Raw genomic sequence first — 461,373 nt, 5'->3', positions numbered from 1 at the left:
AAAAGAAGCTACAAGATTGATTTTTATTGATGCAACTTATAGTGATAGAAATAACTACTCTTTAGCTTGTAATCTTAAAGAATATAAACATGACCAATTAAGTCATCATATTAGTATTAGAACAATTTTAATGATTTTAGAAAGACTTTATAATACTAAACCAGAATATGAGCTTTATTCTATGTTTACAAATAGTTTTAATGAAATAATTGACGAGAAAAATTATGAAAAATCTATAAAGGAAGTTGTGCAGTTTTTAAAAACAGTTAACTAAGAAAGTTAACTGTTTAGAAATGAGTCTTCAACTATTTGAATCTCTTCTCTTGAACCAAAATAAATTGGTGTTGTTGCATTTATATCTGTAGTTGTCATATCTAAGATACGACCTTTTTTATTAATTGCTCTACCACCTGCTTGCTCAATTATATAAGCAATAGGAAAAGCTTCAAAAACAGTAAATAGTTTTCCTTCTGGAAAAGATTTACTTGCGGGAGAAGAATATAATCCACCTTTTTTAAATAAAATTTGGTGAGTATCTAAACATAATGAGTCTGAAAATCTTAATCTATAACCTTTATTAAAAAAGCCATCAACAAGTTCTCTATGTTCAGGTGTCCATTCAGGAACTAAACCAGCAGTTGAGTTTATTTTCCCAACTTTTTCTAAAGTCAAGTTATCTTGTTCAATGAACTCACCATCTTCAAATGAAAAGTATTGAACTCCATCCATTTTAGAAGCAAAAACTAATTGGAAAGTTGGTCCATATGTTACATAAATTGCTGCTTTTAGGTGAAAAGCATCCATTTGTTTTTCATAAATACCAAAGATTGAACCCAAGGAAAAGTTTACATCTAATAAATCAATATTATCAATTGACACATAACTTACTTTGTATTTTCCATTTTCATTATTTACTTTTAAATTTTTGTGTTGTCTTCCAATAAAAGAATGAATAGATTTTGTTCTTCTAAACTCTCTTTCAATAACGTCCGCACAATAAGATCGAACCTGCTCGTTCATCTCTTTGTCAGTTAATCCATTTGAAATAAATCTATCACAATCAACAAATACATTTTTTTCAATATCTTCTGCAATATTTGTAATTGCATTAAAAATAGCTATCATCTAATTATCCTAAAAAATTGTCCCATTTTACATGGACGGTTATCTTTTACTTATTAATAAAAGTATTAAGCTTTATTAACTTGTAATAAATGTTCTAAAATTGATAAAATCAAAAATTGAGTTTTTATACTCCAATTTATCTAATAATTCAAAATCAATATTGTTATTATTTATCATACCAAGTAATTCATTAAAGTTGAATATATGCTCTTTAGTTCTGCTTTCACTATACTCTGTTGCAGTTGCTGTTGTCATTAAAAATGCCCAGTCACTACTTTGAGCCAATAATAATTCCCTTAACATTTGAGTTAAAACTCTCGAGATATCATCATCATTTGTATGGAAATATTCCCGTGCTTTTTCCTCTAAAACATCAGCCATTTCATGAAGATGTCTATATATCCAATCATTTCCTTCATTTAGCCAAACATCATAATACCCTTTATCTCCCCAAGAAGAAGGATTAGGATTTACAACTTGATTTTTCGGATACATATTTAGATATTCAATTGGAGTTACAGCTTTCATAACCTTATGTTTATCTATTTCTCTAAACATATTTGCTAAAAATTCTGGACCTTCAAACCACCAATGACCAAAAAGCTCTGCATCATAAGGTGAAACAACCATTGGTGTTCTATCCATAAGTGAACCTAAATGGTCAAATTGTTTTTCTCTATGCCAGTGGAAATTTTCAGCATGTTGCTTTGTTCTATCTTGAGCTACCCATGGATTATATGCTTCTTTATAATCTGTAGTTCCCGTAATCTTGTGATATTTAAAACCTGTAAATACTCTAACACCATCTGGATTGATATAAGGCTTAATATAATCAAAATCAAGGTCATAACCTATATCTCTATAAAAATCTCTATAGTTAGGATCTCCAGGATATCCCTCTTTTGAACTCCAAACTTGTTTTGATGATTGTGCATCTCTACCAAATGCTGCACAAGAGCTTGGTGTATATGTTGGAGTATAAACTCCATTTACAGAAGTTGGTCTTCCATAAGTTAAAGCATGGGAATCAACAATAAAAAATCTTATACCTTTTTCATTTAGTATTTCATCCAAACCATCATAATAGGCACATTCAGGTAACCAAATCCCTTTGGGTTTTCGTCCAAAATGTTTCTCATGGGATTGAACTGCAATCTCTATTTGTGTTCTCACTGCATGTATATTTACACTCAAAATTGGTAGATATCCATGTGTTGCACCACAAGTTATAACTTCTAAGGAACCTTTATTATAAAAATATTTATATCCATTTAGAACATTTCCTTCTAAGAAACCTTCAAAAAACTCTTTAGTTTCAATAAATAAATCTCTGTAAAAATTAGCTAATGGTCCAAAATGTCCATCGCCCTTTGTTCTTTCAATCTCTTTTTCTCCAAGTTCTATATTTTTATCTAAAAAAGCTTTATATTTACCCATAAGATGTGAATCCGCTAACATCTCCGCAAGAGGTGGGGTAACAGAAGTGGTAAGTTTAAAATTTACACCATCATCATCTAATTTTTTTAATCTTTTCAATAAAGGAATATAACACTCAGTTATAGCTTCAAAAAGCCAATGTTCCTCTAAAAAATTTTCATACTGTGGATGTTTTACAAACGGTAAATGTGAGTGTAATACAGGTACCCAATATCCTTTAACCATGTCTTTCCCTTAATTTTTTACCCCAATTTCTCTTAGGGTTTAGTTATCAATCTTTTATTTTACAATTGATGAAGAGCTAAAATTTTGTTTTTCCTCAATCTCATCTATAAAATGTCTAATCTTTTCCATCTCTTCAACATATTTTGCAGAAGACACACCCTGATGTGAATGTTCAATAGTACTTCTAATAACTTCTGTCCATCCCATTTTTTTTCTAATCCAAACCTCATCTTCACTGCTTGGTAAGTTTACCTTTGAAGAGAAAGTATGAACTGTATTTGAAGTAATTAATTCAACAAAATCATCCTCTTTTGTTAAACCAACTTTTACATAGACATTCATGTTCTCAAAAGGTCTTTTTACATAATATTTGCCTAATGCAAATGAAGATTCAAAACTATAAAGTTCTTGATTGTTTGTATCATAAATTTTAAAATAGAGTTTATCTTTACCTAAGTCAATGTTGTTTTTTGTCAATGTCTCATCACTAACTTCCCAATATACAAAATACTTTTGGGTATTTACCATCAAGATTCTTAGTGTGTCTTTATTGTATCTATCTGGAATCTTATACTCTTGAACAACTGGTTCTCCCTCTTCTACAAGAGTATCGATAACATGTGATGAACTAGAAAAATCATCTTCTAATTTCATACTCTCTTTTACTAAATCATCTGCTTTTGGATTCATCTCTTTCCCCATTGATTTTTGCTAATATTATATTATAAAAATGTTACAAATTTGTAATAACACTGTTTAAATATTATCAAATATATTATTTACTATCTCTTGTGCTTCAACTTGTATTTGTTTTAAGTGTTCACTTCCTTTAAAACTTTCCCCATATATTTTATAAATATCTTCAGTACCACTAGGTCTAATTGCAAACCAACCATTTTGTGCACTTACTTTAAGTCCACCTATTGCAGCGCCATTATCTGCTTTTGTTAAGATTGATTCAATTTTTTCACCAGCTAAAGTATCAGCTTTTATATCTTCAGGTTTTAAATTTTTAAGTGCTTTTTTCTGATTGCTATTTGCAACTGCATCTAATCTTCCATATACTGGCTCTCCGAACCTTTCAATTAAATCATCATAATAAAGTCCTGGGTCTTTTTTTGTTTTTGCTAAAATTTCAACCGCTAGAAGATTTAAAATAATACCATCTTTATCTGTACTCCAAGGTTGAGCATTTTTTCTTAAAAATGAAGCTCCCGCACTCTCTTCTCCACCAAAAAATACTTCTTTTGAACTTAATGGTTTAACAAACCACTTAAAGCCAACTGGTGTTTCAAATACTTTTTTACCATTATCTTTTACAACTCTATCAATCATTGATGAGCTAACTAGTGTTTTCCCTACACCAAGCCCATCAAATTCTCTATTTTTAGATAGATAATCAATTGCAACAGATAGATAATGATTTGGATTTAAAAGCCCTTTGCTTTTTGTAACAATCCCATGTCTATCAAAATCCGTATCATTTCCAAAGGCAATATCAAAATCCTCTTTTAATTCAATTAATCCTGCCATTGCATATGGTGAAGAGCAGTCCATTCTAATCTTCCCATCTTTGTCACAACACATAAATGAAAATGTAAAATCAGGCGTATCATTAAACACTTCAATATTTAAATCATATTTTTCTTTTATTGCAGTGTAATAGGCCATTCCTGAACCACCCATAGCATCTGCACCAATTTTTAAATTTGCCTCTTTTATCACATCCATATCAATAACATTTACTAAATCATCTACATAAGGAGTTACAAAATCGTATTCAAATAAAAATCCTGATTCTAAGGCACTATCCAAATCCATTAATTTTACATCTTCTAAATCATTCTTTAAAATCTCATTTGCCCTTGCCTCAATAACTTTTGTAATAGACTCATCAGCAGGTCCTCCATCACTAAAATTATATTTAAATCCCCCGTCACTTGGAGGATTATGTGATGGTGTTATTACAATTCCATCAGAGTTTTTATGGTTTAAAATTGCATGAGATATTACAGGAGTTGGTGTGTAACCAAAATTTTTAGCATAATATGTTTTAATTCCATTTGCAGCTAAAACCTCAAGTGTTGTTCTATGAGCTGGCGTTGATAAAGCATGAGTATCCATTCCCACAAAAAGTTTAGAATGACCTTTTTGCTTATGAAACTCAGCAACAGCTTGAGCCATTGCCATAATATGCTCTTCATTAAAACTATTCTTAGAAGCACAACCCCTATGCCCTGATGTTCCAAAACTCACCATATGAGCTTCATTTTCTACATCTGGAACTTTCGTATAATAATCACTTATTAGTTGTGGTATATTTTCCAAAATTGATTTTGGTGCCTTTTTCCCTGCAAATTCATGTAATCCCATTTATTCTCCCTATAATTAATTTTTATCTATACATTTTTTCGTAATATTCATTTGCCATTCGTCCAGATTCAAATGCTGGTATAACATCATTCATTGAATTTTTCATTATTTCAATCCATTGTTTCCTATCTTCGTAATACATAGGTAATATTTTCTCTTCTAATATATCCATTAAATTTTTATTATCAAGTCTATCTTGCTCTTCAATTGGAAGATCACTACCTTCAGTATTAATTGTAAATGAGTTAACTCCTTCTTTACAAAACTCTGGGTGCCAACCATCAGCAATAGATAAATTAACTGTACCATTCATAGCTGCACTCATTCCACTTGTACCACTAGCTTCTCTAGTAACTCTTGGATTATTCAGCCAAACATCACAACCTTTTTTTAACTTCATTGAAAGGTCTAATTCATATCCAACTAAAATAGCTACATTTTTATAAGACCTCGCCATATAATTTAAGTCATTAAAAATATTAATTGCTAAGTTATCAAATGGATAAGGTTTTCCTGCCCAAATAATTTGAACTGGATGTTTTTGGTTTTTAATTAGATTTTCAAATCTTTGTAAATCATGTTTTAAAAGACCTGGTCTTTTATATTCTGCAAATCTTCTTGCCCAAACAATAGTTAAAACATCTGGGTCAAACATTTTTCCTGTTTGGTTGGCAACTTCAACAAAAAGCATTTTCTTTAAATGTTTTTTTCTTGCATCAAGTTCAAAGTCTTCATGTTCATCTAAAGCTTTCATTAGAGTTTTATCACTCCAATACCTTCTATTTTGGGCATTTGTTATTGGAATAATTTCACATTTTCCCTCAACATCTTTCCACATCTCATTTGCAACTTCTCCGTGGATTTTTGAAACTCCATTAGCAATTTTTGCCATTTTTAAAGCGCCTACAGTTAAAGAAAATCTATCTCCTTCTATCCCTGTTACACCTCTAACTTCATGTAATTGAGAACCTGCAAAAAATCCCATTCTATCAAGCATATGAATATCGTGTTCTTCATTTCCTGCTGTTTCAGGAGTATGTGTTGTAAAAACAAGTCGTTTTTTAACTTCCCTTGCATCTTTAAATCTATTAAATAATTCAAATGCCATTGGTAAAGAATGTCCCTCATTCATATGATAAATCTCTGGGTCATATTTTAAAGCTTCTAAGATTTTTGCTCCACCAATACCTAAAACTATCTCTTGAGCAACTCTAGTTTCATTATTTTGGTCATAAAGTTTATGGGTAATAGTTCTTGATAAGTAATCATTTCCCTCTACATCAGTTGAAAGTAAAATAAGTGGTGCAGAATTAAAAAGTTCACTTGGTACTAAATAAGCTTTTACTATAACAGGTTTCCCATTTATATCAACAGTTACTGATACATTTAAATCTTCTAAAAAATAATATCTTTTTCTTCTAAATTCAACTTTTAAATATCTGTCTTCATCTCTACCTTGATCATAATAACCATAACTCCAAAGCATACCTATTCCAACAACATTTTGTTTTAAATCATAGGCACTTCTCATATGTGAACCAGCTAAGAAACCAAGTCCCCCAGAGTAGATTTTTAAAGCTTGATGAATTGCAAATTCCATTGAGAAATAAGCAACCGATTTTGAATATTTTTTATCAATTTCATAACTATGTAAATAACTCATATTAAATTTTTCCTTTTTATTTTTTATATAGACTTATATATTCATGTGCAGAGTTTTTCCACGAATTATCAACTTGCATATTATGTTTAGAAATATTTTCAAATTTATCTTTATTTGAATATAAAGATAAAGCTTTTGCAATCGCATGATTAAACCAAAATAGATTGTGTTCATCAAATGTTATTCCAACACCTAAACTCAACTCTTCTAGGTTATTTACATCAGTAAAATCTACAACTGTATCTTTTAAGCCCCCTGTTTTAGCTACAATTGGTAAAACACCATATTGCATTGAAATCATTTGATTAAGCCCGCATGGCTCAAAAATAGAAGGCATTAATAAATAATCTGCACTTGCATATAATTTTCTTCCAAAACCTTCATCATAACCAATTTTAATTTTTATATTTTTATATCTATCAATTAAACTTCTAAAGGCCTGATTATAAGAGTCTTCACCACTTCCTAGAATAACAAAATTTGCTTCATAACTTGCAAAAAGTTCCATTGCATCTAAAATTAAATCAACACCTTTTTGAGAAGTAAATCTTCCAATAAAAATAAATAAAGGTTTTGAATCTTCAATCAAGCCTAACTCTTTACAAAGGGCTTCTTTATTTTTTTTCTTTCCCTTATAACTTTTGAAAGAGAAGTTTTTTTCTATATATTCATCTTTTTTGGGATTAAACACTTCTGTGCTAATTCCATTTACAATCCCTTTTAACTTATAACTATTGTTTCTTAAAGTTTCATCTAAACCATTTCCAAAGCTTAGAGTTTGAATCTCTTGTGCATAGGTATTACTAACAGTTGTAACTTTATCACTAAAATAGATACCAGCTTTTAAAAAATTAACTGCATCATAATATTCTAAACCATTAAATTTAAAACATGTATCCCAATCAAATTCAAGTTGATTCATAACATCTTTTCCAAAAATACCTTGATATGCAAGATTATGAATTGTTAGAACTGTTTTAATATTTAAGTTATATCTAGTTTTTGCAAGCATTGGAACAAGGGCAGTTTGCCAATCATTTACATGGATTGCATGTATGTCTAATTTTAATCTGATTATAACTTCTAAAATTGAATAAGAAAAAAGACCAAACCTTAAAGCATTGTCTCCAAAATCCCCAAATTCATCATGGTATAAACCTAATCTATCACATAAAATTGGATTATAAATAAATAGCTCATCTTTTGAGTCTTTTTTATGAAAAACATCAAATTGATGTCTAACTCCAGCTAACCAATAATCAAATGTTAATCCACTAAAAACTATATTAAATTTATCTCTGTCTATTTGATTATACAAAGGCATAATAGAGTAAACTCTTTCCCCTTCATTTCTTAAAGCTTCTGGTAAAGCATGACCTACATCAGCTAAACCACCAGTTTTTGCATAGGGAAATATTTCACTTGCTGCAAAAAGAATACTCATTTGCTCTCCTTATAAATTTTGGCAGCATCTTCTGGAAGCATGACATTTATATTCATTTCACTATCCAATTCAAATCCTGCTTGCTTGTAAATTCTAGGTTTTATCTCTATATAAAATCTAAAATACTCTTTTGTGTTCTCATCATACTCTTTATATGGTGCATTTTTAATTATCATATTAAAAGAAACTTCCCCTAATGATTTATGGAACTTTGTATAAAACTCTTTTGTAATATCACATAAAGCACTTAAATCAGTTTTACTAAACTCTGTTATAGAAGATAGTTTTTTCTTAGAAACAATTTTTGCTTCAAAGGCAAATTTAGAAGCATAAGGACAAAATAATACAAATTCACTATTTTGAGCAATTATGTTTTTTTGGTGGTTTAGCTCTTCATAAACAATATCATCCATCAAAGCTCTTTTATGTTCCTCATAATACTCTTTTTTATAAGCTATCTCTTCTTTAATTCTTTTTGGAAGAAAAGGCAAAGCCATAATTTGAGAGTGGGAATGTGACATTGAAGCCCCAGCATCTTTCCCATAATTTTTAAATACTGAAAGATAAGCAAATCTATCATCCCTTTTAAGATTAACTGCTCTTTCTTTTATAATTGTAAAGTAATTTAAAAAATCATTATAATCAAAATCCCAAATCTGCTTATAATGATTTGGGGTTTCAACAACTACTTCGTGGGCTCCAAAGCCAGAATATGTTTCAAAAAAACTCTCCCTAGAAGATTTTGGTGCCACATCAATAGAAAGTGCATTGTATAAATTAGGAACAACCCTACATTGCCATTTTCCATCCTGTGATATTCTTGTAATCTCATTTGGAGTAAACTCCTCTTTCCCCATATCAAAGGGACATCTTTCATGAATAATTTCACCAAGATAAACATCTTTTTTATTGTGTAAATCACTTGGCCTTTTTAATCTTTCAGGGGCAAAAAGTGTCCATTCTCTTGTTAATTTGCAATATCTAAAATTTGACACCATTACTCCTATATATACCAGTTTTTCAAGAATAAATTCTCAAAATCTAAAACTGTCTCATCATAAAGTGGATATCTTTGAATTTTTCTTTTATCTTGAAAAATTTCAAACATAAAACTCACTTTCTCTTTCTTTTGAGCATAAACTTTTAACTCAATTCCCTCATCTAAAGCTATATCAAAATATGTTCCATTTTGAACTAAACTTTCAATTTTATCTTTTAAATCAAATACAAAAATCTTATCATCAATAGTTACTTTTAATTCTAAATCTTTACCTTTTAAATACTTAATTTTTTCACCTTTTAAATAAAGGTATAAATTACACTCTTTATCTTTCCCATAATATAAATAATCTACAATAGAAGAAGAAGAGTCCATAGTTGAAAACTCTTTTTTGATATCTATTTCTCCACTATTTAACCATTCAAAAAAGTTACTATTATTTCCATCTACAACAGGATAAATAAAATCTTTTGGGGGTATATGAACTCTTTTTTTACTATCTTTTTTTACTATTGGAGTGAAGATTTCTGTTGGTACATTTTTTTCCATTAGCTCATAAATATTTTTTAAATGAGCTCTAAATTGTTCATCAAATTGATGGTTTAATTCTGTATAATGGTCATCCCCATACCACCAAAACCAATCACTTCCAAGGGCAATTAAAAACTCTTTTTCGATTCTTTTTAATCTATCCTCACTTAAATTCTCTTTTTCATTGTCAAAGGAAACTTTGGTCATATCTAAAAGTTCCCAAGCCCTATTTTTCTCATTACTACCAATCCAAATGTCGAAGTTTCCATTTATCCAACTTCCACTAGCAAGATTTTCTATTTCCACTTCTTTTAAATCATCTATTTGGGGAACTTCATCAAATAAAATAGTCTCTAACCAAGTTTGAGAATCTAATTGCTTATATAACTCTTCAAAAAACTCTTTTGCATTATTTGGATAAAATTCCCATGCATTTTCACCATCAAGTATAACTGGAACAATAACTGATTCAGAAGAGTCATAGTAGATATTTTTTAGATGAGATATAAAATCATGGGCAGCTTCCTTTGCCCCTTTTTTGCTATATTCAAAACCAATTAAATCACTTAAATACTTATCTCTAAAAAATAGATTTACTTTTCCATTTTTTGTATTTAAGGAATATGGTTTATAAACTAACTCTTTATTTCCACTATGAAGTGTTTTAAAAATTATCTCTTCATCAGAACAAGCCCACTTTACACCATTTTCTGCAAGTAATGAAATTGTTTTTTCACTAACACTTCCCTCACTTGGCCAAAAACCACTTACATTTGTATCAAATTGTTTTTTGTAATACTCAACTGCATTTTTAACTTGCATCGAAGCAAAATCTTTAAAATCAGCTGCTTGTGAACTTGGTAATAAAACGTGAGGCTTTGCTTCAACAGCACTTTGTCTATCTAATAATAATGGCAAAATTGGATGATAAAAAGGAGTAGTTGAAATTGCAATTTGCTTGCTATCACAAAGCTTTTTGTAATAAGGTATTATTCCTTTTAAAAATTCAAACATTGTTGATACTAATTGAAGTTTTTGCTCTTGAGTATAACCTCTTTTTTGACTTAATAAACTCTTTACAATATCATTATTTTCTCTTATATAATTTCCACACCAAGTTAATAAAAATAAAACTTCCAACTCTACTAATTCTTCATGGCTAAAAGAATTAATAGAATTTCCTTCAGCTTTGAATTTAACTAAAAATTCATTATATCGTGAAAGAGGCTTTATCATATTTTGTTCATTTGGTAAAAATAGATACTCTTCTAGAAATAGACTTTCTTCGTTATTTAAAAGACTTACATCTTTTTTCAAAATCTCCATAAACTTATCATTGGCTGTTCCATTGATATACTCTTCAATCTGAGCCATAAGAGAGGGAACAAGATTGAAAGTTGCCTTGATATTTGGAAATTTTTCCAAATACCAAGGAATGTCATAATAATCTTTTGTGGCATGTAAAAATACCCAAGGCATTAATGTCTTGTTTGTTAAATCATCTTTATAATAAGGTTGATGCATATGCCATAAAAATGACAAATATAATTTTTTATTCACTAATCCACTTTTCTATTTTATCTTGATATGAATAGAATATTTTTCCAGCACTTTTTTCATCTTCAGCTTGAACATAAAGATTTAAATATTCATTGTGTTGGTCTGGAACCATTAAAATCCATTCATCATCATTCATCCAAATTTTTACACCATCGATATTTGATGTTTGCTTACCTTTACCATCTTCAAGGAATTTTCTCATCATCTTACCTTTCAAGGTATCTGGACAAGGAATATTTTCACCCTTATAAACAAAATCTTTAATATCCTTTACAATTTTTGTAAGCTCTTTACCTGATTTTTGAAGTAATTCAAGGATTTTAAAACTTGCATAAATTGAATCTCTATTTAAACCAAATTCACTAAAAGCAAAGTGACCATCACTGTCTGCAATTAGGTCATATTCTTTTAATTCTTTTGCTTTAAGATTTTCAAGCTTTTCCATTGTTATTTCAATATTTTCATAACTCACAAAATCAGGAGCCCAAGCTGGAAGTAAAACTTTTAGTTTTCTATCAGTTGTCATATCCAATAATTTTAAAACAGTAATCAAAAGTTTATAATCATAAATTAATTTTCCAGTTCCATCTATAACTTGAAGTTTATGACCATTTGGATAAATTAAAAATCCACAATCTAAATTCATTGCTCTAACTATATTTTGCATAGTAGTTTGTGTTTTTTCAATATCAGCAGATTTAATTTTTTCACTTTTGTGTGCATTTAAAATGATGTTTTCAACACCAAGTTCATTTATAATTCGTGGATAGATATCTGAAGTTGAACCATTCATAATATCAGCAGCCACTTTAATATCAGAAGCTTGGAATAATGATTTATCAAAAGAGTTCTGAATAGCTTCAATATATTCATCGCTTAAAGTTATATCATCAACTACTGTACCAATATCTGTATAAGGAACTCTTCTAAAGTTTTCTCTGAAGAATACTCTTTCAATAGATTGAGCAACCTTACTATCCACAGGAAGTCCCTCACTTGTGTAGAAGATTATTTCTGTTTCAGTTGGATCAAAAACAGATTGTCTAAAGTGAACACCTGCTGCCATCTCTTCTTTACTACTTAAAGCGTGTCTCATTACATTTGAAGGTACATTTCTAGGGTCTACAATATTAACTCCAGTTGATAAAATACCACCTAAAAAAGCTCTTTTTAACATATATGTTGAAGGATGATAATCCCTTGAGATATAAATATTACATCCTTTTGGAAGGATTGAACCAAAGGCTTCAGCTAATTTTATAGTCATTTGACAAGATAACTCAATATTTGTTCTACCAACTACAGAACCATCTTCAAAAATAGATGATTTGTATTTATTTCCCCAAATAATGTTTGAACTAATTACAGAAGAAGCTTCAACTACTTTATCAGGCCACATAATAATATCTTTTTCAAAAGATACTTTCTTATTAACTAGACACTTCTCAGCCATAATAACACCATGGGGTGCTTTTGATTCATCTTTAATAATATTATCATTACAAATAACTGAGTTATTTAGCTTTACTTTAACTCCAAGTTTTACATCATTCCATAAAACAGTGTCAATAACTTCAGAGTGTTTAGAAACTTTAGTATTATCACCAATTACACAATTTTTAAGTGTAACCCCTTCATCAATAGATACATTTTTACCTAAAACTACAGTTCCCTCAACTCTAATTTTTTTGTTTAATTTTGTTCCCTCTTCACAATAAATTGTTCCTTTATCTAAAGAGCTAGCTTCCCCTTTAAATGGAAGTTGAATATCTCCAAGCATAATATCTTTATAAACATCTCTATAACTTTCTGGGTTTCCAACATCTCTCCAATAACCTTTTTGAGGGCAACCCCATAAAGGTATATCTTCTTTCATCATTTTTGGGAATAAATCTTTTGCAAAATCATAGTTTTGTTTAAATGGAATTAGATCTAAAACTTGTGGCTCTATTATATAAATACCAGTGTTGATAGTATCACTAAATAATTCTCCCCAACTTGGTTTCTCTAAGAATTTTTCAATTCTATCCTCTTCATTTGCAATTACAACTCCAAATTGAAGTGGATTTTCTACAGGTGTTAGAGTAATAGTTAATTGAGACTCTTTTTTCTCATGAAATTTTTTTATCTTTTTAAAATCAAAGTTAGTTACTAAATCTCCACTAACTATAATAAAGGTTTCATCTAAAAACTCTCTAGCAAAAGCAACTGCTCCAGCAGTTCCATAATCATCATCAGGTAAAAAATATTGAATATTTACACCTAAATCTTCTCCATCTTTAAAATGTTCTTTAATAATATCTGGTTTAAAATAAAGTAAAATACCAATCTCAGTAATCCCTAATTCATCTCTTAGTTTTATGATGATGTGTTCCATCATAGGCCGATTCAATATCGGAAGCATTGGCTTTGGTACCGAATTTGTCAATGGTTGAATTCTAGTACCAAATCCTCCTGCTAAAACAATTGCTTTCATCCCTATCTCCCCTTTGTAAATTTTAACCCTAATTAACCAATCTTCTCGCTAAGTCTAATAACTCTTCTTTAATCTTATACTTTTGCGAATTAACATACTCTATTGATACAAAATCAAATTCACTTTTGTTGTAAACAATTACACTTCCTCCAGTTTGACCTGAAAGTAACCTATCTACTGCAAAAGTTGCAAATTCTGAAGCTAAAAGTCTATCAAATACAGTTGGGTTTCCACCCCTTTGTACATGACCTAAAATTGTTGCTCTTGTTTCAATTCCTATATCATTTTGTAACCAGTCAACTAAATGTTGTGTACTTATACATTTGTCATCATGACAGCCTTCTGCAACTACGCAAACAACATATTTCCTACCGTTTGTAATCTCTTTTTTTAATCTCTCACCAATAATATCTAAATCATAATCTAATTCTGGAATTATACAAACCTCAGCACCACAAGTAATTGCAGATACTAATGCTAAATATCCACAATCTCTACCCATAGTTTCAATTACACAAGCTCTTTTAAAAGAAGATGAAGTATCCCTCACTGCATCAGTTGCTTGTCTAATTACATTTAATGCTGTATCAACTCCTAAACAATATTCCGTCCCAAAAATATCATTATCAATAGTAGCAGGAATTCCTACAAAGTTCACTCCAAAATCCTTATGAAATTGGTTAAGTGCCCTAAAGGAACCATCTCCTCCTAAAATTACTATTTTGTCAATATTATGTTTTTGTAAGTTTTTGTAAGCTTGTTCTCTATATTTATATTCAAAAAATCTTTTTGATCTAGATGACCTAATTTTAGTACCACCTTCATGCATAATTCCTGCAACATCTTCATATGTCGCAGGTCTTATGTCGCCATCAATTAAGCCTTTTAATCCATCATAGATTAAGTAAGGTTGAACTTTCCTGTTAAAACAATAGTCGACAAACTGTTTAATCGCAGGATTCATACCTGCACAGTCTCCCCCTGATGTCATTATTGCTATTGCCATAATTCACCTTAAGTGTTAAATTTATTTTACAAAATGTATATTAGTATTGACCAACAAAAAGTGTCATATCAACTAATCTACTTGTATATCCCCATTCATTATCATACCATGCTAAAACTTTTACTGTCTTACCTTCAATTACAGAAGTCATATCAGGAACAAAAGTTGAAGAGTATGAACTTCCAATAAAGTCACTTGAAACTCTTTTGTCATTATCAACTTCGATTAAACCATCAAATGAAGATTGACTTGCTAATTCCATTGCTTTATTTACATCCTCTTTAGTAACATCTTTTTTAAGATTTACAGTTAAGTCTACAACTGAAACGTCTGCAGTTGGAACTCTCATTGCATAACCATTAAGTTTACCTTTTAAGTTAGGCATTACAAGTGCAATTGCTTTTGCTGCTCCTGTTGTAGTTGGAATCATATTCATAGCAGCTGCTCTTGCTCTTCTAGTATCTTTTGCATGTTTACCATCTAAAATATTTTGGTCATTAGTATATGAGTGGATTGTAGTCATTAAACCATTTTCAATTCCAAAAGTATCATCTAAAACTTTACAAATTGGTGCTAAACAGTTTGTTGTACAAGAAGCATTTGAAATAACAGCTTCACCTTTATAATCATCAGTATTGATATTTAATACATATGTTGGTGTATCATCTTTAGCAGGTGCAGACATAACAACTTTTTCAACACCATCTTTTAAATATGCTTGACATTTTTCAGTTGTTAAAAATGCTCCCGTACACTCAATAACAACCTTAGCTCCACATCCACCAAAATCAACATTTTTTGGATCTCTATCAGAGAATACTCTAACGTTTACTCCATTGATTAAAATATTTTCATCATCAACTTTTTCTGCATTGATTCCCATGTGTACAGTATCATACTTTAATAAATAAATTAACATATCCATATCACAAGTTGTATTTAATGCTACAAGCTCCATATCACTTCTTTGAGATACAATTTTTGCTGCGATTAGTCCAATTCTACCTGTTCCATTGATTGCTACTTTTAATGCCATAAGTATTCCTTTTGTTAATATAAATCTATAATACACAATATTGATTACAAAATAATTTCAGAAAAGTATAGAATGTAATCAATATGTAAATATATAGTATTATTATAATTAAGTAACATAAAATATAAACATAAATTGATAAGCTAAAATGAAGTTTTTTATAAATTTGAAGGAAAGTGATGAAAACTGAGCTATTATTTAGGATACACTGTCGCCAAGCCATGGATAATTTCACTGAAGTAACCTATGAAGTTATTAAAAAAACTATATACTTTTTTTAAATTTCCTTCATTCAAATCTTGTGTTTATTTTAGTGGATTGTTAAATAATAGAAGCATATATAAAAGTAATAAAAAAGATACAACTTTAATAAAATACTTTGCCCTTAAAGATAGTATAATTGAAGCAATTATTTGTTTAAAGAATAATAGGTTTTGCTAAAAACTTTAGCACTCAACTTGATTTAAAATATAAAATTACAATTGAATTAAAGGATTGAATATGAAAATGTACGGAATTAAAAGTTGCCAAAGTGTTAAAAAAGCTAAAGCTTTTTTTGATGAAAATAACATCTCTTACGATTTTATAGATTTAAGTAAAGAGCCAGTTAATAAAGAAAAAATAGAAAAATGGCAAACTTTTACATCTGCTACTTCAATGTTAAATCCAAGAAGTAAAGTTTATAGAGATTTAGAATTAAAAACTAAAAAACCAACTGAAAAAAAAGCAGTAAGCATAATTGAAAAAGATAATGGTATCTTAAAACGACCAATTATAGAACATGGATTAAATGGGGAAGAGAGATTTACCATAGGATTTAAAGAAGAGGAATATAAATCAACTTTTTTGGGTTGATTTTCTAACAAAAGGGGCAGTTTTTCTGCTCTGCTTGTTTTTCTTTCTTTCTTCTAAAATATTTTCATAAACATCTAAGTCTTCAATTATAAGCTTTTGTACATACTCTAAATAAGATATTTTTTTTTCATTTGCTCTTTGATAGAATTTTTTTTCTAGCTCTTCACCCAACTCAATATTTAATATAATCATTTAATAAACCTTCGACCTTCTTATAATAAAAATAATTATAACATAAATCACATAAAAAATGATTTTTTAAACACTTAAGGTTTTTTTATAATATTTTAAGAAATTTAAAAAGATTTGTTTTTCTTCATTTGAAAGAGATATTGATTTATTTTGAAAAAGGTGAGGAATCTCTGAATGCAAGGAATATAGGTATTCATCAAAGGATAAGTCTTTATGACTAATTCTAATATTTCTATATTTAAATATTAAATTTTCAAATTTTTCTAATTCTTTTTCCATACTCTTTTCTTATAATCATATATAAAAATATTATATATTCAATATCTTACATTTTGATTACAGTTTTTAGCTAGTTGATTAATCGGACTATTCAGATTAATCTATAGTTATTTTAATAATAAATTTTGCTCCAGTATATTCAATATTTTTATAAGTATAATCAGTGTTTTCTACCACTAATGTTCCTTTTAAGTGATTCCGTACAATTTCTTGACACATGTATAATCCAATACCAGTCCCTTGGGATTGATGTTTTGTTGTAAAATATGGTTCAAAAATTCTTTCTATAATATTTTCTTTAATTCCGCCACCATTATCTTTTATTTCTATATAAAAACTATTGTCTTCTTTATAAGTTTTTATAAAAATTAATTTTTTTTGATTCTCTTTTACAATTAAAGTATCTTTTGCATTATTGAGTATATTTATAAAAACCTGAACAAGTTGATTTTCTATTGAGTATAATTCATAATCATCAATATCTTTAATAATTTCTATCTCTTTTGCTGCAAATTGAGAACTAACTAAATTTAAAGCTTTTTCTAAAGAATCTGAAATCATAAAACTTTTTCGATTTTTATTATTAGGATTAAGAAAACTTCTAAAATCATCAATTGTTTTAGAAAGGTACTGTACAGAATCGTTTATAGCTGTTAAAGAAGAGTCTAACTCTGAAGAAGAAAGGCAATCCATTTCCTTTTGAATTTTTAATCCCGTAGCACTAGCTGAAATTGCAGATAAAGGTTGTCTCCATTGATGGGCAATATTTCCTATCATCTCTCCCATTGCTGCCATTTTTGATTGTTGTATTAATAATCTTTCTTTTTCTATAGTTTTACTATTTTCATCTTCAATCTTACTTCTATATATTATAAATTTTTGTGATATTTTGCGCGATATATAAAATGATAATAAAATAAATACACCGGTTATAAAAATAGAAAGCCAAATTATTTCCATAATTGATTTTTCTTTAGAGCCCAGTAAGTTTTTTGTTTTTTGTTCAATTTCTTTATTAAATTTTTCTAAAAAAAAACCTGTACCAATAACCCAGTTCCAATTGTCTACAAATTTAATATATGAGATTTTATCCTGTTTTTCTAAATTTTCAGGATTAACCTCAGTTGTGTATCTCATAAACCCTTTTTTATTTTTTAAAGCAAATTCAATTACATCTTTTACAACATGTTTTCCTAAAGGATTTTTTACATTGTATCGATTTGTCCCAACTAAAGAATCTTTATAGTGAGAAAGAACATTACCTTTGTCATCAAATATAAATACATAAGAACTATCTTCTCCCTTAATCTTTTTAATTTTTAACAATAATTCCTTTTTTAAATTATTTTCAAAATCATCAATATATTCACCCGTTCCTATTGCAACATTTAATGGCTCAAAATATTTATAAAAACTGATTTTTTTAAAAGTATTTTTATTGTTATTAGGTTTATACCAATAATATGTATCATACCTTTCACTTTTATTCTTTATGGTCTGAACAATAGTTTTAACAAATTGGTAGCCCTTTGCATCTTCGAACTCTAGTTTGTTTGTATTCTCTAAACTTTTATTTAAAGGTTGTAAAATACCTATCCCATTTACATCATCAATAAAAAAATATCCTCGACCATTGTTATACCGGATACTTCCCAATACTTTTTTTATTATTAATAATAATTCTTCTTTAGTAGCAGAGTCTTTTGTTTCTTCATATATATTTGTAGCAATAGCATGGGCTTCATAAACTCTATTTTTTATCTCTTCTTTTAATAATTGTTCCGATTTATTTTTTTCATATGTAATTAAATTATAAATATTATCTATATTACTTTTTACTATTTGTTTATTTTGAACAAGATATTTCTGTTTTGTTAGTTTTATTTCTTTTGAGAAAGCTTCTTCCATTTTTGTCAAATATATATTTGATACAAAAAGAGATACAAGAATTACAAGAATTATTGGAGAAAATTTAATTATATTTAAAATGTTTTTTTCATCATTTGTTATTTTCATACTTATCTCTTTATAAAAGTGCTGAAAAGGAGTATATAATAATTATAATAAATTTTTATACATTTTAATGAAAATAAGGTTTTTGTATATTTTATGTGAGTTAATCTAAATGAGTACAGATAAAAAAAGGGAAGGTATAAAATACCTCCCCTTTTTACTATTTAAAGCTTATATTATAAAGCAGTTACGTTAACAGCTTGAAGACCTTTTTGACCTTCTTCTACTTCGAAAGTAACTTTTTGACCCTCTTCTAGAGAAACTCTTCCGTAACCTGTATTATTAATTTGTCTGTAGTGTACGAATACATCTTTTCCACCATCTTCTTGTTGAATAAATCCAAAACCTTTTTCACTGTTGAACCATTTTACTGTTCCATTTGCCATTGTCTTTCCTTTGTTTTAATATGTCTTATAATAAAAAACTCAAATTATAAATACATATTAACATGACAAAATCCAGTCAAAAGTTTGACAGAATTAGCATGAATTACTACATTCTATTTGTGTTTGTTTAAATTATAAATTGGAGGAGGTAGCCGGACTCGAACCGACGCATACAGGATTTGCAATCCCGGGCATTACCAACTTTGCTATACCTCCGTATAAATCATTTTAACAGTAGTAAGATAAAATGATTGTTTAAAAAAAAATGGCAGAGAGCAAGGGATTCGAACCCTCGGAGGCGTGAACCTCGCCGGTTTTCAAAACCGGTGCTTTCGACCAACTCAGCCAACTCTCTACGCAAAAAAAAAGATGCTCTCGCATCAATTGAAAAGTGGTGCGAATGGTGAGAATCGAACTCACACTCCGAAACCGGAATGGGATTTTAAGTCCCACGCGTCTACCTATTCCGCCACACTCGCACTTAACAGTAGTTTTATTTGAAAAACCTCTTATGTTGTTTCTCAAATTGGACTGGAATTATAATAGATTTTTTTTTCTTTGTCAAGGCTTTTTTAAAAAAAATTCAAAATTTTATAAAAATATTTTTTTTTAATGAAAACCAAACACCAAAAAATGTATAATTCTGACCACAAAAAACCCCTTAAAAGCTTTATTCTTAAAGCTCTTTAGGTTTTCCTTCTTTTAAGTGGAATACACTTTCACTATTAAAAAGAAGTTTTAAAAATACGGTCCCTTTGAATTGGGAACCAGTTAAAAGGATGCATATTGAGAAGTGATGAAGTAAAAAAAGGTTTTGACAGAACACCACATAGATCTTTATTAAGAGCAACTGGTTTAAAAGATGAAGATTTTGACAAACCATTTATTGGAGTTGCAAATTCTTTTATTGAATTAATTCCAGGACACTTTTTCTTAGATAAAGTATCAGCAATTATAAAAGAGGAGATTAAAGCAAATGGATGTGTTCCATTTGAGTTTAATACAATTGGTGTTGATGATGGTATTGCTATGGGTCATGATGGTATGTTATTTTCACTTCCAAGTAGAGAATTAATAGCATCTTCTATTGAAACAGTTATGAATGCACATAAACTTGATGCCATGATTGCTATTCCAAACTGTGATAAAATTGTACCAGGTATGATTATGGGTGCTTTAAGGGTAAATGTTCCTACTGTATTTGTATCAGGTGGTCCAATGCAAAAAGGTCACACAAAAGATGGTACTCCTATTGATTTAGCTACTGCTTTTGAAGCTGTAGGAAAACATGAAGCAGGAGATATGAGTGACGAAGATTTAAAAGATATTGAGTGTAACGCATGTCCATCTGGTGGATCATGTTCTGGTATGTTTACTGCTAACTCAATGAATACACTTATGGAAGCAATGGGAATTGCACTTCCTGGAAATGGTACAATTTTAGCACTTACTCCTGAGAGAGAAGAATTATATAGAAAAGCGGCTAGAAGAGTTTGTGAGATTGCAAAAGATGCAGCAGCAAGGGATAAATTTAAATTAAAAAGTATTTTAAATGAAAATGCAGTTAGAAATGCATTTGCTGTTGATATGGCAATGGGTGGATCTTCAAATACTGTATTACATATGTTAGCTATTGCAAAAGAAGCAGGAGTTAACTTTAACCTTGAAGATATTAACTCAATCTCAAAAAAAGTTTCACATATTGCTAAAATCTCTCCATCATTATCAACTGTACATATGGAAGATATTAATAAAGCAGGTGGAGTTAATGCCGTTATGAAAGAGATGACAAAAAGAGGTGATAACATCTTAATTGAAAATCTTACAATAACTGGTGAAACTTTATATGAAAAAATCAAAGATGCATATATTAAAGATACAAATATTATTCATACTATTGATAATCCATATTCACAAGTTGGAGGATTAGCTATCCTTTATGGAAATCTTGCACAAGAAGGCGCTGTTATTAAAACTGCTGGAATTACTGGAGATAGAGTATTTACAGGTCGTGCTGTTTGCTTTGATGGACAACCAGAAGCTATTTCTGGAATTGTTGGTGGGAAAGTAAAAGCTGGTGATGTTGTTGTTATTAGATATGAAGGGCCTAAAGGTGGTCCTGGTATGCAAGAGATGTTAGCTCCTACAAGTTTAATTATGGGAATGGGGTTAGGTGACAAATGCGCACTTATTACTGATGGAAGATTTAGTGGAGCAACAAGAGGTGCTTCAATTGGTCACGTTTCTCCTGAAGCTGCTGAAGGTGGAATGATTGGACTTTTAAAAGATGGTGATGAGATCCATATTGATGTTGATCAATATATTTTATCTGTAAATTTAAGTGATGAAGAAATTGCTAAAAGAAAAGCTGATTTTACCCCACTTAAAAAACCTCTTAACTCTTCTTGGTTAGGACAATATAGAAGTTTAGTTACAAATGCAAGTAATGGTGCTGTTTTAAAAACTGATCTTTAATAATAAGTTGGGATTTTCCCAACTTATTCCTACTACAAACTCCACAATTTCTACACTTTGTATTAAGTTTTTGTTTACACTTTATTCAGAAATAGTTTACATTTAGATATTATAATTATCTTACATAAACTATGAAACTCTATTTAAGTAGGTACCACATTAAAAAAATTTAGAGTAAATAGAATTATTTAAAAGGACAGAAAAATGAGTAAAAAAGCTATTTTATTTACTGCCATACTTGCTTCAAGTTTATTTGCATCAAGTATAGATTTTCAAATGGCAGAAAAAAATCCACAAAGGGTAACTCCAAGTAATTCACACCAGATTTTATCTTTCAATGAAAGTGTAAAAGGTGCTATGCATTCAGTTGTAAATATTGCAGCAAAAAGAAAAGTTTCTACAAATGCTGGTAATATTCCATTTCAAATGTTTAATGATCCATTTTTAAGAAGATTTTTTGGGGATCAATTCAATGAACAATTTCAACAAAATAGAATTCAAAGATCACTAGGTTCTGGTGTAATCATCTCAAAAGATGGATATATAGTTACCAATAACCATGTTATTGAAAATGCTGATGAGATTACAATTACAATTGGTGAAGACCCAAAAGAGTTCAATGCTAGGGTTATTGGTAAAGATGCTGATTCAGATTTAGCAGTTATTAAAATTGAAGGTGATAACTTCACAGCTATTAAACTAGGTTTTTCTGAAAGTTTAAAAGTTGGGGACTTAATTTTTGCCCTTGGTAATCCTTTTGGTATAGGAAGTACTGTAACGCAAGGTATTATTTCTGCATTAAATAAAGATAATGTAGGTATCAATAGATATGAAAACTTTATTCAAACAGATGCATCTATTAACCCAGGTAATTCAGGTGGTGCTTTAGTTGATAGTAGAGGTGCCTTAATTGGTATTAACAGTGCAATTATCTCAAGATCAGGTGGGAATAATGGTATTGGTTTTGCAATTCCAGTTGATATGGTAAAAAATGTTGTAAAAAAACTAATCTCTGATGGTAAAGTAACTAGGGGTTATTTAGGTGTTGTAATTGATGATTTAAAACCAAATTTAATGAGACTTTATAACCATGATAGTGGTGCTTTAATTTTAGATGTTGCAAGTGATACGCCAGCGGCTAAAGCTGGATTAAAAAGAGGAGATTTAATCTACTCTATTAATAATAAACAAATTAGAAATAGAAAAGATTTACAAAATGTTATCGCCTCATTTAAACCTGATGAAACTATTAATATTGAGGTTGAAAGAGATAAGAAAAATATTACAAAAGAGATTACCCTTGGAAATAGAGCTGGTCTTATAACTTCAGAAGCCAATAATGGTAAATTTTTAGGTGGTCTTCAATTATCAGAAATAAATGCTGATATGATAAAAAGATTTAGACTAAGTTCAAATTCAGAAGGTGTTTTAATCATAGGTGTAGAACCAGGTTCAAAAGCAGAAAAAGTTGGTTTTCAACCAGGTGATGTTATTATCCAAATTGAAGAAATCGAAATAAAAAGCTTTGGTGACATACAACAAGCTGTAAGAAAGTATAATAAGAAAGATAAAAGAATTTATGTTAATAGATATGGTCAAACAATTCTATTAGCAATGAAATAAAGGATTTACAATAGTTCAGGTACTTATGATTGAAGATGATTTAGAATTAGCTCAAATCATCACTGACTACTTAGCTTCATATGATATTGAAGTAACAAACACAGATAGCCCTTATAATGGGCTATCAATGTTAAGTTTAAAAGACTATAAACTACTTATTTTAGATTTAACACTTCCAGAAATTGATGGTTTAGAACTTATTCCTAAGATTAGAAAAAAATCTGAAATTCCAATTATAATTTCTAGTGCTAGAGATGATATTCTTGACAAAGTTATGGGACTTGAAAGGGGAGCTGATGATTATCTTCCTAAACCATACAATCCAAGAGAACTACAAGCAAGAATTAAAGCTATTTTAAAAAGAATTACTCCTATTGTAAAAGAGGAAGACAATATTAAAAAAACAGACTTTGAATTAAGAGAAGATGATATTCAAATTCTCTTTAAAAGTGAAGTTTTATCTTTAACTCTAGCAGAGTTTGATATTTTAAAATTAATGATTCAGAGAAATGGTGCAGTTGTAGCAAGGGAAGACTTTATTTATTCAAGTGATCATATTGAAGATGACAGTAGTTTAAAAAACATTGATGTTATGGTTTCAAGAATTAGAAGTAAAATATCTAAAATTGATGATAGTAAAACATATATCAAATCGGTTAGAGGAATTGGTTATCAACTAATATCATGATTCGTAATATCTCTATTTCTGCATTTATCAACACTATATTTATTTTAGCATTAATTGCCATTTCATTAACCTTTGCAATTTTTATCAAGCTTGACCAGCAAAGATATAATATAAATATGCAAAAAAAATATGAACTTGTTGCAGAAAGCCTACTAAAATCTTTGCAGACAAATCCAACAAATAGTAGTATTAAAATCATTTTAGACCAATTTAAAATGAAAAGAATCCAAGATGAAGAATTAAACTTTAAAATTATAAATCATGCTAAACCTACTTTACTTAGAACAAATACTTTAGGGATGTATAGAATTTTTAATCTTGAAGAGGATTTATATATTTATGTTCAAAAAGATGGGTACAATTTAATGATTCAAGATTCTCAAAACTATTCATATAATCTTATAATCATAATATCTGCTGCAACATTTTCCCTTGCAGTATTACTCTCTTTATACTATATTTTAAAAAGAAAACTAAAACCTCTTAGGGATTTAAATAAAGAGATTAAAAAGTTTTCAAATGGTGACTTTAATGTAAAAATAAAATCCAATAGTAGTGATGAGATTGGAACAATTGCAAAAACCTTTGGGGACGCAATAACCCATATAAACAATCAAACAAAATCAAAAGATCTTTTCATGCGTAATATGATGCATGAGCTTAAAACTCCAATTACAAAGGCTATGTTTATAGCTGAAACTTTAGAAGATGATAAAGCACGATTAACTTTACAAAAAGCATTCAAAAGAATGGATGATATCATCAAAGAGCTTGCTATGGTTGAGAAACTTACTTCTAGTAATACCTTTGTATATAAAGAGCTTACTTCTTTTTTTAAAATCTATAAAAGAACAGTTGAAATTGCAATGTTAAGCCCAGATAAAATTAGTGCAAAAGTAAATGATTTTAATCTAAATGCAGATACAGCGATGTTTTCTGTTGCCCTAAAAAATTTGATAGATAATGCAATCAAATTCTCACCAAATAACCACGCAATAATAAAAGCAAATAAACAAAGAGTTGATATTATTAGTGAAGGTGACCCTTTAAAATATGAACTAGAATATTATACAGAACCATTTTCGCAAGAAGAGAAAAGAAGTGATGGTTTTGGATTAGGATTATATATTGTAAAAACCATTGCGAACTTGCATGGTTATAAATTGGTTTATAACCATACTAAGGGGAAAAATACTTTTTCTATTTTAATCTCTTAACTTTTTATTACAACATCTTTCATAATTTTAAACCAATTTCTTGAAAAATGTTTTTTAATATATTTCTCTCTATGGGGAACTATACACCCTGAACAATTTTGATGGATATAATCTTCACCAATAAATTGATCTCCATCTTTTGAATCAATAGAACAAAAAGAATAAACTGTTTTATCATCTTGTTTTCTTACTCCGTCATCATCAAATCTAAAATTTGGACAGGCACATAGATAACAATTTAACTCCTCATAATCATGACACTTTTTATTATCTTTATATAATGGGCAAAAATCTGGTTCATTTTTTACCATATTATCAAATCTAAAATACTCTATTACTTCATCATCACTTTTATCTTTTAGTTTTTCCATAACCTTGGCATGTCTTTTACCATGATTCTCAAACCATTCTATATATTTCATTAATTTAAGCTCCTAAACATAAATCATTTTCCTAGTCATACCACCATCTACAACTATATTTGTTCCAGTAATAAAACCTTTATTTTTTAATAAAAATCTTACTGTATCAACGATATCTGAAGTTTCTCCTACTCTAGCACTTAAATGTTGTTTATGATCATTTTTAGTTGGAAGAAAACCTTCATGGGTATTAATCCATCCAGGACTAATACAATTTACATTTACTTCAGGGCTTAGAGAAACTGCTAAAGCATGGGTAAGAGATACAATACCACCTTTTGATGCACTATAACTCTCAGTTCCACTTTCACTCATAATAGCTCTTATTGAAGAGATATTTATAATATGCCCTTGTGATTGCTTTAAATAAATAGAAAACTCTTTAGAAAGTATATATGGAGCTCTTAAATTAGTATTTATAACACTATCCCACTCATCTATACTTTGTTCTTCTATTGGTTTAAAAATACCATATCCTGCATTATTTATAAGTGCATGAATAGTATCGTATTTTGTTTTTATTTTCTTTATTGTTTTTTTTAACTGTTTTTTTGAAGATAAATCACATTTATAAAAATCTACATCTTTAAAATCTATCTCTTCTTTGTCTATATTTATAATATTGTATTTTTTTCTCAAATTTTTGGCTAAAGCTTTTCCAATACCATTTGAAGCACCAGTTATAATGATATTTTTCATTAATTTAATTCCTTTGAATCAATTATAAAAGTTACTGGGCCATCATTTTGAATACGTACATCCATATATGCACCAAATTCACCTGTTTGTGTATTAATCCCAGCTTTTCTAAACTCATTTACGAACTCTTCATAAAGTTTATTTGCTACATCAGGAGTTTCACTACTATCAAAACTAGGTCGTCTTCCTTTTTTTATATTTCCTGCTAAAGTAAATTGAGAGATAATAAGTGCTTGTCCATTTATATCTAAAAGAGATAAATTCATTTTTTGATTTTCATCTTGAAAAATTCTAAGATTTATGATTTTATTTACTAGCTTAGTAATATCAAAACTATCATCACCCTTTTTCACTCCAAGAAGTATATTTAATCCCTTTGATATTTCTCCTACTACTTTTCCATCAACTTTTACATTAGAACTACTTACTCTTTGTATTACTGCAATCATTTATATTCCAACTTCTCAATAACTAATTTCTTATTCTTAAAAGGGTCAACAATAGCTTTAATCTCATCAAAACTATATTTTAATCTAAAACCAATAGCTGAGCCCTTTGCTGTGCTTTCTAATATATAATATGGCTTACTATTTACATATAAGGCTTTTACATTAGGGATTATGTCTTTTAAATTAACTATCACAAAAATATGTTTGGGAACAAGTACAAAATATGCTTCATAGCCTTTAACCTTTAGCATTGAAATCAATAAATTGGATTTATCATCACAATCTCCAAAGTTTTGTTCCACAACCTTTTGCGAACTTTTTGCAACACTTTTATTAACTTTATATGGAATTGCTGTTACAAAATCCAACATCGACTGAACCTCACAACCATGATTTCCTTGACACTCTTTTGTTAACTCATTGGCAAGTCTTCTTGTAAAATCATCTGTTCTAACTTGATTTACATAAGTTGCACCATCAATATCTATAAACTGATGTTTAACAATAAAAAAGGATTTATAAATCATTACAATCATAAATACAATAGAAACAATAGATATTACAATAGAAAGAAAATACAAAAATCTATTTTTAAATAGCATATAAAATCTCTTTTAAGCTTTCGATACTCTGTTTAGAATCAACATATATATTCACAAAACTCTCATCAATGAAATCATATTTTAAACAGTTTGGAACAATAATATTTTTTTCTTGAAGTTTTAATCTAAACTCCTTTGAGTTTATTTTTTTAAGCTTAATTAAAAGAGAATTACTACTACTATGAAACAAAAAATCTACATATTTACAAGAATGAAATATTTTTTCTAATTCAATTCTATTTTTTATATTCACACTATTTGAGATAACTTTAAAATCCCAATCTTTTAAAGACTCCTCTAAATACTTCATATCATATGCAGATAGTTTATTTTCTGGTTCATATTTTCTAATTGATTCAATATTTCTTCTTATTGAAAAAAGTGTAGAGATATTAAGATTTTCATTTGAATAGTATATTGAAAGATTTTTTATAATATATAAATTTTTATACTCTTTAAGATATTTTATAGCAGCATCTTCCCCACAAAAATCTAGCATTGTTTCATCTATTAAAACCGTTGCATTTTTTTCTTTCCAATATTTAAAAAGATTTTCCAAATCATAATATGTCCCATCTAAATATGAAGGATTAGCAAAAACTACCAAACTATCTTGTTTTATTGGTAAAAATAGATTTTCAAATCTATTAATAAGTCTAACTTCATATGCTAGGTTAGTTGCGGCTTTTTTAAATTCTAAAGAGCATGGGCTATAGATAAAACAATATTTTAAATTTAAAAACTTTAGCAAAGAATATATAGCTGAACTAAAACCATTATAAAGTTCAATTTGATTTTTACTTATATGATATCTTTTCTCTAAAAGATTTAATAAATTATCATAATCTGCACTTGTGACTAAGCTATAATCAATATTAGCATTTGGTTTTAAAAAATTTAAATCACAAGAAAAATCAATCATTTTATACCAAGTTTAAAAAGTTTTTTATTCCAGTAAATATGATTTGAGCAGATAAAGCTGCCAAAAAAAGACCTGTTATTTTAGATATTATTAGTAATCCTTGCTTTCCAATAACTTTTTTAATAATATGAGAAAAATATAACATAATTCCAACTAATAAAACAGCACATACTAAAGCTAAACTTCCTAAAAATAAAGATGATTTTGATTCAAAACCTGCACCCATAACTAGAAGCACACCAATAGTTCCAGGTCCAATTGTAATTGGTATTGCTAAAGGAACAACTGCTAAATCATGTAAATTTGCACCATCAACTTTTTGTCCATCTTTACTTCCTCTAATTAAATCAACAGCAGATAAAAACAATAAAGCCCCTGCTCCAATTCTAAAGGCATCTAAAGTTATACCAAAAATACTAAAAATATGTGTTCCAAAAAAAAGTAAGACAAGACTTAAAACTATTACAGAAGTAGTAACTTTTATTGCTAATGTTTTTTTCTCTTTTACATTAGCTTCATTTGTTACGGTTAAGAAGACAGATAATACAAAAAATGGTGTCATGATAAAAAACATTTTTAAAAATGTTGCAACAAAAAGGTCCATAAAAACACTTCCTAAAAATTATATTTTAGGAAGTATATCTAAATTATGATAAGTAATTAAAAGTGAGTATTAAGTATTTTTAAAAACTCTTCAGGGTTTTTATATCCCGCAATTTGAGCGACTTTTATCTCTTTTCCATCTTTATCCCAAAAAATTAAACCGGGAGGGCCAACAACTCCAAACCTTTTTTGCATAGCCTTATCATCTTCATTATTTTCTGTTACATCAGCTTTTAAAAGTGTAAACTCTTTTAATTTTGCAATTACTCGTTCATCTTTAAAAGTAATCCCCTCAAACTCTTTACAAGAGATACACCAATCAGCATAAAAATCTAACATCACAGGTTTAGATGAAGCCTTTACAGCCAAGTTAATTTGCTCATTTGATTTCACTTTGCTCCAAGATAATTCCTCTACATTTTGTGAAATAGCAACACCGCTTGTAAATTTATCCAATGGTTTTAATGGATTCGTTGCTCCAGTTACAGCTCCTACAAATACTAAAACTCCATAAATCATAATCACTGTAGTAATCAATTTTGCAATAATGTGCTCAAATACTTTTAGATATAAAGCTGCACCAATTAATAATAATGCCCACATAAACATAATGATTTGAGGATTTAATATTCTTTCAAGCATCCAAACTGCTACTCCTAACATTACAATACCAAAGATTTTAGTTACATTTTCCATCCAACCACCAGGTTTTGGCATATATTTACCAGCACCAAGTCCAATTAGAAGTAATGGAATACCCATACCAATACTCATTACAAATAAAGCAGCTCCGCCTAATAATGCATCACCAGTTTGACCAATATAAACTAAAGCTCCAGCTAATGGCGGCGCAACACAAGGACCAACAATAAGAGCAGATAAGAATCCCATGATTGCAATTCCAAGTACACCTTGTTTTTCTTTTCCATCTGTCGTTTTATTTATTTTATTTTGAACACTTTGTGGAAGTTCAAGTTTAAAATATCCAAACATTGAAAATGCTAAGGCTACAAAAATCGCAGAAAAAGCTACTAAAACATATGGATTTTGTAAAGCTACTTGTAAATTAGCTCCAAAAATTCCTGCTAAAACCCCTGCTAGAGTATATGCAGTTGCCATAGATAAAACATAAACTAAAGATAAGAAAAAACCTTTTGATGCTGTTAGATTACCACTATCTCCTGCTTTTACAATAATAGAAGATAAAATTGGAATCATTGGGAAAACACATGGTGTTAAAGACAATAATAATCCAAATCCAAAAAAAGTTGCTAAAACAATTAAAATGTTCCCATCTTTTAGTGTACTTGCTATTGCATCTGTCTCATTTAGTGTTTCGGCTTGGACTTGCTTATTTTCAGTTTGAGTTTGAGATTGCTTTTTTGTTTCAGTACTACTTGATGCTTTTGCAAAATCAATATTTTCACTAGCACTCATTGGAGCATAACAAAGCCCCGCTTTTGAACACCCTTGAAATTTTACTGTAACTTCAACACTTGAAGCATTATTTGTTTTTTCTTTTAAAAGTGCATATGGAATCTTAATATCTAAATCGTGACTATGAATCTGCCAAATCTCATACTCTTTTGGCGCTGGCACATCTAAGTCATTTCTTATATCCATCTCTTGTGGTTTTGTTATTAAAAACTTTAATTTATCATCATATAAATAAATGTCTTTACCTAATTTAATTGTGAAAATTACATTGTCATCTTTTTTTTCAAAACTTGTTTTAAATGCTTCTTCTGGCTCTAAAAAACCTTGGTTTGAAGCAAAGGCATAAATTGAAAAGAAGATAAGTATAAGTAGTTTTTTTATCATTTTTAAACCTTAATTGAAATGCATTTTTGAGCTATTTGTTAATTGTGGTACATCTTTAATTCCAACCTCTTTTGCTATTGGTTTTCCATCTTTGAAAAAAACAATTGTTGGAAGAGCCGTAACACCATATTTTTTTGCTAAATCCATATATTTATCGATATCAACTTTATAGATTCTAATATCCATTGGTTTTACTTTATCAAAATCTTCTAAGCTTTGAGCTAAGATTTTACAAGGTGGACACCAAGTTGCATAAAAATCTACGATTACGTTACCTTTTTCTATTTTTTTATCAAAATTACCTGTATTAACATGTTCAAATCCAAATAAAGTTGAAATAGTTAAAAGAAGAGCAAAAAACACTTTTTTCATTATATTCCTTTTTTAATTTTAACTATTATAGTGAAGTTTTGTGAAGAAATTGTTTATAAACTTCATTTTATAAGTAAATATCAAAAAAGAATTATAATTAATAATTATAAATTTCCTAAGATTAAAATGATAAAATTACCAAATAAAGGGAGTTAAATGAGTTATTTAATAGATTTATCACCAAGTGAAGTAGAAAAACTTATTGAAAAAAATATTGTTATGATTGATGTAAGAAGAGATGAAGAGTGGGCTTATACAGGAGTTGTAAAAAACTCACATCTTATGACTTTTTTTGATATGTTTGGAAATGTAGATATACCAACTTGGATGAAAGAGTTTGAGAAGCTTGTAACATCAAAGGATCAACAATTTGTCTTAATCTGTGCCCATGCTAATAGAACTAGAACAATTGGTAATTATTTAATCCAAAACTATGGATATACTAATGTTTGTCATCTATCTGGAGGAATGGCTTTTTGGCTTGAAGAGGGTAAAGAGGTTGAATATATTTAAAGCTAAAGAGAATTTTACTCCTCTTCGGCTTTTTTTGCTGCACTTGCTTCTTGTAATACTGCAATAACATCATCTAAGTTTTCATAAGGAATATGAGATTTCCATTCAATGTCTTTTCCATTTAATGAAATACCAATACTTACAATATCAGGAGTTCCTTTTCCATATGGTTCAGATACGTTTGAAATAGAAATTACACCTTTTTTAGTTCCTGCCAATGATAATTTTTTTAATTCAGTTGTTGCCATTTTTTTTCCTTGTAATTCAATTTGATTAATTCTACAATAACAAACTTTTTTTATGTTAAAAAGTTACTATTAAAATTATAAGCTTATTTTTTTGAAGCTATTTTTTCACCAAACTTAACACTTTGGTTAAGAAGATTTTTTATCTCTACACTATTTTCTTCCCAAACCATAACTACCGTTGAACCCATTTTAAAGTAACCTAAACAATCACCTTTTTTAACACTTTTTTCTTCATACTCATAAATTTGAATATCTCTAATATCTGTATTTGTTTCAATCTTTGGTTCAAAAGTAAATACCATTTGTCCAACATTTAATGCCCCAACAAAAACCATATAAAATAATTTGTCATCATTAATACACTCTAAAACTACCCTTTCATTTTCAACAAATAAATCAATTTGTTTGTTTAAATATTTTAGATTTACAGGATAAAGTTTTCCTGGAATATGAATCAATCTTTTTATTTCAAAATCAATTGGCGCATGATACCTGTGATAATCTTTAGGTGACAAATAAAAGTTCATATATGAACCATTATTTAATCTTTTAAAATTGTCAGCACAATGGTAAGTTAACATATCTTCAACAGAATATTCCATACCTTTTATTTGAAGTAATAAATCTTTTTCTAAAGTTCCACATTGAGTAACTAAACTATCTGTTGGTGAAACAAAAATATTTTCATCTTTATCTATTTGTCTAGCAATTGCAAGTTCTCTTGTAAATAAATCATTTAGTGATTTATAAAATTTAGGGTTTCTAAATTCACTCATATTTAAACCTAAAAATTTAACATAACCATTGTTTATAATCTTTTGAATAAAAGATGGGAAATTGGTTTTTGCAAATTTTCCAAAATATTGTGAAATTATATTTGTAATATGCATCATTGTCCTTACATAGTTTCTAATTGTTTTGTATTTTATCTAAATATTTCTTCAATTTTAAATTCTAGTTAATAACAATTTTTTAAAAGATTTATTTAAATATTTTTTAGTAAGATTTCAAAAAATTAAATGTAATAAGGATAAAAATGCACAAAATTATTGTTGAAAAAGAGTGTGGATGTTTTAGAAGAAGTGATTTAGAAAATAATATGGAGTTTACTTCAAAAGATGATGCTTTAAGTAAAGCAATTGATATGAAAAATCAAATGAATGAAGATTTCTGTGGAAAACATGAATTCGATTTAGTTGAATTCCAAAACAATTTTGTAATTAACTTCGCACAACAAAAAGTTTCTGGATGTTGTGGTGGTGGTCACTGTAGCTAATGAATCAAGTCATTGTAGAAAAAGAGTGTAGTTGCTTTAAAAAAAGTGATTTACAAAACAATATAGAATTTGATTCAAAGGATAAGGCTTTAATAAAAGCTTTAAGAATGAAAGATAAAATGAATCAAGAGTTTTGTAGAAAACACGACTTTTTAGTGCAGGAAAAAGATGGAGATTTTATAATCTCCTTTGCACCTAACAATGGAAATGAATTTGTATGCTGCGGCAATGGCTGCTGTGACTAAAGGGTTTAGGATTTTTTCCTAAACACCTTTTTTTAATTCTCTTTTTTTATCTAAAAAAATCTCAATAGCTTTTTTTATCTCTTCAAAATTTTCATCGTCACCTTGAAGTCTTTGGAAATATAAATCATAATTTACATCTGGATCAATTTTATTTATCTCAAAAATAATATCTAAATAGGTACTAAATGGAATATCATCTCCACTTTTACTAAATCTAACTGCCCGTTGAAGAGATACAAATGGATTTTGATTTATCCTAGTAATCCCATTTTTTCTAGTTTTTAAATAGTTTATAAAAACTTCTCTAATATCTGATTGAATAATCTCAACTTTTTTTGTTTTCATATTAAATCTACATTTAAAACCAATTTTTGTGGATGAGAAGTCAAAGATATCAACTACGAAATTTAAATCTTTATTTAAAAACCTTTCCCTATATACACACTGAAATATATCATTTTCAAATTTAAAAGTATGGGAATTATTCTTATATAAAAAATGTTTTTCATCAATATAACTTAAGATATTTTCTAATTCATCTTTTGTTTTAAAAAATAAATCTAAATCTCTAAAGGTATCTCTTTTTAGGCATGACCCAGCTAAATAAAACTCAATATATTCTTTTTCAAGAGGTTTTGATAAAGCATTCTTAAAAAAGTTTTCCATTCGATCAACTACATTTTTTAATCTTTTATCTAAAGTAATTGCAGTATCTTTTGTTATAAAATCATAATCTAACCAAAGTTTATAGTTCAAATATCTTCCTTTCAATAAATTATTTTATTTTAATATATCTTAGCTAATTATTTGGAACTAAAATTGTAAGTTTCCCTTGTTCTTTCATTCCACCTGCTTCAAGTTCTGCATTTTGGCCATGTCCAAAAAAGAAATCTGCTCTAATCTCACCTTTTATTGCTCCACCAACATCAGCTGCTACCATAAGTCTATCAATATTTTCTTGGGATATAGAAGATTTTGTATTAATAAATACGGGCATTCCAAGGGGAATATATCTTCTATCTACTGCTAAATTTCTACCTGCAACTAATTGTGTACCTAAAGCTCCCGTTGCCCCTTGATCTCTTTGTGTAAAAAATACATAGCTTGGATTATGATTTAAAACCTCATCTATTTTTTCACTATTTTCTTTTAACCATTTTTTCATTCCTTGCATAGAAGCTGGATAATCAGTTTTTGAACCTATATAATCTTTTTTAATCATATATTTACCAATAGATCTGTATTTATGGCCATTTTGATTTGCATATCCAATATTTATAGTTTCGCCATTATCAAGTTTAACTTTTCCTGAGCCCTGAATTTGTAAAAAGAATAGATCTATCTCATTATCAACATAGCAAATAGCTTCTAAATCATCTCTATTTTTTAACTCATCTCTATTATCGTAAGAGATTATTTTACCATTTACTAATTTACCTCTTAGTCTGTATTTTTTTAATTCTGGATATGAAGCACTTAAATCAATCAGCAACATATCATCAGGAGTTTTATAAATTGGATACTTATATTTTTCATTTTTTTCTAAACTTCCATTTAGCATAGGTTCATAATATCCAGTTATCACACCTGTATTTGTACCATTTTTATTATGTAGTTCATAGGCTGTAAAATTTTCTGTAAAAAATTTAAATGGATCATCGTAATTTTCTGAAATTTCACAAACATTTTTAAAAAGCTCATATCTTTTTGCTCTTTTGCAGTCTTTTTGAAATACCTCAAAGGCTAAATCTAAGTTATCTTCTTCAAAGCCTTTTATCTGTTCAATATCAATTTTTTTAACTTTTGCTTTTGAAATAGAAAGTGTTTGCAGTTTTGATGGTTCTTTTAAAGAACAACCTGTAAATAAAAGTGTAAAAAAAATAATTACAATTGTTAGTAGTTTCATCTTGAATTCCCCTTTGATTTTGGAATTCTATCATTTAAAGGTTAATACTTCTTAAATCCCGCAGTTTGAATTTCCAGATTGAGAATAAACTTCTTTTAATCCACAAGCTTTACACCTGTATTCAATATCATTTACGCCAGAACATCCACCACCTTTTAACATTTTTGCAGTAATTACCTCTTGTTTAAAATAGGTTCTTGTATTTTCATCATAAAAAGATTTTGCTTTTTCTCCACAAGATGGGCATTCACCACTATTTAATTTATCAACCCGTGAGTGTTTGCTTTTGTAGTATAGTAAAACTGAGAATATAACTATTAAAAAGAGTAATAGTAAAAAGATTATTGTTTGCATAAGGGAAGTTTACCTTCCCCTTGCTTTAATAGATTTTAACAACTTATTCAACTTCAGCGTCAATTACGTCATCATCATCTTTTTTTGCTTTAGCATTTGGTTGAGCACCTTGTGCACCACCAGCTTGTTGCTCTTTTGCATACATAGCTTCAGCTAATTTGTGAGATTTTTCAGTTAAAGCTTTAACTTTCTCTTCAATTTGCTCTTTTGTAGCATTTTCGTCTTTTAAAGTCTCTTCTAATTCAGCAGCTGCATCAATGATAGCTTTTTTCTCTTCTTCAGAAACAGCAGATTCATTCTCTTCTAAAGTCTTTTTAGTTGAGTGTAATAATGCATCCGCTTGATTTCTAACATCAATTAGCTCTTTTTTCTTAGAATCTGCATCTTTATTTGCTTCTGCTTCATTTACCATTTTTTCAATCTCTTCATCAGATAATCCAGATGAACCAGAAATAGTAATTTTGTTTTCTTTTCCAGTTCCTTTATCTTTAGCAGATACATTTAAAACACCATTTGCATCAATATCAAATGTTACTTCAATTTGAGGAACACCTCTTGGAGCTGCTGGGATATCAGATAATTCAAACATACCTAAAGATTTATTATCTTTAGCAAATTCTCTTTCCCCTTGACCTACATGAATCGATACAGCTGGTTGATTATCTTCTGCTGTAGAGAATACTTGAGATTTCTTAACAGGAATTGTAGTTCCTTTTTCAATCAGCTTTGTCATAACTCCACCTAAAGTTTCAATACCAAGTGATAAAGGAGTAACATCTAGTAAAAGAACATCTTTAACATCCCCTCTTAAAACACCAGCTTGAACTGCAGCACCTTTAGCAACAACTTCATCAGGATTTACACCTTTATTTAAATCTTTTCCAAAAAATTCTTTTACAACAGAGTTTGCTTTTGGTAATCTTGTTGAACCACCAACCATAATAACTTCTTGAATCTCACCTTTATCTAATCCTGCATCTTTAAGAGCAGTTTTAATGTGATCAAGTGTTTCAGTTATTAAATTTTCAGTCATAGACTCAAATTTTGCTCTAGTTAAAGATTTTACTAAGTGAACTGGTCCTGCATTTCCCATAGAGATAAATGGTAAATTGATTTCAGTTGATTCAGCAGATGAAAGTTCTTTTTTCGCATTTTCAGCTGCATCTTTTAATCTTTGTAATGCCATTTTATCAGTTTTAATGTCAAATCCATTTTCATCTTTAAACTCTTTTGCTAGCCAATCAATAATCGCATTATCAAAGTCATCTCCACCTAGGAATGCATTACCATCAGTTGAAAGAACTTCGAATGTACCATCACCAATTTCTAATACAGTAACGTCAAATGTACCACCACCTAAATCGTATACTAATACTTTCTCTTCACCTTTTTTGTCAAGTCCATAAGCAAGAGATGCTGCTGTTGGCTCATTGATAATTCTAAGAACATTTAATCCTGCAATTGTTCCTGCTTCTTGAGTTGCTTTTCTTTGCGCATCATTGAAGTATGCTGGAACTGTAATAACTGCATCAGTAACAGTTGCACCTAAATACTCTTCTGCATCTGTTTTTAATTTTCCTAAAATTTTTGCAGAGATCTCTTGTGGAGTATAAACTTTATCAGCAATTTCAACTGCTGCTGCACCGTTTCTATTAACGATTTTATATCCAACTTTTGATTGTGCTTCTTTAGCATTCTCTTCATCCATCATAAGACCCATAATTCTTTTTACAGAATAAATTGTTTTTTCAGGGTTTGTAATAGCTTGTCTTTTTGCTGGATCACCAACTAAAACTTCACCTTTATCAGTAAATGCTACAATTGATGGAGTTGTATTTTTCCCCTCTTTATTTGGGATAACTTTTGCTTCACCACCTTCATAAACTGCCATACAAGAGTTTGTTGTACCTAAATCTATACCTAATACTTTGCTCATATTTAATTCCTTAATTTTATTTTATAAAATGAAGGGAACCTTTTACCTTTAATGTTCTTTAACGCTTGAAATAAATTCAAGCTAAGAACCAACCTAAAGACAAGCAGAAGCTTGTTTAAGTTCTATCCTTCACCATGTTTAGTTTTTATTAATAGTTTTTTGACATTACGGTCATTTGTCTAGTTTGCTATTGAAACCATTGCTGCTCTAAGCAGTCTATCCTTAAACTTATAACCCTTTTGTAATCTTTGAACAATTTGTCCACTTTCATGGTCTGGGCTATCAACTTGCATTACTGCATCATGGAAATTTGGATCAAATTCACCATCTGTTTCAACTAATGTAATATCATGTTTTTCAAATGCTGTGTAAAAGTTTTTAATTGTTAACTCAACACCCTCTTTTAGTTTTGCTAAAAGCTCCTCTGTTGGCATATCTTTAGCTGCTTCTTCAGCTGCTAATGCCATCTCAAGAGTATCTATAGGACTTAATAGATCCTTTGCAAATTTCTCACTTGCATAATCAATTGCTTGATATTTCTCTTTTTCTAATCTTTTTTTAATATTCTCAAAATCTGCATGAACTCTAAAATATTTATCTTCAGATTCTTTTAACTTTGCTTCAAGCTCTGCGATTTTCTCTTCTGCACTTAACTCTTTTTTTACTTCCGATTCCTCTGAAGTTGATACTTCTTCATTAGAAGTCTCTTCAGTCTGTGCTACTTCTTCATTTATTTCTTCTTGTTTTTCACTCAAAGTAATCTCCTAAACCATACTAATTTTATTGTAAAAATATTCGTAATCTTTTGATAGTTCCCCTACCACTAACATCTTAATATCTTGATTGTCAATTTTACATTTATGACAAATCCCGATATACCCTTCAGGAACAATACCATCAAAATATAAACCTTCTTCAATTGAGTCTAAAACAACTCCTTTTAAAAAAGAGTTAATACTCTTTTCGTCAAAGTTGTATTTTAGTGCCAATGAGAAAAACTCTTTTGTATTGTAAATATGAAAATTTTTATTTTGAAGATATTGACTAACTTGCTCATAAATCTCCATAGCACCAACTTGCTTAGCAATATTTACAATATGTACTAATTCAAGAGAAACCATGTCACTTAAAAATCTATATAAAGCATCACTATATTTAATTGTAATGGCAAAGGAAGTAAATTCCAAAATCATATATCTGTTTTCAACATTTAAAATGTTTTTTAAAATATCAGACTTTTGATCTTGAATAAATACTGACATCCCTAAATCATTTGATAAATATGCAATGGCTCTTTCATCAACAAATCTAAGTTTAAAATTCAATTTATTTATCCAATACATTTTTAAAGCTTCTGTTGTAGGAGTTCTTCCTGAACTTACATGCTCTTGGGCAAGAAAACCTTCATCTCCAAGCTTTTTAAAGTATCCTCTAATTGTTGCAGGTGAATATGAAATATCATACATTGATTTTAATTGACTAGAACCAATAGGCTCCAGATGTTCAATGTAAGCTTTAATAATTGAATGTAATAAAAACTCTTTTTTATCCATTTTATCATTCACCTTTTAAAAATTTAGCACTTAAAATCTTAAACTGCTAAAAATATTATACTATATGAGTGGGTAAATGTCAAGTTGTTTTTAGCAAAAGATTTATAAAAGTGCTAATTTTTTCAAAAGCCCCTAATAATGGCTAATTGTTTAGTAAAAAAGTGTCAAAAGAATACTTTTTTACCACTTAATTGAAATTTTAATACAATTAATATATAATTTATTGAAATTTATTTAATAAGGAGTTTTATGATGAATTATAAAATGTCATCTTTTGGGAAGAAAATTGCTAGTGTAGCAGTTATTTCAGCACTAAGTATTCCAGCTTTTGCTGCAGAATTTATTACAATTGGTACAGGAAGTGTTACAGGAACATATTATCCAACAGGTGGAGCAGTTTGTAGACTAGTTAATAAATATAAAAAAGAAACAAAAATTAGATGTTCTGTTGAATCAACTGGTGGTTCTGTGTATAACATCAACACAATCAAAAATGGTGAATTAGATTTTGGTATCGCACAATCAGACGTTGTATATCAAGCAGCTAATGGAACTAAAAAGTTTGAAGGTAAGCCTGTAAAAAAAATAAGATCAGTTATGGCTATTTACCCTGAACTATTTACACTTGTAACTAGAAAAGAAGCAGGGATTAAAAATATTATGGATATTAAAGGTAAAAGAATTAACCTTGGAAATCCAGGATCTGGAAATGAAGCAACTGCACTTTCTATGTTCAAAACATTAGGTATGAGTAAAGCTGATTTAGGTTTTGCAGGTGTTTTAAAAGCTGGTGAAGCTCCAGATGCACTAAGAGATAATAAAATTGATGGTTACTTCTATATGGTAGGACACCCTACTGCAAATATTAAAGATGCATCAAACTCTGTAGATATTTCAATCACTCCAATTAATGGTGAAAAAATTGATGCTTTTGTTAAAGCTAATCCATATTTTGCACAAGCAGATGTTCCAGCTGGATTATACAAAGGTGTAGATGAAGCAGTTCCAACATTTGGTGTAAAAGCAGTTTTAGTTACATCAACTGATGTAAGTGATAAAGCAGTTTATACTTTAGTTAAAGCTATTTTAGAAAACTTTGATGACTTCAAAAAACTTCACCCAGCGTACGCTAACATTACTAAAGAATCTTTATTAGATGGACTTAGTGCTCCATTACATGAAGGTGCAAAAAAATACTTTAAAGAAGCAGGATTACAATAATCCAATCTATCTATCCTAAAGGAGTTCTCCTTTAGGATAATATTTCATTAGTTATGGTTTTTATTTTTAAATGATAATTAATGAAATCTTACAAATTTTTTAAGGACAGATTATTATGGGTATTTATGAAGAAAAACCACACACCCTAAAAGAACTTGAAGTTGAACAAGCAGATGAGTCACAAAAGGTTTTAAATGAGTTAGAAGGACAAAGGGTCTTTGGACGAACTCATTATGAATTTTGGCTAATTTCAGCAATAGCTTTATTTTGGTCATTATTTCAACTTTATATAGTTGTAGAACCAACAAACTCAACTATCTCAAGATCTATTCACTTATCATTTGCATTATTGCTTGCATTTATGATTTATCCAATGATGAAAAAACCTTATTTTCTGAAAAAAATAAGATGGTTTGGATATACCTTTGCATTAATTGGTATGTGTAGTGCAGGATATATTGCCTACTTTTTTGAAGAGATTGCTTTAAGACCAGGGGATTATACACAGCTTGATATTGTTGTTGCTTTAATAGGAATTTTAATCTTACTAGAAGCAGGAAGAAGAACACTTGGACTTGCATTATCTATTATTGCTATTGTTTTTATTGCTTATGATATGTTAGGGCCTTATATGCCTGAGCTTATTATTCATAAAGGTGCTAGTTTAAACAAACTTGCTGGTCATATGTTTTTAACAACAGAAGGTATCTTTGGAGTACCACTTGGAGTATCAACAGGATTTGTATTTTTATTTGTACTATTTGGTTCACTTTTAGATAAAGCAGGAGCGGGAGAGTATTTTATCAACCTAGCTTTTGCAATGCTTGGGAAATATAGAGGAGGTCCAGCAAAAGCTTCTGTTGTTGCTTCTGGATTTACAGGAATTATGAGTGGAAGCTCTATTGCAAATACTGTTACAACAGGAACCTTTACAATTCCACTTATGAAAAGAACAGGATTTAGACCAGAACAAGCAGGTGCAGTAGAAGTTGCTGCTTCTACAAATGGACAATTGATGCCTCCTGTTATGGGAGCTGCTGCTTTTATTATCGCCGAATTTTTAGGGCTTGCTTATACAGATGTAATCTTTGCAGCATTTATTCCTGCATTTGTTTCTTATTTTGCCCTATTTTATATTGTTCATTTAGAGGCATTAAAATTGGGACTTAAGGGGATGAAAAAAGAGGATTTACCTCCTAAACTTAAAACATTTTTAAGAGGGATTCACTATTTAATTCCTATTTTCTTCTTGTTATACACCTTGATGATATTAAGAGAAAGTGCTGCTAGTGCTGCATTTAATGCAATTATGCTTTTAATGCTTTTAATGGTAGTTCAGCATCCATTTAGAGCTTTTTTAGCAAAAGAAAAAATCACAAGAGATATTTTACTTTCTGGTTTTGTTGATATTTTGGCAGGTATGATAAGTGGTGCTAAAAATATGATTCCAATAGCAGTTGCTACAGCTTTAGCAGGTATTGTTGTTGGAAGTATTACTTTAACTGGGCTTGGTCAAGTTTTATTAGATGTAATTGAAACTTTATCAGATGGGAATATTTTTATAATTCTTATTTTAGCAGCTGTTATTTCCCTAATCCTTGGAATGGGATTACCAACAACTGCAAATTATATAGTTATGGCCTCATTAACTGCACCTGTAATTCTAATACTTGCGCAAGATAATGGGTTTATAGTCCCTGCAATTGCAGCTCACCTTTTTGTATTTTATTTTGGTATTCTAGCGGATGACACTCCTCCTGTAGGACTTGCAGCTTATGCAGCAGCTGGTATTGCAAAAGCTGATCCAATAAAAACTGGTATTCAAGGTTTTAAATATGATATTAGAACAGCTATTTTACCATTTATGTTTTTCTTTAACCCAGAACTACTGTTAATCTCAGGAGTAGATGAGTTAAATCCTGCAAATTCAAATGCTTGGGTATGGATTACAAATCCTTTAGAAATAGCTGTAATATTCTCAACAGCATTTATAGGAATGATGGCATTTTCTTGTTTTACACAAGGATATTTTATCACAAGAACAAATATTATAGAAAGATTTATCTTCTTAGGTATTGTTCCATTTATGTTCTTACCAAAAATAGTTGAAGAGTTTATGCATCTTCCAAGTCATTATTTATCATATATTATAGGGATTTTAATTTTTGTAGGTTTATATCTACTTCAGAAATCAAGAATAAAAAAAGCATCCTAAAAAAGGATGCTTTTTAAATAAAAAGAAAATTAGTTTTAATCTTTTATTAATAGTTTTTCGATGATATATCCATACCCTTTATGAGATACAATAAAATCATCATCTTTTACTTTGTCTTTTAATCTTTTCATTACTGTTCTAAAAGCAGAATCATTTGTGTTTATATCACCCCAAACTAACTCTTTAAATTTTTCAACAGGCACAACTTCACCTAAGTTATTAATTAAAACTTTTAAAATGTCAAGTTCTTTTTTAGACAGTTTAACAATTGATTCTTCATTATATAATTTATCACTTGTTGTATTATAAGTATATCTTTTATTTAGAGTAATATAATCTTTTGATTCCTCTTCAACTTTATTATCAGCAAGAACTTCCTCTTTTGCTTTTTTTAGCATCTCCATCATATTATCGATATTTAATGGTTTCACAAAATACCCTAAAACTCTAAGATTAATAAGTTTTAATAAATCATCTTCATTTTTATGAGCACTTACAATTATAAATCTTTGATTAGATGCCAATTCTCTTATTTCATCAATCATTGACATACCATCCTTATTTGGCATCTTTAAGTCTGTTAAGACCAAATCAAATTGTTTCTCTTCTTCATAATTTTTTTTAAAAATCTTACTACCTTCTGCACCGTCGCATGCTACTACAACTTCGTCAAAAATAGTATTTAAATAAAATGAGAGTGTTTTCCTTGCAACATCTTCGTCTTCAACTAGTAAAACTCTAGTTATATATGCTTTCATTTCTAACCCTAAAAATATATTTTTTGTTATTATACCTAAAAAGTTATATGTTAATAATAAGAAAGTGGTAAAAGGATTACAAAAATAACACCATCATTTTTATTTTTAGCAAAAATCTTACCACCCATGTTTTTTTCAATAATTGTTTTTGCCATATAAAGCCCTATTCCTGTTCCTTGGTTTTCAAATTTTGTAGTAAAATAAGGTTCAAACATTCTATCCATAACATCATCTTCTATTTTTCCACAGTTATTTTCTAGAATTATTTTGATTTTATCCCCATAGTCTATAAAAATTTTAACACTTACTTTTGCTTTAAAATCTATTATTTCTTTTTTTACAATTGCTGCATCAGCTGCATTGTTTAATATGTTTAAGACAACTTGTTGAAGTTCATTCATATAGTTTACTGTTTCAATCTCTTCCCCTGAGATATTAAGTTCAATATTGTTTTTTTCAAATTGTGTTTCAACTATTTTAGCACATTGTAAAATTGAATCTTTTACATTGAATTTCACTTTATCTTTATTTGGTTGATAGAAGTTTCTAAAATCATCAATAGTTTGAGACATATATTCAATTTGTAATTTTGTATCTTTTATAACTGAATCCAATTCCTCTTTACTTAAGGTGCCATAACTATCTCTAATAAAATGAGTTAGAAGATTAATATTATTTAATGGTTGTCTCCATTGGTGGGCAATATTTCCTAATATCTCCCCCATAGCAGCAAGTTTACTTTGATGAACTAAGATCCTATCTTTTTCAATATTTTTTTCAACCTCTTCATCTATTTTATGTTTCAACTCTTCTTCTGTTAACTTCATTTCAGTAATATCACTTACATACCCATAAAAATAAGCTACATTTCCAAAATCATCTTTTAAGAAAATAGTTCTAGTAAATACCCATCGCACATCACCATTTTTATCTTTTACCCTGTAAACTTTTGTAAATGATTTTTCATCATTATTAACAGCTTTTTCAAGATCTTCTTTTAAATCTTTAATGTCATCTTCATGGACAAAATCAAAATAATTCACCTCTTTACTTTGGAACTCTTGAGCAGTATATCCATATGAACTAATTGATTTTGAAATATAATCAACACTTAGACTTTCATCATTTTTCCATTTAAAAATTACAATTCGTCCATATTCAACCAATAAATCAACATATTTCAATTCTTTAATTAATTTTTTTCTTTGTTCAATATCCATAGACATCATTAACATTCGTTTATGATTATTATCATCAAAGGCTTTCCCTCTAACTAAAATCCATTTAAATTTATTGTTTTTATTTTTTATTCTATATTCACAAACAAAGTTTTCACTTTTTCCATTCAAGTGTTTATTGAACTTATCCATAACAAGTTGTCTATCCTCATAATGAATTAATTCGAACCATTCATCAAGATTATTAATATCTCCATCTTCATAGCCAAACATATCAAGCCATTTTTTAGAAAAATAGATATGTTTAGTTTTTAGATCAATATCCCAAAGACCATCATTTGAAGCAATAATTGCTAGTTCATATCTCTCTTTCCATTTTTTATACATGATATTTCTAGTCTCTAATCTTTTATTATATCTATGAAAAATTTTATTTATAAACTTAGAAAAAATAGTTGAAGCGACAATTAGAAAAATAGCAATTAAAATTACAATTGAGATTGAAATTGATAGTTTAGAATTATATTCATATCTTAATTGAGCAATCTTATTTGGAAGAGAAAAGCTTTTTATTGATATAAGAAAATTGTATTTTGAGAAATTATGAATATCACTACTAGTTGTTGTTTCATTGTTAATATATTTTTTCAAAATCTCATTTGAACTATTTAATCTATCTTTGTCTAAAATATACTTTGCATCAATTTTTTGTCCCTTATTATAATAATTGTAAACATAACCTAAATTATAATCATAAAACCAAAAATATGAATCTTTGTAGTATTTACTTTTTTGAACTATTGAGTTTAATATTGCATTTCTTGTTGAATTTTTCATATCATCAATTTTTGAAAAAGCCCCTAAAAATAAATCTTCATTTTCTAACTCTTTAAAAAAACTTAGTCTAATTTTTCTTTTATCACTATCTATCCAATATATTAGATTATCACTTCCTATATAAGCGATATTTTTTAACATATGGTGCCTAAAATTATCGATATTAATATTTGAATTTGTAATTATTTTTAGGTAATCAATTATCTCATTTCCATATAAAAGCTCATAATCTTTTTTATCAAATAAAACAAAATCAAAACCACTTTCAGCTTCAATTTTTTTAAACTGATTTTTTAATAAAGGAAGGTTTATATTATCTGTACTTAAACTAACATATCCATATAAAGAAAGTACTGCTTCATTTAAAGCTTTTTCTTCATTATCAAAAGAGGAACTAGCATTGTATTTTATATCAGATATATATTCATTTAAAATTGTTTCTTTGTTATAACTATCTTCTTGTATATATAAAGATGTGTTCTTCTTTTTTTCAAACTCCAATACAAATGTAATCACTAGAACTGCAATAAAAGAGATTAAAAAAACAAAGATTAAAGGTGTGAAAACTATATGTTTTCTTATATCCGATAGAGTATAAAACTTTCTTTTTTTAATCATTTATATATAACCTTAGTAAGATATAAACCATAAGCACTTGCAGGTTTTCTATAAATATATTTCTCTTTTTTTAATTGAATTAGCAAATCATTTTTTGTTAATTCCCCTTTACCAACTTCTAATAAAAATCCAACCATTAATCTAATTTGTGAACGTAAATAAGAATTTGCTGTAAATTTAAAAACATAAAAATCTTTATATTTGTAAAATGAGGTCTTAAAAACTTCCCTTACAGTATTATCTTTATCACTTCCTTTTTTATGAAAATATTCAAAATCATGAAGCCCCTCAAAAAGTTTTATGGCTTCTTTAATTTTCTTTTCATCAAAATCTTCACAATGGGAAATATACTTTGAATTAAAAACACTTAACTGCTTTTTTGTAACTAAGTATCGATAAACTCTTTTTTTTGCACTAAATCTTGAGTGAAATCTTTCATCTACTTCTTTTAGATTGTGAACTTTTATTGATATTGGAAGATGCTTGTTCATAATATCTTTTAGCTTTTTTAAATCGTGCCAATAAGAAGGGATTATAGCATTGAAAACTTGGCCTGTTGCATGAACATCTTTATCTGTTCTACCACTAAGAATTATCTTAGTATCTATATTTAAAGCTTTAAAAACTTCTTGAAGTTTATCTTGAATACTTAAACCATTTGGTTGAGTTTGACTACCAACATACTCAGTCCCATCATATGAGATTGTAAATTTTACATTCATGATTAATACTGTTGCTTAACACTTCTTTGATACATAAAGTATGTAAAACAAATCCATGATAAAGGGACTATATATAAAGAGTGTAATAATAAGTTGTCAACACTTACTTGCATAAATACATAATATAAAGTAACAAAAACTACTGCTTTCATAACTGCTTTATTTTTCTCATATCTTGGATTAAAATAACCAGCATAAACAACTAAAAGAAGAGATATTAAAGGGAAAATAGAGATTAAAATATTAAATGAAAATCTATCAGTATTTTGATTTTTTGAAAAATTAGCCTTCCAATAGTTTAAAGATGTAGTAAAATCTCCAATATTGCTATCTACTATTGAATCATTTAAATACATATTTTTGTAATCGATTTGATTAAGTTCTTCATTATCTATTACAAAAGATTTTCCATTTATAAATTTAAAACTTAAATTGCCATTTTCATTTTCTAAAACTGCATTGTCTGAAATAATAAATTGATCTTTATTATCTTGAGTTTTAAAAAGTTTAACTTTCGAGTATTTTTTATCATCTTTATCTTCGATATAAATTAACCAATCACCAAACTTTTGACCAAATTCTGAAGCTTTTATATTAAAATTTGCCTCTTTTTTCTTTTGTTCAATAAAAGCTTTATTTAGATATTTTGCCTTTGGAACTAAACCCACAGATATAATCACTAAAGCAATTGTCATAAGTAAGGTTACAGGAAAAAAAATCTTTATAATATTCAATGGATTTAAACCAAAAGAGGTTATTACTATAAGTTCATATTCACTAGATAATTTAGATAAAGTGATAACTAATGAGATAAAAAAAGATATTGGCAGGGTAAAAAATATAATTGTTGGCATCACATAACTATAAAGTTTTAGTAACTCAAAAAAGTTAATGGTAATAGCAGAACTCAATGATGCAATTTTTACTAAGAATATGATTGATGTTATAAAATATAACCCTAAAAAAATAGGAAAAAATGTTTGAGATAACTGGCTAAGTAAGTACTCTTTTAATTTCAATTAAAAACCTTTGATATATTAAAAAAATATTCAATAATTAAACCTAAACTTAGATATGGAATAAAAGGTATTTGAATATCTTTTTTCTTTATTTGAAAATATATAGATGGTATTATAGCAAAAAGTGATGATAAAAATATTGCTATGAATGTTCCTGGAAGCCCTAAGACTGCTCCAATAGATGCTAGAATGGGAATATCACCCTCCCCTAAAGCTTCTTGATCTTTTAATGATTCATCTTTTAATATTCTTGATTTTATATTTTGAATATAAAAAGTTATAACAAAATTTAATAAAATAAAAGCACCTGATACAATAAAAGCATTTTTAAAGGCATCTAGTAAATCTTTTTGTGTAATTACAAATGAAAATATCAATGCAATTAATAAAAGATAATCAGGAACCGCTTTATATTTAAAATCTATAAAAGATAAAACTATTAAGGTATAAAAAAATATCATTGAGAAAAGAAGTTCACTAGATAAACTAAGTTTTAAATATAGCCCTAGTGTTAAAATTGCGGTTAATAACTCAACAATAGGATATTGTACAGATATTTTTTCTCCACATTCTTTACATTTTCCTTTTAAATAAATATAAGAAAATAGTGGGACATTTAAATACCAAGGGATTAATTTATCACAGCTTGTACATCTACTTCTAGGAGTTATGAAAGATTTTTTTATTGGAAGTCTATATATTAGTACATTTAAAAATGACCCAATAAGAAGTCCAAATATAAAACTAAATACCTCCAAATCTTCTCTCTCGATTTGTAAAATCACTAATTAAATCATCTAAATCTCGTGGATAGAATTCAGGCCAATAAGTTTGCGTAAAAAACATCTCCGCATAAGCATTTTGCCAAAGAAGATAATTTGATAGTCTAACTTCTCCGCTTGTTCTAATTAACATATCAACATCAGGCATTCCTGCAGTATCCAAACAAGACTCGAAATTCTCTTTAGTTATTTCTAAATCTTTTTCCTGCATCTTTTTCATAGCTCTTAACATCTCATCTTGAGAACCATAGTTCAAAGCTAAGACTTGAGTTAGTTTCATTCCATGACTTGTTTTTTCTTCTGTTTCTTTTATTGTTTTTTGTAAAGATTTTGAAAATTTTGAGATATCTCCAATTGCTTTTAATCTAGTTTGATTTTCTAAATAAACGGGCAACTCTTTTTTTAACCAATTTTCTAAAAGCTTCATTAAAAATTCAACTTCTAATTTTGGTCTTGTCCAATTTTCTGTTGAAAAAGCATATAAAGTTAGATATTTAACTCCAATATTTGAACAGTGTGTAGTAATATCCCTAACTCTTTTTGCTCCCTCTTCATGGCCAACAGTTCGTTTTAAATCTCTTTCTTTTGCCCATCTTCCATTACCATCCATGATAATAGCTATATGTTTTGGGATATTATTTTCAGTCATTATTTGCAAACTCTTCTTTTACTTTTTTTATTAAATCCATTGAAATATCAAATTTGTCTCCACAAAAAGTGCTTGAACCATTTTTTGTAATAAACTCAATAATATTTGACTCACTTCCAAAATAGTTTTCTTCATCAATGATATTTAAACAAACACCATCAATATTCTTCTTTTCTATCATTGAGCTTGCATTGTCTTTAGCATTTTGCTTATCCATCTCAGCTTTAAAACCAATAGTTATAATATCTTTTTTATCTAAACTATTTAAGATGTCTATATTTAAAGACAGTTGTAAATTCCAAGACTCACCAAGGTTATCTTTTTTTAATTTACCATCACTTTTAGGTGGGATATAATCACTTACAGCGGCAGCCATAAATAAAAATGGTTTTTTACTTTTTTCACTATTTTCTATTGATTCTTTTAAGTTTTCAAACATCTGTTTTGATGAACTAACTTGTAATACCTTTATAGATTTTGGAAGGTTTTCATAACCCCTTGAGCTAACAAGTGTTACCTTTGCACCTTTTAAATACAAAGCTTTAGCTAAAGATGAAGCCATTTTTCCTGAAGAAAAATTTGAGATATATCTAACATCATCTATTTTTTCTAAGGTTCCACCACCACTTATAATCACCTCTGTATTATCCCAATATTCATCTTTTAAAAGTTGTTTTGAGGTTTCATAAAAGATTTCATTTGGTTCAGCCATTGCCCCATCACCAACATCTTTACAAGCTAACTCTTTTATTTGTGATGAGATTATTTTAAAACTGTACTTTTCAAGTTTTTCAAGACTAGAAGTAGTAATTTGATTTTGTATCATATTTGTATTTGCTGCTGGTGCTATTAACTTTAAATTTGGATATGCTAAAACTGTTTGAGTTAAAAGATTATCAGCTATTCCATTTGCTAATTTATTTATTGTATTTGCTGTTGCAGGGGCTATTACAAAAACATCTGCCCACTTTCCAATATCAATATGGTTATAAACTGATTTTTTGTCCCAAGATTCTGTTTGATCACATAAAACTTTATTTTGAGAAATTGCCTCAAAAGTTAGCGGTGTTATAAACTTTTTAGCGGCCTCTGTCATTATAACTTTTACATTAGCTCCTGCTTTTATATAAAGTCTAATAAGTTCTAAACTTTTATAAATAGCAATAGAGCTACTTATCCCAACTAAAATATTTTTATCTTTTAACAACATCTTTTTTCTTTATCTCTTATTTCCAAAATGTTTATAAAAGTAGCCATCAATTTTTTTAGCTTTACTTCTTGTCAAATAAAGTTCACCTGTTTTAACATCACCTGTTACAGTTGAACCAGCACCAATTAATACATCGTCTTCGATATTAACTGGAGCTACAAATTGAGTATCACTTCCTACAAATACATTTTTACCTATAATAGTTTTATATTTTTTAATTCCATCATAATTGCAAGTTATTGTTCCACAACCAATATTTGTGCCCTCATCAATCTCACAATCTCCTAGATATGTTAAATGCCCTGCTTTTACACCATTTAATTTTGCTTTTTTTGTTTCTACAAAATTTCCTAAGTGAGTTCCAACTATTTCACTCCCTGGTCTAACCCTTGCCATTGGTCCAGCATCACTATTAATTAGTACAGCATCTTCAATCACTGTGTTTGTTTTTATATGAGAATTTACAATTTTACTATTTCCTAATAAAGTAACTCCATTTTCTAGAATAGATTCACCTTCAATAATAACACCCTCTTCTATATAAATAGTATCAGGCAATCGCATAATTACGCCAGCTTTTAAAAACTCTCTTTTTATTCTATTTTGGTGAATAACTTCAGCCTCAGATAAATCTAGTTTTGAATTTACACCTTTAAAGTTTTCTTCATTTACACTAAGTGGTTTTAAAACAAGTCCTTGATTTATAGCCATCTCAACTAAATCGGTAATATAATACTCTTTTTGGGCATTATCATTTGAAAGCTTTGGTAAACTTTCTAATAAAAACTTAGTATCAAATTGGTAAATACCAGCATTTGCAGTTGTAACCGATAACTCAGTGGGAGAAGCATCTTTTTGTTCAACAATCTTTTTAACATTTCCATTTTCAATAATCACTCTTCCATATCCATCTGCACTATCTAATTCAAGTACTGACATAACAATTGTTGCATTTATATCAAATTTTTTAAGTTCATCAGCTTGAATTAAAGGCATATCTCCATTTAAAACCAAAACTTTTTCATATTTTGGTTCTATTCCCATAACAGCTCCACCAGTTCCTGGATAGTTCTCATGGTCTTGAATTACATAATTTATTCCAGTAAAGTATTTTTCCATCTGCTCTTGAACTTTTTGAGCTTGATGAAATAATACAACTGTTACATCATCACTAAGCTCGCATGCTTCTTTGATTGAGTAGTAAAGCATTGGTTTACCAGAAATTTTATGTAAAACCTTTGGAAGTTTTGATTTCATCCTTGTTCCAGCACCAGCTGCTAAAATTATTATAGATTTGTTTTCCATTAATACTTATCCTTCTAAAGCTTCTTTTATCTCTTTTTTTAAGTTTTCTACAACCTCTTCAACTGCTGTTCTCATCTTTGTATCAGTTATATTTGCATCTAATAAATTATCTAATTTATTTTCTCTTTCTCTAAAAAACTTTGCCACTGATTTACTTTTTTTATTATGGTTATACATTAAAACACCAGACAAAATAAGTACAACTACAAGTCTTGTATGCCCCAAAATTGCTGCATAATTTAATATGGTAAACCCTGCATAATCTGGTTCATTTATATTTGCTCCTGCAGCAATTAAAAGTCTTGCAATTTTATAATTACCTTTCCACTGTGTATGGTGTAAAGCTGTTCTTCCTTGCTTATCTTTTATATCTAAGTTTACTTTTTTTGTAAGAAGTTTTTCCATAACCTCTAAATCGTTTGCAAAGGCAACTTTATGAAAAACTGTTCGGCCTTCTTTATCAATGGTATTAACATCAATTCTAAATTTTAAAAGAAAAACTAATTTCTCTAAAAAAACTTCTTTTTCTTTGTTGTTTTTAATTTCTAAACCTCTATCAATTAAATAAGATAAAGGTGTATCCATATCATTATCAACAATATTTAAATCAAGTCCAGCATTAACAAAAATCTTTATTAACTCTAAATTATCATAATCAAGTAGATCATAAATAATTGTTTTTCCATCACTTCTTGGTTCATTTATCCTTGGCTTAAATAGAAGCATTTTCTTTAAAAGTTGAAAATAATCATCTTTTAAATCCAAATCAAAAAATCTCTTTGAGCTTGGTTTTTTATTGTTTTTTGTGATTAATACCGATTCCGCCAAATCATCAATTATTGTTTTTTCATTAAAATCTCTATGATCAATATCTGCACCTCTGGCAATTAGATGATCAATCATATTCATATTTGATTGACCCTTTAAAACTGCATCAAAAATGACAGTACGTCCCTCTTTGTCTTGTGCATTTACATCTGCTCCTGAAGATATTAAGAAATCAATAGTGTCGTAGTTTTCCCTTTCAACTTCTTTATAAAGAATCGTTTTACCATCAATATCTGTTCTATCAACTGCAAGCCCCATATCTATTAAGATTCCAGTTAACTTTAAGTAGTTTCTATCTGAACTTACTAGTCTATATTTTCCTTCAACTTTTTCATCAGGTTTATTTACTATTGCAAGAAGTTTTAATATCTCATCAAGTATTGTTTTTTCTGCATAATCTTTTATATTTAATTTTGCACCCTTTTCAAGTAAAAGTTCGATAATTGAAAGATTTGTTGAACCTAAGATAACTGCATTAAATAAAGCAGTTTGGCGTTTTTTATTTAAAATATTTACATCTATTCCATTTGAAATTAAGAATTTTGAAACTTCAGGATTCTCTTTTAAAACAGCATTAAATAAAACCGATTGTCCGTCATTGTCAACAACATTGATATCATCAATGTTATTTACAACTTCCCTTATAATATCAATATTTCCACCATCAACAGCATCAAAGAGTACAGTTCTTCCATAATGGTCTCGGATATCTAAATTTGGATTTTGTGTCATTAGGATTCTAAATGCTTTTTCATTCTCTTCTAAAGCTGCATCATGTAAAACTGTTCTTCCTGAAGAATTTATATGGTTTACAGAAGCACCATGCTCAAGTAAAAACCTTATCATCATCCCATCAATTTTATCAACTGCTTCACTTAAAACTGTTTTTCCAAAATTATCTTCAGAATTGATATCAATACCATTTCTAATTAAAAGTTTAATTGATTCTATTCTTCTTTTTGCAGACAGATCAAAGAGCATAGTTCGCCCTTTAGCATCTTTTCTATTTATATTTACCCCACTATCGATTAAAGATTGAATCTTCTTTTCATCAATATAGTTTTTAAGTAATTCTTTTTGTAAGGCTTCTGCACCATCAGTTTTAAACATTCCAAGCATCTAATAATTCCTATCAAAGTTGCGTAAAGTAATAGATTATATCAAAAAAAAATTTAATAACGTCTTCTCCCATTTTCTCTTGTTGGCCTAGTGTATTTTTTCTTAAATTCAGGCTCTTTTATTTTAATATTTGACTTTAATGTTTTTTCTATAAAACTATTAAAACTATTTCTTAAAATCACAGCCTTATCATGATCTAAAAATATATCTGGGAACTTATATGACAACCATAAATAAAGTGATATTTTTTTAACTTCATCTTCTACTAGTAATAAATCTTTTGCGGTCACGGCTTTTTTAGGCAAGGTAATTGATGGTTTGTATCTACAAATTTTATTTTTTATAACTGAAGCAACATAGGCTTCATAAGCTTGTAAAATAATAGTTGACTTTATGGTAATTGGAGCTTGGGCTAGTAGATATTTATCTTCTAAACTTAGCTTCTCTCTTCTGTCAATTATTGTTGCAGCTTCAAGCATAGATGAGATATTAGAAGCTATAAATGGTCCATCAAAATTCATATTATCTTTAAAGTATTTTAATATTTTAGTTAATGATTTTGTTTTAATATGAGAGGCTAATTCTTCAAGTTGTTCACTATTCATTTTTACTTTATAAGGTGGTTTAATTGTCCTAATTGGCGAATTAAACTCCTCTTTTATATAATATAAAACATCTCTTCTAGTTGCACCTAAAAATCCAACTTCATGGTGTCCATATCTTCCTGCACGACCTGCAATTTGAACAATTTCATTTACAGTTAATTTTCTTCTACTTACTCCATCAAACTTAGTATCAGTTGTAAAAAGTATATTTTTAATAGGAAGATTTAAACCCATAGAAATAGCATCAGTGGCTATTAAAATATCACTTTGTTTTTCCCTAAAACGTCTCGCTTCATCTCTCCTTACCTCAGGTGACAAATTGCCATAAATCACAGAAACTCTATATTTTTTTTGTAATTTTTGTTTTAGTTTTAAAACATCGCTTCTAGAAAAAGCAATTAAAGCAGTCCCTGATTCTAGATGTTCTAAAGCTGTATGTCTTGCCATAACTTTTAAAGGAGTTTTTCTTTTATGTTTTACAACTTCAAGATCTTCTCCAAGATAAGCTGCTATTTTTGTAACTGCATCTAAAGCATTTACGCTCCCTGTCATAATAATAGTTTTTGCAGGACATCCTATAATAGCGTTTACCCATGCCCAACCTCTATCTTCATCATCTAACATTTGAATTTCATCAATAATAGCTGTATCAACATCTAAATTGAAATCTAGCATCTCAATAGTTGAACATACATGGGATGCATCTTCATCAATGATTTGTTCTTCACCTGTTATTAACGTTGCTTCAATATTATTTTGTTTTAAGTCTTCAAAACCCTCTAAAGCAAGAAGTCTAAGTGGAGCTAAATATAAACCACTATTTGCTTTTTTTAGCTCAATCATAGCATTGTAGGTTTTACCAGAGTTTGTTGGCCCTACAAAAAACTTTAGTTTTCTGTTCATACTTCGAGCAAGGGGGAAAAGTGATTTTAAATCACACTTTAAAAATGACTGTAATTGTTCTTGGAATGTTTCTTTCATGGGCGTATTATAGTAAATAGAATATAATATCTGTTTAAATAAAAAAACTATTTTAAGGCACTTGATTATGACATGTGAATATTTTGGTAAATGTGGCTCTTGCAAACTTTATGAAATGAACTATGAGCAACAACTTGAATACAAAATAAAAAGAGAAAAAGAAAGATTTTCTAACTTTACAAATATGGAATTTGATATTATCAAAAGTGAAGAAGAAAATTTTAGATATAGAGCAGAGTTTAGAATATGGAAAAACTTTGATGATAAAGATAATCCAACTATTTCATATGCAATGACATCATTTGATAAAACTACTTTAGAGATAGATTCTTGCCAAATTATATCAAAACAGATTCAAGAACTTATGCCTATATTACTTGAAAAGCTACAAAATGATAAAGAGTTTAGATTTAAACTATATGCAATTGAGTTTTTGAATTCAACAACACAAGATATGCTTGTAACTTTAATTTACCACAAAAAACTTGAAGAAAAGTGGATTCAAAAAGCAAAAGAGTTAGAAAAAGAATTGAATATAAAAATCATAGGACGAAGTAGAAAACAAAAAGAGGTTTTAAGTGAAGACTTTATCAATGAAAAACTAGATATTGATGGGAAGAACTTTAAGTTTCACTATAAAGAAGGTGGCTTCACTCAACCAAATACAAAAGTAAATGTTAAGATGATTGAATGGGTTTTAAAACATTTAGAAAAAAGTGAAAATGACCTTTGCGAATTATATTGTGGAGGAGGAAACTTTACAATTCCTCTAAGTAGAAAATTTAATAAAGTTTTAGCAACAGAAATATCAAAAACATCTATTAATTCAGCACTTGAAAACTGTAGATTAAATGGTATAGAAAATATTGATTTTATTAGAATGAGTGCCCAAGAATTTGTTGAAGCTTTAGATGAAAAAAGAGAATTTAGAAGACTTAAAGATATTGATTTAAAATCATATAACTTTGACACAATTTTTGTGGATCCTCCAAGAGCAGGTTTAGATGAAACAACAAGAAATTTAGTAAAAGATTACGAAAAGATAATTTATATATCTTGTAATCCAGAAACACTACATAGAGATTTAGAAACTTTAACAAAAACACATGAAATCAAAAATTTTGCACTTTTTGACCAATTTTCTTATACTGAACATATAGAATCTGGAATACTTTTACAAAAAGTATAACTATTAAGAAAATATTAAGAAAAATATAAATAATTTTTGCTAAAATAACTACATATTAAATACATGAAAAGGTAACTCATGAGAATCAATACAAATGTGTCTTCTTTAAGTGCACAAGAAGCAAACAAAAACACGAATAACAACATTGCAAAATCTTTAGAGAAACTATCTACAGGTTTAAAAATAAATAAAGCTGCAGATGATGCTTCTGGTTTAGCTATTGCTGATAAACTTAGAACTCAAGGTAACTCTATTGGTCAAGGTATCCAAAATGCTAACTCAGCAGTTGCATTAATCCAAATTGCTGATAAAGCTATGGCTGAGCAGTCTAACATTTTAGATACAATCAAAACTAAACTTATTCAAGCATCTACTTCTACTACTTCTGAAGACGGTAGAGAAGCTATTAGAAAAGATATTCAAAAACTATTAGAACAATTTGATAATATTGCTGGTCAAACTAACTATAATGGTTTGAATCTTTTAGATAAAAAAGACAAAGAGTTTACTTTCCAAGTTGGAGAAGATTCATCTTTTGATATTGGTTTAAAAACTGAGTATGCTGTAAATACTTCTGGACTTGGAAGTGCAGGTAATGAAGGTACTACAACTTCAACTATTAAAACTAGTGGTTCTAGTGGTGTTACTTTAGAAGGTGAGTCTCCAAATGCTTCAATTACAATAAACTCAACATCAGGGAATGCTACATTAACTGTTGCAGCAGCTACTACTGCTTCAGAAACTTCTGAGATGACTGTAAACATTTCAGCAAATGATGTTTCAAAAATAGGTCTTAGTAACTCTACTACTACAAGTTCTGTAGTGTTATCAACAGATGATGCTGAATTAGCTAAATTCTTAGATAAAGAAGCTGATAAATCTACTTCTGATGGATTAACAAAAATTTCAAGTGGTGTATATGAATTTAAATCTACAGCTGATGCTACAGAATCAACTATTACATTCGAAAATAATGCATTAGCTGATATTAGTAGTTTAAAAGTCAGTAGTTTATCTGCATTAACTACTGGTGGAGATATTTTCAAAGTTTATACTGATGAAGAAATTGCTATTGAAAAACTTGGTGGTGGTAATGATATTACAGTAAGTACTGGTTCTGCTATGGATGTTAATGTTAACGGTGATACTTCAGAAGGTATTGCTTATACAGCAGGAACTTATGCAATGCTTTCAGAAGGTACAATTGCAGTTAGAGACAACTCAACTTCTGCAACACTTGATACTGTAGCTATTAACTCTGTTGAAGCAACAACTACTTCAGAAGTTGCAATTAATTCATTTACAGCAACATCTGATGCAAATGTTAAGTCTTTATCTTTAAGAAATACTGGTGCTGAAGCAAGTGTTATTGTATCTACTACAGATGGTACTACAGCTCAAGCTTTAAGAGATGCTGGTCTTAACGAAAATGCAGATGGTACATTTACTTGGTCTACATCAGGTGTTGATGATACTAATACTTTAGATTTTGGCTCAGAAGGTATTGATATTGGAAATATTAGTTTCTCTGATGTTGATAAAAACACTACTGCAAATGATGTTATCTTTATAGAAACAACTGGTACAGTTACAGTTTCTAATGATAAAGCAGAAGGTACTGACTCTGATTATGGTCACTTAAGTGTATCATTAACAACTTCAGAAACAGTTGCAAGTACAGCTTTTGAAACTGCTGGTGTTGGATTTGGTGAAGTTAGTTCTGGTATGGCATTTAAAAACCTTGAAGGTTTATCAGCATTAGGAGAAGATGATTTAACTTCTGATACTGCCAATTTATATATGTCTGTTGTTGATGATGCCTTAACTCAACTTAACTCAGTTAGATCTGACTTTGGTGCTACTCAAAACCAATTAGACTCTGCTATTAGAAATATGATGACAGTGCAAACTAATATTCAAGCAGCGGAATCAGTAATTAGAGATGTTGACTATGCAGAGGAATCAGCTAACTTTAATAAACAAAACATTATTTCTCAAGCTGGATCTTATGCAATGTCTCAAGCTAATCAAGTACAACAAAACGTATTAAGACTACTTCAGTAGTTTAAAAGTAGTAGCTTAGCTACTGCGAATACGTTTCTGTGAAAACGTGCTTTGGTTACTTCAATAAAAATAATCTATTTAAAAGCCTAGGATTAACTAGGCTTTTTTTATTTCTCTTTTTATCATTTAATCTAATTTTAAGAATTGGTATGTGATAATTTCATTATAAGCTTATAGGGATCAATTGATTCCAAAGAGACTTTTTCTCTATGCTTGGTAAAACAAGAATGTTTTAGGCTGTGAAAAATATTCACTATGTGTCATAATATTGAAAGGATTTATTATGAGAATTAATACAAATGTGTCTTCTTTAAGTGCACAAGAAGCAAACAAAAACACGAATAACAACATTTCTAAATCTTTAGAGAAATTATCTACAGGTTTAAAAATAAATAAAGCTGCAGATGATGCTTCTGGTTTAGCTATTGCTGATAAACTTAGAACTCAAGGTAATTCTATTGGTCAAGGTATCCAAAATGCTAACTCAGCAGTTGCATTAATCCAAATTGCTGATAAAGCTATGTCTGAGCAGTCTAACATTTTAGATACAATCAAAACTAAACTTATTCAAGCATCTACTTCTACTACTTCTGAAGACGGTAGAGAAGCTATTAGAAAAGATGTTCAAAAACTATTAGAACAATTTGACAATATCTCTGGTCAAACTAACTATAATGGTTTGAATCTTTTAGATAAAAAAGACAAAGAGTTTACTTTCCAAGTTGGAGAAGATTCATCTTTTGATATTGGTTTAAAAACTGAGTATGCTGTAAATACTTCTGGACTTGGTTCTGCTGGAAAAGATGGTACTACAACTTCAACTATTAAAACTAGTGGTTCTAGTGGTGTTACTTTAGAAGGTGAATCAACAAATGCTTCAATTACAATAAACTCAACATCAGGGAATGCTACATTAACTGTTGCAGCAGCTACTACTGCTTCAGAAACTTCTGAGATGACTGTAAATGTTTCAGCAAATGATGTTTCAAAAATAGGTCTTAATAACTCTTCGACTACAGCTTCTGTAGTATTATCTACAGATGATGCTGAATTAGCTAAATTCTTAGATAAAGAAGCTGATAAATCTACTTCTGATGGATTAACAAAAATTTCAAGTGGTGTATATGAATTTAAATCTACAGCTGATGCTACAGAATCAACTATTACATTTGAAAATAATGCATTAGCTGATATTAGTAGTTTAAAAGTTAGTAATTTATCTGCATTAACTACTGGTGGAGATATTTTCAAAGTTTATACTGACGAAGCTGTTTCAATTGAAAAACTTGGTGGTGGTAATGATATTACAGTAAGTAGTGGTTCTGCTATGGATGTTAATGTTAATGGTGATACTTCAGAAGGTATTGCTTATACAGCAGGAACTTATGCAATGCTTTCAGAAGGTACAATTGCAGTTAGAGACAACTCAACTTCTGCAACACTTGATACTGTAGCTATTAACTCTGTTGAAGCAACAACTACTTCAGAAGTTGCAATTAATTCATTTACTGCGGCATCTGATGCAAATGTTAAGTCTTTATCGTTAAGAAATACTGGTGCTGAAGCAAGTGTTATTGTATCTACTACAGATGGTACTACAGCTCAAGCTTTAAGAGATGCTGGTCTTAACGAAAATGCAGATGGTACATTTACTTGGTCTACATCAGGTGTTGATGATACTAATACTTTAGATTTTGGCTCAGAAGGTATTGATATTGGAAATATTAGTTTCTCTGATGTTGATAAAAACACTACTGCAAATGATGTTATCTTTATAGAAACAACTGGTACAGTTACAGTTTCTAATGATAAAGCAGAAGGTACTGACTCTGATTATGGTCACTTAAGTGTATCATTAACAACTTCAGAAACAGTTGCAAGTACAGCTTTTGAAACAGCTGGTGTTGGATTTGGTGAAGTTAGTTCTGGTATGGCATTTAAAAACCTTGAAGGTCTTATGGCTTTAGGAGAAGGTGATTTAACTTCTGAGACAGCAAATAACTTTATGTCTGTTGTTGATGATGCCTTAACTCAACTTAACTCAGTTAGATCTGACTTTGGTGCTACTCAAAACCAATTAGACTCTGCTATTAGAAATATGCAAACAGTGCAAACTAATATTCAAGCAGCGGAATCTGTAATTAGAGATGTTGACTATGCTGCAGAATCAGCTAACTTCAATAAACAAAATATTATTGCTCAAGCTGGGTCATATGCTATGTCTCAAGCTAATGCTGTTCAACAAAACGTATTAAGACTACTTCAGTAGTTTAAAAGTAGTAGCTTAGCTACTACAAATACGTTTCTGTGAAAACGTACATAGATTACTTCAATAAGAAGTAATCTATCTCAAATAAAAAGTAGTGACATGAGTCACTACTTTAATTTTATACTTTCAACTTTTTCTTTTACTTCATCTAAAAAAGCTAATAACTTTGATAAACATTCATTAATATATTTAATTGCCTCATTTTTTTCTGATGTAGCTAATGCATGAGTATATAAAGCAGTATAAAAATGATACATGGTTCCTTTTAATAAAGACCTTGTTAAATAACTTTTATTTTTATAATTAGGATTATTTGCTATTTCATATGTAGTCGAGATTAAATCAAAAAGTTCTTTAAATGTTTCTATCTCTTTTTCTCTAATTATTTCTTTAATTTCTTGAATATTAGAAATTAACATTTCTTTTTCTGATTTATATATGGAGTCTATTTCTTTATGAAGTTTTTCAAAGTCAAAGTCAAAACTATTCTCAATTCCTTCTAAAATATCAACTTTTTTAGTTTTATTATCTATTTTTATATCTTCTGATTTATATGGTGTTGTTCCATCAATATATAAGCCATCACTACAATTAAAATAATTAATTTTTCTTTTTCTTTTTAATTTATAGTCAAATATACAATTTTCAGCCCTTTGCTTACACCAGTTAAAGATATTAGTTGTCATAAATTTTTCTTCTTTATCAAAATTACCAGGGAACTTTTCTTTTAATAAGTCTAGTGTATTTAATTTATGTTCTTTTGTATTATAATAAATTGTATCTTTTGAATGATGACTTTCAGCATCTTTAAAACCCATATCTGTACCAAACATAAATATATTTTGAAATCCTATATCAGATAAAAAAGATAATGCACCATTAACAATAGTTGGATTACAATGGTTAAGCATTGGTATATCTTCTGGCACAATTGAAGAACCCGCATCATTTTCTCTAAAATAGATTTTCGCACTTTTAAACATATCATAAACTTTATGATCAATAACATTTAAACCAATCATATTAATGTTTTTCAAATATTCTTTAGTCCCATAGTTTTCTATAATAGAAGCCATAAAAGGTGGTCTTTCAATCTCCATATGAAAATCAGGTGAGATACCATTTTTATATAAAATCCTTAATGCTGTACCACAAGATATTACAACAACATTATCTTTATTTTTTCTAATATATTCTATATCTTTATCAACTGATGGACCTGATGCAACTATAAAAGCTGTAGAATTTTTAGGTAGTTTTTTATTAAACCTATAAACAGGTAAATCATCATTAAGATTTCTAATGGTATGTTCTAAACTTATTATTTCATCATCGTAAAATCCTTGTCCAGTAAATGCTAAATCAATTTTTTCTATAAATTTCTCTTTAAATTCATCAAAAAATTTAGATCTATAATGAGTATAAAACGGTATTAAATAAAACTGATAAGAAAAATTTTTATAAATTGTATTAAGTACCGTTCGGGATATCTCTTTACTATCGTTACCAATACAAAAATGAAGTCCATGATTTTTTTGTTTAAAATACATAAAAATTGGTCTCCAATCTACTAAATGGAAACTGATTTTTAACATTTCGTAGCTTTCATCAACAATTATAATTTCTTTAATTCCATTAGCTTGTTGAATTAATTTATGTAGATGATAACCTGCGCCTATTCCCATCATTAATAAAAACGGAAAATATCCATCTAAATTGTTATGGTAATTCTCAAACTCCTTATTTTCTTTCAAGTATACTGATTCTTTCTCAATACCTTTAATTAACTTATCATGGGCATAATCTCTATCACTATCTTTATTCCATGTTGGTTTTTTAAAAAACATTGGAGGATTATCTAAAAATGCATTAACTTGTGCCTGAATAGCAGTATCCACCCTTGAAGGATATATATTCTGACCATTTTTTGATATATTGTATTCCCCAGTTTTACTAATGTTTAACTCATAATTTCTAATATCAGCCTTATTTACACTATCATAAACCATAGGCCAACCATTCTTTAAAAATTCCATATTATTTTTATAATTTAAATCTAAGTCCATTTAATCCCTCCAATTATTACATTACTATAATTTAGTATAACTCATCCATACTGTCTTTAAATCACTATATTCATCAAAAGCATATAAAGATTTATCTTTCCCTATTCCCGACTCTTTAACTCCTCCAAAAGGTGCAAGGTTATCATCTTCACCATAACTATTAATATGAACTATCCCTGCTTCTAGTAATCTAGAAACATGATATGCTTCATCATAGTCATTAGTCCATATAGATGCGGCTAACCCATAATTTGAATCATTGGCTATTTCTATTGCTTCTTTCATATCATTTACATCAATTACTGTTAATATAGGACCAAATATTTCTTCTTTTACTATTCTAGAATTAATACTAACATTGTCAAATATAGTTGGTTGAATATAACATCCACCTTTTACAGGATCTATTTTTTTATTATCAGTAATAATTTTTGCACCAGACTCTATACCTATTTTAATATACTCTTCAATCTTATTTTTCTGGTCTTCATTAATTACAGCACCTACTTCACTCTCTAAACTTAAAGGGTTCTGAGGAATATACTTTTCACTCTCTTCAATTAATAATTCTAAGAATTCCGTTTTTATTTTCTTATCTATTAAAAGTCTTGATGGTGCAGAACAAATTTGACCTTGATTATAAAAAATATTTTTTGCAAGAACTTTTGCTGCTTTTTTAAGATTATTACATTTATTAGAAATAAGAAAAGGACTTTTCCCTCCACATTCTAAACCAACTTTTTTCATATTTGATTGACCAGAGTATTGTAAAATCAATTTTCCAACCTCTGTTGACCCTGTGAAAAATATGCCTCTTACGTCATTATGTAAAGCAAGGGATTTACCCGCTTCATTACCATAACCTGGGACTACATTAAATACTCCAGGAGGGACACCTGCTTCAATAGCTAATTTAGCTACTTTTAATATTGAAAAAGAAGATTGTTCTGCTGGTTTAAGGACTACAGAGTTTCCCATTAATAGTGCAGGTATAAGTTTCCAAAAAGAAACGACTAAAGGATCATTCCATGGAGTAATTAATCCAACTACACCAAGTGGTTCTCTAGTTATAGTAGCAAAAGAATCTTTTCTTGGAGGAATAGATTTATCATATATCTTATCTATTGCTTCTGCAAACCATCGCATTGATTCAACTGCTTTTGGGATAGAATCATAATAATAATTTTTTAGACTTCTTCCTGTTTCTAATGTATCTAATAATGCTAACTCTTCAATATTTCTTTCAACAAGATCAGCTAATCTAAGAATTATTTGTTTTTTTTCAATAGGTTCAACATCAACCCAAATTCTTTTTTTAAACGTATTCAATGCAATATTTACTGCTATTTCAATATCTTCACCGTCACAAGCACTTAAGCCTGATATATCTCTACCATCTATAGAACTTTTTTTTGAAATAGTTCTACCTTTTATTGAATCAACATATTTTCCATTTATAAATGCTTTTTTTTCAATTACAATTTTTTCTAATTTCTTTTCAATGTTCTGCATAAGCTACTCTTTTATATTATATAAACCGATCGAATTCTTCAACTCTATCTATCTCTTTACCCTTGTTAACATTATCAATCATATTTAAAACTTCTAAATTTGTTTCATGTCTTAAACAATGAAAAGAACAATGAACACTTGGGTCAAGCCAGTTTTGAATCTTTTTACGTTTTTCAGATTTCCATAATTCTTTTAAGGGTGTTGTAACAGCATTCCCAACATTATATTGATCTTTACCTCTCCAATAAGGACATACATATACACCAGATGGAGTAACTAAAGTTCTTAATTCTGTTGCAGGGCACATTTTATAATCTTTTGGCTGATCAATTTGTGCACCTTCTAAAGAAGCATCCAAAGTTATTGCTTTTATAATTGAGAAATTTTCATCAACTAAGTCTTCAAGTCTTTCAATCTCTTTTTTTGCAAGGTCCATCTTATTAATTTCATGCTTAACTAAACTATGCACTGCATTATTTTTATAACTATAACTTGGCTTAACTTCAAAATAATCACAACCTATATCTTTAGCTAAGACTGCTGCATCATAAATTTCATTTATGTTACACACTACATTAGGACCTTCAATTTCAGTTCTTATTAGAAAAGAAAACCCTAACTTTCCTTTTTTTATTTTGGCTAGTTTTCTCATACTATCAATTATTAAATTAAATTTCGAACCACCACCTTTTGTTGGTCTTAATTTATTAAACATCTCATCAGTTGCAGCATCAACAGATATTCTTGTCCAGCTTGAATAGTTGGCAATAATATCCATATATTTATGGATAAAGCTTCCATTAGTAGTTATACCAATAGATATGTCGTTTTTACCTAAAAAATCCATAAAATCTCCAATTGCGGGATGGGCTAAAGGCTCACCACCTCCAATTAAAACAACACCTTTTACACCAATGTCTTTAAACTCTTTAGCAATCTCCATTAATCTTTTAGAAGAAAATTTTCTTCCAGCTTCCATTATTTCTTCACTTACACATCCAGGACAAGCTAAATCACAAGCTTCTGTTGTATCTAATTCTACTATTAAAGGACCATCAGTTCCATCTGACCAATCTGTACCTTTGATTTTTTTAATAACAAAATCTTGATGTAACTTATCAACTATATTCATTTTTTTTACTTTATTCATCAAAATACCTTATTTTATAATTCTATTAAATCCCACTTGATTGGTGTTGCTCTAGAAATTGATTCTTTTGCCTTTTTTCCAATAATGTCGTTTAAATATTTAGGAGACATACCCTCTCCTGGCCTCTTAGACATTACATTCTCGCTAGTTATGATTTCCCCTTTTTTTATATCCTTAACAGCAAAAAGCGTTCTTCGACCTATTCTTCCTACTTTCATACTTTCTGTTAGTTCATAAGTTACTTTTCCTAAAGCTTTTTCAACATTTCTTATTGAGTCAACCATTAATTTAAACTCTTCAGGAATAAGAGAAAATTCTTTGTCCGGACTATCAATATCTTTAGATAATATAAAATGCTTTTCTACAACTTTTGCCCCAAGAGTTACAGCCGAAATAGGAACACTCGTTCCTAATGTATGATCAGATAATCCAATAATTACGTTAAAAAGTTCTTTCATATGAGGAATTGTTTTCAAATTGACATCGTCTAAGGGTGTTGGATAAGAAGAAGTACACTTTAAGAGTATAATATTTTCATTACCTACTCTTCGACAAGCATCTACTGCATCCTCTATCTCTTGAAGTTTTGCGATACCTGTAGAAATAATCATTGGCTTACCTTTAGAAGCAGTATATTCTATTAGGGGGATATCACTAATTTCAGGGGAAGCAATTTTATACAGTGGGACATCTAAACTTTCAAGAAAATCAACTGCTGTTAAGTCAAATGGTGCAGAGAAAAAAATTAAACCTAAACTTTCTGCATACTCTTTTAACTGCGCATGCCATTCCCATGGAGTATATGCTTTTTTATAAAGCTGATACATATTCTGTCCATCCCAAATAGTTCCATGATTTATTTGAAAACATTCATTATTTGAGTCTAATGTAATAGTATCTGGAGTATATGTCTGTAATTTAACAGCATCTGCGCCTGATTCTTTCATTGCTAGAATCGTTTTTTTTGCAGTTTCAATCTCATGCCCGTGATTACCACTTAGTTCAGCAATTATAAACGTAGATGAATTATTTGAAATCTCTTTATTACCTATTTGTATTTTATTCATTATTTACCTTTAACATATATTAATTTATCTAATTTGTCTAGTATCCTATCATTATTTTTAATTATTAAAATCGAAACTAAACAATCCTTCTCAATATAATCACCCTTTTCAATAATATCTAATCTATCAATTATTTCTATACTATCATCAATATATATACTATCTAATTTAGAATCAATTTCTGATAGTACACAATACCTTATGTTATAATCATTTTTAGTTCTAACTAAAAGTTTTTCAATATTTTCAGTTTCCCCTAAATAATTTTTAAGTACAGCCTCAGAATAATTAACACCATCACTCATATCAATTAAAAATGGGAATAAATCTCCTGGAATTCTTCTAGTAACTTCCAATATTTTAGCTTCATTATTCTTACTCAACATAAATTGAACATGTAATAAGCCATCTTTTAAATTCAAATTACTAGATAGGTTTTCAATATCATTATCTATATCTTTTTTTATTACTTTATCAATATCTATTTTTACTGTAGTTGTAACATAATAGTTCTTTTCATATTCTTTTGCAAAAAAACCATAAATTATTTTTTGATTTTTTAAAATTACAGAATAAGCTATTAATTCTCCTTCTATAAATTCTTCTACTAAGTAATTATGCTTTTTAGATAAAACCTCGATATCCTTAACTGCTGATAATAATTCATCATTATTATAAACGATTTTAATCCCTTTTCCTCCGGATAAATTAGTTGGTTTTACGATTGAAGGATAATCTATATTATTAATATTTTCATTCTTTATATCAAAACTTTTGGGAACATTTATATTTAACTCCAAACATAGATTTTTAAATAAATCTTTAGAATGTAGTATTTTTAATACTTCATCATTGTCATAGTTACAGTTATCACATAATTGTGCTGCAATTAACATAGGAACTTCACCACTACCTGGAATAACATATGAAATATTTTCATCATTAATAATTTCTTTTAATTTATCAATATTTCTAAAATCTATACTATAATTTTTATCTGAATACTTATATGCAATATAATTTTTACTAACACCAACTGATATAGTAAAATAACCTAATCTCTTTGCACTATCTATTAATGGCAAATCCCTATGACTACCACCAATTATTAATATCTTTTTCATTATAACTCTTTACAATACTTCATTAGATCAAGGACTAAATTCCTAGCACCATTTCCATCAACAATCTCTTTACCAACCTGTGAAAACTTACTAAAACTCTCATATTCATTTAAAACTGAATCTATTTTCTTATCAATTTTTTCAATTAAATTATTCTCATTATATAAATAATATACATCAATAAAACCTAAATCTAAAAATGCTTTAATCCCTTTATTCTGATTCTCAATTACTGATATTACAATAGACGGAATTTTCATATAAGAAAGTTCATATAATATTGTTCCCCCAGAAACCAATGCAAAATCTGAATATCCTATAATTTTTGCTAGTTCATCCCAATTTGGGTTAAAGAACACATTTATATTTTCAGAAGTTTCCAATTTTTCAACTATTTTTTTATTCATAGTAACTATATTAAATTTTATATTACTATATTTTAAATATAGTGAATTAAAAAGTAAAGAAAGTTCTCTAATATCTGTTCCGCCAAACATTACAAGAACATTCCATTCTTCTTTTTTATTTGCGTCTACATTTATTAAACTTTTTCTAATTGGGAAATATTTTGTACCTACCAAACAAATATTTTCTAAATTTGTTTTTATTCCTTCTACAGCTGTTCTTATTAATATGATATCTTTATCTTTGATATCAATAACACCATCGTCCATATAAGCAATAATTTTTGTTCTAGTTTTTAATTTTTGGAAGTTTAATTGTTTGACATTATAAGTATCTATCAAAATAATGTCATACTGCTTTTCTAAATTATCAGATAACCAATTATGAATTTCAAAATTTATATTATTACTTAGTAAAACTTTTTCGTTTGAATCAATAAAAAAATCTACTTCACAATATTCACTAAAAAATTCATAAATAGTACTACACCTGATAATATGACCAGCACCTATAGATGAACTATATTGAGACAATAAACAAACTTTCATTTTTAACCTTTAGATACTTCATAAAATATTATAAATTAAAAGTCATTACTAAATTGAAATATCATAAAAATAATACCTGAATATTTATTATCCTTTTTTTAGTTTAACCTTTTTTCTAAAATATATAATTTTTCTGCTCTCTCCCAATCTTCTAAAGTATCTATATCTTGTACTAAATATCTTGGAATTATTATTGGAATAGATTCACTTCCAAATGTAATATCTGTTAGTTTTTTAGTTAAATTTTCCCAGTAAAATTGCCCTGCATCCTGGAAAGCTTCTTCTAAATCCTGACTTCTTTTATAAAAATTTTCTGGCCAAAACATTTCACATCTTTCATTTGAAGTAATTTTAAAGGTTCTTTGAATAGGAAAAGGCATAGAGGAAACACTAAAGCAAACTTTTGCATCTGTATTTCTTAATTTTTGATATCCGGCAACAAGAAATTCTGCTTTTAAAAGAGGAGCTGTAGCATAAATTGTACAACAAAAATCAAATTTTTCACCTTTGCTTTCAAAATAATCCAATGCATGACTAATAGAATCACCTGCACTTGAGTAATCATCACTTAATTCTTTAGGTCTCAAAAATGGAACTTCTGCCCCATATTCTTTAGAGACTTTTGCAATCTCTTCATCATCGGTACTTACTACAACTCTCTCAAACAAATTAGATTTTAATGCTGTTTCAATACTATACGCTATTAAAGGTTTTCCATGAAACTCTTTAATATTTTTTCTTGGAATCCTTTTACTACCACCACGTGCAGGAATAATTGCAATACATTTAGGCATTGCATATCTCCAAGATTGAATTTATTACATACTTTTGTTCCTTTTCCGAAAAAAGAGGATATATAGGTAAACTTATTGCCTTTTCATAATATTCATCCATAACAGGAATATTTTCATTTCCAAAACCTAAGTTTTTATAAAAAACTTGTTTATTTATCGGAATATAGTGAAATTGCAAACCGATGTTTTTTTCTCTCATTCTTAAAACAAACTCTTTTTTCTCTATGTTTAATTTTTCAAACTCAATTTTTATTACATATAAATGATATGCTGAATCATTAGTAAAAGTGTATAATGGTTCAATAAAACTTATGCTATCAATTAACTCATCATATCTTTTGGCAATATTTCTTCGTGAAATTAAAAATGAGTCTAATTTTTTTAATTGAGATATTCCTAATGCACATGAAATATCCGTTAATCTGTAATTAAATCCTAAATCTGTCATATCATAATGCCAAGGTGCAACTTCACTATTTGCTTTCATTCCATGATTTCTCAAAAGCATAAGCTGTTCATAAATCTCTTTAGAATTTGTAGTTATTGCTCCACCTTCTCCTGTAGTTAAAGTCTTAACAGGATGAAAAGAGAAAATTGAAATATTACTATTAGTACATGAACCAGCTTTTATTCCATTTTGCATAGAACCAATTGCATGGGCATTATCTTCTAAAATCTTGATTTTATATTTTTCTTTTATCTCTTTTAATTTTTTTTGATTTACTTGATTACCTGAAAAAGAGACTACATATAAAGCTTTAATAGAAGAATCTTTCTCCAATTCTTTTTCACAAAGGTCTAAATCTATATTTCCATCTTCACAAATATCTACAAAAACTGGTTTTGCATTTACATAAAGAATTGAATTTGAAGTTGCTAAAAATGAGTTAGGTGTTGTTAAAACTTTATCACCTTCATTTAAAAGTACCATTGATGCTAAATGCAAAGCGGCCGTTCCATTTGATACAGTAACACAATATTTTGCATCACAATATTTTGCAATTAATTCTTCAAACTCTTTTACTTTTGGTCCTGTTGTTAGATAATCAGATTTTAAAACTTCAATAATACCATTTATATCTTCTTCATCAATAGTTTGCTTACCATAAGGGATAAAATTCATTTAAATATCTTCTATCAATTCTAAGAATTCTTTTTCAGCTAGCCATTCATCATTTGTTCCAGAGTTATATTCAAAACCTTGTAGTACTTTTTTACCTTTTTCCTCTTTTTTATTTATTAGAAAATCTCTATTTTTAGTAAATGTAATTGTTGGAGCGATAACATAATGATCTTTAAACTCAATTGTAAGATGTGAATCATCAGCAGGACACATAATTTCATGAAGCTTTTCTCCAGGTCTTATGCCAATAATTTTTATAGGAAGTTTTGGTGCCATTGTCTTTGCTAAATCTATCATTTTCATTGATGGGATTTTGGGAACAAAAATCTCTCCACCTTGCATTCTTTCAAAATTTTCAAGAACGAACTCTACACCTTCTTCTAGTGTAATCATAAATCTTGTCATTTTTTCATCAGTTATAGGAAGTTCTTTTGCCCCATTTTCAATAAGTTTTTTAAAATAAGGTATTACACTTCCTCTACTTCCAATAACATTTCCATATCTAACAACAGAAAATTGAATATCTTGTTCTCCAACTAAATTGTTCGCTGCTACAAAAAGTTTATCTGAAGCTAATTTTGTTGCTCCATAAAGGTTTACTGGATTTGCTGCTTTATCAGTTGAAAGTGCAATTACCTTTTTAACTTTATTTTCTAAACAAGCATCTATGACATTTTGAGCACCATTAATATTTGTTTTAATACATTCCATTGGATTATATTCTGCAATTGGTACATGTTTTAAAGCAGCAGCATGTATAACATAGTCAACATCTCTCATTGCTTTTTTTAACCTATCTTTATCCCTTACATCTCCAATAAAATATCTCATACAAGAATCGTTGTAATCCTGGGACATCTCATATTGTTTAAGTTCGTCTCTAGAGTAGATTATTATTTTATTTGGTTTATACTTACTAAGAATTATTTTTGTATATTTTTTCCCAAAACTTCCGGTTCCGCCAGTAATTAAAATATTTTTATTGTTAAACATGTGTAACTCACTTTTTTATAATGATATATTTTAACTAATTTATTATTTAACTTTAATTTTAAGAGTATATATGCGATAATCTTAATTATTAAATTAATTTAGGTTTTTATATGGCAGACAACACAATTCCAGAAGATATTTTAAAAATTCAAAAAAAATTAGCTACTTTTGAGAAAGGTAGTAGGAATTATAAAAAATATACAAAAATACTTGCAAAACATATAAAAAAGTTTTCTATGAAGAAAAGAGTTAACTCACATATTAAAACAATTGAAAATGTACAAAAAATTCAAGAAGAAAAACCAGACGATAAAGAAGATTAAAAATAAACATTACAAATTGCAATATAAGTAACTACTTTAAAAATAATTCGCTAAAATTCCAACATAAAATAAAACACAGGACATAAAAACAATGGATGATAATCAAAAAAAATCACTAGACTTAGCTATTAAACAAATTGACAAAACATTTGGTAAAGGAACTTTAATTAGACTTGGTGATAAAGAAGTTGTTCCAACTGAATCAATATCTACAGGTTCATTAGGACTTGACCTTGCACTTGGTGTTGGAGGACTTCCAAAAGGAAGAGTTATAGAAATTTATGGACCTGAATCTTCAGGTAAAACAACTCTTACTTTACACGCTATTGCAGAAGCACAAAAAGCAGGTGGAGTTTGTGCCTTTATTGATGCAGAGCATGCCCTTGATGTTGTTTATGCAAAAAACCTTGGTGTTGATACGGATAACTTACTTGTTTCACAACCAGATTTTGGAGAGCAAGCATTAGAAATCCTTGAAACAGTTATTAGAAGTGGTGCCGTTGATTTAGTTGTAGTTGACTCAGTTGCTGCACTTACTCCAAAAGTTGAAATTGATGGAGACATGGATGATCAACAAGTAGGTGTTCAAGCTAGGCTTATGTCAAAAGCACTTAGAAAAATAACTGGTTTATTAAACAAAATGAACTGTACAGTAATTTTCATTAACCAAATTAGAATGAAAATTGGTATGACTGGATATGGATCACCAGAAACAACTACAGGTGGAAATGCACTTAAATTTTATTCTTCAGTTAGACTAGATATTAGAAGAATCGCAACACTTAAGCAAGCAGAAAACTCAATTGGAAATAGAGTTAAAGTAAAAGTTGTTAAAAATAAAGTTGCACCACCATTTAAACAAGCTGAGTTTGATATTATGTTTGGAGAAGGTATTTCTAAAACAGGTGAACTTATTGATTATGGTGTTAAACTTGATATTGTTGATAAAGCCGGAGCTTGGTTTAGTTATGGGGATAGTAAAATTGGTCAAGGTAAAGAAAACTCAAAAGTATTCTTAACTGAAAATCCAGAAATAGCAAATGAAATAGAACAAAAAATCCTAGTTGCAATGGGTGTAAATGATGAAATCATCCAAGGTGAACCAGAGACTACAGAAGAAGATTAATCAAAGAGAACATTTCTCTTTGATTAAAATCATAAAAATCAAGCCTTAACTTATTCATAATCTTTCAAAATACTTTTATAAAAGCAATTACCAATGAAAATTTTAGTAAAATATATTAATTTTATTCAAAACAGGAGACCATAAATGGTATTTATTGATAATGTATATGCGGATGAAGTATTAGATTCAAGAGGAAACCCAACTGTTAGAGCTACTGTTATATTAAGTGACGGTACAAAACAAAATGCTATTGTTCCAAGTGGAGCAAGTACAGGTAAAAGAGAAGCACTAGAATTAAGAGATGGTGATGAAAGATATGGTGGTAAAGGTGTTGCAAAAGCAGTTGAAAATGTAAATACTATTATTGCTGATGAATTAATGGGATTAAGCCCTTATAATCAAGCTGAAATTGATGCAACAATGAAAGATGTTGATGGAACTTCTAACTACTCAAAACTTGGAGCAAATGCAGTTCTAGGTGTATCTATGGCAGTAGCACGTGCGGCAGCTGCATCTTTAGATATCCCATTATATAGATACTTAGGTGGAGCAAATGCAATGACTATGCCTGTTCCTATGTTAAATATCATTAATGGTGGTGAACATGCAAATAATTCTGTTGATTTTCAAGAGTTTATGATTATGCCTGTTGGATTTGAGAACTTTAATGATGGGTTAAGAGCATCTGCTGAAGTTTATCAACACCTTAAAAAAATCATTGATAGTATGGGAGAATTAACTGCTGTTGGTGATGAGGGTGGTTTTGCTCCAAACTTAAAATCAAACGAAGAGCCTTTACAAGTGATTATGGAAGCTATTGAAAAAGCAGGTTATACACCAGGAGAACAAATTGCAATTGCTATGGATGTTGCGGCATCTGAGCTTATCAATGATGCTGGACTTTATGTATTAAAATCTGAAAACAGAGAAATTACTTCTGCTGAACTTGTTGATTATTATGTAGACCTTTGTGCTAAATACCCAATTGTATCAATTGAAGATGGATTATCTGAAGATGATTGGGATGGATTTAAATTAATGACTGAAAAATTAGGTGATAAAATCCAAATCGTTGGAGATGACTTATTTGTTACAAATGCAAATATCTTAGCAGAAGGTATCCAAAAAGGGATTGCAAATTCGATTTTGATTAAACCAAACCAAATTGGTTCTGTATCTGAAACTATGTTAACAGTTAGACTTGCTCAAAGAAATAACTATAACTGTGTAATGTCACATAGATCAGGTGAATCAGAAGATGCATTTATTGCTGATTTTGCTGTTGCTTTAAATTGTGGTCAAATCAAAACAGGTTCAACTGCAAGAAGTGATAGAATCGCTAAATACAATAGATTATTAGAAATTGGTGCAGAGATTGGATATGCTGAATATTTAGGTAAACAACCTTTCTCAAAATAATTTATGAAAGAAAATAGTGGTATTATAAAGAAATTTTCGATAATGGCAACAGTTTCTGTTGCTATTACGATATTTCTTGGATATCATGTCTCAAATGTTCTTTTTGGAGATAATTCTTTAGAGGTTTATAACTCTTTAAAACATAAAAAAGAGTATCTTCAAAGTGAAATAAAAAGATTACAACAAGAAAATGCTTATTTACAAAAAGAGTATTTTGAATTAAAAAACTTGGAGCCTGAGGAATGAAAAGACTATTTACACTTCTACTTTTACTATCTGTTAGTTTAGTTGCGAGGGAAAACCCTTTTGAAGCAACAAACACATATCAAGAAGAAGCCGCAAGACTTATTGAAATCAATGAACCTGAAGAGGATTATGCAGTTGAATTTCAACAAGAGCAACACTATGTTAAAGAGATGTATGAGAAAATGAATAAGCCTGAGCCTGAGGTTAAACCTGTTACTGAAGAGAAAGTTAAAAAGATGATTGAGAAGGCAAAAATAGAGGTTAAACCAAAAACAATCATTAAAAAAGAGATAATCATAAAAGAACCAAAACAAGAAGTTATTTATGTAAAACCAAGACTTGATATTACAAATGAAAAAGAGTTACTTCCTTTTGTAAAAATTGAATATGATAATGATAAATTAGATATTCATACAAAATACAAAGTTACTAAGAAAATGACACTTCCAGGGAAAAAGAAAATCATTATAGATTTTGCTGCAAAGGAAAACTTCTATACGATAAGAGAAACATTGAACTCTACAAACTTCCCAAAAATTGCAGTTGGAAATCATAAAAAAGAAAACTATTTTAGAATAGTAGTAGAACTTGCAAATATGCCTGAAGATTATGAAGTTACATATGATGATAAGATGGTAAGTATTATTAAACTTTATGAGTAAGAAAATCTAAATAGGTTTTCTTACCCTCTTTTTCTCGCTACTTTTTAAAAAATTAGCAACAATTCTAATTAATATCATTACAACCAAAACCTCAATAATAGCAGCTAAGATAAAAGCATAATAATAAAATTGTGTAATAGAATGAGTATGATAAGCTAAAGTTGCAACAGCAATTAAAAGGGTAATTGGCATCGAATGTGAAAAACCAATCATAAAGAATTTATTCCAGCCCATCTCTTTAACAAATAACATTGAAGCGACGAATCTAATTCCAACCATAGCTACAACAATTAAAATTGCAGTTACAAGTAAGCCATCTTGTAATAAAGCATCTAACTCAAATGAAGCTCCAACAGAAATAAAGAAAATAGGAACTAACCATCCAAATCCAAAGTGTTCAAGTTTATGTGAAAGTTTCTTATTATGTTTTTCAAAAAATGTTGTTATAAATGTTCCCGCAATAAATGCTCCAAAGGCAACCTTTAAATGTAATGCCATCATAACAGCAATCATCAAAAAGAAAATTGCCATGGAAACTCTAATATCTTGTTCTTGATGATCTTGTTCGGGCATAAGCAAGGCTTTTATTTCAGGGAACCACCAGATTAGATTATGAAATAGTTTGTATATAAATACCATAGAAATTAAAAAAGCAACAAATAAGACCATTGTTTTATAAAACTCAATATTTATACCAAATTCCAATGCTGCTGATACAGTTGTTAGTGCAAAGATTGAAACAATTTCCCCAATAAGACCAACAGTAATAGAAAGTTTAATCCAGTCAACATCGCCATATTCTTTTTTCAAAGCAGCTAATAAACCAATTGAAATAAGGGGTAATACAACAATAAAAATAAGTCCAAGATCTAAATAAATAGCAATTAATGCAGATAAAGAGAATAAAATCACATTATAAAATATCGATTTTCTTAAAATTGTATTTGATATATTGATAAGCTTTTTTAAATCAACCTCAAGTCCAGCTAAAAACATCAAATATAAAAAGCCTAGTTCAGCAACTAGTTCTAAAACAGCATGTTCTGTAATAAAAGCAAAATATGCAGCTAAAGCCCCTAGCATTATCTCTATAGTAATAGTAGGAAGCTTTATAAACTTTGATATTAATGGTGAAGAAAATATAATCAAAGATATAGTGATAATGATTAATATTTCTTCAGTCATTACTTAGTCCTAATTTATTTCTCTAGTAATAGAAAAACCTAATTTTTCAAGTTCTTTTATATCATCTTGTGGAGATTTTCCAGCAGTTGTTAAATAATCACCAATAACAAAGGCATTAGCACCTTTTTCAAAGATTTTATACTCTTCATCTCCAAACATCAATTCTCTTCCACCTGCAACCATAATCTTCATTGCATTTGGAACCATTTTCCTTGTTAAAGTGATAAGTTCAAAAGCCTCTTCTCTAGTTATTGAGTTTTCAACTATTGGTAAGGCTTCATTTGGATGGAAAAAATTAATAGGTACGTTCATAGGCTCCAATGAAGCAATAGATTCAAGCATTGATAGTCTTTGTTCTTGAGTCTCACCCAATCCAAAAATCCCTCCACAAACAAGTCTTAGACCAACTTCTTTTACATTCTTACAAGTTTGATATCTTTCATCCCAAGTATGTGTTGTAACAATTTCAGGATAAAAATCCCTTGCAGTTTCTAAGTTATGATTATAGGCATCAACACCAGCTTCTTTTAAAGTCTCTAATTGCTCTACACTTGCAGTTCCATTACATGCAATTAAAATCAAACCTAAGTTCTCTTTTTTTACTGCTCTCGCTGCTTCACATACAAAAGCTAGTCTTTTATCTGTCAAGCCTTTTCCTGCAGTTACAAGACAAAATCCATTTGCATTATTTGCTCTAGCTCTTTTTGCTTCTTCAACTATTTGATCTATTTGTTTTTGCTTATATCTTTGGATATCAGCTTTATATTTCACACTTTGGGTACAAAACTTGCAATCTTCATTACATGTACCACTTTCAATATTACAAATTGCACATAAAAATATTTGTTCACTTCTCATAAATTATCTCTTTTTTTAAAAACTCTTTTTTATTTATATCCCTTGAGTAATAGTTGATTATATACTCATTATCTTTAATTTCAAGCAACACACATTCTACTAGAGGCTTCTCTCTAGCGCACACTTCACCAGGATTTAGAAAAAGTGTGTTATTTTTATATTCACTTTCAAAAATGTGTGTATGACCAAAAATCACAACATCACAATCACCTGTCATATAATAAGGCAAATGCATTAACTTAAAAGTAGTCTCCTTTATCTTGAAAGGATAAGGCTCCTGCTTTATATTATATTTATTGGAAACAGAGATTAACGACATATCATTATTTCCAAATACACTTACATATGTAAGACCTGATTCTTCTAATAATTTTAAATTCTCTTCCAAGCACAAGTCACCTGCGTGGATAAGATACTTAGCACCACTTTCTTTTAATAAATCGATCACTTCTTTGGTATATTCTACCTTGAAGTGACTATCCGATAAAACCCCTATTTTCATTTTTAAATTTATTTATCTGTTTTTTTAGTCGTCGTTTTTTTTGTTGTAGTTTTTCTTCTACTAGTGGTTTTTTTTGTAGCGGTTTTTTTAGCTGCACTTCCCTTTGATTTTGGGTCTTTAGCAATTATCTCTTTTACTTCTTCTAAAGTTATTTTTTGAGCATCAGAACCTTTTGGGATTTTAAAATTTTTTCTTCCTTGCTTGATATAAGGGCCATATCTTCCATCTAAAATTTGAATTTTATCTTCTGGAAAATCTTGAATTAAAGCCTTAGCTTTTGCTTCATCAATCTCTTGAATAACCTCTAAAGCCCTTGGTAATTCAACAGTATAAGGATCATCAGTTTTAAGTGAATAATATTTTGTTTTAACTTGTAAATATGGACCAAATCTTCCAATATTTGCTTTAATATCTTCACCCTCATTATTCTGCCCAACAACTCTTGGTAATGTAAATAAAAATAATGCCTCTTCAAGGGTAATTGTATCCATATTTAAATGATCTGGAATAGCAACAAACTTTGGTTTCTCTTCATCATCTTTTGTTCCAATTTGAACAAAAGGTCCAAATCTTCCAACTCTAGCACTAATTGGTTTCCCAGATTTAGGATCAGTGCCTATCTCTCTTATTTGAAGATAATCCTCTTTATTTACACTTTCTTCTTTTTCATTTATTGTTTTTTTGAAACCACCATAAAATTCATTCATAACCTGTTGCCAAGCTATTCTTCCATCTGCTATCTCATCAAACTCTTCTTCAACTTTTGCAGTAAATCCCAAATCAACAATCTCAGGGAAATGATCAACTAAGAAACTATTTACTATTTCTCCCGTTGGAGTAGGTGCAAGTTTTTTATCTTCTGTTTTTTCTACATACTCCCTTGCTTGAATAGTTGAAATAGTTGGAGCATAAGTTGATGGTCTTCCAATCCCTTCACTCTCTAATTTTTTAACTAATGAAGCTTCTGTATATCTTGCTGGTGGTTTTGTAAAGTTTTGTTCTAAATCTAGTTTTTCTAAATCTAAAATTGTCCCTACTTTAATAGTTGGTAAGATTTTTTCACTACTATCTAAAGCTGCTTCAGGATTATCACTTCCTTCTGTATAAGCTTTCATAAACCCTGCAAAAATAATTCTTTGTCCCTTTGTTTGAAACTCAAACTCTTTATCTTTTCCTGCACTAATTTTATATGTAGTGTTTGCTATTTTTGCTGGAGCCATTTGTGTTGCTAAGGTTCTTTTCCAAATTAGATCATATAACCTAAACTGTGCATTGTCAACATAAGGTTTTATCTCACTTGGTTTTAAAGCTAAATTTACTGGTCTAATTGCTTCGTGAGCCTCTTGTGCTCCCTTTGCTTTAGAAGTATAAACCCTTGGTTTACTCAAAGAATACTCTTTACCATACTCATTTTCAATAACCTCTTTTGCTTTACTAGTTGCTACTTTTGAAAGATTTAATGAGTCAGTTCTCATATATGTAATTAAACCACCTGTATGTCCTGGGATATTACCCACATTTCCTTCATACAATTGTTGAGCAATAACCATTGTTTGTTTTACAGAAAGTCCAATTTTTCTTGATGCTTCCTGTTGAAGAGTTGAAGTTGTAAATGGCGCTGCTGCATTTCTTTTTGATTCTTTCTCTTCAATATCATAAAGTTCAAAATTACCTTGATTTATTGAGGCTTCAATCTCTTTTGCTCTTTGTTCATTTGGAATTTTTTCATTTTTTCCATTGATTTTTGCTAATTCTGCTTTTAACTCAGGATTAATAAAATCAGCTTTTACCTTCCAAAACTCTTCAGGAATAAATGCTCTTATTTCATTTTCTCTGTCAACTATGATTCTAACTGCAACAGATTGAACTCTACCTGCACTAAGGCCATATCTAACTTTCTTCCAAAGTAATGGTGAAAGTTCATAACCAACTGCTCTATCAAGTATTCTTCTTGCTTGCTGTGCATCAACAAGATGTTGATTTACTTCCCGTGGATTATTAATCGCTTCTAAAATAGCATCTTTTGTAATTTCGTGAAATACAATTCTTTTAAGTGGATTTTTCTCAATTTTCAGAGCAGGAATTAAGTGCCATGCAATAGCTTCTCCCTCTCTATCCTCATCGGCAGCTAGGTAAATAGTAGTATCTTTAGTAATCTCTTTTTTCAAATCACTTATAACTTTTTTCTTGTCAGTTGAGATTAAATACTTTGGTTCAAAATTGTTTTCAGGATCAAAACCTAACTTTGACTTTGGAAGATCTCTTACATGACCCATTGAGGCCATTACTTTATAATCTTTACCTAAAAACTTTGATATTGTTTTTGCTTTTGCTGGTGACTCTACTATTACTAAATTCTTCACTAAAACTACCCTTACACTTATTATAAATCACGCATTCTAACATAAAAAAATTAAAAGCATTTGATATTAAAAAATTATGATCTCTTCTTGAATTTCTATATTAAACTGCTCTTTTATTCTATTCTTTGCTTCAGTTATTAGATACATTGCATCCTCAAAAGTTCCTGCACCATCATTTACTAAAAAATTTGCATGCACATTTGAAAAACTCATATCACCTTTTTTTAATCCTTTTAAACCAACTTGTTCTATCAATCTTCCAGCATAATCACCTTCGGGATTTTTAAAACAACTTCCAGCACTTGGCGTGTGGGGTTGATTATCTCTCATCTTCTTGAACATTTCACTTTTTTCTTTTGAATAACCAGAAGATAGATTAAACACAAGCTCATAAACTATGGTATTGATATTTGTAAATCTATATCCATATTCGATATCTTCTTTTTTTATATAACCATCTTTTGTCTTAATAGAATCTATATAGTTAAAGATTTCCCATTCTTTTAAGCCTGCATTCATTTTTATAAGACCACCTAAATTACCAGGAAGTCTACCTAAAAACTCAAAATTGGCTAAATTATGTTTTTTAGCGTATGACAAAAGTTTACCTGATTTTACTGCACATCCCACATAAAGTTTGTCATCTTTTTGTTCAATATACTCAAAAGCTTTCCCAAGTTTTGCAAACTTTGGTGGGGTATTTGATACTAAGATGTTATTAGCTTGTCCAATAATTTGATAATCAGCATAATCACCTACCTCATTTATATTTAAAACTTCACAAATAGGGCCTATTTTTATTGAACTATATTTTCTAAAATCAAGCTTTTCAAAAAAGTTTTCCATTTACTACTTTTCTCTAAACTCTTTATATTCACTTGGAATTAAAAAATCTTTTGCTTTTATTAGATTTTCATAATACCCATGTTTATACCCAAGTTCAAAAAGTTTATCTAATGCCTTAAATTGAATCTGGCTTAACTCTACAGAATTGTCATTTGCATAAAGATCTAAATATGTATCTAAAGTATTAGCATCTACTCTAATTAAACCTTTTTCAAGTAACATTGGAGCTAAAACTTTTCTATTTTTATTTGCAACATCAACAGCTTTGATAAGTGTATTTTCATAATCAATTGCACTATGTAAAGGGATTGATCTTCTTAAACACATACCTCCTAGTGGTAATGGTAAATCACCGCCACTAAGTTCAACCCAAATATCCCACATCTCTCGTTCTACTTCAAGCTCTTCATTAAAAGTTAAAATTGACTCATGAATTAACACACCTGCATCAACTTCCCCATCTAATACAGCTTGTTCTATATCTAGAAAGTTCATATATGTTATTCTAGCTTCTGGATAAGCTATTTTAAATAAAAGTGCATTAGTTGTAAATTCACCACTAAGTGCAACTTTAAAATTTCTTTTTAGTTTCTTATCTTTTTTCTTAATAAGTTTTGGTCCATAACCTTCTCCAAATGAAACTGCTGTTTTAAGTAAAGCGTAATCATCCTTTACTAAAGGATATAAAGCAAAGGAAATAGCACAAATATCATACTCTCCTTTTAAAGTTGCTTGGTTTAATGTTTCAATATCATCTGCAATATTTTCAAATTTTGCATCTTTAGAAGTAACCCAACCAAACTTAATAGCATAATACATAAATATATCATCAGCATCAGGAGAATGCGCAACACTTATTGTTTTCAAAATAGACCTTTTATCATAAATTTGTATGGGATTGTAGCAAGTTATCAATTACTTTTTGTTTAGCTTAATTTGTACATTTAATATTCAATTATGTCACGTTAAATTCATAGTGACGTGTTAAAATTTTATAAGTACTCAATATAAGGGGGAACTCATGAGAGTTAAGATTATTGATTGTACGGAAAAACCACATGATGATGTTGAAAAAATTGTAAATTTTGTAAGTGATTATTTACAAAAAAACTATATCGAGTATACAAAACTAACCTTAAAAGAGTTACAATTTGCTCAATGTACTGAATGTAGATGCTGTACACAGAAAAAAAGTGATGCACCAGTTAAGTGTGTTTTAAAAGATGATTTAAACAATGAACTAGATAATATTGAAGCAGCCAATAGATATATAATCTTAGCTGATAGGAATAATCTATTCTCCAAAAATAAAGTTCACGAGAAATTTTCTCAAAGACTAGTTGCATATTATTACTGGCCTTATGGACAAGTGCAGTCTACATTAAGAAGAATAGCCCAAGCAAAAAGTTCAATTTTGATAAATTATAATACAACAAAATATTTTATGAATCATAGTTTTTATACCTCTAAACACTATATGGAACATACCTCTTCTTCAATAGGTGCAAAAGTTATAGACTGGCAAGCAGTAACTCCCAAAAAAGATATTATAAAAAGCTATGAAAAAAGATTGATTGAGATGATTGAAAAACTTTTACACTCTTTTGAACAAAAAGCCTCTTAATTTTCTTAATACTGTAATAAAATATCTAGATTAATATCGTTTTTGGATATTAGGAAAAATCCTAATACCCAGAAGTTTGTACATAATAAGAGATTATGTCTAATAAAGGTTCAACCATAAAAATTGAAAGAATTGTGATTATTGCACAAAAACCAATTACTGTTTTAATTGAAGTAGTTGCATTTGCCATATATTTCACTTGATTTCCTTCAATTGGCTCTTTTAAGAACATATAAACAATTGGTTTTAGATAATAGAATCCTGCAATTGCTGAGTTTATTACCATAATAAGTGCCAATAACATATATCCTGCATTGACACTTGCTCCAATTAAATACATTTTTCCCCAAAAAAGTGCAAATGGTGGAATACCAGCAAGAGATAGTAAAAACAATCCCATCATTGTTGCCGTAAAGGGTGAGCTTTTTATAAGACCTGAATATTTTTCCAAGGCATGGTCTGAAGAAAATTTATAATCTTTACTTCTATTTAACCAAAGCATTGTAAATCCACCAAGGTTAGTAACTAAAAACATAATCCAATATAAAAATAGTGCATTTGTTGCTTGCGTAGTTCCTATTAAAATTGCTGCCATTGCAAACCCTGCATTTGAGATTGAAGAGTATGCAAGCATCCTATTAATATCGTTTTGAAGTAATGCAATGATATTTGGAATAGTCATTGATAATACAACAATTACATAAAGAATAATCTCTACAAATCTATCCCCACTTGCTATAAATATTTCAAAAAACCTTAATGCCACAACAAATCCTGCCATTTTAGGAACAATAGACATAAATCCTGCTAAGGCTGCAGTTGCACCTTCATATACATCAGGAACCCAAACATGGAATGGAACTAATGATATTTTAAAAGATAAGGCACCTAGCATAAATATAACACCAATTAACATTATTGGATAATTCTCAAAATTTGATTCAACTAAGATTTGTGACATTAGTCCTAATTCAACAGTTCCTGTTAAACCATAAAGAACCATAGAACCAAAGGCAAAAAATGCAGTTGCTAAAGCACCCATAGTAAAGTATTTAATAGCTGCTTCTAATGCATTTTTTCTATTATGCATAGCAATAATTGTATATAAAGACATTGAGGCTGTTTCAAGACCAACAAAGATCAAGATTAAAGAGTCAGAACTAACCATAAACTGGAACCCTGCAACCATAAATAAATATAAAGCAAAGTATTCTGGATATCTATACTCTTGAAATCTTAATTTACCCATTGCTGTAAAGATAAAAAGAAGTGAAGCAATTACAATTACTCCTTGAGAAAGTATTGAGATACCATCAACAAGCATTAAATCAAAAAAGCCTCTTACATTTCCAGAAAATCCAATCAATACCCCAAAGTCAACAATTAAAAATAAAACTGTTAACATGATATATAAAGATTTATCTAAATTTTTATTCACTAAATCAATGATTAAAATTACAAGTGCCCCAACTATTGCAACAAGCATAGGAACTATTGTTCCAAAATTTAAACTTGCAAATTCAATTGATACTGGTGGTATGCTAGTCATGTTTCACCTCCCCAATACTATTTGACTCCATTAGTCTTGCCTTTGTGCTTGGATTTATTGCCTTTAATTGCATGATTTCAACAAGAGCAGAGACAGATGTATCTACTGGTTTTAAAATAGGTTTTGGGTAAACACCTAAGATTACAACCAATGCAACAAGGGGTATTAATGCTGCTAACTCACGTCCTTTTACATCTTCAAGATTTTTATTTTCTTCATGAACCACTGGTCCAAAGAAAGATTTTTTATACATCACTAACATATAAACAGCACCTAAAATAATTGTAAGTCCAGCAATAATTGTCAATATTGGAGATACTTTAAAAAACCCAAGTAAAGATAAAAATTCACCTACAAAACCAATTGTAAGAGGAAGACCAACTGAAGCCATTAACATAATTGCAAAAATAGTTGCATATCTTGGCATTACAGAAGCTAATCCTCCAAAATCTTTTATCATTTTTGTATGTCGTCTATCATATATAACTCCAACTAACATAAACAGAGCTCCTGATACAATACCATGAGAAATCATCAAGAAAATTGACCCTCCAATACCTTCAACATTTAGTGCAAAAATACCTAAAATAATTACACCCATATGTGAAACTGAAGAGTAAGCAATAACTTGTTTCATATCCTCTTGGGCGTAAGCAACCATTGCAGTGTAAACAATTGCAATTAATGCTAAAATTGCCATTGGATAGGTGAAGTAAACAGAAGCATCAGGGAAAAGTGGTAATGAAAATCTTACAAAACCATACGTACCCATTTTAAGTAATACAGCGGCTAAAATTACAGAACCAATTGTTGGTGCTTGACCATGGGCATATGGAAGCCATGTATGAAATGGGAACATTGGAACTTTGATTGCAAAACCACAAAAGAATGCAATAAATAACCATAATTGCATATCAAATGGTAAAATAAGCATATTCCAATCTTGGATACTAAAGCTCCAGTTTCCTGTAGTTTGAAAATAAACATACCCAAGGTATAACATACCAATTAACATAATTAAAGAACCAATGAACGTATATAAAAAGAATTTAATTGCTGCATAGATTCTAAGTTGTCCACCCCATGCACCAACAATATAAAGCATTGGTATTAAAGATAGTTCCCAGAACATATAAAAAATAATTGCATCTAAAGCTAAAAATACTCCAACCATTGTCATCTCTAAAAATAAAACAGTGATAATCATATGCTTTAGATTTCTTTTCTCAGTAAGTCCAATCACTGCAATCATAGTCATAAAAGTAGTCATAATCACTAAAAATAGTGAAATTCCATCGATACCCACTAAGTAATTAATACCGTATGAACTTATTATTGGTAAGGTTTCACTAAACTGCATTCCAGCTACACTTGTATCAAAATTTGCCCAAAGAAAAATACTTAAAACAAATTCTAATGCAGTAACAACAATACCATACATTCTAATAGAATCATTTTTTACTAAGAACCCTACAAATGCAGCAAATGCTGGAAAAAATATTAAAATTGATAAAATGTGTTCCATCTACTTAACCCCTTACTTTGCAATACCAAGTGCCACACTAAGCACTAGTAATACAGTAATACCAACAACCATCAATCTTAATGCAGTTGATAAATTTCCACTTTGAATAGGCCTACTTGCCTCACCACTTTTATATATAACTTTTGCAACACCATCAACAATGGCATCAACAATTTTAAGATCAATTTTTTTCCATGAAAATTTAGAAATTGCTAAATATGGTTTATTGATAATATTCTCAATAAAATGAGGCATAAAATATTGATTTGCTAAAATTTTATAACAAGCTCTATGTTTAACCTTCTCACTAAAGTATTTACCATCTTTTCTAAATTTAATAACAGCAAAGGCTATACCACCTAAAGCAATTCCAAGGGTTATTACAATCAAAATCCAAAGTGTTGCATTACTCACATGAATCTCAAGTTCTGGTAAAACCTTTGTAACCATCTCAATAAATGGAGCTTTAAAGAATCCAGCGATAACAGCTAAAATAGCAAGTGGAGTCATAGCAGCAATTACATATGGATATGTTTCATGTGGGTGATAATCAAATTTCTTGAAATTCTCTTCCCCATGGAATACATACATAACAAGTCTAAATGAATAAAATGCAGTTAAACCAGCAGTTAACCATAAAATTGCCCATAAAATATATGAATGGTGTCCAAAGGCAACTTCTAAAATCAAGTCTTTAGAGAAGAAACCTGAAAGTGGGAAGATACCAGCTAATGCAACTGAAGCAACTGTCATGATAATTGAAGTTCCCTTCATGTGCTTATGAAGTCCACCCATATTTTTAATATTAATCTCGTCATTAAGTGCATGCATCACATTACCAGCACCTAAGAATAGAACTGATTTAAAGAAGGCGTGAGTAGCAAGGTGGAAAAGAGCAACCCAATAAGCTCCAAGACCAGCTGCTACAAACATATATCCAAGTTGAGAAAGAGTAGAAAATGCAATAATTTTTTTAATATTTGTTGCAACAAGTGCCATTGAAGCTGCTCCAATAGCTACAAGTGCTCCAAGACAAGCTATAAAATATCCAACTTCTGGAACAATTACGAAAATCTCATTTGCTCTAATTACTAAATAAACCCCTGCTGTAACCATAGTTGCAGCGTGAATTAGTGCAGAAACTGGTGTTGGTCCTTCCATTGCATTTGCAAGCCATTGATTAAATGGAAATTGTGCTGATTTACCCATAGCACCAATAAAAAGAAATATTCCAATTGCAACTATAATTGAAGTATCTAGACTCCCAATATTTGCAAAAACTTCATCATATTGTAAACTTCCAAGATTCCAATAGATTAAGAATAATCCAACTAACATCCCAAGGTCAGCAACTCTGTTTGTTATAAAAGCTTCATTTGCTGCAAAACTAGGACTTATTGACGAAAATGGTGATAAAGTTGAAAATGGTGATTTATAAATATCATCAGATTTTTCTCTATCAGCAACATGGTACCAAAACCCAATTAGTCCCCAAGAACAAAGTCCAACACCTTCCCATCCAATAAATAATCCAGCAAAGTTATCTGACATTACTAAAATCATCATTGAAAATACGAAAGCTGAAAGCCAAGCAAAAAATCTATTAAATGATTTGTCATGATCCATATAACCAATTGAGTGGATATGAACCATAGTTGAAACAATTGTTACTACAACCATCATCACAACACTTACTTGATCAACAACAAAACCAAATGGGATATCTAAGTTTCCTATTTGTATCCAATCAAGCATTCTTACATGAACAATTGCTTCTGTTGAATAAACATATTGAAGTAATACCAATGAAGCTATCATTGAAACTGCAAGTAAAATAGATGTGATAATTCCTGTAAAAAGCATTTTAGGTCTGTTTGAAAAACAAGCCGCAATAAATGAACCTAATAGAGGGGCAAAAAGTGCAATGTATAAATATTTTTCCATCATTAGCCCTTCATACTTTGTAAACTATCTAAATCAATAGTTCCAGTTTTTTTATACCAAAGAATTAATAATCCAAGGCCTATAGCAACCTCACTTGCTGCAATTGCAACAATAAAAAAGGCGAACATCTGACCTGTTAAATCTCCATGAAATTTTGAAATTGCAGCAAAGCCAACATTTACTGCATTTAACATAATTTCTGTAGAGAAAAATAACATTAGTAAATTTTTTCTTCTAACAACACCGACCATACCTATTAAAAATAACACAGCCGAAAGTATAAGGTATGCGTTTAAACTCATTTATTATCCTTTGCCAATGTTTCTTTTTCTAATGCATCAATCTCTTCTTCACTTAAGTCAGAATATGAAACATCCATTTTCTTACCAGCTAAAATAATTCCACCAATCATTGCTACAAGTAACATAACCGCTGCAACTTCAAAGGGAATAAGATATTTTGTAAAAAGAACAATACCAACATCTTGAGTATTTCCCCATTCAGGATGAACTGGATATTGTGCTTCAATGTTACTTCCAATAATTGGACTTACAAAAATCAATACAATAATCAAGGCACTAATTCCAGTTAATAAAAATACCAATCTAGGATTATTAACTTTCTCTTTTACAGTTGAAAGTGAATCAAAGAACATCATTCCAAAGGCATATAAAGCCATTATAGCTCCAGTATAAACTACAATTTGAACTGCTCCTAGAAAATCAGCATCTAATAAAAAGAAGAAAGCTGAAATAAAAATCATCCCTGCAGCTAATGAACTTAAGGCATACAATGAATTATTTGTGAAAACTGTTATAGAGAACATAACAATTGTTAAAATTGAAAACAGATAAAAAGCTATTATTTCAAACATTTCCCCTCCTTAATAAGACAATGGAGTTTTCTTGATTTTTTCATCTGCATCAGGAGATACAGCACCAAAACCAGGATACTCTTTTTGTTGTTTTAATTTATCAAGAGGAGTTAATAAATCCTCTTTTAAAACAAAGTGAGCCCTTTGCTCACTTGCATTTTCATATCTTCCACCATGAACAATTGCTAATTCAGGACAAACCTCAGCACAATATCCACAGAAAATACATCTACCCATATTGATTGTATACTCCATCACTTCTTTTCTAGAGTTTTCATCAATTTTGGTATCCATTCTAATACAATCAGCAATACAAATTTTTTCACAAAGTCCACAACCAATACATCTGTTTTCGCCAGATTCTAAAAGTCCAAGAAGTTTATGAACTGCTCTATACCTAGGTCCTAAAGGAGCTTTTTCGATTGGATATTGAATTGTGTGCATCTCATTTTTAAATAATGCTCCAGTCATCATCTTCCAAACAATTTTTAAACCTCCAAAAAGTTCAAGTTTTACTGATCTTTTTGAAACTTGTTTAAATTGTTCCCAGGGAGTTTTTGGATAATCATCTTCTAAAACATTAATATAGTCTCCCATACTAATATTTCTATCTTTTAGTTTTTCTAAACTCATTCGCGACTCCTAAAACATCATTACAAAACCAGTAATTAAGATATTAATCACTGCTAATGGCATTAAGATTTTCCAACATAACCACATCAATTGGTCAGGTCTAATATGTGGCCAAGAAGCCCTTGTCCATAAAAAGAAGAAAATCAAAAACATAACTTTTAAAATAATTGCAAGTCCACCAGGGATAAACCAAAGATCGTTATACCCACCTAAAAATACTAGTGAAATCAAAAAGCATATTGTAAATAGATTTGCATACTCACCAATAAAGAACATACCCCATCTAAGACCTGAATACTCAGTTGCATAACCTGCAACAATTTCAGCTTCATGTTCTAAAAGGTCAAATGGTGTTCTATTTGTTTCAGCAAATCCAGCAATAACAAATAAAATAAAAGCTAAAGGCTGAGTCCAAATAAACCAATCTCCCAAACCTCCTGCTTGTGCATCATTTATATCAATCAAAGATAAACTTCCAACTAGCATAAGTGGTGCAAGTAAAGCAAGTCCTGATACAACCTCATAAGATAAAAGTTGAATAGCAGTTCTAGCCCCTCCAAGAAGTGACCATTTATTTGCAGAACTCATACCACCTAGAAGTGGGCCATAAAGTCCAATTGAAGCAACACCCATTACAAATAAAATACCAACATTTACATCTGAAATAATTGGTCTAACTGTATATCCAAATAGTTCAAATTCAGGGAAGAAAGGAACTGCTGTCATAGCGATAAAAGCAGTTGCTGCTGTAATAATTGGGGCAATCATAAATACAGGCTTAGCTGCATTTTGTGGGATAAAGTCCTCTTTTGTAAAAAGTTTAATTCCATCTGCTGCAAGTTGTAAAACACCATGAGGTCCAACATGCATAGGGCCTAGTCTTCTTTGCATAAAAGCAAGAACTTTTCTTTCAATATATGTTGTAAAACCTGCTAATGCAGAAAATACTGCAAGAACTACAACAGATTTTACAATGGTTTCAATAATAAATCCTGTCTCCATATTACGCCTTTTTTATTACAGCTTTACTGTATCTATATTGCTCAAATAAACTTTTTGTAGCTAAATCTTTTTGGAAGGTTGAAACATATGCTATTTCACCTTCAATTTGTTCATCACAAAAAGCTTTTAACTCTAAAGAAGTTCCATTTGAAGAAACATTAACCTTATCACCTTTTTCTAATCCAAGTTTTTCAAATAATGATTTTGAAGCAAAAATTCCAGACTCTAAGTTCTCTACAAACTCATGGGCAATTGCTGTAAACTCATTGAATTGATTTATTGGATTAGCTCTATAAATAATCATCTCATCTTCATTTACATCTAAAGTTTTACTTGTAGCTTCATCTAACTCTTCAACAATAAATGAACTATTTATCTCTTCTTGAAGTTTTTTCTGTTTAACAATTTCAATAGGTAAAATATCATAACCTCTATATTCAACTCTATTATTTCCAAAGTGGTTTGATAATTTGTCAAAATGAACTGCACTAAAACCTTTTTCTTCAGGAAGTTCAATTGTATATTCAATTGTATGTTCAACATCTGTATCAAGTACAATATTTGCAATATCATTTAGAACATAACCTTTGTACCCTATTGCAACATTTGTTGGGATTACTTTTTTATCAATGCTGACAAAAGTTCCTTCTTGTTGATTAAGTGCAGGCATATCTAAATCACCATCACCTAAAGCACTTAATTGGAAGTCTGCTTTTTCATTATAACCTACGCTAAATCCACTTGCATCTTCTTCTAAATCACAAAGTAAACTAACTCCAAGTGTATTTGTTTGACTAGGGATAATTACAACTTCAAAATCTGTAAATTTATCAATTAAACCACAAAGTTTTGCTAAGTTTTCAGCCTTTGGATGAGTATATAAATCCTCACCAACCATTAATGAAAATTTGTCTTTTTTAGCAAGTAAAATATCAATAGTATCTAGTAGTGTTTCATCTTGACCTATATTTTCAAGTAATTTTGTAAACTCAAACTCTACTTCTTTTGATACTTTTTTAGGTACTACTTTTTTAACCTCTTTTTCTTCGCCTGTCTCTTCATCTTTTACTACATTTACAACAGTCTCTTTTACTGTTTCAGTTATAGTTTTAGTTCTTGTTTCTTTTAGACTATCAAGATATGTTTGAACATTTTGAGGTAAATCTTTTCCGAATTTATCTAAGATAAGATATAAAATTGATTCTTCACAAAGTGGCTTATGGTATACAAACTCTGATGTTTTACCTTTTTTGCCAACTTTTTCCATAACTGGGTCAGCTACTGGATGGAAATAAAGTCCTGAGCCTTTATTCATAATAACTGAGTTGTTAAAGGCATATCTTGCATTTGGCAAGTCTGATTTAAGATATGAACCTACTGAGATTACAAAGTTTGAATCATGAACATCTTTTAATGTTGAACTGTATAAAGATTGACCTGAAGTACTTGCATAATTTTCTAAGAATTTTTTATAATTGTAAGCATCTTTATTTACAAGTTTTGCACCCGTTTTAGAAGCAATCTTTTGTAAGATAAAAGCCTCTTCATTTGTAATATATGAATTAAACTTTATAACTTTTGCTTTTTTAAAGGCTTCAACGGCATTATTAAAGGCTTCTTCATCTTTACCTACAACTTTATTTTCAAAGTCATAAGCAAATCTAGCTGCACCATTTAAAGTTGAATAATGATGTTCATTTGTAACTCTATAGATTTTTTCATCTGAATTTTCAATTGATTCATGTTTTGTTTCATAATACATAAAAGCACAATCACTTGAATGTGGATTTGCTGCAGGAATTTTATTTAATTCCCATGCATTTGATTTGTATTGAAAATCTGCACTAACAAGTGCTCCAACTGGACAAACAGAGATACATTCTCCACAGTCAGTACAGTTATCTTCTTCAAAACCAATAAGTGATTTATTTAGTTTGTTCCACATTGAGTAAGCATCTTTAGGCATAGTATCTTTAAATACTTTTTCAATACCATCTGCTCCTCTTTTTACTGTACTTAAAGCATTTGAACCAATCATATCTTTACATACAGTTACACACTTTTCACAAACTATACAAAGTCCAGGGTCATATTTCATTACTCCCCAAACTGCTGCTGGTCTATCAACATCTTTTATAGTATAGTTTTGAGAATCTACTTTCATGTATAATGAATAATTTTGAAGTTCACACTCACCACTTTGATCGCAAACTCCACATTGTAAAGGGTGGTTTACATCATAAACTTCCATTATTGCTCTTCTTTCTTTGGCAATATTTTCAGTTTGAGTTAAAACATTTATCCCTTCTTTTACTTTTGAGTTACATGAATATGCTTGTTTTCCATCTATTTCAACAAGGCAAAGTCTACATGCTAAAGTTGGAGAACATCTAGTTAAGTAACAAACAGCTGGGATAAAAATATCATTTGCTCTTGCTACATTTAAAATATTTTCACCCTCTTTGGCTTGAATACTCTTTCCGTCTATTGTTAATGTAATTAAATCACTCATTATGCATCAACCTTTTCAATCTTTACTTGCTTATATCTATAACCTTGAGATAAGCTACTAGAATCTTCAGTATCCATTGCACATAAAGCAATGGTTCCATAAAGATCTTTGTTAACAGAAAATTTTCTTTTAATCTTTTCACCATTAAAATTTATATAAATATCATCACCATCTTTTACTTTTGCAATTCTCTCAAAAGATTCACTACCAACTAAACTATCAGTTTTTTCTTCCCCATAAAGTCTATAAACTACTGTTCCATTATATGAATGCAATTCTTCAGGCTCTTCTAAAGACTCATCACAAACTTCATTTAAAATCTCTTGATACTCTTTTTCTAAACAAACTATTTTCAAATCAGAGAACTTTCCTATTACAGATAAAATTTTTGTAATATTTTCTACTCTCTCATGGGAAAATATATCTCTTCCAATAATCAATGTTTTATTAGTTTTTGAATTCGTTCTTTCAAAAGCTTCTTCAAACTCTTCTTCACCTGCAGAACTTTCAGCAGAGATATAACCAATATCTAAGTCATCTATATAATTTTGAACTTTCTCATCACTACTTTTTACAAAAGTATCTAATAAAAGTGAAGCAATACCCTCTTCACTACCAACTTCATATTTTATAAACTGTGAATAGTAAACTTTTAAATCAATATTATCAATAGGATGCATATAAACAAATTCTGCTGTATTTTTAGCAATTGCTTCGATAATGGCTTCTTGAATCTCAATATTATCTGCTGCCAAAAATGAACCAAAAGTGATGATATAATCACTTTTTGAAATAATCTCTTTTATATTTTCCATCTCTACTCTTCACTACTTTCTTCAATTGTTTTTTCTTCAGGTTTTACTTTTTTAACTACAATAGTCCAATCAACTTCATTAAATTTCAAAGAGTTCATTAAAGTGTATCCCGCTTCATAAATAATATCTGCACTTTTTTGAACACAAGAAAAATCTCCAATTTCAAAAAGGAAAATTGCATTCTCACCTGTCTTTATATCTTTATCCATAAGTTCTAACATTCTGTCATAGAAGTTATCTTTTAATGGTCTTAGGTCGTATCGTTTCATTTATAACTCCTATGCTTAACGGTCAATTTCACCAAATACAATATTTAAACTACCAACCATAGTTACAACGTCAGCTAATTGATGCCCAGGTAATAGATCTTCAAAAATTCCTGTATGCCAAAAAGATGGAGCTCTTAATTTCATTTTATACGCATAAGGGCTTCCATCACTTACAACCATATATCCTAACTCGCCCTTTGGTGATTCTGTAGCAACATAAATCTCACCTTTAGGTGGTCTCATACCTTGAGTCACTAAAACAAAGTGTTGCATTAATGAATAGTTTTGAGTCATAATATCTTCTTTTGAAGCTGAGATATATTCAGGTGCATTAGCCATAAGTTCACACTTACTTTCTTTATACATAGGAATTAATTGTCTTAAAATCTTTGAAGATTCTCTCATCTCTTGCATATAACATTTATATCTTCCATAAGAATCACCTGTTGAAGAAATAGGAACATCAAAATCTAACTCATCATAAAGTCCATATGGCATCTCTTTTCTTAAATCCCATTTAATCCCAGACCCCCTTAAAACCACACCAGAACATGCCCAACTTTTTGCTAATTCAGGAGAAATAGTTCCAACATTTTCAAGTCTCATTCTCCAGATTCTATTTTCTGTTAAAAGTCCTTCATATTTTTCAATCTCAACTTCTAGGATTTGTAAAAACTTCTCAAGTTTTTCACAAAAATCTTCTGGTATATCTAAAGGTACTCCACCTATTCTAACTGCACTATGGGTAAGTCTTGCGCCACAATAATCTTCAATTAAGTCCATTGCGAATTCTCTTTCCCTAAAGGCATATAGGAAAACAGACATAGCTCCTACATCAAGTGCATGTGTTGCTAGCCAAAATAAATGTGAAGTTAATCTATTAAGCTCTAAAAGCATAGTTCTAATAATCTCTGCTCTTCTTGGCGCCTCTATGCCTAAAAGCTTCTCAATAGCTAGAGCATAACCATAATTATTTGAAGTTGAAGCGATATAATCCATTCTATCTGTTGTTGGTAAGAATTCATTATAAATCATATTCTCACCCATTTTCTCCATACCTCTATGAAGATATCCAACACCAGGTCTTGCTTTTACGACCTCTTCCCCTTGAAGTTCTAACATCAATCTCATTTGTCCATGAGAAGATGGGTGCTGAGGACCAAAGTTAACAATCATTGTATTATCTTCAGTTTCAAAATGAATATTCTCAAAAAAAGGTTTTAATCTATTTGCTACTTGACTCATTCTTCTTACCTCTTCTCATCTAATGTAACTGATTTGTTTTCATCAAGTTTTTTGATAATTGGAATTCCACCCTCTTCTTGATAAGCAAGTGGAGTGTGTTCTGGTTCTTTTCCATCAGTAATATCAACTCCATATGGAACTTCATGACCAAGTCGTGAGAACCTTTGAGTATCATATCTATCAACTTTTGCACAATCTCTTTGTTCAGGTCCAATTACATCTCTATATTCTTTTCCAAAAATCTTATCAACTTCATACCATTGAGCTGATTCATCTCCTGTTAGAGGATATGTTTTTCTAAGTGGATAATCATACCAATCATCAGGCATAAGAATTCTTTTCATATTTGGATGATTAATGATTTTAACTCCATACATATCATACATTTCTCTTTCTGCCCAATTAGCCATTTTAAATACACTATAAACAGATTCAATAGGTTGTTTTTGTCTAATAAAAGTTTTTACTCTCATTCTTTTTCTTTTTGACATAGATAACATCTCATAAAAAATCTCAAATCCACCAAGACTATTAATATAATCAATTGCAGAGATTTCCATACACATGTCATATTCTAAGTCTTCTTTTAAAACTTTTAAGACCTTTACATTATCTTCAGCTTTTATATGAATAACTAACTCTTCAATCTCAATATAAGATTTTGATATTTCAAATTTTTCATTTAAACTTTCAATATCTTTTGCATAAATTTCATCACTTGAAGGTTCAAATTTTGGAGTTTGAGGAGCCACATAAAATCTATCATTAAAATATGATTTCTTTTGTACATCATTTTTAGGTGTATATTTTCTCATTACACTAACCTTTTTTTCTTCATACTTTTAAACGCTCTTTCTCTTCTTATTTTCTTTTGAAGCATCATTAGTGCATATTGTAGTGTTTCAGGTCTAGGAGCACATCCAGGAAGATATATATCAACGGGAATAACTCTATCAACACCTTGAACTGTTGCATAAGTATTAAACATTCCCCCTGTATTTGCACATGAACCCATTGAGATAACCCACTTTGGATCAGGCATTTGGTCATATAATCTTCTCATGAATTCTGCGTGTTTTTTTGTCAAAGTTCCGGCAACAATAATACAATCTGATTGTCTAGGACTTGCTCTAAAAATTGTCCCAAATCTATCAAAGTCATATCTTGAGGCTCCTGTTGCCATCATCTCAATAGCGCAACAAGCAAGACCATATGTCATCGGCCAAACTGAATTTGATCTACCCCAGTTTACAACCTTGTCAATAGTCGTAAGTGCAATAGGTGCACCACCATCTTTAAAATAGTTTACTTTATGCTGTGCCATTCAAGAGCTCCTTTTTTCCATGCGTAAACAAATCCAATAGTCAATAATAAAATAAAAAGAATCATCTCAACAAACCCAAACCAGCCTAAGACTTTAAAATCTACTGCCCATGGGAACATAAAGATAATTTCAATATCAAATAATATGAATAAAAGTGCCATCAAGTAAAACTGTACAGATATACTACTTGGCTGTTTAGTAACTTCTGGTCCACACTCATAAAGAGTTGACTTTAGTTTTTCCGTATCAAGCTTCGCTAACTTTCTTCCTATTCTTCTTGCAATTTCAACAACTACAATGAAAGCCCCAAAGGTAAGGACAAACATAAAAAATGCACCAAAATAGGGATGAGAAAACTCCATATGCGTCATCTTTAATCCTTCATTAATTTTAAAAATTACTTTTAAAGATAATATCCAATCTCCTATAAAGTAAGTCTTAATATAAGAGATTGTTATATCGTTAAAAAAATCTTTTTAATATATAAGTTTTTATTATTAAGAAATTCAATTAAGTTAATTTTAATATATTGATATGATAGTAAAATGAGAATTAAGTAATTCTTAAGTGGATTTTAGAAAAAACCCACTTTATTCTCAGAATCAAATTGACCCTTCTTCTCTTTTTCAATTTGTTCTTCAAATGCCTTTACAGTAAAAACAGGCTCTTCATTTACAGCAATTCTAAATGCTGTATTTTTGATTACCATCTCAATCTGACCACCGGTTAACTCATGTTTTGCCAAAACTTTTTTATCAAATTCTTCATCTAAAGGTAGTTTTTCTGGTAATAGTTTCTCCCATAAATCTACTCTTTGTTCAAAATTTGGTTTCTTAAATTCAATCTTATAGTTAAATCTTCTTGAAAAAGCTTTATCAAGAGATTCAAGTAAATTTGTAGTTGCAATTAATATTCCATCAAACCGTTCTATCTGTTCTAAAAATATATTTTGCATCTGATTGTGCATCTTTTCACTGCCACTAGTACTAGAAGTTGTCCTAGAGCTTAGAAATTGGTCTGCTTCATTTAGTAACAAAATTGGTTCAGTTTTACTTTTTTCTCTTAATTCATAATATTTATCAAAAATTGCTCTTACATTTTTTTCACTTTCACCTACATACATTGATAAAATCTTTGAACAATCAAAGCTAAGAACCTGTCTTTTTAAACTCTTAGCAAGTGCCAAAGCAGTTAATGTTTTACCAGTTCCTGCAAATCCATAAAAGATTATTCTTGCTTCAATTCCACTTTTTTTATCTTTTAAACCCCATTGTTTCAATCTATTAAAAACTGTTTTATCCATTTGTTTTAAAAGTGAATTTAATATTTCCCTTGTTTTCGTATTTAAAACTACATCATCTAAAGATTTATTTGTAGAGATAAGTTCAAAGGTATTTTGTTCACTAATTAATGATTCTAGTTTTACTTTTCTATTTCTAGTCTTTTTCTTATTTGGATTTGGATGAGAGATTTTGTATAGCACATCTTCTGGGATATAAAAGTTTCTATTAATCCCACCAAATGGTGTTAAAACCTCATCATAATCAACTAAACCATTTGAAATTAGTTTTGAACTTTCTTCAAGTAAACTTCTGTATTTAATTTTCTCATAATCATCACTTGATACAAGTTCAATTAATGAGTTCATATCTCTTATTGTTCCATCACCCCCAGAGTATTCTTCTTTTAAAAGTGCTAAAAACAACATCTGTTCTTGTTCATTTAAATCATTAGTTTTAAAAAAATCTTCAATCATAATCTCATTGCTTGTTTCTTTTAATCTATCTCTAATTCTATTTTCAAGAAGTGTTAGCTTTGTTTTTAATCTATTTATATTTGGTGAGTTTTCATCAAAGTTTCTTTTTACTAAATTTAATTGCTGTGCAAGATCGATTTTAAAAAATTGATCTTGTAAATACTCTAAATGATCACCATAACTTTTTATTTCAGGTAAAACAAAATCTAAAGAACCTTTTTCAAGAAGCTTTAAATATGCAGGGGATAATGTAACTGCTGAATTTAAAAGTTCAAGCCTAGACATATCACTTAGTTTTATATGATCAAAACTATTTTGAACCAACCAACCAAGTCCTAATAAGGATTTTATTTTTTCAACATGATGAAGATGTTCAAAGTTTTTAACATCGTAAAATTCTGCAAGGATGTCAATAACGATTAAAGTCTCTCTTCCTGTTGTATACTCTTTTGTAATATATTGTAAAATCTTTGCTTCTTCATTAGAGCATTTTAGATGCTTAAAAAATGTAGTATCTTCTACATTTTGAGCTTTTATAAAATCAATAATCTCATTCATTAATTTATTTTTTCCTTTAAACTTTTATAGAATTCATCTATATTCTTTTTTTCTTTGAACTTTATAGTGTAGCTGTTATTTATAATAATTGCCATATTGTTTTTTTCTATATTTTTTATTTCATTTAATTTATATATAGTTTTGTTTTTCTCTAAATCAACTGTAAAACTATTTAAAATTTCCATAATCTCATCTTCACAAATTCCTTTATAAGAACCCTTAGAGTAAATGACATTTTGACAGTTTTTTGATTTAAAATAGTTTTCTATTGTCTGTAAATTTGAATTATCCATTACATTCAATACAATTACTATAAAAGCTATAAAACCAAAAACTACTAAAAAAATCATTTTTTTAACTCCTTAAAACAAAGAATATATTATTATATTACAACAAAGTCATTGAAGGTTAACCATGAAATTTATTCTTTTTGTTTTATCCGTAATTTATCTTGTCACAGGTTGTTCTACAAAAGAACCAAAGAAAGAGATTTCACATCTTGATAAGGGTAAGAACTATTACTTTGTGGAAGAGTTTATTTATAAGAAAAAACAAATAGACTATTTTGAAAAAGAGTTTGAAAATATTTTAAATTCAAATAATCTTGAGGTATTAAAAAAATTTAGAAATTTTTATGCAACTAACTCTAGCTATTTTTTAAATGGTTTTAAAAAAGTATCCCTTTTAGAAGACAAAATTGAGAATTTTGATAGCCCTAATAAAAATTCCCATCGATATTTATTAACAAAAGCTTTAAGTGTTGATAAACAAGAAGCAATTAAAATCTATGAAAAGCTTGCAAAAGAAGAAAATATTTTTGCAATGAGAGAATTGGCAAATCTATACAAATATGATAATAAAGTTTTATCAATTATATGGTTTGAAAAACTTGTTGAAAAAAATGATATACAAAGTATAAAAGATTATGCCTTTGCAAATTTACGTATGGTAAGTCCTATTATTGTTCAAAATGTGAAAAAAGCTGTTGAGTTATATGAAAAACTAGATTCTTTAGGAGAGGTTTCAGGATTAGTACACCTTGGTAATATTTATGAATATGGCTACTTTAAAGATGAGTTTCCCCTTGATAAACAAAAAGCACTTAAATATTATGAAAAAGCTGCAAAACAAAACTATACACCCGCTCAAAAGAAACTTGCTAAAATCTATCTTTGTCAAGAGTGTGAAGGAGATAGATATAATAAAGAAAAAGGGATAAAGGTTTTGAAAAAACTCACTTCAAAGGGTGATGATGAAGCTAAAGAACTTCTTATAAAACTTAGTTCTATAGGAACTGAAGAGCCCATAGAACAATAGATACAGTTAATAGGGAAACTAAGGTTTGTAAGGTTATGATTGAAGCCATAAGCCTACTATCTCCACCCAATTGTCTTGCTAAAATAAATGATGAAGGGGCTGTTGGCATACTTCCAAAGATTAAAAGCAATGATAATAAAATACCCTCAAGACCAAATAGTCTTGCAATAACAAACATCACAATAGGCATAACTAGAAGTTTTAGAACTGAAGCTAATACTAGTTCTAGTTTTGCTTCTTTTATTGAACTTAAGTCAAGGGAAAAACCAATTGATAATAATCCCATTGGAAGAGCTGATGCACTTAATATTTTTAAAACATTTTCACCAATAATTGGTAAACTCAAATCAAGATAGTTTATACCCCCACCTATAAAACATGCAACAATTAACGGATTTGTAACAATTGACTTTAAAAGTCCAAATAGTGTTGCTTTTTGATCACTTACATAAACAGCAAAAGAGGTTATACAAATAAAGTTTATAAAAGGGATGGCAAATGTTATAAGTAAGGCAGTTAAAGCAATTCCTTTATCTCCATATATTGCAGAAATTAAAGCTAAAAGTACATAAGTATTAAATCTAACTGCACCTTGAATAACAGAACTAAAAGCAGGTCCAGCAGTTTTAAACTTGAAATTCAAAATTATCGTTATAAAAAGTAAAGTAGTAATCCCTAAAATACCAGTTAAAACAAAATCAAAAGCCTCTAATCCATCTAAAGAAGCAGTTGAAAGTTTATATATTAAAAGAGATGGCATAAGAACAAAATAAGTTAATTTATCTGCATTTGACCAAAACTCGTTTGAAGGAAATTTTATCCTTTTAAAAAAGTATCCAATTAAAATAAGCAAAAATATTGGTATAAGTGCAGAAAAGATATGTTCCATTTTATATAAACTCCATTATAAATAAAAAGAAGATTATAACATAATTTGACCAAGTGGTCATCTAATCATTTTCAAGATTAAAAGTTAAGGGGAAACCTTAACTTTTAGATTTGTGATAATTTGTTTAATTGAGTTATCATATTTTTAGCACTATCTTCATTTAATGGTTTTTCATATGTAGTTAAAAGTTCTCTAGCTAAAATATTTGCACCTAAGTGTTGAAATTGTATTCTCATTGCTTGAAGCCCTTTAGCTCCACCTCCACCACTATGGGTTGCAAGTCCTACGATTTTCTCATGGAAAGCATCTCTCCAATCTTTTGTAGATCTTGAAGTCCATGCCATTGCATTATTAAGTACTGGTGGCATAACACCGTTGTATTCTGGAGCAACAACAATAAATGCTTTTAATGACAATATTTTATCTGCTAATAATTTTACAGTTTCAGGGATACCATTTTTTTCCTCTTCTACTGTACTATAAAGTGGCAAATTTAAATCCACTAAATTTATAACTTCTGCTTCTACATTTAATTCATCTGCTAATTGAGATAGTTTTTCACCTAGTTTCAAGTTATTATTTGAACTAGCAACTAAAATTCCAATTTTTGACATAATAATCCTTCATATTTAATTCATTAAACGCGAATTTTATAACTTTTAGTTTATGTAAATATTAAATTTATTCCTTAACCAGTAACTACAAGGAATAATTCTTGTATATATTTTTTAAAAGGCTATTAAATGAAAAAAGGCTCTAAACCTTTCAACCCTAACGATTTTTTTACTACACAAACAGTAAAAGATATAGTACCAAAATTTGAAGAACTTTATTCTTTAAACTTTAAAGAGATAAGTTTAAATGAAGAACTTACAAGAAGAAACTATGAAATCATTTCAAAAGAGTATAAAGACTTTATGTCTGCATCTTTGGCAGACTATTATGAGTTTGAGGTTGATGAGATTGTTTAAATTAATAAACATCTCTCAACCTTTTTATTAATGAATTCAAAATATTTTCATCAATTGATAATTCCATTCTATCTACAACTAAAGTCTATAATTCAACACACTTTTTAATACAATTTATCTGTTCTTCGATAGTAAACCTTTGCCAATTGTTATTAGATTTTTTCCATTATGCTATTTTAGAATCAATTAAAAGTTATCAAGGATGATGTTCTATTTCATTTCAATACATCATATGTTTTGGTTCAAGTATGGAAAAACTCTTATTACTCAATGTGCTATTGCAATTTCAATACATCATATGTTTTGGTTCAAGCCCAACCTATTTAAAATCTCTTCGCTTGGATTTTTATTTCAATACATCATATGTTTTGGTTCAAGAGTAGCAAATGAAGGATACACTTGTATAAGTGCAAAAACATTTCAATACATCATATGTTTTGGTTCAAGCTGTGATTTCAGTCTTAGTTTTTCAAGTTTTTTGAAATTTCAATACATCATATGTTTTGGTTCAAGTAGCTTCACATGATTGTGAATGGACTGATTTAAATGAATTTCAATACATCATATGTTTTGGTTCAAGCAGATACTAATCATACCCATGCTCTTAAAACAATAAAATTTCAATACATCATATGTTTTGGTTCAAGGAAAGATGGACTTGTCCAAATGGAACAACATTAACATTTCAATACATCATATGTTTTGGTTCAAGTTGTTGCTTGAGTTCCTATTGCTGCGTATAGTATATTTCAATACATCATATGTTTTGGTTCAAGAAAATCATAAAACAAGGAAACAAATGAAAAAAACAATTTCAATACATCATATGTTTTGGTTCAAGATATCTTCTAAATAACCATTATGATATAACTCTAATATTTCAATACATCATATGTTTTGGTTCAAGAAGTGGGGTTAAAAGTGCCTATGGTATTGCAACAGAATTTCAATACATCATATGTTTTGGTTCAAGAACTTGAAATAGTTAATATTTAATTTATCTACAAACATTTCAATACATCATATGTTTTGGTTCAAGTTATCCATAAACTCGCACATATTAAAACTCCTACTTTAATTTCAATACATCATATGTTTTGGTTCAAGCCACAATCTCTACAGTTTTACCCTCATATTTCATAATTTCAATACATCATATGTTTTGGTTCAAGTTTTGGTAAATGTCTATAAAAAGTTACTTTCATTTATTTCAATACATCATATGTTTTGGTTCAAGCAAATTCATAACCCATGTCACATAATAAAATAAGATTTCAATACATCATATGTTTTGGTTCAAGTGTTGCTTTCAATCATGTTTTAGTAGATTCTTCAAAATTTCAATACATCATATGTTTTGGTTCAAGGACTCTTCTGAATTTAACAATGTTCCACCAGCTTTATTTCAATACATCATATGTTTTGGTTCAAGCTGATGTTCTAGTCCACCAATCTTTCTCTAGTTCACCATTTCAATACATCATATGTTTTGGTTCAAGCCACCTATGATGATGTTATCTTGATTTACTGCTATATTTCAATACATCATATGTTTTGGTTCAAGCTAATCCTAATCAATCAATCAATAATAAAAGTGTATTTCAATACATCATATGTTTTGGTTCAAGTAGGACTTGCAACTGGTACGGGAGCAGTCGCAACAGAATTTCAATACATCATATGTTTTGGTTCAAGATATTTCTCTTCCACCTCGAAAAGCGTCTTCAATATTTCAATACATCATATGTTTTGGTTCAAGCTTAGCAGACAAATCCATTGCTGAAAAGTTCTCCAATTTCAATACATCATATGTTTTGGTTCAAGTATTCGTATCTAACCCAATAGTTACTATTTACCGAATTTCAATACATCATATGTTTTGGTTCAAGCAGAGACGCTCAAACAAATCAAATATATTTAAATACATTTCAATACATCATATGTTTTGGTTCAAGTAAAAGCTTTTGCAGATACTACTGAATTAACTAAATTTCAATACATCATATGTTTTGGTTCAAGTTTTGTCTGACTCTCAAGATTCTTTTTGTAAGTTCATTTCAATACATCATATGTTTTGGTTCAAGATTTAGGTATTTAATAAAATACCTAGACAATCTAATATTTCAATACATCATATGTTTTGGTTCAAGAATACTGCAATAGTTCCAACAAATCAAGATGCTTTATTTCAATACATCATATGTTTTGGTTCAAGCAAGACATTCTTCTTTTGCTATTTTTTGATATTTGGGATTTCAATACATCATATGTTTTGGTTCAAGCTTGTCATTATTTCTCCTTATTTAACCATATCTCAATTTCAATACATCATATGTTTTGGTTCAAGAAAGTTTTTTGTCTAATCAAAGCTTCTTCAACAATATTTCAATACATCATATGTTTTGGTTCAAGAAAACTACCTTCTTGAACATTAACATCCATATTTAGATTTCAATACATCATATGTTTTGGTTCAAGAAGTCTGCAGCTAAAGACTCTGCTGTGAATTCTTTATTTCAATACATCATATGTTTTGGTTCAAGACTTTCATTTCTTTCCTTTCTTGTGAATTTGGATTATTTCAATACATCATATGTTTTGGTTCAAGAGTATATCGATCAAGATACAGGCTTTTTACATATTAAATTTCAATACATCATATGTTTTGGTTCAAGAATTAGCAACAAATCAACCAAGTGTTACATTAAAATTTCAATACATCATATGTTTTGGTTCAAGAAAAGCATTTACAACTATTAAACTCTCATAAGCACGATTTCAATACATCATATGTTTTGGTTCAAGATTTTCAGCAACTTCAATAATGTCCATATCATCAACATTTCAATACATCATATGTTTTGGTTCAAGCTTTACACTCTTGTTTATTGAATTCAATTTGAACACTATTTCAATACATCATATGTTTTGGTTCAAGAAAGAGTTTGAAGCCATTGAAGCAGAAGAAAACTTATTTCAATACATCATATGTTTTGGTTCAAGAATGTTGATACAAAAGCTAAAACTTTTAAGTCTCGATTTCAATACATCATATGTTTTGGTTCAAGCTTCTGTAACACCATTTTTCCACATATATTTCATATTTCAATACATCATATGTTTTGGTTCAAGGCAACATCAAGCAAGTTTTTAAGATCAGGATCTTCATTTCAATACATCATATGTTTTGGTTCAAGATTATCATCTCTGTAATTAATCCCCTTCTAAAACTAATTTCAATACATCATATGTTTTGGTTCAAGCAAGATATACAAATGCAGTTCATCCTAATAGTGTATTTCAATACATCATATGTTTTGGTTCAAGGAAGATGATTTAGGCACTTCTAAAATACACTTTCCCTTTAATTGGTTCTTTAGAGAAGTTTTTCCAACCGATTATTTTAAAACAATAAGTTGTGAAAGAACTTTTTAAAAGTGCCTTATTATAGCTATTTTTAGATGATATTGTTTTTAAGTAGCTTGGAAAAATTATATAAAAATAGATTCTGCTTCTTTTTTATCATTTCCTATAACAACTTCTGCAAAGCTTCCTGAGTTTTGTACCTTTATGATAGAGATAAAATCCAAGTCTTTGTCTATTACTTTTTTTAGTTTAGCTTCTAACATTATTTGATCAGAAGGAGTTATATTTCCTCTGAAAATAGATTTTTGATGGTGTTTTAGGTATTGTTTACATATTTTAAAAACTTTTGCAACTCTATATTTACCCACATCGCTAAACTCATCTGCTATATCATAAAATAAAAAAACATAATTGTGATTTATATTTTGTTTTTTTGCCATTTTACATTTTATCCTTTAGTAAAAATGGACTAAACTCTTTTTCTTCAACTATGTATTTTATAAGTTTATATCCATCTAGTTTGATGCAGTTTTTAAAGCTTGTTTTTCTTTTTAGTTTTTTGTGCATAAAAGTTTCATTTATCCTTGTTTCAAAGGCATCTATAAATATCTTTTTGCCCTCTTCATTTAAAAGCGCATAATTCAAGCTTTTGTCAAAGTGCTTTGCAACTTGCAATCTTTTTTTACCTACTAAATCAAAAATAGTCTTAAATACAATGATAGGTTTAAAAGCTTCACTTATATCAAGACTTAGACTAAATCTTCCCTCTCTTGGAGAGTGCAAGAAACTTATAGTTTGGTTTAGGTGTGTTTCATATATACTTGATATTGTTTTTGTATAAAGCAAAGTATTTCCAAAACTTACAAGGGCATTTATAGGGTTATCTGGTGGTCTTTTTACTCTTTTATTCATGATGAAATCTTCTGGTAAAAAGTATTTAAAACTATCGTAAAACCTATTCCAAACTTGCCCTTCTACAAAAAGTATTTGCTCTATAGTTAACTCTTTATTTAAAAGCTTTTCAACATCATTTTTAAGCCAATCTAACACCTGCTTTAACTCTTTTTTTCCATGTCTAAAATAGTGATATAAGGTTTCATGAATATTTAAAGATATAGCCCTTACAATAGCTTTTGCTATGTGCAATCTTCGCTCAATAAAACATAAAGATTGTTTTATAGTCAAGTCCCCACTTACAAGTTGCTCTTTAGGATAAAAACTTCCGCTATAATTTCCATGATAATTAAAAAGATGAAGTGTAATACCAGCACGGGAGATAAAATCCAAAAACTTAGTATTGAAACTAACTTCATTCATACAATATAGTTCCCTAGTATCTTGAATAGGGATATAAAAGTTTCCTTTTTCATTCCTAAAAGCTATGGAGTTATCTTTGCGTTTAAGTTCACCCATTGAAAATATATATCTAGTATGATTTTTTGCCATTTTAATCCTTATATAAAACAATACTCATAATAAGCACACTTTTTACACTTGTTTTCAAATTTTGCTGTTGGTGGTACTGGTGCATTTATAAGAGTTTCTATCTCTTCACATATTTTTAAAAGCTCTTTTTCATTTACCTCATCTAAGTCAATATAGTGTACTTTTTTATCTTGTTTATTTTTTTCTATAAACTCTATTTTCCCTTTTCTTTCAACACCTTTTTGTTTTAGTTTATAAAGATAAAGTAAAACCTGCCATCGTACAGATTCTATATCACTATCACTTTTTTTAATCTCAACTAAATAATCACGGGTGAGTTTATCTATCTTGATATTGTCAATACTTATCTCAGCCTTTTTGGATTTGTCCTCATTTATCTCATGTAAAATTTTACCTATTCGTACATCTTCACTATTGTCTTCTAGGTTTATGCGGTTGGCATGAAGCCAGAGTTTTGTTTTGCATATAAAAAAGTATGAGATTAGAGTGCCGTTTATTTTCATTTGTTTTCTAATAAGTCTTTTGCATTTTGATTTGTTACAACTTTTTTACCTGTTTTCTCTTCTATAGCTTTTCTAGTATCTCCTGCTATTATTCCACCCTCTTTAGCTATTTTTTTACTTTCAACTAGTCCTTCTGGCTTTTTTTCTTTTGAGATTTCTGCTGTAGTTGCTTCTGCAAGCATATTAAGAACTAGTTCAAGATTTGTCATATTGTCTCTTAGGTTCTCTTTTTTGAGATTCTTGAGTTTTTTATACTCTTTTGTAGTATTCCCACTCCAAGCTTTTGAAATAATATCAGTAAGAAGAGCAAACTCCTTACCCTCTTCCACTCCTCTTTGTTTCCATTCATCAGTTAGCTCTTTTCTTACTTCAATACTTTTAAGTCTTTGGTTTATCCACTTTTCAGAGTATCCAAGTTTCATATAATCTCTCAAAGCAGCATCAATAGACTTTTCAGGATCTTGTATAGCTTCTATTCTCTCATAGCCAACCTTTGCTAGCCACATTTTAAAAGGTTCAGCTTGAGGTGAGGGAATAGACTGGATAAGCCTTAAAAGTTGTTCTGTAGTAGCTACATCAGTAAGTCTCATCTTACCATCAGATGCTTTCATTTTCAACTGGTGACAATTTGTCACCGTTTCATTTCCTTCCTCTTTTAATCTCTGTTTTAGTTTATTCCAATATTTTCTAGGACTAGCACTTTGAGTTAATATTGTCACTACATCTACAATACTAAAATACCAAAGTTCTTCACTCTCTTCCCAATGACTTCTTATCTGCTTTGATTCAAAAAGTTGTATTTTGTCCATATTTTACCTTTTTACATAAATTCGCAAGATTTATCATCATCTATCAATAATCCCTCTCTATAACTATATTTTAAGTCTAAAACTTTATAAAAAGATTCTTTTTGTGATGTATAAAGATATTTTCTTCCATAATAATTTGGTAATGAAATAGTATATTCATGGAATTTTTTTGAATCTATATTATCATCTAAAAAATCATCTACTAATAAATAGTCTACTTTAGATTGCTCTATATATCTTAAGTCATAATTATCTTCAGATTTTTTTATTCCATCTAATTTTTTTAGAACATCATCATATTTTTTATATCCTTGTTTAAATAGGCTATCTATTTCATTATTTATCTTTATATCATTTTTAAAGACTTTATCATAAACTATATTTAACCATTCTACATATTTCCCAAGTTCAAAATATCCATTCTCTATAGTATCAAAAGATGTTTGTAGTAGATACTTTGACTTATAAGGGAACTCTTTTTCATATTTAAAAATATATATTACTCCCTTTTTAGTTTCATCTTTTTTACGATTTACTCTACCAAACCTTTGAATCAAAGAATCAATTGGAGCATTATCTGTAAACATTATGTCAAAATCAATATCTAATGATATTTCTACTATTTGAGTTGCAATTAAAATAAAAGGTTTATTAGCATCTAACTTATCAAAAATATCCTTCTCTTTTTGATTTTTATCTCTTTTTTTGAATGTAGAATGATAAAGTATCAAATCATCTTCATCTATACCATAATCATCTCTAAGCTTTTTATATGTATCTGTTGCACTTTTTACACTATTTCTTATAATTAATATATTTTTATTTTCTTTGAACTTTTTAATTAGTAAATGAAAGTTTTCATCAAGTTCTTCATCTATTTTTATAATTTCATTTGCTTTTTTCTTAAATAATTTTTTCTCTGTTATAATTGGATAATTCTCAATACCTAATAATTCTTTTATCTTAGTAGGAATAGAGGCACTCATCAAACAAACTTTTACATCAAATTCATTGCAAAGTTCTAAAAACCTTTTTAAAAACCCCATTAATTTAAAATCATAACAATGCACTTCATCTATAATTACAACTGAATTTAAATAGTTTTTTGTTGCAATATTAAATCTACCTATATTTATAAAAAACTTTAAAAGGGAATCAATAGTAGAGACAGTTACAGGTTTTGAAAAATTTTTATTAAAAGTTATTTCACTCTTAAAAAAATCATCTACTAAACCATGTTCCTTTTCATAGTCCTTCTCAAGATATAACTTTGAAGATGAATGTATAAGTCCACATTCATTTTTATCAAAAAGAGAAGTCACTCTTTCATATAATTTATTTGAAGTTACTTGTGTAGGAATAGTATATATTATCTTAGAGTTTTTATCATATAGATTTTTTATAGCCCACAACAAAGAACCTTCTGTTTTTCCTTCTCCTGTTGGTATTTCTACAAGTACACTCTTACTTAAAATTGATAAATCTTTTTGAAAATCTCTTAAGATATCAAAAGATAATTTTCCTTTAAAATTTTCTTTTGTGGGTAGTTCTTCAAAATATGTTTTTGGTAAACTTCTGCTAAACCTAGCACTTGCAAGCCAATCTGCGAGATTTAAAATACCTGAGACATAAGCGTATAAAGTTCTTAATTTGTGATTTTCTTCTATATATTTTAAATCATCTTCAATATCAAATAAAATATCTTCTATATCTTTTTCTATCTCAAAATCAAAATCATATGAACACTCTTTATTTAAAGAGTTTTTATAAGAGTTTTTATAATTAAAAAAAATACTCTCTACACTATCTAAAAAAGTAAAATATGCATTATTACTATTATATGGTAATAGTGTATGATGAGTTAAACAAAGAGTTAGTAATAAATTTATAGTGCTATCTTCTTCACCTGAAATATTAAATTCATTTATTTGGTTTAAAACACTTACACTATATAAAGAATGATATGAATTAGTTCCATTATTAATAGTATTTTGAAATTCAATAGTAGCTTTTCCAATATCATGAAAATAACAGCTAAAAAAAATCAAATCTAAAATCTTTTCTTCTTCCCAACCACTTATTATAGAAACTTTTGATAATGACTTATCATCTATTAATTTCAAAGCTTCTTCCATAACCCAATTTGTATGTTCTTGTAAAGTCTGAGTTTTAATCTGCTCATCTTCTACGATTTTTTTTGCTAATATTTCCACTAGTAAAACACCACTTTATTATTAAGTTCAACATCTACAAAATTCTCTATATCTTTAGCAAACTCTATTTCACAATTTAAATACTCAACTTGGCTAAATTCAAAATCTTTATTTGATTCTTTTGGTATTCTTTTATTTTTTTTATCAAAAGCTATAAACTTTGTAGGAATTAAATTTATAGTTGGAAGCTCTATACTTTTTGATAAATCTTTCACATATGCCTTATAAGAAATATTTTTATCTAAAAAAATAGAATTTATTTTATTTGTACATTCTTCTTCCATTTCTAAAGTTTTAATATTTTTTATCTCAATCAACTCATCATCCATTCCTAAAGATGGAGTATTTTTAGGCAATCTTAGATTTTCTAAAATTTCATTATAAAGTCTTTCATCTTTTATTTTTAGATATACCGTGTATTTTGGAGAAAAAAGTTTATCTCTTCTAACTACACTTTTCCCCATATTTTTTTTCTCTAAAGTTTTATATGACCATAAATCTTTAGCTCTACCTTTAATCTCATTTATTACAACTGATACTTCAAATACCTCTTTATCTAAAATCTCAAAAAACTCTTTTTGAGATTTTAATGAGATATTACAAAGCATTCCTATGATAGTAGTTTTTGGTGGAGCTAAAAAACTTTTATGATAAGTTCTAAAAAAAGGTATTCTATATGAATTCATAAGACCTTGTATCTCAAATCTTATAACTTTCATTATTTACTCTTTAATATATCTTTATACTCTTCTATTGCCTTTGCTACAGAAACTACATTTTCAAAGCTATTTTTTATCTCTTCTTCATTTTTGAATATCCCTTTTGATATGCCTATAGTTAGAGATTCTACATCTGTGTCTTCAATAGCTTCTTTTATATTTTCAATATTTATATTACCTTCAATATCCACATCCAAGCTATTTAATAAAAATGGATTCCCCGTTTTTTGTTTAGCTATTACTATAAATTTTGGTGAAATATCTTCAAGGTTTCTTGATTGTTTTGCTCCACCATTAAAGTTTTTAATGGCATCTAAAAAGATATTTAATCTACTATTTTTTTCTTCATTATCTAAAATTTCATTTACATCATAAGTATATTCATCGATTTCATTTCCTATATGAGAAGTATTTACCATAATATTCCCTCTCATAAAATTTAATGTATCTATCTCTATTTGTACAATATTCCCACTTTTTTCATTTTCTTTTTTTGGTTTTTGTTTTCTTGTAAGGTAATCATATTCACCTTTATATGGAAGTATTGATATAAGAGGGGTAACTTTTACAGGAGACCATCTTCTGCCACCATTTGGGAACATATATCCAAAAAGATCAAGATCTATAAACTTTCTATAAGCCAATTCTTTTACATCTTTTAATTTTTTATCAAGATCTATATATTTACCATTTTCATCTCTAAATGTTGGATTACCATTTTCACTAACTTCTGTAATTCTTTGTCCTAGTTGAAGTAGTGTTTCTTTAAAATATCTTCTTAAAGCTTGTCCCGAAACATAAGCATACTCTTCACCATTTGCACTTGCGATTTTTTTCATTTCAGTTATATTCCCACCTGTCCCTTCACTACCATTTAATGATGCTAAATTTACTTTTGTAATATATGCGATATTTAAAAACATTTCTTCTCCTTATTTATTTTGTTGCAATTTTGCATAGTTTGTTACTTTAAATTTATCAATTGCATAAATTGATATATAATCTCTTATAATCTCCCAATCACTTTCTAGAATTTCAATTATCTCTTCTAAAGATTCATTAAACTCTTTTGAGAATCTTGCTTTATCTTCATTTTTCAAACTTGCAAACTTTAAGTCTTTGAAATATGATAATAATTGTTTATAATTTTTTACATTTCTTAGTTTGAAAAGTAAATCTTTATCTCCTAATTCTGCACAAAAATAACCAATTGACTCACCTAAAACTTTTGACTTCTCATGTGTACTCATATTTTTCCCTTTCATTATATTTTTTAGATAAATTTTTTCAAATTCATATAAACCTTTACCAAAAGATTTAGATTCATTTTTCAAAATATTAAAACTAGTTGTATAATAATACTTTCTAAGAGATTTAAACTCTAAAAAAGCTTTACACCATTTCTGAAAATTTATATTTATTTCTTTTGAATTTTGAGATAACCCAAATGTCACTATCATATCAGCAAGATAAATAAAAAGATTACTCTCATATTCTTTTTGAACATTTATTTTTGTTTTTTTAAGTTCCTCTAAAAACTGTATAAACTGATATGCTTTTGTATATTCATTTAAAGATTTTTTAAAAGTCCCATCTTCAACATAAATAACAAAAGAAATCTCTTGCAAAGCATTAAAAATTTTTTCTTTTCTTTTTGTCATTTTATCTTTATGCAAAGCTTTTTCATAACTACTTTCTATATGAGAAATTTTTGAAAATAAATACATAAAAAATTTTAATTCAAATTCAACATCACTTTTAGAGATATAAAAGTTTTTAAACTTTTTACCAAGTATCTTATCTTTTCTCAATTGGTCATAAAAATTAACATTTGTATTTGTCGTTATTAAAGTATCGTTTTCATCTCTAAAACTATTTTTTTCATCTTTTATTTTTAAATCTCTTTTAAAAATATTTAATGCTTCTATATTAGATGAGTTTGGATAGATAAAAAAAGCAAAGTTAAAATAGTGTTGTATTTTTGTACCAAACCAGTAAATTAAAGCTTCCCATTTGTCTATATTATAATTTTTAGATATTTTTATCATATCATGAAAACTTTTTTGCCCATCTTCAAAATTATGAATAGAAGAATTTAAAGCCAAAAAATCATCTTTTACTAAGTATGAAGAAAACTTTTCAATATGTTTTTGTAAAGACGATAATACATAAATTTCCTGCTTTGATTTATCATAATAACACTTCTCTATCTTATACTCATCTTTAGTGTGATTTTCATTTTCTTGTATATATTTTTCTTCTTTTTTTAAAAGTTCTTCTTTTGATATAGATAAATAATCAATATGCACTCTTATCAAAGCATTTTTAGAATCATTACTTCCACCATTTTTTATATTTACTTTTGGGGCTTGAGTGAACTCATTTGTATTTGTATCAAAAAATATTCTTGTATTTTTTTTATTAAAAGTAACTATCTCTTTTTTTTCTAAGAATTTATTTAAAATCTCAAAAAAGATTTTTTCATCTTTGTATTTAAGTTCTAAAAAACTTTTTTCTAATTTAATATCAATATCAAAAGCATACTCTTGTAAAAACTGGTATAAATTTATTAAACCATTATTAAAAAATACATCTTTTACCATAAATCTTCTAATCATAATTCTACCTTTATAACTCTCTATATATTTTTATAATTAAATATAGCGCAATTAAAATATCTTTTAAAACCTTGAATACAGAAGTAAAAAGTTTCATAATACAATCCATCAATATTTTTAAAGAATTCTAACATAGTATTTTTATTTTGTCAACCGATAGTATGATGTAACTTATTAATTCTTTTTTTAAGATATTTTTGATATTATTTCATAAGCAACAATCCTTTTGAACCAAAACATATAATGTATTCAAACATAGTTTGATGTAACTTGGATTTGTTGCTATTTCCATAAACAAAACCCTCCACCATAACTTTGTTTTTCACCCAGCCCACAAGCTAAAGTAACAAAAGCTAACTTCTGGCTTACTTCATCTTCATTTGGTACTATTTTAAACTTATTTCCAAAGAGTCTTACTTTTATGCTTTTATTATCATTTATCTTTTTCATAAAATATATTGATTGTGGTTTTTGATTTTTGATTTCTAGTAGTTGGATAAAGTTTTGTGTTGGTTCTAGTTTTTCATTGTAAAAGTTTTCGTATTTTTTTAGAAGATTTTTTTGAAGTTGTTCTTGCAGTTTTAAGATATCTCCATCTTTATCTACAGTCCAAAATATTGATTTGCCTTTTTCATCTTTTACTGTTGTGATAGTTGGGGTTATTGTATATAGTTCACTTATGAAAAATTTATTTACTACTTTTTTTGTTGTTTGCAACACTTGAAGGTAATTATTGTTTATATTTTCTCTTAATAGTTTTTGTAATTTACAGATAAACTCTTCATCTAGTGAACGTATCACAAACTCGTAAGTATTTCCTTTTTTATATACCTTGTCTTTTTCTATTGGATAGAAATTCCCAAAACAATAGTTTTTGAAGTCTTTTTCTTCATGTAGCTTTTTTAATACTTGATCTTCTAGAAAACAATAGTTTATATAGCTAGATAAAGCATCAAAGCTATCATTCAGTTCAATCTCTTTTTTAATATATGCCAAGCATTTTAGTTCAAAATATTTCAATATTAATCCTTTAAGACTATGTCATTAAATTTAAATATCAAATAATATCCAAAAATAAATTATATTATTTATTTTTAGTTAAGAAAAGTAACCTTTCTTTTTTCATTCTAGTTTTACAATCTTTCAATTCATCTTTAAAAAATATTCAGGAGATTTTAATAAACAAATTTGTTCATCAAGAGTTAAAAAAGGTTTGTTAAAGGATTTTTTTACAAGAGTTTTCAAAATGTAACTCCTCGGAGTGAGCATTGTAAAGAGGCTTGAGGAGTGTTATTAACAAAATTATAATATTTTATTTTTCCACAAGATTATACATATTCTCAATCTCTTGGGCCCAAATTGTTTCATCAATTGTTTCTAAAACAAGAGGGATATCATCCATTCTTTCATCATTCATAATAAATTTAAAAGCATCCCAACCAATTTCACCTTCACCTAAACTATGGTGTCTATCTACTCTACTTCCTAAAGGTGGTTTAGAATCATTTATATGCATACCTTTTAAAAATTCTCTTCCAACTATTTTGTCAAAGTCACCCCATGTTTTATCATAAGCTTCACGTGTTCTGATATCATAACCAGCTGTAAACATATGGCAAGTATCAATACAAACACCAACTCTACTTTTATCTTCAATCTTATCAATGATATAAGCTAAATGTTCAAATTTATATCCAAGGTTTGTCCCTTGACCTGCTGTATTTTCAATAACTGCTGTAACACCACTTGTTTTATCAAGTGCTATATTGATTGATTCTGCTATTACTTCAAGGCATTGTAACTCTGCACTATAAATTAAATCATCATAATCTTCTGCTCTTTTTGAAAATTTTTGTAGGTGACTTCCTGGGTGAAAGTTTAATCTATCAAGTCCAAGAATCTCACATCTTTGCATCTCATCTATAAAAGCATTTCTACTTTTTATTAGTTTTTCCTCTTCTGGGTGTCCAAGGTTAATTAAGTAAGAATCGTGAGGCAAAATATGTTTTGGCTGAACTCCACTTTCTTCTAGATTTTTAAACCAAAGGTCTAAAGTTTTATTATCAAAAGGTTTGGCATCCCATCTTTTTTGGTTTTTTGTAAATAGAGCAAAAGCTTTTGCTCCAAGTTCTTTTGCGTTTAAAGGTGCGTTAAAAACTCCACCTGTGGCACTTACATGTGCTCCAACATATTTCATTAGATAGTTCCTTGTTTACTTTTTTTGGATTGTACAATTAATCTTTTTTGATTTTTATTAAGATACCATTTTCTTTATCCCTATGGATAATCTCTTTTTTCTCACTTTCAAAAAGATTTTTTAAGAAGTTTTCATCATAGCTTTTATGTAGATATTCACTATTAAAAGCCTTTAAAGGTTGACATTTAAAGGTGTCTCTACAAATTCTATCTTTATAAATCTTTAGTTTTAAAACAGCAGTACCTGCGCTAAAAATTTGAACTTGAGTATAATTATTGAATCTTGATATAAAACCTTTATCATAAAATTTTAGTTTAGGAGTTTTTATTAAAATTGTAGCACTCGATACAATTTTTGGTTGAGAAAAAGAGCAACCTGAAATAAATAAAACAAAAATTAAAAAGTATATAATTCTTTTTATCTCTAATCCTTTTCATAAATATTTTCACTATAATACTAAAAAATAGATAAATTAAAAAATCAAAGGTTATTTTTGTTAGTTCATATTTGTTGCGCAGTTGATTCCCACTACTTTTTAGAGAAACTTCAAGAGGAGTTTCCCAATGAAAAAATGGTAGGATTTTTTTATGATCCTAATATTCATCCATACAATGAATACAGACTTAGATACTTAGATGTAGAGTATTCATGTAAAAAATTAGGTATTGAATTACTTGAAGGTCCATACAATCTTGAAGAGTGGTTAAAGAAAGTAAAAGGTTTAGAAAACGAACCTGAAAAAGGTGATAGATGTACAGTTTGTTTTGATGACAGATTGGAAGTTAGTGTAAAAAAAGCTATTGAATTAGGGCATGACAAGTTCTCAACTTCACTTTTAATTTCACCAAAAAAATCTCAAGACAAATTAGAAAAAATTGGAGCTTCTTTACAGGAAAAGTACAATTGTGAATTTATTTTTAGAGATTATAGAAGTGGGAGTGGTACACAAATCCAAGGGGAAGTTGTAAAAGAAAACTCCCTTTATAGACAAAATTATTGTGGTTGTTTATTTGGACTTACACAACAAAGGGAACAACAAAAGAAAATTATGGATGAGATGTTTTCTCCAATTTCAAATCAAATCCTACCTGAATCAATTGAAAGTAGATTAGAACTTTATAAAAAAAGAGATGAATTAGAAGAGAAAAAAATCCCATACAAATTAATAAAACAAAGATTTTTAAATTATAGAATCTTAAGTGGAAAAGTAAAAATAGATAAAAAAATTGTTCCTTCATATTTCTTATGTTATTCAACCCTAAATAGAAATAAGATGAATGGAAGAATTGATTATGAAAAAGATGAAGTTGCCTATTTAAATAGGGATGAAGTAAAGGTTTTAAGTCTAAATATTTTTAATGAAATAGGCAATAGTTTTTACAAATGTATAAAAGATTTAATATTTAATCCCCCTACTTTTGAATCAGAATTGAATATTAGACAAAAAATCACTCAAAATCCATATGGTCTTTCAACTATTGTTGTAATTGATGAAATAGTCGATGGCAAATATGAAATAGAACTAGATGCAAAAATATATGAAGATGTTAAAGAAGTCATTATATGAAACTTTTGGTAAGTGCCCTTGAAACTTCATCAAATATTCATCTAAAAGAACTAAAAAAACACCTAAAAGATGATATAGAATTTTTTGGTGTTTTTGATAAAGAGTTAGGAAATCCTCTTTATGACCTTTCTCACCTTGCAATTATGGGTTTTGTTGATGCTTTAAAAAAACTAAGATTTTTTTTTAAACTTCGAGATGAGTTAGTTGAACTAGCACGGGATTGCGATAAGGTTTTACTAATGGATAGCTCAGGATTTAATCTTCCCCTTGCAAAAAAACTAAAAGCTACTTATCCAAATAAAGAGATAATCTATTATATCCTTCCTCAAGCTTGGGCTTGGAAAAAAGGAAGGGTTAAAAAGCTAGAAAAATATTGCACAAAACTATGTTCAATACTACCATTTGAAAAAGATATCTATACAAAAAAAGAGATAATCACTTATGTGGGTCATCCACTTTTAGATGAGATAAAAGAGTTTAAAACTCAAATTTCAAAAACAAATAAAATTATATATATGCCTGGGAGCAGAAAAAGTGAAATAATAAACCATATGCCTATTTTCAAAGAGCTTTCAAAAAAAATCAAAGAAAAAAAGCATATTTTGATTATTCCTGAAAAATTTGATGACGAGTACATCAAAAAAATTTATGGGGATATTAGTTCCTTTGAAGTTTCAAGGGATTCTCATAAAGAACTCAGAGAAGCTGAATTTGGCTTTATATGCTCTGGAACTGCAACACTAGAAGCTGCAATTATAGGAACACCTTTTGTATTAAGTTATATTGCAAAAAAGATTGATTACTTTATTGCAATAAAATTAATAAAACTTCCTTCAATTGGTTTGGCAAATATATTTTTTGAAAAGATGGGTAAAAAATCAATACATAAAGAGTTCTTACAAGATGAAGTTACAGTGGATAACTTATTCAATGAATATAAGCTTATGAATAGAGATGACTACTTGAAAAATTCTCAGATTTTAAGAGACTATTTACAAGGTGGTAGTTCCCAAAACGTTGCAAACATAATCCAAAACTAATTTTTTTTTGGATAAAATATATGACTTTTTTAAACATAGAACACAATAGGAAACAATAATGTTAGACATAATGGAAATTCAAGAGATTTTACCTCATAGATACCCTTTTTTATTAGTAGATAGAATTACTGATATGGAAAAAGCAAAAAGTATCACAGGATATAAAAACATCTCTATTAGTGAACCTGCTTTTATGGGTCACTTCCCAGGACACCCAATCTACCCTGGTGTATTAATTCTAGAAGGAATGGCACAAGCAGGTGGAGTACTCGCACTTAAGAGTAATGACCTAACACAAGAAGAATTGAAAAATAAAGTAATCTATTTTATGAGTATTGATGGTGCAAAATTTAGAAGTCCAGTTAAACCTGGGGATAAACTTGTATACAAAATTGAAGTTAAAAAATTAAGAGGAAACCTAATCGTACTTGATGGTAAAGCTTTTGTAGATGATAATTTAGTTGCTGAAGCAGAGTTAAAAGCTATGATTGTTGATAAATAATATAGGGTTGTAATGAGTAATATTCACAAAACAGCAATAATCGAAGATGGAGCAATAATTGGTGAAAATGTAACTATTGGAGCATTTACACTTATTGGAAAAGATGTTAAAATTGGTGATGGTACATCAATTGGTTCTCACACTTTAATTGAAGGGAAAACCACTATTGGTAAAAATAATCAAATATTTTCACATGCAACATTAGGAAGTATTCCCCAAGATTTAAAGTTTGATGGGGAAGATGTAGAGTTAGTTATTGGTGACAATAATAAAATTAGAGAATATACTCTTTTTAATCCTGGAACAAAAGGTGGAGGAAGTATTACTAAAATAGGTGATAACAATCTATTTATGGGATATACTCACGTTGCACATGATGTTATAGTTGGAAACAATTGTGTATTTGCAAATGTTGCAACACTTGCTGGACATGTTGAGATTGATGATAATGTAGTTATTGGTGGGCTTACACCTATACACCAATTTTGTAAAATTGGTTCAAACGTTATGGTTGCTGGTGGTTCTGTAGTTACTCAAGACATTCCACCCTTTTGCCTAGCAGAAGGGAATAGAGCTGTTTTAAGAGGACTTAATTTAAATGGTTTAAGAAGAAGATTTGATAGTAGATCTGATATAGATGAAGTTAGAAAAGCATATAAGGCAATATTTGAATCGGGTAACCCTATTGCAGATGTAGCCAATGACCTTCTTGAAAATAATAACAATAAATATGTACAGGAATTAGCAAGTTTTGTAGTTAATACAAAACGTGGAATTCCATTTAATAGAAAATAGGAGATAAGTTTAATGGCTAAACTTGAATGTGATTTTTGTGGAGCACCGGATACTGCTGATAATCCAATAATTTCTGGAGACAATGCTTGTATTTGTAAATCATGCGTTAATGCTGCACATGAAATAATGGTAGGGAACCAAATACCTGAACAAGATGCTAAAACGTTAGAGACAACTAAAGAGCACTTTGAAATTAAAACACCTGCACAATTAAAAGATATTTTAGATGATTATGTAATTGGTCAAAATAGAGCAAAAAAAGTTTTATCTGTTGCAGTTTATAATCACTATAAAAGAATTTTCAGACATGATGAACTTGAAGATGATATTGAGATAAATAAATCAAATGTATTATTGATTGGACCAACAGGATCTGGTAAAACACTACTTGCTCAAACAATAGCAAAATATCTTGATGTTCCTTTAGCAATTGCTGATGCGACTTCACTTACTGAAGCAGGATATGTTGGTGATGATGTTGAAAATGTTGTTACAAGACTTATTCAAGCAGCTGATGGAGATATCCAAAGAGCTGAAACTGGAATTATTTTTATTGATGAAGTTGATAAAGTTGCAAGAATGAGTGAAAATAGATCAATAACTAGAGATGTTTCAGGGGAAGGTGTTCAACAAGCACTTCTTAAAATCATTGAAGGTTCAGTTGTAAATGTTCCACCAAAAGGTGGAAGAAAACACCCTGGTCAAGATGCAATTCAAATTGATACTACAAATATTTTATTTATTTGCGGTGGAGCTTTTGATGGTCTTGAAGAGATTGTTAAGAAGAAAAAAGGTGGAAATGTTTTAGGTTTCAACCAAGAAAAGAAAAGTAAAGATGATGATAGTATCATTGCCGATGTTGAAGCTCATGATTTAGTTAAATATGGACTTATTCCAGAACTTATCGGTAGACTTCATATGATTGCTACATTAAATGAGATTTCTGAAGATGATATGGTTCATATTTTAACTGAACCAAAAAATGCATTAATAAAACAATATATCAAACTATTCCAAATGGATAATGTAACTTTAGAGTTTGAAGATGAAGCATTAAAACAAATTGCTAAACTTGCAATTGAAAGAAAAACAGGGGCAAGAGGTCTTAGATCAATTTTAGAAGATGTTATGCTTGATATTATGTATGATTTACCCGAATATAAAGACAAAACAGTAACAATCACACAAGATGTTGTTTCAAAAAAAAATGAACCAAAAATAGCTTAGAAGGATATAGATGTTATTAGATAAATTAATAGGTGTATTTTCAAATGATATGGCAATTGACTTAGGAACTGCTAATACTATTGTTTCTGTAAAAGGAAAAGGTATTATCATAAATGAACCATCAGTGGTTGCAGTGCAAAATGACAGATATGGAAAAGATAAAATACTAGCTGTTGGGCAAGAAGCTAAACAAATGATTGGTAAAACACCATTAAATATAACAGCTGTACGTCCTATGAAAGATGGAGTTATTGCTGATTTTGAAATGACTGAAAGAATGATTAGATATTTCATTGAAAAAGCCCATGCAAGAAAATCTTTTATTAGACCTAGAATAATTATCTGTATTCCTTATGGTATTACACAAGTTGAAAGAAAAGCTGTAAAAGAATCAGCTTTAAGTGCTGGAGCTAGAGAAGTATTCTTAGTTGAAGAGCCTATGGCTGCAGCTATTGGTGCAGGGATTCCTGTTTCTGATCCTTCTGGATATGTTGTAGTTGATATTGGTGGTGGTACAACAGAAATTGGTGTAACTTCACTTGGTGGATTAGTTCTTTCAAAATCAATAAAAGTAGCTGGAGATAGATTTGACAAAGCTATTATGGAATATGTAAGACAAAACTACAATCTATATATTGGTGAAAGAACAGCTGAAAATATTAAAATTGAGATAGGTTCAGCTATAAAACAAGATGCCGAACTAAAAATCAAAGTTAAAGGTAGAGATAACTCTGGGTTACTTTCAACAATTGAACTTGGAAGTGAAGGTGTTAGAACTGCAATAAAAGAACCACTAAGAGAGATTGTTTCAGCTGTAAGATCAGTTTTAGAAAATATGCCACCAGATTTAGCAGGAGATGTTGTAGATAATGGTGTAATGCTAACAGGTGGTGGAGCACTTATTAGAGGACTTGATAAATATCTTGCTGATATTATTAAACTTCCAGTTAGAGTTGCAGATGAACCATTATTAGCAGTAGCTTATGGTACGAGCAATGTATTAGATCAGGACGCACTTTTAAAATTAATTACTAATGAATAAATTTGTATTTTTTATTCTTTTTTTAGCTATTTCCCTTGGCTATATTTTTGAAATAGACAAGGTTGTAGCTAAAAATTTTACCCCTTTTACATCGCTAAAAAAACTATATATTGATACAAAAACATCAATAAAAGAAACAAAAGATAAATACTTTAACCAAACAAAAACGATAGAGTATTTACAAAATGAAAATAAAGAGCTAAAAAGTTTTAAGCTAAAATATCAATCTGCGAAAAATGAATTAAACAACTTAAATCAAAATTTAAACCATACAAATTCAACAACTGAACAAATTAAATTTACAAAAGTCTTGTCATATGTTGATTTTGATGACTATACAAAAATTTGGTTAGATATGGAAAAAAAAGATGACTCTATTTTAGGAGTTATTTCAGATCAATATGCAGCTGGAATTGTGGTAAATAAAGACAATAAAGCGAAAGCTTTATTAAACGGAAATGAAAAATGTAATTATGCAATTTTTATAGGAGAAAATGAAGCACCAGGAATTATCCATGCTTCTAAAAATGGTCAATATTTAATAGCAAAATATATCCCTATTTGGTTTGATATTAAAAAGGGCGATGAAGTTATAACTTCTGGAATGGATAATATCTTTTTCAAGGGCTTAAAAGTTGGACGTGTGTTATCTATAAAAAAGATGCAAGACTTACAAGAAGCTACTATTTTACCCTATGCAAAAGTTTTAAAACAAAACTCATTTTTTGTTTATAAAAAAATTCAAGAAGAAAAAAAAGAAGTTAAAGAAGAGGAGACTTCTAATAAGAAGCCATAATCCCTTCCACTTTGTCCCAAGTTAAACCAGAATCTTTTTGCCCTTTAAACATATTATAGATATATCTTGCAAATATATTATAAAATTCTCAAATATACTAGATATATTACTATAGATACTATTTTATCACTATAGTAAAGTAAAGTTAATTAAAGTCATATCATTTAAAGTGTATAAAAAAGTATATAAAAATAGATAAAAGTGTATAAAAAATATATTTTTTAATTTTGTTTGTATTATAATTCTTACAGTAGGAAAACAAAAGGATTTTTCATGGCTAAATATAAAGGAGTTACAACAAAGATACTAAAAAATGGAACGAAAAACATTTATGTAAGATTCAAACATAATGGTACCAACTACGGTACAAAAAATTTCACTAAAATATTTGGTTGCCATAGTGAAAAGTCTGCACATGACAAACTATACGAAGTAAAACTTCAATTATCAAAAAATGTTAATCCCTTTGATGATAAAAGTTTAATTTTAAATGACTTATGGGATAAAAAACTACTTACTAAAGATTGGAGAGAAACTACAAGAAATCACTATATTAACTATTATGATATTGTAATAAGAGATACTTTAGGGAAAAAACCTATAAATAAAATTACAGCTAAAAATATATTACATTTAAAGAGTAAGTATTCTCATAAAAGTATTACCTATCAAAATAGAATAAAAAGTATAATTAGTCCAATAATTGATGATGCCGTAATAAATGGAGATTTAGAACATAATCCCCTATCTGTATTAAAAAATGAAGTTGCATCATCTGCAAAATCAATATCTGAAAAAGTTATTGATAATGAACTAGAAATTGCAAAAAGAATCTATAAAAAATTAATTGATGGGGAAGTAGAATATATTTCAAATTACCATACGAAAAAAGGTGATATTAACCTAGAAACTAATTCTTTATTCATTTTACTTTTAATGACAGTTCACAGATTTGGAGAATTAATACAATTAAGAAAATCTGATATTTATGGCGATAAAATTATTGCACCTAAAGAGATTACAAAAGCAAATAGAACTTACGAATTCCCTTTACCAAAAGAGCTACAAAATTATATTAACACAATAGAAGAAGATGCACTTTTATTTCCAACTCTAAAGAGGGGTGTAATTAGTACAAGATTTAGAAAACTAATAAATTCTATTGACATAACATTTGTTAAAAATCAGAGTATTACACCTCATGATTTAAGAAGAATATTTACTGCAATTCTCGCAAAGCAAAAAGTTGATATCACATTAATAGACACAGCATTAGAACATAAAATAAGAGGTGTAATTGCTCACTATTTACATTATTCATATGAAGATAAAAAAGAAGTATTTGAAAAATATTGGGAGTTAATTAGAACATAATTATATTCCAATTATTCCCCATGAAGTTTTATTAATGATTGTAATTAATGTTTAGTTAGAAAATATTAATTTTTAATTTTATCTTATATTATATTAGACAAATTCATTTTTTAATATTTTTCTTTTGAATAAACCCTTTATTACATTTCAATCATTTAATTAGCTTTTAATAAGTCTTAAAATTATGTTTATATAATAAATTAAGTTTATTATAAGGTTAATTCAATGGATAAAACTTACCCTTACAACGATTATATTATCCCAACTTTAATAAAAGAATCTCTGTTAATTAATGAAGAAGAAATCAATCATTGGAATTGTAAGAATTGGTTAGGAACGGAAGATACTTTAATAATTGAGATACAGAATACAAATCAAATTAAAAGTGGCACTGTTTATATCAGTTTAAATAAAAATGATTTATATGACATTAAAATTTATGATGAATATTACAATTTATTTTGTGAAACAAAAGATATATATTGTGATTTATTAGCTAAGACAATTCATTATATGATTCTATAAAAGTGATTAATAATTATAAATAAAAAGTCTTAAGAATGAAAAACTAATATTATAAAGGAGTTTATAATTATTAATCACAAATATTTATAATATTCAAAAGGTAGGATATTTTTATTCTACCTTTTTTTATGCACATTAATAAATAATATAAAAAGGAGTATCTATGGATAAGGTAAAAGACTTGATAAAAAGTGTTGATAATATATTACGTAGAAGTAAAAATTTAGATGATAAAGATTTTGATAAATTTCTTTGTAATTTAGAGTTGACAAAAAAGAATATTATTCAAGTTAGAAGAAAAAGTAAAAGTGAATTAATCGAAAATAAAATGAACTTTAGAGAATTCGTTCAGAATCATTAGTTATTATAAAATATATATTTTTATAATACCAAAATGATGGTCTTTAAACAACTTTTTATACTTTAATATTGGGTTTATATTCATAATTATAAAATATATAAATTTATATATTTATTATAATAATAAAGGATTCAAGATGAAAGAAAGTATTGGAAATAAAGAATATAAAAAACTCATGTATTACATAAGAGGTAATGAAAATATAAAAAATGAAAATAGACTTGATTTATTACGAACTTTTTGCTTTTTATATTATAGTGGACTAAGAGTAAATGAAGTTAGAACAATAAAGTTTAAAGATGTATATAGGCTATTAAATGAAGGCATCGTAAAAATTTACATCAGTAAAACAAAAAGCGAGAGAAAAATATATTTGAGTGAAAATTTTAAAAAAGAATTGATTAAATTGTTTAGTATACAAGAAGATGGAAACAAATTTATTATTAGCAATGAAAACAGATATAAAGTTTTAAGAGAAGATGACTTTGAAAATATTAAAGACTACAAATATGAAATTAAAAAAAGAAGTATTGTAATGATAAATAAAGTCAATAAAGTTATAAAAGAAGTGCTAGGAAAAGATTATGCTAGTCATAGTTTTAGACGTGGACTAATAACTGATATGGGTAGAGAAAGAATTAGTGTGAAAATGATTAAAGAATTTATTGGTCATAAAAACGTATTAACAACTTACAAATATATGAATTTTAATGATAATGATATTATAAAGAATTTAATTAGATAATTTAGATTTTAACTAACTAGTTTAATTGAGTAGTATATTTAAATTTTTAAATCATTAATTCTAGATGATTTAAGTAATCATCTAAAACCATTTTAAGAGACAGAAAATTCTGTCTCTTTTTTTTTGCATAAAAATAATCAAAGTACATGAATTTATATAAATTTATTAACTAAATATATAAATAAAATATAAATAAATCAAAAAGGGCGTATTTATGGAAAATATGGGAGTTGTGAATAATTCTAAAAACATACAGATTGGCAAATACAAGATTCAAAATAATGATTTATTTTACAAAGATTTTACTAGTTACAACTTTAGTAACTGTAAAAGAATTGGACATGAAAGATATTGGGATTTGACTGACTGTAAAACTAAATTAATTAGTGAATCTTTTAATAGTAAAAATGTTTTTTTATGTAATGAAAAATACTTAGTTCTAATTTTAAAAGATGATTCTCTAATTGGATATAGATATAGCTGTGAAATAAACAGTAATGACTTAAGTGAAGTAGTTTTAGATATCAAAATATTTGGAGGGTAAAAAATGAAAGGCAAATATAAATTATTAAATAAAAAAAATAGAAAAAAGTTGACTCTTCTACTGAATGGTCAAAGAAAAAGGGTAAAGAAAAATGAAAAAGTACAAAAGAATAATTAGTTTAAGTATCAGCGATGAAGTTTACAAAATATTAAAAGAAACAGGAAATATGAGTTCATATGTTTGTGAGTTAGTTCTAAAAGAAAACTATAAAAACATAAACAAACAAGAATTAATAAATGAACTGATTGAAGATAAAAAAATTCAAGATACATATTTCAAGGTGGAAATATGAATACAAATTTTATTGAGAGCTTGAATATGGAGAATAATGAAAAGAGAAGTTTTAATTTTGGTTTTGTGAATTTGAGTGTAGATGATTCTTTAGTATTAATGGATATTGACATAGATGAATTTAATGCTAAATATAAAAAGTATTATGACATAGGTAATTGTTATATGAGATTTGAATTACTAAAAAGATTTTACGAAGATAGTAATAGAAATATTGAAGATTTGAAAGAATACGGAAACTATAGAAATATTTTTAATGATGATGAAAAAAGAACAGTAGGTATTGATAAAGGTATAAATACTGCTGATTTAATACAAAAACTAAAAAGGGAGAATTAATGGAAAGTTTTTACAAATATGTATATGATAAGAAATATGATTTTAGAAATATGATTTCAGAAAATGATATTTATAAAAAAATAGTTGATTTAGATAATAAAACAAAATTGATTAATAGAAAAATAAAAGAATTAGATTTAAAAAATCAAGATGATGATATAAGCAAAATGAATTATGAACTATTTGAATTTTATCTAAAAAGTTTAGAAGCCTATAAAGACTTGTTAAAAAATGGCTATTTAGATGAAACCATAAAAAAAGAGTTTGTTAAGTTTATACATATTGGTCGAGAATATTTTTTAAAAAAATATATATAAAAAAATTAAAGGAGAAAAAATGAATGAAAAACAAGTAATGTCAATAATAGGAGATATAAATCTAGCAAAGAATCACTATATAGAAGGTTTTAAAGAAAAAAAAATTTTATTAGAATTATTGAAAAGAGAAGATTTATCAAATAAATTCTTCTTTAGTGAGAGGATATCAAAAAGAAGAAAATTAATTGCATTAAATCTAAAAGAAATTATAGAAAATGATAAAACAAAAGGCGTATGTGAAGAATATTATGAAATGATTGATTCGGCTTACAATAAATTGAATTTAGAATTAAAAAGAAAAGAGAATCATATAAAAAATGACTATATCGAATTGCAATTAATGAGTAATAATGAGTTAGAACTATCTAGAAATGTCTTAAAATATTTGTTTAGCAACTTTGACAGCTATATTGAACATATTCAAAAATATGAAGCTAAAGAAATTAGTTCTTATCATGATATTTTATTCTATAAAGGGAATTTTTTAAAAAGAATAATAGGAACAGATTTTATCAATATTATTGTAAATCCCTTCGAACAAGAAATACATTTAGATGAATATATAGAAACACTTGATAAACAAATAAACAATAATTATGTACACATATTCGATTTCTTCGAATATTATGAAAAAAGACTTAAAAGTAACAAAGAGCGATTAAACAATAATGATATTATTGCTATTACAGAGCTACAAAAAGATAGAATTATAGAATTATATAAAATCGGTTTAAGTAAAGCAAAAATAATAGACACAATAAGCAATGAATTATGGGATAAAAAAACCATAGAAAGAAAAGTAGAAAGAAGCATAAGAAAAAGAGGTTCTAAAGGTGAAACAACAATTGTTGATAACAAAATCAGTAAACAAGTTGTTGATAAAATAATCGATAAATTCAATAATAAAGATAAGCTAATTACTAACTAAATTAAATTAGTGCTTTTTTAGTTTTTATTGATTTAATTCAATATTTAAATTAAATTAGTGCTTTTTTAGTTTTTATTGATTTAATTCAATATTTAAATTAAATTAGTGCTTTTTTAGTTTTTATTGATTTAATTCAATATTTAAATTAAATTAGTGCTTTTTTAGTTTTTATTGATTTAATTCAATATTTAAATTAAATTAGTGCTTTTTTAGTTTTTATTGATTTAATTCAATATTTAAATTAAATTAGTGCTTTTTTAGTTTTTATTGATTTAATTCAATATTTAAATTTTTAAAATTTCACATGTGAAATTTTTATTAAACTAACATTTAATACAAAATTATATATCACCTATAATATCAAGTTTTATATTCTCATTTAATTTTAATTTTTCAATTAAGTTAGTTATATCTCGTTTTGTTTGAAAGTCTATATTATTTGGATTATATTCAATAGTAATTTTATTAGACTTTACGGTGTCAGTACTATAACTATCAATAATCATATCTTCCATTTTTTTCTGTTTTTGATAATGCTTTGGAAATACTTCTCTTAATTGATGTCTTTCCACTTGAGGATTTAAGCTACCATCTTTAATATGTTCTATTAAAATCTTATTATCAATATTTTTCATTTCATATAAAGTTGCATAGGAACGTGGCAAAAATTCATGATAAGTGGGATTCATGATAACTTCATTTTTTGTAATACCAATTAATTTAGAGACTGTTGTTTCTGATAATATTCTATCTTCAATAAGTTTTTTTCTTAATGTCTTAAAATCCTTAGCTAAATCCTTTTTTGCATTAGCCAATGCTTGTGCAGTATTCAAAATTCCCTTTAATGTTTTAAACCAAGAATCTGATATTTGCTTAAAGTAATTATCTACCATTATATCAGAATGAATTTTCTCTAGTTTTTTTTCACTTTTCTTCAAATTATCATAGTTAAAATCTTCTATATTTTTTAATCCTAATATAGGGTATTCTTTTATTTCTTGTTTTTCAATTTCTCGTATAAGTCCTTTTTCTTGATTATACATTGTTACTATATCATTAAATATTTTATCATTTAGATAATCTCTCATTTCATAAAATGAAAAACTATTATCAAGTAAAGCATCAATTTCATCTCCAACATGTTCTATGTATCCTATTTCTTGAGCATATTCTAGTGCATTCATTTCTGTCTTAGAAAACTTAAATGTAAAATATTCTGTTTCTAATACATTCTCCTTATTCCAACCCCATTTATTTTTTCTAGGTTTCTTTGTTTTTCTTCCTGTCATTTTAACTACCCTATTAATATTTAAACAAATTATAGTAGGCTAAATCTAAAAAGATAATCAAGCATCTTATATATGAGTAATAATATATTTTTATTGTCAAACATTAATTTAGCTATTGTATTCAGATATTTACTTTTGTATTTATGCAAAAAGTTTTTACTAGTATTTTAGTATAAAAAAAGTAGAATCAATCCCATGGAAGAAGTCAAAAAACAGATAGAAATTCTATTGGAATTATTAGATACAATTAAACAAATTCAAGATGATTTTATTAATGATGAAATTAATAATATGATTAACCAAGTTGTGGGAAGTGATAAAAAAACAAATGAATCTACTGATTACTTAGGAGATGATTTTAAAATATTACTCTCATCTCAAGGTAATGAAAACTTACATAAGTTTCAAAAAAATTTATCTACTCAATATAAAACAATTTTGGATGTTGTAATTAATCTAAACAAACTACTAAAAGAGCCAATAAAAAGAGTTAAGTCCATAGAAGATTTAAAGCATAAAGAATTGTTGACAGTTAAAGATGTTGAAGTACTTTATGGATTTTCAATATCACAGCAACAAAATTATCGGGCTAGATTAAAAAATAAACTACCCCATTACAAAGAATCTACTAAATCAAAATCTGCTAATACGAAAATCTATTATAAAAAAAATGAAGTAGATGATTGGATACAAAACCTTCTTTAAGATTTATTCTCTTTTTTAGCTCTAATCAAGTTACTGCTTATATTAATAGTTATGTTTATATTTTATTAAATATGACTTTTTAAATTATCTCTTTTATAAACTGCAATTTATTCATTTGAATTAAAAATAAATAATGCTACTATTTATGTTTTAGTTTGAAGGACAAAAATGAGATTTACTTTTAATGATATTAAAAATGAAATGCAAGGGAATAAAGGATTAATAAAAAAAGTTCGTGGGAAATATATTCCTACAACATATGAAATGGCTGAAATTGCACAAGAAGAATATGAAACAAAATTTAATGATTTCACTAATGTAGATTTTGCACTAGATAAACTTTTAGAGATAGAATATGAGATATTTTTAAATAAACAAGAAACAATAAATAGAGAATTTATTAAATTTGCTGATGCAGAAGCCACTGTTTTGGATTACCCTTTTGTTAGAGACATTATCGATGATTATAAATTAGCAGTATCCAAAGGTGTAAATTCAACAACAATTTTAGATGGTATCACTTTGATGATAACAGCATTAGCTGATTCAAATAGACAATCAAGAGTTTCAAGATCTGGTTCAAGTCTAATGCACCATATATCATATCTTCTTCAAAAAAGAGGATTTATTTTTAAAACCGATTATCAAAGAGAATATGTATTAAAAGCCGGTTGCAAACTTGATTTCTTCTTTCCAGATTTAGAAGCTTATGAAAATGACCCAAATAACTGTTGTTCAGTTGCATGCCAAACCACTTCAAATGATAGATTTAGACTAACATTTGCCCAAATGCCAAAAGATACAAGGAATAGAGCTTGTACTGCAATTGGAAATAAGAATTTTGGGGATAAACTTGGACCAGAAAGCTTAACTAATACAAAACTGCAAGAAGCAAAAAAACAAGGTGTAAAATTTGTAATTATTGGTTCTGCAATTGATAAAAGATTAAGTGATAGTAATACAGTAATGTGTTACGAAGACTGGTTTAATGAACTTGAAGTAATAAAGTTATTTCATAAATAAATCTACTTATCTTTAAGTAGATTTAAAATATGATTTGCAATGACCTTTGCCATTAAAGGTGGAACTGCATTACCAACCTGTGTATATTGTGGTACTTCAATTTTTCTTTTTTCTCCACCTGTTGTTTCTTTTGATCTAAATTCGAAATAATCAGGAAATGATTGAAATCTTGCTTGTTCTCTAACAGTCATTGCTCTTGGATATATTGGGTGTATTACATCATCGGGAATAGATACAACTGTTGGAGAAGGATTTTGAAGTTTTAATGGGCGTTGAGAATGTTTCTTAGTTCCTAAACTTAAAATCAATTCAAGTAATGAATTCTTATCGTTTGCTATTAATTCTCCATCTGGAGATTTTGCAGGGTATTTACAATTAGTTAATAATGATTTAATCTCAATCAATAAATTAGAATCTTTATTATTTGAATACTTTGCAGATAGATTTAAAATTTTTGAAGAAACATCATTATTTGATAAATATTGATAAAGCCTAAATCTTAATTTAACTTTTTCAGTATGTTGTCTCTCTATTTGATTTAAAACTATGTTTTCTTTTAATCTTGTTTTTATGACTTTTCTAAATCCACTTTGATTATTCAATTTATTTATGTATTTACTTTTAGATTCTCCAATAAAGTCGCTAAGTGCATCAGCTACGTTGAAATGTAAACCTTTCTTGACAGTAGGTTTTGGACACAAGGGACTAATTACTTTATTTTCATAATAATCGTCACTTTTCCAAATATCATCAAGAGCAAAAATTTCTTTATTTTTTGCAATATCATTTCTAATTGCGAGAAGCATTACTCTAGGTCTATGTTGTGCAACTCCATAATGCATTGCATTTAGTTGCAACTCTTGAACAACATACTTACTACTACATTCTTCTAAATATTGTTTTATTTGTTTAAATGGAGACTTCTCATTGTGTTTATTAAAATTTTGTCTCATTCCTAATACGTTTTCCATTAGAACTATTTTTGGCTTAAAAATATCTACATATTCTAAAAATTGCCAAGGTAACTCATTTCTATGGTCTTTAGGGTTTCTCTTACCAGCAAGAGAAAAACCTTGACATGGTGGTCCGCCAACAATTAAATCAAGGTCACCAATTTTTGATTTTAATTTATTTAGTAAATCAGGTTTTTCAAGTAATGAAAGTGTTTCTCCAACAAAAAGCCTAGAATTTAGTTTTTCTTCGTCAGTTTTAGCTAAATATTGATTCCATTCTTCTGCATCTTTAATGTTTTTTATGAAGTTGTGATAAAAAGTTTCTGCTGCCATAGGTGATTTTTCAACTGCAAATAATAACTCAAATCCTTCTGATTCAAAGCCCAAAGACAAGCCACCACAACCAGCAAATAAGTCAATATATTTCAATAGGTTTATCCTTTTTATATAAAATTGAATTATACAAAAAATAAATAAAAAAGTCCAGGGAAATAAACTAAACTTTGAATAAAAACATTTTTATAATATTTAGTTAAAATCAAAAATACACTCTAAAGTAATGAACTTTAAAGTGTATAAAAAAGTGTACAAAAATTAATATCTAGCCATTATATTATCTACAGCATCCCAATCTAAAGTGTTTTTAGAACCTTTAAACATATTATAAATATATCGTGCAAACATATCAGTTTCTAGATTTACTTTTGTTCCAATCTTATAGGTTTTGAATAGTGTATTCTCAACTGTATGAGGAATAATTGTAAGTCTAAAACTATCTTTCATCACATCATTTACAGTTAAAGATACCCCATCAATAGTTACACTACCTTTTGGAATAATATATTTTGAGTATTCACTTGGAAGAGAGATTATAAAATCTGTTGAGTTTCCATTGTTTTTAATTGATTTAATTGTTCCTAAACAATCAACATGACCTTGGACAATATGCCCTTCAAATCTATCACCCATCATCATAGCTGGTTCGATATGAACATGATCCCTATAGTTTTCCATTGCTAAAATTTTTTGAGATTCAGGTGAAAGTTCAACAGTGAAAGTATCACTTGTATATCTTACAACTGTTAAACAAGCTCCATTAACTGCAATTGAATCTCCTATTTTTGGATTATATTTTGCTTTTAATGTTAAAAAATTGTTTTTTAAGCTAATAACATTAGCCATTTCACGAATAAGTCCTGTAAACAATAGTATTCCTTTTCTAATTATTCTTAATTAGTAAAAAATTTGTAAATTTTAAAATATTTGGTATAATACCGAAATTTTAATGAGAAGCTGGTTTTACTAAGCTTTATTCTGCAAGCTTAATACAAAGCAAACAATCAAAATAAAATTTTGAAATTTTTTAGATAAATGGAAGAAAACATTTATCTAAGAAATTTCCATCGAAAAAATACGAAGGAAGAAAATATGTACGACGTTATTGTTGTAGGTGGAGGTCATGCAGGTATTGAAGCTTGTTTGGCTGCTGCTAGAATGGGTAAAAAAACCCTACTTATTACTATGTTAGTTGAACAAATAGGAGCTGCCTCTTGTAACCCTGCAATTGGTGGTCTTGCTAAAGGTCATCTTGTAAGAGAATTAGATGCCCTTGGTGGAGAAATGGGATTATGTACCGATGCAACTGGAATTCAATTTAGAATTTTAAATGCAAGTAAAGGTGCAGCAGTTCAAGGATCAAGAGCTCAAATAGATATGGACAAATACAGAGAGTATATGAGAAAGGTTTGTCATAGTACTCCTAATTTAGAAGTTTACCAAGATGAAGTAAGTTCATTATTAGTTAAAGATAATGAAGTTTGTGGTGTAAAAACAAAACTAGGGGAAGAATTCAAATCAAAAAAAGTAATCCTTACAACGGGAACTTTTATGAGAGGATTAATCCATATTGGTGAAAATAAATACGAAGCTGGTCGAGCTTGGGAACTACCATCTTCAACCTTATCAATTCAATTAAAAGAATTAGGTTTAAAAGTTGGAAGACTTAAAACTGGAACTCCAGCGAGAATTGATTCTTCATCAATAAATTTTGATGTAATGGATGCCCATGGAGGAGATGAAAAGCCAACTCCTTTTTCATTTAAGACTGATAAAACAAATTTCAGTCCTAAACAATTTCCTTGTTATATAACATATACAAATGTTGGAACCCATGATACTATTACAGGAAATTTCCATAGAGCTCCACTTTTTACAGGTCAAATTCAAGGAAGTGGTCCAAGATATTGTCCAAGTATTGAAGATAAGGTAAATAGATTTAGTGAAAGAGATAGACACCAATTATTCCTAGAACCACAAACTGCTATGTGTACGGAATATTATATAAATGGACTTTCTACTTCACTACCAATTGATGTTCAAAAACAAATGATTCATTCAATTAACGGTTTAGAAAATGCAAAAATCATTAGATATGGATATGCAATTGAATACGATTATGTTGACCCAACTGAATTAAAACACACCCTTGAGACAAAAGATATAAAAAATCTTTACCATGCGGGGCAAATAAATGCAACAACAGGATATGAAGAAGCTGCTGCTCAAGGTATGATGGCAGGAATTAATGCTTGCCTAGCAATTGATGAGAAAGAACCTTTTGTATTAAGAAGAGATGAAGCTTATATTGGAGTTTTAATTGATGACTTGGTTACAAAAGGAACTAATGAACCATATAGAATGTTTACAAGCCGTGCGGAGTATAGACTTCTTTTAAGAGAAGAAAATGCTGACCTTAGACTTTCTCAATATGGTCATGATTTAGGACTTATTGATGATGAACAATTAGCAAAAGTTGAATTTAAAAGAAAAACTTTAGATGATGCCGTTGAATTTATGGCAAATGCATGGTTTACATCTAAAAAAGAAAACCTAGAACTTCTTGAATCTTTAGGTGAAGATAAGATTAAAGATAGAGCACTTTTAATTGATATTATCGGAAGAAGTAGTGTTGATTCAACTAAATTTGATAAATTAGTTCCAAGTTTAGCAAATACAGAAGAGTACTTAAAAGAACAAATTATTATTGAAGCAAAATACTATAGATATATTTACAAACAACAAAAACAAATAGAAAAAATGAAAAAAATGCTTCAATTAAAAATACCTGAAAATTTTGATTATAAAGATATCCCTGGATTATCAAATGAAGTAGTTGAAAAGCTTGAAAAGTTTAGACCACCTACACTATTTAATGCAAGTGAAATCTCTGGAATTACACCAGCTTCATTAGATATTTTACATATGTATTTAAATATTCCAAGAAAAAGTAATGATTGAGAAAATAAAAAACAATAAAATTTCTCAAATACTAATTTTAAAACTACTAACTATCCTTGCTATTGCGGGGAATTTATACTTCTCATAAAAAAAGTCACCTATTAAAATTTTCTTTTAATAGGTGACCATTATATTTAATAATTCAAACAATAATACCTAAGCATACAAATAATAATTATTTTTAGTTTTTAATCGAAAAATAAGTCTCATTTGATAAAACTATTCTATAATAAATAAATATCTCTACTAAAAGTGAGAAAAAATGAAAACTTACGACACTATTATAATTGGAGGGGGAAGAGCCTCTTCCTTAGCAAAAAACATTGGTAAGCTTGGTAAAAAAGTTGCACTGATTGAAAAATCAAGTTTAGGGGGAACCTGTGCAAACAGAGGATGTGTTCCTTCAAAACTTCTAATTGGTTATGCAGATGTTATTAGAAATATCCAAGCTTCCCAAAGGCACTCTATTTTAAGCAAAATAGAAAATATCAATGTGAAAGAAATCTTTGAAAACAATAATTCATTTATTCATAGTGTAGATGGAAAGTATAAATCTCGATTAAATGATAATGTTGATATATATAGAGGAGTGGGATATTTTCTTTCAAATAATGTAGTTGAAGTAAACAATGAAAAACTAACATCAGATAAAATTGTAATAGCAACAGGGACTTCTCCAAAAGAGCCGCTTTTTGAAGGTGCATGGACAAGTGATGATATATTTCCTTTAGAAAAAATACCCTCTTCTATTTCTATTGTTGGTTCAGGTTTTATTGCTTGTGAACTAGCAAATGTTTTTGATGCTTTAGGAATCAAAACAAAACTTCTGGTAAGGGGAGATAAACTTTTATCAAATGAAGATGAAGATGTACAAAAAATTTTCAAAGAAGAGTTTAGCAAAAATATTGATATAGAGTTTAACTCTACTATAAAAGATGCTAAGTACCAAAATGGCAAATTTGAAATCACTCTTGAAAATAAAGATAAAGAAACAAAAGAGTATAAAAGTGAAGCTTTATTATATGCAATAGGAAGACAATCTAATGCTCATAGTCTAAAACTAGGAAATACTAGTATTGAAACTAATGATAGAGGTTATATAAAAAGAGATGATTTTTTTGAAACAAATGCAAAAGGTGTCTATGTTGTAGGAGATGCAGCAGGAGAATATATGCTACAGCATGCAGCTGCATATGAAATGAATTATCTTTTTAAGATTTTATTCGAAGATGAAAAAGAACCTTTAAAATTTAAATATATGCCACATGCTGTATTTACTAGTCCAGAGATTGCAAGTGTTGGGCTTACTGAAAAACAAGCAATTGAAGAAAACTTAGAAGTTGCAATATCAAAAACTTCATGGGAAGCAAGTGCAAAAGCAGAAGCTATGAAATTAGACTATCCCTTTACAAAGCTTATTGTTGATAAAAATAGTTATGAAATCTTAGGTTGTCATATAATAGGACCACAAAGTTCGACTATGATTCACCAAGTATTAACAGTAATGCATATTGATAATGATATTAGGCATTTAAAAGAGATGCTTTATATTCACCCTGCTTTAAGTGAGACTCTTTTACCAGCTGCAATAAATACAATAAAAAATATTGAAAAAAGGAAATAGTTTTATGAATAATTTCTTAAAACCAAAAGTAACACAAAATTATGAAGATGAAATCAGACATATTGGTTTCGAACTTGAATTTGCTAATATTGATATAGAAGATGTCTTGTCTATTTTAGAAGAAAAATTTGGCTTTAAAGTAAAAAAAGTCAACAATTACCTATTTAAAATTGATTCAAAATATGGTGATTTTATACTTGAACTAGATTTTGAACTTTTAACTCAACAAAGAATTCCAAAAAATATAAAAGAATTATCCCAAAAAATAGGTGTAGAAGTAAAAGAAGAAGATATTGAAAATATTGAAAATATCATAGGTGACCTTTCAAAAGATATTGTTCCATATGAAATAAGTACCCCACCTCTTCCTTTAAATGAAGTATCACTTATTGATAACATAATAAAAGAATTAGCAAAAAATCATGCAAAAGGAACTAAGCATAAAATATATTATGCTTTTGGTTTACATATTAACGTAGAAGTCATTTCTTTAGATGTGAAAAGTTTATTAGACTATACAAGGGCATATTTAATACTTCAAAACTATATAAATAAAGATGCAAAAATAGACTTAGCAAGAAAAATAACACCTTTTATAGATAACTTTAAAGATGACTATATCAAGCATGTACTGGATGAAACATACAAACCAACAATTGATGAATTTATTGAAGATTATTTAGAATTTAACCCAACAAGAAATAGATCCCTTGATTTTCTTCCAGTTTTAGCTTTTATCAATGAAGACAAAGTTAGAGCTAAACTTCCCAAAGAAAAGATAAAACCAAGACCTGCATTTCACTATAGATTATCAAATTCAATGATTGGAAATGAAGGATGGGAAATTTCAGAAGAATGGAATAGATGGATTCTTGTAGAAAACTTAGCAAATGATAAAAAATCTTTAAATTTTCTAGCAAAAGAGTACTTAACACATTTAGATAATATTATTAATCTAACAACTTGGGAAGGAAAAGTAGAATCATGGCTAAACCATTAGTTGGTGTTTGCTTACCTGACAAAGGCAATTTTTTTGCATACTTATTTATAAAATGGAATTTGAGGATACAAGGTGCTTCTTGCATTAGGCTAAGACCATCGAAAAACAATATTGATTTTAAAAGATTAGATGGATTGATACTTAGTGGAGGAAATGACATAGACCCAACTTTATATGGTGCCAATAAAGATGCTCACAATACAGAACTTGATAAACAAAGAGATGCTTTTGAATTAGAAATGATTGATAAAGCGTACAAAGAAGAACTTCCTATTCTTGGTATTTGTAGAGGGGCGCAATTAATTAATATCTATTTTGAAGGAAATCTTTATGCAAAGATACTTGATTTGGATGAATACTTAATACATCAAAATTCTATTTTTCCAATAAAAGAAGCAAAAGTTAAAAAAAATACTGATTTACACTCTGCAGTAAAAGAAGATGAGATAGTAATTAATAGTATACACAATCAAGCAATCAATGAAGTAGGAAAAGATTTAGAGGTTTCATCAAAACATGAATCTATTATTGAATCCGTTGAAAAAAAAGACTACCCTTTTTTACTTGCTTTGCAATGGCATCCAGAATACTTAATATACTTAAAAGAACACAGAAATATTTTTAAAAAATTTGTTAAAGCATGTATCAACTACAAGAAAGATTACAATTAAAATAAAACCAGAGGATTAACCTACATTTTTGAAATAAAAAATAGACAAATACATTATTCATTTTTATATATATTGTAGTAATATAATAAATTATATTTTAATATATTTAATAACTTAGATGGAGCACAAAAATGAAAATCTACATATATGCAAAAGGAGGTCATACCTTTGGTTTAGATGCAATAAGAAGATGCTCTTATATTACTAAACTTTTAGATGAAAAAAATTGTGAACCTATTTTATGTGTAAATGAGTTTAGTGCAGGAGCATATGCAAAAAAACAATTAGATATAAAAAATTACATAACAACTGAAACATTAAATGATCTTTCGAAGGTTTTAAAAAAAGGAGACACCCTAATCTATGAGAGTGATGAAATGTCAGAATTTATTGAAACTCTAGAAAAAAGCTACTTCTCTTTCCTTTATAAGATTCCTGAAGATATTCCTATTTCTATCACAAATAAATTTTTATATAAAAAACAAAACTCAAGAAAAAATGAAAAATTGTTTTTTTATGGGGATGAAGACTACTCAAAAGAGTTAATTAATTTATGTGAAAAAAGTGCAAAATATGAAATCCCTCTTCTTCTAGGAGAATACTTTTTTATTGGAGATGAAAAAAAATTTGAAAATAGATTTTCACAACTTCTAAATTCTCAAGAATATGTAAGATGTGTTCAAAATACAAAATACCTTTTAAGTGGATCCCTAAATACATGTTTAGAATCAATTGAATGTGGTAACAAACCAGTTTTATTGAAAAGAAAAGATAAAAACTATGATGACCAATTGATAAAAGGGATTCATCTGCCAACAATAAACTTCACAACTCTTGATGAAGTTTTCATCAAATTTGAAAAAATCATTGAGAACTATCCAAAATTAAACAAAAAAGAAAAGTTTAATATTGATACAATTATAAATGATATTTTTATAAGAATCAATACATATAGAAGACTAAACAAGTAAAAATATAATATTAACTTATAATAGTTTATGGTTATTATAAGTTTAGTTTATATATAATTTGAAAAATACAAAATGACAGGATAGTGACATGGAAGCGAAAACTGCTACAATGAAAAAAACTTCATTTAGAATCCAAAGATATTACGCTTATGTTGCTGCTACAGTAATAGCATTGGTTGTACCATTTATTAGAATTGATGGGAACCATATCTTTTTACTATCTTTTGATAAAAAGCAGCTTCATTTAATGGGTGTTGCATTTGATATGCAAGAATTATATTTAATGCCATTTCTACTAATGCTTTTATTCCTAGGAATTTTTGCAGCTACTGCAATTGGAGGAAGAGCTTGGTGTGGTTGGGCATGTCCCCAAACTATTTTTAGAGTTATCTACAGAGATTTAATTGAATCAAAACTTTTAGGTTTAAGAAGAATTAAAAATAAACAAAAAGAACCAGATTGGAGTAAAGCAGAAAATGCTTCAAAAAAAGTTGTTGCAATTTTAATTTGGACTTTTATATCTTTAGTTGCGGCAGCTGATTTTATGTGGTATTTTGTTCCACCAGAAGATTTCTTCAAATATATTATGAACCCTACAGAACACTGGTTTTTAATTGGTTTTGTTCTAGCTATTGCTGGATTTTTAGTTTATGATGTAGTTTGGTTAAAAGAGGATTTTTGCGTTTATGTTTGTCCATATTCAAGGGTTCAATCGGTACTTTATGATGATGATACATATCAGGCTATTTACTCTACAAAAAGAGGTGGAGATATTTATAATGATAGTAAAGAAAAAATCATTTTCAAAGCAAAAGATTTGCCAAATGAAACAGATGAATGTACTGCCTGTGAATCATGTGTAACAGTTTGCCCTACACATATTGATATTAGAAAAGGTTTACAACTTGAATGTATTAACTGTTTAGAATGTGTTGACGCATGTACAACAGTTATGGGAAAACTTGGAAAACCTTCTCTTGTTCAATGGACTAGTACAAGGGATATTGAAAAGGGTGAACCAACAAAACTTATTAGAAGATCAACGGTAATGTATTCAATAGCACTGGTTATAATACTAGGTCTTTTATTTGTTATGGGTGGTAAAAAAGAGTATATGTTGTTGAATGTTAATAAAACAACACAACTTTATAAAGTAAAAGAGGGTAATGTTGTTTCTAACAACTTCTTATTCTTATTCCAAAATACAGATAATAAACCACATACTTATGCCTTGGAAATAATTGATAATAATGACATTCAAATTAAAAGATTTAGACCTTTTAAATTAAGTCCGAAAAGAATGGCTAAAAAAGTAGTTATATTAGAAACTGATAAAATATTAGTTAATGATAAAACAAAAGATACACCAATTAGTGTAACTATAAAGGCTTATGCAGTTGATGAACCAGAGAGAGTTACTGTAACTAGAAAAGCAGTATTTATCTACCCAAGAGCAGACAAGCTTAAAAACTAAAAAACTAAAAGGGGATTTAATCTCCTTTTAGTTAACTTCTTATTTACTTACTATTAGCTATAATCGCGAATAATTTTTATTTATTTTTTCAAAATCACGGAGTTTCTTACAATGACAAAATTTATATTTGTAACAGGTGGAGTATTAAGTTCACTTGGTAAAGGTATTACATCTGCATCTATTGCAACTATTTTAAAACAATCAGGTTTTAATGTTTCTATGCTAAAAATTGATCCATATTTAAATGTTGACCCAGGAACAATGAGTCCACTTGAACATGGTGAAGTATTTGTTACAGCAGATGGAGCAGAAACAGACTTAGACTTAGGAAACTACGAAAGATTTATTGATAAGACTTTAACAGCTAAAAACTCTTTTACGACTGGCCAAGTTTATCAAAGTGTAATTAGAAGAGAAAGAGAAGGTGGATATTTAGGTAAAACTATTCAAGTTATCCCTCATGTTGTAGATGAAATCAAAGATAGAATTTATGCAGCTGCTGATGAAAATGATTTCTTAATTATAGAACTTGGTGGAACAGTGGGAGATATCGAAGGTTTACCTTTTATGGAAGCAATTAGAGCTATTAGACATGAACTTCCAAAATCAAATACTATGAATATTCATGTAAGTTTAATCCCATTTATTAAAGCTGCAGGTGAATTAAAAACAAAACCTACTCAGCACTCAATTCAAGAATTAAGAAGAATTGGTATTACACCACATATGTTAGTATGTAGAACAGAAAGACCTCTTCCAAAAAATTTAAAAGATAAATTAGCACTTTCGTGTGATGTTGATAGAAATGCTGTTATTGAAGCTGGAGATGCTCAATCAATTTACTCTGTACCTCTACACTTTATAAAAGAGGGAATTTTAAATCCTTTATCTGAACACTTCAATGTAAAACTAAAACCAAATATGGAAAAATGGGATACTTTAGTAAAAAATATTTTAGTTCCTCAAGAAGAGGTAACTATTGCCTTTGTTGGGAAATATTTAGATTTAAAAGAATCATATAAATCTCTTATAGAATCACTTATTCATGCAGGAGCTCACTTAAATACAAAAGTAAATATTCACTGGTGTGACTCACAAAGAATTGAAGATACCGGGGCTTATGATGTTATTGGTAATGCTGATGGAATTTTAGTTGCTGGTGGTTTTGGACATAGAGGTGTTGAAGGAAAACTTGAAGCTATTAAATATGCTAGAGAAAACAAAATTCCATATCTTGGAATTTGTCTTGGTATGCAATTAGCAGTGATAGAATATGCTAGAAATATTCTTGATATTGAAGAAGCAAACTCTATCGAGTTTGACCCTGAAACAAATGAACCAATTATTTATTTAATTGATGAATTTATTGACCAAAATGGAGACAAGCAATTAAGAACTCACAAATCACCAATGGGTGGTACAATGAGACTTGGAGAATACCCATTTGAACCTTTAAAAGGTTCAAACTTACAAAAAGCCTATGGAAATGAAGAAATTTATTATGAAAGACATAGACACAGATATGAAGCAAACCCATCATATAAAGAGAGATTAGAAGAAGCTGGAATGATTATTTCTGGACAATCTAATGGACTAATTGAAGCTGTTGAAATTAAAGATCATCCATGGTTTGTGGGAGTTCAATTCCATCCTGAATTTACTTCACATCTAGAAACTCCTAATCCAATTATTACAGAATTTGTAAGACACGCTAATACAAATAATTAATGACTAAAATCACTAAAAAAGAGTTATTTAATTTATTAAGAGCTAGACATAAAGGGGAGAAGTACACAAAACTTGCTGAACTTCCAAGCCCTGATAGCTTTAAAGATATCAACAAAGCTTCAAAAAGAATAAAAGAAGCTATAAGAAACAATGAGCAAATTACTATTGTAGGTGATTATGATGTTGATGGTGTTGTTTCAACTACTATTATTGTTGATTTTTTTAGAAAAATAAATGTAAATGTAAAATATATTATCCCAAATAGATTTGAACATGGTTATGGATTAAGCCCTAAAATAGTTGATATGATTAATGAAGGCTTAGTAATAACTGTTGACAATGGAATTTCTGCTTGTGAAGCAGCAATAAAACTAAAAGAAAAGAATATTGATTTAATTATCACAGACCACCATACAGTTGGTAGTGAAATTCCAAATGCATATGCTATTATAAATCCTAAACAAGAAGACTGCAACTTTCCTTTTAAGGATATTTGTGGAGCTCAAGTTGCTTGGTATTTATGTGCTTCACTAAAGAAAGAGCTTAATTTTGATATAAATTTACAAGAATTTTTTGATCTTTTATGTGTTGCTATTATTGCTGATATTATGCCAATGACAAGTCTTAATTATACTATGGTTAGACAAGGTTTAAGGATGATAAAAAAATCAACTAGACCTGCTTTTATAAAGATAAATGAGATGATGCAAAAAGATCTATATGTATCAGATGATATTGGTTTTACAATTGCTCCAAAGATAAATAGTGCAGGAAGAATGGATGATGCCTCAATAGCCTTAGCCTTTTTACTTTCACAAAATCAATATGAAGCAAATGATGCACTACAAATGCTAGAAGAGCTAAACTGCTACAGAAAAACTTTGCAAGAAGAGATTTCACAAAAAGCGAATAATGCTACAAATCCTCAAGATAATGCAGTTGTAGTTTGGGGAGAAGATTGGCATGAAGGTGTTATAGGTATTGTTGCATCAAAACTGTCAAACTCATATAAAAAACCTGCATTTATTTTCTCAATTAAAAATGGAATTGCAAAGGGAAGTGCTAGAGCAAATGCAAATATAAATCTTCATACTATTATCACTGAAACCTCTGATTTACTTTTAGGATTTGGTGGACATAAAAATGCAGCAGGATTATCCCTTGAAGCAAAAAATCTAGAAGAGTTTAAAAATAGAATAAACCAACTTTTAAATGTAGAACCTGAAGAATTACATATAGAACATCATGTTTTAGGTGAGCTTGATTTATCAAGTGTTGACTTAGAGTTTTTAGATATCATTGAAAGATTTGAACCCTATGGATTACAAAACCATAGACCTATTTTTAAAATTAGCAATTCAAAAGTAATTAGATCAGAGCTTTTTGGTAAAGATAAAAACCATTTAAAATTAACTTTAAATAACAATGGATATGTGTTTGAAGCGTTAAGATTTCATGCAGATAGAAAGATTTTAGCAGATTATATCGATATGGTTGTATCGGTAAATAAAAATGAATTTAGAGGGCAAATAAACCCTCAATTTTTGATTCAGGATATATTATAAGACCATTGGTGTAATTACATTTGGTCTTTTACTTTCCATTTCCATTTCTTTAATCTCACCATCCATTAAAGTTGAGCCTGTTGCTGAGCTTAATATTGTTCCATTTTGAATATCAACTAATCTCATAAATACGATTAAACTCTCTTTTGTAAAAGTATAGCTTCCAATAAGTGCATATTGACTATCTAATTCATTTTGAATAATTTCACTATGTTTTCTTGTCAACATGTTAAATCCACTTTTACCATATTGAAAATATCTACTTAGTTCAACTTGCTTAATTATAATTCCCCTATTTGAAATAGAGTTTTTTAAATTTTCAGCTAATAAAAAACCTAATTTTGATTTATTATTTAATTTCTCAATATTTACAAAATCTGAGATTAATACAACCTCATCTTTTAATGTTGTTAAAATTTTCTTTTCTTGTTTTTTTACTAAACTCTCAACTAAAGAACCAAAACTATTAGCCCCACTTAAATCTTTGTGATTTATAATTGCAAAATCTTTAACGACTAAATTAGGTTGAGTACAAGAGATAAAAGATAAAGGAAGCATTAAAAGTATAAAAACTTTTAATACTTTGAAAAATTGAAGTTTCATTAAATCTATTTTTCTTCTATAATTTTAATAGTTCTTGCAGGTTGACAATCTTTAAAAATCAAACAGTCATTCTTCATATTATGGTTATATGTTGCCCTTGCACTTGTTATTATTCTTCCTGTTATATTGTCCATAACTCTTGCGTTTAACATAACCTTACCATATTGTCTTGAGTAAGTTCCTACAACAACATATGTATTTGGAACTTTATCTTTAAGTTTATGAGGATTTCTTGTAATAAAATATTCACCTCTTTCATTAACAGAGACAGCCATTTGACCTCTGTATTCAATTATATTAAAACCTCTATTTGACATCTCATTAATTAAACTTTCACTAACAATTCTTCCAAACTCAGTTGTTCTTTTAAAATTGTCTAATCTAACAAATGATGTTATTAAAACAGGTTTGCTAGTTGACATTTTTTGATTTCTCATCATTTGTGTAGCCAATGAATTAATAGTGGCTTCTAAAGTAGATTGAGAAGTAATATTCAATTGTCTATCATTTGCAATTTGAATATGTTGTTTTGTGATTTGAACATCTTGATTTTCTTTTTCAACATTCTTATCAACATAAGTTTTTTGTTTGGTACTTTTTGTAGTATTTGTGTTACTTGTATTTTCTGAACTTGTAAGATTTGAAAGACTACATCCTGCAAATAAAGATACAGAGGCAATTACAAGACATGATTTAGCAAAAGTTTTAAGCATAAAATCCCCTTTTTATAGTTCTTAAGATTTTATTAAAAAATAACTTATATTATCTTAAAAATCTAACTAAAAGACTCCTTACAAAGCCCCAATTTTTCAAACTTGTGATAAAATCTCAATTAAAGTTGAAAAAGGAGTTTATATGTCAAAAGTTTTAGTAATAATTTCTAGTGGATTTGAAGAGATTGAAACTGTTTCAATCATAGATATTTTAAGAAGAGCACAAGTTGATATAACTGTAGCAACAATTAATGATATATTTACACAAGGAGCTCATGCAATTACTATCAAAGCCGATGAGAAACTTGAAAATATTTCAAATTTAGATGGCTTTGAAATGGTAGTTCTTCCAGGTGGAGCAGAAAACTGTCAGAATCTAGCTTCATCACAACTTGTAAAAGATACCTTACAAAAAATGAAAGACTCTGATAAATACGTGACAGCTATTTGTGCCTCACCTTATGCTTTACATGAAGCAAAGGTGCTAAACAATACTTATACTTGTTATCCTAGTTTTGAGGAAAAAATTGACTCTTCAACATATACAGATAAACAAGATGTAGTAATAGATGAGAAAGTTATCACCTCAAAAGGTCCAGCAACAGCAATGCAATTTGCTTTAGAATTAGTAAAAATATTAGAAGGGGAGGAGACTTTTCAAAATATTAAAAATGGACTTTTGGTTTCACATTTTTAGTTTTTCTAAAATCTCTTGATTTTTATTCCAAAAATCTAAAAAACTATGGGAGATAGATTTATCTCTCATAAAGTAATACGCTTTTTCTTTTTTTAAATAATAAACTTCATCTTTTTTTGACATTTTTAAAATAGCTTCACTTAATTGGGTTTCATTATCTAAATCTATTATATATCCACAATCATCTTTTACAAAAGTTTTTGGTCCCCCTTTATTTGTAACAATAACAGGGATTCCTGATGACATAGCTTCCATAACAACTTGCCCTAGAGTGTCTGTAGTTGAAGGAAAAATAAAACAATCACATGACGCATAAAGTTGGGATAGTTCTAACTCTTGTTTTCTACCAACTAAGGTAATATTACTTTTTTTTAATTCATCTTTATCTAAAAACTCTATCTCTTTATCTCCAACTAGAATTAATTCACACTCTTTAAAGAAATTTTCTTGCCAAACTTTTAAAAGAATATCAACATTCTTTTCAACTGAAACTCTACCTGTATATAAAAATTTAAACTTTTTTTCTTCAATTCCATATTTTTCCCAAATTGAATCATCTTTAAACTTTTTATCAAAGTTTTTTATGTCAATCCCAGCTTTTAAAGTATATAAATCCTCTTTTTTGAAGTTTAGTTGCTCTTCAATGGTTTTAAAATACTCTTCTGACCTAGAAAAAAGAGCTTTATAACTTTTATAGAATAGTTTTAAAAATAAGATAGTTCCATTTTTTATAAATTTACTTTTTGTATTTTTATACATATAAGCGGGGAAATCTGTATGATAAATTCCAACAATTGGTATTTTAAGTATTTTTGCACTTATAAGCGCACATAAACCAACAGTCCCTGGAGTTGAAATATGCAATAAATCAGGGTTCAATCTTTTTATCTCATTTTTTATTTTAAAAAAATTTGGCATAACTAAATCTAATGATTTATAAAAGGGCATTTTCATAGTAAATAAAGGCTTGATATTTTTTATATTTGATATTTTTTCATAATGGTTTTTTTTAGTTGATGTAATAACATAAAAATCTTTTTTTAAAACTAAGGCTTCCTTTGAAAAATCCTGGATAAATCTTGAAACACCATTAACATCATATACAGTATCACTTACTAAACAAATTTTTATTTTTTCCATTTAAATATTCTATTACTTGTTGATTACATGGGTGTTACATGTTATTAAGTTGTAATCAAAGGGTAATAAAATCCATTTCATGAAATACAAAAGCATATTTATATCAGATGTCCATTTAGGGACAAAATTTTCAAATACGAAAAAACTTTTAGACTTTTTTAAAAATAATGAAAGTGAAAATCTATTTTTAGTAGGTGATATTATTGATGGATGGGCTATAAAAAGAAAATTCATATGGCCTCAATCTCACTCTGATGTTATTCAAAAAATATTAAAAAGAGCTAGAAAAGGTTGTAATGTAGTATTTATAACAGGTAATCATGATGAGTTTTTAAGACCTTTTGTTCCATTAGTTTTAGGAAACTCTTTAGATATAAAAAATGAGATTGAATACACTGCAATAAATGGGGAAAAGTATTTAGTTACCCATGGAGACTTTTATGATTCAATCACTATGACAAAAAGATGGCTTGCCGTTATAGGTGATTATGGATATGACTTTTTATTAAATTTAAATCAAATATTTAATGTTATTAGATTAAGATTAGGCATTAAATCAAAATGGTCTCTTTCTAAATATATTAAAGATAATGTAAAACAATCTGTTTCATTTATAACTGACTTTGAAGATACTTTAGCAAACCATGCAAAACATAAGGGATACAAAGGTATCATTTGTGGACACATTCATAAAGCTGAAATTAAAGATATCAATACAATTGAATATATCAATTGTGGAGATTGGGTTGAGTCTTGTACTGCTATTGTTGAAACATATGAAGGTGAGTTTAAAATTATTAACTGGTTAGAGGATTAATGGAGAAAAAATTTGCTATTTCTTTAGGTGGAGGTGCGGCAAGAGGTGCTTTTCATCTTGGTGTCTTAGATTTCATGGAAGAAAATAATATCCAAATTGATGCATATTCAGGCAGTTCAATTGGAGCTATTATTTCAGCCTCACACGCTTCAGGGGTAAAAGCAAAAGAACAACTAAAAATATTCTCTTCAAAAGAGTTAAAAAGTGTTTTAAAATTCAACTATTTTAAAAATGGTTTATTAAAAATAGAAAGAAACCACAAAATATTAAACGACCTACTTCCCATTTCAAAAATTGAAGAGATACCCAAAAAAGTATATGTGACTGCCTATGATTTAAAAAAGAGGCAATTACACTATTTTGATAAAGGTGATTCCCATATTTTATGTATGGCATCAAGTGCTTTAATCCCACTGTTTAAACCAATCTCTTATGAAAATATGTATCTAATTGATGGTGGACTTTTTGATTGTTTACCAATAAAAGTTTTTCAAAAAGAAGAATATGAAGTTTTTGCAATTGATCTTTTCCCAAAGGGTCATAGAAAAATTAAAAAATTTAGATTAAATCCTATTAAATATTTAAAAAAAGGTCTTTTTACGCAACTTTATAGAAATCACACATACTCTATTTTAAATGCTAATACATATCTTGGAAGTTATGAAATAAGAGATTATTCGATGTTTACTTTCAAAGAATTACATGACTGCTTTAACTTTGGGTACAAAGAAGCAAAAAAGATTTTTCTGACTAATAAATCTACTCTTAAAGTATAAAATTAAACCCTAAAATTTTTTAAGACTTTTATGTGGCATTGGATATAATCACAAAAAATTAAATCTATATAAAAAAGTTAAAATCATGTCACAAACTCCACAATTTACACACTTACATTTACATACAGAATATTCACTTTTAGATGGTGCTAATAAAATTAAACCTTTAGCTAAAAAAATAAAAGCAATGGGTATGAAGAGTGTCGCAATGACAGACCATGGTAACATGTTTGGAGCCATTGACTTTTATAATGCAATGAGAGCAGAAGGTATAAAACCAATCATTGGGATGGAAGCATATATTCACAATTCAGAAGATATTAGTGATAAAACAAATAGACAGAGATTTCACTTATGTTTATATGCAAAAAATGATACAGGATATAAAAACTTAATGTACCTTTCGTCACAAGCATATATGTATGGTTTTTACTACTACCCAAGAATAAACAAAAAACTTCTAAGAGAAAACTCAGAAGGACTAGTTTGCTCTGCTGCTTGTTTACAAGGGGAGATAAACTGGCATCTTAATTTACAAAATGAAAGAAATGTTAAAAATGGTGCAAAAGGTTATGAAGCTGCAAAAAATATCGCTTTAGAATATAAAGATATTTTTGGGGATGATTTCTACCTTGAAATCATGAGACATGGTATTGGAGACCAACACTATGTAGATGACCAAATATTAAGAATTGCACAAGAAACTGGTATAAAAGTGGTAGCCACAAATGATACCCATTATTTAGAACAAAAAGATGCTGATGCACATGAAGCATTTATGTGTATTGCCATGAATAAACTTTATGATGATCCAAATAGATTAAGACATAGTGTTCATGAATTTTATTTAAAGTCTCCAGAACAAATGGCAAGACTTTATGCAGATATTCCTGAAGCAATTGAAGCAACTCAAGAAATATCTGATAAATGTAATTTAGAGATTAAACTAGGAAACCCTACTCCACCAAATTTTAAATTTACTAGAAATAAATTAAAAGAGCAAAACCTTGAAATACCATTTCCAGAGGAAGAATACTCTTTAGAAAACGATAAGACACTTTTTATTCATGAGTGTTGGAAAGGTTTAGAAGATAGACTTAAAATTGTACCTGAAGATAAACACCAAGAGTATAGAGATAGATTACAAGTTGAGATTGATATTATCAACAATATGAAATTCCCCGGGTATATGCTTATTGTTTGGGACTTCGTTATTGTGGCTAAACAAATGAAAATCCCAGTGGGTCCTGGAAGGGGTTCAGCAGCAGGAAGTTTAGTTGCATATTCTTTATATATCACAGATATTGACCCAATGCCTTATGGCTTACTTTTTGAGAGATTCCTAAATCCAGAAAGGATATCGATGCCAGATATCGATATGGACTTCTGTCAAAGTAGAAGGGGTGAAATTATTGATTATGTTGTTCAACAATACGGTCGTGCCAATGTTGCACAAATTATCACCTTTGGTAAACTTCTTGCAAAAGGAGTTATTAGAGATGTAGCTAGAGTTCTTGATATGCCATACTCAAAAGCGGATGCAATGGCAAAACTTATCCCTGATGAACTTGGTATTAATCTAACTGATTCATATGAGAAAGAACCAAAAATCAAAGAGCTTTGTGAGACAGACCCTTTATCAAAAAGAACTTGGGAGTTTGCCCTAGCATTAGAAGGTTTAAATAGAAATGCAGGAACACACGCGGCAGGTGTTGTTATTTCAAATGAACCTTTGTGGAAAAAAACACCCCTATTTAAACCAAGTGGGCTTGATACAATTGCGACTCAATATAATGGTAAATATGTTGAAGATGTTGACTTAATTAAATTTGACTTCTTAGGATTAAAGACTCTAACAGTTATTGAAGAAGCAAATAAACTTGTTGAAAAACGGCATGGGAAAAGAATCAACTTCATACTTGAAGATGTTAATGATACTGGAGTATATGACTTAATTCAATCGGGGAATACAATTGGGTTATTCCAAATAGAATCGGCTGGTATGCAAGATCTTGCAAAAAGATTAAAGCCTTCTTCATTTGAAGATATTATTGCGATGCTTGCACTTTATAGACCTGGTCCAATGGAGTCAGGGATGCTTGATGACTTTATTGATAGAAAACATGGACGAGCAGAAATCTCTTACTTTTATGATGAATTTGTTGAACCTTTAAGACCAATTCTTGAACCAACTTATGGGGTTATTGTTTACCAAGAGCAAGTTATGCAAATCGTACAAACTATTGGTGGATTCAGCCTTGGTGGTGCCGACTTAGTTAGACGGGCAATGGGTAAAAAGATTAAAGAAGAGATGGATAGACTTAAAGGTGAATTTGCTGAAGGTGGAGTAAAAAAAGGTTATGTGAAAGAACACTGTGAAGAGTTATTCGACCTGATTGTAAAATTTGCCGGATATGGTTTTAACAAATCTCACTCAGCAGCCTATGGACTTGTAACTTTCTATACAAGTTTTTTAAAAAAATATTACCCAACAGAATTTATGGCAGCATTACTTACACTTGAAAAAGATAATACAGATAAAGTTGTTAAGTATGTGGACGAAGTTAAAAGAATGGGAATCGAACTATTTCCACCTGATATTAATAAATCTTTCTCAGTATTTTCAGCAAGACAAACAGATGGGCAAGAGGTTGTTATGTTTGGTATGGGTGCCATTAAAGGGGCTGGAGATGTAGCAATTAATACGATTATTAAAGAAAGAAATGAAAATGGTGAGTTTAAAGACTTATCTGATTTTATCTCTAGAATAGATGGTAGTAAAGTAAATAAAAGAGTTATTGAAGCTTTAATCAAAGCTGGTGCCTTAGATGGTTTTCACTATTCAAGAAAAGCAATGCTAGAACAAATTGAGATAATTGGTGAAACTGTTGGAAAGGCAATGCTTGCTAAAAAGATGTCAACTGGTTCATTATTTGGAGATAGTGAAGAATTAACAAGGGTAGAAATAGAACTTGAACATCTTCCTGAGTTTGAGCCAAAGGAGATTTTAGAATTTGAAAAAGCTTCCTTAGGTTTTTATGTATCAGGTCACCCCCTTGATGGATATAGAGAGGAACTTGATAAAATCAAATATACTCTAAGTTCAGGAATTGACGAAGTTGCAGATGGCTCACAAGCTCTTATAATTGGAAAAATTGAAGAGATAACTCAAAAAATCTCTAAAAAAGGTAATAAATTTGGTATAGCAAATGTACTTGACCTTCATGGAAATATTGAGATTATGCTTTTTGAAAATAGATTAAAAGAGTTAGAAAATGATTTTGGTATTGATTTATCAAACCCATGGGACTCAGAACCAATTGCCTTTAAAGTAAAGGTTACCAAAGATGGTGACTTTACAAGAATGAATATTTTAAAAATTGAATCTTTAGCAGATGCAAAAAAAGACAAGGTAAAAACAAAGCATGTTGAAAAAGAGGAACCCCCTTTAACAATTGCACTTCCCCATACAGACAATGCTGATAGTGTATACAAGCTTTTTGATATTGTTGCAAATAATCAAGGGAAACGAGCTCTTAAAATTGTTGTAAAAGCAAAACTAGCTGATATAGAACTAGAAAGTGGTTTTAGTGTAACTTCGAAAGTAGAAGAATTAATAAAAAGTATTGATGGAGCATATGTAGTAGCATGAAACAAATCTTACTAACAAATGATGATGGATTTGATGCAATTGGATTAAAGGCCTTAATTGAAGCTTTAAGTCCTATTGCTAAAATAACAGTTGTTGCACCTGCAAAAAACAAATCAGCATGTGGTCATTCACTTACTCTTGATAAACCTCTAAGGTTAGATAGCTTTGACGATGATAATTATAAAGTTGATGATGGAACTCCAAGTGATTGCATTTTTATATCATTAAACAATCTTTTTAAAGATAACTACAAACCTGATTTAGTAATTAGCGGTATAAATATTGGCGCAAATATGGGTGAGGATATTACTTATAGTGGTACAGCAGCAGGAGCAATGGAAGCTGTTCTTCAAGGTGTTCCTGCAATTGCTATTTCACAAGTTTGTAAGAATAGATGTGAAGATATAAAAAATGGATGGGATTTTGCATTAGCAAAAAAAACTATTGCAAATATTGCCAAGAAGATTCTTGATAATGAATTTCCATTAGAAAAAAGAAAATTTTTAAATATAAATATCCCTCCAATCTCAATTGAAGAATGTGAAGGTATTAAAATCACAAAAGCTGGATTTAGAGAATATGGAAACGATACACATAGACACTATAACCCAAGAGGTGAAGAGTTTTATTGGATTGGATTACACCCTCTAATTTGGCAAGAGAGTCCTGACAAAAACTGTGATTTTGAAGCAATTAAAGCAAATTATGTATCTATTACTCCAATAATGTTAGATTTAACTTCATATGATGATATTGAAAAACTAAATAATTGGTTATAATAACAAATTTTAAAAAAGGAATAAAATTGGATTTAAAAGAATCTATACTAACTCATATAGAAAAACTTGTTGGCGACTTAAAAGATAGCCAGGAATTAAAAGAAGTACTAAAAAGAAGATTTACAAAAAAAGAGTATAAAATTTTTATTGCCATTGAAGAAGGAGTATCATTAAAAGATATTTCAGAAAAACTTGGTGATGATGAAGATAGAATAAATGAACTATATAAATCAGCTTGTAAAAAATTAAATCAAGAAAAAATAAAACAAGAATTAGTTTACTAAGATTTTAAATTTTTGATAGGAGTATTCCTATCAAAAACTGCTATTACTAAAATTTTTTGTGTAAAAAAGACACAAAATAAAAAAATCATTCATTTTTTAAAAAAAATTCTTTCTTATTATAAAACAAATAAAAACAAGTTTTAAACGCATAAATTCCCATAAAATTGTATTTTTCTAAACATTTTAATAAGATAAAGTAATAATAGTACCATAATATATATTTATATAATAATGTACATAAATAAAGCTTATAGTTATACTTATATATAATTAATATTAATTTATTTAGAATCTTTAACAATAGATGTACAAGCTTTTTTAACTCCTAAGCTTCACTCATTTTGAATATTAGAAAAAGGAAAAATATGTCAGATTTTATTAAAGATTCTAATACTAATGAAACACAAAAAGTGATTAGTAGAAGAGACTTTTTCAAAAAAACTGGTGCCATGAGTGCAGTTGCAGCAAGTAGTGTTGTTGCTCCATCATTACTTAAAGCATCAGAAGATGACCCTGCAATTATGCACCACCCTAAATGGGGACAATCTTGGGGAGATCCAGTTACAAAAAATAGATATGGTATCCCTTCAGCTTATGAACACAATGTAACAAGAAGAAATACAAAACTTTTAGCTTCAGGTAATTATAGAGCTTCTATTGCTGTTGCACCAATTCATGAATCAGATGGAATTATCACTCCAAATGGTTTATTCTTTTCAAGATCTCATGGTGGAACTGCTCATGTTGATCCAAATGAGTATAGACTTATGATAACGGGACTAGTTGAAAAACCCATCGTACTAACACTTGCTCAATTAAAAAGATATCCAAGGGTAACAAGAACTCACTTTATTGAATGTCCTGCTAATGGTGGGCAAGAGTGGAGAAGACCTCAATACAACTCTTTACAATTTGCAAAAGGATTTATGTCATGTGCAGAGTGGACTGGTGTTTATATCAAAACTATTTTAGAAGATTTAGGATTAAAACCTGAAGCAAAATGGATGCTAGCAGAAGGTAGTGATAACTCAGAGATGGGAAGATCAGTTCCAGTAGAAAAAGTGTTAGATGATGCCATGATTGTTTGGGGACAAAATGGTGAAGCACTAAGACCAGAACAAGGTTATCCAGTTAGATTACTTCTTCCAGGTTGGGAAGGGAATCTATGTGTAAAATGGCTAAAAAGATTAGACTTTGCAGATGAACCTTGGTATGCAAAAGAGGAAACTTCAAAATATACAGCCCTTAAACCTACAGGAAAAGCTGTTCAACACTTCTATGCAAATGAAGTAAATTCAACAGTTGTAATACCAAGTCCTGAAAAACCATGGACAGATTTAGAAGATGGAACAATGGTTGAAATTGAAGGTTTAGCTTGGTCTGGTATGGGAACAATTACAAGAGTAGATTTATCATTTGATGGTGGGAATAACTATGTTGAAGCAAATATTAAAGGTTTAGTTCTTCCAAAATGTTGGACAAGATGGAGTTATATTCATAAATATAAAAAAGGTGAAAAACTTTTATTAACTTCAAGAGCAATTGATGATGCTGGATTTGTTCAACCAACTATAGACCAAGAAGTATTTGGGTTTGATGTAAAAAAAGAAGATTATGGAAAAGATAAAAATAAAGGTATGGGTGTTGAATCTGTTTACCATAGAAATGCAATTGAAACTTGGGAAGTAAATGAAAAAGGGGAGGTAAACCATGTTCAAGTTAGATCAATATAAAACATTAGTAGCTTCACTTATAACAGCTACTGCACTAATAACAGTTTCACAAGCAAAAGAATCTGAGACCTCAGCTTATAATGGCTTATGGAATGCACAAAAAGATATTAGTGGTGGAGTTTACTACCCTATTAAAGATGGTCAAACAGGACCATATAAAGTGAATCCTCAAGTGTATAAAAACTCAGATATTTCTAAAGGTGAAGATGGAATAAAAGCATCATTCAATCATGGTAGAGTACCCACAAAAAACGAATACAATGCTTGGAATAAAGATATCAATGGTTTAAATGAAGGTCTACCTGATGGATATGGATATGTTGATGAAGGTGAAATTCTTTATGAGCAACAATGTATCATGTGTCATGGTGACTTTGGTAGCGGTGGAGGTGGTTACCCTGCACTATCTGCTGGTAAAGCAAAAGAGATGAAAAGAACACTTAAAAACAATAGGTGGTTAAACCCAACGGCAGAAGGACCTTCTAGAGTATTTGGTTCATATTGGCCAGTTGCAAGTACTTTGTTTTGGTATATTAGAGATGCCATGCCTCATACTAAATCTAAAACACTAACTAATGATGAAACTTATTCTCTTGTAGCATATATGTTATATATCAATGGGATGAAAGTTAATGGTGAAATTGTAAATGAAACTTTTAAACTAGATAAAGAAAAGTTCAAGAAGATCTATATGCCAAATAGAAATGGATTTATTCCTGATATTGATGGACCTAATGGAGTTGAAAATGTTAGAGCATTCTACGAAGTACCATCAAACTATAGTGCAAAAAGATTAGCAAAAGATGAAAAACCATGTATGTCAAACTGTCAACAAACTAAAAATATTGTAAGACTTGAAGAAGGTGCTGGTATTACTGATTTTGAGCCTCCTATTTCAGTAGTAAGAGATTTACCTGTTGTAAAAAAAGATGATGCACACAAAGTGAGTTTTGATGCAAAAGCAGCTTATGAAGCAAATTGTACAATGTGTCATAACACTGGAGTTGCACCAAAAGCTGGTGATAAAGCTGCATGGTCTTCATACTTAGCAAAAGGGATGGAAAAAGTATATAAAAATGCTTTAGAAGGTACTAATATGGGTATGCCAGCAAAGGGTGGTTCTTCACTTAATGATGAAGAGTTTAAACAAGTTGTTGACTACATGTTGAAATTTTAAAAAGGAATATTAATGAATAGAAGAAATTTTTTAACTTTTGCAGGAAGTTTAATCGCACTTTCTGTAGTTCCTATGAATCTAAGAGCAACTGATTATAGAAAACTAAAACCAAAAGTATGGGAAGCTCATACAATTGATGATGCCACAAAAGCATTATATGGAGTAAAAGATGTAATTGAAACAGATAAAATTAAAATCAAAATTCCTAAAATCAATTCAAGTGGAGCAGCAGTTCCTGTTAAGTTTGAAACATCATTGGATGCAAAAACAGTTGCACTATTTCAAGATGCAAACCCAGAAAGTGCAGTTGCTGTTTATGAAACAAACAAATATGATTTACAAAAATATGATGTAAAAATTAAGATGGCTGAAAGTGGTACCGTTATGGTATTAGTTGAAGCAAAGGATGGGAAAATATACATGGCCAAAGCTGAAACAGAAGTTGCAGCTGGTGGATGTGAAGGGTAGGAAATAAAATGGCAAGAAATAAAATAACAGCAGTAAAAATTAAGATTAAAAATGGTGTAGCAACTGCAAAAATGGCATTTTCACACCCTATGATTACATATAATCAAGCAAAATCTAAAACAGGTAATAGGGATGATGCAAACTTTATCACTCACATAACTGGAAAAGTGGGAGAAGAAACAGTTCTTGATATTTCAACAAGTCAATTCTTTTCTAAAAACCCTATTTTTAAATTCCAGTTTAAATGTGATAGTTTCAAAATTGGAAGAAAATTAACAGGTAGAGAGTTAGACAATGGTATCAAGAGGAAAGATACAGAATATGGTGATTCTCTTAAAATTATTGCAATGGACAGAAAAGGTGAAACTTACGAAAAAGAAGTTGAACTTGCTGCAAGAAAAAGATAAAGGAAATATTATGAATAAAAGGTTTCTTTCGCTACTTAGTTTTCTAGCAATCTTCTTATTTGCAAACTTATCACAAGCTCTAGCTTCTCAAGATAAGTTAAGAGAAGATATTAGAATTTACAGTATGAAAAATAGTGATGGTAAAATCACTGCTAAAACAATTGAAAAAGCTTTCAAAGATACTGGTTTTGAAATAGTTGGTAACAATAATATGAATGTTGCTTTTGAAAAAAGATTTGGTGGTGGTAAAGATTTTAAAATCTATAGACTAATGTTTGTACATAATAAAAAATATGGTGCTAAACTTTTAAAAGACTATCCAGAATTTGGACTTTTAGCTCCATTAAGTACATCGGTATATTCAAAAGATGGTAAAACTATAAATATTTCATCTTTATCTTTGACAGGTATGTCCAGAATTTCAGGAGTTCCAAAAACAAATAAAGACTTAATTGCTTTACATGACCAAATGACAAGAGCTTTAAAAAAGGCATTACCTAAAGGTGAGTTTATTGAGCTAAGTTATAAAAAAATCAGACCTGATGGTGAGTTAGTTACTAGATTTGCCTTTGAACTAAAAGTTGAAGATGGTGATGATATCGAGGATGCAAAAGATAGTTATCAAGAAACGATGGAAGGGGAAATAGAATCATTAGGATTTATTGTTGCTGGATTCTACCCTGTAATTGATGACTTATCAGAAAATGATGTAGATGATTATGAACTATATGACACCTATTCTATTTGTAAACTAGAGGTTATCTATCCAGTTCATAAAAAACATCCAGAAGTGGGAGCCTTTGCACCTTGTACTATGTATATGTACAAGAAAAAAGGTGAAAAATTCACTAGAATGGGATATCCTTCAGTTTATAACTGGATTATGTCTACAAATATTTATGATGATGAATCATTAACTCCACTTATTGATGCTCAAGATCAATTAGAATCTGCAATAGATAGTACTATCGAATAAAAAAAGTCCAATTTATTTGGGCTTTTTTATAATCTTTTTTAGAGGTAATTATGAAATATATATTTAGTTTTTTACTTATACTTTTTTCAATTAATAGTTTTGCAAGTGACATTATAGATATTGATAAAAAAATAAAAGAGGCAAAAAAAGAAAACAAAGAACTTATGATATTTTTTCATATTCCAGATTGCCCTTATTGTGAAGCTATGCTTGATGAAAATTTTAAGAACAAGACAATAACGAAGTTGATTGAAGAAAATTTCATCTTAATTGATATCTATACTGCAAAGAAAGTAGATATCATTTTCAAAGATTTTAAAGGCTATCCAAAAGAGTTTGCAAAACATGTAAAAGCAACAGCATATCCAGCTACACTTTTTATGGATAGAGATTCAAATATATTTTATAGTGCAATTGGATATAGAAATGTTCAAGAATATATACATGAATTAAAATATATAATTACAAAAAACTATAAACAAATGCCACTTGATGAATTTGTTGTAAAAATGGAAATTGAAGATGAATTATAATGATAATATAAAATTTGATAAACTACCAGCTGTTGATGATATTGCTGGTGTTTTAGAAGATATTTTTAGTGTAAATCTTGATGTTACTGGTGGCTGGGCTTATGATAATAATTCTGCTTTAGAAGTTAACTCTTTAACTGTTCCCATTGAACAGTTTTTACATACCTTTGCTGCAATGAGAGCAAATGTTGAAATGAATTTAACACAAGATGATGAAAAACGTTATGCTGGTATAAATGTAAGTCAACTAGAACATAAAGAGTTTGAAGTAGAAAATAAAAAATATGACCTAGTTACTTTTAGAATAACTGCAATAAAGGAAAAAGATTATAACAATTTTATTCAAGAATATAAAGACAACTATGGAAAAGAGAGTTTTGATTTAAAAGAGCACTTTGAAAATCGAAATAAAGCTACAATCGAAATTTATAGTGACTTTTGGTTTATTTTTAAGTTTTAAATTACATAACAGATAAAAAAGTAAGCTCTTTATCTTCATTAGAAGCAACAGAGTTTTTACTTTTTTTGAATTTTGCTTTATCAAAGTTAATTAAAACCATTCCTGCAAATTTATCTTTTTTATAAAACTCTACTCTAAATACTTTACCTTTTTTATCAACAGAATAATTTTTTAATATTTTATGTTTTTTGATATTAATACCAACCTCATTTTTTTTGCCTTTTTTAACAAAGCCAATAACATTAACTCTGAAATCTTTTATAGGTTTAATTTCAAAGTCTGAATCAACATCAACAATAGAACCAATTTTGACAGCTTTTTCTTCTCCATCAATGTTCATTAAAATATTCTCGCTTAACTCTTCCATCTCAAAATAGTCTGGTTTTAGATTTGCTAATAATCTATTTCCATAATAGATACTAAAATAATTATTCTTTTTGATTATTGTCATCAAAGGATTTGAAGGTTTAAAATCTAAAGTCCCATCTTTTTTCACAGGGAAATAATTTAATACATTTCTAATCTCTGATAGAGGAAGTTGAATTTTGTCATCGTAAAAAGAGATATAAATATCATTGTCAATAACATCTTTTATTGCAACTAAATCTAAATCGAATTTTCTTTCAAATTCAATTCCCATAATTTGCATATATTTTTCTAATGCAAGAAGATGATAATATGTTCTTTCATATAAAGGTAAAGATTTGCTTGCTTCATTTCCAAAGGCAGCTTTTCCATTATTTATTGCAAAATAAGTTAGAGTTTTTTCCATCTCTTTATCACCCATTCTGGTATGAGTGTTTTTTACTCTATAAGCATCTCTTTCTCTTAATAAGTTCTTATTTACATGTTCACATACTACTGAAGAGATCTCTTCTAAGTTACCATAATTTTTAATATCTAAAGTAGTTTGATCTATAATTGAACTTTGTCCCCATCTATCAGGAGAAAAAGTCCAGTTTGTATACTCTTTTCTGTAAAAACCACTTCCATCATGTAAATTTAATACTAACTTTACCTCTGGTGCTTTTATATATTTTTTGATTCTTTGAACTAAATTATAGTCAGGATCATTTTCATCTAAATGGGCAAATTTTCTATTCATATCACCAAAAGGACCTCTATCTCTTTTTATAATTGAATAAAAATTTAAATTTGGTACAACCCAAACAGAACCTTTTGTAATTTTATAATGTGTTGAAATTAATGAAGCTGCCATAAAAGCACCGGGTTCATCACCTTGAATTCCACCAACAATTAATAGGGTATTATCATCTTGAATACCTTTTTTAATAAAATTAAAATCTATTACGGTGGTATTTGCGTAAAGGTTTTGTACAAATAAAATTGTAATTATTAATTTAAATAACCTTAACATGCCAAGGTTCATATCTTACTCCATCTTTGTTATTAATTGTATATCTCATATCTATATATTTCAGTTTTCTCATAGCTAAAAATTCTTGTGTTAAGGCAAATCTTGATGTAAAGTTTGCATGACCGAATCCTTTTTTCCCAACATCAAAATCACCAATTGTATGATAGGTATATGCTGGAGGAGCTAGAGACTTTGCAGCAACTGTAAAATTTCCATTTTCAGAATTTAATTTATCTAAAAATAGTTTTGTCTGTTTTACAATACTTCTAATACCTGAAGTCAAAACCATAGACTCACCAATATCATCAACCATTTTATAATAAGTTTCTTCTGAATGGCCTCTAAATAAGTAGTGTCCAGTATAAGGTATTTTTATAACTTCTTTATTGTTAATCTTATCTGTTAAATTTTTTGAAATTCTTTCCCCATAAAAGCCATGCATTTTAGGATCATAATAAAAAATAGATTCTAAAAATTCTAATTCTGATTTTGTAAATTGACCAATGCCACTTACATTTCTTGCAATTTTTAAACTATAATCAAATGAAGCTATATTAAAATTCCCATATCCTACATATGATTGAATTGCTGATAGTTTTTTTCTTACTGAAATAAAATCTTTTTTATACTTATCTTCAATATAAATATCTTTTTTTATTAAATTATTACTTTTTAATTCAGTTTTTTTCTCTTGAATGCTATCTACAATATTGCTTTCTTCTTCAATTATAGCTTCAGGAGTTTTCTCAATCTGCTCTTTAGTAATTATTATCTCTTTTTTTTCTAAAGTATCTTTATCTAAAACAACATATTTTTTTTCATCATCAAAAAATAGTTTTGAAAAAAAATCGCTAAAAATATTGCCTTCATCTGCTAAAAGGTTTTGCTTTGATGCATATAATAGTGCTGCTGCTTTAAAAAAATCTCTTCTTTGCATTTTTATAATACCATTTTAATATCTTTATGTTCGTCTAGTAACCTATGTATCTCTTTTCTATCATCATCACTATGAACTATTAATTCTATATTATAACTTTTAAATTTGCCTTTTTTACTAACATTAGATTCTTTCACTTTATGATCTCTTTCCCCAAAAACATCTTTTGAAATATATTGTACATTAATGCTTTCAATTATAACAATTTTATATTTCCAGTTACATGGGTAATCTAATTCTAGTTTATGTTTATTTAAATCAATCAAATCTATTCACCTCTTGTAAAATCGCCACTTTTCCCACCTGATTTTTTTTCTAGTTGAACATCAGATATAACCATTGATTTATCAATTGCTTTAACCATATCATAAATAGTTAAGAGTCCAACAGAAACACCAGTTAAGGCTTCCATTTCAACACCAGTTTGCCCAGTTAGTTTTGCTGTAACAAAAAGTTTAAAACCAGGAAGTGTTGGTATCTCTTCTACATCACAATTAATTCCACTTAATAAAAGAGGGTGACACATAGGGATTAAATCACTTGTTTTTTTAGTTCCCATAATTGCAGCAATAATCGCTGTTTGTAAAACTGGGCCTTTTTTTGTATTATTTTGAACAATTGCATCATATGCTTCTTGACTCATACTTATTTTTCCAGAAGCAACAGCTATTCTTGTTGTATCTGATTTTGAAGAAACGTCAACCATTTTTGGTCTATCATTATTATCTAAATGTGTTAATTCCAATTTATAAACCTTATTCTAAACTACCCGATTATATCTTTATAATAATTAAATAAAAATTAAGCAAAGTTTAAATATAATGAGCGCCTAAATTTAAAAAGAAAGAAGGTGAACTTTATATGCCAGGCATTAAAGTGAAAGAAAGCGAATCTTTTGACGAAGCTTACAGAAGGTTTAAGAAGCAATGTGATAGAAATCTTATTGTTACTGAAACTAGAGCTAGAAGATTTTTTGAGCCAATGACTGAAATCAGAAAAAAACAAAAAATTTCTGCTAGAAAGAAAATGCTTAAAAGATTATACATGCTTAGAAGATACGAATCAAGATTATAAGAATTCGTTTTCTACCAAAAGCCTCGATTTTATCGGGGCTTTTTTTTACTCAATTTTTCATTTAATTCTAAATATAAATACTTAACAACAATAATATTAAAATTGGACCTAATAGTCCAGCAACTAAACCAATTAAAATAAAATCTTTTGAATTTAACTTTCCAGATGAAAAAGCAATTGCATTAGGTGGAGTAGACACAGGAAGTATCATTGCACATGAAGCACATAAAGCCACACTAATTACCATATAAGAAACAATTGAGCTTCCCATACTACTAACTAGGGCAACAACTAAAGGTAACATAATATTTGTAGCAGCAGTATTACTCATAAAGTTTGATACTAGTATTACAATAAAAGTAAAAACTGAAGCAATAAAAAATAGAGCTAAGCCTTCTATACTAAATTGGGTTCCTATCCAAGCATCCAAACCTGTTTTAGTAACACCTGCACCTAAAGACAATCCACCAATTATAAGTATAATAACATCCCAATTAATCTCTTTTATATCATTATTATTAATTATCCCAAAAACAGTAAAAACAACAATTGGGAATAAAGACACAACAGGAGTTGGAATATGATGTAATGGTCCAGTAAGCCATAATGATACAGTAATTGAAAATACAATTATTACTAAACTCTTTTTCCAACTTGGTATTGTAGGAACTTTTGTAAATGTGTTTGTTGAATCATCAAAGTGAGAAACTTTTTTTACTTTGTTTATATCTATAATATCTTCATTTGACTTGTATTTTTTTAATATTAACCATCGAAATATTATTGTAAGTAAAACGGCTGGAGGTAAAGCAATTATCATCCATTCTACAAAGCTTGGTGCATTGTCACCTAATATCCCAACAGCAATTGCATTTGGAGGAGTACCGATAATTGTACCCATACCACCAATATTAGCGGCAACTACAATACCTATTAAAATACCTTTTTGAAAAGGGTTATCTTTATTCATATTTTTCAACATAGGAATTAAAAGTGTCATCATCATAGCAGTAGTTGCAGTATTTGATATAAACATAGATAATACAAAGGTTATTAACATCAAGCCTGTTAATATATTGTGTGGCTTATTTCCAAAATAAAATAATACTCTTTTTGCTAACCATAAATCTAATTTTGTTTTTGAAGCAGCTATTGCCATAATAAAACCAGCCATAAACAAAAATATCAATGGATTTGACCATGCTTTTAAATAATAGACCCATTCTTTATTAGAAGCATCAAAATCAAAATTGTGATAACCTAATAAAAGTATTTCAAGGGCTATTATTAAAAAAGAAACTGCAAAGGCTGGAATTGCTTCAGTCATCCATAAAAAAGCTGATATAAGCAATATAAATAGCATTAATGATGCATCATAGGATAAAAAAGAATAATCTGGGATAAATGTTAATAAAAATGCACCTAAAAAAGAAAATACAAATTTAAATATAGAATGTTTAACACTGTTTTTAAGTTTACTCTTTAAATCATTAATTATTAGTTTTGATTGTTGTTTCATACGAGATCTTGTAATTTTTATTTTGCGTATAATATTATAAAAAGGCTAAAAAAAAAGCTTCACCCAGATCAACTAAAAAGAGTTAACTAGAATGAAGCTTCAGAATTTGTCCCTGAAAAAGATGATAATCTTTTTTAGTACAAATATATACTCAAGAGCTGGCAGCGGCCTACGTTTCCACAAGGGGACCCTGCAGTATTATCAGCGCAGAAGTGCTTGACTTCCAGGTTCGGAATGGAGCTGGGTATTTCCACTTCGCTAAAACCACCAGCAATATGAGTAAAGAAAGTAATTAGTAATTGGTTACTAGTAATTAGTAACGTTACTCTCTTTACTCACATTAGGTTCTATGAGTTTTAAAAGTTAAATGTTAAAAGTCTTTGCGTTATTGCTAACGTCTTACACAATTTGTATTAAATGCTATACATTTAATAAGATAGTAAACCAAGAAATATATAAAATAAGCCAAACGATCTATTAGTACTAGTCAGCTAAACGTCTTACAACGCTTACACATCTAGCCTATCAACCAGCTAGTCTTGCTGGGATCTTCAGGGAAAGTTCATCTTAGAGTTGGCTTCGAGCTTAGATGCTTTCAGCTCTTATCACATCCGTACGTAGCTACCCAACGATGCCCTTGGCAGAACAATTGGTACACTAGTGGTACGTTCATCCCGGTCCTCTCGTACTAGGGACAAATCTCTTCAACTTTCCTACGCCCACGGAAGATAGGGACCGAACTGTCTCACGACGTTCTGAACCCAGCTCGCGTACCGCTTTAAATGGCGAACAGCCATACCCTTGGGACCTGCTCCAGCCCCAGGATGCGATGAGCCGACATCGAGGTGCCAAACCTCCCCGTCGATGTGAGCTCTTGGGGGAGATCAGCCTGTTATCCCCGGCGTACCTTTTATCCTTTGAGCGATGGCCCTTCCACACAGAACCACCGGATCACTATGACCGACTTTCGTCTCTGTTCGACTTGTATGTCTCACAGTCAAGCTAGTTTATGCCATTATACTCAACTGGCGATTTCCATCCGCCATGAACTAACCTTTGTAAGCCTCCGTTACTTTTTAGGAGGCGACCGCCCCAGTCAAACTACCCACCAGACATTGTCCTGAAGAAGGATAACTCCTCGCAGTTAGTAACTCAAATATTCAAGGGTGGTATCTCAAGGATGGCTCATCATAAACTGGCGTCTATGAATCAAAGCCTCCCACCTATCCTGCACATGAATATCCAAGCTACAGTGTCAAGCTGTAGTAAAGGTGCACGGGGTCTTTCCGTCTTTCCGCGGGTAGGAGGAATTTTCACCTCCACTACAATTTCACTGGATCCCTGGTTGAGACAGCTCCCATCTCGTTACGCCATTCATGCAGGTCGGTATTTAACCGACAAGGAATTTCGCTACCTTAGGACCGTTATAGTTACGGCCGCCGTTTACTCGGGCTTCAATCAAATGCTTCGCTTACGCTAACATCATCAGTTAACCTTCGAGCACCGGGCAGGCGTCACACCTTATACATCCACTTACGTGTTAGCAAAGTGCTGTGTTTTTGGTAAACAGTCGGGAGGGACTCTTTGTTGCAACCTCTTTAGCTTTTGAGAGTAAATCTCTATACCAAAGTAGGCACACCTTATACCGAAGATACGGTGCTAGTTTGCAGAGTTCCTTAACCAGGGTTCTTCCACGCGCCTTAGAATACTCATCCCACCCACCTGTGTCGGTTTACGGTACGGGCAACAAATAATATACTTAGTGGCTTTTCTTGGCACGACAGTATCATCGATTCTCAATCTGCTCCGAAGAGCGTCAAGAGCCTGTAAGATCTCGGTCTAATGTATCCCGGATTTGCCTAAGATACAACCTACTTCCTTCGAGCCACTATTCCATCAGTGACCTCGATTAACTCTATGCGTCCCCACATCGCGCTTATTTGTTGGTATTGAAATATTAATCAATTTGCCATCGTCTACCCCTTTCGGACTCGACTTAGGACCCGACTAACCCTACGATGACGAGCATCGCGTAGGAAACCTTGGGTTTTCGGCGAAGAGGATTCTCACCTCTTTTCTCGCTACTCATGCCTGCATGCTCACTTCTATCCGCTCCAACGCTCCTTACCGGTACATCTTCAACGCTGAATAGAACGCTCTCCTACCACTCAATTAATTGAGTCTAAAGCTTCGGTGCAATGTTTAGCCCCGTTATATTTTCCGCGCAGAATCACTAGACCAGTGAGCTGTTACGCTTTCTTTAAAGGGTGGCTGCTTCTAAGCCAACCTCCTGGTTGTCACAGTAACTCCACATCGTTTTCCACTTAACATTGACTTTGGGACCTTAGCTGTTAGTCTGGGTTGTTCCCCTCTCGACATAGGATTTTATCACCCTACGCCTGACTCCCTAGATTACACGTATAGTATTCGAAGTTTGATAGGGTTTGGTACCGCGGTAAGCAGCCCTAGCCCAGTCAGTGCTCTACCCCTATACGCTACTACTAGAGGCTATACCTAAATATATTTCGGAGAGAACCAGCTATCACGAAGTTTGATTGGCCTTTCACCCCTATCCACAAGTCATCCGAAGACTTTTCAACGCCTACCGGTTCGGTCCTCCACTAGCTCTTACACCAGCTTCAACCTGCTCATGGATAGATCACTTCGTTTCGGGTCTGCAGCATCTGACTAATTCGCCCTATTAAGACTCGCTTTCGCTACGGCTTCGCACTTGGCTTAACCTTGCCAGACACCACAACTCGCAGGCTCATTATGCAAAAGGCAGTCCGTCACCCTGTATAAAACATAGGGCTCCGAATGATTGTAAGCTAATGGTTTCAGGTTCTATTTCACTCCCCTCACTGGGGTACTTTTCACCTTTCCCTCACGGTACTTGTTCACTATCGATCTGTAAGTAGTATTTAGGGTTGGAGGGTGGTCCCCCCATATTCAGTCAAGATATCACGTGTCCCGACCTACTCGTTCCTTAGCCTAGTACCATATTAAAGATTTCGAATACAGGAGTATCACCTTCTATGCTTTACCTTTCCAGGTAATTCTTCTATCTTAAATATTATCACTAAGTGCCCTAATCCGGTTTCGCTCGCCGCTACTACCGGAATCTCGGTTGATTTCTATTCCTCTGGTTACTGAGATGTTTCACTTCACCAGGTTCGCCTCCTCGAAAGGATAACATGCATAACATGCTGGGTTGTCCCATTCGGAAATCACTGGATCAAAGCCTCTTGACGGCTCCCCAATGCTTATCGCAGTCTAGTACGTCCTTCATCGCCTCTTACAGTCTAGGCATCCACCATTAGCCCTTAATAGCTTATTAATAAAAGTATCTCTACTTCTACCTTATTTGAGAAATTAACTAATTAAAGTTAATTGCTTTATTTGAATAATTATTCCTTGGCTACTATCTTATTAAACATATTGCTATATTTAATAAAACAGTTGTGTCTATCATTAATTAGATATTTATCTCTAAATACCTGATTTAGATATGAAATTTTTTAATTTTTAAATTATCTTCATACGAAAGATTAATTTAAACGAAAAAAATTAAAGACTTTAACATTAAATTTTTAAATAACATTGTTACTATTGTAACAGTTTTGGTTCTTCTAAAACCAAATATAAATCTTATCTCTTTTAAGACTTATATTTAGCTTTCTTTATTTGGTTTATTCAATAGATGGTGGAGATAAGCGGGATCGAACCGCTGACCTCCTGCGTGCAAGGCAGGCGCTCTCCCAGCTGAGCTATATCCCCAACAATATATTAATAATCTTGTAAGATTATCTAAATCATGGTGGGCCTACCAGGACTTGAACCTGGGACCTCACGATTATCAGTCGAGCGCTCTAGCCAGCTGAGCTATAGGCCCATTTGTCACCTATTTTTTTAAATAATCTTTATAAACCGAACACAATAAACTATCTATTTTTTTTCTCATCTTTTTTGCTATCTCTATTTCGTGAGGATAGCTTCTGAGCTAAGAAACGAATCTTAGCTCTTTCTCTGAAAGGAGGTGATCCAACCGCAGGTTCTCCTACGGTTACCTTGTTACGACTTCACCCCAGTCGCTGAATCCACTGTGGAGGGTAGCTACTTTAGCATCCCCGCTTCGAATGAGTTCAACTCCCATGGTGTGACGGGCGGTGAGTACAAGACCCGGGAACGTATTCACCGTAGCATTGCTGATCTACGATTACTAGCGATTCCAACTTCAAGTAGTCGAGTTGCAGACTACTATCCGAACTGGGAGGCATTTTTGAGATTTGCTCCACATCACTGTATTGCTGCTCTTTGTATGCCCCATTGTAGCACGTGTGTAGCCCTGGACGTAAGGGCCATGATGACTTGACGTCGTCCTCACCTTCCTCCTACTTGCGTAGGCAGTCTCGTTAGAGTTCTCAGCCGAACTGTTAGCAACTAACGACGAGGGTTGCGCTCGTTGCGGGACTTAACCCAACATCTCACGACACGAGCTGACGACAGCCGTGCAGCACCTGTATATAAGTTTCTGCAAGCAGACACCAATCTATCTCTAAATTGTTCTTACTATGTCAAGTCCAGGTAAGGTTCTTCGCGTATCGTCGAATTAAACCACATGCTCCACCGCTTGTGCGGGTCCCCGTCTATTCCTTTGAGTTTTAATCTTGCGACCGTACTCCCCAGGCGGTACACTTAATGTGTTAACTGCATTACTGCTATGTCTAGCATAGCAACAACTAGTGTACATCGTTTAGGGCGTGGACTACCAGGGTATCTAATCCTGTTTGCTCCCCACGCTTTCGCGTCTCAGCGTCAATAATGTTCCAGTAGATCGCCTTCGCAATCGGTATTCCTTCTGATCTCTACGGATTTTACCCCTACACCAGAAATTCCATCTACCTCTCCCATATTCTAGATAGACAGTTTCAAAAGCAGTTCTATAGTTGAGCTATAGGATTTCACTTCTGACTTATCTATCCGCCTACACGCTCTTTACGCCCAGTGATTCCGAGTAACGCTTGCGCCCTCCGTATTACCGCGGCTGCTGGCACGGAGTTAGCCGGCGCTTATTCATATAGTACCGTCATTATCTTCCTATATAAAAGGAGTTTACGCTCCGAAAAGTGTCATCCTCCACGCGGCGTTGCTGCATCAGAGTTTCCTCCATTGTGCAATATTCCCCACTGCTGCCTCCCGTAGGAGTCTGGACCGTGTCTCAGTTCCAGTGTGACTGATCATCCTCTCAAACCAGTTAGGCGTCATTGACTTGGTGAGCCATTACCTCACCAACTATCTGATACCATACAGTCCCATCCTCGAGCACTAAAGCATTTCCCTTGCTGACTTATGTCATAAAGGCATATAGGGCATTAGCAGTCGTTTCCAACTGTTATTCCTTTCTCGAGGGCAGGTTAACTATATATTACTCACCCGTGCGCCACTTAGCTGACAGTTAAAGTAAACTTTAACCCGTTCTCGTTCGACTTGCATGTGTTAGGCACGCCGCCAGCGTTCACTCTGAGCCAGGATCAAACTCTCCATAATAAAAAGTTTAATCTTGACTATTATGTAACTCGTAGTTACAAAATAAATCTCAATTAGTAAAGCTAAGCTTTATGTTTAAATAGACAAGGATATGTTATTACCATATTCTTGTTTCGTGTTTTTTTCTCTACATCTTCATGTAGTAAATAGTTTTATCATATTCGGTTTATAAAGATTACTCTCTTAACAAACCTACTTATTGTTAAAGAACGTTTGATTCGATACTCTTAACATGTTTTTGTTAAGTGTGTCACTCAAATTGGACGGGAATTATAATAGATTTTTTATGCCTTGTCAAGGGTTTTTTCTAAAATGTAGCTTAAATTTTTAAAGTTTTCCGGTTTATTTCTTTTTATCACTAAATCTTCACTCTTTTTTTTATGAAGTAAGTTAAAAACAATCTCTAATTAATGAGGTTTTCTAAAGACTAGAAAATCATTTAGGAGAAGAATTATTAAGTTCAGCCCTAAAATCAAATAAATGGACAGTAATTACAGTATAGGGATTTATCTTAATAGTAACAGGATTAATAGGGACATTGATAACATTGTTGATGAGAAGAAGGTAAAAAATATTATAAAAGGGAGATTATAAAGTACTTATTTTAGTAAAACAAATAAGAGAATAAGAAAAATATATATAAGTAGTAAAAAATGAAGGCATAACAATTCTGGTAGAGCTAAAAAAAAGCCTCTATCTAAAATAACTAAAAAGTTAGAATAGATAAAGGCTTGTATAAATACTCAAGAGCTGGCAGCGGCCTACGTTTCCACAAGGGGACCCTGCAGTATTATCAGCGCAGAAGTGCTTGACTTCCAGGTTCGGAATGGAGCTGGGTATTTCCACTTCGCTAAAACCACCAGCAATATGAGTAAAGAAAGTAATTAGTAATTGGTTACTAGTAATTAGTAACGTTACTCTCTTTACTCACATTAGGTTCTATGAGTTTTAAAAGTTAAATGTTAAAAGTCTTTGCGTTATTGCTAACGTCTTACACAATTTGTATTAAATGCTATACATTTAATAAGATAGTAAACCAAGAAATATATAAAATAAGCCAAACGATCTATTAGTACTAGTCAGCTAAACGTCTTACAACGCTTACACATCTAGCCTATCAACCAGCTAGTCTTGCTGGGATCTTCAGGGAAAGTTCATCTTAGAGTTGGCTTCGAGCTTAGATGCTTTCAGCTCTTATCACATCCGTACGTAGCTACCCAACGATGCCCTTGGCAGAACAATTGGTACACTAGTGGTACGTTCATCCCGGTCCTCTCGTACTAGGGACAAATCTCTTCAACTTTCCTACGCCCACGGAAGATAGGGACCGAACTGTCTCACGACGTTCTGAACCCAGCTCGCGTACCGCTTTAAATGGCGAACAGCCATACCCTTGGGACCTGCTCCAGCCCCAGGATGCGATGAGCCGACATCGAGGTGCCAAACCTCCCCGTCGATGTGAGCTCTTGGGGGAGATCAGCCTGTTATCCCCGGCGTACCTTTTATCCTTTGAGCGATGGCCCTTCCACACAGAACCACCGGATCACTATGACCGACTTTCGTCTCTGTTCGACTTGTATGTCTCACAGTCAAGCTAGTTTATGCCATTATACTCAACTGGCGATTTCCATCCGCCATGAACTAACCTTTGTAAGCCTCCGTTACTTTTTAGGAGGCGACCGCCCCAGTCAAACTACCCACCAGACATTGTCCTGAAGAAGGATAACTCCTCGCAGTTAGTAACTCAAATATTCAAGGGTGGTATCTCAAGGATGGCTCATCATAAACTGGCGTCTATGAATCAAAGCCTCCCACCTATCCTGCACATGAATATCCAAGCTACAGTGTCAAGCTGTAGTAAAGGTGCACGGGGTCTTTCCGTCTTTCCGCGGGTAGGAGGAATTTTCACCTCCACTACAATTTCACTGGATCCCTGGTTGAGACAGCTCCCATCTCGTTACGCCATTCATGCAGGTCGGTATTTAACCGACAAGGAATTTCGCTACCTTAGGACCGTTATAGTTACGGCCGCCGTTTACTCGGGCTTCAATCAAATGCTTCGCTTACGCTAACATCATCAGTTAACCTTCGAGCACCGGGCAGGCGTCACACCTTATACATCCACTTACGTGTTAGCAAAGTGCTGTGTTTTTGGTAAACAGTCGGGAGGGACTCTTTGTTGCAACCTCTTTAGCTTTTGAGAGTAAATCTCTATACCAAAGTAGGCACACCTTATACCGAAGATACGGTGCTAGTTTGCAGAGTTCCTTAACCAGGGTTCTTCCACGCGCCTTAGAATACTCATCCCACCCACCTGTGTCGGTTTACGGTACGGGCAACAAATAATATACTTAGTGGCTTTTCTTGGCACGACAGTATCATCGATTCTCAATCTGCTCCGAAGAGCGTCAAGAGCCTGTAAGATCTCGGTCTAATGTATCCCGGATTTGCCTAAGATACAACCTACTTCCTTCGAGCCACTATTCCATCAGTGACCTCGATTAACTCTATGCGTCCCCACATCGCGCTTATTTGTTGGTATTGAAATATTAATCAATTTGCCATCGTCTACCCCTTTCGGACTCGACTTAGGACCCGACTAACCCTACGATGACGAGCATCGCGTAGGAAACCTTGGGTTTTCGGCGAAGAGGATTCTCACCTCTTTTCTCGCTACTCATGCCTGCATGCTCACTTCTATCCGCTCCAACGCTCCTTACCGGTACATCTTCAACGCTGAATAGAACGCTCTCCTACCACTCAATTAATTGAGTCTAAAGCTTCGGTGCAATGTTTAGCCCCGTTATATTTTCCGCGCAGAATCACTAGACCAGTGAGCTGTTACGCTTTCTTTAAAGGGTGGCTGCTTCTAAGCCAACCTCCTGGTTGTCACAGTAACTCCACATCGTTTTCCACTTAACATTGACTTTGGGACCTTAGCTGTTAGTCTGGGTTGTTCCCCTCTCGACATAGGATTTTATCACCCTACGCCTGACTCCCTAGATTACACGTATAGTATTCGAAGTTTGATAGGGTTTGGTACCGCGGTAAGCAGCCCTAGCCCAGTCAGTGCTCTACCCCTATACGCTACTACTAGAGGCTATACCTAAATATATTTCGGAGAGAACCAGCTATCACGAAGTTTGATTGGCCTTTCACCCCTATCCACAAGTCATCCGAAGACTTTTCAACGCCTACCGGTTCGGTCCTCCACTAGCTCTTACACCAGCTTCAACCTGCTCATGGATAGATCACTTCGTTTCGGGTCTGCAGCATCTGACTAATTCGCCCTATTAAGACTCGCTTTCGCTACGGCTTCGCACTTGGCTTAACCTTGCCAGACACCACAACTCGCAGGCTCATTATGCAAAAGGCAGTCCGTCACCCTGTATAAAACATAGGGCTCCGAATGATTGTAAGCTAATGGTTTCAGGTTCTATTTCACTCCCCTCACTGGGGTACTTTTCACCTTTCCCTCACGGTACTTGTTCACTATCGATCTGTAAGTAGTATTTAGGGTTGGAGGGTGGTCCCCCCATATTCAGTCAAGATATCACGTGTCCCGACCTACTCGTTCCTTAGCCTAGTACCATATTAAAGATTTCGAATACAGGAGTATCACCTTCTATGCTTTACCTTTCCAGGTAATTCTTCTATCTTAAATATTATCACTAAGTGCCCTAATCCGGTTTCGCTCGCCGCTACTACCGGAATCTCGGTTGATTTCTATTCCTCTGGTTACTGAGATGTTTCACTTCACCAGGTTCGCCTCCTCGAAAGGATAACATGCATAACATGCTGGGTTGTCCCATTCGGAAATCACTGGATCAAAGCCTCTTGACGGCTCCCCAATGCTTATCGCAGTCTAGTACGTCCTTCATCGCCTCTTACAGTCTAGGCATCCACCATTAGCCCTTAATAGCTTATTAATAAAAGTATCTCTACTTCTACCTTATTTGAGAAATTAACTAATTAAAGTTAATTGCTTTATTTGAATAATTATTCCTTGGCTACTATCTTATTAAACATATTGCTATATTTAATAAAACAGTTGTGTCTATCATTAATTAGATATTTATCTCTAAATACCTGATTTAGATATGAAATTTTTTAATTTTTAAATTATCTTCATACGAAAGATTAATTTAAACGAAAAAAATTAAAGACTTTAACATTAAATTTTTAAATAACATTGTTACTATTGTAACAGTTTTGGTTCTTCTAAAACCAAATATAAATCTTATCTCTTTTAAGACTTATATTTAGCTTTCTTTATTTGGTTTATTCAATAGATGGTGGAGATAAGCGGGATCGAACCGCTGACCTCCTGCGTGCAAGGCAGGCGCTCTCCCAGCTGAGCTATATCCCCAACAATATATTAATAATCTTGTAAGATTATCTAAATCATGGTGGGCCTACCAGGACTTGAACCTGGGACCTCACGATTATCAGTCGAGCGCTCTAGCCAGCTGAGCTATAGGCCCATTTGTCACCTATTTTTTTAAATAATCTTTATAAACCGAACACAATAAACTATCTATTTTTTTTCTCATCTTTTTTGCTATCTCTATTTCGTGAGGATAGCTTCTGAGCTAAGAAACGAATCTTAGCTCTTTCTCTGAAAGGAGGTGATCCAACCGCAGGTTCTCCTACGGTTACCTTGTTACGACTTCACCCCAGTCGCTGAATCCACTGTGGAGGGTAGCTACTTTAGCATCCCCGCTTCGAATGAGTTCAACTCCCATGGTGTGACGGGCGGTGAGTACAAGACCCGGGAACGTATTCACCGTAGCATTGCTGATCTACGATTACTAGCGATTCCAACTTCAAGTAGTCGAGTTGCAGACTACTATCCGAACTGGGAGGCATTTTTGAGATTTGCTCCACATCACTGTATTGCTGCTCTTTGTATGCCCCATTGTAGCACGTGTGTAGCCCTGGACGTAAGGGCCATGATGACTTGACGTCGTCCTCACCTTCCTCCTACTTGCGTAGGCAGTCTCGTTAGAGTTCTCAGCCGAACTGTTAGCAACTAACGACGAGGGTTGCGCTCGTTGCGGGACTTAACCCAACATCTCACGACACGAGCTGACGACAGCCGTGCAGCACCTGTATATAAGTTTCTGCAAGCAGACACCAATCTATCTCTAAATTGTTCTTACTATGTCAAGTCCAGGTAAGGTTCTTCGCGTATCGTCGAATTAAACCACATGCTCCACCGCTTGTGCGGGTCCCCGTCTATTCCTTTGAGTTTTAATCTTGCGACCGTACTCCCCAGGCGGTACACTTAATGTGTTAACTGCATTACTGCTATGTCTAGCATAGCAACAACTAGTGTACATCGTTTAGGGCGTGGACTACCAGGGTATCTAATCCTGTTTGCTCCCCACGCTTTCGCGTCTCAGCGTCAATAATGTTCCAGTAGATCGCCTTCGCAATCGGTATTCCTTCTGATCTCTACGGATTTTACCCCTACACCAGAAATTCCATCTACCTCTCCCATATTCTAGATAGACAGTTTCAAAAGCAGTTCTATAGTTGAGCTATAGGATTTCACTTCTGACTTATCTATCCGCCTACACGCTCTTTACGCCCAGTGATTCCGAGTAACGCTTGCGCCCTCCGTATTACCGCGGCTGCTGGCACGGAGTTAGCCGGCGCTTATTCATATAGTACCGTCATTATCTTCCTATATAAAAGGAGTTTACGCTCCGAAAAGTGTCATCCTCCACGCGGCGTTGCTGCATCAGAGTTTCCTCCATTGTGCAATATTCCCCACTGCTGCCTCCCGTAGGAGTCTGGACCGTGTCTCAGTTCCAGTGTGACTGATCATCCTCTCAAACCAGTTAGGCGTCATTGACTTGGTGAGCCATTACCTCACCAACTATCTGATACCATACAGTCCCATCCTCGAGCACTAAAGCATTTCCCTTGCTGACTTATGTCATAAAGGCATATAGGGCATTAGCAGTCGTTTCCAACTGTTATTCCTTTCTCGAGGGCAGGTTAACTATATATTACTCACCCGTGCGCCACTTAGCTGACAGTTAAAGTAAACTTTAACCCGTTCTCGTTCGACTTGCATGTGTTAGGCACGCCGCCAGCGTTCACTCTGAGCCAGGATCAAACTCTCCATAATAAAAAGTTTAATCTTGACTATTATGTAACTCGTAGTTACAAAATAAATCTCAATTAGTAAAGCTAAGCTTTATGTTTAAATAGACAAGGATATGTTATTACCATATTCTTGTTTCGTGTTTTTTTCTCTACATCTTCATGTAGTAAATAGTTTTATCATATTCGGTTTATAAAGATTACTCTCTTAACAAACCTACTTATTGTTAAAGAACGTTTGATTCGATACTCTTAACATGTTTTTGTTAAGTGTGTCACTCAAATTGGACGGGAATTATAATAGATTTTTTATGCCTTGTCAAGGGTTTTTTCTAAAATATAGCTTAAATTTTTAAAGTTTTCCGGTTTCTCCAGTTTTTAGTTGTTTTTAATTTTTATCATTATTAATATATATAAATATATTTATAAAATGAATATAACTTCATTTATTAAAGAATTTATTAAGGGTAACATATTAAAATGTCAAAAAATTAGAAAGGAATACAATGTATAACAGAGATTATCTTACACAAGACACATCTCAATACAGCTCTAATGTAGATTCATCAAGAGCACAGTTAATGAGCTTTTTAAAAGCAACTTATCAGCTATTCGCTGGTTCTTTACTTGCAGCAACGGCAGGTGCTTATATCGGATTAGATATGGTGTCTACAATAGCAAGCTGGTATTGGGGGTTAGTAATACTTGAATTTATTCTTTTATTTGCACTTTTTGCAGTAAAAAATAAACCAGGTATAAATTTAGCGGTTTTATTTGGATTTACTTTTATAAGTGGTTTAACAATTACACCATTATTAAGTAATATTCTTATGATGCCTTCAGGTGCTTCAATTGTAGCTCAATCATTTTTAATGACTTCTGTTGCATTTGGTGGTATTTCAATGTTTGCAATGACAACAAAAAGAGATTTCTCAGGTATGGGGAAAATGCTATTTATTGCATTAATTATCTTAATTGTTGGATCTATTTCAAATATTTTCTTTCAATCTCCACTTTTACAGTTAGGTATTGCAGGAGTTGGTGCATTATTATTCTCTGCATTTATTCTTTATGATACACAACAAATTATCAGAGGTGGATTTGAAACACCAATTGAAGCTGCTATTGCTTTATATTTAGATTTCTTTAATCTATTTGTATCTTTATTACAAATTTTTGGAATCTTAAATAGCGACGAATAATAAATATAAATAGCTTCGATTTTCGAAGCTATTTTATTCTACAATACTTTCTATGGAAGAAAAAAACAATCTAAGACTTATTGATGCTAATTTAAATCGCCTTCGTGAAGGTATTCGTGTTGTTGAGGATATCTTTAGATATATCTATAATGACAAAGAAACTGCCCTTAAACTAAAAAGTTTAAGACACAAAGCAAGAACCTCAAACTACAATCAACTTTTAGAAACAAGAGATGTACAAAATGATGTTTTAAGAGCTTCTATAAAAAGTGAACAAAATCGTGATGATTTAAACTCTATATTAATTGCTAACTTTAAAAGAGCCCAAGAGAGTGCAAGAGTTCTTGAAGAGTTTTGTAAATTAATTTCAATAGAAGATAGTGAAAATTTCAAATATATAAGATATGAACTTTATATTTTAGAAACAGTTTTAACAAATATAACTTCAAACTCTAAATAGTTTGGAGTATATTCTTTATAAAGTTTTTTTGCCATTTTAAAATCTAAATTTGAAGAGCCACCACTAACACCAGATTTTTTAATATAATCAAATAGATCTTTTTTATTATCAAACTCAATATTATAGTTATGAATCTCAAATTCACAAGTAAAACTATTCGTAAATGCTTCTTTTATTTTTTCAACTGATAAAATAGGAGATTCTGTTTTTGTAATCTCTTGAATTGTTTTAAAAGTATTAGAAGTGAATAAAACAGCATTTATTTCATTTGTACAAAGGCTAAGTTTTTTTACAAGCTTTTTTAAATCCTTTGACCACTGCATTGCAGAAGAGGATAAAATCATATCAAATTTTTTGTTTTTTAAAAAGGCTTCAAATTCACTTGAATCAAAATCAAAACAATTTATCTCTATATTCCCACCCCTTGGATGAAGTTTACACATAGAAGGAGAAAAGTCAATTGCATCGTATTTTTCAATTTGCCAATCAATATATTTGAATACTTGTCCAGAACCACAACCTATTTCTAAAATTTTTTTTGGTTTTGATTTTATATCACGAATAAGAGCTTTTGCAGCTATTTGTTGGATTATATTGAAGTTGTTATATTCTTTTGCGTATTTAGAAAACTCGTTTTTTACAGACATGGAAAGCATTTTAACCTTTTTTTAATAAAATTTTAGTAAAATACAATCCATTTTTTTAAAGGAAACTTAATATGACATCAACACTATTGATAATTCAGTTCATTTTAGCAGTTGCAATTACTATTTCAATCTTATTACAAAAGAGTTCAAGTATTGGACTTGGAGCATATAGCGGAAGTAATGATTCATTATTTGGAGCAAAAGGGCCAGCAAACTTTTTAAGTAAAGCAACAATGTTTTTAGGACTTTTATTTGTTATAAATACAGTAACTTTAGGTTACTTATATAATCAAGAAAAACTTGAAAGTGCCGTTGATAGTGTTAAAACTGATACTTTAATTCCTACTACTCCAGTACAACAAACTGCACCTGCAGCACCAGTTGCACCTGCTGCACCAGTAGTACCAGAACAACCACAAAACAACTAATACCCTATATAGAAATTATGATATGCCTTCCTGGCATATCACAATAAAAACTCCTAAAATTCTTTATATAAAACTTATCATATGTTTAAAATGGTATAATCTTGTTCGATTTTTAAAAGCAATACAAAAAACAAAGGAGAGTATAAATGTTAAATGAAATATATTCAGAAACAAAAGATCATATGGAAAAATCTCTAGAAGCATTAAAAAGAGATTATAAAACACTTAGAACAGGAAAAGTAAATGTTACTGTATTAGATAGTGTTAAAATTGATTATTATGGAACACCAACTCCATTAAACCAAGTAGGTTCAGTTACAGCAACTGATGCAACAACAATTGTTGTTAATCCTTGGGAAAAAAATCTTTTATCTGATGTTGAGCATGCAATCAATGCAGCTAATATTGGAGTTAACCCAAATAGTGATGGAGATGTAATAAAATTATTCTTCCCACCAATGACAGTTGAACAAAGAAAAGAGAGTGCTAAACAAGCTAAAGGTATGACAGATAATGCAAAAGTTGCAATCAGAAATATAAGAAAACATTCAAATGATCAAGTAAAAAATCTTCACAAAGAAAAAGAGATCACTGATGATGATAACAAAAAAGCTTTAGATGAAATTCAAAAAATTACTGATTCTTATGTTGCAAAAGCTGATGCAATTTTAAAAGATAAAGAACAAGAAATTTTAACGGTTTAATTATGAATGTAGAACAAATTTACAAAGATGCACAAGCTTTATTAGAAGGTCACTTTAAACTAAGTTCAGGGAACTATTCTAAATTCTATTTACAATCAGCGAAGGTTTTAGAAGACCCAAAAACTGCAAAACTTTTAGCAGAAGCTTTAGCAGAACAAATTAAAGAATCTGGAATAAAAGTAGATGCAGTTTGCTCTCCAGCTCTTGGTGGTCTTATTGCAGGATTTGCCCTAGCAACAGCACTTGATGTAAGATTTATCTTTGCAGAAAGAGTTGATGGAGAGATGACGATTAGAAGAGGCTTTGAAGTTAAAGAGAATGAAAACTACCTAATTTGTGAAGATATTATTACAACTGGTGGTTCAGCATTAGAGGCTGCAAAACAAGTTGAAAATGCTGGTGGAAATATTGTTGCTTATGCAGCTTTAGCAAATAGAGGATTTTGTTCTAGAGAAGGAAGTGATTTACAAGCACAAGATAATTGTAAACTTCCTTTAGATAAACCACTTTTTGCCCTAGAAGATTTTACATTTAAAATGTATTCTCCAGAGGAATGTGATTTTAAAGATATTGCTTATAAACCTGGTAGTAGAGGAAACTAAGTTTTACTATGAGTAGATGGAGAGATGTTAAACAAGGAAATACAAAAGAGGAATTTACACAAGTAGAGGATACTGATAGTTTAACATCAGCTCCAATTGGAAATAGAATTAAAGCATTTATTGTTGATATGTTTATGATAATGATGCCAATAATGTATGTAACTACTTATTTAATCATGGAAGGAAAAGATGATTTTCAAGGTAGTGAAGAAGCTAGATGGTTAACTGCACTTACCTATGGACTTATTGTTGTTCTTTTTTGGATAATGAAAGGTCAAACACCAGGGTATAAAGCTTATTCTGTTACCCTTGTTGATAATGAAACAAAAAACAAAATCTCTTTACCAAAAGCAATTCTAAGATATTTAATATTTATATTCTCAGCAACAACTGTACTACTTGCATTTTTACCCTTTTTTAGAAAAGACAAAAAAACTATACAAGATTTATTAACAAAAACTACTGTTATCTCAGAAAAAAAATAATGCTTATTTTTAAATTATCAGCATTTTATTTTTTTTATTTTGCTGCCGTTGGTGTTTATGTAATTTTTCTACCAAAAGTATTACACGATTTAGATTATAGTGCTCTACAAATTGGAATTGTATTTGCATTAGCTCCATTAATGAGATTTGCAACACCTTTTTTATTTTTAAAACATATAAAGTTAAATCAATTTGTTTTTAAAACAGCACTATTTTTATCAATTTTTTGTTCTATTTGCTTTTATTTAACAATTGAAAATTTTTATTTCTTTATGATAAATAATGCAATATTAGGAGCTTCTCTCTCATTAATTCTTCCATACTTGGAAGTAAATGCAGTAAAGATTTTGGGAAAAGATAGATATGGTAAATCAAGACTTTTTGGTTCAATTGGATTTACACTAATATCTTTAGTGTTAGGGCAATTTCTAACACATCCATATATCGCTATACATTACTACTTAGCAGTTAATATTTTGACAGTTATATTTGCACTTCTACTTTTAAAATATGATGATGTGAATCACGATGAAAGTAATACTAATGAACCATTTTCTTTTTTTAAATATTGGCCATTTTGGGTTAGTTTATTTTTTATGCAACTAAGCTTTGGAGGCTTTTATAATTTTTTTACAATATATGAAACAGAAAATGGAATAAGTTTACAGATGACTTCTTATCTTTGGTCTTTTGGTGTTTTATGTGAAATAATTCTACTTTATTTTCAAGCCCCATTACTAAAAAGAAATCTTTTAAACATAATAAAGTTTTCAATTGCTATTACTATAATTAGGTGGTTTTTATTATTTGCCTATCCTGATAATTTAGCTTTAACCTTTTTTACACAAAGTATCCATGCCTTTTCTTTTGGTTTATACCATAGTGCAGTTATAATATATTTATACTCTTTATATTCAAATAAGAAGCTAGCCCAACAATTTATGTATGGAGTAGCCTATGGTCTTGGTGGATTTTTGGGAGCTTTATTAGCTGGATGGTTATATGGAGAGTATTTATTTTTATATAGTTCAATATTTTCAGCCCTTGCTTTAATCTTTTTATTTAATAAACGCTTACCCCTCAAAGATATTTAAACAATATCCATTATTAATGTTTTAATATTTTTCTTTTCTTGTATCTCATTTAGTTTTAAACCTGTAATTTGCATATTCATAAATTCACTATGATTTTTAATTTTGTTTTTTGCAATCTCTTGTAAGACTTTTCCCCTGTAAAATTTTGCCCAGTGTGAAACAACCTTCCCCTCTTTTATAAATTTAAACGTCAAAACATTTGCTTTTTTAGCTTTATAAAATTTTTCGTAAAAGCCTGCTCTTAAATCTATAAGCTCATCTCCTACAAAATCATCTAAAGTATCAGTAAAATTATCTAAGTAAAATTTTTCAACACTAATGTTTGGAAGTTTTGCACCTTGTTTATATTTATAATCTGGAATTAAATCTTTTGCTAAAATTGGACCAAAAAGATTTGAGAATAAAACAACATTTTCATCAATATATTTTTGTTCATCAACTTGTAAGTTTTTATAATCAAGGGCATCAAATGCCACTCCGTTATATCTATTTATTGCCTTCATAGTAGGTTTGTTGATTAAACTCTCTTTATATTTTTCCACATCTTTAAGATTTTTTAATCCAAACCATTTTGACAACTCTTCAATTGTAGAGTTCTTTAATACATCTTCATATATATTTATAATCTCTTCTCTTTTAGAGAAAAGTTGTGGAAAAGAAAAGTTTTCGTTTGAGAAAGAAGAAGAATCCCCTCCACTATTCTTTGCCTCTGCAGGTGCTAATAAAATTTTCATAATAACTCTTTTTAATAAAATAAATAAGAGTTTATCGAAATTTTTATTTAAGATGTTTTATTTTAACCTATAAACTTTCCACTATGATAAAGCCATTTTCCATTAACTTTTACAAATCTACTCTTTTCAACAAAAGATGCATCAATTGCTCCTTGTGAAATAATAGCTTTAAATGTAACATAGGCTTCATTATCACCATCAATAAAGTCATAAACTTCTAAACCCTGAAAAGTAGTATGATCAAAATAATCATGTAGTGTTTCTTCCCAAGTTTTAATGTCAGAAGAGTAATCTGGGTTTTCTCTGTGAGTTGTTTCCATTAAATAGCTTGCATTATTTGCTGCATATGCACTATATCTGGATTTCATAAGCTCTAATGCATTTTTTGCAGAATTACCTTCATGAAATACCTTACAGCATTTTTTAAATTTTTTTAAACTTCCACATGGACAGAATGAATTGCCTGATATCTTCATATTAAATCCTAATTTTAAGGTTTAAAATATTTTATCAAAAAAATAGAAAATTTGGAAGTGAAAATAATATAAATTATAATCACTTCTAATTCTTGCTATTTTTTAGCTTTAATATCTTTTTTTATGTTTGAGATTAACTTTGGTCCAAAACCTTTTAACTTCAATAAGTCATCTGCATTTTCAATCTGTTTACTTTTTCTAAAAGTAATTATTTGCTCTGCTTTTTTCTCACCTATACCTTTTATAGCCATAAGTTCATCTTTTGTTGCAGTATTTAAATTTAATGCTGCAAACATAAATGATATACCCATTAGTAATAAGACTAATATCTTTTTCATTTCAACTCCTTTAATATAATATTTTATATTATCTATAATAACTTTAAAGTTTATTTATAATTATAATGATTACTTTATTTTTTCAAAATATTATTTATATCTAATCTCAATTATAATAGAATACCCTAAACAAATTTGAGGGAAGAATATGGATTTTCAAATTCCATTGGAATTAATAAGTAATATAATCTCGATAGCTATATTAGTAGCACTATTATTTAAATATCTTCAATATAAAAAGAAACTTGAAGTATTAAAAGGTTTAGATGTACTAAAAGAGCAAAAAAAATTAACTTTTGAAGATAAAGAGTTTATAAAAAAGAATTTAAAGGACTATAGACTTGCTTTTGAGACTGATGAAGAAAGAATAAAAATTTCATATCCAGTATTTATTTTAATTGCAGGTATTTTATTTACCTTTCTTTCTTTTCAAGAGGCAATGATACATTTAAATTTAGTTGTTGTTGCTTATATATATTTACATATTAGTAAATTACACAATAGAAATTTTTTAAATTTCTTAAAAGAATTAAGCAATAATATTGATTGATTCAAATAGGAGAAAAAATGTTTAGTAATTTTTTAGGGAAGAAAGATATTAAAGAATCTAAACAAGCAGATTCACAAAAAATAGAAAAAAAAATAGATATACAAAAAGAAGAGTCTGGAAAAAAAGAGAATGAACCATTGGTAATAAAAACCAATCCAGAAGAAGACTTTGATAAAAAACAATGTATTGATATGGGATTGGATATTAAAGAGAATGTAAAAAGGGCAAGTAATGCTTTTTTTAATAGTAAAAATAAACAAAAAGCTGATGCATATTTAATGTTTGAAGAATATCTAACCACCCTCTCAACTGAAAGAACTAGAGAACTGCAAAAAATGAAGTACTTAGATTTTATAGAACAAGAAGAAAAAATCTTTACTATGCTTAAAAATGGTTTTGCCCAATCTCTTTCAAAGGGTGCATCACTTGATGAAAACACAAGAAAAATTATTGATTTTGTATTTGGAGATATTAAAAAATTTCCATCAAAAGGTCATAGATATTGGTATTATAAAATCTATATTTGGCAAAAAAGAAAAATTGATTAGAAAAACTCTTCTAATCTCTTTCCACAATCATTATTATAAACTTCAAAATCACATTTATATAAATCATTTGATTTTAAAAAATCTATACAATCATAAATAGTTTGTTGAGTATCTTTACAATACACATAAAACTGCATTAAACCCTCACAAATATCCACAGCAAGAAGAGCTAATTTATTTTCCTCTTCCAAACTTTCTAAATGATTATTTTCAAAAACAGTAAAAAACGCTAAACAAGCTGGATCAGGGAACATAATATCATCAGCCACATGAAAATTATGTTTTAACAATACCAGATTAGGGAACTCTTCTATTGTTTGAGGTAGGTCTATATCATCTCTTATTCTTAACATCTGGTTAATATTTCCAGTGTTTTCTAAATACCACTTTTCTTCCACAAATCAACCTTAAATATGGGTATTCATTAAAGATGAATACCCTTTATAATTACATTGTTCCAGCTAAAGATTTAACAAGTCCATTCTCTAAGAATGGTCTAGCTTGCTCAAAATCTAAACCAGGAGCATATGCAGAACTTACAATTCTTGTTCTATATTTTTTCCATTGAACATTTTCCATAGTAGAACTTTGTCTACTTACAGAACCTCTACCCATTTGTCCAGACATACTATCATTTTGAGTTACAGTTTCACCTTGCATTGGTCTTTGTCTAATCTCTACATCAGTAACCATTGCATAATGTATATCTTTAACTCTTGCTGCTTCAATTCCCATACCTACAACTGCTCCAATTAATCCAGCAGTTCCAGCTCTACCATATCCACCACCAGTTAACATTGTTACACCAGCTGCAGCTGCACCAACTCCAAAACCAGATGCTAAATAATTCTTTTGTTCATTTTCATCCATCTGACCAACTTTTAGTAAGTTTGCTTGAACCATAAAATTAGCTTTTTTAGGATTTCTTGTTACTACAAATCCCATACTTTCAAATTTTGATTTTAACTTTTGCATAATTTCAAGCTCTTCATCTGAAGTGTTTCTAAATTTGAAATAGATTATTTGATCTTTTGGGTCTACTGGCTCTAAAAAAATAGTTTCACTCATTTTTGTTTTTGCATGAACATCTTTTTTAGTAATAGCTACTTTTTCTCCTGTTGCTGTTGTTCCAACTTTTGTAAAAGAGGGAGCGGCACAACCTGTAAATAGTAAAGCAGCAAGAGAGATACTCACTAAACTCATACTTCTTAAACTAACTTTTTTAATCATTTCTTCACCTTGTTATTAAAATAGATGCTATTTTAGAAAAATATATTTTAATATTACATAAATATACTGATTTTTAATTATTAATTTTAGAAATTAAAGACTTTTAGGCCAAAGATATCTTTATTATTTCTATTTATCCACCCATTTATAATTAAATTATCTTTTTTTGAAATAAATTGTGAAACAGAGGAATTATCATCTAAGACATTAACACTTAGTGTCCACTCATTGTCATCTTTATCAATTATTGTATCAACAAAAAACAATTCTTCATCAGCATACTCATCTTCATGGTCAAAAATCTTTTCTACTATTCTTTGTAACATATAGTTATGCTTTAAACTATCATTTATTTCTAATTGATTTAATGAAAGTTTATCTTTTAATTTATATAAAATTTTTCCATTTGTATTTGATTCTTTAAGTATAAGAATAAACTTCTCACCTTGTTTTGCATTTAGAATAAACAAAGAACTAATAAGTGTAAAAACAACTACAAACTTCAAGAAAACATTTTTCATCTTTTCCCCTTTTACCAATTAATTGGCTTTTTCCCTAAACTTTTTAAAATCTCATTTGTTTTACTAAAGTGTTTACATCCAAAAAAACCTCTATATGAAGATAAAGGACTTGGATGAGGAGCAGTCAAAATATGATGTTTTGATTCATCAATAAGTTTACTCTTTGCTATTGCAGGAGCACCCCAAAGTATAAAAACTACTTCTCTACAATTATCTGAAATATATTTTATTATATTATTTGTAAAAGTTTCCCATCCTAATTTATGGTGTGATTTTGGTTTTGATTCCTCAACTGTTAAAATTGTATTTAATAAAAGTACACCCTCTTTTGCCCAAGGTGTTAAATCTCCATCTAAGCATGAAGAGTCTTTTTTTAAATCATCTCTTATCTCCTTTAGAATATTTACCATTGAAGGTGGGTTTTTTATCTCTTTAGGAGTAGAAAAAGCTAAACCTTGTGCTTGCCCTTTACCATGATAAGGATCTTGTCCTAAGATAACTACTTTTAAATCTTTTAATAAAGATTTAGAAAAGGCATTAAATATTTTATCTTTTGGAGGAAATACAGTAGTTGTTTCATATTTTTTATCAATTTGCTCTTTTAAATTTTTAAAATAATCTTTTTCTTTTTCAATATTTATAACTTCTTCCCATGATTGCATTTAATAATATCCTGTTAATTAAAATTTCACTAAGATACCATAAATAATTTGAAAGTTTTTCTTGAAACAATATACGAAAACAATAATTGCCTCTTTTTTAATTATACTTGCTTGTTTAGGTTTAGGTAGATTTTCCTTTGGCATGGTATTACCAAATATTCAAGAGAGTTTAGCTCTTACAACAACACAAGTTGGTTTTATAGGAACAGCAAACTTTATTGGATACTTAGCAGGTATATTCTTTGCTAATATTTTATATAACAAATATGAAACTTATAAGTTAATTTTTATAACTATACTTCTTCAATCATTAAGTATGTTTATTATGATTTTATTTAATTCTTATTTATATATCTCATTAGTTTACTCCTTTAGTGGTTTTTTCTCTGCTATTGCTAATATATCAATAATGGCTTATGTCGCAAATGTTGTTCCAAAAGAGTTTAGAGGAAAAGCTTTAGGTTTAGCTGTTAGTGGAAGTGGTTTAGCCATAATCTTTTCAGGTGAGTTAGTCCCTTATATAGAAAGTTTAACATCTAATATGCCATGGAAATATTCATGGATGATTTTTTCACTTATTTTATTAATTGTTGCTTTCATATCAAAAGGAATTATAAAAAAACACGCTAAACATGATATGCCTGAATCAAAAGTTTCAGTTTTAAAATATATAAAAACAAGTGCTTTTTGGAAAATTGCAACAATTTATATGGTATTTGGAATTAGTTATTCTATATTTGTAACCTATTTTGTAAGTGCAGTTATGGATAAATACTCTTTGAGTAGTGATATTTCTGGAGATTTTTGGGCAATTCTAGGTTTTAGTTCTTTATTCTCTGGCTTAATTTTTGGAATAATTGCAGATAAATATGGTGCATATAAATCGCTTTTCTTTGTTTACACTTTACAAACAATAGCCCATTTTATTTTATCAATTGATGTAAATTCAATAGCTTTATTTATTTCAGCTATAGCCTTTGGTATTTCTGTGTGGAGTATACCATCTTTGGTTACATTATTAACTTCACAACATTTTGATGTAAGAAGAACAGCAAAAGTACTCTCACTTTTAACTATACTTTTTGCCTCTTTACAAGCAATAGGCCCAGTTGCTGCTGGTTATATTTATGATATAACAAATGATTTTTCTGAGGTTTTCTTATTAACTTCAGTATTAACTTTATTTGCTGCGTTGATATCATTTATATTTTCGAAGCAAACAATTAAACAGATTCATTAAAGGAGTTAAATGAATAAAAAAGCAATAATATTTGATTTAGATGGAACCTTAATAGATTCATTAAAAGATATTGCAATAAGTGCTAACTTGGTATTAGAAGAGTTTAATCTACCAATACACGATATCTTTGAATATAAAAATTTTGTTGGAGGAGGAGCCTCTGTTTTAGTTGATAACTGTGTTCCAAAAAATAGCAATGAAGATTTAAAAGAAAAAGTATTAAATAGATTTAAAGAGATATATGATCAAGAACACCATCTAAATACAAAACCCTATGATGGTATAAATGAAGTTTTAGAACAACTAACAAAACAAAATATCAAAATTGGAATACTTTCAAATAAACCCCATTATTTTACATGCAAGTATGTTGAAGAGTTTTTTAGTAATTATAATTTTTTAGAGGTGCATGGACAAAAAGAGAATATTCCTAAAAAGCCTCATCCAAAGGTTCCACTTGAAATTGCAGACTCTTTTAATATAGAGCCAGAAAACATATTTTTTGTTGGAGATAGTGATGTTGATATAAAAACTGCTATTAATTCGAAGATGATTCCCGTTGGAGTAAAATGGGGTTTTAGAGGGCCTAGAGAGTTAATAGATAATGGCGCAAAATATATTGTTGATACGCCAAAAGATATTTTAAAACTTTTTGAGAAGTAAGCTTTAAAGCTTACTTCTATTGAGGTTTTTTGTATCCTAATCTTGTCATAATATCCATTGGACTCATATCATATTTTTCAGCAACTTGTTTAAATTTATCGTCACTAGCAGCCTCAACTCCCAAAGTTTTTAATTTTGAGATAAACTCATTTGTAGAAAGTTTTAAAGTCTGTGCAACCTCTTTTACAGTTTTTCTCCCAAGTCCCGTTAGTTCAATAATCTCTTGACCATTTTTTTCAAAATTTACTTTTAGAAGATTATAAATAAATTGAGGACTAACTGAGTTATCATCAGCTATTTGTGATAAACTCTGACTTGAGTCAAAAGTAATATTATTTGCTTTTAATATTTCTTCACTCTGTACAATATCAAAGCCTAGTTTTTTAGAAAAACTTTTTAAAGACGATAACTCTGCATGTGAATAAGGAGCTGTTCCATAATCTTTTTCCCAAGAGTTTTTGATACCATCTCCAAACTCAATAAAAGAAGAAAAAGGGACGAAACCATTTAAAGTACCAATTAGAAAAACAAAAGTTAATAAAACAGCAACTAGCATATCTTTTGTAAATACTACCATCTGTTTTGCGTTATTTTTCATATAACTAGTTATTGGTTTCCAATTATAAAAAAGATGTAGAATTGTCATAAATACAATCAAAACCATAAAACTTGTGTGTATTTGAGCATATTGTTCTTTAGAAAGTCCAATAATTTCCCAATTTGCCCAATTTGCAATTCTTCCTGGAGGAGCGATAAATAACATAACTCCAGTATAAGTCATTACAACAATTGAAAGTAACATTGTAAGTGAAGTTATCTTTTTTAGATTCATCTTAAATCCTTTATTTAATATACTGAAATTATAAAATATTTATTTTAACAGCTTATTAACCATATATAAGATAGAGAATTAAATCTCTATCTTCTTAAACTTCTAGTTCAAAAAAACTTTCGTTGATTTTTTGATATTCAGCAATTGAACAAGTTATCTTCAATGCATTTTCATAATCTTTAAAAGATTCTAAGAAAAGTTTTTTTAGCTCACTTATATTTGCTGTTCTAAAAATGAAATATCCCACGATATTTTTGTTTCTAGATCCTGCCTTTTCAATACCAAAACTGTCAAATTTCCATTCAACTCCTCTAGAATAGAAAAAAACCTCTTCTAATCTTTTTTCTAATTCTTCCCTTACAGTATTGTTGTATTCTTTAAGATGAACATAAAAAGCGACATTTACATTATATTTTTCTTGTGCAAGTTTTTTTTCAAATGTTGTTTTTGGTTCTTCTATTTTATTATCCATATTTTTTCCTCAAAAAATTCTTTTGTAATTATAGTAAATAAGATTAAAGGCTAACTAAAATTCTACATAATATTTTTTTTAGCCCTAAATCTTAACATCTTCTTTTTTGCTACCTTTCTCATATCAACATGGGAATCTAGTTCATCTACAATTTCACGTCCCAATAAAGTTTCAACTGCATCTTCTAACGTAACAATCCCTTCTGTTTGTCCGTAATTATCGACAACTAAATACATATGTTCTTTACTTTCTAAAAACATATCAATCAGTTTTGATACAGGAACATTTTCATTAACATGTAAAATTGGTTTTATAAGTCTTAATTTATTTTCAAGTTCATTGGTAATCTTCTCATAAAAGTATTCCTTTGAAATAATTAAACCTACCATATCATCTACATTATTTCTAAATATAGGGATTCTTGAATACTCTTTTAACTTTTTTAAATCAATAGAATTATTTTTAGGGGTATCAAAACTTGATAAATAATCATTTTCTTGAATACAATAAACTACACTTCTGGGGGTTAATATATCTTTGACTCTAATGTCATGGAGTTGTAAGACATTTTCAATTATTCCACTATCTTCACTTCTAATAATCCCATTTTCATCAGCTATTTTTGCAGTTGCTATAATCTCTTCTTTTGTAATAACATCTTTTTTTGAATCAGTAAGAAGTGCAGTGATTTTTTTCATAACTATTATAATTGGATAAGTAATATAAATCAAAAATTTTATAACCCTTGTACTAAAACCAGCTAAATTTTTCCAATAATACGCTCCAAGTGTTTTTGGAATAATTTCTGAAAATACTAAAATCAAAATAGTTAAAACAGCCGAGATATAAAACATATACTCTTCACCAAATATTTTAGCAGCTTCTGCTCCAACACCTGCTGCACCTAAAGTATGAGCAAAGGTATTTAAAGTCAAAATTGCAGCAATGGAAAAATCTATATCATTTTTTTGTTTCTCCATTAACAATCCAAGTTTTTTGTTTTTTTGTTTTACTAATTCAATATGAGATGCACTTATAGATAATAAAACTGCTTCAAGTATAGAACATAAAAAAGATACCCCAATGGCAATGGAAAAATATATAATTAATAACATATGAAAATCCTAATAAAATTTTCTTATTATAATAAAAAGTTCTAAAAACAGTTTAAAACATAAGGTTTTTAAAAGGTTGCATATGCAATAATTGCATACACAACTAAAGGAGACTTATGAAGTATGCTTTAAAAGATTCAATTGCTTATAGATTAATAAGGAGTTCAAATAATGTTGTTTATACATTAAACAAGGCATTACTACCTTATGATTTAGCAACGGAACAAAGGGCAACTTTAGAGATTATAAAATTTGAGCCTGATGTAAACCAGACAAAAATTGCAAAACTCCTTGGTAAAGATAAAGCAACAATAAGTCGCTCATTAAGTTCACTTGAAAAAAAAGAGCTTATAACTAGAGTAAATGATGCTAATAATAAAAGATCTAACAAAATATCACTTACTAAAAAAGGTGAGGAGATTCTTGAGTCAACAATACAATCAGTTACCTCATTTAGAGAAGAATTAAGATCTAAAATTAGTGAAGAAGAGCATGAGATGTTTTTTAACATCTTAAACAAGCTTGAATTATAGGAAGGATAAACTATGAATAGATACGTAAATGTTTCAAACGAATTGTATGAAGTTTTTGAAGATGCTGCAGTTAAGCATGAAGAGTGTGATATTGTCTATAAAGATAATAAAAAAGAAAAAGAGTTACATAGTAAAGTTGTAGATATAAAAAATGTTAATCTACAAGAATTTATTGAAATGGAAGATGGAACAGTAATTAGACTTGATAAAATTGTTGAGTTTAATGGAAGTGAAACAAGAGCTCTTAATAGATACCTTTAGATTAAAGAGTCTTACCTCTTTAGTCTACATTTTCAAAACTATTTGTTTCTTTTTTAAAAACCATTAAAGAACCATCTAATAAATTATAATACCAACCATGGATTTTTAAAGTTTTATTTTCAATTCTTTCTTTTACTTGGGGATAAGTCATTAAGTTTTTTAACTGAAAAACTACAGAGTTTTTTTCAGTAGCACGATAAAGCTCTTCTCTGTTTGGATAAATAAGTTTATCTCTTAGGGTAAAGTCTTTCACAGGTTTAGCTATTTCCAGCCATTTTTTTATAAAAACATTTTCCTCTGGTATTTGTTTATATAAACTTTCACATGCACCACAATGAGAATGTCCACATATTATAATATGTGATACATTAAGTATATCAAGTGCATACTCAATAGCAGCAGCAACACTATAAAAATCAACAGAAGAAGAATGAGGAGGAACAAAATTTCCAATATTTCTTAAAACAAATAGATCTCCTGGTCTGTTCCCAAACATGAAATCTGTAGTAACTCTACTATCACAACAACTAATTAGCATCACTTCAGGTTTTTGTCCATTGTTAACTGAATCATCTAAAGCTTCTTTGAATTCATCAATTTGATATTTTTTATAAAGTTTATTACCTCTAATTAGATTATTGATTACATTCATATTTCCATCTTGTGAGTCAAAATTATATGAAGTAGCTTGATGACTTATTTCCTTAGGAAGGGAGGAGCGGGAAAGCTGAATGGATCAACTACTTCATATACGGTATAGTAGTTAAAAAAAATGTAAGAAAAATGTAAAATGAAAAAAATTTATTAATTAATCAAAAAAGTACGGTTTTTCTTTTTTTAATTCATCTATTTTAGAAATTGTTCTAGAAAGATGAGTTCTCATTGCCTTTTCTGCTTTTTTAAAGTTTTTTTCTTTTATTGCATCAAAAATTGATTTATGGTCTTCGTAAAGTTTTTTACTTTTCCCATTTATTGGTAGTTCAAGTCTATTTGCTCTTTTTTTATGTCCCATTTTAGATATTAATAAATCATTTAATTCCTCTTGTCCAATAGAATTAAACATAATAGTATGGAACTCTTTATCAAGTTCGTCAAACTCACTGAACCTTGTAACATCTTCTGAAATCTCTTCTTGTTTTTTTAGATTTTTTTCAATTTTTGAAAGGGCTTTTTCATCATAATTTTCAATCATCTCTTTTAGAACTTCAATTTCAATTGCAACTCTTAAAAAGTTACTTCTTTTTATTTCATCAATATTTATTTTTGTAACTAAAGTTTTAGATTGAGGAAAGATTTTTACTAGTTTATCTTGTTCTAAAAGTTGTAAAGCTTCTCTAATAGGGGTTTTACTTATTTCTAACTGTTCGGCTAAGTCATTTCTTGAAATATAAGTACCAGGTGGTAATTCTAAAGTAAGTATTCTTCTTAAAATTTCATTATAAGCTTTTTGAGTTGCATTTAACATCTTCTACTCTCCCACCAAGTATTAGTCTAATATATTAGTATATCAAACTATCACTTAATAGGAGAATCATTTTTATTATTAATGGGATAAAAATACTGGGATGTTAGCATTTTCTAGAAAATATCTAGTTGTACCACCAAGCATAAGTTCCCTAAGTCCTTTATGTCCATGTGTTCCTGCAACAATCATATCAAAGTTGCCCTCTTTTGCATAATTAAGAAGAGCTTCTCCTGGGACCATTGTAGTTCTTATAACTTGGGCTGATGCATCAACACCATGTAGTTTTAAATATTCAACCATCTCTTCTAATAATGATTCATATTCAATAAACTGTCCAGAAGTTATAATCTCTACTTTTTTTGCCATTTTTAAAAGTGGAATTGATGACGTTAAAGCCCTTGAAGATTGAGGGGAGTTATTCCATCCAATTACAATTGAATCTGTAGAAAATTTTTTCATAACTCTTGGAAACATAATTACAGGTTTTCCTGTTCTTTGGGTAATAGTTTCAAAAGAAGCAGTAGGTATTCCTAATGGAGGAGCTGCTGCAATCACTATATCAGAGATTTTAGAATATAGTTCAATCATAGAACTTCTAACACCCTCTCTAATCTTTAAATCTATTTTTAAATTTTCATCTTCTACAATTCCCACATCATTTTTAACTTTTTTAACTAAAGCTAAAAATTCTTGTTTCTCATCTTCGATTCTATTCCTTAAAACCTCATCAATAGAATCATGAATATCATGGGGTAATAATAAACCATCAGCAATACCTTTTGAGCTTTTATAATATGATTGTAAAACTTCTAATCTTGTATTAAAATATTTTGCAATTAGAAAAGCTCCGTATAATCTTTCTTCTAACTCATCACCGCCACCAATTGGGAAAAACATCTTTTCATAAATCATAATTTATCCTTAAATTTAATACTATTATATTTATCTTACAAATAAAAAATGTAAAAAATATAAAATGTTATTAGAAAGAAATTTCAATCTTGGATTTTTTTGGCAAAGAAATAAGCAATATTTACTACAATAAAAAGTCTTACTATATGATGTAATGTTATATAAGGAACTGTTGCTCCTACTAAGATAGCAATTAAGTTTATATCCGCTTGTCCGCCTGGTGAAAATGCTAATAAAATAGATAATAAATCAAAGTCAAAGAGTGAATATACTATTACTATAAAAACAAATGAGATTAAGATAAGTATTAAAAAATGTCCAAAAGTTCCTAATAGGGTTTTAACAACTTCACTTAACTTTACTCCTTTAAAAGTAAATCCAATCAAAGTTCCAAAAACTACTTGTACAAATTTTAAAAGTTCATCTGGCATTTGTGTTGTAACAACTCCGCTTAGATGTAGAATAATACTAATTATCATAGGTCCAATCAAATATGCCGCTGATAGTTTTATTTTTTTTGCAATAATTGCAGCAATAATTCCCATTCCAAATAAAAATATCAATTCCCATAAATCAATATTTACGACTGACGTTGTAATAGTTTGATTTCCTCTAATATCAATACCTAATATATATTGAATAATAAAAGGGAGTGAAACCACAATAAAAAATAGTCTTGATGATTGAACTAAAGTTATTTTTGCAATATTTGCTTTAATCTCTTCAGCTATTATAATCATCTCAATAAGTCCACCTGGCATAGCACTTAAATATGCAGTCTTTTTATCAAAGCCTAAAAACTTCTCATAATATATAAGACCTGCAATAATAGTAATTGCAGAAAATGGAATTATAAATAGCAGTGAAAAAAAGTAGCTACCAATATATTCTAAAACTTTTGGAGTAAAAGAACTTCCAATAGTAAGACCAATAACTATTCTAGCAGGTGATGCAAAGAGTTTTGGATTTTGTATAGGAAGTTTTTCAAATCTTACTGCTAAAGAAGTTGCAAGAATGGAACCTAAAAGCCAAGGTAAAGGAAGATGAAAATATATAAATATCAAAGAGCCTATAAGACCAATACAAAGAGCATATACCATTTTAATAAAAAATTTATAATTAAATTCTGATAGCAAATAATGCCCCTACTTTGGAGTTTTCAACAGTTATTGAGCCTTTCATTTTCTCTTCTATAATAAGTTTAGTCATATAAAGTCCAATTCCTGTTCCATAATCACGTTTAGTTGTAAAATATGGTTCAAAAATTCTATTTAAAATATCTTCTTCTATTCCACCTGCATTGTCTTCAATAAATAAAGTCTCTTTACCCTCCACAATTTTATTATATATTTTTATTTTAGGCTGTTCAATTTCTCTCTCAACTAAGATATCTTTTGCATTAGAAAGAATGTTAACTATTGCTTGAGAATACTCATTTTTATACCCATTTACATGGAAAGTTTTACTACAATCAATCTCAAGTTCAATATTGTGAAATTTTAAAGTAGAATTTATAATATTAACTGCATTTGATAAAGCAACACTAACAAAAAAATCTTCTACTTTAGAATTTGGATTAAAGAAATTTCTAAAATCATCTATTGTTTTTGACATATATTCTAATAAATCATTTGCTTCATCGACCCTTTGGCTAAGATATTTTTTATCTAATTCCTTATAATCATAAGCTGATTCTATATCAAAGAATAAGCCTGAAACCTGCGCTAAAGGTTGTCTCCATTGGTGAGCAATATTTCCAATCATCTCCCCCATAGCTGCCATTTTTGATTTTTGTATTAACATATTATCTTGTTTTGATTTCTCTTCAATTAATTTAGTTCTTTCAGTAATATCCCTTAATGATGCAAATAAAAGCTCTTTATTCTCATAATCATAAACTATAACATTTAGCTCAATAGTTTTTATTTTTCCACTTTTAGTTTTAAGTTTAACTGTTTTAAATAAAGACTTGTCCTTTTTTAACTCTTCTAGTTCTATGTCTTCAAACATTGAGAAAAAGTCTTTATCTAAAAGCTGTTCTTCTTTATATAAAGTTACTTCTAACGCTGTCTCATTGCAACTTATTATAGAGGCACTATTGTTTTCTAATTCAGAAATAATAAATGCATCATTACTATAATTAAATAGCAACTGGTATTTTTCTTCATTTAAAATTACATTTTCTTTATACTCTTTTAATAATTTTTCAATTTTTTTTGTAAAGGCAACTGATAAAATAAAAAATACAAAAGCCATTATGATGATTATTACAACTAGCTTTAAAATATTTGCATTCATATTTTTTAATGACATCTCTTTTTCTTTTTGAACAATGTCATAAATATGTGAGAGATTGATTCCTATTCCAATAAAATACCTTAGTTTTGTTAGATAAGTACCATAAATGACTTTTTGATTATTTGCATAACTAATATATTCATCACCTTTATAACCTGTATCAATCATCAAATCCTCAATAGCTTTTAAATCCTCTTCTTCACTATATATATTTCTTTCAATTAATAAATTGCTTTGGCTTGAAATATTATTTAAACTATTTATATGATAAATAAATAAAAACTCTTCTTCATTGAATTTTTGTAAGATTATCTTTTTTAGGAGTTTATCTTTTAACTCTTCATTCCTACTTTCCAGAAAACTTGAGGAACCAATAACTATACCTAAAGGTTTAAAATGCCTAGAAAAGGTGATTTTTTTACTAGGTTTATACCAAAAATATTCAACATACTTTTGCTTTGGCTTATTATTGTCAATCATTTCATTAATAAATTTCACACCATTTATATCTTCAAAATCTAAGAAATTGACACCCTCTTCATTTTGATTTTCAGTATTTAAAAGTAAGTTTCCTTGGGTATCAAAAATAAAGTAATGAATATCATTTTCTTCTTTTGAAATATTAGTGATTGCACTTTTTATTAGCTCGATTATATGCTTTTTTGATGACATCTTTGTCTGAGAGTACAAAGAACTTACAAGATTATGAGCAATAATTGATTGGTTTTTAATTCTTTGTTTTTTATTATTTAATATAGATATTTTTTCAAACTCTATATCGTTTTTTATATTTTCTACAGAGGTTTTTATATAAAACTTTTCCCTCTCTATTAGTGTATTCTTAAAGTTTTTTATGTGTAATTTAAAATTGTTATATTCTGTCTTTATAAGACTTGAACCAATAACTGTAGCAACAATTAAGATAATTATTGTAGAACCAAGTAATGCGGTTTTCTTTACACTACCCTCTACATCCTTTTTGTACTTATTTTTCAAGCTTTAATTTATACCCCATATTTGAAATATTTTTAATACAATTATATGGTATTTTTTTTCTCAAAAAACCAATTGTAGTTCTTAATGAGTTCAAACTCATATATTCATCACCCCAAACAAATCTTTCAATCTCTTCATATGAGACTACTCTATTTTGGTTTAAAACTAAAAGTTTTAAAAATAGTAACTCTTTTTTTGTCATATCAAGAACTTTATCATCTAAATAAAATAAAGAGGTTTTATTATCAAAATAAAAATTTTCGCCTAACTCTATTTTGATATTTTTCTCATCTTCCAATCCTTCAACTGCCTTCGTTAAAGCGGGAAGTAAATTTCTACTATTTAATGGCTTGATTATATATTTTTCTAAATTTAATTCAATTGCTTCAAGGAGGTACTCTTTATCACTATATGCTGTTGAAATTATTATTTTTGTGTTTTTATCTTCTTTTCTTATTTTCTTTGCAAGAGATATACCATCTAATTTTGGCATATTAATATCAGTTAGAATAATATCAGGATGGTATTTTTTATAAAGTGCATATCCCTCTTCCCCATCTTTTGCCTCATAAAGTTCATTAAACATACGAGAAAGGAAACGTGAGTTTACTGTCCTAACACCTTCATCATCTTCAATATATAAAACTGTAAATTGTTTAAACTTGTCCATAAATCAACCTCTTTTAGAAAAAGAGACTTTTATTAAGCCTCTTTCTTCTTTCTCATTTTAGCTAAAACTTCACTGATAACTGGCATGAATAAAATTATGATTGTTAAAATTAAAATTGATAAAGTAATTGGTCTTTCCCAAAGAAAAGCAAAAGAACCATCACTAATAGTTAAAGCCCTTCTTAAATTATCTTCCATCATACCACCTAAAATAAATCCTAAAATCATTGGAGCCATTGGGAAATCAATAAGCCTTAAAAATAAAGCAACAACAGCAAACAATGTCATCATATAAATATCAAAATTGTTGAAAGTTACTAAATAAACTCCAACAAGTGAGAAAAATATAATTAAAGGCAATAACAATTGTCTTGGCATTGTTAATAACTTCGCAATATATGGAATTAGAGGTAAGTTTAAAACTAACAATACAATATTACCAATATACATTGAGATAATTACTGACCAAAAAATTGCTGGATTATCAACATACATTGTTGGCCCTGGTTGAATCCCATAAGAGATTAATGCTCCTAAAATAACTGCTGTTGTTCCAGACCCAGGAATACCTAAAGTTAATAATGGAACAAATGAACCAGAACTTGCTGCATTATTTGCACTTTCAGGTGCTGCTAAACCTTTTATACTTCCTTTCCCAAATCTTAATTTCTCTTTTGCATTTGCAAATGATCTTTCCATACCATAAGCTAAGAAAGATGCAATAGTAGCCCCTGCTCCTGGCAAAACACCAACAAAGAAACCTAAAACAGATGACCTTGCAATTGGTGGTGCCATCTCTTTTACCTCTTCCCTTGTAAGTTTTAAACTACCAATATCTTTTTTTAACTGTGCTTTTTGTTCATCATTGTGATCTTCACTCTCTAAAACGTTCATTAAAGCTTCTGATAAAGCAAATGCTGCCATTGCTAAAAGTAAAAATGAAATACCATCAATCAAGTCCATTCTTCCAAAGGTAAATCTAGGAATTCCAGAATCAGAATCTGTTCCAACTGTAGCTAACATCAAACCAAAGATTGTCATAAGTGCCGCTTTTAAAAACTTCCCTTTTCCAGAAAAAGCTGCAACTGCGGTTAAACCTAAAACCATTAAAGCAAAATAATCAGATGATTGGAAACTTAATGATACAGATGCTAAAGCGGGTGCCGCAAAAAGTAAAAAAATTGCTGCAATTGTTCCACCTGTAAACGATGCATATGCAGCTATTGCTAAAGCTTTTCCAGCATTACCAGCTTTTGCCATTGGGTAACCATCAAAAGATGAAGCAACAGTTCCAGCAACACCTGGAGCATTAATTAAAATTGATGAAGTTGAACCTCCAAAAATCGCTCCATAATAAACACCTGCAATTAAGATTAAACCTGAAGAAGGATCCATTCCATAAGTAATAGGAATCATCAAAGCAATTGCAGAAATTGGTCCTAATCCTGGTAACATCCCAATAAAAGTCCCAGCAAAACATCCCACGGCAACCATCAAAATATTATACATAGAAAGGGCGGTTATAAGCCCTTGCATTACACCATCTAACATTATTCAACTCCCATAAAATATTCTACTACTATTCCTGGATCAATATAAACACCTAAAACGTTGTTTAACAATAAATAAAATCCTACCGATACACCTACTGATATTAATAATACTCTTTTTATATTTCTCTCTTGTAAAATAATAAACCCTGCTGCTAGGAATAAAATAGTTGCAATAATAAATCCTAAAGGTCTAATAGTAAACCCATAAAAAATCATTATTATTACAAAGTATCCTACAGTTTTAAAGTCTAAACTTTTTAAATAACTCATTGATAAAAAGTCCTTTTCTTTATTTAGAAAAGATAAAACTAAAAGTAGAAGTGATACTACTATCCCTATAATTCCTAAATAAAAAGGATAAGTTGAAGCAGTCATAACTTCCCATTCAGCTCCTGGCATCTCTTTAATTTTAAATACATTAAAAAAGTAAAAACATGAAAAAGCTAAAAAGAATATTGAGCCTATTACATTTTTTGTCATTTTATAGTCCTAAAAATAGTCCCTATTTAGGGACCTTTATATTGTTATCTTCTTTTAACAAGCTAAATTAACTAGCTCCAAAGAAGCAAATCCTAAAGAGAACAAAAGTTGTTCTTTTTTAGGATTGTATGCAAGGTTATTTTTTATAAGAAACCTAGTTCTTTCATTAGATCTGAAATAACTTTTTCTTGATTGATTAAGAAAGTTTCAAATTCTTTTCCAGGTTTATAAAGATTTCCCCAACCATTTCTTTTTCTAACAGTTTCCCATTCAGGAGTTTTATACATTTCACCTAATACTTTTACAAAAGCATCAACTTTTTCTTGTGGTAAGTTTGGTGCACCAAAGAAACCTCTCCAGTTTGCAAAGTATGCATCTACACCCATCTCTTTGAAACTTGGAATTCCATCTACACCTGCATCTGCAGTGATACCTATAATTTTTACTTCACCTTTTTTATGCTTTTCTAAAACTTCACCAAGTCCAGTTGAAAGAACATCAACCTCACCAGTTAATAGTCCAGCTAAAGCTTTTCCACCTGCATCATAAGGTACATATCTAACTGCTTTAGGATTTCCACCTGCTGCTTTAAAAATTTGTGCTGCTACTAAGTGGTCCATAGAACCTCTTGAACTACCACCTGCAACTTTTACTTTTCTAGGATTTTTATCAAATTCAGCTTTTAAATCAGCCCAAGATTGGTATTTTGAATCTGGTCTTACAACTAAAGCACCAAAATCTGCTACCACAGATGAAACTAATGTTAAGTCTCTAAATGATTGTGGGAAAACACCTTGTAATGATCTAATTACGATTGGAGTTGAATTTACCATCAAAGTATCTTGTTGTTTTTTTGCTGTCTCAATAATATAAGCAATGGCTTTACCACCACCTCCACCAGACATATTTTCAAATGATGTTTCTTGAACTAATCCAGAGTTTTTAAGTGCTTCCCCAACACCTCTAGCAGTTCCATCCCAACCACCACCAGCTCCACCTGGAATTAGAAAGTGAACTTTTTCAACACTTGAAGCAATAGCACCTGTTGCTAAACCACCAACTAATAATGCACTCATTGTAAGATTTTTGCAAAGTTTTAAACCAAATTTTGTCATTGTCTTTTCCTTTTTTTTCGATATGAGATTAGTTTATGTTAAAAAAATGTAAGAAAAATAAAATATTTATTAAATCTATAAAAAGTTCTTTTTAACTTAACACCAGCTCAAAAAGTATGATAGAATGGTGCTCCCTTAAGGGTTTTATACTTGATAAAAAAGCTTTTATATAAAAAAATTTATAAAATTTTATTACTACTATGGTATAAAAAGTGTATATAAATGAAAAATTGGAATTAAAAATGAACACAAAAGATTTAATGAATACTGCTTTAGATTTAGCAAATTTAGAAGAGATGCCATATGATACAAATATTATAGTTGAAGGTGAAAATATTAAAAAAGTTTTAATAGGTATTGATATGGAAACACCCGAACTAATACTTGCACAACAAATGGGATATGATTGTGTAGTTTCACACCACCCAAAAGCAGATTCATGTGTGGTTGATTTTGCAAAGGTTATGGATGTACAAATAGATAGAATGATAAAAAGTGGCGTTCCTATAAATAAAGCTCAAAAGGCTTTGAGAAAGATGCAAGGAAGTATTGATTTAGGAAGACATGCATCAAACTATGATAGAGTAAGTTCTGCTGCAAGGCTTATGAATATGCCATATCTAAATATTCATATCCCAGCAGATTTTATTACAGAAAAAATAGTACAAGATAGACTAAATAAAGCCTTTTTAGATAAACCAAAAACAAAACTAAAAGATATAATAGATGAATTGAACTCTTGGGAATATTACATAGGAAAAGTTGCCAAGCCAGTTATAAGAGTGGGCTCAAATAGTGACTATGCAGGAAAAATAGAAGTACTCATGGCAGGTGGAACTAATGGTGGAGTTGATGTTTACAAATCATATTTTGAAGCAGGAGTTGGCACAATCATAGCCATGCATGTACCTGAAGATGTTAAAAAAGCAGTAGCTGAACAAAATATAGGAAATATAATCATAGCACCTCATATGCCAAGTGATAGTATAGGATTACTTGAGATTGTAAAAGCTTGGAGAGAAAAAGGTGTTGAAGTTACTTGTATGAGTGGAATAGTAGAATAAAATAGGAGAAACCATGTACGCAGTTATATTTGAAGTTTGGCCAACAAAAGAGGGAAAAGATGAGTATTTACAAATCGCTTCAAAACTAAAAGAGTTTTTAGAAAATCGAGAAGGATTTATCTCAATAGAAAGATTTCAAAGCCTAACTGATGAAAACAAACTTTTAAGTCTATCTTTTTGGGAAGATGAAAAAGCCATAGAGATTTGGAGAAACTTATTTGAACATAGAATCGCTCAAGATAAAGGAAATTCTGGAATATTTGAAGATTATAGAATTCGAGTGGCAAATGTGATAAGGGATTATACAAAAGAGAAAAGAGACCAAGCACCAAAGGATTCAAATGAACATAGAGTTTAAATTTTTACAAAAAGCTATTGAGGATAGAAATCTTATAAGCTTTTCCTATGAAGGTAAATCATACAAAGAAGTTAGACCTTTGATAATGAGTGATGAAAAAATCACTTGCAATGTTGGTAATTTTGAGATTGGGAAGATAGAAAAACTTACAGTTTTAAAGGAAAGGTTTTAATATATGGAATTCTTTTCTTTTTATAAAGAAAAGAAACAAAAGAAAAGCGTTCACAGGTTCCCAAAAAACTAAAAAATATATACAAATTCTAAAATTTGAAAACTCGGCTCGTGCCTCACCTCAGACAGTTCAAATTTCTTTACGAATTTTTTATAGATTTTTATTAACGCTTTTTTGAAAATGCTCACGTTTTTATAAAAATTTAGCCTTATCTATTTCATCAAAATCTAATTCAAATTTTCCAGGTATTATTTTAGCTTTTTTAAATACTACATGTGACATATCATACTCTTGGCACCACTTTGTAACTTTTTTTATATCTTCTTCACTTATCTTACATCCAAATAAAATAGAACTAATCATTTTCTTTTTAAACTTTCTTAGACCATTCTTTTCTAAATCTATAATTCTTATTTCTTTTTCATACTTCCAATCAATGTATTTACTTAAAAAAAGTTTTAAAGATTCCTCTCTTGTATCCTTTGCATAAGATAAAAGTTCATATTCGTCAATATATTCTACGATTCCAAATAAATTAAAGAAATCATAATCCTGAGTAATATCTAATTCAAAAGCTAAACCTTTATGTCTATCTGAGTAATGAGACCACATAGTTATATTATTACTACTTTTTGATAGTGAAAAGATTCCACATTCTTTCACAAACTTTTTTTGTATTTTTGATTGAAAACTATAGAACTCATTACTTTTCTTTGGCATATGTTTTTTCAAGTGTTTTATTCTAACATTAGGATTTCTTTCTGTAAAGAGAACTTTTGCTTGTAGAATTTCTGATTTTGAATATTTATTTTGAAATGATAAATTACAATCAAAAGGGTCATTAAAGTTTTCTGGAGATGAAAAATAAAATTCTTTGTTTTTAAGTACTTCTTCTAAACGTTTATCAATTTTTCGAAACTTATAAAGTTTTTTAGGAAAATCACCTTTTTCAATTCCAGTTTTTAATAACATATTTGTATAAGCAATATCATGTTCCAATAATTATCCTTTTTAAAATAACTAATTTTATTCAAGGTCAAGGCAAATAGAATTTCTTAGGAGGAGCATACTAGAAGTATGTGACGACTAAAAAATTCGTATTGAACGTAGAGATTGGATAAAAGTAGTTATTTTATTTTCCTATGTTTTTTCCTACTAAAAAGCCACTAGCCCAAGCAAACTGTAGGTTGTAACCTCCACGATTTCCAACTATATCAAGTACCTCTCCAGCTAAATAAAGCCCTTTACACTTCTTACTCTCATAAGTCTTCTCATCCACCTCATCGGTTCTAACACCTCCGCCACTTGCTTCTGCGTGTTTAAACCCTTGTGTATCAGTTACTTTCATTCGAAGATTTATTAGTGAATTAACAATTGCTCTTATTTGTTTTGCATTTATATCTTTTGCTTTTAAAGCTTTATCTATATTATTCATTTCAAATATTACAGGGGCAAGTTTATTTGAGATAATTCCGGTTAAAAGTTCACAGGCATTTTGATTTGGTAAAGATTTAAACAATGACTCAATCATCCCTAAAACTTCATTTCTATTTTGTTTAGGAAATAGATTTATCGAGATTTGTACATCTTGATATAAAGATAAAGGGTAAACTGCATATTGAGAGATATCAAGTATAGCAAAACCACTAACTCCATATTTAGTAAAAAGAACATCTCCAAATATTTCATTCTCTTTTTGACCATCAATAAATAAACTAACTTGTGATTCTTTTTTTACACCTTGAACTTTTGAAGCGTATTCAAAAGAAGTTTGAAGCCCAACAAGTGATGGGTATGTCATATTAAAACTATGTCCAAATTTACAAGCTATATTCATACCATCTTCAGTGGCTTTTAGTTGTGGGGCAGCACCAAGACCAGAACTAATTAATACTTTATCATATTCTTTAAATTCATTTTCTTCTGTTTTTAAAAAAAACTTTTCATCTTGTTTTTTTATATCTAGTACTTTTTCATTTAAAATTAAATTTACACCTAATGATTCAAGTGAATTTTCTAAAAGTTTTACAACAGACTTTGCTTCATTTGATAAAGGATAAACTTTACCGTCCTCTTTTATATCAAGAAGTAGTCCAATTGATTTACAAAATTTTTCAAAGGCTTTAAAATCAAATTGTTTTAGGGCATAAGTGCAAAAAGATGGGTTCTCACCTATATAGTTTTCAACTTTACAATCAATATTTGAGATATTACACCTTCCATTTCCAGAAGCAAGTATTTTCTTCCCAATACCATTGTTCACATCAAAAATATCAATATCTAAATTTTCATTTTCTCTTTTAGCACTAATAGCTGCTATAATCCCCGCTGCGCCTGCGCCAACAATTGCAATTTTCAATATATACCTTTCTTTATAAAATCTGATTATACAATTTTTAACGTAAATATGAGTTTTTAAAAAGCTCTGGTACACTTTTTGCAAACACAACCTTAGTCCAATACTAAGGAACTTTATGACCCCTCAAAGTGCAAAGCACGCCATTTCACATCTTGTAAGTAGAAAAATTCCTATTTTTTTGTGGGGTCCTCCTGGTATTGGAAAATCATCCATCGTAGCCCAAATTGCAAAGGACAAAGGTATTGACTGTATAGATTTAAGACTTTCCCTTCTGGATCCTACAGACCTAAGAGGTATTCCATTTTTTAATTCAAACAATGACTCTGCAGTTTGGGCTCCCCCTTCATTTTTACCCGATGGAACGGTAAAAGAAGGAATTTTATTTTTAGACGAATTAAACACAGCTGCTCCAATGGTTCAAGCATCAGCTTATCAACTAATACTTGATAGAAAAATTGGTGAATATCATCTTCCTGATGGTTGGTCAATAGTTGCAGCAGGTAATAGAGAAAGCGATAGAGGTGTAGTTTTTAGAATGGCCTCACCTCTAGCAAACAGATTTGTACACCTTGAAATGGAACCAAATGTAGAAGATTGGCAAATTTGGGCAAAACAAAATAATATTGATACTTCAATAATAGCTTTTATATCTTATAGACCCAATGCACTTTTTACATTTAACACTCAAAATGATGAAAAAGCCTTTGCAACTCCAAGAACTTGGGAATATGTAAATGAAATTTTATTATCAAATCCTATAGATGAATTAATTTTAACAATGATTGCAGGTGCTATTGGTGAAGAGTTAGCTGCTTCATTTTTAGCCTTTAAAGCTGTCGAAAAATCATTACCAAATATGAATGAGATTTTAAATGGTACTTGCGAAAATGTTCCACAAGAGACTTCTGCACTACATATTTTATGTACCTCATTATCAATGAGAATAGATGATGATTCTTCAATAGATGAACTAAACAATCTTTTGGGCTATACTTTAAAACTTCCAGGCGAATTTGCTGTTATGATAGTCCAAGATTTAAGACAAAGAAATATTGAAGTTGACTATTTGAAAAATTGGCCGTTGTGGTTAAAAAACTTTAATAAACTATTACACTAAGAGTTCCATTATTATGGATGCAAATACCCTTTTAGTAAAAGCAAAAAGCCAACTAACAACCCAACATCCATATTTTGGAATGTTAGCTTCAAGATTAAAACATGAAGAAGATGAAGATATAATTTATTACGCAAGTAATGGTGTAAGGTTTAAATACAATCCTACATTTATAGAATCTTGTTCAAAAGATGAATTAAAATTTATCCTTACAAATTGTGTTATGCATCATATTTTATCCCATCAGCAAAGAAAGTTAAACAGAAAAGGTATGCTTTGGCAACTTGCAACTGATTTTGCAATCAATAATCTTCTTAAAAAAAGTGGTCTTGCAATTCCTAAGGGTGCTAATTATAATAAAGAATTTAAAAATATGTATTCTGAAGAGATTTATGAGATACTAAAAGAGGAAGTTGAACTTCAAGGGACAAATGCCTTCGATGATAAACTTGATAAAAGTGATAATACTTTAGGAAATTCAAATGAAGAGATTAAAAATTCTATATTCAGAAATATGGATAAAATAGATCAAGAATTAGATGAAAGAGATGAAGAAAACTGGGAGTATGCAGCAACTCTTGCAAAAGAAGTAGCTCAAAGAAAATCTTTGATGCCAAGTGGATTTGAAAGATTTGCAAAAAAAATGAAGGCTAATAATATTGATTGGCGATTTGAACTTTATAATGCAATCAATAAACATATGAGAAACAACTATGCTTTTATGCCTCCAAATAAAAAACATATCCATAGAGGAATTGCCTTGCCAAGTCTTACTAGTGATACACTAAGTCTTGTGGTTGCAATTGATACCTCAGGAAGTATACAAGAGGAGTTATTAGGCCTTTTTACAGAAGAATTTAAATCAATAATGCAAAATTTTCCAGCAATCTCAATTGAACTAATAATTGCAGATGCAAAGGTTCAAGGACACTATAGTTTTAGAGGTGGTGATAAATTAGATTTTCCGCTAAGAGGTGGTGGAGGAACAGATTATAGACCCGTTTTTGAGTTTATTGATGCAAATTTACCAATGAGTTCTATGCTTTTATATTTTACTGATGGCGAAGGGATTTTTCCAAAAATACCACCATCATATGAAGTTTTATGGGCATTAAGTGCAAATAAAAACAAAATACCCTTTGGAAGAAAACTACTTCTAATCTAAATTTTTAATTCAATCCTAAAACCTCAAACTGCAAATACCAAATTGCAATAGATACAAAATATCCTAACAAAATTGTCCATGCATATTTAAAATGAGAACCAAAGGTATAAATACCTTTTAATTTACCCATAACTCCAACGCCTGCTGCACTACCAAAAGAGATTAAAGAACCTCCAATACCAGCAGTAAGGGTAACTAGCATCCAATTTGAAAGATCCATATTGGGGTTTGCTTTTAAAATTGCAGACATAACAGGAACATTATCAACTAAAGCAGATAAAAAACCAACACCAATATTTGCCATTGTAGGTCCTAAATAATCATCATGATAAACAATCGAAGCTAAGTTTAACCATCCTACAAAATATAAAGCACCAACAGCTGCTAAGATACCAAAGAAAAATAAAAGTGTGTTGTTTTCAATTTTAGCCATTGATTCAAAAACATTAAAATGATCTTTCCCGAATCTTTTTGTTAATTTATATGAGTGTAGTTTTAAAAGTACTAAACCAAACATCATACCCCACATTGCAGGGAAATCTAAAACTTGATGAGAAATTACAGCACAAATAATAGTTACTATTCCTAAAAAGATAATACTTGTAGCACCCTCTTTCATTTTTGGCTTTTCTTCTTTGTCGGCATCAAAATATGGTTTTGTGTCAGGAACTACCCTTGAAAGTAAAAAAGCTGTAACTAAATAACCTATGATAGAAGAAGGAAATAAAAATAAAAAATCTACAAAGTGTGCTTTTCCTGCTGTCCATGCCATTAAAGTTGTAATATCACCAAAGGGAGACCAAGCTCCACCAGCATTTGCAGCAACAACAATATTAATAGCCCCTGGAACTAAAAACTCTTTTTTAGTTTTTTCAATAGTGATTAAAACAGTTGAAAGAATAAGTGCAGTTGTAAGGTTATCAGCAATAGGAGAGATGAAAAATGCTAAAAATCCAGTAACCCAAAAAAGTTTTCTATATGTAAAACCCTTTGAGATTAAATTATACTTCAATCTGTCAAAAACACCCATATGAATCAAAGACTCAATATATGTCATTGCAACAAAAAGGAAAAATACAATTTCTGCTATCTCCAAAATAACAGCTTCTGCCTCATCATGGACATGATGAATATTTAATCCATTCATGTAATAGTAAATTGCAATTAATATAAATGAGACAATACCTATAAACAAAGCGGGAACAGATTTATCAATTTCATATTTTTCTTCATTTGCAATAAAATAGTATCCAATAACAAAAATGAAAAGTACTAAAAAGCCAATCCAACTCATAGTTAAATTTAATAATTCCATAAAAAAACTCCTATTTTTTGTAGCCTCTTATAATTAGAAATGCTACAAATGAGATAAATGCTAAACTAGTTCCAATTGGTACAAGTGAGTCTCCATGGGATAAAACTCCCAATGATGAAATAATAGCACCTAAACCAAATTGTAACACACCAACTACTCCAGAAGCAACACCTGCATTTTTCTTAAAATGCTCCAATGCTAAAGCCATACAATTACCAAATATAAATGCCATCATACTCATATAAGCTGCCATTAAAGCCATTGTTAAAGGTAGAGTTTGAATATCGGCAGTTAAAGCCCATAAAATTGCAACAAACACTTGAATAAGTAAACTTGTTTTGATTAAAAATAAAGGTTTATTAGATTTTAGAAAATATAAATTTACTCTTATCATTGCAATAAGTATCACGAAATTAAACCCAAAAAAGAAAGGAAAATGGTCAGTTGAAATCCCATAATGTTCAATAAAAATAAAAGAAGACTTCGAAATAAAAATAAAAAATCCTGAAAAACCTAAAGATAAAGTTAACATTGCCTTCATAGCAGATTTATGACTAAGAACTATTTTATAAGAGTTATAAATACCTTGTTTCACATAAGTAAAACTTTCATCTAAATCCTTATACACTAAAAATGCGACAAACAAGGCATAAATAGTCAAGAATATAAATACAGCTTCCCACGAGTAAAAATGTATAATCAATGAGCCAATTGCAGGGGCTATTAGTGGAGCAATGCTTCTAATTGTACCAATTAGTGATAAAACCTTTGCAGCCTCTTGTCCATGAAATCTATCCCTTACTGTTGCCATAGCATTAACAACTACTATTCCACCAAAAAAAGCTTCAATAAATCTAAAAATCCATAATTGATAAACATTTGCACTAAAAATCATAATAAAACTAAACAAAGCAAACCCTAAAAGGCCAAAAAGTGAACTTTTTCTTCTTCCTAATCTATCTGACATAGGCCCACCAAAAATCTGTCCAACGGAAAAACCTATCAAAAAGATTGAAAGTGTTAATTCTATTTTTTCAATACTAACATGAAATGCTTCAGCAATATTTGGGATTGAAGGGATATAAGTATCAGTTGCAATTGGTGCAACTGAAGAGAGTATCGATAATAATATAATTAAATAGATATGATTTATCGCTTTTTTCATTATTCATAATCCCTTACACCTTCATCAACTTTATTTAAAAGTCTAAAAAGTGTTTCCCTTTCATTTTCATCTAATTTTGAAACAAGTGCTTCCCTAAACTTACGTGTACTATCTTGAGAAGCTTTTAATGTATCTTCACCTTTTTTTGTCAAAACAATAAAACTTACTCTTTTATCATCCTTACTTAATGCTTTTTTTATTAGTTCTTTTTTTTCTAATGTCCTTAATGTTCTACTAATAGTAGTTTTATCTTTTGATAAAGTATTTGAAATCTTTGTCAAAGTTGCCTCTTTTTCTTGAGATATAATTTCTAGTGTAACCCTTTGCTCAATAGCTATATCAAAAGGTTGAAGGATATGATTAAATAAACTATTTAGATTGTTTGCAACTTTATTTATTTTAAATCCTATAGATTTTTGTAAAGTAATTTCCATTTAAAACCTTTTATTGTATATACAACTATTGCATATGCAACCTTATTTTTTGATAAATGTCAACTATTAATTTTTGTATTTTATACCTTGTTAGAATACTATACTAATTTAATATAGTATTAATTACACCCTCAAATGTGCCGTAAAATAGTAACTTTAAATATTTAATATCAATTTACTTGACATTTATTTTAAAATACTATACAATTTCAATAAGAATTAAAATAATAGACTTTACAAAAGGTAAACGGAGGAATATATGAGAAAAGAAACTATTGCAGTTCATGGTGGATATAACAATAAAGAAGCATGGGGAACAATGAATGTACCTATTGCTCAAACAACTGCATATGCATTTAGAGATGCTGAACATGCAGCAAATTTATTTGCATTAAAAGAGTTAGGTTCAATCTATTCTAGATTAACAAATCCTACTACTGATGTATTAGAACAAAGATTTGCACAATTAGAAGGCGGAGCAGCAGCAATTTGTGTTGCCTCTGGTCAATCAGCAATTTTTTATGCTGTTGCAAATGTTGCAGAAGCAGGAGATAATGTTTTAATCTCTGATAAGCTTTATGGTGGAGCCGTTACACTTTTAACTTATACTTTAAAAAGATTTGGAATTTCTACAAAAGTATTTAAAAGTGCAGATGCATCTAATTTAGAAGAACAAATTGATGAAAATACAAAAGCTATTTTCTTTGAATCTTTATCAAACCCTCAAATTGCTATTGCAGATATTGAAAAGATTGTAGAGATTGGAAAAAGAAATGGTGTTTTAACTATTTGTGATAATACTGTAGCAAGTGCAGCACTATTTAACCCTATTAAATGGGGAGTTGATGTTGTGGTTCACTCAACTTCAAAATATACAAATGGTCAAGGTTCAGCAATTGGTGGAATTATTGTTGAAAGAGATGGTTTAGCAGAATTCTTTAAAGAGAATTCAAAAAGATATTATCACTTTGTAGAACCAGATGTTTCATACCATGGTTTAGTTTATGTAGATGTTCCTCTACCAAACTTTTGTCTAAGAATCAGACTTAATTTATTAAGAGATATTGGAGCTTGTCAATCTCCACACAACTCTTGGTTATTATTACAAACAATTGAAACTTTAGATATCAGAATGGATAAACATTCTAATAGTGCATTAACTGTTGCTAAATTTTTAGAAGCTAATTCAAAAGTAGCCTCAGTAAATTATCCAGGGTTAGAATCAAGTCCATATTATGAAAAAGCACAAAAATATTTTGAAGATGGTAAAGCATCAGGTCTTATTTCATTTGAAGTAGCAGATTTTGAAACTGCTAAAAAAGTGATTGATTCAGCGAAGTTATTTAGTGTAGTTGTAAATATTGGTGATTCTAAGTCACTTATTGTTCACCCAGCATCAACAACTCACTCTCAAATGACTGAAGATGAGTTAAAAGAAGCAGGAATTAATCCAACTACAATTAGGTTATCTATTGGATTAGAAGATCCTCAAGATTTAATTGAAGATTTAGAGCAAGCATTAAGCTAAGAAGGTTTAGTAATGCCACTAATTTCAACAAAAGGAGTATATGGTTTAACAGCCATGTACCAACTTAGTAAACATAAAGAGGATACTCCAGTTCAAATAAAAGAGATATCTTCAAGTGCTAATATTCCTCAAAACTACTTGGAACAACTGCTTAGTAAACTAAGACGAGCAGAACTTGTAAAGAGTATTAGAGGAGCAAGAGGTGGTTATATTTTAGCAAAAGAGCCAAAGGATATTTTAGTAAAAGATATTTTGATTGCTTTAGAGGGTGATTTAAAAGTTATTGATAGTAGTACAGAGAACCCTATTTTAAACATATTTTTTGATGAAGCAAAAGAAAATACTAAAAAGATTTTTAATATCTCTTTAGCCCAACTTGATGATTATCAAGATAAATATAACGAATTTTTACATTACAGTATATAAAAAAGTATAAGGATAAAAAATGACTTACGCAGAAAACGTAACAGAATTAATTGGAAATACACCACTAGTAAAATTAAACAAAGCAAGTAAAGAATCAGGTGCAACTGTTCTTGGAAAATGTGAATTTATGAACCCTACTCACTCTGTAAAAGATAGAATTGGTACAAACATGATTAAAACTGCTTTAGAAGATGGTTTAATCAATGATTCAACAACTGTAATTGAGCCAACATCAGGGAATACTGGTATTGCCTTAGCTTCAGTTTGTGCTGGACTTGGAATTAAACTTGTTCTTACAATGCCTTCATCAATGAGTATAGAAAGAAGAAAGCTTTTAAAAGCTTTAGGGGCTGAGCTTGTTTTAACTGAGCCAGAAAAAGGGATGAAAGGTGCAATTGATAAGGCAAATGAATTAGCAGAGTCTACTGATAACTCATTTATCCCTCAGCAATTTGCGAATGAAGCAAACCCTGATATTCATAGAAAAACAACTGCAAAAGAGATTCTTGCTGATACAGATGGAAAAATAGATATTTTAATTGCTGGAATTGGTACAGGTGGTTCTATTACAGGTATCGGTGAAGTTTTAAAACAACATAACCCTGATATTCAAATTATTGCTGTTGAGCCTGAAGCATCTCCAGTTTTAAGTGGTGGGAAACCAGGTCCACATAAAATTCAAGGTATTGGTGCTGGATTTGTACCAACTGTATTAAACACAGATTTATTCAAAGATATTGTTAAAGTTTCAAATGAAAATGCAATTGCAGCTTCACGAGAATTAGCAAAAACAGAAGGTTTATTAGTTGGTGTCTCTGCTGGGGCAAATGTTTATGCAGCGACACAAGTTGCAGCTAAAGCAGAAAACAAAGGTAAAACGATTGTTACAATTCTTTGTGACACAGGTGAGAGATATTTAAGTTCAGGATTATATGACGATGAGTAAAAACTCATCCTCTCATATAAACATTTAGTTTGAGAGGTAAAAATGGCAGAAAAGGCAAGACGATCTATTGCTAAAACTGTCTCATGGCGAACTGTCGGAACACTTGATACTGTAATCATCTCCTATTTTATTACTGGTAACCTTGCAATGGCCGCATCAATTGGTTCAATAGAACTATTTACAAAAATGGCCCTTTATTACTTTCATGAAAGAGCTTGGAACAAGATCTCTTTTGGGAAAGTAAAAGAACCAGACTATCAAATTTAATTGATAAAAATAAATATAGGTAATAGATATGCATGAGATTAACGTATTAAATGAAAAGTTTGCAAGAGCAGAAGCGAATGAGATTTTAGAGTACTTTATAAATGAGTACAAAGACAAAACAGCTTTATCAAGTAGTTTAGGTGCAGAGGATCAAGTTTTAACTGATTTGATGTTAAAAGTTGACAAAAGTGCAAATATATTTACTCTAGATACGGGAAGGTTACACCCTGAAACATATGATGTTATGGATGCAACAAATCTAAAATATGGTGTAAAAATAAATGTTTTCTTCCCTTTAAATGAAGATGTTCAAAAACTGTATTCTACTCAAGGGATAAATGGACACTTTGAAAGTATAGAAAATAGAAAAAGATGTTGTGGTATTAGAAAAATTGAACCACTAAAAAGAGCTTTAAAACCTTTAAAAGTTTGGATTACAGGTTTAAGAGCAACACAAAGTGTTACAAGAGTAGATATGCCAGTTGTTGAATGGGATGAAAACTTTGAAGTTATCAAAGTAAATCCACTTATAAACTGGAATGAAGAAGATGTTTGGAATTACATTAAAGAAAACAATGTTCCATACAATAAACTTCATGATAAAGGTTTCCCAAGTATTGGATGTGCACCCTGTACCAGAGCCATTAAAGATGGTGAAGATATAAGAGCTGGTAGATGGTGGTGGGAAAACCCAGAACATAAAGAGTGTGGTTTACACGCAAAATAAAACCTAGGCTTTGTTCTCAAGGCCCTTTAGATTTTGTTACTTTTAAGGATTTTTTATAAATCCTGCTAAAAAGTAATTTTAAATAAACGGTCCCTTTCAAATGGGAACCATTTAAAAGGAAATGATATATATGAATGAAATTAATATAAGTCAAGAAAGACTAACACACCTAAAACAACTAGAAGCAGAGAGTATGCATATAATGAGAGAAGTAGTAGCAGAGTTTCAAAACCCTGGAATGCTTTACTCTGTAGGTAAAGATTCTTCTGTAATGTTACACTTGCTACAAAAAGCCTTTTACCCAGCACCACCTCCATTACCTCTAATGCATGTGGATACTAAATGGAAATTTAAAGAGATGATTGAATTTAGAGATAGACGTGCTAAAGAAGTAGGTATGGAATTAATCGTTTACTCAAACCCAAAAGGGATTGAAATGGATATTTCACCCTTTGAACATGGGTCTGCTTTGCATACTGATATTATGAAAACTGAAGGATTGAAAAATGCATTAAATATCCAAAAGTTTGATGCAGTATTTGGTGGAGCAAGACGTGATGAAGAAAAGTCTCGTGCAAAAGAGAGAATCTACTCTTTTAGAGATAAAAACCATAGATGGGATCCAAAAAACCAAAGACCAGAACTTTGGAATATATATAATGGTAGACACACCCAAGGTGAATCTATTAGAGTATTTCCTTTGTCTAACTGGACAGAATTAGATATCTGGCAATATATCTATTTGGAAAATATTGATATTCCTGATTTATACTTCTCAAAAGAGCGAGATGTAGTTGAATATATGGGAACTAAAATTATGGTTGATGATGAAAGAATGCCTGAAGAGCTTAGAAAGACTGCTAAAAAAGAAAAAGTTAGATTTAGAACATTAGGATGTTATCCTCTAACAGGAGCAGTAAATAGTGAAGCAACAACATTGCCTGAAATTATTCAAGAGATGTTAGTTTGTACTACTAGTGAAAGACAAGGTAGATTAATAGATAGTGATGGTGATGCATCAATGGAAAAAAAGAAACAAGAAGGGTATTTTTAAGATGGCACATCAATCAGATTTAATTTCAAAAGATATAGAACAATATTTAAAAGAGCATGAGAATAAAGAAATACTACGGTTTATTACTTGTGGAAGTGTTGATGATGGAAAATCTACCCTAATAGGAAGACTTTTATATGATTCAAAAATGATATTTGAAGATCAATTAGCTTCTATTGAAAAAGATTCTAAAAAAAGTGGAACTACTGGTGATAAAATAGACTTAGCACTTTTAGTTGATGGATTAGCTAGTGAAAGAGAACAAGGTATTACTATTGATGTTGCTTATAGATTCTTCTCAACTGATAAAAGAAAATTTATTATTGCTGATACTCCAGGTCATGAACAATATACAAGAAATATGGCAACGGGAGCATCAACAGCAGATTTAGCAATTATTCTAGTTGATGCAAGACAAGGAATTTTAACACAAACTAAAAGACACTCTTTTATTGCTTCTTTATTAGGTATTAAAAACCTAATTGTTGCAATTAATAAAATGGACTTAGTTGATTTCTCACAAGATGTGTTTGAAAAGATTAAAAGTGATTACCAAGAGATTATTGAATACTTACCACATAATAGTGACTTAAATATTCAATTTATTCCAATCTCTGCACTTGATGGAGATAATATATTAACAAACTCTCCTAAAGCACCTTGGTATAAAGATAAACCTTTAATGGAATTACTAGATACTATAGAGATTCATAAAAAAGAGAATAATAGTTTTAAATTCCCTGTTCAATATGTAATAAGACCCCACTTAAACTTTAGAGGTTTTTCAGGGACTATTACAAGTGGTTCAATTAGTGTTGGAGATGAGATAACTGTACTTCCTTCAAGAAAGACTAGTAAAGTTAAATCAATAGTATCAAATGATATAAAAGATTTAAGACCAGTAGGAAAAGATGAAGAAGTAGAGACTATACAAAAAGCATTTGCACCAATGGCAACTACAATAACACTTGAAGATGAGATAGATATTAGTAGAGGTGATATGATTGTAAAATCAATAGATATACCTAAAGTATCAAATCATTTATCTGCAATGGTTGTATGGATGGATGAGAAACCATTAGCTTTAAATCAAAACTATGTGATTAAAAGAGCGACAAGTGTATTAAATGGAGCTTTTAATTCTATTGAATATAAAAAGAATATTAATACCTTTGAAGAGATTGATTCAGATAGTTTAGAGTTAAATGATATAGCAAAATTAACATTATCATTAGATAGAGAAATAGCAGTAGACCCATATCATGAGAATAGATATACAGGAAGTTTTATAATTATTGACAAGTATACTAATTCTACTGTTGGGGCGGGAATGATTGTGAGTTCTATTGAAGGATTTGCACATTTAGAAGAAGAGAAAAAAGTTTATACTCAAGCAGAAATTGAGTTAAATGCATATATTAGAAAGAATTTCCCAGAATGGGGTTGTAAAGAGATATAAAATGAGCGAAATAACTAAAAAAGAAACAAAAGCTCAACGTGTTGAGCGTATAAAAAAAGAAAAAGATGGACTTGATGTAATCAAGGACATCTACAGATATGCCGAAACGGGAGAAGAAGTACACCCAGAAGATATTGATAGATTTAAATGGTATGGAATGTACACACAAAATAGAAATCTTCAAGATGAGTCTGATTCAACTTTATATTTTATGCTTAGGGTTAAACTTATAAGTGGAGAGTTAAGTCTTGAACAATTAAAAGTTATGGCTGAAATTTGTGAGAAGTACACAAGAGGAACTGCTGATTTTACAACAAGACAAGATTTACAGTTTCACTTTATAAGAGTTGCCGATTTACCAGAAGTATTTAGATTACTTGATACTGTTGGATTAAGTTCAATATTTGCAGCAGGAGATGTTCCAAGAAATGTAGTTTCATGTCCTGTAAATGGTATTGACCATGAAGAGATAGCTGATGTAAGGCATATTGTTGAAAACTTAAATGCATTTTTCAAAGGTAATAGAGAGTTTTCTAATCTTCCTAGAAAATATAAAGTTGGTGTAAATGGATGTTCTAAAAACTGTATGCATCATGAAATGCAAGATTTAAGCTTCAATGCTGTAAGACTTGAAAATGGTGAAATAGAATTTGCAGTTAGTGTTGGTGGGGGATTAGCTTCAAATAGAAGAGTAGCTGAACATATTGGTTATGTTAATGAAGAGCAAATTATTCCTTTGACTGAGGCAGTAACTAAAATATATAGAGATTTTGGTTTAAGAGAAAAAAGAACAAAAGCTAGACTTGGTCACTTAATTGAAGAGTGGGGATTAGAGAAATTTGTTGAGACTTTAAGTGAAAGTATTGATTTTAAAATCAAAGAACCAGAAGAAATAGAATACACACACTCAAAATATAGAGAACATTTCGGTATTCATGACTCAAAAGTTGAAGGTTCAAGTTTTATAGGATGCGCTTTAAATTCTGGTCATATAGGATTAGATGGATTAAATAACTTAATATCTATTTTTGAAAAATATGAAGCAAAAGCTTTAAAAGCAACAGTTACGCAAAATATTGTAATAACTGATGTTCCATCAAAAAATGCAAAAGATATGGCTAATGATTTAGAACAAATTGGGATTACACCATTTCCATCTAATTTCAAAGCTAGAATTCAAGCATGTACTGGACTTGATTTTTGTAAATTTGCCATCTCTGAAACAAAAGGTGTTGCTAAAAATTTAGTTGAACACTTAGAAACAAATTTTCCTGAATTTAGTGAAAGAGTGACCATAAGTGTAAATGGTTGTCCAAACTCATGTGCTCACCCTCACATTGTTGATATTGGACTTATGGGAACAAAAACAAGAAATGATGAAGGGGTTATGACTGAAGGGTTTGAACTTCTAGTTGGTGGTTTTTTAGAAGGTGTCAATTCACAATTTAACAAAAAAACTGGTATAAAATTTCCATTAAATAAAGTAAATGAAACTATTGAAAACTTAGTTATAGACTACCAAAATTCTGAGTTTCAAAACTTTAGAGACTTTTTATTAACCAAAGCAAAATAAACCTTAGGAGTTAAAATTCCTAGGTTTATTAATAGAATCTATAATAAAAATAAGTTAAAATTATCAAATGAAAAAAGATATTTTTAGACCATTTTTTGATGAAAATACAAATGTATTAGATTTTATAAGATATAACACTATTGGTAAAAGCAAAAAAGAGTACTTTGATTATACTGCCTCTGGACTTGGTTTTAGACAAGTAGAGAATAGAATTAGAGATGTATTAGAAACATATGCAAATACTCACTCAAAGGAATCTGCAAATGCCAATATTACTAATCAATATTATAATGAAGCCTTAGAATCTTTAAAAAATTCTTTAGAGTTAAATGATGATTTTTCTATTATTCCTGGTGGATGTGGAGCAACTGCCGCTATTAAAAAACTTCAAGAGTTAATTGGGATATATATTCCACCAGCAACATTAAATAGATTTAATATAACCGTTGCTAAAAAAAAGCTTCCATTGGTTATTGTTGGTCCATATGAACATCACTCAAATGAGATTAGTTATAGAGAAGCCTTATGTGAAGTAATAAGAATTCAGCTTGATAAAAATGGGCTAATTGATTTACGACAATTAAAAGAGATCTTACAAGAAAATAAGCATAGAGAGATAATTGGAAGTTTTTGTATAGCTTCTAATGTAACTGGTATTGTAACCCCATTTGAAGAGATTTCAAGATTACTTAGACTTTATGGGGCAACAGTTTGTTTTGATGCAGCAGCAAGTAGTCCATATATGAATATTCCATGTGAACTATATGATGCTTTATTTATCTCTCCACACAAACTTTTAGGAGGTCCTGGAAGTTGTGGTATATTAGTAGTTAGAAACTCTTTAATTGACAATTCTCTTGCTCCATCTTTTGCAGGAGGCGGTACTGTTTCATATGTAAATTCTCAAATTCAAGAGTATGAAAAAGAGATTACCGCAAGGGAAACAGCTGGAACACCAGGAATATTACAATTAATTCGTGCTGCACTTGCATATAAACTTAGAAATGAGATAGGGTTTGAATTTATTTGTGATCAAAAAAATATGCTATTAAAACATTTTCTCAATGAAATAAAAAAAATACCTGATATTAAAATCTATGGTAACCTTGATTCTAAAAACATAGGTATCATCTCTTTTAATATTGAAGATATAAATCCATATGATATATGTGAAAAACTATCACAAGATGATGGAATTCAAACAAGGGCAGGTTGTTCTTGTGCTGGGCCTTATGGGCATGATTTATTAGGCTTTAACACAAAAGAAGAAGTTCAAGAAAAACCAGGTTGGATTAGAATTTCAATACATTATTCACAAACTTTAGAAGATATTGATAATCTTCTAAAAGCTTTGAATAAATCTGTGGTAAATGCAATTAATCTAAAATAACATTATATGTATGTTCTGGAATTTTTCTTAAGAAAAACACCATTTTAGAAGGTTTGACCTCAAGTTTTACCTTAGTTTTCTTTTTTAAAAAAGGAAACTTCTTTGTTAATAATACTTTTTCATCTTTATTTAAAAGATGAAAACTATGAAGACCACATTTATTTCTACTATCACTTTTACAATAGATTATTGCCTCTTTTTTTGTCTCATCATACTCAACTTTTAAATCAATTGAATAACTTACAGGATGTGACCAAACTACTCCAAAAACTAAAAATATAAATATTACTATCTTCATTTACTAATTCCTATACAAAAATCATGCTCACTTTTTTCTATTTTACTTTCTAAAATAGATTTTGTATCAATTAACTTATATGCAAAATATAAAGTTGGATCAATAGTACAAACTATTCCTCCCTCATTTACTTTAGCTAAAAATTCAAAGCTTAATTCGACTCTTTTTTTTAAAAGTCTAAGTTCAATATTATTTGGATTTATAATTAACTCTTTGTTATCAAGTTCCATAAAAATATTATAATTGTCAGCTTTTAACTTTTCAAAATGTGCTTTTATAAAAGCATTTTGTTCCTCTTTTTCAAAAATCTTATTTCTATTTTTATCAAAATCAAAAATTAAAAGTCTTGAGTTTACCCTATCAAATAACCATTTATTCATTATTTTGTTTTCTTGAATATCAATATTTACATCCACAAAAAAATGTGGATGTGAATAAAGGTTTACAAAAAAGCAAGTGATTAAAATAAAAATCTTCATACTAATATTAATATCCCAAGAGTTAGAAGAACTCCTATTCCAAAATATGTGATTTTTCTAAATAGTACTTCATAGTTTTTTTCATATTTGGAACCTTTAATCTTAGTGGTTAAGATAGCCGCTAATGAGATTGTTATTCCCATCCCTACACTCATCATGATTGCACTTAAAACACCAAGATAGTAATATCCTAAGATCATTGAAAATAAAACTATTGTCATAACTCCAGGGCAAGGCACAATTCCTATTGATAATGCAACAGAAAAAAGAGATTTATTTTTAATCTCTTTTTTATCAACATCATCTTCATGTACATCTTTATCTTTTATAGTTTCATAAAGTAAATATAAAGCAATTGATATTATAAAAATAGCTGAGACCCTATACATATTTGCATTAATATCTTTAAAATATTGTGTTATTGAATTTTGAAAAAATATAAAAAGTATCGCGGTTAGACCAAGTGCCGTTAAGGTATGTATAATTGAGGTTAAAAATCCAGCTTTTAAAGCCTCTTTTACCTTAGATTGTCTTACTAAAAAATAACTTGCAATTACCATTTTCCCATGTCCTGGTCCTAAAGCATGTACTAAACCATATATAAAAGCAACTGCCAAAATATATAGATACATTGAAGAATCACCAGCATCTAATCTATCAAAAGAATCAGTTATTGTTAAATTGATTTTTTGTTGCCATGAAACAATAGAATTTAAAAATAAATCAGATAAATCAATCATTTGAGACCTTCTCTAATTGAGTCTTTTCACCATCACTTAGTAGCTTATGTGCATTTGCTATAGGTTTTACATGGGCTTCTCTTCCTAAAGAAAAACTTTGTTCATCTACAATTACTTTATAAGCTTTATTAAGTTGTAATGCTCTTTTTGCACTTGGCATTATCAAATGGGCAATATCTTTTTTTAATTTCTCAGCCTCTTCTTCTTTTAACTTCCAGTACTGTTTTTGATAAGCTTGTGGATTTTCTAACTTTTCAAGTAAATCTTTTTGGATATTTTTTTCATCATTTTCCCAGTTTTTTACAAAAAACTTTTCGATAACCTCTTTATTTTGTCTAAACTCATCCCCTGCATTATTAACTTTTAAATACTGCACATACTCTGTATCACCATTTTTTAGTAACCTATCTTTTATACCTTCTAAGCCTTTTTGACTCCAATGATACCATCCCTTTTGAAAACTATTGCCCCCTAATTTTCTTTGAAAAACAAAGGTAGAGTCTGCAATCGCTCCAATATTATTATGACATCCCATACAAAAAATTGTTTCTTCATAACTTTGTGGTCGTAGCTCACCTTCTACATCTTCAATAAAACCTTGATATTTCCATCCTAAAGCATTATAAACTCCAAGTTCTGCATCCCCTAAAAATTCATCTAATCTATCGGGGTTATCATTTTTCCCTTTTAGTTTTGAAAGACCTAAATTTTTAAGTTCACTATATGAATGCCATCTTACTTTTTTCCCATATCTAAGCTCCTTCATACGTGGAGCCATAACTATTCTTTCATCTTTGTCAACACCAATATATCTAACTGTATGTAGAAATTCTGTTTGTATAGGATAAAGACCTGGTGCTATCATTAATCTATTTTCTTCAAGAAGTTTTTTTGCTTTTCCAACATATGTCATAGAAAAATTAGAAATTTTAAAAGTATCGTTATTATATTTTGGTTGTATCCATTTAAAAACTATTTTTTTTGCAATATCAAGTTTACCATTTTGGTTTATATCAAAACCATATTTCTTTTCATCAATTGCATCAATTTTTACGTCAGCTTGTTTAATTAAAGACTCAACAATAGAAAGATTTAATTTATAAACTTCTTTATTAAACTTTCCATTTTCATCTAATCTAAAATCCTCACCTAATCTAATAATTACATCATCAGTACTTCCATTTGTAGGCCAAAATGTTCCTAAGAATGGTCTATATGCAAAGGATCTCCATCCTGTATAATTACCTTTTGGGTCTTTATCAAAACCTTCATTATCAAAATTAAAATAGCAATCAGGGATAAAACCATCCCATTTAGAGTTTTTATTATAATCCCATTTTTCAGGAATATTTTTTAGTTTTTCACTTAACATAATTTGATTATTTTTAATATAATTACTTTTGTTTATATATTCTAAAATATCTTTATCACTTATTTTTGAAACCTCATTTGTCCTATCTTTAAAAAGATTTGTCCAAGGGTTTTTAAAAGCAGGAGCTGGAAAATCATAAGCTATTTGTAAATCATCATCACTGAATGTATAATTTGGTTTTTTATTTTTAGTATGGCATGTATAACATGGATTATGTAATAAATTTTTGTTTTTACTATCTTCAGTTTTTGTATAACATTGTGAACTAATATATGCTGAACCGTTTAATAATTTATTATGTAGTAAATCTACATCTACTGAAAAAAGATAGCTATTTAGTAGTGCTAAAATAATAAGTTGCTTTTTTAACATTTATATATGCCTTAGTTTAAAATCGTTAGAAATAGAAAAAACCCAAGGGGGAACTCCCTTAGGTTTTAAATATATTTATATATTTATTTAAATGCTGGGAATGGTCCAACTACTCCAATCCAAGACTCAGTATCAGCTGGTGAGTCTTTTTTATCTTTATCAGATTCACCAAATGGATGTTGAATAACTGTTGTCATATAAGCATTTCCACCAATATTTGGATACCAAAATGGAGAAGTTGTTTCAGAACCATATGGAGAAGTTAAAATTCTAGTAATATCTTTAGTTTTTACATTATAAGCCCAGATATAATCAATTTGGTGTGCACCTGTATCTTCACCAATAATTAAGATATCAGAGTTATCAATAAATGTTAAATTATCTGGCTCTGCGATTTTATCAATTGCACATTTATTTCCATCAAACTCACTACCTTTTGGATATTTTTTCATCTCACCCATAACTTCACCTGACATTGAAGTTATTACCATCTTAGAATCAATTTCAAGACCTTTTGAATCTTTTGCCATTCCAATAGGAAGTTTGTATACACCACCACAACTATTTAATGGAAGCTTAATATCGTTGTTTCCACCAATATCATATTTGTCGTTTTTCTTACCTTTCTTTGCAAAATCTTCCATACCATATTGAATTCTTGACATTGCTAGGTATACATTTCCATTTGTCTTATCAAAAGTGATTCCCTCTTTCTTTCTAAACTCAGTAGTTGCACCTCTTATGGCTGCAAATCTTCTTGATTCTAGTCTTGAAGCAATAATCCCCATACCTGGTTTAACTTTTAAACACTCATGACCTGCAGTTGTGTTAATAGAGCTAAATCCACTTGGACAAGTGTCACCATTTGGTGTAGCAGAAGAGAATAAGTCTTCAAATGAAAGTCTTTTTTCAATTGCTTTTCTAATAGTTGCATCATTTGTTTTACCAAGATTTATCCAAGAAATTTCAAACTCTCCACCATTTTTATCACTGTTTTGAGTAAGTTTAGCTGCATATAATCTACCAGAACTTAAATCTCTTGCCTCATCAGCAATAAACATAAATAAAGCTCCATTTGTACCATCATCACTTAAATAAACAGTTTTTTCATCAGGCATTACATAAGCTAACTCGTGTGCAAATCTACCCATAGAGTAATGTTTTACATATTCAGTATTACCAGTTGCACTTGTAATTGTAACCTCTGGTGTCCATCCCCAAAAATATGGGTTTAATGCTTTTTTACCCTCTTTGAAATATAAATCAAAGTTTTGATAGTATTCATCTTTTTCAGCTTTTTTAGCATTTGGTTCATACTCTTCAGACCCTAAGTGTGATCCCCAAGGAGTTTTCATACCAGCACAGTGAACCCATCCACCTTCAAATTTGGCTTGAGATATATGACTAGTTGCAACAGCTTTTAATCCACCCTCTTCAGTTTTTTCTAATCTTGAGATATACATAGCTCCAGGTCCACACTCAAATTGAGTAATAGCAAAAAGATTACCTTCTTTTTCATGAAGTGTTGTATGATCTGGTCCTGAACCATCTTTACTAGTTTTACAAATAAATGGACTTCCATCTTTATGGTTTATAGCTTGTCCCATTTCATTTTTAACTTGTCCAAAAATTTCCATTGTTTTACCATCTAAACTTGGAAGTTTTTGTCCAGTTCTAGCAAGGGTATGCCATCCAATCTTGTGTACTTCTCCATTAATAACAACTTCACTTGAAGTCATAATCTTTTTCTTTTGGGCGTCCATTGTAGGAGCAGCAACTGGTTTAAAGTAAATATCATTATGTCCATCTTTATTTACAGAAGCCAATTCTGGCTGACTACAGGCTGTAAAAGTTAAAGCAATAGCTGAACTTGCAACTAAACTTTTAAGAGCATATTTATGGTTCATTTTTTTCCTTTATAATTAAATCTGGTGAAATATTACTTTTTACAGGTTACTTTTAGATTACAATGCTTAAACTATTTTGTATTATTTAATTTTTATTAATCTTGCTTTGATAAGATTTAGCCATGGGATTTTATATATTTATAACAACATTTATTAGTGTCATGACAATATTTACCTTACTTATTTCTAGAAGATTAGTTAGAAAACTTCATTTCTCAAATAAGACAAAGTTATTTATTAATATTTTTTTAGCAATTAATCTTTTAGGTGTCATTGGATACATATTTGCAAGATATAATCCAAGCATACCTAACTGGGCATATTTTTTACTGTCAATTCCTATTGGAATAATCTTTTTATTATTTGTTGCAACAATTTTTTATGAAATCTTTTCAAGGGTTTTAAAAGTTATACCTGTAAATGAAAAAAGAAGAGATTTTTTCAAAAAGACCTTAGATATAGGTGCCTTAAGTGTTGCTACTAGTGTAAATGCAAAGGCGATGCAAAATGCCAAAACTGTAGAGATTGAAAAGGTAGATGTAAAAATAAAAGGATTAACAAATCCTTATAAAATAGTTCAATTAAGCGATATTCATATTGGTGGCTTAATAGATAAATATTTCATTGCTAATTTAGTTAAAAGAGTTAATCAATTAGACGTAGATATTGTTGTTATCACAGGGGATTTAGTTGATACAAGTTTAGATTTTGCAAAAGATGCTTTAGATGAACTTAAAAATTTAAAATCAAAATATGGAAACTATTTTATTGTTGGTAACCATGAATATTTTCATAATGTAACAAATATCATTAAATATGTAAACACCTTAAATATAAAAACTTTAGAAAATGAAAATGTATATATAGGAAAAGAGGATGAAGGTTTTAATTTAGCAGGGGTTTATGATTTAATAGGTTCAAGAATAAATGCATATGTTCCTGATTTGAAAAAGGCTCTTGATGGAAGAATGGCAAATAATCCAACAATTCTACTTGCTCACCAACCAAAATTTATAGAAGAAGTACAAGATGTAGATTTAGTTTTAAGTGGCCATACCCATGGTGGACAGATTTTTCCATTTAATTATCTTGTAAAACTTCAACAGCCATATGTAAAAGGTTTACATCAACACAATGAAAATACTCAAATTTATGTAAACAAAGGAACAGGGTTTTGGGGTCCTCCTATGAGGCTTGGAGCTAGTTCTGAAATAACTTTATTAAATCTAAGTTAATCTGAATGTAACTTTTCAAATACAATTGAAAGAGGTAGTTGGAATATTGTTTTATAGTGGTATATAATTAGGGCTAAATAGTATGAATAAGAAAATCTAAAACATGTTCGAATTTTTAAAATAAAATCTATCAATGGAGAAAACACTACCTCTTTCCATTATCTCTTGATATATTTCTTATCAAGTTGTTGGAATATTAACATATTTTTTAGCACTTGTCAAGATTAATTGCTAATATAAAATGATAGAATATTAAAAAAAGTATTAAAAAGCCTATAATATGGTGATTTATATTGAATTTATTTTTTTAGCATTTAAAATATTATAGTGCTATTTTTGAGGTTTTTATATTTAAAGTGGTATCTTTATAGTAAAATTTACACCATTGCCCAAGTCACTTTGGCAATCTATTGAGCCTTTTAAATTTGTTGTAACAAGATTATATATTATATTCATCCCTAAACCTGATGACCCTTCTTGTTTATTAGTAGTAAAAAATGGCTCATAAATTTTTAGAAGATTTTCTTTACTAATCCCTTTTCCATTATCTATATATCTAAAGTATAAATGATTATCTATATTTTCTATTTTGAAATTTATCTTTCCACTATCTAAATCTTTAAAACCATGATTAATAGAATTAACAACTAGATTAGTGATAATTTGTGCAAAAAAACCTGGATAAGAGACTATTTCTAATTCTTCATCACAATCAATACTAATATCAATTTTTTTATTTTTTATTAAAGAATCAATACTTATTAAAATCCCTTTTATATAAGCTTTTACTTTAAATGACCTTTTTTGCTCACTTGTTTGGTCAACTGCAACTTGCTTAAAATTTCTTATAATATCAGCGGTTCTATTTAGATTTGAATTAATTACATTTACTAGTTCTTTAGAACTTTTTAAATAGTTTTCAAAATCCTCTTGGGTCATTTTTTCTAATTCATATTTATGCGATATATCCTCAGCTAGTAACTCAAGGTGGGAAGAACCAGTTAAACCAACACAAACTGGAGTGTTAATCTCATGTGCTACCCCTGCAACTAAACTACCTAAACCAGCTAATTTTTCTGACTCTACAAGTTTATTTTGAGTTTCCCTTAGATTTTCAATTATTGTTTCTAACTCATCATTTGAATCTTGTAAATCAATATTTCTATTGTATAATTGTTCTTCTAATTCTTTTTTCTCAGAAATATCTCTTACCGTGCCATAAATTACTATTTCAGAGTTTAGAACAATTTTAGATAAAATAATCTCAGTCCAAAATTCTTCATCATTAGGTTTTTTATGAATCCATTCAAATCTAGCACTACCATAGTTATCAAACTCTTTTGAAACCTTTTTTAAAGCTTCTTTTGTAGTTAATCCATCTTTTTGATACTTAGGAGAAAGATCATAAGGAGATTTTCCTATAATCTCACTTTTATCCTTTAATCCAAAAATTTCTAAAAAGGTTTTATTACAATCTATATACTTCCCATTTTCAAGGGAAAGCATCGAAAGACCATCTTTAGAATCATTAAATAAGGTCTCAAAAACTTCTTTTTGTTCTTTTAATTCTAATGTTCTTTCTTCAACTAGTTTTTGAAGATTTTTATTTAATTCATCTATCTCTTTTTCACTTTTGATTAGAGCTTCCATTTCAAATAAAATATAATTTCTCATTTTTTCAAAATTTAAAGTTAATTCATTTAATTCTTTTACACCATTAATTTCAATTTTTGTATTTAAGTTTCCAGATGAGATTTCTTTTGTGGCATTTGATAGCTTATGAATAGGTTTTAAAACATTTTCTACAATTAAAACTATAATAATTGAGATTAATGATAAAACTACAATAGAGATTAGTAAAAAACTTTGTCTAAATTTATAAAGTTCACTATATTTCTCATCTAAATTAACTCTATAGCCAATAATCCAATCCCATGGTTCAAAACTCTTGAAAACAACCCATCTTTCATCATTTTTCCTATTTATTAGAAAATTGCCATTTTTTAGATTTAATATTTTTTTATACTCTTCTTGGTTTTTGTAAAGATTACTATTTTGAACATTGTATTTTCTATGTATAACTAAATTTTTATTTTCATCTATAACAAAAGGGTAAATATCTTTTTCACCTTTATCAAAAACTTCTCTTATAGATTTTAAGGTTCCATCTTTAAAAGCTTTTTCATAGGATTCTACCATTTGAGTTTTTAAAAGTTTTTGGTATTTTTGATCAATTAGATAAATTATATTATCAATTTTTTCTTCATACAAAACAGTTTTTGAAGTATCAATTTGTTTTTTTAAATCATTATAAGATAAATAAAATATAGCTCCTATACCTATAATTATTGCTAAAAGTATTGCTACTAATAATTGAGTTTGTAAAGAGTTGTTTTTTATCACTGTACTATCTCTGCATTATCAATAAGGTCAAAAGGAAAAACTATATTAAGTTTTTTTGCTAAAGTTGTATTTATAATAATATTTGATTTCTTATTTGTAGAAATAGGGATGTTTTTTACATCTTCACCTTTTAAAATTTTAAGTGCTGTATTTGCAGCCCACTCACCTTGCTCTTCTGGTTTAAGAGGTAAAGATAAAACAGCATATTCAACTAAATTTCCATCCCCTGTTCCAGTGGGAATAAAAGTATTTTGAAGTACAAAATTTTTTATCTCTTTTTTATTTTCGTCCCAATTTCTTATAGAGCCCCCATATCCAATAATAAGAATATCCATACTATTTTGTAAGGCAATAAATTCTTTTTTCCACTCTTCAACAGATTTGACTAATCTTGCCTGCATTTTTTTATTTAATTGTTTTTGAAAATATTTTAACTCGATTCTTGTAGTCAAGGAGTCATCTTTTAGAAAACCTACCCTAGAACCTTTTGAATATTTACTTAAAATTTCAACAGTTTGAGGAACTAATTGTACCTCTTCAATACCTGTAATATTAGATATTGGTAATCCATACTTTTTACTAGAACCATTTATTCCACAAAAAACAACAGGAATATTACTATCTTTAAAATAAGGTAAGATTACATATCTAAAAGCATTATCATCTGAGGTGATAATTACATCAGGTTTAAAGTTTTCAATTTGATTTTTGATTTTTAAAGCAATTTTTATTTTATATGGCTCGTTATTATTTCTTTTAGAGTCCATTTCGACTCTTTTAAACTCAATAGGAATTTTAGATTTAAAAAGTACTTTTTTTATGTTATTTTCGATTCCATCACTCCAATAAAGCCCAGAGTGATAGGAGTTTATATAAAAAACCTTTTTGGGTGAAATACTTTTGGCATCTAAATAGGAAGTTAAGGTAAATAATGAAAAGAAAAAAATAAATAATTTTTTCATATAAATCCCTTTTCTTTTCATTATAACATAAAGATTTGTATTTATTAAATATAATTTACTATGCTATAGCTGCAAATGTAGTTGCTATTGTTAGAAAATAGATAATAATAACTATTACATAATCTTTTTTATTTGTATTAATTTCTGTTTTCATTTTTTTCTCCTAAAAAACAGTCCCTATTTTTTAGGGACCTTAATTTTTTAATTTCTTTTCACACTGGAAATAAATTCCAGTTAAAGAAACAAATCCTAAAGAGAGCAACTAGTTACTCTTATTTTAAATAGGAGAAACTATTCTACTCTCTTGTATTTTTTAATCTCATCGAGACATCATCACTATTCAATCTTTTCCTTTTTTAAAAAATTTGGCATAAAAAAAGGGGGAAGAGCTAAAAAGCTCTTCCCCCTTTGGAATAAATTTATTTAAATTTTATTCGTCGGCGTACTTAGCTTTCTTTGCTGCTCTTTTTCTTGATGTAGCATCGAGATCTCTTTTTCTAACTCTTACGGAAATAGGAGTTACCTCTACTAGTTCGTCTTCTTCAATCCACTCTAAAGCATTTTCTAAAGACATAACCTTTGGTGGAATAAGCTTAATAGCTTCATCTGCACCAGAAGATCTTACGTTTGATTGCTGTTTAGCTTTAATTGGATTTACATCTAAATCATTTGATTTAGCGTGTTGTCCAATTACCATTCCGTTATAAACCTTATCTTGTGGTTTAATGTACATGATTCCTCTATCTTGTAAATTGAAGATTGAGTAACCAACAGCTTCACCATTTTCCATAGAAACTAATGCTCCATATTTTCTAGATTCAACTGTTCCAGAGTGTGGCCTAAACTCTAAGAATGAGTGATTCATAACACCCTCACCTTTTGTTTCAGTTAAAAACTCTGTTCTAATACCAATTAAACCTCTTGCAGGAATCTCAAACTCTAATCTTGTATAACCAGAACCCATAGGTACCATGTTTGTCATATTAGCTTTTCTTTTTCCAAGTTTTTCAATAATTGCCCCTGAAAATTCATCGGGAGTATCAATTACTAAGTGTTCAAATGGCTCTAAAGTTACACCATTTTCTTCTTTTGTAATAACTTCTGGTCTACCAATAGAGAATTCAAAACCTTCTCTTCTCATATTTTCAGCTAAGATACAAATTTGAAGTTCACCCCTACCGTTAACTTTAAATTTACCCTCACCAATTTGCTCATAATTCATAGCAATATTAGTATTCATCTCAGCATTTAATCTTTCATCAATTTTGTTTGATGTTACAAATTTACCTTCAGTCCCTGCTAATGGAGAATCATTTACTGCAAATGTTACAGATAATGTTGGTTCTTCAATATGCATAGGATCTAATGGCATTGGATTTGTTGGGTCACAAAGAGAATCCCCAACATCAATAGTTTCAAAACCTGCAACGGCAACAATATCACCAGCACCTGCAGTTTTGATATCAAATCTATCAACACCTTTAAATCCAATAAGTTTTGTAACTCTTCCTCTTATTTGCTCACCATCAGCTTTACATAAAAGAACAGTTTCACCCATAGAAATAGTACCGTTGAAAATTCTTGCAATACCAATTTTTCCAATGAAATTATCATAATCAAGTGTAAATACTTGAAGTTGTAATCCATTCTCTTCAGTTCCCTCTGGTTTTGGAACTTCTGCTAAAATAGTTTCAAATAATGGAACTAAATTCTCATTTGGTCCTTCTAGCTCAAGTTTTGCATAACCATCTCTTGCAGCTGCATAAACAACAGGGAATTCTAATTGCTCTTCAGTAGCACCCATTTGGTCAAATAGGTCAAATACTTCATCAACAACTCTATCTGGATCACCACCTGGTTTATCAATTTTATTGATAACAACAATTGGTCTGTGCCCTAATTGAAGTGCTTTTTTTACAACGAATTTTGTTTGAGGCATAGTTCCTTCTTGTGCATCCACAAGAAGTAAAACAGAATCAACCATTTTTAAAACCCTCTCAACTTCACCACCAAAATCGGCGTGTCCTGGAGTGTCAATAATGTTAATTCTAACTCCCTCATAATCAATAGCAGTATTTTTAGAAAGAATTGTAATACCTCTTTCTTTTTCAATATCATTACTATCCATTACTCTTTCATCTACCTCTTGGTGTGCAGCGAATGTTCCTGATTGTTTTAACAATTCATCAACAAGTGTAGTTTTACCGTGGTCAACGTGTGCGATTACGGCAATGTTTCTAATGTCTCTCATTTAAACTCTTTATGATAATTTCTTTTAATTTCGCGCATTATACTAAAACTTTGCTTAAATTACTGATAATTCAAATAATTAGTTTTAATTAATTTATACTAAGTTGAAAAAAAGCCACTTTTTATACTCTAAAGTTGGTTAATATTTTTTAAATATAACTCTAGGTGTTATTATGGATTATCAAAAAATTATTGAACAAATACAAGAAGAGATACAAGCTTTTTTAAAGGAAGGAAAAGTTGCCAACTATATTCCAGCACTTGCAAATGCAAATATTAACGACTTTGCAATGAGTATAATTGAACTTGATGGAAAAGAATATAATGTTGGATGCACCCAAAAATTGTTTTCTATCCAAAGTATTTCAAAGGTTTTTACCTTCACTCTTGCACTTAGAATTTATTGCAAAAATTTATACAAAAGAGTTGGATATGAACCATCAGGAAATCCTTTTAACTCACTTGTACAACTTGAATATGAAAAAGGTGTTCCAAGAAATCCTTTTATAAATGCAGGGGCAATAGTAACAACAGATGCATTGTACTCAAATCATAAAAGCAATACCTTTTTTACAATTTTAAATTTTATAAAAAAACAAAGTGCAGATGTAGGAATCCAAGGGAACAATGAAATATTTGAATCAGAATTAGCCCATGGTTTTAGGAATTTGGCTTTAATAAATTTAATGAAAAGTTTTGGAAATATTGAAAACGATATAAATAGTATAAGCTCAACATATTTTAGACAATGTTCAATTATGATGAACACGCAACAATTAGCAAAATCAATACTTTATTTAGCAAATCATGGAATTAATCCTTTAACAAAAGAGGTAGTTATAAGTTCAGCCCAAGCTAAAAGGATAAATGCCCTAATGCTTACTTGTGGGCATTATGATGCTTCAGGTGATTTTGCTTTTCATGTAGGTTTACCAGGGAAAAGTGGAGTTGGAGGAGGAATAGTAGCTATTGTTCCTAAAAAACTTGCTATTTGTGTATACTCTCCAGGTTTAAATAAACAAGGCAACTCTTTAGTAGGGACAAAAGCTTTAGAACTATTTACAAATAAAACGGGCTTATCTATTTTTTAAATCCTTATTTATGCTTTATCAAAAACAAAAATCTCTTTACAACAACTTCTTTTAATCTCTCGGCATATTTTAAAACTTTCCTTAAAGTCTCATAAATTTTATGTTTTAGTTTCATTTTGATTATTTATTTTCTTAAAAGCGTCCAAAAGTGACTAAAAGATAACTTTTAGTTCATTTTAGAGGTTTACAATTACAACATATAAAAAATGAAGCTAATGTAAATTCTTAAGCTTCAATTAAAAAAGGAAAAAAATGACAAAAAGAATTGAACACGATTTAATTGGAGATAGAGAGATTCCAATTGAAATCTATTATGGTGTGCAAACACTAAGAGCAAAAGAAAACTTCAATATAACAGGAATAACACTTTCAAATTTTCCTACATTTATTACTTCAATTGCAAAGGTTAAAAAATCTTGTGCTTTAGCAAACTATGAATTAGGATTATTAGAAGAGTATAAAAAAAGTGCAATTTGTGAAGCTTGTGATGAACTTATCGCAGGTAAATATCATGAACAATTTGTAGTTGATATGTTTCAAGGTGGAGCAGGAACTTCTGTAAATATGAATGCAAATGAAGTTATCGCAAATATTGCCTTAGAGATTTTAGGACATAACAAAGGTGAATACACATTTTTACATCCAAACAATGATGTAAATAAATCACAATCAACAAATGATGCATATCCTACTGCATTTAGAATTGCTTTGTATGAAAAAATCTATGAATTAGTTGATTCAATGACTATTCTAAAAAAAGCATTTAGTGAAAAATCTAATGAGTTTAGTGAAGTGATTAAAATGGGTAGAACACAACTACAAGATGCTGTACCTATGACTTTAGGACAAGAGTTTCATTCATTTGCAACAATGATTGAAGAAGATATTCAAAGATTACTTGAATCTCAACAATTAGTTAGAGAGATGAATTTAGGAGCAACTGCAATTGGTACAGGAATCAATTCACACCCTGAATATGCTCATTTAGTAGAACAAAAACTTCAAGATGTAACAGGAAGACCATTTAAAACTGCAAAAGATTTAGTTGAAGCTACACAAGACACTGGTGCTTATGTACAAATCTCTGGAGTTTTAAAAAGAATTGCTACAAAAATCTCAAAAATCTGTAATGACTTAAGACTTTTAAGTTCAGGTCCAAGAGCTGGATTAAATGAGATAAATCTTCCAGCGATGCAACCAGGAAGTTCAATTATGCCAGGGAAAGTTAACCCTGTTATTCCTGAAGTTGTTAATCAAGTAGCTTTTCAAGTTATTGGTACAGATATGACTATTACAATGGCAAGTGAAGGTGGACAATTACAATTAAATGTATTTGAACCAGTTATAGCATACAACCTATTTAATAATATGAATATGATGAAAAATGCTTTTGAAACACTTGCAAATAAATGTGTAAAAGGGATTACGGCAAACGAAGAACATTGTAAAAACTTAGTTCTTAATTCAATTGGATTAGTAACTGCTTTAAACCCACATATTGGATATGAAAACTCTACTTCAGTTGCTAAAGAAGCCCTTGAGAGTGGACAATCAGTTTATGACATTATTTTAAAAAGAGGTCTTTTAACTAAAGAAGAACTTGAAGATATGATAAGACCAGAGAATATGATTAAACCAAGATTGGTTTAATTGGTTTAACAAACTTACAGAAGGAGAAAAAATGTTAGGTTTAGAAATTGCTGTTGTACTTGGTGCAATATTTTTAGGAGCCCGAATGGGCGGGATTGGAATTGGTTATGCAGGTGGACTTGGTGTTCTTATTTTATGTTTATTCTTTGGTTTAGAACCAGGGAGTATTCCTATTGATGTAATTTTGATTATTATGTCTGTTATTGCTGCAATTGCTGCAATGCAAGTTGCTGGTGGATTAGACTACATGGTTAAGATTGCTGAAAATATTTTAAGAAAAAATCCTAAACATATAACATATTTAGCTCCTGCAGTTACATATTTTATGACAATTCTAGCTGGTACTGGACATACCGCTTACTCAACACTTCCAGTTATTGCGGAAGTTGCAAAAGAGCAAGGGATTAGACCGTCACGTCCTTTAGGTATAGCAGTTGTTGCTTCTCAAATAGCAATTACAGCTTCTCCAATTTCTGCTGCAGTTGTCTTCTTAAGTGGTATTTTGGAGCCTCTTGGAGTTGGTTATATTGAACTATTAGCAGTTTGTATTCCTACAACTTTTTCTGCTTGTATGATTACAGCTTTTGTTAGTAACTTTTTAGGAAAAGATTTAAAAGATGATTCTGTTTATAAAGATAGATTAGAAAAAGGTCTTGTAAAACTTAGAGGTGAAAGTGATATTAAAATTAAAAAAGGTGCAAAACTTTCAGTTGGAATTTTTATTCTTACTATCCTTTCAGTAGTTACTTATGCAACACTAATTAGTAAAAAAGTTGGAATCATTGTAGACCCTAGTTTACCTAGAAATGCTGCAATTATGGTTTTCATGTTAGCTTGTGCAACAGTTATTACCTTAGCTTGTAAAGTTGACACAGGAAAAATTATCAGTGCTTCAACATTTAAATCTGGTATGAGTGCTTGTATTTGTGTTCTTGGTGTTGCATGGTTAGGAACTACTTTTGTTGGTGCACATTTAGGAGAAATCAAAGAGTTCGCAAGTACTTTATTAAATCAATATCCATGGATGTTAGCTGTTGCTTTATTCTTTGCAAGTATGCTTTTATATTCACAAGGCGCAACTACAAAAGCTTTAATGCCAGCTGCTCTTGCATTAGGTGTTGACCCAGTTACTGCTGTTGCATCATTTGCTGCAGTTAGTGCATTATTTGTTTTACCAACTTATCCAACACTTTTAGCTGCGGTTGAAATGGATGATACAGGAAGTACAAGAATCGGTAATTTAGTATTCAACCACCCATTTATGATTCCAGGTGTAATTGCTATTTCACTAAGTGTAATTTTTGGCTTTATACTAGGTGGAATTATTTTATAAAACAATAACAAAAATATAGGAAAAGATATGAAAAATTTATTAGGAAAATTAACGTTATTAAGTATGGTTGGAGCATCGCTTCTAATGGCTAAACCAAATATTACAATACTTGCTACTGGTGGAACAATAGCAGGTGCTGGTGACTCTTCTGTAAAAAGTTCTTATTCTGCAGGAGCTGTTACAGTTGATAAATTATTAGCAGCTGTTCCAGATATCAATAATATGGCAGAGATAAAAGGAGAACAAATTTCAAATATTGGTTCTCAAGAAATGACAAATGAAGTTTGGTTAAAACTTGCAAAAAGAGTAAATACACTATTAAAAAAAGATAATGTGGATGGTGTTGTAATAACTCATGGTACTGATACTATGGAAGCAACTGCATATTTTTTAAATTTAACTGTAAAAAGTAAAAAACCTATCGTATTAGTAGGTTCAATGAGATCAGGTTCATCTATGAGCCCAGATGGACCACTTAATTTATACAATGCAGTAAGCGTTGCAACATCTGAAAAAAGTTTAAATAAAGGTGTTGTAGTTGTAATGAATGATGAGATTCATAGTGCAAGAGAAGTGACTAAAACAAATACTTCGGCAGTTAATGCCTTTGCATCAGTAAACACTGGAAAAATTGGAACAGTTTATTATGGAAATGTAAATTACTACATGACTCCTGTTAGAAAAAATACAATTGATACAGAATTTGATATTGAAAAAATTGACAAGTTACCAAGAGTTGATATTATTTATGGTCATGCAAATGACACAGGAGCCTTCGTTGAAGCATCTGTAAAAGCTGACGCACAAGGAATTATCCACGCTGGTATGGGAAATGGAAACCTATTTCCTAAAACTCAAGAAGCTTTAGCTATTGCAAGTAGTAATGGTATAGTTGTAGCTAGAAGTAGTAGAGTGGGAACAGGTAGAACAAACTTACATGGTGAAGTTGATGATGAAAAATTAGGATTTATTGCAACTGATAATTTAAATCCTCAAAAAGCAAGAGTTTTATTAATGTTAGGATTAACAAAAACTCATAAGAAAACTCAACTTCAAGAGATGTTTTTTGAATACTAATAAAAAGAAGAGAATTTAATTCTCTCCTTTTTATTTCTTAGATAAAATATCTATAATATAAAGGATATCTAATGAGAATAAAAACGCTTCTACTATTTATAATACTAATAAATATATCCCTATTTGCCCAATCAAATAAAAATGTACTTATAATAAACTCTTATCATAGAGGTTTTGAATGGAGTGATAAAGTAATTAATGGAATAGAAAAAACTTTATACAACACAAAAACAAATGTAAATGTTTTATATATGGATTCAAAAAGAATTGCTTCAGATAAATATTTTAGCAAAATGAAAGAGCTTTATAAATTACAATTGGGAAAAAGTAAATACAATTTGATTGTTGCACTTGATACTTTTGCCTATGAATTTATGCTAAAAAACTATAATGAACTTTTTAAAAAAGAACACTTATATTTTGTAGGAATTGAACAATACTCTCAAAAAGATGTTGACTTCTATAACTTGACAGATAAAGTATCAGGAGTATTAGAAAAAAGGTCAATTGACGAGACTATTCAAATTATAAATAAAGCAAAACCAAAATTAAATAAACTATATATTATAAATGACAAAAGTAAAAATGGAGATCATACTGACCCATATATAAAAAAAGCTATAAATAATCTAAATAAAAATATTGAAATTGAATATATTAGGAGTTCAAACCTAGATAAATTAAAGAAAAAATTCTCAACTTATAAAAAAAATGAGGCAATATTTTTTATACGTTTTTACAATAATGAAGATGGTTCTTTAAATAAAAATAGTGAAATTGCTTCAATGATAGATTCTTGTAAAATTCCTGTTTTCTCAACGGATACATTGTTTATTGGAAAAGGTTCAGTTGGGGGAAAACTTGTAGATATTGAAAAATTAGGAGAAAATGCGGGTACTGATATTTTAAGAATTTTAAATAATCAATTGAAACTTTCATTTATTAAAGTCGACAATTCATATCAGTATATTTTTGATTACAAAAAAATCAAAGAGTTTAATATAAACCTTGAAAGAATGAATTTAAACTATACACTAATAAATACTCCAATAACTTTTTTTGATAAATATAGAGAATTTATTGATATTGTTTTTATTATCAGTCCCTTTTTAGTTCTTTTAATCCTTGGATTAATACATAACTTAAGACTAAGAATTCAAAAATCAAAAATATCTCAACAAAGAATTGAATTAGATAGAATTTTATTAAATGCCATTGATAACCCTATTGTTTGGCAAGATAAAAATGGAAGAATTGTTGAATATAATACAAAATTTGAAGAATTTATGAAATATAAAACACCTGATAATAAAGATTTAACTTTCTGTGATTTTATGAAAAATTATAAAAATAGACCAATTATTGATTGTTTAAAAAAATTTATAAATAAATCAGAAGCTGAAAATCTATTAACAATAAATACTAATACCCAAAAGAAATTTTACATAATAAATCAAACAAACTACACTGAAAACATTTATAATACAAGTGGTACAGTAACTGTTTTAACTGATATTACAAAAGAAAAAGAAGCTGTAAAAGAAAAATCGAAACATCAAGAATTTATTATTCAGCAAAGTAAACTTGCTGAAATAGGTGAAGTTTTTTCTTCAATAGCACACCAATGGAAAGCTCCTTTAGTGGAGATTGCAACAATTGCACAAGAAAAAGCATATAATGAAGATAGTAATTTTGATGGAAAAAATAACGTATATGTTAATGATATTATGGTGCAAGTTAAATATATGACTGACACTATAAATGACTTCCAAAAATTTATTATGCCATCTTCTAAAAAAATAGCTTTTGACGTTCATGAATCAATAAATGAAATGCTAGAGATTATAAAACACAATTTAAAATATAACTATATTGATGTAAATATAAATGTTCAAGAAGGAACATTTATGACAGTATTAGGTTATAAAAATGAGTTTATGCAAACTCTTCTTAATATTGTAAATAATTCAAAAGATGCCATTATAAAACAAAAGAAAATTGGCAATATAAAAAAAGGGAAAGTTACAATAAATTTAAACAATGTTGAGAAATATTTAGAAATTGAAATTATTGATAATGGAGGTGGTATTCCCCAAATATATATTGAAAATATATTCAAACCATACTTTACAACAAAAGAAAAAGGTCATGGAATTGGTTTATATATGGCAAAGCTTATCATAGAAGATAAAATTGGCGGCAAAATAGAAGCATTAAATGTAAAAGATGGTGCAAAATTTATAATTAAACTGGAGACTTACGATGAAGATATTAGTTCTTGAAGATAATGAGAGATTATCAAAATTAATAAAAAATGCACTAAATAAACATGGTTATATTGTAGATTTAATAAGTGATGGAGAGGAAGCCTTAGAGAAAATTCTAGATGGCTATTCTTGTTTTGTTTTAGATATAAATGTTCCCTCTTTAGATGGGATTTCTGTGCTAGAGTCTATTAAGATGTATCACAAAAATGTACCTACAATTATAATTAGTTCAAACCATGACTTAGAAAAAATTCAAAAATCATATGAAACGGGATGTGATGACTATATAAAAAAACCATTTTTCATGTATGAACTGATTCACAAAATTCAAAAACTATGCTTTAAAGAAGTTTCAAAAATAAGTCTTGGAGAGAAATACATATATGATATTCCAAAAAGACTTTTAACAAATGATAATGATAAAATTGAGTTAGCAAGAAAAGAGATTCTTCTATTAGAACTTCTAACAAAAGATATAAATAGAGTTTTCAGTTTTGATGAAATTGAAGAATATGTCTGGGAAGGAGAACCTTCTACTATTATGAATATTAGAGCTTTAGTTAAAAGAATAAGAAAAAAAATACCAGAAAAAGCTATTAAGATTGTAAAAGGGATTGGATATAGTGTAAATGCAACAAAAATAGATGAACAAAACACACTAAAATAAAGATATCTATTCCTCAAATTGAATATGAATTTTTTTTCATATTCAATTCATCTTAAATTCACTATGAAAGTTTAGAATACCTAAAAATTTAAGGTATATTTTGCAACTTTCAATTAAAGCATTAATTGCAAATAAATTCAAAACTATTCTAATATTTGCAAGTTTATTATTCTCAATAACTTCTATCTTCTTAATTAGCTCCATTTCAAATGGAGTTATATCTATGTACTCTAATTTATTGAAAAATGATGGAGACATCATAATAACTCAGGCTAAAATCTCTGATACATTTTTCTCAAACGTGGATATTAAACTATTAAAAGAAATCAATAAACTTGATACTACAAAAAAGAGTTCGGCAATTATTGTTGGGGCATCTCCCGTTGAAAAACTACCAATTGTTGCAATTTATGGGGTTACACCAAATAGATTTTCTAATTACAAAATTACTCAGGGAAATTATCCTAAAACAAATGAAGCTTTTATTGGAAACGCCATTTATCAATCATTAAAAAACAAAAAAACAATTCAAATTGCTGATAAAAAGTTCAAAATATCAGGTGTATTTAAAAGTGATATTGGTTTTGAAAATGGTGGAGTAGTAATAAATATAAATGATGCAAGTGATATTTTTAATAAAAGTGCATCAATGATTTTAGTAAATACTAACTACAACTCAAATATCAAAAAAGTCATCTCTGATATACAAAAATTAAGTGACAAAATAGAAGTGAAATCAACACAAAATTTCGTTGATAGTTATAATCAGTTTAAAATAATCCAAACCTCATCTAACTTAATTGGATTTATCTCATTTTTTTTAGGTCTTCTTGGAATTGTGAGTATTATGAGTATCACGATAAATCAAAGAAAAAGCGAATTTGGTATTAAAAGAGCTATTGGAATATCTACTAAGTCAATTGTATTTCAAATAGTTTTAGAAAGTTCGATACTTGGTGTTTTGAGTTTTATTTTTTCTTTTTTTATATCTACTTTGATTTTAGTTTTAATCAAAAATTCTGAGCTTTTTCATGGTTATGTAAATGGTGAGATATCTATTGAATTAGCATTTTATCTATTTATTTGCTCAATAACAATGTCTATTTTAGGGGCAATTATTCCTGCTATAAATGCTTCAAAAACTGACCCAATAATTTTGATGCAAGGGGATAAAATATGATATTGAAAGCTTCAAATATAAGCCATGACTACAATGGCGATGTTGCATTACAAAATATAAACCTAGAAATAAAAGAGGGTGAATTTATCTGTTTAATAGGGGAAAGTGGTAGTGGGAAGACTACACTTCTTTCAATCTTATCAACTCTTTTAAAACCAAAAAAAGGAACTCTTTTTTTTAAAAAGGAACAATACTCAAATATAAAAGATATAAATAAATTTAGAAGAGATAATATTGGTTTTGTTTTTCAATTTCACCACTTAATTAATTATCTTACACTTCTTGAAAATGTTCAACTAGCAAATGATTTAGCAAATAGAAAAAAAATTGATGAGATATTTACTCTACTAGATATTCAAAAAATCAAATCTAAATATCCAACACAAATATCAGGTGGCCAAAGACAAAGAGCAGCTATTGCTAGAGCATTAATAAATGAACCAAAAATCATTTTTGCAGATGAACCAACAGGAAATCTTGATTCTAAAAATGCACAAAAAGTATTTGAACTTTTTAAAGACTTATCAAATAAAGGAACAACAATAATTGTTGCAACACACAATAAAGATCTAGCACAAATGGCAGATAAAATATATAAGGTAAAAGATGGACAAATCAAATAGTTTTAGTAATTTAATAAATAGGCACTTTAAAATATCCCTAGTATTTTTATTTTTAGGTTTAACATTTGGAATAATATACTCAGCAAATCTATTAGGCTTTTATGTTGATTCCCAAACTTTAAATCCTGCTAATATGCGCTCATTACATATTAGTTTGATGCTTTATGGTTTTATTCCTTTAATGTTATCTTATCTTCCTTTTTTATTAATTGATAAAGATAAAGTCAGAAGTGATGAAGGATTATTTTATCTTAATTTATATACTCTATTTTGGTATATATTTTTAATTTTTATGATTAGCTCTTTATTATTTGGTAACCTACGAGGCTTGGCATTTTATGATTTTCCATATGAATTAAATTTTATTTTAGCCCTTGCTGGAATATTTTATATACTCTCTTTATATAAATATATAAAAGCATATGAAGTGATTCCTTTATGGATAAAAGTTTGTTTATGGATTACAATTATTGCACCCATTGCTCTTTTAATTCTAATGAATCCAATTATTGGTCAAGTTGAAAGTACGATTTCTGGACCCCATGGAGATAATACTTTAGGAATGAGTTTAGCCTTAATACCTATTTATTATTTGATTTTTAAACTTTTAAACGAAACAAACTTTACTGCTAAATGGAATATCTTTTGGATAATACCAACGATTTTTTATTTTGCATCAGTTTTATATAGAAGTTTTGTTGGTCACTTAACATATGAACAAGAATGGTTTTTGCAATGGCTAACTTTATTGTATATCCCTCTTCTTTACAGATGGTATAAAGATTCAAATATTGAACTTTTTGCAAAAAAAGCATTACTTATTTCTATATTAGCATTTCTATTTGTTGATGTTGAAGGAAATATTTTATTTATCCCTGAAATTAGATGGGTATTTCATAGAAATGATTTAATTGTAGCTCATGCTCATGTTGCAATGGGTATTGGTGTGTTTTTTATGGTTATATCTATGTTTGTTACTCATATAAAAGAGTTAAAAAAAGCAAGCTTTTACACTTTGTATTTAATTGGTTTATTAGGGATTTTTACAGTTTTAAGTATCTCTGGGTTTTTACAAGCTGGAGTTTTTAACTCTATTTCAAATATAGATATTCAAAAACTATGGGCATTTAGAACACTATTTGGAATAATCACTTTTTTATCAGTTCTTACTTTTATAAATATCAATTTAAAAACTACAAATATTGAAAAATACAATTTAATAGGCATCGTAGCAGATGGTTTTGGAGGAATTTTTTTAATTTTATTTGCAAGTTTTGCTTATCCACTTTTAGGTTTTAAATTTACAGGAGATTATGAATATATTGTTTTTGCCTTTGTAAGCATTACAGGAGTTATTCACTTTATGGCCATAAAATATAAAGAGTATGAGATGGTATTAACAAAACTTACTGTTTTGATTAGGGTGTTTCTAAGCTCAATATTTTTTGCACTCTTTTACAAACATTTACTAGGTTTTGAAGCACTTATGATTTCACTATTTGATATCTCATTTGCTTCATTTTATCTTCTATTCTTCTATAAAAAGGATTTCTTATGTCAAAAATAGCACTTATATTTTTCATAGGTTTTGAACTATGTTATTATCTACTTATTGCTCAAACAGGTATTATTGAATACTTTAATTCAAATATTTACTTAATTGCTCCACTTCCAATAGGAGGGGTTATTGGCTCTTATTTAAGTTATAAAATCTCTGCAAAAAGTGAAACAAAAATAAAGGTATTTTTATTTATTCAACTATTGCTGACATTTTTCTATCCAAACTTTAATTTAGTAGAACTATTTATTTTAGGTATTAGCGTGGGAGCATTAGCGCCACTTGTTATAAATGAACTAAAAAAAGCCTCATATTTGGAAATAGGTTTGGCACTTGCAATCTCTTATTCAGTTGGAACCTTATTGTTTAATTATGACCCTGCTAAAAGAGAGTTTATTGCAATCTTATTTACCCTTATTGTTTTAATATCATCATTTTTTCTTCCCCAAGAAAAAGAAAAAATAGAAAATAATATAGTTTCTTCATCTTTACTAATCATGATACTATGGATTTTTTTAGACTCTGCACTTTTTGAAACTCTTTCAAGAAATAGTGATATTTCAATCTGGAGAAATGGCTACACTTTTGAAATTGTTCTATTTCATATTTTAGGGGTTATTAGTGCCTTTAAAATAAATCTACAAAAATTTGAAAATGAGCTTTTCATAATAATATTATTTGCACTAAGTTATCTATTTTATTTTCTTGAAGAGAGTCTTTTATTATCGATTATTTATCCATTTGTAATCTCATATTACAATGTAACTATTTTAAAAGCTCTAAGAGAAATAGAACTTAAAAAACTTTCTATTTATATGATTTTTATTGGTTGGTTAGCTTCTGGAGCAGGCTTATTTACAGCCTTAGAAAATCTAACTTTATTTGTACCAACAATATTTTTAGTAGTTTTTATTCAATTCTTATACACGCAAAAAAATATTCAAACAAAGGAGAAAGAATGTATAAATTAGTATTGATTTTATTTGTAAGTTTATTAGCAAATGCAAATGAACTTTATTTAAAAGATGGTCAAATCAAAGCCCACACAGAAGTTTTTGGAGATAGTACAATTGATCCCCAAACAAAAAAAATTGATGTAAGATTATCAAAAAATAAAGATGTCGAATCAATAAAAGGTATCTTTGAAATTGAGGCTTTATCACTTGTTAGTGATAATGAAGATAGAGATAAACATATGTATGAAGCATTAAATGCCAAATTATCACCAAAGATTTCCTTTGAAATCACTTCGATTAATAAAAAAGAAGAGCATTATGAGATAAAAGGACTTTTAAAAATGAATAATATATATAAAGAGATAAACTCTTTTGCACATATTACTCAAAAGAATAAGGATATCTCTATTAATGGTGACTTTTTTATTAATCTAACTGATTTCACCCTTGAACCTCCAACAATGCTTTTTTTAACAGTAAGAGATCAAATCGATATAAAATATAATTTTAATTTAAAGGAAAAATAGATGAAGAGAATACTTTTAAGTCTTTTAGTAATGGGATTATCCCTTTTTGCATCAGAGTTTAAAATAGGCGATAAAATAGGAACTTTTTCTATTTTAAATCAGCACGATAAAAAAGTTACAATAGATGATTCAATAGAAAAAATCATTGTATCTTTTGAAAAAGATACAGGGGCAAATATTAATGAGTATCTTTCAAAAAAATATCCACTTTTTTTAAAAAATAACAATGCAGTATTTATAGCAAATATCTCTGGTATGCCCTCAATTATTACAAAACTTTTTGCTTTACCTAAAATGCGTAAATATGACCATGAGATTCTACTTATTTATGATGAAGATGACAAAAGATTTATATCTAAAGAGGAAAAATCTACTTTGTATACTTTAAAAGACGGAGTTATAAAATCTATAGACTTTATCACAAAAGATGATTTAGACAATATTTTTAAATGAAAATCAAAGAAGTAAATTATGTAGATATTAAAACTGTTCATAAAAATATGGATGGTTTTACTATATTACAAATATCAGACCTACATATAAATAAAAAAACCACTATAGCACAGATAAAAAACTTAGTGGAAACGTGCAATAGTTTAGAATACAATATTTTAGTAATCACTGGTGATATTATTGATTGTAAAGTAAAATTCATAAAAGAAAAGCTATCTATTTTAAACTCTTTAAAGGGAAAGACTTACTTTATTAGTGGGAACCATGATTTAGTTTATGGACTAAAAGATTTAATTAAACAACTTCAAAACATAATTTTTTTAGATAATAGCTATGAAAAAATAGTATATAAAAATCAAACCATCTTACTTGCAGGTATTAGTGATAGGTTCTCTAAATTTTTTAAACATAAAAGAGAAGAAAAAAACCTTTTAAATATTTTAGAGAAAAACAAACAAAAGATTTTGCTTGCCCATCAACCAAAAGACTATAAACTTGCGCTAAAATCAAATTGTGATTTATTTCTATGTGGTCATACCCATGGTGGTCAAATCTGGCCTTTCCATTATTTTGTAAAGATTTATCAACCATTTTTAAATGGTTTGCACTATATAAAAAAGTGCCCCATTTATGTAAATAAAGGGATTGGAACATGGGGTATAGATTATAGATATAAAGCAAATAGTGAAATTGCATTATTAAGGTTTACAAGTGAAAATACTTATAATTGAAGATGATGAAAAGATAGTAAACTTTTTAAAAAAAGGATTACAAGAAGAATCATATAGTGTTGATTATTCATTAAATGGTGATGAAGGAATTTATCTAGCTAGTGTTAATACCTATGATTTAATTCTACTTGATATTATGATTCCTGTAAAAGATGGAATTGAAGTTTGTAAAACCCTAAGAGAAGAAAAAATCAATACCCCAATTATTATGCTAACAGCAAAGGATAGTATTGAAGATAAAATAAAGGGCTTAGATATTGGAGCAAACGATTATATTTCAAAACCTTTTTCCTTTAGTGAATTACTTGCAAGGATTAGAGTTCAATTAAGAAATAGTGATAATCTAGTTTCAACCACACTTCAAATTGCTGATTTAAAATTAGACTTGTTAAAAAAGACAGTAACTAGAAAAGAAGATACAATTATTCTTACAGCAAAAGAGTTTTCACTATTAGAATTTTTAATAAGAAACCAAAATAAAGTCTTATCTGAAACAGTAATTAGTGAATCTTTAAGTAACTTAGATGATGATAATTTAAGTAATATTATAAATGTTTATATTTACAGACTTAGAAATAAAATAGACAAACCATATGAAAAAAAACTCATAAAAACAGTTAGAGGAATGGGATTTAAGATAAGTGATGAATAATATATCTATCAAAAAAAAACTATTAATATATAATATATTAATACAAATTATAATTCTTGGAGTTTTTTCTTTCTCTTTATATAAAACATTAGAAATTTCTAGTTTAGATAAGATTAAATCAACCCTTAAAATTGTGCTCTTAGACGTAGTTGATGATATAATTGACCATAAAGATGAATTAACCAAAGATATATTCCATGAAGAAATAGAGTATAAATTTAAACCTTTATTTATAAGACTTCTTCAAATAGACAAAAAAATTACTAAAATCAATGGCACTAAATTTCCTAATATTTTTAAATACACTTTAGATGAACTTCATAGTCTAAAAAAAGATATTATCTATTTTGAAAGAAATGATATTTATGTTTTATCAAAAATAAAAATCGCTTTAGATGAAAAAATTTATGTAGTTGAAGTAGCAACTGATTATAGACTTCTAAATTCAACCTTTGAAAACCTTTTATATATTTTAATCTTTATTGTTCCAATAATTTTAATCTTTTCAATAATTGGAGGATATTTTTTAATTCATAAATCTTTCTTACCAATTGAAAATATTCTTATTAGTCTTAGAAATATAAGTGCAAAAGATTTATCAAAGAGACTTGAAGTAAATAATAATAAAAAAGATGAAATTGATTTATTAAGAGAAGAGATAAATAACCTTTTATCAAGACTAGATAATTCCTTTGAAAAGATTAGCCAATTTTCTTCAGATGCATCCCATGAATTAAAAACTCCTCTTACAATTATAAGAGGGGAAATTGAAATAGCCCTAAGAAAAGATAGAGAAAAAGATGATTATAAAAAAACATTATCTACTTGTTTAGATGAGATATTATCAATTCAAGAAACAGTAAATGATTTACTCTTTTTAGCAAAAAATAAGTTTTCTAATGAAAATGTAGACACAGTTATATATTTAGATGAGATATCAATTGATTCAAAAAAAGAGCTTGAGAACTTTGCTAAAACAAAAGATATCCAACTAAAACTAGAAATCAGTGAACCTTTAGAGATAAAAGGAGAAGCCAAGTTTTTAAAAATCGCTCTAAAAAACATAATTAAAAATGCCATTACTTTTAGTCATAAAGAATCTAAGGTCTTAATCAAAAATTATATATTAAATGATAAAATAATAATTGAAGTTGAAGATTTTGGAATAGGCATAGATAAAAATAATTTAAAAAAGATATTTGAAAAATTTTATCGTATAGATAAAAGTAGAAATAAAAATAGTGGTGGAACTGGATTAGGTTTATCTATTAGTGAAAAAATTATCTCTTTACACAATGGTAAAATTGAAGTAGAGAGCATTGAAAATAAAGGAACAAAATTTAAACTTCTCTTTCATAGATAAAGGGTTTTAAATGCACATTAAAAATAAAGTAAAATATAGTTTCTTATTAATTACAATCCTTATATTAATGATATTTATAGCAAATAGCATAGTTTTATATCAAGTAAATGAAAATGAAGAATCAAAAAAAGATATCTCAAAACTAATCTTATTACAAGAAAACATGACCTCTTTGACAAAAGATATTATAATATCTCAAAACGAAGATACATTAAAACTAATTGAGACAAGATTTACTAATTATGAAAAAGAATTTGAATCCCTACATTTTATGCTAATTAACGATACACAAAAAGATTTTATTGATTATATTTTAAAAGATATGCATCAAGAAAAAAGTGTTCTTAATCAGTTAAATATTTTAGCATCAAATGAAAAACAAATTGAAACATCCTTTGAAACTCTATTTGAATTACAAAGAGAAAAGATAAAATTAAATGGTGAGTTTACTAGAACATACCCTTTAGAAAATCGTTTAAGAAATAACCTAGAAGAGTTTATATTAGAGAAAAAAGATTTTAATCTGCTTAAAGACTTTTCAGATATTAAATATTATAGTAAAGAGGTGCTTTTTCAAAAAAAATCTACACAATACCTAAATAAATGGCTTGATAAAGTAAATGTTTTAAGTACTTTTTTGGAAAACAAAGATTTAGAGTCTTATAAAACAGTAATAAAACAATTAGGTGAAAATGCTATTAATTCTAAAAAATTACAATTAAAACAACAATCAGTTCAAGATACAATATATAACTCATTAAAACAAAACAAAAGTCTAAATGAACAAATTCAAAATGATATAGACCTTTTATCAAAAGAATTTCTAACTACCATTAGGTCATTTATAACTTTGATTTTATTTTTTACCTTAGCTTTTATAATCTATTTATCTATCAAAGTTAATAAAAATGTCGCATTAACCGTTGATGAGATTGAAGAAAAAGTACAAAATGGATTAAAGAAAATAAAAAAACTTAACCATGAAATAGAAGATACACAAAAAGAAGTAATTTTCACAATGGGTGCAATAGGTGAAAGTAGATCAAAAGAAACTGGAAATCATGTTAAAAGAGTTGCTGAATACTCAAAGCTTTTTGCTTTATATTATGGATTAGATGAGAAAAAAGCTGAGATGTTGAAGATGGCTAGTCCAATGCATGATATAGGAAAAGTTGCCATTCCAGATGCCATTTTAAATAAACCTGGAAGATTTGATGATAATGAACGAGAAGTAATGAATACCCATGCACAACTGGGTTTCGAGATGTTAAAGCATTCAAAAAGACCTCTTCTAAAAATGGCTGCAACAATTTCAAAAGAGCACCATGAAAAATGGGATGGTTCAGGTTATCCAAAAGGTTTAAAAGAAGAAAAGATAAATATTTATGGACGAATAACTGCCATTGCAGATGTATTTGATGCATTAGGTAGTGATAGATGCTATAAAAAAGCTTGGGATGATGAAAGAATTTTTAAACTATTTAAAGAAGAAAGAGGTAAACATTTTGACCCAAAACTTGTGGATATTTTCTTTGAAAATTTAAATGAGTTTTTAGCAATAAGGGAAAAATTTAAAGACACTATTTAAAACTAAATCTATTTAGATTTAGTCAAAAATAAAAGTCCACTAATAGTTATAAACAATCCAAGCCAACCTATTGTGTTTGGGAAACTACCATCTAAAAATAATACTTCTCCAAACAAAGCAAAAAATACTGAACCACACTGTGTGGCATCCACAAGCATAAGTTTTGTTGTTGTATTTGCATGATTCCTTGCATACAAAAAAAGTGTTGTAGCAACTATTCCTGAAAGTATTGAAACTAAAGCTACACTAATAAACTGCCCAGAACTTGGTGATGTTGGATTTATAAAAAAGTATAAAATCAACCAAAAAGGTGAGCTTCCTAAAATAAGTAGAAAAACCTTTGCAAAACTATTATTTAATACTTTATTATCAACACCTTCTTGCTCTTTTTTTATTTTTCTTTCCCAAACCAATTGATTACCAATTGGATAAGAAAAAGCTGCAATTAAAATTGGGACTGAACCTAAAAGAAGCTTATCTAGATTTGATAAATCAAAATGGCTAAGATTTACTAGCGTTACACCAATAAAAACAATAAGTGTAAAAAACCAAATCCTTTTTGATAATTTTTTACCAAAAAAAGTAAGTACAAAAAGTGAAGCTAAAATAGTCATCTGCCAAGTAGTAGCAACTACCCAAGCAGGGGAAAAATCAGCAGAATAACAAATAAGTGAATAGAAGAAACCAAAACCAATAGTCCCAGCTATACTCCAAAACAAGATATTTTCAAAATACTCTTTTAAAATTGCTTTATAAAAAGAAAAGCCTTTTAAAAAGACAAATCCCACACTCAAAAATAAAAGTGTATAGAAATATCTTAATGAAGCGGACCAATACCAATGTCCCCCATCTAATGAGATACTTCTATTAATTAAAAATGTTGCTGAAAAAAAAGAGGCTGCTAAAAGTCCTACAAAAAGTAGATAAATTGGTTCATTTTGATACTTGATAAATTTTCTATTCATATTAAATTCCTAAAAAAAGAAAGGATTATACTACAAAAACTATTGGTTTTAGTTTTTAAATTGTAAAGAAAATGTCAAGAAAGTTTAGTCCTCAACTTGAAACTATTGATTTATACTTTTAAAATAAAAAGGAGAAAAAATGAAATATTTATTTTTAGGATTATTTGTAATCAGTTTTGCAAATGCAAGTGTAGTTGATGACTATTTAAATAGTTTAAAAAAAGAGGTTCAAAGTCAAGACCCAGCTTTTAAAGGTTTTGATTATAAAAGAGGTGAAGAGATTTTCACATCTAAACATATTGGGAAAAAAGGTAAAGAGATATCTTGCGTATCATGTCATACAGTAAACCTTAACCAAACAGGTGAGAATTTCTTTACAGGAAAAGAGATAAAACCACTTTCACCAAAAGCAAATTCAAAAAGATTTACAAAATTAAAAACCATAAAAAAATGGTTAAGAAGAAACTTCAATGATGTTTATAAAAGAGAAGGTACAGCACAAGAAAAAGGTGATGTAATAACTTACATCATAAATAAATAAGGAGATAACATGAGATATTTACTAATACTAACAATAGGATTTGCATCACTTATGGCAAATGATATGAATACAAAAGAGACTCTATTTAAAAATGAGTGCTCAACTTGCCATATGGCATATCAAGCACAATTTCTACCAAAAAGATCTTGGATAAAAATGATGGATAATCTATCAAACCATTTCGACACTGATGCTTCACTAGACAAAGAAGATACACAAATGATAAAAGAGTATTTAGTTGCTAATTCAAGTGATTCAACGAAAAGACTATATGGTGAGATTGCAGAATTTGCTCAATCAATTCCAAGATCAAAAACTTACTTAGCAATAACTGATATTCCAAAGTTTAAAAGAGAACATAGAGAAGTACCAAAAAGGTTTATAAGCCAAAAAGAGGTAAAAAGTTTAAGTAATTGCACTGCTTGTCACACCGATGCAAAAAAAGGTTGGTATGATGAAGACAATATTAATATACCAAACTATGGAAGATGGGACGATTAATCAAAAAGGATAATATAATGCAAAAATCATATATATGGAGTTTACCAACAAGAGTTTTTCACGCTTTATTTGCTGTATTTATTTTATTGGCTTTTTTAACTGATGATGACAATTTATTACAATACCATGCAATAATTGGTTACTCTATTTTTATTTTGCTTTTTTTTAGAATAGGATGGGGATTATTTGGTCCTAAACATTCAAGGTTTAAAGACTTTCCACTTAGTATTAAAAAAACAAAAGAGTTTTTAGGTGAAATGTTAACAGACAAATCAAAATATGTAGGTCATAATCCAATGGCTTCATTTGTAATGATTGCTATTTTAGTAACAGTTTTTTTAACTATCATTACTGGTGTTTTAGCCTTTGGTATCCAAGAAGGTCGTGGAATAGCTTCAGGATTGAATAGCTCATTTTTTAAAGAGATGGAACTATTTGAAGAGATTCATGAACTATTTACAGGTGTTTTAATAGCTTTAGTTGTAGCTCATTTAGGTGGTGTATTAGTGGACAAAGTTTTACATGGAAAAAATAAAACTTTAAACTCAATTGCAGATGGTTACAAAATGACTGATGAAAAAGAGGATATTACTGTTAATTTTTATCAAAAAACATTTGCTTTTATTATGGCTATTTTATTTATAGGATTTTTACTATTTAATATAAGTACTCCAAAAAATGTTTTAACTGCCTCAGTTTTTGAACCTGTTAACTATGAACAAGAAAACTCTTTGTTTGTAGCTGAGTGTGCATCGTGTCACACTCTATATCCCTCCCAATCTTTTACCTAAAAAATCGTGGGTGACACTAATGGGTGATTTAGAAAACCACTTTGGAGATGATGCTTCTTTAGATGAAGAGGATACAAAAATTATATTAGATTTTCTTGTAAAAAATAGTGCAGAGAACTCAACCATGCAAGGAAGTTTAAATTTTTTGAATTCAATTGAAGATAAAGATATAATTGCAATGTCACAAACACAATTTTGGAAAAAAACCCATGAGGATATTCCAAAAGATTTGTTTAATCATAAAGATATAAAAAGTAAGGCTAATTGTAAGGCTTGTCATATTGATATTGAGAAAGGATTAATAGAAAATGAAAATATTAAAGATATTTCTAGTTTTAATTAGTCTATTTGTATTTTTAAATGCAGATGATGATTATAAAGATTTTGAAGAATACAAACATAAATATTATAAAAACCAAAAATACAATCTATATAAAAATTTTGAATTTTTAAATTTAAATTCCCAACAATATACTCTTATGAAAGATATTTTGATTGATTACAAGAAAGATTATAAAAAACTTCAAAATTATAAACACGATGTAAAAGAAAAGATTGAAGATTTATTAAAAGAAAATGATTTTGATAAAGAAAAGTTCATAACTTTGTTAAAAGATTTAAAATATAAACATCTTGAAATTGAAGCATATAAAATAGAAAGAATTCATAATATTTTAAATAAAAAACAAAGAAAAAAACTCGCTCATTATGTTGAGGAGTGGGAACTTGACTAACAATATATTATTAATTGAAGATGATACAGCAATGAATGAACTTATTGTTGATTATCTAAAAGATTTTAATTTAAGCTGTGCAGCTTTTGAAAACCCTATTGATGCCTTAGAAGAGCTAAAAGAAAACACAAATTATGATATTGTAGTATTAGATTTAATGCTCCCTGAACTAAATGGATTTGATGTATTTAGAAAAATCAAATCCATTATCGATATACCAATTATAATATCTTCTGCTAGAGGTGATATAGGCAATAAAATTCATGGTTATGAATTAGGAGCTGATGATTTTCTAGCTAAACCTTATGAGCCAAGAGAACTTGTTTTAAGAATCAACTATATATTAAAAAAATCAACTCAAGAGACTTTTACAATTGGTGACTTTGAAATAGATACAAAATCAAGAGAGGTTTTAGTAGATAATTATCCAATTGACTTTACAAAAGTTGAATTTGAAATCTTTATGTTTTTAGTTAATAATTCAAATAGAATAGCATCAAGGGAAGATATTATAGAAAACACCTCTTTAGAATCTAATACAAAAAATAGAACTGTTGATATGCATATTTCAAACATAAGATATAAAATAGGTGATGATTCAAAAGAACCAAAATATATTAAATCAGTTTGGGGTGTTGGGTATAAATTAATCTCTTAGAAAAGGTTTTCATGTCTATATTTAAAAAAATTCTAATTTTATTTTCATTTAGTTTTATTCTTATGAGTATTATTGGTTTTTGGATGGATAGTATTAACTCAAATAGAATCGATAGTTTAATAAAAGAGAAATATGCAAAAATCTCTTATGAAATTTTAGATAATTTTGATGATACTAACAAAATAAAAGAACTAGAATTAAAGTATGGTCTAAAAAAAATTAACAATTTTAAAAGTTTAGAAAATGAAGTTTTATATGAAGAGAATTTGACCTTTGGCTTTGTTAAGATTTTCCAAAAATTCTTTCAAGATGAGTTTATACTTCAAATAAAATATTTAGATGATGAATATATTTTTCAAACTAAAGACGAAGGAAGCGTTAACGACAAACTTATATTAAATATTCTAATAGCTCTTGATGTCTTAGCGTTAATTATTATCTTTTTATTTGTACTAAAGATTTTTTCACCTTTAAAACAAATTTCTAAACAAATTACACAATTCGCAAATGGAGATTTTTCAACAAGAGTTGATATAAAATCAAATGATGAGATTGGCAAACTTGCAGATACATTTAACAATATGGCATCTAAACTTGAAAACCTTATAAATACAAGAGAAGAACTCTTAAGAGATATTGGTCATGAACTAAGAACCCCTATAGCAAGAGGAAAATTTGCAATTGAAAAAATTGATGATTTTTCACAAAAAGAATTAATGAAAAAGATTTTCAGTGATCTTGAAGTCTTAACAAATGAATTAATAGAATTAGAAAGATTAAACTCTTCAAAACTAAATTTTGAAAAATTTACCAATAAAAAGCTTATAATAGAATCACTACAAAAAATACATTTTGATAATGAAGATAAAATAGAACTAGATATTAAAGATGATTTTGAAATAGAGGGTGATTTTTACTACTTATGTATTGCTTTAAAGAACTTAATTGATAATGCTTTAAAATATAGTATAAAATTCCCAATAAAAATCTCATCATCAAAAAATAATATTCAAGTTATTAGTTTTGGAGAAGCATTATCCCGTGATATCGAATACTACCTTCAAGCATTTACCCAAGAACTTCACCAAAGAAATGGATTTGGACTAGGACTTAGTATTGTAAAAAAAATAATAGATAAACATGAATTTGAAATCTCATATTATCACAATAAAAAAAATAATAGCAATAACTTTACTCTAAGTGTAAACTCTTTGTAAAGAAATTGTAAAGTTAAAACACTTTTTTCTTTGTTACTATTAGTTTAGTGAAATTAATCAAACAAAGGGGAAGAATATGAGTATTTTAAAAATATTTATCACAATAGGTATATCCCTTTTAGTTTTTAGTGGTTGCGCTAAATATGAAGCAAAAAACCATTTAAAACTAAAAGAGATAGAAAAAGGCTTAGAACTAACAAAAAGTGAGCTACAACAAGACCCCAATGATACATATATGAATTATTATCATGGTAGGTTTTTAGTTAGTCAAAAAAAATATGAAGAATCAATAAATTACTTCAAAAAAGCGGCTGAATCATTTCCATATTCAACATATCATAAACTTTGGCTTGGAATTGCTTATGGGAAAGCTAAAGATTATAAAAATGAACAAAAAATCTATGAAGAGATTTTAAAAGATAAAAATGGAAAATATAGAAGTGCCTGGGCATACTTAGGTAAGAGTTATTATAAAGATAAACAGTATAAAAAAGCTCTTGAAACCTTAGAAAAGGGTATAGAAAGATATAGGAAGCCCCACTCTAACATGTACTATTACTACGCAAAAAGTTTAAATAAAATAGGTGATCAAGAAAATGCCAAAAAATATTTTAAAGAATATTTACGAAAGTTCTCTGATTATTCTTTAGCCAAATGGGCTATTTATAACTTAAATAGATTAGGAGATTTTGAGTATTCAAACTTCAAAATAGGTGAAGAAACAGTAAGTATTAGAAATATGGATTATCTACCAAACAGTAATAACCTAGAGTACTATTCAAAGCAAGGTCTTAATAAAATTGGGAAAAGACTTCTTGAAGATAAAGATATTACTTTATACATAGTTTCTTATGATGTAAATAATCTAACAAGAGCTGAGAAAAGAGTAAAAAACATAAAAAAATATCTCCTAAATAATTTTAGTGATATTGACTTTGAGAATATAAGAATTGCTTGGTTTAAAACACCAAGAAAAATAGAAGTGGATAAAAAAGTCTTTAAAAAAGATGTTTACGTTAATTTTTTCACAACAAATAAAAAGGATAAATAATGAAAAATTTTAAATATATTGCATTTTTACTACTGATTACAACATCACTATTCTCTTCAGTAGATGATGTGGATAATGAAGAGTCAGCATTTGGATCAGAAAGAGAAGCTATGGGTATGGAGTATGGTGAAACAGAAGATACAAATGACACCAATGATGATTTAAATGATAATAAAGATAGAGAAAGTCAGGATTCGACAGGAACAAATGATGCCTCAAGAAACGATGATGCAAACGACGATGCAAACGACGATGAAAATGATGATGCCAAAGAAAATGATGGTGAAGATGGCGAAGATGGTGAAGATGGTGAAGATGGTGAAGATGGTGAAGATGGTGAAGATGGTGAAGATGGTGAAGATGGCGAAGATGGTGAAGATGGTGAAGATGGTGAAGATGGCGAAGATGGCGATCACAATAATGGTGACAATGATGGTGGAGATAGTGATAGCGGTGACAGTGATGGTGGAGATGGTGATGGTGGAGATGGTGACGATGACTAATCACCTCAGCATCAAAAAAAACAAATAAATATTAAGGTATAATCTCAAAAAAATTTAAGGGATAAGATGACTGCACTTGAGATTGCTGATATTGTTGGGATTATATCTTTTGCAATTAGTGGTTTTTTAATTGCTGTACATATGAAACTAGATATTTTGGGTATTTTTATATCTGCGTTTTTAACTGCCTTTGGGGGTGGAATGATTAGAGATGTAATCGCAAATAAAACACCATATATTTTTACAAATAACCTTCCTATTATATTAGTTCTTGTAACTATTATTTTAGCAGTAGTATTTAAACTTCATAAAATACCAGATTTGGAAGGTAAAACTGCTTTTGTCGTTACAGATACTATTGGATTAGCATCTTTTGCTATTTCAGGAGCATTAATAGCTATAAAAGCAGATTTTAACTTTATTGGTATTATTTTGCTTTCACTTTTAACTGCAATTGGTGGTGGTACTTTAAGAGATGTAGTTATTAATAGAATTCCAGCAGTTTTAATAAGTGATTTTTATGGAGCAATAGCTATTATCATCTCTTTTGTAATAATAGCAACTGACTACTTTTATGAAATAAATAAAATCACACTCTTAGCAATATTTATTTTTGGTATTGTTTTAAGACTTGTGGCTTATTATAGAAAATGGCATCTACCTACATTATCGTAAGTAGATGACTATTTATTTTATTTAGTGAGATACTGCTTCTAAAACAGACTCACTAAGTGTTGGATGGGCAAATATCATTTTTGATAAATCTTCCATTGTTAAATCACCATTTATAGCAACTAAAAACTCATGAATTAACTCAGTTGCTTCATTCCCAATAATTCCTGCACCTAATATCTTATCCGTTTCCGTACTATAAATGATTTTGATAAATCCACTATCATCACCTTTGATTTTAGCCTTTGCATTTGGTTTAAAAAATACTTTTTTAGCCTTGAAAGAAATTCCTTGTTCTTTTAAACTTGTTTCACTTTGCCCAATTGATGCAACTTGAGGGGAGCAAAAAGTCACCGATGGCCAAGCAGTATTCTCAACAAATACCTCTTGATCTAAAATTTGTTGAGCTACTCTTTTTGCTTCATGAAAAGCTACATGAGCTAAAGCGGGAGTTTTTATTACATCACCTATTGCATATATTTTAGGATTTGATATTGATTTTAGATTTTCATCAACCTCTACAAAACCTCTATCAGATGTCACATTTGCGATTTCTAAATTTAAACTTTCACTATTTGGAACTCTTCCAATAGATACTAAGATTTTTTCAAAAATCTCTGTTTTTTGTTTTTTTCCTAAATCAATAGTAACTTCTACACCTTCATCTTTTATTTTAAAAGATGTGATATTTGCTTTAACATCAACAGATATTCCAGCTCTTTCAAACTCCCTTTTTAAGGTTCTCCCCATATCATCATCTTCTGAAGGAATTAGTTTTGGCGTAAATTCTGCTATTTGTGTTTTTGTTCCCAAACTACTAAAAAATGTAGCAAATTCACATCCAATCGCTCCTCCCCCAACTACTAAAATAGATTCTGGTAGTTTTTCTAATTGAAATACTTCTCTACTAGAGATAATATTTTTACCATCAACTTTTAATAAAGGGTGTTCCCTATGTGAAGAACCCGAAGCAATGATAAAATTAGAAGCTGTTAACTCTTCATCGCCTACAGTAATTGTATTTTCATTTTTGAAGCTTGCAGTACCATATTTGATTTCAACTTTCCCTTTTTTTAACATATTAAAAACACCAGTTTTTGTATCACAAATAAGTCTGCAAGTATTAGCTTTTAGTTTACTCATATCAAAACCACTTATTGATACATCAACTCCACACTCTTTAAAATACTTAGCTTTTTTTACAAAAGTAGCGCTTTCTAAAAAGTTTTTTGCTGGAATACAACCTTCATTTAAACAAGTTCCACCAACAGTTTCTTCACCCTTTTCTATAAGGCAAACAGATTTTCCACCACTTCCAAGTAGTGAAGCCACTTCATAACCTGCTGGCCCTGCTCCAATAACTATAACATCATACATACCCTACTCTCCTACATACTCATGAGCTAAATAAGAACTTCTAGTATATGGACTTGAATGAACATATTCAAAACCAAGCTCTAGTGCAATATCTTTATATCTTTTAAACTGTGAAGGTTTTACATACTCTTTTACTTTTGTAAACTCATTTGATGGAGCTAGATATTGTCCAATACTTAGATAATCACACCCAACATCTCTTAAGTCTTTCATAACCTCAATCATCTCCTCTTCAGTTTCACCAAGACCAACCATAAGTGCTGTTTTTGTTTTTACATTTTTAGGAGCCAAAGTTTTTAGTTTTCTTAAGACTTGAAGTGACCTTTTATAGTTTGCTGCTTTTCTGATTTTGTAAAGACTTGGAACGGTTTCCATATTATGTCCCAATACTACTGCTCCAGATTCTACTGCTATTTTAAGTGAGTCCATATTTCCTTGAAAATCAGGAATTAAAAGTTCAACTTTTGTATCAGGGAGTTCTTTTAAGATTTTTTGAGTAACCTCATAAAATTGACTTGCTCCACCATCTTTTAAATCATCCCTTGCTGGACTTGTAATAACTACATATTTAAGCCCTAAAGCTTTTACAGATTTGTAAACTTGTTCTACCTCATCTTTATTTACAGAGTTTGGCTTTCCTGTTTCAACATTACAATAAGAGCATCTTCTAGTACAAATTCTCCCAAGGATTAGAAAGGTTGCATTTTTCTTAGAGAAGCACTCACTTATATTTGGGCACTTTGCTTCTTGGCAAATAGTATGGATACCCACATCATTTAAAAGTTGATCCATCTCTTTTTGGGCTCCAAAGTTAAGCTTTTTTCTAAGCCAATCAGGTTTTCTCCCATTATCACTATTTTTTATAAATTCTCTAGTACTCATATCTCTATCCTATAAAAATGTCCCATTTTTATAGGGACCTATTATCTTAATAACTTCTTTTAACGATGGAAATAAATTCCATCTAAAGAAGCAAATCCTAAAGAGGGCAACAAGTTGCCCTTGATTTTAACAAGAACTACAAACATCAAGCTCTTTAATAGCCCTAGTATCATCAGGTCTACAAACACCTAATGTTTTTGGAAACTCTTTAAAGGCACTTGCATCTTCATGTGCTAACTTAACAGCCTCAATCATCCTGTCACAAAACTCATCAAGTGTTTCTTTGTTTTCAGTTTCTGTTGGTTCTATCATAATTGCTTCTTTTACAATTAATGGGAAATAAACTGTAGGTGCATGTAATCCAAAATCAAGTAAATATTTTGCAATATCCATAGCGGTAACCTTATTCTCTTTTGCTAAAGTTTTAGCAGAGAATACACACTCATGCATACATAAAGTATCATATGGAGTATCTAAATGCTCTCTTAGTCTTGCTCTTATATAGTTTGCATTTAATACAGCTTTTGAACTGGCATTTTTCATCCCATTTCCACCAAGAACTGTCATATAAGCAAGTGCTCTTAGACTTATTCCATAGTTTCCAAAAAATGGTGAGATTTTTCCAATAGTATCAGTTCCACCATTAGTAAACTCATAAACACCATCAACTTTACTGATCCCTAAATCTGGTAAAAATGGTTTTAGTTTTTCATTTACTCCAACAGGACCCGAACCAGGACCTCCTCCACCATGTGGCGTTGCAAATGTTTTATGAACATTGATGTGAATAACATCAAAACCAATATCTCCAGGTCTTGCTACTCCCATGATAGCATTCATATTTGCTCCATCATAATACATCATTGCACCATACTCATGGGCTAGGTCACAAATCTCTTTGATTCTTTTATTATAAATTCCAAGTGTATTTGGAACAGTTAGCATCACAGCTGCTACCTCATCAGACATTTTTGCTTTAAAAGCATCAAAATCCATAGCACCATTTGCATCTGATTTAATAGTAATGACCTCATATCCAACCATAGCTGCAGTTGCTGGATTTGTTCCATGGGAAGAGTCTGGAACAATTACATATTTTCTTTTATTACCTTTACTTTCATGGTACTTTTCAATCATCATTATACCAAGCATCTCACCATGAGCTCCTGCTTGTGGAGTAGTTGTAAAAGCTTTCATACCAGTTACTGCACAAAGTTTTTGTTCTAATTCATCAATAACTTGTAATGCACCTTGAACATCTTCATTCATGTTATTTGTAATCAAATGTGGGTGAATAGAAGAAAAACCTTCTAAACTAGCTACTTTTTCAGCTATCTTTGGATTATACTTCATAGTACAAGAACCAAGAGGGTAAAAGTTTTTATCAATTGCAAAATTTTTAGTTGACAAGTTTGTAAAATGTCTAATCACATCAAACTCACTAAGTTCTGGTAAGCTTGCTTTGTTTTCTCTTAATAATTTCTCATCAAGTTTAGCTTTTGGAACATCAAGTTTTGGTAAAGGAATACCATGTCTACTCTCTACACTTTTATCAAATATTGTTTTGGGTTTCATATTTATAATACTCATATTACTTCTCCTAGGGCACTTGCAAACGCATCCATTTGCTCTTTTGTTCTTTTTTCAGTAACTGATACTAAAATTGCATTTTCTAAACCTTCATAAATATTTCCAAGATTTATACCTGCATAAAAACCTTTATTACTCATTTGCTCAATTACATCTGTTGCATCACATGGTGTTTTTATTACAAACTCATTAAATGTAGGAGACTGATTTAAAATTTCAACACCTTTTATACTTGAAAGTTTGTCTTTTAGATATTCAGCCTTACTGTGATTTGTTGTTGCTAATTCTTCAAAGCCCTCACGTCCTACTAAAGATATAAAGATAGTACTTCTTAAAGCCAATAAGTTTTGATTTGAACAAATATTTGAAGTTGCTCTGTGTCTTCTAATATGTTGTTCCCTTGCTTGCATTGTTAATACAAACATCTCTTTTCCATCTTTATCAACTGTTCTACCTATAATTCTTCCAGGTAGATCTCTAATGTAAGCCTGCTTTGTAGCAATCATCCCAAATGATGGTCCACCAAATGCTAAATAGTTTCCTAAACATTGTCCATCTGCACTTACAATATCAACATCCATACTTCCTGGGTCTTTTAAAAGTCCAAGTGAAATAGGATAAGCAGACATTACAGCTAAGGCTTTATTTTCATGAAGCTTTTCTATAATAGCCTCAAAATCAGAAATTGAACCAAAGAAATTAGGGTTTTGGAAAAGATAACCTGCAACACTATCATCTATTTTTTCTAGAACTTTTTCAAGGTTACTTTCAACACCATTTAAATCAATAACTTCAACTTCAATCTCTCTAAATTTTAAATATGTTTGAACCACTTTTATATATGTAGGATTTACCCCACCATCTATTAGTATCTTATTTTTCTTAGAGATTCGAACTGCCATAAGTGCAGATTCTGCTAAAGCTGTTGCACCATCATACATAGAGGCATTTGAAACATCCATACCAGTTAATTTACAAACTAAACTTTGGTATTCATATAAAACTTGCAATGTCCCTTGAGAAGCTTCTGCTTGATATGGAGTATAAGCTGTGTAAAATTCTGATCTTCCAGCTAATGCATCAACTGCACTTGGAACTATATGGTCATAATAACCACCACCTAAAAACATAACCTTATCTGTAACATTTTTTGAAGATAGAGCTTTAAATTTTTCAAAAGTGGTAAACTCATCAACTCCATCTTCTATATCTAGTGATGAAATTCTTAAATTGCTTGGTACTTGGTCAAAAAGTTGCGATTCTTCTTGTAAGCCAATTACATCGAGCATCTGCTTAATTTCATTTTGTGTATGGGGAGTATATGGCATTTTGTCTCCTATAATGAACTTGTATATTCGTCATATGAAGCTTGATCCATTAACTCTTCAAGCTCACTTTCATCACTTAGTTCTAATTTAAAAACCCAATTAGCATTTGCATCTTGATTTAAAAGCTCTGGAGTATCTAAAAGTTCTTCATTTAATTCAATAATTTTTCCTGATACTGGAGTATATATATCACTTGCAGCTTTAACTGATTCTACAAAGGCAGCACTATCTCCTGCACCAAACTCATCATCAATTTCAGGTAATTCTAAAAATGTGATATCCCCTAATTGCTCAATTGCATATTCTGAAATTCCAACTGTTCCAATATTTCCTTCAACTCTTACCCACTCGTGCTCTTCACTAAATTTTTGCATTTCTTTCTCCTGATCTTATTTTTTTATAAATGGTAATGAGGCTTTATTTGCTTCAATAACACCTCTACTCTTAGTTGAAGTGTCTTTTAATTCAAATGATTTTTCACCATCAAAACTTTTCACATCAATCATTGCTAATCCAATCCCAACATTTAATGTTGGAGAAAAAGCAGCAGAAGTTACAGAACCAATTTTTTCATCATCTTGATATACTTCAAAATCTTTTCTTGCACTTCTTCTTGAAGTTGTTTTAAAAGGGATTAACAATCTTTTTAAACCTTGCTCTTTTTGTTTTTCTAGTGCATTTTTTCCAGCGTAATCTCTTTTTAGATTTACAAACATTGAAAGGTTTGCTTCAAGAGGAGTTATCTCTTCAGTTAAATCATTTCCATATAAACTATACCCCATCTCAAGTCTTAAGGCATCCCTTGCTCCAAGACCAGCTGGTTTTACTCCATCATTTATAAGTGCATCCCAGATTTTTATACTGGTTTTATCATCAATATAAAGTTCAAACCCTAATTCACCTGTATAACCTGTTCTACTTAAAAGGCAATCTTCTCCAAAGATTTTTGTTTGAACAAATGAGAAAAATTTTAAATCGTCTAAATTTATATCGAAGTATTTTTGTAAGACTTGTTTTGAGTTTGGACCTTGAACATCTAATTTTGCAGTGCATTTTGACCTATCATCAAGTGTTCCAGTTTTAAGTCTACTTGTAATTGTTTTAAAATCAAGTGCAGCCCTTGAAGCATTTACAACTATCATAAGTTCATCATTTGAGAGTCTATAAATGATTAAATCATCAATTACACCACCATCTTCATTTAGTAAAAAGCCATATTTACATTTACCAATATTTAGTGCATCTATATTTATTGAAGTTGCTTCATTTATACCTGAAGTTACTATATCACCTTTGAAGAAGAACTCCCCCATATGAGAAGTGTCAAATAGTGCCACATCGTTTCTACAGTACCCATGTTCAGCTAAAATTCCATCAAACTGTATTGGCATTTCCCAACCAGCAAAGGGAACCATTTTACACTTTATTTCAAGCTGTTTTTCATAAAGTGGGGTTCTTAATAATGTTTCTTCCATATTCACCCTTTTATCCTTTAAAATATTTATATAAATATTTTAAAGGATAAAAGGGGCAAAAAAGTATCAAAAAAATTTTGATTTTAGAATTTACTGTATATTTTTTATTACAATTATTTTAAAATTTCTAACAAAAATAAAATATAGCAATATAAAATAAAAAAGCCCCTCTAAGAAAGGGGCTTAATGATTTAATTTTAATTATTTTGTTTTATAATTTTCGATCTTTCGATCAACAAAAATTTATTTACTAATATTATTAGCAATAAATTAACCTATAAACCTACTAATGTTCTATGTAATTATTTCAATTAACATTTTAGAGGGAGAGAGTCAATTTTATAACTACATATTACATTAGAAATTTTATTGTAGTAAATAAAAATCGCAAAAAAATCTATTTAAAAAAAAATTTACTCACCATAAGTTAATCCCATAATTTCACCCGTTTTATAAACTTCATCATCCCTTGTTACTGGTTTTAATTTTGGTGCCATATATTCTAAAGGAGTTGATTGAAGTCTATTATTTACAATTGAAACTGTATTTCCATATCTTTCTGATTTTATAAGTTGTGCTGCATAAACACCAAATTTAGTTGCTAATATTCTATCATAAGCAGATGGAGCTCCACCTCTTTGTTGGTGTCCAGGGACTGTAACTCTAGTTTCAAAACCAAGTTGATTAAGTTGTGCAGCTAATCTATAAGATACAGTTTCATATGGCATTGAAGCACGATGTTTTTTAAACTCTTTTCGAGTCATCAAAGACTCGTCTTTACTAATTGCACCCTCTGCTACAACAATAATTGAAAAGTTTTTACCTTTTTGTCTTCTATTATTAAGTGCTTCTTGAACTTTCTCAAGTGTGTATGGAATCTCTGGGATTAAAACAACATCTGCTCCACCAGCAAGTCCAGCATATAAAGTAAGCCATCCAGCTTTATTTCCCATAAGTTCAATAATCATAACCCTATCATGGGAATCTGCTGTTGTATGTATTCTATCAATCACCTCTGTTGCTATATCAACAGCACTATGGAAACCAAAAGTTATATCAGTTCCATAAATATCATTATCAATTGTTTTAGGTAAACCCAAAACATTTAAGCCCTCTTCCCTTAGAAGATTTGCATTTTTGTGGGTACCATTTCCACCTAAGGTAACTAAACAATCTAACTTTAACTTTTCATAGTTTTTTATCATGTTTGCAACTTTATCAACACCATCATCTTCAATTTTTCTCATATTTTTAAAAGGTGTTCTTTGGGTTCCAAGCATAGTTCCACCCCTAGTTAAGATACCAGAAAAATCACTTGGTAATAGCTCTTTGTATTTATAATCTATTAATCCTTGATAGCCATTGTAAATCCCCACAAATTCACAATCAAAAAGTTCATATGAAGCTTTTGCTACACCTCTAATTGCGGCATTAAGTCCTGGACAATCTCCACCACTTGTTAATATTCCAATTCTTTTCTTCATAGATTACCTTCATTTATGACTAGTGTCACTTTTAAATTATATTTTTAAAACAATTATACTCTTTATTAAATAATATTCATTATTTATTATGTAAAAAAACTATTTTATTGCTATATATATTTCAATGAAATCTTCTTTTGAATATTTCTCAAAATCAATTGTATATGCTCTTTCATATTCGCTCTCTTTTTCAAAATATTCCCAAACATCTTTCCAACAATCAATAACAACTTCTGGTAACTCACCCTCTTTTGAGAAAACTAAATATTTTTGCTCTTTAATTACAATTGCATTTTTTGGTTTTGTTACTTCAACTGCAACGGTAACTGTATAATCTCCATTTAAATCCGATTCATAATCTGAATAAACTCCATACATTGAAGATTTATTTGCTTTATTAAAGGTTTTACCTAAAATATTTTTATCTTGATAATCATCCCAAAGCTTTTGAATTTTTGCTGTTTCAGGATTAAACTCATCTTTATTATTTGTTTTAACACCAAGTCCTGCAACCATCAGTTTTTCTATATATTTAATTTTCATTTTTTTCCTATTTATTTAATTTATACCCTGCCCCATAAATATTTTCAATGGAGTCTTTTGGGATTTTTTTTCTTAGACGCTTTATTAAATCTTTCAATTTTGTGGCACTTGTTTCACAATCTTCAAATTGATTCCAAAGATAATCATAAATTTCATCGGAGCTAAATACCCTATCCTTTTTTGATGTTAAAAGTTCAAGAAACAAAGTTTCATGTTTTGTAAGTTTAATCTCTTCATCATTTAAAATCAATTTTTTAGAATCTCTATTAAAAACATACCCATCTTTTAAAAAGAAATTTGAAGATTCGTCATTTAACTCTTTATATTGAATAACTGCTTCATTTAATGCTTCTTTTAATTTAATTCTAGAGATTGGTTTTGGAAGATATTTTGTTAAATTTAACTCCGCTGCAAAAAGTAATTTATCTTGTTCTAAATGAGCAGTTAAAATTATTATTCTTGTTTTCTTATCCTTTTGTCTAATTTTATTAGTTAATTCAAGGCCATTTATAAAAGGCATATTAATATCCAAAAGCATAATGTTTGGTTTAAATTCTTCATAATACTCTAAGGCTTCTTCTCCATTTTGGGCTATATAAACCTCTTTGAAATTTCTTTTTAAATAGTTTCCATAGTTTTTTCTTGTTTCTATTTCATCTTCAGCATAAAGAATTGTTAAATTATTCATTATCTTTCCTTGCTAACAAAATTGAAAACTTTGCACCAGTTTTTTCATTTCTTACATCCAATTTACCATGCATTGATTTTTCAACTATCATTTTTGCCATACAAAGACCATGACCTGTTCCTTGTGAATGGGGTTTAGTTGTAAAATATGGATCAAAAATCTTATGAAAGAACTCCTTGGGAATACCTCCACCATTATCACTTATTTCTAAAATTGCCTTTGAATCTTTTGTTTTAATAAGTATGTTTATTTTAGGAGATTTTATTTGATTATCTACTAATACATCTTTTGCATTATTTAAAATCACTAAAAGTGCTTGAACAAACTCTTTTTTTACCCCAAAAACTTTTGAGTCTTCAACAATTTCAAATTTACACTCTATTTGTTTTGATTCTAAAAGTTTATAAACTAAAGCAAAAGCATTATCAAAGGCATCTTTTATTGAAAAAACTTCTTTATCTTCATTTGGTTGAAGATAATTATTAAAACTTTCAATTGTATCACTCATATAAAAAGTTAATTTTTCAATCTCATTTAAATGATCTTCAAGTTTTTTAGCATCTAACTTTTTTTCTTCAAAGTCTGCTTCTATATTAAGTACCACAGAATTTATTTGAGATAATGGCTGTTTCCATTGATGGGCAATATGAGCTAAGGTTTCACCTACAGCAGCAAGTTTTGATTGAGCAACTAAAAGTTTATCTTTTTCCCTTAACTCTTGAAGTTGTTTATTAACCTCTTTTTCAAGCTTTTTATTATAATTTAATTTTGAAACTGCATAAACTAAAACAAAAACAAATAGTAAAAAAAATAAAATATACTGTTCGTTGTTTGTTAAAAGTTCTAGCATTTTATTTATTTGTTAAGGTTTGCAAAGCCTCAATAATTGTTTGAGACTCTAAAGTTTTAATTTTTTCCTCTAAAGAGTTTACTGTCTCATTTTCATCAAGTTTTATACTTTTTTGTAAAATAAATTTTCCCTCATCATAATTTTCGTTTACAAAATGAATAGTACAACCTGATTCTTTTTCTTTTTCACTGATAACCGCCTCATGAACAAAGGTACCATACATCCCTTTCCCCCCAAATCTTGGTAAAAGTGCTGGGTGTGAGTTTATAATTTTATTTTCAAATGTGGTTACTAAATTTTTCTCAATTTTTTTCATATAGCCAGATAAAAATATATAGTCTACTTTAAACTCTTTCATTAGATTTGTTATTTTTACGTCTAAATTTTCTGTAGGAAATCTATTGGCATTTATTATAAAATTTGGTACATCTTTTTTACAAGCTTTTTCTATAACCTTTGCATTTGAGTTATTTGATATTACTAATACTACTTGTGCATCTAAATTTTTTTCTTCACAAGCTTTTTGAATAGTATCAAAACCACTTCCATTATGAGATGACAATATCCCAATTCTTTTCATTACATATCCTAAGTTTATTTCTTTGTTTTGTGGAATTATAATAGAATTTAAAATAAATATCAAAAGATAATTTAATTAAACTAACTTTTTAATTTTAGTTCCTTCTATTATTCTTATTTTATAATTAAAATAGATATAAAATAGGAGTCCATGATGAAAAAATTCTTTTTAGTTTTTATTACAATATTCTCAATTTTTACTTTTTCACTTTTTGGAAGTGAATCAAATATTCAATTAGTAACAAAAAGTGGATACAAAGCAAATGCTATCTATTATAATGATGATGATTCAAAAGATATTATGTTTATTCTATTACATGGAAAAAGTGGAAATATTGACAATAAATACAGAGTTAAAACATATAAAAATTTATATAAAAAAGATTATGAAGTATTAGCTGCTAAAATGCCTTGGTCAAAAGATTGGGAAGGTACATTAGAAGATGGTTTAGAGCTAATTGATAGTGCAATAAATTTTGCTTTAGAAAAAAGGAAAAAACCAGTTTTAGTTGGACATAGTTTAGGTGGAAATATTTCATTAATTTATGCTTCTAAAAATCCAAATAAAAATCTTCTTGGAGTAATCACTGTTGCTCCTGGTCATATGATTCATCAATCAAGAAAAAGTCAAGAAGTTTCAAAGAAAAGTTTAGAAAAAGCCAAAAAAATGATTTCAGAAAATAAAGGTAATGAAAAAGCTGATTTCAAAATGTTAAATACAGGAAAAGTTAAAAAAGAGTATATAAAAGCAAAAATTTTTGATTCATATTACAATCTTGAAACATTCCCAAATATAACAGATACTTTAGAAAAAGTTAAGATTCCAGTTTTATGGATTGCTGGTGATGATGATAGATTAACAAGTGTTTATTCTATGGAAGATAAATTTTTCCTAATACCTGATAATGATTTCAATGAATATATTCAAACCGAAGGTAATCATAGAAGTGTATTGAAAAAATCAACACAAATTATGATTAATTGGAGTGAAAAACTAAAAAAATAGTTTTATGGAATCCTTAAAACAGCAGCATTACATAAATCATCACTTTCAAATTTTGTGAGATCTCCAGCTTTTAGATTAGGTACTGGAAAAACTCTAACAGTTAATGGCTTATTTAATTTAAAAGCCATCATTCCAGTATCTCTACAAATATCTGCTATTTTTTCAATTGAAGAATCACCCTCAATTGGAACTGTATCTAGTCCAATTCCACAAACAGATGAGTATGTAAGCAATGACCTTATATCAAATTGATTTTTTATTGTAGCTTGGGCTAAACCTTCATCTTCAATAACTGCTAACATCAAACCAGAAAAACCAATTAATTCACACCCTTGTATTGATTTAAATACTTTAGTTAACATAGCTGATGCTTCTATACATCCTGCTGCACCAAAATATTCAACTCCTAAAAGTTTATAAACATCAACCATAGAACTACAGTTTTTAGAAGGAGCTGCTGAACTATCTATTCCTATAAATTTTGTTTTATTTTCATGTTGACAATTTTCCACAATTTTTAAAGCATTATTCACATGATACTGTAAAGAATTTTTCATCACATCAAAGGCTTTTTCCCATTTTTTATTATGGTCTTCATTTTCATCTAAAGTTTTTAAAGCTTCAACTAATAAATCAGGGGACTCAAAACCAATAGCAAAACAGTCTTCATCACTACTATTATGATAAGATGCTGGAAAATAAGGAATATGTGATTTACAGTTATAGTTTATAGTAAAATTAAAATTTCCTTCAGCATTTGTTGTTATCTTTGAAATCTCTTTTACTACTTTTGCACATTTTAAAGTTAAGTCATTATCTGGAAATCCTAAATTATCAGTTGGAACATTTACACAAATATTGCAAATATCTCCAAATGATTTAATCAATTGAGGAACCATTTCAATCTCTTTTTCACTCTTAGCTTCCCCTATTGCAAATCTAATTCTTATATCTGGAAAAGAGTCACTATTAAGAAGTTTAGATAAATAATTCATATCTTCAATTGTAGTTTCTAAACTTGTAGTATTTAAATATTCTCCAAAGGCATTACTTACAATTCTAACACTTTGTACTTCATATCCATTAGAAACAAAGTCATTTAATAACTCTTTACTAAATAAAGCTACTTTTCTTATAGATTCTTCCCATGTTTTTTTATCTTTTGATAAAGTTATAAATGAGGTAATAGTTCTTATTTTACATAAATCTTTATTTTTTAAATTTTCACTAATCATTTTTTAACCTTTAATTCTTTGAGAGTGAGTAAGTGCTATTGCAATAGCATCTGTAATATCAAGTGGTTTTATCTCTTTTTTTATTCCAAGTAATCTTTTCACCATAAATGCAACCTGCTCTTTTTGTGCTTTTCCATTTCCTGTTACTGCTTGTTTTACCTGTAATGGTGTATATTCTGCAAAATTTCCAAACTCTTGTAAAACTTTTAATGAGATGGCCCCTCTAAATTGGGCTAATTTAATTACTGTTTTTGGGTTAAAGGCGTAAAACATATCTTCAATTGCAACTTCATCTAAATCGTATTTTTTGAATATCATCTGCAAACCTTCACACATTTCTACAATTTGTTCTTGAAGGATTTTTGTTTTTATTTTCACAAGACCTGCTTCAAGCAGTTTTATCTCTCTTCCATTTTTTTCAATAACTGCATATCCACAATTTCTTGTTCCAGGATCAATTCCTAAGATTTTCACTTTTTCACATTTCCCTTTTTTTTTATTTCACATATAAAGTGTACTTAATAATGGTATTAATTCCATAAATTTTCACTTAAAGAACATAAGTTATTCACATAACAATAATATGAAGAAAAAAATCTATAAATAAGTAAATAATTATAAATTTTATAATAATATAAATAAATAAATGATTTATAGATAATTTTTATTTTTATTTAAGTAAATAATAGCAATAATGAAGTAAGTAATTTAATTACTTAATTTTTTTATAAGGAAGAAGAATGTTTGGATCTTTATTAGGTGGTTTATTAACTCCTGTGATCGGTTTAGTTGGTGGTTTACTTGCTACTGTTGTTGATTTAGTTGGGGGATTAGTTGGTACAGTTGTAGGACTAGTTGGTGGTCTTTTAGGTGCTGTTACTGGTATCGTAACTGACGTAGTTGACTCAATTAGCGTTGATGTTGATGCAGATGTAAATGTAGACGTTAACGGTGTTGACGATTGCGGAACTTGCTGCTAATTATTTGTAAGTAGGTTTTTAACCTACTTACATCTCACTTAACTCTCTAATTAAGGTTTTCTTTGTCTTCAGAACACAAATTTTCAGAATTAAAATCTACACTTAAAAAAAGTAAAAAAACGTTTTTAATTGTGGGTTTATTTAGCTTTTTGACTAACATTTTAATGTTAGTACCGCCTATTTATATGTTACAAATCTATGATAGAGTTATTAAAAGTAATAATGAAAATACACTTTTTGTACTTACATTTATGATAGTTATTTTATTTATTACTATGGCATTATTAGAGATAGTTCGTTCTCAAATTCTAATAAAAATTGGTAGTAGTATAGATAATGCAATAAGTAACAGAATCTTTGATTCACTATTTCAACTAGAGCTTATTGATCCTAAAAGTGCCAATTCATCATATCTAGATTATTTAACTAGAATAAGACAATTTATGACAGGGAAAAGTATTTTTGCTGTTTTTGATGCACCTTGGATTACTATTTATGTGATTATTTTATTCCTTTTTCATACTGCCTTTGGAGTTTTTGCAATTATCGTCATACTAATACTATTGGTTGTAACTGTAATGAATGAAGTTGCTACTTCACAAAATTTGAATGAAGCAAGTAAAAATAATATTGCCTCAAATATTTATATTGATGCTTCTTTAAAAAATGCTGCAGTTATTAACTCTATGGGGATGAGGGAAAATATAAGAAAAATATGGCACAAAAAATATTATGGTTTTTTAAACTTACAAAATGATGCAAGTTATAGTGCAAGTATTTGGATTAACATCTCTAAAAGTATTAGACTTATGGCCCAATCTCTTACTCTTGGTATCGGTGCTTATCTAGCAATTGGATATGAAGTTACTCCAGGGACTATGATTGCAGCTTCAATTATTATGAGTAGAGCCCTATCTCCAATTGATTTAATAATATCTGGATGGAAAGGCTTTATTGCTTATAGAACAAGTCATAAAAGAATTGATGAATTATTAAATAGATTTCCAGAAAAAAAGAAAACTATATCTTTAAAAATTACAAATGCAGAACTTGTACTTGAAAATATAGTTGTAACACCCCCTATGACAAAAAATGAAACAATAAAAGGTATCTCTTTAAAAATAGAATCTGGCAATGTTGTAGCTGTAATAGGAAAAAGTGGTGCAGGAAAATCAACTTTAATAAAAGGTATTTTAAATATTTGGCCTCTATCTGGGGGAAAAGTTAAAATTGACGGTGTTGATGTTTCAATGTTTGATAAAGTAGAAATTGGTCCTCAAATTGGTTATCTTCCCCAAGATATCGAACTATTTGAAGGAACAATTAGTGAAAATATATGTAGATTTCAAGAATTAGATTCCCAAAAAATTGTAACAGCAGCAAAAAAAGCTGGTGTTCATGATTTAATTTTGAAATTTCCAAAAGGTTATGAAACAAAGATTACTAATTCTGGAGATAGTTTATCTGGTGGACAAAAACAAAGAGTTGGTTTAGCAAGAGCAATTTATGATAATCCTAATCTTGTAATATTAGATGAACCTAATTCAAACCTTGATAAAGAGGGTGAACAAGCTTTATTAAACAGTATAAAAAGTTTAAAAGAGAATAACACTACTGTGATAATAATCACCCATAAAGAAAATATCTTAGATATTACAGACAAAGTTCTTTTAATTGAAAATGGCTTGTTAAAAGATTATGGTAATACCCAAGAAGTTCTTAATAAAAATCAATTTTTTAAAGTAGACAACGATAATGTATAAAGCTCCCAATGATGATTCATCAAGAATAGCTAAATTTGGTTTTAGTGTTATAGTCGTAGTGTTTATAATATTTGGAGGATGGGCAACTTTTGCTCCCCTTGCTATAAATGTTACTGCACTAGGTAAAGTATCTGCTGGATTGAATAAGAAAAAAATTCAAAGTATTGAAAGTGGCATAATCAAAACAATTTATGTAAATGACGGTGATTATGTAAAAAAAGGTCAACTTTTAATTGAACTAGATGATACCCAATCAAAATCTGAATTAGATACTCAATTATTCCAATACCAAACACTATTAGCCCTAAAATCAAGGCTTTTAGCACAACAAAATGGTAAAAAAACAATCTCATTTGATATGGGAGTTAAAGATAAAAAACTTATTAGTGAACAAATAGATTTGTTTAATACCACCATAGAATCAATTAAAAAAAATAAACAGATATTAAATAAACAAATATCACAGTTGAAAAAACGGATTGAAGCCACAAACTTCAAATTAAAAAGTAATACCTATATAAAATCATCAATCGATGAAGAGATAGCAGAATTAGAGAAACTATATGCAAAAAAATTAATAAATAAAGTAGATCTAAGAAAATTCAAAAGAGAAGCTTCTCAACTAAGTGCCGAAATAATTAACAATGAAAAAGAGAAAACTGAATTAAAAGAGAAAATAAATGAATTATCTACAAAAATAATATTACTTTTAAACGATTTTAAAAAAGATACTTTAGAGGAATTGACTTCTGCCACATCAAAAATCAATACTGTGAAATTAAAGATAGATTCATTAAGAAATAAATTAAGTAAAACAAAAATCAATTCACCATCTGACGGTTATATAGTAGGTGTATCAGATTATACACAAGACTCAATTATAAAAGCTGGTGCATATATTATGGAAATTGTTCCAAAAGACGCAGACTTGATAGTTGAAGGTGCTATAAAATCTACAGATATAGATAAAGTAAAAATAGGATTAGAGGCAAATGTAGTTTTTTCTGCATATAACACCCAAAAATCCCATAAGATTCATGCCATCGTAACTTACATATCTGCTGATACTCTTTATGATGAACAAAATCAAGAATTTTATTATGAGATTAAATTAAAATTGAGTAAAGAGGGTAAAGAAGAGATTAAAAAATATAACTTTAATTTAGTTACAGGAATGCCTGCAGAAATAATGGTAAAAACTGGATATAGAACTGTTTTAAGCTATATGTTAAAACCTTTATTAGACAGATTTAATAGGAGTTTAAATGAAGAATAGCTTATGTTTAATAAGTTTTTTACTTCTTTTTATTCCATTTAAAATATATGCATTAGAGACTCTAAAATTTTCAAAAGCATATGAATTATCTTTGCATAATTCTAAAAAAATACAATCTTTAGAATATAAATTAAAAGCAAATCATGAGAATCTAAATCAGGTTAGATCGATGATGTTACCTGAGGTTAATTTTTATGGATCATATACCCAAAACAACTATAAGGATATTCCTGTAAGTAACTTATTTAAAGTAGATATAAAACAAAAAGTTAAAAACTATAATGTTATTTTAAAACAAGCCCTTTTTGATAGAAACCTAGTTTCAAAAATGGATATTGAAAAATCAAAATATAAATCTTTTAGAAACGATTTAGATATAGAAAAACAAAAATTGGCAAAAGAGCTTTTAGATATATATTTAGCTCTTATAAAATCAAAAAATAAAATAACAATGTTATCAAAATTTAAAGAATATTTGGACTCAAAAAAAGAACTTTTAAAGACTAAATATGAGATGGATTTATCCACAATTACAGAACTTTTGACTGTTGAATCAGATTTTAATCAAACTAATATTGATTTAGAAAAAGAAAAAGCTTTATTTAAAATTAATAAAGAAAAACTGATTAGTTATATGGGAGAAGGACTTAATTTTGAAATCCCTGGATTAGATGATATTGTATTTACATTAGATAATTTAAAAAAGATTAGAAGAAATTTAGTAAAAATTGATGAAATATATTCAAATTTACAAGTTGATAAACTTGAAAATATTATGCAAATGCATAAACATGAATTGGAAGATGCTCACAACAACCATTTACCAAAACTAAGTTTAAATCTAAAATATACAAAAAATGTCTCTGTAGAGAATAGTTATACTTCAGATTCTAGTTATAAAGAAAATAGAGAATTTTCCATAAATCTTCTAATTCCTTTATATAAAGGGGGATATTATACATCATTGGAGAGAGCTTCAAAACTAAATATCAAATCATCTCAAAAAGATATAGAAGCCTTACTTGATGATTTAAAACTTCAATATAAAGAGACTCGCGCAAATATAAATTCTGCAATTAGATCTATTAGTCTTTATGAAAAAGCTTTAGAAGCAGCAGTATTAACGAAAGATATAATAAATAAAGAGTTTGCCCATGGAATAAAAAGTATAATCGATGTACGAGAAGCTGAGTATAAAATAACTCAAATAAAAGATAAATCTATCGACAATGTTACAACACTAGTTGACAACTATTTAGCCTTTTTAACACTAACAAACCATTTTGATGCACTTGAAGTTATTGATTCTATAATTAAAAATTAGTTTTTAATATTTTTAAATTTATATTAATTTAGATATAATCTTTAGAATTTATATATAAAGAGTACGGTTTTAATGACAAGTAAAGAGTTTTTACATATTATAGAAAAAGAAGCACATCCAGCTGATTACAAAAGATACCTAAAACAACTATCATACAAAAAAATTTCTTCTGATGACAAATTAGCAGTTTTTGAAGTATCAAATAAGTATGTAGGGGCATGGATTAAAAGTAAATATACACAAATTATACAACACTGCTTTGAAATATACGATGGCACTAAACCTGACATTGAAATAAAAATTGCAGGTGAAAAGAAAAGTAAAAAAGAGATAATTTCTGAAAAAGCCAAAAATGAAGCTACGGAAAGTACTATATTAAACCCTTCTTATACTTTTGATTCTTTCGTAGTAGGAAGTTCTAACCAAATGGCATATAACGCCTCTTTAGCAGTTGCCCAAAAACCTGGTGTTCAATATAACCCATTGTTTATTTATGGGGGAACAGGCCTAGGAAAAACTCACCTTTTACAAGCAATTGGTAATGATGCAATTGAAAAAGGTAAAACAATCATTTATGTAACTATTGAACAGTTTATGAACGATTTTACATTTTCAATTAAAAATAAAAATATGGACCATTTTAGAAGTAAATATAGAAAATGCGATGTCTTACTAATCGATGATATTCAATTTTTATCGGGGAAAGAACAAACTCAAGAAGAATTTTTTCACACCTTCAATGAATTACATAACGCAAAAAAACAAATTGTAATGACAAGTGATAGAGTACCTTCACAAATTGCAGGACTTGTGGATAGATTAAAATCAAGGTTTGAATGGGGTTTAACAGCAGATATTCAACTACCTGGACTTGAAACAAAAATTGCCATTATAGAAAAGAAAAGTGAACTTAATGGAATCGATTTAAGTAGAGAGATTATTAACTACATTGCAACAAACCTTGATAACTCTATTAGGGAGATTGAAGGGGTATTAATTAGAATTAATGCTAGTGCCTCTTTACTAAATCAAGAAATAAATTTAGAGTTAGCTCAAAATTTATTAAAAGAACAAATAAAAGAAAAGAAGGAAAATATCAAACTTCCTGATATAATTACCCTTGTAGCAAATGAATTAAATATTAAACCAAGTGATATTAAGTCTAAAAAGAGAACTGCAACTGTAGCAAATGCTAGAAGAGTAGTAATCTATTTAGCAAGAGAATTAACGCATAACTCTATGCCTGATATAGCAAAATTTTTAGGAATGAAAGATCATAGTTCAATTTCTAAAAATATTCAAAAGACAAATGAGTTAATAGAAACAGATGAAAACTTCAAATTAATCATCCAAAATTTGAAGAATAAAATCATAAATTAAGGAGTGGTAAAAATAAGTTAAATTAGAAAATGTGAAAAGCTGTGAACTTTTAATGATACTTATTCACATACACAAAGTGTTACAGAATAGGGTCTAGGACAGAGTTTTCATCTTTTCACATGAACTACTATTACCACTAATTAATATAATAAATAGGAGCTGATAAAATGAAATTCATAATAACAAAAAGCATATTTGAGAATATAATCTCATCAATGCAACCATTCTTAGAAAAAAAAGATGCAAGTTCAATTACTTCACACATATATTTAGAAGTAAATGATTCTAAACTTATTCTAAAAGCAACAGATTATGAAATAGGATTAGAATGTAGTATTGATACAATTACTGAATCGCTATATGGAAAAGCAACAGTTAATGGATCTAATCTATTAGGAATAATAAAAAGATTAAAAGATTCAGATATTATTATTGAAACTGCTGACAATAATCTTATTATTAAACAAAATAAATCAACATTTAAATTACCTATGTATGATGCAGATGAATATCCATCATTAATTTTAAATCAAGATTTAAAAAACTTAGATGTTTCAACTGTTAATTTAATCAACTCTATTAGAAAAATCACACCTGCAATTGATAATAACAATCCTAAATTTGAATTAAATGGTGCTCTAATAGATATAAAAAGCTCTAAAATAAATTTTGTATCAACAGATACTAGAAGATTAGCAATTTCATTTTTACAAAACATTTCAAATGCTGAAGCTCAATTTATTATTCCAAAAAAAGCAATAATTGAAATTCAAAAACTATTTTTAGATAATGCAACAATCTCTTATGATGAGAACAATTTAATTGTTTCAAATACTAATATGAGATTTTTTACAAAACTAATTAATGGTAAGTTCCCAGATTATGAAAGAATCATTCCACAAAATTTAAAATATAATTTAGAAATTCCAAAAAACATGTTAATTGAATCTATCAAATTAGTTACATCTTTATTTTCAAATATTAAAATCACATTTAAACCTCAATCTATAATTTTTGAATCTTTAGATGAAGATACAGAATCAAAAACACAAATTGATATTGATTTAAATATAGATAATGAATTTTACTTAGCAGTTAATGCTAAATATCTATTAGACTTTTTAAGTCAAACAAATAAAGAAAACGTAACTATTGGATTTAATGAATCAAATTTACCATTTTATTTAGAAGATGATAAATTCTTTACAATTGTAATGCCAATTGTTTTAGAAAAATAAGTAAGGATAAGAAAATATGAGTCAACAAGAATACGGCGCAAATAATATTAAAGTTTTAAAAGGCTTAGAAGCTGTAAGAAAAAGACCAGGTATGTATATTGGTGATACTAATATTAATGGTCTTCACCATATGGTTTATGAAGTTGTAGATAACTCTATTGATGAAGCAATGGCTGGGTATTGTAGAAATATCAAAGTTACTATGACTAAAGATCACTGGGTTAGAGTTGAAGATGATGGTAGAGGTATTCCTACATCTATCCACGAAGGTGAAGGTATTTCAGCTGCAACTGTTGTTTTAACTGTACTTCATGCTGGTGGTAAATTTGATAAAGATACCTATAAAGTATCAGGTGGTCTTCATGGGGTTGGTGTATCTGTTGTAAATGCTTTATCTTCTGAACTTAAAATGACAATTTATAGAGAAGGTAAAATACACTATCAAGAGTTTTCAAAGGGTATTCCTAAAATGCCTTTAGAAGTAATTGGTGATGCTCCAAGAAAAACTGGTACAACAATTGAATTTTTAGCTGATGATTCTATTTTTGAAGTTGCTTCTTATGATTTTGCAACATTGGCAAAAAGATTTAGAGAAGTTGCTTATCTTAATTCATTTATCTCTATTACTTTAGAAAATGAAATTACTAAAACAAAAGAAGTTTACCATTTTGAAGGCGGTATTAGACAATTTGCTGAAGATTTAAACAAAGATGTTGCAGTTTCAGATGCTGTAGCATTTTCTGAAAGAGTTGAAGATGTTGAAGTTGATATTGCTTTAATGTATAACTCAACATATACTGAAAAAACTTTATCGTTCGTAAATAATATTAGAACAATTGATGGTGGTACCCATGAAGCAGGTTTTAAAGCTGGACTTACAAGATCTATTGTTAAATATGTAAATTCTAATGCAGCTGCAAGAGAAAAAGATACAAAAATTTCTGGTGATGATGTAAGAGAAGGTTTAATTGCAGTTGTTTCTGTAAAAGTACCTGAACCTCAATTTGAAGGTCAAACAAAAGGTAAATTAGGTTCATCTTATGTAAAACCAATTTGTCAAAAATTAACTTCTGAAGTTTTAGATAAATATTTTGAAGAAAATCCAGCTCAAGCTAAAGCTATTATGGAAAAAGCTTTAATGGCAGCACGTGGTAGAGAAGCAGCTAAAAAAGCTAGAGATTTAACTAGAAAAAAAGATGCAATGACAGTTGGAACGCTTCCAGGTAAATTAGCTGAATGTCAATCTAAAGACCCAGAAATTAGAGAACTATACCTGGTGGAAGGGGATTCTGCAGGTGGTTCAGCAAAACAAGGTAGAGATAGAGTTTACCAAGCAATTTTACCACTTAAAGGTAAGATTTTAAATGTTGAAAAATCTAGACTTGATAAGATTTTAAAATCTGATGAAATTAGAAATATGATTACAGCTATGGGTTGTGGTATTGGTGAAGATTTTGATGAAGAAAAAATCAGATATCATAAAGTAATTATTATGACCGATGCCGATGTTGATGGATCTCACATTCAAACATTACTTTTAACTTTCTTCTTTAGATTTTTAAGACCAGTAATTGAAAAAGGTTATTTATATATAGCTCAACCACCTTTATACAGATATAAAAAAGGTAAAAATGAGACTTACTTAAAAGATGATACGGCATTATCAAATTTCTTAATTGAACATGGTATGGATTCTTTTGACTTTGATGCTTTAGGAAAAATGGATTTAATTGATTTATTTAAAACAGTTGCTAGATATAGAGGAATGATTGGTCAATTAGAGAAAAGATATTCATTAATTGAAATCATTAAACACTTAATTGAGCACTCTGATTTAGTTAAATTAGAACAAAATGATCTTTATGAAGTTGTTAAAAAATTAATTGAAGATAGAGGTTATAATATTTTATCTAAAAACATGACTGATGATATGATTCAATTATTCGTACAAACAAATGAAGGTTTAGAAGAACTTGTAATTGATGATGAACTATTTGCATCTCCATATTTTTCTGAAGCTACTTATATTTTCAACAAATTAGTTGAGAGAGATATTTCTATGTTTAATGGTAGAGATTTAATTGAAGTTCTTGAAGAAATTGAAGGATTAGCTAAAAAAGGTGCTTATATTCAAAGATATAAAGGTTTAGGGGAAATGAATCCTGAACAATTATGGGAAACAACTATGACTCCTGAAGATAGAAGATTATTAAGAGTTACTATTCAAGATGCTGAAATTGCATCTGATACATTTACTCTATTTATGGGTGATGAAGTAGAACCTAGAAGAAATTATATCGAAGAGCATGCAAAAGATGTTGAACATCTAGACGTATAATTAAAAAGGTGGCGAAAGCCATCTTTTAATATATTTATTACTCGCAATTCCCTATAATCCAAAATTCAAAATAAAACCATCCAAAGAAGAAACTAATGATAGAACTAATTAATATTTCAAAAAGCTACCCTACAAATGATTTATATAATGATTTAAACCTAAGACTAAATGCTGGTGATAAAGTAGGTTTAGTTGGAAGAAATGGTACAGGAAAGTCTACACTTTTTAAACTAATTTTAGGGGAAGAACCACATGATAGTGGTGATATTAATTATCCAAAAGGTTACAAAATTGGTGCCTTAAAACAATATTTTAACTTTACTGAAAAAACTTTAATTGATGAAACAGCATTAGCTTTAAATGAAGAGGACAAATACAATATTTATAAAGCCGAAAAAATTTTATTTGGTCTTGGATTTACTGATGAAGATTTAAATAAAAATCCAAATTCATTTTCAGGGGGTTATCAAATTAGAATAAACCTCGCAAAACTATTATTAACAGAGCCAAATATGCTTTTACTAGATGAGCCTACAAACTATTTGGATATTTTGTCTATTAGATGGTTAAAAGCATTTTTAAAAGCATTTCAAGGGGAAGTTATATTAATTACCCATGATAGAAACTTTATGGATTCAGTATGTACTCATACCCTTGGGATTATTAGAAAATCAGCTTTTATGATTCAAGGTGGAACTAGAAAATTTTATGAGCAGTTAATGGCAAATGAAGAACACCATGAAAAACAAAAAATTGCTCAAGAGAAAAAAATCAAAGACCTTGAAGAGTTTATTGCAAAAAATAAAGCTAGAGCAGCAACTGCAACACTAGCTCAATCAAAGGTTAAAATCTTAGAAAAAATGGAAGTTTTAGAAGATTTAGATTATGACGCTAATTTAAAATTTGATTTTAATTACAAAGAAACATCAGCTAAATTTCTAGTTGAAGTAAAAGATTTAAGTTTTGGATACAAAAGTGATAAAATTCTTTTTAAAAATATTACATTTGCATTAAGCCGTGGGGAAACAATTGGAATTATTGGAAAAAATGGTACTGGAAAATCAACTTTATTAAACACAATTGCAGGTGAACTTGAGCAGCTAACAGGAAGTGTTGATTTCCATCCATCTTGTAGTTTTGGGCACTTTGGACAAACAAATATTAATCATCTAAACAATGATAATACTATAATGGATGAGATTTATAGTGTAAATAATAAACTTGGTGAAGCCACTGTTAGATCAATTTGTGGACTTATGATGTTTAGTGGTGATAATGCAAAAAAGAAAATCTCACTTTTATCAGGGGGAGAAAAATCAAGAGTAATGCTTGGAAAGATAATTGCAAAAGATGTGAATTTATTATTCCTAGATGAGCCTACAAACCACTTGGATATTGATTCAATTGATGCATTAACTAGTGCAATCAAAGCTTTCCCTGGTTCTTGTATTATTGTTACTCACTCAGAAGAACTATTAAGGGCTGTTTGTGATAGGCTGATTGTATTTACTAATAATTCTAAGAATGGCGGAGCAGACTATTTTAATGGAACTTATGATGAGTTTTTAGAAAAAATTGGTTGGGAAGATGATGATTCTACTGAGAAGAAAAAGCCTGAAAAACCAAAAAGAAATAAAAAAGAGATTAGAAAGTTAAGATCTATTATTGTTGCTGAAAAATCAAAAGAAACATCACCTATAAAAAAAGAGATTGAGGCTTTAGAACAAGAACTTGAAACTCTAAAGGGAAAAGAAAAATCAAAAAAAGAATCACAACTTTTAGATTTACAAATTAAATTAGAAGAGCTTAATGAAGAATTTCAAAAAAGAATGGATGAAGTTTAATATAATTATTATTAATTTATTTATTTTATCAAACTATGATATAATTTGATTTTTACAGAAAAAAGGATACTACTTGAAAGTTACTAAATTATTTTTTCTTTTATTTTTTTCAATAAATATTTTATTTGCTTCAAATAAAGATATTCCAGCAATAATCTCTTTAGATTGGTTAAAATCAAATTTTAATGATTCAAATTTGGTGATTGTTGATTTAAGAACAAGTGAAGATTACAAAAAACTTCATATAAAAAATGCAGTTAATGTTCCAGGATTAAAATCTTTGTTTGATGATAAGTTTTTTATGCCAAAATTGGATTTTTTAAAAGAGTTATTTAGTAATGCAGGAATTGATAGTAATAGTAAAGTAGTTGCCTATGATAATGGAGATTTTATCTGGGCAGCCAGATTTTACTGGATTTTAGAGACTTTAGGACATGAAGAAGTAGGTATTTTTAAATATGGTTTTACAAAAGATACAAAACTTGATATTCCAACTTCAAATAAAATAGTAAAACCCACTAGAAAAGAGTTTGTTCCAAGAATAGATAATAGTAAAATTGAAACAAAACTTGGAACTTTAATGTCTATTGGAAATAAAACCATTATTGATGGAAGAAAAGAGTCTCATTATCAAGGTAAAGAATCTACTGCAAAGAGATTTGGACATATTCCAAGTGCTCAAAATTATGCTTGTACTCAAAATTATCAAGTTACCCAAAATGGAAATGTAATGAAAGATATTTCACAGTTAAAAGAGATATATAAAGATATTCCAAAAGAAAAAGAGATAATTTTGTATTGTGATGGTGGAGCTGAAGCTGCATTGAATTTTATAGTTTTAGAAAAGTTGGGATATAAAGTTTCTGTTTATGATGGATCATGGACAGAGTGGGGAAATGATTTAGAAGTGCCAATAAAAAATCCATCAAAAGAATAGAATGAATTCTTTACCAAAATATAATGGTTCCATAAAAAAAAGATTAATTTTTATTATAATGTCAGTTACATTGTTAACTGCATTAATAGGTTATGGAAGTTTTGTATATTGGTATATGCAAAACCAATATGAACAAAAAATTGAACTTTCAAAAACTGTTAGTTTGGTTTTAGCCCAAGATTTTGCTAAATTAATTTTACTTAATGATGTATCTGCTGCTGCTGATATTAGCGACTCTTTAAAATCTTTCTCTACTTTAGAGTCTATGGTTTTATATAAATTAGATAAAAAACCAATTCTTCAATATCATAAAGATAACAAAAGTTTTAATCCTAAACCTTTACCAAATATAAAATTAAATAAGCTATTTATAGAAGGAAATATATTAAAACTTTATAGTGATACAAAATATAAAAATAGCAAATTAGGTACTGTTAAATATGAGTTTCAAGTACATACACTCTTTGATGTTATTAAAAAGAACCTTTCAACTTTAATAATCATTTTGTCATTAATGTTTTTAATTTCATATTTTCTTACACTCTATTTTGCTAAAAAATTTACTGATCCAATTTTAAATCTTGTTAAATTTTTAGAAAAAATTGAATTAAAAGATAGTTATAAAAAAAGAATTCAAACAAAAGAAAAAAATGAGTATGGAACTTTATATGAAGAAGTAAATCAAATGCTTCAAAGAATAGAGGATTCCCATAACGTTTTAAAAATTGCAGCAATTACCTTTGAAACCCAAAATGGGATAACCATTACTGATAAAAATCAGAAAATTCTTTTAGTAAATAAAGCCTTTACTAAAATCACTGGTTATAAAGCTTCTGAAGTAAAAGGTCTAACTCCTAAAATTTTACAATCTGGTTTGCATGATAAAAACTTTTATGAAGAGATGAAAAATTCTTTAAAAGAGAAAAATATTTGGGTTGGAGAGGTTACTAATAAACATAAAGATGGAACTATTGTTAATGAGCATTTAACAATACAGTCTATTTTAGATAATAAAGGTGAAGTTATTTATTATGTTGCCTCATTTTTGGACATAACATTACAAAAAGAGATGGAGTTTAAACTAAAAGAAAAAGAGAGTCAGCTAATTCAAAAATCCAAAATGGCTGCCATGGGAGAGATGTTAGAAAATATTGCTCACCAATGGAGACAACCTCTTTCAGTCATTTCTGCAGCTGCTTCATCAATTTTACTAAAAAAAACATTACAGATAAAAATAGATGAAAAAGAGCATATTGAAAGTCTAGAGAAAATCACAAGTACAGTTCAATATATGTCAAATACAATTAATGATTTTAGAGATTTTTTCAAAGAAGATAAATATGTAACTTTTTTTAATTTAAAAAATAGTTATGAAAGGGTTTTAGGTTTGGTTGGTTCCAAACTAAAATCAGTAGATATAGAATTAATTGAAAATTTAAATGATATAAATATATCAGGAATAGAAAATGAGTTTATTCAAGTTTTAATGAATATTATTTCAAATGCAAAAGATGCTTTAAATGAATGTGAAAATAAAAAATTACTATTTGTACATATATTTGAGGAATCTAACAATGCTGTAATTGTAATAAAAGATAATGCAGGCGGAATACCTAAAGATTCAATTAACAAAGTATTTGAACCATATTTTACTACAAAAGGGAATGAAGGTACTGGAATAGGACTTCATATGTCAAAAGATATAATTGATAATCATATGAACGGTAATCTAAGTGTAGAAAATGAAAAATATACTTTTGAAGGTATAGAGTATACAGGTGCGAAATTTATTATAAAACTACCAATCTCTTAAAATCATTACATTTTGACATTTAATTAATTTAAATTAATTTTTTTATATATACTTTCAATATAAAGCAATAAAGGCAAATAAATTGAAAATATGTGGAATAGAATTAAAATCAAATGTAGCATCATTAGCTGTTTTAGAAGATGGTGAATATATTGACTTAAAAATAAAAAAAATCATTTTAGAAGATGATGAAAACCAAGAAGATATAAGAAAGTTTTGTAATGAGTTTTTACTCTTTTTAGAACAAAATCAAATTGATAAAGTGGTTATCAAAAAAAGAGCAAAAAAAGGAAATTTTGCAGGTGGAGCAGTTACTTTTAAAATAGAGGGTTTAATTCAATTAAACCCTTTATGTGAAGTTGAACTTATATCTGCTCAAACAATTTCTTCTTTTGAAAAAAAGAATACTATTGAGAAACCTAGTGAGTTAAAAAAGTATCAAGAACAGGCTTTTTTAGCCGCTCTTGCTTCTTAATTTAAAAAATTTATTTTATAAATTGAATTACTAATGGAAGTAAAATAGCTGTAAAGACACCACAAAGTCCCATAGCAAGCGCTGAAAAGGCTGCAGCCTTTTCTCCCATTTCAACAGCTCTTGCAGTTCCAATTCCATGGGAAATAAGACCTAGTGCAAAACCCTTTGAGGTATCATGTTTAATCTTTATAACTTTAAATATAAAATTCCCTAAAAGTGCTCCAATGATTCCTGTTATTATCACAAACCCTACAGCAAGGGAAGGAATAGCTCCAATTTGTTCTGAGGTTATAATAGCAATTGGTGCAGTAATTGATTTTGTTGCCATTGATAAAATAGTTGCCATATTTGCATCAAGTAAATAAAGCAGTCCTAGAGCTATTACAATTGAAAAAGAGCCTGCTATGAATAAAGTTAACACTATAGGTATAAAAAGGCTTTTTATATGCTTTAAATTGTTATATAGAGGTAATGCCAATGCAACAGTTGCAGGACCAAGAAAAAAATGTATAATTTCAACACCTTTAAAATACTCTTCGTAGGATTTACCACTTATTATTAGAGTACTCATAATAATTGCATAGGCTATTACTATTGGTTGAAGTAAGGTATGTTTATTAAATTTTTCATAAATGATTATCCCAATTTTATAAGCACCTAAAGTTAAAATAAGCCATAAAAGTGGAGTTGTTGTTATATATTCATATAATGCTTCAAAATTCATTTTTCATTCTTCTTTATTTTTCTAATTGTTAAGATATCAATAAACTTGGCACTAAAGGCTAAGGCAATGATTGTTCCTACTAAAAGTGAAATAGTAATAGCCCAAAACTCTTTAGAGATTATATCTGCTTGTGTAACTATCCCCATTGCTGCAGGTATAAATAGAAGTGGTAAATATCTTAGGTGTAAAAATACTGCATTATCTAGAGATTCAAAGCTAGATTTTTTTATCATCAAAAATAGAAGTAATAAAAGCATACCAATTACAGGTCCTGGCACAATAAGTTCAAAAAGTTTTACAAAACACTCCCCTAGAAATTGAAAAACTAGGAGAGTAATAAGTCCTTTTAACATCTATATTAGTCTTTAAATAGTTGGTAAATAGAACAGAAATCCTCTTCACCTCTTCCATCTTTTTTCATTTTCCCAAATAATTCTTTTGGAACAGCAGCACTATATAAAGGCTGATTTAAACTATAAGCTAAATCTTGTAAAGTGTGTAAATCTTTATAAATTGCATTATTTGAAAAGTGTGCAGAAAAATCCTCTTCAATTAATTTTTGAGTTTTTGCTTTTAAAACTAGTGATTGACCACCACCAACTCCAAGGATTTCAAGTAATTTTGGTTTATCAATATCACACATTTCTCCAAGGGCTGTACACTCTGCAAGAGTTGCCATAAAAGAACCCAAACATAGATTATTGATAAGTTTCATTTTTGAAGCTTTACCTGGTTCTTTTAGATAGAAAATCTCTTTTCCTATTTTTTCTAAATATGGTTTGCACAATTCGTATGTTTCTTTTTTCCCTGAAGTAACTATTGTAACTAGACCTTGAAGTGCAGGTGCAACACTACCAAATATAGGTGATTCTAAATAATCTCCGCCTTTTTCATCTATAACTTTATGGAAAGATAAAACTTGTTCATAATGATTTGTTGTTAAGTCAATAATTGTTTTTCCTTCTAAATCAGCGCTTAATAATCCATCTTCCATTTTTAAAATATTCTCAACCGCACTTGATTCAAATAAACACATAAATACAACATCACATTTTTCAATTAGCTCTTTTGGAGAATCTGTAATTTCATAACCTAAATCTTCAACTTTAGATTTAGTTCTATTATAAACTTTCAATTCTTCACCCATATCAGTTAGTCTACTTGCTATTGCACGACCAAGATTTCCAAGTCCAATAAATCCAATTGCCATTTGGTATCCTTTTTTCTAAATTATAGTAAAATCTTTTTAAAGATTAGTAATATAGTTAATTACAGCTTAGTTTTTATAATTTCTGGAGATTAAATAGAGACTAAATTAATGTTATAATCATTAACTTTAAAATTATGTATTAGGGACAAAACTATATGAGGCTATTATTAACAATAAATTATTATCTAAAAAAAGGTGGATTAAAATTAAAATTTATTGGATTTACTATAGCTGTAACGGTTATAACAATTTCCATATTAAGCTTTATAATTATTAATTTAATGAGTAAAGCAATTGAAGAAAAAGCTTTTGAGGTAGCTAGTAGTTCCATTAAACATATTGCAAACTCTTCTAGACTAGCTCTCTTGGAAAGAAATTATGAAAATAAAATCAATTTAAATGAAAATGTTAATATATTAAAAAATTCAAAAATTGAAGGCTTCTTAGATATTTCAATTTATGAAAATGATAAAAATAAATTTTTATATCTTAGTGGTTATAAAAAATATTCAAAATCAAAATATTTAAATGATCTTAAGCTTATTAAAAAACTTATGGATACAAAAACAAATTTATTAGTTGAAGAAAAAGAGCTTCAACTAGATGGTGAAAAGATTAATGTCTATCAATTTACAAGTCCTGTATTTTTTAAATATAAAGAAAAAGATGTGCTTCTTGGAATTGTTATTTTATTATATGACAAAAATACTATTTATTCAGTGGTTAATAAAGCTATAGCAGCATCTTTCATTATTACTTTTTTTGTAGTTTTAATTTCTATTATTCTTGTATATTCAATGGGTAATAAATTAACAAAGCCTATATTAAACATTTCAGAAAATGCCTTAAATGTAGCTAGAGGTAACCTTGATGTAAATTTAAAAATAGATTCCAATGATGAGTTGGGAATATTAGCTAGAAGCTTTAATCATATGGTTGATGGTTTAAGGCAAAGGGAAAAAATGCAAAAATTTGTTTCCACTTCAACAATGGATATGATACAAAAAGATAGTAAAGCTAAATTGATCTTAGGTGGTGAGTATAGGACTATTACTTTTCTTTTTTCTGATATTAGAGGTTTTACCTCAATGAGTGAAACAAAAAAACCTGATGAAGTAGTAGAGATAGTAAACTTTTATTTAAATCTTCAATCTGAGATTATTAAAAAAAATGATGGGGATATAGATAAGTTTGTTGGAGATGAAGTGATGGCATCATTTAGTGGTGAAGATAGTCTACAAAGAGCAATATCTTGTGCTGTAGAGATTCAAAATAGTATTTTTAAAAGAAATAAAATCCGTTTAAATGAAAAAAATACTATTTGTAATGTGGGTATTGGTATAAACAAAGGAGAGGTTATTGTTGGAAACATTGGCTCAAATGATAGGATGGATTTTACTTCTATTGGATCAACAGTTAATGTGGCTTCAAGATTATGCTCATTGGCAAAGGAAAATGAGATTGTAGTTGGGCAAACTTTAGATGAATCTTTCAAGAAAATTTATAATATTCAAGAACAAAGTGATGTTTTATTAAAAGGGATTAATAAAGGGCTTGATGTAAGTTATATAAAGGCTTTAGATGTTATTTAATTTGAAAAAATATTCAGTATTTTTTATAGTTTTAATTACAATTATAGGGTGTAGTGAAAAAAATATACAGATTGGAAATAAAGAGCATTTAATATACCAAAAGGTTTTAAATGATGTTTTGTATTATAGAAGCTATGGAAATGAAACTTATGAAAATGGTTTTTATAAACAATCAGTAGAAGCCTATAAAAAAGTGAATTTTTATGATGGTAAAGAGACCTACTCAAATGAATATATAAAAGATATTTCAAACAAAGCTCAGATAAAAGGTGAATACTATTATAACTTAGCCCTTTTAGCAATTAATAAAAACAAAGACAAAATCAAAGCTATGGTTTTTCTAAATAAGATGATATGTAATAATCCCATAAAGGATGGAGAAGAACAATTTAAAATTCTAAAAAAAGATGAAGATGTCAAAAAATTTTTATTAGAAAAACAAAAACAGGTCAAGAATGCCATTAAAAACTATAATAAATCAGTTAAAAGTGTAGTGGAATTGAAAAGGTCTGTTGATGAATTATCTAAATATGATTATTTTAGTGAAGTTGCAATAGAAGCTAGAAATATCATAAAAAATGATTTAAGCTATTTAATAAACACCACAGTTAAAATATATAAAAAAGAAGAATATAAAGTAGCAAGGCAGCAATTTCTTTCTTTGCATCAAGTTTATATAAATAATAGGACAATTACAAAATATTTAAACTTGATAAGTTTAAAAAAGTTAGAAAAAACTAAAAATTATAAAGAAGATGCTAAAGTTGAAATTAATATCCCAAAAGATTTAAAACAAGCAATAACTTACTATAACAATAAAGATTTAGTAAATGCAAGAAAAAAATTTGAAAAAATATTATCAATAGAACCAAATCATAAAGTGGCATTAGTGTATATAAAAAAAATCAATCAGCAATTAAAGACTCTAAAAAAGCTTCAAAAATAAAATTGGAATATTTTAGAATAACACAGAATTATAGATAATTGAAAGGCTTATTATAAGAAGTACTACTCCTGAAGCTTTTTCTATATAGTTTGAGTTTTTTTCCATAAATTTAAGGCTTTTTGAGTTGCTTACAAGATAGACTATAAATATATCCCAAAAAAGAACAGCTAAAAACATCCAAAGGGCATAAAAACTTTGAACAACAAAAGGTGTATGGTTTTGTATTGAAATAGAAAACATAGTGAAATAGAAAATTGAGTTTTTTGGATTTAAAATTGCCGATAAAAACCCCATACTAAAATATTTGAAAATATCTTTTTTATTTTTTTCCTTTTCTATTCTTTCATCAAAGAGTTTTCTTTTTTTTGCACTTAAAAGTAAATATCCAATATAAAGAAGATATAAAGAACCTAAGATTTTTATAGTAAAAAAGAGTATCTGATTATCTTTTATTAATGTTATTCCAAACAAAGCTAATAAAATATAGGCTAAATTTGCAAAGGCGATTCCAATTGAAGTTATAATTCCTGAACTTCTACCATATTTTGAAGAGTTTGTAAGTATCAAGAAAAAATCTACGCCAGGACTTAAAAGTGCAACAAAGTGGGCTAGGGCTAATGATAAAAAACTAATTAAATAAATTTCCATAAGGGATTATAGAAATTTATAAAAATTTATTCTTGTATAAAATTGACTTTGAAATTATCTTGATAAGATTTTGGAGTTGTAGCAACAATTTTTAAAAAATTTCTATGAAAGTGGCTTTGGTCACTAAAACCACACTCTAAAGCAGTATCTACAATACTTATTCCTTTTTTTAAAATCTCTTTTGCCCTATTAATTTTTATATTTAGTAAATAAGCATGGGGAGTCATATTTATATTTGATTTAAATAGTCTAATTATATAAAAGGGATTTAAACTAAAAGTTTGAGATAACTCTTCTAGGGAAATATTCTCTTTATAGTTTTTATTTAAATACTCAACAATCTTTTCAAAGGCTTTATCTTCTATTTTAGGGTTTGCATTTTCAAGGTGTTTTTCAAAAAGATTTGTAAAAAAATTTATTAGTTCATCTTCTTTTTCATTGTAGTCAATATCACTAAAAATATTCTCACATAAAGTTTTAAATTCATTATAAAGATTTATATCGTAAATAATATTTTCAGGAAAACTCTTAAAGCTAGCAATTTGCTCACAAATTGATTTTTGAATACCATAGCACCACTTTTCATCTAAATACATCATATAGTACAAATTTGGGGTTGTTTTTACAGGATTACAAGAGTGTATTTCATTTGGATTTACAATTGCAATCATCCCCACATCAAAATCGTATTTTTTGTTTTTGTTTGTATAAATAGATTTGTCTTCTAAATTTATCCCTAAAGAGAAAGTATCATGGATATGCTCTTTATAGTGTTTTGTATTATTCGAATATCTAAGTTCTAAAAATGGCAGTTTTTCATGGGTAAATATTCTTGTAAAAGTATTATTAGATTTCATTTGTAAATTATAAACCAATTATATAAAAAAATAGATTATGCTAAAATATCAAAATTAATTTTTAGGTATTTATATGAAAGATAAAAAAATAGGACTTTTTGGTGCTGTTTCCATTGGCGTTGGTGGAATGGTTGGAGGTGGTATCTTTGCTGTTTTAGGTGAAGCTGTTTCCTTTGCAAAAGGAGCTACTGTAATAGCCTTTTTACTTGCAGGGATAGTTGCTTTATTAACTTCATATTCTTATGCAAAATTTTCAGTGAAGTTTCCAAGTCGTGGGGGAACAGTGGTTTTTGTAGATAATGCCTTTGGTCATAATCTATTATCTGGAAGTTTAAATCTTGTTTTGTGGATTAGTTATTTAGTTACAATCTCTTTATACTCTATAGCTTTTGCTTCTTATGCTCAAACTTTTTTCCCAACTTTAAAAGGGTTTTATTTAGAACATATTTTAATATCCCTAGCTATTTTAATTCCTTCTTTTATAAATGTAGTAAGTGCAACTTTTGTAAGTCGTTCAGAGCTTATTGTTGTTATTATAAAAGTCTTGTTGCTACTTTTAATTATCTTTACTAGTTTTAGCTATGTAGATACTTCAAGAGTTGCCTTAGAAAACTTTTCAGATCCTTTTTCTATTTTTGTAGCAGGGATGATTATCTTTATTGCTTATGAAGGCTTTGAGTTGATTGCAAACTCCTCTGAAGAGATTGAAAATCCAGAGAAAAATCTTCCAAGAGCTTTTTATATATCAGTTATTTTGGTAATTGTTTTATACCTTTTAATTGCCTATATAACAGTTGGAACTGTAGATGAAAAACAACTACTTGAAGCAAAAGATTATGCTTTAGCTGTTGCAGCTAAGCCTGCTTTAGGAAATATTGGTTTTATTCTTGTAACAATTGCGGCTTTATTGGCAACTTTTTCAGCTATAAATGCAACAATTTATGGAAATGCTAGATTAGGTTTTACCCTGGCACGTGATGGTGAGTTACCTAAAAAATTAAATGAACAAAGAAATAATATCCCTTTTGCAGGGGTTGTTTCAACTGCACTTATTAGCTTGATTATGGCAAATAGTATTGATATAACCAAAATTGCAATAATTGCAAGTGCAAGTTTTTTACTAATATTTACAATAATAAACATAAGTGCTTTGAAGATGCATAAAGAACTTGATGCAAATAAATATATTCTTAGTTTATCAAGTTTGGTTAGTTTTACTGCACTTTTGACTCTTTTATATAATACCTATGAAAAAAATCTAAATGCATTGATTATATTTTGTTCTTTTCTTTTATTCTCTATTATATTTGAGTTTATTTATGGAAAAATTGCTAGAAATGATAAGTTTTTGGAATCCAATTAGTAGAATATATTCTACTAATTGAAACTTTTGTGATAATATCTATTTAAATCAAAAAGCCCTGCTTTTTTAGGGTTTGTTTCATAAAACTTATTTTGAAACCAGTCAAATGTCTCCCAAAACTTTTTATCACTTCTTCTAATAAAGAATTTTTTCAGATTCTCTTCATTTTCATTATAATTTAGCAAGATATTGAAAAATTCACTTATTTCATCTTCTTCAACTACAACAAAATAGTTTGGATAAGAGCCTACAAAGCCTTCAATTATGTTAATACTGTCTTTATTTGTATCTAATCTTTCATCCTCTTCAAACATAAAAGCAACATTATCATGCCATCTATTTACTACAGCGGTATAAATCAAGTCTTGTGTTTTTAGTTTAAATCTTATATAAAAAAGATTAAAATTTGTACTTGAAAACTCTTTGTATTTTTTTAGATTATCAACTAAGGTTAGTTTTTTTAAAGCTTGTTCAATCTCTTTTTTATTTGAGTATTTATCTAAAATAGGAGTTTCGAGATATTTTTCTTCAATAAAATTGATTTTATCTTTTTTTGTATTTGTTCTTTTTAGAATTTTTTCAATAAATTCTTCTTTATAATTTTTTGTTTCATATTTTATTGCTGTTTCATTTGATGAAGGTGTATATGTCACAAAATATTTTGCAAGAAAACCTTGATACCAGTTATCAAAAACCTCTTTTCTTGAGTTTTTAGGAAGGTACTCTAAAAAGTTACTTTCCCCTTCGATTCGAAGTCTATCCATATATTTTCTAACTAATACTTTATGTTGAGTATTTCCAAAAACATCAAATCCTGCAACAAGTGAGTAGTACAACCTTTCAATTAGTGGATAATCAATTACCCACATGGTCCTTGGCATGTTTCCTAAGGCTCCTTTATGAACAGAAGCTGAGTCAAAATGTCTATAAATAGTTAAAATTGCATCATTATCTTTTTTGTTTACTTTATTTCCTCTCCAAATTGATTCAAGATCTAGATTTTTATTTTTATAAATTTTGTTTTTATTTTCATAATATTCAATTGTTTCATTATCATATTTAAAAAAATTAAAACTTTTTACTAATGGGGTATTAGCCCCATATTTATTTGGTAAGGATAGATTTGAAAAGTTCTCTTTTAAAAACTTTTTATTTAAAATTGTTTCATCATATTTTGGATCTTTAAAGGCAATCCAAAAGTGATCATTTATCACATTTAGTGCAATTTGTCCTTTACAAACAGGCCCTCTAATGAAGGTCATTATAAAGTAGTGAATATCATCAAGTAAAAATTGATATCTTGATTCTGAAGGGATTTGATTAAACGCAATTAAAGCATTTGAAGCAATTTTTGCTTCATAACTAATATTTTGTGTGGGGAACCACTTTTTATCTATAAATAACTCTTTATATCTTTTTATTTTTTTATCATCAATTTCATAAACCATATGGGTTTTATGAACAATTGTAGAGCTAATTTTTCTAAAATTATAATAAAATTTTTTCTTAGGGTCATCGTATGGAAGTCTCGTACTTACAGGTATTTTCCCCTCTTTATCATAGCTTCTTTGAATTTGATAAAAACCATCAGAAGAGCCAAATTTTATGTGAGCTAAAAAAAGATGTTCATAGATATATCTTGCTGAGATTTTATGTTTCATATCTTTTTTATTTAAAAATTCTTCAAGTTCTTTTAGTTGTTTAGGGTATTCTAAATCTTTTTTTCTATCATCTATTGAACTATTTTTTAGCCATTTTGTTATTATCTTATGCTCTTTTTTTGATAAAGCTGGAAATCCATAGGGCATTCCATGGTAAGGATTTTCATCAAGATACTTTTCTAATTCATTTAAATCTTTTGGGCATGTTAAGTCATCAGTTTCTGGTGAATAATCACCTTTGCTAATTGGAAGTTTTTGTTTTTGTTCTAAAAAAAGACTCATAATACTTGTATTATTTTCATCAAGTGGTTTAGTAATTGAATAAAACCCTTTATCTCTCCACTCTTTTTCATCTAGTGCATCAACAAATAATCTTGTTGGGTTGATTGGTTCTATTCTATTTTCATAAATCGCAGTTTTAGTTCCACCTCTTTCAATCCCTTCAAATGAACTAAATTTTGTTTGGCAAGGTGAGTTATAACAAGAGTGGCACACAACACATCTATTATCTAAAATAGGTTTTACATCATTTTCAAATGATATTGGTTTAGCATATAAAAATAAGCTAAATAGAAAAAATACAAGTATTCTATGAATCATTAAGGTCCTTCAATATAATACTTGATTATATCATAGAAATATTATACTAAAGGGTCTTCTCCTGTGGCCCATTTATCTAGGTATTTTTCTATTAAATGAAAATCTTCCCCAGTATGTTGCGTAAAAGTGATATATTGATTTCTATTTTCAACTTCAAATACTTCATTTACAATTGCCATATATCTCAAAGCTAATTCTCTTCTTTGTTGAATTGTTCGCCCTTCCCTAATATCTAAGTTCATTAAACAAATATCATCATTTGGGTTTGCTCTTCCTATTGTAAGGTTATATTTATCATATTCTTTAATAGAAATTGCTATATGCTCAGTTCCTGTATCCATAATTTCAGAAAAGGTTTTTCTTATCTCCATAACAAAATTTTCTTTTGTTTCTTGTGATATTTTTTTATTTATCTCAAATTGCAAGTGGGGCATAAAAACTCCTTTTTCAAATCATCTTATATTTATTCTAAATATTATTTGAATCATTGATTTAAATAAATAAATTTTGCTAAATTTAAGAATATACTAAAAAATGTCTCATTTTTTATATGAATATAAATTCAGTAATTATATAATAAATTTTTAGAATATTATAATAGGATATGTCATGGATACAACAGAACTTTTAGAAATAGCAAAATCTAGTACTTGCCCAATTGAACTTGAGGAATTACATAATTCTAGTAGTATGAATGTAAGAAGGGCTGTAGCAAGAAATATCAATGTTTCCACAGAAATTGCAAATAAATTAGTAAATGATCCAGTTTTGAATGTAAGTTTCATGGCCTATAAAAATCCAAAGGCAAGTATAAAAAAAAATTTTGATGAAAATAGTTTAAATTATTGTGTTTTATGTGAAGAGGATGAAAGATATATGAATTGTTTTGAATGTCCTGAAACAAATAATAGAAGTTTGTTAAATAGTTAATTTTTTTCTTTTAAACTTATAAAAATACCACCTAAAACTAAAATAGTTGAAACTAATAAACTTATAGTTAATTTTTCATCTAAAAAAATTATACTTATAAAAATAGATATTATAGGTACAAGAAGTTGAAGCACACTTGCTGTTACTATTTTTAAATCTTTTAAAACAAAATACCAAATAGAATAACCTAAACCTGAAGCAATTGACCCTGATAAAAATGCCCAAAATAAGCCAGTTGAAGTAACATTTAAATCATCAATAAAAAATAAAACAAAGAAAATAGTAATAATAAATGATTTAAAAAAATTGTTTGAAGTATCCTTTATAGCATTTGTACTACTTCTACCTAGTAAGGTATAAAAAGCCCAGCCAATCCCAGATATTACCATTAGACTAAAATGAAGGATTGAGATTGAAAAATCTTTATTTGGATAGAGTAAAAAAAATAATCCAAATAAAGCTAAAGAGATTCCTAGTAGTTTTTTTAATCCAAATTTTTCTTTTTTTATAAAAGCAAAAAGTACCATTGTTATTTGAACCACGGCAAATAAAATTAAAGCACCAAGACCTGCATCTAAACTAATATATGAAAAAGAGAAACATATTGCATATAAAAAAAGAAAAAAACCATTTAACCAGTTGCTTTTTAAATCTAAGGTGTTCTTTTTATTTATAAAAAGTGAAATTAAAAATAGTGTAATAACTCCAAAAAGTAGTCTAAAAAAACTAAAAGAGTAAGGATCTATAGAGTCACTTTGTAAAGCAGCCTTACAAAATATTGAATTTAGTGAGAAAAAAAGTATTGTTAATGCGCTTAGTAAAAAAAGGTTTTTATTAACTAGTTTTTTTACTAACACAATATTAACTTAATGTTTAAACTCTGGATGGTTTTTAAAATACTCTTCAACTTTGTCAGTATAGGCATAAATTTTTCCAGTTCTTTTTAAATAAGAGTTTACAATATGGTAACCATGATTAAGTGCGGTTACAATTGATCCTCCTGTATTAAATGCAATATCACCGGCAACATACATACCTTTTATATTCGTTCTATAGTGCTCATCATATATTGGTTTTCCTTTGTCATCAGTTTTTATACCGACTTTTTTAAGAAAATCAACGGGTGATGTTCCTCCAATTGCATAAATAATTCTATCATATATTGTGTAGTAACCATCATTAAAGTTAACTTTCACCTTACCATGTTCATTTTCTAGGGATGTTATATCCGTACCTAGTCTTAGTCTTAGTTTTTCTTGACCATTGTATTGATATAAAATATCTTCATTTTCAGGGTTTAGTCTTGTAAATTCATCTTTTCTGTAAACTAAAGTTATGGTGTTGTTTTCATCAGCTAACTCATAGGCATACTCTGCAGCACTATTTCCTCCGCCAACAACAAGTATTTTTTCACCTTCACTACATTTATCTAAATTAAAATTTACAAACTCTTTTATTGAAGGTGGTATTCTATAACTTGGTTTATTTGGTTTCCCCATTTTACCAATGGTTATTACTACAGCTTTTGCTTTAAAACCTTGAGTACCTGTTGAGATTTGAAAAGTTCCATCTCCATCTTTTTGTATATTTTCTACTTCTGTATTAAAAGCTGTATCGATTTTTTCATAATCTAAAAGTTGGTCAAAAAAGTTCAATGTTGTCTCTTTTGTTCCATCCATAAAAGGAATATTTCCTTCAATCTCTATAGTTTGACCCTTCCAATCTTTGTCAACTCTTTTATTGTCTTTATAAAATTTTCTAATAGTACTTGAGTGATTATCTGCCTTGTCAATAAGCAATATTCTTTCTACTCCATGCACAGCTGCTTCTACCGCAGTACCTATACCTCCAGGCCCTCCACCAATAATGGCAATATCATAAGTTGTATTCATCAGTCTTTCCCCAAAGTGTGAATTTTGACACCTATTATACTATAAACTATTCTTATAAAAAGATTTTATAATTTTATTAAGATATTTATCTAAATTATGTAAGTAAAATTATGATAAAATGGCACTTTTAACAAAAATGAACAAAATATTAAAAGGATAAGAATATAATGAAATATGGTGAAAAAGAGATTGCTGAATTTGACATCAATAATGAAGAAAATTTTTGGCCAAATAAAAATGAAAAAAATTATGTAATCAAAATCGAATTACCAGAATTTATGGCAAAATGTCCAAGAAGTGGATACCCAGATTTTGCAACAATTTATTTGGAGTATACACCAGATAAATTAGTTATAGAATTAAAAGCATTAAAAATCTATATTAACTCTTTCATGCTTAGAGAGGTTTCTCATGAAAATAGTGCAAATGAAATTTTTGACACACTTTATGGAAAACTACAACCAAAATGGATGAAAGTTGTAGCAGATTTCAAACCTCGTGGAAATGTACACACTGTTATTGAAATAGACAGCGATAAAATGTAAGGCATATTTTTGGAGAGATTAGTTACTACGGCACAAGCTGCTGAAATATTAGGGATTTCTCTCCAAGGTGTACATTATAGAATTAAAAAAAATCAATTAAAATCAATTAAAAAATCTGGCAAAACATATGTTTATATAAATGAATCTCAAAATACTTCCTCTACAGCAAACCCTATAGAAGAGCCAAAAATAGAGATTATCACATTTAAAGAGACTATAAAAGAAGTAGTTAAAGCAAAAGATGAACAGATATTATTATTGAAAAAATCGATTAAATGGATGAGAAAACAGCATGGGGCAGAAATTTTAAGATTAGAAAAAAATCAAAAAAGAATTATAGGTGTTTTTAATAGAGAGATTGAACTTTTACAAAGTGCCTTTAATGAAATGCGTTCAATATATAAACCCCAAATTATGAATCAGCAAGAAAATAAAAAAAAGACTGAAGAAAAAGCAAAAGAAAATATTAATGAGAAAGAAAAATTTATCTCTATTATTGATTTTACTTTATATTTAAAAAGACACAATAAAAGTGAAAGAGAGATAAAACTTATAATAATGAAAGCTATTGAACGAAAAGATTCAAGATTTATTTTTAATAAAAAAGATAAAAAGCTTTTAATTTTAAATGAAGATTTTTCTGATTTAATTTAGTAATGCCACGTTTATATCATTTTAATCTTTTATACTTCGTTTATAAAGTAAATATTTATCTTAAGACTGAATGATATTTTTCCTTTTCATGAAATCTCCTTCTAGCTTCATTCTTTTTTTGATAAATATTTAACTTTATTTGGTTATCATTCAGAAAATTCAAGCTAGTGATAAAATATGAAAAATAGATCAAAACACCTTTTAACAGATGAAATCCCATCACTTTTAAAACAAATAGCAATCCCGGCAAGTACAGGAATGTTTTTTAATACAATGTATAATGTAGTTGATACATTTTATGCTGGACTTATCTCAACCCAAGCAATCTCTGCCTTATCTTTATCTTTTATGATATTTTTTACTATTATTGGACTTGGATATGGATTTTCTTCAGCAATTACTGCTTTAATAGGTAATGCCTCGGGAAAAAGTAAAAAGTTTCTAGCTTCATTATATGCCCATAAGGGTATATTCTTTATGCAAATTTTAGCAGTTGCCTTAACTCTTATTGGCTTTTTAATATCTCCTTATTTATTTGGGGTACTAGGAGCAAGTGGTGAGTATTTAGAAATCTCATTAAATTATATAAATGTGATACTTGCAGGAACAATTTTCTTTATGACAAACTTTGCATTAAATGCAATTTTAGTATCTCAAGGGGATACAAAGTCTTATAGAAATACATTGATTTTTGGTTTTTTTGCAAATTTAATTTTAAACCCACTTTTTATTTATGGATTTTGGTTTATTCCTGCCATGGGAATTTCAGGAATTGCCTTTGCAACAGTATTAATTCAAGTTTTAAACAATATTTATATGTTAAAAAAAGTTTTAGAGACGAAACTTATTCATTTTGAAAATTTAAAATACTTCTATCCCCATTTAAAAATCTATAAAGATTTTATTATTCAAGGTATTCCATCTTCAATGAATATGCTTATTATGGCGATTGGTTCTATTATCTTGATGTATTTTGTTACACTTTATGGTGTAAAAGCAGTTGCTGGATATGGTATAGGATTTAGAGTTGAACAACTTATGCTTTTACCTGCACTTGGACTTAGTTCTGCTGTCTTGTCTATCATTTCAAACAATTATGGAGCAAGAAGGTATGATAGGGTTCAAGAGACTTTAAATACAGCGTTAAAGTATGGCTTTTATATCTCAACCTTTGGTATTATCTTTTTATATATATTTGGAAAACTAATCATTTCACAGTTTGATTCAGATGCAGAAGTTATTAGATATGGTCTTGATTATTTACTTGTTGAAGTATGGATATTTTATGCGTATGTAATTTTGTTTATTTGTGTTTCAACTTTACAAGCTATAAAAAAACCTAAAATGATATTGTATATTGCTTTATATAGACAGATTATTGCGAAATATTTAGTTGCTTATATCTTTGTAGTGTGGTTTGCTTTAGACTATTTTTATTTATGGTTTGGGATTTTAGTTATGATTTATTCTGCTGCAATATTTGCATACTTTTATACTCAAAACCTACTAAAAAAAGTACATATTAAATAAAAACTTTATTTTTATATAACTCTTTTAATGCAGGGGCTAGAAAGTTTTTAGCCTCTTTAAAATCTATATCATTTTCTTTAGATAACTTTTTTAAAGTTTTTCCAATAGTTTCATTTTTATTAAGTCTTTGAAATAAAATATAAATTAATTGGTTTATCTCTCTATAAATCACATCATCACTTTTAAAATCATAATAAATAACTAAGAAATTTTCTCTTTTTGTAGTGTGTTTATTATTTATAATATCGTATTTAAATCTTTTTATTCTACTACTGTTAGAAATCTTATAGGAATTTTTAAAACTAAAATTGTTTAGATTTTTATTTTTATATTCTGTCATTGAAAGCTCAATTTCAATCCAATCATAATATAAAAGATCATATAAGTATTTTTTTTTATCAAAAAGTTTTTGTTTTTTTACAAACTTTCTATAATCATTTGCTGCTTTCCATACAAAAGGAGTTTTTGGAGAACTTTCCATAAAAAGTTTTATGGACTCTTCTAAATTTTCTTCATTAATATATTCAAGGAATAGTGGGAATGAATTTTTTATAACTTCTTCATATCTATTATATACTAGATGTTGATAAACGTAGATATTTGTGTTCTCAAAACCTTTTTTTTGAGCCATTAAAATATCAAAAAATCTATCTTGTATATTTTTTTCTAAAGTCTCATTTTTAGGCATCTTTTACTCTTCTTACAATATTTTTCATTTGATTATATTCTATTTCAAGTTCACTTAATGGTGGAATATTATTATCCCTTTCAATCATAACAGGAGCATCAATTTGTTTTAATGTATATTCTAAAAGCTTCCAAACTCCAGAGCAGATTGGCATACCATGGGAATCGATTTTTAAATTTAATTCTTTATCGCTGTAGTGTCCAGCCATATGCATATATGCAACTTTGGTTTTATCAATCTGGTCAATAAATTTTCTAGCTTTAAATCCATGATTGACTGAATTTACAAACACATTGTTCACATCTAAAAGCATTTTTGCTCCTGATTTTTCAAACACTTCATTTATAAAATCAACCTCTTTCATCTCTGCATAAGGGGCGTAATAATAAGTTGCATTTTCAAGTATTAAATTTCTTTGAATAATATCCTCAACCTCTTTTATCTTATCACTTATAAAATTAACCATTTTTTTTGTCATTGGAACAGGTAATAATTCATAAGATTGTTTACCTTCAAAGGAAGAGAAAGAAAGATGTTCAGAATAGTATTCTATATTATATCTATCTAAAAAAGTTTTGATCTGTTTGACAAACTTTTTATCAAGTTTGCCAACAGAACCAATAGATAATGATAATCCATGGGCTACAGTTGGTTTAGAATTTACAGCTTGCTCAAAATCTTTTTCAAAAAGTTTTGGCATATGCATCCAGTTTTCAGGTGTAACTTCCCACCAATCTGGTTGAAAGTTACTATTTTTTATATCTAGTAAAAACTCACTTCTAAGACCAAGTCCGCAACCATTAAGATTTATCATTGTTGTTCACCGTTTCATCCACATTTATTAGCGCCACAAGCTCCAGTTGCTTTTTTCTTAGCTTCATCTTTTGCCCCTGCACCACATTTCCCATCAGCTTTTTTAACCATTTTTTTAGCTTCACCACCACACTTAGAAGATCCGCATGAACCTTTCTTCTCAACTTTTTTCTTAGCTTCACCACCACATTTAGAAGATCCACATGAACCACTACCTGCATAAGCACCTGTACTTGATAAAGCAGCTCCTAAAAGAACTCCAGCTAATTTAATTTTCGTATTTTTTTTCATTGTCATTTCCTTTTTTTTATATTATTTTATATTATTTATTGTTCAACTGCTTGAACTTCTACAATTAATTTTACAGTTTCACCTACAGCAAAGCCTCCGGCTTCTAAAACCTTATTCCATTTAAGATCATAATCCATTCTATTTATTTTACCTTCTAATGTGAAACCAACTCTATTATTACCTTGTAAATCTTTTATTGTTCCAATATCTTCAACTTTTAGCTTTACCTCCTTAGTAATTCCTCTAATTGTTAAATCTCCTACCATAACACCTTCATCACCATCTGCTTTGTAAGATTTCATATTAAAAATGATATTTGGATATTCTTTAGATAAGAAAAAATCCTCACTTCTTAGGTGATTATCTCTTTTTTCAATCCCAGTATCAATTGATGCGGTTTTAATTGTTGCTTCTAAAGAATTAAAAGATTTTGTTTTATGATCAAAATCAATCTTTGCATCATAATCAGTAAATTCACCCTTTACATTTGTAATCATTAGATGTTTTACAGAGAAACCAACATCACTATGCTTTGTATCTAAACTATGAGGTGTTGCATTTGCTAATGTTAAACCTAAAACTGATGTGAAAAGAAAAGTTTTAATAAGTTTCATTTAGTGCTCCTTTTTGTTTTGTTATTGGAAGTATAATTGAGTTTTGTTAAGTAAGTGTGTAGAGTATGTGTGGATTAATTATTTTATTATGTGATATAATATTCCCCATGAAAATACTACTTTTAGAAGATGATTTAATTTTAAATGAAATTGTTGAAGAGTTCTTATTAGACTTAGGTTATGAAGTAACAGTTGCATATGATGGTATGCATGCTAGTGAGATTATTTATGATGAACACTTTGATTTACTTATTTTAGATGTAAATGTTCCTAATATGACTGGTTTTGAGTTTTTAAAATCCTTAAGGGATAATAATATCACTACTCCTGCTATTTTTACTACCTCTTTAGATTCAGTTGATGATGTTGAAGAAGGTTTCAATTCTGGGGCTGATGATTATTTGAAAAAACCCTTTGAGTTAAAAGAATTAGAACTTAGAATAAACAACATAAAAAGACTTTTGCACATGGAAGATGATGAGTTAATTATTGGTGAGAATCTAAAATTTAATACAAAACTAAATTTCATTGACAATGACTCAATAAAAACAAAACTTCCTTTAAAAGAAGCACAAATTTTAAAATACCTTTTAAACAATACTAATAGATGTGTATCTCAAGATGAACTAAGTTCAAATATCTGGTCATATGAAGATTCACCAACTTCTTCTACAATTAGAACTTATATAAAAAATATTAGAAAGATTGTAGGTGATGAGTATATAGAAACAATAAAAGGGGTTGGTTATAGATTTAACAAGAAGTGAAAAAAATACTTTTAGAAGATTTTTAGGACTTTACCTAGGTTCTTCACTTATTTTACTTAGTATTATATTTTATTTATTTTATAAAATGGAATCTAAACTTCAATATGATTTAATCACTTCAAATATGCAAAATGTGGCAAGTAAAGTATCCTCAAGCATTATTTATGCCCATATGGCAAACCTAACAATAGATACAACAAAATTAACAAATTTCATAAAATACGAATACGCTTTATATGATAAGCAACATGCAAAGCTAATAGGAAACCTTTTAGTTAGTAAAGGAAAAGAGATTGATCTATCAAAAAAACTTCAAAAAGTTGATGATAGTTATGTTTTAGTTGAAAGTTCACCTAAAGGTCATTTAGGTGTTTATCATATTGTAATTAAGGAGAATATCTATCACGGAAGAATAGAAGCCTTACTTGAAAAACTCTATTTTTATTTCTTTTTAACTTTTTCTACTATAACTGTTATTGCTTATTATTTAGCTGGAATGTTTATTGCCCCAATTATTAATGAAAGAAAAAAATTAAACAACTTTATTAAAGACACAACCCATGAGTTAAATACCCCTATTACTGCTATTTTAATGAGTACGGGAAAAGGTGCACCAGCAACAGAAAAAAATCTGCAAAGGATAAATCTAAGTGCAAAAAGAATTTCTGAAATTTACAAAGATTTAGTTTATTTATTTTTGCAAGATAATAAAAAATCTAAGAAAGTAACTCAACTAAACATTGATGAAATTATAGTTGAACAACTTGAATATTTTGATTCTTTTGCTTCTAAAAAAAGATTAGAAATCACCTCCAATTTAGAGCCTACAAAGTTTACAATTGATAAAGAAAATTTCATTAGATTATTTAACAATCTAGTTTCAAATGCAATAAAATATAATACTGTAGGAGGTTCTATTAACATAGAACTTAAAAATAGCGTTCTAAAAATCAAAGATACAGGTATAGGTATTGCTGAGGATAAACTTGAAGATATTTTTAATAGATATTTTAGAGCTACAAAAGAGCAGGGTGGTTTTGGTATTGGATTAAACATTGTTTATCATATTTGTAAATCATATAATATAGCAATTGATGTTGAATCAAAAGAAAAAGAAGGGACTACTTTTATTTTAGATTTTAAAGGCTAAGTTTATACCCTATTGCTTTAATATTTAAAATCTTTTCTTTACCCAAAGTTTTACGAAGATTTTTTATATAAGTTCTAATAGTAGTATCAGTTGGAACTTCATCATAAACCCAATTATTGTTTGCAATCTCCTCAATTGATACAGCTTTATTTTTATTTTTTAAAAGGTATTCAAAAACCTTTGCTTCTATTTTTGAAAGTCTTGAACTAATCCCATTATTAAGTAATGTTTTACTATCAAAATCATATTCTATTGCATCTGATAGTTTTATTTTTCCATTACTTTCTATTTGTCTTAATCTTTTTATATTGTTTATTCTAAGTTCTAATTCACTTAAATGAAAAGGTTTTTTAATATAATCATCGGCTCCTGCTTCAAAACCATTTTTCATATCATTTGAAGTGTGTAGAGAGGTTATGTAAATAGTTGGAATATCAATAGAGTTTTCTTTTAAACTTTTTAATAAATCTAAGCCATTTATTGAGGGTACATTTACATCTAATAAAAGTAAATCAAAGCTATTTTCATAGATAGCTTCTAGGGCATCTTGACCATCATAAGTACTTACAACTTCATAGTTTAAATCAAGTAAAAATTCTTCAATAATCTCATTTAATAAGGTATCATCTTCTAAAAGTAATATATTCATAGTGTAAGTATATTAAATATTTTGTGTAAAGTATATGGAAAATTTCATCTATGATATAATATTTAAAAATTTATGGAGTTTAATATTAATTTAAATAGAAGTGAAAAAAGGACATTTTATAGATTTTTTGGATTATATTTAGGTGGTTCATTATTATTGATGGCATTAATAGCAATACTTTATTACCAAAATGAAAAGAAGTTATATTTTGATTTAACAAAAACAAAGATGCAAAATGTTGTTTCAAATATCTCTTCAAGAATCATCTTTGCTCATATGAGTGGTAACTCTTTAGACTTAAAACAGTTTTTAAAAAATGATATTTACAAAATCTCTTTTTATGATAGTGATAAGAAATTGATTGTAGGTAATCTAAATGAGAAAATTGATTTTTCAAAACAATTTATTCAAAATGAACAAAATTTTATATTGGTAAATGACTCTACTTATGGTCATTTGGGTATTTCTTATATTGTAATTCAAGAAAACCTTTTATTTAAAAGTCTAAAAAAAATTCAAGTAGATATTATCACTTTATTTTTAATTGTATATTCTGTTTTAGCTTTAATTGGTTTTTTCCTTGCGAAACTTCTTATTAAACCAATAAAAGATGAAAGGGAAAAACTTAACAATTTTATAAGAGATACAACCCATGAGTTAAACACTCCAATTAGTGCAATCTTGATGTCAAGTGAGAGTGAAGAATTGACTAAAAAACAGATAAAAAGAATTCAACTTGCAGCTAATAAGATTTCTGAAATATATAAAGATTTAACGTATGTTTTTTTAGAAGATAACTCAGAAAAGGAAGATTTTAAAAATATAAATCTTAAAGAGATAATAATTTCACAGTTAAAATATTTTGAAGCTTTAGCCGAAAGAAAAAAGATATCTATTTCTACCTCTTTAGAGGATACAAACTATTTTATTGATGAAAATGATTTTATTAGATTATTTAATAACATGCTTTCAAATGCTGTAAAATATAACAAAATGAAAGGTTCAATTTTTATAGAACTAAAAAACAATACTCTTACAATAAAAGATACTGGAATAGGTATAGAAGAGAAAAAAATAAATGATATTTTTAATAGATATTTTAGAGCCACAACTCAGAGCGGAGGCTTTGGAATAGGGCTTAATATTGTAAAAAATATTACTACTCAATACAACATTGATATTCAAGTTGATTCTAAAGTTAATGAGGGTACAACTTTTACATTAAAGTTTTAATCTCATTTTCTTCCACACTTTTTCCCCATTAGATTTTTATACTTCGTTAAATTTTTTAAAGGAGTAAAAATGAAATTAGTAAAATTAATTTCTATTTTAGCGCTTACTGTTGGTCTTTTATGGGCTGAACCTATTAATCTTTCTGGAAAAAAAGATGGATATGATCTAAATTTAGTATCAGAAAAATCATTAGTTGTTGGGGATAATATCTTTTATGTAACACTTTCAAAAGATGGTAAAGCATTAGAAGATGCAAAAGTTAAAGCAAAGTTTTTCATGCCAGAGATGCCAGGGATGCCATATATGGAACAAGTAGGAAAAGCAGAATTAGTTGATGGAAAATATAAAATATTAATCAACTTTTCAATGGGTGGAACTTGGCAATACCATTTAATGTTTAAAACAGCAGATGGCGAAGTTCATAAAATTAGATCAAGTGTAAATCTATAAGAGTTACCATGTTAAAAAAATCTTTAGTTATCGCTTCATTTTTTGTAATAACATCAAATGCCCAAACCCTTGACAATTTAGTTAACTCTTTACTTGAGAAAAACTATACGTTAAAAGAAATTAACAGCTCTACTGATGTTTTAAAAGAACAAATTGCTTTATCATATAAGTGGAATAATCCAATTTTGTCTTTTGGAGCTACAGACTTACAATTAAATGATATAACAAAAAGGGATAAAGAGCCTATGCAGGCACATTTTGTAGGAATTACACAAAATATACCCCTAGGCGATAAACTAGAGATTTCAAAAAATATTGCAGTTGATGATTATGAGATATCTAAATTTCAATTAGAAGATAAAAAGCTAGAGTTAAAAGCTTTAGTTTATGAATACGCTTTTAAAATTAAGCTCATTGAAGAAAGATTAGCTTTATTTGAAGAGTTTAAAATAAATACAAAAAAACTTGAGTCTCTTCTAAAAAATCTTTATCAATATAATAAATCTTCTCAAGAACAGATTATCAATACACAAATTATGTATAAAGAATTAAAATTAAGCTCTTCTAAACTTACAAGGGCACTTAATAGTTTAAAACTAAAACTAGAAAATCTTACCTATGAAAGAATTGAAACAATTGATTTTGATACAAGTTTACAAAAAAAAGATATTTCTATTGATATCTCAAACCATCCAAAGATTCTAGAGTTAAATAAACTTATAGAAAAAAGTTCAAAAATCTCTTCATTAGAAGAGGAAAAGAAATATTCAGATATAAAAATGAATCTAACATATTTCCAAAGGGATGAAAAATTTGAAGATTATGTTAATTTATCTTTTGCTATTCCACTTTCTGTTTATGGAAGTGAAGATATAAAAGCTACAAAAGCAAAATTAAAATCTGTACAATTAAAACACAAATTAGAAGATATAAAATTTAATTTCAAAAATAAAATTGAAACAATTAAACAAAATCTAGATGATTCACTAATAACTTTTAATATTATTCAAAAAGAGATTCTTCCAAAACAGGAAGAGTTACAAAAAATACTTGAAAACTATAATACAACTTTAATTTATAAAAAAATCGATACAAGAGTTCTAATAAAAAACCAAAATGAAATAATCAAATATAAATTAAAAGCCATTGATGAAAAAGAAAATTATTTCACTTCATTGGCAAAAACTTACTATTTTGACAAGGATTTATGATGAAAAGACTCATATTATCCCTAGTATTGGGCTTTACAGTACTAACTGCTCAAATTCTTGAAGTTGAGCAGTTGTTCAATAAAAAGCTTACAGAAGTAAAAAAAGAGCAAATAGGTACCTTAAAAAGCTTTTATGGGCATATGAAGATTAATGAAACAAAAATTTATGACATTGTTACTAGATTTGATGGATATGTAACAAATCTTGATGCAAATGAGCAATATAAATTTGTGAAAAAAGGTGAATCTTTATTTTCACTTTATTCAGATGAGATAAACTCAATTTCACAAGAGATAAAAATTGCAAAAAAAATTAACAAGAATTTACTGAAAGGAAATATTGAAAAATTAAAATCTTTAGATTTAGATAAAAGAACTATTAACAAAATAGTAAATTCAAAAAATGTAATTAAAGAGATTTCTATTAATTCTCCAATTAATTCTATTGTAGTAAAGAAAAATATCAATAATGGAAGTTTTGTAAAAAAAGGAAAACTTCTTTTACAACTTGCACCTTTAGATGAACTTTGGTTTATTGCTTCTGTGTATCAAAAAGATTTGACATTTTTAAAAGTGGGAATGGATGCAAAAATCATAATTGATGGATTTGAAAAACCTATTATTTCAAAAGTAGATAAGGTTTATCCAAATATTGATTTAAAAACTAAAACTGTAGATGTAAGGTTTATTGTTCCAAATGAAGATTTAAAACTATTTCCAAATATGTTTGCAAAAGTTTTGATACGGGATACAAAAAAAGAGATTTTAACTTTACCTAAAACTGCAGTTTTATCTAAGGGAGACAAATATTATGTCTTTGAGCAACTATCTAAATCACAATTTGAACCAATAGAGATACAAGCTAAAAGAATCTCTTCAAACAAATATGAAATTCTTGAAGGTTTAGAAGAGGGCAAAAAAGTAGTTAATAATGCGTTATTCTTACTTGATTCAGATGCAATTACAAATGGGCTGTATAGTTCAGATGATGATGACTGGTAGGATTAAGTCATGGTTGAAAGTATTATCTCTTATAGTATAAGAAATAAATTTCTTGTACTTTTTTCTATTATTGTTTTAACTTTTGGCTCTTTTGGGGCTGTTAAAAATACAAGTTTAGATGCCTTACCTGATTTATCACCACCACAAGTAATTGTACAAGTGAAGTGGCCAGGTCAAAGTCCAAAAACAATTGAGGAACAAGTTTCTTATCCACTTATTTCAAACCTTATGAGTCTTCCTGATATTGATACAGTAAGGGCAATGAGTTCATTTCAAAATGCCTTGATATATATTATATTTAAAGATGGAACAGATTTATATGATTCAAGAAATAGGATTTTAGAGCAGTTGTCTCAATTACAAGGAACTTTCCCTCAAGGTGTTAATGTTGCAATTGGTCCTGATGCTACAGGGGTAGGGTGGGCTTATGAATATGCTTTAAAATCAGATACAAAATCACTTGATGAGTTAAGATCATTACAAGATTACTATTATAAATTTGCCTTACTTGGAGTTGACGGTGTTAGTGAAATAGCATCTATTGGTGGTTTTATAAAAAATTATGAGATTACACTAGATCAAGGCAAAATGGTTCAATATGACATTTCAATAAATAAGATAAAAAAAGTCCTTACTTCAAGTAATGATGAAAAAGGTGGAAGAATCATTTTAGAAAATGGTTTTGAACATATGATTCAAGCCAAAGGATATTTAAAAAATAGATTTGATATTGAAAATATTACAATCAAAACTATTAATTCTATCCCACTTAAAATTAAAGATATAGCAGATGTTAATATAACTTCATCAAACAGACGAGGAATGGCTGATTTAAATGGTGAAGGAGAAACAGTTGGTGGTATTGTTGTTGTAAGATATGGGGAAAATCCATATGCAGTTATCAAAGCAGTAAAAGAAAAAATCAAAACCTTAAATGTTGAAGGTGTAGAAGTTGTAGAAACTTATGATAGGACATCATTAATTGATAAAGCAATTGATACTTTAAAAAATACCTTGATTGAAGAATCTATTATTGTTATGATTGTTAGTGCTTTATTTTTATTTCACTTTCGAAGTGCACTTATTATAATTATCACTTTACCAATTACTGTACTATTAACCTTTTTGCTTATGAAGGTTTTTGGACTAGGGTCTAATATAATGAGTTTAGGTGGTATTGCAATTGCTATTGGTGCAATGGTTGATGCAACTATTGTTATGGTAGAAAATGCCCATAAATATCTTCAAGGTAAAGAGAATATTTCAAATGAAGAAAGAATACAGATAATAATAAAATCTGCAAAACAAGTTGGTCGTCCAATTTTCTTTGCACTGATTTTAGTTGTAGTTTCATTCTTACCTATTTTTGCTTTAACAGGTCAAGAGGGAAGACTTTTTTCACCTTTAGCCTTTACTAAATCATTTGCTATGATTGCTGGGGCAATATTGTCTATTACTGTTGTTCCTATACTTATGATATTTTTTATTAAGGGTAAAATATTAAGTGAAGATAAAAACTTATTAAATAGATTTTTTATAAAACTTTATTCCCCTTTATTAAAAGTATCCCTAAAACTTAGGTTTTTTGTAGTGCTTATTTTTATAGGAACTTTATTAGCTTCATACCCAGTATATAAAAAACAAAACTGGGAATTTATGCCTATGATGAATGAGCAAACTTTTATGTATATGCCTGTAACTCCATATGGAATTGGGGTTGATTTATCTAAAGAATTAACACAAAAAACTGATAAAATTTTGAAATCATTTCCTGAAGTTGATACAGTTTTTGGTAAAGCTGGTCGAGCTGATACTGCAACGGATCCAGCTCCTCTTGCTATGATTGAAACAATTGTAACTTTTAAGCCTGAGGATCAATGGCGTCCTGGCATGACATATAAAAAATTAATGTCTGAAATGGATAAGAAACTTCAAGTAGCTGGACTTATAAATTCATGGACATATCCAATTAGAGGTAGAATTGATATGCTTCTAACTGGTATTAGAACACCTCTTGGTATAAAGCTTTATGGAAATGACCATCAAGTTTTAGAAGATAAAGCTGGTGAAATCGAAAAAGTATTAAAAAAATACGACAAGACACTTTCTGTTTCCACTGATAAAATAAATTCGGGATATTATCTAAATATTAATTTAGATGAAGAGATGATTAGTAGATTTGGGATTACTAAAAATGATATTCTGTCAACTATCTCTTTAGGTGTTGCTGGAGCAAAAGTTTCTACACTTTTAGATGGCTTAGAAAGATATCCTATTAGTTTAAGATTTGAAACAACTCAAAGGGAAGATATTACTTCATTAAACAATCTTCAAGTTAAAACTAAACTTGGATTCCAACCTTTAAGTATATTTGCTAAGTTAAAATATGAAGAGGGACCTTCTGTAATAAAATCTGAAAAAGCTTTAAATGTAAACTTTATTTATATTACACCTAAAAGTGGTGTTTCTGCAACTGCATATAAACAGGAGGCTAAAAATTTATTAAAAGATCTAAAGCTTCCAGAGGGCTTTTATTTCGAGTGGGCTGGACAAAGTGAGTATTTAGAATCTGCAATGGAAAGATTAACTTATATTATTCCATTGACTTTTGTAATAATCTTTATTCTAATATTCTTTGCCCTTAGAAATATTATATATACATTTATAATATTCTTTACCTTACCATTTGCCTTAACAGGTGGGATATTTTATTTAGAGTATTTAAACTTTAATATCTCAATTGCAGTTATTGTTGGTTTCCTAGCTTTACTAGGGGTTGCAGCTGAAACCTCAATTGTAATGTTAGTATATTTACACGAAGCTATGGATAATCTTGTAGAAAAATGCCCTGAACCAGAAAAAGAACATATTTTCCATGCTATTTATAAAGGTGCAGTTCTTAGACTAAGACCAAAACTCATGACTCTATTTGCAATCTTAGGAGGGCTTATCCCTATTATGTATATTGATGGTGTAGGTAGTGAAGTTATGCAAAGAATCGCAGCACCTATGATAGGTGGTATGGTATCATCTGCATTTTTAACTTTAGTTATTATCCCTGCAGTGTTTTATATATTAGCACTAAAAAAAGGTGGTAATATGGCAAAATGTGATAAATCCAATTAATTTGTAGATTAATCCCACGTTTACTACACAAAAAGAGTTTATAATACTCTTACAGTTTTAGAAAAACTATGACAACAACCAACATTAAATATAGTGAAACTTGAAATTTATTTTGACAGTGTGACAACCAACATAAAATTCTTCTCCTTAATCAAGTTTCATTATATTAAACTCGTTAAAAATTCAAATTTTATGTAAAGTTGCTAAAAAAGTAAAAAAAGATGAAGATTAGTATTGTCTTCTAGGTCTTTCTTCTCTTGGTTTTGCTTCATTAACTCTAAGCGATCTACCTTCAATCTCATTTCCGTTTAAAGATTCAATAGCTTCATTTCCAGCAAGTTCAGTCATCATTTCAACGAAACCAAATCCTTTAGATCTACCAGTTTCTCTATCCATAATCACTTTAGCACTCTTTACTTCACCAAATTTAGCAAAAATTTTCTCTAAATCACTATCACTCATTCTATATGATAGATTACCAACATAAATGTTCATTATTCCTCTTCCTTAATTAAAGTAATGAACATTATGCCGTATTTATTGATAATTAGCAAGTATATTTTCTAATTATTTATCAAAATTTCGCTTAATTGCGCTGTTTATTCTCTTTTTTACCTCTTCAAAACCTAAAATTGCCATAATATCATAAACTGATGGAGCTTGTGTTCCTCCTGTTAATGCAATCCTAATTGGTTGGAAAAGTTGAGGGAATTTTAGCTCAAATTCTTCAATAAATGGCTTTGTAATTAGTTCATAATCACATGCTAAGTGAAGAGTTTCTTTCTTTTCTTCTAAAAGTTGTATATATGTTTCTAAGATTTTAATAGTATTCTCTTTTACAAACTTTTTACTTCCTTTTGCTTCATACTCTGCTGGAACTTCAAGAATTTTATTTATTGCATCTTTTAATTCAACTAAAGTTTGAGCTCTTTCCTTTGAAAGATCTAATAACATCTCTTTTTTATCATGTCCTTCTAAATGACAATCAAAAAACTTCAATTCTTCAGAAAGCCTTTCATTAGATACATTTTTAATATAATGTGCATTTAGCCATAAAAGTTTTTCTTCATTGTATGAAGAAGCAGACTTGTTAATATTTGTTGGATCAAAAAGCTCTAACATCTCTTCTCTTGAAAATATCTCTTGATCACCATTTGACCATCCAAGTCTTACTAAAAAGTTTAATAGTGCTTCAGGTAAGTATCCTTTTCTTTTATAATCCATTACATCTAGTGCACCATCTCTTTTTGATAATTTTTTCCCTTGAGGATTATTAATCATTGGAACATGATAAAATTTTGGAACATCAAATCCTAATGCTTCATAGATAATGATTTGTTTTGCTGTATTTGTTAAGTGGTCATCACCTCTAATTACATCAGTCATTTCCATTAAAGCATCATCAATAGTTACAACAAAATTATAAGTTGGTATACCATTACTTCTGGCAATTACAAAGTCATCAACTTCAGAACATTCAAAATTCATAATTGATTTAACACCATCAATAAAAGTGATTTTACCTTCTAAAGGGGCTTTAATTCTTATAACTGGTTCAACTCCTTCTGGTATTTCTGGCAAAGTTTTACCCTCTTGTGGTCTCCATGTTCCATCATATCTTGGAGTTTGTTTATTCGCCATTTGAGTTTCTCTTAAATTATCAAGTTCTTCTTTACTCATATAACAATAATAAGCTTTACCTTGATCAAGTAGTTGTTGAATATATTTTTTATAAATATCTAGTCTTTGAGATTGATATTCAACTTCACCATCATAACTTAAGCCTACCCAGTCAAAAGCTTCAAGTATTGCACTCATAGCTTGTTCATTGTTTCTTTGAGTATCTGTGTCTTCTATTCTTAATCTAAATGTTCCATTATTTTTTCTAGCCCATAAAAAACTATATAAAGCAGTTCTTAATCCACCAATATGTAAATATCCAGTTGGGCTTGGAGCAAATCTAGTAACAGTCATAATTTTCCTTATTTATCTTATTTGTTGTTATTTATAAAAAAACCTATTGCTGATAAAATTGCAACGGCTGCAATAAAAATTAACATTGCATAATCAAGAGCTTGCATTAGCATCCTTCTCTTTTAGTTGACCACATGCTGCGGAGATATCAAGACCTTTTGATTCTCGTATTGTACATAGAAGTCCTCTACTTGTTAAATAATCTTGGAATTTTATCATATCGTTCCTTTCGGGTCTTTGATATGATGTACCTGGATATGGATTAAAATAGATTAGATTTACTTTAGCTTTAATCCCATCAAGTAAGTTTAAGAGTTTTTTAGCACTTGCTATATCATCATTTTTATCTTTTATAACCAAATACTCGAACATAACCTTTTTTCTAGTATCAACTGGAAACTTTTTAACTGCATCAATTATTGATTTAATATTGTATGCTTTATTCATAGGGATAAGTTCACTTCTTAAGTCATCATCAACTGCATGTAAAGATATTGCAAGTTGAATACCTAAGTTTTCATTACCTAGTTTTTCAATTTTTGTTGAAAGCCCAGATGTTGAAACAGTTTGTCTTCTTCTATTTATTGAAAGTCCCTCTTCTTGAGAAAATACTTTTACAGAGTGAACAAAATTATTGTAATTGTCTAATGGTTCACCCATTCCCATATATACAATATTTAACGATTTATTCTCAGCTATATTATTATCTCTTTTTATCTCTACTATTTGGTCAACAATTTCTCCAACAGTTAGGTTCCTTACAAAACCACCCTTTGCAGTTAGGCAAAAAGTACACCCCACTTTACAACCAACTTGTGTTGAGATACAGACAGTAAACTGTTCACTTCTTTCAATAGAGCCATCTTCATTTATTTTTTTCTTTTTCATTAATAGCAAAACAGCTTCAACTGTATGTCCATCTCTTAGTCTAAATAGATATTTTATACTTCCATCTGTGCTTTGTTCTTTTTTAACAATCTCAAGAATATTAATTGGGTAATTTTCTTCTAGTGTTTGTTTTAAATCATTTGGAATATTTTTCATCTCTTCATAAGAATTTGCATATTTTTTGTATATCCAATTATAAACTTGCTTTGCTCTAAAGCTTGGTTTTAATTGTTCCTTTAATTCATCTAATGTGTAATCGTAAATTGAATTTTCCAATTTTATCCTTTCCTTGTTTCACGTGAAACGTCCTATAAAAAACTAAATATTTTAGCTTTAAACCTATAATGTGTAATGCTATGCATCATAGTTGATAATATTTTTATCAACAAGATATTTTGTTAACTTAGACATGGCTTCTTTATGATTTTTCATAAAATCATCATGTGCATTTTTATTTGTGTAGTTCGTGATAATAAATATCCCTGCTACTGGTATCTCAAACTCACGAGCAACTTGTACAATAGAAAAAAACTCCATGTTTTCAATACCAATACCATAATTTTTATAATTTTTTGCCAAGTCAAGATTTGTAGATATATAGTTTGAACTATTTACAATTGTATCATTTCTAACTAGCTTATTTTCTGATTCTAGCACATTATCTAATGGAGTAAAAGAATCATCTCTTAAAAAAGATATTTCCAAATTCGAAGCCTTTTTTGATTCAACTATATCAAAGATATTATGTTCACCATAGCTTCCTGCACTACCTACAAACAGTAAGAAATCTGGCTTGTCCAATATACATTTTCTTGTTAAATTAATGGCTGTTTCAATAAGACCCACCCCAACAGGTTCTGCAAAATTAAAAGTTTCATTTCTTCCTGCGCAAACTATCATTTACATTCCATTGTATAATTTGAATATATAACTATGTTTTCTTGTTTAGTATCAGGTATTGGGATTCTTTTATTTTTTATATTACTTGTTGAATATATTTTATCTGTATTTGTACTCATTAGTTGATTGTCTTTGTCAATTTCAATACTTTTTAAAGTACAATTTTTATTTAAATCGTTTGAGATATTTTTTATGTAATTGATTCCCCAATTTACTGCTTCTAATCTTAATAGATCAAAAGTTACATTGTATGTATCTTCAGGAACGCTCCATGCAAGATTGTTTAAAGAAATCTCAGTATCTCTATTTCTTTTTAGTTTAGTCAACTCTGAAATAAATTCATCCATATTATTTGCTTTATATGAATTTACTTTATATCTTAATTCACCTATATATCCAGATACTTTAGGTGTATTCATTGCATGCTTATATTTAGGTCTTATTGTGAAACTGATAAACTTTTTTTCAACTTTATCAAACTGTTTTATAGTTTCATTAAATTTGTTTAATCTTTGTTCTAATCTATTTTGTTTATTCTCATCAATAGTTATTCTAATATTTGTTGTTAATGTGTCATGTGGAAGTTCATGTTTAAATTTTTTTTCAAATTTTAACTCAAATGAGAAAAGAAAAATTGGAAGAACAAGTAGACTTAATAGTTTCATTTTATATCCTTACAGGTATATTGTTTTCCCTTAAATAGTGTTTTAATTCCATTATATCAATCTCTTTAAAATGGAAAATTGATGCAGCTAATGCAGCACTAGCTCCATGGGTAAATGCCTCTTTCATATGTTCCATAGTCCCAGCGCCACCACTTGCAATAACAGGAATATCTACTAAAGATGAAATTTTTTCAGTAATATTAAGTTCAAAACCAGATTTTGCACCATCTGTGTCCATTGAAGTTAAAAGTATTTCTCCTGCCCCTCTATCATAAACCTCTTTAGCCCACTGTAAAGCATCAATTCCTGTATCTTCTCTACCACCTTTTACAAACACATGGTAAGAACCATCGGCAACTTTTTTTACATCAATTGCCACAACTATACATTGACTTCCAAATCTTTTAGCACCTTCATTGATAAAGTCTGGATTAACAACTGCTGAAGAGTTTATTGAAACTTTATCACAGCCTACATTAAGGAGTTTATAGATGTCTTCTAACTTTCTTATACCTCCACCAACAGTTAATGGGATAAAGACCTCTTTAGCAACACTTTTTACAATATCAACTATAGTATCTCTGTTTTCATGGCTTGCAGTAATATCTAAAAAAGTTATCTCATCGGCACCTTCATTATTGTATCTTTTTGCAACTTCTACAGGATCACCAGCATCTCGTAAACCTACAAAATTTACACCCTTTACAACTCTACCATCTTTTACATCTAGACATGGGATAATTCTTTTTGCAAAATAACTCAAATTAGTTCCTTCATTTTTATGGAAAAATCTTATCTAATTGTAAGTTAAAAGCAGATATACTCTTTATTCTTATGGAAAAAGTTATAGCAAAAAAGAAATTTGGACAAAATTTCTTAAAAGATAGTACCGTACTTAATAGGATCATCCAATCGATGCCCAACAACAATAATCATATTGTGGAAATTGGGCCTGGATTAGGTGATTTGACAAAAAATTTAGTCAAGTACAAAGACACGACTGCATATGAAGTCGATACTGATCTAATCGGTATATTAAAATCTAAGTTTGCAAAAGAGATAGAAGAAAAGCGTTTTGAACTGATCCACACTGATGTTTTAGATGTTTGGGAACAAAAAGGTAGTTTATATGAAGGCAAATATGATTTAATTGCCAATTTACCGTACTATATTGCAACAAATATTATATTAAGAGCATTTGAAGATGTTAACTGTGAAAATATAATTGTAATGATTCAAAAAGAAGTGGCTGAAAAGTTCTCTGCAAAAGAGGGTGATAAAGAGTTTTCTTCCTTAGGGGTTATTACAAAATTGGTTTCAAAAGAGAGTAGGTTACTATTTGATGTACCTCCAGAATCTTTTGATCCCCCACCAAAAGTTATCTCTTCAATTCTATATGTATCAAAAGATACAAATGTAGAATTAGATAAAGATTTTAAAAAGTTTTTGAAGGCATGTTTCGTACAGCCAAGAAAAAAATTATCAAAAAATCTTTTATCAGTAGTTGATAAAGAGTTTTTATCTAATATCTACAATGAACTTAATATAAAAGAGACTTTACGACCTCATGAAGTAAGTGCGTCTTTGTATAGCCAAATGTATACAAAGGTTAAGAATGGAAAAAAACGAGGCTAAAAATCAAGAAGATATAGCTAAAAACGATGGTACTTCAACAGAAGAAAAACCAAAGCAACAAAACAACAGAAGAAAGCCTAGAACTAATCAAGGTAATCAAAACAAACAACAAAATCAAAATACTAATAATTCTTCTGAAGCTAATGGTGAGAACCAAAGACAAAATAATGGTAATCAACAAAAAAGAAAAAGAAATAATAACAATAGGGCAAAGACTTATTCATCAAGAACAAATAGTGCTTGGATAAATGATTTAAAAAAAGCTCATATTATCAATGAAAAATCACACAAAGAGAGATTAAACCCTCACAATAAATTAAACCTTTCTACTAATGCAAAAGTTAGAATCACTCCACTTGGAGGTTTAGGTGAAATTGGTGGGAATATGATGGTAATTGAAACTGAAAAGTCTGCAATTATTGTTGATGTAGGTATGAGTTTCCCTGATGAAGATATGCACGGTGTTGATATTTTAATCCCAGATTTCACTTATATTAGACAAATTAAAGATAAAATTGAAGCTGTTGTAATTACACATGGACATGAAGACCACATTGGTGCGATGCCTTATCTTTATAAAGAGTTACAATTCCCAATTTATGGTACTTCGTTGCCATTGGAGATGATTGGTTCAAAATTTGATGAACATAAAATCAAACAATACAGAGAATTATTTAAACCAGTAGAGAAAAGAGTTCCAATTAAAATTGGTGATTTTGAAATCGAATGGATGCATATTACTCACTCAATTATTGATGCTTCTTCTTTAGCAATTAAAACTGAAGCTGGAACAATTATTCACACAGGTGATTTTAAAATTGATCATACTCCAATTGATGGATTTCCAACTGATTTACATAGATTTGCTCATTATGGGGAAGAGGGTGTTTTATTATTAATGTCTGATTCTACAAACTCACATACTCCAGGTTTTACAAAATCTGAAAAAACTGTAGGTCCAACGTTTGATAGACTTTTCTCTACTTCAAAAGGTAGAGTTATCATGTCTACTTTCTCATCAAATATTCACAGAGTTGCACAAGCAATTGAACATGGAATTAAATATGGAAGAAAGGTATGTGTAATTGGAAGATCTATGGAGAAAAACTTAGACTTAGCAATGAGCTTAGGCTATATTAAATTTCCAAAAGATCAATTTATTGATGCCCATGAAGTAAATAAATATAAAGATAGTGAAGTACTTATTGTAACAACTGGTTCTCAAGGAGAATCAATGAGTGCCTTATATAGAATGTCAATACATGAACATAGACATATAAAGATTAAACCAGGTGATCAAATCATTTTATCTGCTAAAGCTATTCCAGGTAATGAGGCAAGTGTTTCTCAAATCATAAACCATTTACTAAAAGCAGGTGCTCAAGTAGCATATCAAGACTTTAGTGAAATACACGTTTCTGGACATGCTGCACAAGAAGAACAAAAACTTATGTTAAGACTTGTAAAACCAAAATTCTTTATGCCAATACATGGTGAATATAACCATGCAGTAAAACATCAAAAAACAGGTATCGACTGTGGTGTATTAGAGAGAAATACTTATATTATGAGTGATGGTGAACAAGTTGAAGTTAGCCCTAAATATCTTAAAAAAGTAAAAAGTGTAAAAACTGGTAAGGTTTATATTGACAACCAATTAAACAACAAAATTTCAGATGATATTGTAATGGATAGACAAACAATGGCAAATGAAGGTGTTGTTATGATTGTTGCTCAAATAAATGAAGATGACAGAAAAATGGAACAAAGACCAAAAGTTTCTTCATTTGGTTTAGTACCAGATAAATTAGATAAACAATTCTCAAAAGAGATTGAAGATTTATTGCTAACTTTCTTACAAAACGTAAAAGAGGGTATTTTCAAAAACAATAAAATTGTTGAAGATGAAATTAGGAAAGTTGTTAGAAAACATTGTATTAGAAAATACAAAAAATACCCAGTGATAGTTCCAACAATTTTTGTTATATAAGGTTTAAAATGGATTTTAATAAAATTGCCCAAGAGGTATTAGATACAGAAGCAAATGAATTAATAAATGCTTCAAAAAATATTTCTGATTTTGATTTAGAAAAAGCTATAGAGTTAATTGTTAACTGTAAAGGAAAACTTATAGTTACAGGTGTAGGAAAATCAGGATTAGTAGGAGCAAAAATTGCTGCTACACTAGCTAGTACAGGAACATCATCGTTCTTCCTTCACCCTACAGAAGCTATGCATGGTGATTTAGGTATGATTGGGAAAGATGATATTGTTCTAGGTATTTCATATAGTGGAGAGAGTGAAGAGTTGATACAACTACTTCCTCATCTAAAAAGATTTGATATACCATTAATTGCAATGGCTAAAAATAAAAACTCTACTTTAGGTAAATATTCAGATTTCTTTTTTGATATTTCTGTATCAAAAGAGGCTTGTCCATTAGACACAGCTCCAACTTCTTCTACAACTTTAACTATGGCTATGGGTGATGTACTTGCTGTTTGCTTGATGAAAAAAAGAAATTTTCAAAAAGAGGATTTCGCATCATTTCATCCAGGTGGAAGTTTAGGAAAAAAACTATTTATTAAAGTTTCTGACCTATTAAGAACTGAAGATTTACCAATTGTTTCACGTGAAACAAAACTAAAAGATGCAATTGTAACTATGAGTGAAGGTAGACTTGGAAATGTATTAATTACAGATGAAGAGGGTAAACTAAGCTCTGTTTTAAGTGATGGGGATTTAAGAAGAGCTTTAATGAAAGATGACTTTTCAATGGACTGTGAAATTGAAGAGATTGCAACAAAAAATCCAAAAGTGATAGATGACCAAAATATCTTAGCAAGTGATGCACTTAAAATTGTTGAAGATTTTAAAATTCAATTACTAATTATCACTGATAAAGATAAAAAAATAGTTGGTGTTTTACACATTCATGACCTGATAGAAGCAGGTATAAAATAAACCAAAGGAATGCCATGAAAGGCAAAAACGAAGAGCAGGTTGAAGAGCTAACTAGATTAAATAAATTTATCTCTCATAATAGTAATTATTCAAGAAGAGAAGCTGATAAGATAATAGAAGAGGGTAAAGTATCAATAAATGGTAATCCAGTAAAAAACCTTGCTACTAAAGTTAAACATGACGATATAGTAAGAATTGGTAAAAAGATTATCAAAGAAGATAAAAATAGAATGTATACAGTAATTATGTATAATAAGCCAAAAGGGGAACTTGTAACCAAAAATGACCCGCAAGGTAGAAAAGTTATCTTTGATTCTTTAGATAAAAAATATAAACACTTTATGCCAATTGGAAGACTTGATTATGCAAGTGAAGGTTTGATTCTTTTAACTGATTCAGTTGATGTAGCTAATAAATTAATGCATTCAAAACTTGAAAGAATTTATAAAATCAAAGTAAATGGTGAAATACACAAAAAGATTGAAGAAGCAATGTTAAATGGACTTGAACTTGAAGATGCAACTACAGGAGCCCATGAAAAATCAAAAATAAAATCGATGAACTTTGATCCATTTGTAGCATACCAAATAATCTCAAATAATAAGAATTTTTCTAAACTAAAAGTTGCAATAGCAGAAGGAAAGAATAGAGAACTTAGAAGATTTTTTGGACATTTTGGTTTAGAAGTTATGGACTTAAAAAGATTTGAGTTTGGTGGGATTTCACTAAACAATCTTCCTACAGGAAAATCAAGATATTTAACAAGAGATGAATATAAAGATTTGAGATTATTCCTAAACGAAAATGAATGATTTAGCTAACAAATTACGTCCACAAAATCTAGATGATTTTGTAGGACAAACTCACATTATTGGAAAAAATAAAGCCCTTTATAAACTAATAGAAAAAAAAGAGATACCACATCTATTTTTTTATGGAAAACCAGGAACAGGAAAAACTACCTTAGCAAAAATCATTGCAAAATACATTGGAACTGATTACTACTATTTTAATGCTACATCTATAAAAATTGATGATTTAAGAAAGATTTTTACAAGATATAAAGATTCACTAATAAAACCAATTATGTTTATAGATGAAGTTCATCGTCTTTCAAAAAATCAGCAAGAGGTTTTACTTCCAATTATGGAAAACTATGAAGCGATAATAATTGGTGCAAGTACAGAAAATCCTTTCTTTACTTTAACAAGTGCAATTAGATCTAGGTCTTTTTTATATGAGTTTAAAGCCTTTACAAAAGAAGATATGAATAAGGTACTTGATAAAGCAATTGCAAATACCCAAATAAAGATAAATGAAGAGGCAAGAGAGTACTTAATACTATCAAGTAGTGGTGATGCTAGGGCTATGTTAAATCTTCTTAATTTTGCCATTAAAATTGATTTTGATGTAAAGTATGAAACATTAAAAGAATTAAGAGAAAATGTAATAGGTGATGGAGTTAGTTCTAAAGATTCTCACTACGATTTGGCTAGTGCAATGATAAAATCTCTTAGGGGCTCAGATGTAGATGCCGCTTTATACTACTTAGCTAGATTAATTGATGGTGGAGAGAGTGTTGAATTTATCACAAGAAGATTAGTAATCTTTGCTAGTGAAGATATTGGTAATGCAAATCCAAATGCTCTAAATCTTGCAGTAAGTACAATGTTAGCAACATCAAAGATTGGATATCCAGAAAGTAGAATTCTACTAGGACAATGTGCAATATATTTAGCATCATGTCCTAAATCGAATTCTGCATATATGGGAATCAATAAAGCACTTAATGAAGTAAAAAATGGTAAAATTTTAGATATACCAAAACATCTTGATAGTCAGCATGTTGGGTATTTGTATCCGCACGATTTCGGAGGATGGGTAAAGCAAGAGTATTTGACAAAGCCTTTAAGATTATATGAATCGCTAAATGTAGGGTACGAAAAAACATTAAATGAGTGGCTTTTAAAAATAAAAGGCCAAGATTAAAACTTAAAGGGTGAAAATGGACGTTTTCTTAGAGTACTATCTATGGATAGTAGTTTTTCACGTTATGGCAATGATGTCATGGATGGCAATGCTATTCTATCAGCCAAGGCTATATGTTTATCATACCGAACATAAAAACAAAAAAGACTTTGTTGATGTAGTAAAAATCCAAGAGTACAAGATGTACAAGTATATTGGTTTACCTGCTATGTGGGCAACTTTTATTAGTGGTGTTTTTATGATTTATCTAAGACCAGATTTACTAGAAGGTGATGGTTGGATGGTAGCTAAAATTGTTGCTGTATTAATTTTAATGGCATATTCTTTTTCATTAGAATATTATAGAGTTCAATTGGAAAAAGGAAACTTTACCAAAAGTGGTAATTTCTTTAGAGCATATAATGAAGTTCCTACAGTATTATCTATTTTGATTGTAGGTTATGTAATTACAAAAACTTTTTCTATTTGGTTTACTATTCTTACACTTCTTTTTGGAGTATTTATTATATACAAAGTATTAAAACAAAAACCAAAAGATGCTGAATGAATTTTGAAAAAATCTATGTATTAGACACAAATATCTTGCTTGAAGATGCAACAAATATCTTCAAGCTAAGTGATGAAAATAAAAATCTAATTGTATTACCTGAAACAGTTTTAGATGAGATTGATACAAAAAAAAGTGGTTTCGATGAGATAAACTTCCAAGCAAGAGAGTTTGCAAGAATACTTGAAAACTCTGATATTATAAGTTCAAAAAATAAAGATGGACATAAAATTGTAAGACTTGAAATTTATGGAAATAAAAATGCAACAATAGATGTAATTTCTAAAGAAGATTATGATTTAAATACAAAAAATGTTGCCTTAAATATCATAAATGATAGAAAGATTTTAGAAATTGCAAAATATTGTTTTAAATACTATGAAAATTCAGATATTACATTTTTATCACTTGACATAATGGCAAGAACAAGAGCTGTAAGTTTAGATATAAAAACTGATTCATTAATTGGCTCTGATAAAGAAGAGTTTAATTATGAGTTTATAAAAACTATTGAAATACCCTTTGAAAAAACAGAGTTCTTAGAAGATTCATTAATTACTGATTTTGATGAAGATTATAGGCCATATAACTTTTGTTACTGTTTCAAAGTAAAAAGTTCAGATCAAATTATTTTGACCTTTGTTCAAAATAAAAGAATTTATCTTCTTGATGAAACAGAGATTAGAAATCAAATAATTGTTCCGCTTAATAAAGAGCAATTATTTTTCTCAAATGCGATACTTTCACATTTTTACAATGTTTTAATTGTAGAAGCTAAAGCAGGGTCAGGTAAAACTTTATTAGCTTTAAGTGGTGCTTTAAAACTTGTAAGACAAAAGTACTTTCAAAAAATTATATATATCAGAAATTCGATTGAATCATTAGATAAGGGTGAAGATGTTGGTTATCTTCCAGGTTTAGAAGAAAAATTTAAAATCTATAATCATCCCTTGATGGACAGTTTAGATTACATTATAAGAACTGAATATAAAAAGAAACAATCAAATAGAAGAAACAATGAAAATATTCAAGAATTAGATGATCAAGAAGTAAGTCAAAGGGTAGAACAACTTATTCAAAATTATGGAATTGAAACCATGTGGGTAGGTGAGATGAGAGGAAGAACTTTATCAAATGCTTTTGTAATTATTGATGAAGCACAAAACATGTCAAATAAAACTATGCAAATGGTATTATCAAGAATTGATAATTCATGTAAAGTTGTTGTATTAGGAAGTAATAAACAAATTGATAATTTCTATGTTAATAAACACACAAACTCATTGACTACACTTTTAAACTCAACAAAAAATGGAAGTGAATTAGTTAACACTTTTGCAATTAAACTTCAAAAAGTTCTTAGAGGTCCAATCACTGAATGGGCAGAACAAATTTTCTCTACTAAAAACAAATAATGACTTATTAAAATAAATTTTGATACCTTTACTAAATAAAATATGTAAAGGTATACAAAATGAAAATCGCATTTTTAGACAGAAAAACAATTGGTTATGATATTGATATAAGTAAGTTTGAAACTCTTGGAGATTTAACCATATATGACACTACAAATGAAGATGAGACTCTAGAAAGAGTAAAAGCTGCAGATATAGTAATTACTAATAAAGTAGTAATAGATAAAAAAATAATGGAAAACTCAAATTTAAAACTTATTTGTGTTACAGCTACAGGAACAGATAATATTGACCTAAACTTCGCAAAAGAAAAAGGTATAGTAGTTAAAAATGTTGCTGGTTATTCAACAGCTAGTGTCTCACAAGTAACTTTTGCCCATGTATTTCACTTTGTTCAAAAATTGAATTATTATATTGATTACGTGAAAAAAGGTAATTGGGGAGAGTCTGATATATTCACACATATAGACAAACCTTTTTACGAATTAGAAAACAAAAACTGGGGAATAATTGGTTTAGGTGAAATTGGAACGAAAGTTGCAACTATAGCAAAAAGCTTTGGCTGTAATGTAAGTTACTATTCAACTTCAGGTAAGAATTCTAATACAGATTATGAACAAAAAAGTTTAGAAGGATTATTAGAAAAATCAGATATTGTAACTATTCATGCACCATTAAATGATTCAACTTTTAATTTGATTAATAAGTCTAATTTAAATTTGTTAAAAGATGGAGCAATTTTAGTAAATGTTGGACGAGGTGGAATAATAAATGAAAAAGATTTAGCAGATGCAATAGATGGTGATAAACTACTATATTGTGGACTTGATGTAGTAAGTAAAGAACCAATACTAAAATCTAATCCACTAAATTTTATACAAAATAAAGATAGACTTATAGTTACACCACATATTGCATGGGGTTCAACAGAAGCTAGAAATAGAGTTATGAACTTAGTATTTGACAACATACAAGAATACATAGTATAATACATACTATAATTCGCATAGGAGCAAGCATGGATCCTTTACACTACACTTCAGAAGAGATGTATTCATCTACAGAGTTAATACGAAAGAGTAAAAAAATATTTGACAAGTTAAATAAAAAAGAGATTGAGAAAGCAATAATTTTACGTGATGGGAAACCAGGGTTCATGTTATTGGAGTTTTCAGAATATGAAAAAATGATGAAAGAATATTTAACTTTAAAGCAGATGAATAGTAACTCAAATAAAAAAATTAATGAAGAGATAAAAGTTACTAAAGATGAGAAAGAAACTAAAATTGAACATCAAAAAGTGGAACTTAGCGAAATGGATTTGGAAGAAGCATTAAAAGAGATTGAAAATTTAAATATTGGGGAAGAGTCTAGCTTAATAGCTAGTGATTCTTCAATTGATGAAAAGACAATAGAACAAAAAGAAGCTTTAAAAGAGTTTTGGGAGTAAAATGATTGATGTATTGATAATTGGTTCAGGAGGTGCAGGATTAACTGCTGCACTAAAGGCAAAAGAATATGGTAGTAAAGTACTTGTTGTATCTAAAACATATCCTACTCACTCTCAAACATGTCAAGCTCAGGGTGGAATTAATGCTGTATTAACTGAAACTAAAGACGATAACAATAATAATTATATAAATGACACCCATAAAGCATCTCATAAATTAGCAAATAAAAGAAATATTAAATACTTATGTGAAAACTCAAAAAATACATTAATGTGGTTAGATTCAATAGGCGTTCCTTTTAGTAGAAATGAAAATTCTGAAATTGCCCAAAGAAAATTTGGAGGCACAAAAGCTAAAAGAACTTGTTATAGTTCAGATTACACAGGCTTAAAAATACTTCATACATTATATGATCAATGTATTAAAAAAGAAATAGAATTTTTAAATGAACACTATTTATTAGATTTAATAGTAGAAGATAACTACGTAAAAGGTGCTATAGTTCTTAATATGCAAACATCCGAAGTCCTTCAAATAGATGCAAAAACTGTAATCTTAGCAACAGGTGGATATGCTGGACTTTATCATCAGTTTACAACAAACTCTTTTGTCTCAACTGGTGATGGTATAGCTGTAGCTTTAAGAGCAAAAGCAAAATTATCAAATATGGAATTTGTCCAATTTCACCCAACAACATTAGAAGACAAAAACATTTTAATAAGTGAAAGTGCAAGGGGTGAGGGTGGTTATTTAGTTGATAAAGATGGGAATAGATTTATTGATGAATTAAAACCAAGGGATGAAGTTGCAAGGGCAATCTTTAAAAAGAATCATGATGGGGAAAAAGTATATTTAGACCTAAGACATCTTGGTGTTGAAAAAATAAAAGAAGCAATGCCTCAAGAAAGAAAACTTGTAATTGACTTTTTAAATCTAAAAATGGAAGAAGATTTAATACCAATTAACCCATCAGCACATTATACTATGGGAGGCATCGAGACTGATATAGATGCCAAAACTTCTGTAAGAAATCTATATGCTTGCGGTGAGTGTTCACAAAGTGGAATTCATGGTGCAAATAGACTTGGAGGAAACTCTTTATTAGAGATTATCACTTTTGGGCAAGTAGCAGGTAAAAATGCAAGTGAATGTGCAAAAAACATTAATAATTTAACTGTAAGTGATAGGCAAGTTAAAAAAAATAAAAAAGAAATAGAAGAGATATTTAAAAAAGATATTAACATAGACTATTTAAAAATAAAAAAAGAGATAGGAAAGCTTTTTTTTGTAAATGTAGGATTATTTAGAGAAGAAAAAAAATTAATAAAAGCATTAGATTATATATATAAAAAGAAAGAAGATATTGAAAAAATTGGTATAAAAAACAAAGATAAAATATATAATAAAAACCTTATAGAACTACTAGAATTAAAAAATCTAATTACTCTTAGTGAAGCTATTCTTTTATCTGCAATTCAACGAAAAGAGAGTCGAGGAGCTCATTTTAGAATAGATTTTAAAGAGGAATCTTCAGAATATGAAAAAAATAGTGTCTGCTTATTAAATAAAGGCAAAATAGAAAACTACTTTGAGGATGTTCTATGATTATCAAGATAAAAAGATTTAATAAAGAACAAGAGATTGATGAAATAGTAGATTATGATATTAAACAAAAAGAAACTATTTTAGAATCAATTATTGAAGTAAAAGTAAAACATGATGAATCTTTAGCATTTAGGTGTGGATGTAGAACTGGTATTTGTGGAAGTTGTTCTGTAAGAGTAAATGGTGTAGAAAAGTTAGCTTGTAAAAGTAAATTAAATGGAAACGACTTAATAGAACCAATTAAAAATACAAAAGTGATAAAAGATCTAATTGTAGATTTAGAACATGAATCAAAACTTCTAAAAAACTCAAACTCATTTTTAAATAAATTAGAAGAAACTAAAATCACTAAAGAAGATGAAAAGTTAATAGATACACAAAGCAATTGTATACTTTGTCAAAGTTGTTTTAGCTCATGTCCTATCTATGAAGTAAATGATAAATTTTTAGGACCTTATGCATTAACAAGAGCTTTAAGATATGTAGACGATAAAAAAGAATCAGAAAAAGTACAAATCTTAGAAAAGGTACAAGATAATGGAGTATGGGACTGTACTTTATGTGGAAACTGCACAATTGTATGCCCCCAATTTATAGACCCTAAAACTGATATAATGAACCTAAGAATGAAATCTGTTCAAAATGGTTTTGAGGATAGATCAATGCAATATATGACAGGTGCAGGTTTTGATGGTGGATTTGACACAGGTTTTGATCCAACAGGTGGTTTTAATCCAAATGGATTTTAGTAAATAAAAAAGAATAAAGATGGAAGATACTGAACAAATAGACAAAATAGAATTGGTTTATCTAAAAAAAGAGGACCATTTAGAAATTGTACGATTAATGGAAAATGAATATAGACATCTTGATGATTCAACATGGACACAAGATGAATTTTATGCATTGATTGAAAAATTTGCAGATGGACAAGTTGGAATTAAAATCAATGATGAATTAGCTGGCTTTGCTCTATCAATTATTGTTGATTATAATAAGTTTGATGATACCCATAGTTATAAAGAGATCACTGGAGATTATAGTTTTAATACCCATGATAAAAATGGAAATATGCTTTATGGTGTAGATATTTTTATAAATAAAAAATTTAGGGGTCTAAGGCTTGGAAGAAGACTCTATGAGTTTAGAAAAGAGCTTTGTGAAGAAAAAAACCTCAAAGGTATTATTTTTGGTGGAAGAATCCCAAATTATGCAAAATATGCAAACGAGATAAGCCCAAAAGAGTATATACAAAAGGTAAAATCACGGGAGATTTATGACCCAGTTTTAAATTTTCAGTTATCAAATGATTTTTATGTACAAAGGGTTATTAAAAACTATCTTGAAGGTGATATTGATAGTAAAGAGTATGCATGTCTTTTAAGATGGGATAATATTTATTATACTAAGCCAACAACAACACCTATGCAAGAAAAGTCTGTAATTAGATTAGGGCTTATACAATGGCAAGTAAGACCTTATAAAAATATAGATGAAGTTTTAGAGCAAGCAGAATATTTTGTAAAGTCTGTATCAAGTTATAGAAGTGATTTTGCACTTTTCCCAGAATTTTTTAATGCTCCTTTAATGGCAAAATATAATCACTTAAGTGAAGCAGATGCAATAAGAAAACTTGCAGAGTATACACCTCAATTTAAAGATGCCTTTTCTTCCCTTGCAATCTCTTATAATATAAATATTATAACTGGAAGTATGCCAGAACTTGTTGATGGTATTCTTCAAAACGTTGGATTTTTATGTAAAAGAGATGGAACTATTGAAAGGTATGCAAAGATTCATGTAACACCAGATGAAGAAAAAGTTTGGGGATTACAAGGTTCAAATGAGATTAAAACCTTTGATACTGATTGTGGAAAAATAGGAATTTTGATTTGTTATGATTCAGAATTTCCTGAATTAAGTAGATTACTTGCTAATGATGGGATGAATATACTTTTTGTTCCCTTTTTAACGGATACCCAAAATGGTTACTCTAGAGTTAGGCTGTGTGCACAAGCAAGAGCCGTTGAAAACGAATGTTATGTTGCAATTGCAGGTTGTGTAGGTAACCTTCCAAAAGTAAGTAATATGGATATACAATATGCACAATCTGCAGTATTTACTCCTTGTGATTTTGCTTTTCCTGCAAATGGTATAAAAGCAGAATCAACGCCTAATACAGAGATGATTTTAATTGCTGATGTTGATTTAGAATTATTAAAAGAGTTACATAATATTGGAAGTGTAAATAACTTAAAAGATAGAAGAACAGATATCTATGATGTGATTAGAAAAAACTAATCACATCAATATCTTAATAAATTTAGATATTGTCTTTAATATATAAATAATCAGACATTTTTGTCCATTCTCTTACTTTTTTCAAATATTTATCTTGAGAATCTAAAACCTCTTTTAACGCAGGAGATTTAGCTGATAATTCTTCTCTTAGTTCTTTGTTTGCTTTTTTCATAGCATCCATAACTTCTTTTGGAAAAGTTTTTACTTGAATAGAAGGAATCTCTTCTTTCATTTTTTTCCATGCAGTAGCATTCATATCATAATTTTGTGCATACATATTATAAGCTGCTAATTTCATAGAGTTTTCTAAAATAGCTTGTAGGTGTTTAGGTAGTTTATCAAAAACTTTTTTATTAACCATGAAATGCATCTCTGATGCTGGTTCATGCCAACCTGTATAATAATATGGAGCTACCTTATGAAATCCCATATTTATATCCATTGATGGTCCTACCCACTCCAAAGCATCAATATTGTTTCGCTCTAATGCAGTATAAAGTTCACCTGGAGCAATATTTGTTACTTGTACACCAAGTTTTGCCATAATTTCTCCAGCAAATCCTGGTATTCTCATTTTAATACCCTTTAAATCTTCAACACTATTAATCTCTTTTTTAAACCATCCACCCATTTGAACTCCAGTACTTCCACCTGGATAAGAATAAAGATTGTGTCTTGCGTATACTTTTTGCATCAATTCTAAACCACCGCCATAATAAAACCAAGCGTATTGTTCGGGTGCAGTTAAACCAAAGGGCATAGACGTAAATGGTAAAGTAGCAATATCTTTACCTTTCCAGTAATATGAAGCGGAATGTCCTAAATCATATTGTCCACCTTTTACCATATCTAAAACTCCAAATGGAGCTTTATGTTTATTAGCAGCATCAACTTTAATTTTTAATTCGCCATTAGACATCTCTTCAGCCATTTTCGCCATATTAACAGCTGCATCAAATAATGGAGATAGTGTTGGTCCCCATGTGGTAGCCATTTTTAGTTTGTAAACTTTTTTTGCAGAAGAAAAACTTACAACTAAAGATACTATAACTAGTATTTTCACTAAATTTCTCATTTTTTCCCTTTTTTAAATAGATTAAAAAATTTTAACAGATTATTAATTAAGAATGTTATTTATTTTCAAGTTCAAAGTTAGAAATTTCTGATTCTGTGAGGTTTGAGTCTTTATTTTCATTATTTTCTATTTCAAAACCATTTTCATCATAGATTGGAGTAGATGTAGTAGTATTTTGAGATGCACTAGGATGTGTTTGAATTTCATTTTCAATCATTAATGCTAAGTGATCTTTAGATTCCTCAATACTATTAACTATAAATACATTAATACCAAGAAATAAAGAGATGGCAATGGCAATGAATAAAGTAGTAATTTCAAAATATCTCAAGTATGTCCTTAGTTATGGAAAAGAAAATATTTTGTATTATCGTTAAATTTTACTTAAAATAAAATATTATAAATATATAAATTTATTATTAATAGTTATTATATAAAGATGGTGGTCGTAACTGGATTTGAACCAGTGACCACCACCATGTCAAGGTGGCACTCTACCACTGAGTTATACGACCAAAAGAGTGAAATATTATCTTATTAGAACTTAAATAGTTAAATCATGTAGCTCACTAAATAAGAAAGCTTCTACAATTTCATCAATACTTCTTTGTTTTGGCGCAACTAAAATCGCAATACCTTCTTCTTGGAATTGCCATACATATTCAGCATCATTGATTACAACTACTGTTTCAACAAAAGCTTCAATATCATTTCTATCTTTATAAAACTTACAACTTGAAATTTGTCCTTCATTTAACTCTATAAAAGCCCAATATGATGACACATCAAGTGTTGTAATAATGGCTTCATGCCTTTTATTACTGTCAACAGGGATTAATAAATTCATGCATCTATCCTTTCAATGTTGCGTATTATATAGTTTTATGACTTATTAAAAAATATAATTCTTTTTGTACCAAATCGAGAAAATAAATAAACTCCATAAATGCTGTTTAAATTTTCTATTTTTAGATAAATTATAGATTTGTTTTATGTATTCATCGTTGAATAAAGCGGTTTCTTTGTTAACAAGTAAAATAGTATCTAAAATTGAATCTTTGTATTCTTCATGAATCCATTCATTAAAAGGGGAGTTAAAACCTTTTTTTGTTCGATTAATAATTTTTTCAGGGATATATTTAGATGCAATTTTTTTAAGAAGATATTTATTGGTGTCTCCAACTTTTATTTTTGAATCAATTGAAAAAACTAAATCAACTAACCTTACATCTAAAAATGGTGTTCTAAGCTCTAAAGAGTTTCTCATAGATACCCTATCAACTTTACTTAATAAAGCTTCACCTAGCCAAATTTTAAGATCTATATAACTCATCCAATCAACAGGGTCTTTTTTTGGATTTTCAGATTTAAAAGTGGGAACCTTATTAAATAACCTTTTTTTCTGTGAATCTGAAAAGATTTCACCAAAAGAGTTATATATGGTCTGTTTTTTTACTATTCTTCTTAAATATTCACTCTCTTTAGTATTATTTTGTAAGGCACTAATTATGGAGTTTAAAAATCCATTTTGATCGTCACTTAAAGTTTTTTCAAAATCATAATATCTTAAAAACTTTGCATAATTGTCATATCCTAAAAATAATTCATCGCTTCCTTCTCCACTTAAAACTGTTTTTATCCCCATATTATGGATTTTATTGGTTAAAATATTCAATGGAATTGCAGCACTATCACCATGGGGTTGTTCTAACGCTAGTAAAGTATCTTCAAAATACTCTATAAAATCATTTTTTGAAATAGTTACAGGGTGGTGATTAGAGTTAATATGTTCTGCTGTAATTTTAGCAAAATCAAGTTCACAATAGTTTTTATATTCATCATAGCCAATTGAAAAGGTATTGATTTTTTTATTTGTAATTTTTGAATAAAGTGCCGAGATTAAAGAGCTATCAATACCACCACTTAATAAACTTCCAACTTCTACATCTGAAACTAGTCTTGATTCAACGCACTTGAAAAGAAGTTCTTCAATTGAAAATAAAGCTTCATCTTCTGTTTTTATTCTTTTATAAGTGTTGATTTTATAATACTTCTTCATTGAAATTGTATTATTCTTTAAAATCATATATGTAGAGTTTTCTAAGGCATTGATCCCTTGATAAAAACTATTTTCACCTAAAGGTACAAAGTACTGTAAATATTGTGATAAGGCTACTTTATTTAGTTTTGGAGTTGTTCCAAGTATTTTAATAATAGATTTTATTGAACTTGAAAAAACAAAATTTTCTCCATCAAAATGATAGAAAAAAGGTTTTTTCCCATATCTATCTCTAGCACAAAAATATTTATCCTCTTTTATATCGTAAATACAAAAGCTAAACATTCCATTTATCTTATTTAAAAACTTCTCTTGGTATTTTTGATAGAGTCTAATTAAAACCTCTGTATCAGAAGCAGTTTTAACTTCTAAGTTTTCCTCTTTTATAAGCTCTTTATAGTTATATATTTCACCGTTAAAAACAATTAATATATCGTCAAAAACCATAGGTTGATTTGCTTCATTGTCTAAATCAATTATTGATAATCTTGTATGTCCAAAAAGTTTATTCTCTACTTGAACTTTTTTATTAAAATCAGGCCCTCTATTATTTAAGTTCTCTAAAGCTTCATCAAAATTTGATGAAAGGAAGTTACAACCTAATATACCACACATTTTATAGTCCGAAAAAGTTATGAATTATAAGAATATAGATATAAATAAATGCAACAAATACAGCAGAACTAATTAAAACTGAAAATGTTGTATCTATTGGTTTACAATTGTATAAAGCTGACAGGTTTACATTATTTACAGCTAAGGGTACAAGAAGTTCTAAAAAGATAATTGCACCAATAAATGGTTCTACATCAAATAGGAAAATCACATAAATACCAACCAAAGGAAGAATTATATGTTTAAATAAAGAGATATTTAATGCCAACTTCCAGTTTGCACTTCTAATTTTTACTTGGGACATAAATATCCCAAAAATTACTAATTGCATTACAATTGCTGCATAAGCACCCATGGTAAAAAATTTATCAAACTCTTCACTTAATGTAAAACCAAAATGGTTAAAGGCTAAAGCAATTATTGTTACATGAATGGCAGGGATTTTAAAAACCTCTTTTAAAGCATCGACAAATTTAAATTTATCTCCAGCAAAAAAGTATACAGAGAAGATATAGATAAAAAATACATTTGCAATATTTAAAATAGATGTATAAGGAACTGACGCAACTCCAAATAAAGCAATTCCCAAAGGGATACCTAGGTTTCCTGTATTTCCAACTAAAGATACTGCCCTGAAAATAGATTTATCTTGAATTTCATTTTTAAAAATAATTTTTGAATAAAAAAGTGCTAAGGCTAAGGTTATAAATATTACCACAAAATAGATAAGTGGTGATAGTATAAATCGTTCATCAATAGGGGTTCTAGTTAAACCCCAAAAAATAAGTATTGGTTGTAAGAAGTATAAGTTTAATAAAACAATCGTTTTTTCATTTACTTGCTCTTTGTATACAAGTTTAAAAATAAAGCCTATAATAATAAATAAATAGATTGTTGCTACTGAAATTAGTGCTTCGATAAAACGTCCTTTTTTAAAAAGGACATTTTATCATAATGTAGCAGTACCTTAGCTTTTAAGCCATTATACCTTTTATCATAAAGAAAATTGCAGCAGATAAACAAGCTGCCGCTGGAACTGTAATAATCCATGCAGCAATAATTTTTTTAACTGCATCTCTTTTTACATATTTAACTCTTTTTGCAAGTTTGAACTCTTTTTTCTCTTCTCTAACTTGATCAATTTTTTCATCAATAAGTCTATAAAGCTCAGCAATTCTTACATAGTCTGATTTACTTTTTTTCTCTAACTTTTCTAGTTCTACTAGTTCAAGTTCATAGTTTTCTAAAATCTTTTTATCTTTTTTAAACTTTCTTCTAGTATCAGCAATAAATTTTGATTCTGATGAGTCTAGAAATTCTCTTAAAAACCCAACTCCAAAAACACCACCAACGGCGATGTGTGTAGAAGATACAGGTAATCCTAATTGAGAAGCAATAATAACTGTAATAGCTGCAGCCATTGCTATTGAGAAGGCTCTTACTTGGTCAAGCTCAGTAATTTCAGAACCAACAGTTTTAATTAATTTAGGTCCATATAATGCAAGTCCAATTGCAATACCTATTGCACCAACTGCCATAACCCAAAAAGGAATACCTACTTTAGTATTAACTCCCGCACTCATAACAGCATCACTAATAGCTGCTAAGGGTCCAATCGCATTTGCAACATCATTTGCCCCATGGGCAAAAGATAATAGTGCAGCAGCGAAAATTAAAGGTATTATAAATAAAGTATTTACACCATCTCTATCATTTGAGATTTTTTTTGAAGCTTTTGCAATTATTGGTTTTATTAACACATAACATATTACAGCAATTACAATACCAATTCCTGCAGCTGATAAGAAATCAAGCTTAATAAGTTTTTTTATACCTTTTAAGATGAGGTATGTTGAAAATGCCCATGTCATAACAGCAACTAAAATAGGTACAAATTTATTTGCAGCTTCAATCAAATCCTTTTTATACATTATATTACGCTTTATATAGTATAAAAATGAAGCAGCAATAATCCCCCCTAATACAGGAGAAATGACCCATGAAGCAGCAATTTTACCCATTGTTCCCCATGAAACAATTTCAAATCCAGCAGCAGCAATTCCTGCTCCCATTACCCCACCGACAATTGAGTGAGTAGTTGAAACAGGAGCTCCTATTGAAGTTGCAAAGTTTAACCATAACGCAGCAGATAATAAGGCAGCTGTCATCGCCCAAATAAAGATATCAGGATTTGTAATTAAAGCAGGATCGATAATCCCTTTTTTAATCGTCTTAACAACATCCCCTCCAGCAATAAAGGCTCCTAAAGCTTCAAAAATTGCAGCAATAATAATAGCCCACATTAAAGTAAGAGCTTTAGAGCCAACCGCTGGTCCTACGTTGTTTGCAACATCATTTGCACCTATATTCATAGCCATATATGCACCAAAAACTGCACCTATAACTAAAAACATATGATTTTGAACTCCACCATGAGAATTATAAGACCATAAAAATACCAGCACCATAAATAAAAGGGCTAGTGATACTTTCGCAAAACCGGGTAAGGTTTTTTCAGTTGCCTTATCAAAACTTTCCATTGTGTTAATATCCAATGAGTATCCTTTTTTGTAATTGTTCTGTAATCTAATTTTGATAGGATTTTACTGGGTTAATATTTATACATTCTTTAACTAAACTTAAAAATTTTATAGTAAAAATTAGTATTTTATTTTATTTATCTATATTATATTCTTACGAAATTTTGAAATTCTTCATTAATTTTCCCTTAAAAAAACTAACTTTTTTCATTCAAGCTTGACAAAATAAATTTTTTTATGTAATATAGGTATAAAATATAGAGAAAATAAATAAAAGGAGACAAAATGAGTATTTCAATTATTAGAGAACAAGATTCTCACACTATTTCTAAAGTTAAAAAGAAATATGATGTATTTAGAGTTATTACAATGAAAAAAGGTAATTTAAATATTATTGAATTTTTTAATAAAGATGGTGCATTTAGAGGATTTGGAAAAAGTTCAAAAGAAGCTTATAAAAAAGCGAAGAAAACACTTAAAAACTACTACGCAGTTTAAAAGTGTTTTAAAGAGGAAGAGTTTAAGCTCTTCTACCTCTTCTTTCTGATGAATTTCTATCTGATGAATTTCTATTTCTAGATCTTCCACCTCTATCATTTCTAGATCTTCCACCTCTGTTGTAGCCACCTCGGCCTCTACCTTTTGAGCTTCTATCTCCACCTCTATCATTTTGAAGTCTTTCAAAAAGTCTTTGGATGTCATTTTCTGATTTACCTATGAAGTTTCCACCTTTAACATATGTATCATTTGTTAAAATAGAAGCCAATTTATGGGCAATAGTTGATAAATCATAATCTTCTTTTAAAGATTCAACTAAATCAATTCCAGAATCATAAACCTTTTGATCACTAATTTTACTTTTTAATGAATCAGTTTTTTTCTCTTTTACTGAATTAATATTTGGTATAACTTTAGCTTCAAGTTTTCCACCAGTATCTTTTTGAATTTTTTGTAACATTCTAAATTCATGTGGAGTAACAATTGAAACTGCTCTACCTTCTTTACCAGCACGACCAGTTCTACCAATTCTATGAACATAGCTTTCTGAATCAAATGGTAAATGGTAATTAAATACGTGAGATACGTCATTAACATCTAATCCTCTTGCCGCAACATCAGTTGCAATTAGAATTTCTAATTTGCTTTTTTTAAATGCTTTAATAGCCTCTTCTCTTTGTCTTTGTTCCATATCACCATGAAGTCCCTTTGCAGAGAATCCTTGAGATACTAAAAAAGTAGAAAGTCTGTCAACTTCTTTTTTTGTTCTACAAAAAATAATAGATTTTTCAGGGTTTTTAAAATCATATAATCTAATTAATGCGTCATCTCTTTCATGTTCATCAACAACATAAAAAGATTGAGTAATTTTTGAGTTTGTAACTTCACTTTTTGTGATTGTAATAAACTCTGGTTCTTTTAAAATAGTTTTAGCTAAGTTTTTAATAGCTGTTGGCATAGTTGCAGAAAATAGTAAAGTTTGTCTTTGCTCAGGAAGATATGTAAAAATTTCTTTTATATCATCTAGAAATCCCATATCTAACATCTCATCTGCTTCATCTAAAACAACAAAAGATGGTTTAATATTGATTTTTCCACCCTTTAAAAGATCTAAAAATCTTCCTGGAGTAGCAATAATAACACCTGCATTTTCGATATGTTTTAATTGTCTTGAGTATGATTGTCCACCATAAACTGTAGCAGTATTGATTTTTAGATTTTTACCAAATCTAAATAATTCATCTGAAACTTGCATTGCAAGTTCTCTTGTTGGAACAATAACAACAGCCTCAACGCCAGAGTTACCCTTCATCATATTTAATATTGGAAGTCCAAATGCAGCAGTTTTTCCAGTTCCTGTGTGCGCTTGACCGACAATATCTTTTCCTTCTAAAACTACAGGAATTGCATCTCTTTGAATTGGGCTTGGTTCTTTGAATCCAGCTTCAGTGATTGCATCTTGTAATCTTTCTTTTAAATTAAACTCGTTAAAAGTCATTGGTTACCTTAATATGTAAATTTAATACACAGCAATATAACCTTTAACTCAAAACTAAGTATAAATTAAAAAACTGTTAAATCGATATTTAAACAGGAGCTTGAATTGCAGACTCAAAGTAAACTATAGATTATATTTTCGTGTAAGTGGCGGATTATATCTAAATTAAGATAAATATAAGCTTTTGTAGAATAAGAGTGGATTTCCACTCTTATTTTATAGGTCTTCTAAACCTTTGTAGTTTTCTAAATATTTTGTATCATAATTATTTGAATTAAAATCTTTATTTTCCATCATTTTTATATGGAATGGAATTGTTGTTTTAATCCCTTCTACTTCAAATTCGTTTAATGCTCTTTTCATAATATTGATAGCTTTTTCTCTATCTCTTCCCCAAACAATTAGTTTCCCAATCATTGAATCATAATATGGAGGAACTACATATCCAGCATAAACATGTGAATCAACTCTTACATTTCTACCACCTGGAACAAACCATTGTTTTACTTTTCCTGGACAAGGTAAGAAGTTATTTGGGTCTTCTGCAGTGATTCTAACCTCAATAGCATGACCTCTAAATTTAATAGACTCTTGAGAAGGCAATTCTTCACCTTCTGCTACTCTAATCATCCATTCAACAATATCCATACCTGATACCATTTCAGAAACAGGATGTTCAACTTGAAGTCTTGTATTCATTTCCATGAAGTATACATTTTGTTTATCATCTGCTAAAAACTCAAATGTACCAGCACCCTCATAGTTTAAATATTTAGTAGCTTTAACTGCAACATCGTGAAGATGTTTTCTTGTTTCATCACTTAATAAAATTGCTGGAGATTCTTCAATTACTTTTTGGTGTCTTCTTTGTAGAGAACAATCTCTTTCACCAACATGGATTGCATTTCCATGAGAATCACCAATAACTTGAACTTCTATATGTCTTGGGTTATTGATAAATCTTTCAAGATACATAGTCCCATCACCAAATGCAGCTAAGGCTTCAGAAGATGCAGCTGTAAATAGATTTTCAAATTTATCTTCAGACTCAATAAGTCTCATACCTCTACCTCCACCACCAGCAGAAGCTTTAGCCATAATAGGATATCCAATCTCAGCTGCTACTTTTTTACCTTCTTCAACAGAATGTACAGCACCTTCAGATCCAGGAACAACAGGAACACCAGCTTTAATCATCTCGTCTTTTGCTTTAGACTTATCAGCCATTTTTTCCATAACTTCTGTTGATGGACCAATAAATTTAATTCCATGTAATTTACAAATTTCTACAAAATCTTGATTTTCAGATAAAAATCCATATCCTGGGAAAATTGCATCACAACCTGTAATTTCAGCAGCAGTAATTATTGCTGGAATATTCAAATATGAATCAATTGATTTAACATCACCAATACAAATTGCTTCATCTGCATGTTTTAAATATGCCGCATTTTTATCCCCTGCAGAATAAACAGCAACAGACTTTTTACCCATTTCTCTGATAGTTCTAATAGCTCTTTGAACTATTTCACCTCTATTGGCGATTAATATTTTTTTAATTTCAGCCATGTGAAACTCTCAGCTTATATTTTTTCAATTAAGAAAAGTGGCATGTCATATTCAACTGGTGCAGAGTTATCAACTAATATTTTTAAGATTTTACAATCAAATTCAGCTTCAACCTCATTCATGATTTTCATAGCTTCTAAGATACATAAAGTTTGACCTTTTTTAACTGTATCTCCCTCTTTAACAAAAGTAGGTGCTTCTGGAGATGGAGAAGAATAATAAGTTCCAACCATAGGTGCGTTAATAGTATCACCACAAACACTTGGATCTTCAGTTGAACAAGTTACTGTATTGTTTGCAACAGGAGCAGGTGCTGCTGAGGGAGCAGGTGCCACAACAGAAGCAGGTGTTTGGTTTACAACAGTACCAGTTTCAAACCCTTTTTGCATAGATAATTCAAATTCACCATCTTTTAATTTTAATTTACTTAATTCACTTTTATCAAAAATTCTTATTAATTCTTTTACTTCTTTAAAATCCATATTTAACCTTTTCTTTTTAAATTTAGGCAATAATACCATAAAATTTGTTATAATTTCTTTTTTAAAAATCAATTTTTTTTAAAAATCTACTCTTTTTAAAGCAAAACTAGTATGAAATTGAATAAAATTAACTAAAAATAGATAAAAAAATAGCAGTTTATATTTTTACAATTTAAATGAAATTTTAATGTAATTAATATATAACTTTAAAGGAAAAGCATGATTAGTGACCTAAACTTTATCAACATTGCCCATGAGATTGCAAGTGCTTCGAAATGTGTGTCAAAACAAGTTGGTGCAGTAATAGTAAAAGATGGAAGAATTCTATCAACCGGATATAATGGAACTCCAGCTGGATATACAAATTGTAGTGAGCATTGGGATAATGAATATACAAAAGATCATCATGATTGGTCAAAAACTTATGAGATTCATGCTGAGATGAATGCAATTATATGGGCAGCAAGAAAAGGTATTAGTATAGAAGACGGTACTATTTATGTAACACTTGAACCATGTAGTGAGTGTTCAAAAAATTTAATTGCCGCAGGAATAAAAAGAATTGTTTATGATAAAGCTTATGAACATACAAACTCAGGAGTTGTATCTAAATTTATTAAAGATAATGGCGTTACCATAGAAAAACTAAATAGAGATGTCTGAGTTAAATCATAAGTTTTATAAATCTTCATATGAAACCTTTGGCGTTACAGCAAGGGGAGTTCACTGGAATTCAATGAAAAATCAATATATTAGGTTTGAAGTGTTGACAAAATTTTTACACAAAGATTTAGAAAACTCTTCAATTTTGGATTTGGGCTGTGGTTTTGCAGATTACTTATACTTTTTAGAAGCTAAAGAGATAAAACCAAAGCAATACCTAGGTATTGATTGTGAAGATTTCATGATAGCAGAATCAAAAAAAAGATTTCCCCAAAATGAATTTAAAATATTAAACTTTTTAGAAGAGGATATTCCTAAAAAAGATTACATAATTTGTAGTGGCTCACTAAATATTTTAAAAGAGAAAGAGTTTTTTTATGCAATAGAAAAATGTTTTAACTCTTCAAAAAAAGGTTTTGTTTTTAATTTCTTAAAAAAAGACTCCTTTAATAAGATAAAAGAAGAATCAATTATCAATTTTTGTAATAAATTAAGTGAAAAAGTAATCATTTCAAATCCATATCTACCCAATGACACAAGTATATTTATTAAGAAATAGATTTCTTAACAATTATTAAACATATTGTATTGGAAGATATAAAGTTGCTTCAAACTTTCCACTTATGTGAGTATAATGGTTTTGTTTTAATATGGTATGAGCAGGGTTTGTTGTAGTTTCAAATCCACTTTTTGGAAGCCAATCTTGATATACCCATTGTAATAATCTTAAGATATCTCCATGAACTCCACTAATCTCAAAAGAAGCATATAATCCTCCAGAGATTTTAAAATAAGGTAAATTGGTATTTGATAAATCTATCTCCTCTTCTACAAAAACTGCTGCAACATAAACACAATCCTTTGCTGGAGTAATTACAGGGTTATCATGGTAAAAAGCTAATTCTTTATATTTTGTTATGTTATTAGTAAAAATCCAAGCTTGAATCTTTTGCCATGTTTTTTTTAAAGACTCTTTACTATACCCTTTGTTTCTTAGATAATAAATCTTCATAGGATCAACTTTTACAATCTTTGGTTCACTTTTGTCAAGATTTTTAATCTCATCAAAATTAATATCAATATCTTTTAAAATATTATTAGCATAATTTTTATATCCTCCCTCTCTCCACCCTTTAGGAGTTTGATTAAATCTTAGTCTAAATGCTCTTATAAATGAAGTTTGTGAAGAGTACCCACACATAATAGCAACCTGCTTAATTGTAGATGATTTATTGGTAAGTAATAAATTAGAAGCTTTATATAATCTAATATCTTTTATCGCTTCATATATATTTTTCCCTATTTGTTCTTTAAATATATTTTGAAAATATACACGACTAAGTTCAAATTTATTTGCTAGTTCGATAATATTTATATCTGTGTCTATATTATTATATATATAGTTCATTGTATAGTTTGCTATTTGAGTATGTTTTTTTTGGGTTGTCTTTTTTTGCATTTTTCCTTTATTATATTAAAAACAGATATAAAAAATATTAAAAATAGATAACTATTTATCTAAAATTATCACACTTTTCTTATATAATGATATTAGAATGACTAGATAATGAAAAAAAAGCCAAATGGTAGACTAGGAGAGAAAATGAAAGTAGGTTTGTTTATTCCCTGTTTTATGAACGAACTTTACCCTAATTGTGGTATTGCAACATTAAACATTTTAAAAAATTTAGATATTGAAGTAGAATATCCAATGGAACAAACATGTTGTGGACAAGCCATGTCAAATTCGGGGTGTTCAAAGGACATGAAAGTATTAGCAGAACAGTTTGTTGATATTTTTAAGAAGTATGACTATGTTGTTGCTCCAACGGGATCTTGTGTAGTAACAGTAAAAGATCATTATAAACCATTTTTTGAAGAAGATGATAAAGATTATAATAAAGTAAAAACATCAATTTATGAGATTAGTGAATTTTTGCATGATGTTTTAAAAATCGAAAAACTAAATGCAAAATTCCCTCACAAAGTGGGTCTGCACAATTCATGTCATGGACATAGAATGTTAGATTTAGGAACACCAACAGAGCTAAATATTCCATATAACAATAAACTAAGAAATCTTCTTGAAATGGTTGAAGGTATAGAGATTGTTGAATTAAATAGAGAAGATGAGTGTTGTGGATTTGGAGGAACTTTTTCTGTAACAGAACCAGATATCTCTGTAGCTATGGGTAAAGATAGAATAAAAGATCATATTGATTCAGATGCTCAAATCATAACAGGTGCAGATATGTCTTGTTTGATGCACATGGAAGGTATAATCAATAGAGAAAAATTACCAGTAAAAGTTATGCATATAACTGAAATCTTAGTAGGGGAGTAAAAAATGAGTATACATAATCACCCACTTAAAGCAAAAGAGTTTGTTGCAAATGATGAAAGAATGCATTGGCATGATAAAGCCTTATGGTTTGTAAGGGAAAAAAGAGATAAAGCTTCTAAAGGTATTCCTGAGTGGGAACAACTAAGAACTTTTGCAGATCAAGTAAAAACACATACTATGGCAAATCTTGATAAATATCTTTTAGAGTTTGAAGAGAATGCTTCTAAAAAAGGTATTAAAGTGCATTTTGCAAAGGATGCGCAGGAGCACAATGAAATAGTATATAAAATTTTAAAAGAAAACAGTGTAAAAAAAGTTGTTAAATCAAAATCTATGTTAACTGAAGAGTGCCATTTAAATCCTTATTTAGAAGGTAAAGGTTTAGAAGTTGTTGATACAGACTTAGGTGAAAGGATTGTTCAATTTAGAAAAGAGGTTCCTTCACATATCGTTCTTCCTGCAATTCACTTAAAAAAAGAGGATGTATCTGATACTTTTCATAAAGAATTAAATACTGAAAAAGGAAATTCAGATCCAACATATTTAACAAGAGCAGCAAGGGCACATCTAAGAGAAAAATTTTTAAACGCAGATGCAGGAATCACTGGTGTAAACTTTGCAATAGCACAAACAGGTGGAGTTGTAGTTTGTACAAATGAAGGAAATGCAGATATGGGGGCTTCTTTACCAAAACTGCATATTGCATCAATGGGTATTGAAAAAATCATCCCTAGACTTGAAGACTTAAGTGTTTTTACAAGATTACTTGCAAGAAGTGCAACAGGACAACCTATTACTTCATATACATCACATTTTCATGGACCAATTGAGGGTGGACAGATGCATATTGTCATAGTTGATAACAAAAGAAGTCCTTTCTTACAATCAAAATCTTATAAAAAAGCTTTAAACTGTATTAGATGTGGTGCTTGTATGAATACTTGTCCAATTTATAGAAGAAGTGGTGGTCATTCATACGATTATGTTATCCCTGGACCTATAGGTTCAACATTAGGAACATTCAGGGATCCTAAAAAACATAAAACCTTATCATTTGCTTGTAGTTTATGTGGTTCTTGTACAAATGTGTGTCCAGTTAAAATTGACCTTGATTCTCAGTTGTATACACATAGACAAGACTTAAGGGAAAAAAATATTATTTCAACTAAGAAAAAAGTAATTATGCAAGCAGCTGTTTGGCTAATGACAAAACCAAAACTATTTACATTTGCAGGAAAAGTTGCAAGAAAACTAGTTCCTATTATGCCAAGGGCACTTTTATATAATAAATTTAACGTTTGGGGAGAGGGCAGAGAATTACCACCTTTTCCAAAGAAAAGTTTTAAAGAGATTTACAAAGAAGGATTAGAAAATGACAAGTAAAGAGCAAATTTTACAAAGCATTAGAAAAAATAATGTAGTTGTTGATACAGAGTTACCTTCTTATAAAAATATTGGGATTAAATATGAAAATCCCTATGAACAGTTCTCTACAATGCTTGAAAGTGTTGGAGGGAAAGCACTTTTTATAAAAAAAGAAGAATTAGATAAAACAATTTTAGAATTATATCCCAATGAAAAACAAATAGCTTCAAATGTGGATGGTTTTACCCTTGGGAATTTTGATTCAAATGCACAAGATGACGCACACAATCTAAAAGATATAGATTTAGCAGTGGTAAAAGGTGATGTTGCAATTTCTGAAAATGGTGCAGTGTGGTTAAATAATCCAGATAATAGACATAGAAGTTTATATTTTATTGCACAAAATATTGTTATTGTAGTAGATAAAAAAAATATTGTTCATAATATGCATGAGGCCTATGAGCAGATAAACTTTGATAAATCAACATATGGAGTATTTGTAAGTGGTCCATCGAAAACTGCAGATATCGAACAATCATTAGTAATAGGAGCCCATGGACCAAAATCAGGATATGTAATTTTTATTGATTAATGATATAATCTTTTATGAAAAAAATAATCCTATTTTTATTACTTTTTTTAAACTTTTTACATGCACAAAATAAAGAGGTGTTACTGATTCATTCATATCATAAAGGATATAAGTGGACAGATGACATCTCTAAAGAAATAGAAAAAAAATTTGAACCCTATGATAATATTGAACTTACAACTTTTTATATGGATACAAAAAGAGTTGTGGGGGAAAACTATTTTTATAAATTAGCAAATTTATATAAAGAAAAAATTGCAAACAGAAATTTTGATTTGGTTATTGTAAGTGATAACAATGCCTTTGATTTTTTAGTTAAATACCATGATTTTTTATTCCCAAGCTCACCTGTACTTTTTTGTGGTATTAATAATTTCAATAAATCAATTCTAGATGACAACTTTGTAACCCACTATATGAGTGGAGTTGTTGAGCAAGTTGACTTAGAAAAAAACTTTGAACTGATTTTAAATCTTCAACCTAATTTAGAAAAATTAATGATTATAAACGATAAGTCTAAAACAGGTATGGCCATGAAAAAAGATTTAGAACCTATTATGAAAAGATATAAAAATAGATTAAAAATTGAATATATAGATGATTTAGATTTAAAAAATATTCAAAAAGAGATTAAAAAATTAGATTCAAATAGTGCAATTTTATTGGTTTTACTTTTTAAAGATAAAACAGGAAAATATTTCACTTATAGACAAAGTGTAAAAGCGATAAGAAAAGTAAGCAAAGTTCCCCTTTATGGTTTATGGGATTTCTATTTAGATTATGGGATTGTTGGGGGATTATTAACCTCTGCAAAAGCTCAAGGAGAGGCAGTTTCTAAAATGGCTTTACGGGTTTTAAATGGTGAAAAAGTCTATAACATACCTATTTTAGAAAAATCTCCCAATAAGTACCTTTTTGATTATAATGAATTAAATAGATTTGATTTAGATGTATCAGAGATTTTAAAAGAGTACTCAATAATAAATGAACCTCATTCTTTTATTAGAAAATACACAAAATTAGTAATAATCACAGTGACAATAATTGCTATTTTGCTTATTATGGTATTTTCAATGAAGGCAAATATTCAAAGAAGAAAGCTTGTTGAAAAAGATTTACAAAATAGAATCAAATTTGATAAGGTATTACTTGATACCTTGCCAAATCCAATTTATTATAAAAACAAAGATGGTAAATTTTTAGGTTGTAATAAAGCCTTTTGTGAACTTTTAAGTGTTCCCAAAAAAGATGTAATAGGAAAAACTGCAAAAGATTTTTTTGATCCAGCAGTGGCAAAAAAGAATAAAAAAGTTGATGAAGAGCTTTTAAAAACTCATGGGACTAATACTTCTGAAGTAACCTTGCATCTTCCAAACAATCATATGAAACATATAATTATCAATAAAGCAGTATATTTAGACAATGATGGCTCAATTGGTGGAATTGTTTGTATTATGGATGATATAACTGAAAGAATACAACAAAAACAATTTTTAATACAACAAGGAAAACTAGCTGAAATGGGTGATATGGTTGCCGCAATTGCTCACCAGTGGAATGAGCCTTTAGTTGAATTGTCTGCACAAGTTCAAGATATACAAACCTCATTTTTATTAAATGAATTAAAAGATGTTCAAGTAAAAGAGTTTGTAAATGATTCAATGGTGCAAATAAAATATATGTCAAAAACACTAAGTGATTTTAGAAACTTTTTAAAACCCTCAACTAGTAAAAGACTATTTGCCATTAGAAAGGCTTTTGAAGATATCTTTGAAGTTATTGGTAAACAAATATTTTATTCAAATATAAACCTTCACTTTAATTATGAGTATGATAAAGAGGAACTTTTAATTTATGGTTATGAAAATGAGTTTAAACAGGTTTTATTAAATTTAATAAACAATGCTAAAAATAAAGTCCTAGAAAAAAATAGTTCAAAAAAATACAATATCACGATTAATATTTCAAGTTGTAATACATACACTACAATTGAGATTATTGATGATGCTGGAAATATAGATGAAAATATTATTGATAAGATATTCGAACCATATTTCACTACTAAAAAAGATGGAACAGGTTTTGGTCTTTATATGGCAAAGGTAATAATTGAAGATAAGATGAACGGAACAATTAGTGTAAAAAATAAAGACAAATATGTTATATTCACAATAAAACTTCCTCACAATAAAAGGTTAGCAAATGAAAATAATGCTTCTTGAAGATAATGTTAAGCTAAATGCAACAATTAAAAAAAGGCTCGAATTAAAAGGCTACAAAGTATTTAGTTTCGTGGATGGGAAAGAAGCATTCAATAATATAACCGAAGGGTTCTCTTGTTTTATATTAGATATAAATGTACCAAATATTGATGGAATAAAGATTTTAAAAAAGATTAGAGAGTTTTATTCAGAAGTTCCAGTTATCATAATTTCTGCTTCAGTTGAACTTGATGTAATAAAAGAATCCTATGATTTTGGTTGTAATGATTATCTAAAAAAACCATTTTTTATAGATGAACTTGAAATAAAAGTTGAGAGGCTTTGTCAAATTACTAATGATCTGATCACCTTTGATAAAGATTGCTACTTTGATTATAAATCTTCAACAATTACAATTGATGGTGAAACCCAAAGGCTTACAAAAAAAGAAAGATTATTAATCAATCTTTTTTTAACAAAAAAAAATCAAGTACTTACTTATGAGGCAATAGAAAATTATGTTTGGGAAGGTTCTTTTGTATCAATTGAATCAATTAGAAGTCTTGTTAGACGTCTTAGAAAAGTAGTAAAAAAAGATTATATTGAAACAGTAGTAGATACTGGATATAAGTTTAAAGTGGACTAAATAGTCAAAAATAGCATAAAAGTAGCATTTTGCTATTTTTATGAACATATGCTCACAAACCCCCATTTATAGGGATTTTATCGAAAAAATTTACGAAAATATCATGTCATTATCATATATGGTTGTTACAATTTTTCCGAGACACAAAAAAAGGAGATCATATGAAAATGTTTGGTAAAACTACTAAACTACTTGTAGCAACTGCATTAGTTGCTGGATTAGCAACAACAGATGCTATGGCAAAAAAAGTATATAAGTGGAAACTAGCAACAACTTGGGGACCAACTTTACATCCATTTATTGATGCGCCAACAAAAATGGCAAAAATGGTTGAAGAGATGTCTGATGGAAGACTTAAAATTAGAGTTGATGCATCAAATAAACACAAAGCTGCACTTGGTATCTTAGATATGGTTAAAGGTGGTCAATATGAAATGGGTCACTCTGCATCATACTACTGGAAAGGTAAAGATATCAATACATTACCATTTTCAACTATGCCGTTTGGTATGACTACACCTGAACAATATTCTTGGTTCTACTACGGTGGTGGTATGGAACTTATGAAAAAAGTTTATAAAAAACATAAAGTATTAGCATTCCCTGGTGGAAGTACTGGAAACCAAATGGGTGGATGGTTTAGAAAAGAGATTAATACTGTTGATGACTTAAAAGGTCTTAAAATGAGAATTCCTGGATTTGCTGGTGAAATCATGGCAAAATTAGGATTAACAGTTACTAATATTGCTCCAGGTGAATTATATACATCACTTGAAAGAGGAACAATTGATGCTCTTGAATGGGTTGGACCTGGTATGGATATTAACATGGGATTCAACAAAATTGCTCCTTACTACTATACAGGATGGCATGAACCTGGATTAGATTTACAATATATGGTAAATGAGAAAAAATTTAATAAATTACCAAAAGATTTACAAGCAATCCTTGTTACAGCTATGAAAGCAACAGCGTTTGATATGTATTTACAAAATTATCACATGAGTGCTGAGGCTTGGGCTTCAATTGAGAAAGATTATCCAAATATTAAAGTTAAAACTTTCCCAAAACCAGTTATGGATGCTATGAAAAAAACAAATGCTGAATTAAGAACTGAAATGAAAGCTAAAAATCCAATGTTAAAAGAGATTTTAGATTCACAAGAAGCTTATCAGAAAAAAGTTAGAAAATGGACTGAGATGTCAGATTATCTTTACTTAAAAGATAACTTATAATATCTTCTTCCTGTAACCTCTTTTCTTTAGGAAAAGGGGTTGCTTTATTTAAAAATAGGTAAGATAAATATACGAAGGATATGTTTTTCTTACTTATTAACATATTTAGACATTACCCAAAGGAATTTTTATGTTATTAAAACTAGAGCGTGGTTTTGATAAGTTTGCTGATATTATCGGACTTATCACAGCTGTAGCAATGGTACTTATGATTTTAAATGTATTTTATGATGTTGTTATGAGATACTTTTTTAGATCAGGATCTATTGCAATGCAAGAGATGGAATGGCACCTATTTTCTGTAATTATATTAATTGGAATTAGTTATACACTAAAAGAAGATGGACATGTTAGAGTTGACTTAGTATATGATAAATTAAGCCCAAGAAAAAAAGCTATGATTAATATGTTTGGTGCTGTTGTTTTTATTTTACCAATTTCTATTTTAGTTGGTATTGATTCAATTGCAAATGTTAAAGAGGCATTTATTTCTATGGAAGGTAGTGGGGATCCAGGTGGATTACCATACAGATGGATTGTAAAAGCACTTATTCCATTATCTTTTTTACTTTTGATTATTACAACAATTGGATTTTTTATTAAAAATCTTAATATATACAAAGGTTATAGTGTACTTGATGAGTATAACTTAAAAGGTGAAATTGAAAATCTAAAATGTGATTTAGAAGAACACAAATTCCATGTGGTAAATATTGATGGATCTGATGATGAGCCAAAAGAGAATAGAAAAGGAGAAGAAAAATGATTGGTATAGTAATGTTCTTTACAGCATTATTTATGCTGATTATTGGATTCCCTGTTGCCTTTACATTTGCAGCTGTATCAGTATTTTTTGGAATTGCAGCAGGATTTATTGAAATATTTAAATATGCAGAAGAGGGACAAGCCTTTATGGATCTTCTTCAAGAAGGTTGGTTAGAAGGTATCTCAATGTTTGAGTTTATGCCTTATAGAATTTTTTCTATTCAGCAAAGTACAATTTTGATGGCAATTCCTATGTTTATTTTTATGGGAATTGTTTTACAAAAAACTGGACTTGCTGAAAGACTTCTTGAATCTATGGGATTTTTATTTGGAGAGATTAGAGGTGGTGTTGCAATTTCAACAGTTTTAGTTGGAACATTACTTGCTGCATCTACTGGTGTTGTTGGTGCTTCAGTTGTAGCAATGGGTGTTATTTCACTTCCAGTTATGCTGAAATATAAATACAATACCCCAATGGCCTGTGGTACCATATGTGCCTCAGGAACTCTAGGACAGATTATTCCTCCATCTATTGTATTAATTATCTTAGGTGATGTTTTTCAAGTTCCAGTTGGAGACCTTTTCGCAGCAGCAGTATGGCCAGGACTTGCATTAGTTGGTTCATATATTTTATATATTTTAATTTTATCTTTTGTAAGTAAAGATATGGCTCCAGCTATTCCAGCAGACCCAAGCAGAGGAAATAAAACAAAACAAGTAATTAGAGCTTTAATTGATATTATTCCTTCGCTGACACTAATTATTTTAGTTTTAGGTTCTATTTTTGCAGGTGTTGCAACACCTACTGAATCTGCAGCAGTTGGATGTATTGGTGCAATTGGACTTTCTTTAATGTATAGAACATTTACTACTGGAATGGTAAAAGAAGCAGCACTAGAATCTGTTAAAATTACTTCAATGGTATTTGGTATCTTAATTGGTGCAACAGCCTTTTCAATGGTATTTTCATATACAGGTGGAGAAGAAGTTGTTGAGCATTTAATGTTAAGTTTACCAGGTGATGAAAAATGGGGATTTGTAATCTTTACAATGTTAGCAATTTTAGTGTTAGGTTTCTTTATTGACTTTATTGAAATTTCTTATATAATTGTGCCAATTTTAATTCCAGTTGCTGAGACATTAGGAATAAATCCAGTATGGTTTGCTATTCTTATAGCTATGAACTTACAAACTTCATTCTTAACACCACCATTTGGATTCTCCTTATTTTACTTAAAAGGGTGTGCTCCAGCTAGTGTTAGTACGAGTCAAATTTATAAAGGGGTAATACCTTTTATCGCAATACAAGTAATAGTATTGTTTATTGTTGCTTTCTATCCAGAATTTTTTGGTATGAGTGCAGATATGTAATCAAAAGAGAGTTTTTAAAACTCTCTTTTAAAAGGTTAAAATGTCATTAGTTATTTGCTTAATTGAAAATATTGTCCTACAAATTTGTGATAGGATGAACAGTTTTATTGATGATCCTCAACAAAGAATTTACACCGTTCCACGCCTTGAATAATCCTAAAATAACATATTAATATCACACAAAAAATATATAATCAATAAAATGAAGAAATAAGGAAAGATAATGTTAGAAGGGAAATATCTAGATTTTTATAATCAAATATCACAAAAACTAAAAAAAGAGAATATCTTTACGGATAAATTACATACTTATGCATATGGTACTGATGCCTCATTTTACAGACTAACTCCAAAAATTGTTATCAAAACTGATAATGCTGATGAGGTAGCAACAATTTTAGAATTAGCACATGAAATGGAATTAAGTTCTACTTTTAGAGCAGCAGGAACTTCTCTTTCAGGACAAGCAATCTCTGATTCAATTTTGATTGTTACTTCAAGAAACTTCAGAGACTTTAGAGTTTCAGAGGATAAGTCTTTAATCTCATTAGAACCAGGACTTACAGGTCTTGAAGCAAATAATATCTTAGCCCCATTTGGTAAAAAAATTGGTCCAGACCCAGCTTCAATTAATGCAGCTATGATTGGTGGAATTGCAGCAAACAATGCTTCTGGTATGTGCTGTGGTATCTCTCAAAACTCATATAAAACTTTATCATCAATGAAACTTGTTTTTAAAGATGGTACAAAATTAGACACAGCTGATGAGGAATCAAAATTAGCATTTAGAAAATCTCATGGTGAATTTCTACAAGGTTTAAAACAAATTGCAAGAGATACTGTAAATGATGAGGCTTTAAGAGCTAAAATTGAGAAGAAATTTAAAATCAAAAATACATGTGGATACTCTTTAAATGCACTAATTGATTTTGAAGATGAGTTTGAAATTTTACAACACCTAATTATTGGAAGTGAAGGTACATTAGCATTTATTGAAGAGATTACCTATGAAACAGTTGAAGATTTAAAAGATAAATCAAGTGCTTTAATATATTTTAAAGATGTAGAAGAAGCATGTAATGCTGTTACAAAATTAAAACTTGCACGTGAAGCAGGAACAATCATTGTTGATGCCGTTGAACTTATGGATAGAGCAGGGCTTAGAAGTATTGAAAATGATCCAGCTATGCCTGAATACATCAAAGATTTTGGTGAGAATGTAACTGCATTATTAATTGAAACAAGGGCAGTTAGTGATGAAGCTCTTGATATCCAAATTAAACAATTACAAGAGTTATTAGCAGAATTTGAAGTACTAAGAGATATCTACTTTACTAAAGACGTAGCTGAATATACTTTATATTGGAAGATTAGAAAAGGTTTATTTCCAGCAGTTGGAGCAGTTAGAGAACTTGGAACTACTGTTATTATTGAAGATGTTGCTTATCCTATTGAAAGATTAGCAGAAGCAACTTTAGAACTTCAAGACTTATTTAAAAAACATGGTTACAGTGAAGCACTTATTTTTGGACATGCATTAGAAGGAAATTTTCACTTTGTATTTACTCAAGATTTCTCAATTGAATCTGAGGTGAAAAGATATGATGCTTTTATGAATGATGTTGTAAATTCTGTTGCTGTTAAGTATGAGGGAAGCTTAAAAGCTGAACATGGTACAGGAAGAAATATGGCGGCTTTTATTGAAGTAGAGTGGGGTAAAACTGCCTACGAAATGATGAAAAGAATTAAAAATCTTTTTGACCCAAAAAATCTATTAAATCCTGGTGTAATTATCAATGATGATGCAGAAGCACATCTAAAAAATCTTAAACCTATGGCTGCTACAAATGAATTAGTAGATAAATGTATTGAATGTGGCTTTTGTGAACCAACTTGCCCTTCAAATGATATTACATTAACTCCTAGACAAAGAATTACAGTAAATAGACTTATTTCTCAACTTGAAGATGATGGGAAATTTGAAGAAGCTAAAGAGTATAAAGATTTATATCAATATGATGGAGTTGATACTTGTGCCGCATGTTCATTATGTGCAACAGCTTGTCCTGTTAAAATTGATACAGGAGCATTAACAAAACATCTAAGATATGAACAAATCAGTCCTAGAGCAAACTCTATTGCTACAAAAATTGCAAACAATTATGCTTCAACATTAAGTGGTATGAGATTTGGTTTAGGAGGAGCAAATTTAGTTCATAAAATTTTAGGAACTGCTTCTATGGGTTCTCTTACATCAACTTTTAGAGAATGGTCAGGTGGAGCAATTCCAAAATGGTCACCATATTTACCGAAGGCTACCAATATTGATACTACATTTGAACAAAAATCAAGTGATAAAAAAATTGTTTATTTTCCATCTTGTTTAGCAAGATCAATGGGTAGAAATAGCGAAAGTAGCGAAGAAGAGGAACTATTTGATGTAACAGTTAGAGTTCTTAAAAAAGCTGGCTTTCAAATTTTATTCCCAGATAATTTAGCTGAACTTTGTTGTGGTACCCCTTTTGCTTCAAAAGGGTTTAAAGAACAAGAGAAAATGAAATCAGATGAATTAGAAAAAGAGTTATTAAAAATCACAAATAATGGTAAGATTCCTGTACTTTGTGAAACAGGTACTTGTACTAAGAAGATGCTTGATAATTTCTCTTCAGATATGAAAATCTACGAGCCAATTGATTTCTCACTTGAGTATTTAGTTGATGCTTTAGAGTTTGAAAAAATTGATGACCCAATCACTATTCATACAAATTGTACAACAAGAAAAATGGGCTTACATGAAAACTTTGTAAAATTAGCTAGCATGTGTGCTAAGAAAGTTATTGTTCCAGAAAATGTAAAATGTTGTGGATTTGCAGGAGATAGAGGTTTTAATTTCCCAGAATTAAATAAATCAGCACTAAGATTCTTAAAAGATGATATAAAAGATGCAAAACTTGCATTTTCTACATCTAAGACATGTGAAATTGGTCTTAGTGAATACTCAGGCTTAGATTACAACTCAATTTTCTATCTTATTGATAGAACTTCAAAAGCTAAAAACATCTAATCTTTTTTTGGACAAAACAGATATTTACCTTTTCTTTGGTAAAATATCTGTTTTTAAGAAAAAGGATAAAATGATGAAACAATATGGAATTCTGTCAACAGGTAAAAAAGTATTTTTTACTCTTCTTTTAACTTCAAGTGTTGCATTTGCAGGAATGATAGATGCAATAGCTTTAGTTGTTAATGATACACCAATCACTCTTTATGATATTGAAAAAAGGAAAGTTGAAAGAAACATTCCAAAAGATGAAGCAGTTAGTCAATTAGTTGATGAAGCTTTATTTCAAGAATTAGTTCAAAAAAACAATATAACAGCAGATATTTTTGATGTTAATAATTATTTAGAGAAGATAGCAGCTTCAAATGGTATGGATTTATATACTTTCAAATCAATAATTAAACAAAAATATAAAAACTATGAAGCTTATGAAGAACAAACAAAACAACAAATTATCAGAGAAAAATTAACTCAAAAATTAGTAAGAGGAAATATTAAAATTGCTACTGAAGAGGATTTAAAAATCTATTATGAAAATAATCAAAATCAATTTAAAGCAGCTTCAACAGTAAAAGCAGTTCAGTATGCTTCAACAAATAAAGCAGATTTGATTAAAGTTACTCAAAACCCAATGGTAAACTTACCAGGGGTTACAAGCGCACCAATTGATTTAGACCAAACAACTTTAAATCCACAATTAAGATATGTGATTAATGAAACAAAGATAAACCAATTTACGCCAATTTTTACATCAAATAAACAATTTGTTACATTAATGATTGTTCAAAAAGAAAATCAACAAACAATAGCTTTTGAAAATGTAAAAGATAGAATTTTTAACATAATTATGCAAGATAGAGAACAAACATATTTAAAAGATTATTTTGAGAAACTAAAACTATCTGCAGATATAAAAATAGTAAGATAAAAGGAAATAGATGTTTGAAGTAATTATAGGATTAGAAGTACACGTACAGTTAAATACTAAGTCAAAACTTTTTTGTTCTTGTGCAACAAGTTTTGGTGAAGAGCCTAATACAAATGTTTGTCCAACATGTTTAGGTCTTCCTGGGGCTTTACCTGTATTAAACAAAGAAGCAGTACATAAAGCAATTATGCTTGGAACTGCTCTTAATTCGCAAATTAATCAAAAATCAATTTTTAATAGAAAAAATTACTTTTATCCAGATTTACCAAATGGATATCAAATTTCGCAATTTGAAGTACCTGTTGTAGGTTTTGGTGAACTAGTTATTGATTTTGAAGATGGGACCTCTAAAACTATAGGTGTAACTAGAGCACACTTAGAAAATGATGCAGGTAAAAATATCCATGCTGGAAGCGTTTCACATGTAGATTTAAATAGAGCAGGTACACCTTTATTGGAAATTGTATCTGAACCAGATATGCGAAATGCAGATGAGGCAATTTTATATCTTAAAAAACTTCACTCAATTGTAAGATATCTTGGAATAAGTGATGCAAATATGCAAGAGGGTTCATTTAGATGTGATGTAAATGTTTCTATTAGACCTAAAGGTGATGATAAGCTTTATACAAGATGTGAAATTAAAAATATGAACTCATTTAAGTTCATTGAAAAAGCTATTAAATATGAAGTAAATAGACATATTGAAGCATGGGAAGATGGAATTCATGATACAGAGATTGTTCAAGAAACAAGACTATTTGATCCAGATTCTGGTGAAACTAGATCTATGAGAGGCAAAGAAGATGCTGCTGATTATAGATATTTCCCAGACCCAGACCTTTTACCTTTAATCATTACAGATGATATGATGGAAAAATATTCAAAGATTCCTGAACTTCCAGATGAGAAAAAACAGAGATTTGTAAAAGAATTTGGACTTAAAGAGTATGACGCTTCTGTTATAACTGCTTCTTTAGAGATGGCTAAGTATTTTGATGAGATGATGAAAGAAAATATTTCAGGTAAAAATGCTGCAACATGGTTAACAGTTGAATTACCAGGAAGATTTAAAGAGGGTGTTTCTATTGAAAACTCTCCAGTTGAAGCAAAAACATTGGCTACACTTGTAAAAAGAATAGAAGATGGAACAATATCTGGTAAAGCAGCCAAAGAGGTTTTAGATAATTTAGTTGAAAATGATGCAGATGTTGATGCAGTTATTGAAAAACTTGGTTTAAAACAAGTATCTGATGATGGAGCTATTTTAGAGATTATTGATGGAATCTTAGCTGCAAATGAAGATAAGGTAAATGAATATAAAGGTGGGAAAGAAAAACTATTTGGATTCTTTGTTGGTCAGACAATGAAAGCTTCTAAAGGTAGTGCAAACCCAGCAAAAGTAAATGAATTATTAAAGCAAAGATTATCATAAATGACAAAAAAATCTATTGCAGTAATTGGAGCAGGAAAGTGGGGTCAAGCCTTGCACTTTGCTTTATCTGCTAAACAAGAGTGTCTAATAACTTCAAGAACAAAAAAAGATATTAGAAACTTTGTTGATTTGAATACTGCTTTAAATTGTGAATATTTAGTTATTGCAATTCCTGCTCAACAAATAAAGCAATGGCTAAAAGATAATTTCGTATACAAAGGGCAAAAAGTTCTTGTGGCTTCTAAAGGTATTGAAGCTTCAAGTGGACAGTTTTTAAATGAGATTTATGAAGAGTTTATGCCTTCAAAAAATACTGGTTTTATCTCTGGTCCTTCATTTGCAGCAGAAGTTATAAAAGGACTTCCTGCAGCTATTGTTATAAATTCAAAATCAAAAAAACTTTATAATGAATTTGAACCTTTTTTCCCAAACTTTTTAAAAGTATATTATTCAAAAGATGTAATTGGAGCAGAAGTTTCAGGGGCATATAAAAACGTTCTTGCCATAGCTAGTGGTATTTGTGCAGGATTAAATCTTGGTAACAATGCAAGAGCATCATTAATCTCTAGAGGTTTAGTGGAGATGCAAAGGTTTGGAAAACATTTTGGAGCCAAAAAATCTAGTTTTATTGGACTTTCTGGAGCTGGAGATCTATTTTTAACTGCAAGTTCAACTTTAAGTAGAAATTATAGAGTTGGACTTGGACTTGCAGAAGGAAAATCACTTGAGCAAATTTTAGAAGAGTTAGGAGAAGTAGCTGAAGGTGTAATGACCGCTGAAGCTATAAACAAATTATCTCAAAAACATCACATTTATACTCCCATAGCAAAAGAGGTAAAACTAATCTTAGATGGGAAAAACCCCTTAGATAGTTTAAAAGATTTACTAAGTTCAAACTAATGATAGTTTATGCAAACAATATCATTTTTTAATCTATCTCTTACCTTTATTCCACTTATCTTTGTTTGGTATTTTTATAAAAAATGGACATTTAATAGTGATGAGATATTAATCTCAACACTTAGAATGGTTATTCAACTTATTGCAATTGGATATCTTTTAGTTTTTATTTTTGAAACGAAAAGTATCTATATAGATTTTGCTATTATGATTTTTATGATAAGTGTCTCTGCATGGATTACATTAAGAGTTACAAGCAATAAATCCTTAAAACACTATGGTCAAATATTCTCTTCTGTAGCTATATCAGGTTTTATAAATCTTGGCATTATAGTAATTCTTGTTTTAGAGTTAAAGCCACCCTTTGAAGCAAGATATGTAATTCCAATTGCAGGGATGGTATTTTCAAATGCTATGAATGCTTTATCAATTGCAATTGAAAGATTTGAAAAAGAGACTCAAAGGGGTGAAGAGTTTGAAAAAGCAAGGGAAATAGCTTTTAAAGCTTGTATGATACCTCAAATTAATTCCTTACTTGCTGTGGGCCTTGTCTCACTTCCTGGAATGATGACAGGGCAAATTTTATCTGGAGTTGACCCTTTAATTGCTGTTAGGTATCAAATTATGATTATGACAATGATTTTATCAAATGCAGGAATTAGTTCAATAATCTATTTCACTTTGAAAAAATCAAAAAAAATTATTTAGGGAATTTCCCTTTGTGAATTTCACCCCATAAATACATTTGTTTTAAAATAGGTTTTAAAGTCTCTCCGTATTCTGTTAAAGAGTATTCAACCTTTGGTGGTACAACAGGGTAAACTTTTCTATGGACAATTCCATCTTCTTCAAGTTCTCTTAGTTTTTGAATCAACATTTTTTGAGTAACTCTTGGTAATAGTTTTTGAAGCTCATTGAATCTCAATGTATTACTTCTTAAATACCATAAAATTAAGATTTTCCATTTCCCTGCTAAGATATCAAGGGCAGTTTCAACTGGACATTTTTCAAAATTTTCTTTTATTTCTATTTTTTTTGTCATCATAAACTCCATAAAATCACATAGTATACTTTTTGATAGTACCTATGTTTTTTGTTAGTACTTGCAATTATATCATATATTTGTTAAACTTTTAAAAAAACTTAAAGGATATTACAAATGAAAGCATATGTTGTAGAAAAAATTGAAGATAAAAAATTTGATTCAGGGGTTGTTGAAATAGAAAAACCAGAGATTGTTGAAAATGAAGTTCTAATTAAAACAACTTATTCTTCTTTAAATTATAAAGATGCATTAAGTTCTGTTGGAAATCCAGGTGTTACTAGAGTTTTCCCACATGTTACAGGTATTGATGTAGCTGGTACAATAGAAGAATCAAATTCAAGTGACTTTGAAGTTGGTGAAAAAGTTTTAGTTACTGGTTATGATTTAGGGATGAATACAAATGGTGGACATTCTGAGTTTGTAAAAGTTCCAGCATCTTGGGTTGTAAAAATTCCAGAGGGTATTTCAGATAAAGAGATTATGACATATGGAACAGCTGGATTAACAGCGGCACTTTCTGTAAATGAACTATTAAACAATAACGTTACTTCAGGTGAAATTTTAGTAACTGGTGCAACTGGAGGGGTTGGTTCTATTGCAGTAGCAATCTTAAGTAAATTAGGATTTAATGTAACAGCTATCTCAGGTAAAGAGGACAAAATCCCATTTTTAAAAGAACTTGGAGCAAAAGATGTTATCTTAAGAGCAGATTTTGATGTTGAAAACAAAAGACCAATGGGAAGTGAAAAGTATGATGGAGTTATTGATACAGTAGGTGGAAATATTTTAGCAGAAGCACTTAAAGTGATAAAATATGATGGAGTTGCTACTTGTTGTGGTTTAACATCATCTCATTTATTACCAACTAATGTATTCCCATTTATTTTAAGAGGTGTTAGACTAGTTGGAATTGATTCAGTTGAATGTAAAAGAGAAAAGAAACAAGCTGCATGGGAAAAAGTTGCAGGTGATTTTAAAATAGGTACATTAGATGATTTAACAAATGAAATCTCAATTGATGGGATTAAAGAAGCGTATGAAGCATTATTAGCAGGAAAATCTGTGGGTAGATTCTTAGTTAAATTTTAAAATAATTATCAAAATTTTTTAAAGAGGAGAGATGAAGTTTTAAGTATTCATCTTCAAAATCCTCTTTAAATCTATAAAACTTATTTCCATTAATCTCTATTAAAAATTCGAAATTTTCTTCTTTATTAAATTTATCAAAATGAAAATGCATCTTTATATATTTGTTTTGGTAATCTTCAAAAACCTTATGTTTAAATGATTTTTCTAAAACGCCATTACTTATCATTCTTTTGCCTTCAATTCCAACTGCTGGACATAATAGGTCTATAAAAGGGATATTTGTTAAGTGTGGACTTAAAGGATAAACTTTGCAAACAGAGGGTCTTTTTTCATAAATTGTGCATTTATTATTTAAAAGATATCTACAGCTATTTATACCATTTGTAAGAAGTACAACAGGTTTTATGTAGTTTAACTCCCCTTTCATAAAAACAATTGGAAAACTTTCAAAAATCTCTTTAAAGTCTTCAAGTAAAAGTTGTGAATAAATTGTACCATTAGATCCTTTACAGCATGCAGCATCACATATATCACATGAAGAAAAATAGTATGTTTTATTTAAAGTGTTTTCAAAAGTTTTCATATTAATCAATCACACAATTTGCATCTTTTATAATATTTATATCATGCTCCTTTGCAAACTCTTTCCCCCAATCATGTAATTGTTCTAATATGGGTATTAATTTTTCACCACTTAAAGTTAATTTATATTCCACTTTTGGTGGAATAACTGGGTATACAATTCTTTCAACTATACCTACATCTTCTAATTCTCTTAATTGTTGTGTTAACATTTTTTGAGAAATATTAGGTATTAACTTTTTTAATTCACCATTTCTTTTGACATCTTTTTTTAATGCCCAAAGAACCATACCTTTCCACTTCCCACCAATCATATCAGTGGCCAATTGAAAAAAACAGTTATATTCTTTCGCTTCCATCATAATCTCTCCCCTAATATTTGTATTTTACATAAATCTTTTTTATAGTTACCTAAAAGTAACTATAATACTATTTAGTGTGTACTTGACTTTTGTTCACTATTAGGTTAATATTCATGCACAAAAAATTTTAAAAGGATGTTTTATGGCAGAATATATTGAATTAACAGCTGATAACTTTGATGCAACTGTAGGAACTGGTGTTTCTTTAGTTGACTTTTGGGCTCCATGGTGTGGACCTTGTAGAATGATTGCTCCCGTAATTGATGAACTAGCAACTGAGTTTGATGGAAAAGCAAACATTTGTAAAGTAAACACAGACGAACAACAAGATTTAGCAGTAAAATATGGTGTTAGATCAGTTCCAACAATTTTATTTATGAAAGATGGAGAAATAGTTGACCAAGTTATTGGTGCTCAATCAAAACAAGCACTAGCGGATAAAATTAACGCTCAACTTTAATAATACTTTTTTGGCAGTGAAGCCTTCACTGCCATTTTCAACTAAACTCCCCTTTTCTTAGGCTTTTTTAGATAAAATATTCTCAAATGTAAAGAGTATAGGAAAATTACATGACACAATTCTTAGAAGAATCAAAAAAAATCAGTAGAGTAATATCTACACTTAGTGGTGAAGTAAAGAACAAAGTACTTAATGAAATGGCAGATGCTCTTATGGAACATTGTGACTTTATTGTAAGTTGTAATGCAAAAGATATGAGCGAAGGGAAACTAAATAACCTTTCAGATGCTTTACTTGATAGGTTATATTTAGATGGTGACAGAGTTCAAGGTATGGCTGATGCTATTAGAGAAATAGCAACATTAAAAGAACCAGTAGGAAGAACACTTGATGGTTGGGTTACTGAAAATGGATTAAATATTCAAAAAGTTTCAATTCCAATTGGTGTCATTGGAATCATTTATGAAAGTAGACCAAATGTTACTTCAGACACAGCAGCCCTATGTTTTAAAAGTGGTAATGTTTGTGTTTTAAAGGGTGGAAAAGAAGCTGAACACTCAAACAATGCAATTGCAAATGTTTTAAGACATGTATTAGCTAAAAACAAACTTCCAGAGCAAGCTATTTCACTTCTACCAGATTCAAGTCGTGAAGGTGTTGCAAATCTTATAAAGCAAGATAAATATGTAGACCTTATTGTTCCAAGGGGTGGAGCTGCATTAATTAAATATGTAAGCGAAAATGCAACTGTACCAGTTGTAAAACATGATAAAGGTCTTTGTCATATCTATATTGATAAAGATGCAAATTATAAAAAAGCTATAGAAATAGCAATAAATGCAAAGGTTCAAAGACCTGGAGTTTGTAATGCTATGGAGACTTTATTGGTTCATAAAGAAGTTGCTGCTTATATTTTACCACCTTTATATGAGGCTTTTATTGCAGAAGGCACTGAACTTAAAGGATGTGAGGTAACTAGAGAATATATTGAAATTGATTGTGCTACCCATGAAGATTATGACACTGAATATTTAGCAAATATATTAAATATAAAAGTTGTTAAAAATGTAGATGAAGCAATTTTCCACATAGGTAAATATGGTTCAGGTCATTCAGAATCAATTATTAGTGAAAACTATTCAATAGTAAATAAATTTTTAAATGAGGTAGATGCTGCTTGTGTATATGCAAATGCAAGTACAAGATTCACTGATGGTGGAGCTTTTGGACTTGGAGCAGAAGTTGGTATCTCAACAAATAAACTTCACTCAAGAGGACCAATGGGAATAAATGATTTAACAACATTTAAATATAAAATTTATGGTCAAGGACAAATAAGATAATGTCAAAAAAAATATACTGTATAGCTTCATTTAAAGCAAAAGAAGGGAAAGAACAAGAGCTTTTAGAAACTCTACAAGGTCTTGAACCACAAACAACAAGAGAAGATGGGTGTATTCAATATATTGTTACAAAACACATTGAGCATCCAAATGCAATGGGTAAATCATTTCCTATAGTATTTAATGAAATTTGGGAGTCTAAAGAGGCTTTTGAACTTCATTGTAATAAACCATACATAACTAACTTTTTTGAAACACAATGTGTGGATAAAAATGGTTTAGTTGAAGATTTTAATGTATGTGTTTATAGTGATGAAGTAAACTAATGGCATAAGCCATTAGTTTAATCCTAATTTACTTTTCATCTTCAACTATTCCACCCATACTTTTCATCATCTCTTCCATCATTTTTTGTTGTTCTAAAGGTAAGTTTTCCATTTGTTTTTGATTCTCTTCCATTATATCTTTCATAGTTCTAATAGGATAATTTGGTAATTTAAATTTGTTATCATCAAGTGAAATATTTAATTGAACTTTTGTAGCTATTTGAGTCTCTTTTATCCCCATTGTTTCAGTTTCTATTTTTAAAGGGAGCCCTTTATAAATGCACATTGAAACTCCACTTAAATTCCATATATCACATTTATATCCAGCTATTTTTTCACTACCAACTTTTACACCGCCAAGGGATTCTAATCCTTTTTTACCATCTTGATTAAAGTATATATCTTTTTGATCTTTTGGAATAGTTTGTTTATAAATAACATTTTCTTCATTATCAACACTATAAATTACACCATTATCAAATTTTGTAATCTCATCTTCAATCTCTTCTTGTCCCATTATTGTTTGAACTCTATGTTCTTTAGATAATTCAAGGGCACCATAATCTTTGAAAATAAGTGTTTTGTTACCAGATAGTTTTGCAGGCATTCCCATTATTGACCCATCACCTGAAATTTTGTAAGTTATAGCTGCTGATTTAACTTCGTACCGTTTTGTATCTGCAAATAAAGAACTGACACTAATTACTAAAATAGTACCTATTAAATAGATAAAATGATTTTTCATAACTTCTCCTATATGACAATCTTTATCTAATTATACACCTCTATAATTAAATAGGTTATTAACTATTCTTTATCTTGAGGATAAAGCTAGTTTTACTGCAAGAGCTCCTAAAACAAAAGAGGTTATGATATTCATATATTTTGCAATATTTGGATTTTCAACTAATCTTTTACTTAATACATTTCCAGCAATTCCAATTGAAGAGAAAACTACAATAGTCATTGCCATAAAAAGTAGTCCTAAAAATATCATTTGTAAGGGCACATTACCATTTGCAGGTGTAACAAATTGAGGTAAAAATGCTAAAAAGAAAATTGAAACTTTTGGATTTAAAACATTCATAAAAAAACCTTTTATATATAGTTTTTTTAATTCATTACTACTATTTTGAACAGATAAATCAAGTGGTTCATTTCTATATCTAAAAGCTTGATATGCTATATAAAGTAAATAAGCAGCTCCAGCATACTTCACGATATTAAAAGCTATCTCGGAAGTTTTAAAGATTACAGAGATACCAAAAGCAGCCGCACTTGTGTGTAGTATAATCCCAGAACATAGTCCAAGGGTAGTTACTATTGCAGCTTTTTTACTTTTTGTCATCCCTTGTGTTAATACATAGATATTATCAGGCCCTGGGGCAAGACATAATAAAAACGAAGCTATTAAAAATAGATATATATTTGAAAGTTCTAACATGCAATTACCTTTAAATTGTCCCAATCTAAAGGGAGCAATTATTATCTATCTACTTTTTATCAATGGATGTAAAATCCATTTAAAAGTAGCAAAACACTAAAGGGCTTTAAGAATAAAGCCTAGTAAACTTGTCTTTGAATTATAACAAAAAATACAAAAAAATTTCTCATACCACCAAATGAACACTATTTGTCATTAAAGTGTCACTATAAAAAATTTGGAGAGAAATATGAACTATTCTGAAAAAAGATACTTAACTTATGGTGTAATTACAATCTTTACACTTCTACTTCCTTTTATAACTATAAATGGAAACCACATCTTGCTTTTATCCTTTGATAAATTGCAATTTCATTTCTTAGGATTTGTTTTTAATATGAACGAACTATATGTAATGCCATTTTTATTAATGTTTTTATTTATTGGGATTTTCACAATGACAGCGATGTTTGGTAGAGTTTGGTGTGGATGGGCATGTCCGCAAACTATATTTAGAGTAATCTACAGAGACTTGATTGAGACATGGCTTTTAGGTTTAAGAAGAATAAAAAATAAACAAAAAGATATCGATTATTCAAAAAACAATAATAAAATGAAAAAATATATCGGGGTGATTTTATGGACAATATTATCTTTTGTTGCTGCTTCTAACTTTATGTTGTATTTTGTTCCTCCTGAAGATTTTTTTAATTATTTACAAAATCCAAGTGAACATTTTATTCTTTATATGTTTATTATAAGTATTGCATTATTTTTAGTTTTTGACATTATCTTTATGAAAGAAGATTTTTGCACCTTTGCATGTCCTTATTCAAGAATACAGTCAGTTTTATATGATGATGATACTAAACAAGTTGTTTACAATACTAATAGAGGTGGTGATATTTACAATAAGGGTGAAAAATCTATTTTTGATGTAAAACAATGGGTATCAAATGAAGAGTGTACAACCTGTGAAGCATGTGTTAAAATCTGTCCAACCCATATTGACATTAGAAAAGGTTTGCAAGTTGAGTGTATTAACTGTTTAGAGTGTTCTGATGCTTGTAGTACAGTGATGGGTAAACTTGGAAAACCTTCACTTATTGAATGGGGAAGTACAAATTCAGTAATTAAAAAAAGAATCACTACTATTTTTTCAAAAAGAAATATTGCATATTTATCATCTTTAGTTTTTTGTATAGTTTTAGCGGGATATTTTGCATCAGGGAAAGAAGACTTTTTAGTTAATATAAATAAAACTACAAAACTTTACAATATTGAAGAAAATGGTTTGGTTTCAAATAACTATCTAGTTACTTTACATAATACAAGTAGAAAAACTCTAAATCTAGGTATTGAATTGATGGATAAAGAAAAGTATGAAGTGAAAAGATTTAGAGAAGTTAAACTTAATCCAAAACAAAGAGTGAAAACAGTTTTAATCATAAAAGTAAAAGAAAAAATGTTTTTATCAAATAAAAAAGATACACCATTAAAAACTAAAATTAAATTTTATGATAAAAGTAACCCAAAAATAAGTGTGATAAAAGAAAGCTCTTTTATTTATCCAAGAAATGATTTAATTAAATAGCTTTTTCAATAAAGAGGGAGAAAACAGCTCCTTCTTTATCATTATCCACTTCTATTTTTCCATTAAAACTATCTTTTATAATAATTTTTGTTAAATATAAACCAATTCCTGAACCATTCTCTTTAGTTGTAAAATATGGTTCAAAAATTTTATCCATAATTCTTTTTTTAATACCACCTGCATTATCTTTTACTTTGAGTATAACTTCAGCAGATGTTGAATCAACTTCAACTTTTATAATTGGTTTTTCTGTGTCTTTTAATGCATCATTTGCATTTGATATTAAAGCCAATAAAACTTGAGAAAGTTCATTTCTTATCCCAAACATTTTTATATCTTCACTTACTTTAAAATCAATAAGAAATTGAATATTTCTTTTTTTCAAATCTGCACTTAAAATTGTAGATACATTTTCAATTACTTCTTTAATACTAAAATACTCTTTTTTCTTAGAAGGTGCGTAAAACTCTTTAAAATCGCCTATTGTCTTTGATAAAAAATCCAATTGACTATTTGCTTGATTTACTTTTTTTTCAAAATATTCACTGTCTAGTTTTTTATTTTCATATTTTTTCTTTAGATTTATTAAAATATATGAAATATTGTTAAGTGGTTGCCTAAATTGGTGTGTGATATTTTCTATCATTTCACCTGATTTAGCAAGCCTTGATTGTTGTAAAAGCATATTCTCAAAACTTTTGTTTTGTTTTTGTAGAGTATTGTATTTATAAGCAAGAGATAAAGTAAATAATATTGCTTCAATAGCAAAAGCAACTAAAACTAAATCCATAAAACCTTGGTGCTCATAATAGGTTTTAAAATCAAAAACAAATACAATAAAACAAAAAAACGACCAACCTATTACATAAACAAAATTGGCTTTAAAACCATCTCGTAAATTAAAAGCAACAGATATGAATAAAATAGCATAGATAATTGTATATGGAAGATATTCAAAAAGTATATAATGATAAAAAGCAGTTAATATAATGATATTTAAAATGATTGTATTTATAACTAATTCTTTAAAGTTTTCTAATTTTGGAAAAAATTTACCTTCATAAAATCCAATTGCAAAAACTAAAGAACTTAAAGTTGCAAATAATAATGAGATTTGCTCTACATAATGGGGTATATTAAACAATTTACTAGTAGAGACTATAAAAATTAAAGAGAAAATCTGTGTTAAACAATAACTAATATAAAATAGCTCTTTAGAGTAGATATATCTAACAAAAGTGTAGACTATAGTCATTATAACTATTCCAAAAGTTATACCATAGGCTAAAACTATATTTAAATCAGACATCAATTTTATACCCAGCTCCCGAAAGATTTTGAATTATATCTTTTGGTATCTTTGTTTTTAAATTTTTCATTAAAGTTTTTAATGCATCTTTTGTCATCACTGAGTCTTTCCATACAAAGTTTTCAATCTCTTCATATGTAACATATCTATTTTTATTAGATAAAAGTAAAAATAGTAGTTCTAGTTCTTTTGCTCTTAATTTTACAAGTTCACCGTTTTTTACTAAGGTTTTGTTATATAAATCAAAAATAAAATTTTCAGGTAGATGAATAATGTTTGAATTATCATTTTCAATATATTGTATACAAAGATTTAAAGCTTCATCAAACTCTTTTTCTTTTATGGGCTTGATTAAATATTTTACTAAACCTAATTCAATGGCTGAAAAAAGATAGTCTTTATTAGAATATGCACTTAATACTATAACTTGGGTTTTTTTATCTTTTTTTCTTATATTTTTTATAAACTCCAAACCATTTAATTTTGGCATTTGTATATCTGTAATTATAATTTCTGGTTTAATTTCATCATAAAGTTTTAAAGCTGTTAATGCATCTGATGCTTCATATAAGTTTTCAAAATAGTTTTCTAAGTACTCTAAACCATTTTCTCTTGCAATATCATCATCTTCAACATATAAAACTTTTATTTTTTTATTAATCTCATTTTGCATAGGATATTATATCTTTTATGTTAAAATTCTCCCTTATTAAGGAGATTTTATGAGACCCTATAAACAAGCTGAAAAGAAAAATATTTTAGCAACATCTACTATTAAAACGCCTCTAGGAGATATGTTATGTGCAGCAACTTCTAAAGGGATTTGTTTATTGAGTTTTTTTAATTCAAAGCATCTTGAAAAACAAATTGAAAAGATTCAAAAGTTTTTTGATGCCCAAGTTATTCCCGCTCATAATAAATATTTTGAATGTTTACAAAAAGAGCTAGATGAGTATTTTGAAGGAAAAAGAAAAGAGTTTACAGTTCCAATGCAGTTAGTAGGTACTCCTTTTCAACAAGATGTATGGAAGGTTTTACAACTAATACCCTATGGTGAAAAAATATCTTACAAAGATGAAGCGGAACTTCTAAAAAAACCAAATGCTTCTAGAGCAGTTGCCAATGCAAATGGTCAAAATATGATCTCTATTTTAATCCCATGCCATAGAATAATACAAAAAAATGGAACTTTAGGTGGTTACTCAAGTGGTATTGATAAAAAAGAGTTTTTATTAAATCTAGAAGAAAAGAACTTTAGAGTATAATAATAGTTATTATTATAGAAGAAGAGATGCATGATAGATAAAACCATATTTAGACAATACGATATTAGAGGGCTTGTCCCTGCACAATTAGATTTTGAAAAAGCAAAGCTAATTGGGTATTTTCTTGGTATTAGACTTAAAAAAGAGATAAACGAAGATTTATATATTGTTATTGGCTATGATATTAGGAGCCACTCTAAAGAGCTTTTTAATGGTTTAATCTCTGGATTAAATAAAGCATCTTGTAATGTTCTTGATATAGGACTTGTTGCAACGGGTGTTAATTATTTTGCTTCATATCAAGAGTATAAAATAGATGATAAAAAAATCAAGCCCAATGCTTCAATTATGATAACAGGTAGTCATAATGACAAAAAATATAATGGTTTTAAAATTACCTTTAAAAATGAACCTTTTTTTGATAAACAATTACTTGCTCTTTATGAAGAGATAAGTAAAAATAAAGATATTGAAATAGAAGATAATTTTAAAGCTATAAAAATTGATGCAAAATCTTTATATATTGATTTTATGGTAAATGAATTTAAACACCTAAAATCACTTCCTTGCTCCTTTGCAATAGATTGTGGAAATGGGGTAGCTGATACTGTTATAACCAAAATCTTTGATGAACTAGATTTAAATTATAAAGCAATTTTTACTAAGCCAAATGGAGAATTTCCAAATCATCATCCCGATCCTTCAAAAAATGAAAACCTAATTGATTTAAAGTCTTTACTGATAGATTCAAATCTTGGTTTTGCCTTTGATGGAGATGCAGATAGAATAGCTGTATTAACTAGAAAACATGATATAAAAGGGGATACTTTAGCTTATCTCTTTTCAAAAACAATGAAAAATCCAGTTATTATTGGGGAAGTTACCTATTCACAAAATATCTTTGATGAAATAAATACTCATGGTACAACTATCATGAATAAAACTGGGTACTCAAATTTAAGACTTAAATTAAAAGAGTTAAATGCTGATTTAGCAGCTGAGGTTTCAGGACACATCTTTTTTAATGATAGATATTATGGCTTTGATGATGCTATATATGCATCTTTGAGAGTTTTAGAATTGATTTATTTAGGCTTTGACTTAGATAAAGAGGTGGAAAAACTACCAAAAGTTTATACAAGTTCAAATATAGAAATTGAGGTTAAAGATGAGGATAAATTTTTAATTATAGATAAACTTAACAAATTGATTACAAATCCTCAAAGGGGATTTCCTATTATAAATGATATAATTTGCGTTGATGGTATAAGAATCATTTTTGAATATGGCTGGGCATTGATTAGAGCATCAAATACAAATCCTGTAATTGTTACAAAATATGAAGCAAGTTCCCACGCAACTGCACTTACGTATCAAAATGCAGTAGAAAATTTGATAAAAAAGGTATTGAATGAAATTAATAGCACTTCAAACAAAAACTAAAAAAAACTTTAAAAAAAATCTTGATAATTTATTAGAACTAATTAACAAATGTGAAGAGGGTTCTTTTATTTTAGCACCTGAGCTTTGTTTAACAGGATTTTCATATGATAGGATGGATGAAGCTTCAGAATTTACGATAAAAGCAAAGAAAAAACTAAAAAAACTTTCATGTAATAAAACAATAGCAATAAGTTTTATTGAAAAAGAGGATATTGAATTCTACAACACTTTGTATATTTTTCATAAGGGAAAAGTTATTCATAGACAATCAAAACATAGATTATTCCCCCTTGGTGATGAGCCTTCACACTTTGCAAAAGGTAAACTAGAAAATATGAAAATCATAGTAATTGATGGGATTAAAATTGCCACATTAATTTGTTTTGAGATTAGATTTCCTAAATATTGGTTAAAAGTTCAAGGGGCAGATTTGATTTTAAATCCATCTATGTGGGGAGCTAAAAGAAAAACCCATTATGAAACAATGACTAAAGCCTTAGCTGTAGCAAATCAATGTTATGTATTAACAGCTAATAGTGCAGATGAAAATATGGCAAAAGGAAGTGGAATAATTTCACCATGGGGAGATGAGATTAGAGATGATTCCCAGGAAATTCTAACTGGAAAGCTAGATTTAAAAGAGATAAGTAAGATTAGAAAATATATTGATATAGGATTAAAAAGCAAATGAAATCGATACTTTTTGTATGTTTAGGTAATATTTGTAGGTCACCATTAGCCCAAGGTATAGCAAATGAATATTGTAATCAAAACAATATTGAATTAATATGTGAAAGTGCAGGAACTGGAAGCTGGCATATTGGCGAGCCACCATGTGAAAATTCTATAAAAGTTGCTAAAAACAATGGACTTGATATCTCTACTCAAAGGGCAAGACAGGTAAAAGTAGAAGATTTTGAAAAATATGACATTATTGTAGGACTAGATGATTCAAATATCAAAAATCTAAAAAAACTAGGTTGTAAAAACCCTCTTAAGTTAGGTGATTTTGGTTTTGATGGAGAGGATGTACCAGACCCTTATTTCTTTGATGGATTTGAAGGGTTTGATAAGGTTTATAATATGATAGAAGTTTGTGTGAAAACTTTAATTAGGCAGAAGGTTATACAATAGTTGATAAGCCTTTTGCTTGCTCTACCCAGTTTTGTTCTTTTATTTGGTCATCTTCTAAAGTTAAATATTCTTCAATCCAGTGGCAATTTTTAGAACTCCATTTAGCAATTTGATCAAAATGATAAATCCCTAATTCATTTAGTTTTTCTTCTAACTCAGCATCTATGCCTTCAATATTACTTAATCCATCTTTTCCATTTGGTCTAGGGGCACTTCTAATTAATGGTTTATTATAGATATTACCAGCTGCTGCACCACCATGTGCTGTTACAGTATTATAAATAGGTGTTCTATCTCCTGCAAAAGCTTTTCCTATTATAAATCCAATTAGGATACCAATTATCGCTGCAATTACTAAACATAAAATCATCTGAGATGCTATTTCTATCACTTTTTATTCCTCTACAATATTAAATTCAACTCTTCTGTTTTCAGGAGAATAAACATTTTTCGCATTTTTTGGGATACCTTCACCATATCCTCTAGCCTTAATTCTATTTTCATCAATTCCAAGGTTTTTCATAACTTTTACAACTGTTTTCGCTCTTTCAAGGGAAAATATTAAGTTCACATCTTTTGAACCTGCTGCATCTGTATGCCCTGCAATTTCTAATTTTATATTTGGGTTTTCTTCTAAAATTCTAACAATCTCTTTTATTGAGTTAACACTTTTATTATTTGCAATTGTATATTTACCTCTTTTAAATGAGATTGGATTCTTATCAATATACTCATTTATTTTGATTTGAAGTTCCTGTGTTGGAAAAGATAACTCTTCAATCCTTTTTTCATCACCCTCTCTAATATAATCTTTTGGTGTTTTGATTAAAGGTTCTTTAGGTTCTTCAATAATCTCTTCAACAATCTTTTCTTTTAAAGTAGGGTCTTGTGTTACTACCTCTTGAGTTTCATCAGTAGAATCTTCTACTGTAGGAGTATCTTCTTTTGTTGTCTTATTAGGCTCAATTAAAGTTTCATCCTGTTTAATTACAGGTTCTACTTCTTTTTTAGTTTCTTCATCTGCTAAAGTTTGTTCTTGTATATTATCTAAAATTACTTCTTGTTTAGGTTCAACTTGAAGCTCTTGTTGTTTTCTCATAATTTCAGGTAAATGATAATAAACACAGCCAACAATAAATACTATTAACAATAAAAATAGAACTATTACTTTTCTTTCTGAACTCATTTTTAATCTTTATTTTATTTTTGTATAACATTCTATCTTATTGTTAATCAAATTCCTTTAAAACAAGTCATAAAATAAGAATTTTATTTAACAAAAAAATATAAGTTTAATTTGTTTGCATTTAAATATAATCTAAAAATGCACTAAAAGGAGCAATAAATATGAATAAAATTTTCACATTATTTTTTTCCATATCATTATGTTCATATCTATTCGCAAATGATATAAATGATGTTTTTAAAAGATGTGTTGCCTGTCATGGACCAAAAGGGGAAATCCCTGGATTAGGTAGAAGTATTCTAATTTCACAATTATCAAAAAAAGAGTTTGTAAAATCATTAAAAGAGTACAAAAATAGTAATAAAAACATAAGTGGTTTAGGTGGTATTATGCAAGCGCAAGTTTACACCCTAGATGAAAAGGATTTTGAAAAATTAGCTCAAATGTTTAATTTGTTAAATAAAAAGGAGAAATGATGAAAGTTGTAGTTTTATTTTTCTGTTTTGTTGGTTCTTTATTAGCTTTACCTGATGAATTTGATAGAGAATTGTATAATGAGGGGGAAAAGATATTTGAAGCAAAATGTAATAGTTGCCATCAAAAATCTATTGAGATGCAATCTCTTTTAAAAAACTTTTTAGAAGAGGATAATAAAACCCTAAAACTTTTAGCCCCAACGGGGAATCAAATCTCATATCGATTAAAATCTCAAGTAGGAAGTCCTACTGATATGGAGTTTCACTTAATGGAAACTGCAGATTTTTTAGTTGATTATGTAAATAATCCTGATAAAACAAAATCAATTTGTCTTGAAGGTGTTGTAAAACACTTTGATACAATGCCAAGCTTAAAAGACCAAATTAGTGAAGATGAGATTAGAACCATAAATCATTTTTTATATTTTTTAGAAGGGTTTAATGGAGTAAATAAATACTATCATAAAGAGGATGAGTTTTAATCCTCTCTATTATTAACTAAATTTCATATAAATTTAATAAATATACTTGACATTAGTTTGATATCAAACTATAATTCTTCTATGTATTTAGTTTGATATCAAACTAAATAAGAAAATAAAAGGAGATTAAAATGAAATTTTTTAATACAAAAACAGTTTTGTCACTATTTATCATTACTTCTGTTTTTTCAGGATGTGCGACTTCAAAACAAATAGATGTGAAAAACATGGGTACAAATAAGCAAAAAGTTGTAGAGTTACTTAACTCTATAGAAAATGGAAATACAAAGCCAGTAGGGTATATAAACCCTAATAAATATATACAGCATAATTTAGCTGTTAAAGATGGTTTATCTGGATTTGGTGAGGTTTTATCTCAACTTCCTAAAGATAGTGCCAAAGTTGAGATAAAAAGGGTATTTGAAGATGGTGATTTTGTATTTACCCATACAAAATACAACTTTTTTGGTCCAAAGGTTGGTTTCGATATCTTTAGATTTGAAGATGGGAAAATTGTAGAACACTGGGATAACCTACAAAAAATTGTAGAAAAAACTGCTAGTGGAAGAACTCAAGTTGATGGAGAAACTAATATTACTGATTTAGAAAAGACTTCACAAAATAAAGACTTAGTCAAAAATTTTGTTCAAGATATATTACTTGGCAAAAATCCTAATAAAATCACAGAATATATTTCATCTAAAAAATATATACAACACAATCCATTTATAAAAGATGGACTTGATGGACTAAACGCAGCAATTAAGTATTTAATTAGTCAAAATGATATGTTTATTTACGAAAAAGTTCATAAGATACTTGGGGAAGGTAATTTTGTTTTAACTGTAAGTGAAGGTTCATGGCATGGAAAAGCACACTCTTTTTATGACCTTTTTAGAGTTGAAAATGGGAAAATTGTGGAGCATTGGGATACAATTGAAGAGATTCCTCCACGAAAAAAATGGTTAAATGATAATGGTAAGTTTTGATAAAATTTCACACTTTTAAAGAAATTATAGTTATTATTTTAAAAAAATAGTAGGATATAAAACTAATGATTAAAACAAATTCGATTATTTCAACAATATCAACTATTGAGAATAGTGCAAATAAGCTTATTGTTGATGAATTAAAAAAACATAATCTTAATGGTTTGGCACCCTCTCATGGAAGTATTCTTGTAGTTCTTTACAATAATGAAGAGGGTGTTCCTATGAGTAAAATCACCCAAGAGATAAATAAAGATAAGTCAACTGTTACGGCACTTGTTAATAAATTAGAAAAAATGGAACTTCTTGAAAAGTTAAAAAATGTAGATGATAGTAGAAGTACTTTAGTAAGGCTTACAAAAAAAGGTCTTGATACAAAATATATTGTAATAGATGTGATTTCTAAGAAACTTTTGGATTTGACATATAAAGGTTTTACACAAGATGAAAAAGAGCTGGTATATAATCTTTTAGAAAGAATCAAAAACAATTTTTTAGATAAATAGTTTTTAATTCAAATATTTAAATTGTTTGAATAAAAAGGGCAATTGCTATTAAAAAAAGTACACCTTTAACCATTTTTGCATAAGCGATAGGATCTATTCTATTTCTAATTTTAATACCTATAAATATGGCTATTGAAATAAAAATTAAAGGGATTAAAGATTGAGATATCTCTATTTGTGTAAAAATACCTGCACTAGTAAAAAGAATAATTTGAACAATTTTCCCAAAGAAAAAGCAGATATTAAAAGATTGGACTATCTCTTTTTTTGTAAACTTTGATTCTAGAACATATATGATTAATGTAGCTGACATTACATTTGTAAGACCTCCAATTATCCCTGAACCAATTCCAAATATAGTTTTAGAGATATTAGGGTTCTCTTTGATAAAAGGAAACTCTACTTTTTTGTAATCGAAAAATAAATATAAGAGAATTACAAATACAAGAATAAACTTGAATAAATCAGTGTTGAAGTGAATTATGATTTGAGTACCTATTGCACTACCAATCATAGCTAATATAGCTAAAGGATAAAACCTTTTGACTGCTTCAAAAAAGTTCCCTTCATTTCTAATACTAAGTATATTTACAAGTAGTGTTGGAATAAGTGTATAGATAATTGCTGTTTGTAAGTCTGTAAACATAGCTATAAGGGGTGTTGCAATCATAGGAAAGCCAAATCCTACACTTCCATGAACAAAAGCAGCAAGAGTTAAGAAAATAGTGACATAAATTAAAAAATCAAATTCCATTTTAAATTATATCTTTTTAGTTCTTCACAAGAGTATTTTTGTAATATTACTTATAAAAAGGATTTAAAATAGATACTATAAAACTAGAATACAAAGATATTTTTGATAATAATAAAGCAAAAGAACTACTTATAAAAAAGCAATCAATAGATGACGAGTATAGTGAAAAGTCTCTTTTTGCTCTAATTGTAGATGGAAAATCGATGCAACCAAAGATTTTAGATAAAGAGGTTATTGTTGTAGATTTGTCACAAAAAATACTTTTTGATGAAAAAATTTATGTGGTTCATTTTGAAGGAAAAATGTGGGTGAAAAAATATGATGAAGCCTCTAAAAACTTTATTTCTATAAACCCAGAATTTTCACATCTAGTTTATAATAAAGATGAGGTTCATGTAGTAGGAAAGGTTTTAGAGATAAGTAGATAGCTCTATAAGATTTAAATCTGGGTCTCTTATATAAATTGATTGTATAGGCCCATTTGCTCCCGTTCGTTTAACTATTCCCTCTTCTATGTCAATATTTCTTGAAACTAAAAAAGCAAAGATATCTTCAATAGGTTCTTCAACAATAAAGCATAGGTCGGCACTGCCTTCTTTTACATTAAAAGCTTTTGGCTCAAACTCTTTTCCTAATAAGTGTAGGTTTATTTTTTGATTACCATATTTTAAAGCAATTCGATTTTCTTTGAAAATCTCTTTTTGCATACCAAGAATATTTGTATAAAACTCTACAGTTTTGTTTATATCTTTTACTGTTAGAACTAAATGATCTAGTCTATTTATATTTATCATTTTAATCTCCTAATTCTTTTATCTCTTTAGGCCAAGCTTTTTGAAAAAAGTGTTCTTCTAATTTATCTTTAATACCATCAGGTATTTTCATTGATTGTTTCGTTTCAAAATTATAATGAACGATTATAGCCTTTCCTGTTGTACATAACTTATTGTCTTGATAAACGGCATGAACTAATTCAATTGAAGAGTTTCCAATTTTTGAGATTCCTGTTTTTATAACAACATCTTTTCCCCAAAAAACTTCATTCAAAAAATCAAAAGAGCTATGAGCCATAACTAGATTCCACTCTTTTATATTTGAATTGGGATTAAAAATACGAAAAAATTTATCCCTTGCAGCTTCAAACCATACCCCATAAGAATTATTATTTATATGCCCTAGGGCATCAGTTTCTAAAAATCTGGGTGTAATTATCTCTGTAAACATCTTGAACTCCAAAATAAAGTGATGTAGTTTATCACAAAGATTTTAAGAATTATTTGAGTTATTGATTAAATGTATTGAATAGGGATATAATAAGTTCCTTCAAACTTCTCGTCCTCTTCTAAAAATTGATTCTTTTTAAATATTGCATAAGATGGTTTTATAGTAGTTTCAAAATTACTTTTAGGTAACCATTCATGATATACCCACCGAATAAATCTAAGAACATCTCCTATCTCTCCACTAATTTCAAATGTGGCGTATAGTGCTTCAGGAGTCATAAAAGATGGTAAGCTGGTATTTGATAAGTCTATATCTTCTTTAGGAATAATCCCTGCTACATAAGAACACTCTTCATGGGGTGTTATAGTAGGGTTGTCATGGTAGATTGCTATTTGATCATATTCTTTAATATTATTTGTATAAACCCATGCTAATAGTTGTCTCCATACTCTTTTTACATCTTTTGTTAGATAGCCTCTATTTCGAATATAATACATTTTTTTGGGAGTACTTTTGAGAATTTTTGGTTCAATCATATCAAAATCTGGTTTTTTATAAAATGAGATTATTGATTTTTCTAAGATTAGTTTTGAATACTCTTTATATCCACCATTTCTCCAATTTTTAGGAGTCTGATGAAATCTCTCTTTAAAAGCTCTGATAAAAGATGTTTGAGAACTATATCCACACAAGTTAGCAATCTCTGTAATTGTAGAAAATTTATTTGTCAAAAGAAGATTTGAGGCTTTTTGTAATCTATTTGATTTTATTGTTTCATATAAATTTATTCCCATAAACTCTTTAAATACTTTATGAAAATGAAACTTACTCATACCAAAACTTGCTGCTAGTTCATCTATATTTATATCTGTATCAATATGTTCATAGATATAAAACATAGTGTCATTTACTATTTGAATATTTTTATTATATGTCTTTCTTTTTTGCAAAATCAACAACCTTTAGTAAAAAGTAAAACAAATTATAACACTTTTTATGACAAAAATAGATAATTTTTAAAGCACAAATAGTAAAGAGTAAAATCTTTTTTACTGCTAAAATATATTTCCATTTAAAAAAGGAGTATTTATGAGAGAAAGAGATTTTTTATTAGCTATTTTAATCACATTTATTTGGGGTGTTAATTTCTCTGTAATAAAACTTGGATTAATTTCTCTTGACCCATTTATCCTATCAGGAATGAGGTTTTTATTATGTTCTTTACCATTGATATTTTTTATTAAAAAGCCAGATGTAAGTATGAAATATATCATCACTTATGGATTGCTTTTTGGTGTAGGATTATGGGGAGTCGTATCTTTAGGTATATATTTTGGAGTCTCAGCAGGAATGGCATCACTTGTTTTACAGTTTAGTGCTTTTTTTACTGTTATTCTCGCGGGGCTATTTTTAAATGAAGAGATTGATATTTTAAAAAAATTTGCATTTGCAATAGCTATATTAGGTTTGACATTGATTATTAGTGTAACTGATGGCTCTGTTACTCTTATTGGATTAGTTTTGATTTTAATTGCAGCTGTATCTCTAAGTTTCACAAATATAATTGTGAAAAAAGCGGGAACAACAAACCTTTTTTCTTTTATGGTCTGGGCTAGTATCTTTTCACCTATTCCACTATTTATATTGGCTTTTTTAACACATGGAGAAGTTGTATTTACAAGTTTTTTTGAACATTTAGATAATACAGCAATATTTTCAATTCTTTTTCAAGTATATCCAACAACACTTTTTGGATATTGGGTTTGGAATAGTTTGTTACATAAATATCCTGTGTCTAGTGTTGCTCCAATTTCATTGCTAGTACCAATTTTTGGACTTATGGGCTCATATTTTATATTTAATGAACAAATTGGTCTAATAAAAATTCTTGCTTCCTTTTTGATTGTTTCGGCATTGGTTGTTAACTCTTTTGGAGAAAGAATCTATTTAAAATTATATGGAGAGAAATAGATGGAAAATTTTTATACCCTTACAATGCTTTTTTCTATAGGGACATTTGCAATTACAAGTGCAATTACACCAGGACCTAATAATATAATGCTTTTATCTTCTGGTTTAACTTTTGGTTTTAAAAGAACAATTCCTCATATAGGTGGAATTATAGTTGGTTTCCCTATTATGATTTTATTAATTGGTTTAGGCATGGGAATAATCTTTGAAAAATATCCTATTGTTTTATCAGTATTAAAAATAGTTGGGATTTTATATCTTATTTGGATGGCATATAAAATAGCTACAAATATAAGCACCTATGATGTAAAAGAGGATGAAGATAGTAGACCTTTTACTTTTCTTCAAGCAGCTATATTTCAGTGGGTTAATCCAAAAGCTTGGATTATGGGTGTTACAGCAATTTCTATTTTTATAACAGCAAAAGAGGATAACTATGGACAAATTTTGATTTTGGCTTTTATCTTTTTACTTTCAGCTATTGTTTCATGTAATACTTGGGCCATAGGTGGAGTATTTTTAAAACGATTTATTAAAAATACTAAAAGTCTAAAATGCTTTAATAGAGTTATGGCTATTTTACTTTTAGTTTCTGTTATTCCTATATTTTTTGAAGGGTAAATTTAAAATTAACTAAGCAATGGTTTCAGCATTTTCTTCTTTTGATGAAGAAGTGCTGTTTTGTTCATACTGATTTATTGCATTTTGGGAATATTCATTTGATTTTGATAACTTATCTTGCATCTCTTGTGCAAATTCTTGCTGAGCTTTCATTAGCATAACTCTTGCTTTTGAAGCCACAGATAAATCTTGACCACTTGGGTCTGCCGGAGCTAGGGCTGTTGCAATGACACCTTGTAGATTTGAGATACTCTCTTGCGGAGTTGAGCCTGTTTGTATTCTAACGGGAACTTCACCGGCAACTGCATACATAACTCCATCTGGTCCTTTTTCATAGGTAAATGAAGCCCCTCCAGAAGCTGCTGGTCCACTTTGATGTGCCGCTTCGTGAGCTCGCACTTTTGTATCTGCAGCTTTTAATTGGTTTAGTTGAACTTTCTCATCTTGAGTTAGTTCTGTATTGTTTTTATTTGATTGTTCTTTATTTTCTTCAGGTTTTGTTGAGGCATTGTTCTTTTCAAGACCTCTTGTATCTTCTTGTGTCCCATTATTTTCTGACACAATTTGTTTTTGAGCATTTGCCCTTGAAAAATAGTCGACATTGTAGCCGAAGGTTGAAGTGTTGTTTCCTATTTCCATAATATAGATTTTATAACAAGTTGAAGAAAATGTAAAGTAATGAAGATTTATTCACTACTTTAATTTGATATTGTGGCTTTTCCCTTTGATAAATGATGTTGTATCATATATCTCTCTTAGAAATAAAAGTAGTGCAATAATTAATGAAATCATAGAAAAAATAAATAAAACTGATATCACAAGATGCGCGTGAAAATTCATCAATGAACTTGCAAAAATGCTTAGGATAACCAAGGCAATCATAAAACCGGTGGTTGTACCAAAGAAGATTGCTCTGTTTATGTTTTGCATACGTCCTACTAAAAAGTTTCTTCTTTTTTCTTGTGCAACACTTATCTTAAAATCTGGATTCTCTTGCTCTGCTTTAACTAATGAGTTATCTAACTTCTCTAATCTATCAATAATTCGTGCTAAACGTCCTGTAAATACGTTTAAAAGTCCCGCAACACCTGCTATTAAAAATACCGGTGCAACTGAAACTTGTATAAGTTGTGTGATTGTATCTATTGCAGCTTGTTCTTGTATCATTGTTTTCCATTTTATTTCTTCTTTTTTAAATAAGAAGAAGGTAAGTAGTCAAAGTTTTAAAGGTCTTTGACTTTTTTGTATTTTAGCATAATTTCTAAACTGTAAGAGATATAAAAAGAGTAATTTTTACTCTTTTTAAGTTTTATTTTTCATTACTAAACTTGAGGTGACAATTTGGCACTTCAAGTTTTGATAGTTGTAATATTTTTTCTTGAAGAACAAAAGTTCATCGCTTTCATACTTTTTTGTTGAAAAAAGTATGGCAAAAAGCAACCAGCCAAATTGTTAAAGGTCTAAAGACTACCCTTGGATTTTCTTATAATTTTTTGAACTGCGTAACTCATAAAAAGAGTGAGTTAGTCACTCTTTTTATTCAAACATACTCGTTCTTTTCCAAAAATTATTCCAAAATCCTCGGCTTTAACAAAGGCTGGGATTAGTATAGTTCTAACTTCTATTAATGTTATCGGATTTTTTCGGATTAGGTTTCGCTCTTAAAAAAAGTTCTTTACCTCTTTTATAAGTTTCAACACCTTCGTGCTTTCCAGCTAAAGTTTCTTTAACCATAACTTTTCTTGACACTTCTCCTCTTCCAGCAACTATATAGGAATCATTTCTACCATTTATGCCCGATTGTGTCCCTCTTATGTTTTCTGATTTTGCCATATTAAATCCTTTTAGGCTTGGCTTTATTCTTGCAAATTAATGCAATAACAAAAATACTAGTCCTTAAAAAGTTAAAGATATCTCGAAGAAATTGTAAGTTATACTTTCAGTCGCTAAACAATAAGTATACTTGTTTGGGTTCTTCATGAATCTACACTAGTATATATACTCAAAAAAATATTCTATTTATCCAAATAAAACATTATTATTATATCAAAAAAAGATATGCTTGTAAATACTATAACTCTATTATAGTACCTATAAAATGGGCTTTACTATGGTTTTATTATAGTATAAAAATATACATGAAAAGAGTTTTAGTAAAAATTATTTTTTAGGAAGTTCAAGGCTAGAGTGGAGATTTTATTAGGAGCTTACTGTAGTAAGTGACTAGTGAAATTTCCGCGATAACGCAGAAATTCCAACAAAGAGTTATTAATAAAACTCTTTTTAAAAGTCGTCGAAGTCGATAGAACCTTTACTGTAGTTAACAACATTCCCTTCAAAGAAGTTAGTTCTTTGATCATTAAAGCTTGCATAACCATCAACCCATGGAATAGGGTGCTTAACATTATACATTGGTTTATATCCAACTGCTTCAAGTCTTCTATCCGCAAGGTATTGAATATATTGTTCAATGATTTTATCTGTAAATCCAAGGATTTGACCTTGAGTTACATATGCTCCCCATGAAGCTTCAAGTTCAACTGCTTTTTTAAACATAGCTCTTACTTGTTCTTCTAACGCTGGTGTGAATAAATCAGGCCTTTCTTTTCTAGTAGAGTTAATCATATTTTGGAATAAAAGTAAGTGAGTTACTTCATCCCTTTGAATAAATCTAATCATTTGAGAAGAACCTAACATTTTCCCAGATTTACCAAGGGCATACATAGCAGCAAAACCAGCATAGAAGTATAAACCTTCTAAAATTTGGTTAGCAAACATTGCAAGAACGATTTTTTCATCAGTAATATCACCAGCAAGGTTTTTATATACAGCAGCGATATAGTCATTTTTTTCTTTTAATTTAGCATCTGTTTTCCACATATTGTAGATTTCATCAGTATTATCAGAAATTGACTCAACCATAACTGCATATGATTTTGAGTGATTCGCTTCTTCATATGACTGTCTTGAAAGACAAGCATTAATTTCTGGAACTGTAATATATGGATTGATATTGTCCATAAGGTTATTAGTTTGTAATGAATCCATAAAAATCAATTGAGATAAAACTAAGTCGTACATTCTTTTTTCTGGAACAGTAAGATACTTATAATCTTTTGCATCTCCTGTCATTTGAACTTCTTTAGGGAACCAAGTATTTGCTTCCATTGTGTCCCAAAGATTTAATGCCCATTGGTACTTCATCTTAGTAAAGTTAATCATACCATCAGGGTTTCCACCAAAAATTCTTCTGTCGTTTAAGTTCTCTTTTGAATCTGGGTTATATATTGTTTTTCTTCCCACTTAATTTTCCTCTATATTTTTTGATATTTTATTTAATTTACAAAACTTTCCGTATATATAAAATGTAAGGTTATCTTATTGACAACCTGAACATTCCATACTTCTATCTTCTACATCATTTGATGCTTCAGGTGATTGAGATCTTAAATAATATGTTGATTTAAGTCCAAGTTTCCATGCTAGCATATAAATCTCATGTAAGTATTTCCCACTTGCTTTATCTAAACTCATAAAGATATTTAAAGATTGTCCTTGGTCAATCCATTTTTGTCTAACTGCACCAGCTCTAATAATATCTAATTGGTCAACATCATAAGCAGGAGTATAATATGTCCATGTTTCAGGAGATAAGTTTGGTACAACTACAGGAATAAGTCCTGATAGGTTCTCTTCATACCATTTTCTTTTATAAACTGGTTCAATAGCTTGTGTTGTTCCAACAAGGATTGAAATAGATGAAGTTGGTGCAATTGCCATTAAGTATCCATTTCTCATACCATTTGATTTAACTTGCTCTCTTAATGCATCCCAATCATATCCCGCATCAAAAAGGTCTTTATCTACAAGTGCATTTACAGCTTGTGGCGCATGATCGTGTGGCATAATACCCTTTGACCAGTTAGAACCTTCAAATGTTGGGTAAACACCTTTTTCAACACTAAGTTCACTTGATGCTTTAATTGCATTATATGAGATTGCTTCCATAATAGAGTCAATCTTTTTAAAGTGGTCATTACTTCCCCAAACAAGTTTGCTTTCTGCAAGCATTTGTGACTCACCCATTACACCAAGTCCAATAGATCTTGATTTTAAGTTTGTAGCTTTTACTTTTCGTAAGGGATAGAAGTTTAAGTCGATTACATTATCTAGCATTCTAACTGCTGTTGGAACAACTCTTTCTATATCCTCTTTTGTATTGATTCTAGAAAGGTTAATCGATGCTAAGTTACAAACAGCTGTATCTCCATCAGTTTTTTCTTTTTCAACAATAAATACTCTTTTACCATTTATTGAATCAAGGGCAGTAACTTTGTTTGCTTTTTTCTCTTGACCAGCATCTACAACTATTTTATCCTCTTCTTCGTAAGTTTCAATTGTTCCATCTTCAAACTCTAACTTGATTTTATAGTGGTTAGGGTTTGTATTTTGGAAAATCTCTGTACATAGATTTGAAGATCTAATATGTCCAACATGGTTATTTGGATTAGCTCTATTTGCATTGTCTTTAAAGCAAAGGAAAGGTGAACCAGATTCAAAATAAGAAGTCAGAATTTTTTTCCATAACTCTTTTGCTTTCATTCTTTCTTTTGTAATTGATTCATCATTTTCATATTGGATATATCTTTCAATAAATGCTTCACCATGTAATTCAGATAAATCTTTTACTTCATATGGGTCAAATAAAGTCCAGTATGAATCTTCAGCAATTCTTTCCATGAAAAGGTCTGTAATCCAAAGTGAAGGGAATAAGTCATGTGCTCTTCTTCTTTCTTCACCTGAGTTTTTCTTCAAGTCAATGAAATCAACAATATCCATATGCCATGGCTCAAGGTAAACAGCAATTGCACCTTTTCTTGTCCCTAATTGATCAACTGCGATTGCAATATCGTTTGTGATTTTAAGAAATGGTACAGTACCACCAGCAGCACTTTTATGGTCATCAATAACTCCACCTAAAGATCTAATTTGGTTCCAGTCCCAACCAATACCACCACCATATTTAGAAAGTAGTGACATCTCTTTGTATCCATCAAAAATACCTTCAATATTATCAGGACTTGAACCAATATAACAAGAAGATAATTGGTGTCTATTTGTTCTTGCATTTGATAATGTTGGAGTTGCTAGCATAACTTCAAATTTTGAAATTACATCATAAAACTCTTTTGCTCTTTCTTGTTTGTTCTCTTCATCTTGAGCTAAGAACATAGCAATTGCCATAAACATTTGTTGTGGTAATTCAATTGGATTACCATCTCTATTTTTGATTAGATATCTATCATATAATGTTTTAATCCCAAGATAGTTGAAAAGGTAATCCCTTGAAGGGTCAATATAATCATTTAACTCTTCTAAATCATAGCCTTCTCCTAAAGCAGGAAGTAGTCTTCCAGCTTCTTTCCCGTATCTTAGGTAATCCTTTAAATGGCAGTATGGTTCACCTTTGATTCCGTGAGTAGCTTTTCCAACTTTGTGATATAGGTCAAATACAAAAAGTCTTGCGGCAGTAAAAGTCCAATTTGGGACATCAATATCAATTTTTTCAACTGCCGTTTTTATTAATGCATCTTGTATATCTGAAGAACTCATTCCATCAATAAATTTAATTTGAGCATCAAGCTCTAGTTCACTTTGAGATACACCATCTAAGCCTTCAGTAGCTTCAATAGTCATCTTTTGGATTTTAGTAATATCTAAAACCTCTTTTCTACCATTTCTTTTTTGAATCATTATTGCCATCTTAGTTTAACCCCTATCCCTTTTATAAGTTAATTATTTAAATACTCTTTTAAATATAGCATCCACATTTTTTGTATAATAATCGTAGTTAAAACACTCTCTGATTTGTTCTTCAGATAGTTTTGCTCTTAAGTCATCATCTGCTAATAAGTGACCTAAGTATAAAGACTCACCCTCTTCATTTAGTGTTGGTTTGCCTTGTTGAATCTCTTCCCAAACCTTCATAGCATTTCTTTGAACGATTTTGTAAGCATCTTCTCTGCTTACTCCAGCTTTTGGTAACTCTAGCAAAACTCTCTGAGAGAAAACTAAACCACCAGTTAAGTTTAAATTTTTCATCATATTTTCAGGCATAACAGTTAGATTAGCAATTACATTGTTCATTCTATGTAACATAAAGTCTGTTGTGATAAATGCATCAGGTAACCAAAATCTTTCATTTGATGAGTGTGAGATATCTCTTTCATGCCATAGTGCCACATTTTCCATCGCTGGATTTGCATATGCTCTTATTGTTCTTGCTAGACCTGTGATGTTTTCAGTTAAAATAGGATTTCTTTTGTGTGGCATAGCTGAACTTCCTTTTTGACCTTTCGCAAAAAACTCTTCAGCTTCATATACTTCTGTTCTTTGTAAGTGTCTAACTTGAACAGCAAATTTTTCAATTGATGATGCCATAGATGCTAAAGCAGTTGCAAGTCTTGCATATCTATCTCTATGAACTACTTGGTTTGAACAAGGTTCTGGTTTTAAACCTAATTCTGCCATAGCTAATTCTTCAAGCTCTAATGGAGCATGAGCAAAGTTACCCATTGCACCAGAGATTTGACCAACAGAGATAACTTCCATTGTTTGTTCTAGGTTTAATAGATGTCTAGCCATTTCATCATACCACACAGCTAAAGTTAAACCAAATGTAATAGGTTCACCATGAATACCATGTGATCTTCCTACCATAAGTGTAAACTTATGTTCTTGGGCTCTTTTTTTAATTGATTCCATTAACATCTTAACGTCATCAATAACAATTGTTAGTGAATCTCTCATTTGAAGAGCAACACCTGTATCAACTGCATCAGATGAAGTCATACCATAATGGAACCATCTTGATTCTTTCCCTAATGACTCTGAAACACTTGTATTAAATGCAATTAAGTCATGTTTTGTAACAGCTTCAATCTCTTCGATTCTTTCAACTGAAAATGTTGCATTATTAACAATTTTTTCACAATCATCATCTGGAATAAGACCTAATTTATTCCAAGCCTTTACCGCTGCTTTTTCTACTTCTAACCATGCTGCATATCTTGCGTGTTGAGTCCAGTGTTTTGACATCTCTTCTCTAGCATATCTTTCAACCATAAACAAATCCCTTGTATTCAAATATCTATTAGTTTTTATCAGTTTTTTCTAATAATTTTAGTATGATATGCTATCTAAATAAGACAAAAAATATGTTTAATTTTTGTTGAATTTTTACTTAATTTCAGGAAATAATATTGCCATTTACTTTAAAAAAATTTGATGCCATAAAAGATAAAAAAATACAACTATTTATGTTGCAAGACTTAGGCTATAAGCCCCGTCCTGCCAATCGTTTGATAGCAAAATCAAGGGTTTTTGACTCAAATCATATTCCCTATGAACTTAATGAATTAATAAAAGAAGATATTATCTACATTGCTTTGTTTGAGGGGCATACAAGGGGCTTAAGACCTTTACATGTTTTTAAAGATTTTGCAATATTTGATAAGCCTTCAAATTTAATGATTCATCCTAATTCAAAAAATACTCCTTATTCACTTTTGGATGAGATTAAGTACCATTTAGGAGAGAATGCAAACCAAGCTCATAGAATAGATGCGGAGACTTCAGGCCTAGTATTAGTGGGGAAAAATGAAAAGGTTACAAATAAACTTGCAACTATGTTTGAGAACAAAGAGTATAAAAAATCTTACCTTGCAATAGTTGAAGGAAAGATTGAAAAAGAAGAATTAATTGACAAAAATCTAAAAAAAGAGGGGAAAACCATTGGTGTTAGAATGACAACTTGCTCAAAAGATGAGGGTAAAGAATCAATTACAAAGGTAAAACCACTTAAATACAATGAGAAAAAAGATATTACATTGCTTGAAGTTACACCCATAACAGGTAGACAACATCAAATACGAGTACATTTATACTCAATTGGTCATAAAATATTAGGTGATCCTATATATGGAATAGATGATGATATTGCAGAAAATTATCTAAATAAAAATCTTAGTGATGAAGATAGAATTAAAGCTTCTAAATCCCATAGGTTATGGTTGCAAGCAAATTACCTTGAATTTACCTACGATAAAGTGATTTATAAAATCTATTCTAAAAATAAAGATATATATAATGAGTTCAGCTTACTAAGAAGCTAACTCACAATTAAAACAATTTGATATATCTTTACATGTAGAACAAGCTGGTGCTGTTTTACCTATAGAATCGTAAAGATATTTTTTCCATCTTACATCTTTTGGTTTTATTTTTGCTAAAGATGGAAAGTTGTTTGTCATTAACCTATTCATCTCTTTTCTACTGATTAAGCCTAAATCAGAGTATAAATGCCCCATTCTTAATGAAGTTTTAGCAATCCAAGGTGCCAATGTATTCTTTGCATAATCATCGTCTGCATTTTTTTGAAGTAAGCCTAATACTTCAACTTCCATCATTTCAAATTCACTCATAGTTTTTTCCTCCTTATTTAAACTACATCACAATATTCAAGATCCATTCCAGATGGTCTTGATAAATCTTTATTTCCACCAATATAAAGATTTTTTAAATTCATTAACTCCTCAATTGAATCAGGTAAAACACTGATTTCATTATCCTCTAAATCCAATTCTTCAAGTTTTTCTAGGTTTCCTATATCATTAGGTAGACTAAGTAAAAAATTAGAACTCACACTTAAACTTGTAAGCTTTCTTAATTGACAAATTTCATTTGGAAGATAACTTAGGTTATTGTTATCTAAAATTAATATTTTTAAATCTTCTAATTTGCTAACATTAAAATTTAGTGACTCAAGGTTATTATCACTTAAATCAAGTTTTATCAACATATCATGGGATTCCAAGGAAGGTAGGTTTATTAGATGATTACCTTCTAAAAGTAGAGTTTCAAGCTCTTCAATATTGGATATTGATTCTGGCAGAAAACTTAGATTATTAAAAGATAAATCTAAATAATATAAAGACTTCATTTTAGAAAAAGAATCAGGTAATTCCTCTAGTTCATTGGTATCAAAAGATAGGTATAACAACTTTGTAAGATTCCCTAAACCTGGGCTAATATTTTTTATTTTATTAGCAGCTAGAGTTAATCTAGTAAGTGAACTAAGATTATAAATCTCTTCGGGTAAGGTTTCAATCCTATTTCCATTTAGATTTAAAATCATAAGTTTTTCCAAATTTCCAATAGATTGAGGTAACTCTTCAATAAGATTGTTTTCACATTGAAGATTTTTTAGATTTTTTAATTGGCCAATTGAATTAGGTAATTTAGAAAGTCTATTATTTGAAAGTTTTAATACGCTTAAAGATTTTAAAACATGAATAGACTCAGGTAATTCACGAATTTTTTTCTTAGTTAAATCTAAATGGGTCATCATAAAAATATCATCATCATTTGTTGAAATGGTAGCTTCTAATCTATTAGTTCTAACCCATCTTACAAAATCATCAATATCACTCATGCTTATCCTTTTAACCTATCATTCATTGCGTCAATTAAAAAAGAAACCTCTTCATAATCAATAAATCCAAAGTCAACCATATTGTATAAAGACATTAAAGGCTTTCTACAACAAGTTTTGCTGCATCCTGTTACTAGTTTTTTAGCTTTTTTATATGGAAGATCTGTATCTTGAAAAATCTTTACTGCATCTTGGATAGTTTTCTCTCCACATTCGCAGATTCTTTTATTTTTTAAATCTTCCATAATGTTTCCAAATTATTTTAAGTATGGATGTGCTTCTTTGAAAGTATTAACATCTTTCATAGCAACAGCAATTTTTTCACTTAATTCTGGTAATTTATCATAATCTGTCCAGATAGTATCTTCAACAATATCATGAACAACACCAGCAAGTTCAACAACTTTTCTTTTATACTTTGCTAGTTCTTTTTTCTTCTCTTTTTGTTCTTCAGTTAATCCTGCCATAATTTCGTCTCCTTTTTTTTAATTTATTGTCTATTTTTTATATATTTTATGATTATATAGCATATAAATTTTCTAATTTCAATTGGGGCTTCTCACCCAAATACATTAAAGAATAAGTACCATCTTTTTTAAATTTATAACTATCATAAAGCTCAGTTATCTCTTTGATATCTTTTGGAGTATAGGCGAAAATCTTTTTCAGACCCCTATAATATAAAACACCCCTTAGAAGTTTTTCTGCATCTAAATAAGATTCACTTTGCATAAGCCAAGGTGAAACTCTAATAAATCTTTTGTTTACAACATATGAGTGTAAAAATCCTGTCTGAGTAGATAGTTTTAAAGAGTTCGAGAAAGTACAATCAGTTTTTAAATAATCTTCTCTATTGTCCATAAATACTTGTTTATCGATTTTTATTGAAATATCATCATAGTTTTCACCACTTACTTGTTTTGCAATAGAGTTTGAAAAGTTAAAGGGAACTGCTTCTCCACTATGCATATATCTAACAAATAATGAATGCTCTTGAAAATTAAAAGCTTCAACAAAATGTTTTTTCTTAACATCAATTAATACAAAAATATTCATACTAGGAGTATTTTGTATAAGAAGTTTTAAAAGTCTTGTTAAAACTTCTTCATGGCTTTCTAAAGCGTTTATGATATTAATAAAAATATGTTTTTGAAATTCATAGGCACTAACTACACCAACTATATTTCCACTTTCATATGCAGCAAAGCAATATTGTGGAAAAACATTATAAGTTTGTTTCAATAACTCCAATTCAAAAAGTTTATCACTTTCTAATAAATTAGAGATATCTTCCTCAAAATCGTTTCTTAAATATCCAACGAACATAGGTATAACTCTTTTAATTCAGTACTATCTAATACTTTTTTTCTATTTGTAACAATCTCTCTTACTAGTGGTAAAAGCTCTTGTAGTCTTTGTTTATCTGGATTAATACCCATAGCTTGTAAGTGATATAATAAAGTTGAGGTTCCTGAATGTTTTCCAATAGGGAAAGCCCTTTGTAATCCAACCTCTTTTGGGGTAAATGGTTCATAAGCTGATTTTGATTTCATCATTCCATTTACATGAATTCCAGATTCATGGGCGAAGATATACTCACCAATAATTGGAAGATTTGTATCTATTCTTCTATTTGATGCAAGACTAACACTTTGAATTAAAGATTTTAATTTTTCAGAGTTAATATTTACATCTTTTCCAAAAAGTCTTGTTAAGCTCATTAAAACCTGCTCGAAAGATGCATTGCCCGCGCGTTCACCTAAACCTATTACAGTTGTATTAGCACTTATAGCTCCTGCTTCAAAACCAGAAATTGCATTTGCTGTTGCCATACCAAAATCATTGTGTGTATGCATCTCAATATCGAGCAGTTTTAATGAACTTAACTCTTTTATATTTTCATATGTTTTTTGGGGAGTTAATATTCCAACGGTATCGCAATACCTAAACCTATCAGCGTTGATAGATTTTCCTAAACTCATAATCTCTTTTAAAAATCCTAAGTTGGCACGGCTGGAATCTTCCCCTCCAATACAAACAAAAAGACCCTCTTTTTTTGCTTCTAGAACTACTGTTTCTAATTGTCTTAAAAGTTTTTCTTTATCTCCACCAAATTTCACATCAATTAAGATATCTGAAACAGGAATTGAAAGGTCTACTGCTTTTAATCCACAATTTATTGAAGCTTCTAAATCACTAAGAGTTGCTCTGTTCCAACTCATAATTCTAATAGGTAAATTTAATGCTAAAATTTCTTTAAGGTCATCTTGCTCTTTTTGTCCCATGGCAGGAATCCCAACTTCAAGCTCATCGGCGCCTGCTTCATAGAGTTTTTTAGCAATATCTAATTTTTCTTTAGTATTAAATGCAACATATGGGGCTTGTTCACCGTCTCTTAAAGTTGTGTCGTTTATTAGAAACATTTAATTTACCTTTTTATTAGTATTAAACTAATATATGCAAAAAGTGTTCCTTTATGATTAAATTTTAAGTATCTCTAAACTATGGATTTTATTTAAATCTTCTTTTTCTAAAGAATCATATGAGTATACAAAACAACAAGGTTTGTCTTTTATTGTTTTTTCAATTTCCCAAAAAGTATCAAGGGAATCAACTAAATAGATTTTATCTGCACGTAAAGATTTTAAGGGAAAACCAATAGCTCCATGACATGTAGTTGCTGGGTACAGTTCCAATAATTCACTATTAATAGATATAGGACCATTACCCTTTAGAAGTAAAACTTTTGGATTTTTCATTTATACTTTTTTGAAGCTGAATTAGGGATTACCCTAATTCAGCTTCCATCTCTTTTTCTTGGAAAAAATATTTTTTTGCAGCTTCAAAAACAGATTTTTCAATTGGTTGAAGTGCATATGAATCATCAGAGATTAAGTTAATACTATTGAGTTCATCTTGTGGACAACCACCTATTTTTTCTGTTAAAAGGATATCAATATCTTTTAAAGTGTTTTTAATCTCTTCAATTGGATAAGAACCATCACAATCTTCAGGACCTTTACAGTAAGCATTTTCAACTTTTCTGTGCATTACAAATTTAAGTGCTTTATCTCCAACTTCATAGATTAAGAATTCTGTAGCATTACCAAAGTGTAGGTTAATTGTTCCCTCTCCAGCTGTTGTTACAGCTACAAGTTTAGTTTCACCTGTACTACTTAATTCCTCTTTTGAAGCTTGCTCAATTTTAACCCTATCATTTGCAGCATCAAGTGCAGCTCTCCAGTTTTCAATAACTTCATGCTTTTTCTTTCTACCTTCAATATCATATTGGTCTTCTAAAGCTTCCCAAGTCATATCTTGGAATACATCAGGAGTAAACTCTTCTCCTCTATCTTCACCAATTAAACCAACAGCATCTGCACGACATTGTCTACAGTGGCTCATTAGTTTCATATCCATACCACATGCTTCTTGCGCTGCCATAACCTCTTGGTCGGTTGCACTTGCCTGTCCATTTAATCCATAATATGTTCCATACTCTTCTTTTGATAAAAGTGGCATAATATTGTGTAAGAAAACACCTAACTCTTTTAGCTTTTTAGCTACATTTGGTAATTCTTGGTCATTTACACCAGGGATTAAAACAGAGTTTGCTTTTACTAAAATCCCATTTTCAACTAACATCTTAATCCCTTTAAGTTGTTGTTCTAAAAGGATTTTTGCACCTTCAGCACCAAATACTTTTTTATGGTTCCAGTGAACCCATGGATAGATTTTTGCACCAATTTCTCCTGTTTCATCAACAGAGTTAATTGTTACAGTTACGTGGTCAACATTGTATTTAATCATTTCATCAACATAATCTGGGAGTTTTAATCCATTTGTTGATAAACATAGTTTTTGATCTGGCGCTTTTTCGTGTAACATTCTAAATGTATCAAATGTTTTTTTAGGATTTGCAAGTGCATCACCAGGTCCTGCAATACCAACAACTGAAAGTTGCTGAATATCTCCACCAACATATAATACTTTTTTAACTGCTTCTTCAGGGCTTAATTTATTTGAAGTAACTCCTGGTCTAGATTCGTTTGAACAGTCAAACTTTCTATTACAATAGTTACATTGAATATTACATGCAGGTGCAACTGCTACGTGGATTCTTGCATAGTGTTGGTGGGCACCTTCACTATAACATGGGTGATTGTTAATCTTATCCATTACCTCTTGTTCTAAACTTTCTTGCGTGCTACTTGATGTACATGAACAACTCATCATCTCTCCTTTTCGCGTTTTTATATTGAAAATGAATAATGCACATAGTGTTCCATTGAAAAAAAAATAAAATTTAGGAATAAAAATTGCATATAAGTGGATAATTTAAAAGGAATCTTTATGACTATTCAAGAACAAATAAAAGAACAATTAATAAAAGAAGTGTTTTCAAATATAGATAATATATATGAATTTATGGATGCTAGATACAATCTAGATAAACCCTGCAACGATGCAGTTGTGAAAAAACTTAATGAACTAAAAGATGTCATATATAAAGTTTCAGGACTTAGTGAATTAAATTAATCATTTTATTGATTTATATCAATGATAAACATTATCAAAGTTGCTATATTTACTTTATATTATTTGAATAAGGTAAATAGATGGAATATCCAAATTTTTTCGATGAAATTGAAACAATAAAATTAAAAGATGACTTATCAGCAATTCTTGGCTCATTAGAGGATGGGGTTGTAGAATTTTCATATTTAGATATTGTAAAAAGTGCAGGGCACTCTTGTCCAACAGTAGCTGGAGCATATCTAATGACTCAAGTTGCATTAGAGAATTTATACAAAAATGAGATTCCAAAAAGGGGAGAGATTTTTGTAAGTTTTAAAGAGGACTCACTAGAGGGTACTGCAGGAGTTATTGCAAATGTTGTTTCTCAAATTACAGGGGCAACGGAGTTTTTAGGATTTAAAGGTTTAAATGGTAAGTTTACTAGAAATGGTTTGATGCAATTTAATGATAAAATCACAACTAGTGCAAAGTTTACAAGAATAGATACAAAAGAATCTTTGGAGTTAATCTACAATCCAAGTATAATACCACCAGATGAAAAAATATCACAATTAATGGAAAGACTAATGCAAGATAAAGCTTCTCTTGAAGAGAAAAAAGAGTTTGCAAAACTTTGGCAAGAAAGAGTTGAAAAGATATTTAGCAATAAAAATAGAGTAATAAAAATATTATGACAGAAGAAAAGTTTCAAAGTGAAATTGATACTCTAAATAGATTTTTTACAAAATATTGTAAAGATAAACATGAAAATCAAAAAAGTAATCTTTATAAATTTGAGTACAAAAATCTTTCCTTTGAAACTTCTATTTTTCTGTGTGATGATTGTAATAACTTAATCTCTTACTCTTTTGATAGATTAAAAGAGTGCCCTCATGAGATAAAGCCTAGATGTAGAAAATGTGAAAAACCATGTTATGAAAAGACTCAATGGAAAAGTTTATCTAAAGTTATGAGATATAGTGCAATTAGATTAAATTTAACAAAAAGAATAAAAAAAATATTTTCTTGACCTTGGTCTATTTTTTTTCCACAATTTTTTATTACAATTTTAAACAATAAAAAGGAGAAGAAATGAAAAAAGTTTTACTTTTAAGTTCAGTATTAGCGTGTGTTGCATTTGCAAATCCATACGCAAAGTGTGTTGCATGTCATGGAGCAAATGGTGAGAAAGTTGCTTTAGGAAAATCAAAAATTATCAAAGATATGACTAAACAAGAGATTGTAGATTCATTAAAAGGTTATAAAGATGGTTCTTACGGTGGAGCTATGAAAGCTCTTATGAAAGGTCAAGTTGCCTCTTTATCAGATGCTGATATCCAAGCTATAGCTGAAAAAATTGGTAAATAAATAATTTAACAATAAAATCAATAGGTGATGAGTATAAGTGTTAGTTTTAGTCAAAGTACTGTAGTTTATACCCATCACCAATTAATTCATAGTAATCTCAATCATCTTACCATTTAAAATTTCGCCGAATTCTACACCATAATTATAGCATTGGTTTAGCTCCTCTTTTGTAGGGATTAATTTTATTTTCATAGATTCCATTGGCGGTACTCTAAAACTCAAGGATTTTAGTCTATGGTTAATCATATCAACAGCTTCACCACTCCAACCATATGAGCCAAAGGCACCACCAGTTTTACCTCTTTTTTCAAGGTACATCATACAAGAGAGTAAATCCCAAACCGGTTTTGGAGCATCTGAATTAATTGTTGGAGTTCCTATTAAAATCCCATCACTTTCTTCTAATATATTTATCATATTTGATTCCTCAAGGGAAGTTAAATCATACACATTTGCTATAATCCCTTCAACACTTTCAGCTCCATCAAAAATTGCTTCAGCCATATCTCTAGTATTTTTATAGCTAGTTATATAAAAGATTGATAAAATTTTATTTCCATGACTTATCTCTTTATAATCTTTTTGACTCCAATTTCTATAATATTCCATATATCTATAGGGTTTTTGTCTTAAAATTGGTCCATGAAGTGGTGCAATCATCTCTATACTTAACTTATCATATAACTTTAAAGCGTTTAAAACATAAGATTTAAAAGGTCTCATTATATGATCATAATAATATTTAAAAGAATAAAAGAAATCACTAACTTGGTCATCAAATAATCTTTTATCATGGTAATGGCTTCCAAAAACATCCCCTGAAAATAGTAAACAATCCTCTTCCACAAAAGAACTCATTGTTTCAGGCCAATGTAAATAAGGAGTTGTTAAAAACCTAATTGTTTTATTTCCAAGTTTTAAACTTTTGTTTGTCCAAACAGTTTCAAAATCAATATTTTCTCTATGGGTAATTGCTTTTAACATTGATGTAGCTTGGGGTGAAATTAAAACTTTCACATCATCATTTACCCTGTTCATAAGTTCTGGAATTGCTCCAGCATGATCTGGTTCCATATGGTGTAAAATTACATATTTTATCTCATCATATGAACATAAGCTTTCTATTTTTTTAAAAAATTCTGCTTGAAACTCTACTTTTACAGTGTCAACTATTATTACACCTTCATCAGTTTTTATTAAATAAGCATTATAAGATGAACCATTTGCTGTTTTCATAATAATATCAAAAGTTCTAATATCAGGGTCAAAGGCACCAATAAAATATATATCTGGTGCAATTTCTATTGGCTTATTTGTATCCATAATTCATCCATTTTTTTATTTTGCTATTAATCTTCTCATCCAAATTGGAGGATTTTCTTGCATCTTAATCAAAGAGCTTAGAACATCTTCAATTTTTTCATTTTCACGGCTTGCTTGCATAGGAAAAATTTGACATCTTTTTACCATCATAGAAGCTTTTGGTCCTATTTGCTGAACATATAAAATATCACTATCTTCTAAACACTCAATCTTATATGTAAGTTTCTCAATTTCATCATCGATTTCAAGTGAAGAATCAATAGATTTAACAAATGTATATTCATCACCATGAATTTCATAAATATAAAACTCTTTACACCAACCAAAATGTTGATTAACGTGAATATTATCTTTTGAAGCAAATGCAATTCTCATAATATAAATATCCTAACTCTTTCATCAATAATTTTTTGCATAGTGTCTGCAATCATTGTATATGTTCCAGTACTTGCAATGGAACATCCAACACACGCACCTTGATAAGCTAATCTAATCTCAACTTCTGGTTCACTTATATAGTCAATTAAGATAATATTTCCACCATCTTTTAGAAGTATTGGTCTGATAAATCTATCTAAGGCATCATTTATAATCTCTAATTGTTTTTGCTTAGTTTGCGCTCTAAAATCAGTATTTAACTCACAAGAATCATTTAAGGGTTTATCCATTCCTGTTAATTGTACATTTGCCATGGCATGGCCATTTTGTGCAGCCTTTAACATACAATCAAAGCCTTCTTTAACTAAATCAATTTGTGTTCTATCTTGTAGTAAAATTAAAGCTAATCTAAAACAAGCTTGTGTATGGTTTTTAGATACGGCTCTTCTAAAGTATTCGATAGCTTTATCTAAATCTTCTTCTACCCCAATTTTTGTTTGATACATTAAAGCTAAGTTGAAATTTGCTGAGTCATTATCATATTTGCTTGCTTCTTCAAACCACTCTTTTGCTTTTGCATAATCTTTTTCAACACCTTCACCTTTTAGATACATCAATCCAATGTTTGCCATTGCTCTATCACTTTTTGTTTTTGCTTCCTCTTTCCAAATAGAAAGTGCTGTTTCAAAATCTCTACTTTTGTATGCAGCTAATGCTTCTTTATGTCTCATAAAATTTCTTCCTTCTCCTGGATTTGGAAGTTCTTTCCCCATCTCCAGCTGTTTATATATATGTTCTATTAAAAACTTATGGGCAAGTTCGACTGCTTCTTCGTAATCTTCACTTGCTGCTTTTATATCAAAATCTAAAAATTCAACTAAAAATGCATCACCAAGTTCATTCTCCCCACTATAACACTCAAAGGGATAATCTAAAGATGCATAATATTTTAAATCTTTTTCCAAAATATTTCCTAAAATTCTAATGGTTTATGTTCTAGTCTATCTTCCATACTAATAAGCTCTCTAAAAGGTCTTGGTTGATTTTCAGGAGAGAAAATGCCTTTTTTCTTATGAACTCTGATTTTATAAGTTCCTTCCTCATGACCACTTAAATAGTAGTCATTATACTCTTGAGTATACGGCATATCCCAAGCTATTGCTCCTGGTGTAGGACAAACGTCAAAACATTTTGGTACAGAGCAATCCACACACTCTATACACTTTTCAGGTTTTACATATACGTATTCTGTATCTTCAATGGGTGAATCATCTGCACTTACAATTGCCGTAGCAGGGCATTCATCAACACATGAATCACAACTGATACATTCATCTGTAATAACTACTGACATATTTTACTCCTTAGAACCACATGTGCAACTTGCACTACCTGAATCAAGTAATGTTTTTGAATTATCTTTAGTTACAGCAATTGTTTCTTCATTTAAAAACTTTTGGTAAATTTCGTCAATTGAAAAAAAGCTCTTTTTTGAAGTGAATACTTTTACTTGTTCTTTATAAAGAGTATTAAACACACCTTCTCCCATATGATAAAAAATAGTACTAGTAGCACCACTTTTTTTTACAAACATTGCTGTATCAGACCCGCTTCCACATCCATCATTTTTTTCAACTGTCATTTCTCCAGTTAAAGTATTTAAAAATGCAAAAAAAGGTGCATTCCCATATAAATCTGAAATAGTTGTAGAACTACTTTTACTAAGTGGTATTGCTAACATTTTCTTCTCCTAAGCAATTATCTAATAAAGTTATATGCAAAAACTGTTCCGTAATTTATAAAAACACATAAAGGGAATAGAAATTGCATATGTTAAGGAATAAAAAACTAGCTGAAGGAGTAACTCGTTACTCCCTTTAGAATTTGCTTCTTTAACTGGAATTTATTTCCAGTTAAAGAAGTTTTCAATATTGGTTTCCTTACAGAAGGGGGAACCTTCTGTAAGGAGTAGACAATGGTAAATAAAAAACTAATTAGAGAACTATTAAGTGAGACTGCATGTTCACACAATAAGACTAAAAAATCTTCATGTGACAAACCAAAACCAGGGGCAACTTCTGGTGGTTGTGCCTTTGAGGGTGCTCAAATTGCATTATTTCCATATGCTGATGTTATTCACCTTGTTCACTCTCCCTCAACATGTATTGGAGCATCTTGGGAAACTAGACAAACTTTAACTTCCCATAAAGGGGAGAATAATACCCTTACTGGATATACAACAGATGTTAGTACAAATGATGTAATTTTTGGTGGAGATAAAAAACTTGAAGATTCAATTGATTATATTGTCGAGCATAAAAATCCTAAAGGAATTTTTGTATATGAAACCTGCGTTACTTCTATGATAGGTGATGATATAGATAATGTTTGTAATAGAATGGAAACAAAACACGGTATACCTATTGTAGTTATTCACTCACCAGGTTTTGTTGGAGGTAAAAACTTAGGTTCAAGACTTGGTGGAGAATCTGTACTTCATCAACTTATAGGAACAAAAGAGCCTGAAGAGATACATCCCTTTGGTATAAATTTAATAGGTGAATATAATGTAACAGGAGATATGTGGCAATATACTCCAATTTTGGAAAAAATAGGTATCAAAATTGTTTCAACATTAGCTGGTGATGGAAGAATTGAAAATATCCAAATGGCACACACTGCTAAATTGAATGTTATTGTTTGTGCTAAATCATTAATTAGTTTAACAAGAAAAATGCAAGAGAAATATGAAATTCCATATATATCTATCTCTTTTTATGGGAAAAGGGATACTACAAATGCAATTAGAAGTATTGTGAATGCCTTTGGTAATGAAGAGTTATCTAAAAAAGCAGAAAAAGTAATTGCCCAAGAAGAAGCAAAATTGGAAGAAGCATTAATCCCTTATAGAAAAATACTTGAAGGGAAAAAAGCTATTTTAAATACAGGTGGAAATAAAACTTGGTCTATTGCTTCAGCTTTACAAGATATTGGTATTGAAGTTGTTGCAACAAGTGTAAAAAAAGCGACTTTAGAAGATAAAGAGATTTGTGCAAAATATGTTGATATTTTAATGACAGATCCAGGAACCCAACAAGCAAAGTTAATTGATGAGCATAATGTTGATATTTTATTAGCAGGTGGTAGAAGTTTATATACTGCTATTAAGAAAAAAGTTTCTTTTGTAGATGTTAACCAAGAGAAGAAAGTTAGTTATGGAGCATATAAGGGATTGATTAATTTAGCAAAAGATGTTTCAGATGCAGTAAATAATAGAGTTTTTAAAATAGTTGCTAATCCAGAACCTTGGAAATAAGCCTTTAACCATAAATACTTTCTTTAAAAGAATCTCGTTATAATTATTCTTTTAAAAGGAAGACCTTGGAAGTTACTAGTGTAAAAAACTATTTTTTCTATTTTGCAAGTTTAGTTTTAATTATTGCAGGGATAAAAGCTGCAGCAGAAATAGTTATTATTCTTTTTTTAGCAATTTTCATAGCTTCAATTATCTCAACATTTATCATTTTCCTAGAAAAAAAACATATACCAAAGCTAATAGCTTACCTTTTTGTAGTAGGTGGATTTGTATTACTTACTATTCTTTTAGGATATGTTTTAAATATTTCTTTAAAAGATTTTATATCAAATTTACCCCAATATGAAAAACAGCTACAAGCATTAGTTGTAAAAGGGATTGCTTTTGCTGAAAACTACGGTTATGAGATTGATAAAAATACTATTTTAGATGCTTTAAATCTTAATTCTTTTTTTGGTATTACAACAAATTTAATTGGTAGTATAGGAACTTTTCTTTCTAAATTTTTACTGATTATTATTGGGATTGCTTTTATTTTGGCAGAAGCTAAATCTTTTGAAAAAAAATTAAAAGTAATTTATGATAAAGATAGAAAAAAACTAGAACATTTTAAACTTTTTTCATCAAATATTCAAAAATATTTCTCTGTTAAAACTGGAACAAGTTTCTTTACTGGATTTCTTGTAACTGTAGTTTTAATCTACTTTGATATTGAATATCCAATTTTATGGGGTGTTATTGCGATGCTTTTTAACTTTATTCCTGTTGTTGGTTCAATTATTGCAGCAATACCAGCTATTTTGTTATCTTTAGTTGGTGGGGACATAAATACTACTTTAATTTTAATTGTTTTATATGTATGTATCAATGTGGGTATTAGCAATATTATAGAACCAAAATTTATGGGAAAAGAGTTAGGTCTTTCACCAATGGTAATTTTCTTTTCACTTATTTTATGGGGATGGGTTTTAGGACTTGTAGGAATGTTCTTAGCTGTTCCAATTACTATGACATTAAAAATAGCCTTTGATTCAGATAAATCAACTAAATGGCTATCTTTATTAATGTCAAATGTCGGAAGTAGAAAATAGTTTTAATCTTTTTTAACTTTTCTTCATAATCTCTCTAATTATATCAATAATAGTTATCAAAATTAGTATATATTAAGTTTTAAGTCGATAATATTTTGATATCTATTATCAAAAAGGAGAAGAGATGTCAGAATTAATGATAAAAAGGGAAATAAGAAAGATGTTGAGAAGTTCGGGACAAGATGTAAATCATAAAATGGTATGTCCTATATTAAAACTGTTTAAAATGAAATATGGAGAAGTTGATAAACAACATATCTCATCAATTGCCGTTAAACTTATTAATGAGTATTAAAAATGAAAGAAAATGAAAAACTAGATATTAAGTTACTTCAGAAAAGATTCAATGAATTAAAAAAAGAAGTTATTAGGAACACCCCCCAACCCATCTTTAATTAATCTTTTTTTGTAACTAAAGATAGATTATTTAAATCATATTTTTGTAGAGTATCAAGTATTTTTACAACTCTTTGATACTCTACATTTTTATCTATTCTAACTATTATGGTTCTTTTTTTATTATCTATTTTAGATAACTGTTTATCAAAATCTTCTAAAGATATTTCTTTTCCAAATAAAGCTAATTTATCACTACTTAGTTCTATGAAAATCTCTTTTTCTTTTATCTCTAAAGCTTGGGCTTGGGAACTTGGTAAATCTAAAACTAGGGCAAGTTCCTCTTTTTTAAAAACAGAAGATACGATAAAAAAAATCAACAAAATAAATACAACATCAATTAAAGGGGTTAAATCAGGGGTGATTGATTCTCTTTTTTTTCTCATAATTTTGAAATAACTCTCTCTTCAATTTTATGCTCAATATTATCAATAAACCCAACTAAGTAGTTATATCCAATATAATGGGGGATTGAAACAATTAAACCAGCAACTGTTGTGATAAGTGCAACTGAGATACCTGTTGAGAAAATAGAAGGATCCCCAAGTCCAGATTTAGAAATGGCATCAAAAGAGTTTAACACTCCAACTACAGTTCCAAGTAATCCTAACAAAGGTGAAATTGAAGCAATTATTTTTACAGTATTTAATCCACTTTCAAGACCACTAAGATATTTATTTAAAGCATTTTGAATAGTTTTTTCTTCATATCTTTTGTCATTGTTTTCTAACTGTTTTATTATCTTTTTGGCAGTTGCTTCTTTTCTTAACTTTGCTATCATTATTACTAAAAACTTCCATAACATAATAGAAAATCCAATAACATTTAATCCAATCAGGATATAAACAATTGTTCCACCTCTATTGATGTAATCTATCAAATTTAATTCATTTACGTTATTAATTAAGCTAATTAACATATTTCTCCTATGCTCTTAAAATTTTATAACTTATTGGTATCTCTATTACCCATTTATTTTTTTCCAATTCATCGGGAATTGGTTCAAACCTTGAAATATTGTTTAAAAGTTCAAGGGCTGCTTTATTTAATTTTTTATATTTTGAACTATCTTTTAAAGAGATATTTCTAAAAGTTCCCTCTTTTGTTATTAGGAATGAGACAATAACTCTTCCTTGTTGTTTTAGTCTTTTTGCATTTTTTGGATAGATTTTTTTATCTTCTATTAAATTTCTTAATCTATTTAAATACTTATTTTTAATAACATTAATCTCTTCAACTGAAACCATCTTTTCAATCTTTTTAGGTTTTGTAATTTTTTTAGTAACTTGTGGTTGAACTTTTGGAGTTGTCTTTTTTACAACTTTTTCAACAGTCTTTTTCTTTTTCTTCTTTATCTCTTTTTTTACAATTTTCTTTTTTGTTTTTTTTACAACTTTCTTAAGAACTTTTTGTTTCACAACTTTTTTTACTTCTTTTTTTTGCTCTACTTTTTTTACCTCAGGTTTTTTAAGAATCACTTTATGCAATGAGATTTTTTGTACTATTTGAGGTTGTGTAACTACAACTTTTTCTATTCTCCTTTCTGTAGATGCAAATAAAGTAAAATGGACAAACAAAATAAAAAATGCTGATGTAACCATTAAAAATTTATTTAACATTTTGGAATTCTATATCAATATTGATAATAGTTATCTTAATTATAACAAAATCTATAATATTTACGATAATCATTATCATTGTTAATATAAAATTAAGAATTTTTTGTTAATATTCCGTTGACTTTTGATTTAAGTTTATTTAATATCGGAGAAAAATGGGTAAAAATATTGATAGCAAAGATATCTTTAAAGATAAAAATACAGTGGTAATTATTCATGATGGACAAGAATATTATCTACGAATTACAAAGTCAAATAAACTAATTTTAACTAAATAAAAAACTAGCCAGCCAATCTTAACTAGCCAGCAAAAATATAAACAATATAAATATAAGGATAAATATGGATATTAAATTATCAAAATTAACTGCTGCACTTTTAATTGCGCAAGTTTCACTATTTGCAGATAATACACAATTAGAAGATTTAGAGGTTGTTACTTCAGCATTTAACGCACAAGTAAAATCAGTATCTTCAAAACAACTTGAAGAGGAACAAGCAAGTGATGTAAAAGATATTTTAAAGTCACTTCCAAGTGTTATAGTAGATGGAAATGCTCGATATGGACAAAGGGTTTATGTAAGAGGTTTAGAAGATAAGTATGGAAATATAACAGTTGATGGAGCAAAACTTGGTGGGCAACTATTTCACCATTCAGGTGATCAAACAATTGATGCCTCACTTTTAAAAATTACATCTGTAGAACTTGGACCAAACTCTGCACTTAGTGGAAGTGGTGTTATAAATGGTTCATTTGTTTATGAAACAAAAGACCCAAGTGACTTTTTAAAAGAGGGTGAAAAACTTGGAGGGAAGGTTACTTTAGGATATCAGTCAGGATATGAAAGAAAAAGTGGTACAGTTGCAGTATTTGGTAAGGTAAATGAAAAAATTGAATTTGTAGGAATTGGTACAATTGCTGAAGATGGTACACTAAGACTTGGAAATGGTGAAAAAGTAAATTCAAAAGAGAGTAAATTAGAAAGTGGTTTGGCAAAATTTGTTTTTAAACCAAATGATTATAATAGTTTTAAACTATCATTTAATAAATATAAAGATGGTGGGAATAGACAAATAACTGGTGAAAAAATTGGTACGGATATTAATGATAACGATTATAATTCAATTTCAAGGGATACACTTACATTAAAATATAACTATACTCCTGATAGTGAGTTTGTAAATTTCGAAGCAAAAGTTTACACTAATAAACAATACCTTACAAGGGAAGCAACAACAGGCACCGATACTACTTCAGGACTTACATATGAAGAGCCTGAAAGGGAAGATATAAATAGTTCTGTGGGGTATGATTTTAGAAATAGTTCATTACTTGGAATTCATAAACTAACATATGGAACTGATTATACCCATGAAGAACAAGAGAAAAAAGCAGACTCATTAAGAGTTTATTCTGATTCATCTACAGAAGATTTAAATTTTGATGGTGGAGAAACTGATAATTATGGTTTATATCTTGAAGATGAGATGGCTTTTGATAAATTAACTTTAACTTTAGGTGCAAGATATGATCACTATAAATTAGGTGGTATTTATGATGGAACATTTAATCATCTATCTCCTAAAATGAAACTAAAATATCAAGCTACTGATAACTTATCTTTAAGAGCTGCTTATGGTCACATTTTTAAAGGTCCAGCACTTAGTGAAACGATGCTATTATCTTCAACTGCAGTACAATCAGCTGATACTAAAGCTCAAATAGGTAATAACTTTGAACTTGGATTTGATTATTCATTGACAAATACTTTAAATGCAGATGATGCTATTATGGGCTTCAATGTATATAGATATAATGTAGATAACTATTCTACTCTTGCTAGAAATAGTGCTTTAGAGAGTCAAAGTGACGTAGTAATTTGGGGAACAGAAACAATGTTTTCTTACCAAAAAGGAAAACTGGGACTTAATGCAAGTCATACTTATACAGATGGAAGTCAAAAAGATTTAGCAACAGGGATTAGTTATGACCCCAAAACTGCAAAAATACATGTGTTTAAAGTAGGAGCAAACTACAAATTAACAAATGAACTTAAGGTAAATTATAATGCTCAATTTGTTCCTGGAAATAATTACACTTCATTTAATGGTAGCTCACGAAGGGGAGCAATAGGGCAAAGGTTTTATTCAAGAAAGGGCTATGCCGTTCATGATGTTAACTTTACTTATAAGCCAAATAGTATAAAAAACACTACATTTAATTTTGGTATTGGAAATATTTTTGATAAATCGTATGTTAGACATAGTGCATTTCTTGCTCATGGAACATCATCAGACAAATCTTATGAAGTTGGAAGAAACTTTAAATTCCAAATCTCTTATAGATTCTAAAAAATTGTACAAAGGATGATAATGAACAAGAAAGCAATAATCCTATTTTCTTTATTAAGTAGTCAGATTTTACTTCATGGTGAAAAGTTAGATGAGGTTTATGTAACAGAGGAACAAGAGTCTTATTTTGAGAATCTTTCAACAAGTAGTACAAAAAGTGAAAAGAGTGATAACAAAACACCAAGTAGTATCTTAGTTATTAAAGAGAATTTAATAAATGACATACAAGCACAAAGAATAGAAGATACATATGATTATACAACTGGTGTAACAAAGGTTGGAAAAAATGCCGATGCAATTATGATTAGAGGATTTGAAACAAGTCTGGAGAATTTAAAAGTAAATGGAATGTCAGGTTCTATTAGTAGAATGGGTTCACCATCATCATCAAATGTTGAAAAAATCGAAATTGTAAAGGGACCAAGCTCTGTATTATATGGTTCAATGGAACCAGGTGGTATGGTAAACATAATTACTAAAAAACCTTATGGTGAAGAATCTTATTCTATTGAAACATCATTTCAAACATATATGTCTGGTGTATCTTCTTTGGGAGAAGATAATGGAATAAGTACAAGTTTTGATGCAAATATTCCTCTAAGTGAAAACTTATATTACAGATTTGTTACTGTATATGAAAATCTAAACTCTTATAGAGACAAAGTAGATTTTCAAAATATATATGTGTATCCTAGTTTATTATGGAATGTAAATGATGAAACATCTTTATTGGTTTCGATGGAATATGGTAAAGAAAATGGTAGTGCAGATAATGGATTAGCTGTAATTAATCACGATATCTCTACTGCAGCACCTATAAATACTGTTTATCAAGAAGAGAGTGATTTTGATAACGATGAAGGTCTTTCACTTGATTTGAGTTTGGATCATTTTTTTAATGATAATTTATACTCAAAGTTTTCATGGAGAAGTGTAATTCATAATGATGAAAGAAAATTATATGAACAAACTTCAGTAGACTCTACATCTGAAACTATTAGTAGAAGAAATAGACATCAGTATAATAAAAGAGATTGGCACAGTTTTGATGCAACATTAACTTATGATACCAAAGTATTAGGTTTAGAAAACAGTTTATTAAGTGGAGTTTCTGGAACATATAGAAAAACTGATTATGATAGAATTATTCATGGAAGCAGTAATAATGTTTCACCAGATCTTAGTATTTATAATCCAGTTTTAGGGGGAACTGCAGCTTCAAATTCAGGGAATAGAAGGCTAACAGAATATTATAGTTCAGGCCTTTACCTACAAGATAGTTTATCTTTAAATGAAAACTTAACACTTGTAGGTGCTACGAGATTTGATAGAACAAAAATTGACTTTATTTGTAAAAGTGGCTCTTGTAATGATGATTCAACAACATATTCTAGTAATGTAACTGGTTCACTTGGATTAATCTATAATCTAAATAGTATAATTTCTCTTTATGGAAATATTGCACAAAGTTATAACCCAATAACTGCTGAGAGATTTGATATTAATGGTCAAGGATTAGAAACAGAAAAATCAAATCAAATTGAATTAGGAACAAAACTAAATTTTTCAGAAAATCTAAATTCACATTTTTCTGTTTATAAAATTTTAAAAGAAAATGTATCTGAAAAAGTTTCAGGACAAAGCTTTTATGAAACAATAGGAGAAATAGAATCAAAAGGGTTTGAGGCAGAAGTTCAATGGTTACCTACTAAAAACTGGCAATTGTCTTTTGGATACGCATATAATAAAGCAGAATACACTACAGGGTCTAACATAGGTAATCAACCAAAAAGTACATCAAAAAATACTGCACAATTATTTACTAGATATAACTTCCCAACAAAAATTTATAATGGGACATTTAGTATAACATCAGGAGTGGTTTTTAGAGATTCTATTTATACTAGTTCATCTGAAAGTAAAAGGGTGAAGCTTCCATCATACACTAGATATGATTTAGGATTAAGTTACGAAAAAAGAGACTGGGAATTTAATTTAAACATTGAAAATTTAGCAGATAAAGTTTATTATGAATCAGGGACAAATGATTATAGAATTTATTCAGGAGAACCTAGAAAACTAATTTTAAGTGTTAAAAAAAGTTTTTGAAAAGGATTTGAATGTATAAAAAAGTCTGGTTTAAAATCCATTTATATTTAGGTTTAATTGCAGCAGTAATTTTATTTACTGTTGCAATAACAGGGGCAATCTTATCTTTTCAAAAAGAGATTATTTATTTAATAAATAAAGATAGTTTTGTTGTAACAGTAGAAGAAAATAAATTAACAGAAAAACAAATACTTGAAAAGTTTCAAGAAAAATTTCCAAGTGAAAAAATAAAAGCCTTATCCTTTTTTAATGACCCAAAATCTTCTTATATAATAAATGTTGCTATAAAAGGTGCAAAAGGAAAAGCAGCTTTTAAAGGAAAAAACTATTATGTAAATCCATATAATATGGAAATACTTCCTTTTGTAAAAGGGAAAGAGACTTTTAAATTTATTGAATTGATTCACAGAGGTTTAATCGCAGGAAAAATTGGGAAACAAATAGTTGGAGCATCTGTTGTATGTCTACTCATTTTAATTGTAAGTGGAATAGTAATATATTGGGATAGGTTGAAAAAATCTTTCATAAAAAGTATTACGTTTAGTTTTAAATCAAAAAATAGAAAATTGTTATCAACTATGCATAGCTCAGTTGGAATGTGGATTATTCCCTTTTTATTATTGGCTAGCATTACTGGACTTACTTGGTCATATCCTTATTTTAAAGAAAATTTATTTGCTTTATTAGGTGTTGAAAAAACTATAAAAAAAAGATTTAAACAGGATATTTCAAATACAAGTAGTTTTAACGATATACAAACTGCTATTAACTTATTTAAAAAAAATATATCAAATTATGATAATGCAAGAATTAGTTTGATAGAAAATAAAAATGATATTTATACCTTGAGATATATAAAAAATAATCCTATTCACAATAGAGCTAGAAATAGTATTTCAATTGATATAAAGAATCAAATAGTATTAAAACATGAACAGTTTTCAACTCTTCCTTTTAATAAACAACTAACAAAAAGTATTTATCCTTTGCATACTGGTGAATATTTTGGTGTGATTGGACAAACCTTGATGTTTCTATCAAGTTTGGCATTAGGCTTACTTTGTGTAACTGGCGTATGGATGTATATAAAAAGAAAATTTTGAAAATAAGTGTATCTTCTTAAATGTAGATGCACTTTAAAAAAAACACACCTTATTTCTTCCACTTTTTTTAGCTTGGTATAAAGCATCATCAGCACGTTTTATTATGGTTTCAATTCCATCATCTTCTGTTGTTACAGTAATCCCAAAACTTGCAGTCTTTTTACCGACTTTCCCAAAATTAAACTCTTCAATTTTTACTCTTAGTTTCTGGGCAAAAGCTGTTAGATTTTCTTTATTTGTTCTTGGAACAATTATTACAAACTCTTCACCACCCCATCTTCCAACATAGTCAGTTTCCCTAACAGAGTTTTTAAGTAAATTTGCAAAAGAGATTAAAATTTCATCTCCTACTAAATGTCCAAAATTATCATTTGTTGATTTAAAATAATCTATATCTAAGATACAAAATCCAAAACTACATTCAAACCTTCTACATCTAGTTATTTCATCTAATAAAATTTCATCTAGTTTTGTTCTGTTATAAACACCTGTAAGTTTATCTGTAATTGCTAGTTTTTCAAGTGCGATATTTTTATCTTCAATCTCTTTTTGAGCTTTTTTTAACAAGGTATTAGTTTTTTCAATCTCTTGTTTAGCTTTGTATATTTTTATATTCCAATAAACAATTAAAAGAATAAAAAAAGTAGCTATAAAAATAACTTTCCATACAAGTGTATAGTCAGTGACTTTTTGTTGTTCTACAGCTATCCATTTTCTAAAAATACGATCTTTGTTTTCTTTGCTAATACTTGTAATTGCTTTTTGAATAATACTAAAAAGCTCTTTTTCTGTTTTTATAGTTCCATAAGATAAATTGTAATCAATGGGAAGTTTTCCAATAATTTTTAGATTATACATCTCATTTTTATCAATGGCATAACCAATAGAAGATGTTGAATCTATATAACCATAAACTTTATCCTCTTGAACTAGTTTTAAACCCTCATCTATTGATTTAATTTGTATTATTTGAGTGTTTGGGTAGAACTCTTTTATCTCTTCTTCCACTGCAGAACTTCTTATAACTGCAAACTTATTGTCCTTTATCTCCTCAAAACTATCAATAAAAAATTTATCTTTTTTAGTAACAATTACATAAGGAATATTATAAATTGGATTAGTAAAGTTTAAATATTCTGACCTAGCTTTAGTTTTTTTAGATAAAGATAAAATCTCACATTTTTTGTTTTTAACAGATTCTAATGATTCTTCCCATGAGTTTGTCTTAACTAATGATATCTTTTTGGAAATTTTTTTAGAAATTAATTCCTTAATATCTGAGCCCATTCCAATATGTTTATTATTTTCATCTATTGCTTCAAAGGGCATCCAGTTAGGAGATACGCATATTTTTAATTCATCTTTTTTGTTTAAATATTCTTTCTCTTTTGTAGTTAAAAGGCTGTTATTATATGTTGGGGTTTCTTTTCTTGGTTGTATTAATCCTTTAGCGTTTAAGCCAATCCATTTATTTGTTAAATTTCTCCACTCTTGAGGCTCTATTGCTTCTAAGCCTTTTTGCATAATACTATATAGTAAAGGTTGATCAGTATTTACACCAAATCTTAAATCTTCACGATTTACAGTTTTTAAATTCAATTCATCAATTGCTTTGATATTTGATAATGCATTTTTCTTTATGTAATAGTTCATTGTTAAAAGATTCATTATGGCAATATCAATTTTTCCATAACTTAATGCTTTTGCCATCTCTTCAATACTCTCATTCTCAACTAAGGTAATTCCATCCATCTCTCCCACTTCCTTAGCATAGAAAATACTTTTTTGAACACCAACTTTTTTACCTTTAAAACTTTCTAATCCTTTGTATTCACCAAAGTCATCACGTATAAAAATTAATGTTGGTATCTCATAATAAGGTTTTGTAAATAAAGTGAACTCTTCTCTTTCTTTTTTGTGTGAAATATCAGCAATGATTTTTGTTTCTTTGGCTTTAAAACGTTGAAGATTAGGAACCCATTGTCCTATAACTCTTTTAAATTTTAAACCTGTTTTCCCTTCTATTAAAGATAATATATCATCTACGAAACCTTGATAAACTCCATTTCTTTCAAAAGAAAATGGTGAAAAATCTTGCATTACAGATATAGGTACAACTTTATTTTTTTCAATATAATTTATCTCTTGTTTTGTTAAATCTGCTATATTTTCTATTTTTTGAAACAAGATAGATTGGTATTCATAAAAAGGTTTAGTCATACCCTTTTCAATAAAAAAGTCTCCCATTTTTTTTACTTTTTTATAATCTACACTCCCTATTGGATAAATATTTGGAAGCATCATTTTTTTTGTTTCTTGTGCCTCAAAAAGAAGGTGTCCTTTACTCTTTTTTTGAGTGTTGTATTTTTCTAAAATTAAATCTACAACTTCTTCTTCATGGCTTAGGGCATATTCCCATCCTTTATTTGAAGCTTCAATAAAATTCTTTACAAGTTGGGGATTATTTTCAACAAATTCTTTAGATGAAAATAGATTTACATCATACATCTCAATACCATAATTGTTTGGGTCTAAGATATTGTGTCTAATCCCATCTTTTCTCAAAATATAAGGTTCATTTGTTAGAAAAGATGAGTAAGCATCAACTTTTTTATCTATAAAATCTTGGATGTTAAAAGATGAGGGAATAATTTCAATATCATTTATATTTAAACCAAACAGTTGAAACATTTGATGATAATTTACACTATCAAAATCAGACCTAGGAATCATTAGTTTTTTACCGGCTAATTCTGAAGGTAAAATTATATCACTTTGGGTGATTATTGCTAAAGGGGATCTTTTAAAGTAATTAGCCAATAAAACTAAAGGCCTTCCTTTCATTGCTTGCTCTATTACACTACTACCCCAAATACCAAACTCTTTTTCACCATTTATTACCTCTTGTGCAATGTCAATATCTGCATCATATTCAAAAAGTTCTACGTCAAGTCCAATATCTTTATAATATCCAAGTTCCTTAGCTACATAAAAACCTGCAAATTCAAATTGATGTTTCCACTGTAAACGTAAAGATACATTTTCTAAAGTTTCAGAGTTTAAAGAAGTAAGTAAAAAAAACAGTAAAAGAATCCATTTTGTGAAAAAGTTCATGTAGCTCCATTTCTCTAAATGTAATATTATATTACAAAAGTAATAAATAAGGAGAATACTTATATGGGTAAAAAAACTGAAAATTAAATTTGACTAAATTCTCTAATAAAATGTTAATCCATTATTTACAAGGATTAACATTAGTTACTGTCACTCTATAATCTTGGGCTTTACATCCAAGTTTTGGTTTTACTTGCTTAGTATCTCCAAAACATCCACCGACATTGCTAATCATATTTGTCATAACACCATAAGTTTTTTGAGTGTAATCTCCTCTACATGTAGCTTTAAAAGAAACATCAATACAAGATACTGGCCTTGGAGAATATTTTGGTATTGTTCCCCCAACATGATGTTCTCCATAACAATTTTTAGCAGCAAGTTTAATTCCATTTTTTAATTTTACTAGATATTGTTGTTTTTCTCTTTGTTTTCTTTGTTCTTCTTGTTTTTTCTTAAGTTCTCTTTCTTTTTTAGCTCTTTCTTGTTCTTCTTTTTTCTTTCTAATTTCTTCTTGACGTTTTTGTTTTGCTAAATCCTTTGCTCTTTTTTCTTTTTCTCTTTTTTGCTCAAGTTTTTTTTGCTCAAGTTTTTTTTGCTTTAGCTTTTCTTGATAATTATTCTTCAGATAGGTTTTACTTGTATTTGAAGTAGTACTTTTATAATAAGACGTATTAGTTTTTGAACTATTGTTTTTGTACGAATTTTGAATCATTTTATTTAATTTTTGTTGATTTTGTTGATTTAATTTTTGTTGCTGTTGTAAAGTATTAGTTAGAGTAGACAATATTATTTGTTGATTGATTTTTTCTTGTTTTTGTTTTGCAATTCTTCTTTCTCTTTCTATTCTTTTTCTTTGTTTTTCTTTTCTTAGTCTTTTTTTATAACTTCTTTCACTAGTTCTAATGCTATTTCTAACACTTGAAACTTTTTTATTATCAAAATTCATTGCATATGCATCATCTAAATACTTATATGCTTTTGAAAAGCTATTTATATCTGCTTTGCTTTTAGCCTTTTTTATTAATTGGTCAAATCTTTTTTTTTGTTTATTAAAGTTTTCTGCACCAATTAAATCATCAAAGAAGTCATCATTTTGTGTTTTTTTTACCTCTTTTTTGGGTGTAGTGTTTTTATCTCCAAAAATATCATCAAATTCATTTGAAAATAAAATACTTGTACTAAGAATACTCAATAATATTAGTTTTTTAGTAAACACTTTTTTGTTGTCCTCTTACACAAATAATTCTACTTTGTTTTGATTTTTTAGGATTATATGAATATATAGTTCCATATCTGTAAGATAAACCTAAATATTTTTCATTTGCATCTAATGTTGAAGACATAAAGTTATCTTTATCTGTAGGTAAAATCTGTAATCCTTTAAAAGATGACTTAATCATTGTTCTATAACTATTTCTATACCCTTTTACATAAGTAGTATTTTTATTGTAGTCAATTAGAGTAACTAACTCTTGTATTGTAGGGATTCTCCAATCACTAAAATTATTTAGTGTTAAATTTTCACAATAAGGCTTTGTTCCTTTTAATGTTCCAGAATAAAAAGGTGGTCGTTTATCATCTCGCCACATTAAACCAGTATCATTATCTAAAAAAATTTTTTCTGGATTTGCTTTTGCTTTATATATTGGCTTTGGGGCATAACTTGATCCACCACAACCCACAAAAAATAATACTATTCCTAAAGCTATAAGAAAATTTTTGATCATAATGTATCCTTTTTATTTATAGTTCTAACACATCTTGTATAAACTTTATAGTTATAATTACTGCTATAAGAAATTCTTCCATCATAGTTTGAAATATAGTATGTTTTTTTACTGTTTTTTTCATATATATGTTGATATGGGTAATACTTTGGAGAAGTTTGAATAGCTTTAAATGTAGAGTCTATTGCTGGCTTTTTATTATGTTTTACAATAGTCATAAATTCATTTGCTGTTGGAACTCTCCAATCAGAATATCCATTTAATTTTAAATTTTTACAATAACTTACTGCACTGTACGAAGTCATAGTTTTTGAAATAGTATCATAATCATCTTGCCACATTAATCCCGTATCTTTAAAAGAAACAACTCTACCTTGAAACTCTAATCTTTTTTTCTCTTTTTCTAATTCAAGTTTATATTTTGGTTCAACTTCTAAATAAAGTTTTAAAGCATCTTGGTAAAACCTTCCTTCATTTCCAGCTTTATTGATATATTTTTCTAAAGCAGTATAAGAACTAATATAGTTTTTAATCTGATAATAAGATTTTCCTTCCCAATAAATTAATGAAGTTGGAATATTTTGATCTATTTTTTTCCATTCTTTAATTGAATTTACTATCCCTTTATAATCAGCTTTTTTTTGCTGTTCAACAAGCTTAATTTTTAGAATATCTATTTTTGCTTGATCTGATATTGCAAATAAATTAATTCCCATAAAAAGAAGTGTAAACATTATTGTTTTCATTAGTATCTCCGATATTAAAGTATTTTAATTTATTTAATTAAACTTTAAACACTACTTAAGTTTTACAATTCTTAAGCTCTATTTTTTAAGGAACACTTCTTGCAACTATTTCTAAAACTCTTTAGGAATAGATATGGAAGCAATTAGTTCAAAACCATTACAGCTTAATCCAATTAAACTATCTCAACCAATGGGTGCGATGCTTTGTTTTTTAGGTATAAAAAATTGTATGCCTCTTATGCATGGTGCACAGGGGTGTGCTTCCTTTTCAAAAGTTTTCTTCACTAGACATTTTAATGATCCAATTGCTGTTCAAACAACAGCAGTTAGTGATATTACAGCTGTTATTGATGGTGGAGATTATTCTATATCTGAATCTATAAAGAACATTACAAAAAAAGTTAAACCAGATTTAGTAGGTCTTTTTACAACAGGGTTAACAGAAACAAAAGGGGATGATATCAGAGGTGCTTCCCTTTTAGTTAAAGACCAACAAGAGATGGTTTATGTAAATACTCCAGATTTTGAAGGTTCTATTGAAAGTGGTTTTGCAAAATCTGTTGAAGCTATAATTAATCAAAAAGTAGAAGAAACAAGCAATATTGATAAAACAAAAGTAACAATTATTCCAAATGTTAATCTAAAGCCAATAGAGGTTGAAAAAATCAAAGATACTATTTCTTTATTTGGTTATGAGGCTTTAGCACTTCCTGATTTAAGTGATTCTCTTGATGGTCACCTAGGATTAAAACAAGGAGCTTTAACTTCGGGTGGAATAAGTTTTGATGAAATAAAAAACCTAGCTTCCTCTTCCCTTGTGATTTCAATTGGAAGCTCTGTAAAAAAAGCAGGGGAAAAACTCAAAGAAAAAAATGAAAATATAAAACTTTTTCATTTTGATTCACTTGGTGGATTAGAGGAAAGTGATAGGTTTTTTAAAGTTTTATGTAAAGAAAAAAATATATCACAACCCCATCCAAGTATTGTAAGATGGAGAAAAAGGTTGCAAGATGCCTTATTAGATTGCCATTTTGCAATAGGAAGCTCATCTGTTGTTTTAGCCTTAGAACCAGATCAGTGTATCTCAGTAGCTAATACAATTATTGAAGCTGGAGCAAATATAAAAGCAATTGTTACAACCCATAAAAATGACTTATTAGATGAAATTGAATGTGAAAATTTATTAATTGGTGATTTTGAAGATGTTGAAAAATATTTAAGTGATAGTGAAGTTTTAATCTCAAGTTTTCATGGGGAAAGATATACAATGAAACACCATAAGGCTTTGATGTTAAGAGGTTTTCCTGATTTTGAAGGATTAGGAAACCAGCTTAAAAATGATTGTTTATATGAAGGAAGTTCATATCTACTTTTTGAACTTGCTAATTTAATTAATACCCACAGGCATCATGGAGCATAAAATGAGCATAAATCTAAATAGACCTATAGTCCCAGCTATTGCAATTGAGATGATAAGTGGAAGGACAAGATTAATTGGAATTCCAAAAGAAAAAATCCAAGTGGTTATCACTCTACCAGATATAAAAGAGTTTAATAAAGAGTTAAATGAAGCCATAGAATTTTTTAAACATAGAGCAGATTCTTTTGTAATCACATCAAGCAAGAAAGAAGAGTGCAGTGATGTGATGGATAAATTTGATTTAAATGAACACCTAATCTCAAATGAACACAGAGATTTTTCAAAAATATTTAAAATGAGAGATGAAGCTAAAAAACTAAAAAAATCACTAATGATAATAGATACAAATTGTCAAATTACACATAAGGATGTTTTATAAATGGAAGTAACTTATAAAAAAGAGGTTTTTACCCTAGGAAAAAGAGAAAGAAAAGTTGAGAGTGAAGCTCCAGCAGTTAGAGTTAAAATGATAAATGAAGATACAAAAGTGATTGGTATGATGGCACCAAAAATCCAAGTTATGATTACCTTACCTTGTATAAAAGCTTATAACAATGAGCTTCATAATATCTTAACAGAGTATTCATCAAAAATATTGGTTTATATTGTTACAAAAAGCAATGATGATAATTTAAAAAAGATAAAAGAAGAGTACTCAATAGAGGATGGATTTATCTCAAATGATTTTAAAAATTTTTCCCTTAAATTTGGAGTAAATATGAGTGATGAACTTATTGCAAAGTCTATTTTTATTGTTGATAAAGAAGGCATCATAAAATACAAAGAGATACCTTCAAATATTGAAACAAGTTTTGATTTAGAAAAGTTCAAAACTACTCTTACCGAAGTTGTAAACTTCAAACAAAAGGGTCATACCCATGAAAATTGGATGGGTGTATAATGTCTTTTTCTGATAAAACTAGAATGTGGTTATCTGCTAATGAATATGATTTAAATAATCTTAGTAAACAAGGAAAACATGGTAATTCTGCTGTAATGAAAGCAGCAAGGGAAGGTGAAACCCATATTGTAAGAGAGTTGATTGGATTAGGAGCAAATTTAGATCAAAAAAATGTTGATGGAAATTCTGCTTTGTGGAATGCATGTTTTGCTAACTCTTATGATTGTTTTTATGCCCTTATTGATGGGGGAATAGATATAAATTCACAAAATGTTAATGGTGTAACATCTTTAATGTATTGTGCAAGTGCAGGAAAAGAGGATTTTGTAAAACTCTTACTTGAATGTAATGCCAAAGCAGATTTAGAAAACCTTGATGGATTTAAGGCAATTGATTTAGCTGTAACTCCTAAAATATACAAAATGTTAAAAGCTACAATAAAATAAAACTCTATGCAAATTTTCCATGATAAAACTGAAATAACGCGCAAAAACTCTTTTGAGCAAACTGCTTTTATTGATTGGAGAACACAGCCAAAAAATCACAAGAGCTATCCAAATTTCTTTAGAAGATATAAAATTGATGATTTTAGTGAACTTAAATTTATAGAAAATTTTGGGAAAATCACTCAGACAAAAAAATATGGTAAAGAGGAAGTAAGTCTTAGAACAAATCCTAGTGCAGGAGGTCTTTATCCTTGTGAAGTTTATATTCAAATTAGAGGCGTAAAAGGTTTTTTAAATGGTATTTATCATTATGAACCTTTAGAAAACAATCTAGTGTTAATACATGAATTAAGTAGTGATGGACTTGAATACTATTTTGAAAAAGACCAACAATATAGATTTGTAATACTGATTAGTAATGTATATTTTAGAAGCTCTTGGAAATATGAAAATAGAGCAATTAGATATTTACTTTTAGATACTGGTCATCAAATTGGGTCCATTTATTCTTCTTTGAAACTTCAAGATATTGATTTTAGAATAGAGTTTGAATTTGATAGAAACCTTATAAATGAATCTTTTGGTTTTGAGGGCTTCGAGTTTTTTCAAGTTGCTATATTAAGTGACTTTTATAAAGAAAAAGAGATAAAACCTTTAAGGGAAAAACTTATAAATGTTAGCGCATGTGATTATCAAATAAGAAATAGTTTTATTGATAGTTTTATAAACCATTTAGAACATGAAACTTTCCCTTCAACAATACATTTTGATTTTTTAGAAGAATTAGAAAAAAATAAGTTAGAGGATTCAATAAATAAAAGAAGGTCAATCCGAGCTTTTAAACAAGAAGCTATAACAAAAAATGATTTTAATCTTATCACTAAAGATATATTTGAATATTCCAACTCTTTTGGTATTGATATTTACATTATAGTTAATAATGTAACAGGTTTAAATAGTGGTATCTACAAAAATGTAACATTGGTGGAAGAGGGTGACTTTATGGAACTTTCAAAAAAACTTGCTTTTAATCAAAAACTTGGAGGATCTAGTTGTTTTACACTTTTTTTTACTTCAAGAGTAGATTCAAATTATATACAAAACTATATAGTATGTGGCTTCTTAGCTCATATGCTAAGCATTAGAGCCGTAAACTTAGATATCTCATCAAGTGGCATTGGGGCATATTTTGATGATGAATGTAAAAAAACATTTAAAACCCAAAATAATATCTTATATTTACAGGCAATTGGAAAATGAGTAAAGAAACCTATTTAAATTTATACAAGAAATATGAACTTTATAGAAGTGATATTTATATGTTAACCCAAGAAAAACCAGCGGAGATTTTCTTTTTATTTGAAGAGGTCTGTGAGGAGTTGATTGAAGATAGAGCTATTAATAGACAACTACCACCAGAGTTTATAAGAAATGCAAATCTTCTATTGGCACAAAACACTTTTGCAAATGTTTATTTTTCTTTTATTGATAATCGTGCTTTCTTTTTGAGTGATCTAATTGACTTTCTTACACTTATTAAAAGTGCCAAAAAATAGGCAGTCTTTTATCTTTTCTTCTTGTGGAACACTATTTGCATATATACTCATAAATTTATGAGGATGTAATATGAGTAGTATAAAAATCACATCGAACACATCAGATGAAGGTATGTTACAAGTAGCCTTTGCAACTAAAGACCTAGAGAATATTGATTCACACTTTGGTAGTGCAAAACAGTTTGCTATATATGATATTAGTAAAAGTTCTATCTCTTTAAGTGAAATAAAAAAGGTTGAGGAAAAAGATACAGATAAAACTGTAGCTTTATTAAAAGGGGTTGATATCGTTTACTTTACAAACGTTGGTGCAATAGCTGCAGCTAAACTTATCAATTCTGGGATATTCACAATTAAATACAAAGAGGTTGTAGGTATTGAGGAAGAGACAAAAAAACTTCAAGATATGTTAAATACAAATCCTCCTCCATTTATCAAAAAAATAATTGAAAAAAAGGCTGCATAATGGAACTAAAAGAATTATTCTTAAATACACTAACAGGACAAATTAGAGCATTGGATCAATTTGGTACTTGGACTAATAAATCAGATGATGAACTAATTAAAGAAAAATATGTAAAAACAAAAGATGAATTAAAAGATATTCCAATTATTGCAGACATTGATGAAATGCAAATTAAAGATATTAGATTAATTTATCAATCAGTTGCCCTTGCCTTTGAAAAAATAACAGGTGTTATGGCTTCTGTTGTTATGGAAATGAGTCACGAAGGATTTGGTCGTGTTGTAGTATTTGCAGATGATATTGTTCTTTGTGAAAAATATTTTAAAGATGCCCATAGGTTTTCATTTAGAACATATGAAAAACTTGAAGATGAGGGTGAAAAATATCTTAAAAAAGCTCAAGAAAAATATAATAAGTATAAATTAGAAACTGTGTAATAAAAGAAAAAAAGACTCTATTCTTAGAGTCCTTTAGATTTTGATACTTTTAATGACTTTTTATAAATCATGTTAAAAAGTATTTTAAGAAAAAGAAGGTCCCTTCAAAATGGGGACTATTTTGAAGGAGAAGAAAAGATGGCAAAAATAGGAATTTTTTGTGGGACAGCAGGCGGAACATCAATGGTTATTGCAGATGCATTGGCTGAGGCATTTAGCATAGAAGAGGATGATATTATCAATATGGAAGAGGATTTTGATGATATTGAACAATTTGAAGATTATGATGTTTTATTTATAGGTAGTTCAACTTGGGGACAAGGAGATGTTCACTTTTCATGGGTTGATGCTCAACTTGAAATGGAAGATGAAGAGCTTGATTTATCTGGAAAAACTATAGCACTATTTGGTGCTGGAGATAGTGTTAAGCATGGGGAACATTTTTGTTCAGCGATAGGAAAGCTTCATAAAACATTTACAAATTTAGGAGCAAAAGTTATAGGTTATGTTCCTATAGATGGCTATAAATATGAGTTTTCTTTAGCACAAATGGATGATAAATTATGTGGTCTAGCTATTGATCAACATAATGAAGAAGATAAAACAGAAGAGAGAATTGAGAACTGGATTTCTAGTTTAAAAACACAAATTCCCGCATAATCTGTAAGAAAGGATATAAAATGGCAACGGTAGAAGAATTTTATAAATGTAGAGATACAGAAGATTACTTTAAATTTTTTGGGATTGAATTTGATCAATCTTTAATAAATATAAAGAGATTTCATATGATGAAAGAGTATGGAGCACTTATTAAAAATGGTATTAACAATATCCAAGAGGAAAATAAACTTTTAGACTTTTTAAAATTTTCACTTTTAAGGGTTTATGGTGATTATAAAAATGGTCATTCTCCAAGTGCGGCTGATGTTTGGAATATGTATGAAACTGGAAAACTTGAAGGTTGTTCATCATGTGGAACAACACCAGCTATGACAGGTTCAACTTCAACAGGTGGAAGTTGTGGCTGCTAGTGGATTAGACCATGATTATATAGTTGATCCTAATACATTTTTTCATGATAATGTAACAGGTCCTAGGTCAGGTAAAGATGAAGATGAACCGAAATTTGGAGTTGGTCAAAAAGTAAAGCTTACAAAAGAAATTGTAAATGATGGAACATACCCTCACTCTCCAATAGGTACTTTAATGATGCCAAAGTATGCAATTGGTTATATAAAATCTGTTGGAGAATTTCTTCAAGTAATTAGAGTTTATGAAGTGCATTTTTTAGGTGTAAAGGATACCCCTGTAGAAATAGTTGGATGTAGAGAAAATGAACTTGAAGCTATGGAAGATTATAAAGATGAAGTTAAAGAAGAACTTGAGTGGATGAGAAAACACAGAGAGAAATACTATAGTAAAGATTAACCATATGCGCCAAGTCAAACGAAAGAATTTTTAGAATTTTTTCGTATGACTTGGCGCATATAATTAATTTAATAAAGGAGAAGAAACATGGCAAAAGTTATTTTTATGCATTTTGATACTAATGCAGATGGTGTTTATGATGCAAAGATTGGCGAGCCTATAATTAGGTTAGCAAAGGAGAAAGGTATCCCCCTTCCTGCAGATTTAAAGGATTATTCTAAATGTTTAATCAAGGTTGAAAATTTGGCTGATGAAGAACCTACAAGTTATATGGAAGATGAAGAATTAGATGTATTAGTTGAACTTGGTGCTATTTCTGAAGATGAAGCAACTCAATGTCAACAATTCACTATTAGTCCAAAGATTAGAATTGCACCTATGATGTTAGTTAAGGGTGATATTTTAGTTAAACCATATTCATTATCATAATAAATAAAATAAGAAGGAAACAAAATGACAACAAGAGTAGAGATAGTAAATGATTTTTTAGCTATTAATGTTAAACCCGGAAGTACGATTCAAGATGTAGTTGAAGCATCTGGTTCAGCTTTACCATTTGGGTGTAGAGATGGTGAGTGTGGAACATGTGTAGTTGAGATTGAACAAGGTATGGAGTTTTTATCTGATATCAATGAAAAAGAGATAAAAGTTATTAATGAAGTTTGTGCAGGGACTTGTACTGAGAATACAAGACTTTCTTGTCAAATGAAAATAGTTAAACCTAACGGTATCGTTAGAATTAAGTACTAAAAAGTATACACTTTTTTGTCTAAATTCGTTTAGAATTTAGGCAAAATAGGATTATGAGTATGGCACCTACATTATCAACATCTGTTTCGCAGAAGCAAAATCTTAACTTATCACTTAAAATGTGGTTACCTATGTTGCAATCATCATTGCAAGACCTAGAAAAACATCTTACAAATGTTTCATATGAGAACCCATTTTTAGAGATTAAAAAACCAAAAGAGTTTTATAATAATTTCATGCCACAAGGAACAAGTGGAGAATTTATTGAGTCTTTAGCTTTATATGATGAATCATTACATGACAAAATAAGTGAACAAATCTGTGCACCAAATTTTCCAACACCAAACTCACAAAAAGTTGCAATGGAGATTTTGTGTGATATAAATGAAGAAGGTTATTTTGATGGAGATATTGAAAAAATTGCTGTAACATGTGGAGTATATAAAGAGTATGTTGAGTCAATTAGACAAAGATTTTCAAGACTAGAGCCATCTGGAGTTGCGTCAATGAACTTATCAGAATCATTTGAATTTCAATTAGATGCTTGTGATAAAGATATTGATGATGAGCTTTATAATTTTATTAAAAAAGTTGTAAAAGATATTGCTCACTTAGATAAATATGCTGCGCATCATAGATTTGATGATGTAAAAGAAGTAATAAAATATTTTAATAATCCACCAGCAATCAATTATATAAATACAAATATACAGGTTATCCCTGATTTTTATGTGGATATTGGTGAAGATATAAATGTTAAGATTAATCACGCTTATTATCCTGATATTGAGGTAAAAGACCCTTTTTCTTCAAAAAATCAAAGCATAAAAGATAAACTAAAAGAAGCTAGAGATTTAGTAAATCTTTTAAATCTTAGAAAATCAACTTTATACAAAATTGTTCTTTTGATTGTGGAAAAACAAATCTCATTTTTTGTTGGGGGAGAACTAAAACCATTTTCTATGCAAGAATTAGCAGGAGAGTTGGGTTTTGCTGAATCAACTATAAGTAGAGCAGTTGCAAATAAGCATATAGAATGTAATCTTGGTATTTTCCCATTAAAATACTTTTTCACAAATGCTGTAAATGATAAAGATTTATCTTCATCACAAATTAAAAGTTATATTAAATCTTTAGTTGAATATGAGAAAAGAGAAACACCACTTACAGATCAACAGATATTAGAGATGATTTATGAAAAATTTGATTTGAAGATGGTTAGAAGAACTATTACTAAATATAGAAAAATGTTAAATATCCCCTCTTCAAAAGAGAGAAAGAAACTCTACAAGGTAGAAAATATATAAGCAAAGAGTTTCAAGCGAGACTTTCTAAGAAATGTCGAGAAATAAACTCTACAAGGCAGAAAATATATAAGTATCTTAAGAATTATTTCTTTCTAACACAGATAAAAAATCTTTTTTATAGGATTTAGCAATACAATCCAAGTTTAAAATCTCATTTATTATGGTTTTATTTTCTGTAGGAGTTTTTAAATAAAGACTTAAATCTTTAATTGAAATATTTGAAACTCTTTTTTCAAGAATCATTTTGTCTGAAATATTTATTTTCCCCTCTTTTAAAACTCTTACATACCAACCTGTTGCATGATTTCTAGAGATATATCTACTCATCTCCTTTCCAAACAGGGCACCTATTTTCCAACATGGTTGTCTTGGTTGAGAAACTTCAATTTCAATATCACCAATTTTATAAACATCCCCAATAAATATATCCTCTTCTGTACAGTTATCAACTAATATATTACATCCAATAAACAACTTGTCAAAATCTGGATTTTTATCTAAATGTGTTGTACAACCAAAATGAATTGCTTTATCAACTCCACCATGAAATCTTTTATCTACTTGTGTATCACCTAAAAGCCCCAAAGAAGAAACTTCAATCTCTTCTTTAAATTGATCTTTTTTATATCCACTTTCAAACTCTTTCTCACCAAATTCATATTTTTTTGCTTTTCCAAGTGCAATACTTTTAATACTACTTTCCATATTCATAAATTTCCCTCATTTCCAATTATTCACATTTGGTGTTTTTTAAAACGACATCCTCTTTTTTTAAACTTTCACATTGAGCTTTTGTTAAAATTGAATCTTCAAATACAGCTTTAAATCCTAAAACATCTTTTAAAGAAACTAATTTTAAATCGTTTTCAAAAAACTTAGCTTCGGCAATTCTTGAACCATTCATATTGACCTCTTTTAAACTAGCTTCTTGAAACAGTGTATCCCATAGATTTGCATTTTTAAAAGAGGTATTTGATATTTCACTAAATTGAAATCTTACAGCTTTAAATATACTATCTTCAAAATTTGAGTTTGAAATTATAGCACCTTCAAAGTTTGCTAATCTAAAATTAGAGTTTATACCTTTTACATTTTCAAGTGTTGCTCCCCAAAAATTTGCAAAGGCAAAATCAGATAAAGAGATATTAGCACCACTTAAATCAGCTTCACTTAAATTGGCTTTTTTAAAACTTTGTCCAGAAAGATTTGCATTTGTTAAATCACACCCTATGCAAGAGTTAGTTTCTTTTAGTTTTTGTAAATGAGTTTTATCAAAAGAAAAAAGTGAGCTAATTAAAAACAATAAAACTAAAATATATCTCATTAATTAACCTTTGATGCGAAATCTAAAAATTGTTCTTTTTTCATTCCACCCATTTTTTTCTTTAAAACATTTTCTCCATCTTTAGAAATATAAAATCTAGGAATCCCCCAAAACTGCATTTGTTCTGGGATGTTTTTATCTTTAATGTCAAGATCTACAGCTACATAATTTTTATTAATATAGCTTGAAACTTCATCCTGTGTGAAAATATGCTTTTTCATATAATTACATTCAGGGCAGGTTTTAGAACTAATCATTACAAGAAGTTCTTTATTTTCAGATTTTGATTTTTCCAATGCTTTGTTGTAGTTTTTTTCAAAATTAATTGAGGCAAATAAAGAAATAGTAGAAATAAAAGATATTAATAAAAGTTTTAGCATATGTAATCCCTTAATTATTTTTTATAATCATAGGACTTATTTAATTAGGAAGTTTATAAATTGTAAAACTAAATAAAAATTTAAAGTTAAATATGAAAAAATGAAATTGATTGACAGAAGTAAAAATTAAGAGTAAAGTTATTTTAATAGTTTGATTTTCCCTTTAAATAACAAACTTAATTATGAATTAAATCTTGGCTTCATACTAAATGAATAATTGAAATTTCACTCAAAAGGAGTTTATTATGTCAGAAAACAGAGTGTACAAAATGTACATAAATGGTGAATTTATTTCAAAAAATGAAACAATTCCAGTTATAAACCCTGCAGACAAGCAAACAATCTCTTATATTCCAAAGGGATCAAAAGATGATGTTAATAATGCAGTAAATGCAGCTTTTGAAGCGCAAAAGTCTTGGGAAAAACTACCTGCTATTCAAAGAGCTGGTTACCTCAAAAAAATTGCACAAAAAATAAGAGACAACGCAGATATGTTAGCAAAGACTATTACCGAGGAGCAAGGGAAACTTTTAGGTTTAGCTTCTGTGGAAGTTAATTTTACAGCTGATTATATTGATTATATGGCTGAATGGGCAAGAAGATATGAAGGTGAAATCATTCAAAGTGATAGACCAAATGAAAATATTTTTTTATTTAAACTTCCCATTGGTGTAGCAGCGGGAATTTTACCTTGGAATTTCCCATTCTTTTTAATTGCAAGAAAATTAGCACCTGCTTTAGTTACAGGAAATACAATAGTTATAAAACCAAGTAGTGATACTCCAAATAATGCCTTTGAGTTTGCAAAACTTGTTGATGAAATTGATTTGCCAAAGGGTGTATTCAATTTAGTTTCAGGAACAGGTTCAGAAGTTGGAGACTCTTTAGCTGGAAATGAAAAAGTAGGAATAGTTAGTTTCACAGGAAGTGTTCCAACTGGTGTAAAGATTATGGAAACAGCAGCTAAAAATGTAACAAAAGTCTCATTAGAACTTGGAGGAAAAGCTCCTGCTATAGTTATGGCGGATGCAAATATTGATTTAGCAGTAGAAGCTATAAAAAACTCAAGGGTTATAAACAATGGACAAGTTTGTAATTGTGCAGAGAGAGTATATGTTCATAAAAGTATAGAAAAAGAGTTTACACAAAAACTAATAGAAGCTATGTCTGCTACAACATATGGTGACCCACTAAAAGAAGATGTTGATATGGGACCACTTATTAATGAAGCTGCAATCACTCATGTTCAATCATTAGTTGATAGTGCAAAAGAAGCAGGAGCAAGAATAGCTTCTGGAGGGAAAGCTTCATCTAGAACTGATGGATTTTATTATGAACCAACAGTAATTACAAATGTAAAACAAGATATGAGAATTATTAAAGAAGAGATTTTTGGACCTGTACTTCCTGTTGTTACTTTTGAAACCTTTGATGAAGCAATAGCAATGGCAAATGATAGTGAGTTTGGTCTAACTTCATCAATATATACTCAAAATATAGATTTAGCTATGAGAGCTTGCAAAGAGATAAAGTTTGGTGAGACATACATTAACAGAGAAAACTTTGAAGCAATGCAAGGTTTCCATGCAGGATGGAGAAAATCTGGTATTGGTGGAGCTGATGGGAAACATGGTTTAGAAGAGTTTTTACAAACTAAAATAGTATATCTCCAGTATGACATGAATAAACAATAATAATCCATTTAAAATATATGTAAATCCATTAATTTAAATTTTTGGATTTACATAAAATTCATTCAAAAATATCTAATATTTACAAAATTTACACTCAAAAAACAATTGTGTAAATAAGATAAAAATTATCTTAATTTAAATTTTTAAATTCTTTTTATAAACAAAAACCCCATAAATTCGTAGCTCTTAAAAAAATTTCAAATTTCTTTCTTCCTTTCTTACTCTTGTGGAACACTTAGTGCATTAATCATTTTTGTAAATATGAAAATCAAAGGAGATAGAATGTCAGATTTAAGACAAATAGCGTTTTACGGAAAAGGTGGGATTGGTAAATCAACTACATCTCAAAATACATTAGCAGCAATGTGTCATTACTACCAAAAGAAAATTTTAATCGTTGGTTGTGACCCAAAAGCGGATTCAACAAGATTAATTTTACATGAAAAAGCTCAATCAACTATTATGCAGTTAGCTTCAGAAGCTGGTACTGTTGAAGATTTAGAATTAGAAGATGTATGTAAACCAGGTGCAGCAGAATTTCACCCAGATAATACAGATATAACTGAAGGTTATATTAACTGTACTGAGTCAGGTGGTCCAGAGCCAGGTGTTGGATGTGCTGGTAGAGGTGTTATTACAGCAATTAACTTCTTAGAAGAAGAGGGTGCATATGATGATGAATTAGATTTCGTTTCTTATGACGTTCTTGGAGATGTTGTTTGTGGTGGATTTGCTATGCCAATTAGAGAAGGTAAAGCTCAAGAGATTTATATTGTTATGTCTGGTGAAATGATGGCTATGTACGCAGCTAACAATATTTCAAAAGGTATTTTAAAATATGCAAATACTGGTGGAGTTAGACTTGCTGGTTTAATCTGTAATGCAAGAATGACAGATAAAGAGTACGATTTAGCTAAACACTTAGCAATGCAAATTGGAACTCAAATGATTCACTTTGTACCAAGATCTAACCACGTTCAAAGAGCTGAGTTAAGAAGAATGACAGTTGTTGAATTTTCACCATTTTCAGATCAAGCTATGGAATATAAAGAATTAGCTAGAAAAATTATTGAAAATGATTTAAAAGTTATTCCTGAACCATTAGAAATGGATGATTTAGAAAACCTATTAATGGAATTTGGTTTAGAAGAAGAAGTAGATGAAGAAAACTTAGGACAAAAAGAAGCGTAAGCCTCTTATCCTATTGTAAAATAATAAAAAATAAAACATAAAATAAAAATAAAGAAGGAGATAATATGTTTGTATGTGGATACCACTTCCCAGCTGATATGGGTAATGATGTAAGTTTTGAAAAAGTAATAGAAAAAGTTGAAGAAGGCATTGAATCTGCAGGTAAAACTGTAACTATAACAAGTGAAACTAGAGAAGGTGTTAAGCTAGAAGAGATTTCTATACCTGAAGGTTCTTTTTTACATACTGCATTAGTAGATTATTATACTAACACTGAATGTCAAGAAAATGATGGTTTCAAAATGGTTTATTATACAAATAAATACCAAATTTCTGAGATTTCTAAATCAGTTGACGGAGCTTCAACTAAAGCTATTTGTAAAAAATTAGATGACATGAATCTATATAGAGTAAAAGTAGCGTAAGCACTTAGACTGATGAGAAAAGGACAACTTGTTGTCCTTTTTAGGATTTGCTTCTTTAAGGATTTTTTATAAATCCTATTAAAAGAAGTTTTAAAAGAAAGGTTCCCTAAAAAATGGGAACAATTTTTTAAGGAGAAGAGATGGGACCAGAAACATTAGAGAGTCTACAACAAGAAGCTATTGCTGAAGTACTTGAAGCGTACCCAGCAAAAGCTGCTAAAAATAGAGCGAAGCACTTAGGTGTTGATACACCAGAAGGTGTAAAAGGTGCTTGTGATAAAACAAGATCAAACAAACAAACTGTTCCAGGAGTTATGTCGCAAAGAGGTTGTGCTTATGCGGGTTCTAAAGGGGTTGTTTGGGGGCCAATTAAAGATATGATTCATATTTCTCATGGACCTATTGGATGTGGACAATATTCAAGAGGTGGAAGAAGAAACTATTATATTGGTACTACAGGTGTTGATACGTTTGTTACAATGAATTTTTCAACAGACTTTAACGAAAAAGATATCGTATTTGGTGGTGATAAAAAATTAAAGAAAGCTTTAGAAGAAATTGATGATTTATTCCCACTAAATAATGGTGTATCTATTCAGTCTGAGTGTCCAATTGGTTTAATTGGGGATGATATTCAAGCGGTTGCAAAAGTTCACAAAAAAGAAACTGGTAATCAAACAATTGCTGTTTCATGTGAAGGATTTAGAGGGGTTTCACAATCTCTTGGTCACCACATTGCAAACGATATGATTAGAGATTACGTTATGCCTGATGCATCACATAGAAAAGATTTAGATTCTACAGAATATGATGTATCAATTATTGGAGACTATAACATCGGTGGTGATGCTTGGTCTACAAGAATTATCTTAGAAGAGATGGGATTAAGAGTTATATCTCAATGGTCTGGTGATGCTACTTATAAAGAGATTGCAAATGGACCAAAAGCAAAATTAAATTTACTTCATTGTTATAGATCTATGAACTATATTTCTAGACATATGGAGCAAGAATTTGGTATTCCTTGGATGGAATATAACTTCTTTGGACCAAGTAAAACTACTGACTCTATAAGAAAAATTGCTTCATTCTTTGATGAATCAATCCAAGAAAAAGCTGAAGCTGTAATTGCTAAATATACTAAAATGACTGACGAAGTTATTGCTAAATATAAGCCAAAATTAGAGGGTAAAAAAGTTATGCTTTATGTTGGTGGATTAAGACCAAGACACGTTATTGGTGCTTATGAAGATTTAGGAATGGAAGTAATTGGTACTGGTTATGAGTTTGGTCATGGTGATGATTATAAAAGAACAAAAGAAGATTTAGAAAGATCAACTGTTATTTATGATGATGCCAATGAGTATGAACTAGAGCAATTTGTTAAAAAATTGAGACCAGATTTAGTTGCAGCTGGAGTAAAAGAGAAATATGTATTCCAAAAAATGGGTTTACCATTTAGACAGATGCACTCTTGGGATTATTCTGGACCATACCACGGTTATGATGCATTTGCAATTTTTGCAAAAGATATGGATTTAGCTATGAATTCTCCTGTATGGGCTCATACTACAGCTCCATGGGAAAAAGAAGTAGAGGGAGCGTAATATGCAAGACGTAGAAAATATAGTAAACGGACAAAAACTATTCTTAAAGCCTGAATACCAACAAGTTTTAAAGAATAAGAAAGAATTTGAAGGGGCAGCAGGAGCTGTAGCACCTGAAAAAGTAGCAGAAATTGCAGAGTGGACTAAATCTTGGGATTATAGAGAGAAAAACTTGGCAAGAGAAGCAATTACTGTAAACCCAGCTAAAGCATGTCAACCTTTAGGTGCTGTTATGGTTGGATTAGGTTTTGAAAATACTATGCCTTATGTTCATGGTTCTCATGGATGTGTTGCATATTTTAGAACATATTTTACTAGACACTTTAAAGAACCAACTCCATGTGTTTCTGACTCAATGTCAGAGTCTGCAGCGGTATTTGGTGGTTTAGCAAATATGAAAGATGGTTTAAGAAACTGTAATGCTTTATATAAACCTGAAATGATTGCAGTATCTACTACTTGTATGGCAGAGGTTATCGGTGATGACTTAAATGCATTTATTTTAGGTGCAAGAGAAGATGCTGAAGGTGAATTAGATAATATCGAAATCCCTTATGCTCATACTCCTTCATTCGTTGGTTCTCATATTACAGGTTACGATAATATGATGAAATCTACTTTAGAGCAGTTAAACCCAACTAGATCTGAAAGAGTAGAAGATGAAGAAAGAATTAATATTATTCCAGGTTTTGAACCATATTTAGGATCTTTAAGAGAAATCAAGAAAATCTCTAAATTATTTGGTGATAAAATCATTATGATTGGTGACCATGAAGAGCAATGGGATACAGGAGCTGGTAAATATTCTATGTACGCAGGTGGTACTTCAATTGCAGATGCTAAAACAGCAATTAATGCAAAAGCAACTATCTCTTTACAAAAATATTCAACAGTTGCAACTGCTAAGACTATTAAAAATAAATGGAAACAAACTTATGAAAATTGTAACCCAATTGGATTAAGTGGTACAGATGCTTTTGTTATGAAATTAGCAGAATTAACTGGTAAAGATGTTCCTGAAGAATTAAAAGTTCAAAGAGCTAGATTAGTTGATGCAATGCAAGATTCATATCCATATATGCATGGTAAGAAAATTGCAATCTGGGGAGATCCTGATTTCCTATTAGGAATGGTTTCATTCTTAATTGAAATGGGTGCAATTCCAACTCATATCGTATGTCACAATGCTCCAAGAAAAGGTTGGGCTGATGATATGAATGCTATCATTGAAAAATCAAATGCAAAAGATGAAATCAATGTATGGCCAGGTAAAGACCTTTGGGCATTACGATCATTATTATTCACAGAGCCAGTAGACTTTATGATTGGTAATGTTTATGGTAAAGAACTTTACAGAGATACAAAAACTCCATTAATCAGAATTGGTTTCCCAATTTTTGATAGACACCATTTACATAGATACTCAATGAGTGGATATGAAGGTGCGTTAAATCTATTAACATGGATTACAAATGGTATTTTAGATCAACTAGATGAAGAGACTAAAGATATTGCCGAAACAGATTACTTCTTCGATTCTGTAAGATAATCAAGATATTAATCTGAAAATTAACTAGAGGGTTTCCCTTCTAGTTTTTTTTGATATATCGTTATATACTAAGGTAAATAATGATATGATTTTTTTGAGCTTTTGCTCTTTTTTTTAATATATCGCTATATACTCAAATATATAACAATAAGGAAAAACAATGGAATTTACTTCATCCCTTGCTCTTATAAATTCTCAAACTCCGTTTCTTCTTGAAAAAAGAATCAAACTTTTAAAAGAGATTGCAATAGTAGGGTCAATCTCAAAAGCAGCTAAAAATGTTCCTATGAGCTATAAAACTGCTTGGGAAGCCATTGATACTATAAACAATCTATGTCCTGAAAAAGTTGTAACAAAAGAAACTGGTGGAGTTGGTGGAGGTGGAGCAAAATTAACACCCTATGGAAGAAATCTAATTGAAACTTATGAAAAGGTTCAATATGAACATGAGAAGTTTTTAAAAACTCTCTCAAACTTAACAGATTTTAACACAGGGAGTTTAAAATCACTTCGAAGGATAAATATGCAATTGAGTACAAGAAATCAAATACAAGGTGTAGTTGAACTTATTAATAAAGGTGGCGTTAACTCAGAAGTCTTTATAAAACTAAAAAGTGGATACACCCTTGTTGCAATTATTACTAATAGTGCAGTTGATTCACTAAATCTTGCAATAGCAGATGAAGTGACTTCTTTATTTAAATCAAGTTCAGTTTTAGTAACCACAGATTGTAGTTTAACTATTAGTGCAAGAAATAAACTACAAGGAAAAGTTACAAATATAACTGATGGAGAAGTAAATTCAGAAGTTAGTATTGATATTGGTAATGGTGATATTGTTGCATCAATAATTACCTCAGATTCTGTAAAAAGCCTAGGCTTAAAGGTTTCAGATGAGGTTAGTGCTGTAATAAAAGCTAGCGATGTAATGATAGGAAAATAAAAGAATAAAGAAAATAAAAGGAAAATAGATGAAAAAGATTTTAGTATTTATATTTTTAGGTTTAGTATCACTTTATGGTGAAAAGATAAATATAGCAGTTGCTGCAAATGTAAGTTATGCAATTGATGATTTAATAGAAGAGTTTAATAAAACAAATCCAAATACAGAAGTTCAAGTAACACTTGGAAGTAGTGGTAAATTAACTGCTCAAATAAAAAATGGTGCCCCATACGATTTATTTATGGCTGCAAATATGAAATACCCTCAAGCACTTGAAAAAGACGAAATAGCAATTACAAAGCCAATAGTTTATGCCCAAGGAAGTTTAGCAATGCTTAGTGCAAAAAAAATCGATTTCTCAAAGGGATTAGATATTTTAAAAGAAGATAAAATAAAAAAAATAGCCATTGCAAATCCAAAAACTGCACCTTATGGAAAAGCAACAATAGAAGCTTTGAAAAATGCGAAGATTGATGTTTCTAAAAAGTTTGTTTATGGTGAATCTATTTCTCAAACAGTAAGTTATACAATTACAGCTGCTGATTTAGGTTTTATTGCAAAATCTTCATTATATAGCCCAAAAATGAAAAATTTTGAAAAAAACTCAAATTGGATAGATGTTGATGCTAAATTATATACACCTATAAATCAAGGTATAGTAATATTAAGAAAAGCAAAATCATCAAAAGATACAAAAGCATTTTATGATTTCATCTTAAGTGATAGTGCAAAGAAAATATTTAAAGAGTTTGGTTATTTGGTTCCATGAATAAATTAGAGGTAATTGTCAAAAAAATTGATGCTATAGAATCTTTACATATTGTAAGTTTTGATTTTTTTGGAGTCGAGCTTAAAATGATGAGTTTAGAACTTAATGAAAAAATAACTGTAGGAACAAAAGTTGTTCTTGCAGTTAAACCTACCCATGTTAGTTTTGCAAAAAACTTTGATGGACATATAAGTGTTACAAATCAGTTTAAAGCAAGAATAAAAGGTATAAATAAGGGTAAACTCTTAAGTAGTGCAATTTTTGAGGCAAAATATACTCTAATAGAATCTGTTTTTACAAGTGATAGCCTAAGGAGATTAAATCTTCAAGTAAATGATGAGTTTTTAATTTTAATAAAAGCAAGTGACATTTCCATAAAGGAGATAATAAATGATTGAGAATTTTGATTTTGAGCCCTTTCTTATCTCTTTTAAATTAGCTTTTTTTACAACTGTGATATTGTTTATAATAGCATTACCCCTTTCATGGTTTTTATCACAAACTAAATCAAAATATAAACCCTTTATTGAAGCAATTACAGCATTGCCAATTGTTCTACCACCTTCTGTTTTAGGTTTTTATATTCTTTGGGCATTATCTTATAATTCACCAATTGGAAACTTTTTCGAAGAAACATTTGGGATAAAACTTGTTTTTAATTTTGCTGGTCTTGTAATAGCTAGTTGTTTTTATTCTTTGCCTTTTATGGTACAACCCCTTCAAAGTGGCTTTGAAAGTTTAAATAAAAATATGTTAGAAGCTAGTTTTGTTGCAGGCAAAGGTAAAATTGAAACTATATTTAAAATAGCTATTCCAAATATAAAACCAGCATTATTAACAGCTATTATTGTAACATTTGCACATACTGTTGGTGAGTTTGGAGTGGTTTTAATGGTGGGAGGAAGTATCCCCGGAGAAACAAAAGTAGCCTCAGTTGCTATTTATGAATTTGTAGAGATTATGGATTATACGCAAGCTCACATTTATAGTGCTATTATGATTGTCATAAGCTTTTTAGTATTACTTAGTGTTTATGTCTTTAATCAAAAACAAAATAAAAAATTTGGTATTTAAAGAGAAAATTATGAAATTAGAAAATAAAAAACTTATAATATTTGACTTTGACGGAACTTTGATTGATAGTGCCCCTGATTTAACAGAGGCAGTTAATTATATGCTTGAGAAACTTCAAATGGAGCCAGTATCTATTGAGAAGGTAAGATCATGGATAGGAAATGGTGCTTCAAAACTTGTAAAAAGAGCCTTAAGTGGTAGTGTAGTTGTTGATAAAGAAAAGTTCAATGAAGAAGTTTTTACAAAGGCATTGGGCTATTTCTTTGACCATTATTCCCTAAATGTAGCAAAGCATACAAGCCTTTATGAGGGAGTAGAAGAAACTTTAGAAGAGTTAAAAGAAAAAAAATATAGTTTTGCAATAGCTACAAATAAACCCCATGAATTTATTGAACCAATTTTAGAAAAATTTGAATTAAAATCATTTTTCAAACTTTATTTAGGTGGAAATAGTGTTGAGAAAAAAAAGCCAGACCCAATGATGTTACTAAGAATTTGTGAACAGTTAGGTTATTCAGTCGAAGAAAGTGTAATGATTGGAGATTCTAAAAACGATATATTATCAGCAAAAAATGCAAAAATGGATTCCATTGCCATGACTTATGGTTACAATTATGATGAGGATATAAAAGTTTATGAACCAAATATAATATGTGATAGATTTAAGCAGCTAAATGAGGTTTTATAGTATAGATGCAAGAGAAAATGAAGATTGCAATTATAGGTGCTGGAATAGCAGGTAGTACAGCGGCAATTTATTTAGGAAAATTAGGTCTTGATGTAACTTTATTTGAGAGGGGAACTTCAATAGTGAGTGGTCCTCCTTTTTGTCATCTACATGCAGGTGGGAACCTTTATCGTGAGATATCAGATGAAGCTTGTGTAACTTTACTAAAAGAATCAATTGAGTTATTAAGAATGTATCCACAAGCAATTGACTATAGACCAACAGTCTTAGCTATACCTACAGTTGATAATGGTGAAGCAAAAGATCTATTTAAAAGACTTGATATTTTAAAAGAAGAGTATAGAAAACTTGTAGATAAAGATAGTAAAAATGAAGTTTTAGGGAAAGTTGAAGATTATTATAAAGTTTATACAAAAGAAGAATTAAAAAAATTAAAAGAGAAAAAGACAGAAAAAAAACCTGAAAATTTTGATGAATGGATGATACCCGTTGCAAAAAATGTAGACCTTGATAAAATAAAAGATACTTTGATACTGGTACAAGAGTATGGTTTAAATATTTTTAGATTAAGTGCAAGTGCTAAAATGACCTTAGATGAGATGTCAAATATAAAAATTAAACTAAATACTACAGTTTCCAATATTATAGAAGATGAAAGTCTAAAAAACTTTGTAATTGAATTTAAAAATGACGAGCTAATAAATGAACAAAGATTTGATTATATAATCAATGCAGCAGGTTTTAGAACAGGTAAGATTGATGATATGCTTAAAGTAAAAGCTAAAAGATTAGTTGAGTTTAAATCTGCATATGTTAGTAAATGGAATGACTGTGATACTATTTGGCCAGAGGTTATCTTTTATGGAACAAGGGGAACACCACAAGGAATGGCTCAATTTACACCATATCCAAATGGTCATTTTCAAATACATGGGATGACAGAAGAGATTACCTTATTTAAAAATGGTCTAGCAAAAAGTTGTGAAAATAGTTCTCAACCAAAATTAGAAAAAAAGTTTGTGAAAAAGATTACCCAAGGTTGGGAAAAGTCTGACATAGAAAATAGAACAAAAAGTGCAATTAATTATATTAATCAATTTATCCCAAGTTTCAAAAATGTAGAGGTTGCTTCTAAACCTTTATATGGAGCTCAACAAATCCCAGGTGATGAGGTTAGTTTAAGAACTGCTGATGTATGTTTTGAAAGTGAAAGATATGCAAGATGTGAGATTGTAAAAGCTTCATCGGTTTTAACTATGAGTGATATGATAATCAAGAGTTTAATAAACCTTTTCGCACTTCCTAATAATGTTTATAAAAATAGAACTCAGATTTTTGATAAGTTTCAAGATAAAGAGAAACTAGATTCTTTGTCAAAAGAGATTGCAAAACAAAGGGATTATCCAGAAGACTTAGCAATGCTTATAAACGACAAAACACTTAATTAGGCCTAATAAATGATTAAAATAGATATAAAAAAACAGCTTCATGGTTCAAATGGTCAAATGCTTTTAGATGTAAATCTTGAGATAAAAAAAGGTGATTTTATAGCATTGAGTGGTTTAAGTGGGAGTGGTAAAACAACACTTTTAAGAATCCTTGCTGGCCTTGAAGATGGTTCTGGAGTAATTAAAATAGATGATAAAATCTGGTTAGATGAGAAAATTAAACTTCCAACACAAAAAAGAGAGATAGGTTTTGTTTTTCAAGATTACGCTTTATTCCCTAATATGACAGTTCTTGAAAACCTACTTTATGTAAAAAAAGATTTAGACTTAGCAAATCATTTACTTGACATCACAGAGTTAAGTGAACTAAAAAAAAGATTACCAAATATGTTAAGTGGTGGACAAAAACAGCGTGTAAGTTTATGTAGAGCTTTAATGAATAGACCAAAACTTCTACTTATGGATGAGCCTTTATCTGCATTAGACCCAGCTATGAGAACAAAACTTCAAAATGAGATATTGCAACTTCATAAGGAGTTTGAAACAACTACAATTATGGTAAGTCATGATCCAAGTGAAATATATAGATTAAGTAACCGTGTTCTAGTTTTAAACCAAGGAAAGATTATTGATGATGGTGATGCTAAAAAAGTACTTCTAAAAACAACAGGTAGTGCTAAATTTTCCTTTGAAGGAGAGCTTTTAGAGATTGTGAAAATGGATGTGATTTATGTGGCAATTGTATCAATTGGGCAACAACTAGTTGAAATCGTTATTAGTCAAGAGGAAGCTTCTAATCTTGAAATTGGGCAAAAAGTAAATGTAAGTACAAAAGCTTTTGCTCCAATAATCTCTTAATCTACAAAATTGTAACTTGAAATAATAGTTCATGGAACATCATTTGCATTGTCTTTTTTAAAAAAAGGAGAGATGATGTTTTTACTTGAACAATTCCTATTACCTGGTATTTTAGTGTGTTATACAGCTGGTATAATTCTTTACACAAACTACAAATATAAAAATTCATAATTTCAGTGGAACACTTCTTGCATACAGTATATTAACCTTTTGTAAATTAGATTTCATTAGAGTAAGGATTAGTCTCCTTACTCTTTTGTTTTTATACAATACTTACATTGGTGAAAGTAGTCTCTTATAATTGGGACAATTAATGAGGATATTTTTATGGCTGAAGCTACATTTGATGATACATTAAATTTTGCAAAAAAATTCAAAAACTATAAAGACTTTTATATAAAACACAACGATTTAATATTTTCTAAACTTGGTCTTGGAACATTTAATAAAGAACCATACAAAGAGGAAAACTATGTATTTCATTATATTGAAGGTGTAAAAGAAGCTATTAGAAGTGGAATAAATCTTATAGATACAGCAAGTAATTATAGATATGGACAAAGTGAAAAAGAGATAGGCATAGCTTTAAAAGAATTATTAGATGAAGAAGAGATTAAAAGAGAAGAGTTAATAATCTGCTCAAAGGGTGGTTTTATTCAATTAGATTACCCCTTTCCAAAAAATCCTTATTCATGGATTGATGAAAATATTATACAAACAAAATTAGCAACAAAAGATGATATAGAATTAGATCAACATTGTATGACACCAGATTTTTTAGAGTGGTCATATGAAAAGTCTTTAAAAAATTTGGGTGTTGATTCAATTGATATTTATTTTTTACATAATCCAGAGATGCAATTATTAAAACTTGGGTACAAAAAGTTTTTAAAAAAGATTGAATCGATTTTTAAAAGATTTGAAAAAATGGCAGATTCTGGAAAAATCAAATATTATGGAATAGCAACGTGGAATGGTTTTACTGAAAAATCAACTGGAGAGCATATCAATCTAGAAGATTTGGTTGAAATTGCAAAAAAAGTTGGTGGAGAAAATCATAAATTCAAATATATTCAAACACCATTTAATTTAGCAAAAACTTCAATTTATACATTACCAACACAAACTGTAAAGAATGAAGAGTGTACAGTTCTTCAATCAGCGCATAGACTTGGATTAGGAGTTATTTCTAGTTCATCATTACTTCAAATGAATTTATTTAAAAAATCTTTCAAACCAGAAGCTGGTTACCTTTTAGATGCTAAAATGGTTTTAGAAAATGATATTCAATTAGCACTACAATTTGTACGTTCAACTCCAGGGATTATTAGTTCACTATTTGCTTCAAAAACTCCTGTTCATATAAAAAAGAATTTAGAGATTACAAAAATAAAAGCTACTCCTCGAGCAAATTATGACCTAATGTATAGAGTTTAAGAAGTTTGGCGATGATTTATGATGTGATTGTAGTAGGTGGAGGTGTAGCTGGACTTATGGCTGCAATTGAAGCTAAGAACCAAACAAATAAAGTAGCAATAATTACTAAGGGTAATATTTTTAAATCAAACTCTTCTATGGCAAGTGGTGGAATTAATGCAGTTTTAGATTCAAATGATAAAGAAGCAATTCAATCACACATAAATGACACTTACAACTCTTCTAAGGGTTTAGGAGACTTAAAATCAATTACATATATGTGTAATCAAGCTTCAGAGATTATATCTAAACTGGTGAGTTTCGGGGTTCCTTTTGATAGGGATGAAAAAGGGGATATTGCACAACGTCCATTTGGTGGAGCAGGGACAAATAGAACTTGTTATGTTGGTGATAAAACAGGCGGTGCAATCACCCAAGCACTTATAAAAAAAGCTAAATCATTGGGGATTACTTTTTTAGTAAATAGATATGTTTTAAATTTAACTACCCATGAAAAAACAATTAGTGGGGTTACCGTTTTAAGAAGAAGCGACTCAATGGTAATTGTTCACCCAGCAAAAGCAATAGTTCTTGCAGGTGGGGGTTATGCTGGAATTTTTAGAGGAAATTCAACTAATGCACAAGATTATACAGGTGATTTATTAGCTGTTTGTTTAAGAGCTGGATTAAGTTTAAAAGATATGGAATTTATTCAATTTCATCCAACAGGAATTGCAAAAACAAATTATCTTGTAACAGAAGCTGCAAGAGGTGAAGGTGGTTACTTAGTTAATAGTGATGGTGAAAGGTTTGTAAATGAACTTGATACTAGAGATAAGATTGCTAAAGCTATACTAGAACAAAAACAAAAGGGGCAAAAGGTATTTATTGATTTAAGACATTTGCCCTTAGAAAAGATTGAAACAAAATTACCTTCACTTTATTCTGTTGCTTATAATCAAGTTGGAGTAAATTTAAGTAAAGATTTACTTGAGATTAAACCAGTAGCCCATTATACAATGGGTGGGGTTGAAACAAATATGACAAAAACAAAGATAAAAGGATTATATTCCTGTGGTGAGATGGCTTGTGAAGGTCTTCATGGGGCAAATAGACTTGGGGGAAACTCTTTATTAGAAGGAACAGTTTTTGGAGAGTTAGCAGGAAGAAAAGCTTTAGAATACTCTAAAAAAACTGATTTTTTACCAATAGATTACAATTATGTAATAAAGGATATTGAGAATATTGATAAATTATTTCAAGGAGATACTTCAAAAAACTTTAATGCAATTAGAATTTCCCTTGGTAATTCTATGTTTAATGATGTGGGAATTTTAAGAACTAAAGACTCCCTTGTTAGAGCCTTTGATTATGCAAAATATCTAAGAAATCAATCATATTCTCTTCATTGTATAAATAAAGAAAAAAGAAACAATGTAGAACTCGTTTCTATTTTGGAGTTAAGAAATGCACTTGAAGTAGCTGAAGCAATAATCTTATCAGCTAAAAAAAGAAAAGAGAGTAGAGGAAGTCACCATAGAAATGATTTTACTAAAACAGATGAAAGTTTCTCAAAATCTATTTTAGTAAAAGAGTTTCAAAAAGGTTTTTTTAAAGTAGAACTTGAAGATAAAAGCTTTCTATCAACAGTTAGAAATTTGATTATAAATAAAGTATAAACCAAAAAGGAGAAGATTAAAAATGGCAAAAGTTATGTTAAGAGAAAGCGAAGGAATAATCTATTTTTATGTTGCAAAAAAAGACATGGAAGAGACAATAGAAACACTTGAATTTGATAGTGAAGAGCAATGGGGTGGAGAGTGTGAATTATCTAATGGAGAAACATGGTGGATACAACCAGGACCTAAAAACTTACCCAAAGAGGAAGTCTGTAAAAAAATAGCTGACTAGTTGAATAAATATTCAGATTGACTAAATATTGAACAGTTTTTAATAATAAAACTGTTCACTTTCTTATATACTTATATTGTGTAGTAAAATCTAATTTAATCCCCAAAAAGGAACATCAATGACATTAATGGACGACAGAGGGTCATGCGAAACCTGTGTTACGACAAAAGAGTTGACAACTTTATATGATATTGCAGCGATGATTACAAATCAACATGATCTGGAAACATCAATTGAAAAATCTATGAAGATTTTAAAAAACTCTTTAAACCTTACAAATTGTTCAGTACATATCCTAGAAGATGAAGAATTAAATGTTTTCGCTTCGATTGAGATGACTACAATTCAAAAAAAACTATCTACTTATAGCATTGGAGAAGGTGCTACTGGTATGGCAGCACAATCAAAAGAACCTATAGTGATTGAAAATATACATAGTGATTCACTTTATTTAAATAAATCAGGAAAAAAAGACTTTAATAACCTTTCTTATGTTGCTGTACCTTTAGTTGTTGAAGATACTATTATTGGAGTATTGGGAGCAACAATTACAAAATCAACAGAAATAGGATTTGAAGATTGTGTAAGAATACTAACAATTATTGCATCACTTTTTGCCCAAGCAATCTATTCATTTCAATTAAATACAAGTGAAAAAGAAAGATTAAAAGAGCTAAAACTTTATTATAAAATGGAATGGGATTCAAAGGTTCATAATTTTGGAGATATTATTGGGGATAGCCCAAAAATGAATACAGTATTCCAAGTGATTCAAAGAATTGCACAATCAGATGTAACTGTACTTGTTCGTGGAGAAACGGGAACAGGTAAAGAGTTGGTTGCCTCTGCAATTCATAAACGAAGCAAAAGAAAAGATGAACCTTTTATTAAATTAAATTGTGCAGCAATTACAGATTCTTTACTTGAAAGTGAACTTTTTGGTCATGAAAAAGGTGCCTTTACAGATGCAAGAGAAACTAGAAAAGGTAGATTTGAACTTGCTGATGGAGGAACTTTATTTTTAGATGAAATAGGTGATATCTCACCTTCTGCTCAGGTAAAATTATTAAGGGTTTTACAAGAAAGAGAGTTTGAAAGAGTTGGTGGAAGTAAGACTATTAAAGTAAATGTTAGACTTGTTGCTGCAACCAATCGAAACCTAGAACAAATGGTAAAAGATGGAAAGTTTAGGGAAGATTTATATTATAGACTAAATGTTATTCCTATTGATTTGCCTCCTTTAAGAGAAAGGGGAGATGATATTAGACAATTAGTTGATTTTTTCCTAGAAATGGCAATTAAAAATCATAAAAAACCTGTTAGTTTATTACCAGAAGCTATGGATATATTATGTAAATATCCTTGGCCAGGAAATGTTAGAGAATTAGAAAATACTATTGAGAGAATTGTTTTAATGGGAAGTGAAGATATGAACAAGATGGATATGCTTTTCTTACTTCCAGCACTTAATGATTTAAATCTAAAAAAAGAGTATAAAACTATTCCAATGGAGAATAAAACTTTAGAAGAGATTGAACAAGAAGCTATTGAAACAGCATTAGAAAACAATAATTTCAATCAATCTAATGCAGCCAAAGAACTTGGAATAACACTTAGACAAATGGGCTATAAAATCAAAAAGTATGGAATCTCAAATGAAATATAAAAATGAAGAGTTTCAACTAACTGATGAGTTTATAGATATTGGTTATATGGCTGAAGAGATTGAAGCAGTTGATTTGGAAGCTAATGAAATCATATTAAAAAAAGCAAGTGCAAATAGAATGATTCAAATCTTTATCTCTTTTCCAAATTATGAAGATTTTAAAGATGAGATTTTAGCATTTGATGAGTTTATGAATAATTCAAAAGTTGAGATATTTACATATATTTTATTTAATGAAAATCTTCAACTCCCAAAATTCAAAAAACTTGTTCCTGTATTTGATGTCAATGAGGATTTTGCAAATATGTATGGTACAAAAATAGTTACTGGAAGTTTAGAAAACAAACTTACAAAAGCTTTATTTTTAATTGGAAAAGATGGAGCAATTTATCATATAGATATGCCAGATGATCTAGAAAAGCCTTTTGATATGGATAGAATTAGAGTTGAACTAAATAAAGTATATCAATCTTACACAGGAGTGGGATGTCACGGTTAGTAATCTAATTCTATCAAAAAGTTATGCTATTGCTTGCTCTTTTAGATATTGAGCGTGGGCTTTAGGAGACATACCAAACATTCTTGAGTATTCTCTACTAAACTGTGATGGGCTTTCATATCCAACTTCAAAGGCTACTTGTGAAGCTTCAATGTTTTGATTTAAAAGCATCAGTTTCGCTTCTTCCAATCTAATCTTCTTTTGAAACTGAATAGGTGTCATTGACGTTATAGTTTTAAAATTATCGTATAAAGATGATTCACTCATATCTATTAATTTTGCTAGCTCTTTTACATTTAATTTTTCATTGAAATTTTCTTTTATTTTAGAAACAACTTTTACTATTTTATTTGATATAGTCCCTTCCATAGCAAACTTATTTAAGAAATATCCACTTTCATCTTTTATCAAGATATAAAGAATCTCTTTTATAATCAATGGAGAAAGGAAATTGACCTCTTCCTCAGATTGTTCAAGTAGTTTTACAAGTCTCACTACAGGGGCATATATTCTTTCATTTAAATCATCAAGAAATAAACCCTTTTCTATCTTTTTTGAAACATCAAACTTACTAGTATCCAGTTTTTTTAGTACATCATAAATCTCTTCAAGTGAAAACCTAATTCTTAGTGAAACATAGGGTCTTTCTTCACTTGCATCTTTTATTCTAACTTTAGCGAAGAGGTTAGCTGCTGATAAAAGATATTTTTGAGTATCATATCCTAAAGGCTCACTCCCAAAATCTATCGCCTTACTTCCTTGTAAAATAATACATAATGAAGGTTCATAAGCTGTTGTATTAAACTCTGTTTCCCCTTGTGCAAAATAAAAATCTAATGCAGGAATTTGAGATTGTAAAGCACCTTCTAAGTCTAAAGAATATTTGTTTTTAACAAGATCTAAAAGCTCTATTCTACTTTTTTTAATAAATTCTTTCATCTTCATCCTTCTAGCCATGAGCTTAAAGCTCTTGGTTTTCCAAGGTAATACCCTTGACCATAAGTTACACCAATTTTCCTTAATTCCTCAACATCTTCTTTAGTTTCAACATACTCTGCAACTGTTTCTTGATTTTTTAAACTAGCTATCTCTTGAATATATTTTATAACTGCTTTATCAGTTGGGTCAGTGTGCATATCTTTTACAAAGCTACCATCAATTTTGACAACATCAAAGGGCATACTTTTTAGATACTCAAAAGAAGCCATACCAGTACCAAAGTCATCTAAAGCAAGTCCTATTTTTTTTGATTTTAAATAGGAAATAAATTCATTTGCCATATTAAAGCTCCCAATGGCCGAACTCTCTGTTATTTCTAATTCTAATTTTTCCCATGGAAAATCAAAATACTCAATAGCCTCTTTTGCCTTTGCTTGAAAATCTGGGTTATTTAAACTTGAACCTGCTAAGTTTATGTGAGCACTATGTAGTTTGTTAATATGCTTTTTATTTTTAGTAACAGTTTCAAGATATGTCCAAAGTACAAAAGAATCAATGGCACTCATAAGTTGGTATCTTTCAGCAACACCTAAAAACTTATCAGGAGAGATGAAGTTGTTATTTTTGTCCCACATACGAATAAGTATTTCATATCCTATTTTATCACTTTCATATTGTAAAGGAACAATGTCTTGTGCAAAAAGTTCAAATCGTGTTGGACCATTACCTAAAGCTTCTTTTATCATTTTTGCCGTATCAATCTCCATTGAAATTTGTTTTGTATTTTCATCACTTTTGTCATAGATGTGGGATTTATTACGCCCTTTTTGTTTAGCTGTATAAAGTGAAACAGTAATAGCTTTTAATAATTCATTTAATGTAAACTCAAAAGCTTTAAAATGAACCATTGATATACTAGCGCTAACACTATGGGTTTCATTATTATGGGAAAATCTAAAATCGCTTAATGCATTAAGACTTTTTTGCAAAAATTGCTCTCCATACTCTTTTGAACTATTTTTTATTAATACTGAGAAACTATCTCCATCAATTCTTCCAAAAAGTGCGTCTTTTGGAAGTATTTGTTTATAATGATTTACAAGCATTTTAAGTAAATTATCACCAACTTCATTACCGACTGAATCATTTATTAGTTTAAATTGATCTAAATCTATCAAGAAAGTATTATTACCTTTTGTATAGTTTTCCTCTTTTAGTGTATCTTGCAAGGCTTTATCCATATAAAACCTATTATATATACCTGTTAATTGGTCATGATTTGCTTGAAATTGTAGTTTTTTCGAAGCACTTGAGATTTGTTCCATTTGATTATTAAAACCTTGAAATATATCTTTTATCTCATTACTTGCATTTGTTTTTATATATTTAATATTATTTTTAGTTGGGTCACTTCTTCTCATAGCTTCCAAAAGGTTTAAAAATGGTTTCGTATAGGTTTTACTAAAAAACATAGCTAAGAAGCTACCAAAGATTAAGGCAAAAGGGAATATAGCGAGAATTGTATTTGTAATACGATTTTGTCTTATTTTAAAGTTTGTTAAATCAACATCTAAAATTGTATAGCCAAAATTGTAATTATCAACTACTAAATTGTTTTTTATATACAATGAGTCTTGGATAAAAAAAGTGTTTGATGTTTTTAAATATTTACTAGAAATCTCTTTTTTGATAGGTCCATATTTATAAATGGCATTATTAGACTCATCAAATACCAACATAGATTTTATATTTTGAAAGGCTTTTAGTCTAAAACTAATATCAGAGAGTAAATCTGCACTTGGATTTAAAATATATTTTACTAAGTCATTATTTAAAGATTTTGTAATCGCTTTTGCTTCAATTATTGCATTTTTATTGTTCTGTTCTTTTTGAATTTTTAAGACAAAAAACATTGTTGCAGACTCAACAGCAACAACAACTAAAGAGATGATTATAATTAGTTGAATCTTTATACTAAACTTATTCCACATCGTATTTAATTTCCTGATAAATTGATTACAGGAAGAGCAAAATCATTTCCCCATTCTTTCCATGAAGCATCATAATTTGCCACATCAAAGCCTAATTCTCTTAGGGCAAAATAGTTTGTTGAGGCAATTCTCCCAATTTTACAATATAAGACTATTTTTTTGTTTTTATCTAAGTTTTTATAAACCTCTTTTAGTTCATCTAGGTTTTTTAATTTTAAGTTTTCACCTCTATTATTTATATTGTGTCCTGCTGGTATATTAATAGCTTTTGGAATATGTCCAAACCTTTTTGCAATAGACTCTTTGCCAATATAAGCTTCTTTGGGTCTTGCATCAATTATAATTTGAGAATTATTTCTTGTGGCAATTTGTGTTGAAAATTTAGTGGCTAATCTTTTATTGTTTATGGAAACTATATAATCACTTTTTTTTACCTTTGTTGGTTTTTTTGATATTTTAAAACTATTTTTCTTTAATTCATCAAAACCTGCATTTATAAGCTTTACATCTTCAAAACCATAAACTTCTAAAGACCAAAATACTCTTGAAGCATCAAAGAAATTTCCATCATCATAAATCAAAATAGAATCACTTGTATTGATACCTAAATTTTGGATGATTTTTTGCATTTTACTTGGAGTTGTTATTTTCCCATTTCTTGACTTATTTTCATATGTAATAGTTGCAGGTAGATTTAAAGAATCTTTTAAATGACCTTTTAAAAATAAATCACTACTTCTAGCATCAATCACTTTTGAAGAAGAAATAATTTTTGATAAATCTTGTATCTCAATACTTAACTTATCAGCAAATAAGCTTGAAGATATAAAAAATAAAGCTATTGAAACTAAAAATAATCTTAACATAAATACTCCTTTTAACTTAAAATAGATTATAACATAGAAATAAATAATATTATAGTAGTTCTATTGGAACAGTTTTTGCATGTAAGTTCATAAATATTACTATAGGATATTAAATGGAAAATATAGTAGAGAAATTAAAAGATGGTTCATTGGTTCCTTTTTTAGGAATGGGTGTCTTTGAAAATACAGTTGCAAAAGATGGTAGTCAGCTGCCATTTGACAGTGATTCTATGATTTTAGCTTTAAATAATGGAAGGGCAATGAGCCCAAGACTAATGTATGAATATAGCCGTGCTGCTATGAGTTTAGAACAAAGAAAAGGAAGAGAATTTATTGTTCAAATGACAAATCATATTTACTCTTCAAAGGAGTATGATTTACCGCCTGCTTATAAATGGCTTTCACAAATAAAACCTAAATATGTAATTGATACAAATATGGATGATTCTTTGCAAAAAGTTTATGAAGATACTGAACACTTTTTAATAAGTGGAGTTTCAAGAATTACAGCTGATTACGATAGATTTATAATTTATAAATTTGATTTAGAAAAAAAAGAGTATACACAAATAGAGAAAGAGGCCTTAAATTTAGAATTGCCTATCTTATTTAAACCTATGGGGTCAACAAAACCTCAAATGAATTTTATTGTTTCTGATGCAGATTTTGTTGACTGGCTAACTGAGGCAATGGGTGGATATGCGTTACCTTCTCAACTTAAAGAGTTTAGGGAAAACAAAGAGTATCTTTTTATGGGTGTTGATTTTTCAAGGGATACCTTTAGAATGGTAGCTAATGAGATAACAATTGGTTTAAAAGGTGGAATAACACTTTTAAATAAAGAGGAATTAACAAAAAAAGAGGATAAATTTATTAAAACTCATAATTTAGAAAACCTAAAATTGAGTGTTAGTGAATTTATAGAAAACTATGCCTAGTAACACAAATTCATGTGACTTCTGTGGAAAACAGATTAAAGAAGTAAAGAAAATATTTAGTAGTGAAACCTCACATATTTGTGATGAGTGTATCACAATGTGCTCAACTGTTTTAGATAAAGAGATGATGCAAAGTGCAAAAAAAGAGTTTCAAAAGGGACTTAGTGTTCCTATGAAAATCAAAGAGCATCTAGATGATTATGTAATTGGTCAAAATGAAGCAAAAAAAGTACTTTCTGTTGCCCTTTATAATCACTATAAAAGAATTGATAAACCTATTATCAAAAACGTAGAGATTGAAAAATCAAATATTATGTTAGTTGGACCAACAGGTTCAGGTAAAACACTACTTGCTAAATCCCTAGCTAGAATTATGGATGTACCTTTTGCCGTTGCTGATGCTACAGCCTTAACAGAAGCTGGATATGTTGGTGAAGATGTTGAGTCTATTTTATCAAGATTATTAGCAGCAGCTGATTTTGACCTTGAAAAGGCAAAAAGGGGTATTGTTTATATTGATGAGATTGATAAGATTGCCAATAAAAGTGAAAGTGCCACAAGTGGTAGAGATGTTTCAGGGGAGGGTGTTCAGCAAGGACTTCTAAAAATACTTGAAGGTGCAGAAGTTTATGTTCCTGTAAAAGGGAGTAGAAAAAATTCAACTGCTGAAACGGTTCTTTTTGATACTACCCATGTATTATTTATTTGTGGTGGCGCCTTTGTTGGATTAAGAAAAGACAAGGCAAAAGAGAAATCTTCGGTTATGGGTTTTGTTAATGGAAAAGAAAAAGAAGAAGAGAAAAAAGATATTGAGCCAAAAGAGCTTATTAACTTTGGACTTATCCCAGAATTTATGGGAAGAATCCCTGTTATTGCAGAACTTGATAAACTTACTCACGATGATATGATTAGAATTTTAAAAGAGCCTAAAAATGCGATTACAAAACAATATGAGATTTTGTTTGAGCTTGATGGTGTTGATTTAAAATTTACAGATGACGCTTTAGAAGATATTGCACAAATAGCAATTGAAAAAGATGTAGGAGCTAGAGGACTTAGAGGTATTATTGAAAAATATATGTTACCTTTACAATACACAATTCCATCAGAAGAAAACCTTGCATCTTGTGTTATTACTAAAGAGTATATAAAAGGTGAAGAGGAAGTAAATTTAGAGTATAAAAAACCATCTGATAAAAAACCTTCAAAAGAAGTACAATATAGTGATATTAAAAAATAATCTTGATATCTCAAAAGGGGATATTCAAGATATCCCTTATCTTATCCCTTTATTAAAAGAACTTTTTACAATAGAAAAAGATTTTACCTTTGAAAAGTCTAATCATGAAGAGGGATTAAAACTTTTAATTTCAAACAAAAATTCAACTGTAATAGTGGCAAGATTCGAAAATGAAGTTATTGCTATGGTTACTATTCAAACTATTATTTCAACTGCTACAGGTTCTAAAACAGGCTTAATTGAAGACTTTATCGTAAAAGATGATTTTAGAGATTTAGGAGTGGGGACACATCTTTTTAACTATCTAAAAGAGTATGCTAAAAAACATCATATGAAAAGACTTCAACTTGTTTGTGATGAAGATAATGATGTTGCAAAAGAGTTTTATACAAATAAATCATTTAAAAAAAGTAATATGGCAGCTTGGTATAATCATCTAGTGGAATAAAAATTGCATCTACCTTTTTATAATTTTATAGCGAAGGATAGAAAATGGCAGTTAGAATTACTGAAGAATGTATTGCATGTGAGGCTTGCGCTCCTGAGTGTCCAGTAGCAGCAATATTAGAAGAAGGACATGAAAAGAATCCGTATGATGATTATTTTTATGTAAAACCAGAGTCATGTGTTGAATGTGTAGATCATGCAGATGCTCCAAGATGTGCTGAAGCATGTCCAACAGAAGGTGCTATTGTATGGGATATGCCGTATACAACAGAGTTCAATGAATATTATGCTTCAAGAAATGAAGATGGTGTTTATAAAATTAGAGAACATAAGAAAAAAGGTTTAATGCTTCCAGAAGTTAAAGAGCAAAAATTTATTGCTGATATTGCAATGAGTGAAAGAGAAGCAGAAGCTAACGTTCAAGAGTTTTAATGTTTTGTAAGAGCACTTGCTCTTACAAATTATAATTTACAGCAAGGGCTAAAAATAAATATCTAGAAAACTTTGCAATTGTAACTAAGACTAAAAAATACTTCCAATTATATTTTAAAACTCCAGCTACAAAAGTTATTGGATCTCCAACTATTGGTAACCATGAAAACAAAAGTGTAAATGCTCCATATTTTTTAAAATACTTATTATACTTTTCAATTTTTTCTTTTTTTAAGTAGCCTTTTTTTTCTAAATACTCTTCACCTTTTAATCCTAAAATATAATTGATTAATGATCCAAGAATATTTCCTAAACTTGCAAATAGTACTAAAAGGTAAATATTATAGCCTTGAGTTATATCATATATTAGTAAGGCTTCACTTCCCATGGGAAATAGTGTTGCTGAGATTAGGGCTACAAAAAATAAACTAAGGTAAATCAAGCTTTAGCTCTTTTAAATCTTTTAACTTTTAGTTGAGATATAAATACCCCAATTAAAATCAAGCCACTAGCAATTAACTCTTTAGATGAAAGTTGTTCTCCTAAAAATATATAGGCTAGAAAAACTGTGAAAATAGGGATTAGATATACAAAAACAGCTGCCTTTGATGCTTCTATTTTGGTTAAAGCAAAGTTATATAAACCATAACCACATAACGTAACAACTATACCTAAATAAATAGACCAAGATAAGGCTTGAATAGTAAATTGCATATTAGAAGTACTAATCTCATAGATGAAAAAAGGAAAGAAAAAAACAGCCCCAATAAAAACTTGAATTGCCGTTATAAATAAAGCTGAGTATTTATTACTTAAATATCTAGCTACAATTGTATATCCTGATGCACAAGCCATGGCACATAACTCTAAAAAGTTACCTAACATAGGATCCGGAGCACTGTAAGATGTAGTGGCTTGAACACTTAGCCATACTGCACCAAACATTGCAATTAAAGAACCAAAAATTAGTTTTCTTGTAATAATCTCTTGTAGGAAAAACCCTGCAGCCATTGCTGTAATAATTGGCATAAGCGATGTTATCATTCCAGCTTGTGATGCTGAGGTATATAATAAAGCCTTTGCTTCGAAAATAAAATAAAAACAAGGCTCAAATATAGCTAGAAGAAAAATATACTTTATATCACTTTTAGTGAAATCGTATTTTAAAAAATCTTTTATAAAGTATAAAAAACATAATGAGGCTGTTATCATTCTTATAAAGATAACTGTATATTCCCCCAAGTCTTGCATGGCAGACTTTAAGGCAATAAAAGAACTAGCCCAAATGAACATTGCAAAAACCAATGAAAAGAAACCGATTAGATTAAAATTTTTAGACAATTTATTTACTTCTTTTGTGAAATTAAGCGTGGATTATACTCTTTTAAAAAATAAAGTCAATAAATCGCTTTAAACTATTTTAAGAAAAGTTTTAGTATAATTCGTTCCTTTAAAGCAGAGCACAAAGAGTATATAGGTACTTTTGATGCTCTTCTTTAGCCCCTTACAATCGTTTTAAGAGACAACGCCCCAGGATGGGAACATAGCAAGGCACCTCTTTCTATGGTGTGTTTGGGTACCTGGAGAAGAGTGCTGAGTTTAATCTCAGTTACTCAAAACTTATTAAACATAATAATCAAAACAAATTTTTTTAATATTAAAACACTTTTTCTAAGTTATACAAATGTGCTATTTCAAGGAAGAAAAGACCCAAGAATTACTTGAGTCTTAGATTTTATTAGTCTTCTATTCTAATCATAACTGGTTTTGCAGTAACAGCACCAGCTTGTTCAATTTTTTCTAAGGCCTCAACTACATCTTTTTCTAATGATGTATGAGTTGCTAATAAAATGTTTGCGCAAGTTTTATTAAGTGGTTTTTGAATCATCTTTTCAATAGAGATATTTTGCTCACCTAAAATAGTTGCAATTTTAGCTAAAACGCCAGCTTTATCTTCAACTCTAAGTCTTAGATAATATTTTGTTTGAATATCATCTTTTGACATTAAAGTTAAATTTTCAGAGTTATCAAGTTCAAAACCTAACATTGGAGAACCTTTTCCACGTCTTGCAATATCAACAATATTTGCAATCACAGCAGAGGCTGTTGCATCACCACCTGCCCCAGCTCCATAATACATAGTTTCTCCAACTTTATCACCAATTACAGAAACTCCATTCATAACACCGTCAACTTTTGCAATCATTTCATCCTTTGAAATAAACGCAGGGTGAACTCTAAGCTCAACTTTTTTATCAATCTTTTTTGCAATTGTTAAAAGCTTAATAGTGTAGTTAAACTCATTTGCAAAATCGATATCTTCTGGAGCAATATCTTGAATACCTTCAATTAAAATATCTTCAGGTTTTGCATCAATATCATAAGCAATAGATCCAAGAATTAGTAATTTATGGGCAGCATCAAATCCACCAACATCAAATGTTGGATCAGCTTCTGCATAACCTAAATCTTGAGACTCACATAAAATTGTGTCGTAATCAACACCTTCATTAATCATTTTTGTAAGCATATAATTACAAGTACCATTCATGATACCTCTAATTGATTGGATATGGTTTGCTGTTAATCCATCCCTTAGAGCATTAATAATTGGAATACCCCCTGCAACTGCTGCTTCATATTCAAAAGGTGTTTCACCTGCTAAATCTTGAAGCTCATATCTATGATAAGCCAATAAAGCTTTATTAGCAGTAACAACGGCTTTCCCATTTGCTAAAGCTTTTTTTACAACTTCATATGGTTTTTCAATCCCACCCATAAGTTCAACAATAATATCAATTGAGTCATCATTTAAAACTGATTCAATATCATCAGTTAGTTCAATTGTTACATCTCTTTTTTTATCTAGGTTACTTACCACACCAATTGCTGGTTCTATTTCACAACCTGATCTTTCTGTAATAATATCTTTATTATCTCTTAAAATATTAGCAACAGATGCACCAACAGTACCAACTCCAATAATTCCTATTTTCATATACTTATCCTATAAACTACTTAAATATCTTTTTATGTTTTTTGCCGCTTGTCTAATTCTTTTTTCATTTTCAATTAGAGCGATTCTTACATATTGATCACCATAATGACCAAATCCAATACCTGGACTTACAGCAACTTTTGCTTCAGTTAGAAGTTGTTTAGAAAATTCCATACTTCCTAGATGGCTTGCACACTCTGGAATTTTTGCCCAAATAAACATTGAAGCATTTGGAACATTCATTTCCCATCCTGCATCTTCAAAAGCTTCAACCATAACATCTCTTCTTTTTCTATATTTTTCAATATGTTCTTCAACGCAATCTTGTGGTCCATCTAAAGCTACGGTTGCAGCAACTTGAATAGGTGTAAACATCCCATAATCAAGCCATGATTTAATTCTTTTTAATGCACCAATTAGTTTTTCGTTTCCAACCATGAAACCAACTCTCCATCCTGCCATATTGTATGACTTAGATAAAGTAAATGATTCAACAGCTACATCAAGTGCACCTTTTGCTTGGAAAATTGATGGTGTCTTATACCCATCAAAGGTGATATCAGCATAAGCAATATCCGAAATGATATAAAATCTTTCTTGTTTTGCTAAATCAACTAGTTTTTGATAAAACTCTGGTGTTACTGTTGCACAAGATGGATTATGTGGAAAGTTAACTAAAACATATTTTACTTTTGGAATAGATTCCCTTAATGTCTTATTTAATCTTTCAAAGAATAAATCTTCATCTACTCTAAAATCATCTCCAAATGGTAATTCAAAGTTATGAATTCCAGCACCAGCAAGCATAAAAGCATATGAGTGGATTGGATAAGTTGGGTCTGGAACAACTGCTACATCTCCAACATTTACAATTGCTTGAACTAGGTGAACATATCCCTCTTTACTCCCCATAGTTGCAACTGCATGTTTATTTGGATCTAAATCTTCAACCCCATATTTTCTTTTATACCAATTGCAAATAGCAAGTCTTAGTTTATAAATACCTGCACTTGCACTATATCCATGATTTTTTGGTTTATCTGCAGTTTCTTTTAATTTGTCAATTATGTGTTGGGGTGCAGGTCCATCTGGATTACCCATTGAAAAGTCAATAATGTCCTCACCGGCACGTCTAGCTTCCATTTTTATATTATTAACTTCTGCAAACACATAGTTTGGAAGTCTTCTCATTCTTTCAAATTCAATTTCTGGAAACATTAATTTCACTCCTTATTTAATCATTACACTTAATCCACGCTTTATATTTTCTAGCGTGTATATATCATCTATTTTTACATATTTAGTATCTTCTGGAATAGCTACTTTTAAAGACCTTGATTTTTTATCATCTTTAACTATTTCCAAAATATTTAAATCTTTATCGTAAAACACTATATTTGGAAACCATTGATTACCTGGTTTTGATAAAACAATTAAATCACTTGCTTCTTCAAAATTTATGAAATAAGGCTTCAATGGTTTTCTTAAATCAACTTTTTCCCCTACTAAAATCTTTTGAGACTTTGCTAAAGTTGACTCGGACGTATCAATTACATACGACCATTTAGTATATCCCTCTTTTTTGATATCAATAAATTTGCAATTACTTTGTGCTAATTCAATTGATAGCATTAGAGGGTCGATGGCGGCTTCTGTTTTTAGATTTATAATCCAAGTAGCGGTTCTATCTTCATTATAAACTAAACTTTTCGTAAAATAGTGATAATAACCTAATCTTTTCAATGAATCAGAAATGATTTTCATTGATTTTATTGGTGCGTTTGAAATATTGAAACTAATTGTAATATTTTCTGGCGCATTTAAAGAAACACTTAATAAACCATTATCCTTCAATTTTTGCATAACTGCTGGATAGTTTAAAGATTGATTTTGATAATAAGCAGATTTATCTTGAAAAATATAATTTATTAAACTTTGATTTTCATTGAATGTATCGTATCCAATGATATTTGCAATTTTTTCATTAAAAGTTGCCCCATTTAATAATACAGAACAAAAAATAAAAATAAATGATAATTTTTTCAAAATATTTTTCAGCATAGTTTCTCTCTTATTTTTTTAAATTATAAATTAAAATTCCACCTGCAACAGAAACGTTTAAAGAATCAAAATCATTGAACATTTTAATTGAAACTGTTTCATCAAGTTTTTTAATAATTTTATTTGATAAGCCAGCACCTTCACTTCCTAAAAGTAAAGCTGTTTTTTCACTTGTGTTATCAAATTCTTTTAAATCTATTCCATCTGTTGCTGCACCAAATAGTTTAAAATCTTGTTGCTTTAACTCATTTGCTACATCAAGAATACTTGGTACTTGGCAAAAGGGAATATCAAATAAAGCTCCACTACTAGTTCTTGCTATTCCTTCATAGTTTAGCTGTTTAACATTACTTGCAATAATTGCATCAACTCCTAAAGAGTATGCAGTTCTGCAAATTGCTCCAATATTACCTACATCAGTTAATCCATCTAATACAACAATAAAACTTGAATCTTTCAAATCTTTTAAAGACACTGTTTCATATTGGCTAAGTTTTAGAAAAAATCCTTGGTGATTCCCACCTTTTGCCAAACTTTGTGCTTTTTTGTTATCAAGTTTTATGATTTTTTTGTTTAGACTTGTAAACTTTTTAAAAAGTTTTGGTTCAATCTCTTTTGAGAACATAACCTCTTCAATAAGGTTTGGATGTCTCTCAAGTACATAAAGTACTACTTGTTTCCCATATATAATCATGGCAAGATTTTATCTAAAAATTGTTGATAAACTACTTTTGAATATAAATAATATTTTTTTTATAAAAGAAAGATATACTCATGCTATAAATTTTTGTTATACTTTAGAAAATAATATTTAGTAAGAGGCAAATTATGAATACCAATTTGGAATATATAAAAACAGTAAATACTACCGAATCACAGATTGATAGTACTTTAGTAAAGGGCTTGTATTTTGGTGAAGATTCACCTGCTTTTATTTTAGGATATATCTCTCCACATATAAACTTCAATAGTGTTTCTCAAAAAATAAAATCTTTATTTCCAAGTGAAACAAAGGTTATTTTGATTACAACAGCAGGGGAATTATGTTCTTTTAATATTGATGAGAAAAGGGGAATGCTGTACAATGATGCAAGCTCAACTTGGGAAAATATTGTATTGCAATCTTTCTCATCATCTATGGTTGAATCACTTGAAGTTTTATCTATTCCTTTATTTAGTGAAGATATGAGTTCTTCTAGTATGGATCATTCTCAAAGAGTTGATAGAATTACACAAGAGATAAAAAGACAAAACATAAATACAAAAATACACCATGAAAATACTTTTGCTCTTACTTTTGTGGATGGGCTTTCAAGTTCAGAGAGTTTTTTTACAGAAGCAGTTTATAAAAGTGGTAAGCTTCCATGTTTGATTATTGGTGGAAGTGCTGGTGGAAAACTAGATTTTAAAGAAACTTATATCTTCGATAATTCACAAGCAGTAAGACATAAAGCAGTTGTTTGTTTAGTAAAACTAAAACATGGATATAGATATGGTGTTTTAAAGTCACAAAGTGTTGAGGAAACAAATGTCTCTTACTTAGTTGCTGACGCTGATGTTTTAAAAAGAACAGTTTATAGTGTTTTAAATGAATCAACGAATGAGATAATAAACTTCTTGGATATGTTAAGTTATCAATTAAGCTGTACAATTGAAGAACTACCAACTGTATTAGGTGATTATACCTTTGCCGTTAAAGTTGGTGGAGACATTTATATTAGATCAGTTGCAAATGTGGATGTGGAAAATAAATGTATCTCATTTTTCTGTGATATTGCCTTTGGTGATGTCTTATATCTTGTTAGAAATAAAGACTTCGTTTCTCAAACACAAGAAGATTATAGAAGATTTTCATCTCAAAAAAGAGTTGCACCTTTAGGTGCAATGTTCAATGACTGTATTCTAAGAAGACTTTTAAACCAACAAAGACTAGGTGCTCTGCAAACATTTAATGACTTTCCAGTAGCTGGGTTTTCAACATTTGGAGAGTTATTAGGGGTAAATATTAATCAAACATTGACAGCTTTATTTTTCTACAAAGTTGAAAATGAAGATGATTTCAAAGATGACTTTGTAGATAATTTTGTACAAAAATATGCACAATATTCTGCTTATTATGAAAAAAGAGAAATCTATCAACTTCAACTTATGGCAAAGGTTAGAAAAGCAATTATTGAAAAACTAAAAGAGGCTTTCCCTTTAATTCAAGATATGGTTTCTATTATCAATGATGTTTATAATAATACACAAAAATCAAATGAGATTATTGATGAACTTAATAATAAATTTGAAGTATTTACAAAAGATATTATGACGAATGTTGAAACAAATATAAAACTTGTGTCAAATATGGAAAATCTTACATCAAATGCAGATGAGATTAAAAAAGTTCTTTCATCTATTTCTGATATTGCAATTCAAACAAACCTTTTAGCATTGAATGCAGCTATTGAAGCAAGTAGAGCAGGTGAATATGGAAAAGGGTTTAAAGTTGTTGCCGATGAGGTTAAAAAGTTAGCAAAAAGAACACAAGATGGATTAAAATCAAGTAATGATTCAGTTGATATAACTGTAACAGCAGTTAAGGATACAGCAGGGATGATAAATAGTGCTAGCAGTTCTTTAAAATCAATTTCTGAAAATACGGAAGTTATAAATCAATCATTTAATAATATAAAAGATAGTACAAGAACAACTAATAGTTTTATAGCTAATAAAAAAGATAAATTTGATAGATTATCTCAAAGTATTAATAGAATTGAACAAATTCAAAATAGTTTAGAACAGTTAGAAAATCATATGTAAGAAGATTTAATCTTCTTGCATCAAGCTATTATAAATCTCTTTAACATTTTTTCCTGTCATTTTAGCTAGTAGTTTTGCTTTTGCTTTTGGCGCGATATCTAGGGATTTTATATCATCTAAATCTAGGGTTTGACCTTTGAACTCAACAGGTTGGATTACAATTACCCATTCCCCTTTTATGTTCTCTTCTTTAAATTTCTCAAATAGATTTTTTGCAGAATCTTTGAAAGTTTTTTGATGAAGTTTTGTTAACTCTTTTGCTAAAAAAATAGTTCTTTCTTCATCTATATTTTTAATCTCCTCAAGTGTTTTTAACAGTCTATGGGGTGATTCATATAAAATAGATAAAATTGAACTTTGCATAACTTGAGTAAGTTTTTCTTTTCTTTCTTTCCCTTTGTGAGCTAAAAATCCAAAAAAAGTAAACTCTGTATGTTCAAAGCCACTCATAGCAAAGGCTGTTAAAACTGCATTTGCCCCTGGAAGTACATCGTAATCTAAATTATTGTCAATGGCATACTGAACCAATGAAGCACCTGGGTCACTAACACAAGGCATCCCTGCATCACTAACATAAACAATATTTTTTTCAAATGTTTCAGGAGTTAAAGTTTTTAGTATTTGATTTTCATTATGTGAGTGAAAAGATTTAAATTCACTACATTTAAAAGTTAGATTTTCTCTTTGAGATATTAGGTTTAGAAGTTTTTTTGTGACTCTTGTATCTTCACAAAAAATCAGTTCCGCTTCCAAAAGGGCATTTATAGAACGCTTGGAGATGTCCTCTAAATTTCCTATTGGGGTGGGAACTAATGTTAACACGCTATTAAAAAACTATTTTTTAGCGTATTTAGCTTTGAACTTCTCAACTCTACCAGCAGCATCAACAATTTTTTGCTCACCAGTAAAGAATGGGTGACAAGCAGAACAAATATCAATTCTCATTGTCTCAACATTTGATTTAGTTTCAAATGAATTACCACAAGCACAAGTTACAGTACAAGCTTTGTAATCTGGGTGAATATCTTTTTTCACTTGATTTTCCTTACTTTAATTAATGCCTAAGAAAAGATCGAATCTATTGTCGTCCTTTAATAAGCTCTTTTAATGGATTGGGATTATATCGAAAAATACTTAATAATATCTGAATTTAAGTTTTCTATAATATTTGAAGTTTTATTTTTGAATTGACCTTTATTGAAGGTGTTTTGTCTTTTTGCTAATTTTGCAGTATTTTGTGCAATTCTTTCTTCAAGTTGCTTTTTGTCAAGTTTTCCATCAAGGTATTGTAAAGTTTCAAGAATACCAATTGAAGCCATACAATTTGGTTCTCTTTTATATTTGCTCTCTAAGAAAATTACTTCATCAATAATGCCATCTTTTATCATCTGTGAAGTTCGTAATGCTATTCTTTCTCTAAGTTTGTCTCTATCCCATAAAATCTCAAAGATTTTTAAATCTTTTGCAACAGGTTCTTTTTTGTTTATCTCAAAATATTTTGATGGTGCCATATTGCTTTGCTTGTAAATAGAGAAGGCTTTTCTAACTCTGTATATATCATTTCTTGCAATTTTTTCCATATAGGTTTTATCCAATTTATATAGAAAATCATAAGTTTCTTCTAAACTCATCTCAAGGTCATATTCTTTTTCAATACCCCTTGACAAACCTTCAACTAAAGCTTTTAAATAAAAACCTGTACCACCAACAATAATAAGATTTTTACCATTTTCTTTGGCATAAGTTTTAGCTTTTTTGTACTCTTCAAAAAACTGTATAACATCAAATTTCTCATTTGGGTAAAGTACATCAATCCCAAAGTGAACTATATCCCCACGTTCTTCTTTTGAGGGCTTTGCAGAAGCTATATCTATCTCTTTGTATACTGATAAAGAATCAAGTGACAAAATAATAGAGTTTGTCTTTTGTGCTATATCTATTGATAGTCCAGTTTTTCCTGAGGCTGTTGAGCCAATAATTGCAATCTCTTTCATAAAAGTGATTGTAGCAAAACAATTGTAAATATCTTTTTTGATATACTTCATTCCATGAAAAAAATTACTACTATACTAAATGATTTTAATGAACTTGTTATGTTCAAACACTCAATATTTTCTTTACCTTTTATATTTATAGCGATGATTGTTTCATCGGTTGAAGTAAATGGTTCATCATGGTTTGGTTTCAAACTTTTAATTTTGGGAATTTTAGCTGCAATTACAGCTAGAAACTTTGCTATGGGCTTTAATAGATATATGGATAGAGATATAGATGCCTTAAATCCAAGAACTATCAACAGACCAAATGTAGATGGAAGAGTATCTGCAACTCAGATGTTAATTTTTGTTATAGCAAATGCACTTGAATTTATCGTTGTTGCTTATTTTGTAAATGATTTGGCCTTTTATTTATCTGTTCCTATTTTATTTGTAATTGGTTCATACTCTTATTTTAAAAGATTTTCCTATTTAGCCCATGTGATACTTGGTATTTCTCTCGCTCTTGCTCCTATTGCTGGGGTCGTTGCTGTTAGTGAAACTATCACTTTATGGTCAGTGTTACTTAGTGTTGGGGTTATGTTTTGGGTTGCTGGGTTTGATTTACTTTATTCGTTGCAAGATATTGAAGTGGATAAAGAGCTTGGACTTCACTCAATACCAAGTAAATTTGGGCCACAAAAAACAATGCTAATATCTAAAGTGTTTCATTCTTTGACAGTGTTATTTTGGCTTTTATTTGCAATAACTTCAAATAGTGGAATGTTTGCTTATCTTGCTGTGCTAATTAGTGCAGCGATGTTGAGTTATG

The 461,373-nt window shown here is 29.1% G+C and carries 461 protein-coding genes, 8 tRNA genes, 6 rRNA genes, 1 other RNA gene and 1 CRISPR repeat array (2 of these 477 cut by a window edge); of the genes, 236 read left to right on the top strand and 240 right to left on the bottom strand.

Annotation, left to right across the window (positions count from 1 at the left end):
- Positions 1-274 carry the 3' portion of a hydrogenase maturation protease gene (locus AC2TY9_RS04950; RefSeq protein ID WP_489779822.1) on the top strand. Its footprint begins 146 nt before the window's first position, so 274 of the gene's 420 nt are visible here — the last part of the coding sequence; the start codon falls outside the window, past its left edge; the stop codon is at positions 272-274.
- A gap of 5 nt (positions 275-279) precedes the next feature.
- Here the strand turns inward: AC2TY9_RS04950 and AC2TY9_RS04945 are convergent, their stop codons facing one another.
- The 11 genes from AC2TY9_RS04945 to gap form a co-directional block, all read right to left on the bottom strand.
- The gene (locus AC2TY9_RS04945) at positions 280-1,125 is read right to left on the bottom strand and encodes an FIG domain-containing protein (RefSeq protein ID WP_489779821.1); all 846 of its coding nucleotides are present in this window, start codon (positions 1,123-1,125) and stop codon (positions 280-282) included.
- Between the two features lie 75 nt (positions 1,126-1,200).
- On the bottom strand, positions 1,201-2,787 hold the full coding sequence (locus AC2TY9_RS04940) for a glycoside hydrolase family 57 protein (RefSeq protein WP_489779820.1): 1,587 nt from the start codon (positions 2,785-2,787) through the stop codon (positions 1,201-1,203).
- A 54-nt stretch (positions 2,788-2,841) separates the two neighbouring features.
- Entirely contained in the window at positions 2,842-3,477 is a 636-nt protein-coding gene (locus AC2TY9_RS04935; RefSeq protein WP_489779819.1) for a DUF4912 domain-containing protein, read from the bottom strand.
- A gap of 66 nt (positions 3,478-3,543) precedes the next feature.
- Complete coding sequence (gene pgm / locus AC2TY9_RS04930) at positions 3,544-5,160, bottom strand: phosphoglucomutase (alpha-D-glucose-1,6-bisphosphate-dependent) (RefSeq protein WP_489779818.1); 1,617 nt, start codon at positions 5,158-5,160, stop codon at positions 3,544-3,546.
- A 22-nt stretch (positions 5,161-5,182) separates the two neighbouring features.
- A complete protein-coding gene (gene glgP / locus AC2TY9_RS04925) occupies positions 5,183-6,823 on the bottom strand; it encodes an alpha-glucan family phosphorylase (RefSeq protein WP_489779817.1) in 1,641 nt (546 codons plus the stop codon).
- Between the two features lie 16 nt (positions 6,824-6,839).
- Positions 6,840-8,267, bottom strand: coding sequence for a glycogen synthase (locus AC2TY9_RS04920; protein ID WP_489779816.1), 1,428 nt, complete (start codon positions 8,265-8,267; stop codon positions 6,840-6,842).
- On the bottom strand, positions 8,264-9,262 hold the full coding sequence (gene galT, locus AC2TY9_RS04915; protein ID WP_489779815.1) for a galactose-1-phosphate uridylyltransferase: 999 nt from the start codon (positions 9,260-9,262) through the stop codon (positions 8,264-8,266). The genes AC2TY9_RS04920 and galT overlap by 4 nt, the downstream gene beginning before the upstream one ends.
- A gap of 8 nt (positions 9,263-9,270) precedes the next feature.
- Positions 9,271-11,358: a glycoside hydrolase family 57 protein gene (locus AC2TY9_RS04910; RefSeq protein ID WP_489779814.1), complete on the bottom strand. Its 2,088-nt coding sequence runs from the start codon at positions 11,356-11,358 to the stop codon at positions 9,271-9,273.
- Entirely contained in the window at positions 11,351-13,834 is a 2,484-nt protein-coding gene (locus tag AC2TY9_RS04905; RefSeq protein WP_489779813.1) for a sugar phosphate nucleotidyltransferase, read from the bottom strand. The genes AC2TY9_RS04910 and AC2TY9_RS04905 overlap by 8 nt, the downstream gene beginning before the upstream one ends.
- 28 nt (positions 13,835-13,862) lie before the next feature.
- Positions 13,863-14,840, bottom strand: a complete 978-nt coding sequence (locus AC2TY9_RS04900; protein ID WP_489779812.1) for a 6-phosphofructokinase — start codon at positions 14,838-14,840, stop codon at positions 13,863-13,865.
- Positions 14,841-14,880: 40 nt separating this feature from the next.
- Positions 14,881-15,876, bottom strand: a complete 996-nt coding sequence (gap, locus tag AC2TY9_RS04895) for a type I glyceraldehyde-3-phosphate dehydrogenase (protein ID WP_489779811.1) — start codon at positions 15,874-15,876, stop codon at positions 14,881-14,883.
- 501 nt (positions 15,877-16,377) lie between these two features.
- Between gap and AC2TY9_RS04890 the strand changes: the two genes are divergently transcribed.
- Positions 16,378-16,731, top strand: coding sequence for an arsenate reductase family protein (locus AC2TY9_RS04890; RefSeq protein WP_489779810.1), 354 nt, complete (start codon positions 16,378-16,380; stop codon positions 16,729-16,731).
- Here AC2TY9_RS04890 and AC2TY9_RS04885 read toward each other — a convergent pair.
- From AC2TY9_RS04885 to AC2TY9_RS04855, 7 genes are all read right to left on the bottom strand, one after another.
- Positions 16,714-16,923, bottom strand: coding sequence for a hypothetical protein (locus AC2TY9_RS04885; RefSeq protein ID WP_489779809.1), 210 nt, complete (start codon positions 16,921-16,923; stop codon positions 16,714-16,716). The two genes, AC2TY9_RS04890 and AC2TY9_RS04885, sit on opposite strands and share 18 nt — an antisense overlap.
- A gap of 66 nt (positions 16,924-16,989) precedes the next feature.
- Positions 16,990-17,202, bottom strand: a complete 213-nt coding sequence (locus tag AC2TY9_RS04880; RefSeq protein ID WP_489779808.1) for a hypothetical protein — start codon at positions 17,200-17,202, stop codon at positions 16,990-16,992.
- Between the two features lie 96 nt (positions 17,203-17,298).
- Positions 17,299-19,218: a sensor histidine kinase gene (locus AC2TY9_RS04875; protein WP_489779807.1), complete on the bottom strand. Its 1,920-nt coding sequence runs from the start codon at positions 19,216-19,218 to the stop codon at positions 17,299-17,301.
- 173 nt (positions 19,219-19,391) lie between these two features.
- Positions 19,392-19,601 carry a cold-shock protein gene (locus AC2TY9_RS04870; protein WP_489779806.1) on the bottom strand — a complete coding sequence of 70 codons (210 nt, stop codon included), beginning with the start codon at positions 19,599-19,601 and terminating at the stop codon, positions 19,392-19,394.
- Positions 19,602-19,741: 140 nt separating this feature from the next.
- Positions 19,742-19,817 (bottom strand) — tRNA-Cys (locus AC2TY9_RS04865).
- A gap of 50 nt (positions 19,818-19,867) precedes the next feature.
- A tRNA-Ser gene (locus tag AC2TY9_RS04860) sits at positions 19,868-19,956 on the bottom strand.
- A 37-nt stretch (positions 19,957-19,993) separates the two neighbouring features.
- Positions 19,994-20,080 (bottom strand) — tRNA-Leu (locus AC2TY9_RS04855).
- A gap of 307 nt (positions 20,081-20,387) precedes the next feature.
- Here AC2TY9_RS04855 and ilvD point away from each other — a divergent pair.
- The 4 genes from ilvD (at position 20,388) to AC2TY9_RS04835 (ending at position 25,604) form a co-directional block, all read left to right on the top strand.
- On the top strand, positions 20,388-22,076 hold the full coding sequence (gene ilvD, locus AC2TY9_RS04850) for a dihydroxy-acid dehydratase (RefSeq protein ID WP_489779805.1): 1,689 nt from the start codon (positions 20,388-20,390) through the stop codon (positions 22,074-22,076).
- Positions 22,077-22,280: 204 nt separating this feature from the next.
- Positions 22,281-23,699, top strand: a complete 1,419-nt coding sequence (locus AC2TY9_RS04845) for a Do family serine endopeptidase (protein ID WP_489779804.1) — start codon at positions 22,281-22,283, stop codon at positions 23,697-23,699.
- 10 nt (positions 23,700-23,709) lie between these two features.
- Entirely contained in the window at positions 23,710-24,387 is a 678-nt protein-coding gene (locus AC2TY9_RS04840) for a response regulator transcription factor (protein ID WP_489780403.1), read from the top strand.
- Positions 24,384-25,604 carry an ArsS family sensor histidine kinase gene (locus AC2TY9_RS04835; protein ID WP_489779803.1) on the top strand — a complete coding sequence of 407 codons (1,221 nt, stop codon included), beginning with the start codon at positions 24,384-24,386 and terminating at the stop codon, positions 25,602-25,604. Before AC2TY9_RS04840 ends, AC2TY9_RS04835 begins: the two co-directional genes overlap by 4 nt.
- On the opposite strand, the gene AC2TY9_RS04830 is transcribed toward AC2TY9_RS04835, so the two are convergent.
- From AC2TY9_RS04830 to trxA (AC2TY9_RS04795), 8 genes are read right to left on the bottom strand one after another with little or no spacing between them, the layout of a single operon-like run.
- Positions 25,601-26,026, bottom strand: coding sequence for a hypothetical protein (locus AC2TY9_RS04830; RefSeq protein WP_489779802.1), 426 nt, complete (start codon positions 26,024-26,026; stop codon positions 25,601-25,603). The two genes, AC2TY9_RS04835 and AC2TY9_RS04830, sit on opposite strands and share 4 nt — an antisense overlap.
- A 12-nt stretch (positions 26,027-26,038) precedes the next feature.
- Entirely contained in the window at positions 26,039-26,725 is a 687-nt protein-coding gene (locus tag AC2TY9_RS04825; protein ID WP_489779801.1) for an SDR family oxidoreductase, read from the bottom strand.
- A complete protein-coding gene (gene dtd / locus AC2TY9_RS04820) occupies positions 26,725-27,174 on the bottom strand; it encodes a D-aminoacyl-tRNA deacylase (RefSeq protein WP_489779800.1) in 450 nt (149 codons plus the stop codon). Before dtd ends, AC2TY9_RS04825 begins: the two co-directional genes overlap by 1 nt.
- Positions 27,171-27,776 (bottom strand): transglutaminase-like domain-containing protein, encoded by a 606-nt coding sequence (locus tag AC2TY9_RS04815; RefSeq protein WP_489779799.1) that lies wholly within the window; start codon positions 27,774-27,776, stop codon positions 27,171-27,173. The genes dtd and AC2TY9_RS04815 overlap by 4 nt, the downstream gene beginning before the upstream one ends.
- Complete coding sequence (locus AC2TY9_RS04810; protein WP_489779798.1) at positions 27,766-28,698, bottom strand: PLP-dependent aminotransferase family protein; 933 nt, start codon at positions 28,696-28,698, stop codon at positions 27,766-27,768. Before AC2TY9_RS04810 ends, AC2TY9_RS04815 begins: the two co-directional genes overlap by 11 nt.
- 1 nt (position 28,699) lies before the next feature.
- The gene (locus tag AC2TY9_RS04805; RefSeq protein ID WP_489779797.1) at positions 28,700-29,302 is read right to left on the bottom strand and encodes a MarC family protein; all 603 of its coding nucleotides are present in this window, start codon (positions 29,300-29,302) and stop codon (positions 28,700-28,702) included.
- Positions 29,303-29,358: 56 nt separating this feature from the next.
- A complete protein-coding gene (dsbD, locus tag AC2TY9_RS04800; protein WP_489779796.1) occupies positions 29,359-31,122 on the bottom strand; it encodes a protein-disulfide reductase DsbD in 1,764 nt (587 codons plus the stop codon).
- Between the two features lie 9 nt (positions 31,123-31,131).
- Positions 31,132-31,494, bottom strand: a complete 363-nt coding sequence (gene trxA / locus AC2TY9_RS04795) for a thioredoxin (protein WP_489779795.1) — start codon at positions 31,492-31,494, stop codon at positions 31,132-31,134.
- Between the two features lie 156 nt (positions 31,495-31,650).
- Here trxA (AC2TY9_RS04795) and AC2TY9_RS04790 point away from each other — a divergent pair, with 156 nt between their 5' ends.
- On the top strand, positions 31,651-32,007 hold the full coding sequence (locus AC2TY9_RS04790; protein WP_489779794.1) for a rhodanese-like domain-containing protein: 357 nt from the start codon (positions 31,651-31,653) through the stop codon (positions 32,005-32,007).
- Positions 32,008-32,021: 14 nt separating this feature from the next.
- Here the strand turns inward: AC2TY9_RS04790 and AC2TY9_RS04785 are convergent, their stop codons facing one another.
- Both AC2TY9_RS04785 and AC2TY9_RS04780 read right to left on the bottom strand, forming a co-directional pair.
- A complete protein-coding gene (locus tag AC2TY9_RS04785) occupies positions 32,022-32,255 on the bottom strand; it encodes a hypothetical protein (protein WP_489779793.1) in 234 nt (77 codons plus the stop codon).
- Between the two features lie 83 nt (positions 32,256-32,338).
- Positions 32,339-33,145, bottom strand: coding sequence for a phosphatidylserine decarboxylase (locus AC2TY9_RS04780; RefSeq protein WP_489779792.1), 807 nt, complete (start codon positions 33,143-33,145; stop codon positions 32,339-32,341).
- Between the two features lie 146 nt (positions 33,146-33,291).
- Here AC2TY9_RS04780 and AC2TY9_RS04775 point away from each other — a divergent pair, with 146 nt between their 5' ends.
- Positions 33,292-33,531, top strand: coding sequence for a hypothetical protein (locus tag AC2TY9_RS04775; RefSeq protein ID WP_489779791.1), 240 nt, complete (start codon positions 33,292-33,294; stop codon positions 33,529-33,531).
- On the top strand, positions 33,531-33,776 hold the full coding sequence (locus AC2TY9_RS04770; RefSeq protein WP_489779790.1) for a hypothetical protein: 246 nt from the start codon (positions 33,531-33,533) through the stop codon (positions 33,774-33,776). Before AC2TY9_RS04775 ends, AC2TY9_RS04770 begins: the two co-directional genes overlap by 1 nt.
- Before the next feature lie 18 nt (positions 33,777-33,794).
- On the opposite strand, the gene AC2TY9_RS04765 is transcribed toward AC2TY9_RS04770, so the two are convergent.
- The 6 genes from AC2TY9_RS04765 to AC2TY9_RS04740 all read right to left on the bottom strand — a co-directional run bounded on the left by AC2TY9_RS04765 (position 33,795) and on the right by AC2TY9_RS04740 (position 39,525).
- Complete coding sequence (locus AC2TY9_RS04765) at positions 33,795-34,532, bottom strand: hypothetical protein (protein WP_489779789.1); 738 nt, start codon at positions 34,530-34,532, stop codon at positions 33,795-33,797.
- Between the two features lie 43 nt (positions 34,533-34,575).
- Complete coding sequence (gene mltA, locus AC2TY9_RS04760; RefSeq protein WP_489779788.1) at positions 34,576-35,682, bottom strand: murein transglycosylase A; 1,107 nt, start codon at positions 35,680-35,682, stop codon at positions 34,576-34,578.
- Positions 35,683-35,733: 51 nt separating this feature from the next.
- Positions 35,734-36,036 carry a hypothetical protein gene (locus tag AC2TY9_RS04755; RefSeq protein ID WP_489779787.1) on the bottom strand — a complete coding sequence of 101 codons (303 nt, stop codon included), beginning with the start codon at positions 36,034-36,036 and terminating at the stop codon, positions 35,734-35,736.
- A 43-nt stretch (positions 36,037-36,079) separates the two neighbouring features.
- Positions 36,080-37,972, bottom strand: a complete 1,893-nt coding sequence (gene dnaK / locus AC2TY9_RS04750) for a molecular chaperone DnaK (RefSeq protein ID WP_489779786.1) — start codon at positions 37,970-37,972, stop codon at positions 36,080-36,082.
- 179 nt (positions 37,973-38,151) lie between these two features.
- The gene (gene grpE / locus AC2TY9_RS04745; protein WP_489780402.1) at positions 38,152-38,706 is read right to left on the bottom strand and encodes a nucleotide exchange factor GrpE; all 555 of its coding nucleotides are present in this window, start codon (positions 38,704-38,706) and stop codon (positions 38,152-38,154) included.
- A 30-nt stretch (positions 38,707-38,736) separates the two neighbouring features.
- The gene (locus AC2TY9_RS04740; protein WP_489779785.1) at positions 38,737-39,525 is read right to left on the bottom strand and encodes a heat-shock protein; all 789 of its coding nucleotides are present in this window, start codon (positions 39,523-39,525) and stop codon (positions 38,737-38,739) included.
- A 249-nt stretch (positions 39,526-39,774) separates the two neighbouring features.
- Between AC2TY9_RS04740 and AC2TY9_RS04735 the strand changes: the two genes are divergently transcribed.
- Entirely contained in the window at positions 39,775-40,746 is a 972-nt protein-coding gene (locus tag AC2TY9_RS04735; RefSeq protein WP_489779784.1) for a TAXI family TRAP transporter solute-binding subunit, read from the top strand.
- A 115-nt stretch (positions 40,747-40,861) separates the two neighbouring features.
- Positions 40,862-42,961: a TRAP transporter permease gene (locus AC2TY9_RS04730; protein ID WP_489779783.1), complete on the top strand. Its 2,100-nt coding sequence runs from the start codon at positions 40,862-40,864 to the stop codon at positions 42,959-42,961.
- 35 nt (positions 42,962-42,996) lie between these two features.
- On the opposite strand, the gene AC2TY9_RS04725 is transcribed toward AC2TY9_RS04730, so the two are convergent.
- Genes AC2TY9_RS04725 through AC2TY9_RS04680 form a run of 10 tightly spaced genes read right to left on the bottom strand, consistent with a single transcriptional unit; the run spans position 42,997 to position 55,572 of the window.
- Positions 42,997-43,719, bottom strand: a complete 723-nt coding sequence (locus AC2TY9_RS04725; protein WP_489779782.1) for a response regulator transcription factor — start codon at positions 43,717-43,719, stop codon at positions 42,997-42,999.
- A gap of 50 nt (positions 43,720-43,769) precedes the next feature.
- The gene (locus AC2TY9_RS04720; protein WP_489779781.1) at positions 43,770-46,352 is read right to left on the bottom strand and encodes a PAS domain-containing sensor histidine kinase; all 2,583 of its coding nucleotides are present in this window, start codon (positions 46,350-46,352) and stop codon (positions 43,770-43,772) included.
- Positions 46,349-47,074, bottom strand: coding sequence for a tRNA pseudouridine(38-40) synthase TruA (truA, locus tag AC2TY9_RS04715; RefSeq protein ID WP_489779780.1), 726 nt, complete (start codon positions 47,072-47,074; stop codon positions 46,349-46,351). The genes AC2TY9_RS04720 and truA overlap by 4 nt, the downstream gene beginning before the upstream one ends.
- Before the next feature lie 2 nt (positions 47,075-47,076).
- Entirely contained in the window at positions 47,077-48,093 is a 1,017-nt protein-coding gene (locus tag AC2TY9_RS04710) for an LptF/LptG family permease (RefSeq protein WP_489779779.1), read from the bottom strand.
- The gene (locus tag AC2TY9_RS04705) at positions 48,090-48,851 is read right to left on the bottom strand and encodes a prepilin peptidase (protein WP_489779778.1); all 762 of its coding nucleotides are present in this window, start codon (positions 48,849-48,851) and stop codon (positions 48,090-48,092) included. Before AC2TY9_RS04705 ends, AC2TY9_RS04710 begins: the two co-directional genes overlap by 4 nt.
- Positions 48,838-49,524: a di-trans,poly-cis-decaprenylcistransferase gene (locus tag AC2TY9_RS04700; RefSeq protein WP_489779777.1), complete on the bottom strand. Its 687-nt coding sequence runs from the start codon at positions 49,522-49,524 to the stop codon at positions 48,838-48,840. The genes AC2TY9_RS04705 and AC2TY9_RS04700 overlap by 14 nt, the downstream gene beginning before the upstream one ends.
- Positions 49,517-50,734: a bifunctional phosphopantothenoylcysteine decarboxylase/phosphopantothenate--cysteine ligase CoaBC gene (coaBC, locus tag AC2TY9_RS04695; RefSeq protein ID WP_489779776.1), complete on the bottom strand. Its 1,218-nt coding sequence runs from the start codon at positions 50,732-50,734 to the stop codon at positions 49,517-49,519. The genes AC2TY9_RS04700 and coaBC overlap by 8 nt, the downstream gene beginning before the upstream one ends.
- A gap of 9 nt (positions 50,735-50,743) precedes the next feature.
- Positions 50,744-52,039 carry a bifunctional UDP-N-acetylglucosamine diphosphorylase/glucosamine-1-phosphate N-acetyltransferase GlmU gene (gene glmU, locus AC2TY9_RS04690; protein ID WP_489779775.1) on the bottom strand — a complete coding sequence of 432 codons (1,296 nt, stop codon included), beginning with the start codon at positions 52,037-52,039 and terminating at the stop codon, positions 50,744-50,746.
- A 6-nt stretch (positions 52,040-52,045) separates the two neighbouring features.
- Positions 52,046-53,986: an ankyrin repeat domain-containing protein gene (locus AC2TY9_RS04685; RefSeq protein WP_489779774.1), complete on the bottom strand. Its 1,941-nt coding sequence runs from the start codon at positions 53,984-53,986 to the stop codon at positions 52,046-52,048.
- Positions 53,987-54,039: 53 nt separating this feature from the next.
- Entirely contained in the window at positions 54,040-55,572 is a 1,533-nt protein-coding gene (locus tag AC2TY9_RS04680) for a helicase-related protein (protein ID WP_489779773.1), read from the bottom strand.
- 67 nt (positions 55,573-55,639) lie between these two features.
- Here AC2TY9_RS04680 and trmA point away from each other — a divergent pair, with 67 nt between their 5' ends.
- The 3 genes from trmA (at position 55,640) to AC2TY9_RS04665 (ending at position 61,094) form a co-directional block, all read left to right on the top strand.
- A complete protein-coding gene (gene trmA / locus AC2TY9_RS04675; protein WP_489779772.1) occupies positions 55,640-56,761 on the top strand; it encodes a tRNA (uridine(54)-C5)-methyltransferase TrmA in 1,122 nt (373 codons plus the stop codon).
- Positions 56,762-56,839: 78 nt separating this feature from the next.
- Complete coding sequence (locus tag AC2TY9_RS04670) at positions 56,840-58,825, top strand: flagellin N-terminal helical domain-containing protein (protein ID WP_489779771.1); 1,986 nt, start codon at positions 56,840-56,842, stop codon at positions 58,823-58,825.
- 283 nt (positions 58,826-59,108) lie between these two features.
- On the top strand, positions 59,109-61,094 hold the full coding sequence (locus tag AC2TY9_RS04665) for a flagellin N-terminal helical domain-containing protein (protein WP_489779770.1): 1,986 nt from the start codon (positions 59,109-59,111) through the stop codon (positions 61,092-61,094).
- 107 nt (positions 61,095-61,201) lie between these two features.
- Here AC2TY9_RS04665 and AC2TY9_RS04660 read toward each other — a convergent pair whose 3' ends face one another.
- The 9 genes from AC2TY9_RS04660 to pseB form a co-directional block, all read right to left on the bottom strand.
- A complete protein-coding gene (locus tag AC2TY9_RS04660) occupies positions 61,202-63,160 on the bottom strand; it encodes a motility associated factor glycosyltransferase family protein (RefSeq protein ID WP_489779769.1) in 1,959 nt (652 codons plus the stop codon).
- Between the two features lie 24 nt (positions 63,161-63,184).
- Positions 63,185-64,672: an aldehyde dehydrogenase family protein gene (locus tag AC2TY9_RS04655; RefSeq protein ID WP_489779768.1), complete on the bottom strand. Its 1,488-nt coding sequence runs from the start codon at positions 64,670-64,672 to the stop codon at positions 63,185-63,187.
- Between the two features lie 16 nt (positions 64,673-64,688).
- A complete protein-coding gene (locus tag AC2TY9_RS04650) occupies positions 64,689-65,822 on the bottom strand; it encodes a radical SAM protein (RefSeq protein ID WP_489779767.1) in 1,134 nt (377 codons plus the stop codon).
- 14 nt (positions 65,823-65,836) lie between these two features.
- A complete protein-coding gene (pseI, locus tag AC2TY9_RS04645) occupies positions 65,837-66,880 on the bottom strand; it encodes a pseudaminic acid synthase (protein ID WP_489780401.1) in 1,044 nt (347 codons plus the stop codon).
- A gap of 8 nt (positions 66,881-66,888) precedes the next feature.
- Complete coding sequence (locus AC2TY9_RS04640) at positions 66,889-68,013, bottom strand: ATP-grasp domain-containing protein (protein WP_489779766.1); 1,125 nt, start codon at positions 68,011-68,013, stop codon at positions 66,889-66,891.
- Positions 68,013-68,966 carry a hypothetical protein gene (locus tag AC2TY9_RS04635; protein WP_489779765.1) on the bottom strand — a complete coding sequence of 318 codons (954 nt, stop codon included), beginning with the start codon at positions 68,964-68,966 and terminating at the stop codon, positions 68,013-68,015. The genes AC2TY9_RS04640 and AC2TY9_RS04635 overlap by 1 nt, the downstream gene beginning before the upstream one ends.
- A gap of 98 nt (positions 68,967-69,064) precedes the next feature.
- Positions 69,065-69,760: a pseudaminic acid cytidylyltransferase gene (pseF, locus tag AC2TY9_RS04630; RefSeq protein ID WP_489779764.1), complete on the bottom strand. Its 696-nt coding sequence runs from the start codon at positions 69,758-69,760 to the stop codon at positions 69,065-69,067.
- Positions 69,753-70,883 carry a UDP-4-amino-4,6-dideoxy-N-acetyl-beta-L-altrosamine transaminase gene (gene pseC, locus AC2TY9_RS04625; protein WP_489779763.1) on the bottom strand — a complete coding sequence of 377 codons (1,131 nt, stop codon included), beginning with the start codon at positions 70,881-70,883 and terminating at the stop codon, positions 69,753-69,755. The genes pseF and pseC overlap by 8 nt, the downstream gene beginning before the upstream one ends.
- Positions 70,884-71,876 (bottom strand): UDP-N-acetylglucosamine 4,6-dehydratase (inverting), encoded by a 993-nt coding sequence (gene pseB, locus AC2TY9_RS04620; protein WP_489779762.1) that lies wholly within the window; start codon positions 71,874-71,876, stop codon positions 70,884-70,886.
- Between the two features lie 110 nt (positions 71,877-71,986).
- On the opposite strand from pseB, the gene AC2TY9_RS04615 reads away from it, so the two are divergent.
- From AC2TY9_RS04615 to AC2TY9_RS04595, 5 genes are all read left to right on the top strand, one after another.
- Positions 71,987-72,199, top strand: a complete 213-nt coding sequence (locus AC2TY9_RS04615) for a hypothetical protein (protein WP_489779761.1) — start codon at positions 71,987-71,989, stop codon at positions 72,197-72,199.
- Between the two features lie 91 nt (positions 72,200-72,290).
- A complete protein-coding gene (recA, locus tag AC2TY9_RS04610) occupies positions 72,291-73,325 on the top strand; it encodes a recombinase RecA (protein ID WP_489779760.1) in 1,035 nt (344 codons plus the stop codon).
- A gap of 144 nt (positions 73,326-73,469) precedes the next feature.
- Positions 73,470-74,744 carry a phosphopyruvate hydratase gene (eno, locus tag AC2TY9_RS04605; protein ID WP_489779759.1) on the top strand — a complete coding sequence of 425 codons (1,275 nt, stop codon included), beginning with the start codon at positions 73,470-73,472 and terminating at the stop codon, positions 74,742-74,744.
- 3 nt (positions 74,745-74,747) lie between these two features.
- A complete protein-coding gene (locus tag AC2TY9_RS04600) occupies positions 74,748-74,990 on the top strand; it encodes an FtsB family cell division protein (protein ID WP_489779758.1) in 243 nt (80 codons plus the stop codon).
- Complete coding sequence (locus tag AC2TY9_RS04595) at positions 74,987-75,652, top strand: AMIN domain-containing protein (RefSeq protein ID WP_489779757.1); 666 nt, start codon at positions 74,987-74,989, stop codon at positions 75,650-75,652. Before AC2TY9_RS04600 ends, AC2TY9_RS04595 begins: the two co-directional genes overlap by 4 nt.
- Positions 75,653-75,658: 6 nt before the next feature.
- Here the strand turns inward: AC2TY9_RS04595 and AC2TY9_RS04590 are convergent, their stop codons facing one another.
- The 6 genes from AC2TY9_RS04590 to AC2TY9_RS04565 form a co-directional block, all read right to left on the bottom strand.
- A complete protein-coding gene (locus tag AC2TY9_RS04590) occupies positions 75,659-76,837 on the bottom strand; it encodes a cation:proton antiporter (protein WP_489779756.1) in 1,179 nt (392 codons plus the stop codon).
- Positions 76,838-76,846: 9 nt separating this feature from the next.
- The gene (locus AC2TY9_RS04585; protein WP_489779755.1) at positions 76,847-77,695 is read right to left on the bottom strand and encodes a biotin synthase; all 849 of its coding nucleotides are present in this window, start codon (positions 77,693-77,695) and stop codon (positions 76,847-76,849) included.
- Positions 77,685-78,197, bottom strand: coding sequence for a YfcE family phosphodiesterase (locus tag AC2TY9_RS04580; RefSeq protein WP_489779754.1), 513 nt, complete (start codon positions 78,195-78,197; stop codon positions 77,685-77,687). The genes AC2TY9_RS04585 and AC2TY9_RS04580 overlap by 11 nt, the downstream gene beginning before the upstream one ends.
- A gap of 8 nt (positions 78,198-78,205) precedes the next feature.
- Positions 78,206-80,560, bottom strand: a complete 2,355-nt coding sequence (topA, locus tag AC2TY9_RS04575) for a type I DNA topoisomerase (protein WP_489779753.1) — start codon at positions 80,558-80,560, stop codon at positions 78,206-78,208.
- A gap of 66 nt (positions 80,561-80,626) precedes the next feature.
- Positions 80,627-81,406, bottom strand: a complete 780-nt coding sequence (locus tag AC2TY9_RS04570; RefSeq protein ID WP_489779752.1) for a UDP-N-acetylmuramate dehydrogenase — start codon at positions 81,404-81,406, stop codon at positions 80,627-80,629.
- A gap of 3 nt (positions 81,407-81,409) precedes the next feature.
- Positions 81,410-82,276 (bottom strand): menaquinone biosynthesis family protein, encoded by an 867-nt coding sequence (locus AC2TY9_RS04565; protein WP_489780400.1) that lies wholly within the window; start codon positions 82,274-82,276, stop codon positions 81,410-81,412.
- A gap of 151 nt (positions 82,277-82,427) precedes the next feature.
- Between AC2TY9_RS04565 and AC2TY9_RS04560 the strand changes: the two genes are divergently transcribed.
- A complete protein-coding gene (locus AC2TY9_RS04560) occupies positions 82,428-83,030 on the top strand; it encodes a flavodoxin family protein (protein WP_489779751.1) in 603 nt (200 codons plus the stop codon).
- Between the two features lie 61 nt (positions 83,031-83,091).
- Here the strand turns inward: AC2TY9_RS04560 and nuoN are convergent, their stop codons facing one another.
- From nuoN to AC2TY9_RS04480, 16 genes are all read right to left on the bottom strand, one after another.
- Positions 83,092-84,579, bottom strand: a complete 1,488-nt coding sequence (gene nuoN / locus AC2TY9_RS04555) for an NADH-quinone oxidoreductase subunit NuoN (protein WP_489779750.1) — start codon at positions 84,577-84,579, stop codon at positions 83,092-83,094.
- Complete coding sequence (locus AC2TY9_RS04550; RefSeq protein WP_489779749.1) at positions 84,572-86,104, bottom strand: NADH-quinone oxidoreductase subunit M; 1,533 nt, start codon at positions 86,102-86,104, stop codon at positions 84,572-84,574. Before AC2TY9_RS04550 ends, nuoN begins: the two co-directional genes overlap by 8 nt.
- Before the next feature lie 12 nt (positions 86,105-86,116).
- Positions 86,117-88,048 carry an NADH-quinone oxidoreductase subunit L gene (gene nuoL, locus AC2TY9_RS04545; RefSeq protein WP_489779748.1) on the bottom strand — a complete coding sequence of 644 codons (1,932 nt, stop codon included), beginning with the start codon at positions 88,046-88,048 and terminating at the stop codon, positions 86,117-86,119.
- 2 nt (positions 88,049-88,050) lie between these two features.
- Positions 88,051-88,350: an NADH-quinone oxidoreductase subunit NuoK gene (gene nuoK, locus AC2TY9_RS04540; RefSeq protein WP_489779747.1), complete on the bottom strand. Its 300-nt coding sequence runs from the start codon at positions 88,348-88,350 to the stop codon at positions 88,051-88,053.
- Positions 88,347-88,922 carry an NADH-quinone oxidoreductase subunit J gene (locus tag AC2TY9_RS04535; protein ID WP_489779746.1) on the bottom strand — a complete coding sequence of 192 codons (576 nt, stop codon included), beginning with the start codon at positions 88,920-88,922 and terminating at the stop codon, positions 88,347-88,349. The genes nuoK and AC2TY9_RS04535 overlap by 4 nt, the downstream gene beginning before the upstream one ends.
- 9 nt (positions 88,923-88,931) lie before the next feature.
- On the bottom strand, positions 88,932-89,555 hold the full coding sequence (gene nuoI / locus AC2TY9_RS04530; protein WP_489779745.1) for an NADH-quinone oxidoreductase subunit NuoI: 624 nt from the start codon (positions 89,553-89,555) through the stop codon (positions 88,932-88,934).
- 9 nt (positions 89,556-89,564) lie between these two features.
- Positions 89,565-90,557, bottom strand: coding sequence for an NADH-quinone oxidoreductase subunit NuoH (nuoH, locus tag AC2TY9_RS04525; protein WP_489779744.1), 993 nt, complete (start codon positions 90,555-90,557; stop codon positions 89,565-89,567).
- Between the two features lies 1 nt (position 90,558).
- Positions 90,559-93,069 (bottom strand): NADH-quinone oxidoreductase subunit G, encoded by a 2,511-nt coding sequence (locus tag AC2TY9_RS04520; RefSeq protein WP_489779743.1) that lies wholly within the window; start codon positions 93,067-93,069, stop codon positions 90,559-90,561.
- Positions 93,069-93,884, bottom strand: a complete 816-nt coding sequence (locus tag AC2TY9_RS04515) for a hypothetical protein (RefSeq protein ID WP_489779742.1) — start codon at positions 93,882-93,884, stop codon at positions 93,069-93,071. The genes AC2TY9_RS04520 and AC2TY9_RS04515 overlap by 1 nt, the downstream gene beginning before the upstream one ends.
- 2 nt (positions 93,885-93,886) lie before the next feature.
- Positions 93,887-94,153, bottom strand: a complete 267-nt coding sequence (locus AC2TY9_RS04510; protein WP_489779741.1) for an NADH-ubiquinone oxidoreductase subunit E family protein — start codon at positions 94,151-94,153, stop codon at positions 93,887-93,889.
- Positions 94,154-94,168: 15 nt separating this feature from the next.
- A complete protein-coding gene (gene nuoD, locus AC2TY9_RS04505; RefSeq protein WP_489779740.1) occupies positions 94,169-95,398 on the bottom strand; it encodes an NADH dehydrogenase (quinone) subunit D in 1,230 nt (409 codons plus the stop codon).
- Positions 95,399-95,403: 5 nt separating this feature from the next.
- Positions 95,404-96,213: an NADH-quinone oxidoreductase subunit C gene (locus AC2TY9_RS04500; RefSeq protein ID WP_489779739.1), complete on the bottom strand. Its 810-nt coding sequence runs from the start codon at positions 96,211-96,213 to the stop codon at positions 95,404-95,406.
- Positions 96,213-96,722 carry a NuoB/complex I 20 kDa subunit family protein gene (locus AC2TY9_RS04495; RefSeq protein ID WP_489779738.1) on the bottom strand — a complete coding sequence of 170 codons (510 nt, stop codon included), beginning with the start codon at positions 96,720-96,722 and terminating at the stop codon, positions 96,213-96,215. Before AC2TY9_RS04495 ends, AC2TY9_RS04500 begins: the two co-directional genes overlap by 1 nt.
- Positions 96,704-97,093: an NAD(P)H-quinone oxidoreductase subunit 3 gene (locus AC2TY9_RS04490; protein WP_489779737.1), complete on the bottom strand. Its 390-nt coding sequence runs from the start codon at positions 97,091-97,093 to the stop codon at positions 96,704-96,706. The genes AC2TY9_RS04495 and AC2TY9_RS04490 overlap by 19 nt, the downstream gene beginning before the upstream one ends.
- 203 nt (positions 97,094-97,296) lie before the next feature.
- Positions 97,297-99,036 carry an ATP-binding protein gene (locus tag AC2TY9_RS04485; protein ID WP_489779736.1) on the bottom strand — a complete coding sequence of 580 codons (1,740 nt, stop codon included), beginning with the start codon at positions 99,034-99,036 and terminating at the stop codon, positions 97,297-97,299.
- Entirely contained in the window at positions 99,036-99,386 is a 351-nt protein-coding gene (locus AC2TY9_RS04480; RefSeq protein ID WP_489779735.1) for a hypothetical protein, read from the bottom strand. The genes AC2TY9_RS04485 and AC2TY9_RS04480 overlap by 1 nt, the downstream gene beginning before the upstream one ends.
- Before the next feature lie 64 nt (positions 99,387-99,450).
- Between AC2TY9_RS04480 and AC2TY9_RS04475 the strand changes: the two genes are divergently transcribed.
- Positions 99,451-100,353: a tetratricopeptide repeat protein gene (locus AC2TY9_RS04475; protein WP_489779734.1), complete on the top strand. Its 903-nt coding sequence runs from the start codon at positions 99,451-99,453 to the stop codon at positions 100,351-100,353.
- On the opposite strand, the gene AC2TY9_RS04470 is transcribed toward AC2TY9_RS04475, so the two are convergent.
- A complete protein-coding gene (locus tag AC2TY9_RS04470) occupies positions 100,322-101,242 on the bottom strand; it encodes an AEC family transporter (protein WP_489779733.1) in 921 nt (306 codons plus the stop codon). The genes AC2TY9_RS04475 and AC2TY9_RS04470 overlap by 32 nt on opposite strands.
- Before the next feature lie 104 nt (positions 101,243-101,346).
- A complete protein-coding gene (locus AC2TY9_RS04465; protein ID WP_489779732.1) occupies positions 101,347-101,856 on the bottom strand; it encodes an NADPH-dependent FMN reductase in 510 nt (169 codons plus the stop codon).
- A 129-nt stretch (positions 101,857-101,985) separates the two neighbouring features.
- Between AC2TY9_RS04465 and AC2TY9_RS04460 the strand changes: the two genes are divergently transcribed.
- The gene (locus AC2TY9_RS04460; RefSeq protein WP_489779731.1) at positions 101,986-102,213 is read left to right on the top strand and encodes a hypothetical protein; all 228 of its coding nucleotides are present in this window, start codon (positions 101,986-101,988) and stop codon (positions 102,211-102,213) included.
- 217 nt (positions 102,214-102,430) lie between these two features.
- A CRISPR array of direct repeats spans positions 102,431-105,540; the repeat unit is 30 nt; unit sequence ATTTCAATACATCATATGTTTTGGTTCAAG.
- Between the two features lie 164 nt (positions 105,541-105,704).
- On the opposite strand, the gene cas2 is transcribed toward AC2TY9_RS04460, so the two are convergent.
- The 10 genes from cas2 to nfo form a co-directional block, all read right to left on the bottom strand.
- Positions 105,705-106,019, bottom strand: a complete 315-nt coding sequence (cas2, locus tag AC2TY9_RS04455; RefSeq protein WP_489779730.1) for a CRISPR-associated endonuclease Cas2 — start codon at positions 106,017-106,019, stop codon at positions 105,705-105,707.
- 1 nt (position 106,020) lies between these two features.
- A complete protein-coding gene (gene cas1b, locus AC2TY9_RS04450) occupies positions 106,021-107,025 on the bottom strand; it encodes a type I-B CRISPR-associated endonuclease Cas1b (protein WP_489779729.1) in 1,005 nt (334 codons plus the stop codon).
- 8 nt (positions 107,026-107,033) lie between these two features.
- Positions 107,034-107,528 carry a CRISPR-associated protein Cas4 gene (locus AC2TY9_RS04445; protein WP_489779728.1) on the bottom strand — a complete coding sequence of 165 codons (495 nt, stop codon included), beginning with the start codon at positions 107,526-107,528 and terminating at the stop codon, positions 107,034-107,036.
- On the bottom strand, positions 107,525-108,337 hold the full coding sequence (locus tag AC2TY9_RS04440) for a BRO-N domain-containing protein (RefSeq protein WP_489779727.1): 813 nt from the start codon (positions 108,335-108,337) through the stop codon (positions 107,525-107,527). Before AC2TY9_RS04440 ends, AC2TY9_RS04445 begins: the two co-directional genes overlap by 4 nt.
- An 11-nt stretch (positions 108,338-108,348) precedes the next feature.
- A complete protein-coding gene (cas3, locus tag AC2TY9_RS04435) occupies positions 108,349-110,550 on the bottom strand; it encodes a CRISPR-associated helicase Cas3' (RefSeq protein WP_489779726.1) in 2,202 nt (733 codons plus the stop codon).
- Complete coding sequence (gene cas5, locus AC2TY9_RS04430; protein ID WP_489779725.1) at positions 110,550-111,269, bottom strand: CRISPR-associated protein Cas5; 720 nt, start codon at positions 111,267-111,269, stop codon at positions 110,550-110,552. The genes cas3 and cas5 overlap by 1 nt, the downstream gene beginning before the upstream one ends.
- Positions 111,269-112,192 (bottom strand): type I-B CRISPR-associated protein Cas7/Cst2/DevR, encoded by a 924-nt coding sequence (gene cas7i / locus AC2TY9_RS04425; protein ID WP_489779724.1) that lies wholly within the window; start codon positions 112,190-112,192, stop codon positions 111,269-111,271. The genes cas5 and cas7i overlap by 1 nt, the downstream gene beginning before the upstream one ends.
- A 9-nt stretch (positions 112,193-112,201) precedes the next feature.
- Entirely contained in the window at positions 112,202-113,887 is a 1,686-nt protein-coding gene (locus tag AC2TY9_RS04420; protein ID WP_489779723.1) for a hypothetical protein, read from the bottom strand.
- A gap of 282 nt (positions 113,888-114,169) precedes the next feature.
- A complete protein-coding gene (gene cas6 / locus AC2TY9_RS04415; protein ID WP_489779722.1) occupies positions 114,170-114,907 on the bottom strand; it encodes a CRISPR-associated endoribonuclease Cas6 in 738 nt (245 codons plus the stop codon).
- A gap of 292 nt (positions 114,908-115,199) precedes the next feature.
- Positions 115,200-116,084 (bottom strand): deoxyribonuclease IV, encoded by an 885-nt coding sequence (gene nfo / locus AC2TY9_RS04410; protein ID WP_489779721.1) that lies wholly within the window; start codon positions 116,082-116,084, stop codon positions 115,200-115,202.
- Positions 116,085-116,577: 493 nt separating this feature from the next.
- Between nfo and AC2TY9_RS04405 the strand changes: the two genes are divergently transcribed.
- The 16 genes from AC2TY9_RS04405 (at position 116,578) to AC2TY9_RS04330 (ending at position 128,477) form a co-directional block, all read left to right on the top strand.
- Positions 116,578-117,651: an epoxyqueuosine reductase QueH gene (locus AC2TY9_RS04405; protein WP_489779720.1), complete on the top strand. Its 1,074-nt coding sequence runs from the start codon at positions 116,578-116,580 to the stop codon at positions 117,649-117,651.
- Positions 117,648-118,691, top strand: a complete 1,044-nt coding sequence (gene lpxB / locus AC2TY9_RS04400; protein WP_489779719.1) for a lipid-A-disaccharide synthase — start codon at positions 117,648-117,650, stop codon at positions 118,689-118,691. Before AC2TY9_RS04405 ends, lpxB begins: the two co-directional genes overlap by 4 nt.
- A gap of 58 nt (positions 118,692-118,749) precedes the next feature.
- Positions 118,750-119,193 (top strand): 3-hydroxyacyl-ACP dehydratase FabZ, encoded by a 444-nt coding sequence (gene fabZ / locus AC2TY9_RS04395; protein ID WP_489779718.1) that lies wholly within the window; start codon positions 118,750-118,752, stop codon positions 119,191-119,193.
- A 12-nt stretch (positions 119,194-119,205) separates the two neighbouring features.
- A complete protein-coding gene (gene lpxA / locus AC2TY9_RS04390; RefSeq protein ID WP_489779717.1) occupies positions 119,206-119,988 on the top strand; it encodes an acyl-ACP--UDP-N-acetylglucosamine O-acyltransferase in 783 nt (260 codons plus the stop codon).
- Between the two features lie 12 nt (positions 119,989-120,000).
- Positions 120,001-121,215 carry an ATP-dependent Clp protease ATP-binding subunit ClpX gene (clpX, locus tag AC2TY9_RS04385; RefSeq protein WP_489779716.1) on the top strand — a complete coding sequence of 405 codons (1,215 nt, stop codon included), beginning with the start codon at positions 120,001-120,003 and terminating at the stop codon, positions 121,213-121,215.
- 10 nt (positions 121,216-121,225) lie between these two features.
- Positions 121,226-122,257, top strand: a complete 1,032-nt coding sequence (locus AC2TY9_RS04380; RefSeq protein WP_138152573.1) for a rod shape-determining protein — start codon at positions 121,226-121,228, stop codon at positions 122,255-122,257.
- Positions 122,250-123,053: a rod shape-determining protein MreC gene (gene mreC, locus AC2TY9_RS04375; protein ID WP_489779715.1), complete on the top strand. Its 804-nt coding sequence runs from the start codon at positions 122,250-122,252 to the stop codon at positions 123,051-123,053. The genes AC2TY9_RS04380 and mreC overlap by 8 nt, the downstream gene beginning before the upstream one ends.
- A gap of 273 nt (positions 123,054-123,326) precedes the next feature.
- A complete protein-coding gene (locus AC2TY9_RS04370) occupies positions 123,327-124,427 on the top strand; it encodes a tyrosine-type recombinase/integrase (RefSeq protein ID WP_489779714.1) in 1,101 nt (366 codons plus the stop codon).
- A gap of 225 nt (positions 124,428-124,652) precedes the next feature.
- Positions 124,653-124,952, top strand: a complete 300-nt coding sequence (locus tag AC2TY9_RS04365) for a hypothetical protein (protein WP_489779713.1) — start codon at positions 124,653-124,655, stop codon at positions 124,950-124,952.
- A 163-nt stretch (positions 124,953-125,115) separates the two neighbouring features.
- Entirely contained in the window at positions 125,116-125,313 is a 198-nt protein-coding gene (locus AC2TY9_RS04360; RefSeq protein WP_489779712.1) for a hypothetical protein, read from the top strand.
- Positions 125,314-125,449: 136 nt separating this feature from the next.
- Positions 125,450-126,058, top strand: a complete 609-nt coding sequence (locus tag AC2TY9_RS04355; protein WP_489779711.1) for a site-specific integrase — start codon at positions 125,450-125,452, stop codon at positions 126,056-126,058.
- A gap of 214 nt (positions 126,059-126,272) precedes the next feature.
- Complete coding sequence (locus AC2TY9_RS04350; protein WP_489779710.1) at positions 126,273-126,602, top strand: hypothetical protein; 330 nt, start codon at positions 126,273-126,275, stop codon at positions 126,600-126,602.
- Between the two features lie 91 nt (positions 126,603-126,693).
- A complete protein-coding gene (locus AC2TY9_RS04345; protein WP_489779709.1) occupies positions 126,694-126,894 on the top strand; it encodes a hypothetical protein in 201 nt (66 codons plus the stop codon).
- Positions 126,891-127,232: a hypothetical protein gene (locus AC2TY9_RS04340; RefSeq protein ID WP_489779708.1), complete on the top strand. Its 342-nt coding sequence runs from the start codon at positions 126,891-126,893 to the stop codon at positions 127,230-127,232. Before AC2TY9_RS04345 ends, AC2TY9_RS04340 begins: the two co-directional genes overlap by 4 nt.
- Complete coding sequence (locus AC2TY9_RS04335) at positions 127,232-127,549, top strand: hypothetical protein (protein ID WP_489779707.1); 318 nt, start codon at positions 127,232-127,234, stop codon at positions 127,547-127,549. The genes AC2TY9_RS04340 and AC2TY9_RS04335 overlap by 1 nt, the downstream gene beginning before the upstream one ends.
- Positions 127,550-127,568: 19 nt before the next feature.
- The gene (locus AC2TY9_RS04330) at positions 127,569-128,477 is read left to right on the top strand and encodes a hypothetical protein (protein WP_489779706.1); all 909 of its coding nucleotides are present in this window, start codon (positions 127,569-127,571) and stop codon (positions 128,475-128,477) included.
- 341 nt (positions 128,478-128,818) lie between these two features.
- On the opposite strand, the gene AC2TY9_RS04325 is transcribed toward AC2TY9_RS04330, so the two are convergent.
- Positions 128,819-129,766, bottom strand: coding sequence for a hypothetical protein (locus tag AC2TY9_RS04325; protein ID WP_489779705.1), 948 nt, complete (start codon positions 129,764-129,766; stop codon positions 128,819-128,821).
- A 195-nt stretch (positions 129,767-129,961) separates the two neighbouring features.
- Between AC2TY9_RS04325 and AC2TY9_RS04320 the strand changes: the two genes are divergently transcribed.
- Positions 129,962-130,471, top strand: a complete 510-nt coding sequence (locus tag AC2TY9_RS04320; RefSeq protein ID WP_489779704.1) for a hypothetical protein — start codon at positions 129,962-129,964, stop codon at positions 130,469-130,471.
- 168 nt (positions 130,472-130,639) lie between these two features.
- On the top strand, positions 130,640-131,494 hold the full coding sequence (locus AC2TY9_RS04315; RefSeq protein ID WP_489779703.1) for a type II restriction endonuclease: 855 nt from the start codon (positions 130,640-130,642) through the stop codon (positions 131,492-131,494).
- 2 nt (positions 131,495-131,496) lie between these two features.
- Here AC2TY9_RS04315 and AC2TY9_RS04310 read toward each other — a convergent pair whose 3' ends face one another.
- Together AC2TY9_RS04310 and ribE are read right to left on the bottom strand one after the other, a co-directional pair.
- Positions 131,497-132,876 (bottom strand): DNA cytosine methyltransferase, encoded by a 1,380-nt coding sequence (locus tag AC2TY9_RS04310; protein WP_489779702.1) that lies wholly within the window; start codon positions 132,874-132,876, stop codon positions 131,497-131,499.
- A gap of 165 nt (positions 132,877-133,041) precedes the next feature.
- A complete protein-coding gene (gene ribE / locus AC2TY9_RS04305) occupies positions 133,042-133,653 on the bottom strand; it encodes a riboflavin synthase (protein WP_489779701.1) in 612 nt (203 codons plus the stop codon).
- A gap of 222 nt (positions 133,654-133,875) precedes the next feature.
- Here ribE and mnmG point away from each other — a divergent pair, with 222 nt between their 5' ends.
- The 8 genes from mnmG (at position 133,876) to recJ (ending at position 144,777) form a co-directional block, all read left to right on the top strand.
- Positions 133,876-135,744, top strand: a complete 1,869-nt coding sequence (gene mnmG / locus AC2TY9_RS04300) for a tRNA uridine-5-carboxymethylaminomethyl(34) synthesis enzyme MnmG (protein ID WP_489779700.1) — start codon at positions 133,876-133,878, stop codon at positions 135,742-135,744.
- Positions 135,745-136,006: 262 nt separating this feature from the next.
- Positions 136,007-137,368: a dihydrolipoyl dehydrogenase family protein gene (locus AC2TY9_RS04295; protein WP_489779699.1), complete on the top strand. Its 1,362-nt coding sequence runs from the start codon at positions 136,007-136,009 to the stop codon at positions 137,366-137,368.
- A gap of 4 nt (positions 137,369-137,372) precedes the next feature.
- Positions 137,373-138,368: an amidoligase family protein gene (locus AC2TY9_RS04290; protein ID WP_489779698.1), complete on the top strand. Its 996-nt coding sequence runs from the start codon at positions 137,373-137,375 to the stop codon at positions 138,366-138,368.
- Positions 138,353-139,039 carry a gamma-glutamyl-gamma-aminobutyrate hydrolase family protein gene (locus AC2TY9_RS04285; RefSeq protein WP_489779697.1) on the top strand — a complete coding sequence of 229 codons (687 nt, stop codon included), beginning with the start codon at positions 138,353-138,355 and terminating at the stop codon, positions 139,037-139,039. Before AC2TY9_RS04290 ends, AC2TY9_RS04285 begins: the two co-directional genes overlap by 16 nt.
- A gap of 131 nt (positions 139,040-139,170) precedes the next feature.
- Positions 139,171-140,010 (top strand): hypothetical protein, encoded by an 840-nt coding sequence (locus AC2TY9_RS04280; protein WP_489779696.1) that lies wholly within the window; start codon positions 139,171-139,173, stop codon positions 140,008-140,010.
- An 88-nt stretch (positions 140,011-140,098) separates the two neighbouring features.
- A complete protein-coding gene (ccoG, locus tag AC2TY9_RS04275) occupies positions 140,099-141,484 on the top strand; it encodes a cytochrome c oxidase accessory protein CcoG (protein ID WP_489779695.1) in 1,386 nt (461 codons plus the stop codon).
- Between the two features lie 111 nt (positions 141,485-141,595).
- On the top strand, positions 141,596-143,212 hold the full coding sequence (pyrG, locus tag AC2TY9_RS04270; protein ID WP_489779694.1) for a CTP synthase: 1,617 nt from the start codon (positions 141,596-141,598) through the stop codon (positions 143,210-143,212).
- A complete protein-coding gene (gene recJ, locus AC2TY9_RS04265) occupies positions 143,212-144,777 on the top strand; it encodes a single-stranded-DNA-specific exonuclease RecJ (protein WP_489779693.1) in 1,566 nt (521 codons plus the stop codon). Before pyrG ends, recJ begins: the two co-directional genes overlap by 1 nt.
- On the opposite strand, the gene AC2TY9_RS04260 is transcribed toward recJ, so the two are convergent.
- Together AC2TY9_RS04260 and AC2TY9_RS04255 are read right to left on the bottom strand one after the other, a co-directional pair.
- The gene (locus tag AC2TY9_RS04260; RefSeq protein ID WP_489779692.1) at positions 144,772-145,380 is read right to left on the bottom strand and encodes a FlgO family outer membrane protein; all 609 of its coding nucleotides are present in this window, start codon (positions 145,378-145,380) and stop codon (positions 144,772-144,774) included. The genes recJ and AC2TY9_RS04260 overlap by 6 nt on opposite strands.
- 5 nt (positions 145,381-145,385) lie before the next feature.
- Positions 145,386-146,093: a FlgO family outer membrane protein gene (locus AC2TY9_RS04255; protein ID WP_489779691.1), complete on the bottom strand. Its 708-nt coding sequence runs from the start codon at positions 146,091-146,093 to the stop codon at positions 145,386-145,388.
- A gap of 142 nt (positions 146,094-146,235) precedes the next feature.
- Here AC2TY9_RS04255 and AC2TY9_RS04250 point away from each other — a divergent pair, with 142 nt between their 5' ends.
- A complete protein-coding gene (locus AC2TY9_RS04250; protein WP_489779690.1) occupies positions 146,236-146,790 on the top strand; it encodes a DJ-1 family glyoxalase III in 555 nt (184 codons plus the stop codon).
- On the opposite strand, the gene AC2TY9_RS04245 is transcribed toward AC2TY9_RS04250, so the two are convergent.
- Positions 146,779-147,930 carry a glycosyltransferase gene (locus AC2TY9_RS04245; protein ID WP_489779689.1) on the bottom strand — a complete coding sequence of 384 codons (1,152 nt, stop codon included), beginning with the start codon at positions 147,928-147,930 and terminating at the stop codon, positions 146,779-146,781. The two genes, AC2TY9_RS04250 and AC2TY9_RS04245, sit on opposite strands and share 12 nt — an antisense overlap.
- Before the next feature lie 79 nt (positions 147,931-148,009).
- Between AC2TY9_RS04245 and AC2TY9_RS04240 the strand changes: the two genes are divergently transcribed.
- From AC2TY9_RS04240 to AC2TY9_RS04185, 12 genes are all read left to right on the top strand, one after another.
- Positions 148,010-148,747 carry a UDP-2,3-diacylglucosamine diphosphatase gene (locus AC2TY9_RS04240; RefSeq protein WP_489779688.1) on the top strand — a complete coding sequence of 246 codons (738 nt, stop codon included), beginning with the start codon at positions 148,010-148,012 and terminating at the stop codon, positions 148,745-148,747.
- Positions 148,747-149,523, top strand: coding sequence for a patatin-like phospholipase family protein (locus AC2TY9_RS04235; RefSeq protein WP_489779687.1), 777 nt, complete (start codon positions 148,747-148,749; stop codon positions 149,521-149,523). Before AC2TY9_RS04240 ends, AC2TY9_RS04235 begins: the two co-directional genes overlap by 1 nt.
- Positions 149,524-149,608: 85 nt before the next feature.
- Positions 149,609-153,175, top strand: coding sequence for a DNA polymerase III subunit alpha (dnaE, locus tag AC2TY9_RS04230; RefSeq protein WP_489779686.1), 3,567 nt, complete (start codon positions 149,609-149,611; stop codon positions 153,173-153,175).
- On the top strand, positions 153,172-153,954 hold the full coding sequence (surE, locus tag AC2TY9_RS04225; RefSeq protein WP_489779685.1) for a 5'/3'-nucleotidase SurE: 783 nt from the start codon (positions 153,172-153,174) through the stop codon (positions 153,952-153,954). Before dnaE ends, surE begins: the two co-directional genes overlap by 4 nt.
- 26 nt (positions 153,955-153,980) lie before the next feature.
- Complete coding sequence (locus AC2TY9_RS04220; RefSeq protein WP_489779684.1) at positions 153,981-154,238, top strand: hypothetical protein; 258 nt, start codon at positions 153,981-153,983, stop codon at positions 154,236-154,238.
- 365 nt (positions 154,239-154,603) lie between these two features.
- Positions 154,604-155,971, top strand: a complete 1,368-nt coding sequence (gene soxC, locus AC2TY9_RS04215; RefSeq protein WP_489779683.1) for a sulfite dehydrogenase — start codon at positions 154,604-154,606, stop codon at positions 155,969-155,971.
- Positions 155,949-157,148 (top strand): c-type cytochrome, encoded by a 1,200-nt coding sequence (locus AC2TY9_RS04210; RefSeq protein ID WP_489779682.1) that lies wholly within the window; start codon positions 155,949-155,951, stop codon positions 157,146-157,148. The genes soxC and AC2TY9_RS04210 overlap by 23 nt, the downstream gene beginning before the upstream one ends.
- Before the next feature lie 12 nt (positions 157,149-157,160).
- Positions 157,161-157,616 carry a thiosulfate oxidation carrier protein SoxY gene (locus AC2TY9_RS04205; protein ID WP_489779681.1) on the top strand — a complete coding sequence of 152 codons (456 nt, stop codon included), beginning with the start codon at positions 157,161-157,163 and terminating at the stop codon, positions 157,614-157,616.
- Between the two features lie 8 nt (positions 157,617-157,624).
- Complete coding sequence (locus AC2TY9_RS04200) at positions 157,625-158,023, top strand: thiosulfate oxidation carrier complex protein SoxZ (RefSeq protein ID WP_489779680.1); 399 nt, start codon at positions 157,625-157,627, stop codon at positions 158,021-158,023.
- Positions 158,024-158,033: 10 nt separating this feature from the next.
- Positions 158,034-158,999, top strand: coding sequence for a DUF302 domain-containing protein (locus tag AC2TY9_RS04195; RefSeq protein WP_489779679.1), 966 nt, complete (start codon positions 158,034-158,036; stop codon positions 158,997-158,999).
- A gap of 50 nt (positions 159,000-159,049) precedes the next feature.
- Complete coding sequence (locus AC2TY9_RS04190; protein WP_489779678.1) at positions 159,050-159,532, top strand: thioredoxin family protein; 483 nt, start codon at positions 159,050-159,052, stop codon at positions 159,530-159,532.
- Positions 159,522-159,992 (top strand): hypothetical protein, encoded by a 471-nt coding sequence (locus tag AC2TY9_RS04185; protein ID WP_489779677.1) that lies wholly within the window; start codon positions 159,522-159,524, stop codon positions 159,990-159,992. Before AC2TY9_RS04190 ends, AC2TY9_RS04185 begins: the two co-directional genes overlap by 11 nt.
- 1 nt (position 159,993) lies before the next feature.
- Here AC2TY9_RS04185 and AC2TY9_RS04180 read toward each other — a convergent pair whose 3' ends face one another.
- From AC2TY9_RS04180 to moaC, 4 genes are read right to left on the bottom strand one after another with little or no spacing between them, the layout of a single operon-like run.
- Positions 159,994-161,382 (bottom strand): M14 family metallopeptidase, encoded by a 1,389-nt coding sequence (locus AC2TY9_RS04180; protein WP_489779676.1) that lies wholly within the window; start codon positions 161,380-161,382, stop codon positions 159,994-159,996.
- Positions 161,354-162,307: a M15 family metallopeptidase gene (locus AC2TY9_RS04175; RefSeq protein WP_489779675.1), complete on the bottom strand. Its 954-nt coding sequence runs from the start codon at positions 162,305-162,307 to the stop codon at positions 161,354-161,356. Before AC2TY9_RS04175 ends, AC2TY9_RS04180 begins: the two co-directional genes overlap by 29 nt.
- A gap of 2 nt (positions 162,308-162,309) precedes the next feature.
- The gene (locus tag AC2TY9_RS04170) at positions 162,310-162,573 is read right to left on the bottom strand and encodes an HP0495 family protein (protein WP_489779674.1); all 264 of its coding nucleotides are present in this window, start codon (positions 162,571-162,573) and stop codon (positions 162,310-162,312) included.
- A gap of 2 nt (positions 162,574-162,575) precedes the next feature.
- Positions 162,576-163,052 (bottom strand): cyclic pyranopterin monophosphate synthase MoaC, encoded by a 477-nt coding sequence (gene moaC, locus AC2TY9_RS04165; protein WP_489779673.1) that lies wholly within the window; start codon positions 163,050-163,052, stop codon positions 162,576-162,578.
- Between the two features lie 116 nt (positions 163,053-163,168).
- On the opposite strand from moaC, the gene rpsU reads away from it, so the two are divergent.
- Positions 163,169-163,381, top strand: a complete 213-nt coding sequence (rpsU, locus tag AC2TY9_RS04160) for a 30S ribosomal protein S21 (RefSeq protein ID WP_489779672.1) — start codon at positions 163,169-163,171, stop codon at positions 163,379-163,381.
- Positions 163,382-163,448: 67 nt separating this feature from the next.
- Here the strand turns inward: rpsU and AC2TY9_RS04155 are convergent, their stop codons facing one another.
- From AC2TY9_RS04155 to AC2TY9_RS04105, 11 genes are all read right to left on the bottom strand, one after another.
- Positions 163,449-164,900: an SLC13 family permease gene (locus tag AC2TY9_RS04155; RefSeq protein WP_489779671.1), complete on the bottom strand. Its 1,452-nt coding sequence runs from the start codon at positions 164,898-164,900 to the stop codon at positions 163,449-163,451.
- A 156-nt stretch (positions 164,901-165,056) separates the two neighbouring features.
- A 5S ribosomal RNA gene (gene rrf, locus AC2TY9_RS04150) occupies positions 165,057-165,172 on the bottom strand.
- A gap of 184 nt (positions 165,173-165,356) precedes the next feature.
- A 23S ribosomal RNA gene (locus AC2TY9_RS04145) occupies positions 165,357-168,237 on the bottom strand.
- Between the two features lie 364 nt (positions 168,238-168,601).
- Positions 168,602-168,677: transfer RNA gene (locus AC2TY9_RS04140), tRNA-Ala, on the bottom strand.
- A gap of 38 nt (positions 168,678-168,715) precedes the next feature.
- Positions 168,716-168,792 (bottom strand) — tRNA-Ile (locus tag AC2TY9_RS04135).
- A gap of 137 nt (positions 168,793-168,929) precedes the next feature.
- Positions 168,930-170,447, bottom strand: a 16S ribosomal RNA gene (locus AC2TY9_RS04130).
- Positions 170,448-171,195: 748 nt separating this feature from the next.
- Positions 171,196-171,311, bottom strand: a 5S ribosomal RNA gene (gene rrf / locus AC2TY9_RS04125).
- A gap of 184 nt (positions 171,312-171,495) precedes the next feature.
- Positions 171,496-174,376 (bottom strand): 23S ribosomal RNA (locus AC2TY9_RS04120).
- A 364-nt stretch (positions 174,377-174,740) separates the two neighbouring features.
- Positions 174,741-174,816: transfer RNA gene (locus AC2TY9_RS04115), tRNA-Ala, on the bottom strand.
- 38 nt (positions 174,817-174,854) lie between these two features.
- Positions 174,855-174,931, bottom strand: a tRNA-Ile gene (locus AC2TY9_RS04110).
- 137 nt (positions 174,932-175,068) lie between these two features.
- Positions 175,069-176,586: ribosomal RNA gene (locus AC2TY9_RS04105) — 16S ribosomal RNA — on the bottom strand.
- The 16S, 23S and 5S rRNA genes sit together here with 4 tRNA genes alongside, the layout of an rRNA operon.
- A gap of 481 nt (positions 176,587-177,067) precedes the next feature.
- Between AC2TY9_RS04105 and AC2TY9_RS04100 the strand changes: the two genes are divergently transcribed.
- Positions 177,068-177,763, top strand: coding sequence for a Bax inhibitor-1/YccA family protein (locus tag AC2TY9_RS04100; protein WP_489779670.1), 696 nt, complete (start codon positions 177,068-177,070; stop codon positions 177,761-177,763).
- Between the two features lie 52 nt (positions 177,764-177,815).
- On the top strand, positions 177,816-178,223 hold the full coding sequence (locus tag AC2TY9_RS04095; RefSeq protein WP_489779669.1) for a thiamine-phosphate pyrophosphorylase: 408 nt from the start codon (positions 177,816-177,818) through the stop codon (positions 178,221-178,223).
- On the opposite strand, the gene AC2TY9_RS04090 is transcribed toward AC2TY9_RS04095, so the two are convergent.
- Positions 178,175-178,870, bottom strand: a complete 696-nt coding sequence (locus AC2TY9_RS04090; RefSeq protein WP_489779668.1) for a methyltransferase — start codon at positions 178,868-178,870, stop codon at positions 178,175-178,177. The two genes, AC2TY9_RS04095 and AC2TY9_RS04090, sit on opposite strands and share 49 nt — an antisense overlap.
- Before the next feature lie 71 nt (positions 178,871-178,941).
- Between AC2TY9_RS04090 and secG the strand changes: the two genes are divergently transcribed.
- The 5 genes from secG to AC2TY9_RS04065 all read left to right on the top strand — a co-directional run bounded on the left by secG (position 178,942) and on the right by AC2TY9_RS04065 (position 182,183).
- Positions 178,942-179,298: a preprotein translocase subunit SecG gene (gene secG, locus AC2TY9_RS04085; RefSeq protein ID WP_489779667.1), complete on the top strand. Its 357-nt coding sequence runs from the start codon at positions 178,942-178,944 to the stop codon at positions 179,296-179,298.
- Positions 179,299-179,444: 146 nt separating this feature from the next.
- Positions 179,445-180,002 (top strand): ribosome recycling factor, encoded by a 558-nt coding sequence (frr, locus tag AC2TY9_RS04080; RefSeq protein ID WP_489779666.1) that lies wholly within the window; start codon positions 179,445-179,447, stop codon positions 180,000-180,002.
- Positions 180,003-180,004: 2 nt separating this feature from the next.
- Positions 180,005-180,604, top strand: a complete 600-nt coding sequence (gene pyrE / locus AC2TY9_RS04075; protein WP_489779665.1) for an orotate phosphoribosyltransferase — start codon at positions 180,005-180,007, stop codon at positions 180,602-180,604.
- Positions 180,605-180,612: 8 nt separating this feature from the next.
- Positions 180,613-181,089: an RDD family protein gene (locus tag AC2TY9_RS04070; RefSeq protein WP_489779664.1), complete on the top strand. Its 477-nt coding sequence runs from the start codon at positions 180,613-180,615 to the stop codon at positions 181,087-181,089.
- Entirely contained in the window at positions 181,089-182,183 is a 1,095-nt protein-coding gene (locus AC2TY9_RS04065) for an MFS transporter (protein ID WP_489779663.1), read from the top strand. The genes AC2TY9_RS04070 and AC2TY9_RS04065 overlap by 1 nt, the downstream gene beginning before the upstream one ends.
- Here AC2TY9_RS04065 and AC2TY9_RS04060 read toward each other — a convergent pair.
- The 3 genes from AC2TY9_RS04060 to AC2TY9_RS04050 form a co-directional block, all read right to left on the bottom strand.
- The gene (locus AC2TY9_RS04060) at positions 182,180-182,917 is read right to left on the bottom strand and encodes a YaaA family protein (protein ID WP_489779662.1); all 738 of its coding nucleotides are present in this window, start codon (positions 182,915-182,917) and stop codon (positions 182,180-182,182) included. The genes AC2TY9_RS04065 and AC2TY9_RS04060 overlap by 4 nt on opposite strands.
- A gap of 62 nt (positions 182,918-182,979) precedes the next feature.
- A complete protein-coding gene (locus AC2TY9_RS04055) occupies positions 182,980-183,393 on the bottom strand; it encodes a YchJ family protein (protein ID WP_489779661.1) in 414 nt (137 codons plus the stop codon).
- 95 nt (positions 183,394-183,488) lie between these two features.
- On the bottom strand, positions 183,489-183,731 hold the full coding sequence (locus tag AC2TY9_RS04050) for a ComEA family DNA-binding protein (RefSeq protein WP_489779660.1): 243 nt from the start codon (positions 183,729-183,731) through the stop codon (positions 183,489-183,491).
- Positions 183,732-183,879: 148 nt separating this feature from the next.
- Here AC2TY9_RS04050 and AC2TY9_RS04045 point away from each other — a divergent pair, with 148 nt between their 5' ends.
- Together AC2TY9_RS04045 and AC2TY9_RS04040 are read left to right on the top strand one after the other, a co-directional pair.
- On the top strand, positions 183,880-184,281 hold the full coding sequence (locus tag AC2TY9_RS04045; protein ID WP_489779659.1) for a hypothetical protein: 402 nt from the start codon (positions 183,880-183,882) through the stop codon (positions 184,279-184,281).
- Between the two features lie 17 nt (positions 184,282-184,298).
- Positions 184,299-184,829 (top strand): hypothetical protein, encoded by a 531-nt coding sequence (locus AC2TY9_RS04040; protein ID WP_489779658.1) that lies wholly within the window; start codon positions 184,299-184,301, stop codon positions 184,827-184,829.
- Here AC2TY9_RS04040 and AC2TY9_RS04035 read toward each other — a convergent pair.
- The 4 genes from AC2TY9_RS04035 to ung all read right to left on the bottom strand — a co-directional run bounded on the left by AC2TY9_RS04035 (position 184,826) and on the right by ung (position 187,242).
- On the bottom strand, positions 184,826-185,227 hold the full coding sequence (locus AC2TY9_RS04035; RefSeq protein ID WP_489779657.1) for a DUF695 domain-containing protein: 402 nt from the start codon (positions 185,225-185,227) through the stop codon (positions 184,826-184,828). The genes AC2TY9_RS04040 and AC2TY9_RS04035 overlap by 4 nt on opposite strands.
- A gap of 49 nt (positions 185,228-185,276) precedes the next feature.
- A complete protein-coding gene (locus AC2TY9_RS04030; protein ID WP_489779656.1) occupies positions 185,277-186,059 on the bottom strand; it encodes a complement resistance protein TraT in 783 nt (260 codons plus the stop codon).
- A gap of 86 nt (positions 186,060-186,145) precedes the next feature.
- Entirely contained in the window at positions 186,146-186,580 is a 435-nt protein-coding gene (locus tag AC2TY9_RS04025; RefSeq protein WP_489779655.1) for a hypothetical protein, read from the bottom strand.
- Positions 186,581-186,591: 11 nt separating this feature from the next.
- The gene (gene ung, locus AC2TY9_RS04020) at positions 186,592-187,242 is read right to left on the bottom strand and encodes a uracil-DNA glycosylase (protein ID WP_489779654.1); all 651 of its coding nucleotides are present in this window, start codon (positions 187,240-187,242) and stop codon (positions 186,592-186,594) included.
- 61 nt (positions 187,243-187,303) lie between these two features.
- On the opposite strand from ung, the gene AC2TY9_RS04015 reads away from it, so the two are divergent.
- Positions 187,304-188,482: an MFS transporter gene (locus AC2TY9_RS04015; protein ID WP_489779653.1), complete on the top strand. Its 1,179-nt coding sequence runs from the start codon at positions 187,304-187,306 to the stop codon at positions 188,480-188,482.
- A gap of 9 nt (positions 188,483-188,491) precedes the next feature.
- Positions 188,492-189,145 (top strand): HAD family hydrolase, encoded by a 654-nt coding sequence (locus AC2TY9_RS04010; RefSeq protein ID WP_489779652.1) that lies wholly within the window; start codon positions 188,492-188,494, stop codon positions 189,143-189,145.
- A 16-nt stretch (positions 189,146-189,161) separates the two neighbouring features.
- Here AC2TY9_RS04010 and AC2TY9_RS04005 read toward each other — a convergent pair whose 3' ends face one another.
- From AC2TY9_RS04005 to AC2TY9_RS03995, 3 genes are all read right to left on the bottom strand, one after another.
- Positions 189,162-189,977 (bottom strand): DUF4405 domain-containing protein, encoded by an 816-nt coding sequence (locus AC2TY9_RS04005; protein ID WP_489779651.1) that lies wholly within the window; start codon positions 189,975-189,977, stop codon positions 189,162-189,164.
- A 94-nt stretch (positions 189,978-190,071) separates the two neighbouring features.
- Entirely contained in the window at positions 190,072-190,449 is a 378-nt protein-coding gene (locus AC2TY9_RS04000) for a hypothetical protein (RefSeq protein ID WP_489779650.1), read from the bottom strand.
- A gap of 62 nt (positions 190,450-190,511) precedes the next feature.
- Complete coding sequence (locus AC2TY9_RS03995; RefSeq protein WP_489779649.1) at positions 190,512-191,564, bottom strand: CNNM domain-containing protein; 1,053 nt, start codon at positions 191,562-191,564, stop codon at positions 190,512-190,514.
- Between the two features lie 116 nt (positions 191,565-191,680).
- On the opposite strand from AC2TY9_RS03995, the gene AC2TY9_RS03990 reads away from it, so the two are divergent.
- A complete protein-coding gene (locus AC2TY9_RS03990; RefSeq protein ID WP_489779648.1) occupies positions 191,681-192,097 on the top strand; it encodes a MarR family winged helix-turn-helix transcriptional regulator in 417 nt (138 codons plus the stop codon).
- 12 nt (positions 192,098-192,109) lie between these two features.
- Positions 192,110-192,358, top strand: coding sequence for a hypothetical protein (locus AC2TY9_RS03985; RefSeq protein WP_489779647.1), 249 nt, complete (start codon positions 192,110-192,112; stop codon positions 192,356-192,358).
- Positions 192,359-192,377: 19 nt separating this feature from the next.
- Here AC2TY9_RS03985 and AC2TY9_RS03980 read toward each other — a convergent pair whose 3' ends face one another.
- From AC2TY9_RS03980 to AC2TY9_RS03940, 9 genes are all read right to left on the bottom strand, one after another.
- Positions 192,378-193,010 carry a carbonic anhydrase gene (locus AC2TY9_RS03980; protein ID WP_489779646.1) on the bottom strand — a complete coding sequence of 211 codons (633 nt, stop codon included), beginning with the start codon at positions 193,008-193,010 and terminating at the stop codon, positions 192,378-192,380.
- A 156-nt stretch (positions 193,011-193,166) separates the two neighbouring features.
- On the bottom strand, positions 193,167-193,823 hold the full coding sequence (locus AC2TY9_RS03975) for a GntR family transcriptional regulator (protein ID WP_489779645.1): 657 nt from the start codon (positions 193,821-193,823) through the stop codon (positions 193,167-193,169).
- Between the two features lie 78 nt (positions 193,824-193,901).
- The gene (locus AC2TY9_RS03970) at positions 193,902-194,735 is read right to left on the bottom strand and encodes a universal stress protein (protein WP_489779644.1); all 834 of its coding nucleotides are present in this window, start codon (positions 194,733-194,735) and stop codon (positions 193,902-193,904) included.
- An 83-nt stretch (positions 194,736-194,818) separates the two neighbouring features.
- Positions 194,819-195,871 carry an AbrB family transcriptional regulator gene (locus AC2TY9_RS03965; RefSeq protein WP_489779643.1) on the bottom strand — a complete coding sequence of 351 codons (1,053 nt, stop codon included), beginning with the start codon at positions 195,869-195,871 and terminating at the stop codon, positions 194,819-194,821.
- The gene (locus AC2TY9_RS03960) at positions 195,855-198,029 is read right to left on the bottom strand and encodes a cache domain-containing protein (protein WP_489779642.1); all 2,175 of its coding nucleotides are present in this window, start codon (positions 198,027-198,029) and stop codon (positions 195,855-195,857) included. The genes AC2TY9_RS03965 and AC2TY9_RS03960 overlap by 17 nt, the downstream gene beginning before the upstream one ends.
- Positions 198,019-198,699 carry a response regulator transcription factor gene (locus tag AC2TY9_RS03955; protein WP_489779641.1) on the bottom strand — a complete coding sequence of 227 codons (681 nt, stop codon included), beginning with the start codon at positions 198,697-198,699 and terminating at the stop codon, positions 198,019-198,021. Before AC2TY9_RS03955 ends, AC2TY9_RS03960 begins: the two co-directional genes overlap by 11 nt.
- Positions 198,700-198,731: 32 nt before the next feature.
- Positions 198,732-200,249, bottom strand: coding sequence for a tripartite tricarboxylate transporter permease (locus AC2TY9_RS03950; protein WP_489779640.1), 1,518 nt, complete (start codon positions 200,247-200,249; stop codon positions 198,732-198,734).
- The gene (locus AC2TY9_RS03945; RefSeq protein WP_489779639.1) at positions 200,249-200,731 is read right to left on the bottom strand and encodes a tripartite tricarboxylate transporter TctB family protein; all 483 of its coding nucleotides are present in this window, start codon (positions 200,729-200,731) and stop codon (positions 200,249-200,251) included. Before AC2TY9_RS03945 ends, AC2TY9_RS03950 begins: the two co-directional genes overlap by 1 nt.
- 143 nt (positions 200,732-200,874) lie before the next feature.
- Complete coding sequence (locus tag AC2TY9_RS03940) at positions 200,875-201,846, bottom strand: tripartite tricarboxylate transporter substrate binding protein (protein WP_489779638.1); 972 nt, start codon at positions 201,844-201,846, stop codon at positions 200,875-200,877.
- A 242-nt stretch (positions 201,847-202,088) separates the two neighbouring features.
- Here AC2TY9_RS03940 and AC2TY9_RS03935 point away from each other — a divergent pair, with 242 nt between their 5' ends.
- The 3 genes from AC2TY9_RS03935 to AC2TY9_RS03925 are packed head-to-tail and all read left to right on the top strand — an operon-like array spanning position 202,089 to position 203,440.
- Complete coding sequence (locus AC2TY9_RS03935) at positions 202,089-202,910, top strand: hypothetical protein (RefSeq protein ID WP_489779637.1); 822 nt, start codon at positions 202,089-202,091, stop codon at positions 202,908-202,910.
- A 13-nt stretch (positions 202,911-202,923) separates the two neighbouring features.
- Complete coding sequence (locus AC2TY9_RS03930; protein WP_489779636.1) at positions 202,924-203,268, top strand: antibiotic biosynthesis monooxygenase family protein; 345 nt, start codon at positions 202,924-202,926, stop codon at positions 203,266-203,268.
- Positions 203,252-203,440: a hypothetical protein gene (locus tag AC2TY9_RS03925; RefSeq protein ID WP_489779635.1), complete on the top strand. Its 189-nt coding sequence runs from the start codon at positions 203,252-203,254 to the stop codon at positions 203,438-203,440. Before AC2TY9_RS03930 ends, AC2TY9_RS03925 begins: the two co-directional genes overlap by 17 nt.
- Positions 203,441-203,632: 192 nt before the next feature.
- Here the strand turns inward: AC2TY9_RS03925 and AC2TY9_RS03920 are convergent, their stop codons facing one another.
- Together AC2TY9_RS03920 and AC2TY9_RS03915 are read right to left on the bottom strand one after the other, a co-directional pair.
- On the bottom strand, positions 203,633-204,439 hold the full coding sequence (locus AC2TY9_RS03920) for a DUF2971 domain-containing protein (protein WP_489779634.1): 807 nt from the start codon (positions 204,437-204,439) through the stop codon (positions 203,633-203,635).
- A 133-nt stretch (positions 204,440-204,572) separates the two neighbouring features.
- The gene (locus AC2TY9_RS03915; protein ID WP_489779633.1) at positions 204,573-205,799 is read right to left on the bottom strand and encodes a BaiN/RdsA family NAD(P)/FAD-dependent oxidoreductase; all 1,227 of its coding nucleotides are present in this window, start codon (positions 205,797-205,799) and stop codon (positions 204,573-204,575) included.
- A 115-nt stretch (positions 205,800-205,914) separates the two neighbouring features.
- On the opposite strand from AC2TY9_RS03915, the gene AC2TY9_RS03910 reads away from it, so the two are divergent.
- Entirely contained in the window at positions 205,915-206,916 is a 1,002-nt protein-coding gene (locus AC2TY9_RS03910) for an AAA family ATPase (protein WP_489779632.1), read from the top strand.
- 13 nt (positions 206,917-206,929) lie between these two features.
- Positions 206,930-208,078, top strand: a complete 1,149-nt coding sequence (locus tag AC2TY9_RS03905) for a vWA domain-containing protein (protein ID WP_489779631.1) — start codon at positions 206,930-206,932, stop codon at positions 208,076-208,078.
- Positions 208,079-208,082: 4 nt separating this feature from the next.
- Here the strand turns inward: AC2TY9_RS03905 and nhaD are convergent, their stop codons facing one another.
- The 3 genes from nhaD to AC2TY9_RS03890 are packed head-to-tail and all read right to left on the bottom strand — an operon-like array spanning position 208,083 to position 210,992.
- Complete coding sequence (nhaD, locus tag AC2TY9_RS03900; RefSeq protein ID WP_489779630.1) at positions 208,083-209,393, bottom strand: sodium:proton antiporter NhaD; 1,311 nt, start codon at positions 209,391-209,393, stop codon at positions 208,083-208,085.
- A gap of 10 nt (positions 209,394-209,403) precedes the next feature.
- Entirely contained in the window at positions 209,404-210,558 is a 1,155-nt protein-coding gene (locus AC2TY9_RS03895; protein ID WP_489779629.1) for a multidrug effflux MFS transporter, read from the bottom strand.
- Complete coding sequence (locus AC2TY9_RS03890) at positions 210,558-210,992, bottom strand: MarR family winged helix-turn-helix transcriptional regulator (RefSeq protein WP_489779628.1); 435 nt, start codon at positions 210,990-210,992, stop codon at positions 210,558-210,560. The genes AC2TY9_RS03895 and AC2TY9_RS03890 overlap by 1 nt, the downstream gene beginning before the upstream one ends.
- Positions 210,993-211,251: 259 nt before the next feature.
- Here AC2TY9_RS03890 and AC2TY9_RS03885 point away from each other — a divergent pair, with 259 nt between their 5' ends.
- The 9 genes from AC2TY9_RS03885 (at position 211,252) to AC2TY9_RS03845 (ending at position 220,362) form a co-directional block, all read left to right on the top strand.
- Positions 211,252-212,520: an O-acetylhomoserine aminocarboxypropyltransferase/cysteine synthase family protein gene (locus tag AC2TY9_RS03885; protein WP_489779627.1), complete on the top strand. Its 1,269-nt coding sequence runs from the start codon at positions 211,252-211,254 to the stop codon at positions 212,518-212,520.
- Positions 212,521-212,532: 12 nt separating this feature from the next.
- Entirely contained in the window at positions 212,533-212,946 is a 414-nt protein-coding gene (locus tag AC2TY9_RS03880; protein ID WP_489779626.1) for an RrF2 family transcriptional regulator, read from the top strand.
- A 19-nt stretch (positions 212,947-212,965) separates the two neighbouring features.
- Complete coding sequence (gene cysK / locus AC2TY9_RS03875; protein ID WP_489779625.1) at positions 212,966-213,892, top strand: cysteine synthase A; 927 nt, start codon at positions 212,966-212,968, stop codon at positions 213,890-213,892.
- Between the two features lie 42 nt (positions 213,893-213,934).
- Positions 213,935-214,159, top strand: coding sequence for a DUF2061 domain-containing protein (locus tag AC2TY9_RS03870; RefSeq protein ID WP_489779624.1), 225 nt, complete (start codon positions 213,935-213,937; stop codon positions 214,157-214,159).
- 28 nt (positions 214,160-214,187) lie between these two features.
- Positions 214,188-214,886, top strand: coding sequence for a phosphoadenylyl-sulfate reductase (locus AC2TY9_RS03865; RefSeq protein ID WP_489779623.1), 699 nt, complete (start codon positions 214,188-214,190; stop codon positions 214,884-214,886).
- Positions 214,887-215,016: 130 nt separating this feature from the next.
- A complete protein-coding gene (cysD, locus tag AC2TY9_RS03860; RefSeq protein WP_489779622.1) occupies positions 215,017-215,940 on the top strand; it encodes a sulfate adenylyltransferase subunit CysD in 924 nt (307 codons plus the stop codon).
- 1 nt (position 215,941) lies between these two features.
- Positions 215,942-217,399, top strand: a complete 1,458-nt coding sequence (gene cysN, locus AC2TY9_RS03855; protein WP_489779621.1) for a sulfate adenylyltransferase subunit CysN — start codon at positions 215,942-215,944, stop codon at positions 217,397-217,399.
- Position 217,400: 1 nt separating this feature from the next.
- Complete coding sequence (locus AC2TY9_RS03850; protein ID WP_489779620.1) at positions 217,401-218,972, top strand: nitrite/sulfite reductase; 1,572 nt, start codon at positions 217,401-217,403, stop codon at positions 218,970-218,972.
- 67 nt (positions 218,973-219,039) lie between these two features.
- A complete protein-coding gene (locus AC2TY9_RS03845; RefSeq protein WP_489779619.1) occupies positions 219,040-220,362 on the top strand; it encodes an aminotransferase class V-fold PLP-dependent enzyme in 1,323 nt (440 codons plus the stop codon).
- Here the strand turns inward: AC2TY9_RS03845 and AC2TY9_RS03840 are convergent.
- The 5 genes from AC2TY9_RS03840 to AC2TY9_RS03820 form a co-directional block, all read right to left on the bottom strand.
- The gene (locus AC2TY9_RS03840; RefSeq protein ID WP_489779618.1) at positions 220,349-220,660 is read right to left on the bottom strand and encodes a hypothetical protein; all 312 of its coding nucleotides are present in this window, start codon (positions 220,658-220,660) and stop codon (positions 220,349-220,351) included. The two genes, AC2TY9_RS03845 and AC2TY9_RS03840, sit on opposite strands and share 14 nt — an antisense overlap.
- Positions 220,657-221,139: a DUF1007 family protein gene (locus tag AC2TY9_RS03835; protein ID WP_489779617.1), complete on the bottom strand. Its 483-nt coding sequence runs from the start codon at positions 221,137-221,139 to the stop codon at positions 220,657-220,659. Before AC2TY9_RS03835 ends, AC2TY9_RS03840 begins: the two co-directional genes overlap by 4 nt.
- Complete coding sequence (locus AC2TY9_RS03830) at positions 221,136-221,879, bottom strand: nickel/cobalt transporter (RefSeq protein ID WP_489779616.1); 744 nt, start codon at positions 221,877-221,879, stop codon at positions 221,136-221,138. Before AC2TY9_RS03830 ends, AC2TY9_RS03835 begins: the two co-directional genes overlap by 4 nt.
- The gene (locus AC2TY9_RS03825) at positions 221,872-223,623 is read right to left on the bottom strand and encodes a type 2 periplasmic-binding domain-containing protein (RefSeq protein ID WP_489779615.1); all 1,752 of its coding nucleotides are present in this window, start codon (positions 223,621-223,623) and stop codon (positions 221,872-221,874) included. The genes AC2TY9_RS03830 and AC2TY9_RS03825 overlap by 8 nt, the downstream gene beginning before the upstream one ends.
- A gap of 83 nt (positions 223,624-223,706) precedes the next feature.
- Complete coding sequence (locus tag AC2TY9_RS03820; RefSeq protein WP_489779614.1) at positions 223,707-225,530, bottom strand: alkaline phosphatase PhoX; 1,824 nt, start codon at positions 225,528-225,530, stop codon at positions 223,707-223,709.
- Between the two features lie 122 nt (positions 225,531-225,652).
- On the opposite strand from AC2TY9_RS03820, the gene AC2TY9_RS03815 reads away from it, so the two are divergent.
- Entirely contained in the window at positions 225,653-226,765 is a 1,113-nt protein-coding gene (locus AC2TY9_RS03815) for a metallophosphoesterase (protein WP_489779613.1), read from the top strand.
- 351 nt (positions 226,766-227,116) lie between these two features.
- Here the strand turns inward: AC2TY9_RS03815 and AC2TY9_RS03810 are convergent, their stop codons facing one another.
- The 3 genes from AC2TY9_RS03810 to typA form a co-directional block, all read right to left on the bottom strand.
- A complete protein-coding gene (locus AC2TY9_RS03810; protein WP_489779612.1) occupies positions 227,117-229,168 on the bottom strand; it encodes an ATP-binding protein in 2,052 nt (683 codons plus the stop codon).
- Entirely contained in the window at positions 229,165-230,130 is a 966-nt protein-coding gene (locus AC2TY9_RS03805) for an ABC transporter substrate-binding protein (RefSeq protein ID WP_489779611.1), read from the bottom strand. Before AC2TY9_RS03805 ends, AC2TY9_RS03810 begins: the two co-directional genes overlap by 4 nt.
- 430 nt (positions 230,131-230,560) lie before the next feature.
- The gene (typA, locus tag AC2TY9_RS03800; protein ID WP_489779610.1) at positions 230,561-232,381 is read right to left on the bottom strand and encodes a translational GTPase TypA; all 1,821 of its coding nucleotides are present in this window, start codon (positions 232,379-232,381) and stop codon (positions 230,561-230,563) included.
- A 172-nt stretch (positions 232,382-232,553) separates the two neighbouring features.
- Between typA and AC2TY9_RS03795 the strand changes: the two genes are divergently transcribed.
- The 16 genes from AC2TY9_RS03795 to AC2TY9_RS03720 all read left to right on the top strand — a co-directional run bounded on the left by AC2TY9_RS03795 (position 232,554) and on the right by AC2TY9_RS03720 (position 250,096).
- Positions 232,554-233,471 (top strand): glutaminase, encoded by a 918-nt coding sequence (locus tag AC2TY9_RS03795; protein ID WP_489779609.1) that lies wholly within the window; start codon positions 232,554-232,556, stop codon positions 233,469-233,471.
- A gap of 252 nt (positions 233,472-233,723) precedes the next feature.
- A complete protein-coding gene (gene aspA, locus AC2TY9_RS03790) occupies positions 233,724-235,121 on the top strand; it encodes an aspartate ammonia-lyase (RefSeq protein ID WP_489779608.1) in 1,398 nt (465 codons plus the stop codon).
- A gap of 31 nt (positions 235,122-235,152) precedes the next feature.
- Positions 235,153-236,454, top strand: a complete 1,302-nt coding sequence (locus AC2TY9_RS03785) for an anaerobic C4-dicarboxylate transporter (protein ID WP_489779607.1) — start codon at positions 235,153-235,155, stop codon at positions 236,452-236,454.
- Between the two features lie 27 nt (positions 236,455-236,481).
- Positions 236,482-237,531, top strand: coding sequence for a type II asparaginase (locus AC2TY9_RS03780; RefSeq protein WP_489779606.1), 1,050 nt, complete (start codon positions 236,482-236,484; stop codon positions 237,529-237,531).
- Positions 237,532-237,602: 71 nt separating this feature from the next.
- Positions 237,603-239,813, top strand: a complete 2,211-nt coding sequence (locus AC2TY9_RS03775; protein WP_489779605.1) for a sensor histidine kinase — start codon at positions 237,603-237,605, stop codon at positions 239,811-239,813.
- Positions 239,794-240,465: a response regulator transcription factor gene (locus AC2TY9_RS03770; RefSeq protein WP_489779604.1), complete on the top strand. Its 672-nt coding sequence runs from the start codon at positions 239,794-239,796 to the stop codon at positions 240,463-240,465. The genes AC2TY9_RS03775 and AC2TY9_RS03770 overlap by 20 nt, the downstream gene beginning before the upstream one ends.
- Positions 240,466-240,565: 100 nt before the next feature.
- The gene (locus tag AC2TY9_RS03765) at positions 240,566-241,645 is read left to right on the top strand and encodes an ABC transporter permease (protein WP_489779603.1); all 1,080 of its coding nucleotides are present in this window, start codon (positions 240,566-240,568) and stop codon (positions 241,643-241,645) included.
- Positions 241,642-242,268, top strand: a complete 627-nt coding sequence (locus tag AC2TY9_RS03760) for an ABC transporter ATP-binding protein (protein WP_489779602.1) — start codon at positions 241,642-241,644, stop codon at positions 242,266-242,268. Before AC2TY9_RS03765 ends, AC2TY9_RS03760 begins: the two co-directional genes overlap by 4 nt.
- Positions 242,252-243,835: a hypothetical protein gene (locus AC2TY9_RS03755; RefSeq protein WP_489779601.1), complete on the top strand. Its 1,584-nt coding sequence runs from the start codon at positions 242,252-242,254 to the stop codon at positions 243,833-243,835. Before AC2TY9_RS03760 ends, AC2TY9_RS03755 begins: the two co-directional genes overlap by 17 nt.
- Positions 243,823-244,797 carry a hypothetical protein gene (locus AC2TY9_RS03750; RefSeq protein WP_489779600.1) on the top strand — a complete coding sequence of 325 codons (975 nt, stop codon included), beginning with the start codon at positions 243,823-243,825 and terminating at the stop codon, positions 244,795-244,797. The genes AC2TY9_RS03755 and AC2TY9_RS03750 overlap by 13 nt, the downstream gene beginning before the upstream one ends.
- Positions 244,785-245,309, top strand: coding sequence for a YceI family protein (locus tag AC2TY9_RS03745; RefSeq protein ID WP_489779599.1), 525 nt, complete (start codon positions 244,785-244,787; stop codon positions 245,307-245,309). Before AC2TY9_RS03750 ends, AC2TY9_RS03745 begins: the two co-directional genes overlap by 13 nt.
- Positions 245,310-245,762, top strand: a complete 453-nt coding sequence (locus tag AC2TY9_RS03740; protein WP_489779598.1) for a hypothetical protein — start codon at positions 245,310-245,312, stop codon at positions 245,760-245,762.
- A complete protein-coding gene (locus tag AC2TY9_RS03735) occupies positions 245,759-246,493 on the top strand; it encodes a metallophosphoesterase (RefSeq protein ID WP_489779597.1) in 735 nt (244 codons plus the stop codon). Before AC2TY9_RS03740 ends, AC2TY9_RS03735 begins: the two co-directional genes overlap by 4 nt.
- The gene (locus AC2TY9_RS03730; protein WP_489779596.1) at positions 246,474-247,145 is read left to right on the top strand and encodes a response regulator; all 672 of its coding nucleotides are present in this window, start codon (positions 246,474-246,476) and stop codon (positions 247,143-247,145) included. Before AC2TY9_RS03735 ends, AC2TY9_RS03730 begins: the two co-directional genes overlap by 20 nt.
- Positions 247,138-248,508: a sensor histidine kinase gene (locus AC2TY9_RS03725; protein WP_489779595.1), complete on the top strand. Its 1,371-nt coding sequence runs from the start codon at positions 247,138-247,140 to the stop codon at positions 248,506-248,508. The genes AC2TY9_RS03730 and AC2TY9_RS03725 overlap by 8 nt, the downstream gene beginning before the upstream one ends.
- Positions 248,509-248,518: 10 nt before the next feature.
- Positions 248,519-250,096 carry an HD-GYP domain-containing protein gene (locus AC2TY9_RS03720; RefSeq protein WP_489779594.1) on the top strand — a complete coding sequence of 526 codons (1,578 nt, stop codon included), beginning with the start codon at positions 248,519-248,521 and terminating at the stop codon, positions 250,094-250,096.
- A gap of 8 nt (positions 250,097-250,104) precedes the next feature.
- Here AC2TY9_RS03720 and AC2TY9_RS03715 read toward each other — a convergent pair whose 3' ends face one another.
- Positions 250,105-251,061, bottom strand: coding sequence for a multidrug resistance efflux transporter family protein (locus AC2TY9_RS03715; protein WP_489779593.1), 957 nt, complete (start codon positions 251,059-251,061; stop codon positions 250,105-250,107).
- Positions 251,062-251,200: 139 nt separating this feature from the next.
- Between AC2TY9_RS03715 and AC2TY9_RS03710 the strand changes: the two genes are divergently transcribed.
- The 10 genes from AC2TY9_RS03710 to AC2TY9_RS03665 all read left to right on the top strand — a co-directional run bounded on the left by AC2TY9_RS03710 (position 251,201) and on the right by AC2TY9_RS03665 (position 257,732).
- The gene (locus AC2TY9_RS03710; RefSeq protein ID WP_489779592.1) at positions 251,201-251,602 is read left to right on the top strand and encodes a DUF1924 domain-containing protein; all 402 of its coding nucleotides are present in this window, start codon (positions 251,201-251,203) and stop codon (positions 251,600-251,602) included.
- A 9-nt stretch (positions 251,603-251,611) separates the two neighbouring features.
- Entirely contained in the window at positions 251,612-252,103 is a 492-nt protein-coding gene (locus tag AC2TY9_RS03705; protein ID WP_489779591.1) for a diheme cytochrome c, read from the top strand.
- Between the two features lie 17 nt (positions 252,104-252,120).
- The gene (locus AC2TY9_RS03700; RefSeq protein ID WP_489779590.1) at positions 252,121-252,894 is read left to right on the top strand and encodes a cytochrome b/b6 domain-containing protein; all 774 of its coding nucleotides are present in this window, start codon (positions 252,121-252,123) and stop codon (positions 252,892-252,894) included.
- Positions 252,895-252,913: 19 nt separating this feature from the next.
- Entirely contained in the window at positions 252,914-253,237 is a 324-nt protein-coding gene (locus tag AC2TY9_RS03695; protein ID WP_489779589.1) for a cytochrome C, read from the top strand.
- Positions 253,203-253,628 carry a Spy/CpxP family protein refolding chaperone gene (locus tag AC2TY9_RS03690; RefSeq protein ID WP_489779588.1) on the top strand — a complete coding sequence of 142 codons (426 nt, stop codon included), beginning with the start codon at positions 253,203-253,205 and terminating at the stop codon, positions 253,626-253,628. The genes AC2TY9_RS03695 and AC2TY9_RS03690 overlap by 35 nt, the downstream gene beginning before the upstream one ends.
- Positions 253,621-254,286, top strand: a complete 666-nt coding sequence (locus AC2TY9_RS03685; RefSeq protein WP_489779587.1) for a response regulator transcription factor — start codon at positions 253,621-253,623, stop codon at positions 254,284-254,286. The genes AC2TY9_RS03690 and AC2TY9_RS03685 overlap by 8 nt, the downstream gene beginning before the upstream one ends.
- 11 nt (positions 254,287-254,297) lie before the next feature.
- Positions 254,298-255,503, top strand: a complete 1,206-nt coding sequence (locus AC2TY9_RS03680; protein ID WP_489779586.1) for an ArsS family sensor histidine kinase — start codon at positions 254,298-254,300, stop codon at positions 255,501-255,503.
- A 76-nt stretch (positions 255,504-255,579) separates the two neighbouring features.
- Positions 255,580-256,554, top strand: coding sequence for a tetratricopeptide repeat protein (locus tag AC2TY9_RS03675; RefSeq protein WP_489779585.1), 975 nt, complete (start codon positions 255,580-255,582; stop codon positions 256,552-256,554).
- The gene (locus AC2TY9_RS03670) at positions 256,554-257,057 is read left to right on the top strand and encodes a hypothetical protein (RefSeq protein ID WP_489779584.1); all 504 of its coding nucleotides are present in this window, start codon (positions 256,554-256,556) and stop codon (positions 257,055-257,057) included. The genes AC2TY9_RS03675 and AC2TY9_RS03670 overlap by 1 nt, the downstream gene beginning before the upstream one ends.
- Before the next feature lie 66 nt (positions 257,058-257,123).
- Positions 257,124-257,732, top strand: a complete 609-nt coding sequence (locus AC2TY9_RS03665; protein ID WP_489779583.1) for a trimeric intracellular cation channel family protein — start codon at positions 257,124-257,126, stop codon at positions 257,730-257,732.
- A gap of 21 nt (positions 257,733-257,753) precedes the next feature.
- On the opposite strand, the gene lpdA is transcribed toward AC2TY9_RS03665, so the two are convergent.
- From lpdA to purN, 11 genes are all read right to left on the bottom strand, one after another.
- Entirely contained in the window at positions 257,754-259,106 is a 1,353-nt protein-coding gene (lpdA, locus tag AC2TY9_RS03660; protein WP_489779582.1) for a dihydrolipoyl dehydrogenase, read from the bottom strand.
- A 3-nt stretch (positions 259,107-259,109) separates the two neighbouring features.
- On the bottom strand, positions 259,110-259,988 hold the full coding sequence (gene lipA / locus AC2TY9_RS03655) for a lipoyl synthase (protein WP_489779581.1): 879 nt from the start codon (positions 259,986-259,988) through the stop codon (positions 259,110-259,112).
- Positions 259,989-260,114: 126 nt separating this feature from the next.
- The gene (gene gcvPB / locus AC2TY9_RS03650; protein ID WP_489779580.1) at positions 260,115-261,578 is read right to left on the bottom strand and encodes an aminomethyl-transferring glycine dehydrogenase subunit GcvPB; all 1,464 of its coding nucleotides are present in this window, start codon (positions 261,576-261,578) and stop codon (positions 260,115-260,117) included.
- Positions 261,575-262,906, bottom strand: a complete 1,332-nt coding sequence (gene gcvPA / locus AC2TY9_RS03645) for an aminomethyl-transferring glycine dehydrogenase subunit GcvPA (protein ID WP_489779579.1) — start codon at positions 262,904-262,906, stop codon at positions 261,575-261,577. The genes gcvPB and gcvPA overlap by 4 nt, the downstream gene beginning before the upstream one ends.
- An 8-nt stretch (positions 262,907-262,914) precedes the next feature.
- Complete coding sequence (gcvH, locus tag AC2TY9_RS03640; protein ID WP_489779578.1) at positions 262,915-263,280, bottom strand: glycine cleavage system protein GcvH; 366 nt, start codon at positions 263,278-263,280, stop codon at positions 262,915-262,917.
- Between the two features lie 15 nt (positions 263,281-263,295).
- The gene (gene gcvT, locus AC2TY9_RS03635; RefSeq protein WP_489779577.1) at positions 263,296-264,381 is read right to left on the bottom strand and encodes a glycine cleavage system aminomethyltransferase GcvT; all 1,086 of its coding nucleotides are present in this window, start codon (positions 264,379-264,381) and stop codon (positions 263,296-263,298) included.
- 413 nt (positions 264,382-264,794) lie between these two features.
- The gene (locus AC2TY9_RS03630) at positions 264,795-265,865 is read right to left on the bottom strand and encodes a 6-phosphofructokinase (RefSeq protein ID WP_489779576.1); all 1,071 of its coding nucleotides are present in this window, start codon (positions 265,863-265,865) and stop codon (positions 264,795-264,797) included.
- 99 nt (positions 265,866-265,964) lie between these two features.
- Entirely contained in the window at positions 265,965-266,408 is a 444-nt protein-coding gene (locus AC2TY9_RS03625; protein WP_489779575.1) for a GyrI-like domain-containing protein, read from the bottom strand.
- A 7-nt stretch (positions 266,409-266,415) separates the two neighbouring features.
- On the bottom strand, positions 266,416-267,096 hold the full coding sequence (locus tag AC2TY9_RS03620) for a response regulator transcription factor (RefSeq protein WP_489779574.1): 681 nt from the start codon (positions 267,094-267,096) through the stop codon (positions 266,416-266,418).
- Positions 267,089-267,946, bottom strand: a complete 858-nt coding sequence (locus tag AC2TY9_RS03615; RefSeq protein ID WP_489779573.1) for a sensor histidine kinase — start codon at positions 267,944-267,946, stop codon at positions 267,089-267,091. Before AC2TY9_RS03615 ends, AC2TY9_RS03620 begins: the two co-directional genes overlap by 8 nt.
- Position 267,947: 1 nt before the next feature.
- The gene (purN, locus tag AC2TY9_RS03610; protein WP_489779572.1) at positions 267,948-268,526 is read right to left on the bottom strand and encodes a phosphoribosylglycinamide formyltransferase; all 579 of its coding nucleotides are present in this window, start codon (positions 268,524-268,526) and stop codon (positions 267,948-267,950) included.
- Between the two features lie 153 nt (positions 268,527-268,679).
- Between purN and AC2TY9_RS03605 the strand changes: the two genes are divergently transcribed.
- On the top strand, positions 268,680-269,531 hold the full coding sequence (locus AC2TY9_RS03605; protein WP_489779571.1) for an alpha/beta fold hydrolase: 852 nt from the start codon (positions 268,680-268,682) through the stop codon (positions 269,529-269,531).
- Between the two features lie 2 nt (positions 269,532-269,533).
- Here AC2TY9_RS03605 and AC2TY9_RS03600 read toward each other — a convergent pair whose 3' ends face one another.
- Together AC2TY9_RS03600 and ruvC are read right to left on the bottom strand one after the other, a co-directional pair.
- On the bottom strand, positions 269,534-270,766 hold the full coding sequence (locus AC2TY9_RS03600) for a DUF711 family protein (RefSeq protein WP_489779570.1): 1,233 nt from the start codon (positions 270,764-270,766) through the stop codon (positions 269,534-269,536).
- A 3-nt stretch (positions 270,767-270,769) separates the two neighbouring features.
- Positions 270,770-271,240, bottom strand: coding sequence for a crossover junction endodeoxyribonuclease RuvC (ruvC, locus tag AC2TY9_RS03595; protein ID WP_489779569.1), 471 nt, complete (start codon positions 271,238-271,240; stop codon positions 270,770-270,772).
- Between the two features lie 266 nt (positions 271,241-271,506).
- On the opposite strand from ruvC, the gene AC2TY9_RS03590 reads away from it, so the two are divergent.
- The 11 genes from AC2TY9_RS03590 to AC2TY9_RS03540 all read left to right on the top strand — a co-directional run bounded on the left by AC2TY9_RS03590 (position 271,507) and on the right by AC2TY9_RS03540 (position 286,134).
- Entirely contained in the window at positions 271,507-271,746 is a 240-nt protein-coding gene (locus AC2TY9_RS03590; protein ID WP_489779568.1) for a hypothetical protein, read from the top strand.
- Positions 271,747-271,895: 149 nt separating this feature from the next.
- Positions 271,896-273,509: a type I secretion system permease/ATPase gene (locus AC2TY9_RS03585; RefSeq protein ID WP_489779567.1), complete on the top strand. Its 1,614-nt coding sequence runs from the start codon at positions 271,896-271,898 to the stop codon at positions 273,507-273,509.
- Complete coding sequence (locus tag AC2TY9_RS03580) at positions 273,502-274,785, top strand: HlyD family type I secretion periplasmic adaptor subunit (RefSeq protein ID WP_489779566.1); 1,284 nt, start codon at positions 273,502-273,504, stop codon at positions 274,783-274,785. The genes AC2TY9_RS03585 and AC2TY9_RS03580 overlap by 8 nt, the downstream gene beginning before the upstream one ends.
- Complete coding sequence (locus tag AC2TY9_RS03575; protein WP_489779565.1) at positions 274,775-276,109, top strand: TolC family protein; 1,335 nt, start codon at positions 274,775-274,777, stop codon at positions 276,107-276,109. Before AC2TY9_RS03580 ends, AC2TY9_RS03575 begins: the two co-directional genes overlap by 11 nt.
- A 72-nt stretch (positions 276,110-276,181) precedes the next feature.
- Positions 276,182-277,489: a chromosomal replication initiator protein DnaA gene (gene dnaA / locus AC2TY9_RS03570; protein ID WP_489779564.1), complete on the top strand. Its 1,308-nt coding sequence runs from the start codon at positions 276,182-276,184 to the stop codon at positions 277,487-277,489.
- A 167-nt stretch (positions 277,490-277,656) separates the two neighbouring features.
- Positions 277,657-278,727, top strand: a complete 1,071-nt coding sequence (gene dnaN / locus AC2TY9_RS03565; RefSeq protein WP_421715601.1) for a DNA polymerase III subunit beta — start codon at positions 277,657-277,659, stop codon at positions 278,725-278,727.
- Positions 278,728-278,743: 16 nt separating this feature from the next.
- On the top strand, positions 278,744-281,065 hold the full coding sequence (gene gyrB, locus AC2TY9_RS03560; RefSeq protein ID WP_489779563.1) for a DNA topoisomerase (ATP-hydrolyzing) subunit B: 2,322 nt from the start codon (positions 278,744-278,746) through the stop codon (positions 281,063-281,065).
- Positions 281,066-281,160: 95 nt separating this feature from the next.
- The gene (locus AC2TY9_RS03555) at positions 281,161-282,909 is read left to right on the top strand and encodes an ABC-F family ATP-binding cassette domain-containing protein (RefSeq protein WP_489779562.1); all 1,749 of its coding nucleotides are present in this window, start codon (positions 281,161-281,163) and stop codon (positions 282,907-282,909) included.
- A gap of 73 nt (positions 282,910-282,982) precedes the next feature.
- The gene (locus AC2TY9_RS03550; RefSeq protein WP_489779561.1) at positions 282,983-283,846 is read left to right on the top strand and encodes a sulfurtransferase; all 864 of its coding nucleotides are present in this window, start codon (positions 282,983-282,985) and stop codon (positions 283,844-283,846) included.
- A gap of 1 nt (position 283,847) precedes the next feature.
- Entirely contained in the window at positions 283,848-285,659 is a 1,812-nt protein-coding gene (locus tag AC2TY9_RS03545) for a PAS domain S-box protein (RefSeq protein ID WP_489779560.1), read from the top strand.
- An 82-nt stretch (positions 285,660-285,741) separates the two neighbouring features.
- Positions 285,742-286,134 carry a DUF3010 family protein gene (locus tag AC2TY9_RS03540; RefSeq protein ID WP_489779559.1) on the top strand — a complete coding sequence of 131 codons (393 nt, stop codon included), beginning with the start codon at positions 285,742-285,744 and terminating at the stop codon, positions 286,132-286,134.
- A 10-nt stretch (positions 286,135-286,144) separates the two neighbouring features.
- Here AC2TY9_RS03540 and AC2TY9_RS03535 read toward each other — a convergent pair whose 3' ends face one another.
- Genes AC2TY9_RS03535 through AC2TY9_RS03525 form a run of 3 tightly spaced genes read right to left on the bottom strand, consistent with a single transcriptional unit; the run spans position 286,145 to position 288,068 of the window.
- On the bottom strand, positions 286,145-286,858 hold the full coding sequence (locus tag AC2TY9_RS03535; RefSeq protein ID WP_489779558.1) for an LrgB family protein: 714 nt from the start codon (positions 286,856-286,858) through the stop codon (positions 286,145-286,147).
- Positions 286,855-287,211, bottom strand: coding sequence for a CidA/LrgA family protein (locus tag AC2TY9_RS03530; RefSeq protein WP_489779557.1), 357 nt, complete (start codon positions 287,209-287,211; stop codon positions 286,855-286,857). Before AC2TY9_RS03530 ends, AC2TY9_RS03535 begins: the two co-directional genes overlap by 4 nt.
- 5 nt (positions 287,212-287,216) lie before the next feature.
- Positions 287,217-288,068: an NAD(P)-dependent oxidoreductase gene (locus AC2TY9_RS03525; protein ID WP_489779556.1), complete on the bottom strand. Its 852-nt coding sequence runs from the start codon at positions 288,066-288,068 to the stop codon at positions 287,217-287,219.
- 155 nt (positions 288,069-288,223) lie between these two features.
- Here AC2TY9_RS03525 and AC2TY9_RS03520 point away from each other — a divergent pair, with 155 nt between their 5' ends.
- Positions 288,224-289,660, top strand: a complete 1,437-nt coding sequence (locus AC2TY9_RS03520; protein ID WP_489779555.1) for an adenylate/guanylate cyclase domain-containing protein — start codon at positions 288,224-288,226, stop codon at positions 289,658-289,660.
- Positions 289,650-290,606 (top strand): hypothetical protein, encoded by a 957-nt coding sequence (locus AC2TY9_RS03515; protein ID WP_489779554.1) that lies wholly within the window; start codon positions 289,650-289,652, stop codon positions 290,604-290,606. The genes AC2TY9_RS03520 and AC2TY9_RS03515 overlap by 11 nt, the downstream gene beginning before the upstream one ends.
- 12 nt (positions 290,607-290,618) lie before the next feature.
- Here AC2TY9_RS03515 and AC2TY9_RS03510 read toward each other — a convergent pair whose 3' ends face one another.
- Together AC2TY9_RS03510 and AC2TY9_RS03505 are read right to left on the bottom strand one after the other, a co-directional pair.
- On the bottom strand, positions 290,619-291,254 hold the full coding sequence (locus AC2TY9_RS03510; protein WP_489779553.1) for a LysE family translocator: 636 nt from the start codon (positions 291,252-291,254) through the stop codon (positions 290,619-290,621).
- 26 nt (positions 291,255-291,280) lie between these two features.
- Entirely contained in the window at positions 291,281-292,111 is an 831-nt protein-coding gene (locus AC2TY9_RS03505) for an AraC family transcriptional regulator (RefSeq protein ID WP_489779552.1), read from the bottom strand.
- A gap of 73 nt (positions 292,112-292,184) precedes the next feature.
- Here AC2TY9_RS03505 and AC2TY9_RS03500 point away from each other — a divergent pair, with 73 nt between their 5' ends.
- On the top strand, positions 292,185-293,474 hold the full coding sequence (locus tag AC2TY9_RS03500) for an APC family permease (protein WP_489779551.1): 1,290 nt from the start codon (positions 292,185-292,187) through the stop codon (positions 293,472-293,474).
- Between the two features lie 14 nt (positions 293,475-293,488).
- Here the strand turns inward: AC2TY9_RS03500 and AC2TY9_RS03495 are convergent, their stop codons facing one another.
- Positions 293,489-295,735 (bottom strand): fatty acid cis/trans isomerase, encoded by a 2,247-nt coding sequence (locus AC2TY9_RS03495; protein WP_489779550.1) that lies wholly within the window; start codon positions 295,733-295,735, stop codon positions 293,489-293,491.
- A 41-nt stretch (positions 295,736-295,776) separates the two neighbouring features.
- The gene (locus tag AC2TY9_RS03490) at positions 295,777-296,169 is read right to left on the bottom strand and encodes a tautomerase family protein (protein WP_489779549.1); all 393 of its coding nucleotides are present in this window, start codon (positions 296,167-296,169) and stop codon (positions 295,777-295,779) included.
- A gap of 175 nt (positions 296,170-296,344) precedes the next feature.
- Here AC2TY9_RS03490 and AC2TY9_RS03485 point away from each other — a divergent pair, with 175 nt between their 5' ends.
- On the top strand, positions 296,345-296,665 hold the full coding sequence (locus tag AC2TY9_RS03485; protein WP_489779548.1) for a hypothetical protein: 321 nt from the start codon (positions 296,345-296,347) through the stop codon (positions 296,663-296,665).
- On the opposite strand, the gene AC2TY9_RS03480 is transcribed toward AC2TY9_RS03485, so the two are convergent.
- Positions 296,662-297,522, bottom strand: coding sequence for a DMT family transporter (locus AC2TY9_RS03480; RefSeq protein ID WP_489779547.1), 861 nt, complete (start codon positions 297,520-297,522; stop codon positions 296,662-296,664). The two genes, AC2TY9_RS03485 and AC2TY9_RS03480, sit on opposite strands and share 4 nt — an antisense overlap.
- Before the next feature lie 9 nt (positions 297,523-297,531).
- On the bottom strand, positions 297,532-298,557 hold the full coding sequence (locus AC2TY9_RS03475; RefSeq protein ID WP_489779546.1) for an NAD(P)-binding domain-containing protein: 1,026 nt from the start codon (positions 298,555-298,557) through the stop codon (positions 297,532-297,534).
- Positions 298,558-298,724: 167 nt separating this feature from the next.
- Here AC2TY9_RS03475 and queF point away from each other — a divergent pair, with 167 nt between their 5' ends.
- The 3 genes from queF to AC2TY9_RS03460 all read left to right on the top strand — a co-directional run bounded on the left by queF (position 298,725) and on the right by AC2TY9_RS03460 (position 301,286).
- Positions 298,725-299,102, top strand: coding sequence for a preQ(1) synthase (queF, locus tag AC2TY9_RS03470; protein ID WP_489779545.1), 378 nt, complete (start codon positions 298,725-298,727; stop codon positions 299,100-299,102).
- 9 nt (positions 299,103-299,111) lie between these two features.
- The gene (locus AC2TY9_RS03465; RefSeq protein ID WP_489779544.1) at positions 299,112-299,756 is read left to right on the top strand and encodes a DNA-binding protein; all 645 of its coding nucleotides are present in this window, start codon (positions 299,112-299,114) and stop codon (positions 299,754-299,756) included.
- A gap of 177 nt (positions 299,757-299,933) precedes the next feature.
- A complete protein-coding gene (locus tag AC2TY9_RS03460) occupies positions 299,934-301,286 on the top strand; it encodes an MATE family efflux transporter (protein WP_489779543.1) in 1,353 nt (450 codons plus the stop codon).
- On the opposite strand, the gene AC2TY9_RS03455 is transcribed toward AC2TY9_RS03460, so the two are convergent.
- The 4 genes from AC2TY9_RS03455 to AC2TY9_RS03440 are packed head-to-tail and all read right to left on the bottom strand — an operon-like array spanning position 301,279 to position 303,692.
- Positions 301,279-301,974, bottom strand: a complete 696-nt coding sequence (locus AC2TY9_RS03455; RefSeq protein WP_489779542.1) for a hypothetical protein — start codon at positions 301,972-301,974, stop codon at positions 301,279-301,281. The two genes, AC2TY9_RS03460 and AC2TY9_RS03455, sit on opposite strands and share 8 nt — an antisense overlap.
- Positions 301,967-302,788, bottom strand: a complete 822-nt coding sequence (locus tag AC2TY9_RS03450; RefSeq protein WP_489779541.1) for an MbnB/TglH/ChrH family RiPP precursor modification enzyme — start codon at positions 302,786-302,788, stop codon at positions 301,967-301,969. Before AC2TY9_RS03450 ends, AC2TY9_RS03455 begins: the two co-directional genes overlap by 8 nt.
- Positions 302,789-302,802: 14 nt before the next feature.
- Complete coding sequence (locus tag AC2TY9_RS03445) at positions 302,803-303,078, bottom strand: hypothetical protein (protein ID WP_489779540.1); 276 nt, start codon at positions 303,076-303,078, stop codon at positions 302,803-302,805.
- Between the two features lie 35 nt (positions 303,079-303,113).
- Entirely contained in the window at positions 303,114-303,692 is a 579-nt protein-coding gene (locus AC2TY9_RS03440) for a YceI family protein (protein ID WP_489779539.1), read from the bottom strand.
- Positions 303,693-303,799: 107 nt separating this feature from the next.
- On the opposite strand from AC2TY9_RS03440, the gene AC2TY9_RS03435 reads away from it, so the two are divergent.
- Positions 303,800-304,459 (top strand): response regulator transcription factor, encoded by a 660-nt coding sequence (locus AC2TY9_RS03435; protein ID WP_489779538.1) that lies wholly within the window; start codon positions 303,800-303,802, stop codon positions 304,457-304,459.
- Positions 304,434-305,609: a sensor histidine kinase gene (locus AC2TY9_RS03430; RefSeq protein ID WP_489779537.1), complete on the top strand. Its 1,176-nt coding sequence runs from the start codon at positions 304,434-304,436 to the stop codon at positions 305,607-305,609. The genes AC2TY9_RS03435 and AC2TY9_RS03430 overlap by 26 nt, the downstream gene beginning before the upstream one ends.
- Here the strand turns inward: AC2TY9_RS03430 and AC2TY9_RS03425 are convergent.
- Positions 305,599-306,258 (bottom strand): response regulator transcription factor, encoded by a 660-nt coding sequence (locus tag AC2TY9_RS03425; RefSeq protein ID WP_489779536.1) that lies wholly within the window; start codon positions 306,256-306,258, stop codon positions 305,599-305,601. The two genes, AC2TY9_RS03430 and AC2TY9_RS03425, sit on opposite strands and share 11 nt — an antisense overlap.
- 159 nt (positions 306,259-306,417) lie before the next feature.
- On the opposite strand from AC2TY9_RS03425, the gene AC2TY9_RS03420 reads away from it, so the two are divergent.
- The 5 genes from AC2TY9_RS03420 (at position 306,418) to AC2TY9_RS03400 (ending at position 313,279) form a co-directional block, all read left to right on the top strand.
- Positions 306,418-307,491: a sensor histidine kinase gene (locus AC2TY9_RS03420; RefSeq protein WP_489779535.1), complete on the top strand. Its 1,074-nt coding sequence runs from the start codon at positions 306,418-306,420 to the stop codon at positions 307,489-307,491.
- A gap of 69 nt (positions 307,492-307,560) precedes the next feature.
- On the top strand, positions 307,561-307,941 hold the full coding sequence (locus AC2TY9_RS03415; protein ID WP_489779534.1) for a FixH family protein: 381 nt from the start codon (positions 307,561-307,563) through the stop codon (positions 307,939-307,941).
- Positions 307,942-307,949: 8 nt separating this feature from the next.
- Positions 307,950-309,152: a TolC family protein gene (locus tag AC2TY9_RS03410; protein WP_489779533.1), complete on the top strand. Its 1,203-nt coding sequence runs from the start codon at positions 307,950-307,952 to the stop codon at positions 309,150-309,152.
- Positions 309,152-310,153, top strand: coding sequence for an efflux RND transporter periplasmic adaptor subunit (locus AC2TY9_RS03405; RefSeq protein WP_489779532.1), 1,002 nt, complete (start codon positions 309,152-309,154; stop codon positions 310,151-310,153). Before AC2TY9_RS03410 ends, AC2TY9_RS03405 begins: the two co-directional genes overlap by 1 nt.
- A 9-nt stretch (positions 310,154-310,162) precedes the next feature.
- The gene (locus AC2TY9_RS03400) at positions 310,163-313,279 is read left to right on the top strand and encodes an efflux RND transporter permease subunit (protein ID WP_489779531.1); all 3,117 of its coding nucleotides are present in this window, start codon (positions 310,163-310,165) and stop codon (positions 313,277-313,279) included.
- Between the two features lie 228 nt (positions 313,280-313,507).
- Here the strand turns inward: AC2TY9_RS03400 and rbp are convergent, their stop codons facing one another.
- The 6 genes from rbp to hisF all read right to left on the bottom strand — a co-directional run bounded on the left by rbp (position 313,508) and on the right by hisF (position 318,469).
- A complete protein-coding gene (rbp, locus tag AC2TY9_RS03395) occupies positions 313,508-313,774 on the bottom strand; it encodes an RNA-binding regulator (protein ID WP_489779530.1) in 267 nt (88 codons plus the stop codon).
- A gap of 72 nt (positions 313,775-313,846) precedes the next feature.
- Complete coding sequence (gltX, locus tag AC2TY9_RS03390) at positions 313,847-315,253, bottom strand: glutamate--tRNA ligase (RefSeq protein ID WP_489779529.1); 1,407 nt, start codon at positions 315,251-315,253, stop codon at positions 313,847-313,849.
- Between the two features lie 93 nt (positions 315,254-315,346).
- Positions 315,347-316,417 (bottom strand): dual-specificity RNA methyltransferase RlmN, encoded by a 1,071-nt coding sequence (gene rlmN, locus AC2TY9_RS03385; protein WP_489779528.1) that lies wholly within the window; start codon positions 316,415-316,417, stop codon positions 315,347-315,349.
- 78 nt (positions 316,418-316,495) lie between these two features.
- Positions 316,496-317,041, bottom strand: a complete 546-nt coding sequence (locus AC2TY9_RS03380; protein WP_489779527.1) for a phosphorylase family protein — start codon at positions 317,039-317,041, stop codon at positions 316,496-316,498.
- Positions 317,038-317,706, bottom strand: a complete 669-nt coding sequence (locus AC2TY9_RS03375; protein WP_489779526.1) for an SIMPL domain-containing protein — start codon at positions 317,704-317,706, stop codon at positions 317,038-317,040. Before AC2TY9_RS03375 ends, AC2TY9_RS03380 begins: the two co-directional genes overlap by 4 nt.
- Position 317,707: 1 nt before the next feature.
- A complete protein-coding gene (gene hisF / locus AC2TY9_RS03370; protein WP_489779525.1) occupies positions 317,708-318,469 on the bottom strand; it encodes an imidazole glycerol phosphate synthase subunit HisF in 762 nt (253 codons plus the stop codon).
- A gap of 71 nt (positions 318,470-318,540) precedes the next feature.
- On the opposite strand from hisF, the gene rsmA reads away from it, so the two are divergent.
- From rsmA to AC2TY9_RS03310, 12 genes are read left to right on the top strand one after another with little or no spacing between them, the layout of a single operon-like run.
- Positions 318,541-319,341, top strand: a complete 801-nt coding sequence (gene rsmA, locus AC2TY9_RS03365) for a 16S rRNA (adenine(1518)-N(6)/adenine(1519)-N(6))-dimethyltransferase RsmA (protein WP_489779524.1) — start codon at positions 318,541-318,543, stop codon at positions 319,339-319,341.
- Positions 319,322-321,331: a ribonuclease J gene (locus AC2TY9_RS03360; protein WP_489779523.1), complete on the top strand. Its 2,010-nt coding sequence runs from the start codon at positions 319,322-319,324 to the stop codon at positions 321,329-321,331. The genes rsmA and AC2TY9_RS03360 overlap by 20 nt, the downstream gene beginning before the upstream one ends.
- Positions 321,332-321,339: 8 nt before the next feature.
- Positions 321,340-322,305 carry a KpsF/GutQ family sugar-phosphate isomerase gene (locus AC2TY9_RS03355; RefSeq protein ID WP_489779522.1) on the top strand — a complete coding sequence of 322 codons (966 nt, stop codon included), beginning with the start codon at positions 321,340-321,342 and terminating at the stop codon, positions 322,303-322,305.
- A 14-nt stretch (positions 322,306-322,319) separates the two neighbouring features.
- The gene (locus AC2TY9_RS03350; RefSeq protein WP_489779521.1) at positions 322,320-323,117 is read left to right on the top strand and encodes a pseudouridine synthase; all 798 of its coding nucleotides are present in this window, start codon (positions 322,320-322,322) and stop codon (positions 323,115-323,117) included.
- Entirely contained in the window at positions 323,110-324,294 is a 1,185-nt protein-coding gene (locus AC2TY9_RS03345; RefSeq protein WP_489779520.1) for a replication-associated recombination protein A, read from the top strand. Before AC2TY9_RS03350 ends, AC2TY9_RS03345 begins: the two co-directional genes overlap by 8 nt.
- 16 nt (positions 324,295-324,310) lie before the next feature.
- Positions 324,311-324,841: a protoporphyrinogen oxidase HemJ gene (gene hemJ, locus AC2TY9_RS03340; RefSeq protein WP_489779519.1), complete on the top strand. Its 531-nt coding sequence runs from the start codon at positions 324,311-324,313 to the stop codon at positions 324,839-324,841.
- Positions 324,838-326,256 (top strand): PhoH family protein, encoded by a 1,419-nt coding sequence (locus AC2TY9_RS03335; protein WP_489779518.1) that lies wholly within the window; start codon positions 324,838-324,840, stop codon positions 326,254-326,256. Before hemJ ends, AC2TY9_RS03335 begins: the two co-directional genes overlap by 4 nt.
- A gap of 59 nt (positions 326,257-326,315) precedes the next feature.
- The gene (locus AC2TY9_RS03330) at positions 326,316-327,245 is read left to right on the top strand and encodes a D-2-hydroxyacid dehydrogenase (protein WP_489779517.1); all 930 of its coding nucleotides are present in this window, start codon (positions 326,316-326,318) and stop codon (positions 327,243-327,245) included.
- 29 nt (positions 327,246-327,274) lie between these two features.
- Positions 327,275-327,706, top strand: coding sequence for a hypothetical protein (locus AC2TY9_RS03325; RefSeq protein ID WP_489779516.1), 432 nt, complete (start codon positions 327,275-327,277; stop codon positions 327,704-327,706).
- A 1-nt stretch (position 327,707) separates the two neighbouring features.
- Entirely contained in the window at positions 327,708-329,312 is a 1,605-nt protein-coding gene (locus AC2TY9_RS03320; RefSeq protein ID WP_489779515.1) for an FAD-dependent oxidoreductase, read from the top strand.
- The gene (locus AC2TY9_RS03315) at positions 329,309-330,061 is read left to right on the top strand and encodes a succinate dehydrogenase/fumarate reductase iron-sulfur subunit (RefSeq protein WP_489779514.1); all 753 of its coding nucleotides are present in this window, start codon (positions 329,309-329,311) and stop codon (positions 330,059-330,061) included. Before AC2TY9_RS03320 ends, AC2TY9_RS03315 begins: the two co-directional genes overlap by 4 nt.
- 19 nt (positions 330,062-330,080) lie before the next feature.
- Entirely contained in the window at positions 330,081-331,613 is a 1,533-nt protein-coding gene (locus tag AC2TY9_RS03310) for a carbon-nitrogen hydrolase family protein (RefSeq protein WP_489779513.1), read from the top strand.
- 22 nt (positions 331,614-331,635) lie between these two features.
- On the opposite strand, the gene AC2TY9_RS03305 is transcribed toward AC2TY9_RS03310, so the two are convergent.
- The 7 genes from AC2TY9_RS03305 to AC2TY9_RS03275 all read right to left on the bottom strand — a co-directional run bounded on the left by AC2TY9_RS03305 (position 331,636) and on the right by AC2TY9_RS03275 (position 337,902).
- Positions 331,636-332,688: a TRAP transporter substrate-binding protein gene (locus AC2TY9_RS03305; protein ID WP_489779512.1), complete on the bottom strand. Its 1,053-nt coding sequence runs from the start codon at positions 332,686-332,688 to the stop codon at positions 331,636-331,638.
- A 55-nt stretch (positions 332,689-332,743) separates the two neighbouring features.
- Entirely contained in the window at positions 332,744-333,019 is a 276-nt protein-coding gene (locus AC2TY9_RS03300; RefSeq protein ID WP_489779511.1) for a hypothetical protein, read from the bottom strand.
- Between the two features lie 109 nt (positions 333,020-333,128).
- Positions 333,129-333,203 (bottom strand) — tRNA-Val (locus AC2TY9_RS03295).
- Between the two features lie 29 nt (positions 333,204-333,232).
- The gene (locus AC2TY9_RS03290; protein WP_489779510.1) at positions 333,233-333,535 is read right to left on the bottom strand and encodes a hypothetical protein; all 303 of its coding nucleotides are present in this window, start codon (positions 333,533-333,535) and stop codon (positions 333,233-333,235) included.
- Between the two features lie 45 nt (positions 333,536-333,580).
- A complete protein-coding gene (gene asnB, locus AC2TY9_RS03285; protein WP_489779509.1) occupies positions 333,581-335,362 on the bottom strand; it encodes an asparagine synthase (glutamine-hydrolyzing) in 1,782 nt (593 codons plus the stop codon).
- 1 nt (position 335,363) lies between these two features.
- Positions 335,364-336,227, bottom strand: coding sequence for an AEC family transporter (locus AC2TY9_RS03280; RefSeq protein ID WP_489780399.1), 864 nt, complete (start codon positions 336,225-336,227; stop codon positions 335,364-335,366).
- A gap of 109 nt (positions 336,228-336,336) precedes the next feature.
- Positions 336,337-337,902 (bottom strand): inorganic phosphate transporter, encoded by a 1,566-nt coding sequence (locus AC2TY9_RS03275; protein WP_489780398.1) that lies wholly within the window; start codon positions 337,900-337,902, stop codon positions 336,337-336,339.
- Between the two features lie 285 nt (positions 337,903-338,187).
- Here AC2TY9_RS03275 and AC2TY9_RS03270 point away from each other — a divergent pair, with 285 nt between their 5' ends.
- The gene (locus AC2TY9_RS03270) at positions 338,188-338,400 is read left to right on the top strand and encodes a hypothetical protein (RefSeq protein WP_489779508.1); all 213 of its coding nucleotides are present in this window, start codon (positions 338,188-338,190) and stop codon (positions 338,398-338,400) included.
- A gap of 22 nt (positions 338,401-338,422) precedes the next feature.
- Here AC2TY9_RS03270 and AC2TY9_RS03265 read toward each other — a convergent pair whose 3' ends face one another.
- The 3 genes from AC2TY9_RS03265 to accB form a co-directional block, all read right to left on the bottom strand.
- Positions 338,423-339,898, bottom strand: coding sequence for a DEAD/DEAH box helicase (locus AC2TY9_RS03265; RefSeq protein WP_489779507.1), 1,476 nt, complete (start codon positions 339,896-339,898; stop codon positions 338,423-338,425).
- A gap of 216 nt (positions 339,899-340,114) precedes the next feature.
- Positions 340,115-341,467: an acetyl-CoA carboxylase biotin carboxylase subunit gene (locus AC2TY9_RS03260; RefSeq protein ID WP_489779506.1), complete on the bottom strand. Its 1,353-nt coding sequence runs from the start codon at positions 341,465-341,467 to the stop codon at positions 340,115-340,117.
- A 14-nt stretch (positions 341,468-341,481) separates the two neighbouring features.
- Complete coding sequence (gene accB, locus AC2TY9_RS03255) at positions 341,482-341,949, bottom strand: acetyl-CoA carboxylase biotin carboxyl carrier protein (protein ID WP_489779505.1); 468 nt, start codon at positions 341,947-341,949, stop codon at positions 341,482-341,484.
- Positions 341,950-342,168: 219 nt separating this feature from the next.
- Between accB and AC2TY9_RS03250 the strand changes: the two genes are divergently transcribed.
- A complete protein-coding gene (locus AC2TY9_RS03250; protein WP_489779504.1) occupies positions 342,169-342,612 on the top strand; it encodes a deoxycytidylate deaminase in 444 nt (147 codons plus the stop codon).
- Entirely contained in the window at positions 342,605-343,171 is a 567-nt protein-coding gene (locus tag AC2TY9_RS03245; protein WP_489779503.1) for a methyltransferase domain-containing protein, read from the top strand. The genes AC2TY9_RS03250 and AC2TY9_RS03245 overlap by 8 nt, the downstream gene beginning before the upstream one ends.
- A gap of 15 nt (positions 343,172-343,186) precedes the next feature.
- Here the strand turns inward: AC2TY9_RS03245 and AC2TY9_RS03240 are convergent, their stop codons facing one another.
- Positions 343,187-344,071, bottom strand: a complete 885-nt coding sequence (locus AC2TY9_RS03240) for an AraC family transcriptional regulator (protein WP_489779502.1) — start codon at positions 344,069-344,071, stop codon at positions 343,187-343,189.
- 144 nt (positions 344,072-344,215) lie between these two features.
- Here AC2TY9_RS03240 and AC2TY9_RS03235 point away from each other — a divergent pair, with 144 nt between their 5' ends.
- The 13 genes from AC2TY9_RS03235 to AC2TY9_RS03175 all read left to right on the top strand — a co-directional run bounded on the left by AC2TY9_RS03235 (position 344,216) and on the right by AC2TY9_RS03175 (position 360,163).
- Complete coding sequence (locus tag AC2TY9_RS03235; protein WP_489779501.1) at positions 344,216-344,956, top strand: (Fe-S)-binding protein; 741 nt, start codon at positions 344,216-344,218, stop codon at positions 344,954-344,956.
- A gap of 3 nt (positions 344,957-344,959) precedes the next feature.
- Entirely contained in the window at positions 344,960-346,339 is a 1,380-nt protein-coding gene (locus AC2TY9_RS03230; RefSeq protein WP_489779500.1) for a lactate utilization protein B, read from the top strand.
- A complete protein-coding gene (locus AC2TY9_RS03225; RefSeq protein ID WP_489779499.1) occupies positions 346,329-346,913 on the top strand; it encodes a LutC/YkgG family protein in 585 nt (194 codons plus the stop codon). The genes AC2TY9_RS03230 and AC2TY9_RS03225 overlap by 11 nt, the downstream gene beginning before the upstream one ends.
- Positions 346,914-346,927: 14 nt before the next feature.
- The gene (locus AC2TY9_RS03220) at positions 346,928-349,135 is read left to right on the top strand and encodes an ABC transporter substrate binding protein (protein ID WP_489779498.1); all 2,208 of its coding nucleotides are present in this window, start codon (positions 346,928-346,930) and stop codon (positions 349,133-349,135) included.
- Positions 349,116-349,760, top strand: a complete 645-nt coding sequence (locus AC2TY9_RS03215; protein ID WP_489779497.1) for a response regulator transcription factor — start codon at positions 349,116-349,118, stop codon at positions 349,758-349,760. The genes AC2TY9_RS03220 and AC2TY9_RS03215 overlap by 20 nt, the downstream gene beginning before the upstream one ends.
- Before the next feature lie 161 nt (positions 349,761-349,921).
- Complete coding sequence (locus AC2TY9_RS03210; RefSeq protein WP_489779496.1) at positions 349,922-350,995, top strand: TRAP transporter substrate-binding protein; 1,074 nt, start codon at positions 349,922-349,924, stop codon at positions 350,993-350,995.
- Between the two features lie 130 nt (positions 350,996-351,125).
- Positions 351,126-351,761, top strand: coding sequence for a TRAP transporter small permease subunit (locus tag AC2TY9_RS03205; protein ID WP_489779495.1), 636 nt, complete (start codon positions 351,126-351,128; stop codon positions 351,759-351,761).
- The gene (locus AC2TY9_RS03200; RefSeq protein WP_489779494.1) at positions 351,758-353,131 is read left to right on the top strand and encodes a TRAP transporter large permease; all 1,374 of its coding nucleotides are present in this window, start codon (positions 351,758-351,760) and stop codon (positions 353,129-353,131) included. Before AC2TY9_RS03205 ends, AC2TY9_RS03200 begins: the two co-directional genes overlap by 4 nt.
- 223 nt (positions 353,132-353,354) lie before the next feature.
- Positions 353,355-356,195 carry an FAD-binding and (Fe-S)-binding domain-containing protein gene (locus tag AC2TY9_RS03195; RefSeq protein WP_489779493.1) on the top strand — a complete coding sequence of 947 codons (2,841 nt, stop codon included), beginning with the start codon at positions 353,355-353,357 and terminating at the stop codon, positions 356,193-356,195.
- 73 nt (positions 356,196-356,268) lie between these two features.
- Entirely contained in the window at positions 356,269-357,120 is an 852-nt protein-coding gene (locus AC2TY9_RS03190; protein WP_489779492.1) for a peptidylprolyl isomerase, read from the top strand.
- Between the two features lie 10 nt (positions 357,121-357,130).
- Positions 357,131-358,555: an Asp-tRNA(Asn)/Glu-tRNA(Gln) amidotransferase subunit GatB gene (gene gatB, locus AC2TY9_RS03185; protein ID WP_489779491.1), complete on the top strand. Its 1,425-nt coding sequence runs from the start codon at positions 357,131-357,133 to the stop codon at positions 358,553-358,555.
- The gene (locus AC2TY9_RS03180; RefSeq protein ID WP_489779490.1) at positions 358,556-359,455 is read left to right on the top strand and encodes an NAD(P)H-dependent glycerol-3-phosphate dehydrogenase; all 900 of its coding nucleotides are present in this window, start codon (positions 358,556-358,558) and stop codon (positions 359,453-359,455) included. It begins immediately after the preceding gene.
- 9 nt (positions 359,456-359,464) lie between these two features.
- The gene (locus tag AC2TY9_RS03175; RefSeq protein ID WP_489779489.1) at positions 359,465-360,163 is read left to right on the top strand and encodes an ABC transporter permease; all 699 of its coding nucleotides are present in this window, start codon (positions 359,465-359,467) and stop codon (positions 360,161-360,163) included.
- Here AC2TY9_RS03175 and AC2TY9_RS03170 read toward each other — a convergent pair.
- Positions 360,156-360,497 (bottom strand): winged helix-turn-helix transcriptional regulator, encoded by a 342-nt coding sequence (locus AC2TY9_RS03170; RefSeq protein WP_489779488.1) that lies wholly within the window; start codon positions 360,495-360,497, stop codon positions 360,156-360,158. The two genes, AC2TY9_RS03175 and AC2TY9_RS03170, sit on opposite strands and share 8 nt — an antisense overlap.
- A gap of 117 nt (positions 360,498-360,614) precedes the next feature.
- Here AC2TY9_RS03170 and AC2TY9_RS03165 point away from each other — a divergent pair, with 117 nt between their 5' ends.
- Positions 360,615-361,589: a YhdH/YhfP family quinone oxidoreductase gene (locus AC2TY9_RS03165; RefSeq protein ID WP_489779487.1), complete on the top strand. Its 975-nt coding sequence runs from the start codon at positions 360,615-360,617 to the stop codon at positions 361,587-361,589.
- Here the strand turns inward: AC2TY9_RS03165 and AC2TY9_RS03160 are convergent.
- Positions 361,579-362,172, bottom strand: a complete 594-nt coding sequence (locus tag AC2TY9_RS03160; protein WP_489779486.1) for a YkgJ family cysteine cluster protein — start codon at positions 362,170-362,172, stop codon at positions 361,579-361,581. The genes AC2TY9_RS03165 and AC2TY9_RS03160 overlap by 11 nt on opposite strands.
- 1 nt (position 362,173) lies before the next feature.
- Entirely contained in the window at positions 362,174-362,533 is a 360-nt protein-coding gene (locus tag AC2TY9_RS03155; protein ID WP_489779485.1) for a winged helix-turn-helix transcriptional regulator, read from the bottom strand.
- A gap of 142 nt (positions 362,534-362,675) precedes the next feature.
- Here AC2TY9_RS03155 and trxA (AC2TY9_RS03150) point away from each other — a divergent pair, with 142 nt between their 5' ends.
- The 3 genes from trxA (AC2TY9_RS03150) to AC2TY9_RS03140 all read left to right on the top strand — a co-directional run bounded on the left by trxA (AC2TY9_RS03150) (position 362,676) and on the right by AC2TY9_RS03140 (position 364,662).
- Positions 362,676-362,993 (top strand): thioredoxin, encoded by a 318-nt coding sequence (trxA, locus tag AC2TY9_RS03150; RefSeq protein ID WP_489779484.1) that lies wholly within the window; start codon positions 362,676-362,678, stop codon positions 362,991-362,993.
- Between the two features lie 110 nt (positions 362,994-363,103).
- Complete coding sequence (locus AC2TY9_RS03145; RefSeq protein ID WP_489779483.1) at positions 363,104-364,336, top strand: glutamate-5-semialdehyde dehydrogenase; 1,233 nt, start codon at positions 363,104-363,106, stop codon at positions 364,334-364,336.
- A complete protein-coding gene (locus AC2TY9_RS03140) occupies positions 364,336-364,662 on the top strand; it encodes a putative quinol monooxygenase (protein ID WP_489779482.1) in 327 nt (108 codons plus the stop codon). Before AC2TY9_RS03145 ends, AC2TY9_RS03140 begins: the two co-directional genes overlap by 1 nt.
- Before the next feature lie 28 nt (positions 364,663-364,690).
- Here the strand turns inward: AC2TY9_RS03140 and AC2TY9_RS03135 are convergent, their stop codons facing one another.
- Both AC2TY9_RS03135 and AC2TY9_RS03130 read right to left on the bottom strand, forming a co-directional pair.
- Complete coding sequence (locus AC2TY9_RS03135) at positions 364,691-365,407, bottom strand: hypothetical protein (protein ID WP_489779481.1); 717 nt, start codon at positions 365,405-365,407, stop codon at positions 364,691-364,693.
- A gap of 69 nt (positions 365,408-365,476) precedes the next feature.
- Complete coding sequence (locus AC2TY9_RS03130) at positions 365,477-366,106, bottom strand: LysE family translocator (RefSeq protein ID WP_489779480.1); 630 nt, start codon at positions 366,104-366,106, stop codon at positions 365,477-365,479.
- 229 nt (positions 366,107-366,335) lie between these two features.
- Here AC2TY9_RS03130 and ccoG (AC2TY9_RS03125) point away from each other — a divergent pair, with 229 nt between their 5' ends.
- Entirely contained in the window at positions 366,336-367,679 is a 1,344-nt protein-coding gene (gene ccoG / locus AC2TY9_RS03125; RefSeq protein ID WP_489779479.1) for a cytochrome c oxidase accessory protein CcoG, read from the top strand.
- On the opposite strand, the gene AC2TY9_RS03120 is transcribed toward ccoG (AC2TY9_RS03125), so the two are convergent.
- Together AC2TY9_RS03120 and AC2TY9_RS03115 are read right to left on the bottom strand one after the other, a co-directional pair.
- Complete coding sequence (locus AC2TY9_RS03120) at positions 367,672-368,988, bottom strand: sensor histidine kinase (protein ID WP_489779478.1); 1,317 nt, start codon at positions 368,986-368,988, stop codon at positions 367,672-367,674. The two genes, ccoG (AC2TY9_RS03125) and AC2TY9_RS03120, sit on opposite strands and share 8 nt — an antisense overlap.
- Complete coding sequence (locus tag AC2TY9_RS03115; protein ID WP_489779477.1) at positions 368,981-369,661, bottom strand: response regulator; 681 nt, start codon at positions 369,659-369,661, stop codon at positions 368,981-368,983. The genes AC2TY9_RS03120 and AC2TY9_RS03115 overlap by 8 nt, the downstream gene beginning before the upstream one ends.
- 49 nt (positions 369,662-369,710) lie before the next feature.
- Here AC2TY9_RS03115 and AC2TY9_RS03110 point away from each other — a divergent pair, with 49 nt between their 5' ends.
- The 4 genes from AC2TY9_RS03110 to AC2TY9_RS03095 are packed head-to-tail and all read left to right on the top strand — an operon-like array spanning position 369,711 to position 372,830.
- The gene (locus tag AC2TY9_RS03110; protein WP_489779476.1) at positions 369,711-370,253 is read left to right on the top strand and encodes a methylated-DNA--[protein]-cysteine S-methyltransferase; all 543 of its coding nucleotides are present in this window, start codon (positions 369,711-369,713) and stop codon (positions 370,251-370,253) included.
- A gap of 30 nt (positions 370,254-370,283) precedes the next feature.
- Entirely contained in the window at positions 370,284-371,696 is a 1,413-nt protein-coding gene (locus AC2TY9_RS03105; protein ID WP_489779475.1) for a phosphomannomutase/phosphoglucomutase, read from the top strand.
- Positions 371,665-372,387: a carbon-nitrogen hydrolase family protein gene (locus tag AC2TY9_RS03100; RefSeq protein ID WP_489779474.1), complete on the top strand. Its 723-nt coding sequence runs from the start codon at positions 371,665-371,667 to the stop codon at positions 372,385-372,387. Before AC2TY9_RS03105 ends, AC2TY9_RS03100 begins: the two co-directional genes overlap by 32 nt.
- Positions 372,384-372,830: a low molecular weight protein-tyrosine-phosphatase gene (locus tag AC2TY9_RS03095; RefSeq protein WP_489779473.1), complete on the top strand. Its 447-nt coding sequence runs from the start codon at positions 372,384-372,386 to the stop codon at positions 372,828-372,830. Before AC2TY9_RS03100 ends, AC2TY9_RS03095 begins: the two co-directional genes overlap by 4 nt.
- On the opposite strand, the gene AC2TY9_RS03090 is transcribed toward AC2TY9_RS03095, so the two are convergent.
- Together AC2TY9_RS03090 and AC2TY9_RS03085 are read right to left on the bottom strand one after the other, a co-directional pair.
- Positions 372,820-373,221, bottom strand: coding sequence for a helix-hairpin-helix domain-containing protein (locus AC2TY9_RS03090; protein WP_489779472.1), 402 nt, complete (start codon positions 373,219-373,221; stop codon positions 372,820-372,822). The genes AC2TY9_RS03095 and AC2TY9_RS03090 overlap by 11 nt on opposite strands.
- A gap of 3 nt (positions 373,222-373,224) precedes the next feature.
- Positions 373,225-374,016, bottom strand: coding sequence for an OmpA family protein (locus AC2TY9_RS03085; RefSeq protein WP_489779471.1), 792 nt, complete (start codon positions 374,014-374,016; stop codon positions 373,225-373,227).
- A 161-nt stretch (positions 374,017-374,177) separates the two neighbouring features.
- Between AC2TY9_RS03085 and AC2TY9_RS03080 the strand changes: the two genes are divergently transcribed.
- The 4 genes from AC2TY9_RS03080 to AC2TY9_RS03065 all read left to right on the top strand — a co-directional run bounded on the left by AC2TY9_RS03080 (position 374,178) and on the right by AC2TY9_RS03065 (position 376,469).
- Entirely contained in the window at positions 374,178-374,492 is a 315-nt protein-coding gene (locus AC2TY9_RS03080) for a c-type cytochrome (protein WP_489779470.1), read from the top strand.
- Complete coding sequence (locus AC2TY9_RS03075) at positions 374,492-374,974, top strand: hypothetical protein (RefSeq protein WP_489779469.1); 483 nt, start codon at positions 374,492-374,494, stop codon at positions 374,972-374,974. The genes AC2TY9_RS03080 and AC2TY9_RS03075 overlap by 1 nt, the downstream gene beginning before the upstream one ends.
- Before the next feature lie 131 nt (positions 374,975-375,105).
- Positions 375,106-375,963 carry a nuclear transport factor 2 family protein gene (locus tag AC2TY9_RS03070; protein WP_489779468.1) on the top strand — a complete coding sequence of 286 codons (858 nt, stop codon included), beginning with the start codon at positions 375,106-375,108 and terminating at the stop codon, positions 375,961-375,963.
- A 65-nt stretch (positions 375,964-376,028) separates the two neighbouring features.
- Entirely contained in the window at positions 376,029-376,469 is a 441-nt protein-coding gene (locus AC2TY9_RS03065) for a MarR family winged helix-turn-helix transcriptional regulator (RefSeq protein WP_489779467.1), read from the top strand.
- 16 nt (positions 376,470-376,485) lie between these two features.
- Here AC2TY9_RS03065 and AC2TY9_RS03060 read toward each other — a convergent pair whose 3' ends face one another.
- A complete protein-coding gene (locus AC2TY9_RS03060) occupies positions 376,486-377,223 on the bottom strand; it encodes a TSUP family transporter (RefSeq protein WP_489779466.1) in 738 nt (245 codons plus the stop codon).
- A gap of 68 nt (positions 377,224-377,291) precedes the next feature.
- Between AC2TY9_RS03060 and AC2TY9_RS03055 the strand changes: the two genes are divergently transcribed.
- Positions 377,292-377,651: a S24 family peptidase gene (locus AC2TY9_RS03055; protein WP_489780397.1), complete on the top strand. Its 360-nt coding sequence runs from the start codon at positions 377,292-377,294 to the stop codon at positions 377,649-377,651.
- Here the strand turns inward: AC2TY9_RS03055 and AC2TY9_RS03050 are convergent.
- The 3 genes from AC2TY9_RS03050 to AC2TY9_RS03040 form a co-directional block, all read right to left on the bottom strand.
- Entirely contained in the window at positions 377,634-378,017 is a 384-nt protein-coding gene (locus tag AC2TY9_RS03050) for a VOC family protein (protein WP_489779465.1), read from the bottom strand. The genes AC2TY9_RS03055 and AC2TY9_RS03050 overlap by 18 nt on opposite strands.
- A 1-nt stretch (position 378,018) precedes the next feature.
- Positions 378,019-378,447, bottom strand: coding sequence for an acyl-CoA thioesterase (locus AC2TY9_RS03045; RefSeq protein WP_489779464.1), 429 nt, complete (start codon positions 378,445-378,447; stop codon positions 378,019-378,021).
- A 65-nt stretch (positions 378,448-378,512) separates the two neighbouring features.
- A complete protein-coding gene (locus tag AC2TY9_RS03040) occupies positions 378,513-379,397 on the bottom strand; it encodes an AraC family transcriptional regulator (RefSeq protein WP_489779463.1) in 885 nt (294 codons plus the stop codon).
- Positions 379,398-379,536: 139 nt separating this feature from the next.
- Between AC2TY9_RS03040 and AC2TY9_RS03035 the strand changes: the two genes are divergently transcribed.
- Both AC2TY9_RS03035 and AC2TY9_RS03030 read left to right on the top strand, forming a co-directional pair.
- Positions 379,537-380,418 (top strand): EamA family transporter, encoded by an 882-nt coding sequence (locus tag AC2TY9_RS03035; protein WP_489779462.1) that lies wholly within the window; start codon positions 379,537-379,539, stop codon positions 380,416-380,418.
- On the top strand, positions 380,419-381,039 hold the full coding sequence (locus tag AC2TY9_RS03030; protein ID WP_489779461.1) for a LysE family translocator: 621 nt from the start codon (positions 380,419-380,421) through the stop codon (positions 381,037-381,039).
- 12 nt (positions 381,040-381,051) lie between these two features.
- On the opposite strand, the gene AC2TY9_RS03025 is transcribed toward AC2TY9_RS03030, so the two are convergent.
- From AC2TY9_RS03025 to purB, 6 genes are all read right to left on the bottom strand, one after another.
- Positions 381,052-381,678 carry a putative metalloprotease CJM1_0395 family protein gene (locus AC2TY9_RS03025; RefSeq protein ID WP_489779460.1) on the bottom strand — a complete coding sequence of 209 codons (627 nt, stop codon included), beginning with the start codon at positions 381,676-381,678 and terminating at the stop codon, positions 381,052-381,054.
- A gap of 54 nt (positions 381,679-381,732) precedes the next feature.
- The gene (locus tag AC2TY9_RS03020) at positions 381,733-382,206 is read right to left on the bottom strand and encodes a DUF2721 domain-containing protein (RefSeq protein ID WP_489779459.1); all 474 of its coding nucleotides are present in this window, start codon (positions 382,204-382,206) and stop codon (positions 381,733-381,735) included.
- 447 nt (positions 382,207-382,653) lie between these two features.
- Complete coding sequence (locus AC2TY9_RS03015; RefSeq protein WP_489779458.1) at positions 382,654-382,872, bottom strand: hypothetical protein; 219 nt, start codon at positions 382,870-382,872, stop codon at positions 382,654-382,656.
- 450 nt (positions 382,873-383,322) lie between these two features.
- Entirely contained in the window at positions 383,323-384,342 is a 1,020-nt protein-coding gene (locus AC2TY9_RS03010) for a ribonucleotide-diphosphate reductase subunit beta (RefSeq protein WP_489779457.1), read from the bottom strand.
- 75 nt (positions 384,343-384,417) lie between these two features.
- The gene (locus tag AC2TY9_RS03005; RefSeq protein ID WP_489779456.1) at positions 384,418-386,802 is read right to left on the bottom strand and encodes a ribonucleoside-diphosphate reductase subunit alpha; all 2,385 of its coding nucleotides are present in this window, start codon (positions 386,800-386,802) and stop codon (positions 384,418-384,420) included.
- Positions 386,803-386,835: 33 nt separating this feature from the next.
- Entirely contained in the window at positions 386,836-388,164 is a 1,329-nt protein-coding gene (purB, locus tag AC2TY9_RS03000) for an adenylosuccinate lyase (RefSeq protein ID WP_489779455.1), read from the bottom strand.
- 137 nt (positions 388,165-388,301) lie between these two features.
- Here purB and AC2TY9_RS02995 point away from each other — a divergent pair, with 137 nt between their 5' ends.
- Positions 388,302-389,213, top strand: coding sequence for an RluA family pseudouridine synthase (locus AC2TY9_RS02995; RefSeq protein ID WP_489779454.1), 912 nt, complete (start codon positions 388,302-388,304; stop codon positions 389,211-389,213).
- Here the strand turns inward: AC2TY9_RS02995 and AC2TY9_RS02990 are convergent.
- From AC2TY9_RS02990 to nifB, 8 genes are read right to left on the bottom strand one after another with little or no spacing between them, the layout of a single operon-like run.
- Entirely contained in the window at positions 389,202-389,522 is a 321-nt protein-coding gene (locus tag AC2TY9_RS02990) for a nitrogen fixation protein NifQ (RefSeq protein ID WP_489779453.1), read from the bottom strand. The two genes, AC2TY9_RS02995 and AC2TY9_RS02990, sit on opposite strands and share 12 nt — an antisense overlap.
- Before the next feature lie 17 nt (positions 389,523-389,539).
- Positions 389,540-390,532, bottom strand: a complete 993-nt coding sequence (locus AC2TY9_RS02985) for a leucine-rich repeat domain-containing protein (protein WP_489779452.1) — start codon at positions 390,530-390,532, stop codon at positions 389,540-389,542.
- 2 nt (positions 390,533-390,534) lie between these two features.
- On the bottom strand, positions 390,535-390,777 hold the full coding sequence (locus AC2TY9_RS02980; RefSeq protein WP_489779451.1) for a hypothetical protein: 243 nt from the start codon (positions 390,775-390,777) through the stop codon (positions 390,535-390,537).
- A 12-nt stretch (positions 390,778-390,789) separates the two neighbouring features.
- Positions 390,790-390,999, bottom strand: a complete 210-nt coding sequence (locus AC2TY9_RS02975; protein WP_489779450.1) for a CCE_0567 family metalloprotein — start codon at positions 390,997-390,999, stop codon at positions 390,790-390,792.
- Positions 391,000-391,051: 52 nt separating this feature from the next.
- The gene (locus AC2TY9_RS02970; protein WP_489779449.1) at positions 391,052-391,858 is read right to left on the bottom strand and encodes a hypothetical protein; all 807 of its coding nucleotides are present in this window, start codon (positions 391,856-391,858) and stop codon (positions 391,052-391,054) included.
- Entirely contained in the window at positions 391,840-392,955 is a 1,116-nt protein-coding gene (nifV, locus tag AC2TY9_RS02965) for a homocitrate synthase (RefSeq protein ID WP_489779448.1), read from the bottom strand. Before nifV ends, AC2TY9_RS02970 begins: the two co-directional genes overlap by 19 nt.
- A gap of 57 nt (positions 392,956-393,012) precedes the next feature.
- The gene (locus AC2TY9_RS02960) at positions 393,013-393,291 is read right to left on the bottom strand and encodes a hypothetical protein (RefSeq protein WP_489779447.1); all 279 of its coding nucleotides are present in this window, start codon (positions 393,289-393,291) and stop codon (positions 393,013-393,015) included.
- A gap of 28 nt (positions 393,292-393,319) precedes the next feature.
- Positions 393,320-394,765 (bottom strand): nitrogenase cofactor biosynthesis protein NifB, encoded by a 1,446-nt coding sequence (nifB, locus tag AC2TY9_RS02955; protein WP_489779446.1) that lies wholly within the window; start codon positions 394,763-394,765, stop codon positions 393,320-393,322.
- A gap of 120 nt (positions 394,766-394,885) precedes the next feature.
- Between nifB and AC2TY9_RS02950 the strand changes: the two genes are divergently transcribed.
- The 4 genes from AC2TY9_RS02950 (at position 394,886) to AC2TY9_RS02935 (ending at position 396,418) form a co-directional block, all read left to right on the top strand.
- A complete protein-coding gene (locus AC2TY9_RS02950) occupies positions 394,886-395,071 on the top strand; it encodes a hypothetical protein (protein ID WP_489779445.1) in 186 nt (61 codons plus the stop codon).
- A gap of 80 nt (positions 395,072-395,151) precedes the next feature.
- Positions 395,152-395,745: an FmdE family protein gene (locus tag AC2TY9_RS02945; protein ID WP_489779444.1), complete on the top strand. Its 594-nt coding sequence runs from the start codon at positions 395,152-395,154 to the stop codon at positions 395,743-395,745.
- Entirely contained in the window at positions 395,742-396,080 is a 339-nt protein-coding gene (locus AC2TY9_RS02940; protein ID WP_489779443.1) for a nitrous oxide-stimulated promoter family protein, read from the top strand. The genes AC2TY9_RS02945 and AC2TY9_RS02940 overlap by 4 nt, the downstream gene beginning before the upstream one ends.
- A 62-nt stretch (positions 396,081-396,142) precedes the next feature.
- Positions 396,143-396,418: a c-type cytochrome gene (locus AC2TY9_RS02935; RefSeq protein ID WP_138151927.1), complete on the top strand. Its 276-nt coding sequence runs from the start codon at positions 396,143-396,145 to the stop codon at positions 396,416-396,418.
- Positions 396,419-396,499: 81 nt separating this feature from the next.
- On the opposite strand, the gene AC2TY9_RS02930 is transcribed toward AC2TY9_RS02935, so the two are convergent.
- The 5 genes from AC2TY9_RS02930 to AC2TY9_RS02910 are packed head-to-tail and all read right to left on the bottom strand — an operon-like array spanning position 396,500 to position 399,860.
- A complete protein-coding gene (locus AC2TY9_RS02930) occupies positions 396,500-397,741 on the bottom strand; it encodes an FprA family A-type flavoprotein (protein WP_489779442.1) in 1,242 nt (413 codons plus the stop codon).
- 15 nt (positions 397,742-397,756) lie between these two features.
- On the bottom strand, positions 397,757-398,116 hold the full coding sequence (locus AC2TY9_RS02925) for a NifB/NifX family molybdenum-iron cluster-binding protein (RefSeq protein ID WP_489779441.1): 360 nt from the start codon (positions 398,114-398,116) through the stop codon (positions 397,757-397,759).
- Positions 398,113-399,084, bottom strand: a complete 972-nt coding sequence (locus tag AC2TY9_RS02920) for a NifU family protein (protein WP_489779440.1) — start codon at positions 399,082-399,084, stop codon at positions 398,113-398,115. The genes AC2TY9_RS02925 and AC2TY9_RS02920 overlap by 4 nt, the downstream gene beginning before the upstream one ends.
- A gap of 8 nt (positions 399,085-399,092) precedes the next feature.
- Positions 399,093-399,473: a 4Fe-4S dicluster domain-containing protein gene (locus AC2TY9_RS02915; RefSeq protein ID WP_489779439.1), complete on the bottom strand. Its 381-nt coding sequence runs from the start codon at positions 399,471-399,473 to the stop codon at positions 399,093-399,095.
- 3 nt (positions 399,474-399,476) lie between these two features.
- Positions 399,477-399,860 (bottom strand): NifB/NifX family molybdenum-iron cluster-binding protein, encoded by a 384-nt coding sequence (locus tag AC2TY9_RS02910; RefSeq protein WP_489779438.1) that lies wholly within the window; start codon positions 399,858-399,860, stop codon positions 399,477-399,479.
- A gap of 234 nt (positions 399,861-400,094) precedes the next feature.
- Here AC2TY9_RS02910 and AC2TY9_RS02905 point away from each other — a divergent pair, with 234 nt between their 5' ends.
- The 3 genes from AC2TY9_RS02905 (at position 400,095) to AC2TY9_RS02895 (ending at position 402,821) form a co-directional block, all read left to right on the top strand.
- Positions 400,095-401,435, top strand: a complete 1,341-nt coding sequence (locus AC2TY9_RS02905) for a nitrogenase component 1 (protein ID WP_489779437.1) — start codon at positions 400,095-400,097, stop codon at positions 401,433-401,435.
- 65 nt (positions 401,436-401,500) lie between these two features.
- Positions 401,501-402,526: an AI-2E family transporter gene (locus tag AC2TY9_RS02900; protein WP_489779436.1), complete on the top strand. Its 1,026-nt coding sequence runs from the start codon at positions 401,501-401,503 to the stop codon at positions 402,524-402,526.
- 124 nt (positions 402,527-402,650) lie between these two features.
- Positions 402,651-402,821 carry a hypothetical protein gene (locus AC2TY9_RS02895; RefSeq protein ID WP_489779435.1) on the top strand — a complete coding sequence of 57 codons (171 nt, stop codon included), beginning with the start codon at positions 402,651-402,653 and terminating at the stop codon, positions 402,819-402,821.
- A 100-nt stretch (positions 402,822-402,921) separates the two neighbouring features.
- Here the strand turns inward: AC2TY9_RS02895 and AC2TY9_RS02890 are convergent, their stop codons facing one another.
- From AC2TY9_RS02890 to AC2TY9_RS02880, 3 genes are read right to left on the bottom strand one after another with little or no spacing between them, the layout of a single operon-like run.
- Positions 402,922-403,308: an ExbD/TolR family protein gene (locus AC2TY9_RS02890; protein WP_489779433.1), complete on the bottom strand. Its 387-nt coding sequence runs from the start codon at positions 403,306-403,308 to the stop codon at positions 402,922-402,924.
- Positions 403,305-403,841 carry a MotA/TolQ/ExbB proton channel family protein gene (locus tag AC2TY9_RS02885; protein WP_489779431.1) on the bottom strand — a complete coding sequence of 179 codons (537 nt, stop codon included), beginning with the start codon at positions 403,839-403,841 and terminating at the stop codon, positions 403,305-403,307. Before AC2TY9_RS02885 ends, AC2TY9_RS02890 begins: the two co-directional genes overlap by 4 nt.
- A 7-nt stretch (positions 403,842-403,848) precedes the next feature.
- On the bottom strand, positions 403,849-404,541 hold the full coding sequence (locus tag AC2TY9_RS02880; RefSeq protein WP_489779429.1) for an energy transducer TonB: 693 nt from the start codon (positions 404,539-404,541) through the stop codon (positions 403,849-403,851).
- 155 nt (positions 404,542-404,696) lie between these two features.
- Between AC2TY9_RS02880 and hemP the strand changes: the two genes are divergently transcribed.
- From hemP to AC2TY9_RS02860, 4 genes are all read left to right on the top strand, one after another.
- Positions 404,697-404,819: a hemin uptake protein HemP gene (gene hemP, locus AC2TY9_RS02875; RefSeq protein WP_489779427.1), complete on the top strand. Its 123-nt coding sequence runs from the start codon at positions 404,697-404,699 to the stop codon at positions 404,817-404,819.
- A 64-nt stretch (positions 404,820-404,883) separates the two neighbouring features.
- On the top strand, positions 404,884-406,893 hold the full coding sequence (locus AC2TY9_RS02870) for a TonB-dependent receptor domain-containing protein (RefSeq protein WP_489779425.1): 2,010 nt from the start codon (positions 404,884-404,886) through the stop codon (positions 406,891-406,893).
- Positions 406,894-406,914: 21 nt separating this feature from the next.
- Complete coding sequence (locus tag AC2TY9_RS02865) at positions 406,915-409,002, top strand: TonB-dependent siderophore receptor (RefSeq protein WP_489779423.1); 2,088 nt, start codon at positions 406,915-406,917, stop codon at positions 409,000-409,002.
- A gap of 11 nt (positions 409,003-409,013) precedes the next feature.
- Complete coding sequence (locus AC2TY9_RS02860) at positions 409,014-410,105, top strand: PepSY-associated TM helix domain-containing protein (protein WP_489779421.1); 1,092 nt, start codon at positions 409,014-409,016, stop codon at positions 410,103-410,105.
- A 33-nt stretch (positions 410,106-410,138) separates the two neighbouring features.
- Here the strand turns inward: AC2TY9_RS02860 and AC2TY9_RS02855 are convergent, their stop codons facing one another.
- From AC2TY9_RS02855 to AC2TY9_RS02840, 4 genes are all read right to left on the bottom strand, one after another.
- A complete protein-coding gene (locus AC2TY9_RS02855) occupies positions 410,139-413,219 on the bottom strand; it encodes an ABC transporter substrate-binding protein (RefSeq protein ID WP_489779419.1) in 3,081 nt (1,026 codons plus the stop codon).
- 121 nt (positions 413,220-413,340) lie between these two features.
- Positions 413,341-414,438 carry a hypothetical protein gene (locus AC2TY9_RS02850; RefSeq protein WP_489779417.1) on the bottom strand — a complete coding sequence of 366 codons (1,098 nt, stop codon included), beginning with the start codon at positions 414,436-414,438 and terminating at the stop codon, positions 413,341-413,343.
- Complete coding sequence (locus tag AC2TY9_RS02845; protein ID WP_489779415.1) at positions 414,428-414,949, bottom strand: Lcl C-terminal domain-containing protein; 522 nt, start codon at positions 414,947-414,949, stop codon at positions 414,428-414,430. Before AC2TY9_RS02845 ends, AC2TY9_RS02850 begins: the two co-directional genes overlap by 11 nt.
- Positions 414,946-415,695 carry an Lcl C-terminal domain-containing protein gene (locus tag AC2TY9_RS02840; protein WP_489779413.1) on the bottom strand — a complete coding sequence of 250 codons (750 nt, stop codon included), beginning with the start codon at positions 415,693-415,695 and terminating at the stop codon, positions 414,946-414,948. Before AC2TY9_RS02840 ends, AC2TY9_RS02845 begins: the two co-directional genes overlap by 4 nt.
- A 133-nt stretch (positions 415,696-415,828) precedes the next feature.
- Between AC2TY9_RS02840 and nifN the strand changes: the two genes are divergently transcribed.
- The 14 genes from nifN (at position 415,829) to AC2TY9_RS02770 (ending at position 424,406) form a co-directional block, all read left to right on the top strand.
- Positions 415,829-417,115: a nitrogenase iron-molybdenum cofactor biosynthesis protein NifN gene (nifN, locus tag AC2TY9_RS02835; protein WP_489779411.1), complete on the top strand. Its 1,287-nt coding sequence runs from the start codon at positions 415,829-415,831 to the stop codon at positions 417,113-417,115.
- Between the two features lies 1 nt (position 417,116).
- Positions 417,117-417,494: a hypothetical protein gene (locus tag AC2TY9_RS02830; protein WP_489779409.1), complete on the top strand. Its 378-nt coding sequence runs from the start codon at positions 417,117-417,119 to the stop codon at positions 417,492-417,494.
- Entirely contained in the window at positions 417,495-418,016 is a 522-nt protein-coding gene (locus tag AC2TY9_RS02825; protein WP_489779407.1) for a hypothetical protein, read from the top strand. It begins immediately after the preceding gene.
- Positions 418,016-418,462, top strand: coding sequence for an ankyrin repeat domain-containing protein (locus AC2TY9_RS02820; protein ID WP_489779405.1), 447 nt, complete (start codon positions 418,016-418,018; stop codon positions 418,460-418,462). Before AC2TY9_RS02825 ends, AC2TY9_RS02820 begins: the two co-directional genes overlap by 1 nt.
- A gap of 6 nt (positions 418,463-418,468) precedes the next feature.
- On the top strand, positions 418,469-419,722 hold the full coding sequence (locus tag AC2TY9_RS02815) for a SagB family peptide dehydrogenase (protein WP_489779403.1): 1,254 nt from the start codon (positions 418,469-418,471) through the stop codon (positions 419,720-419,722).
- Positions 419,719-420,018 carry a hypothetical protein gene (locus AC2TY9_RS02810; protein WP_489779401.1) on the top strand — a complete coding sequence of 100 codons (300 nt, stop codon included), beginning with the start codon at positions 419,719-419,721 and terminating at the stop codon, positions 420,016-420,018. The genes AC2TY9_RS02815 and AC2TY9_RS02810 overlap by 4 nt, the downstream gene beginning before the upstream one ends.
- 70 nt (positions 420,019-420,088) lie before the next feature.
- Positions 420,089-420,484, top strand: a complete 396-nt coding sequence (locus tag AC2TY9_RS02805; RefSeq protein WP_489779399.1) for a NifB/NifX family molybdenum-iron cluster-binding protein — start codon at positions 420,089-420,091, stop codon at positions 420,482-420,484.
- The gene (locus tag AC2TY9_RS02800; RefSeq protein ID WP_489779398.1) at positions 420,484-420,921 is read left to right on the top strand and encodes a NifX-associated nitrogen fixation protein; all 438 of its coding nucleotides are present in this window, start codon (positions 420,484-420,486) and stop codon (positions 420,919-420,921) included. Before AC2TY9_RS02805 ends, AC2TY9_RS02800 begins: the two co-directional genes overlap by 1 nt.
- A gap of 138 nt (positions 420,922-421,059) precedes the next feature.
- On the top strand, positions 421,060-421,581 hold the full coding sequence (locus AC2TY9_RS02795) for a flavodoxin (protein ID WP_489779396.1): 522 nt from the start codon (positions 421,060-421,062) through the stop codon (positions 421,579-421,581).
- A 20-nt stretch (positions 421,582-421,601) separates the two neighbouring features.
- Positions 421,602-421,952 (top strand): nitrogenase-stabilizing/protective protein NifW, encoded by a 351-nt coding sequence (locus tag AC2TY9_RS02790; RefSeq protein WP_489779394.1) that lies wholly within the window; start codon positions 421,602-421,604, stop codon positions 421,950-421,952.
- On the top strand, positions 421,942-422,349 hold the full coding sequence (locus tag AC2TY9_RS02785) for a nitrogen fixation protein NifZ (RefSeq protein WP_489779392.1): 408 nt from the start codon (positions 421,942-421,944) through the stop codon (positions 422,347-422,349). Before AC2TY9_RS02790 ends, AC2TY9_RS02785 begins: the two co-directional genes overlap by 11 nt.
- 87 nt (positions 422,350-422,436) lie before the next feature.
- Entirely contained in the window at positions 422,437-422,778 is a 342-nt protein-coding gene (locus AC2TY9_RS02780) for a hypothetical protein (RefSeq protein WP_489779390.1), read from the top strand.
- Positions 422,779-422,802: 24 nt separating this feature from the next.
- Complete coding sequence (locus tag AC2TY9_RS02775) at positions 422,803-423,099, top strand: 2Fe-2S iron-sulfur cluster-binding protein (RefSeq protein ID WP_489779388.1); 297 nt, start codon at positions 422,803-422,805, stop codon at positions 423,097-423,099.
- 59 nt (positions 423,100-423,158) lie between these two features.
- The gene (locus tag AC2TY9_RS02770) at positions 423,159-424,406 is read left to right on the top strand and encodes an RNA polymerase factor sigma-54 (protein WP_489779386.1); all 1,248 of its coding nucleotides are present in this window, start codon (positions 423,159-423,161) and stop codon (positions 424,404-424,406) included.
- A 75-nt stretch (positions 424,407-424,481) separates the two neighbouring features.
- Here the strand turns inward: AC2TY9_RS02770 and AC2TY9_RS02765 are convergent, their stop codons facing one another.
- From AC2TY9_RS02765 to AC2TY9_RS02755, 3 genes are read right to left on the bottom strand one after another with little or no spacing between them, the layout of a single operon-like run.
- Positions 424,482-425,111, bottom strand: a complete 630-nt coding sequence (locus AC2TY9_RS02765; protein ID WP_489779384.1) for an MOSC domain-containing protein — start codon at positions 425,109-425,111, stop codon at positions 424,482-424,484.
- Positions 425,112-425,136: 25 nt separating this feature from the next.
- On the bottom strand, positions 425,137-425,730 hold the full coding sequence (locus AC2TY9_RS02760) for a pentapeptide repeat-containing protein (RefSeq protein WP_489779382.1): 594 nt from the start codon (positions 425,728-425,730) through the stop codon (positions 425,137-425,139).
- Entirely contained in the window at positions 425,730-426,110 is a 381-nt protein-coding gene (locus AC2TY9_RS02755) for a thioredoxin family protein (protein ID WP_489779380.1), read from the bottom strand. The genes AC2TY9_RS02760 and AC2TY9_RS02755 overlap by 1 nt, the downstream gene beginning before the upstream one ends.
- 245 nt (positions 426,111-426,355) lie before the next feature.
- Between AC2TY9_RS02755 and aldA the strand changes: the two genes are divergently transcribed.
- The 17 genes from aldA to AC2TY9_RS02670 all read left to right on the top strand — a co-directional run bounded on the left by aldA (position 426,356) and on the right by AC2TY9_RS02670 (position 443,848).
- Complete coding sequence (gene aldA, locus AC2TY9_RS02750) at positions 426,356-427,804, top strand: aldehyde dehydrogenase (protein ID WP_489779378.1); 1,449 nt, start codon at positions 426,356-426,358, stop codon at positions 427,802-427,804.
- A gap of 282 nt (positions 427,805-428,086) precedes the next feature.
- Positions 428,087-428,995 (top strand): nitrogenase iron protein, encoded by a 909-nt coding sequence (gene nifH, locus AC2TY9_RS02745; RefSeq protein WP_489779376.1) that lies wholly within the window; start codon positions 428,087-428,089, stop codon positions 428,993-428,995.
- A 65-nt stretch (positions 428,996-429,060) separates the two neighbouring features.
- Complete coding sequence (locus AC2TY9_RS02740) at positions 429,061-429,420, top strand: hypothetical protein (protein ID WP_489779374.1); 360 nt, start codon at positions 429,061-429,063, stop codon at positions 429,418-429,420.
- Between the two features lie 140 nt (positions 429,421-429,560).
- Positions 429,561-431,027, top strand: coding sequence for a nitrogenase molybdenum-iron protein alpha chain (nifD, locus tag AC2TY9_RS02735; protein ID WP_489779372.1), 1,467 nt, complete (start codon positions 429,561-429,563; stop codon positions 431,025-431,027).
- A 1-nt stretch (position 431,028) separates the two neighbouring features.
- Positions 431,029-432,576: a nitrogenase molybdenum-iron protein subunit beta gene (gene nifK, locus AC2TY9_RS02730; protein WP_489779370.1), complete on the top strand. Its 1,548-nt coding sequence runs from the start codon at positions 431,029-431,031 to the stop codon at positions 432,574-432,576.
- 160 nt (positions 432,577-432,736) lie between these two features.
- A complete protein-coding gene (locus AC2TY9_RS02725; RefSeq protein WP_489779368.1) occupies positions 432,737-433,519 on the top strand; it encodes a TOBE domain-containing protein in 783 nt (260 codons plus the stop codon).
- Positions 433,520-433,547: 28 nt separating this feature from the next.
- On the top strand, positions 433,548-434,288 hold the full coding sequence (modA, locus tag AC2TY9_RS02720) for a molybdate ABC transporter substrate-binding protein (protein ID WP_489779366.1): 741 nt from the start codon (positions 433,548-433,550) through the stop codon (positions 434,286-434,288).
- Positions 434,285-434,686 carry a TOBE domain-containing protein gene (locus tag AC2TY9_RS02715; RefSeq protein WP_489779364.1) on the top strand — a complete coding sequence of 134 codons (402 nt, stop codon included), beginning with the start codon at positions 434,285-434,287 and terminating at the stop codon, positions 434,684-434,686. Before modA ends, AC2TY9_RS02715 begins: the two co-directional genes overlap by 4 nt.
- Positions 434,679-435,362: a molybdate ABC transporter permease subunit gene (gene modB / locus AC2TY9_RS02710; RefSeq protein WP_489779362.1), complete on the top strand. Its 684-nt coding sequence runs from the start codon at positions 434,679-434,681 to the stop codon at positions 435,360-435,362. Before AC2TY9_RS02715 ends, modB begins: the two co-directional genes overlap by 8 nt.
- Before the next feature lie 10 nt (positions 435,363-435,372).
- Positions 435,373-436,050: a phosphoglycolate phosphatase gene (locus AC2TY9_RS02705; RefSeq protein ID WP_489779360.1), complete on the top strand. Its 678-nt coding sequence runs from the start codon at positions 435,373-435,375 to the stop codon at positions 436,048-436,050.
- Between the two features lie 5 nt (positions 436,051-436,055).
- On the top strand, positions 436,056-437,498 hold the full coding sequence (locus AC2TY9_RS02700) for an FAD-dependent oxidoreductase (RefSeq protein ID WP_489779358.1): 1,443 nt from the start codon (positions 436,056-436,058) through the stop codon (positions 437,496-437,498).
- Between the two features lie 9 nt (positions 437,499-437,507).
- Complete coding sequence (locus AC2TY9_RS02695; protein WP_489779356.1) at positions 437,508-438,356, top strand: ABC transporter ATP-binding protein; 849 nt, start codon at positions 437,508-437,510, stop codon at positions 438,354-438,356.
- Positions 438,357-438,683: 327 nt separating this feature from the next.
- Entirely contained in the window at positions 438,684-439,793 is a 1,110-nt protein-coding gene (locus AC2TY9_RS02690; protein ID WP_489779354.1) for an aldo/keto reductase, read from the top strand.
- 11 nt (positions 439,794-439,804) lie between these two features.
- Positions 439,805-441,451, top strand: a complete 1,647-nt coding sequence (locus AC2TY9_RS02685; RefSeq protein ID WP_489779352.1) for an L-aspartate oxidase — start codon at positions 439,805-439,807, stop codon at positions 441,449-441,451.
- 22 nt (positions 441,452-441,473) lie between these two features.
- A complete protein-coding gene (nifT, locus tag AC2TY9_RS02680; RefSeq protein ID WP_489779350.1) occupies positions 441,474-441,683 on the top strand; it encodes a putative nitrogen fixation protein NifT in 210 nt (69 codons plus the stop codon).
- 118 nt (positions 441,684-441,801) lie between these two features.
- Positions 441,802-443,349, top strand: coding sequence for a sigma-54 interaction domain-containing protein (locus tag AC2TY9_RS02675; protein WP_489779348.1), 1,548 nt, complete (start codon positions 441,802-441,804; stop codon positions 443,347-443,349).
- Complete coding sequence (locus AC2TY9_RS02670) at positions 443,339-443,848, top strand: hypothetical protein (protein WP_489779346.1); 510 nt, start codon at positions 443,339-443,341, stop codon at positions 443,846-443,848. Before AC2TY9_RS02675 ends, AC2TY9_RS02670 begins: the two co-directional genes overlap by 11 nt.
- 21 nt (positions 443,849-443,869) lie before the next feature.
- On the opposite strand, the gene AC2TY9_RS02665 is transcribed toward AC2TY9_RS02670, so the two are convergent.
- The 3 genes from AC2TY9_RS02665 to AC2TY9_RS02655 are packed head-to-tail and all read right to left on the bottom strand — an operon-like array spanning position 443,870 to position 447,644.
- Entirely contained in the window at positions 443,870-444,787 is a 918-nt protein-coding gene (locus AC2TY9_RS02665) for an AraC family transcriptional regulator (RefSeq protein ID WP_489779344.1), read from the bottom strand.
- A gap of 2 nt (positions 444,788-444,789) precedes the next feature.
- Positions 444,790-446,778: an EAL domain-containing protein gene (locus AC2TY9_RS02660; RefSeq protein WP_489779342.1), complete on the bottom strand. Its 1,989-nt coding sequence runs from the start codon at positions 446,776-446,778 to the stop codon at positions 444,790-444,792.
- 5 nt (positions 446,779-446,783) lie between these two features.
- Positions 446,784-447,644 carry a sulfurtransferase gene (locus AC2TY9_RS02655; RefSeq protein ID WP_489779340.1) on the bottom strand — a complete coding sequence of 287 codons (861 nt, stop codon included), beginning with the start codon at positions 447,642-447,644 and terminating at the stop codon, positions 446,784-446,786.
- Positions 447,645-447,757: 113 nt separating this feature from the next.
- Here AC2TY9_RS02655 and AC2TY9_RS02650 point away from each other — a divergent pair, with 113 nt between their 5' ends.
- The 4 genes from AC2TY9_RS02650 to AC2TY9_RS02635 are packed head-to-tail and all read left to right on the top strand — an operon-like array spanning position 447,758 to position 450,701.
- The gene (locus AC2TY9_RS02650; RefSeq protein WP_489779339.1) at positions 447,758-448,582 is read left to right on the top strand and encodes an SIR2 family protein; all 825 of its coding nucleotides are present in this window, start codon (positions 447,758-447,760) and stop codon (positions 448,580-448,582) included.
- A complete protein-coding gene (gene clpX / locus AC2TY9_RS02645) occupies positions 448,575-449,822 on the top strand; it encodes an ATP-dependent Clp protease ATP-binding subunit ClpX (RefSeq protein WP_489779337.1) in 1,248 nt (415 codons plus the stop codon). The genes AC2TY9_RS02650 and clpX (AC2TY9_RS02645) overlap by 8 nt, the downstream gene beginning before the upstream one ends.
- Positions 449,806-450,270: a GNAT family N-acetyltransferase gene (locus AC2TY9_RS02640; RefSeq protein WP_489779335.1), complete on the top strand. Its 465-nt coding sequence runs from the start codon at positions 449,806-449,808 to the stop codon at positions 450,268-450,270. Before clpX (AC2TY9_RS02645) ends, AC2TY9_RS02640 begins: the two co-directional genes overlap by 17 nt.
- 44 nt (positions 450,271-450,314) lie before the next feature.
- Positions 450,315-450,701: a 4Fe-4S dicluster domain-containing protein gene (locus tag AC2TY9_RS02635; RefSeq protein WP_489779333.1), complete on the top strand. Its 387-nt coding sequence runs from the start codon at positions 450,315-450,317 to the stop codon at positions 450,699-450,701.
- A gap of 22 nt (positions 450,702-450,723) precedes the next feature.
- On the opposite strand, the gene AC2TY9_RS02630 is transcribed toward AC2TY9_RS02635, so the two are convergent.
- On the bottom strand, positions 450,724-451,143 hold the full coding sequence (locus AC2TY9_RS02630; RefSeq protein ID WP_489779331.1) for a YqaA family protein: 420 nt from the start codon (positions 451,141-451,143) through the stop codon (positions 450,724-450,726).
- A complete protein-coding gene (locus tag AC2TY9_RS02625) occupies positions 451,140-452,042 on the bottom strand; it encodes a DMT family transporter (RefSeq protein ID WP_489779330.1) in 903 nt (300 codons plus the stop codon). Before AC2TY9_RS02625 ends, AC2TY9_RS02630 begins: the two co-directional genes overlap by 4 nt.
- Before the next feature lie 152 nt (positions 452,043-452,194).
- Between AC2TY9_RS02625 and ffs the strand changes: the two genes are divergently transcribed.
- An RNA gene (ffs, locus tag AC2TY9_RS02620) (signal recognition particle sRNA small type) lies at positions 452,195-452,291 on the top strand.
- Positions 452,292-452,439: 148 nt separating this feature from the next.
- Here ffs and AC2TY9_RS02615 read toward each other — a convergent pair.
- From AC2TY9_RS02615 to rlmB, 4 genes are read right to left on the bottom strand one after another with little or no spacing between them, the layout of a single operon-like run.
- A complete protein-coding gene (locus AC2TY9_RS02615) occupies positions 452,440-453,699 on the bottom strand; it encodes a homoserine dehydrogenase (protein ID WP_489779328.1) in 1,260 nt (419 codons plus the stop codon).
- Positions 453,700-453,708: 9 nt separating this feature from the next.
- A complete protein-coding gene (locus tag AC2TY9_RS02610; RefSeq protein ID WP_489779326.1) occupies positions 453,709-454,917 on the bottom strand; it encodes an LL-diaminopimelate aminotransferase in 1,209 nt (402 codons plus the stop codon).
- A 12-nt stretch (positions 454,918-454,929) separates the two neighbouring features.
- Complete coding sequence (locus AC2TY9_RS02605) at positions 454,930-455,760, bottom strand: hypothetical protein (RefSeq protein WP_489779325.1); 831 nt, start codon at positions 455,758-455,760, stop codon at positions 454,930-454,932.
- Positions 455,761-455,770: 10 nt separating this feature from the next.
- A complete protein-coding gene (rlmB, locus tag AC2TY9_RS02600; protein WP_489779324.1) occupies positions 455,771-456,454 on the bottom strand; it encodes a 23S rRNA (guanosine(2251)-2'-O)-methyltransferase RlmB in 684 nt (227 codons plus the stop codon).
- A 134-nt stretch (positions 456,455-456,588) separates the two neighbouring features.
- Between rlmB and AC2TY9_RS02595 the strand changes: the two genes are divergently transcribed.
- Entirely contained in the window at positions 456,589-458,565 is a 1,977-nt protein-coding gene (locus tag AC2TY9_RS02595) for a methyl-accepting chemotaxis protein (RefSeq protein ID WP_489779322.1), read from the top strand.
- Positions 458,566-458,571: 6 nt separating this feature from the next.
- On the opposite strand, the gene rsmI is transcribed toward AC2TY9_RS02595, so the two are convergent.
- The 3 genes from rsmI to miaA form a co-directional block, all read right to left on the bottom strand.
- Positions 458,572-459,387, bottom strand: coding sequence for a 16S rRNA (cytidine(1402)-2'-O)-methyltransferase (rsmI, locus tag AC2TY9_RS02590; RefSeq protein ID WP_489779320.1), 816 nt, complete (start codon positions 459,385-459,387; stop codon positions 458,572-458,574).
- A gap of 12 nt (positions 459,388-459,399) precedes the next feature.
- Entirely contained in the window at positions 459,400-459,600 is a 201-nt protein-coding gene (gene rpmE / locus AC2TY9_RS02585) for a 50S ribosomal protein L31 (RefSeq protein WP_489779318.1), read from the bottom strand.
- An 83-nt stretch (positions 459,601-459,683) separates the two neighbouring features.
- Entirely contained in the window at positions 459,684-460,559 is an 876-nt protein-coding gene (gene miaA, locus AC2TY9_RS02580; protein ID WP_489780396.1) for a tRNA (adenosine(37)-N6)-dimethylallyltransferase MiaA, read from the bottom strand.
- Positions 460,560-460,613: 54 nt separating this feature from the next.
- Here miaA and mqnP point away from each other — a divergent pair, with 54 nt between their 5' ends.
- Positions 460,614-461,373 carry the 5' portion of a menaquinone biosynthesis prenyltransferase MqnP gene (gene mqnP / locus AC2TY9_RS02575; protein WP_489779316.1) on the top strand. Its footprint extends 110 nt past the window's final position, so the window shows 760 of its 870 coding nt (coding positions 1-760); it begins with the start codon at positions 460,614-460,616; its stop codon lies off the right edge, out of view.

The sequence above is a fragment of the Arcobacter sp. ISO1 genome (assembly GCF_058105185.1).
This window is presented reverse-complemented; position numbering and strand designations above follow the sequence as displayed.

What these genes read in the sequence shown, in the direction of transcription:
- AC2TY9_RS04945 (WP_489779821.1), bottom strand. Translation starts at nt 1,125, where the DNA reads ATGATAGCTATTTTTAATGCAATTACAAATATTGCAGAAGATATTGAA.
- AC2TY9_RS04940 (WP_489779820.1), bottom strand. Translation starts at nt 2,787, where the DNA reads ATGGTTAAAGGATATTGGGTACCTGTATTACACTCACATTTACCGTTT.
- AC2TY9_RS04935 (WP_489779819.1), bottom strand. Translation starts at nt 3,477, where the DNA reads ATGAATCCAAAAGCAGATGATTTAGTAAAAGAGAGTATGAAATTAGAA.
- pgm (WP_489779818.1), bottom strand. Translation starts at nt 5,160, where the DNA reads ATGGGATTACATGAATTTGCAGGGAAAAAGGCACCAAAATCAATTTTG.
- glgP (WP_489779817.1), bottom strand. Translation starts at nt 6,823, where the DNA reads ATGAGTTATTTACATAGTTATGAAATTGATAAAAAATATTCAAAATCG.
- AC2TY9_RS04920 (WP_489779816.1), bottom strand. Translation starts at nt 8,267, where the DNA reads ATGAGTATTCTTTTTGCAGCAAGTGAAATATTTCCCTATGCAAAAACT.
- AC2TY9_RS04905 (WP_489779813.1), bottom strand. Translation starts at nt 13,834, where the DNA reads ATGAAAGCAATTGTTTTAGCAGGAGGATTTGGTACTAGAATTCAACCA.
- AC2TY9_RS04900 (WP_489779812.1), bottom strand. Translation starts at nt 14,840, where the DNA reads ATGGCAATAGCAATAATGACATCAGGGGGAGACTGTGCAGGTATGAAT.
- gap (WP_489779811.1), bottom strand. Translation starts at nt 15,876, where the DNA reads ATGGCATTAAAAGTAGCAATCAATGGAACAGGTAGAATTGGACTAATC.
- AC2TY9_RS04890 (WP_489779810.1), top strand. Translation starts at nt 16,378, where the DNA reads ATGAAAATGTACGGAATTAAAAGTTGCCAAAGTGTTAAAAAAGCTAAA.
- AC2TY9_RS04885 (WP_489779809.1), bottom strand. Translation starts at nt 16,923, where the DNA reads ATGATTATATTAAATATTGAGTTGGGTGAAGAGCTAGAAAAAAAATTC.
- AC2TY9_RS04880 (WP_489779808.1), bottom strand. Translation starts at nt 17,202, where the DNA reads ATGGAAAAAGAATTAGAAAAATTTGAAAATTTAATATTTAAATATAGA.
- AC2TY9_RS04875 (WP_489779807.1), bottom strand. Translation starts at nt 19,218, where the DNA reads ATGAAAATAACAAATGATGAAAAAAACATTTTAAATATAATTAAATTT.
- AC2TY9_RS04870 (WP_489779806.1), bottom strand. Translation starts at nt 19,601, where the DNA reads ATGGCAAATGGAACAGTAAAATGGTTCAACAGTGAAAAAGGTTTTGGA.
- AC2TY9_RS04845 (WP_489779804.1), top strand. Translation starts at nt 22,281, where the DNA reads ATGAGTAAAAAAGCTATTTTATTTACTGCCATACTTGCTTCAAGTTTA.
- AC2TY9_RS04835 (WP_489779803.1), top strand. Translation starts at nt 24,384, where the DNA reads ATGATTCGTAATATCTCTATTTCTGCATTTATCAACACTATATTTATT.
- AC2TY9_RS04830 (WP_489779802.1), bottom strand. Translation starts at nt 26,026, where the DNA reads ATGAAATATATAGAATGGTTTGAGAATCATGGTAAAAGACATGCCAAG.
- AC2TY9_RS04825 (WP_489779801.1), bottom strand. Translation starts at nt 26,725, where the DNA reads ATGAAAAATATCATTATAACTGGTGCTTCAAATGGTATTGGAAAAGCT.
- dtd (WP_489779800.1), bottom strand. Translation starts at nt 27,174, where the DNA reads ATGATTGCAGTAATACAAAGAGTAAGTAGTTCTAATGTAAAAGTTGAT.
- AC2TY9_RS04815 (WP_489779799.1), bottom strand. Translation starts at nt 27,776, where the DNA reads ATGCTATTTAAAAATAGATTTTTGTATTTTCTTTCTATTGTAATATCT.
- AC2TY9_RS04810 (WP_489779798.1), bottom strand. Translation starts at nt 28,698, where the DNA reads ATGATTGATTTTTCTTGTGATTTAAATTTTTTAAAACCAAATGCTAAT.
- AC2TY9_RS04805 (WP_489779797.1), bottom strand. Translation starts at nt 29,302, where the DNA reads ATGGACCTTTTTGTTGCAACATTTTTAAAAATGTTTTTTATCATGACA.
- dsbD (WP_489779796.1), bottom strand. Translation starts at nt 31,122, where the DNA reads ATGATAAAAAAACTACTTATACTTATCTTCTTTTCAATTTATGCCTTT.
- trxA (WP_489779795.1), bottom strand. Translation starts at nt 31,494, where the DNA reads ATGAAAAAAGTGTTTTTTGCTCTTCTTTTAACTATTTCAACTTTATTT.
- AC2TY9_RS04790 (WP_489779794.1), top strand. Translation starts at nt 31,651, where the DNA reads ATGAGTTATTTAATAGATTTATCACCAAGTGAAGTAGAAAAACTTATT.
- AC2TY9_RS04785 (WP_489779793.1), bottom strand. Translation starts at nt 32,255, where the DNA reads ATGGCAACAACTGAATTAAAAAAATTATCATTGGCAGGAACTAAAAAA.
- AC2TY9_RS04780 (WP_489779792.1), bottom strand. Translation starts at nt 33,145, where the DNA reads ATGCATATTACAAATATAATTTCACAATATTTTGGAAAATTTGCAAAA.
- AC2TY9_RS04775 (WP_489779791.1), top strand. Translation starts at nt 33,292, where the DNA reads ATGCACAAAATTATTGTTGAAAAAGAGTGTGGATGTTTTAGAAGAAGT.
- AC2TY9_RS04770 (WP_489779790.1), top strand. Translation starts at nt 33,531, where the DNA reads ATGAATCAAGTCATTGTAGAAAAAGAGTGTAGTTGCTTTAAAAAAAGT.
- mltA (WP_489779788.1), bottom strand. Translation starts at nt 35,682, where the DNA reads ATGAAACTACTAACAATTGTAATTATTTTTTTTACACTTTTATTTACA.
- AC2TY9_RS04755 (WP_489779787.1), bottom strand. Translation starts at nt 36,036, where the DNA reads ATGCAAACAATAATCTTTTTACTATTACTCTTTTTAATAGTTATATTC.
- dnaK (WP_489779786.1), bottom strand. Translation starts at nt 37,972, where the DNA reads ATGAGCAAAGTATTAGGTATAGATTTAGGTACAACAAACTCTTGTATG.
- AC2TY9_RS04740 (WP_489779785.1), bottom strand. Translation starts at nt 39,525, where the DNA reads ATGGATAAAAAAGAGTTTTTATTACATTCAATTATTAAAGCTTACATT.
- AC2TY9_RS04735 (WP_489779784.1), top strand. Translation starts at nt 39,775, where the DNA reads ATGATGAATTATAAAATGTCATCTTTTGGGAAGAAAATTGCTAGTGTA.
- AC2TY9_RS04730 (WP_489779783.1), top strand. Translation starts at nt 40,862, where the DNA reads ATGGGTATTTATGAAGAAAAACCACACACCCTAAAAGAACTTGAAGTT.
- AC2TY9_RS04725 (WP_489779782.1), bottom strand. Translation starts at nt 43,719, where the DNA reads ATGAAAGCATATATAACTAGAGTTTTACTAGTTGAAGACGAAGATGTT.
- AC2TY9_RS04720 (WP_489779781.1), bottom strand. Translation starts at nt 46,352, where the DNA reads ATGATTAAAAAAAGAAAGTTTTATACTCTATCGGATATAAGAAAACAT.
- truA (WP_489779780.1), bottom strand. Translation starts at nt 47,074, where the DNA reads ATGAATGTAAAATTTACAATCTCATATGATGGGACTGAGTATGTTGGT.
- AC2TY9_RS04700 (WP_489779777.1), bottom strand. Translation starts at nt 49,524, where the DNA reads ATGACTGAAAATAATATCCCAAAACATATAGCTATTATCATGGATGGT.
- coaBC (WP_489779776.1), bottom strand. Translation starts at nt 50,734, where the DNA reads ATGTTGTTAAAAGATAAAAATATTTTAGTTGGGATAAGTAGCTCTATT.
- glmU (WP_489779775.1), bottom strand. Translation starts at nt 52,039, where the DNA reads ATGGAAAACAAATCTATAATAATTTTAGCAGCTGGTGCTGGAACAAGG.
- AC2TY9_RS04685 (WP_489779774.1), bottom strand. Translation starts at nt 53,986, where the DNA reads ATGCTTGGAATGTTTAAAACTGATGGTGCAGAAGCCTTACAAAAAGAA.
- AC2TY9_RS04680 (WP_489779773.1), bottom strand. Translation starts at nt 55,572, where the DNA reads ATGAAAGAAACATTCCAAGAACAATTACAGTCATTTTTAAAGTGTGAT.
- trmA (WP_489779772.1), top strand. Translation starts at nt 55,640, where the DNA reads ATGACATGTGAATATTTTGGTAAATGTGGCTCTTGCAAACTTTATGAA.
- AC2TY9_RS04670 (WP_489779771.1), top strand. Translation starts at nt 56,840, where the DNA reads ATGAGAATCAATACAAATGTGTCTTCTTTAAGTGCACAAGAAGCAAAC.
- AC2TY9_RS04665 (WP_489779770.1), top strand. Translation starts at nt 59,109, where the DNA reads ATGAGAATTAATACAAATGTGTCTTCTTTAAGTGCACAAGAAGCAAAC.
- AC2TY9_RS04660 (WP_489779769.1), bottom strand. Translation starts at nt 63,160, where the DNA reads ATGGACTTAGATTTAAATTATAAAAATAATATGGAATTTTTAAAGAAT.
- AC2TY9_RS04655 (WP_489779768.1), bottom strand. Translation starts at nt 64,672, where the DNA reads ATGCAGAACATTGAAAAGAAATTAGAAAAAATTGTAATTGAAAAAAAA.
- AC2TY9_RS04650 (WP_489779767.1), bottom strand. Translation starts at nt 65,822, where the DNA reads ATGAATAAAGTAAAAAAAATGAATATAGTTGATAAGTTACATCAAGAT.
- AC2TY9_RS04640 (WP_489779766.1), bottom strand. Translation starts at nt 68,013, where the DNA reads ATGAAAAAGATATTAATAATTGGTGGTAGTCATAGGGATTTGCCATTA.
- AC2TY9_RS04635 (WP_489779765.1), bottom strand. Translation starts at nt 68,966, where the DNA reads ATGAAAGTTTGTTTATTGTCTCAATATAGTTCATCTATAGGTGCTGGT.
- pseF (WP_489779764.1), bottom strand. Translation starts at nt 69,760, where the DNA reads ATGCCTAAATGTATTGCAATTATTCCTGCACGTGGTGGTAGTAAAAGG.
- pseC (WP_489779763.1), bottom strand. Translation starts at nt 70,883, where the DNA reads ATGAATTTTATCCCTTATGGTAAGCAAACTATTGATGAAGAAGATATA.
- pseB (WP_489779762.1), bottom strand. Translation starts at nt 71,876, where the DNA reads ATGTTTAACAATAAAAATATTTTAATTACTGGCGGAACCGGAAGTTTT.
- AC2TY9_RS04615 (WP_489779761.1), top strand. Translation starts at nt 71,987, where the DNA reads ATGGCAGACAACACAATTCCAGAAGATATTTTAAAAATTCAAAAAAAA.
- recA (WP_489779760.1), top strand. Translation starts at nt 72,291, where the DNA reads ATGGATGATAATCAAAAAAAATCACTAGACTTAGCTATTAAACAAATT.
- eno (WP_489779759.1), top strand. Translation starts at nt 73,470, where the DNA reads ATGGTATTTATTGATAATGTATATGCGGATGAAGTATTAGATTCAAGA.
- AC2TY9_RS04600 (WP_489779758.1), top strand. Translation starts at nt 74,748, where the DNA reads ATGAAAGAAAATAGTGGTATTATAAAGAAATTTTCGATAATGGCAACA.
- AC2TY9_RS04595 (WP_489779757.1), top strand. Translation starts at nt 74,987, where the DNA reads ATGAAAAGACTATTTACACTTCTACTTTTACTATCTGTTAGTTTAGTT.
- AC2TY9_RS04590 (WP_489779756.1), bottom strand. Translation starts at nt 76,837, where the DNA reads ATGACTGAAGAAATATTAATCATTATCACTATATCTTTGATTATATTT.
- AC2TY9_RS04585 (WP_489779755.1), bottom strand. Translation starts at nt 77,695, where the DNA reads ATGAGAAGTGAACAAATATTTTTATGTGCAATTTGTAATATTGAAAGT.
- AC2TY9_RS04580 (WP_489779754.1), bottom strand. Translation starts at nt 78,197, where the DNA reads ATGAAAATAGGGGTTTTATCGGATAGTCACTTCAAGGTAGAATATACC.
- AC2TY9_RS04570 (WP_489779752.1), bottom strand. Translation starts at nt 81,406, where the DNA reads ATGGAAAACTTTTTTGAAAAGCTTGATTTTAGAAAATATAGTTCAATA.
- AC2TY9_RS04560 (WP_489779751.1), top strand. Translation starts at nt 82,428, where the DNA reads ATGAGAGTTAAGATTATTGATTGTACGGAAAAACCACATGATGATGTT.
- nuoN (WP_489779750.1), bottom strand. Translation starts at nt 84,579, where the DNA reads ATGACTAGCATACCACCAGTATCAATTGAATTTGCAAGTTTAAATTTT.
- AC2TY9_RS04550 (WP_489779749.1), bottom strand. Translation starts at nt 86,104, where the DNA reads ATGGAACACATTTTATCAATTTTAATATTTTTTCCAGCATTTGCTGCA.
- nuoL (WP_489779748.1), bottom strand. Translation starts at nt 88,048, where the DNA reads ATGGAAAAATATTTATACATTGCACTTTTTGCCCCTCTATTAGGTTCA.
- nuoK (WP_489779747.1), bottom strand. Translation starts at nt 88,350, where the DNA reads ATGAGTTTAAACGCATACCTTATACTTTCGGCTGTGTTATTTTTAATA.
- AC2TY9_RS04535 (WP_489779746.1), bottom strand. Translation starts at nt 88,922, where the DNA reads ATGTTTGAAATAATAGCTTTTTATCTGTTTTCAATTTTAACAATTGTT.
- nuoI (WP_489779745.1), bottom strand. Translation starts at nt 89,555, where the DNA reads ATGAGTTTAGAAAAACTAAAAGATAGAAATATTAGTATGGGAGACTAT.
- nuoH (WP_489779744.1), bottom strand. Translation starts at nt 90,557, where the DNA reads ATGGAGACAGGATTTATTATTGAAACCATTGTAAAATCTGTTGTAGTT.
- AC2TY9_RS04520 (WP_489779743.1), bottom strand. Translation starts at nt 93,069, where the DNA reads ATGAGTGATTTAATTACATTAACAATAGACGGAAAGAGTATTCAAGCC.
- AC2TY9_RS04515 (WP_489779742.1), bottom strand. Translation starts at nt 93,884, where the DNA reads ATGGAAAATATAAAAGAGATTATTTCAAAAAGTGATTATATCATCACT.
- AC2TY9_RS04510 (WP_489779741.1), bottom strand. Translation starts at nt 94,153, where the DNA reads ATGAAACGATACGACCTAAGACCATTAAAAGATAACTTCTATGACAGA.
- nuoD (WP_489779740.1), bottom strand. Translation starts at nt 95,398, where the DNA reads ATGAGTCAAGTAGCAAATAGATTAAAACCTTTTTTTGAGAATATTCAT.
- AC2TY9_RS04500 (WP_489779739.1), bottom strand. Translation starts at nt 96,213, where the DNA reads ATGAGAAAATATACACCTAAAAATGATGTACAAAAGAAATCATATTTT.
- AC2TY9_RS04495 (WP_489779738.1), bottom strand. Translation starts at nt 96,722, where the DNA reads ATGGCACAGCATAAAGTAAACTATTTTAAAGATGGTGGTGCACCTATT.
- AC2TY9_RS04490 (WP_489779737.1), bottom strand. Translation starts at nt 97,093, where the DNA reads ATGACGCATATGGAGTTTTCTCATCCCTATTTTGGTGCATTTTTTATG.
- AC2TY9_RS04485 (WP_489779736.1), bottom strand. Translation starts at nt 99,036, where the DNA reads ATGAATGAGATTATTGATTTTATAAAAGCTCAAAATGTAGAAGATACT.
- AC2TY9_RS04480 (WP_489779735.1), bottom strand. Translation starts at nt 99,386, where the DNA reads ATGATTTTTTTAGTAGTTTTTGGTTTTATAGCTTTTATAGTAATTGTA.
- AC2TY9_RS04475 (WP_489779734.1), top strand. Translation starts at nt 99,451, where the DNA reads ATGAAATTTATTCTTTTTGTTTTATCCGTAATTTATCTTGTCACAGGT.
- AC2TY9_RS04470 (WP_489779733.1), bottom strand. Translation starts at nt 101,242, where the DNA reads ATGGAACATATCTTTTCTGCACTTATACCAATATTTTTGCTTATTTTA.
- AC2TY9_RS04465 (WP_489779732.1), bottom strand. Translation starts at nt 101,856, where the DNA reads ATGTCAAAAATTGGAATTTTAGTTGCTAGTTCAAATAATAACTTGAAA.
- AC2TY9_RS04460 (WP_489779731.1), top strand. Translation starts at nt 101,986, where the DNA reads ATGAAAAAAGGCTCTAAACCTTTCAACCCTAACGATTTTTTTACTACA.
- cas2 (WP_489779730.1), bottom strand. Translation starts at nt 106,019, where the DNA reads ATGGCAAAAAAACAAAATATAAATCACAATTATGTTTTTTTATTTTAT.
- cas1b (WP_489779729.1), bottom strand. Translation starts at nt 107,025, where the DNA reads ATGGCAAAAAATCATACTAGATATATATTTTCAATGGGTGAACTTAAA.
- AC2TY9_RS04445 (WP_489779728.1), bottom strand. Translation starts at nt 107,528, where the DNA reads ATGAAAATAAACGGCACTCTAATCTCATACTTTTTTATATGCAAAACA.
- AC2TY9_RS04440 (WP_489779727.1), bottom strand. Translation starts at nt 108,337, where the DNA reads ATGGACAAAATACAACTTTTTGAATCAAAGCAGATAAGAAGTCATTGG.
- cas5 (WP_489779725.1), bottom strand. Translation starts at nt 111,269, where the DNA reads ATGAAAGTTATAAGATTTGAGATACAAGGTCTTATGAATTCATATAGA.
- cas7i (WP_489779724.1), bottom strand. Translation starts at nt 112,192, where the DNA reads ATGTTTTTAAATATCGCATATATTACAAAAGTAAATTTAGCATCATTA.
- AC2TY9_RS04420 (WP_489779723.1), bottom strand. Translation starts at nt 113,887, where the DNA reads ATGATTAGAAGATTTATGGTAAAAGATGTATTTTTTAATAATGGTTTA.
- nfo (WP_489779721.1), bottom strand. Translation starts at nt 116,084, where the DNA reads ATGAAATATGTTGGAGCACATGTAAGTGCCACAGGTGGAGTTTTTAAC.
- lpxB (WP_489779719.1), top strand. Translation starts at nt 117,648, where the DNA reads ATGAAACTTTTGGTAAGTGCCCTTGAAACTTCATCAAATATTCATCTA.
- fabZ (WP_489779718.1), top strand. Translation starts at nt 118,750, where the DNA reads ATGTTAGACATAATGGAAATTCAAGAGATTTTACCTCATAGATACCCT.
- lpxA (WP_489779717.1), top strand. Translation starts at nt 119,206, where the DNA reads ATGAGTAATATTCACAAAACAGCAATAATCGAAGATGGAGCAATAATT.
- clpX (WP_489779716.1), top strand. Translation starts at nt 120,001, where the DNA reads ATGGCTAAACTTGAATGTGATTTTTGTGGAGCACCGGATACTGCTGAT.
- AC2TY9_RS04380 (WP_138152573.1), top strand. Translation starts at nt 121,226, where the DNA reads ATGTTATTAGATAAATTAATAGGTGTATTTTCAAATGATATGGCAATT.
- mreC (WP_489779715.1), top strand. Translation starts at nt 122,250, where the DNA reads ATGAATAAATTTGTATTTTTTATTCTTTTTTTAGCTATTTCCCTTGGC.
- AC2TY9_RS04370 (WP_489779714.1), top strand. Translation starts at nt 123,327, where the DNA reads ATGGCTAAATATAAAGGAGTTACAACAAAGATACTAAAAAATGGAACG.
- AC2TY9_RS04365 (WP_489779713.1), top strand. Translation starts at nt 124,653, where the DNA reads ATGGATAAAACTTACCCTTACAACGATTATATTATCCCAACTTTAATA.
- AC2TY9_RS04360 (WP_489779712.1), top strand. Translation starts at nt 125,116, where the DNA reads ATGGATAAGGTAAAAGACTTGATAAAAAGTGTTGATAATATATTACGT.
- AC2TY9_RS04355 (WP_489779711.1), top strand. Translation starts at nt 125,450, where the DNA reads ATGAAAGAAAGTATTGGAAATAAAGAATATAAAAAACTCATGTATTAC.
- AC2TY9_RS04350 (WP_489779710.1), top strand. Translation starts at nt 126,273, where the DNA reads ATGGAAAATATGGGAGTTGTGAATAATTCTAAAAACATACAGATTGGC.
- AC2TY9_RS04345 (WP_489779709.1), top strand. Translation starts at nt 126,694, where the DNA reads ATGAAAAAGTACAAAAGAATAATTAGTTTAAGTATCAGCGATGAAGTT.
- AC2TY9_RS04340 (WP_489779708.1), top strand. Translation starts at nt 126,891, where the DNA reads ATGAATACAAATTTTATTGAGAGCTTGAATATGGAGAATAATGAAAAG.
- AC2TY9_RS04335 (WP_489779707.1), top strand. Translation starts at nt 127,232, where the DNA reads ATGGAAAGTTTTTACAAATATGTATATGATAAGAAATATGATTTTAGA.
- AC2TY9_RS04330 (WP_489779706.1), top strand. Translation starts at nt 127,569, where the DNA reads ATGAATGAAAAACAAGTAATGTCAATAATAGGAGATATAAATCTAGCA.
- AC2TY9_RS04325 (WP_489779705.1), bottom strand. Translation starts at nt 129,766, where the DNA reads ATGACAGGAAGAAAAACAAAGAAACCTAGAAAAAATAAATGGGGTTGG.
- AC2TY9_RS04320 (WP_489779704.1), top strand. Translation starts at nt 129,962, where the DNA reads ATGGAAGAAGTCAAAAAACAGATAGAAATTCTATTGGAATTATTAGAT.
- AC2TY9_RS04315 (WP_489779703.1), top strand. Translation starts at nt 130,640, where the DNA reads ATGAGATTTACTTTTAATGATATTAAAAATGAAATGCAAGGGAATAAA.
- mnmG (WP_489779700.1), top strand. Translation starts at nt 133,876, where the DNA reads ATGTACGACGTTATTGTTGTAGGTGGAGGTCATGCAGGTATTGAAGCT.
- AC2TY9_RS04295 (WP_489779699.1), top strand. Translation starts at nt 136,007, where the DNA reads ATGAAAACTTACGACACTATTATAATTGGAGGGGGAAGAGCCTCTTCC.
- AC2TY9_RS04290 (WP_489779698.1), top strand. Translation starts at nt 137,373, where the DNA reads ATGAATAATTTCTTAAAACCAAAAGTAACACAAAATTATGAAGATGAA.
- AC2TY9_RS04285 (WP_489779697.1), top strand. Translation starts at nt 138,353, where the DNA reads ATGGCTAAACCATTAGTTGGTGTTTGCTTACCTGACAAAGGCAATTTT.
- AC2TY9_RS04280 (WP_489779696.1), top strand. Translation starts at nt 139,171, where the DNA reads ATGAAAATCTACATATATGCAAAAGGAGGTCATACCTTTGGTTTAGAT.
- ccoG (WP_489779695.1), top strand. Translation starts at nt 140,099, where the DNA reads ATGGAAGCGAAAACTGCTACAATGAAAAAAACTTCATTTAGAATCCAA.
- pyrG (WP_489779694.1), top strand. Translation starts at nt 141,596, where the DNA reads ATGACAAAATTTATATTTGTAACAGGTGGAGTATTAAGTTCACTTGGT.
- recJ (WP_489779693.1), top strand. Translation starts at nt 143,212, where the DNA reads ATGACTAAAATCACTAAAAAAGAGTTATTTAATTTATTAAGAGCTAGA.
- AC2TY9_RS04260 (WP_489779692.1), bottom strand. Translation starts at nt 145,380, where the DNA reads ATGAAACTTCAATTTTTCAAAGTATTAAAAGTTTTTATACTTTTAATG.
- AC2TY9_RS04255 (WP_489779691.1), bottom strand. Translation starts at nt 146,093, where the DNA reads ATGCTTAAAACTTTTGCTAAATCATGTCTTGTAATTGCCTCTGTATCT.
- AC2TY9_RS04250 (WP_489779690.1), top strand. Translation starts at nt 146,236, where the DNA reads ATGTCAAAAGTTTTAGTAATAATTTCTAGTGGATTTGAAGAGATTGAA.
- AC2TY9_RS04245 (WP_489779689.1), bottom strand. Translation starts at nt 147,930, where the DNA reads ATGGAAAAAATAAAAATTTGTTTAGTAAGTGATACTGTATATGATGTT.
- AC2TY9_RS04240 (WP_489779688.1), top strand. Translation starts at nt 148,010, where the DNA reads ATGAAATACAAAAGCATATTTATATCAGATGTCCATTTAGGGACAAAA.
- AC2TY9_RS04235 (WP_489779687.1), top strand. Translation starts at nt 148,747, where the DNA reads ATGGAGAAAAAATTTGCTATTTCTTTAGGTGGAGGTGCGGCAAGAGGT.
- dnaE (WP_489779686.1), top strand. Translation starts at nt 149,609, where the DNA reads ATGTCACAAACTCCACAATTTACACACTTACATTTACATACAGAATAT.
- surE (WP_489779685.1), top strand. Translation starts at nt 153,172, where the DNA reads ATGAAACAAATCTTACTAACAAATGATGATGGATTTGATGCAATTGGA.
- soxC (WP_489779683.1), top strand. Translation starts at nt 154,604, where the DNA reads ATGTCAGATTTTATTAAAGATTCTAATACTAATGAAACACAAAAAGTG.
- AC2TY9_RS04210 (WP_489779682.1), top strand. Translation starts at nt 155,949, where the DNA reads ATGTTCAAGTTAGATCAATATAAAACATTAGTAGCTTCACTTATAACA.
- AC2TY9_RS04205 (WP_489779681.1), top strand. Translation starts at nt 157,161, where the DNA reads ATGAATAGAAGAAATTTTTTAACTTTTGCAGGAAGTTTAATCGCACTT.
- AC2TY9_RS04200 (WP_489779680.1), top strand. Translation starts at nt 157,625, where the DNA reads ATGGCAAGAAATAAAATAACAGCAGTAAAAATTAAGATTAAAAATGGT.
- AC2TY9_RS04195 (WP_489779679.1), top strand. Translation starts at nt 158,034, where the DNA reads ATGAATAAAAGGTTTCTTTCGCTACTTAGTTTTCTAGCAATCTTCTTA.
- AC2TY9_RS04190 (WP_489779678.1), top strand. Translation starts at nt 159,050, where the DNA reads ATGAAATATATATTTAGTTTTTTACTTATACTTTTTTCAATTAATAGT.
- AC2TY9_RS04185 (WP_489779677.1), top strand. Translation starts at nt 159,522, where the DNA reads ATGAATTATAATGATAATATAAAATTTGATAAACTACCAGCTGTTGAT.
- AC2TY9_RS04180 (WP_489779676.1), bottom strand. Translation starts at nt 161,382, where the DNA reads ATGAACCTTGGCATGTTAAGGTTATTTAAATTAATAATTACAATTTTA.
- AC2TY9_RS04175 (WP_489779675.1), bottom strand. Translation starts at nt 162,307, where the DNA reads ATGCAAAGAAGAGATTTTTTTAAAGCAGCAGCACTATTATATGCATCA.
- rpsU (WP_489779672.1), top strand. Translation starts at nt 163,169, where the DNA reads ATGCCAGGCATTAAAGTGAAAGAAAGCGAATCTTTTGACGAAGCTTAC.
- AC2TY9_RS04155 (WP_489779671.1), bottom strand. Translation starts at nt 164,900, where the DNA reads ATGAAACAACAATCAAAACTAATAATTAATGATTTAAAGAGTAAACTT.
- AC2TY9_RS04100 (WP_489779670.1), top strand. Translation starts at nt 177,068, where the DNA reads ATGTATAACAGAGATTATCTTACACAAGACACATCTCAATACAGCTCT.
- AC2TY9_RS04095 (WP_489779669.1), top strand. Translation starts at nt 177,816, where the DNA reads ATGGAAGAAAAAAACAATCTAAGACTTATTGATGCTAATTTAAATCGC.
- AC2TY9_RS04090 (WP_489779668.1), bottom strand. Translation starts at nt 178,870, where the DNA reads ATGTCTGTAAAAAACGAGTTTTCTAAATACGCAAAAGAATATAACAAC.
- secG (WP_489779667.1), top strand. Translation starts at nt 178,942, where the DNA reads ATGACATCAACACTATTGATAATTCAGTTCATTTTAGCAGTTGCAATT.
- frr (WP_489779666.1), top strand. Translation starts at nt 179,445, where the DNA reads ATGTTAAATGAAATATATTCAGAAACAAAAGATCATATGGAAAAATCT.
- pyrE (WP_489779665.1), top strand. Translation starts at nt 180,005, where the DNA reads ATGAATGTAGAACAAATTTACAAAGATGCACAAGCTTTATTAGAAGGT.
- AC2TY9_RS04070 (WP_489779664.1), top strand. Translation starts at nt 180,613, where the DNA reads ATGAGTAGATGGAGAGATGTTAAACAAGGAAATACAAAAGAGGAATTT.
- AC2TY9_RS04065 (WP_489779663.1), top strand. Translation starts at nt 181,089, where the DNA reads ATGCTTATTTTTAAATTATCAGCATTTTATTTTTTTTATTTTGCTGCC.
- AC2TY9_RS04060 (WP_489779662.1), bottom strand. Translation starts at nt 182,917, where the DNA reads ATGAAAATTTTATTAGCACCTGCAGAGGCAAAGAATAGTGGAGGGGAT.
- AC2TY9_RS04055 (WP_489779661.1), bottom strand. Translation starts at nt 183,393, where the DNA reads ATGAAGATATCAGGCAATTCATTCTGTCCATGTGGAAGTTTAAAAAAA.
- AC2TY9_RS04050 (WP_489779660.1), bottom strand. Translation starts at nt 183,731, where the DNA reads ATGAAAAAGATATTAGTCTTATTACTAATGGGTATATCATTTATGTTT.
- AC2TY9_RS04045 (WP_489779659.1), top strand. Translation starts at nt 183,880, where the DNA reads ATGGATTTTCAAATTCCATTGGAATTAATAAGTAATATAATCTCGATA.
- AC2TY9_RS04040 (WP_489779658.1), top strand. Translation starts at nt 184,299, where the DNA reads ATGTTTAGTAATTTTTTAGGGAAGAAAGATATTAAAGAATCTAAACAA.
- AC2TY9_RS04030 (WP_489779656.1), bottom strand. Translation starts at nt 186,059, where the DNA reads ATGATTAAAAAAGTTAGTTTAAGAAGTATGAGTTTAGTGAGTATCTCT.
- AC2TY9_RS04025 (WP_489779655.1), bottom strand. Translation starts at nt 186,580, where the DNA reads ATGAAAAATGTTTTCTTGAAGTTTGTAGTTGTTTTTACACTTATTAGT.
- ung (WP_489779654.1), bottom strand. Translation starts at nt 187,242, where the DNA reads ATGCAATCATGGGAAGAAGTTATAAATATTGAAAAAGAAAAAGATTAT.
- AC2TY9_RS04010 (WP_489779652.1), top strand. Translation starts at nt 188,492, where the DNA reads ATGAATAAAAAAGCAATAATATTTGATTTAGATGGAACCTTAATAGAT.
- AC2TY9_RS04005 (WP_489779651.1), bottom strand. Translation starts at nt 189,977, where the DNA reads ATGAATCTAAAAAAGATAACTTCACTTACAATGTTACTTTCAATTGTT.
- AC2TY9_RS04000 (WP_489779650.1), bottom strand. Translation starts at nt 190,449, where the DNA reads ATGGATAATAAAATAGAAGAACCAAAAACAACATTTGAAAAAAAACTT.
- AC2TY9_RS03995 (WP_489779649.1), bottom strand. Translation starts at nt 191,564, where the DNA reads ATGTTATTAATTATATATTTTTCCATTGCCATTGGGGTATCTTTTTTA.
- AC2TY9_RS03990 (WP_489779648.1), top strand. Translation starts at nt 191,681, where the DNA reads ATGAAGTATGCTTTAAAAGATTCAATTGCTTATAGATTAATAAGGAGT.
- AC2TY9_RS03985 (WP_489779647.1), top strand. Translation starts at nt 192,110, where the DNA reads ATGAATAGATACGTAAATGTTTCAAACGAATTGTATGAAGTTTTTGAA.
- AC2TY9_RS03980 (WP_489779646.1), bottom strand. Translation starts at nt 193,010, where the DNA reads ATGAATGTAATCAATAATCTAATTAGAGGTAATAAACTTTATAAAAAA.
- AC2TY9_RS03975 (WP_489779645.1), bottom strand. Translation starts at nt 193,823, where the DNA reads ATGTTAAATGCAACTCAAAAAGCTTATAATGAAATTTTAAGAAGAATA.
- AC2TY9_RS03970 (WP_489779644.1), bottom strand. Translation starts at nt 194,735, where the DNA reads ATGATTTATGAAAAGATGTTTTTCCCAATTGGTGGCGGTGATGAGTTA.
- AC2TY9_RS03955 (WP_489779641.1), bottom strand. Translation starts at nt 198,699, where the DNA reads ATGGACAAGTTTAAACAATTTACAGTTTTATATATTGAAGATGATGAA.
- AC2TY9_RS03950 (WP_489779640.1), bottom strand. Translation starts at nt 200,249, where the DNA reads ATGTTAGATGGTGTAATGCAAGGGCTTATAACCGCCCTTTCTATGTAT.
- AC2TY9_RS03945 (WP_489779639.1), bottom strand. Translation starts at nt 200,731, where the DNA reads ATGACAAAAAATGTAATAGGCTCAATATTCTTTTTAGCTTTTTCATGT.
- AC2TY9_RS03940 (WP_489779638.1), bottom strand. Translation starts at nt 201,846, where the DNA reads ATGACAAAATTTGGTTTAAAACTTTGCAAAAATCTTACAATGAGTGCA.
- AC2TY9_RS03935 (WP_489779637.1), top strand. Translation starts at nt 202,089, where the DNA reads ATGAACACAAAAGATTTAATGAATACTGCTTTAGATTTAGCAAATTTA.
- AC2TY9_RS03930 (WP_489779636.1), top strand. Translation starts at nt 202,924, where the DNA reads ATGTACGCAGTTATATTTGAAGTTTGGCCAACAAAAGAGGGAAAAGAT.
- AC2TY9_RS03925 (WP_489779635.1), top strand. Translation starts at nt 203,252, where the DNA reads ATGAACATAGAGTTTAAATTTTTACAAAAAGCTATTGAGGATAGAAAT.
- AC2TY9_RS03910 (WP_489779632.1), top strand. Translation starts at nt 205,915, where the DNA reads ATGACCCCTCAAAGTGCAAAGCACGCCATTTCACATCTTGTAAGTAGA.
- AC2TY9_RS03905 (WP_489779631.1), top strand. Translation starts at nt 206,930, where the DNA reads ATGGATGCAAATACCCTTTTAGTAAAAGCAAAAAGCCAACTAACAACC.
- nhaD (WP_489779630.1), bottom strand. Translation starts at nt 209,393, where the DNA reads ATGGAATTATTAAATTTAACTATGAGTTGGATTGGCTTTTTAGTACTT.
- AC2TY9_RS03895 (WP_489779629.1), bottom strand. Translation starts at nt 210,558, where the DNA reads ATGAAAAAAGCGATAAATCATATCTATTTAATTATATTATTATCGATA.
- AC2TY9_RS03890 (WP_489779628.1), bottom strand. Translation starts at nt 210,992, where the DNA reads ATGGAAATTACTTTACAAAAATCTATAGGATTTAAAATAAATAAAGTT.
- AC2TY9_RS03885 (WP_489779627.1), top strand. Translation starts at nt 211,252, where the DNA reads ATGAGAAAAGAAACTATTGCAGTTCATGGTGGATATAACAATAAAGAA.
- AC2TY9_RS03880 (WP_489779626.1), top strand. Translation starts at nt 212,533, where the DNA reads ATGCCACTAATTTCAACAAAAGGAGTATATGGTTTAACAGCCATGTAC.
- cysK (WP_489779625.1), top strand. Translation starts at nt 212,966, where the DNA reads ATGACTTACGCAGAAAACGTAACAGAATTAATTGGAAATACACCACTA.
- AC2TY9_RS03870 (WP_489779624.1), top strand. Translation starts at nt 213,935, where the DNA reads ATGGCAGAAAAGGCAAGACGATCTATTGCTAAAACTGTCTCATGGCGA.
- AC2TY9_RS03865 (WP_489779623.1), top strand. Translation starts at nt 214,188, where the DNA reads ATGCATGAGATTAACGTATTAAATGAAAAGTTTGCAAGAGCAGAAGCG.
- cysD (WP_489779622.1), top strand. Translation starts at nt 215,017, where the DNA reads ATGAATGAAATTAATATAAGTCAAGAAAGACTAACACACCTAAAACAA.
- cysN (WP_489779621.1), top strand. Translation starts at nt 215,942, where the DNA reads ATGGCACATCAATCAGATTTAATTTCAAAAGATATAGAACAATATTTA.
- AC2TY9_RS03850 (WP_489779620.1), top strand. Translation starts at nt 217,401, where the DNA reads ATGAGCGAAATAACTAAAAAAGAAACAAAAGCTCAACGTGTTGAGCGT.
- AC2TY9_RS03845 (WP_489779619.1), top strand. Translation starts at nt 219,040, where the DNA reads ATGAAAAAAGATATTTTTAGACCATTTTTTGATGAAAATACAAATGTA.
- AC2TY9_RS03840 (WP_489779618.1), bottom strand. Translation starts at nt 220,660, where the DNA reads ATGAAGATAGTAATATTTATATTTTTAGTTTTTGGAGTAGTTTGGTCA.
- AC2TY9_RS03835 (WP_489779617.1), bottom strand. Translation starts at nt 221,139, where the DNA reads ATGAAGATTTTTATTTTAATCACTTGCTTTTTTGTAAACCTTTATTCA.
- AC2TY9_RS03830 (WP_489779616.1), bottom strand. Translation starts at nt 221,879, where the DNA reads ATGATTGATTTATCTGATTTATTTTTAAATTCTATTGTTTCATGGCAA.
- AC2TY9_RS03825 (WP_489779615.1), bottom strand. Translation starts at nt 223,623, where the DNA reads ATGTTAAAAAAGCAACTTATTATTTTAGCACTACTAAATAGCTATCTT.
- AC2TY9_RS03820 (WP_489779614.1), bottom strand. Translation starts at nt 225,530, where the DNA reads ATGAACCATAAATATGCTCTTAAAAGTTTAGTTGCAAGTTCAGCTATT.
- AC2TY9_RS03815 (WP_489779613.1), top strand. Translation starts at nt 225,653, where the DNA reads ATGGGATTTTATATATTTATAACAACATTTATTAGTGTCATGACAATA.
- AC2TY9_RS03805 (WP_489779611.1), bottom strand. Translation starts at nt 230,130, where the DNA reads ATGAAAAAATTATTTATTTTTTTCTTTTCATTATTTACCTTAACTTCC.
- typA (WP_489779610.1), bottom strand. Translation starts at nt 232,381, where the DNA reads ATGAGAGACATTAGAAACATTGCCGTAATCGCACACGTTGACCACGGT.
- AC2TY9_RS03795 (WP_489779609.1), top strand. Translation starts at nt 232,554, where the DNA reads ATGGATTATCAAAAAATTATTGAACAAATACAAGAAGAGATACAAGCT.
- aspA (WP_489779608.1), top strand. Translation starts at nt 233,724, where the DNA reads ATGACAAAAAGAATTGAACACGATTTAATTGGAGATAGAGAGATTCCA.
- AC2TY9_RS03785 (WP_489779607.1), top strand. Translation starts at nt 235,153, where the DNA reads ATGTTAGGTTTAGAAATTGCTGTTGTACTTGGTGCAATATTTTTAGGA.
- AC2TY9_RS03780 (WP_489779606.1), top strand. Translation starts at nt 236,482, where the DNA reads ATGAAAAATTTATTAGGAAAATTAACGTTATTAAGTATGGTTGGAGCA.
- AC2TY9_RS03775 (WP_489779605.1), top strand. Translation starts at nt 237,603, where the DNA reads ATGAGAATAAAAACGCTTCTACTATTTATAATACTAATAAATATATCC.
- AC2TY9_RS03770 (WP_489779604.1), top strand. Translation starts at nt 239,794, where the DNA reads ATGAAGATATTAGTTCTTGAAGATAATGAGAGATTATCAAAATTAATA.
- AC2TY9_RS03760 (WP_489779602.1), top strand. Translation starts at nt 241,642, where the DNA reads ATGATATTGAAAGCTTCAAATATAAGCCATGACTACAATGGCGATGTT.
- AC2TY9_RS03755 (WP_489779601.1), top strand. Translation starts at nt 242,252, where the DNA reads ATGGACAAATCAAATAGTTTTAGTAATTTAATAAATAGGCACTTTAAA.
- AC2TY9_RS03750 (WP_489779600.1), top strand. Translation starts at nt 243,823, where the DNA reads ATGTCAAAAATAGCACTTATATTTTTCATAGGTTTTGAACTATGTTAT.
- AC2TY9_RS03745 (WP_489779599.1), top strand. Translation starts at nt 244,785, where the DNA reads ATGTATAAATTAGTATTGATTTTATTTGTAAGTTTATTAGCAAATGCA.
- AC2TY9_RS03740 (WP_489779598.1), top strand. Translation starts at nt 245,310, where the DNA reads ATGAAGAGAATACTTTTAAGTCTTTTAGTAATGGGATTATCCCTTTTT.
- AC2TY9_RS03735 (WP_489779597.1), top strand. Translation starts at nt 245,759, where the DNA reads ATGAAAATCAAAGAAGTAAATTATGTAGATATTAAAACTGTTCATAAA.
- AC2TY9_RS03725 (WP_489779595.1), top strand. Translation starts at nt 247,138, where the DNA reads ATGAATAATATATCTATCAAAAAAAAACTATTAATATATAATATATTA.
- AC2TY9_RS03720 (WP_489779594.1), top strand. Translation starts at nt 248,519, where the DNA reads ATGCACATTAAAAATAAAGTAAAATATAGTTTCTTATTAATTACAATC.
- AC2TY9_RS03715 (WP_489779593.1), bottom strand. Translation starts at nt 251,061, where the DNA reads ATGAATAGAAAATTTATCAAGTATCAAAATGAACCAATTTATCTACTT.
- AC2TY9_RS03710 (WP_489779592.1), top strand. Translation starts at nt 251,201, where the DNA reads ATGAAATATTTATTTTTAGGATTATTTGTAATCAGTTTTGCAAATGCA.
- AC2TY9_RS03705 (WP_489779591.1), top strand. Translation starts at nt 251,612, where the DNA reads ATGAGATATTTACTAATACTAACAATAGGATTTGCATCACTTATGGCA.
- AC2TY9_RS03700 (WP_489779590.1), top strand. Translation starts at nt 252,121, where the DNA reads ATGCAAAAATCATATATATGGAGTTTACCAACAAGAGTTTTTCACGCT.
- AC2TY9_RS03695 (WP_489779589.1), top strand. Translation starts at nt 252,914, where the DNA reads ATGGGTGATTTAGAAAACCACTTTGGAGATGATGCTTCTTTAGATGAA.
- AC2TY9_RS03690 (WP_489779588.1), top strand. Translation starts at nt 253,203, where the DNA reads ATGAAAATATTAAAGATATTTCTAGTTTTAATTAGTCTATTTGTATTT.
- AC2TY9_RS03680 (WP_489779586.1), top strand. Translation starts at nt 254,298, where the DNA reads ATGTCTATATTTAAAAAAATTCTAATTTTATTTTCATTTAGTTTTATT.
- AC2TY9_RS03675 (WP_489779585.1), top strand. Translation starts at nt 255,580, where the DNA reads ATGAGTATTTTAAAAATATTTATCACAATAGGTATATCCCTTTTAGTT.
- AC2TY9_RS03670 (WP_489779584.1), top strand. Translation starts at nt 256,554, where the DNA reads ATGAAAAATTTTAAATATATTGCATTTTTACTACTGATTACAACATCA.
- AC2TY9_RS03665 (WP_489779583.1), top strand. Translation starts at nt 257,124, where the DNA reads ATGACTGCACTTGAGATTGCTGATATTGTTGGGATTATATCTTTTGCA.
- lpdA (WP_489779582.1), bottom strand. Translation starts at nt 259,106, where the DNA reads ATGTATGATGTTATAGTTATTGGAGCAGGGCCAGCAGGTTATGAAGTG.
- lipA (WP_489779581.1), bottom strand. Translation starts at nt 259,988, where the DNA reads ATGAGTACTAGAGAATTTATAAAAAATAGTGATAATGGGAGAAAACCT.
- gcvPB (WP_489779580.1), bottom strand. Translation starts at nt 261,578, where the DNA reads ATGAGTATTATAAATATGAAACCCAAAACAATATTTGATAAAAGTGTA.
- gcvPA (WP_489779579.1), bottom strand. Translation starts at nt 262,906, where the DNA reads ATGCCATATACTCCCCATACACAAAATGAAATTAAGCAGATGCTCGAT.
- gcvH (WP_489779578.1), bottom strand. Translation starts at nt 263,280, where the DNA reads ATGCAAAAATTTAGTGAAGAGCACGAGTGGGTAAGAGTTGAAGGAAAT.
- gcvT (WP_489779577.1), bottom strand. Translation starts at nt 264,381, where the DNA reads ATGGAAGAAACATTATTAAGAACCCCACTTTATGAAAAACAGCTTGAA.
- AC2TY9_RS03630 (WP_489779576.1), bottom strand. Translation starts at nt 265,865, where the DNA reads ATGAAGAAAAGAATTGGAATATTAACAAGTGGTGGAGATTGTCCAGGA.
- AC2TY9_RS03625 (WP_489779575.1), bottom strand. Translation starts at nt 266,408, where the DNA reads ATGAAAATTAAATATATAGAAAAACTGATGGTTGCAGGACTTGGTGTT.
- AC2TY9_RS03620 (WP_489779574.1), bottom strand. Translation starts at nt 267,096, where the DNA reads ATGAATAATTTAACAATTCTTTATGCTGAAGATGAAATAGAAACAAGA.
- AC2TY9_RS03615 (WP_489779573.1), bottom strand. Translation starts at nt 267,946, where the DNA reads ATGCTAGAACTTTTAACAAACAACGAACAGTATATTTTATTTTTTTTA.
- purN (WP_489779572.1), bottom strand. Translation starts at nt 268,526, where the DNA reads ATGAAAAGAATTGGGATATTGTCATCTCATAATGGAAGTGGTTTTGAT.
- AC2TY9_RS03605 (WP_489779571.1), top strand. Translation starts at nt 268,680, where the DNA reads ATGAAAAAATTCTTTTTAGTTTTTATTACAATATTCTCAATTTTTACT.
- AC2TY9_RS03600 (WP_489779570.1), bottom strand. Translation starts at nt 270,766, where the DNA reads ATGATTAGTGAAAATTTAAAAAATAAAGATTTATGTAAAATAAGAACT.
- AC2TY9_RS03590 (WP_489779568.1), top strand. Translation starts at nt 271,507, where the DNA reads ATGTTTGGATCTTTATTAGGTGGTTTATTAACTCCTGTGATCGGTTTA.
- AC2TY9_RS03580 (WP_489779566.1), top strand. Translation starts at nt 273,502, where the DNA reads ATGTATAAAGCTCCCAATGATGATTCATCAAGAATAGCTAAATTTGGT.
- AC2TY9_RS03575 (WP_489779565.1), top strand. Translation starts at nt 274,775, where the DNA reads ATGAAGAATAGCTTATGTTTAATAAGTTTTTTACTTCTTTTTATTCCA.
- dnaA (WP_489779564.1), top strand. Translation starts at nt 276,182, where the DNA reads ATGACAAGTAAAGAGTTTTTACATATTATAGAAAAAGAAGCACATCCA.
- dnaN (WP_421715601.1), top strand. Translation starts at nt 277,657, where the DNA reads ATGAAATTCATAATAACAAAAAGCATATTTGAGAATATAATCTCATCA.
- gyrB (WP_489779563.1), top strand. Translation starts at nt 278,744, where the DNA reads ATGAGTCAACAAGAATACGGCGCAAATAATATTAAAGTTTTAAAAGGC.
- AC2TY9_RS03555 (WP_489779562.1), top strand. Translation starts at nt 281,161, where the DNA reads ATGATAGAACTAATTAATATTTCAAAAAGCTACCCTACAAATGATTTA.
- AC2TY9_RS03545 (WP_489779560.1), top strand. Translation starts at nt 283,848, where the DNA reads ATGAATTCTTTACCAAAATATAATGGTTCCATAAAAAAAAGATTAATT.
- AC2TY9_RS03535 (WP_489779558.1), bottom strand. Translation starts at nt 286,858, where the DNA reads ATGAATTTTGAAGCATTATATGAATATATAACAACAACTCCACTTTTA.
- AC2TY9_RS03530 (WP_489779557.1), bottom strand. Translation starts at nt 287,211, where the DNA reads ATGTTAAAAGGACTTATTACTCTCCTAGTTTTTCAATTTCTAGGGGAG.
- AC2TY9_RS03525 (WP_489779556.1), bottom strand. Translation starts at nt 288,068, where the DNA reads ATGGCAATTGGATTTATTGGACTTGGAAATCTTGGTCGTGCAATAGCA.
- AC2TY9_RS03520 (WP_489779555.1), top strand. Translation starts at nt 288,224, where the DNA reads ATGAGGCTATTATTAACAATAAATTATTATCTAAAAAAAGGTGGATTA.
- AC2TY9_RS03515 (WP_489779554.1), top strand. Translation starts at nt 289,650, where the DNA reads ATGTTATTTAATTTGAAAAAATATTCAGTATTTTTTATAGTTTTAATT.
- AC2TY9_RS03510 (WP_489779553.1), bottom strand. Translation starts at nt 291,254, where the DNA reads ATGGAAATTTATTTAATTAGTTTTTTATCATTAGCCCTAGCCCACTTT.
- AC2TY9_RS03505 (WP_489779552.1), bottom strand. Translation starts at nt 292,111, where the DNA reads ATGAAATCTAATAATACTTTTACAAGAATATTTACCCATGAAAAACTG.
- AC2TY9_RS03500 (WP_489779551.1), top strand. Translation starts at nt 292,185, where the DNA reads ATGAAAGATAAAAAAATAGGACTTTTTGGTGCTGTTTCCATTGGCGTT.
- AC2TY9_RS03495 (WP_489779550.1), bottom strand. Translation starts at nt 295,735, where the DNA reads ATGATTCATAGAATACTTGTATTTTTTCTATTTAGCTTATTTTTATAT.
- AC2TY9_RS03490 (WP_489779549.1), bottom strand. Translation starts at nt 296,169, where the DNA reads ATGCCCCACTTGCAATTTGAGATAAATAAAAAAATATCACAAGAAACA.
- AC2TY9_RS03485 (WP_489779548.1), top strand. Translation starts at nt 296,345, where the DNA reads ATGGATACAACAGAACTTTTAGAAATAGCAAAATCTAGTACTTGCCCA.
- AC2TY9_RS03475 (WP_489779546.1), bottom strand. Translation starts at nt 298,557, where the DNA reads ATGAATACAACTTATGATATTGCCATTATTGGTGGAGGGCCTGGAGGT.
- queF (WP_489779545.1), top strand. Translation starts at nt 298,725, where the DNA reads ATGAAATATGGTGAAAAAGAGATTGCTGAATTTGACATCAATAATGAA.
- AC2TY9_RS03460 (WP_489779543.1), top strand. Translation starts at nt 299,934, where the DNA reads ATGAAAAATAGATCAAAACACCTTTTAACAGATGAAATCCCATCACTT.
- AC2TY9_RS03455 (WP_489779542.1), bottom strand. Translation starts at nt 301,974, where the DNA reads ATGCCTAAAAATGAGACTTTAGAAAAAAATATACAAGATAGATTTTTT.
- AC2TY9_RS03450 (WP_489779541.1), bottom strand. Translation starts at nt 302,788, where the DNA reads ATGATAAATCTTAATGGTTGCGGACTTGGTCTTAGAAGTGAGTTTTTA.
- AC2TY9_RS03445 (WP_489779540.1), bottom strand. Translation starts at nt 303,078, where the DNA reads ATGAAAAAAAATACGAAAATTAAATTAGCTGGAGTTCTTTTAGGAGCT.
- AC2TY9_RS03440 (WP_489779539.1), bottom strand. Translation starts at nt 303,692, where the DNA reads ATGAAACTTATTAAAACTTTTCTTTTCACATCAGTTTTAGGTTTAACA.
- AC2TY9_RS03435 (WP_489779538.1), top strand. Translation starts at nt 303,800, where the DNA reads ATGAAAATACTACTTTTAGAAGATGATTTAATTTTAAATGAAATTGTT.
- AC2TY9_RS03425 (WP_489779536.1), bottom strand. Translation starts at nt 306,258, where the DNA reads ATGAATATATTACTTTTAGAAGATGATACCTTATTAAATGAGATTATT.
- AC2TY9_RS03420 (WP_489779535.1), top strand. Translation starts at nt 306,418, where the DNA reads ATGGCATTAATAGCAATACTTTATTACCAAAATGAAAAGAAGTTATAT.
- AC2TY9_RS03415 (WP_489779534.1), top strand. Translation starts at nt 307,561, where the DNA reads ATGAAATTAGTAAAATTAATTTCTATTTTAGCGCTTACTGTTGGTCTT.
- AC2TY9_RS03410 (WP_489779533.1), top strand. Translation starts at nt 307,950, where the DNA reads ATGTTAAAAAAATCTTTAGTTATCGCTTCATTTTTTGTAATAACATCA.
- AC2TY9_RS03405 (WP_489779532.1), top strand. Translation starts at nt 309,152, where the DNA reads ATGAAAAGACTCATATTATCCCTAGTATTGGGCTTTACAGTACTAACT.
- AC2TY9_RS03400 (WP_489779531.1), top strand. Translation starts at nt 310,163, where the DNA reads ATGGTTGAAAGTATTATCTCTTATAGTATAAGAAATAAATTTCTTGTA.
- rbp (WP_489779530.1), bottom strand. Translation starts at nt 313,774, where the DNA reads ATGAACATTTATGTTGGTAATCTATCATATAGAATGAGTGATAGTGAT.
- gltX (WP_489779529.1), bottom strand. Translation starts at nt 315,253, where the DNA reads ATGACTGTTACTAGATTTGCTCCAAGCCCAACTGGATATTTACATATT.
- AC2TY9_RS03380 (WP_489779527.1), bottom strand. Translation starts at nt 317,041, where the DNA reads ATGATAGTTTGCGCAGGAAGAAATGAAACTTTTAATTTTGCAGAACCT.
- AC2TY9_RS03375 (WP_489779526.1), bottom strand. Translation starts at nt 317,706, where the DNA reads ATGAAACTATTAAGTCTACTTGTTCTTCCAATTTTTCTTTTCTCATTT.
- rsmA (WP_489779524.1), top strand. Translation starts at nt 318,541, where the DNA reads ATGGAAAAAGTTATAGCAAAAAAGAAATTTGGACAAAATTTCTTAAAA.
- AC2TY9_RS03360 (WP_489779523.1), top strand. Translation starts at nt 319,322, where the DNA reads ATGGAAAAAAACGAGGCTAAAAATCAAGAAGATATAGCTAAAAACGAT.
- AC2TY9_RS03355 (WP_489779522.1), top strand. Translation starts at nt 321,340, where the DNA reads ATGGATTTTAATAAAATTGCCCAAGAGGTATTAGATACAGAAGCAAAT.
- AC2TY9_RS03350 (WP_489779521.1), top strand. Translation starts at nt 322,320, where the DNA reads ATGAAAGGCAAAAACGAAGAGCAGGTTGAAGAGCTAACTAGATTAAAT.
- AC2TY9_RS03345 (WP_489779520.1), top strand. Translation starts at nt 323,110, where the DNA reads ATGAATGATTTAGCTAACAAATTACGTCCACAAAATCTAGATGATTTT.
- hemJ (WP_489779519.1), top strand. Translation starts at nt 324,311, where the DNA reads ATGGACGTTTTCTTAGAGTACTATCTATGGATAGTAGTTTTTCACGTT.
- AC2TY9_RS03335 (WP_489779518.1), top strand. Translation starts at nt 324,838, where the DNA reads ATGAATTTTGAAAAAATCTATGTATTAGACACAAATATCTTGCTTGAA.
- AC2TY9_RS03330 (WP_489779517.1), top strand. Translation starts at nt 326,316, where the DNA reads ATGAAAATCGCATTTTTAGACAGAAAAACAATTGGTTATGATATTGAT.
- AC2TY9_RS03325 (WP_489779516.1), top strand. Translation starts at nt 327,275, where the DNA reads ATGGATCCTTTACACTACACTTCAGAAGAGATGTATTCATCTACAGAG.
- AC2TY9_RS03320 (WP_489779515.1), top strand. Translation starts at nt 327,708, where the DNA reads ATGATTGATGTATTGATAATTGGTTCAGGAGGTGCAGGATTAACTGCT.
- AC2TY9_RS03315 (WP_489779514.1), top strand. Translation starts at nt 329,309, where the DNA reads ATGATTATCAAGATAAAAAGATTTAATAAAGAACAAGAGATTGATGAA.
- AC2TY9_RS03310 (WP_489779513.1), top strand. Translation starts at nt 330,081, where the DNA reads ATGGAAGATACTGAACAAATAGACAAAATAGAATTGGTTTATCTAAAA.
- AC2TY9_RS03305 (WP_489779512.1), bottom strand. Translation starts at nt 332,688, where the DNA reads ATGAGAAATTTAGTGAAAATACTAGTTATAGTATCTTTAGTTGTAAGT.
- AC2TY9_RS03290 (WP_489779510.1), bottom strand. Translation starts at nt 333,535, where the DNA reads ATGAATTTATTAATCCCTGTTGACAGTAATAAAAGGCATGAAGCCATT.
- asnB (WP_489779509.1), bottom strand. Translation starts at nt 335,362, where the DNA reads ATGTGTGGTATATTAGGTTGTAACTTCCTTTCATCAAATTTTGATGAA.
- AC2TY9_RS03275 (WP_489780398.1), bottom strand. Translation starts at nt 337,902, where the DNA reads ATGGAAAGTTTTGATAAGGCAACTGAAAAAACCTTACCCGGTTTTGCG.
- AC2TY9_RS03270 (WP_489779508.1), top strand. Translation starts at nt 338,188, where the DNA reads ATGAGTATTTCAATTATTAGAGAACAAGATTCTCACACTATTTCTAAA.
- AC2TY9_RS03265 (WP_489779507.1), bottom strand. Translation starts at nt 339,898, where the DNA reads ATGACTTTTAACGAGTTTAATTTAAAAGAAAGATTACAAGATGCAATC.
- AC2TY9_RS03260 (WP_489779506.1), bottom strand. Translation starts at nt 341,467, where the DNA reads ATGGCTGAAATTAAAAAAATATTAATCGCCAATAGAGGTGAAATAGTT.
- accB (WP_489779505.1), bottom strand. Translation starts at nt 341,949, where the DNA reads ATGGATTTTAAAGAAGTAAAAGAATTAATAAGAATTTTTGATAAAAGT.
- AC2TY9_RS03250 (WP_489779504.1), top strand. Translation starts at nt 342,169, where the DNA reads ATGATTAGTGACCTAAACTTTATCAACATTGCCCATGAGATTGCAAGT.
- AC2TY9_RS03245 (WP_489779503.1), top strand. Translation starts at nt 342,605, where the DNA reads ATGTCTGAGTTAAATCATAAGTTTTATAAATCTTCATATGAAACCTTT.
- AC2TY9_RS03240 (WP_489779502.1), bottom strand. Translation starts at nt 344,071, where the DNA reads ATGCAAAAAAAGACAACCCAAAAAAAACATACTCAAATAGCAAACTAT.
- AC2TY9_RS03235 (WP_489779501.1), top strand. Translation starts at nt 344,216, where the DNA reads ATGAAAGTAGGTTTGTTTATTCCCTGTTTTATGAACGAACTTTACCCT.
- AC2TY9_RS03230 (WP_489779500.1), top strand. Translation starts at nt 344,960, where the DNA reads ATGAGTATACATAATCACCCACTTAAAGCAAAAGAGTTTGTTGCAAAT.
- AC2TY9_RS03225 (WP_489779499.1), top strand. Translation starts at nt 346,329, where the DNA reads ATGACAAGTAAAGAGCAAATTTTACAAAGCATTAGAAAAAATAATGTA.
- AC2TY9_RS03220 (WP_489779498.1), top strand. Translation starts at nt 346,928, where the DNA reads ATGAAAAAAATAATCCTATTTTTATTACTTTTTTTAAACTTTTTACAT.
- AC2TY9_RS03215 (WP_489779497.1), top strand. Translation starts at nt 349,116, where the DNA reads ATGAAAATAATGCTTCTTGAAGATAATGTTAAGCTAAATGCAACAATT.
- AC2TY9_RS03210 (WP_489779496.1), top strand. Translation starts at nt 349,922, where the DNA reads ATGAAAATGTTTGGTAAAACTACTAAACTACTTGTAGCAACTGCATTA.
- AC2TY9_RS03205 (WP_489779495.1), top strand. Translation starts at nt 351,126, where the DNA reads ATGTTATTAAAACTAGAGCGTGGTTTTGATAAGTTTGCTGATATTATC.
- AC2TY9_RS03200 (WP_489779494.1), top strand. Translation starts at nt 351,758, where the DNA reads ATGATTGGTATAGTAATGTTCTTTACAGCATTATTTATGCTGATTATT.
- AC2TY9_RS03195 (WP_489779493.1), top strand. Translation starts at nt 353,355, where the DNA reads ATGTTAGAAGGGAAATATCTAGATTTTTATAATCAAATATCACAAAAA.
- AC2TY9_RS03190 (WP_489779492.1), top strand. Translation starts at nt 356,269, where the DNA reads ATGAAACAATATGGAATTCTGTCAACAGGTAAAAAAGTATTTTTTACT.
- gatB (WP_489779491.1), top strand. Translation starts at nt 357,131, where the DNA reads ATGTTTGAAGTAATTATAGGATTAGAAGTACACGTACAGTTAAATACT.
- AC2TY9_RS03180 (WP_489779490.1), top strand. Translation starts at nt 358,556, where the DNA reads ATGACAAAAAAATCTATTGCAGTAATTGGAGCAGGAAAGTGGGGTCAA.
- AC2TY9_RS03175 (WP_489779489.1), top strand. Translation starts at nt 359,465, where the DNA reads ATGCAAACAATATCATTTTTTAATCTATCTCTTACCTTTATTCCACTT.
- AC2TY9_RS03170 (WP_489779488.1), bottom strand. Translation starts at nt 360,497, where the DNA reads ATGACAAAAAAAATAGAAATAAAAGAAAATTTTGAAAAATGTCCAGTT.
- AC2TY9_RS03165 (WP_489779487.1), top strand. Translation starts at nt 360,615, where the DNA reads ATGAAAGCATATGTTGTAGAAAAAATTGAAGATAAAAAATTTGATTCA.
- AC2TY9_RS03160 (WP_489779486.1), bottom strand. Translation starts at nt 362,172, where the DNA reads ATGAAAACTTTTGAAAACACTTTAAATAAAACATACTATTTTTCTTCA.
- AC2TY9_RS03155 (WP_489779485.1), bottom strand. Translation starts at nt 362,533, where the DNA reads ATGATGGAAGCGAAAGAATATAACTGTTTTTTTCAATTGGCCACTGAT.
- trxA (WP_489779484.1), top strand. Translation starts at nt 362,676, where the DNA reads ATGGCAGAATATATTGAATTAACAGCTGATAACTTTGATGCAACTGTA.
- AC2TY9_RS03145 (WP_489779483.1), top strand. Translation starts at nt 363,104, where the DNA reads ATGACACAATTCTTAGAAGAATCAAAAAAAATCAGTAGAGTAATATCT.
- AC2TY9_RS03140 (WP_489779482.1), top strand. Translation starts at nt 364,336, where the DNA reads ATGTCAAAAAAAATATACTGTATAGCTTCATTTAAAGCAAAAGAAGGG.
- AC2TY9_RS03135 (WP_489779481.1), bottom strand. Translation starts at nt 365,407, where the DNA reads ATGAAAAATCATTTTATCTATTTAATAGGTACTATTTTAGTAATTAGT.
- AC2TY9_RS03130 (WP_489779480.1), bottom strand. Translation starts at nt 366,106, where the DNA reads ATGTTAGAACTTTCAAATATATATCTATTTTTAATAGCTTCGTTTTTA.
- ccoG (WP_489779479.1), top strand. Translation starts at nt 366,336, where the DNA reads ATGAACTATTCTGAAAAAAGATACTTAACTTATGGTGTAATTACAATC.
- AC2TY9_RS03120 (WP_489779478.1), bottom strand. Translation starts at nt 368,988, where the DNA reads ATGTCTGATTTAAATATAGTTTTAGCCTATGGTATAACTTTTGGAATA.
- AC2TY9_RS03115 (WP_489779477.1), bottom strand. Translation starts at nt 369,661, where the DNA reads ATGCAAAATGAGATTAATAAAAAAATAAAAGTTTTATATGTTGAAGAT.
- AC2TY9_RS03110 (WP_489779476.1), top strand. Translation starts at nt 369,711, where the DNA reads ATGAGACCCTATAAACAAGCTGAAAAGAAAAATATTTTAGCAACATCT.
- AC2TY9_RS03105 (WP_489779475.1), top strand. Translation starts at nt 370,284, where the DNA reads ATGATAGATAAAACCATATTTAGACAATACGATATTAGAGGGCTTGTC.
- AC2TY9_RS03100 (WP_489779474.1), top strand. Translation starts at nt 371,665, where the DNA reads ATGAAATTAATAGCACTTCAAACAAAAACTAAAAAAAACTTTAAAAAA.
- AC2TY9_RS03095 (WP_489779473.1), top strand. Translation starts at nt 372,384, where the DNA reads ATGAAATCGATACTTTTTGTATGTTTAGGTAATATTTGTAGGTCACCA.
- AC2TY9_RS03085 (WP_489779471.1), bottom strand. Translation starts at nt 374,016, where the DNA reads ATGAGTTCAGAAAGAAAAGTAATAGTTCTATTTTTATTGTTAATAGTA.
- AC2TY9_RS03080 (WP_489779470.1), top strand. Translation starts at nt 374,178, where the DNA reads ATGAATAAAATTTTCACATTATTTTTTTCCATATCATTATGTTCATAT.
- AC2TY9_RS03075 (WP_489779469.1), top strand. Translation starts at nt 374,492, where the DNA reads ATGAAAGTTGTAGTTTTATTTTTCTGTTTTGTTGGTTCTTTATTAGCT.
- AC2TY9_RS03070 (WP_489779468.1), top strand. Translation starts at nt 375,106, where the DNA reads ATGAAATTTTTTAATACAAAAACAGTTTTGTCACTATTTATCATTACT.
- AC2TY9_RS03065 (WP_489779467.1), top strand. Translation starts at nt 376,029, where the DNA reads ATGATTAAAACAAATTCGATTATTTCAACAATATCAACTATTGAGAAT.
- AC2TY9_RS03060 (WP_489779466.1), bottom strand. Translation starts at nt 377,223, where the DNA reads ATGGAATTTGATTTTTTAATTTATGTCACTATTTTCTTAACTCTTGCT.
- AC2TY9_RS03050 (WP_489779465.1), bottom strand. Translation starts at nt 378,017, where the DNA reads ATGATAAATATAAATAGACTAGATCATTTAGTTCTAACAGTAAAAGAT.
- AC2TY9_RS03045 (WP_489779464.1), bottom strand. Translation starts at nt 378,447, where the DNA reads ATGTTTACAGAGATAATTACACCCAGATTTTTAGAAACTGATGCCCTA.
- AC2TY9_RS03035 (WP_489779462.1), top strand. Translation starts at nt 379,537, where the DNA reads ATGAGAGAAAGAGATTTTTTATTAGCTATTTTAATCACATTTATTTGG.
- AC2TY9_RS03030 (WP_489779461.1), top strand. Translation starts at nt 380,419, where the DNA reads ATGGAAAATTTTTATACCCTTACAATGCTTTTTTCTATAGGGACATTT.
- AC2TY9_RS03025 (WP_489779460.1), bottom strand. Translation starts at nt 381,678, where the DNA reads ATGGAAATAGGAAACAACACTTCAACCTTCGGCTACAATGTCGACTAT.
- AC2TY9_RS03020 (WP_489779459.1), bottom strand. Translation starts at nt 382,206, where the DNA reads ATGATACAAGAACAAGCTGCAATAGATACAATCACACAACTTATACAA.
- AC2TY9_RS03015 (WP_489779458.1), bottom strand. Translation starts at nt 382,872, where the DNA reads ATGGCAAAATCAGAAAACATAAGAGGGACACAATCGGGCATAAATGGT.
- AC2TY9_RS03005 (WP_489779456.1), bottom strand. Translation starts at nt 386,802, where the DNA reads ATGGCAATAATGATTCAAAAAAGAAATGGTAGAAAAGAGGTTTTAGAT.
- purB (WP_489779455.1), bottom strand. Translation starts at nt 388,164, where the DNA reads ATGGTTGAAAGATATGCTAGAGAAGAGATGTCAAAACACTGGACTCAA.
- AC2TY9_RS02990 (WP_489779453.1), bottom strand. Translation starts at nt 389,522, where the DNA reads ATGAGTGAATTTGAAATGATGGAAGTTGAAGTATTAGGCTTACTTCAA.
- AC2TY9_RS02985 (WP_489779452.1), bottom strand. Translation starts at nt 390,532, where the DNA reads ATGAGTGATATTGATGATTTTGTAAGATGGGTTAGAACTAATAGATTA.
- AC2TY9_RS02980 (WP_489779451.1), bottom strand. Translation starts at nt 390,777, where the DNA reads ATGGAAGATTTAAAAAATAAAAGAATCTGCGAATGTGGAGAGAAAACT.
- AC2TY9_RS02975 (WP_489779450.1), bottom strand. Translation starts at nt 390,999, where the DNA reads ATGGCAGGATTAACTGAAGAACAAAAAGAGAAGAAAAAAGAACTAGCA.
- AC2TY9_RS02970 (WP_489779449.1), bottom strand. Translation starts at nt 391,858, where the DNA reads ATGTTCGTTGGATATTTAAGAAACGATTTTGAGGAAGATATCTCTAAT.
- nifV (WP_489779448.1), bottom strand. Translation starts at nt 392,955, where the DNA reads ATGTTTCTAATAAACGACACAACTTTAAGAGACGGTGAACAAGCCCCA.
- AC2TY9_RS02960 (WP_489779447.1), bottom strand. Translation starts at nt 393,291, where the DNA reads ATGAAAAATCCAAAAGTTTTACTTCTAAAGGGTAATGGTCCTATATCT.
- nifB (WP_489779446.1), bottom strand. Translation starts at nt 394,765, where the DNA reads ATGAGTTGTTCATGTACATCAAGTAGCACGCAAGAAAGTTTAGAACAA.
- AC2TY9_RS02950 (WP_489779445.1), top strand. Translation starts at nt 394,886, where the DNA reads ATGACTATTCAAGAACAAATAAAAGAACAATTAATAAAAGAAGTGTTT.
- AC2TY9_RS02945 (WP_489779444.1), top strand. Translation starts at nt 395,152, where the DNA reads ATGGAATATCCAAATTTTTTCGATGAAATTGAAACAATAAAATTAAAA.
- AC2TY9_RS02940 (WP_489779443.1), top strand. Translation starts at nt 395,742, where the DNA reads ATGACAGAAGAAAAGTTTCAAAGTGAAATTGATACTCTAAATAGATTT.
- AC2TY9_RS02935 (WP_138151927.1), top strand. Translation starts at nt 396,143, where the DNA reads ATGAAAAAAGTTTTACTTTTAAGTTCAGTATTAGCGTGTGTTGCATTT.
- AC2TY9_RS02930 (WP_489779442.1), bottom strand. Translation starts at nt 397,741, where the DNA reads ATGGATACAAATAAGCCAATAGAAATTGCACCAGATATATATTTTATT.
- AC2TY9_RS02925 (WP_489779441.1), bottom strand. Translation starts at nt 398,116, where the DNA reads ATGAGAATTGCATTTGCTTCAAAAGATAATATTCACGTTAATCAACAT.
- AC2TY9_RS02915 (WP_489779439.1), bottom strand. Translation starts at nt 399,473, where the DNA reads ATGTCAGTAGTTATTACAGATGAATGTATCAGTTGTGATTCATGTGTT.
- AC2TY9_RS02910 (WP_489779438.1), bottom strand. Translation starts at nt 399,860, where the DNA reads ATGTTAGCAATACCACTTAGTAAAAGTAGTTCTACAACTATTTCAGAT.
- AC2TY9_RS02905 (WP_489779437.1), top strand. Translation starts at nt 400,095, where the DNA reads ATGGTAAATAAAAAACTAATTAGAGAACTATTAAGTGAGACTGCATGT.
- AC2TY9_RS02895 (WP_489779435.1), top strand. Translation starts at nt 402,651, where the DNA reads ATGTCAGAATTAATGATAAAAAGGGAAATAAGAAAGATGTTGAGAAGT.
- AC2TY9_RS02890 (WP_489779433.1), bottom strand. Translation starts at nt 403,308, where the DNA reads ATGAGAAAAAAAAGAGAATCAATCACCCCTGATTTAACCCCTTTAATT.
- AC2TY9_RS02885 (WP_489779431.1), bottom strand. Translation starts at nt 403,841, where the DNA reads ATGTTAATTAGCTTAATTAATAACGTAAATGAATTAAATTTGATAGAT.
- AC2TY9_RS02880 (WP_489779429.1), bottom strand. Translation starts at nt 404,541, where the DNA reads ATGTTAAATAAATTTTTAATGGTTACATCAGCATTTTTTATTTTGTTT.
- hemP (WP_489779427.1), top strand. Translation starts at nt 404,697, where the DNA reads ATGGGTAAAAATATTGATAGCAAAGATATCTTTAAAGATAAAAATACA.
- AC2TY9_RS02870 (WP_489779425.1), top strand. Translation starts at nt 404,884, where the DNA reads ATGGATATTAAATTATCAAAATTAACTGCTGCACTTTTAATTGCGCAA.
- AC2TY9_RS02865 (WP_489779423.1), top strand. Translation starts at nt 406,915, where the DNA reads ATGAACAAGAAAGCAATAATCCTATTTTCTTTATTAAGTAGTCAGATT.
- AC2TY9_RS02860 (WP_489779421.1), top strand. Translation starts at nt 409,014, where the DNA reads ATGTATAAAAAAGTCTGGTTTAAAATCCATTTATATTTAGGTTTAATT.
- AC2TY9_RS02855 (WP_489779419.1), bottom strand. Translation starts at nt 413,219, where the DNA reads ATGAACTTTTTCACAAAATGGATTCTTTTACTGTTTTTTTTACTTACT.
- AC2TY9_RS02845 (WP_489779415.1), bottom strand. Translation starts at nt 414,949, where the DNA reads ATGATCAAAAATTTTCTTATAGCTTTAGGAATAGTATTATTTTTTGTG.
- AC2TY9_RS02840 (WP_489779413.1), bottom strand. Translation starts at nt 415,695, where the DNA reads ATGAAAACAATAATGTTTACACTTCTTTTTATGGGAATTAATTTATTT.
- nifN (WP_489779411.1), top strand. Translation starts at nt 415,829, where the DNA reads ATGGAAGCAATTAGTTCAAAACCATTACAGCTTAATCCAATTAAACTA.
- AC2TY9_RS02830 (WP_489779409.1), top strand. Translation starts at nt 417,117, where the DNA reads ATGAGCATAAATCTAAATAGACCTATAGTCCCAGCTATTGCAATTGAG.
- AC2TY9_RS02825 (WP_489779407.1), top strand. Translation starts at nt 417,495, where the DNA reads ATGGAAGTAACTTATAAAAAAGAGGTTTTTACCCTAGGAAAAAGAGAA.
- AC2TY9_RS02820 (WP_489779405.1), top strand. Translation starts at nt 418,016, where the DNA reads ATGTCTTTTTCTGATAAAACTAGAATGTGGTTATCTGCTAATGAATAT.
- AC2TY9_RS02815 (WP_489779403.1), top strand. Translation starts at nt 418,469, where the DNA reads ATGCAAATTTTCCATGATAAAACTGAAATAACGCGCAAAAACTCTTTT.
- AC2TY9_RS02810 (WP_489779401.1), top strand. Translation starts at nt 419,719, where the DNA reads ATGAGTAAAGAAACCTATTTAAATTTATACAAGAAATATGAACTTTAT.
- AC2TY9_RS02805 (WP_489779399.1), top strand. Translation starts at nt 420,089, where the DNA reads ATGAGTAGTATAAAAATCACATCGAACACATCAGATGAAGGTATGTTA.
- AC2TY9_RS02800 (WP_489779398.1), top strand. Translation starts at nt 420,484, where the DNA reads ATGGAACTAAAAGAATTATTCTTAAATACACTAACAGGACAAATTAGA.
- AC2TY9_RS02795 (WP_489779396.1), top strand. Translation starts at nt 421,060, where the DNA reads ATGGCAAAAATAGGAATTTTTTGTGGGACAGCAGGCGGAACATCAATG.
- AC2TY9_RS02790 (WP_489779394.1), top strand. Translation starts at nt 421,602, where the DNA reads ATGGCAACGGTAGAAGAATTTTATAAATGTAGAGATACAGAAGATTAC.
- AC2TY9_RS02780 (WP_489779390.1), top strand. Translation starts at nt 422,437, where the DNA reads ATGGCAAAAGTTATTTTTATGCATTTTGATACTAATGCAGATGGTGTT.
- AC2TY9_RS02775 (WP_489779388.1), top strand. Translation starts at nt 422,803, where the DNA reads ATGACAACAAGAGTAGAGATAGTAAATGATTTTTTAGCTATTAATGTT.
- AC2TY9_RS02770 (WP_489779386.1), top strand. Translation starts at nt 423,159, where the DNA reads ATGGCACCTACATTATCAACATCTGTTTCGCAGAAGCAAAATCTTAAC.
- AC2TY9_RS02765 (WP_489779384.1), bottom strand. Translation starts at nt 425,111, where the DNA reads ATGGAAAGTAGTATTAAAAGTATTGCACTTGGAAAAGCAAAAAAATAT.
- AC2TY9_RS02760 (WP_489779382.1), bottom strand. Translation starts at nt 425,730, where the DNA reads ATGAGATATATTTTAGTTTTATTGTTTTTAATTAGCTCACTTTTTTCT.
- AC2TY9_RS02755 (WP_489779380.1), bottom strand. Translation starts at nt 426,110, where the DNA reads ATGCTAAAACTTTTATTAATATCTTTTATTTCTACTATTTCTTTATTT.
- aldA (WP_489779378.1), top strand. Translation starts at nt 426,356, where the DNA reads ATGTCAGAAAACAGAGTGTACAAAATGTACATAAATGGTGAATTTATT.
- nifH (WP_489779376.1), top strand. Translation starts at nt 428,087, where the DNA reads ATGTCAGATTTAAGACAAATAGCGTTTTACGGAAAAGGTGGGATTGGT.
- AC2TY9_RS02740 (WP_489779374.1), top strand. Translation starts at nt 429,061, where the DNA reads ATGTTTGTATGTGGATACCACTTCCCAGCTGATATGGGTAATGATGTA.
- nifD (WP_489779372.1), top strand. Translation starts at nt 429,561, where the DNA reads ATGGGACCAGAAACATTAGAGAGTCTACAACAAGAAGCTATTGCTGAA.
- nifK (WP_489779370.1), top strand. Translation starts at nt 431,029, where the DNA reads ATGCAAGACGTAGAAAATATAGTAAACGGACAAAAACTATTCTTAAAG.
- AC2TY9_RS02725 (WP_489779368.1), top strand. Translation starts at nt 432,737, where the DNA reads ATGGAATTTACTTCATCCCTTGCTCTTATAAATTCTCAAACTCCGTTT.
- modA (WP_489779366.1), top strand. Translation starts at nt 433,548, where the DNA reads ATGAAAAAGATTTTAGTATTTATATTTTTAGGTTTAGTATCACTTTAT.
- AC2TY9_RS02715 (WP_489779364.1), top strand. Translation starts at nt 434,285, where the DNA reads ATGAATAAATTAGAGGTAATTGTCAAAAAAATTGATGCTATAGAATCT.
- modB (WP_489779362.1), top strand. Translation starts at nt 434,679, where the DNA reads ATGATTGAGAATTTTGATTTTGAGCCCTTTCTTATCTCTTTTAAATTA.
- AC2TY9_RS02705 (WP_489779360.1), top strand. Translation starts at nt 435,373, where the DNA reads ATGAAATTAGAAAATAAAAAACTTATAATATTTGACTTTGACGGAACT.
- AC2TY9_RS02700 (WP_489779358.1), top strand. Translation starts at nt 436,056, where the DNA reads ATGCAAGAGAAAATGAAGATTGCAATTATAGGTGCTGGAATAGCAGGT.
- AC2TY9_RS02695 (WP_489779356.1), top strand. Translation starts at nt 437,508, where the DNA reads ATGATTAAAATAGATATAAAAAAACAGCTTCATGGTTCAAATGGTCAA.
- AC2TY9_RS02690 (WP_489779354.1), top strand. Translation starts at nt 438,684, where the DNA reads ATGGCTGAAGCTACATTTGATGATACATTAAATTTTGCAAAAAAATTC.
- AC2TY9_RS02685 (WP_489779352.1), top strand. Translation starts at nt 439,805, where the DNA reads ATGATTTATGATGTGATTGTAGTAGGTGGAGGTGTAGCTGGACTTATG.
- nifT (WP_489779350.1), top strand. Translation starts at nt 441,474, where the DNA reads ATGGCAAAAGTTATGTTAAGAGAAAGCGAAGGAATAATCTATTTTTAT.
- AC2TY9_RS02675 (WP_489779348.1), top strand. Translation starts at nt 441,802, where the DNA reads ATGACATTAATGGACGACAGAGGGTCATGCGAAACCTGTGTTACGACA.
- AC2TY9_RS02670 (WP_489779346.1), top strand. Translation starts at nt 443,339, where the DNA reads ATGAAATATAAAAATGAAGAGTTTCAACTAACTGATGAGTTTATAGAT.
- AC2TY9_RS02665 (WP_489779344.1), bottom strand. Translation starts at nt 444,787, where the DNA reads ATGAAAGAATTTATTAAAAAAAGTAGAATAGAGCTTTTAGATCTTGTT.
- AC2TY9_RS02660 (WP_489779342.1), bottom strand. Translation starts at nt 446,778, where the DNA reads ATGTGGAATAAGTTTAGTATAAAGATTCAACTAATTATAATCATCTCT.
- AC2TY9_RS02655 (WP_489779340.1), bottom strand. Translation starts at nt 447,644, where the DNA reads ATGTTAAGATTATTTTTAGTTTCAATAGCTTTATTTTTTATATCTTCA.
- AC2TY9_RS02650 (WP_489779339.1), top strand. Translation starts at nt 447,758, where the DNA reads ATGGAAAATATAGTAGAGAAATTAAAAGATGGTTCATTGGTTCCTTTT.
- clpX (WP_489779337.1), top strand. Translation starts at nt 448,575, where the DNA reads ATGCCTAGTAACACAAATTCATGTGACTTCTGTGGAAAACAGATTAAA.
- AC2TY9_RS02635 (WP_489779333.1), top strand. Translation starts at nt 450,315, where the DNA reads ATGGCAGTTAGAATTACTGAAGAATGTATTGCATGTGAGGCTTGCGCT.
- AC2TY9_RS02615 (WP_489779328.1), bottom strand. Translation starts at nt 453,699, where the DNA reads ATGAAAATAGGAATTATTGGAGTTGGTACTGTTGGTGCATCTGTTGCT.
- AC2TY9_RS02610 (WP_489779326.1), bottom strand. Translation starts at nt 454,917, where the DNA reads ATGTTTCCAGAAATTGAATTTGAAAGAATGAGAAGACTTCCAAACTAT.
- AC2TY9_RS02605 (WP_489779325.1), bottom strand. Translation starts at nt 455,760, where the DNA reads ATGCTGAAAAATATTTTGAAAAAATTATCATTTATTTTTATTTTTTGT.
- rlmB (WP_489779324.1), bottom strand. Translation starts at nt 456,454, where the DNA reads ATGATTATATATGGGAAACAAGTAGTACTTTATGTACTTGAGAGACAT.
- AC2TY9_RS02595 (WP_489779322.1), top strand. Translation starts at nt 456,589, where the DNA reads ATGAATACCAATTTGGAATATATAAAAACAGTAAATACTACCGAATCA.
- miaA (WP_489780396.1), bottom strand. Translation starts at nt 460,559, where the DNA reads ATGAAAGAGATTGCAATTATTGGCTCAACAGCCTCAGGAAAAACTGGA.